Raw genomic sequence first — 461,373 nt, forward strand, 5'->3', positions numbered from 1 at the left:
TCGCTCGACCTGACCGTCGCGGCCGGAGACGTCGTGGGTCTCGTCGGGGCCAACGGCGCGGGGAAGTCGACACTCCTGAAGCTGCTGGCCGGAGTCGACGAGCCGCAGGCCGGGACGATCCGACTCGCTCCGGCGGATGCCTTCGTGGGCTGGCTTCCCCAGGAGCATGAGCGCGTCGCGGGAGAGAGCGTGGTCGAGTACATCGGTCGGCGGACCGGGTGCGCGGAGGCGACCAAGGACATGGATGAGGCAGCCGCCGCTCTCGGCGACCCCTCGCTCGCCGCCCCGGGCACAGATCCGGCCGACACCTACTCCGCGGCTCTGGATCGCTGGCTGGCCAGTGGCGCCGCCGACCTCGACGAGCGGCTTCCGGCCGTGCTCGCCGACCTCGGCCTCGACCTGGGCGGCGATCCGGCCGACACCCTGATGACGTCGCTGTCGGGAGGACAGGCCGCACGGGTCGGTCTCGCGGCACTGCTGCTCTCGCGCTTCGACATCGCCCTGCTGGACGAGCCGACGAACGACCTCGACCTCGACGGCATCGAGCGACTCGAGACGTTCGTGCGCGGCCTCCGCGGCGGCGTCGTGCTCGTCAGCCACGACCGCGAGTTCCTCGCCCGCTGCGTCACCCGCGTGCTGGAGCTCGATCTCGCCCAGGGCACCAACCGGGTGTTCGGCGGCGGCTACGACGCGTACCTGGAGGAGCGGGCGACCATCCGCCGCCACCAGCGCGAGAAGTACGACGAGTTCGCGGACAAGAAGGCCGATCTCGTCGCCCGCGCCCGCACCCAGCGCGAGTGGTCGAGCCAGGGCGTGCGCAATGCGATGAAGAAGGCGCCCGACAACGACAAGATCAAGCGCAAGGCCTCGGCCGAGTCGAGCGAGAAGCAGGCGCAGAAGGTGCGTCAGATGGAGAGCCGGATCGCCCGACTCGAAGAGGTCGAGGAACCGCGGAAGGAGTGGCAGCTCGAGTTCACGATCGGCTCGGCTCCGCGCTCCAGCTCGGTGGTCTCGACGCTGAGCTCGGCCGTGTTCCGCCAGGGCTCCTTCCAGCTCGGACCGGTGTCGCTCCAGGTGAACGCGGGGGAGCGCATCGGCATCACCGGCCCCAACGGCGCCGGGAAGTCGACGCTGCTGCGCGGGCTGCTGGGGCGACAGAGCCCGGACGAGGGATCGGCGAGTCTCGGCGCGAGCGTGGAGATCGGCGAGATCGACCAGGCGCGTGCATTGCTCGTCGGTGCGCAGCCGCTCGCCGCTGCCTTCGAGGCGCTGGTCCCCGAGATGGCTTCGGGGGAGGTGCGCACTCTCCTCGCCAAGTTCGGTCTCAAGGCCGATCATGTGACGCGTGCCGTCGACGAGCTCTCACCGGGCGAACGCACGCGCGCGGGACTGGCGCTGCTGCAGGCGCGCGGCGTCAACCTGCTCGTGCTCGACGAGCCGACCAACCACCTCGACCTGCCCGCGATCGAACAGCTGGAGCAGGCGCTCGAGTCGTACGAAGGGACGCTGCTGCTCGTCACCCACGATCGGCGGATGCTCGCGACCGTGCAGACCGACCGGCACTGGCGGGTGGAGGCGGGACAGGTCGTCGAGGCCTGACGAGCGTCGTCATCGACGCGGTCCCGCGCGAGCGCCTGACCACGGACGACCAGGCGCGACTGCAGGCACTGTCGACCGCGAGTGTCCCGATCAGGCGTAGGGCTGCGCGCCCTACGACGTTCACCTCATCGCCCGGCTCGGCGACGCCGCGGCGAGCCCGTGTTGCGGCCGAAGCGGGGGAGACGCCACAATATCGGTCAGGATGCCGGACGGTGACGTCGTGGAGCTCCTCGCCATGAGCCAGAAGCGCTCGTGGTGACCTCTACGAGCAGAAGGCCCTCATGACCTCGTCGCCCACGGCACCGCGCACCAACACCCTGGCTCTCGTCAGCTTCATCGCGGCCTTCGTCATCCCGGTCGGAGGATTCATCCTCGGGGTGTTCGCCCTGCGACAGCTGCAGGCCCCCGGGAACACCGAGTCCGGCGCAGGGCTTGCCCGATGGGCGCTCGTCATCGGCGCGCTCGGCACGCTGTTCGCCGTGCTCTTCTTCATCCTGTGGGGCACGCTGTTCTTCTCGGCGCTGGGCGGTCAGCCTTTCGGACGCTGATCCGGGCGTCTCCGTCTCGCTGACGGCCCGCTCGGGATACGCTGGGACACGGCGGCTCGAGCCGCGGTCCGGTCGCTGGCGTCCGCCGTGGACGTTCCGCCTGAGTTCCTGACACCGACGGCACGAGGAGATTGACGCCGATGACCGACACCCAGATCTTCGAGCCGGACGGCCGCGCGATCCCCTTCGTCGACGAGGGCGACGGGCCCGTCAAGCTCGTCCTGATCCAGGAGCGCGATGTCGCGGCTGACGTCCTCGGCGTCGTCGCGCACTACCTCGCCGAGGAGGCGGGCTTCCACGTGCTGCGGATCGGCCACCGCGCCGATGTCGAGGGCGCCGAGCCCTCGCTGGAGGACCGGGTGGAAGATGCACTCGCCGTGATCGACCACGTCGGCCTCGGGGACACCTGGATCGGCGGACACGGATTCGGCGGCACCATCGCGCGAGCATTCGCCGTCGCCCACGCCGACCGCGTGAACGGACTGGCGCTGCTCGGCGTCGAAGAGCACGACACGGCCCTCGCGCCCGTGATGCCGGTCCTCATCATCCAGGGCACCGACGACGCGACCACCCCGTTCGCGAACGGCGAGCGCCTGCAGTCCACGGCCCCGGAGCGCGCCAGCGTGAAGAGCATCGACGGGGGAGACCACCTCTTCCCGATGACGCACCCGATCGAGACCGCGGTCGTCATCGAGGAGTACCTCGACTGGGACTGAGTCCCTAGCGGCCCTGTCGCTTCTTGTACGGCTTCGGCTGTCCCTTGACGGCGGGAGCACGGCCCTTGCCCTTCGAGGCCTTGGCCTTGCCTCCCGCCGGCGCCGGGGCGTTGCGGACCGGCGCCGGAGCCGCAGCGACCTCTGCCTTCGCCTCCACCAGGAGGAGTTCGCCGACGTGCGTCAACCGGGTCGGCCCTTCACGATGGAGGATCGGATGCCCGACCTCGGCCTCGAGCTTGTCGATCGACGTGTAGAGCGATGCCAGCGGGATGCCGAGCTTCTCGGCCGCGCGCGGAAAGTGCAGCTCCTCCGCGAGGACGACGAAACGGCGGAGCAGAGAGATCTTCACGGGGGCCCTTCGACGGTTCGCACGGGTTGCGAGCCTCTCCAGGTTACGCGCTGAACCGCGGGATCAGAGATCGCTGAAGTCGTTCGCGGGAGCGTTGATCCGCGTCACGGTGTCGCCCTCGAGAGAGAACAGCACGTAGAGGATGCCGACGGAGCCGGGATGCGTCAGCGACTCCGTGTCCGGAACCTCCTGCTCGCCCAGCCCGAGATCCGCAGCGGTGGCGGCATCTTCCGCATCCACCAGCGCCCACGCACCGGCGTCGAGGAGGTCTGCTCGGGTCGAACCGACGTGCAGGCCCTCCGCCGTCTGCACCGGCACTCCTCCCACCTCGGCGGCGGTGATCGAGACCGCGGCGGGGACCTCGCCCTTGCTGTCCGCGAGCACGATCAGTCCGTCCCAGTCGTAACGCTGCAGGCGAGTGGTGTCGCCCGGGACGACCTCGACGTTCTCCGGCTCCGGAAGCACGCCGGTCGTCTTCTCGAGGAGCGCGAGCAGCGCGGGCGAGTCGTCGAAGGCGACGCTGGTCGTCCCGGATTCGTCGGTGACGGTCAGCCCCTCGAGAGATACGACGATCTGCGGGTCGACCTCCGGCGTCGGGCTGGAGGACGGCGACGACGATGCGGAGCTCGTCGCGCTCGGTTCGGCGGATGTCGAGGGAGCACACCCGATCAGCAGGAGTGCAGAAGCGGCAAGGGCCAGGACCGGAGCAAGAGATCGTCGCATGCTCAGATGCTAGGGAAGCACCGACGCGTTCCACGAGAAGCCGACATGGCGGTGGAGCGAATCGTTATCTCACCGAAGTCCTCACCCGCGTACGACGGATGCCGCGACCGAGATCGGCCGCGGCATCCGGAATCCTTCGGTCAGGCGACCTGGGGTGTGACCGCGAAGGACACAGAACCCTCGTCGTCCACGCCGGCGTCGAGGACCTTGTCGTCGAGCGCGGCAGCTGCGGACTCGTCGAGGAAGAGCCGGGTGCCGGCGACCTCCACGACCTGGTCCTGAGGCTCCGGGTCGGCCGCGACGAGCACGGCGAGACGCGCACCGCCCTCGGCGGTCGGGGCGTCGGTGGAGTGGATGCGCAGCCCGGCATCCGGGGCGTCGGTCTGACGACTCACGAGGGTCGTCACGATGGCGGAGGCGTTGTCGGTGAGGGTGAGCACGAGACTCTCCTTCCGGTTGGGGCATGCCGCGGTCGCGACATGTCCGGGCTACGATTCCCGACCCCGCCGACGCCTTCAACCCCCCGCGCGGATTCGGAGGAGGCTCTTACCCTGCTCGCAGGTTCTTCCGCAGAAACACCTGCTCGGTGCCGTCGCCGTCCGGGACCCGCTCGTGCTCCTCGTAGCCGCACGCCTCGTACAGGCGGATGTTCGCCTCGCTCAGGCTCCCGGTGAAGAGCTCGGCGACAGCGGCCCCGGACGACTTCTCGGCGCTCTCCAGCAGCAGCCTCCCGACTCCCTCGCCCTGCACGTCGGGGGCGATCGCGATCCTGCCGATCAGGAGCAGTCCGTCCCGTTCCACGTAGCGGATCGCGCCCACGAGACGCCCGTCGATCCGCGCTGTCAGCCCCGACTCGGAGCGCAGCTCCGCCTCGAGCTCGGGGAGGGTCTGCGTCAGCGGAGGCATGTCGACGCTGCCGTAGATCGCGGCCTCCGACACGAAGGCCGCGCGCTGCACGGTGAGCACCTCGCCGGCGTCGTCGTCACTGATGGGGGAGATCACGATCTCCGGGTGTGCTCGGTCCTGCTCTTCGGTCACGGTGGCGCCTTTCTCGTCCCGAGCCACGTTCGGGGCTGGGCCCTTCCGGTGTCAACCCCCTCGGCCTCGACGCTCCGTCGGGTTAGCGTCGCACCCAGGAGGTCACACACCATGGCTGAAAGCACGACCAAGAAGACCGGCGGCTCGACGAAGAAGGGCGCCGTGAAGACGACCAGGCAGCAGAACGCGGAGAAGGGCTTCACCGCGTCGCCCACGCTCGCCGCGAACCTGCAGACCGTGCTCGTGGATCTGCTCGAACTCGCGATCCAGGGCAAGCAGGCGCACTGGAACGTCGTCGGCCGCAACTTCCGCGACACGCACCGGCAGCTCGACGAGATCATCGACGACGCACGGACCTTCAGCGACACGATCGCGGAGCGGATGCGCGCCCTGCATGCCGTCCCGGACGGGCGGAGCGCGACGATCGCGAAGACCACGTCGCTTCCCGAGTTCCCCGCCGGCGAGGTGTCCACCACCGAGACCATCGACCTCGTCACCGAGCGTCTGGAGGCGGCTGTCGCGACGATGAGGGACGTCCACGACGCCGTCGACGAGGAGGACCCGACGTCCGCCGACCTGCTGCACGCCGTGATCGAACGGCTCGAGCAGTTCGCGTGGATGGTCAGCGCCGAGAACCGGAGCCCGGCGGGACGCTGAGCACGCCCCGTCCCGCGGGCGCCGTGGTCAGACCGGCCCGGCGCCGCGGGTGAGGGGGCGTCCGCGCATGATGCGCGGCAGGGCGATCCACAGCGCGAGCACCAGCACGAGCGCCGCGACGAGCGCGACGATGCCCGCGGTGCGATTCACCGTGAAGTCGACGATCAGTGTGGTCACCCCGATGGTCAGGGCGCCGATCACGATGAGGTCGATCCGGACGATGCGGGCCGCGATGCGCACGAGGTCCGGCTTCCGGCGACGTCCGAACAGGGCGCGATGCATCCCCACCGGCGCGAGGGCGAGGATCGTGGCGACGGCGGCGAGCCCCACGAGGACGACGTACAGGTCGCGCTGGAGCTCGTCCATGTCGGTGAACCGCGGCTGGAACGCCACGGCCAGGAGGAAGCCGGTCAGGATCTGCGTGCCGGTCTGCATGACGCGCAGCTCCTGCAGCAGTTCGTCCCAGTTGCGGTCGGCACGTTCGTTCGCGGTCTCGTCGCGCCCGTCCGCACGGTCGTCGAGTTCGTGGTCGCCAGCCGGGAGATCGGATGTCATGATCTCAGTGTCGTTTCCGCTCTCGGGTGCTGTCCAGACTCTTGCACCCACAGATCGAAAGAAGGCATCATGACGCTCCCGCCGATCAAGGACTGGTGGTCAGAGCTGTCGGAGGACGCGCGCCGGGCCGTGCTCGACAGCGGCTCGCCGCATCTCGAGGAAGATGTCCGCGAGGAGATCAGGGTGATCACCGGCGCGGTCGTCGGCATGGTGGAGTCCCTGTCCGACGATGATCTCGACTACGCCCGGGCGCACGCCGAGGACTGAGGCCGTCTCACGCGCCCTCGGGCGTCGGCGCCGGATGCTCCTCCCGCAGCCGCGGCTCCGTGCGCCGTTCGGGACGCACCCCCGACTTGTCGGCGTAGAACGCGCGGATGCGATCCATGTCCGCCGCGACGTCGCCGGTGAGGTCGATCGTGGGGCCGAGGCCGCTCGTCATGGTCGTGCGATCGACGAAGCCCAGCGTCACGGGCATACCCGTCTCGCGGGCGATCCGATAGAACCCGGACTTCCAGTACTCGTTGCCGCCGCGCGTGCCGTCCGGGGTCACGACGAGCCCGAACACGGTTCCGGCGTGCACCTGTCCGACCACGTCGTTCACGACGCGCGCAGGGTCGGAGCGATCGACGGGGATGCCGCCCAGGCGACGCATGAGCGGACCCCGCCAGCCGTGGAAGAGGCTCTTCTTCCCGAGCCAGTGCACGTCGATGTCGAGCCGCCACGCGATCGCCAGCATCAGGACGAAGTCCCAGTTGGAGGTGTGCGGTGCGCCGACCAGGACGGTCGGGCGCGTCGGTGCGCCCTCGCTCACGAGCGTCCATCTGCTGAACGCCCAGAACATGCGGGCGAGGAGTCGTTTGAGCATGCGTCAACCGTAGGGGAGAGCGGCTTTCGATGCGCTGTCGGTGCCGGCCGGGCGGGTTCCGCGCCACCCGCTCCGGGCAGGCGTACCATCGAGGGATGAAGAAAATGCAGCAGGACTCCGTACAGCAGGAAGCGCCCGTCGGGCTGCAGCCGCTCCTGGACTCCCTGAACCTGCTCGAGGGCGACGCCGTCGGCTACTGCAGCAATGGCGTCTGCCAGTTCCCCGCTCCGAAGAGCGAGTAAGAGGCAGACGCCATCGCGGGCCGTCTACGGACGGTCAGTGTCCTCCGTGGAAGCCCTCGCCCGCATCGTCGGCGGGCTTGCGGACGAACGGGCTGAGCGCCACCGCCGCGAGCGAGATGATCGCCGCGATGAGGAACGCCATGCGTGCACCGGGCGCACCGGCGACCGCGGTCGACAGGCCCTCCTGCTCGCCGGCGTGCAGGATCGAGGAGTACGTCACCAGCAGCACCGCGACACCCGCCGCGCCACCGACCTGCTGCAGAGTGTTCAGCACCGCCGATCCGTGCGAGTACAGCGAGCGCTGGAGCGACCCGAGCGAGGCGGAGAACAGCGGCGTGAACGACATCGCGAGTCCGACCGACATGGCCGCCTGCACGATGATCAGCACCCACCACACGGTGTGCTCGCCCACGGTCGAGTAGAAGAACAGCGAGGCCGAGACCAGGATCGTGCCGGGGATGAGCAGCGGACGGGTGCCGCGTGCGTCGTAGACACGACCCATGATCGGTCCGAGCAGACCCATCAGCAGTGAGCCGGGGAGCAGGATCAGGCCGGACTGGAGCGGGTTCAGGCCGGCGACGTTCTGCAGGTACTGCGGAAGCAGCGTCAGGGTGCCGAACATCGACAGCGCCAGGATCGACATGATGATCACGGACAGCGTGAAGTTGCTGGAGCGGAACACGCGCAGGTCGAGCAGCGCGTCGTCGATGCGCTGCAGCAGGAGCTGACGCCAGACGAACAGTCCGAGCGACACGGCGCCGACGACCAGCGAGATGATCCCGGCGGTCTCGCCCGATCCGCCCTCGCCGCCGAACTGGCTGAGTCCGAACACGATGCCACCGAAGCCGAGGGCCGCGAGCGGGATCGAGAGCACATCGAGCGGCACGGCCCGGGTCTCGCCGAGGTTCGTCATCCACTTCACACCCATGAAGAGCGCGATGAGGGAGATCGGGAGGATGATCGCGAACAGTGCGCGCCAGCTCGCGAGTTCGAGCACCGCGCCCGCAAGGGTCGGGCCGATCGCGGGAGCGAGCGAGATCACGAGGCCGACGCGACCCATCATGCGACCACGGGACTGCGGCGGGACGACGTTCATGATCGTGGTCATCAGCAGCGGCATCATGATGCCGGTGCCGGCCGCCTGGATCACTCGGCCGACGAGGAGCACGGCGAAGCCGGGAGCGACGAGCGCGACCAGCGTGCCGAGCGAGAAGGCGATCATCGCGGCGATGAAGACCTGGCGCGTGGTGAACCGCTGCAGGATGAATCCGGTCGTGGGGATCACGACGGCCATGGTCAGCATGAAGGCGCTGGTGAGCCACTGGCCGAGCTCCGGCGGGATGCCGAGGTCGGTGTTCAGGTGGGGGATCGCGATCCCCATCGTGGTCTCGTTGAGGATGGCGACGAAGGCGGCGACCAGCAGCAGCCAGATCACCCGCATGTCCTTGCGGGAGATCTCGCCCCCTGCCGCTGCGGGGGTCGTCGAGATGGAGCCGGTATCGACGGCAGACATGGGCGGCCTCCAGGGCGAAGAAGAAATGGATATCGCGAGAGTTCGCAAGAGTCATTCAGCGTAACGGCGGCCACGGACATTTCATTCCGAACTCACAGATATCCGCCCACGGCGGATTCGCCGTCCTCGATGTCCTCGTGGCTGAGTACGCTGGCGCCATGAGCATGGGCGGCGGAATGGGCGGTGGACCGCGCGGCGGTGGCTTCCGCGGGGTCGACGAGAACGCGCAGCGGAAGCTGAACGCCGAGGCGCCGCGGATCAGCGGTCTGGGCGCCCGGGTGATCTCGCTGTTCCGCGCCTATCGCTGGCGGATCTTCTTCACGGGGATCCTCGTCGTCGTGGGCGCGGCGATCGCCGTGGTGCCGCCCCTGATCGTGCAGCGTATCTTCGACGACGCGCTGTTCCCCGTCGCCGGAGGGGGTCCGCATCTCGAGCTGCTGGGCTGGCTCGTCGCCGCCATGGTGGGTCTCTTCCTGCTCTCCGCGGTCCTCGGCGTCGCGCAGACCTGGTTGACCTCGACGGTCGGCAACAGCGTCACCGGCGATCTACGCGTCAAGCTGTTCGAGCACCTCCAGGCGATGGAGCTCGGATTCTTCACCCGCACCAAGACGGGCGTCATCCAGTCGCGACTGCAGAACGATGTCGGTGGCGTCTCGGGAGTCCTGACGAACACCGTCACCAGCATCCTGGGCAACGTCGTGACCGTGATCGCCTCGCTCGTCGCGATGATCCTGATCGACTGGCGTCTCACGCTCATCGCGGTGATCATGATGCCGTTCCTGATCTTCGTCCAGCGCAAGGTGGGCCAGGTGCGAGCCCGGATCGCGGGGGAGACCCAGGAGTCGCTGTCGGAGCTGACCTCGATCACGCAGGAGACGCTGAGCGTCTCGGGCATGCTGCTGTCGAAGGCGTTCAACCGGCAGCGCACCGAGTCCGAGCGCTACCAGGCCGAGAATCGCAACCAGGTCACGCTGCAGGTGCGCCGGGCGATGAGCGGCCAGGGCTTCTTCGCGGTCGTCCAGGTACTCATGGCCAGCGTGCCCGCGGTCATCTACCTGGTCTCGGGCTACCTGATCGCGGGAGGCACCGGCGCGATCACCGCCGGAACCGTCGTCGCGTTCACCACGGTGCAGGCGCGACTGCTCATGCCGTTGATGGGACTCATGCGGGTCTCGCTCGACCTGCAGACGTCGTCGGCGCTGTTCGCCCGCATCTTCGAGTACCTCGACCTGGTGCCCGAGATCCAGGACGCCCCGGATGCGATCACGGTGGACGATGCCCCGGGTCCGCGCGGGCGCCTCGAGTTCGCGGAGGTCGTCTTCCGCTACCCGGATGCCTCTGCCGACGCCCGGCCGACGCTGGACGGTGTCTCGTTCGTCGCCGAGCCCGGTCAGCACGTCGCGTTCGTCGGACCGTCCGGTGCGGGCAAGACCACGATCCTGTACCTGGCTCCGCGCCTGTACGAGGTCAAGGGCGGGGGCGTGCTGTTCGCCGGCGCCGACGTGCGCGCGCTCACGCAGGAGTCGATCATCGACCACGTCGGCATCGTGTCGCAGGAGACGTATCTGTTCCACGCGACGATCCGCGAGAACCTCCGCTACGCCAAGCCCGACGCGACCGAGGAGGAGCTGATCGCGGCGTGCACGGCCGCCAACATCCACCACATCATCGCCGGGTTCGAGCAGGGCTACGACACCGTGGTCGGCGAGCGGGGGTATCGCCTGTCCGGCGGGGAGAAGCAGCGCATCGCGATCGCCCGGGTGCTGCTGAAGGATCCGCCGGTGCTCCTTCTCGACGAGGCGACCTCGGCCCTCGACACCGTGTCGGAACGCGTGGTGCAGGAGGCGCTCGACGAAGCGGCGAAGGGCCGCACGACGCTGTCGATCGCCCATCGGCTCTCCACGGTGATGGGGGCGGACGTGATCCACGTGCTCGAGGCCGGCCGCATCGTCGAGTCGGGGACGCACGCCGAGCTCCTCGCCCAGGGCGGGCTCTACGCAGAGCTCGCCGCGGAGCAGGTCGCCGCCTCGCGCGTCCTCGACACCGAGGCGGTCGTCGAGGAGGTCGTCACCGGGGGAGCCCCGGCGCCGTTCGCGGATCGTCGTGCCGATCGAGCGCCCGTCGACTCGGCGGGTGCCGACGCCGTCGCGGCGATCACCGCCGCGGTGCCGCTGCTCGCCGAGCCGCGTCCGGACGAGCGGGTCTATCCGCCGGAGCCCTGAGCCGGGCCGCGCGGCCTCAGTGCACCGACAGGCCGCCGTCGACGAACAGCGAGTGCCCCGTCACGTAACCTGAGCCCGCTCCAGCGAGGAACACGGCGGCGCCGGCGAAGTCGCTGGGCAGCCCGTTGCGTCCGATCATGGTGCGGGCCGCGAGATCCGCGACCTTCGCCGGGTCCTCCTGCAGGCGCGCGTTCAGCGGCGTGAGCACGAATCCGGGCACGAGCGTGTTGCTGGTCACTCCGGTGCCGCCCCAGGCCTCCGCCTCCGAGCGCATGAGCGACTCGACCGTGCCCTTGGAGGCGCCGTAGACGCCGCTGCCGACGAAGGCGCGGTGGGCCTGCTGGGAGCTGATGTGGATGAGCCTGCCGTAGCCGCGTTCCGCCATGCCCGTCGCGTAGCGCTGACCGAGCAGGAACGGGGCGAGGGCGTTGACCGTCATCGTCGCATCCCAGTCGTCCTCGGTGATCTCCGGGAACGGCGGGCGGATGTTGATGCCCGCGGAGTTCACCAGGATGTCCGGCTCGCCGAAAGGCTCTGCAGCGGCCTCGGCGACCGCGTGGATGCCCGACCGGGTGCTGAGGTCTCCCACGACGCCGGCGACACGGCATCCGAGTGCCTGGAGCTCGTCGACGGTCTCCCGGATGCGCTCCTCGCCGCGGGCGACGACGACGGTCGCGGCTCCGGCGCGGGCGAGGGCGGTGGCGATGCCGCGGCCGATGCCGGAGCTGCCGCCGGTCACGACCGCGGTGCGGCCGTCGAGGGAGAACAGGGAGGAGAGGTATTCGTTCATGCGGTCACCGGGGGCAGGGGTCGGGAGCGGGCGTCGGAGGTCAGGGGTCACCACGCGAGCGCGGCGGCGATGGCGGGGTCGGGAACGGCGTCCGCGAACTCGGGGAGTGCCCGCAGCTCCGCGATGAAGGCGTCGACCTCGGCGGCGTACGCCGGGTCGGGGTGGCTGCTCGCGATGTCGAGGAGCGGGGCGACGTCCATGGCGAGGATCAGCTCGAGACGGGCGGTGACCGAGGCGCGGGCGCCCGCGTCGGTCAGCACCCGGATGCCGCCGCGCAGTGCCGTGAGGTAGTCGCGCAGCACCGGGAGCTGCGCCTTGCTCTGCGTGATGGAGGTGCCCTCGGCCCGGAGGCGCCACCGGACGACGACGTCGGGGATCACGTCGAAGGCGCGCGCCCGCGTGTACATCAGCTGTGCGACGACCTGGTCTTCGTAGGCCACGCCCTCGGGGAAGCGGAGGTCGCGCCAGAAGTCGGTGCGGCTCACCTTCGACCAGGCGACGATGTTCGAGACGGCGCGGGGGTGCGCGTCGAGGGTCGTGCCGAGCTGTTCGGGCGATGTCGCGGCAGCGACCCAGGGCTGCACGCGTCCGGCGACGTATCCGTCGCCCTGCAGCCGAGAGCGCACATAGGCGCCCGCGACGAAGTCGCTTCCGCTCGTGGCGAGGATCCCCGTCAGACGGGCGAGGGCATCGGGAAGCAGCTCGTCGTCGGCGTCGAGGAAGCCGAGGTACGGGGTGTCGACCCGGGCGAGGCCGACGTTGCGGGCGGCACCCAGGCCGCGGGACGCCTCGTGGCGGATCGTGGTGAAGCGACGGTCGGCGCTCGCGGCCGCGTCGAAGATCGCCCCCGTGTCGTCGGTCGAACCGTCGTCGATGAGGATCGCACGCCACCGGGGTTCGGTCTGTGCACGCAGGGAGTCGAGGGCGGCCGGAGCGTACGCGGCGATGTCTCGGCCGGGGACGATCAGCGTCACGATCGGGGCGGGGGCAGTCACCAGCCGAGTCTATGGCCGCGCGTCATCCCCCGGCCGTGCGCACGGATTCCGCGACGAGTGCCGCCAGTCGCTCCGGAGCGTCCTCGGGCAGGGGGTCCCGGCCGAAGGTGAATCGCACGGACGTCTGCGCGACCTCGGCGGGCACGCCGCACGCCACCAGCACATGGGAGGGCTCGTCGCTGTCGGCGGCGCATGCCGACCCGCTCGACGAGATGACCCCGCGACGCTCCAGCTCGAGCAGCACCGCCTCCCCGCTGGTGCCGGCGAACGTGAAGCTCGCGGTTCCGGGCAGCCGCTGCACGGGGTCGCCCGTGAGCGCGGCTTCGGGGACGGCGGCGAGCACCCGGGAGATGAACCGCGTCGTCGCCGACCCGACGCGCGCGGCCACCGTCTCCCGTTCCTGCTCGGCGAGCTCCAGGGCGGTCGCCAGCGCCACGGCCCCCGCCACGTTCTCGGTGCCCGACCGTCGTCCGCGCTCCTGTCCTCCGCCGTGGAGCAGCGGTTCCAGGGGCACGCGGCCGCGCACCGCCAGCGCGCCGATGCCCTTGGGCGCCCCGAGCTTGTGCCCGGCGATCGACACCGCATCGGCGCCGAGGTCGCTCAGCGGAAGCCACCCCGCGGACTGCACCGCGTCCAGGTGCAGAGGCACCCGGACGGCGCGAGCGACCGACGCCAGCGCGGCCACATCCTGCACGGTGCCGATCTCGTTGTTGGCATGGCCGATCGAGACCAGCGCGGTGTCGTCCCGGAGCACCGCGGCGAGATCGTCCGGTGCGATCCGTCCGTGCGCGTCCACGGGAAGGAGCGTCACCTCGACCGCATGGAAGCGTCGCAGATACCCGGCGGACTCCAGGATCGACTCGTGCTCGATCGGGGAGACCACGAGGTGCCGCCGACCGGCCTCGAGCGCGGCGAGCACGATGCCCTTGACCGCGAGGTTGTTCGCCTCGGTGCCGCCCGCGGTGAACACGACGTCTCCGGCCCGCATCCCCAGCACTCGGGCGACCCGCGCGCGGGCATCGTCGAGCGCGCTCGCCGCAGCCTCCCCGGCCGTGTGGTGGCTGGAGGGGTTGCCGAACACTCCGGTGAGGTACGGGCGCATCGCCTCGAGCACCTCCGGTCGCACCGGGGATGTGGCGGCATGGTCGAGGTACAGCACGGCGCTCAGTCGATCCGCAGGTCCAGGCCGAGGTCGAGCGCACGGGCCGAGTGTGTGAGAGCCCCGACCGAGATCACGTCGACACCGGTGCGGGCGATGTCGCCGACCGTGTCGAGGTTCACCCCGCCGGAGGCCTCGACCGTCGCGCGTCCGCCGATCAGCGCGACGCCCCGGCGCAGGTCCTCGAGCGAGAAGTTGTCGAGCAGCACCGTGTGGGCGCCGCCGTCGAGGACGGCCGGGATCTGGTCGAGGCGGTCGACCTCCACGACGACGTGCGTGGTGTGCGGGAGGCGGGAGAGCGCCTCGCGCAGCGCCGTCGCGAGGTCGAGGCCCGAGCGCGTGAGCACGGCCAGATGGTTGTCCTTCGCCATCACGGCATCCGACAGCGAGTAGCGGTGGTTGCGGGCGCCGCCGGACTCGACGGCGTGGCGTTCGAACGCGCGCAGACCCGGGGTGGTCTTCCGGGTGTCGGCGATGCGTGCGGCGGTGCCGTCGATCGCGGCGACGTAGGCCGCGGTGAGGGTCGCGATGCCGCTCATCCGCTGCGTGAAGTTGAGGGCGACCCGCTCGGCGGTGAGGATGCTGCGTGCCGGGCCCGAGACGGAGGCGAGGACGTCGCCGGGAGCGAACTCGTCGCCGTCCCCGACGTGGACGTCCACCGCCAGAGTCGGGTCCGTCAGGGTGAACGCGGCGGTGAAGACGTCACCACCGCTGAAGACCCCGGGCTCGCGGGCGACGAGGTCGGCGGTGGCCGTGGCCTCCGCCGGGAGGAGCGTGGTGCTGGTCAGGTCTCCCCAGGGGGCATCCTCCTCGAGGGCGGCTCCGACGACGCGGGTGAGGGTGGCGCGGGTGAGCATCAGACGGTCTCCAGGATCGCGGTACGGGGGCGTGTCGTGGTGGTGGTCCGGGCCTCGGGGGCATCGACGCGATGATGCGCGCCGACCGACGTCGTGCGGCGCAGCGCCGCGTCGGCGGTGACCTCGGCGAGCAGCAGCAGGTTGGCGTCCTCGTGCTCGGCGACGCCGGTCGGCGCGGGAGCGGCGGCGGCCCAGGCGCGCACGGTCTCCAGAGCGTGCGCGAGGCCGGTGCCGGTCCGCAGCAGTCCGACCTCGTCCCACATGAGCTGCTGCAGGGCGGCGCGGGTGAACGCGGGGTGCGTTTCGTCTCGTCGCTGCGCTCCTCGCTCGACGACCGGACACGGCACCGATCCCGCGGCCCCCCGGTCGTTGAGCGAGCGAAGCGGGACGAAACGATCCGTCGTCAAGGCGGCCGCGGCACGGGCCCCGAACACCGCGCCCTCGAGCAGCGAGTTCGACGCCAGGCGGTTGGCCCCGTGCACGCCCGTGCGCGCGACCTCGCCGACGGCGAAGAGCCCCGGTACGGTGGTGCGGCCGTCGAGGTCGGTGACGACGCCGCCCATCAGATAGTGCGCGGCCGGGGTCACGGGGATCGGCTCGCGAGACCAGTCGAATCCCCGTTCACGCGTGACGCGGTCGATGGTGGGGAACCGGCGGCTCAGTGCGGCAGCTCCCAGGCCCGTCGCATCCAGTCGCACGGGAGCGCCCTGGGCCGCCGCCTGACGAGCGATCGCCCGCGACACCACGTCCCGTGGGGCGAGTTCGCCGTCGGGATGGCTGTCGAACGTGAAGCGGCGCCCGTCGTCGTCGATCAGGGTGGCGCCCTCGCCCCGCACGGCCTCGGAGATGAGGAACGCGGGACCGGCCGCCAGGACCGTCGGATGGAACTGCACGAACTCGAGGTCGGCGACCGCCGCGCCCGCGCGCAGTGCCACGGCGATGCCGTCACCGGTGGCGCCGTCCGGGTTCGTCGTGTGGGCGTAGAGGTGACCGGCGCCGCCGGTCGCGAGGATCACGGCTTCGGCCGCGAGCTCGGTCGACGTGCCGTCGATCAGCAGCCGGACGCCGCGGGCCGCTCCCGACGTCAGGAGGAGGTCGGTGAGCAGCGCGCGCTCGACGACGGCGATGGAGGTCTTCCCCACGGCGGCGATGAGCGCGGCCGAGATCGCGGCTCCGGTGGCGTCGCCGCCGGCGTGCACGATACGGGCGTGCTGGTGCGCCGCCTCACGCCCCAGCTCCAGCGCACCGTCCGTCGTCCTGTCGAAGGCGACGCCGCGGGCGATGAGCTCGGCGATCCGCTCGGCACCCTCGGTGACGAGCACGCGCACGGCCGCGGGATCGGAGAGTCCCGCGCCGGCGTCCATCGTGTCGGCCGCGTGCTGCGCCGCCGAGTCGCCGGGGCCGTAGATCCCCGCCACACCGCCCTGCGCGAGTCCGGTGCAGCCGTCGCCGAGCACGCCCTTGGTCGCGAGCGTCACCCGGTGACCGGCTTCGTGCGCACGGAGGGCCGCGGTGAGCCCCGCGATGCCCGAGCCGACGACGACGACGTTCATCGCGCGCCCGCGACCACCGGGGGCTTCGCCGCGAGCATCCGCTCCAGCGCCACGCGCGCGGGGTCGGCGACGTCCCCGGTGACCGTGATGCGGTTCGGGGTGCGGCCCGCGACCAGCTCCTCCAGGACCCAGGCGAGGTAGCCGGGGTGGATGCGGTACATCGTCGAGCAGGGGCACACGACGGGGTCGAGGCAGAAGATCTCGTGCTGCGGGTACTGCGCGGCGAGTCGGCGCACGAGGTTGATCTCGGTGCCGATCGCGAAGGTCGTCGGCTCCGTGGCGGCGTCGATCGCGCGGCGGATGTACTCGGTCGAGCCCGCCTCGTCCGCGGCGTCGACGACCTCCATCGGGCATTCCGGGTGCACGATCACCCGCACGCCCGGGTGCTCGGCCCGGGCCTGGTCGATCTGACCCACTGTGAAGCGGCGGTGCACCGAGCAGAATCCGTGCCACAGGATCACGCGGGAGTCGAGGAGTTCGTCGGCCGAGGATCCGCCCAGCGCTCGCCGCGGGTTCCACATCGGCATCTGCTCGAGGGGGACTCCCATGGCCTTGGCGGTGTTGCGGCCGAGGTGCTGGTCCGGGAAGAACAGCACCCGTCGTCCGCGCTCGAAGGCCCACTCGAGAACCGTCTCGGCGTTGGAGGAGGTGCACACGATCCCGCCGTGCCGTCCGACGAAGCCCTTGATCGCTGCGGAGGAGTTCATGTAGGTCACGGGGATCACGGGCACGCGCCCGTCGGCATCGGTGACCTCGAGGTCGCCGAAGACCTCCTCCAGCTGCTCCCAGCACTCCTCGACCTGGTCGATGTCGGCCATGTCGGCCATCGAGCAGCCGGCGGCGAGGTTCGGCAGGATCACGGCCTGCTCGGGCCGCGAGAGCAGATCGGCGGTCTCGGCCATGAAGTGCACGCCGCAGAACACGATGGCTTCGGCGTCGGCGCGGCCCTTCGCCGCGGTGGCGAGCTGGAACGAGTCGCCCACGTAGTCGGCGTGCTGCACGACCTCCTCGCGCTGGTAGAAGTGCCCGAGGATCACGACCCGGTCGCCGAGGGTCGCCTTCGCCGCACGGATGCGACGATCGAGGTCCGCTTCGGACGCCTCCCGGTACGCGGCGGGCAGTTCGCCCTGGCGCGGCGCCCCGGTCGGGATGACGTCGCCCATCGACGAGCCGGGTCCGTATCCCGGTCGGGTGTCGAAGTCCCAGGGCCCGACCGCGAGGTCGGTGGTACAGGTCGCGTCGGTCGATGCGCCGGAGACGATCGCCTGGATCGCGTGGTCCACCGAGGCGTCCAGCGGGGGAACGGCGGGAGCGGGTACGAAGGTGATGCTCATCGGGTGCTCGTTTCTTCGGGGCCGAGGGGGCCGCGATCGGCCAGCTCGATGTCGGTGTTGTCGCGGTACAGACGTGCGGGACGGTGGCTCCCGGTGCGGAAGCGATCGGTGGGGAGCAGGTTGCCGGCGGCTTCCACCTGACGACGGAAGTTGGCGGGGTCGAGGGTCCGGCCGAGGATCGACTCGTACGCTTCGCGCAGCTCGGCGAGGGTGAACTCCTCGGGGAGGAAGCCCTGCGCCACGCGGCTGTAGCCGACCTTGTTGCGCAGCCGCCAGAGGGCGTACTCGACGATCTCGGCGTGATCGAAGGCCAGCGGCGGGAGCTGGTCGACGTCGAACCATTGCACGTTCTCCGGGGCGCGGCCGGAGGCCTGGTGCGCGGCGATCTGCGCGGTCACGTCGTCCTGCCGGAGCAGCGCCCAGTACACGATCGACACGACCCGGGTGGGGGAGCGGTCGACGGCGCCGAAGGCGTAGAGCTGCTCCAGATAGCTCGGCGCGAGTCCGGTGGTCTCGGCCAGGGTGCGCGCTGCCGCGTCGACGGGCGACTCGGCGACCGTGAGCCAGCCCCCGGGAAGCGCCCACTGCTGCGCGAAGGGCTCGCGCGTGCGCAGGACGAGCGGCAGCGCGAGCACGGCCCGTCCGTCCTCGGTGCGCCGCAGCGTGAGGATGACGGTCGAGACGGCGACGCGGATCGCACTGCTTCGAGTCATGGGGACTTTAACCTCCTGCGTCCGATCTTAGTGTCATCGAGACTCTTAGTGCGCGCATATGACGCGTATTCCTGCCGAGTCCGAAACGTTATCTGCGGGGCGCGAGGAAGCTTGTCCACCGGTGCAGGGTTTGTTAGGTTACTGTCCTAACAAACCCCTTCACGGTGGCCGACCGGTCGCCTTCCGGGGCCGCGAACCCCGACACCGGGGTTCCGCTCCATCCGGAGCGATCCCTCCTGCAGTGCAGCACCGAGAGGAAACAAGAGAAATGATCCGTAACGGAAAGCGCAAGCTCGCGCTCACCGCGGTCGCGGGGGCTTCCGTCCTCGCGCTGGGCCTCACCGCCTGTGGCTCGGGTGGTGGCGACGGCGGCAACGCCGACAGCGACCGGGCACTTCGTGTGTGGGCCGGTAGCCAGACCCCGATCACCGCGAACTACAACCCGTTCGCACCGACCGTGCTCCACGGCGCGCTCGGTCCGATCTACGAGCCGCTGTTCTTCTACAACAAGACCGCGGACTCCGAGCCTGTCGGCCTGATCGGCGACAAGTTCGAGTACAACGAGGACGGCACGGTGATCACCGTCACCATCAAGCCCGACCTCAAGTGGAGCGACGGCAAGCCGCTCACCGCGAAGGACGTCGTCTTCTCCTTCGAGTACGAGGGCAACAACCCCGAGGGCAACGGTCTCGTCTCCGCGGAGGCGACCGACGACACCACCGTCGTGCTGACCTACTCGTCGGCGCAGTACACGACCGAGTTCCAGCGTCTCGGCTCGACCTACATCCTCCCGGAGCACGTCTGGGCGGACATCACCGACTTCGCGAACTTCGCGAACGAGGACCCGGTGGGCTCCGGCGCCTACGTCGTCGACAAGACCACGAGCGAGTCCTACACCCTCGTCGCGAACAAGAACTTCCGCGACGCCGACAAGCTCGGTGTCAAGAAGGTCCAGTACATCGCGGTCGACAACAACCAGACCGCTCAGGACCTGCTCGCCGCCGGCAAGCTCGACTGGACGGGAATGTTCATCCCGAACCCGGACGACGTGACCTCCAACGGGAAGATCGACTGGATCAACACGCCGCAGGACCCGACGGTGCTCTACACCTGCTCGAACGCCGACCTCGGCTGCACCGGTCCGCAGACCGACGTCGCCGTGCGTCAGGCGCTCAACGTCGCGATCGACCGCGCCACCATCAAGGACAAGGCGTTCGTCGGTCTCACCGGCGACATCTCGCCGACGTTCGCTCTGCTGCCCCGTGACGAGAAGTGGGTCGCGGACCCGGCCAACGAGGTCAGCCCGCAGGAGGCCAATGTGGCCGAGGCAGGCTCCATCCTCGAGGCCGCCGGTTACACCAAGGGTTCGAGCGGCATCTACGAGAAGGACGGCGTGCCCGTCGAGCTCAGCCTGATCTCGGTCGACGGCTGGACCGACTACAACGACGCCGCGAAGCTGATCGCCGAGCAGGCCGAGGCGGCCGGCATCAAGGTCACGGCTTCGACCGTGCAGTGGCAGGAGTTCTCGGACGCTCGCCAGGGTGGCAACTACCAGCTGATCGTCGGCGGTGTCATCGGCACGTCTGTCGCCGACCCGTTCCAGATCTACCGTGACTGGTTCGGTGGCACCGAGGTCGGCTCGACCGGCCCGGTCGGCAAGGAGATCCCGGCGACGCGCTGGAACTTCAGCCGCTACAACAACCCGAAGGTCGACGCTGCGATCCAGTCGGCGATCAGCACGAACGACGAGGCGACGAAGAAGGAGCTGTACGCCACGATCCAGACCGAGATCGTGCGTGACCTGCCCTACATCCCGCTCGTCATCAACGCGACGCAGACCTTCTACAACACGAAGGACTACACGGGCTGGCCGACCGAGGACAACCTCTACGCCTTCCCGCCGTCCTGGGGTGCGATCGCGGCAGGTTACATCCTGACGCAGCTGCAGCCGGCCAAGTAATCAGAGAGGAGTCGGGGAAGAAGGAAGTCAGGAAAACAGTGACATGAAGTTCTATGCACGAAGAATCGGGTTCTACGCGTTCACGCTCTGGGCCGCGATCTCCATCAACTTCCTTCTTCCCCGGCTCATGCCGGGCGACCCGGCCGACATCATGATCGCCAAGCTGCAGCGGGCGGGCGGTGAGGTCTCCGAGACCACGATCCGCAACATCAAGCTGCTGCTCGGCGGTGACGACTCGTCCCTCTGGGAGCAGTACCTCTCCTACTGGGGGCGGATGTTCCAGGGCGACCTCGGAGTGTCGGTCACCAAGTTCCCCACGCCGGTGACGGAACTGATCGCGGGGGCGCTGCCGTGGACGCTCGTCCTCGTCGGCACCGCGACCGTCATCTCCTTCGTCCTCGGCGTCGTCCTCGGCGCCTGGGCGGGGTGGAAGCGCGGGACCTGGGTCGACCACCTGATCCCCGCGACCACCGTGCTGCAGTCGATCCCGTACTTCTGGATGGCACTGATCCTGGTGGCCGTGTTCGCCGTGGGACTGGGCTGGTTCCCGATCTTCGGCGGCTACGACATCTTCGACTACCCGGACGGCCCCGAGCCGACCTGGGCGTTCTTCACCGACGCGGTGGCGCACGCCATCCTCCCGGCGCTGACCATCGTGATCAGCTCGGTCGGCGGCTGGATGTTCGGCATGCGCAACATGATGGTCTCCACGCTCGCCGAGGACTACGTCCTCACGGCCGAGGCGAAGGGGCTCCGTCCGCGCCGCATCATGACGACGTACGCGGCCCGCAACGCCGCCATCCCCTCGATCGCGGGCTTCTCGATCACCCTGGGGTTCGTCGTCGCCGGGTCCATCGTGATGGAGCAGGTGTTCACCTACCCGGGCATCGGCAAGCTGATGTTCCAGGCCGTCACCAACAACGACTATGCGCTGATGCAGGGCCTGTTCCTCGTCATCACGCTCACGGTGCTCGCCGCCAACTTCATCATGGACCTCGTCTATGGCTTCATCGACCCGAGGGCGCGCCAGAATGTCTGACACGAAGAACCCGCTCCTGACCCAGGAACCCCCGACAACGTCGCCGGCCAGCACCATCTCGCTGGCCACTCAGCAGGGACGCAAGCGTCGCCGCGTCCTTCCCAGCGCCTCGCCGAAGTTCATCGTCGGCGTGATCCTGGTCCTCGCCATCGTGCTGTTCGCGATCATCGCGCCGATCTTCTCGCAGAACCCGCGCAGCACCGCCAACCCCGCGCTCCAGCCGCCCTCGGCAGAGCACTGGCTGGGGACGACCAAGCTCGGCAACGACATGTTCGCCCAGCTGGCCATCGGCGCTCAGGGTTCTCTGCTCATCGGCGTGACAGCCGGTGGCATCGCCATCGTGCTGTCCCTCCTGTTCGGCGTGCTCGCCGGGTACCTGGGCGGCTGGCGCGAAGACGGCCTCGCCCTCCTCACCAACGTGATGATCGTGATCCCGGGCCTTCCGCTCGTGATGGTGATCGCCTCGTTCGTGCCGCAGCGCAGCTGGCAGCTCGTCGCCTTCGTCCTCGGCATCACGTCGTGGGCCGGTGCCGCCTATGTGCTGAGGCTGCAGACGCGGTCCCTGCGCACGAGGGACTACGTGTACGCGTCGAAGGTCGCGGGGGAACGGTCGTTCCGCGTGATCCTCGTCGAGATCATGCCGAACCTCCTTCCCCTGCTCACGGCGCAGTTCCTGTTCGCGATCATCTTCGCGATCCTCGGCGAAGCCGGCCTGTCGTACCTGGGGCTCGGGCCGAACTCGTCGATCACCTGGGGGTCGATCCTGAACGACGCGCAGTCCGGACAGGCGCTCGGTCGTGGGGCGTGGTGGTGGTTCGTACCGCCGGGGCTCATGATCGCCGTCCTGGGTGCGGGACTCTCGCTGATCAACTTCGCGATCGACGAGGTCATCAACCCGAAGCTGCGCAATGCGCCGGAAGCCGCGCGCCGCGTGCGCAAGGCCGCCAAGACCAAGGGAGTCACCGCATGAGCGAGCCGGTCCTGACGGCGCGGAATGTGTCGATCGAGTATGAGGTGGATCCGCCGGTGCGGGCGGTGCGGGATGTGTCGTTGACGTTGAATCGTGGGGAGATTCTGGGGTTGGCGGGGGAGTCGGGGTGTGGGAAGACGACTCTGGCGTATGGGATGAACCGGTTGTTGAAGGCTCCGGCGTTGATGACGGGTGGGGAGATCGTGTTCCATGACCGGAATGGTCAGGACATCGACATCGTGGGTCTGGATGGGGAGGGTTTGCGGGCGTTCCGGTGGGACAAGATCTCGATGGTGTTCCAGGGGGCGATGAACTCGTTGAACCCGGTGATCAGTGTCAAGGCGCAGATCTTCGACATCTTCGACACGCACCGCCCGGGCATGAGCAAGAAGGCGAAGACGGCGCGGGCGGAGGAGTTGCTGACGCTGGTGGGGGTGGACCCGAATCGTCTGTCGAGTTTCCCGCATGAGTTGTCGGGTGGGATGCGGCAGCGGATGATGATCGCGATGGCTCTGGCGTTGGATCCGCAGGTGATGATCATGGATGAGCCGACGACGGCGTTGGATGTGGTGGTGCAGCGGGGCATCATCCGGGAGATCATGCGGTTGCGGGAGAAGTTGGGGTTCGCGGTGATCTTCATCACGCATGATTTGCCGATGTTGATCGAGATCAGTGATCGGATCGCGATCATGTTGCAGGGGCAGATCGTGGAGGAGGGCACGGCGGAGGAGATCTACCGGTCTCCGCAGCACGAGTACACGCGGCGGTTGTTGTCGAGTTTCCCGTCGTTGAAGGGGGAGCGGGGCGACTTCGTGCGTACCGGTGTGAGCCAGGAGGGCGTCCGATGAACGCGAACACCACGACCGGGGCCAACGCGACGCCGGGGACGGCGCGGTTGGAGGCGCGGAATCTGGTGAAGGATTTCCATCTGCGTTCCGGTTTCCGCACCAGTGTCCTGCATGCGGTGAAGGATGTGTCGTTCACGATCGAGGCGGGGAAGACGGTCGCGTTGGTGGGGGAGTCGGGGTCGGGGAAGTCGACGATCGCGCGGATGTTGATGAAGTTGGAGACCCCGACCAGTGGGGAGATCCTGTTGGACGGGAAGGCGTCCGGGGTGCGGGGGCGGGCGTTGGAGGCGTATCGCGCGGATGTGCAGATGGTGTTCCAGGACCCGTTCGCGTCGTTGAACCCGTTCCACACGATCGTGCATCACCTGGAGCGTCCGATCCGTCTGCACCACCCGGAGCTGTCGCGTGCCCAGGTGCGTGAGCGTGCGATCGAGTTGCTGGAGCGGGTGCGGTTGAGTCCGGGGGAGTCGTTCGCGGAGCGGCGCCCGCACGAGTTGTCGGGCGGGCAGCGGCAGCGTGTCGCGATCGCCCGGGCCCTCGCGCCGGGGGCACGGTTCATCGTCGCCGACGAACCGGTATCGATGTTGGACGTGTCGATCCGGTTGGGGGTGTTGAACCTGCTCGCGGACCTGCAACGCGAGGAGAACCTGGGCGTGTTGTACATCACGCATGATCTGGCCACGGCCCGGCATTTCTCCGATGAGATCATGGTGCTCTACAAGGGTGATGTCGTGGAGCGGGGTCCCGCGGACGAGGTCATCCTGAACCCGCAACACGAGTACACCAAGACCCTCCTCGGCGCCGCCCCGGAGCCCGACAACCTCGGCCGCCTCCGCGACGAAGTCCGCAACGAACTCGGCCTCACCCACTGAGGGTCCGTCTCTTCGCTCCCGTCGTCCTTCCGGCCGTCCGTGCATCACCGCCGCGGCAGGAAGGACGACGGGAGCTTCGTCGTGCGGGGCAGGACTCGGGAGCGGGGAGGGCACCCGCTAGACTGAAGCCACAACTGAAGACAGGCCGAATGACCCACGCGGGAGAGCCCCGGCGAACGCAGCCGGGCACCGAAGGAGCAAGCCTCCCCGCCAATCTCTCAGGTACGCGTACCGCGCGGTTCCGGCCACTCTGAAAAGCGATTTCGAGCGAAGCAAGAAGTCGGGTTGGGCACGGTCGCTCCGGCGACCGGGTCGAAACCCGGTGAGACGAGTTCTGCGAGTCTCCACGTTCGTGATCCGCCGACGGTGAAAGCCCCGCCTCCGTGCACGGGCGAAGCTCTCAGGCCCATGACAGAGGGGGAGTTCCGAGGAGCGGCGATGCCGCCGTTTCCACCCGCCACAGCCCGGGAGAACTCCATGTCCGACCCTCGCTACACCCCGCTGCGCGAACGCCATGAGGCGCTCGGCGCGTCGTTCACCGATTTCGGCGGCTGGCAGATGCCGGTGCGCTACACGTCCGACCTCGCCGAGCACCATGCCGTGCGTCAGAGCGCCGGCATCTTCGACATCTCGCACATGGCCGAGTTCACGGTCCGCGGTGAGGGCGCCGGTGCCTTCCTCGACTTCGCGCTGGCCGGCCGTCTCTCGGCCCTGGCGGTCGGCAAGGCGAAGTACTCGCTCCTGCTCGCCGAGTCCGGCGGAATCATCGACGACGTGATCGTCTACCGCCTGCAGGACGACGACTTCCTCATCATCTCCAACGCGGGCAACCGCGAGGCGGTCTCGGCCGCGCTGTCCGCACGCACCGACGGGTTCGACGTCGCCGTGCAGGACGTCTCCGACGACTACGCGCTCATCGCCGTGCAGGGGCCGCAGGCCGAGGCCATCCTCGCGGCGACCGACGCGATCACCGACGTGAGCGTCCCCTGGGCCGAGCAGAAGTACTACGCCTGGGCATCCGCGAACTACGAGGGCAGGCCGCTGCTCCTCGCTCGCACCGGCTACACCGGTGAAGACGGCTTCGAGCTGCTCGTCGCGGCCGACGACGCCGCCCGGCTCTGGGATGCACTGCTCGCCGCCGGCGACGCCCATGGCCTCGTTCCGGCCGGTCTCGCGGCCCGCGACACGCTTCGCCTCGAGGCGGGCATGCCGCTGTACGGCCATGAGCTGAGCCTCGACACCCGTCCGGCGCAGGCCGGGCTCGGGCGCGTCGTCGTGACGGCCAAGGAGCGCTTCGTCGGCAAGGAGGCTCTCGCCGCCGCGGAGGAGTCTGCCGCCGCCGCCGAAGCCCCGGTCCTGATCGGGCTGGTCGCCGAGGGCAAGCGCGCCGGACGCGCGGGATACGCCGTCGTCGACGAGGACGGCGAGCCCCTCGGTGAGATCACCAGCGGCGCCCTCAGCCCGACTCTCGGCCATCCGATCGCGATGGCCTACGTGCACCCTTCTTCCGCTGAGGAGGGAACCGCAGTATTCCTTGATGTGCGGGGGACCAGGATCCCCGCGACCGTGACCGCCCTGCCTTTCTACCGGAGGACCAAATGACCGATCTCGCCGCCCTCAGCTACACCGAAGAGCACGAGTGGATCGCCGCTGACGGCGACACCGTGACCATCGGCATCACCGACTACGCCGCAGAGAAGCTGGGCGACGTCGTGTTCGTCGAGCTCCCCGCCGTCGGCACCGAGGTCACCGCCGGCTCCGTCGTCGGCGAGATCGAGTCGACCAAGTCGGTCGGCGAGCTGTACGCCCCGGTCTCCGGCACCGTCGTCGCGATCAACGACGCCGCGGTCGACGACCCGTCGCTCGTGAACGCGGCGCCGTTCGAGGGCGGCTGGCTGCTCAAGGTCTCGGTCGCGGCCGGTGCGCTGGACGGACTTCTCGATCGCGACGCCTACGTCGCACTCACGGAGGGCTGATCCACCCGTGGTCACTTTCGCCGATCGTCACATCGGACCCACGGACGCCGCGCAGCACGCGATGCTCGGCGCCCTCGGTCTCGACGCCACCGGAGCCGACGACGCGCTCAGCCCGATCGAGGCACTCATGCGTCAGGCGGTGCCGGCATCGATCTACACCGGCCCGTCGTCCGACGCGGCATCGTCGCGCATCCCCGCCGCGGCGAGCGAGACCGAGGCTCTCGCCGAGCTGCGGACCCTCGCCTCGCGCAACACGGTGAACCGCCCGATGATCGGCCTGGGGTACTACGGCACCATCACCCCGCAGGTGATCCAGCGCAACGTGCTGGAGAACCCCTCGTGGTACACGGCCTACACCCCGTACCAGCCGGAGATCTCCCAGGGGCGCCTGGAGGCGCTCATCAACTTCCAGACGATGGTCGCCGAGCTCACCGGGCTCACCACGGCCAACGCCTCCATGCTCGACGAGTCCACCGCCGTCGTCGAGGCGATGCTGCTGACCCGGCGCGCGTCGAAGTCGTCCTCGAACGTGTTCGCGATGGATGCGGATGCCCTTCCGCAGACCAAGGCGATGCTCGCGACCCGCGCGGAGGCCCTCGGCATCCAGGTCGTCTCCGTCGACTTCGCCGCGGGGGAGGAGCTTCCCGCCGACCTGTTCGGCGTCTTCGTCCAGTACCCCGGCGCGTCCGGCCGTGTGTGGGATCCGTCCGCGGTCTTCGACGCCGTGCACCTCGCAGGCGGTCTCGCCGTGGCCGCGGCCGACCTCCTCGCCCTCACGCTGATCTCGTCGCCCGGCTCCCTCGGCGCGGACGTGGCGGTGGGCACGACCCAGCGCTTCGGTGTGCCGATGGGCTTCGGCGGCCCGCACGCCGGTTACATGGCCGTCCGCTCGGGACTGGAGCGCCAGCTCCCCGGGCGCCTCGTCGGAGTCTCGGTGGACGCCGACGGCAAGCCCGCGTACCGGCTGTCGCTGCAGACGCGCGAGCAGCACATCCGTCGCGAGAAGGCCACCTCGAACATCTGCACCGCTCAGGTGCTGCTCGCGGTCATGGCGTCGATGTACGCGGTGTACCACGGCCCCGACGGGCTGCGCGAGATCGCGACCCAGACCACCGCGAAGGCCGCCCTGCTGCGCGACTGGCTGGTCGAGTCCGGCGCCGAGGTCGTGCACGCGGAGTTCTTCGACACCCTGCAGGTGCGCGTTCCCGGACGTGCGGCCGAGTACGCCGCACAGGCCCACGACGGCTACGGCATCCTGCTGCACGTCGCGGACGCCGACACGGTCGGCATCGCGGTCGACGAGACCACGACGCTCGGCGAGCTGCACCAGGTCGCGATGGTCTTCGGCGGCAAGAACGAGCGGGCGTTCGGACTCTTCGGCAACGAGAAGCTGCGGGCGCTCCCCGACGAGCTGCGGCGTCAGGATGAGTACCTCACGCACCCCGTGTTCCACGCCCACCGCAGCGAGACCGCCATGATGCGGTACCTGAAGAGCCTCTCCGACCGCGACTACGCGCTCGACCGCGGCATGATCCCGCTGGGCTCGTGCACGATGAAGCTCAACGCCGCCACCGAGATGGCAGCGATCACGTGGCCCGAGTTCGCGGGCATCCACCCGTTCGCTCCCGCGTCGGACGTGCAGGGCTACCTCGAGCTCATCGAGCAGCTCGAGGGCTGGCTCGCCGAGGTCACGGGCTACGACGCCGTCTCGCTGCAGCCGAACGCCGGTTCGCAGGGCGAGCTGGCAGGTCTGCTCGCGATCCGGGGCTATCACCACGCGAACGGCGATCAGCACCGCACGGTGTGCCTCATCCCGTCGTCGGCGCACGGCACGAACGCGGCGTCGGCCGTGCTCGCCGGCATGAAGGTCGTCGTCGTGGCGACCGACGAGCTCGGCAACGTCGACCTCGACGACCTGCGCGCGAAGATCGCCCAGCACGCGGACGAGCTCTCGGCCCTGATGATCACCTACCCGTCGACGCACGGTGTGTACGAGGAGCAGGTCGTCGAGATCACCGCCGCCGTGCACGACGCGGGCGGGCAGGTCTACGTCGACGGCGCGAACCTCAACGCCCTGCTCGGCTACGCGCGCTTCGGGGACCTCGGCGGCGACGTCTCGCACCTGAACCTCCACAAGACGTTCGCGATCCCGCACGGTGGCGGTGGCCCCGGTATCGGTCCGGTGGCGGCCAAGTCCCACCTCGCACCGTTCCTGCCGTCGCACCCGCTCGCGCAGCGCGCCGAGCACTTCGGCGGCTTCACGTTCGAGGGCGGCGTCATCTCGGCGGCGCCGTACGGCTCCGCGGGCATCCTGCCGATCTCCTGGGCGTACGTGCGCATGATGGGTGCCGACGGTCTGCGCCGCGCCACGGCCGCGGCCGTGCTCTCCGCGAATTACATCGCCGAGCGCCTCGGCGGCCACTTCCCGGTGCTGTACACCGGCGAGAACGGCCGCGTGGCGCACGAGTGCATCCTCGACCTCCGCCCGCTCAAGGAGGCCACCGGCATCACGGTCGACGACGTCGCCAAGCGGCTCATCGACTACGGCTTCCACGCGCCGACCATGTCGTTCCCCGTCGCGGGGACCCTGATGGTCGAGCCGACCGAGTCCGAGGACCTCGACGAGATCGAGCGCTTCATCGAGGCGATGGTCATGATCAAGGCCGAGGCGGAGGCCGTGGCCGCCGGGCGCTGGCCCGCGGACGACAACCCCCTGGTGCACGCACCGCACACCGCGGTGTCGCTCATCGCGGGGGAGTGGAACCACGCCTACTCCCGCGAGGAGGCCGCGTACCCCGTTCGCGCGCTCGTGGCGGGCAAGTACTGGCCTCCGGTGCGCCGCATCGACCAGGCCTACGGCGACCGCAACCTCGTGTGCGCCTGCCCGCCGGTGGAGGCGTTCGCCTGACCTGCGTGCGCATCTGAGCGGACGGTGCTGCGCTTCTGTTGAGAGGCGTCGCACCGTCCCGCTTTCGGCGGTGTTTCGCGGGTGTTACGGATGGTCACCACTCAGTAACGGTTCGTTAGCTGAGGACGGCGGGGGGAGGCCCGGCGGGTTACTCTCAGGTATCCCTGCCTGCGCGATGGTGCGCGGGTGGAACCATGTTCAAGTCCACAGGAGGACAAAAGTGAAGCGCAACAAGATCGCCCTCGCGGGCGTCGCGCTGTTCGCGATCGGCGCCATGGCGCTCGCGGGCTGCGCAAGTGGTTCTGGTGACAACGATGCTGACAAGCCCACCGGAGACGCTTCGGCAATCATCACCGCGAACGGGTCGGAGCCGGAGAACCCGCTGATCCCGACCAACACCAACGAGGTCGGTGGCGGCAAGATCCTCGACTCGATCTTCGCCGGACTCGCGTACTACGACGGCAAGGGCGCACTCGTCAACGACATGGCCGACGAGATCACGGTCGACAGCCCCACGCAGCTGACGGTCAAGCTCAAGAAGGACCAGAAGTTCACCGACGGCACCGACGTGCTGGCCGACAACTTCATCAAGGCCTGGAACTACGGCGCGCTCCTCTCGAACAAGCAGCTCAACCAGTCCTGGTTCAGCGACATCGTCGGCTTCAGCGACACCGAAGACGCCGAGCTCACCGGTCTGAAGAAGGTCGACGACCTCACCTTCACGATCGAGCTCACGACTCCCGTGGCCACGGACTTCGCGACCCGCCTCGGTTACTCCGCTTACTACCCGCTGCCCGACGTCGCCTTCGACGACATGGCCGCGTTCGGTGAGAACCCGATCGGAAACGGGCCCTACAAGCTCGACGGCGACGGTGCATGGCAGCACGACATCAGCATCGCGCTGGTCAAGAACGACGACTACCAGGGCAGCCGTGAGGTCGTCAACGGTGGTCTGACCGTCACCTTCTACACGTCGCTCGACGCCGCGTACGCCGACCTCCTCTCGGGTGAGCTCGACGTCCTCGACGCGATCCCCGACACCTCGATCGCCACGTTCGAGGACGAGCTGGGCGACCGTGCCGTCAACCAGCCGGCCGCGATCTTCCAGTCGTTCACGATCGGCGAGCAGGTCGCGCACTTCTCCGGCGACGAGGGCAAGCTCCGTCGTGCGGCGCTGTCCATGGCGATCAACCGCGAAGAGATCACCGACAAGATCTTCAACGGCACCCGTACGCCGGCCAGCGACTTCACCTCCCCGGTGATCGACGGCTGGAGCGACGACCTCGCCGGAGCCGACGTGCTCACCTACAACCCTGACGAGGCGAAGAAGCTGTGGGCCGAGGCCGACGCGATCTCGCCGTGGTCCGGAACCTTCCAGATCGCGTACAACTCGGACAGCGCGCACCAGGCATGGGTCGACGCCGTGTCGAACTCCATCAAGAACACCCTCGGCATCGAGGCATCCGGAGCTCCCTTCGTGGACTTCGCGACGCTGCGCGCCGCGGTGAACGAGCGTGGTGCCGACGGCAAGCGCACGATCCAGACGGCGAACCGTTCGGGATGGCAGGCCGACTACCCGGGTCTGTACAACTTCCTGTTCCCGCTGTACTCGACCGGTGCGTCCTCGAACGACGGTGACTACTCCAACGCCGACGTCGACAAGCTGCTGGCTGACGGTGCATCGGCGAGCGACCAGGCCGACGCGATCAAGGACTACCAGAAGGCTCAGGAGATCCTCCTCGAGGACCTCCCGGCCGTTCCGCTCTGGTACCAGAACGTGTCCGGTGGATTCGGCGAGTCGGTGGACAACGTCACCTTCGGCTGGAACTCCGTGCCGCTCTACTACGAGATCACCAAGACGAAGTAGTCCCCATGGGAGACTGAGCTGCGAGGCGGCGACGGATCACGTCGTCGCCTCGCAGCTGTGTCCCGTGGGAACGTCACCTCCATGAAAGGAGAGGGATGTTCTCGTACATCATCCGACGACTGCTGCAGCTGATCCCCGTGTTCTTCGGGGCCACTCTGCTGATCTACGCACTCGTCTTCCTCATGCCGGGCGACCCCATCGCGGCGTTGTTCGGCGACAAGCCACCTTCCCCGGCGCTGCTCGAAGCGATCCGCGCCCAGTACCACCTAGACCAGCCGTTCCTGGTGCAGTACTACTACTACATCCTCGGTGTGTTCCAGGGTGATATGGGTACGACGTTCTCGGGCCAGTCCGTGAACGAGGTGCTCGCCCGCACCCTTCCGGTCACCGGCCGCCTGGCGATCATGGCGATCGGCATCGAGTTCCTCCTCGCGATCGTCGTGGGCACGTTCTCGGCGCTGCGCAAGGGCAAGCTGTTCGACAACGGGTCGCTCGTCGTCTCGCTGGTCTTCCTGTCGATGCCCATCTTCGTGGTCGCGTTCCTGGCGCAGTACTTCCTCGCGATCAAACTCGGGTGGTTCCGTGCCACCGTCGGCGGTCAGAACGACTGGAACGATCTGTGGCTGCCGGCGATCGTGCTCGGCCTGAGCCTGTTCGCGACGAGTATGCGTCTGATGCGAGGGTCCGTGCTCGACACGCTGAACCAGGACTGGGTGCGCACGGCGTACAGCAAGGGGCTCTCGCGTGGTCGCGTGATCCCCGTGCACGTCCTGCGCAACTCCCTCATCCCCGTGATCACCAACTCCGCGACGAACTTCGGCGTGCTGCTGGTGGGGGCGACGGTGACGGAGTTCATCTTCAACATCCCCGGCGTGGGAAACACCCTGTTCCACGCGACGCTGAAGCACGAGGGGCCGACCATCGTGTCGTTCGTGACGGTGTTCGTGATCATCTACGTTCTCGTCAACCTGCTCGTGGACCTGCTCTACGGACTGCTCGACCCGAGGATTCGCTATGTCAGTTGAAAAGCCAGATCACTTCGTCGCCCCGGTGACGCAGACGCCTCTCAAGACCGATGCGGTCGTCGTGTCGGGAAAGCCCGCCAGCCTCTGGCGTGACGGCTGGCACGACCTGCGCCGTCGGCCCATGTTCTGGATCTCCCTGGTGATCATCGCGATCGTCGTGCTCATGTCGGTCTGGCCCACGCTGTTCACCCAGACGCCGCCGAACAACGGATGCGAGCTCGCGAACTCGAACGGCGGCCCCGCACCGGGTCACCCGCTCGGCTTCACGTTCCAGGGCTGCGACATCTACTCCCGCATCGTCTGGGGTGCCCGCAGCTCGCTGAGCGTCGGACTGATCTCGACGATCATCGGATCGGGCATCGGCCTGGTCATGGGCGCCCTCGCCGGCTACTACGGCGGATGGGTCGACGCTGTGCTCTCGCGCATCGGCGACATCTTCTTCTCCATCCCCTACGTGCTCGCCGCCGTGGTCGTCATGACCGTGTACTCGGACTTCCGCAACGTCTTCACCCTCTCGCTCGCCATCGGCGGGTTCGCGTGGGCATCGACGGCACGCGTCGTCCGCGCCGAGATCCTGCGGGTGCGTCAGGCGGAGTTCGTGACCGCATCGAGCTCGCTCGGTCTCTCGCGTTTCCGCACGCTGCTCTCGCACGTGATCCCCAACGCGATCGCCCCGCTGCTCGTCCTCGCGACGCTCGCGCTGGCCGGCGCGATCGTCGCCGAAGCGACTCTGACCTTCCTCGGAGTCGGGCTCGGCGGCGGCGCGAGCGGTGACGTGATGTCCTGGGGCAAGGACATCAGCGATGCGCAGACCTCTCTGCGCATCGCGCCCATGTCGCTCATCTATCCCTCGATCGCGCTCACCGTCACGGTGCTCGCGTTCATCATGCTGGGCGAGCTCATCCGAGACGCTCTCGACCCGAAGGCGAGGGCGCAGCGATGAGCGATCGCGCACAACGACCCACCGAGCCGATCCTGAGCGTGCGCGACCTGCGGGTCGCGTTCCGTGGCCAGGGCGGCGAGCGTGAGGTCCTGCACGGGGTGAGCTTCGACGTCCACGCCGGAGAGACCGTCGCGATCGTGGGGGAGTCGGGTTCCGGCAAGTCGACGACCGCTGCGGCGATCATCAACCTGCTGCCCGGCACCGGAAAGGTCACCGGCGGCAGCATCACCCTCGAGGGGCGTGAGCTCACGACGCTCGCCCGCCACGAGATCGAGGACGTCCGCGGAAAGGACATCGGCTTCGTCCCGCAGGACCCCATGGCCAGCCTCAACCCGGTCTGGTCGATCGGGTTCCAGGTGAAGGAGGCGGTCCGTGCGAACGGCCTCGCCTCGGGCCGTGGACACGTGCGGGACAGGGCCGTCGAGGTCCTGAAGCAGGCCGGCCTCGCCGACGCCGACCGGCGCCTGCACCAGTACCCGCACCAGTTCTCGGGCGGCATGCGTCAGCGAGCGCTCATCGGCATCGGCCTCGCGGCCGATCCGAAGCTGCTCATCGCCGACGAGCCGACCAGCGCGCTGGACGTGACGGTGCAGCGGGTCATCCTCGATCACATGGCCTCGCTGACGCGGGACCGTGGCACCGCGGTGCTCCTCATCACGCACGACCTGGGCCTCGCCGCCGAGCGTGCGGAGAAGATCATCGTGATGAACGGTGGCGACATCGTCGAGGCGGGCCCCAGCCGAGCGATCCTCGAGAATCCCCAGCATCCGTACACGAAGCGACTGGTCGGCGCCGCGCCGAGCATCGCCTCGCAGCGGATTCAGGCGATCGTCGAGGACCGGGGAGTCAAGACCGCCGAGGAACTGGCCGACACCGCACCGACCGTGCGGGTGGCGGGACTCACGAAGGACTATCGGATCCGCCAGGGGAACTTCCGCAGTGAGGCTTTCCGAGCGGTCGACGACGTGTCGTTCGAGATCCCGCGGGGCAAGACGCTCGCGCTGGTCGGCGAGTCGGGTTCCGGCAAGTCGACCGTCGCCAAGATGCTGCTCAAGCTCGAGGAGCCCACATCCGGGCTCATCGAGATCGACGGCAAGGACGTCTCGCACCTCTCGGCCGCTCAGGCGTTCGGACTGCGGCGGCGCATGCAGCCCGTGTTCCAGGACCCCTACGGGTCGATGGATCCGATGCGCAACATCGGCAACACGATCGCGGAGCCCCTGAACATCCACCGCATCGGCGACCAGACGTCGCGGCGCGAGCGGGTGCTCGAGCTCCTCGACCAGGTGTCGCTGCCCCGTGATCTCTCGACGCGGTATCCCAACGAACTGTCCGGTGGACAGCGGCAGCGTGTCGCCATCGCGCGCGCGCTGGCGCTCAAGCCCGACATCGTGGTGCTCGACGAGGCGGTCTCGGCGCTGGACGTGCTGGTGCAGGATCAGATCCTCAAGCTGCTCGCCGAGCTGCAGTCGGAGCTCGATCTCACGTACCTGTTCATCACTCACGACCTCGCGGTCGTGCGCGTGTCCAGCGACTTCGTCTGCGTCATGGAGCACGGCAAGCTCGTCGAGCAGGGGACCGTCGACGAGATCTTCGCGAACCCGCAGCAGGAGTACACGGATCGCCTGCTCAAGGCGATCCCGGGTGTCACCATCCCCCTGGGCGGCGCCGGATCGTGACGGCAGCACCCACACCCGAGGGCGCACGGACTCTCCGTGCGCCCTCGGGCGTCATCACCATCGTCCTGACCGGCCTGCTGGCGCTGTTCCTCCTCGGAGACGCCGTTGTCCGCGGCGGCTGGGAGCAGATGCTGCTCCTCGCGCCGTGGGTGCTGCTCGGCCTCTGGTGCATCTACGAACTGAGCTTCGTCTCGTATGTACGCGTCGACGGCGAGGGAGCGGTGGTCCAGAACCTGCTGCGCCGCACGTCGTTCGGCTGGAGCCGGGTACGCGACATCGACATGCGGTGGCAGCTCGTCTTCTCCCTCGAGGACGGCACCGACATCAGCTGTTTCGGCGGCCCCGCCCATGCGCGTCAGCGGCGGAGCCGCATGCGTCAGGACGATGAGCAGAAGGCGCCGGCCGGTCTCGCGGATCTCACGGACATCCGCGATCGCTGGCAGAGCGCGGGCGCCGCGGCGACCGCGGAGATCCGTCGCTCGTGGGACGCGCGCGCCCTGATCGCTCTCGCCGTGATCATCGTCTGGGCGGCGATCTCCGTGCTGCTCGTCGCGAACGCGAGCTGAGCCGCTCGGCTCAGCCGGGCAGGCCGAACAGGTCGGGCCACATCGATGCCGCCCACGGGTAGCCGACGAACGCCGTGGCGTCGATCAGGAAGTGCGCCACGAGGAACGGCATCAGACGTCCGGAGCGCTGGTACAGCCAGCCGAACAGCAGCCCCATGGCGAGGTTCCCGAAGAACGCCGGATAGCCCTGGTAGAGGTGGTAGCTCGCCCGCAGGATCGATGTCGCGATGATGATCGACCACGGCCCCCAGCCCAGCTGCCGGAGTCGGGTGAAGAGATAGCCGAGCAGGACGAACTCCTCCTGCAGCGCCGCGCGGGCGGCCGCCAGCAGCAGGACCGGCACCGTCCACCAGTACGCGTCGATCCCCGCCGGGTCGATGGCGACCGTCATCCCCAGCGCCCGTCCGCCGAGGTAGAGCGCGATGCCGGGTATGCCGATCGCCAGCACGAGGAGGACGCCACGACCAGCGTCCCTCCCCACCCGCGTGCCGTCCAGGCCCAGGCGTTCCAGGTGCGGGCGGCGCGACTGCCAGAGCAGGAAGCAGACCAGCAGCACCGGGACGAGCGAGAATCCGATCGCGAGCACCTGGTAGATCAGGTCGAAGATCTCCCGGTCGCTGCGCGAGGGGTTGAGCTTCGCCACCTGATCGGCGATCGGGACCGAGTCGGTGAGGCGGTAGACGAGCTGCACGATCGCGTACACCGCGGACTGTCCGAGTCCGAGCGCCAGGACGATCGCGATCTCCCACCACAGTCGCGCGCGGGAGGGGGCGGGGGAGAGGTCGGGAGGGTCTCCCTGAGCCTGCGATCGGGTCACGATCTCGATGCTACGACCTGTATTCAGGAACGCGCCCTGAGCTTGCGTTATCCTGGAACGTCGGCTTCCCGACGAAACCCCACACTCTTTAGGACACCTGTATGGCGCACGCCCTCCGTTCTGACCTCCGCAACGTCGCAATCGTCGCCCACGTCGACCACGGCAAGACGACTCTCGTCGACGCCATGCTGCGTCAGACGGGCTCCTTCGGCGAACACGCCCACGTCGATGAGCGCGCCATGGACTCGAACGACCTGGAACGTGAGAAGGGCATCACGATCCTCGCCAAGAACACGGCGATCACCTACAAGGGCAAGCACGCCCAGGGCAAGGAGATCACGATCAACGTGATCGACACCCCGGGTCACGCCGACTTCGGTGGCGAGGTCGAGCGCGGCCTGTCCATGGTCGACGGTGTCGTGCTGCTCGTCGACGCGAGTGAGGGCCCGCTGCCGCAGACCCGCTTCGTGCTGCGCAAGGCGCTCGAGGCCAAGCTCCCCGTCATCCTCCTGGTCAACAAGACCGACCGTCCCGACGCCCGCATCGCGGAGGTCGAGGAAGAGGCGCACGACCTGCTGCTGGGTCTCGCCTCCGACCTGGTCGACGATGTGCCCGACCTCGACGTCGACGCGCTCCTCGATGTGCCGGTGGTCTACGCCTCCGGCCGTGCCGGTGCGGCATCGCAGAACCGTCCCGCCGACGGCTCGCTGCCGGACAACGACGACCTCGAGCCGCTGTTCGAGGCGATCCTCGAGCACGTTCCCGCTCCGGAGTACGACGACGAGCACCCGCTGCAGGCCTGGGTCACGAACCTCGACTCCAGCCCGTTCCTCGGCCGTCTCGCACTCCTGCGCGTCTTCAACGGCACGCTGAAGAAGGGCCAGACCGTGGCCTGGGTCCGTGCTGACGGCACGCACCAGAACGCGCGCATCACCGAGCTGCTGAAGACGCGTGCGCTCGAGCGCTACCCCGCCGACTCCGCCGGCCCCGGTGACATCGTCGCCATCGCCGGCTTCGAGAACATCACGATCGGCGAGACCATCGCCGACCCCGAGGATGTGCGTCCGCTGCCGGCCATCACGGTCGACGACCCCGCCATCTCGATGACGATCGGTACCAACACCTCGCCGCTCATGGGCAAGGTCAAGGGCCACAAGCTCACCGCTCGCATGGTCAAGGACCGTCTCGACAAGGAGCTGATCGGAAACGTCTCGCTCAAGGTCGTCGACATCGGACGTCCGGACGCCTGGGAGGTCCAGGGCCGTGGAGAGCTGGCCCTCGCGATCCTCGTCGAGAACATGCGCCGTGAGGGCTTCGAGCTCACCGTCGGCAAGCCGCAGGTGGTCACGAAGAAGATCGACGGCAAGACCTACGAGCCGTTCGAGCACCTCACGATCGACACGCCGGAGGAGCACCTCGGCGCTATCACCCAGCTGCTCGCGAACCGCAAGGGTCGCATGGAGAACATGACGAACCACGGCACCGGCTGGGTGCGCATGGAGTTCATCGTCCCGTCGCGCGGCCTCATCGGCTTCCGCAGCGAGTTCCTCACCACCACGCGTGGCACCGGCATCGCGAACGCGATCTCGCACGGCTACGAGCCGTGGGCCGGTTCCATCACCACGCGCCAGAACGGCTCGATCGTCGCCGACCGTCAGGGTGTCGTCACCCCGTTCGCGATGATCGCCCTGCAGGAGCGCATGTCCTTCTTCGTGCAGCCCACGCAGGAGGTCTACGAGGGCATGGTCATCGGCGAGAACTCTCGCGCCGACGACATGGACGTGAACATCACCAAGGAGAAGAAGCTCACCAACATGCGTGCGGCGAGCTCCGACACCTTCGAGTCGATGACGCCTCCGCGCCAGCTGACGCTGGAGGAGAGCCTCGAGTTCGCCCGCGACGACGAATGCGTCGAGGTGACCCCCGAGGTCGTCCGCATCCGCAAGGTGAACCTCGACGCGAACACCCGCGCGCGGGAGACCGCTCGCCTGAAGCGTCAGGACGCGAACGTCTGAGACCACTCTCGGAGACGCTCCGAGTGAGAGGGCCTCGTGCCGCCGAAAGGCGTGCGCGAGGCCCTCTTCTCATGTAAATCCCAGGTGAGGGATGGTTTTTGCTCAGGTTCACCATGCAGAGTGGTTCACTTGCGCCTGGGACGAGCTCCCGATGAGTCTCCTGCAAGGGCGTACGACCACCCGAAAGTCGAACCCATGCTTCAGAAAACCCGTGCGCTTCGGCGCGCCTCCGCGGCGGCATCCGCCCGCACCGCGACCCACCGCCCGATGACCGTCCTCGGCATCACCGCGGCCACCCTCGTCGGCATCACGCTCAGCGTGGGCCTCGCCTCCAGCCCCGCCATCGGCGATATGACCCCCGATGCCTCTGCGGTGGCGCGGCCCCTCGTCGGCGCCGAACCGTTCTCGAAGATCAGCGACGACGCCGCGGCGACCCTGGTGGAAGCCCGGAGCGCCGTCTCGGCGGCCGAGACGGTGACGGCCGATGTCGTCGCCTCCGGGCTCGAGGTGGGGGTCGACACCTCCATCGACACGTCCGACCTCGAGGACGACATCGACCGGCTCGGCGAGAGCGACGTGATGCCGGTGCTCCTGGTCGGGATCCTCGCGAAGGAGGCCGATTCGGAGATCACCCGGGTCGTCGCCGACACCCGGGAGGTGCAGACGGCGCTCACCGCGGCCCAGGAGAAGAAGGCCGCGGAGGACGCGGCCCGCCTCGCCGCCGAGAAGGCTGCGGCGAAGGCAGCCGCGGAGAAGAAGGCGGCGGCGGCTCTGGCGGCTGCCAACACCGTCGACGGAGCGAAGGCCTCCGCGCGGCAGCTGATGTCGAGCCGGTACGGCTGGGGCGGGGACCAGTTCTCGTGCCTGGAATCGCTGTGGACCAAGGAGTCGGGCTGGAACTACCAGGCCTACAACGCGGACGGCGGCGCGACGGGGATCCCGCAGGCGCTCCCGGGCAGCAAGATGGCCGCGGCCGGGTCCGACTGGCAGACGAACGCCGCGACGCAGGTCGCGTGGGGGCTGGGCTACATCTCCTCGACGTACGGCACGCCGTGCAGCGCCTGGTCGCACTCGCAGGCCATGAACTGGTACTGATCGGACGCGTGCCTCCGAGGAATTCCTCGCCCTGGGCGGCGCCGAGCGCTACGGTGACTCTGACGGCTGGGGGCGTCCCGGATCCGAGGAGGAAATGTGCTCGACCCCGTGGCGTGGCGCGATGTGCCGCAGGAGGTGTCCACCGGCACGCTGCCGGGATGGGATCGTGTCGAGGAGATCGTCCGCGAGGCGCACGCCCGCTATTCGGAGGAGCGCGGCGGCCGGGTGGCCGACTACATCCCGGTGCTCGCCGAGGCCGACCCTGAGCTCTTCGGGCTGGCCGTCATCGAGGTCGGTGGCGGGCTGCACGACGCGGGGGACGCGCTGCATCCCTTCTCGATCCAGTCGATCTCGAAGATGTTCGTCTACGCGCTGGCGATCCAGGAGCACGGCCATGAGCGCGTGCGGGACGTCGTCGGGGTGAACAACACCGGACTTCCGTTCAACTCCGTGATGGCCCTGGAACTCAACGACGGCCATCCGATGAACCCGATGGTGAACGCGGGCGCCATCGCCACGACCGCGCTGATGCCGGGTGCCACCTCGGTCGAGCAGTGGGAACGCGTCCGCGAGGGCCTGTCGGCGTTCGCGGGCCGCCCGCTGAGCCTCGACGGCGTGGTGTACGCGTCCGAGGCGGAGACCAACGACCGCAACCGCGCGCTCGGACGCCTGCTCCGCAGCTACGGCCGGCTGGAAGGCGACCCGGACGAGATCGTCGACGTCTACACGCGTCAGTGCGCGCTCAGCGTCACGGCGCATGATCTCGCCGTGATGGGGGCGACACTCGCCGACGGGGGAGTGAACCCCGTCACCGGCGTCCGCGTGGTCTCGGAGGAGGTGTGCCGGGACACGCTCGCGGTCGTCGCCTCGACCGGTCTGTATGAACGCTCCGGTGACTGGCTGTTCGAGATCGGGCTGCCGGCGAAGTCCGGCGTCGCCGGGGGCATCGTCGCGATCGCCCCGGGCAAGGGCGCGGCCGCCGGCTTCTCCCCGCGTCTGGATGAGGCGGGGAACTCCGTCCGCTCCCAGATGGCGATCGGCTATCTGTCGCGGGTGCTGGGGCTGAACCTGTTCGCCTCGGCGCCGGCGTCCCGTCGTCACTCCGAGACCGTCCCCCCGTCCGCCGTATAGGAGCGCAACCATGACCCAGACGTCGCAGACCCCGACCAAGACCTCCTGGCTGCCGATGGTCAGCCTGTTCCTCGCACAGGTCCTGATGTCGTTCAACGTCGCCGCGCTGCCGATCTCCCTCGGGGGCATGGTGAGCGACTTCGGTGTACCGCCGACGGTCGCCAGCACGACCATCGTCATGTACGGCCTCGCCGTGGCCGCGCTCGTGATGACGGGTGCCAAACTCGGTCAGCGGATCGGCTGGGTCGTCATCTTCCGGATCGTGATCGCGCTGTTCGCGGGGTCGTCCGTGATGATGCTCTTCGCGCCCACCGTCGGCTGGGCAATCGCGGGGCAGGCGGTCGCGGGGGCGGCGGCGGCGATCATCGTCCCGTCGATCGTCGCGCTCATCGCCGAGAACTATCGTGGCCCGCAGCAGGCGACCGCGATCGGCGCCATCGGCTCGGCGCGAGCGATCTCCGGCGTCAGCGCGTTCCTCATCGGCGGTACCCTCGGCACCCTGGTCGGCTGGCGGCCGATGTTCATCATCGTCCTGGGGATCGCCGTCATCGTCTTCGCCCTGAGCTTCACCCTGCGGGGCGACCGCGGGGACGCCTCGATCCGCATCGACCTCGTCGCGTCGCTGCTCATCGGCGCCGCGATCGTGCTGCTGACACTGGGGTTCAACAACCTGAACGCCTGGGGTGCTGTGGCCGCGGCCCCGGACGCCCCGTTCACCGTGCTGGGGCTGTCGCCGGCGCCGGTCTTCATCGTCGTCGGCCTGGTGCTCGGCCAGGGGTTCTTCCTCTGGACCAGGAAGCGGATGGCGGAGGGGAAGGTGCCGCTGATCGATCTGAGCGTGCTCGGCTCCTCGCGCGAGCGTGCGGCGGTGTACGCGATGTTCATCGTCGTCGCCCTGGAAGCGTGCGTGAACTTCACGATCCCGCTCTACATCCAGATCGTGCAGGGGCGCACGCCCTTCGACACATCCATCGCGATGATGCCGTTCAACCTCACGGTCTTCGTCACGGCCACCCTCGTGGTGCGGCTGTACAAGCGCTTCCCGCCGCGCACGATCGGGGTCGTCGGATTCATCCTCACCACGGTGGCGCTGGTGTGGCTGTCGGTCGTCGTGACCAACAACTGGGAGACGATCCCGACGATCGCCGGGCTCATCGTGTTCGGCATCGGGCAGGGCGCCCTGGTGACGCTGGTGTTCAACGTGCTGGTGACCGCGGCCCCGGCCGAGCTCGCCGGTGACGTCGGTTCGCTCCGGGGGACGACCCAGAACCTCGCCTCCGCCGTCGGCACCGCCCTCGCGGGTGCGCTGCTGGTCTCCCTGCTCGGGCTGAGCGTCGGACGGGCGGTCGTGGAGCACCCGGAGCTGCCGCCGTCCCTCGTCGCCCAGGTCGACATGGACAGCCTCAACTTCATCAGCAACGACGATCTGCGCGCCGCCCTCGAGAACACGGATGCGACGCCCGAGCAGGTGGACGCGGCGGTGGTCGTGAACGAGGAGGCGCGGCTGGGCACGCTCAAGCTCGGTCTGCTCCTGCTCGCCGGGATCAGCGCACTGGCGATCCTCCCGGCCTCGCGGCTGCCGCAGTACCGTCCGCACGAGATCCCCGACCCGTCGCCCGCGGCGGGACCGGAGTGAGGCTCAGCGCAGCTCGGAGATGAGCACGGCGCTCGTGCCGGGCGCCGTCGCCTCGAAGATGTGCGGGGCGTCGCCGGCGTATGTGAGATAGTCGCCCGGATTCAGCAGCACCGGGTCGCCGGCAGGTCCGATCCGCGCCTCCCCGGCGATCAGGATCACGTGCTCGATGGTGCCGGGGTGATGCGGGTCGGAGCGACGGGCGTCGCCGGGCTCGGCCTGGATCAGGTAGACGTCCCGGCGCGCGCCGGGCGGGCTGGCCGACAGCAGCGTGGCGCTGTACGCCGCGGCGGAGGAGGGCACGCCGGCGAGGTCGTCGGCCCGGATGAGCGTGGGGGCGTTGGCCTGCTGGTCCACGAGCACGGCGAAGGGCACGCCGAGCGCGACCCCCAGCGCCCACAGCGTCTCGACGTTGGGGTTCCCGGAGCCGCTTTCGAGTTGCGACACGGTCGCCTTCGAGATGCCGGCTCGTCGCGCGAGCTCGGAGACCGACAGGCTCGCGGCCTCCCGCTCTCGGCGCAGGGTGCGGGCGATACGTGTGCGGAGTTCCTCCATGTGTTCATCATGTCAAACGTTCGTTCGCTTGACTATCCGCCATGAGCTGTTCAGAATGATGGACATGCGTTCATTGAGTCGAACAGTGCGCCGGCGGCGTGATGACCGCGGAGCGTGAGGTCTGGCGCGAGGCGCTCGGCGTCGTGCTCGCGACCAGCGCCTACGGCGTCTCCTTCGGTGCGCTGGCCGTGGCCGCCGGCCTCGACGTCTGGCAGACCTGCGTCCTCAGCCTCCTGATGTTCACCGGGGGATCGCAGTTCGCCTTCGTGGGCGTGTTCACGGCCGGTGGTCTCGCTGCCCTGCCTTCGGCGATCGCCTCGGCTGTGCTGCTCGGCGTGCGCAACGTGGCCTACGGCATGCGCATGTCGCCGATCGTCGGCGGCGGACCGGCGCGCAAGGCCGCGGCGGCGCACTTCACGATCGACGAGTCCACGGCGGTGGCGATCTCGCAGAGCGATCCCCGGTTGCGGCAGGTCGGATTCTGGGTGACCGGCATCGGCATCTTCGTCGGCTGGAACATCACCACGCTCGTCGGGGCCCTCGTCGGCGATGTGCTCGGCGACCCCAAGACCTGGGGGCTGGACGCGGCTGCGGCCGCGGCCTTCCTCGCCCTGCTCTGGCCGCGTCTGAAGCAGCGGCAGGCGGTCGCGGTGGGCGTGGCCGCCGCGGTGGTGGCCGCCGCCTTCACCCCGTTCCTCATGCCGGGTCTCCCGGTGCTCGTCGCGGCCGTCGTCGCGATCGCGGTCGGATGGTTCGACTGGCTGGGGCGTCGCCCCTCGTTGCCCGATGACCGGACGCCTCCCGGTTCGGAGGTGCCCGCATGAGCCTGTGGAGCGCGATCCTCCTCGCCGCGCTGATCTGTCTGGCGCTGAAGGCCGCCGGCTATCTGGTGCCTCCCAAGGTGCTCGAGGCGCCGCGCACCGCCCGCATCTCCGACCTGCTGACCGTGGCCCTCCTGGCCGCGCTCGTCGCCGTGCAGACGCTCGGCGACGGTCAGGCGATCACGGTGGATGCCCGCGTGCCCGCCTTGCTGGTCGCGGGAGGGCTGCTGTGGCTGAGGCAGTCGTTCCTGGTGGTCGTGGTCGCTGCGGCACTCGTGGCGGCCCTGCTGCGCCTCTTCGGTCTCGCATCCTGACCGCTCTCGTCGGGCTGCTCTCGTCGGGCTGCTCTCGTCGGGCTGCTCTCGTCGGGCTGCTCTCGTCGGGCTGCTCTCGTCGGGCTGCTCTCGTCGGGCTGCCAGGAGGCGCGGGTAAGATCGACGGGTGCGCGTGAACCGGGTGTCCAGGGTGTTGTCGTGGGTCGCTGCCGCCCTGGTGGGCGGCGTCTACGGCGTCGCGGGCACGATCGCGCACAGTGTGATGTGGGGCCCGGTCCCGATCGGCATCATCGTCGCGGCGATCGCCTGCGCCGCGATCCTCATCGCCGTGCGCGCACTCACGCACGACAGGGGAGCGGCGGTGGCGGCGGGTCTCGGCATGATCGGGATGCTCGTGCTGATCTCCGGCGTCGGTCCCGGCGGATCCATCGTCGTGCCGGACTCGCTCAGCGGCCAGATCTGGACCTACCTGGTGGCCGGAATCGTGCTGCTCGTCATCGCGTGGCCGTCGTTCGCGCGGACACCGGTGCGCACCGAGGCGCCTGCCGCGCAGGAACCCGAGCCCCGCGAGTCGTAGACTGGAGGGGTGACGTATGTGATCGCCCTCCCGTGCGTCGATGTCAAGGATCGCGCCTGCATCGACGAGTGCCCCGTTGACTGCATCTACGAGGGTGAACGGTCGTTGTACATCCACCCGGACGAGTGCGTGGACTGCGGCGCCTGCGAGCCGGTGTGCCCGGTCGAGGCCATCTACTACGAGGACGACCTGCCCGACGAGTGGCAGGACTACTACAAGGCCAACGTCGAGTTCTTCGACGAGATCGGCTCTCCCGGAGGCGCGGCCAAGGTCGGCGTCTACGCGTTCGACCACCCGATCATCGCCGCGCTCCCGCCGCAGGGCGAGTAGGCGCGTTCCGTGAGCGTCCACGACCTCGCCGACTACCCGTGGGATGCCGTCGTCCCGTTCCGTGAGCGCGCCGCGCAGCACCCCGAGGGTCTGGTGGACCTCTCGGTCGGCTCGCCCGTCGATCCGACGCCCGAGATCATCCGTCGTGCCCTCGCCGAGGCCACCGACGCGCACGCCTACCCGCAGACGGTCGGCACGCCGACGCTGCGCGAGGCGATCGTCGACTGGTACGCACGGCGCCGGGGGGTGACCGACCTCCGGGTCGACAATGTGCTCCCCACGATCGGCTCGAAGGAGCTCGTCGCCCTGCTGCCGACACTGCTCGGGCTGGGGGAGGGCGACATCGTCGTGCACCCGCGCGTGGCGTATCCGACCTACGAGGTGGGTGCCCGTGTCGTCGGAGCGACGCCCGTGCCCGCCGACGACCCGGCCGACTGGCCGGAGGGCGCGAAGCTCATCTGGATCAACACCCCGGGCAACCCGGACGGACGCACCTGGACCGTCGACGAGCTGGCCGCGGCCGTGCGCCGCGCGCGCGAGCTCGGCGCCGTGCTCGCGAGCGATGAGTGCTACGCCGAGCTGGGCTGGGACGGCGTCTGGGCAGAGGAGCCGATCCCGTCGATCCTCGACCCGCGGGTGACCGACGGCAGCCGCGCGAACCTGCTCAGCGTCTACTCGCTGAGCAAGCAGTCGAATCTCGCCGGGTATCGGGCGGCCTTCGTGGCCGGATGTGCGCGCATCGTGGGGGAACTGCTCACCGCACGCAAGCACCTCGGTCTGATGCCGCCCGCGCCGGTGCAGCACGCGATGGCGGTCGCGCTCGGAGACGATGAGCACGTCGCCGCGCAGAAGGCCCTGTATCGCACCCGTCGCGACGCGCTGCGACCCGCCCTGGAGGCCGCCGGCTTCCGCATCGACGGCTCCGAGGCCGGGCTGTACCTGTGGGCGACCGAGGGGCGCGACGCCTGGGAGTCGATGGGACGGCTCGCCGACCTCGGCATCCTCGCGGGGCCCGGGCCCTTCTACGGAGCCGACTCCGGGCAGCACGTCCGCCTGGCGCTCACCGCCCCGACCGAGCGTGTTCTCGAGGCCGCTCGCCGACTCTCTGGTGGGATCCTGTAGGTTCCCTCCTTGCAGACGGCATCCGTTTGGCGGATGTCACAGTAGGCCTGTGTGCCTACTAGGCTGTAAAGGCGATTCGGTCGTGACCCGACCTGGTGCCTCAGCGCCGAGAGATCGCCAGTTCCGACTTGATCAAGATCTTGTCCGACACACCGCGACGCGCGGGGCGGACACCAGGAGGAGGTCCGCGTGAGCGCAGCGGCAGACCAGACGGCGAAGCTGACGATCGGCGAGACGACCGCCGAATTCCCGGTGCTGCGCGGCACGGCAGGGCATGACAGCATCGACTTCTCGACGCTGACCCGGCAGACCGGGTACACGGGGCTCGACTACGGCTTCGTCAACACCGCCTCCACGAAGTCCGAGATCACCTTCATCGACGGTGACAAGGGCATCCTGCGCTATCGCGGATATCCGATCGAGCAGCTGGCGGGATCGACCAGCTACCTCGAGGTGGCCTGGCTCCTCATCTACGGCGAGCTGCCCTCCGCCTCCGAGCTCGCGGAGTTCGACGAGAAGATCCGTCGTCACACGCTGCTCCACGAAGATCTCAAGCGCTTCTTCTCGGCCCTGCCGCACACGGCGCACCCGATGTCGGTGCTGTCCTCGGCCGTCGCCGCGCTCTCCACCTACTACGAGGGCCAGACCGACCCGCACAACCCCGAGCACGTCGAGCTGAACATGGTGCGCATGCTCGCCAAGCTCCCGGTGATCGCGGCCTACGCGCACAAGAAGAGCGTCGGCCAGGCGTTCCTCTACCCGGACAACTCGCTGAGCTTCGTCGACAACTTCCTCAAGCTGAACTTCGGTGTGCACAGCGAGGAGTACGAGGTCAACCCGGTGATGTCGAAGGCTCTCGAGCTGCTCCTCATCCTGCACGAAGACCACGAGCAGAACGCCTCCACCTCGACCGTCCGCCTCGTGGGCTCCACGGGAGCGAACCAGTTCGCCTCGGTGTCCGCCGGCATCCAGGCGCTCTCCGGCCCGCTGCACGGTGGGGCGAACGAGGCCGTGCTGACGATGCTGGGTCAGATCCGCGACTCGGGCCAGAGCGTCTCGCGCTTCGTCGAGCGGGTGAAGAACAAGGAAGAGGGCGTGAAGCTGATGGGCTTCGGGCACCGGGTCTACAAGAACTACGATCCGCGCGCCAAGCTCGTCAAGGATGCGGCCGACGAGGTCCTCTCCTCGCTGGGCGTCACCGACCCGCTGCTCGACCTCGCCAAGGAGCTCGAGGAGCTGGCGCTGGCCGACGACTACTTCCGTGAGCGTCGCCTGTACCCGAACGTCGACTTCTACACCGGCGTGATCTACAAGGCGATGGGCTTCCCGACCCGCATGTTCACCGTGCTGTTCGCGATCGGTCGTCTTCCGGGCTGGCTCGCGCAGTGGCGTGAGCTGCAGCTCGACCCGCAGACCAAGATCGGCCGCCCGCAGCAGCTGTACACCGGATCGCCCGAGCGCTCGTTCCCGACCCGCTAGGGGAGGGGCGGCGACGCGTGCCTCACACGGTCGCCGCGTCTGCCGTCTGTTCGCCGACCACGTCGAGCACCAGCTGCAGCTTGGTCTGGAAGGTGCATTCCAGCAGTTCCGTCGTCGCTTCGTCGGCGCCGTAGTGCTCCGGCAGGCGCAGTCCGAGCAGCGTGTTGAGGAGCATCCCCTCGGCGAGGAACGTGCGCACCTCCTCCGGTGCGAAGCCGGCGTCGTCCCGCAGCATGCGGTAGATCTTGAGGAAGTCCGCGCGGGCCCGTTCGCCGATGACGGCATCGTGCCCCATGCTGAACGCCTGCATGAGCGAGAGCAGGATCCCGCGGTCCTCGACCAGGTTCACGTACGCGGAGCCGAGCCTTCTGCCCAGCTCGCGGTCGGGTGAGCCGGACGTGCTCTTCCACTCCGCGATCACCGCGGAGAAGGTGTCGAGCAGCTTGCCGCTCGCGCGGGCCAGGACCTCGACGAACAGCGTCTCCTTGGTCCCGAACATCCGCACCACGTAGGGCTGGCTGATGCCCGCCGCCTTGGCGATCTGATCGGTGGTGGCGCCGAAGTAGCCGCGCTCGCCGAACACCAGGCTCGCCGCGGCGAGGATCTGCTCCCGACGCTCGGCTGCCGGGATGCGTTCGCTCTGCTTCTCGTTCACGCTTGACAGGTTATCAGTTGATTACTACTCTTCGAGAGGTCAGTAATCATTCAATAACAACAAGGGGCTCTCATGACCCGAACCACCCGACGTCTTCCCGTCTGGTTGACGATCGTCGCGGCGTCGCTGCCGATGTTCATGGCGACGCTCGACAACCTCGTCGTCACCGGCGCGCTCCCGGTCATCTCCCGCGAACTCGATGCGTCCATCGAGGAGCTGCAGTGGGTCATCAACGCGTACACCCTCAGCTTCGCCACCTTCATGCTGCTCGCGGTGGGGCTGGGGGACCGCTTCGGTCGTCGCACCGTCTTCCTGGCCGGCATCGCCGTGTTCACGCTCGCGTCCGCGGGTGCTGCGCTCGCGACCGAGCCCTCGATCCTCATCCTCGCCCGGGCGATCCAGGGCGTCGGCGCGGCGGCGCTCATGCCCCTGTCGCTGACCCTCCTCGTCGGCAGCGTCTCGGAGCGTCTGCGACCGGCCGCGATCGGCATCTGGGGAGGCGTGGCCGGACTCGGCGTCGCCACCGGGCCGCTCATCGGAGGCGCGGTGATCGAGGGGTGGAACTGGCAGACGATCTTCTGGCTCAATGTCCCGGTCGGCATCCTCGCCGTGCCGCTCGTCCTGCTCGCGCTGCCCAACAGCTTCGGCGCCCGTGTTCGCGCGGACCTGGTCGGCCTCCTGCTGGCCGGCCCCGGCGTGCTGGGCGTCGTCTACGGGATCGTCCGCGGCAACGACGCGGGGTGGGACAGCCTCGAGGTGGTCGGGGCATTGGCGGCGGGTGCTCTGCTGCTGGTGGGCTTCGTCATCTGGGAGGGCCGCACCGCGCATCCGCTGCTGCCGCTGCGCCTGTTCCGCGACCGCAGCTTCACGGTGGCGAACCTCGTGGGTGTGACCTTCAGCTTCGGGATCTTCGGTGCGGTCTTCATCCTGATCCAGTTCCTCCAGGTGGTGCAGGGGCACACACCGCTCGAGGCCGGGATCATGACCATGCCGTGGACCCTGGCGCCCATGGTCGTCGCGCCGCTCACGGGGCTGCTGTCGCCGCGAACGGGCACGCGCCTCCCGATCCTCCTGGGCCTGACGATGCTCGCCGTCGCGCTCGGGTGGATCGCGCTCACGCTCTCGGCGACGCTCGAGTACTCGGGCATGTGGCCGCCCTTCCTGCTGGCCGGGATCGGCATGGGGCTCGTGTTCGCACCGAGCTCCACGGCCGTGCTCGTCAACATGCGCCCGGACGATCATGCCAAGGCGTCCGGCACCAACTCGACGCTGCGCGAGATCGGGGTCGCTCTCGGCATCGCGGTGCTGACGGCGGTGTTCGTCGGTGCAGGTGGCACCCTCACCCCGAGCGGCTACGTCGACGCGGCCGTCCCGGCGATCTGGGTCGGCGCGGGCGTGCTCGCCCTGGCCGCCGTGATCTCCGTCGCGCTCCCCTCGGGTATCCGCCGTCTGCGCCCTGCTGCGGCCGAGGACACCGGTGCGGACGACTCGTCGGAGCGGGTGGAGAAGCCCGTGTCCGTCTGACGCGACTCCCGTTCCGGACACACGAAAGCGCCCCTGGTCATGCGAGATGCATGACCAGGGGCGCTGTGTCGAAAGGGGCCGGATATGCCCGGGGCTGCGAGGTCAGCGACCCTGCGAGCTGCGGCCGCCGCCCTGGCGCTGGCCGCTCTGCGTGGAGTAGCCACCGCCCTGGCCGGCTCCGGAGCCACCGGAGCGCGGACGGCGACGACGACGCGACGGCGGGTTGGCCGCCCCGTTCTTCTCGCCACCGGCGGGGCGCTGCTTCGAGGACTGACGCTGCTGCTGCTGCGGAGCCTGCACGGGAGCGGGGCGCACGTGCGGTGCGCGCTCCGGAACCAGAGCGGTCACGGCGGCCGTGGTCACATCTTCCAGTGGGGCCGTGATGGCGGCCTTGCGGAGGAGATCCTTGACGTCGCGACGCTGCTCGGGGAGCACGACGGTCACGACGGTTCCGGCGGCACCGGCACGCGCCGTGCGGCCCGAGCGGTGCAGGTACGCCTTGTGCTCGACCGGCGGGTCGACGTGGACGACGAGGTCGACGTTGTCGACGTGCACGCCGCGGGCGGCGACGTCGGTCGCGACCAGCACGCGGACTCCACCGTCTTCGGGAGCGGCGGAGAAGGCGCCGAGGTTGCGCTCGCGAGCGTTCTGCGAGAGGTTGCCGTGCAGATCGACGGCCGGGATGCCCGCGGCGGTGAGCTGCTTCGCGAGCTTCTTCGCCTGGTGCTTGGTGCGGGTGAAGAGGATGCGACGGCCGGTGCCCGAGGCGAGCTCGCGCACGAGGGCGGTCTTGTTGTCGGTGGAGTCGACGACGAGCACGCGGTGCGTCATCTCGCCGACCGGCACGCTCTCCTCGTCGACCTCGTGGCTGACCGCGTTCGAGAGGAAGCGGCGCGCGAGGGTGTCGATGCCGCGGTCCAGCGTGGCGCTGAACAGCAGGCGCTGGCCACCCGCGGGGGTCGCCGTGAGGATGCGCGTGACACCAGGGAGGAAGCCGAGGTCGGCCATGTGGTCGGCCTCGTCCAGCACGGTGACCTCGATCGCGCTGAGGCGGACGACCTGCTGCTTCATCAGGTCTTCGAGTCGACCGGGGCAGGCGACGACGATGTCGACGCCGCCGCGCAGCGCCTGCTCCTGCGGACGCTGGCTGACGCCGCCGAAGACGGTGGTGACGCGGAGGCCGGCGGCCTCGGCGAGCGGTGCGATGGTCGCGGCGATCTGCGTCGCGAGCTCACGGGTGGGAGCGAGGACGAGTCCGCGCGGAAGGCCGGCGCGACGCTGGCCGCCGGACGCGGCGAGGCGCGCGACGAGCGGCAGGGCGAAGGCGATGGTCTTGCCGCTTCCGGTGCGTCCGCGACCGAGGAGGTCGCGACCCGCGAGGGAATCGGGAAGGGTATCGCGCTGGATGGCGAACGCCTCGGTCTTGCCGGAATCGGCGAGAACGGCGGCGAGCTCAGCGGGAACGCCGAGTTCGAGGAAAGTAGACATGCAGAAACTCCGTCAGCGCACGAGTGAACGGCGCGAGATAGGGGGTGAGGTGGGCGACGGCGCAGGAATTGCGCATCGGTTCGCCGTTCGAAAGGCCAGCTATAGCTGGTGATGGGAGCAGTTCGCTCGCTTCGGTCCTCGGAGACCCCGTGACGACGACGATGTTGCGGGACCGGCGGTGCAGCAACGGTGTCAGTCTACCAGTGCACGCATGCCGTCGGCTGCATGCCCCCTGCGTGCGCGGGTCGCGGGCACCGCGGAACGCCGCGCCGAGCGCCGCTCACACCGTGGTCAGGCGTGCAGCGCCTCGTTCAGCGTCACGCCCACGCCGGCTCGGCGCACGGCTTCGACGGCACCGCTCAGCGAGTTCCGGCGGAAGAGCAGTCCGTCCTGGCCGGACAGCTCCGCGCCCTTCACGGTCCGGCGTCCGCCGTCGGCCGTCACCGGGCCGTCGGCGAGCACGATCTTGGTGCCGGCCGTCACGTAGAGACCCGCCTCGACGATGCAGTCGTCGCCGAGCGAGATGCCGATGCCGGCGTTCGCTCCGAGCAGGGTGCGCGCGCCGATCGACACGCGGTGCGTGCCGCCACCGGAGAGCGTGCCCATGATGGAGGAGCCGCCGCCGATGTCGCTGCCGTCGCCGACGACGACGCCCTGCGAGATGCGCCCCTCGACCATCGAGGCGCCGAGCGTGCCGGCGTTGAAGTTCACGAAGCCCTCGTGCATGACGGTCGTGCCGGGGGAGAGGTGGGCACCCAGACGGACGCGCGAGGCATCCGCGATCCGCACGCCGGCGGGCTGCACGTAGTCGGTCAGCCGCGGGAACTTGTCGAGGCCCTGCACCTGGATGCCGGCGCGCTGGAGCTGGGGGCGCAGCCGCGCCGCGTCGTCGGGGAGGACGGGCCCGGCGTTCGTCCAGGCGACGTTCGGGAGGTGTCCGAAGATGCCGTCGAGGTTGAGCTCGTTGGGGCGCACGACGAGGTGCGAGAGCGCATGCAGTCGGAGGTACGCGTCGGCGGTGGAGGCCGGGGCGTCGTCCAGGTCGATCTGCAGCTGCACGACCTCGGTGCGCACGTTGCGTCGCTCATCGGGACCGGCGAGGGCTTCCAGCTCCGCTACGGCGGCCGCGTCGGCGCTGCCCGATCCGGACCGGACCTCGGGGTACCAGGCATCGAGGACCGTGCCGTCTCCGGCGATCGTGGTCAGTCCGATGGCCCATACCGTGCGCGCGTCGCTCATGCTTCCACGCTAGCGCGCCCGACGCCGGTCGACGTCACGCATGACGGGGTAAGTAGGCTTGACCCATGGTGCTCGATCTGACCGCGTCCTCCGTCGACCTCACCCGTGCGATCTGCGACATCCCGAGCGTGTCGGGTGACGAGAAGACGCTGGCCGATGCGATCGAGGAGGCGATCACCCCGCTCGCCCATCTCGAGGTCTTCCGTCATGGCAACACCATCGTCGCCCGCACGGATCGCGGCCGGGCGCAGCGCGTCGCCATCGCCGGACACATCGACACCGTGTCGATCAACGAGAACCTCCCCACCCGCGACATCGAGATCGACGGCGTCCCGTACCTGTGGGGCCGGGGAACGGTCGACATGAAGGCGGGCACCGCCGTGCAGCTCAAGCTCGCCGCCGAGCTCACCGATCCCGCGATCGACATCACCTGGATGTGGTACGACAACGAGGAGATCGAGGCGTCGAAGAACGGCCTCGGACTGCTGGCCGCCGTGCGTCCCGATCTGTTCCAGGCGGACTTCGCGATCCTGGGCGAGCCGTCCAACGGCGAGGTCGAGGGCGGATGCAACGGCACGCTGCGGGCGATCGTCCGCACGACCGGCGTCCGTGCGCACAGCGCCCGTGCGTGGATCGGCGAGAACGCGATCCACCGTGCGGCGCCGATCCTCACCCGCCTCGCGGAATACCGCGCCAAGGAGGTCCTCGTCGAGGGACTGCTGTACCGCGAGAGCCTCAGCGCCGTGCGCATCGCCGGTGGCGTCGCGGGGAACGTCATCCCGGATGCGTGCGAGGTCGAGGTGAACTACCGGTTCGCTCCGAGCAAGTCCGCCGCCGACGCCGAGGCCCACCTCCGCAGCGTCCTGGCCGGTTTCGACATCGAGATCACGGATGCCGCCGAGGGCGCTCGTCCCGGACTGGACGCCGAGATCGCCACGCAGTTCGTGGCGGCCGTCGGCGCGGAACCCCGTCCGAAGTACGGGTGGACCGATGTCGCGCGCTTCTCCGCGCTCGGGATCCCGGCGGTGAACTACGGCCCCGGCGACCCGCACCTCGCTCACCACGACGAGGAGCGCGTGCCGCTCGCGCAGATCGACGCCGTGGAGCGGGGCCTGCGCGCATGGCTCACCTCGCACTGAGCGCAGCCCGCCGATGGGCGCAGGCGCCGATCGCCCTGCGCATCGCCGTCATCTACCTCGTCGCACGGGGGATCACGACGGTCTTCCTGCTCCTCGCGGCCTCCCTGTCGACCTCGTTCTCGCGCTTCGGCGCCGGCGCGGGACTCCTCGACTTCGTCCTGGGGTGGGATGCGCAGTGGTACTGGCTCGTCGCCGAGAACGGGTACCCGACCGAGCTTCCGCTGACCGACTCGGGCGAGGTCGCCGAGAACGCGTGGGCCTTCATGCCGGTGTTCGCATACGCGGCGAAGGCCCTCGGCTTCCTCCTCGGATCCTGGGGCGCCGGGGCGTTCCTGCTCTCGCTCGTCGCCGGTTATCTGGCGTGCCTGGCGCTGCATCGACTGCTTCGCGAGCGCATCGGAGGGTCGGCGGCGATCTGGGCCGTCGTGTTCTTCGCATCGGGCCCTCTCGCCGCCATGTTCCAGGTGGGCTACGCGGAGACCCTCTTCCTGCTGCTGCTGTTCCTCGCCCTCGACGCGACCACCAGACGCCGCTACGCCTGGCTCTACCTCCTGATCCCGGTGATGGCGTTCACCCGCCCGGGGATCCTCGCGTTCGCCCTCTACCTCGGGCTGCACGGTGTGCTGCGGTGGCGGCGTCGCAGGGAGGACCCGCTCGCCGGGCGCGAGATCGCGCACATCCTCATCCTGGGCGCGCTCGCATGCGTGGCGGGCTTCGCGTGGCAGGTGATCGCCGGCGTCGCCACGGGTGATCCCGGTGCATACCTCGCGACCGAACTCGCCTGGCGCCGTCATTGGATCGTCGGCGGCGTGGACGGGTTCGTGCCCTTCGAAGGCTGGGTGCAGGCCGCGCAGTTCTGGTTCGGGTTCTGGGGCATGCCGCCGTGGTGGGGCCTGATCGCGCTGGTGCTGCTGGTCGCCGCCGCCGGGGTGGCGCTGCTGCGCGCCCCACAGGTGCGCGCGCTCGGTGCCGATCTGCGCCTGTGGAGCGCGAGCTACCTGCTGTATCTGCTCGCCGTGTTCTTCCCGCAGTCGAGCACGTTCCGCCTGCTGCTGCCGCTCAGCCCGCTGTGGGGAGCGGTCGCGGTGCCTCGATCGCGGTGGTGGCGGTTCGGCGTCCTGGTCTTCAGCCTGCTCGGTCAGTGGCTCTGGATCTACCACGTGTATGCGCTCGGAAGCACCTTCTGGCAGGTGCCGTGATCGCGAAGCCCGAGCCAATTGTTGCTCCGTGACCTCCAGGCCCCGGTGACACCCGATAAACTCATTCCATACCACCGGAGGAAAGGGAGCCACGATGGCAGCGATGAAGCCGAGGACCGGAGACGGGCCAATGGAGGCCGTGAAAGAAGGACGACTCATCATCGTGCGCGTTCCGCTCGAAGGCGGCGGCCGCCTGGTCGTCTCCGTGAACGACGCCGAGGCCAAGGAGCTTCACGACGTGCTTGCCGCCGTCGTGGCACCGGCCTGATCGATCTGAGATCCGCTTCGGCGGATCCGAAGGGCGGTGGATCTGCGGATCCACCGCCCTTCGTCGTCTTCGGATCAGCTGCGCTCGGCGAGACTGATCAGCTGCAGCAGGCCTTCGCCCGCGGGGGAGACGGTCGCCAGCACGGCCGACGACTCCTGCGTCTCCTGCACGAGCGAGCGGTATCCCGAGGTGACGTCGTCGCGCTGCACGGGATCCGCGACGCGGCCACCGGCCAGGACGCGGGGGACGAGGACCATGCCGCCGGTGCGCGCGAGACGGAGTCCGTGCTCGACGTACTCGATCACGTTCTCGGGGTCGGCGTCGACCAGCACGATGTCATAGGAGGCCTCGTTCATGCGGGGGAGCACGTCGATCGCGCGCCCCGTGATGAACCGGACCTTGGTGGAGGGGACCTTCGCGTCGGAGAACGCCTGTCGTGCGGCGGCGAGGTGCTCGGGCTCGTTGTCGATCGAGGTGAGCACCGCCTGGGGCGCACCGCGCAGCAGCCACAGGCCGGAGACGCCCGCGCCGGTGCCGATCTCGACGATCGACCGGGCTGCGGTCGCGGCCGCCAGCACGGCGATCTGCGATCCGACGACGGCGCTGATCGGCATCGCGCCGAGCTCGACGGCATGCGCGCGAGCGCGGATGATGGAGTCCGGTTCCACGATGGACTCGCGAAGGAAACGCGCGTTCGCGTCGTGCTCGCTCATGGCCTGTCTCTCCCTGCCTGACGGTGGTTCTCTCCAGGGTATTGGCTCGGTGTGTGCGTGGAGCGCAGGCGCGGCGGTAGCCTGTACAGATGACGTTCGGGCTCACCTTCGAGAAGATGCTGCTGATCGGCCTCATCGCCGTGCTGATCATCGGTCCCGAGCGTCTCCCGAAGGCGGCGGAGAGCTTCTCCCGCATGGTCCGCAAGGCGGGCGAGTACCTGCGCTCCACCAAGTCGCGGATGCGCGAGGAGATGGGACCCGAGCTCGACGACGTCGACTGGCGCAAGCTCGATCCGCGACAGTACGACCCGCGCCGGATCATCCGCGACGCCCTGCTGGAGGAGCCGCAGCCGGCCACGCCCGTGCAGGCACGCGAGACGATCGCCGAGCCCGTCGCTCCCCGAGTCCTGCCCCAGTCGTTCAGCGCGACGAACCGACCCCCCTTCGATCCCGAAGCCACGTGACGCCGGTCGGCTCGCGCACCGCGACGCCGTGGCTCGTCGTCGAGGATGTTCCGCTCGACGCGGTCAGCCGATCGACATGGGCAGAGAACGCCCGGAGAGGCCGCGGCCCTGTCGGGCGAGAGCTGCCGCCACGGCGCGGATCGTCGTGGCCGCGGCATCCGTCGACTCGCCGGAGACGATCGGGACACCGGCGTCCCCGCCCTGGCGGAGCGCCGGACTCAGGGGGATCGATGCCAGCAGCGGCACCGCGGGTCCCGACTCCGAGAGCGCTTCGGCGACGGCCGCGCCCCCGCCGGAGCCGAACAGGTCGATGACGGTGCCGTCCGGGAGCGTGTAGGCCGCCATGTTCTCGATGACGCCGATCACCCGCTGTCCGGTCTGACGCGCCACGAGTCCACTGCGGATCGCGACATCCGCCGCCGCCGTCTGCGGGGTCGTCACCACCAGGACTTCGGCGTGGGGGAGGAGCTGTCCGATCGAGATCGCGATGTCGCCGGTCCCCGGCGGCATGTCGATCAGCAGCACGTCGAGGTCTCCGAAGAAGACGTCGGTGAGGAACTGCGAGACCGTGCGGTGCAGCATGGGCCCGCGCCACGCCACGACGGACTCGCCGTCGCGGAGGAACATCCCGATCGAGATCGTCTTGACCCCGTGGGCCACCGGCGGCAGCATGAGGTCGTCGATGCGGGTGGGCTGCGTGCCCGCAGGGATGCCGAGCAGGCCCGGGATCGAGAAGCCGTGCACGTCCGCGTCGACGAGCCCGACCGACAGCCCCTGATCCGCGAGCGCGACCGCGAGGTTGGCGGTGACCGTCGACTTGCCCACGCCGCCCTTGCCGCTGGAGACGAGGATCACTCGGGTCAGGGAGTCGGGGCCGAACGGCATCTGCCGTGCCGGCCGTCCGTCGCGGAGCTTCTCGGTGAGAGCCTTGCGCTCGGCGGGGGTCATCACGCCGACCTCGACCTCGACGTCCGCGATGCCGGCGACGGACGCCGCAGCCTGCCGCACGTCCGACTCGATGCGCGCGGCGGCCGGACAGCCGACGATGGTCAGCACGATGCCGACGCGCGCGCGGTCGCCCTCGACGGAGATGTCGCGGACCATGTCGAGCTCGCCGATGGGACGGCGCAGCTCCGGGTCCGTCACCGCGGAGACCGCCGCGCGGACGCGGTCGACCGCGGTCACGATGCCGCGCCCGCCGAAGGCCGGTCTCCGCCTTCTTCGAGCTCGGCGAGCAGGGACTTGAGCTCCTGTCGCAGCACGTCGCGCGTCACCGCCTGCGAGTTGCGCTCCTCGAGGGCCATGCGCAGCGCCACGATCTCGCGGGCCAGGTACTCGGTGTCGGCGAGGTTGCGCTCGGCGCGCTGGCGGTCCTGCTCGATCTGGACGCGGTCGCGGTCGTCCTGGCGGTTCTGCGCGAGCAGGATCAGCGGGGCGGCGTACGACGCCTGCAGGGACAGCATGAGCGTCAGCGCCGTGAAGCCGAGGGCCGCGTCGTCGAAACGCAGATCGTGCGGCATCAGGGTGTTCCAGAGGATCCAGACCACGCAGAACAGGCTGAGGATGACGAGGAACGCGGGGGTGCCCATCGCGCGGGCGACCCACTCCGTGAACCGGCCGAAGCGGTCGCGCGAGGTCGTGCGAGGGCGGGTCGTGCTGCGCCCGGGGGCGTCGAGGCGCGTGGCGCGGGGCATCAGCGCACCTCCTTCGCCGGAGACGGGGTGTCATCGCCGTCGTGCGAGCGCCAGTCGTCGGGGAGCAGGTAGTCGAGCACGTCGTCGATGCTGATCGCGCCGACGAGGCGGTGCGCGGCGTCGATCACCGGGAGCGAGACGAGGTCGTAGCTCGCCAGCATGCGCGCCACCTCGGCGGCGGATGCCGTGACGGGCACGGGCTCGAGGCTGTCGTCGAGGATCGCGCCGAGACGCTCGTGCGGCGGATAGCGCAGCATCCGCTGGAAGTGCACGAGGCCGAGCAGGCGTCCGGTCGGCGTCTCGAACGGGGGCAGGGTCACGAACACCGCCGCGGCCAGTGCCGGGTGCAGCTCGTGCCGACGGATCAGGGCGAGGGCTTCGGCGACGGTGGCGTCGGCGGAGAGGATGATCGGCTCCGGGGTCATCAGACCGCCGGCGGTGTCCGGGCCGTACCGCAGCAGCATCCGGACGTCTTCGGCCTCCTCCGGCTCCATCAGCTCCAGGAGCTGCTCCAGACGGTCGGGGTCGAGCTGCGCGAGCAGGTCGGCCGCATCGTCCGGTTCCATCTGGTCGAGGATGTCGGCGGCGCGCTCGTCGCCCAGGCGGTCGAGGATGTGCACCTGCTCGTCCTCGGGCATCTCCTCGAGGGCGTCGGCGAGACGGTCGTCGGACAGCTCCTCCGCGACCTCGATCATGCGCTGCTGCGGGAGGTCGAGAAGCGTGTTGGCGAGGTCGGCGGCGTGCAGCTCGGAGTACGAGGCGACGAGCTGCTCGGCCGACTGGGACTCGCCCGGTGCGCGCTGCTCGGTGACCTCGCTCCAGGCCGCGAACGTGGTCGGTCCCTTCGCGAACGGGGAGGCGCTGGTCTTCGGGCGGCGCAGGAAGAGCTGACTGATCGCCCACTCGCCGAGGCGGTTCGGCTCGATCGCGACGTCTTCGATCACGGCGGTGCCGCTGCCGTCGACGAAGCTCACACGTCGCCCGAGCATCTCGGCGAGCACGCGCACCTCGCCGGCGCGCGGGGAGAAGCGGCGCACGTTGATGAGTCCGGTCGTGATGACCTGGCCGGAGCGGATCGAGGTGACCCGGCCGATCGAGAGGAACACCTGTCGTCGTCCGGGGATCTCCACCACCAGGCCGATCACGCGCGGGGCCGCGGTACTTCGGTACACGACGACGACGTCTCGGACCTTGCCGAGCCGGTCGCCCACGGGGTCGAAGACGGCGCACCCGGCAAGGCGCGCGGCGAATACCCGTTGTGTGCTCACGCTTCCCAGCGTAGTCGGCGTGCCCGGCCCGCGCCGGTCCCGTCGCGCCTCGGTCCTCCGAGCGGCAGGCGTGGAAGAATAGCCGGATGAGCATGCTGAACCGCCCCGCGTCCGGCACGGAGACAGGCGAGATCGTCGCCTCGATGCGCGACTACGAGAGCGCGCAGAAGACGGTGTCCAAGCTGATCGCCGGGGAGGTGCCGGCGCGCGACATTGCCATCGTCGGTCAGAGCGTGCGCACTGTCGAGCGGGTGACCGGAAAGCTGGGCTACGCGGCCGCGGCGCGATCCGGTGCCATCAACGGTGTGCTGATCGGCCTGTTCCTGTCGGCGATCCTCGTGCTCGGCAACCCGGAGGTGCCGATCCAGCTGTTCGTTGGCTTCGTCTTCATCGGCGTCGCAGTCGGCATGCTCCTGAGCCTCGTCACCTACGCCATCGTGCGCCGCCGCCGCGACTTCGCGAGCGTCACGCAGTTCGCCGCGGACCACTACGAGGTCACGGTGCAGGCGGCGTCGCTCTCGAAGGCGCGCCAGGTGCTCGGCGCGACGAAGGTCGCTCCGGTGCGTCCGCCGGTGAATCTCGACGAGCCGCCGCGGTACGGCGAGCGGATCACGCCCGGGGCCGCCGCCCCCGCGCCCGCACCTGCTCCCGAGGAGCCGGTGATCCCGCCGCGCCCCGCCGACCCGGAGCCGCAGCCGGAGGGAGACGCTGTGCCCGATGCCGGCCCCACCCCGGCGACCGACGTGGCGGAGTCGCCTTCGCCGCAGTCCCCGGCCGTCGAGCCGGATGTCGCCCCGGGCGCCGCGACCCCTGAGGGAGAGCAGCGATGACGGAATCCGAGTCCCACGACCCGGGACAGTTCGTCCCGCCGCCCCCGCCCGCGCCGCCCGTCGCGCAGAATCAGCCGGCGCAGCCCCCGACGTACCCGCAGCAGCAGCCCGCCTACCCGGTGCAGCAGCCCGCATATCCGGTCGCTCCCGCCGCCCCGCCGCAGGGTTACGCCGCTCCGCCGCAGGGTTACGCCGCTCCGCCGCAGGGTTACGCCGCTCCGCCGCAGGGCTACGCCGCTCCGCCGCAGGGCTACGCCGCTCCGCCGCAGGGCTATCCCGCCGCCGTGCCCCCGGAGTACTCGGCACAGGCGTACCCCGCACCCGGCTACCCGATGCCCGTGCACCCGCAGGCCGCACCGGCACGCGGACTGCTCCCGTGGGTGCTCGGCTTCCTGATCCTCATCCCGATCCCGTTCCTCGGCGGACTCGTCTCGGGGATCGCGATGGCCGCGAGCGGCGGATCCTCCCGGCGAGCGGGTGGAGCCGCGGCGGAGAACGCGCGCTCGGCTCTGAACTGGGGCCTGACCTACCTGATGGTCTCGACGCTCCTCATCATCCTGCATGTCGTTCTACTCATCGGGCTGACCGTGCAGCAGCCGGCGACGGGCTTCTACCCCCTGGGCATCCCGATCACGCTCTACTTCGCCGTCTCGCTCCTGCACCTGGTGCTGGTGATCGTGGGCACCGTGCGGGTGTCGTCCGGCGGCGTGATGCGCGTCCCCTTCGCGATCCCGTTCTCCCGCGCCCGATGACCACGATCCCGGTCGAGCTCCCCACCGGACCGACCACGGTCTCGGCCGACTGGTCGGCGGGTGACGCGGGGGCGACCGTGATCATCGCCCATGGAGCGGGCACGGGGAAGGACCACCCGTTCCTCACCGGCCTCACGGAGGCGCTCGCCGCGCACGGGCTCTCGACCTTGCGCTTCAACTTCCCGTACGTCGAGCAGGGGAGAAGGATGCCGGGGCCGGCGACGCACGCGATCGCGACCTGGCGTGCGGTGGTGGCGTTCGCGCGAGAGCAGGACCCGACCGCGACGGTGTGGGCCGCGGGCAAGTCGTACGGCGGGCGGATGGCGTCGATGGCGGTCGCGGACGGCCTCGTCGTCGACGGTCTCGCCTACCTCGGGTACCCGCTGCATCCGCCGGGACGGCCCGAGAAGCCGCGCGTCGAGCATCTCCCGGCCATCTCCGTGCCGCAGCTCTTCGTGGAGGGCGGCAACGACCCCTTCATCCAGCCGGTGTCGCAGTTCGAAGCCGCCGTCGCGACCTGCCAGGACGCTCGCGTCGTCTGGGTCGAGGGCGGCGGTCACACCTTCGAGGTGAAGGGCCGCAAACGACCTGCGGCCGAGATCGGTGCGTCGCTCGCGCCCATCGTCGCGGAGTTCGTCGGGCGCTGAGTCCGCGGCGCTGAGTCCGCGGCGTCGAGTCCGTGCCGTTGAGTCCGTGCCGTCAGCTCGTCACCCGATCAGTGCGGACAGCTCCGGATCCGTCAGCAGTCGTCGCAGGGTGGCGAGTCCGAGCCCGCTCATGTCCGGATTCGACTCCTCGTAGTACCAGCCGAGCCCGATCGCCTGGACGAACGCCCACGCGGCGCCGCGCCGCCACTCGAGGTCGCCGGAACCGAGGCTGTTGCGCAGCACCCGTCGCACCGGCGAATCGAAGAGGTGCCAGGCGCAGACGAGGTCGAGAGCCCGATCGGCCGCACCGAACGCGCCGCCGTCGAGGATCCCCGTGAGCCGGGTCTCGCCGTCACGGCCGGCGACGAGCAGGTTGAAGGGGATCAGGTCGCGGTGGCTCATGGCGAGCGGTCCCTCCGGAGGAAGCATCCGCAGCGATGCCCACAGCCGCGATGCCGACGGCACGTCCAGCAGATGGCCGCTCTTCGCCAGGCACGTCGCCACCCACTCGTCGTGTTCGGTGAGATCTCCGCCCCGCCCCTGCCCGTCGAACACCCGATCGCCGGGATCGACCGCTCGCAGGGCGAGGATCACGGTGGCCAGGTCCTGCGCGAGGGATGCGGACCCGGCATGGGCCTCGGGGCGCGCGGTGTCGCCGGGAATCCAGGTCTGCAGCGACCATGCGGACGGATACGCCCCGGTCCCGGTCCCGACGCCGCGAGGACGTGGTGTCGGGACCGGACAGACCGCCGCGAACGCCGTCAGGGCCTCGGCCTCATGCTCCAGATCCGCGTGTTCGGCGGGAAGGAGAGGGAACCGGGCGACGAGGTCATCGCCAACCCTGATGATCGTGTTCACGGTTCCGGCCGTGCGGACCCGGGTCAGGGCCGTCGTTCCGAGCTCGGGGAAAGACTCCTCGATCAGAGCGCGGGCCAGGGCGTCGTCGACCGCTAGCTCGGCGTCGTGCACCTCGGAACCGTCGTCGTCAGCCCTGCAGCCGGGCGATCCACGCCTCGACCTCGTCGGCCGTGCGCGGGATGTCGGCCGACAGATTCACGGGGCCGTCCTCGGTCATCAGGATGTCGTCCTCGATGCGCACGCCGATGCCGCGCAGCTCGGCGGGCACCGTGAGGTCGTCGATCTGGAAGTAGAGTCCGGGCTCGATCGTGAACACCATGCCCGGGGCCAGGATGCCGTCGTAGTACATCTCCCGACGGGCCTGGGCGCAGTCGTGCACGTCGATGCCGAGGTGGTGCGAGGTGCCGTGCACCATGTAGCGGCGGTGCTGGCCGCCCTTGTCGGCGTCGAGTGCCTCGTCCGCCGTCACCGGCAGCAGGCCCCAATCGGCCGTACGCTCGGCGATGACCTTCATGGCGGCCGCGTGCACATCGCGGAACCGGACGCCCACGCGTGCCGCAGCGAAGGCGGCATCCGCCGCCTCGCGGACCGTCTCGTACACGCGACGCTGCACCTCGGTGAAGGTGCCGGACACGGGCAGGGTGCGGGTGATGTCGGCGGTGTACAGGCTGTCGGCCTCGACGCCGGCATCCACGAGGATCAGGTCGCCCGGGACCACCGTGCCGTCGTTGCGCGTCCAGTGCAGGTAGCAGGCGTGCGGGCCGGAGGCGGCGATCGTGTCGTAGCCCTCGCCGTTGCCGTCCTCGCGGGCGCGACGGTGGAAGACGCCCTCCACCACGCGCTCGCCCCGGGCGTGGGCGGTCGCTGCGGGGAGCTCGCGGATGATGTCGTCGAAGCCGTCGGCCGTGATCTCGACGGCGCGGCGCATCTCGGCGATCTCGAACTCGTCCTTGATGAGGCGCAGCTCCGAGACGAAGCGGGTGAGCGCCTCATCCTCGTCGAGCACCAGCTCGCCCTCCACGGCCTCGAGCTCGTGCAGGTGGTCGGTCGCGATGTCGAGGTCGGCTGCGACGCCGGCGAGGGACGGGCGCGGGCCGATCCAGAACTCGCCGATCGTGGCGTCGGCGTAGAACTCCGTCGTCGTGCGGTCGGCGCGCTCACGGAAGAAGAGGGTGATGTCGTGTCCGGCGTCCGTCGGCGCGAAGACGAGGACCGAGTCGGGCTCGGCGTCCGATGCCCACCCGGTGAGGTGCGCGAAGGCGGAGTGCGCGCGGAACACGTAGTCGGTGTCGTTGCTGCGCTGCTTCAGCGAGCCGGCCGGGATGACGAGCCGCTTGCCCGGGAACGCCGCAGAGACCGCCGCGCGGCGGACGGCCGCGTACGACGCCTGGGCGCGGGGCGCCGGCTGCGTCTCGGGACGCTCGGCCCAGCCGCTTGAGATGGTGTCGAGGAAGCCCTGGGGGAAGGGCTGCTTGCGGTTCGTGGTGCTGTTCTCCGCGGATGCTTCGACGGGGGCTTCTGCGATCGTGTCGCGCTCTGCGGTGCTCATCCCTCCAGTCTGTCACCTGCCGGGCGAGGACGGGAGCTCAGCCGGCGGGTTCGAGCTGCACGACCAGCGCGCGGTGGTCGCTGCCGCCCGCGTCGTCGAGGACGACCGAGCCCGTGGGCCTCCAGTTCGCGGACGCCATCACGTGGTCGATCGGGGCACCGGCCAGGGCGGGGAGCGAACTCGGCCAGGTGCCGGTCAGACCGTTGCCGGTGCGGGACGCGACGTCACGGCAGTAGCCGATGTCCCCGCCGTCCACGCCGAGAGGGGCCATGTGGTCGATGGTCGCGTTGAAGTCACCGGCGAGGATGAAGTCGCCCTGCGGGCACTGATCGGCGATCCACTGCAGGTCGCTCTGCCACTGCTGCATCTCCTCCATGCGCGGCGCGACCGCGTGCACGGCGACGACCGTGGGACCGGACCCGTCGATCGGCATGAGCACCACGCTCGGCACCGAGCCCGTGTTGTTCGACCCGTCCTTGGACGACTCGATCACCGCGTACTCGCCGAGGTCGGGCGCGACCAGCACGGTGGTCTGCCACGACTGCGGACCGTCCTGCACATCGGGGCGGAACTGCACGTGATGCACCCACATCGGGTGGCCCTGCTCGCGGAGCATGATCGCGATGCGCTCGCCGACGGCCTCGGTCGTCTCCGGGAGCGCGACGATGTCGGCTCCCTGGTCGAGGATCTGCTGCGCGATCTGCTCGGCCGACACGGCCTCTCCCGCGGTGTTCCAGGTGAGGACACGGATGCTGCTGTCGGTCTTCGCCGGTAGGGCTGTCGTGCCGAAACCGCGGGTGGCGCCGATCAGCCCGGTGGCGGCCGCGCCCAACAGCGCGACGATCAACACCGAGGCCGCGAAGCCGCGCAGCGGGCGGGCGAACAGCAGCAGGAGCGCGAGGAACGCGACGATCAGGAATCCGCCGAGGACCAGGCCCCGCGCCGCCACGAGCTGCGCGAACGGATACGTCTGCTCGAGGTGGAAGAACTGCGGCCACACCACGATCGCCGTCGCGATCGCGAGCAGGACGGTGAAGAGGATCCCCAGTAGTCGAAACATCCCTTCAAGCCTAGAAGGACCGCCTGTGAAGTCCCTCCCCGACACCGTGCTCCGTGCGTCTCGCGTCCGGTGAGGGCGTCGCTCGGTACGCTCGGAGGATGGCCCTTCCGTCCGCCGGGTTCGCCGGTCCCGCCGACCTGCACCTGCACTCCAACCATTCCGATGGCACGGAGTCCCCTGCGGAGGTCGTCGCGCAGGCCCACGCGGCCGGTGTCCGCACGATGGCCCTCACCGATCACGACCGCTCCACCGGCTGGGGCGAGGCGGGAGATGCCGCCGTCGCGCTCGGGATGACGTTCATCCCCGGCATGGAGCTGTCGGCGAAGCACGAGTGGCGCAGCGTCCACGTGCTCGGCTATCTCTTCGATCCCGAGGACGATGCCCTGCGCGCCGAGACGGACCGCATCCGCGGTGACCGGATCGGACGTGCCGAGCGGATCGTGCGCAACATCGGACGGGACTACGACCTGCACTGGGACGACGTGGTCGCGCAGACGACGCTCGACGCGACCGTGGGCAGGCCGCACATCGCCGACGCCCTCGTCGCGCGCGGCATCGTGCGCGATCGCACCGAGGCGTTCGACGGCATCCTCCACCCGCGCGAGGGCTACTACGAGCCGCACTACGCACCCGATCCGCTGACCGCCGTCCGCCTGATCACAGAGGCCGGGGGAGTGGCGATCATCGCCCACCCCGTCACCGCGGGTCGCGACCGCATGATGCCCGTGCCGTTCATCGAGAAGCTGATCGCGGCCGGCCTCGGCGGCTTCGAGATCGACCACCGCGAGAACACCGAGGCGGGCAAGCGGATGCTGCACGAGATCGCCGCGAAGCACGACCTCATCGTCACCGGGTCCAGCGACTACCACGGCACGGGCAAGCCGAACCGTCCGGGGGAGAACACCACGTCCGACGAGATGGTGGCCCGCCTCATAGCACGCGGCAGCGGCACTGCCCCGCGCCACCCCTGATCCTCGGCAGACTGTCGGGCATCTCCCTGCCGACTGTCGAACGGGACCGATACCGTCCGAGGCATGCAGCGAGCGACTTCCCTGGAGCGCCGCGTCGATGCGATCGCTCACCGCGTCCTCCTCGGCGCCCCGGCGAACGGCATCCGCGCCGGCCTGATCGAGTTCGCGGTGTTCGTCCTCAAGCAGGCGTGGGCGTGCATCTTCGGTGCGGCGCTGCTGCTCGCGATCGTCGCCGCCCGGCTCTGGTACCCCGATGACGCGGTCGTCGCCCGCAACGACGCGCTCACCATCGCCGCGGTCCTCATCCAGGTCGCGATGCTCGTGTTCCGGCTGGAGAGCGGGCGCGAGCTGTGGGTCATCGTCCTGTTCCACCTCACCGGCACCGTCATGGAGCTCTTCAAGACGGACGTCGGTTCCTGGGCGTATGCCGCGGACGGCATCCTGCGCATCGGCGGGGTCCCGCTCTTCACGGGGTTCATGTATGCGGCGGTCGGCTCGTACATGGTGCGCGTCTACCGACTGTTCGACCTGGGCTTCACGAGGTACCCGCGCCGCTGGATGACGGCGATCCTGGCGGCGGCCATCTACCTCAACTTCTTCGCGCACCACTGGTGGTGGGACGCCCGCTGGGTGCTGCTCGCCGGTGTCGTGCTCCTGTGGCTCCCCACCGTCATGCACGCGCGGGTGTGGCGCCGCACGATCAGGCTGCCGCTGCTCGTGGTGTTCGCAGGGGTCGCGGTGTTCATCTACTTCGCCGAGAACATCGGCACCTGGGCGGGGGCGTGGGCCTATCCCGATCAGGTCGGGGGGTGGCAGCCGGTCTCGCTCAGCAAGCTCAGCTCCTGGTTCCTCCTGATGATCATCTCGGTCGTGCTCGTCGCCTGGGTCTACCCGCCCCAGGTGCCGGCGTCCGTGCGGGGTGAGGGCCGTGTCACGGTCGCGCGGGACGGCGCCGGGACGAAACCGACCGACGTCCGGTGAAGCGCGTCCGGCGTCGAGTGCCGGACACGCGAAAGGGCGCATGCGGCCGGAAGATGATCCGGCGACATGCGCCCTTCGAAGCGGTGGTCAGGCTCCGGCGACCGGAGCGGCACCCGCACCCGAACCGCCGCGACGGCGACGGCGACGGCGGGCCGGAGCCGGCTTGCCGTCGTGGTGCTCCTTGCCGGCACCGTCGTGCGTGCCCGCGCCCTCGGCGCCGCGATCGGCGGCGGGAGCCGACTGGCCCTCACCGGAGCCTGTGTCGGCAGCGCCCTCGGCGAAGGTCGACCCGACCGGGGTGGTGCTGTTGCGGCGACGGCGGCGACGACGGGTCCCGCCCTCGTCGGTGCCCTCGGCTGCGGCATCCGCGGCCCGCTCGGGGCGACGCGTGCGCTCGGTCTTCACGGACTCGGTCTTCGGCGCCGTCACGAGGCGACCCTTCGTGCCCTGGGGGATGTCGAGGTCCTCGTACAGGTGCGGGCTCGAGGAGTAGGTCTCGACCGGCTCGGGCTGGCCGAACTCGAGAGCGCGGTTGATGAGGGCCCACTTGTGCAGGTCCTCCCAGTCGACGAAGGTGACCGCGATGCCGGTCTTGCCCGCGCGGCCGGTACGACCGGCGCGGTGCAGGTACGTCTTGTCCTCGTCGGGGATCGTGTGGTTGATCACGTGGGTCACGTCGTCGACGTCGATGCCGCGCGCGGCGACGTCGGTCGCCACGAGCACGTCGCGCTTGCCGGCCTTGAAGGCGGCCATGGAGCGTTCGCGCTGATCCTGGCCCATGTCACCGTGCACGCCGCCCACGTTGAAGCCGCGGTCGCCGAGCTCGTCGACGAGACGCTGCGCCGCACGCTTGGTGCGCGTGAAGATCACGGTCTTGCCGCGGCCCTCGGCCTGCAGGATGCGGGCGATGACCTCGTCCTTGTCCATCGAGTGCGCGCGGTAGACGAGGTGCTTGATGTTCGCCTGCGTGAGGCCCTCGTCGGGGTCGTTCGCGCGGATGTGGATCGGGTTCGTCATGAAACGACGGGCGAGCGCGACGATCGGGCCGGGCATGGTCGCCGAGAACAGCTGCGTGTGACGGACCGCGGGGACCTTCTGGAAGATCTTCTCGATGTCGGCGAGGAAGCCGAGGTCGAGCATCTTGTCGGCCTCGTCGAGCACGACCTCGGTCGCGTTCGAGAGGTCGAGCAGGCGCTGGCCGGCGAGGTCGATCAGACGGCCCGGGGTTCCGACGACGATCTGCGCGCCGGCCTTGAGCTGGTCGATCTGGCCCTCGTACGCCTTGCCGCCGTAGATGGCGACGACGCTGGTGGAGCGGTTGCTGGTGAGCAGGTCGATGTCTTCGTACACCTGCACCGCGAGCTCGCGGGTCGGCACCACGATGAGCGCCTTGACGCCGTGCTCCGGGTCCTTGCCGAGGCGCTGGACGACGGGGATGCCGAACCCGAAGGTCTTTCCCGTTCCGGTCTTCGCCTGGCCGATGATGTCCTGCCCCGGAAGGCCGAGGGGGATGGTCTGTTCCTGGATCGGGAACGCATCCACGATGCCCTTGGCCGCGAGTGCGTCGACGATGTCCTGATCGATGCCGAGATCGGCGAAAGTTGTCACTTTATTCAGATTGCCTGTCCGGCGACCCTGGGGGATCGCCACGTAAACGGATCCACGCCGTCTCTTGTGCCACAGGCGCGGGGCCCCGCTCCGACGGCGGGGACACGCCCAGCCTACCCGAGGGGTGGTACCGACCCGGAAGGACAGCCGCGCACGAGTATTGTGAACGACGTGGTGGACTCGGGAGGACGACCTCGTGGTTAAGTGGTTCTGGCAGCGCGATGACGCGCCTCGGCGCACCCTCGCTCTGCGCAGCAGGGGAGACCAGGGCGATGCGACGCGTGTCGACTTCGCCGAGCTGGCACCGGAGCTCGATCGCTTCCTCGGTCAGGCCGCCTATCTGCAGCTCGGGTACTTCGAGACCCTGACGCGACTGATCCGGGCGACGCCCGAGCTCTCCGAGAAGGAGGCCCTGTCGCGTGCGGCCGGCGCGGCGCTGACGAAGCATCGGGGCATCGTCGACCTCATCGCCGAGCGCGGCGACGACCCGACGCAGGTGATGCTCCCGTTCCGGGAGAACCTCGACGCGTTCCGGCGCAAGACCATCGGCGCGCGGCCCCGGGAGACCCTGCTGGCCGTGTACATCACGGCCGGGATGCTCGACGACTTCTACCTCGCCCTCGCCTCCAGCTACGGGGACACCGGTCGCCGCGTGGCAGAGATCCTCCGCGAGGACGACGCCCGGCACGAGATCGTGGCGATCATCCAGGAGACGATCGAGAGCGACGAGGAGTGGCGCTCGCTGCTGTCCATGTGGGCGCGCCGACTCGTCGGCGACACCATCCTCGTCTGCCGCTCCGCGCTGCGTCCGGAGCTGCTGGCCGTCGAGGAGGAGCGCATCGAGCCGGTGTACACCGAGCTCATGGGTGCGCACGCGCGACGCATGGACGCGATGGGACTCGCGTCCTAGAACCCGACTCCGGGTGGCCGGTCAGATGCCGAGCGCGGCCCGGGCGGTGGCGTCGGAGCGCTTGCGCAGTCCGGTGAGGGCCATCGTCGCCAGTGCCGCGACCACCGCGGCGCCGAGCACGCTCGCGAGCCACAGCCAGATGCTGTCCTCGCCGACACCCGCCCACTGCAGTCCGGTGTAGGCGAGGGCCGAGACAGCCGTCGCGATCGCCGGAGTGAGCGCCACGCCGCGGAGCTCGCGGTCGCGGATCAGGAAGTGCGCGGCGATGCCCAGTGCGCACGCGCCGATGAGTGCGAGGAGGATGTACATCGTCTGATCAGGCGACGAAGCCGACGCGACGCGATTCCTCGGTGCCCAGCTCGATGTAGGCGAGGTTCGCGGTCGGGACGATGTAGGAGTTGCCCTTCACATCGGCGAAGTTCACGTGCGTCGCGTTCTGCTCCAGTGCCGTGGAGACCTGGGTGCGGACCTCGTCCGCGGTCGCGCCGGTGTCGAAGCTCAGTTCGCGGCCGGTGTTGATGATGCCGATGCGGATTTCCACGCGTGCTCCTTGAAGTTCGGGGACTGCGCCAACTCTACCCCGCGCGCGCCGGGCGGGATCGGCCGTCGGAGCCGGTTTCGCCGTGAGCGCACTGCGCCGTCGCCGGTGCGTCGCGCGCGGACGGGCGAGGATGTCCCCGCGTCCGGATAGCGTGGAGGACATGACACCGGATGCCGCTCAGCGAGCTGTGATCGCCGCCGAGCCGACCGCCTCCGGCGTCATCATCGGCGCACCGGGCACCGGCAAGACGCGCACGCTCGTCGACCGTGTGGTGCACCTGCTCGACGTCGATCGGATGCGACCGGAGCAGGTGCTCGCGCTCACGCCGAGCCGCCAGGCCGCGACCGCGCTGCGCGACCGGATCGGCGTGCGGATCGGACAGGCCACACCGGGCCCCCTGGCACGCTCGCTGGGCTCCTTCGCGTTCCAGGTGGTCCGCGGGGCGATGGTGCGCGAGGGCGCCGAGCCGCCCGCACTGCTCACCGGTGCCGATCAGGACCGCATCGTTGCGGATCTGCTCGCCGGCGACGCCGAGGACGGACGCATCCCCTGGCCCGAGGCGCTGAGCGCCTCGGTGCGCGCGTCGAAGGGCTTCCGCTCGGAGCTGCGGGCGTTCCTCGCGGAGTGCACCGAGATCGGCGTGCATCCGGACGAGCTCCGCGACTCCGGCAACGAGGTGTGGGCCGCGACCGCGGAGTTCCTCGTCGAGTACCGCGCCGTGCTGGACGCGCTGCGTGCGGCGCACCGCGACGCCGCCGACCTCCTGAGCGAGGCGAGCACGATCCTGCAGGCGGCGGATGCGGCCACGCTCGGTCCGCTCGCGCCGCTGCGCGTGGTGCTGATCGACGATGCGCAGGAGCTCACGCGCGGAGGGATCGCGGTGGTCCGGGCGCTGCGCAGCCGCGGTATCGCGGTGCTGGCCTTCGGCGATCCCGATATCTCGTCCGGCTCGTTCCGCGGGGCGAGTCCCGAGCTGTTCGCGCAGCTGGCCGGTGCGCTGGGCGAGGTGCACGTGCTCGACGGCGCGCACCGTCAGCGGCCGGCGCTCACCGCTCTCACGCGCACCGTGACGCAGGCGATCGGCGTATCCGGCCGTGTCGAACATCGTCGGGCGCCCGTGCCCGTGACGGCGGACGAGGTCGACGCCCGGGTCTCCACGTTCGTCGCGCCCTCGCCCTACGAAGAGCTCGACCGGATCGCCGGCGTGATGCGGGACTGGCACCTGTCCGGCGGCGTGCGCTGGGATCGGATGGCGGTCATCGCGCACGACACGCGTCAGGTGACCACGCTCGAGACCGAGCTCGCCGCCCGCGAGATCCCGACCCGCGCGGCCGGCGTGCAGCGCCCTCTCGGCAGCGAGGGCATCGTCCGCGACATCGTCGGCATCGTGCGCCTGGCGCTGACCCCGGTCGAGGAGCGCACCTCGGAGGCGCTGGAGGAGGCTCTGCGCACGCCGTTCGGCGGCATGGACGCGATCGGCCTGCGAAGGCTGCGCGCCCGACTGCGCCACGTCGAGCTCGAACAGGGCGGCTCGACCCCCGCGCGCGAGCTGCTGCGCCAGGCCATGGCGAACCCCGCGCACCTCACACTGATCGACGCCCCGGAGTCCCGCACGGCCGAGCGCTTCGCCGAGACGATCGAGGCGGTCGCGCTCGCCGCGCGGTCGGGCGAGACGATCCACGACCTGCTGTGGCGCGTCTGGGATCAGGCGCGCGCCGTCGACGGTCGACGATTGCAGGTCGCCTGGCGCGAGATCTCGCAGCTGTCGACCGGTGCGGAGACCGCGCGCTCGCTCGATGCCCTGGTGGCGCTGTTCGACGCCGCCAAGCGCTTCGTCGAGCGCACCCCGAACGAGAGGCCGGAGACGTTCGTGCGGGACATCCTCGACAGCGAGGTCCCGGAGGACTCGCTGTCGACGCCGGAACGCCCGGGGAAGGTCACGCTGCTGACCCCGGCCACCGCGTTGGGGACGGAGTTCGACGCCGTCGTCGTCGCCGGGGTGCAGGACGGCGTCTGGCCGAACGTCCGGCTGCGCGGGGGGCTGCTGCAGACCTGGCGTCTGGCCGATGCGATCCAGGCCGCGCGCACCGGCGTGAGCGTCGAGCCACCGGGCGTGCTCGATCGTCGTCGCGCGGCTCTGCACGACGAGCTGCGCCTGTTCGTGCGCGCCGTGTCCCGCGCCCGCGAGCGCCTGCTGATCACGGCCGTGGACGACGACGACCTGACGCCCAGCCCGTTCTTCGGCTTCCTGCCCGCGCCGGAACCGCCGGAGCGCCACGCGTCCGCCGAGCACCCCCTCACCCTGCGCGGGCTGGTGGCCCGGCATCGGCGCACGCTCACCACGGCCATGTCGGAGTCGACGCGCCGGGCCGCGGCGGAACAGCTCGCCGTCCTCGCGCGCGAGGGCGTGCCGGGTGCGGACCCTGCCGAGTGGTACGGGGTGACGCCCGCGTCGACGGACGCTCCGCTGCGCGATCTCGCCGTCGCGGGCGCACGGGTCTCGCCGTCGAAGATGGAGTCGTACGAGGAGTGCGGGCTCAACTGGGTCGTGTCCTCTCTCGGCGGCGACACCGTGATGCCGCCCACGGCCGGGATCGGCACGATCGTGCACGAGGCGATGGAGCGCGTTCCGGACGGAGACCTGGAGCGGATGCGGGCGATCGTCGCCGAGCACTGGCCCGAGCTCGACTTCGAGACCGAATGGATCGGCCGGAAGGAGCGACGGCGCGCAGACCTGCTGGTCGGCCGTCTGCACAGCTACCTCGGCGATGTGCGCCGCGAGGGAGGGCGGGTGATCGGGAGCGAGGTGGAGTTCCGGTTCGCCGTCGACGTCGCGCCCGAGGGCGCCGCCGATGCTGCGCTCGCCGTGCACCCGGTGGGGGAGGACCGGGCGAATCAGGCCGTGATCCACGGGTACATCGACCGCGTCGAGGCCTATCCGCCGAGCGCGGGCGAGCACCCGCACGCGCGGGGCCGCGGGTGGGAGCCCATGTCCGGAGGGGCGGAGGGGCCGACGGTCGTCGTCGACCTGAAGACCGGGAAGAACGACCCCGAGTCGGACTCCGGGGTGCTCGAGCACGCGCAGCTCGCGGCGTATCAGGTCGCCGTCCAGCAGGGGCTCGTGGAGGGCGCGCCGCCGACATCGCTGGCGGGCGCCCGCCTCGTGATCGTGTCCAAGACCCTCGCCAAGAGCGACTACCGCATCGCCCACCAGCACACGCTCGACGACGACTCGCGGACGGCGTTCCTGCGGCGCGTGTCGGATGCGGCGCGCGGCATGTCCGCGTCGAGCTTCACCGCGCAGGTCGAGTCCCACTGCGCCGACACGCAGCGCCGGGTGCATCCCTGCCGCATCCACACCGTGCCGGCGGTGAGCTCGTGACCGGCTGGAGCGGTGGCGAGGGCATCTCCGCGACCGACATCGCCGCGGCGCTCGGGCAGCCGTCACCGACGCCCGCCCAGCAGCGGGTGATCGAGGCGCCGCCGCAGCCCGCGCTCGTCGTGGCCGGCGCGGGGAGCGGCAAGACCGAGACGATGTCCGGGCGAGTCGTGTGGCTCGTCGCCAACGGACACGTGCGACGCGACGAGATCCTGGGGCTCACCTTCACGCGGAAGGCCGCCGGCGAACTCGCGGAGCGGATCAGCCATCGACTGGCCGTCATCGACGAGTACGGGCGACGGGGTCTGCTCCCGCACCTGGCCGAGATCGTGGCCACGGGTTCTCTCCGCCGGGTCGACGAGGCCGCGGCGGGGCGGCAGCGCGAACTCGTGCGCACGCATGTGCTCGACGAGCTCGCCGCGCAGTACGGGACCGGATGGGACCCGGCGGCACCGCGGGCGGCCGAGGACCTGATGATCCGACCGCGTGTGTCGACCTACAACGCCTTCGCCGACGGCATCGTGCGCGAGCACGCGGCGCGGATCGGTCGGGACCCGGACGTGGCGATGCTCAGCCAGGCCGCGTCCTGGATGCTGGCGCGAGAGGTCGTGCTCCGCAGCGACCTGCCCGAGCTGGAGAACATCGACTTCGCGCTCGGCACCGTCATCGACGCCGTGCAGCGCCTGGCCGGGGACGCCCTGGATCACCGTGTCGACCTCGAGTCGGCGGAGCGTATCGCGCGTGAGCAGGCTCTCGCGTTCGAGCCGTATCGCGGCAACGGCGACGTCGAGAAGGCGGCGGTGAACCTGCTGAGCCTGCCGACGCTCGCGAGCCTCGTCCGCGACTACATCGCCGAGAAGGCCCGGCGCGGGGTGCTCGACTTCGCCGACCAGGTGGGCGGCGCCTACGACATCGTCGAGTCCGCCCCCGATGTGCGCGCCGAGCTCCGCGAACAGCACCGCGTCGTGCTGCTGGACGAGTACCAGGACACGTCGGTCATCCAGACGCGCTTCCTCGCGGAGCTGTTCCGCGACTCCGCGGTCATGGCCGTCGGCGATCCGCACCAGTCGATCTACGGCTGGCGGGGTGCCAGCGCCGACAACCTCTACGCCTTCTCGAGGACGTTCTCGAGCTCGGGCACCGCGGAGACCTACAGCCTCATGACGAGCTGGCGGAACGACCGCGGCATCCTCGGCATCGCCAACCGGGTGCTCGAACCGCTCCAGCGGCCCGGACTCGACGTGCCGCCCCTGGAGCCCCGTCCCGGCGCGGGCGAGGGCACCGTGACCGTGAAGTACCCGTTCACGGTCGACGAGGAGGCCGCGGCGGTGGCGGACTGGTTCGCCGAACGTCGCGCGGCGCATGACGCCCGCGGCTCCGGGCCCGGGTCCGGGTCGAGCCCGCACACCGGAGCGATCCTGTTCCGCTCGAAGCGGCACATGCAGACGTTCGCGGCAGCGCTCGCCGCGCGCGGCATCCCGCATCGCATCCTCGGACTCGGCGGGCTGCTCGCGACACCGGAGGTGGTCGATGTCGTCTCCACGCTCCGCGTCGTGCACGATCCCACCGCGGGATCGGCGCTCATCCGGCTGCTGACCGGGCCGCGCTTCGGCGTCGGTGTGGCCGACATGGCGGCCCTCTACGACCTGGGGCGGACCCTCTCCGAACGCGACACCGCGATGGCGCCGCTCCCCGAGGAGGTGCGGGCCCGGCTGCGCTCCTCGCGCGGTGCCGACGAGGCGGTGTCGATCATCGACGCGGTCGACGTGGTGCGCGCGGTCCGCGACGACTACCGACTGCTCGAGCCGATCACGCCCGACGGCCGCGCACGGATCCGCGCGGCGGGGGAGATGCTGGAGCGGCTCCGGAGGGCCTCCTCGCAGCCGATCCCGGAGCTGATCCGCCTCATCGAGCTCGAGCTCCGTCTCGACATCGAGCTCGCGGCCAACGAGACCCGCGGCCCCGCACGCATCGCCGCCACGCAGCTGCGCGCGTTCGCCGACGAGGTCCGCGCGTTCCTCGCCGCCGACGAGAGAGGCAGCATCGGCAGCCTGCTGGCGTGGCTCGACAAGGCCGAGAGCACCGACGAGCTGATGCCCCGGCCCGAGCCCCCGGAGGCGGGGGTCGTGCAGCTGCTCACCATCCACGGCTCGAAGGGGCTGGAGTGGGACGCGGTCGCGGTGGTGCGGCTCGTGGTCGACGAACTCCCCAGTCGCGTCTCCGACACGTCGGGCTGGTTCGGATTCGGCGTGGTGCCCTTCGCCCTGCGTGGTGACCGCGACGCCCTGCCCCGATTCGAGTGGGACCCGGTCGAGGCGATGGGCGAAGAGGCCGACCCCGGCAAGCGCCAGAAGCTCGCGCAGGCGTCGCTGTCCGGCGGTGCCACGAAGGCGAATCCGGAGGGGGGCGCGCTCAAGCGCTTCAAGGATGCCTACCGCGCCTACCAGCAGCAGGAGGAGCGCCGTCTCGCCTACGTCGCGGTCACCCGGGCGAAGTTCGACCTGCTCCTCAGCGGCGCGCACTGGGCGGGCCAGAAGGCCCCGCGCACACCCAGCCCGTACCTGGTCGAGGCCATCGAGGTGCAGGGGCTGGATCCGATCGAGACCGTCGACCCGGACGACAACCCGTACGACGGCCCCGGCTCGACCCTGAGCTGGCCGCTGGACCCGCTGGGTGCCCGACGGGGCGTGGTCTCCGCGGCGGCGGCACTCGTCGATGACGCTGCGCGGGACGGGACCGCCGAGCCGTCGATCGAGCTCACCCGCCTGTTGGCCGAGCGAGCCGCCCGTCTGCGTGGAACCGACGCCGAGGCGCCGACACGCGTGCCGGCGTCGAGGTTCAAGGACTACGTGACCGACTTCACCGGCACCCTGTCGTCGATCGTCAGGCCGATGCCGGAGCGGCCCTATCGGCAGACGCGTCTCGGCACCCTCTTCCACGCGTGGGTGGAGCAGCGATCCGAACTCGTCGGGGTCGGCAGCCGGGTGGACGAGGCGCTCTGGGAGATCGATGAGGACGAGCTCCCCGTCGCTCCCGAGTCCGGTGGTGTGGAACCGTCCGACGGTCCGAGTTCCTCTGCGGATGCCGCCGACCTCGCCGAGTTGCAGGAGACCTTCGAGCGCAGCGAATGGGGCGGGCTGAAGCCCATCGCGGTCGAGATCGAGATCGACTTCGCCCTCGGCGCCGGGATGCGCGAGCCCGCCGAGGAGGGCCGATCCCACATCGTCATCTGCAAGCTCGACGCCGTGTACCGGCGCGCCGACCGCGGTGACCGCATCGAGATCGTCGACTGGAAGACGGGCAGGGCTCCGCGCACCGCGAAGGAGCGCGAGGAGCGCATGCTGCAGCTGGCGCTGTACCGTCTCGCGTATCACCGTCGCTTCGACGTGCCGCTGGACGACATCGACGTGGCGCTGTACTACGTGGCGGACGACCTGATCATCCGCGGCGATCGCGTCTACTCGGAGGAGGAGCTCTTCCAGCGCTGGAGTGCCGCCCGGGCCGCGCGCTGAGCCTCGTCCGAGTCCTCGTCGCCGTACTCGGCGTCCGCACGCGGCGGGAGGGGATGCGAGTCCTCGCGGACACCCGCGGCGCCGCTGGTGCCCGCGAACAGGCTCGCGACTCCGGAGAGGTCCTCGGTCTCGATGTTCAGCATCTCCGCGCGGTGGGCCCTGTCGTCGTCCTGCCGGTCCGTGCTCGCACCGGGCAGGGGCTCGTGCGCCGCGGTCTCGGCGTCGGCGGCGTCGGCGTCGGCATCGGCAGTCTCGGCGGGCTCGGCCCACAGCTCCTCGGGGTTGTAGGCGTCGGTGTGCATCGAGGTGTCGACGTCGGCGACCGTGTCCTTGGGGACGCGGTCCAGCGCGTCGAGGGCGGAGTCGACGCCGGCGCCGCGGGCGTCGATGATGCGCAGGTCGTCGCTGTGCAGTCCGTCCGCGAGCGCGGTCAGCAGCGCGGCGGCATCGTCGACGATGTCGGGCCGGTGCATCGCGTCGCCGTGCACCAGCCAGCGGGCGAACTCCAGCTCGGCGAGCAGGCGGGCGCGCACCTCCAGACCGGAGTCCGGAGCACGGTCGACGGAGCGGGCGTACGCGGCATGCACGTCCTCCGCGGCATCCGGCGCCGCGGACAGCCAGGAGAGATCGAGCGCGGGGTCACCCACCGAGAGCGCATGCCAGCCGACGACGCCCACGACCTCGGGGCCGCGCTCGGGGTCGTCCTCGAACAGGAACGAGGTCGCCTGCACGCCGCCCAGGATCACGGTGGACTCGAACCGCCAGAGGTCGTCATCGGCCACGGCATCGCGCCACCGGACCGTGAGACGAGCGGGCACCCGGCCGGTGGCCGCGGCGGTGTCGACCAGGCGCTCCAGCTCCGCACGGGTCTCCTCGGCGGAGCGGGTGGCGAGGCCGGCCCCGCGGACGACAGAGGTGGGCAGACCGTGCACGGCCGCGATCGAGGCGCCCATGGACTCCGCTGCGCCACGCCCGGCGGGCACCATCGCGGCCTCGATCTGGAATCCGGGGAGCAGCTCGGTGACGAGCGCACGGCCCTCGCCGAGTCGGGTCTCGCCGATATAGGCGGGGGCGCGGAAGGGCAGCATGGCGCGGGCGCCGTCGGTCAGCGCACGCAGCGCGATCGCCTCGGCGGCGAGCTCGCGCGCGGTCTCGTCGTCGTCCGCCACGCGGATCGCGAGCTCACGGCCGTCGGCGAGCGAGGCGATCGCCGAGTCGAATCGTCCGTCGCCGTCCGCGCTCAGACCGCGGGCACCCGTGACCTCCGCCCCGGGCAGTGCGGCGGTCACTGCCGCGGCTAGAGTGAAAGGAGAGCGTCCCATGCCCCCAGGGTAGGTCGGCTCAGGGGCGGTCCCGCCTCCGCCACGCCCGTGAAAGAGGGAGTCGATGACCATTCAGCGCCCGTCCCTCGACCGCGCCGCCGAACTCCGCGAGGAGCCCGACGTGCTCGATCGCCTCCGCGCCGACCCGGCCACCCGTGTGATCGTCGTCCGGGAAGGACGCGTCCGGGTCGTCGATTCGGCCCTGCTGCGCGTCCCGCCGACCGCCGTGGTCGAGGCGACCTGGGCGCTGCTGGGGCGCGATGAGGACGGCACGGTGCTGCTGCTCGCCGCGGCGCCCCCGGAGACGGACGCGCTCGATGCGGCCCCGGACGAGATCTGGCTGGGGCTGCGTGATCTGGGCGGCCGCATCGACGGTCGGGAGTCGGAGCTGCTGATCGGAGCGATCGCCCTCGCCGGCTGGCTCCGCGACGCGCCGTTCTGCCCGACCTGCGGCGGGGGGACGGAACTGCGCCAGGGCGGATGGTCGCGGCGCTGCCTGGTCTGCGGACGCGACCACTTCCCCCGGAGCGATCCGGCGGTCATCGTCGCGGTCGAGAGCCGGGACGGCGAACGCCTGCTGCTCGGGGCGAATGCGAACTGGGGCGGGCGGATGTACTCCTGCTTCGCCGGCTTCACCGAGGCGGGGGAGTCGCTCGAGGCGACCGTGCACCGTGAGATCGAGGAGGAGTCCGGCGTGCGGCTCTCCGCCCTGCGCTACATCTCCTCGCAGGCCTGGCCGTTCCCGCGGTCCCTCATGGTCGGCTTCCGTGCGGTCGTAGACGACGAGGCGGCCGCGCTCGCCGACGGCGAGGAGATCATCGACGTGCGCTGGTTCACCCGCGCGGAGATCGGCTCCGCCCTCGCCGGCACCGGCCCGGTGGGGCTGCCGGGCCCGGCATCGATCGCACGCGCCCTCATCGTCGACTGGTACGAGGATCGCGAGTGAGCGCACTCGATGCCCTCGACGAGCGGCAGCGGGCGGCGGCATCCGTGCTCCGAGGGCCGGTCGCCGTGCTCGCCGGCGCGGGGACCGGGAAGACGCGGGTCATCACGCACCGCATCGCGCACGGGGTCGACACCGGCGCCTACTCGCCGTCCCGCGTGATGGCCGTGACCTTCACGGCCAAGGCCGCGGGGGAGCTGCGCGGACGCCTGCGCGCGCTCGGCGTCGAGGGCGTCGCCGCCCGCACGTTCCACGCCACCGCGCTCGCCCAGCTGAACTTCTTCTGGCCGACGCTGGCCGGGTCGCCGGCCCCCGGCCTCATCGACAACAAGGTGCGGATGCTCGGTCAGGCGGCCGACGCGATGCGGCTCCGCCCGAGCACGGCCACCCTCCGCGACATCGCCTCCGAGATCGAGTGGCGCAAGGTCTCGATGCTGTCGATCGAGCAGTACGCCGCCCTCGACCGTCCCGTCAGCGGCCTCGACGCGGGACAGCGTGTCGAGCTGATGCGCGGGTACGAGGAGCTGAAGGACGATCGCCGCCAGCTCGACTTCGAGGACGTGCTGCTGGCCTGCGCCGGGATGCTGGAGGCGGAGCCGCGGGTCGCCGCCTCCGTGCACGAGCAGTACCGCCACTTCACGGTCGACGAGTTCCAAGACGTCTCCCCGCTGCAGAACCGGCTGCTGGAGCTGTGGCTGGGCGACCGGCACGACATCTGCGTGGTCGGCGACGCCAGCCAGACGATCTACTCCTTCGCGGGAGCGGAGCAGCGCTTCCTGCTCGAGTTCGAGCGACGCCACCCCGACGCCACGGTCGTGCGTCTGGAGACGAACTACCGCTCCCAGCCGCCGATCCTGACGGTCGCGAACGCCCTGATGCACGGCCGCCCCGGCGCGCTCGAGCTCGTGCCGGCACGGGAGCAGTTCACCGCGGAGGCCCCGACCGTCACCGCGTACGACACCGAGGGCGAGGAGGCGGCCGGGATCGCTGCCGCGATCTCCGCGCAGATCGCCGCGGGTGCATCCCCGTCGGAGATCGCGGTGCTCTATCGCGCCCATGCCCAGTCGGCCGTGCTGCAGCAGGCGCTCGCCGCGGAGGGCATCGCGACCTCGGTGCTCGGCGGGACCCGCTTCTTCGCGATGCCGGAGGTGCGTCAGGCGATCCTCGCCCTCCGTGCCGCCGCCGTGGCTCCGACCGAGCAAGGTTTCCTGCCGGGGGTGCAGCGCGTGCTGCGCGAGCTCGGTCTCACGGATGAGCCTCCCGCTGCCGGTGGAGCCCAGCGTGGCGGCTGGGAAGCCCGGCGCGCCCTCCTGCGGCTCGCGGAGGAGGCCGGACCCGACGCGGACCTGCGCAGCTTCAGCGATGCGCTCATGGCGCGGGCGAAGGACCAGCACGAGCCCACGATGCGCACCGTGACCCTGTCGACCCTGCACGCGGCCAAGGGACTCGAGTGGCCCCATGTGCACCTCGCCGGATGGGCGGAGGGCTCGCTGCCGATCTCCTACGCCACGACGTTCGAGGCGGTCGACGAGGAGCGGCGCCTGGCCTACGTGGGCGTCACGCGCGCCGCGCGAACCCTGGCGCTGTCGTGGTCGAGATCCGCGGGTCGGGGGGAGCGGGCGCCGTCGCGGTTCCTTGCAGAGATGGGGACCACGGGCCGCGGCACCGGCATCCTTCGTGAAACGACACCGAACGCCACACGCGCGAGCCGTCCGCGCTGACGCGCACCACCCGTTCGTCGGTGGCCCCGTCGTCCGCGAGGAGGAGGGCGGCGAGTCGTCCCGCCTCCGCGACCTGCGCGGCGCGGAGGGGACCCGGGTCGCGTCCGATCATCTGCGTGTGCAGCAGCGGCCAGGCGGGGTCGGCATCCGTGGCGTGCGCGTCTCGACAGGCGAGGCACGCCGATGCGCCGGGGAGCACGAGCGGGCCGATCGTCACACGCCCCGGCTCGAAGGCGACGGGGAGGTGCGGGACGTCTTCGCGCAGATAGCGCGCGAACTGCAGTGCGGCGGCGGCTCCGCGCACGAGCACGACGGCGACGGCCGGATCGCGACCGTGCTCGACCAGAGGGACGCCCTCGTCGGCGAGGGCCTCCCTCATGCGGTACTCGCTGCGCCCGTCGGTGAACCCGATGGCCTCGACCCACGCCGGCCGTGACGGCGGCGGGTCGTCGAGCAGCAGCGGATCCAACCGGGCGAGCAGCGTCCGCGCCGCCTCCCGCGGAGCCCCCGCCGCGTGTGCGATCACGTCGAAGGACCCGCGACGGAAACCGGAGCGCAGGCGGCTCAGCAAGGGTTCGACCCATGCGGCATCGGTCTCGACACGGGGTCCGTCGTCGTCGCCCAGCTGCAGCGTGTGTTCATCCCGCCACAGCAGCGGTGCGCGGGGATTCAGACGCGTGAGGATCGGCGGTGTGAGCGGCATCCCCCCGATTCTGGAGGGGATGCCGTCACCGCGGGTGCCTCATCCGCCGTTCCGTGGACAACTCCGACGGGTTCGGCGGACGGGGGAGGAGGAGTGCCGTCTCCGGTCTCCGCCCCTCGATCGTTCAGACGGGGCGATCGCCCTCCGGGGCCGCGTCGCCGTCGTCCTCGCTCGTGTCTTCCTGGTTCGGCTCCGCCGCGCCGTCGCCGGACTTCTCGGAGGAGAAGTCGTCACCGTCGAGCAGTCGTGCGAGCGCCTCGTCGAACTCGTCGGCGAGCGGCTGCTCACCGCGCTCGACGGCCTGGAGCCGGGCCACGAGTGCGCTCGGGTCGTCGATGTCCTCGGCGGTCGGCATGAGGTCGGGGTAGTCCCACAGCGAGTCGCGGGAGCTGATGCCGACGGCATCCGTCACGGCCTGCCACATCGCCGAGGCCTCGCGCATGCGCCGCGGACGCAGCTTCAGCCCGACCAGCGCGCCGAGCGCGTCCTCGGCCGGACCTCCCACGGCGCGTCGGCGTCGGGCGGCTTCCGCGATGCGGGCGCCGTCGGGCAGGCGCGAGGTGGCCTGGGCGGTCACCACGTCCACCCAGCCGTCGATCGTCGCGATGAGGTTCTCGAGCCGGGTCAGCGCCTCCCGCTGCGCCTCGCTCTGCACGGGGAGGAGGGCCCCGCCCTCGATGGCCGCGCGCAGCTCCTCCGGGTTGGAGGGGTCGAGGCGGCTGGCGACGTCTTCGAGGGCGTCCACGTCGACCGTGACACCGCGGGCGAAGTCCGTGATCTGCGCCATGACGTGCAGGTGCAGCCACTTCGCGTGCCGGTAGAGGCGGGCATAGGCGAGCTCGCGGGTCGCGAGGTAGAGGGCGATCTGGTCTTCCGGGATCTCGAGGCCGTCGCCGAACGCGGTGAGGTTCTGCGGGATCACGGCCGCCGTCCCCGCGGGGAGCACCGGGATGCCGACATCGCCGCCCGAGACGACCTCGAGCGAGAGGTTGCCGAGCACCTGGCCGAACTGGGCGGCGAACACGGAGCCGCCGAGGCCGCGCATGAGCTTGCCCGCTCCCTGCACCACGCCGCGCATCTCCTCGGGAACCTGCGTGTCGAGAGCGGAGGTCAGGGCGTCGGCGATGCTGGTCGACACCGGATCGGCGATCTCCTTCCACACCGGAAGCGTCTTCTCGACCCATTCGCCGCGGGTCATCGCGGTGGGGGCCTCGGCGAGTTCGGAGATCGTCGTCGCCTCGCCGAGCCACAGGTTCGCGAGCGCGAACGAGTCGGCGAGAGAGCCGCGGGAGCCGTCGGTGACGCCCTGCCCGTCGCGGTTGGCGATGAACAGCGCCTGCCGCAGTGCGTTCTCCCAGGGGTCGCCGCCGAAGGCGCCCTGGAGCTGCGACATGATCGTCTGCATCATCGCGGGGTCGAGGGTGAGGCCGTCCATGCCCTCGAAGGCGCCGCGAAGCGCCTCGGGGTCGATGTCACCACCGCCCTGGTTCGCGAGCATCCTGCGGAGGAACTCCTGGAAGTCCTCGGGTGTCGGGTCGTTGTCTGCCATGTCGCTCGCCCTCTCAGCACGTCTGAAGCCGTGGCATCTACGCTAGTCACAGGTTTCTGCGCGCGAACCCGATGCGGGCAGATCGGTGTACGCCGCTCGCGAACGACGGAGGAATGCTGTGGATCGAACGCGGTCTGGAAAGCTCGGACTCGGAGTCTGGGCGCTGGTCGTCGCGCTCGTCGCACTGGTCGTGCTGACCTTCCTGCCGTCGCCGTACGTGATCCAGCGACCCGGTCCGGTCTACGACACGCTCGGAACCGCGACGGACAAAGAGGGCGACGAGGTCCCGCTGATCAAGATCGAGGGCGCCGACACGTTCAAGACGGCGGGCACGCTCGATCTCACCACCGTGCAGGTCGTCGGCAACCGCGAGCGCACGCCCAGCTGGTTCGAGCTGGCGCTGGCGTGGATGGATTCCTCGCGCGCGGTCGTACCGCTGGACTCGGTGTTCCCCGAGGGGGTCACGACCGAGCAGCGCGACGAGCGCAACGCCACGCTGATGGTCGATTCCCAGCACGAGGCCACCGCGGCGGCGCTGAACGAGCTCGGCTACGACACCGGTGCCCAGGTCACGGTCGTCGATGCGGTGACCGACTCGCCGGCGGACGGCACGCTCGAGCCCGATGACGTGATCACCGCGATCGGCGGGACGACCGTCGACTCGGCCGGTCAGCTGCGCGAGGCCGTCCAGGACGCGGCGGGCGATCCGGTGACCCTCACGATCCTGCGCGACGGGGCGGAGAAGACCGTCGAGGTCACGCCGGAGAAGCACGTCGAGGGGGGAGTGACGACCTGGCTCATCGGGGTCACGCTCCGCACGGACTACGACTTCCCGATCGATGTGACGATCCAGCTGGACAACGTCGGAGGCCCCAGCGCCGGGATGATGTTCGCGCTCGGGATCATCGACACCCTGACCGAGGGCGAGCTCAACGGCGGCGAGAACGTGGCCGGCACCGGCACGATCGACGCGGCGGGGACGGTCGGACCGATCGGCGGCATCCGGCAGAAGCTGTACGGCGCCCGCGACGCCGGAGCGGAGTACTTCCTGGCTCCCGCCTCGAACTGCGACGAGGTCGTCGGGCACGTCCCGGACGGTCTCCAGGTGATCCGGACGGCCACGCTCGACGAGTCGCTCGCGGCTCTGGAGGTCATCGCCGACGGCGGCGATGTCGACGCGCTGCCGACGTGCGAGCGCGCCGGGAGCTGACGCTCCGACGTCGCCGTGACCTCGCCGTGACCGGGATGACAGCCTGCGCACAGTGAGCGATGCCTAGGATGGAAGGGTGACCTCCCCCTCTGCTCCGAATCCGGCCACGCCTCGAACCTCCCGACGCATCCTCGGCATATCACTGGTGATCATCGCCGCCTTGATCGCGGTGTTCTTCGTGTTCGCGTCCCTGTACACCGAATTCCTCTGGTTCGATCAGGTCGGCTTCACCGGCGTCCTGACCACGCAGTGGATCGCCACGGCGGTGATGTTCGTGGTCGGCTTCCTCGGGATGGCGGTCCCGCTGTTCGTCGCCATCCAGCTCGCCTACCGCCTGCGGCCGGTCTACGTGCGGCTGAGCTCGCAGCTGGATCGGTACCAGGAGGTCATCGAGCCCCTGCGCCGCCTGGCGATGTGGGGAATGCCCATCTTCTTCGGCCTCTTCGCGGGCTTCGCGTCGGCCGGACAGTGGAAGACCGTGTGGCTGTGGGCCAACGGTGTGGCGACGTCCGACGTCGACCCGCAGTTCGGCATCGACACCGGCTTCTACATGTTCGCGATGCCGTTCTACTCGATCCTGCTCGCGTTCGTCTCGGCCGTGCTGCTGCTCTCGCTCCTGATCACCGCTCTCGTGTCGTACCTCTACGGCTCGGTCCGCATCGGACAGGGCGAGCTGCGCATCTCCAAGCCGGCCCGCATCCAGCTGGCCGTGATCGCCGGTCTCTACCTGCTCGTGCAGGCCGTGAGCCTGTGGCTCGACCGCTACAAGACGCTGGTCGCGCCGGATGACCGCATCACCGGTGCGGCATACACGGGCGTCAACGCGACGATCCCCGGCCTCGCGATCCTCGCGATCATCGCCGCCGTCGTGGCGATCCTCTTCTTCGTCACCGCGGTCATCGGCCGCTGGCGCTTCCCGCTCGCAGCCACCGCGCTGCTGATCGTGGCCTCGCTCGTCGTGGGCGTCGGATATCCCTGGGTCGTCACCACCTTCCAGGTGAAGCCGAACCAGAACGCGTACCAGGCCGAGTACTACCAGCGGAACATCGACGGGACCAAGGAGGCGTACGGGGTCGCCGACCTCGAGACGACGCCGTTCGCAGCCAAGACGGATGCCGAGGCCGGTCAGCTGCGCGCCGACGCCGAGACCACCGCGTCCACCCGCATCATGGACCCGAAGGTCATCCCGCCGACCGTCCGTCAGCTCGAGCAGTACCGCGGCTACTACCAGTTCCAGAAGACGATGGACGTCGACCGGTACGAGATCGACGGCGTGATGCAGGACACCGTGGTGTCGGTTCGCGACCTCGACATGTCCGGCCTCGGCGACGGCGACAACTGGAACAACCGCGTCGCGGTCTACACCCACGGCTACGGCCTCGTCGCGGCCGCGGGCAACCAGCGGACCACGGACGGCGAGCCGGTGTTCCTGGAGCGCGGCATCCCGACCTCGGGCTTCCTGAGCGATCGTGAGAACTTCGAGCCGCGTGTGTACTTCGGCGAGAACTCCCCGGAGTACTCGATCGTGGGCGCTCCCAAGGGCTCCGAGCCCGCGGAGATCGACTACCCGCGTGGCAAGGACGGCTCGAGCGAGACAAAGACGACCTTCGAGGGCGATGGCGGTCCGAAGATCGGCGACACCTTCACGAAGCTCCTCTACGCGCTGAAGTTCCAGTCCGAGCAGATCCTGTTCTCGAACCTCGTGAACGAGGACTCGCAGATCCTCTACGACCGCGATCCGAAGACGCGTGTCCAGAAGGTGGCGCCGTACCTCGAGCTCGACAGCGACCCGTACCCGAGCGTGGTGGACGGACGCATCGTCTGGATCGTCGACGGCTACACGACCAGCCAGACGTACCCGTACTCGACGAGCGTGAGCCTCTCGGATGCGATCGCGGACTCCAACGTCCCGACGCCGACGCTCGCGATCGACGACATCAACTACATCCGCAACTCGGTCAAGGCCACGGTCGACGCCTACGACGGCTCCGTGACCCTCTACGCATGGGACGACGAGGACCCGATCCTCAAGACCTGGCAGAAGGTCTACCCGTCGACGGTGAAGCCGTACAGCGAGATGTCGGGCGAGCTCATGAGCCACGTGCGCTACCCGACCGACCTGTTCAAGGTGCAGCGCGACATCCTCGGCGTGTACCACGTCGACAAGGCCGGATCGTTCGCACAGCAGGACAACCGCTGGCAGACGCCGAACGACCCGCGCAGCGAGTCGATGCTGCAGCCGCCGTACTACCTGACGATGCAGATGCCGGGTCAGGACTCTCCGCGGTTCTCGATGTTCTCGACCTTCATCCCGAACTCGCAGGGAGCCGGTGGAAGCCGTGACGTGCTGATGGGCTACCTCGCGGTGGATTCGGATGCCGGTTCGGAGAAGGGCAAGAAGGCGGAGGGCTACGGCCAGCTGCGCATGCTCGAGATCGACACCGACACCACGGTCCCCGGACCCGGTCAGGTGCAGAACACCTACAACTCGGACACCTCGGTGGTGCCGCAGCTCAACCTGCTGCAGCAGGGTGAGTCCGAGGTGATCTACGGCAACCTGCTGACGCTGCCCGTCGGTGGCGGTCTGCTCTACGTGCAGCCCGTGTACGTGCAGTCCTCCGAGGGGACGCAGCTGCCGCGCCTGCAGAAGGTGCTGGTCGCCTTCGGTGACCGCGTCGCGTTCGAGAACACCCTCACCGAGGCGCTGGACACGCTCTTCGGCGGTGACTCCGGTGCGACCGGCGGCGACGACACGGTCGAGCCCGATCCGGACGCACAGGTGCCCGACCCCGAAGGCGGGACGACCGAGCCCACACAGCCCACCGGGGCCGAGGCCGAGGCACTGGCCGCTGCTCAGACGGCGTTGCTCGACCGCGAGACCGCGCTGAAGTCGGGAGACCTCGCGAAGTTCGCCGAGGCCGACGAGCGTCTCACCGCGGCGGTGCAGAAGCTGATCGAGCTGGACTCGGCCGCGGGCAAGTAACCGTCCACACCAGAATCGAATGGGCGTCCCTCCGGGGGCGCCCATTCGCGTCGTACGGATCGGTGTCGATGAGGTGCGGTGTCGGTGAAGTGTCGGTGTCGGTGTCGAGTGGGGGAGTATTGAGGGGTGCGCGGTCGCGCGCATCACGTCCGAACGGGAGCAGCCATGAGTGAGCACGCCCGCAGACCCTCCGTCCTGTTCGTCTGCGTGCACAACGCCGGGCGCTCGCAGATGGCCGCGGGGTTCCTGCGCGACATCGCCGGCGATCGCATCGAGGTGCGCTCGGCCGGGTCGATGCCGGCGGATCAGATCAACCCGATCGCGGTGGAGGCGATGACCGAGCTCGGCATCGACATCACGGCCGAGGCTCCGAAGGTGCTCACCACGGAAGCCGTCCAGGCGTCCGACGTCGTCATCACGATGGGCTGCGGCGATGCGTGCCCGTTCTTCCCCGGCAAGCGCTACGAGGACTGGAAGCTCGACGACCCGGCGGGGCAGGGGATCGACGCCGTCCGCCCGATCCGCGACGACATCCGAGAGCGGATCGAACGGCTCGTGGCCGAGCTCCTCTGACGCGCGGACGATCGGGCCCTCGGCGCCCAAGCCGGTGCGGCGATGGGCCTGTCGATCAGGGTCACGGCTCACGCCGTTGATCGAGCACCCCGAAAGGTGGGCGTGGGGTGGGTAAGCGAAAGGCCCCCTGACCTGGATTTCTCCGAGTCAGAGGGCCTTTCTTGTGTCGCATTCTCGTTGCGGGGACAGGATTTGAACCTGCGACCTCCGGGTTATGAGCCCGGCGAGCTACCGAACTGCTCCACCCCGCGGCACAAGAAGTAACTTATCACGGATTCGGAGGTCGGGCGAATCGAGGGGACGCCCCGTGCGTCCCGGGCGCGTCGCGAATGCGAGAGGATGAAGGCATGTCCGAGACCGCAGCCGTCCCCGTCGCCGTGTGCCAGTTCGCGCCCACGGCCTCCCGTGCCGACAACCGCGAGCGGGTCGCGGAGCTGACCGCGGAGGCGGCGTCCCGCGGCGCGAAGCTGATCGTGTTCCCGGAGTACTCGAGCTACTTCGTCGATCCGATGGACGAGAGCCTGGCCGCGAACGCCGAAGACCTCGACGGCGAGTTCGTCGCGACGCTCCGGGCCCTCGCCGCCGACTACGCCGTCGTGATCGTCGCGGGGCTCACCGAGCGCGCCTCCGATGGTCACCGTGTGCGGAACACCGTCGTGGCCGTGCGCGGAGACGGCATCCTCGCGGTGTATCGCAAGCAGCACCTGTACGACGCGTTCGGGCAGACCGAGTCGGACTGGGTCGAGCCGGGCGATGTGGGGGAGGCGGCGACCTTCGACCTCGGGGGCCTGCGGTTCGGACTCCTGACCTGCTACGACCTGCGCTTCCCGGAGGTCGCGCGTTCCCTGGTCGACGCCGACGCCGAGGTGCTGGTCGTGCCGGCCGAGTGGGTCCGTGGTTCCCTCAAGGAGCACCACTGGACGACGCTGCTCGCCGCGCGCGCGATCGAGAACACGGTGTACATTGTCGCTGCGGATCATCCGACGCCGATCGGTGTCGGGCACTCGCAGATCGTCGACCCCCAGGGAGTGGTCCTGGCCGGGGTCGGGACCGCGCCGGGGATCGCGGTGGCGGTCGTCGAGCGTTCCGCGATCGACCGGGTGCGCGCGACGAACCCGTCGCTGCGGGTGCGGCGGTACGCGGTCGTCCCGCGAGAGGCGTAGGTCGCCCGAGCGTCAGACGGAGGACCGCACGAGACGTGCGGCCGCGTCCTCGAGAACGTCGACCCGCTTGCAGGCCGCGAAACGCACGAGACCCGCGTAGTCGCCGCGGTGCGCCTCCGAGACGAACGCCGTCAGCGGGATCGCCACGACGCCGGCGCGCTCCGGCAGGGTGCGGCAGAAGGCCGCGGCATCCGCTCCGCCCAGTGCCGTCGCGTCCGCCACCGTGAAGTAGCCGCCCTGCGGCGCGTGCACGGTGAACCCCGCCGTGCGCAGGCCGGCGCCGAGGATCTCGTGCTTGTGGGCGAGAGCGGCGGCGGCACCCGCGAAGAAGGAGTCGTCCAGGCGGAGTCCCACGGCGACGGCGGGCTGGAACGGAGACCCGTTCACGTAGGTGAGGTACTGCTTCACCGTGAGCACGGCGGTGATGAGGGCGGCGGGGCCGTGCACCCACCCGATCTTCCAGCCCGTCGTCGAGAACGTCTTCCCCGCCGACGAGATGGTCAGCGTCCGCTCGGCAGCTCCGGGGAGCGTCGCGATCGGCGTGTGCGGAGCATGGAAGGACAGGTGCTCGTACACCTCGTCGGTGACGATGATCGCGTCGTGCTTCCCGGCCAGTCGCACCACCTCGTCGAGCACCTCGAGACCGAAGACCGCGCCCGTCGGGTTGTGCGGATCGTTGACGAGGATGATCCGGGTGCGGTCCGTGACGGTCTCCGCGAGCCGGTCGAGGTCGGGCTGGAAGTCCGGAGCGCGCAGGGGCACCGTGCGCAACCGGGCGCCGGCGAGGGCCACGGCTGCGGCGTAGGAGTCGTAGTAGGGCTCGAAGACGACGACCTCGTCGTCCGGGCCGTCGATCAGGGCGAGCAGCGTCGCCGTCAGGGCCTCGGTCGCGCCCGCCGTCACGATCACCTCGGTGGCCGGGTCGACGGCGAGCCCGTAGAAGCGCTGCTGATGCTCGCTGATCGCCGCCAGCAGATCCGGGATGCCGCGTCCGGGCGGATACTGGTTCGCGCCGTTCGCGATGGCGGCGCGCGCCGCCTCCAGCACCTCCGCCGGGCCGTCCTCGTCGGGGAAGCCCTGGCCGAGATTGATCGCACCGGTTCTGGCCGCTGCGGCCGACATCTCTGCGAAGATGGTGGGCGCGACGGTTCCGTCTGAGGCGAGCAGACCTGCACCTGCTGCCGTGCGCCGCCAGGCGCCGGGGATGACACTCATGAAGAACAGGCTAAGGCCATAGCTGAAACTCATCTTCGACATAAGGAACGCACAGATACACGCGTCATTCTGAAGTGGTCGTTGAAGGAGCACACCATGAACGAAGACAACACCCAGGACCAGTCGGCATCCGCGTCGAACGACGCCGTGCCGTCCACCGAGGCTGCAGAGGTCACCGCTCAGCCGGTGGCCGACGTCGCCGCTGATCAGACCGTCGCTGCGCCCGCCGCGCAGTCCCCGGGGCACGAGGTGCCGTCGACGTTCACGTCTCCGGCCCCCGCCGCACCCGTGATCGCCCCGGTGCCGCACGGCTTCGCCGCACCCGCGGCGCCGGTGGCACCCGAGACGGCCACCGCGCCGGGAGCCGCCTTCGGCATCCCCACCGCGACGTCGCACACCCAGAACACCCTGCCGCTCGACGGCGCAGCGCCCGGGGGCCTCCCCGGCGAGGCGACCAAGACCAAAGAGCAGAAGCAGCGCGGAGGCACCAAGTTCGCCGCGATCATCGTCGCGGCCGCGCTGGTCGGCGGCTTCGCCGGCTTCGGCGGCGGCGCGCTGCTGAACGGTCTGCAGGACCGCCCGTCGTCGGGCACGGCCACCGGACCGCAGACCGTCACCGTGAACAACCCGGGCTCGGTCAACGAGACCACGGCCGTCGCCACGGCCGCGCTTCCCTCGGTGGTCACCATCGAGGTCGCCGGTTCCGACCAGGCGGGCAGCGGGTCCGGCGTCATCATCAGCGACGACGGCTACGTGCTCACCAACACGCACGTGGTGACGCTAGGCGGCGCCGTCGCAGATCCCACCATCCGCGTGACCACGTCGGACGGACGGATCTACGAGGCCACGGTCGTCGGGACCGACCCGATCTACGACCTCGCCGTGATCAAGCTGAAGGGTGCGAAGGACCTCACGCCGATGGACTTCGCCGACTCGTCGAAGCTCAACGTCGGCGACACCGCCGTCGCGCTCGGCGCTCCGCTCGGCCTGGCGAACTCGGTCACGACCGGCATCGTCAGCGCACTGAACCGCAGCATCCAGATCGCGTCGTCCGCCCTCCCGGACTCGTCCTCGCAGGACGCACCGGAGCAGCAGACGCCGGACCAGGGTCAGGGCCAGGGACCGTTCCAGTTCGACATCCCGGGCAGCGGCGGTCAGCAGACCACCGACTCCATCTCGATCGCCGTCATCCAGACCGACGCCGCGATCAACCACGGCAACTCGGGCGGCGCGCTGGTGAACAGCAAGGGCGAGCTCATCGGCATCAACGTGGCGATCGCGAGCTCGGGCAGCTCCGAGGAGTCCGGCTCGATCGGCATCGGCTTCGCCATCCCGTCGAACATCGCCAAGCGGGTCTCCGACGAGATCATCGCCGACGGTGCGGCCACGCACGGTCTGCTGGGCGCCTCGGTGCAGGACGCCTCGAGCATCGAGGGCGCGACCGTCGCCGGCGCGTACATCGCCAAGGCCAACGCCGGCGGCGCGGCCGCCGGCGGCGGGCTCGAGAAGGGTGACATCGTCACCTCCTTCAACGGCGTGCCGATCACCAGCGCCTCCGACCTCACCGCCCAGGTGCGCGCCGCGGCTGCGGGCAGCGACGCCAAGGTGACGTATGTCCGCGGAGGCAAGTCGTACGACGTCGAGGTGACGCTCGGCGAACTCGCCGGCTGACCCCCGCCCTCACAGAGAAGGACGCCACCCGCGCGATAGGCTCGCGGGGTGGCGTCCTTCTCTTTCGGCAACGGCAATGCGGCCAAGCTGCTCAGGATCCCGTTGTATGCCGTCGGACGCATCGGCACGCTCCTCGTCCCGCGCGGACGTCGCTGGGTCTTCGGGTGCGGTGCGGGCGTCGGCGATGGGGCGCTGGCACTCCAGCGGCACTCCGCCGCCCTCGGTCACGACACGCTCTGGCTCACCTCCTCCGACCGCGAGGACCGGGACGCCGCCGCACTCGGCATCAGGTCCGTCCGCAAGAGCAGCCTGCGAGGCTGGTGGGCGACCGCCCGTGCGGGTGTCCTCGTGGTGACCCACGGCCTCGGCGACGTCAACCGCTACGGCAACGGGGGTGGCTTCCTCGTCCAGCTCTGGCACGGGATACCGCTCAAGCGCATCGGACTCGACTCCCCGGCCACGACCCAGGTGCCGTCGGTCCCCGGCGCACCGCTGCTGCGACGTCTCGTGGGGCTCCTGTATCGCGCCGCCGCGCGACGGATCCGCGTGCTCCCGGCCGCATCCGATCGCGCACGCGGCCGCCTGGAGTCCGCCTTCGGCCTCGGTGACGGCCGTGTCGTGGTGACGGGGGAGCCCCGGGTCGACGTGCTCTCCGCAGGGTCCCCGGAGCAACGGAGGTCGGCGGCGCGCGCGCTCCTGCGCAGCGTCGTCGGGGAGATTCCGGACGCCGCCCGCACCATCCTGTACGCACCGACCTGGCGCGACGGCGCTCCGGACCCCGCCGTGCCTTCCGCCGCGGAGTGGATCCGGATCCTCCGTGTGCTGGAGGACAACGACGCGATCCTGCTGGTGCGCTCGCACCCGCTGGGCGAGGGCGGATATGCACCGCCGCTGCCCAGCCGCCGGGTCCGCGCGCTGGGCTCCGGCGTGATCTCCGACGTGACCCCCGCGCTGGCCGCTGTCGACGTCCTGGTGACCGATTACTCCTCGCTCGCCTACGACGTCGGCCTCCTGCGCACCCCGGTGCTGTACCTCGCCCCGGACGCGAGGGAGTATGCCCGCACCCGCGGGTTCTACGGCCGATTCGAGGACGTCGCCGGCACCGATGCGGCGACGGACTGGTCGGAGCTGCTCGTGCAGCTCGAGCAGCTGCTCTCCGAGAGCAGGGCGTTCGACGCGGCGTCCGAGCGGTCCGCTACGCTCAGCGCGAGGATGCACGCGCATCGGGACGGGCGCAACACGGAGCGCGTTTACCAGGTGATCCGTGCGCGGGGTGTCCCCGCGCCGAAGGGAGCAGTATGACAACGGCCCGCATCGATGACGCAGCAGAGGAGCTGGTCATCGCAGGGACCGGTCAGCGACCGGCGGGGGCCGCGTTGGTCGGCCCGCGAGCTCGGGTCGACGCGCGCATCAGCGGTGGCGGCAAGACGTGGAAGGCCGCTTTCCCCCTCCAGGCCTCGCGCTGGGGAGGGCCGTCCCTGCCGCTGCCCGCGGGGGAGTACGAGCTGCGGATCGCCGACGCCGACCTCGACGAGCTGCGCATCGATCCCGTCGTGCTGACCGGGGTGCGCATCGCGGTCGACGGACGCGACGTCCGCATCGCGGCGCCGATCGACCCGCTTTACGAGACGGCAGAGGGGCGGACCACGCTCGAGGAGCGTTACGTGGCCCAGACCGGCGGCACCGAGAACGCGGTCTTCTTCGAGAGCTTCTACGGCCGCAGCGTCGGCTGCAACCCCCGCGCGATCGATCGGGAGCTCGCGGCCCGGGCTCCGCAGGTGCGCCGGTACTGGAGTGTCGTCGATCTTTCGGTCGAGGTCCCCGAAGGGGCGATCGCCGTCGTCGAAGGCAGCCCGCAGTGGTGGCATGCGCGCGGGGCTGCGCGCCTGCTGGTGGTGAACGACTGGCTGCGCCGCCGGTTCGCCCGCAAGCCCGGACAGAAGGTGCTGCAGACCTGGCACGGCACCCCGCTCAAGCGGCTCGCGCTGCATCGTCCCGGCTTCGACCCGCGACGGATGGCCGCGGTCGTGAAGGAGTCGCGGCGCTGGGACGTGCTGCTGGCGCAGAACACGTACTCGGAGCGCATCCTCCGCAAGGCATATGCGTTCTTCGGACGGCCGATCTGGGTGGACGGCTACCCCCGGAACGATGTCCTCGCCACGGAGGACCCCGCCGCGGTCCGGCAGGCTCTCGGCATCGGTGCGGAGGAGCGGGTGCTCCTCTACGCCCCGACGTGGCGTGACGACCGGACGGAGATGGTCGACTTCGTCGATCCGGAGCTCCTGGCACGTCAGGCGAACGCCGTGGTGCTCATGCGCGGGCACTCGCGCACCCTGGAGCAGGGGCGCGACCGTGCCGGGGCGCGGGTCATCGATGTGACCGGCTACCCGGAGACCGCGCGGCTCCTGCTCGCCGCGGACGCCCTGATCACCGACTACTCCTCGGTCATGTTCGACTTCAGCGTCACGGGCAAGCCGATGTACTTCCTGGTGCCGGACCTGGATCACTACCGCGGGCAGCTGCGCGGCTTCTACTTCGACCTCGCCGAGCGCGCCCCGGGCCCGCTGGTGCGCACGCAGGAAGAGCTCGCCGCCGCGCTGGACGATGAGGGCCACGAGGCCGCCTACGCCGCGAGGTACGCGGCCTGGCGCGCGCAGTTCAACACGCGGGACGACGGTCATGCCGCGGAACGCGTGGTCGACCGCATCCTCGATCTGGGCTTCGTGACGCCCTGACCGCCGTTCGCCCCCGCGTCAGGGGAGCGGGGTGTTCTGCGTGCCGAGGCGCGAGGCGTCGACGGTGTCCCGTGCGCCGCGGAGGACGCCGCCGAGGAACCCGAGGCCCCACGCGAGGTGCATGGTCGGGAGGACGAGGAGCGTCCACAGCCGCTGGCGCACGCCTCCGCCGCCGGGCGCCAGCGCGACGGCGAGCACGAGGAGCAGATACAGGGCGAGCGGCACGTACACGACGAGTCCCGCGATCAGGGAGGCCACCCCGCTGAGCACTCCCGTCAGCTGCAGCACGCCCACCACGAGCGCGAGCGCGACCACGAGGACGAGTGCGGGCGGTGCGAAGTAGCGGATGCCGTTGCGACGGCCGAACCGCCGCACCAGCTCTCCGCGCCACGCTCCGGTCGCCCGGAACTGACGCGCGAGTCGCAGCCAGCTCTCCCGCGGCCAGTACGTGACCGACAGCGAGGGGTCGAACCAGACGCGGTGGCCGGCCTGGCGGATGCGGAGGTTGAGCTCCCAGTCCTCACCGCGTCGGATGGACTCGTCGAACAGTCCGACCTCGTCGAGCACCTCGCGGCGCATCACGCCGAGGTAGGCGGACTCGGCCTCGCCCTCCTGGGAGCTGCCGTGGTAGGTGCCTCCGCCGAGTCCGACGGGGGAGTTGTAGAGTCGGGCGACCGCCTTCTGGAAAGGCGTCCGTCCTTCCGCATGCATGACGCCGCCCACGTTGGCGGACCCGGTGCGGTCCAGGGTCTGCAGGGCGCGAGCGGCGTAGCCCGGGGACAGCTCGGAGTGCGCGTCGACGCGGACGATCGTGGCGTAGCGGCTCGCGCGGATCGCGGCGTTCAGGCCGACCGGGATGTGGGCAGCGGGATTCTCGACCAGGCGGATGCGGTCGTCCTTCGCCGCGATCCGCTGTGCGAGTTCCGTGGTGCCGTCGGTCGAGGGGCCGAGCGCGAGCACGAGCTCGGTGGGCACATCGACGTCCTGCGCGAGCACGGACGCGACCGCGTGCTCGAGGTAGGCGCGCTCGTTGAGCACCGGCATCACGAAGGAGACCCCGGTCGGGGGAGTGGCGGACTCATCGGCTGGCACATGTCGATCATGGCACGGTGTCCTCCCGCGTTCCCTGAGGGGAAGCGCCCGCGTGGCCGGGCGTGGCCTGCCCGGTCGCTGTGCACAGGCCGGGGTATCCGGCGCGGACGAACTATTCTGGAGGGATGGGTGCATTGTCTGACGCGAAGAAGGCATACCGTCTGCTGAAGCGGGCGCTCGCGTCGCGCACCGCCGTGCAGCGCCTGCGCCGCCGTCTCGCCGAGCGCGAGCCGTTCCCGACCGACCACTTCAAGGTCGCGGTGTACTTCGCCGACGGTGCGGTCAACATGTACCAGATGCGTCAGTGGTACCGCCCGCTCAACGAGCTCGCCCGGCGCTGGCCGGTCGTCGTGCTCTCGCGACAGGCCACCGGCACCGAGAAACTGCTCGACGAGGACTCGCCGCCCGTCGCGTTCGTGCCGAAGATCCGCGACCTCGAGCGGTTCATCGCGACGCAGGACATCCGCGTCGTGCTGTACGTCAACCAGAACACCCGGAACTTCCAGATGTTCCGGTACGGCCGCCGCTGGCACGTGTTCATCAACCACGGCGAGTCCGACAAGATGTACATGACCACGAACCAGTACAAGGCGTACGACTACGCCCTGGTCGCCGGTCAGGCCGCGAGAGACCGACTGTCGCGCACCCTGTGGGACTACGACGTGGACCGCCGCACCATCGAGATCGGACGTCCGCAGGCCGACCACTACTCGGGCACGCTGCCGTACACGCCGGACGGGCGCACCGTGGTGCTCTACGCCCCCACCTGGGAGGGTGACCGCCCCAGCGCGCACTACGGGTCGATCGCGACGCACGGCGAAGCCCTGGTCGGTCGGCTGCTGGCCACCGGCTCGCACCGGGTGATCTACCGTCCGCACCCGCGCAGCGGTGTGGTCGACGAGGCGTACGGCGCCGCTCACCGCCGCATCCTCGCGGCGATCAATGCGGCGAACGCCGCGGATGCGACCGCCCAGCACATCTACGACGACGGGCCGGAGCTCGGCTGGCAGCTCACGGCCGCCGATGTCGCGATCGTCGACATCTCGGCCATGGTCTACGACCGGCTCGCCGCGGGGAAGCCGCTGATGATCACGCGGCCGACCGACGAGCAGGCCTCGGTCGACACGCAGGGCTACCTGGCGGACTGCGAGTGGCTCACGGTGGAGGGCGCGCGCGACATCGTCGCGGAGGTCGAGCGCGTGCGCGCCGATGAGGCCGCCATCGCCCGACTGCAGATGTGGGTGCAGCACTACTTCGGTGACACGACGCAGGGCGTGGCTACCGAGAAGTTCCACGCGGCGATCGACGGTCTCATGCAGAAGTGGGAGCACTGGCAGGCGCACGAGGTCGGCGCCGTCCGCGAGGACGAGGACGACGACGACGAAGAGGTCGCCGACGACGAGGACGCGTGAGCATGGACTTCCCGCTCGCGAACGGCATCGCTCCCCGGGTGGAGACCGTCGTCAGCACCGGCTCGACGAACGCCGATCTTCGGGAGCACGCGGCTGACGGCGAGGGATGGCCGCACCTGTCGACCCTGATCACGCGCGATCAGACCGCCGGGCGAGGTCGGCTCGATCGCACGTGGATCGCTCCCGCCGGCACCGCTCTGGCCGTCTCCGTCCTGCTGCGGTCGCTGCCGACCGACCCCGCGGCGCGCGGCTGGATCCCGCTCGCGGCGGGCGTGGCGATGGCCGAGGCTGTCGCCACGCAACTCCCCGCGCACGACGTCTCGGTCAAATGGCCCAACGACGTGCTGGTGGACGGGCGCAAGATCTGCGGCATCCTCGCCGAGGCGACGGCTGAGGCGGTCGTGGTCGGTGCGGGCGTCAACACGGCCATGACGGCCCAGCAGCTTCCCGTCCCGACGGCGACCTCGTTCGCCGCGCTCGGCGTGCGCGTCGACGAGGACAGGCTGGTCGCCGCCTACCTGGACGCGCTCGGCACCCACCTGGCGGCGCTCGTCGCGACCGGTGACGCCACCGCGAGCGGCCTGCACGACGCCGTGACGGCACGCTGCTCGACCCTCGGACAGCAGGTCCGGGTGTCGCTGCCGGCCGGGCGGACCCTCGAGGGGACCGCCGCCGGGCTCGATGCGGAGGGGCGCCTGCTGGTGAGCGTCGCCGGCGTCGAACACGCGATCTCCGCCGGCGACGTGGTGCACGTGCGCCCCGCCGGAAGCTGACACGCCGTCGCACGGCCGGCTTTGTCGCAGATCACAGGCACAATGGTGGGGTGACCCAGCCTGTGACGCTCGGCGGACGGCCCCTGATGCCGCCGCCCGGTACGCCCTCGGAGGAGTTGCTGATCGCGCGCTTCCGGAGTCATGCGCGACGGCTGTTCTGGTCCGCGCTCGTGCTCATCGCGGCCTTCGGGGCGACGGCCTACTTCTACGGCAACCTGCCGGCCGGGTTCGAGAACTGGATGCTCTTCGCCGCCGCCGGGGGGCTCGTGCTGCTCGCGGTCGTGATCCCGTTCGTGGTCTGGTACTCCCGGAGCACCACCGTGACGACAAGGCGCGTCATCGCCCGAGAGGGTGTGGGCGCGCATCGGCGTCGGGAGATGTCGCATGCCCGGGGCTACACGATCGCGGTTCGCCGCGGCCCTCTGCAGCGGCTCTGGGGCACGGGCACCATCACGCTGTCCAACGGCGTGGATGCGCCTCTCCGACTCGCGAACGTGCCGAACGTGACCCTCGTCCACGAGACTCTCGCCGACCAGATCGAGGTCGGTCAGATCCTGGCGCATCGCGATGCCCAGTCCGGTGGGGACGATCCCGCCTCGATGTGAACCCCCTCCGTGCTCGTCGGCCGCGTCGGTCGGTCGGCCGGATGCCGGAGCATGTCGATTCCGCCCGCGCCGGTGCGGGAGAATGGGGGCAGACGAATGGAGGCGGCATATGGCGCTGCGTGTTGGCGTGATCGGCGGAGGACAGCTGGCCCGGATGATGATCGCTCCGGCGGTCGAGCTCGGCCTCGATCTGCGAGTGCTCGCCGAGGATGAGGGGATGTCCGCCGGACTCGCGGCCACCGCGGTCGGCGACTACCGCGACCTCGAGGCCGTGCGCGCCTTCGTCGCCGACGTGGACGTCGTCACATTCGACCACGAGCACGTGCCGCAGGAGGTGCTGCGTGCGCTCGTCGCCGACGGCGTGGTCGTGCACCCGGGACCGGATGCCCTCCAGTACGCACAGGACAAGCTCGTGATGCGCGCGCGTCTCGCCGAACTCGGCGTGCCGCAGCCGGACTGGGCAGCCGTGCGCAGCGTCGCCGAGCTGCAGGCCTTCCTCGACGCGCATGCCGGTGCCGGCGTGGTGAAGACGCCGCGAGGCGGCTACGACGGCAAGGGCGTGCGGGTCGTGCGGGCGGCGGAGGATGCCCAGGACTGGCTCGACGCGCTCGACGGCGGCGACGCGCTCCTGGTCGAGGAGCTCGTCCCGTTCGTGCGCGAGCTCGCCCAGCAGGTGGCCCGTCGTCCGAGTGGTGACATCGTCGCGTATCCGGTGGTCGAGACGGTGCAGCGCGACGGGGTGTGCGCGGAGGTCATCGCGCCGGCCCCGGCCGCAGCCGAGCGTCTCGTGGAGGTCGCGGAGGGGATCGGTCGTGCCATCGCCGAGGGTCTCGGCGTGACCGGGATGCTCGCCGTCGAGCTGTTCGAGACCGACGACGAGCGCATCCTCGTGAACGAGCTCGCGATGCGGCCGCACAACAGCGGGCACTGGAGCCAGGACGGCGCCGTGACCGGCCAGTTCGAGCAGCACCTGCGCGCGGTCGCCGACCTTCCCCTGGGCAGCACCGCGCCGCGCGCGGCCTGGTCCGTGATGGTGAACATCCTCGGCGGACCGGCCGACGGCACGCTCGAGGAGCGTTTCGGCGCCGCGATGGCGGAACACCCGCAGGCGAAGATCCACACCTACGGAAAGGCACCGCGACCCGGTCGCAAGGTGGGGCACGTCAACGTCGCGGACGACGACCTCGACGACGCCGTGTACGTCGCGCGAGCCACCGCCGCGCATTTCCTCTGATCCGGCGCCCCGTGACCCGGCTCGGTGAGACGACACATGCGCGTCAAGAGGCGTGCCGTTCGGGGGTTCTCCCAGCGGTAGACCGTACCCTGATCTGGTGACCGAGCCACTGCACTCCTCCGCCGTTCCTCTGGTCGGCGTCGTCATGGGATCCGACTCCGACTGGCGGGTCATGAGCGACGCGTCTCAGGCGCTCACGGACTTCGGCATCCCGCACGAGGTGGAGGTCGTCTCGGCGCACCGCACACCCGACAAGCTCATGTCCTACGCGCGTGAGGCGCGGGCCCGCGGAATCCGCGTCATCATCGCCGGCGCCGGGGGAGCGGCCCACCTTCCGGGCATGCTCGCCTCGATGACGCCGCTCCCGGTGGTGGGCGTCCCGGTGCCCCTCGCGTATCTCGACGGCATGGACTCCCTGCTCTCGATCGTGCAGATGCCCGCCGGCATCCCGGTCGCGACCGTCTCCATCGGGGGAGCGCGCAATGCGGGCCTCCTCGCCGCGCGCATCCTCGGAACCGCGGACGACGACCTCGCCGACCGCGTCGAAGCGTATGCGCGCGATCTCGAGGCTCAGGTCGAGGCGAAGAACGAACGGCTGAAGGCGTCACTGTGACCCTTGCGCCTCCGCGCGCAACACAGCGCCCGCTCATCGAGTCCCGGCCGCTGCGGCACCCGGACTCCTCCGACGCGGGGACGATGGTCAAGCGTGGGTGGTGGCTCGTCGCCCTGAACGTCCTCCTCCCCGGATCGGCGCAGGTGCTCGCGGGCAACCGTCGGCTCGGGCGGTTCGGACTCGGCGCGACGCTGTTCGCGTGGTTCCTCGTGATCGTGGCCGCAGGACTCGCCCTCTTCGCGCGACCGGTCCTGCTGTGGATCACGATCGGCGGGGGCTTCTTCTCCGCCGCGGTCCTCACGATCGTCCAGGTGCTGCTCTTCGGCTACGTGGTGCTCTGGATCGTGCTGACCTTCGATGCCCTGCGGCTCGTGCGGCTGGTGAAGGTTCCCGGACTGTCGCGCCTCGCCATCCCCGTGGTGGCACTCGTGCTGCTGGGCCTCGTCGGCGGCGGGACCGCCTATGCGGCGACCGCCGTGGGGTCGGTGCGGAGCACCCTCGGTGCGATCTTCGGGCAGAGCGGCCCGAGTGTGGAGCCGAGCGACGGCTACTACAACATCCTGCTCCTCGGCGCGGACAGCGGTGACGGTCGTGACTCGATGCGATTCGACAGCATCTCCGTCGTGTCGGTGAACGCCGACACCGGAGCGGTCACGATCACCGGCATCCCGCGCGAACTCCCGAACGCACCGTTCAGCGACGGCAGCCCGATGCAGGAGCTGTACCCGAACGGCTTCGAAGGTCACGCCTCGTCCACCTGCGGGTGGAACGGCTGGATGAACCACGTGCGCAACGCCGCGGAGGTCTGTCGGGAGGACGGGGGGACGGGGCTCTACCCCGATGCCGTCGCCCATGGGTCCGATCCCGGTATCGAGGCGACGAAGGACGCCGCCGAGGGGGTCCTCGGGATCGAGATCCCCTACTACGTCTTCGTCGACATGCACGGCTTCGCCGAGCTCGTCGACGCTCTGGGCGGCGTCGAGATCGACGCCACGGAGCGCCTGCCCAAGGGTGGCCCGCCGGAGGGGTGGACCGGCACCGATGTGAACGAGTGGGCGATCGGCTGGATCGAGCCCGGCAAGCAGCACATGGACGGCGACACCGCCCAGTGGTACGCCCGGTCGCGGTACACGACCAGCGACTGGGATCGGATGAAGCGGCAGCGACAGCTGCAGGAGGCGATCCTCGCCCAGTTCACGCCGCAGACCGTGCTGACGCGGTTCAACGAGGTGGCGGCGGCCGGGACGGCGCTGATCAGCACGGACCTGCCCTCCGACAAGCTGCCGGAGTTCTTCGATCTGATGCTCAAGGCCAAGGAGCAGAAGGTCACGACGATCGAGCTCACCCCGGACTCCGGAGTGGACGAGCACCAGCCGGACTACGGATTCATCCACGACATGATCCAGCAGGCGCTGCACCCGCCGACGGAGACATCCACTCCCGCACCGTGACCGCGTGAGCGCCGGGTCTGCCGACCGCCCTCGGGGCGGGTGCATCCGAGATCTCACCGCGCACGTACCGCCGCACGCAGGTACCGCCGTACGCACGACAAGCCGTACGCTCGACAAGCCGTACGCACGACAAAGCCCACGGCTGTCACCTGCGAGGGAGGGACAGCCGTGGGCTTCCGGTGTTGTCACCGGATGCACCAGACGACGGTGATCGGAGGGGGAGGGATCACCGTCGTCCAGTCGACCACCGCGCGAGGCGGCAGCCGAACCTAGGCGCGCTTGCGGCGAGAGGCTCCGACCGCGACCAGTGCGCCACCGGCGACGAGTGCCGCGGCACCGCCACCGAGGATCCACGGCGAGACGCTTCCACCGGTGAGCGCGAGCTCGAATCCGTCGCCCGTGAGCGGCAGCTCGGCACCTGCGGGTGCGACAGCAGGGTCGTGGTCGCAGGTCGAGGCGGCGTCATGGCCGTGCGACACGGCGATCGTGGCGGTGTACGAGCGCGAGCCACCGAAGGCGATGGCGTAGGAGCCCTCTCCGTCGGACGGCGGGCGGAAGGTGAGCGTCAGGCTGCCGTCCGTGGCGGCGGTGTTGCCCGACACAGCGGCGTTCCCGGCGTTGAGGCCGGAGACCGAGACGTTCACGTTCTCGGACGGGAGGAAGTACCCCGGTCCGAACACGATCGTCGAGACCTCGCAGATGTCGATGATCGGATCTCCGACCTTGACGCCAGGAGGCGACGGGTAGGAGCCGGACGACGACGGAGCCGGTGCAGACGGCGCGGCGGTGGCGACGGCAGGCGCAGCAAGAACGAGCGCGCCGGCGGCAAGGCTGATGGCAGCCAGTTTCTTCAGCATGATTTCTCCCCAGAATTTCACGCGGAATTGCCTTCGAACACACCCCTGCGTTCGACTGCGTGGTGTCTTCCTGCCCCCACGGCAGAATTGCAGACACCAGATATTCCCCAGTGAGTCGACAGTACCCTATCGGGCGGGGAAAGTCACGACGCGCACTGAAGTGTGTCGCGCGCGATCTTCGGACCCTCGATGAGCGGCGTGTGCAGCACCTCGGTGAGGCGCTCTCCCGCTCCGGAGCCGGCGAACTCGAGCGTGATCGTGGTCGACTCGCCGGGGGCGAGGGACACCTCGTGCTGCACCACGGAACGGTCGCCGAGCATCGCTGTCTGCACGCCTTCTTCGGCGCCGTCACGGTCGATGTGAGAGGGTGTCGCGCCCTCCGGGCCGTAGATGGCGATCAGTGTCCGCACCGTCCCGGCCGGCACCCCGTACACGCCGTCGCCCGTGACGTAGCCCGGCAGCGAGGTGGCCGCATCGGCGGGCGCCGTGTTCTTCCAGGTCACCCGCACCTGAGTGGTCGGGGAGCCCTGGCACGTCCCGACGGCGGTCGTGATCGACGCGCGGGTGTAGTAGTCCATCTTGCCGCCGGTGCCGTCGTTGATCAGGACGCCCACGTACGTCGCGTCGGCGCTGTCCCGGGGGATCGTGCCGCCCAGGGCGGAGGACGCGAGCAGCGCCTCCTCGTCCTCGTGGGCGCTCCAGATGCGGATCCGCCCCTCGCCCGCGGCGTCGGCCATCGCGCCGATCAGGGCCTTCGGGTCTCCGCCGGTCAGGGCGGAGCTGAACAGGGCCGCCGCAGCCTTCGCGAAGATCTGGTCCTGTACCGCCGGGTCGGGGACCGCGGCGTAGATCTCGGAGAGAAGGATGTCGGTCACGGTGTCGGAGGTGGCGGTGAACGGGCCGAACGAGAGGTCGCCCGTCACCTTCATGAGGTGCCTCGCGACGACGGCGTCCACCGCGATGACGCCGTCGACGGTCCCGCCGAACCGGCCCTCCCAGCGCGCCGCGACGGTCTCGCCGGCCTCGGCGAAGTCCGGGATGCTGGTGATGTTCTGGAGGTAGCGTCCCGGACGATCCTCGAACAGGGCGATCGTCGAATCGCTGAGCGGCAGAGCCTTGTCGAGCGGCGGGAAGTCGCGCGTCGAGGCCTGCTTCTGCAGGGTGATCCGCCCGTTCTCGGCGTGGAGGAGGGCGATCGAGCCGATGATGCCGCCGGAGGAGCGCAGCTCCGCGTTGTTCTGCATCGCGAGGACGTAGTTGCGCGGTCCTTCGCCGCCGAGCATGGTCGGAAGCAGCACGGCCGCCCCGTGGAGCGAACCGACCGCGGTCGCCGCCTGGGTCACCGCCGATCGCATCTCGCCGATCGCGTCGGCGAGAGGGGGAAGGGTGGCATCGGCGTCGATGCGCCGGGCCTGTCGCTGTGCGGCGTCGAGGGCGGTGCTCGCGGTGCCGAGCGGCTTCTCGATGGCGGCGAACGGCTCGAGGTCGACGGCGCCGTTGCTGAACCCGAGACCGGCCAGATCCAGTCCGCCCGCCACATCGAGGAGGGGAGTGAGGGCGTCCTGCGAGACGTCGTCGGCGATCGCGGCGATCTCGCTCACGGCCCGGAAGTTCGGCCCCAGCCACGGGACCGCACCGAACGCGGCCCAGACGGGGTCAGAGGTGAGGTCTTCCGCGGAGGCTGCGTTGCGAGCGATGCTCTCGGCGATCGGCTTGGCGCCTTCGAGGTCGCCGGCCGCGATCGACGACTTGAGCTGCGACGCCCCCTTGGCCACGTGCTGGAGATTCGTGACAGCACCGATGCCGCGGACCGTCACCCAGCCGATCGCGATGATGAGAAGCGACAGCAGGATGCCGATGGTCCACCCGATCCATCGGCGCCGGACGGGAAGTCGACCATCGCTCACCCGAGCATTCAAGCATGAACCCCTGCGCCGGTGGTGGGGGAAATCTGTGGGAACGCTGACATTCGTGCGGCGCGTGCGGCGCGCTCCGCGGCGGAGTGAGGCGGCGAGGATAGCCTGAGCGCATGGGTGCTCGGCTGCGTGTTGTTCTGGATCAGCTCGTGCAGGTCGTCGACCCCGACCAGGCCTCGGCGTCGGTCGACCTGGTGGCGGGACTCGTCGCCACGGCGCCGTCGGGGTGTGCGGTGGATGCCATCGTCACCGCGGGAGCCGAGGTGCCGGTAGCGGGCATCGAGGACGTGCGGACGCTCGCGCTCGGCAGGCGTGAGATCGCGGCCTCCTGGCAGCTCGGGATCGCCCCCGGCGTCGGCGGCGGCCTCATCCACTCGCCGACCCTGATGGCACCGCTCGTGCGGCACGATCGCGTGCACGACAACGACCAGACGACCGTGACGCTGTGGGACCTGCGGGCCTGGGACGCACCGGAGGCACTGTCGAAGAGCGCGGTGGCGTGGCAGCGCGCCATGCTCCGACGCGCGGTGAAGCACGCCGACGCCGTGGTCGTGCCGTCGCACGCGGTCGCCGAGCGTCTGGCCGAGCTCGTGAAGCTCGGGGGGCGGATCCGGGTGATCGCGGGTGCCGCGCCGCGGTCGTTCGCGGTTCCGGCCGATGCCGCGGCACGCCGTGAGGCGCTCGGACTGCCCGAGGAATACGTGGTGCTGGCCGGTTCGCCGGCGACGCTCGCCGAGGGATTCCGAGGTGCGCTCGCCGCCGGGGTCGATGCGGTCGTGCTCGATGCGCCGGAGGGCGCGGAGCCGCGCCTGGTGGAGATCGCCTCCGCCGCCGGGCTGCCGGAGCGGAGGGCGCACGTCCGTGGCGCGCTGTCCCCGGCGGACCGGGCAGCGGTCCTCGCCGGCGCTTCGGCCTTCGTGTCGACCGATCCCGTGGCGGGGTGGCCGTGGCGTGCCGTCGAGGCGATGACGGTCGGGACGCCGGTGGTCGCGGTCGAGAGCGGGTCGCACTGCGACGTCCTCGCCGACGGCGGGATGCTGGTGCCGGCGGAGGGCATCGCGGAAGCTGTCGCCGACGCGGCGGGCGCCTCGTCGGCGCGGCTGCGGGTGCTCGCCGCCGACAGGTCCCGGGCCTTCTCCTGGGCGAGCTCGGCGGAGCGTCTGTGGGGGCTGCACGCCGACCTGTGAGCGGCTGAGAACAACCTGCGCATCGGCGCGACACGCCGAAATCTTGTCGCGTAACCAGCGCAACAGTGGCATCATCCTGCAACTTCCGTCACACTGGTCACATGTCTCGACGTGCCCCACGCTCGCGAAACACCCTGAGGACCTCCCCACTCCTCATCTGTTTCCTCGCTGTCTCTGCCCTGGTGATCGGGACGGCGGCCCCTGCTGCCGTCGCCCAAGCGTCCGTCTCTTCGGCTCCGGCGATCGCCTCCGGCGCTGTCTCGGGCCCCGCCGCGACAGGGATCGCGAAGAGCACCCTCGTCGGGTTCAATGCCGGCAACATCATCAGCGACGCCGTGTTCACCGACAAGCGCACGATGACCGAGCCGCAGATCCAGGCTTTCTTCAACAGCAAGGTCTCGCGCTGCCTGGGGGGGAGAGACGAGAACAACGAGGCGATCGTCTGCCTCAAGGACTTCAAGATGAACACGGTCACCCGGCCGGCGGACGCCTATTGCTCGGGATACAACGGCGCCGCGAACGAGTCGGCCGCACGGATCATCTACCGCGTGGCGCAGGCCTGCGACATCAACCCGCAGGTGCTCATCGTGATGCTCCAGAAGGAGCAGGGCCTCATCACCCACACCTGGCCGAGCGCCTGGCGCTATCGGATCGCCCTCGGACAGGGATGCCCCGACACCGCGCCATGCGACCCGAACTACATCGGCTTCTTCCACCAGATCTACGGCGCCGCGCGCCAGATGCAGATCTACATGGAGGGCAAGTGGTTCCAGTGGTACGCCCCGGGCAAGACCTGGAACATCCTGTACAACCCGAAGGCATCCTGCGGCACCTCGCCGGTGTACGTCGCCAACAAGGCGACGTCGGCGCTCTACTACTACACGCCCTACCAGCCCAACGCGGCGGCGCTGCGTGCCGGCTACGGCGAGGGAGACGGCTGCTCGGCATACGGCAACCGGAACTTCTACAACTACTTCACCGACTGGTTCGGTTCGACGCAGAAGCCACCGGCGTCCGACCCGCTCGGCGACATCCGGCGGGCGCACACCGGGCTCGGCGGCGCGACAGGAGTGCTCGGCGCTGCGAAGACGAACCCGACCTGCGGGGCGACGATCGCGCGGTGCACGGTGAGCTACGCGAACGGGATCATCACCTGGACGAAGGCACTCGGCGCGCTGCCGGTCTACGGTCCCGTCTACAAGGAATATGTGGCCCAGGGTGCCCTCGGCGGAAAGCTCGGTTATCCCAAGGATTCGCCGACGACCGTCACGGATCCGAACGGCAACGGCATCGCGCAGCAGTTCGACACGGGATGGATCCATCAGTCTGCGGCGGGAGCCTTCACATCGTCGAACAGGACGATGACGGCGTACTCGGCCGCCGGATGGATCCGCGGAAAGCTCTCCTGGCCCGTGGGACCGGAGGTCTGCACCTCGAAGTCCTGCATCCAGGACTTCGGCGACGGCGTCATCGGCTCTCTCACCGGGAAGCCCGCGGTCGCCGTCGTCGGAACGAACACCAAGGCGATCGATGCGGCATACACGGCGAGCGGCGGATCCACCGGACCGCTCGGGGCGGTGAAGGACACATTCACCTTCGTCCAGGATCCGAACGGCAACGGGCTCGTGCGTCAGTTCGCGAACGGGTGGATCCATGCGTCGGCTGCGGGTGCGTTCACGACGTCGAATGCGTTGATGACGGCGTACAGTGGCGCGGGTTGGCTGCGGGGGAAGCTCGGTTGGCCGACGAGTGACGAGTCGAAGGTGACGGATCCGAACGGCAACGGTGCTGCGCAGAGTTTCCAGGGTGGGTGGATCCATTCCTCGGCGAAGGGCTCGTTCACGTCGTCGGCGCGGGTGATGTCGGCGTACAGCAAGGCTGGCTGGGTGAGGGGTTCGCTCGGGTGGCCGGTGGGCGCGGAGGTGTGCACGGGGGTTTCCTGCGCGCAGGCGTTCGCTGGTGGCATCATCTCGTTCTCGGGCACTGCTGAGGCGACGAGCACGGTGGGCATCTCGAGTGCGGCGATCGCGAAGGTGCATGCCGATCCGGCGAGCAGTCCGGTCGCGCTCGGCTCGGCGGTGGACGCGTCCGCGTCGATCGTCGCGGACCCGCGCGGCAGCGGTCTGGCGCAGAAGTTCTCCGGCGGGTGGATCCATTCCTCCGCGGCAGGGACTTTCGCCTCCTCGAACACGATCATGACGGCGTACAGCGCTGCAGGGTGGGTCAGAGGCAAGCTGGGTTGGCCGACCGGTGCGGAAACGTGCACCGCGACCTCGTGCAGCCAGGTCTTCCAGGGCGGCACCATCGCCTATCAGAAGGGCAAGGCTGCGGTTCTCCTGCTGGGGGTCGAGGGCGATGCGATCGACGTCGCCTACGCCGCGCAGGGAGGAGCCGCGGGAGCACTGGGAGCGGCGGCCGCACAGCTCACCTTCGTCCAGGATCCGAACGGCAACGGGCTCGTGCGTCAGTTCGCGAACGGGTGGATCCATGCGTCGGCTGCGGGTGCGTTCACGACGTCGAATGCGTTGATGACGGCGTACAGTGGCGCGGGTTGGCTGCGGGGGAAGCTCGGTTGGCCGACGAGTGACGAGTCGAAGGTGACGGATCCGAACGGCAACGGTGCTGCGCAGAGTTTCCAGGGTGGGTGGATCCATTCCTCGGCGAAGGGCTCGTTCACGTCGTCGGCGCGGGTGATGTCGGCGTACAGCAAGGCTGGCTGGGTGAGGGGTTCGCTCGGGTGGCCGGTGGGCGCGGAGGTGTGCACGGGGGTTTCCTGCGCGCAGGCGTTCGCTGGTGGCATCATCTCGTTCTCGGGCACTGCTGAGGCGACGAGCACGGTGGGCATCTCGAGTGCGGCGATCGCGAAGGTGCATGCCGATCCGGCGAGCAGTCCGGTCGCGCTCGGCTCGGCGGTGGACGCGTCCGCGTCGATCGTCGCGGACCCGCGCGGCAGCGGTCTGGCGCAGAAGTTCTCCGGCGGGTGGATCCATTCCTCCGCGGCAGGGACTTTCGCCTCCTCGAACACGATCATGACGGCGTACAGCGCTGCAGGGTGGGTCAGAGGCAAGCTGGGTTGGCCGACCGGTGCGGAAACGTGCACCGCGACCTCGTGCAGCCAGGTCTTCCAGGGCGGCACCATCAACTACGTGAAGGGGAAGGCAGCGACCGTCGTCTACCGCTGACGCTCCGTTCCCGCCAGGGCTGCAGACGGGTATCGGATAGACTCGGGCGCATGAGAGTACTGCTCACCGGAGCTGACGGATTCATCGGATCGCACCTCGCGGAGCAGCTGGTTCGGGACGGACACGACGTGCGAGCCCTGGTGCTCTACAACTCGTTCGACTCCCGCGGCTGGCTCGACGGAATCCCCGACGAGGTCGCGCGCGAGATCGAGTTCCTGCCCGGAGACGTGCGTGATCCGGCTCTGATGATGTCGGCCGTGAGCGACCGCGACGCGGTGCTGCACCTGGCCGCGCTCATCGCCATCCCGTACTCGTACGCGGCCCCCGACCTGTATGTGCAGACGAACATCCAGGGCACGCTCAACCTGCTCAACGCCGCCCGCGCGGCCGGAGTCAGCCGATTCATCCACACCTCGACGAGCGAGGTCTACGGCACGGCGCGGTACGTGCCCATGGATGAGGGGCACCCCCTGCAGGGGCAGTCGCCCTACTCGGCGTCGAAGATCGCGGCGGACCAGATGGTGAACGCATACCACGCATCCTTCGGCCTGCCCGCGGTCACGATCCGTCCGTTCAACACCTTCGGCCCGCGGCAGTCGGCTCGCGCCGTGATTCCGACGATCGTGAGCCAGCTCGCGGCCGGCAAGCGGGAAATCCAGCTCGGCGCGCTCACGCCGACCCGCGACTTCACGTACGTGCCCGACACGGTCTCCGGCTTCACGACGGCGCTGACCAGCACCGCAGGCGTCGGCGAAGTCATCAACCTGGGCGTCGGCTTCGAGGTCTCGATCGGGCAGACCTTCGATCTCATCGCCGAGGTCATGGGGGTCGACGCCGTCGCCACCGAGGATCCGGCACGTCTGCGTCCCGCGAACTCCGAGGTGGAGCGGCTCTTCTCCGACAACACCAAGGCTCGCGAGATCCTCGGCTGGCAGCCGAAGCACGATGGTGTCGACGGTTTCCGCGAGGGCCTCCGCGCCACGGCGGAGTGGTTCACCGACCCGGCCAACCTGGCGCGTTACCGCACCGACGCGTACGTCGTATGAGCACGCCCGAGGACTTCGTCCGCACCATCCGCGGCGTCGTCGGCGATGAGCCGTTCGTCGGCCTCCACGTGCCCGACATCACGGAGCTCGAGAAACAGCGCGTCCGGGAGTGTCTGGACTCGACCTTCGTGTCGAGCGTGGGTGCCTTCGTGACCGATTTCGAGCAGGGCATCGCCGACTTCACCGGAGCCCGGCATGCGATCGCCGTGTCCAACGGCACCTCGGCGCTGCAGGTGGCGCTCGAACTCGCCGGAGTCGGTGACGGTGACGACGTGATCGTCCCGACCCTGTCCTTCGTGGCCACAGCGAATGCTGTCTCACATGTGAGGGCACAGCCGTACTTCGTCGACAGCGACGAGGGGACGCTGGGACTCTCCGTCGAGGCCGTCGCCGAGGTGCTGCGATCTGCACGGTCCACCCCCGAGGGGTTGATGAACGCCGCCACCGGACGTCGCATCGCCGCGATCGTGCCGATGCACACGCTCGGTCATCCGATGCGCATCGCGGAGCTCGTCGCGCTGGCCGCGGAGTACGAGGTCCCGGTGATCGAGGATGCGGCCGAGTCGCTCGGCAGCCGGGTGGACGGCGTGCACACGGGCACGTTCGGACGTCTGGGCATCCTCAGCTTCAACGGGAACAAGATCCTGACCACGGGCGGCGGCGGGATGATCCTCACCGATGACGATGAGCTCGCCCGCAGAGCACGCCATCTCACGACCACCGCCAAGCTGCCGCATCGCTGGGAGTTCGAGCACGACGAGGTGGCGTACAACTTCCGGATGCCGAACCTCAACGCCGCGCTCGGAGTCGCGCAGCTCGAGCGGTTGCCCCGGTTCCTCGCCGACAAACGGCGACTCGCGGAGCGCTACCGACTGGCCTTCGCCGACGTCCCCGACATCGAGTTCCTGACCGAACCGGCGGGTACCGAGAGCAACTACTGGCTGTGCGCGGTGCGTGTGTCCGGTGATGACCGACGGCGCGACGCCCTCCTCGAAGCGACGAACGACGCCGGTCTCCAGTGCCGTCCGTTCTGGAACCTGCTGCATCGACAGGCGCCGTACCGGCACCTGCCCCACGCGGCGGTGCCCGTCGCAGAGTCGCTGCACGCGTCCGTCGTCTGCATCCCGAGCTCCCCGGCGCTGGCCGCGGTATGAGATCGATCGCCGTCGTCACGGGCACCCGTGCGGACTATGGCCTGCTGCGGGGGCTGCTTCGGGCGCTCGAGGACGATCCGCAGCTGGATCTGCGTCTGATCGTGACGGGCACCCACCTCAGCGAGGCCTTCGGACAGACCGTCACGGAGATCGAGCGCGACGGCTTCACCATAGCCGCGACCGTGCCGATCTGGTCGGGTGCGGATACTCCGCTCGCGGCGGCGACCGACGTGGGGCGCGCCCTGCCCGGTTACGCGCAGGTGCTGGCAGAGATCGCGCCGGACGTCGTCGTGGTGCTCGGGGACAGGTTGGAGGCCTTCGCTGTGGCGGCGGCTGCGACGATCCTGTCGATCCCGGTCGCGCACATCCACGGCGGGGAGCTCACGGAGGGCGCGATGGACGACGCCCTCCGGCACTCGATCACCAAGATGTCCTATCTGCACTTCACATCGACGGCAGATCATCGTCGGCGGGTGATTCAGCTGGGAGAGGACCCCGCGCGCGTGTTCTTCCACGGCGCGCCGATCGTCGACATCCTCGACACGTTCGACGCGATGCCGCGTCACGAAGTGGAGGAGCGATTCGGCATCCGACTGCCCGAGCCGACGGCGCTGGTGACGTTCCACCCGGCGATCATGGACGTCGCACCGGCCGAACAGCTGGTTGAGGAGCTCCTCGCGGGGCTGCTCGCCGTGACGGACCTGCATATCGTGATCACGGGATCGAACTCGGACATCGGCACGGAGGCAGTCCGCGCGAGGATCGCGCGTTTCGTCTCCGAGCATCCCGAGCGCGTCGACTACGTCGAGTCGTTCGGGCAGCGCGCGTACCTCAGCGCGATGCGCGCGGCATCGGTCGTGGCGGGGAACTCGTCGAGCACGGTTCTCGAGGCGCCCACGCTGGGCATACCTTCCGTGCTCATCGGCGACCGCCAGAAGGGTCGGCCGATGGCCGCGAGCGTGGAGATTCCCGACCCCACGGCCGAGGCCATCGCTGCTGCGATTCGACGGCGCATCGCCGCGGGTCCGGCTGTCGCCGCCGACAGCCCCTTCGGTACACCGGGATTCGCGGTTCGTACCGCTGCGACGCTTCGGGATGTGGAGATCCCGAAGCCCCCCAAGAAGACTTTCCACGATCTCGAACAGGGAGATGACGATGACCGCTGACGTCTTTGTGATTGCGGAGGCGGGAGTGAACCACAACGGTTCGCTCGGCATCGCCAAGGAACTTGTGGATCTCGCTGCGGAAGCCGGTGCCGACGCGGTGAAGTTCCAGACCTTCTCCGCCGACGCGCTCGCGCTCGAATCCGCAGAGCTCGCCGACTACCAGCGGGTCTCCGGTGAGGACGCGCGCAGTCAGCACGACCTCCTCCGTGGACTCGAGCTTTCGCACGACGAGTTCCGTGAGCTGCGTGCGCACTGCGATGGTCGTGGGATCCGGTTCCTCTCCACGGCGTTCGACCTCGACGGCCTCGACTTCCTCATCGACGAGCTGGGCATCCCGCTCGTCAAGATCGCGTCCGGCGACCTCACGTTCGCGCCGCTGCTGGTCAAGGCCGGGCGCAGCGGACTGCCCGTGATCCTGTCCACGGGAATGGCGGACCTGAGCGAGATCGCACGCGCGTTGCGGTTCTTGGCCGCAGGACTGGCACAGAGGCATGGTGTTCTGGATCGGTCCGAGCGTGTCACCGAGGATGCGCTCACGACCGCGTGGCACGCGCGGAACGAGCACGTCCGATTCGACGAGCACGTGACGATCCTGCACTGCACCACGGAGTATCCGGCTGCGGACGAGCACCTGAACCTTCGGGCGATGCAGACCATCGCAGACACCTTCGGGCACCGTGTCGGCTACTCCGACCATTCGCTCGGGTCGCTGGCATCGGTGCTCGCCGTCGGTCTGGGGGCGACCGTTCTCGAGAAGCACTTCACCTTCGACGTCACCGCGGACGGGCCCGATCATGCCGCATCGCTGGACCCCGACGGGCTGCGCGACTATGTCGCGGCACTGCGCCGCGTGCCGACCATGCTCGGGTCGTCGGAGAAGAAGGCGCAGAGCGTCGAAGAGGGCAACCGCGCGGTCGTGCGGCGCAGCCTGGTGGCCACGCGCGACATCGCCGCAGGAGAAGTGGTCGCGGAGGATGACATCGCGTGCTTCCGACCCGCCACGGGCCGGACCTCCTTCGATTTCTGGGAGGTCGTCGGCCGCCCGGCGTCCCGGGCCTACCGTCGTGGTGAGCTCATCGATGACTGAGCTGATCCTGCTCGGAGGCGGCGGACACGCGAAATCCGTCCTCGCCGCGCTGCGCGCCCTCGAGCTGGCCGTCCGGGGGTACCTCGCTCCGCATGCCGGCGACCTCGGGACAGACTGCCCGTACCTCGGCGGCGATGATGTGCTCGGCACGCTGGATCCGAACGAGGTGCTGTTCGTCAACGGACTCGGCTCGACCGCGTCCACGGCAGCCAGGCGTGACCTGTACACGCGTGCCGCCGCCCGAGGATTCCGCGCTGCGCAGATCGTGCACCCGCGCGCGTTCGTCGACCCCGGGGCTCAGCTGAGCGGCGGTGTGCAGGTTCTCGCCGGGGCGTTCGTGAACAGCGGTGCGGTCATCGGGGAGAACGCCCTGATCAACTCCGGCGCGATCGTCGAGCACGATGTCGTGGTCGGGGCGCACGTGCATGTCTCGCCCGGGGCGGTGGTCGCGGGAGGCGTGCGGATCGGCGAGGGTGCCCATGTGGGTCTCGGCGCCCGCGTCATCCAGGGCGTGACCCTGGGATCCGGTAGCGTCATCGGGGCCGGTGCCGTCGTGATCAGGGACGTCCCGGCAGGGACGGTCGTCGTCGGCGTGCCGGCCAGAACGATCGCAGCGAAGAGGGGAGAGACCGCATGAGCTCGAACACCGACCTGTCTCTGCAGCCGGGCACCAGCATCCGCGATGCGCTCACTCAGCTCGATCGCAGCCGGCGTCAGGTGGTCTTCGTCGAGGATGCTGAGGGACGGCTCATCGGCGCCGTGAGCGACGGTGACATCCGGCGCGGCCTGCTTGCCGGTGCGTCTCTGGAGGACCGGGTCGACCGGGTGATGAATCCCGACCCGGCATCGGTCCCGCCGAACGCCAGTCAGGAGGACGTCGACGAGCTGAAGGCGCGGCGCGGCATCCGCGTGGTCGCCGTCGTCGACGATGAACGCATCGTCGACGTCGTCGGAGAAGGCGAGCACATCGCCACTCCGATTCCGACCCCCGTCGTGCTGATGGCGGGAGGACGGGGCCAGCGCCTCTACCCCATCACCAAGGACATCCCGAAGCCCCTCGTCCCGCTGGGGGACACCCCGATGATCGACATCATCCTCAGCAGGCTGCACGGCCAGGGGTTCCGCAGGGTCCATGTCTCCATCAACCACCTCGGACACCTCATCGAGCAGCACCTGGGCGACGGCAGTGCGCATGGGCTGGAGATCTCGTATCTCCACGAGCCGATGCCCTTGGGCACGGCCGGCGCGATGGCCCAGCTACGTGGAGAGATCGGCGCGCCTTTCGTCGTCATGAATTCCGATCTGCTCACCGATGTCGACCTGAGACGGATGCTCGGGTTCCATCTCGACGCCCGGGCGGATGCGACCATCGGCGCGCGCGAGTACGGATTCGAGATCCCGTACGGTGTGATCCGCCGTGATGGAGATCGCGTGACGGGACTCGCGGAGAAGCCATACCACAGCGAGCTCGTGAGCGCCGGAATCTACGTGCTCGAACCGAGCGCGCTCGAGTTGCTGGAACAGGACGAGTACTGCGACATGCCCACGCTGTTGTCGCGCCTGATGGATGCCGAGCGTTCCGTCGCAGCGTATGAGATCCGCGACGAGTGGATCGACGTGGGTCGACCGGAAGACCTCGAACGCGCCAGGCTGGCGTGGGAACGGAGAAGCAGATGAGGATCTGTACGATCACCGTGCGGGCCGGATCGAAGGGCGTGCCGGGCAAGAACCTCCGCGTCGTCGCAGGGCGGCCGATGTTCGGGCACTCCGTGGCGCAGGCTGCCGCGACCGGTCTCTTCGATGAAGTCGTCGTCTCGAGTGATTCGGAGGAGATCCTGGCACTCGCCCCGACGTTCGGCGCCACAGGTGTCGTGCGGCGCCCCGCCGAGATGGCCACCGACACCGCGGGCAAAGTCCCGGCCATCGCGCATGCCGTGCGAACGACGGAGCAGCGAACCGGCGATACCTACGATGTGTGCGTCGACCTCGATGCGACCAGCCCGTTGCGCACGCTCGATGACATCCGCACGGCGGTGCGGATGTTCGAGGAGTCGGATGCCGCCTCGTTGATCACAGGCGCGGAGGCGCGACGGAACCCGTACTTCAACCTCGTCGAGGAGCAGCCTGACGGGACCGTCGCCGTCAGCAAGCAGCCGGATGACGCGGTGCTCCGGCGCCAGGACGCGCCGCGCTGCTTCGACATGAACGGCTCGATCTACGTCTGGCGGCGCGAGTCGCTGCTGGAGGACCAGGTCGTGTTCCTTCCGTCGACGATTCTCTACGAGATGCCCGCCGAGCGGTCCATCGACGTGGACAGCGAGTTCGACTTCCGCATCGTCGAGTGGCTCATGGGGCAGCGGGATGACTGATGCTGACCGCGTTCAGCGTTTCCGCGAAGGCGTGGGCATAGACTGTCGTAGTTTGCGACGACACCCGAATGAGTGGGCCTGTGACTGACACCCGAGATCTTTTCGCCGCCGTCCCGCGTACGGAGTTCACAACCCCCGGCAAGAGTCGTGGGCTGATCGATGTGGTGCGCTGGCGGTATCTTCTGATCCTCCTGGTCCGTACCGGTGTGACGACGCGCTACCGTAATTCGGTCCTCGGTTGGACGTGGTCGTACGTTCGACCGGCCGCGCAGTTCCTCGTGTTCTGGGTCGTCCTCGGCCTGTTCATGAAGCTGGATCACGGCATCCCCAATTACGCCGTGTACCTGTTCTCCGGCATCGTCGTCATCAACCTCTTCTCGGAGGCGTTCAAGAACGCGACGACGTCGATCGTGGGGAATGCGCCGCTCGTGCGGAAGGTCTTCCTGCCGCGGCAGCTCTTCGCCGTATCGGCCGTGATCGTGGCGTTCGTGCATTTCCTTCCCCAGGTCGGTCTGCTCCTCGTCGTTTGTCTGCTGCTCGGCTGGGCCGCGCACCTCTCCATCCTCTCGGTACTGGCCATCTTCGCGGCCATGATCATCGTGATGCTCTTCGCGCTGGGTCTCGGACTGTTCTTCGGCGCAGTCAACGTGCGTTATCGCGACGCCGAGAACATCGTCGAACTGATGCTGTTGCTGGCCACCTGGGCGTCCCCGGTGCTCTATTCCTGGGCCGCGGTGCAGGATGCCGTCAAGACTCTCGGCTGGCCGGACTGGCTGCTGGAGATGTACCTCCTCAACCCGATCACCCAGGGCGTCGAGCTCTTCCACTTCGCGTTCTGGCGCCCGGCCACCGAGGGAATGATCTCCGCTGCGGGCTACGTCGGTCCGCAGCTCGAAGCAATACCGCCCGGCCTCGGCTGGAACACTCTCTGGACGTTCCTCATCGCCGTGGGCACCCTGCTCCTGGGGCAGATCGTCTTCCGCCGCCTCGAAGGAAGGTTCGCACAGGACCTATGAGTTCTCCTCACACGCTCCGTCCGAGCATCATCATCGACGGTGTGAAGAAGCGCTTCACGCTGAATCACGCGTTCTCTCTCAAGGACACCGTCGTGTCCTGGATCAAACGTCGCAAGCTGACGAGCGAGTTCGAAGCCCTCAAGGGCGTCGACATCGTGATCGGTGAAGGCGAATCCGTCGCCGTGCTTGGTCTCAACGGCTCTGGAAAGTCCACGCTCCTCAAGCTCGTTTCCGGAGTCATGGAACCGGACGATGGAACGGTGCTGACCCGCGGACGCGTTGCCGGTCTCATCGAGGTCGGAGCCGGGTTCCACCCCGAACTCTCCGGCCGCGAGAACGTCTTCCTCAACGCAGCGATCCTCGGGATGAAGCAGCGCGAGATCGAGGCGCGATACGACGAGATCGTGGCATTCAGCGAGATCGAGCAGTTCATCGACCAGGAGGTCAAGCACTACTCGTCGGGGATGTTCATGCGTCTCGCGTTCTCGGTGGCGATCCACGTCGAGCTCGATGTGCTCCTCGTAGACGAGATCCTCTCGGTGGGTGATGCACCGTTCCGTGAGAAGTGCCGGCTCAAGTTCGAAGAGCTCATCGAGCAGGGCAAGACTCTCGTCGTCGTCAGCCACGACATGGAGATGGTTCGACAGCTCTGCGCCCGCGGCATCGTCATCGACAAGGGCGTTGTCGTGTACGACGGCGAGGTCGAGGGCGCGATCGCGTTGGTCGACGCATGATCGAAAGCTGGCTGTCGGCGGCCCCTGCCGTGGGATTCGCCGTGCTGCTCATCGTCGCACCCGGCCTGCCCGCCGCACTTCTCTTCCGTCTGCGCGGGGCAATGCTCCTGGGAGCGTCGATCGCGCTGTCGCTCGCCGTCGTCGGGATTGCGACCGCCGTCGCTCCGCTTCTCGGAATCGCCTGGTCGATCCTGCCCGTGCTGCTGATCGCCGTGCTCCTCACGGCAGTCGCCGCAGGCCTGCGCATCCTCGGGAGAGGACGGTTCGCTGTGCTGGGCGGCGAGACGCGGGCGGTCTGGCTCGGTATGGGCGCGGCCGCCGTCCTCTGGGCGGTCATCCTGATGGTCGGGATCGGTGGGGCTGAACACCCTTCTCAGCTGTACGACGGGCTGTTTCACCTCAACGCCGTCGAATTCATCCTTCAGACCGAGGATGCCTCGCCTTTCCACATGACGATGGCGGTGCCCGGAGCCACGTCGGCTTTCTACCCGACTCTGTGGCACGCGCTCGTATCGCTCGTGGTCCCGGCGGCGTCGGGCGTCGTCGCGGCGACGAACGCCGTGACGATCGCGGTGATCGCGGTGGGGTGGCCGGCCGCGATCGCGACTCTCACCGCGGTGCTCTTCGCTCGTTACCGCACGGCGTCCGTGTGGGCGCCGCTGCTGTCCCTCGGGTTCAGCGTCATGCCGCTCGGTTTCCTCAACTGGGGCGTGCTCTACCCGAACCTGCTGGGGACGATACTGATCCCCGTGCTCATCGCCGTCACCGTGCTCGCATCGCGGAGGGGAATCGGCGGATATCAGCGGGTGTCCCTTCTGATCGTGCTTCTGGCAGCGATCGGTGCAACTGCCCTCGCGCATCCTTCTGCACTGCTCGCGGGGCTCGCCCTGCTGGTTCCCTTCGGGCTCTGGTGCGCATGGCGCGCGTGGACGGGTGCCGCTACCCGGAGCCGCGTGCTGCTGGCGCTCTCGGTCGTGGTGGGCCTCGTCGTGCTCGGATTCATCTGGCATCTGGCGAACGTGACCACCCACGAGTGGCAGCCGGGGGCGACTCTCGCTCAGGCGATCGGTGAAGTCGCGTTCCTCAGCCCGGTGGGACGCAGCACCGGACTTCTCCTGGGCCCGCTTGCCGCGATCGGGATATGGAGGGTGGTGAAGGATCGGCAGTGGTGGATCCTCGGGTCATACGCCGTGAGCGTGTTCTTCTTCGCAGTGTCGACCTGGTTGCCTCTGCCCGCTCTGCGCAGTGCCATCGTCGGCGTCTGGTATGACGACACCACGAGAGTCGGCGCGCTGCTGGCCGTCTTCGGTCTGCCCCTCGCCGCGCTCGGCGCCCACCTGGTGTGGTCGTGGCTCGTGGCACTGTGGCGGGACGGACGTCGATCGCTCCTGATCATCGCTGCGGTCGTGCTCGTCGCACTGGGGCTCACGCATCTGTCCGCCCTCGCGAACGACCTCCGCTTCATGCGGGGGACGAGTTTCAGGTTCGATGCCCAATCGCAGGGTCTCACGCCCGACGAAGCGGCGCTTTTCGAGCGGATTCCCGACGATGTCGATGGACCTCTTCTGGGTGACCCGCTCACGGGAGCAGGCCTCGTCTACGCATACACGGGCCACCCGGTCGTCTTCCCGCACGTCACGGGCCGTTACGGGGCGGACGCCGATCTCCTCGCCCGCTATCTGGCGACCGGCGACGCCGAGGTGTGCGACGCGCTCGAGTCGCTCGGCGTCGAGTACGTCTTCGACTTCGGGGATCGGGAGATCTTCGAGAATCACTTCACGACCTATGAAGGTCTGCACGGTTTGGACCAGTCGTCGATCCTCACCGAAGTCGACCGTGAGGGTGACGCCGTCCTCTACGAAGTGACGGGTTGCCGCTGATCTCCTCAGCGCTTCCACAGTCCGATCCCGGCTAGGCTGGGTGCGTCTCAAAAGCAAGGGAAGTACATGACCAACGTTTGCGTAATCGGCCTCGGCTACATCGGTCTGCCTACCGCTGCAGTGCTCGCGTCCCATGGACACAAGGTCGTCGGAGTGGATGTCAACCAGCGGGCCGTCGACACCATCAACGCCGGCCGCATCCACATCGTGGAGCCGGAGCTCGAAGAAGTGGTCAGCAGCGTCGTCGCCTCCGGTGCACTCACCGCGACGAGCAGTCCCGTCCCCGCCGATGTGTTCATCCTCACGGTGCCGACGCCGCTCGACGGCCAGAAGCAGGCTGACATGACGCTCGTCGACCGCGCATTCGACGACGTCGCTCCCTTCCTCAAGGCCGGCGATCTGGTCGTGCTGGAGTCGACCTCCCCTCCCGGAACCACGCTCGGTCTCGACCGGCGGCTGGGCGAGGTACGCCCGGACCTCGCCGCCGGATCCGTTCTGTTCGCGCACGCGCCCGAGCGGGTGCTGCCGGGAAAGATCATGCGCGAGATCATCGAGAACGACCGCATCATCGGCGGAACCACGGATGAGGCGAGCCGACGTGCGCAGGCTCTCTATGGCTCGTTCGTCACCGGAGATCTGCTGGTCACCGATTCCACGACCGCGGAGATGGTCAAGTTGACGGAGAACTCGTTCCGCGACGTCAACATCGCCTTCGCCAACGAGCTCTCGACCGTGTCCGACTCCTTCGGCATCGACGTCTGGGAGGTGATCCGCCTCGCCAACCGGCATCCCCGAGTGAACATCATGCAGCCCGGTCCGGGTGTCGGCGGACACTGCATCGCCGTCGACCCGTGGTTCATCGTGAGCGCGGCGAACGGTGGTGCCGCGCTGATCGAGACCGCGCGTCGGGTGAACGACGCCAAGCCGAAGTGGGTGCTCGAGCGCATTCACAGAGCGATCGAGTCCATCTCCGCGCCCAAGGTCCTGATCCTCGGTCTGGCGTTCAAGGCGAACGTCGATGACCTGCGCGAGTCTCCGGCCGTCGAGATCACGCAGGCGCTGGCCGAATCTCGACCGGAGATCGAGTTCGCCGTGTCCGAGCCTCACATCCACGAGCTGCCCGCGTCTCTTCAGAAGTACTCGAACCTGAGCCTCGTCGAAGACCTGGAGAAGGAGTTCGACGCAGCTGACGTCGTCGTGCTCCTGGTCGACCACGACGCGTACTCGACGTTCGGTCCCCGCCTGCAGTCCGGCAAGGCCGTCATCGACACGCGTGGGCTGAGCAAGAACATCGTGCCATGAGTGCACCCACGAAGAACCTCATGGTGATCTACGGCACTCGCCCGGAGGCCATCAAGGTCGCGCCGATCATCCTGGCAGCGCGGGAAGCGGATGGCATCCACCCGCAGGTCGTCGTCACCGGACAGCACCGCGAGATGCTCGATCAGGTCAATGGTCTCTTCGGGATCGTCCCGGACATCGACCTGGATATCTTCGAGCACGGTCAGACGCTGGTCGATATCTCCTCGCGCACGTTGGGCGGGGTGGCGGCAGCCATCGAGGAGATGCGGCCCGACGCAGTTCTCGTCCAGGGAGACACCACGACTTCTGCTTTCGCAGCGCTGGCCGCCTTTTACGCTCAGGTGCCGGTGATCCATCTCGAAGCCGGGCTCCGGACCGGGAACATCTATTCGCCGTTCCCGGAAGAGGTGAACCGCAAGATCATCACTCAGGTGGCGGCGCTCAGTCTCGCCCCGACGCAGACGAGCAGGGAGAACCTGCTCCGTGAGGGCGTGGATCCCGCGTCCGTTCTCGTGACCGGCAACAGCGTGGTCGATGCACTTCTGCATGTTTCGGCGTCCGACGTACCCGTGCATCATCCGGACCTGGTGGGCCTTCTCGAAGGTCTCGCAGATGACGACAAGGTACTTCTCGTGACGACGCATCGTCGAGAGAACCTCGGCGATGCGATGACGGACATCGGGAGAGCGATCGCACGGATCGCTCGTGCCCATCCGGCTTTGACCGTGATCATGCCGCTGCACCGCAACCCGAAGGTGCGCGAGCGGGTGCTTCCCGAGATCGAGGGTCTCGGCAACGTCCACGTGCTCGACCCGCTGGAGTACGGCGACTTCAGTCGGATCCTCCGCCGCGCGGAGATCGTGCTGACAGACTCCGGGGGAGTGCAGGAGGAAGCGCCGGCGCTGGGCAAGCCCGTCCTCGTCCTGCGCGAGAACACCGAGCGGCCCGAGGCGGTCGATGCCGGTACCGTGAAGCTGATCGGCACGGACGAACAGCGCATCGTGGACGAGGTGTCGCAGTTGCTCACCGACGTGGACGCCTACAGCGCGATGGCGAACGCCGTCAATCCCTACGGCGACGGACAAACCGCGGCACGGACCATCCTCGCGATTCGACGACTCTTCGGTGAGGACGTCGACGTCGAGGAATTCTAGGTCCGGCGACATCGTCCGTTCTGCGCCGCATCGTGCGGGTTGAACGGGCAGATGCTCCGCAGTTCCATCGTTCGCAGGTCGACAGAGAGAGGTCGGGTGAGCACTTCGTGCGTGTAGCGATCGCCAGCCGCATCTTCGCACCGGAACCCGCAGCTGCCTCTCTGCGGCTCGCGGCCCTCGCGGAAGCGCTCGTCGACGGCGGCGCGGAGGTGAGCGTTCTGACCGTCGCATCCCGCCATGAGGAGAGGGACGACGACAGCAGAAGGTATCGAGTCCGCCGTGCTCCCGTGCTTCGCGACAAGAACGGGTACGTGCGGGGGTATCTCCAGTATCTGAGCTTCGACGTGCCTCTGTTCTTCCGTATCCTCTTCGGGGCCCGGCAGGCCGTCTACGTGGTGGAACCGCCTCCGACGACGGGGTTCGTCGTGAGGATCGCACTCGCGATCCGACGAACCCCCTACGTGTATTACGCGGCGGATCTGTGGTCGGACGCCGCTGAAGCGACGGATGTGCCCGACGTGGTCCTCCGCGGAGTGCGCAGCATCGAAAGGGCCGCTCTCGAGGGAGCGGCACGAGTGCTCACGGTCAACGAACGTATGGGCACCCGGGCGGGGCAGATCGCTCCGCGCGCGCAGCTCATCGTCGTCGGGAACGGAGCCGATACGCGAGCGTTCTCGGCGGACGGGGCTGTCCCGCAGGAAGGTCGGTACCTCATCTACGCCGGAACGGCGTCGGAATGGCAAGGCGCCGGGATCTTCATCGAGGCGTTCGCACGGATCGCCCAGGAGATCCCGGATCTACGACTCGTGTTCATCGGCCAAGGAAGCGATTGGGGAAATCTGCGGAAGCAGGCCTCCGAGACGGAGGCGTCCGAGCGCGTGACCTTCCTCGACTCGCTTCCACCGGCCGAGGCCGCGTCATGGATTCGCGGCGCGGTCGCCAGCGTCGCATCCCTGCGACCGGACGCCGGCTACAGCGTCGCATTCCCCACGAAGATCTACGCGTCTTGGGCGTGCGGCACGCCCGTCATCTTCGCGGGCGAGGGCCAGGTGCATGAGTTCATGCGAGAGAACGCCGCGCACGCAGCCCTCGGGGCCGCGTGCGACTACGACGTCGACGAAGTCGCCGACGCCTTCCGGGATGCCGCGACACGCACGCGCACAGAAGCAGAACGTCGTGGGCTGGGTGCCTGGGCGTCATCGAACGTTAGTCTGCAGTCGGTCGCTCGTAGAGCAGCGGATGCAGTCATCGCAGTGGGAAGAGGCAAGGCCGACTGATGAAGAGCATCTGGAATACACTCGTCGATCTGTTCAAAGTCATGCCCGACGGCGCGGCGAGGTTCTACATCGGTTACGCGATCGTCACAGGAGCGCTCGCGCTTCTCGACACGCTGGCGCTGGGACTCATCGTGCTGTCGGTGACGCCGCTGGCCAGTGGCGACCCCATCGAGCTGCCGGTGGTCGGGGAGCTGCCCGCCGCAGCGGCACCCTGGATCTTCGGCATCGTTTGCGTGCTGTTCCTCCTGAAGAGCGGCCTGGCGATCCTTCTGCACTGGATCGCGACTCGGCGATTCGCGGCATATGAACTGGCGGTGGGGGATGACCTCTTCCGTTCGTACACCCGGTCGTCGTGGGAGGAGCGCGCCCGCTACAGCACGGCCGAAGTCACGAGGATCGTCGACGGGTCGATGGCGAGCACGAACACGGGATTCATCCTTCCGCTCTCCCAGGTTCCGGTGAACCTGCTGACCTTCATCTCCGTCCTCGGTGTGCTCGTCGTCGCTCAGCCGCTCACGGCGGCCGTCGCATTCGTCTATCTCGCCGGATTCTCGTTGTTCATGCTGTTCGTCATCACTCGGCGCGCGCGAGAAGCGGGCATGGTGCTTCGCCGTTACGTCTTCCGCGTCGCGACCTTGATCACAGAGATGGTCGAAGCGCTGAAGGAAGTCACGCTCCGCAACAAGCTGGACGAGATCGGCGGTGTCGTGACGGACTACCGCCGAAACGCGACGAGGGCGCGCGCCAATGCGTCCTTCCTCTCGATCGTGCCCAAGTACGCGTTCGAAGCAGCGCTGATCGGCGGATTCCTCGTCGTCGGCGGTACCGCTTTCCTCGCCGGCGGAGCGAACAACGCGGTCGTGGCGGTCGCGATGTTCGCCGCGACCGGATTCCGGATGATCCCCGCGATCACCACGCTTCAGACATCGTTCACAACCGCGTCGATCAACGAGGTTCACGCGCGCGATGTGATCCGAGAGCTCACCCGCGATGTCGACGGAGAGCGGTCGGCCAAGGCGTCTTCCATCGACCCGGAGACCTTGAAGACCGCGCCGAAGGTCCTCGAGCTTCGTGACGTTTCGTTCAGCTACCCGGGCACCGGTAAGAATGTGCTGGAGCATCTGAACCTGTCGATCCCGTTCGGCTCCACCCTCGCAGTCGTCGGCCCGTCGGGTGCGGGAAAGTCGACCCTCATCGATGTGCTCCTCGGCCTCAGCCAGCCATCCTCCGGGGAACTCGACATCGATGGACAGCCCCTGTCGCGTGTATTGAACCAGTGGCGGGCGCATGTGGGATACGTCCCGCAGCGCGTGGCACTCTTCGACGCGTCCGTCGCGCAGAACGTCGCGCTCACGTGGGGCAGCGACTTCGACGAGGAGAAGGTGATCCGCTCGCTCGAGCAGGCACAGCTTTCGGAGCTGATCACCCGCGGCAAGGGCATCCGCGAGCTGATCGGCGAGCGCGGGTTCTCGCTCTCGGGTGGGCAGCAGCAACGTCTCGGAATCGCTCGTGCCCTCTATGCGGAGCCGCTGGTGATGGTGATGGACGAGGCGACGAGTTCTCTCGATACCGCGACAGAGCGGCGAATCGTCGAGGCGATGCGTGAGCTCCAGGGTGAGGTCACGTTCATCAGCGTCGCCCACAGGCTCGCCACGATCCGGGACTACGACAGCATCTGCTACCTCAGCGACGGTGCCATCCGAGGTCTGGGAACTTTCGACGAAGTGGTGGAGCAGGTTCCCGATTTCGCGCATCAGGCTTCGCTGGCCGGGCTTCTCGAGCGAGACGATCGATGAGCGCCACGGCGCCGCGGCGGGCGATGATCTTCCACGTGCCGTATCCGTTGAATCCGGATGCCACGAGCGCCAGCGGGATTCGTCCGGTCCGCATGAGACGGGCTTTCGAAGCACTCGGCTATGAAGTCCTCGAAGTCTCGGGGAAGCACCCTCAGAGACGTAGCCGGATCCGAGATCTCAAACGTCTGATCCGCGACGGAAAGCGCATCGATTTCGTCTACTCGGAGGCGTCGACCCAACCGACCGGGCTCGGCGAGAAGGTCACCGCGGCGACCAGCGTCACCAGAGATATCGGCTTTCTCCGGTTCTGCCGCAGGGCCGATATCGGAGTCGGTCTGTACTACCGGGACGTCTACTGGCGTTTCCCCGAATACGGGACCAGGATGCCGCGCTGGTACCGGTCCTTCCTGCTGACGCGTTATCGTGCGGATCTGCGGGGTTATCGTTCCGCGGTGGATGTGTTGTATCTGCAGTCTTTGAGGATGGCGGAGCATTTGCCGGTGGCGAATCGGGGTCAGGTGCGGACGTTGCCTCCGGGGGCGGAGCGGGTGGAGGTGGGTTCGCCTGTTTCCGGTCCGGTGTCGTTGTTGTATGTGGGCGGCATCGGTGATGCCTATTACCGGATGCATGAGGCTTTTCGGGGTGTGGGTCTGGCCGCTGATGCGCGTCTGGTGGTGTGTACGCGTGAGTCGGAGTGGCGGGATGTCGAGGCCGGGTACGCGAGTGTGAGGGGGCCGGAGTCGCAGGTGGTGCATCGGTCGGGGGAGCAGCTGGACGAGTTGTATGCGGATGCGCATCTCGGGGTGCTGTTCATGGAGCCGGTCGCGTATCGCGATTTCGTGTTGCCGTTCAAGTTGTTCGAGTACGTGGGGCGGGGTAAGCCGATCGTGGCGACCGAGGGGACGTTGGTCGGCGATTTCGTGACGGAGCATGGGATCGGCTGGGCGGTGCCGTATCGGGCGGAGTCGTTGGCGGAGCTTCTGGATCGGTTGGATGCTGATCCGGAGGAACTGCATGCGATGCAGGAGCGGGTGCGGGTGTTGCGGGAGTCGCATTCCTGGGAAGCGCGCGCGCAACAGGTCGCAGACGATCTCACCCACCCGGCCGGGGGAACGACGGGACGGGCCCGCTGATGTCTCCGCTGATGATCTTCCACGTCCCGTATCCGTTGAACCCCGGTGCCACGAGTGCGAGCGGTATCCGACCAGTCCGCATGAAGCAGGCCTTCGAAGCCATCGGTTTCGAGGTGTTGGTCGTCTCGGGCTACTCACGCGAAAGACGGCGGCGCATCGCGGAGGTCAAACGCAGGATTCGTGCGGGGGACCAGCCGGCATTCGTGTACAGCGAATCCTCCACGATGCCCTCGGCGCTGACCGACCCGCGCCATATTCCGCTTCGTCCGTTCATGGACGAGCGTTTTCTGCGATGGTGCCGCACTCGCGGGATGCGGGTAGGTCTGTACTACCGGGACGTCTACTGGCGTTTCCCCGAGTATGTGCAGAACGTCGGACGCCTCCTTTCCACTGCGACGAAGACCCTCTATCGTGCGGATCTGCGGGGTTATCGTTCCGCGGTGGATGTGTTGTATCTGCAGTCTTTGAGGATGGCGGAGCATTTGCCGGTGGCGAATCGGGGTCAGGTGCGGACGTTGCCTCCGGGGGCGGAGCGGGTGGAGGTGGGTTCGCCTGTTTCCGGTCCGGTGTCGTTGTTGTATGTGGGCGGCATCGGTGATGCCTATTACCGGATGCATGAGGCTTTTCGGGGTGTGGGTCTGGCCGCTGATGCGCGTCTGGTGGTGTGTACGCGTGAGTCGGAGTGGCGGGATGTCGAGGCCGGGTACGCGAGTGTGAGGGGGCCGGAGTCGCAGGTGGTGCATCGGTCGGGGGAGCAGCTGGACGAGTTGTATGCGGATGCGCATCTCGGGGTGCTGTTCATGGAGCCGGTCGCGTATCGCGATTTCGTGTTGCCGTTCAAGTTGTTCGAGTACGTGGGGCGGGGTAAGCCGATCGTGGCGACCGAGGGGACGTTGGTCGGCGATTTCGTGACGGAGCATGGGATCGGCTGGGCGGTGCCGTATCGGGCGGAGTCGTTGGCGGAGCTTCTGGATCGGTTGGATGCTGATCCGGAGGAACTGCATGCGATGCAGGAGCGGGTGCGGGTGTTGCGGGAGTCGCATTCCTGGGAAGCGCGCGCGCAACAGGTCGCAGACGATCTCACCCACCACGTCGCCTAGGATCGACCTGTGAGAGTGCTGGCCGTCACCCCGTGGTTCCCGAGCGAAGTCCGACCGGGCCTCGGCCTCTTCAATCTTCGCGACGCTGAGATGCTCGCGCTCGATCATGAGGTCACGGTCCTTCATCTCCACGACCCGTCGTTGGGCGGCGACGCCGGCGAATGGGACGCATCTCCCGGCATTCATGTCGTGCGCATCCCCTACCACTACACACGTCCCTGGACGATTCCGCGTGCGCTGCGGACGCTGCGTCGGTTGGCAGCGGGTGCGGATGTCGTGCACACGATGGCTTTTCCTGCGCTGCTACCGGTTCAGCTCGCGTCGTTGCCCAAGCCCTGGGTGCACACCGAGCATTGGTCGGGACTGCTGAAAGAGCCGACCACCGTGCGCGGGCGGGTCGGCCATGCAGTGCTGCGCAGAGGTCTTCGTCGTCCTGACGCGGTCGTCGCTGTCGGACACCGACTAGCCCAGATCATCGAGGCCATCAGGCACGAGCCGGTGCCGGTGATCGAGAACTTCGTTCGGATCGCAGAGCCCGACCGCATCGCCGAGCAATGGGACGCGAGCTCGGGGGGGCCGCTGCGAATGGTGGCGGTGGGGGGTCTGGTGCCGTGGAAGGGGCCGATCCAGGCCGTCGAAGCGCTCGCGGCTCTCCGATCTCGTGGGTTCGACGCCCGTTTCGAATGGGCAGGCGTTGGTCGACTGCATGACGCGGTCGAAACGCGGGCGGCGGAGCTGGGCGTCAGCGATCACATGCGGCTCCTCGGCCATGTTTCGCCGGAGGCACTGGCCGACGTGCTCCCGAGGGCGCATCTTTTCGTGATGGCGAGCGAGTACGAGACTTTCGGGATCGCTTACGCGGAAGCACTCGGGCACGGTCTCTCCGTCATCGCGAGCGGTAGCGGAGGTCACCTGGCTTTCCTGCCCGACGAGGCCTCTCGCGTCGTCGAAGAGCGTACGGGGCTTTCGCTCGCCGGTGCGGTTGCCGACCTCCTGGGAGACCCCGACCGCTGGACGCCTTCACAGATCTATGACTACGCCAAGCAGAGGTTCTCGCCTGAGGAGCGTCGCAGTTCGTATCGCGAGATCTATCAGCAGCTTGGCTGACGCCGCCCATCCGGTGCACGACAGGCGGGAGAATCAGCTCACGCTCGTCACCCGGTGACTGAAGGCAGCCAGGAAGCACGCACCGAGACGCCCGTCGGCTCGCACCAGCCGTCGAGGATGCGGACGCCCGATGGTGTACGTTCGCCAGCCGAGATCGACGCGAGCAATCCGCGGATTCGGCCTGCGGCTTCATCTCCGTCCACCTCGCACCAGTCGAGCGCGTAGTCGCGGAGCGCGTGCCGATCCATACCGGGTGCGTCGGCGACGAAGCGTCGGATATCTTCGGCGTCCTCCAGCGGCGGGTAGATGCTGTCGTTCGCGAGGAACGGGTAGTGGGATGGTTCGCCGGCCAGGCGCAGCTTCGCCGCCGGGATACCCAGTGCGGACGCCTCCCAGGCCACGCCGCTCGCATGCTGGATCATGAAGGGCGCGCCGCCCAGGAGCAGCTCCACCGTCGGCTGGGCGCTGAGGGTCCAGCCGTGAGGCAGCATCTGCGACAGCGACGAGCGGTCCGAGCGAGGGTGCGGCGCGACGACGAGGGGCCCCACGTCGGCCGCCGCAACCAGGTCGATGATGCGGCGGATCATGGCCGGCGGGTTCGGGGACAGCGCCAGGACTCCGGGACGATCGGTGGCGAGGGTGGGCAGTCCGCGATCGAGGATGTTCGTCGAGGGGTTCCCGGCGACATCGAGCGCAGACCGGTCGACGCCGTACTGCGTGACGTAGTGGGCGGCCTCGGCCACTCCGCGAAGCGCGGCGAAAGCTGTCGGGAGGTCGCTGTACTGAGGGTTGTCTCCCGCCGGAGCATGCGGAACATAGACGACAGGCACGCCTTGACTCTGCGCGGCGAAGACCAGACTGCGTACCGACGGCTCATGCTGCGTCGCGACGACCAGGGCGTCGAACCCGGTGAGATCCGCGGCAAGGTAGGAGGACAGTCGATAGGTCGTCAACGCGACCTGGTTGCGCCACGAGCCGATCGCATCGTCTCGGCCGATCTCCTCGAGGATCCGCGAGCCCCACTCGGTGACGGTGCGAGCGGCCCGCCGGGAGCTGAGCATGCTCGCCCCCCATGCGCGGTATGACTCCAGTCGGACGTCGAGGCCCGGCTGCCCGGCGAACACGGGCGCGAGAGTGCGCGCCTGGTTGTGAGTCGTCGTGACCACGAGGTTGCGGCCGTACCGGGTCACCTTCAGTCGCTGCCAGGGCCGCGCGATGCGAGCGGCGAAAGGCCGTCCGCGTGATCCGGCGGGCCACGTCGCCGCGAGGTCGAGCTTCGGCAGCAGGCACCAGCGAATCGCTGCGGGGTCCATCGAGTGCACGTTTCTCCTCTTGGCTGTCTGGTCTCCACGAACGACTCTAGCCACGATGCCCGAGTGCCTCTCATCCGGGACTCGAAGCGGTAGGCTCTCAGCAAGCAGAGCGCGGGTCGTGGTCCTCCGACGGGTACTTTCACGCCCGCGCTGAGAAGCAGGGAGCCGGGTTCGCGTGGGAGAGCTGGTACGACGGTGGAGGTTGTTGCAGCGGCTGTTGCGCACGCGCTATTGGACGTGGAAGGCGACCCGCTGGATCGCCGACCGCGGAACGAACGTCCGTGTGAATGCGCGGAGCAACTTCTCACCGCACACCCACCTCGGGAACAATGTCCACTTCAACGGCATGTCGGTTCGTGGCAGTGGCCGCGTGGACATCGGTGACAACTTCCACTCCGGACCCGAGTGCATCATCATGAGCGACATGCACAACTACGAGGGCAGCGCCCTGCCGTACGACGCCACTGTGGTTCAGCGCCCGGTGAGCATCGGCCGAAACGTCTGGTTCGGTGCGAGGGTGATAGTCCTGGGCGGCGTGACGATCGGGGACGGCGCGATCATCCAGGCGGGAAGCGTCGTGGTGTCGGACATCCCGGAGATGGCCATCGCCGGGGGGCACCCGGCGCGGGTGTTCAGTCACCGTGACGAAGAACACTATCGCGCTCTCGACGCCGAGCGGCGCTACTCGTAGCCGGGGCGCCCGGCAACGAGAGGGTAGGATCGGGGAAAGAGATGAGCACCCACACCCCCCAATCCTTCGACGACACCTGGCTCGTGGTCGCGCTGTACAACGAAGCTGAGGTCATCGAAGACGTCGTCCGTTCTGCGCGCGAGCGCTTCCCCAACATCGTGTGCGTCGACGACGGGAGCGCAGACGAATCTGCCGCTCGTGCGCTCGCCGGCGGTGCGATCGTGGTCCGACACCCGATCAATCTAGGACAGGGAGCCGCGCTCCAAACGGGGTTGCAGTTCGCGTTGTCGCAACCGGGAGCGGAGTATTTCGTCACCTTCGACGCAGATGGTCAGCATCGGGTCGATGATGCGACGCGTATGGTCGAGCGGCTGCGCTCCGAGCCACTCGACATCATCATCGGCTCCCGCTTCCTGGACAAGCGGACCGAACTCGGCTGGCTCAAGCGCGTCGTTCTGCGCACGGCGGTCTTCTTCGAGCGGTTCTCGACCGGGGTGAAGCTGACGGATGCGCACAACGGCCTCCGTGCCCTGAACCGTACCGCTGCGTCGCGCATCACCATCACGCAGAACAGGATGGCGCACGCGAGCGAGATCATCGCGCAGGTCGGTCGAGCAGGGCTGCGCTACGACGAGCAACCGGTGCAGATCGTCTACACCGACTATTCGCGAGCGAAAGGCCAGTCGCTGTGGAACTCCGTCAACATCCTCAGTGAGCTGTTCATCAAGTAGGGACCCATGGATCAGTTCGTCATCAAGGCGCTCCTCATCGGAGCCTTCGTCATCTTCGCGTTCGTTCTCCTCCGGCCGAGCGGATCGGCGCGGGGGCAGGCCCTGAGAACGATCGCTCTGCTGCTTCTCCTGGTGGCGGCGGTCGTGGCAATCGCCTTCCCGCAGGTCCTCAGCGTGCTGGCCGCCAGTGTCGGGGTGGGGAGAGGCACCGACCTCGTGCTCTACGGCCTCCTGGTCGTCTTCGTCGGCAACTCCCTCGCAGCGGCGCGTCGACGGCGTGCACACGACGTGCAGATTACCGAGCTGGCTCGTCAGATCGCGCTTCAAGACCCGCTGTATCCTGCCGGCCGCCAACGCTGAGTCGTCGCGTTCTGCGATACGATTTGGCCGTGCTTCTGACCATCGGGATTCCTACTTACAACCGCGCAGAGGACGTCAGGAAGACGGTCACGGAGATTCTGGCGCATCCGGACGCCGATCTGGTGGAGATCATCGTCATCGACGATGGCGGGACGGACGGCACCTTCGAGAAGCTCTCAGCGGACTCCGGGATCGCGGAGAGAGTCCGTGTGCTCGAGAATCCCGAGAACCTCGGGTACGCCGGAACGTTCGCCCGCCTCTTCCGCGAGTGCACGACGGAGTACCTCATGCTGACGGCCGACGATGACCGTGTGCTGATGGAGAACCTGCGGCCTCTGCTCGAGTACCTCCGCCGGGAGAAGCCTGTGTTCGCCTCGCCACAGTTCCTTCGGGAATCACGTGTGTCGCGCGGGCGGACGAGCACAGGTCCCATTTCGCCCAGCGAGTTCCTGCCGGCCTCCGCACACGCTCCGGGGCTGGTGTACCGGGTCGAGGAATGTCTTCCAGCCTTGGACGAGTTGTCGGAGCGCGTCGACGCCGAAGAGGTCGACGCGCTCGTCTATCCGCAGGTGCAGGTCGTGATGCGACTTCTGATCGACGGCGGGCGCTGCGAGTGGCTGGCGCTGCCGACCGTCGCCGAGGACGCCTATCGGCCCTCGGGCATCCGGGACGCGTCGGGGGGTGCATACTGGTCGCTCGAGTCGCGCTGGAAGCAGCTGAAGTCGTACGACGCGCTGCTGTCGCGTTGGGCCGAAGATGACACGACCGGGCGCGCGCGGGAGATGCTCGCGGCGCAGCGGAGCCGTGCGTTCCATCTGATCGCGAGCGCCATCCGAATCGAGGATCCGGTCCTGGGCGACGCATTCGACGCGGGAGCTCGACAGCGCTATCGGCGAACCCTGCGCAGCACGATCGCCGCTCTGCCGATCGTGGCCCCGGCGATGCGGTGGATCGGAGGCTCGAGGCGCCGTCCGTGACCGACGCCGCCCTCGGCGGCCATGGACGCCGATCACCTCGACCTTGACGATGCCCCGCGAATCGAGTCTCCGCTCGCACGCGCCACGATGACCGCGCTGGCCGAAGCTCCCAGCCAGACGCCGATACGATGGACGGCATGGATCTTCTCGTCGTCGGGTCGGGTTTCTTCGGCCTCACCATCGCTGAGCGTGCCGCCGAAGCCGGCCGCAAGGTAACTGTCATCGACCGCCGCCACCACATCGGCGGCAACGCCTACAGCGAGGCGGAGCCCGAGACCGGGATCGAGGTGCACCGCTACGGCGCGCACCTCTTCCACACCTCGAACGCGACCGTGTGGGAGTACGTCAACCGCTTCACGAGCTTCACGAACTACGTGCACCGCGTCTACACGACCCACAAGGGCACGGTCTTCCCGATGCCGGTGAACCTCGGCACGATCAACCAGTTCTTCCAGTCCGCCTACACGCCCGACCAGGCGCGCGCGCTGGTGAAGGAGCAGGCGGGGGAGTTCGACGCGAAGACCGCCGCGAACTTCGAGGAGAAGGGCATCGCCCTCGTCGGACGCCCGCTGTTCGAGGCGTTCTTCCGCGACTACACCGCGAAGCAGTGGCAGACCGACCCGCAGAAGCTCTCGGGTGACATCATCAGCCGCCTCCCCGTGCGCTACACCTACGACAACCGCTACTTCAACGACACGTGGGAGGGCCTGCCCACCGACGGCTACACCGCGTGGCTGGAGCGGATGGCGGATCACCCCAACATCGACGTGAAGCTGAACGTCGACTACTTCGACGACGCGCAGCCGCTCAGCAAGAAGGCGACCGTCGGCCAGGTCCCCGTCGTCTACACCGGGCCCGTCGACCGCTACTTCGACTACGCCGAGGGGGCACTGAGCTGGCGCACCCTCGACTTCGAGCAGGAGGTGCTGAACGTCGGCGACTTCCAGGGCACGAGCGTGATGAACTACCCCGACATGGACGTGCCGTACACGCGCATCCACGAGTTCAAGCACTTCCACCCGGAGCGCAAGGACGTGTACGAGTCGGACAAGACGGTGATCATGCGCGAGTTCTCGCGCTTCGCCGAGCGCGAGGACGAGCCGTACTACCCGGTGAACACCCCGACCGACCGTGAGGGGCTGCTGGCCTACCGCGAGCTCGCGAAGGGCGAGCAGGACGTGCACTTCGGTGGACGTCTCGGCACGTACCAGTACCTCGACATGCACATGGCCATCGGCTCGGCGCTGTCGCTGTGGAACAACACTCTCTCCTAGACTCGACATCGTGAGTCACGCTGCTGTCGGGGCGCCCGGGACGCCCCGGCGATATCTGCATTCGCTGTGGCTGCTCTCTGCCCGCGACCTGAAGGTCCGGTACTCGACGAGCTTCCTCGGCTACCTGTGGTCGGTCCTCGATCCGCTCGTCATGAGCGCGATCTACTGGTTCGTCTTCACGCAGATCTTCCATCGCGATGTGGGCGAGTCGCCGTACATCATCTTCCTGATCAGCGCGCTGCTGCCCTGGGTGTGGTTCAACGCCTCGGTGTCGGACTTCACGCGAGCCTTCAAGAAGGATGCACGTCTCGTACGCTCCACGGCGATCCCGCGATCGATCTGGGTGAACCGGATCGTGCTGAGCAAGGGTATGGAGTACCTCTTCTCCCTGCCCGTGCTCGTGCTGTTCATCGTGGTCAACCTCCTCATCGAGTCGAACCCCGACGAGGTCGTGCAGGTGGGTTGGGGCGTCCTCTGGATGCCCGTCGCGATGCTGCTGCAGACGGTGCTCCTCGTGGGGCTCGGTCTCCTCGTCGCGCCGCTGTGCGTGATGTACGTCGACCTGGAGCGGACCACGGCGCTCATCCTCCGAGCGATGTTCTACGCGACGCCGATCATCTACAACGTGACGGACCTCCCCGGAGTCTTCCAGACGCTCGGTGCGTTCAACCCTCTCGCCGGCATCTTCATGCTCTACCGGATGCCGTTCTTCCCCGACCAGTGGAACCCCTTCACGCTCGTGATCAGCGTCGTGATGACCCTCCTGATCCTCGCCCTGGGCATCTGGACGTTCCGGAAGCTGGAACGACCCGTGCTGAAGGAGCTGTGATGTCGGCGGCCATCGAGGTGCAGGGGCTCGGCGTCCATTTCCGCCGCAACAAGCGGGGACGTCGCAGTCTCAAGGATCTGTTCGCGGGCGCGTCCCGTCGTTCGCGACCGGGCGAGTTCTGGGCACTGCGCGACGTCTCCTTCACCGTGCAGCCGGGGGAGTCGATCGGCGTCGTCGGACGCAACGGTCAGGGCAAGTCCACGCTCCTCCGCCTCGTCGCCAAGGTGCTGCTCCCCGACGAGGGGACCGTCTCGGTGAACGGCGGTGTGGCCCCGCTGATCGAGATCACCGGGGGGTTCGTCGGCGACCTCACCGTGCGCGAGAACGTGCGGCTCACCGCGGGCCTGCACGGGATGTCGCGAGACGAGGTCTCCCGGCGCTACGACGACATCATCGCCTTCGCCGAGCTCGCGGGCTTCGAGGAGACGCCTTACAAGCACCTCTCCAACGGTATGAAGGTGCGTCTCGCCTTCTCGGTGGTGTCGCAGCTCGATGAGCCGATCCTGCTGGTCGACGAAGTGCTCGCGGTCGGCGACAAAGCCTTCCGCGACAAGTGCTACAAGCGGATCGACGAGCTGCTCGCCGAAGGGCGGACGCTGTTCTTCGTGAGCCACAACGAGCGTGACCTGCGACGGTTCTGCACCCGGGGGCTCTATCTGGACAAGGGTGCCCTCGCGCTCGACGCGCCGATCGCCGAGGTGCTCGACCGCTACAACGCCGACCACGCCGTCTAGCCTCTCGGCCCCGTCACGTCTCGGACGCCGGTGGGGGCTCCGTGGGTCGACTCAGAGTCCGACCAGGCTCCGCAGGTTCTGGACGGACGTGCGCGCGGCATCGACAGCACCGGGGACACCGGAGCCGCTCGTGATCGCGGTGCGCAGCTGTGCGAGCGTCTTCGCGTACGCCGAGACGCCGTCGCGCCACTTCTGATCGATCGATGACGGGGCCTGGGCGTCCGACAGCCGCTGCGCGTCCTGCTGGAGCGAGTCGACCACCGGCAGCGCGTCCTGGTCGCTGGCGCCGGAGATGATGTCCAGGCCGCGGGGAGCGGTGTTCAGCCATCCGCTCACCTGTCCACGGAACGTCTCGACGCTCGGGTCGGCAGCCGGCGGGGGAGTCACCATCGGTGTCCGCGTCGGTGCGGGAGAACCGGACGGCGTCGGAGTCGGCGTCGCCGTGGGCGTCGGAGTCGGGGTGCTGGTCGCCGATGTCGAGGGCGTCGGCGACGGGCTCCCGGTCGGCGTCGGTGCATCTCCGCGCGGGAGCAGGAAGAAGAGCAGCACGCCGACGATCGCGAGGGCCGCGACGGAGAGGCCCACGATGAGCCACACCCGCCCTGTCCTCTTCGGCGCGGGCGGCAACGGCGCCCAGCGCAGCTCGGGCTGCTGCTCGTCCATCGTCACGCCTCCAGGGGAGGCATCGGCTGCCAGGTGCGGTCGCGGCCGGCCTTGCCGCCGTCGCGGATGCCCCGGAACAGATTGCTGGTGCCGCGCACGGTCCGCTCCACGAACACGAGCCGGATGAGCTCCTTGAAGAAGGTCGCCGCCGTGCCGAGGCCGAACAGCACCGGGTTGTAGACGCCGTGGACGCGGTAGTACTGCTTGATGAAGCCGCGGTTGCGCATGATGTAGTAGCGGTAGGCGTTGCTGGACGCGTTCATGTGGCGGATGCCCATGTCCCACTGCTTGATCTCACGCGTGCGTCGCAGCACGAACTCGTCGACGATCACGGCCGTGGTCAGGCGCGAGGCCAGCCAGCCGTACATCTGGTCGTCCCAGTAGATGAAGAAGCGCGGGTCGGGGAGTCCGATCTGCTGGACGATCGAGCGGTGGATGAACATGCCCTCGAAGCAGCCGCTGTTCATCTCCTTGTAGCCCGACTCGTCGAAGCTGGACGGAGCGAACGGGATCGGGATGCCCATGCGCTCGGCGATGCGGTACTGCCAGTAGAACTCGCTGCCGTCGTAGTCGTAGCGGCGGCCCTGGATGCTCTTGAAGCGGGTACTCCACACGCCCATCTTGGCGAGCCCCTCGGGGAGGACCTCCACATCGTCGTCCATCATCCAGATCCACTCGGAACCCAGCTCGTACGCCGTGCGCATGCCCTCGCTGAAGCCACCGGAGCCGCCGGTGTTCGTCTCCAGGCGCCGGTAGACGATCTCGGTGCCGATGTCCTCCCGGAACGACTCGACGACGTCGGTGGTGTCGTCTGCGGAGGCGTTGTCGATGATCACGACGTGGCCGGGTTTCGGGTCCATCGCGGTGATGCTGGTGAGCAGACCGGAGAGGAGGTGCGAGCGGTTGAAGGTGACGATGACGATCGTCGCTGCGGTGGGATCGAATGCAGCGGGCGCCGCGGTCATGCCTTCTCCTCGAAGATCTGCTGCCAGGACTGGGGGGAGACGAGCTCGGGGAGTGCGTTGCGATACTGCTTCTGCAGCTCCGGCCAGCGGCGACGGAGTTCGGCGTGCAGCCGGAGGGTGTCGCGGAGCATCCGGCGGTACTTCGCGCGGTCGCGCGTGTAGATGTTCTTGCCGGAGCCGTCGGCGGCGCTCACCAGCGCGCTGTCGAATGCCGGGACGCGCCACCAGTGCGCGTCCTCCTTGCCGAACTCGACCTCGGGCTGGGCGACGTTGGCCGGCGAAGGCCGGTGCATGAAGTGAGAGGCGAGCGTCTTCAGGGTGAACCACCGGAGCTGAAGCCCCTTCGGGTTGTCGAAGTCGTTCTTCGGCCGCTGCTTGTACACCTGGCGGCCGCGCCGCGAGTGCAGGACCTTGGTGGGGTCCCGATGCACCACGGTCTCCGGGAACTCGCCCGCCAGGGCGCGCGCCGCGGGCATCGCGGTCGCCAGATTGCGGCGCATGTGATCCGGGCCGGAGAGGACGTCCCGTAGAGCCTGTGCTCGCAGGGCCACCGGGTAGTACTGCATCATCATGAGGTGCTTCAGGTCGACCCGACGGCTGTGCACGATGAGACGACCGCCGCGAGGCACGTTCGAGTGCAGCAGACCGGCGACGATGCGGTTGCGGGCATGGAAGTATGCCTGCCAGTCGATGGAGTCGTCCTTGTTCACCCAGGACACGTGCCAGAGGGCGACGCCCGGCATCGATACGGTCGGGAACCCGGCCTCGCCGGCACGGAGGCAGAACTCTGCGTCGTCCCACTTGATGAAGGCCGGAAGGGACAGGCCCACCTTGCGGATGGCATCGAGGGGGATGAGGCACATCCACCACCCGTTGTAGTCGGCGTCCATGCGCATGTGGAGGAGGCTCGACTGCCGCAGGTTCGCGACGCCGAAGTCGTGCGGCATCTTCTCCTGGTAGAGGTTGCGCCACATGAACGGACCCTCGTCGACGACCTCGGCCCAGCCGTGCAGCTTGGGACGATCGAGGAGATCGAACATGTGCCCGCCCACCAGGACCGGGCTGGTCGCGTACTGACCGAAGACGATGGATCGACGCAGCGACTCCGGCTCGAGCCGCACGTCGTCGTCGAGCAGTTGCACGAAGTCGCTCTCCGGGCGCTGCAGGGTCTCGTGCATCGCGCGGGCGAAGCCTCCCGAGCCGCCGAGGTTGTCCTGACGGATCACTTGGAGCGTCTCCCCGAGGCGCTCGGCCACGTCGGCGTAGCCCTCCTGGTCCGCGACGAGCTGGGTGCCCTGGTCGACGAGGAAGATGCGGTCCACGAACTCGAGCGCATCCGGCGACGCGGCGAGGGCGCGCAGGGTCTCGACGCAGTAGTCGGGCTTGTTGTAGGTGGTGATGCCGAGCGAGGCCTTCCCGGTGCGCGCGGGCTCCTGCTCGGTGGTCCACTCCGCGCCTTCGAGCACGGCGGGCTTCTCGTCTGCGACGATGTCGAACCAGATCCAGCCGCCGTCGCTGTACTGTGTGAGATCGAGATCGAAGGACGTCGACGCCTCGCCCGTCACCTCGCGCGTGGCGATCCGCTGACGGACGCCCGATCCGTTGGAGCGGTAGACCAGGACGGTCGCCGGACCCGTGGTGCGCACCGTGAGGGTCACCTGGCGCACGCTGGTCCAGTGCTGCCAGTACGACGCGGGGAAGGCGTTGAAGTACGTCCCCAGAGAAACGCGACGCCCGGCAACGATGCGGGCACGATGGCGGCCCAGGATGTTCCCCAGGTGTGCGCGGTTGGAGACGCGGACGGGTTCGTCCTCGATCACGGACCAGGTCTCCGGGTCGGCGTAGAGCGGGAGGAGGTCGGGGTCGCGATCAAGTGGGAAGACGACGTTCTGAAGGACGTGGGCCACTGGGAGGTTCTCCGATGTTGGTGCCGCAGACCGCTGTCCGGGGACAGCGCGGGACTCGACGAGCAGTGAGTAGCCTACCGTCGATGACCTCTGGATCTGCGGAGAGCCTCCCTTCAGGCCTCCAGACGGACTGGCTAGACTGACCGCGATGAAGGTACTGATCACCGGCGGCGCCGGCTACATTGGGTCAACCGTCGCGACGGCGTGCATCGAAGCCGGGATCGACGTGGTCATCCTCGACGACCTGTCCACGGGCATGAGGGCCTTCGGCGAGGGGCGTGAGCTCTACGTCGGCGACATCGCCGACGGCGCCGTCGTTGACGGCCTGCTGGCCGACCACCCCGACATCGACGCGGTGATCCACTGCGCGGCCCGGATCGTCGTCCCGGAATCCGTCGCCGATCCGCTCGGGTACTACGACGCCAATGTCGGAAAGACGATCGTGCTGCTCCAGCGCCTGCGCGATGCGGGGATCCCGCGCATCGTGTTCAGCTCCTCCGCCTCGGTGTACGCCGGCGAGACCGGTGACGGGGTCGACGAGAACGGCACGCTCGCTCCGGCGAGCCCGTACGCGACGACCAAGGCGATGGTCGAGCAGATCCTCGACGACGCGGCGAACGCGGGAGACTTCCGTGCCATCGCGCTCCGCTACTTCAACCCGATCGGCGCCGACCCCCGGCTGCGCACCGGTCTGCAGAACCCGACACCCTCGCACGCGCTGGGCAAGATCATGCAGGCCCGCGCGAACGGCGAGCCCTTCACCATCACGGGCACCGACTGGGCGACCCGCGACGGCTCCGGCCTTCGCGACTACATCCACGTCTGGGATCTCGCGCTCGCGCACGTCGCGGCGGTGCAGCGGTTCGACGAGGTCGCGACGCTCGACGCGCCGTACCAGGTGGTCAACCTCGGCACCGGCGACGGTGTGACCGTCCGGGAGCTCGTGGCGGCGTTCGAGCGGGTGACCGGTGAGCCGCTCCCCGTCGTGGAGACCGATCGGCGTCCCGGCGACCAGGCCGGTGCATTCGCGATCGTCGACCGCGCGGCTGAGGTGCTCGGGTGGAGCGCCCAGCGTTCGGTGGACGACGGCGTGCGCGACGCGATCGCCTGGGCCGAGAAGCTGCGTTCCCTGCACTGAGAGCGCCGGAGCGCCGACCCGGCTACGCCCTGAGGGCCGGCTACGCCTGAGGGCGGAGGGTCGGGATCGCGCCCGTGTGCGCCGCGTCGATGTTCTCGCGCCAGGACCGTGACTGACCCGCCCGCAGCGCGCAGAGCACCAGCAGGAACCATCCGGCGCCGACGAGCGTGAAGCTCTCGAACATCGAGTCGACCGCGAGCGTGACCAGGGTGATGGGCGTCCACGCGTAGACCACCGATCGGCGGACACTGGCGACCAGCCACGAGCGGATGAGCGCCACGCCGCCGAGCAGCAGGAACAGCACCAGGCCGGCCGCCCCGAGCTGCAGCAGCACGTCGAAGAACGCGTTCAGCGCGCTCTGGTGATGGTCGTCGAGCTGGAAGTTGATGTAGGTGAACGGGTACTCGCCCCGTGCCCAGTCGCCGAACCAGCCCCACCCCTGGATCGGCTTCACTGCGACGAAGTCGAGGATCGTGTTCCACAGACTCGCGCGGATCGAGAAGTCGGACCCGGCATCGAGCAGCGCGATGATCTGGTGGCGCAGCGCGAAGGCGATCGTGAGCGTCACAGCGACCAGGGCGCCCAGCATCCACTGCACGAGGTTGCGACGCTCCGGCGAGGTGTGACGGACGATCGTGAGCGCGAGCGTCACGATGCCGACGGCCACCGCGAGCACGAGCACGGTGGGGGAGGCGGAGAGGAACGCCAGGGACCCCGCGAGGGCGATGGAGCCCACCGCGACGGGAGGCTCCACCGACTGCGTGCGCCACTCGATCACGAACGTGATGAGGGCGATCACGGCGATGAAGCCGAGCATGTTGCGGCTGCCGAACAGGCCCTGCACCGGCCCGCCCTCGGCGAGGTTGCCCTGGATCGCGAGGAAGGTGAACGGGAGGTCGAGCAGGATCCCGGACAGGATCTCGAGTCCGAGCGAGGCGGCGAGGAGCACGCGGAGCGTGTCGCCGATGGCCCGGACGGTCTGCAGCGTGTCCCGGATGTGGCCGATGGTGATCGCGAGGAAGGCGTAGCCGAACAGCGCCATCCATCCGAACACGGTGTCCGAGCGGTCCGTCGTCCAGACCAGGCTCACCAGCGCCCATCCCAGGAATGCGAACAGCGAGGAGGGGGCGATCCGGAGCGGGGAGAGCTCGTCGCGGCGCACCCAGAGGATCGCGGCACCCAGCAGGCACAGCACGGTGATGACGGTCGCCAGGGTTGCCCGCGAGGCCATGCGCTCGATCGCATACGACCCGAAGACGGCGAGGAGCGCGGCGATCGTGAAGGCGCGCGCGAGCTCCACAGACCCGAGCAGCCGGGTGAGCGGACGCGCCGACGTCACGGCACCCGCCGTTGCCGGGCGCCGCGCTCGAACACGAGGTCGCGCTCGCCGACGCCGACCAGCGGCACGGACTTCAGCTTGAACGACAGGAGCACGAGGAGCAGCCACCCCCACAGCATGATCGGCGTCGACTCCGAGAGACCCTGCACGAGCAGGACTACGGTGAACAGGCTGGGCAGCAGCGTGAGCGGGGAGTACGGGCGCTCGGCGTCGAGGTCCCAGCGCGGACGGTCGATCGCGAAGAACCACGAGCGCCACAGCAGTGTCAGATAGGCGACGGCCATCAGGATGAGGCCCAGCACGCCGAGCTGGAACAGCACGTCGAGCCACATGTTGTGCGCATGGAAGACGCTGATGCCGTGGTCGACGATCCAGCCGTCGAACGCGGGGTCGTCCGGGATCCACGGGCTGGAGAAGCCGTTGCCGAACAGCGGATGATCGCGCACGCGCTCGAGGACCTTGGTCCAGATCAGGTCCGAGCGGCCGGTGAGATCGGAGGAACGGCCGACGAGACCGAGGAGCCAGTCCCGCAGCAGCCAGACGATCCCGGCGCCGAGCACCGTGCCGCCGATGGCGATCACGTAGATGCGGGTGCGCGCTCCGGGGGTGCGGGCCCTGCGCATCAGGAGGGCGACGGCGAGGACGACGGCGGCGGCCGCGGCGCACGCGAGCGCGGTGACCGACGACGTGCGGAACAGGAAGTACGCGGCGAGGGCCATCCAGAGGGCGAGCGTGGTGCGCCAGCGCGCGCGAGCGGCGAACAGCACCCCGAAGGTGATGATCGCGAAGAGGGAGATGATCGCCAGCAGGTTCGCGTTGCCGACGATGCCCTGGATCCGTCCGCCGTCGAACAGGTTGTCGCGGACCCAGTACCACTGCGGGTCGATCTTCCCGTCGGGGGGCGTGAAGAAGTTGGGCAGCAGCGGCCCGTGCAGGACGAGCGACACCCAGAGCTCGATCGCCAGCGAGAGGCCCAGGATCCACTTGAAGGCGGACGAGAGCGCGCGCACGATCTCGTGCCAGGTGAGCACGTGGGCGATGAACAGCCCGTTGACCGTGACGGCGGCCAGCAGCGCCCACGTGATCAGCGTCGGCCCAGGCCACTGGGACCAGGCCACGGAGACGAGCGCGAGTGCGGTGTAGCCGAGTGCCGTCCACGGCAGTCGTCGCCAGCGGAAGGGCTGCGGCCGGTTGCGCGTCAGCATCGGGATGCCGATGGCGAGCGTGGCGAGGGTGAAGACGGCGAGGGTGACGCCGGCGCCCTCCATGCCGAGCAGGTTGTACACCGCGGTGTGGGCGAACGTGACCACGAGCACGAGGATCACGTAGCCGCGCAGCAGCAGGTGCCCCGTCGACTCGCGCTCCGGCGCCGTGGGCGGGGCTGTCACCGGGTGCTTGGTGTACTGGGCCATCGGGATCAGGCTACCGCGCCCCGCTCGGCGCGTCCCTGAACGCCGCAGCGCGGCTCTACGCTGGGGGCATGCTGCTGAGCCTCACGAACGCACCCCGCGACTACGCCTGGGGGTCCGACACCCTCCTCGCCGGACTCGAAGGACGCACGCCCACGGGTGTGCCAGAGGCGGAGGTGTGGTTCGGAGACCACCCCGGCGACCCCGCCGACGTCGCCGGAGACGGCACGCTCGATCAGGTCACCGGTGGCACCCTCCCGTACCTGCTGAAGCTGCTCGCCGCGGCGCGGCCGCTCTCGATCCAGGTACACCCGACGATCGAGCAGGCCCGTGCCGGCTGGGAGCGGGAGAGCGGCCTCCCCGCGGACGACCCGCAACGCAACTATCGGGACGACAACCACAAGCCCGAGCTCATCGTCGCGCTCAGCGAGCGGTTCGAGTCGCTGAGCGGCCTGCGCCCCGTCGCCGACACCCTCGGGCTGCTCGAGCTGCTCGACGGGAACGACGGCGTCCTGCGCCTGCGGACGCACCTCAGCGCCGACGGCGATGCGCTGCGGGACACGATCGGATGGCTGCTCGGCGGCGAGGCCCCGCAGGAGGTCGACGACATCATCGCCGCGGTCGTGGACGCGTCGGGGCGGACGGACACGGGGGAGTGGGCCACGACGCTCCGGGCGATCGCGGGAGTGGCGGAGAACTATCCGGGCGACCCCGGCGTCGTCGTCGCCCTGCTCATGAACCATGTCGTGCTGCGTCGGGGCGAGGCGGTCTTCCTGCGCGCCGGGCTGCTGCACGCGTACCTGTCCGGTCTCGGGGTCGAGATCATGGCGGCGAGCGACAACGTGCTCCGCGGGGGACTCACGCCCAAGCGCATCGACGTCGACGAGTTGCTCGCGATCCTCGACACGACGCCGGGCGAGGTGCCGGTGCAGCGTCCGGCGGGCGATGACCCCGTCACGCCGTACCCGGTTCCGGTGCCCGACTTCGCCCTCTCGCGTGTCGCCCTCGACGGCGCCCCCGTCACCGTCGAGGTGTCGGGACCGACGATGGTGCTCGCGACCGCCGGCGACGTGACGGTGACGTCGGCCGGGGGCGAGGAGCTCGCGGTCGCCGTCGGCACCGTGGCCTTCGCGAGCGACGGCGAGTCCCGCCTCACCCTGTCCGGAACGGGCGAGGCGTTCGTCGCGAGTCCCGGGCTCTGAGCCGCGCGGCGACCCCGTCGCGACACGCCGAGGGATCCGCAAGAACCTTAAAGAGTCGCTTGAGGGTTTACGATCCGCGACTTGACCGGAGCGAATGACACGGGTGTAATTAGTCATGCGCACGGCCCGCCGGGGGGCGGAGACAGGGTTGGAGATCGAGATGACGGGATACCGTTCCGACGTACCGGAGAACTGGTTCGTCGATCCGATCAACCTCGGTGTTCCCGGGGTGCGGCGCACGGACGCCGCCGATGACGACAACGCCCTCGCCTGGCAGGCGGATGCGCTCTGCTCGCAGACCGACCCCGAGGCCTTCTTCCCCGAGAAGGGCGGATCGACCAGGGACGCCAAGCGCATCTGCACGACGTGCGACGTCCGCAGCGAATGCCTCGAATACGCCCTCAACAATGATGAGCGGTTCGGCATCTGGGGCGGTCTCTCCGAGCGCGAGCGCCGCAAGCTCAAGCGCCGCGCCAGCTGACCCGCTCGCGGTCCGGCGACGCAGCTCGCATCCCCGTCGCGCATCCTCCGCATCGCTTCGCGGGCGCGCCGCATCCACTGCGTCGGCAGGGGCGAAGGCGCGCATAGGCTGGCGAGGTCATGCCAGCCCGTGTTCACGCCATCATCGTCGCGCGCCCCGGATCCTCCTCCCGCGCGCAACTCCTCCGCACTCTCGAAGCCGTGCGGTCCCAGACCGCACCGGCCGAAGCCGTGACACTCGTCATCTGCGGCGACGCCTCCACCGCACGCGAGAGCGAAGCGGTGGCAGCGACGGTCGAGGGGATCATCGAGGCGCGCTCCACGACCTCCTTCGCCGAGGCGATCGAGCTCGCCCGGCCCCGGGTGCGCGAAGGCTCCGCCATCTGGCTGCTCGCCCAGGACACGGCTCCGCATCCCAGGGCGCTCGAGCGCCTGCGCGGCACGCTGGAGCGCTCTCCCTCGGCAGCGATCATCGCCCCCAAGCTCGTCGCGACCGACAACGACCGCGAGATCGTCTCCCTCGGAGTGAGCATGACGGCGCTCGGCCGGTCCGTCGAGCTGGCCGCCGGGGAACTCGACCAGGGGCAGCACGACCGCATGGACGACGCTCTCGGCGCCGACATCCGCGGCATCCTTATCCGCGGTGAGGTCAGGGACGCCCTCCGCCCGGACCCGGCGCTCGCCGGTGCCGACGAAGGGCTCGACCTCGGTGTGCGCGCCCGGCTCGGCGGAGGTCGCGTGGTGCTCGCTCCGAGCGCACGGATCTCTGCAGCTCCGGGAGGCCCCGCGGCGCTGCCGTCCGGACGGTTCCGCCGCGCCTATGTGACGCGGCTCGCGCAGCTGCACCGGCGTCTGGCGTACGCACCCGCCGCGGCCGTGCCGCTCCACTGGCTCAGCCTGCTGCCGCTCGCGCTCTGGCGCTCGATCACGCACCTCATCGGCAAGCGTCCCGAAGCCGTGCTCCCGGAATGGGGAGCAGCGCTCACCGCGATGCTCCGCGTCGGGGCCGTCGCCCGCTCTCGGGCGCGCATCCGGGCGTTCCGCTCCTCCACGTGGGCGAGCATCGCCCCGCTGCGGGTGAGCGCATCGGACCTTCGACGGCGCCTGGACGACGGTCACGGCAGCGAGGGCGGTGCCGTCAGCGAGCTGCGCTTCTTCTCCGGTGGAGGCGCCTGGGCCGTGCTCGCCGCGCTGGTCGTCAGCATCGCGTCCTTCACGACGCTCCTCGCGTGGCCGGCTCTCGGCGGCGGAGCGCTCCTGCCCCTCCGGCAGACCGTCGCGGCCCTCTGGAGCGATGCGGCCTGGGGCGTCCGCGGCACGGCTATCGACCTGATCGGCCCGGCCGACCCCTTCGCCTCGGTGGTGGCCGTGCTGGGTTCGCTGTGGCCGGCCGGCCCGTCGTTCGCGATGGTGCTCCTGTGGATCCTCGCCCTTCCGCTCGCGGTGCTGGGCGGCTGGTTCGCGGCGACCAGGGTGACCGACCGTGCGGGTCTGCGGATCTTCGCGGGCGTCGCGTGGGCTCTCGCCCCCACCTTCCTCACGGCTCTCGTCGACGGGCGTCCGACCGCGGTCCTCGTCCATCTCCTCCTTCCCTGGCTCTTCCACACGGCCGTGGTGGCCCACCGCTCCTGGGGTGCGGCCGGAAGCGCCTCGCTGCTGCTCGCGGCCGTTCTCGCCTGTGCGCCCTCGCTGGCTCCCGCCCTCGCCCTCCTGTGGGTGGTGGCGCTGGGCATCGTGCTCGGCACGGCGCAGTTCCGCGGTGCGGGACGTCTGCTGTGGCTGCCCGTGCCGACGATCGCGCTGTTCGCGCCGCTGGTCTTCTGGCAGCTCGCGCACGGGACGCCGCTGGCGCTGCTCGGCGACCCCGGCGCGATCTGGGCCGGACCCCAGGCCGCAGCGGACGCCGCCGGTCGGCTGGCCCTCGCCACCGGCTTCCCGACGACGGATCTCGCGGGCTGGATGTCGTTCGTGTCCGAGCCGTTCGGGATGTGGGCGCCCCTCCTGTGCGCGCCGATCGCCCTGCTGGCACTCGGCGCCGCCGTCGCCCCGCGGTGGCGCGCCGGGATCACCCTCCTCGTCGTGGCGCTGGCCGGTCTCGCGACCGCGTTCTTCGCCGTCGGCATCTCGGTCAGCTTCGCCCAAGGGGCAGCGGTGGCGATCTGGCCGGGTGCCGGACTCAGCCTCGCCTGGGTCGGAGTGGTCGGAGCCGCGCTCGTGACGCTGGACACCGCGATCACCCTTCCTCGCCTGAGGATCCTCACCGCCGTCGTCGCCGGCGTGGCACTGGCGGTCTGCGCGGTTCCCGCGCTCACCGCTTTCCATGCCGGGCGCTCGGTCCTCGCGAACGGTCCGGAGTCGACGCTGCCCGCCTACGTGGCTGCGCAGGCCGCCGGCGATCGCGCGGTCTCGACGCTCGTACTCACCCCGCAGAACGACGGCGGTCTCGCCGTCGAGGTCGTCTGGGGTGCGAGTGAGACGCTCGGCTCGGAGTCGACCATGATCTCGACCGCCGTGACGCCGCAGGGCACGGACATCTCCACGCTCGCCGTGGATCTGCTCTCCGCCCGCGACTTCGATGCCCCCGGCGAGCTGGCGGCGAAGGGCATCAGCCACGTCCTGATCGCACAGGTGCCGAGCGGAGAGGGCGACAAGGCTCGTGCCCTCCGCACGGCGGCGGTCGCGGCGATCGATCAGCGCCCCGGTCTGATGCATGCCGGCAAGACCGATCGCGGCACTCTCTGGCGGCTGGAGGCCGACGTCGCCGATCCGCCCACGCTGACGCCCACCCAGCAGGGCAGCGCCCGTCTCGTGATCACGCTGCAGCTGATGGCGGTGCTCGCCGCGCTGCTGCTCTCGATCCCGACCCGCGCGTCGCGACGGGCCGCGCGTGCGCAGTCCCGTATCGTCGGCCGCGCGCCGGATGAGCCCCTCGTGCTTCCTCGGCACGCCGAGGACCGCGAGGAGCTCGCCGACGAGCTGGCCCCGGTCGGCACGATCGAGGACCCGCAGGACGCCGCCGCGCTCGACGACGAGGCGCTGGCGCCGATCGCCGAGGCGGACGCCCCGGACGAGGAGCACCCGGCATCCGGCGATGAGCCGCCCGCTGCGGACGACGAGGACGGGACGTCGGCGACGGCACCGGAGAAGGAGGACCGATGAGCGGATCGCGCGCATTCCGGGTCGCTGCGACGGGTGCCCGTGTCGTCACCGGCGCGGCGGTCATCGTTGCCTGCGTGGTCGGCGTCACCGCCGCGGTGCACGCCCCCTGGCCGGTCGTCCGACACGACCCCGCCCAGGTCGCCGTCACCCCTCTTCCGGGCGACAGCGTGCTCGTGTGCAACGGCGACCTGCGGGCGCTCGGACGCGATGCGGGGGATCCGCTCGCGATGAGCCCCGCTGGGTCGCCCACCCTGACCGTCGGCGGCACGTCCGGTGCCCCGGCCTCCGTCGGGCTGTCGGTCCAGGATCTGCCGGGCGCCGCCGAGGTCCCGGTGCTCACCGGGACGGTCCAAGAACGCTCGGCGCCGCTGATCGCCGGTGCGGAGTCCGTGACGGCGGCAGCAGACGATCTCGCCGGGTACGCGGCGGTGCCCTGCGGGACGCCGCGCCTCGACTCATGGCTCGTCGGCGGCAGCACCGACACCGGCACCGAGGACATCGTGACGCTCACGAACGCCTCCGAGGTGCCGTCGACAGTGGCGCTCTCCGTGTTCGGCGAGACGCGGGGCGCGCGCACCGTGGTGGTTCCCGCGCGCACGCAGATCGCGCTTCCGCTCACCTCCATCGCGACGGGCAGCAGCACTCCCGTCGTCCGGGTGTCGGCCGTCGGAGCACCGGTCAGAGCGGTGCTGCAGTCCTCTCTCATCCAGGTGCTGGATCCCGCGGGCATCGATCTGCAGGATTCGGTTCCCGGTCCGCAGCAGAAGCTCGTGCTCACCGGTGTGGAGGTGTTCCCCTCCGACGGCGATGACGGCGAGATGGCGGTGCTGCGACTGCTCGCCGCGGGCCACGACGCCCAGGCGCGCGTGCGGGTCCTGGCGGAGGGCTCCTCGTCCGTGGTGGACGAGTTCACCGTCCCGCTCGAGACCGACCTGCCGTCCCAGGTGGCGCTCAGCGACCTCACGCCGGGTCGATACACGGTCGAGGTCGAAGCCGACGCCGCTGTTCTCGCCGCGCTCCGTCAGCAGGACGGGTTCGGCCGCGATGCGGACTTCGCGTGGGTCACGCCCGCGCCGGAGATCGACGACGACGTGGTGTTCGCGGTGCCCTCGGGGCCGGCGCCGCGTCTGCAGGTCGCGAACGCCTCCGAGGAGGAGGCGGCCGTGACGATCGAACCGCTCGACGGAGCTCCGTCGCAGGAGATCGTCGTCCCCGCGGGCGAGACCCTCGGGGTCGAGCTGGAAGCCGGCTCGACGTACCGGATGCGGACGCCGACGGCGGTGCACGCCGCCGTCACGATGACCGCGGCAGGCGCACTCGCGGTGCTCCCGGTGCAGCCGAGCGCCGGAGTCGAGAAGTCGATCACGGTCTATCCCTGACCACGCGGGGACGGGCGGAGCGTCCGTACGTGCGGATCAGTGGTCGTGACCGAGGTCCCAGGGCTCGCGGCCGACGTACTCCGCCGCCGCACGGAACACCGCGCTCTCGATGGCCATCCGCCGGTGCGCGGCGTCATCGTGTCCCGGAGGCAGCAGACGCTCGATCGGCAGTCGGAACAGCACGATGCGCCGGTTCTCCCGGTCGAGGTACCAGCGCGGCACCTCCTCGGCGGTCTCGAAGCCCGGGATCGCGCCGATCTCGAACCGGACGTCCTGCAGCTCGGGCCAGGTGCCGCGGAGGAACTCGACGGCGGTGCCGACGGTCAGGTCGAAGCGGTCCAGACGCCCGTCGAGGGGCGCGAGCGGGGGACGGACGACTTCGCTTCGCCCCAGGCGCCCGTGTCGGCCGTGCCGAGCACCGCGCCGGGGAGCGACGGAGGCATGAGGGGCGCGGCGACGGGGCATGACGAAAGTCTAGGCGGTGCCGGTGTGTGCGGCGCGGCATCCCCGGGGTGCCACGCGGCGGTCGTACGCTGACGGGGATGGACGGACGACTGTGCTCGAAGGTCGGCTGCGCGCGAGAAGCCGTGGCCACCCTCACCTACGACTATGGAGATCAGATGGCGGCCCTCGGTCCGCTCGGCGCCGCGAACGATCCCCAGGCCCACGACCTGTGCTCGCCGCACGCGGAACGGATGTCCGTTCCGGCCGGCTGGCTCGTGGTGCGGCACGAGGCGCTCCGCGCCTGAGCGCATCGACGCGACACGCGGTCGCTAACGCTATACCGGGAAATGATTTCTCGGTACGCTGACCGCAGGCGTGCCAGGGCGGCGTTGCCGGAAAGGCACTCGTGATCGTCTGGCGTCGCTGGATCTTCCCCCTGCTTCTCGTGCTGGTCTTCGGCGCATGCGCGGCTGCGCTCGTCAAGATCGCCTTCTTCCCCGATCGGGCGGAGAGCATCGTGAGCCCCGAAGCCGCGATCACGGACCCGATCGTGGCCGTGGAACGCGGATCGGTCGTCAACGCGCTGAGCCTGAGCGGCAACGTGGCCCGCGACGAGGTCTACCCCGTGCGCAGCGAGATCGACGGGACGGTCACCGCGGTGCACGTCGGTGAGGGGACGGCCGTGAGCAAGGGGCAGAAGCTCTTCACCGTCCGGCAGGAGTATCCCCGCAAGGACATCGACGTGCTCGCCCCCGAGGCCGGCGACGTGTCGGAGATCGCGCTCGTCAAGGGTCAGATGACCTCGGTCGGCACCGAGACCTACAAGATCACTCCGGCGCGGTACCACCTGCTCGCGACGGTCGAGCCGGTGCAGCTGTACCGCCTGGTCAACGCGCCCAAGGAGGCGACCGTCACGATCACCGGCGGCCCCGCGCCGTTCGCCTGCACCGGTGTGCGCGTGCAGGTCACCGCGGAGGGCACCGCGAGCGTGCGCTGCGCGATCCCGACGGGAGAGACCGTTTTCGCCGGACTCCCCGCGACGATGGACCTCGCGCTCGGCCAGGTCGACGACGCGCTCGTGATCCCGGTGACCGCGGTCCAGGGCGGCTCGGGCACGGGCAACGTCTGGGTGGATGCCGCCGACGGCTCCGACCCTGAAAAGCGCGCGGTCACGCTCGGCGTCAACGACGGGGCGATGGTGGAGGTCACCGAGGGGCTGGCCGAGGGGGACAGCATCCGCCAGTTCGTCCCCGGATTCGTCGCGCCGGTCGAGGAGTACTGCTACGAGGTGTCGCCGGGCGTGGAGCAGTGCGACAGCGGGATCAGCTGGTGAGTCTGGTCGCACTCGAGGACGTCGCCAAGAGCGTCCTCCTCGCCGACGACTCGCGCCTCGAGATCCTCCGCGGCATCACCCTGGAGGTCGGCGCCGGTGATCACGTCTCGATCGTCGGGCGCTCCGGCTCCGGCAAGTCGACGCTGCTCAACATCCTGGGGATGCTCGACGCGCCGACCTCCGGCACCGTCTCCTTCGAGGGGCGCGAGGTGCGTCGCATGCGGTCGGGGCGACTGGACCGGCTGCGTGGCGACAACGTCGGATTCGTCTTCCAGCAGTTCAACCTGCTCCCCGGGCGCACGGCGCTCGACAACGTGGCGATGCCGCTCGGTCACGCCAAGGGGCGGATGTTCTGGAACCGCCGGCAGATCGCAGCGGACATGCTGGAGCGCGTGGGCCTCGGCCACCGGGTCGACCAGATCGCCGACAAGCTCTCCGGCGGCGAGCAGCAGCGCGTCGCGATCGCTCGGGCGCTGGTGCGCAAGCCCGTCCTGATCCTCGCCGACGAGCCGACCGGAGCGCTCGACATCGACACCGGCGCCGCCGTCATGTCGCTCCTCGACGAGGTGGCGACCGAGACGGACGCGGCGCTGGTCACCATCACGCACGATCTCCATGTCGCCGCACGCGCGCGTCGGCACTATCGCCTGGACGCCGGACGGCTGGAGGCCGCCGACCTCACCCGCGCCTTCGAGGCATCGACCCTCGCGGCTCCGGTGCCGTCCGCACTGTCGGAAGGTGTCTCATGACCGGTCTCCTCGGTGCGCTCTCCGACGCCTGGGCGGAGATCCGCGTCCACAAGCTGCGGGTGCTGCTCAGCCTGATCGGCATCGCCGTGTCGGTCGGCGCACTCACAGCCGTCGTGGCGATCTCGGAGTACCAGCGCCAGTTCCAGGCCGAGCAGTCGGACCGCTGGGGCGGACGCGCGGCCACCATCGCGGTCTCCGTGGGCAGCGCCGACGGACAGCCGGTGAACACGGACGACTTCGACGAGCGCTTCCGACGCGTGTCGGAGCGGTTCGAGTTCAGTCACACGGCCCGGATCGTGCAGGGCATGGTGCAGGACGTGCAGCTGCCGGACGGGGTCACTCCCGTCTCCGCGCGGTTGATCGACCCGGCCTACTCCGAGATCCATCGGGAGCGGCTCCTCGAGGGACGCTGGTTCCTCGACTCCGACACGGAGGCGCTGTCCCCGCCGGTCGTGATCACCGAGCCGGTCTGGGAGCGTCTCGGACGGGTGCCGCTGGACCAGCATCCGACCCTGTCGCTCAACGGCCCGGCCGGCGGCACCTATCAGGTCGTCGGCATCGTCCCGCGCCAGGGGTTCGGCGATGAGGAGATGCGGGTCGATCTGCTCTACGACGCGTATCGCGCGCGGGTGGACGCGCTTCCTCAGGACACCACGACTCAGTACGAGGTGTGGGTCGGCGCCGACCAGGCCGACGCGATCGGGCCGGTCCTGGCGATGGATCTCCGGGCCGGGCTGCCGGAGGGCCAGACGGTCTCGGTGAGTCGCACCGACTGGGCCGCGCAGCCGGGCGCCATGGACGCGCAGGCCACCTTCGAGATGATCACGGGCGGCATCGCCTCGCTCATCCTGGCGCTCGGAGCGCTCAGCCTGATCAACATCCAGCTCGTGGCGATGCGTCAGCGGGTGCGGGAGATCGGCGTCCGACGCGCGTTCGGTGCCAGTTCGGGGCGCGTGTTCTTCGCGGTCTTCCTGGAGAGCCTGGTCGCCACGACCGTCGCCGGGGTGATCGGGATCGCCATCGTCGTCGCCGTGCTGCGCTCGGAGTGGGTCGTGAACTCGCTGTTCTACGGCATTCAGGACATCCCGCCGTTCCCGATGCGGGCCGCGGTCGTCGGTCTCATTGCCTCCGTGATCGTGGGCGCGGTCTCCGGATTCATCCCCGCGCTCGTCGCGCTGCGGGTGAAGGTGATCGACGCGATCCGCTTCTGACACGCAAGGACTCCGACTTTCCGCGGGTGTAAGAATGTGGGCATGTCAGAGCTCGAGTACCGCGTCGCCGACCTGTCCCTCGCCGAAGCAGGTCGTCACCAGCTGCGACTGGCCGAGAACGAGATGCCGGGCCTCATGGCCCTGCGCGAGGAGTTCGGCGCGGCGCAGCCGCTGAAGGGCGCGAGGATCGCGGGCTCCCTGCATATGACCGTGCAGACCGCGGTCCTCATCGAGACGCTCGTGGCGCTGGGCGCGGAGGTCCGGTGGGCCAGCTGCAACATCTTCTCCACGCAGGACGAGGCGGCCGCGGCTGTCGTGGTCGGTCCTGGCGGCACGGTCGATGCGCCCGCCGGGGTGCCCGTCTTCGCCTGGAAGGGGGAGACGCTCGACGAGTACTGGGCCTGCACCGCGCGCATCTTCGACTGGTCGTCGTCGGGCTTCGACGGCCCCAACCTGATCCTCGACGACGGCGGTGACGCGACGCTGCTCGTCCACAAGGGCGTGGAGTTCGAGAAGGCGGGCGTGGTGCCCGCCGCGACCGACAGCGACTCGTACGAGTACGCGATCATCCTCGAGCTGCTGCGCTCGTCCCTGGCGGGGTCGAACGATCGCTGGACGAAGGTCGCCGCCGGGCTCATCGGCGTGACCGAGGAGACCACGACCGGGGTGCACCGCCTCTACGAGCTCGCGGCCTCCGGGGAGCTGCTCTTCCCCGCGATCAACGTCAACGACTCGGTGACCAAGAGCAAGTTCGACAACAAGTACGGCATCCGTCACTCCCTCCCCGACGGGCTCAACCGCGCCACGGACGTGCTCATCGGGGGCAAGGTCGCGTTCGTGTGCGGCTACGGCGATGTCGGCAAGGGGGCGGCCGAGGCGCTGCGCGGACAGGGCGCCCGGGTGATCGTGAGCGAGGTCGACCCGATCTGCGCGCTGCAGGCCGCCATGGAGGGCTTCCAGGTGGCGCGGCTGATCGACGTGGCCGGTGAGGTCGACATCGTCGTGACCGGCACCGGCAACCGCGACGTCGTCACGACCGAGCACCTGCTGGCCCTGAAGCACCTCGCGATCGTCGCCAACGTCGGGCACTTCGACAACGAGATCGACATGGCGGGTCTCGAGGCGCTCGATGGTGCGGAGAAGATCGAGATCAAGCCGCAGGTGCACGAGTGGCGTCTGCCGAGCGGACGCAGCGTGCTGGTGCTCAGCGAGGGCCGCCTGATGAACCTCGGCAACGCCACCGGGCATCCCTCGTTCGTGATGAGCGCCTCCTTCACCAACCAGGTGCTCGCCCAGCTGGAGCTGTACACGCGCATCGAGGACTACCCGACCGGTGTGTACGTGCTCCCCAAGGCGCTCGATGAGAAGGTCGCCCGGCTGCACCTCGACGCTCTCGGGGTGGAGCTGACGACGCTCAGCGACGAGCAGGCGGCGTACATCGGCGTTCCGGTGGACGGCCCGTACAAGCTCGAGCACTACCGTTACTGAGCGGGGCGCCGCTCCGGACGCGCATGCTCTGGATCAGACGCCGACGCGCCTACCGGTGAGCCGCTCGGCTCGGCGGTCGGAGTTCTCCAGCGCGCGGCGCTCGCGCTCGCGGCGGAGCACGGTGACGCCGAGGAGGACCTGCTCCGCCGGGACCGGAGGCACCGGCGACACGAAGGGCGTCGCTTCCGTGAGCAGATCCTGTGCCACGCGCGCACGCGCGGCGGGGATCATGCGAGGGGCGCTCACCAGGAATTGGGAGATGCGGCGCGCCAGCCGGTCGGGGAGGCGCGCGACATCGGCGATCTGCGCCCATCCGGCCAGATTCGGGGGCAGCACCGGGGCGTGCGTCGCGAGCGCCGGTGTGCGCACGCGCTGACTGTACGTGCCGGCGACCAGGTCGCCCAGTCGCTGCGACCGCGCGTTGAACGCGCCGACGAGCACCGCGATGCCGCCGAACGTCATGTAGATCTCCAGCACACCGAGCAGGGCGCGGATGAACGCGTGTCGGAAGCCGGCGGCGCCCCCGTCCACGCGGACGATCCGTCCGCCGACCGCGAGCTTGCCGAGGCTCCGACCCTTGAGGGCCATCTCCATCGTGATCGGCAGCACCACGAAGCTCACCACGAGCGCCGACACCGTCGCGATGCGGTCCGTGGCATCGTCCAGCACCCCGGCGTCGAGCAGCCAGATGCGCAGGAACAGCCAGAGGACGAACACGGCATAGCCGAGGAGCATGTCGATCGCGGCACCGAGCGCCCGCAGCAGGAATCCGACGGGCTGCACGTCGATCGCGACGGCTTCGCCGGAGAGCACCTCGTCGGAGACGTCGATCGGGACGGACATGAGTACAGTAAATCAGGTGGATGCCGATGCGCTGACTGATGCACGCCGCGCGGAGTGGGAGCGGCTGGACGAGCTCAGCCGCGCCCGGCTCGACGGTGCCGGGGTGGACGAGCTGATCGTGCGGTACCGGGCGGCCTCCGCCGATCTGGCCGAGTTGAAGACGTCGGTCGGCGACTCCCCGCAGGGCGCCTACCTCTCCACGATCCTGGTGCGCGCGAGGCTGCGCCTCACCGGCGCCTCCGACAGCATCCTGACCCAGACCGCCCGGTTCTTCACCCTGCAGCTTCCGGCCGCGCTCTACCGGCTGCGCTGGACGACGCTGATCATCGCGATCTCCTTCGTCGCCGTCGCCGTCGGGACCGCCGCCTGGATCGCGAACGACCCCGCGCTCGTGGCCACCCTCGGCACGCCCGACGGGCTGCAGCAGTACGCCGACGAGAGCTTCACGGGGTACTACACGGAGAACCCCGCCGCGGTGTTCATGGGCATGGTGTGGACGAACAACGCCTGGATCGCCATGCAGTGCGTGCTCTTCGGCGTGACGGGAATCTGGCCGGTGTACATGCTGGTGCAGAACGCGATGGGACTCGGCATCTCGGGTGCGGTGATGGCGGCGCACGACAAGGCCGACCTGATGGTGCTCTACATCCTGCCGCACGGCATGCTCGAGATGACCTGTATCTTCGTCGCGGCCGCCGCGGGACTGCACGTCTTCTGGGCCTGGGTGGCACCAGGACGCCGCTCGCGCGGGGAAGCGCTGGCCGAGCAGGGGAGAGCCCTCGCGACCGTCGCACTCGGTCTCGTCTTCGCGCTGTTCCTGGCCGGGCTGGTGGAGGGCTTCGTCACCGGATGGGCCCTGCCGTGGCCGGTGAAGATCGGCGTCGGCGCCGCCGCCCTCGCGGTGTTCCTCATCTACATGGTCGTCATCGGCGGCCGGGCGCATCGTCGCGGGGAGACCGGCGACCTCGTCGAGTACGAGGCCGGCACTCCGCGCCTCATCGCCGGCTGACGGGTCAGAGTCGCCCGGCGGCCTTGAGCTCCAGGTAGCGGTCCGCGATCCGCGGGGGGAGTTCCTCGGGATCGGCGGCGATGGCCTCTCCGCCGGCCCGGCGGATCGCATCGGCGACGTTCTCCGCGTCGCGGAGCGTGCGCTCGGCCGCCGCGGCGAGGTACACCTCCTCCCGCGAGCCCCGGCCCCTTGCGAGCGTCGCGATGCCGTCATCGGTCACCGATCCGACCAGGACGGAGGTCGCGCGCGACGCGTTCGGGAAGGCCCCGAGGAAGCTTCGGGCCGATTCCGCGGCGTCCTGTGCGGTGAGCACCACGATCAGGGAGGGGCGGGTGGTGAGCGTGCGCACCGCGGCGAACGCGCCGTGCCAGTCGGTGTCGACCAGGCGCGCGTGCACGGGGGCCATGGCGTCCGTCAGCGCGGGGAGGAGTGCGGCGCCGTCGACACCGGTCACCCGGCCGCGCACGACGCGGTCGTACATGAGCAGGTGCACGTGGTCGCCGGCCCGGGAGGCGAGAGCCGCGAGCAGCAGCGCGGCCTCGAGCGACGCATCCACCCTCGTGCCGTCACCCACGCGCGCCGCGGAGGTGCGGCCGGTGTCGATGATGATGACGACGTGGCGATCGCGCTCCGGACGCCAGGTCCGCAGCATCGTCGTGCCGGCACGAGCCGTGGCACGCCAGTCGATCGAGCGCACGTCGTCGCCGCGCACGTATTCGCGCAGCGAGTCGAACTCGGTGCCCTGGCCCCGCACCTGGATGCTGGTGTTGCCGTCCAGCTCGCGCAGCCGTGCCAGGCGGGACGGGAGGTGCTTGCGGGAGGAGAAGGCGGGGAGCACACGGATCGCGCCGCGCACGAGGTGCCGCGCCTGACGGCCGGCGAGACCCAGCGGGCCACGTGAGCGGATCATGACGAACTCGCTCACCAGCTCGCCGCGACGGCGTGGACGGAGCGGGAGCTCGACGCGCCCGCGCTCACCCGCGGGAATGTGCAGGTGCTGACGCTCGTCCGGGGCGCCGGCCGTGGGCTGCCACGCGTCGCGGATCAGCGCGTGCAGCGTCCTGGTGCCGTGATTGTGGATCGCGACGCTCACCGGCACCGGCTCGCCGAGGCGGGCGCGCTTCGGAACCCGGCGTGTCACGGTCACGGATCGGGGGCTGGCGGCGAGCATGACGTCCAGGGCGACCAGGAACATGCACAGGCCGATCCACGCGCCGAGGACCGCGTACGCCGGATAGCCCGCGAGCCCGGCGAGGACGAGCGGGATGACGCCCACGGCGAGGGCGACGGCGAGACGGCCGGTGACGAACACCTAGATCGGAACCCGGGTCTGCTGCACCACGGAGGTGAGCACCGCGTCGGCGGACACGCCCTCCATCTGCGCGTCGGGCCGCAGCTGCAGGCGGTGACGCCACACCGGCACCAGCATCGTCTGCACATGGTCGGGTGTCACGGCGGAGGAGGCGTTGAGCCAGGCCCAGGCCTTGGCCGCCGCGAGGAGCCCGGTGGAGGCTCGCGGGCTGGCGCCGAGCTCGACCGAGGGGGACTGGCGGGTCGCACGGGCGAGGTCGACGACGTATCCGAGCACGTCGTCCGTGACCTCGACGGCTGCGGCCGCACCCTGCGCCGCACGGATCTCGTCCGCGGTGACGACGGCCTCGACACCGGTCAGCTCGCGCGGGGAGAAGCCCTCGGCATGGCGGCGGAGCACCGACACCTCGGCGTCGCGCTCCGGCATGCCGACCACGAGCTTCATCAGGAAGCGGTCCAGCTGCGCCTCGGGGAGCGAGTACGTGCCCTCGTGCTCGATGGGGTTCTGGGTGGCGGCGACGAGGAACGGATCGGGCAGCGGGCGGCTGACGCCGTCGGCGGACACCTGACGCTCCTCCATCGCCTCGAGGAGTGCCGCCTGCGTCTTCGGCGGCGTCCGGTTGATCTCGTCCGCGAGGAGGATGTTCGTGAACACCGGTCCGGCGCGGAAGTCGAACTCGCCGGTGCGCGCGTCGTACACGAGCGAGCCCGTCACGTCACCCGGCATCAGGTCGGGCGTGAACTGCACCCGCTTGGTGTCGAGGCCGAGGGCCCGCGCGAACGAGCGGACGACGAGCGTCTTGGCGACGCCGGGGACGCCTTCGAGGAGCACATGGCCGCGCGCGAGCAGCGACACCAGCAGGCCCGTGACGGTGCCGGCCTGGCCGACGACCGCCTTGTCGACCTCGGTGCGCACCCGGTGCATGGCCTGACGAAGCGCGGCGTCGTCGGTGGACGGATTCTCAACGGTCACGTGGTTCCCTCGGCTTCTCTGGGATGGGTGGACGGTTCTGCGGTGCGGGTGCCGGCCTCCACGGCCGCCTCGAGCTCGTCGAGGCGGCGGGCGAGCTCGATCAGCGCGGCATCGTCGGTGGGGAGCGGACCGGCCAGCAGCGACTGCAGGGTCCCGCGGGGGATCCGCAGGCGGTCGGATGCCGCGTCGGCGACCTCGTCGGCCCCGGCGTGCACGGCGAGTCCGAGTCGGCGCGCGAGACGGCGCTGGGCACCGTCGCGGAGGGCCTCGGCGGCGTGCGGCGCATCCGCCGCCTTGGCGGTCAGGCGTGCGCGCCCGTGCATGGTCTCGGAGGCCCGGACGGTGACGGGAAGGGTCTCGGCGACCAGAGGCCCGAAGCGCTGCCCGCGGGAGACCCCGATGGCGATGCCCGCGGTGATCAGCAGCAGGATCGCCGGAGTGACCCACGGCGGTGTGAGGCTGCCGAGGCTCGGCTCGACCTGGCCCTCGATGTCGGAGTCCGCGAAGCTGGGGACGTACCAGACGACGCGGTCGGTCTGCCCGAGCAGGGCGAGCGCGAGCGCGGCGTTGCCGTCCTCGGCGAGGGAGGCGTTGCTGAAGAGGCGGGTTCCCTCCACGACCACGCGCCGTGTGCCCTCCCGCTCGTCGATGAGCACGGCGGCGCCGTCGGCGCTCCCGAAGCAGGTCTCCACGCCGTCTGCGGGGGAGAAGAGCCGGTCGGCCCTGATCGACCCGACCTTCGCGAACTCGCCGGCCGCGCAGTCGGCGGCGACGCCGGACAGCGTCCCCGGGGCGTTCTCGCCGATGCCCAGCGTGCTCAGCAGGTGGGTGCTCGTCGAGAGGAACACGACGCGGTCGGCGGGTTCGATGAGGGTCATCATGGCGTCGTCCGTCAGCGTGTACGGATTGGACATCACGAGCGTCGTGTCCTCGTCGATCGCGGCGCGTGCCTCCGTGCGCGACCGGTGGATCGAGATGTCGACCCCCTGATCGCGCAGGATCTCGGCGAGAGCGAGGGCACCGGTGTCGTCTCGGCCCTCGGGGTCGAGGGCTCGGTGCTGGCCCGGAGCGGTCGCGGCGACCCGGAGGGCGACGAACGCGATGACCAGCACGAGGGCGATCACGATCACCCAGCCCAGGATCTTCTTCGTCCGGTTCGGCCGGCGCTCGGCGGTGGACGGCGCGGGGGCGCTCTGCGCGGTCACGGTCATGCCGGAACCGCCTCGGGCCGGCGGGCGGCGAGCCGCTCGTCGGTGGCCGTGAGCTCGCGGTAGCTCTCCGGGGTCGCCGCATGCCCGAGGTAGCGGACATCGTCGAAGGAGACGGCGGCCCGGCGCATCGCGTCCGCCTCATCCGCGAAGACGGTGCTCGCGTCGCGGGCGATCGCCTGCGCCGTGGCTCCGGGGGCGGGGTCGATCAGGTCGCGCTCCAGCAGGCTGCGGGCGATGGCGCGATAGCGGAAGATGGTCGCGCTGTTCCAGTCGCCCGCGCGGGCGCTGCGCTCGGCATCGGAGCGCAGCTGGGCCGCCGTGCGGTCGTCGCTCGCGCCGAGGAGGTCGGCGCGAGCACGCCGGACGGCGCGGGAGCTCCGCGGCCGGCCCCAGATGATGAGCGCGGCGATCAGAGCGCCCACGATGATGACGCTCACGATGATCAGGGCCGACGGTCCGATGTTCGCGCCGTTGTCCGCGCTGAACAGATCCTCGAAGAAGCGCCCGATGTCGCGGGCCACGAGGTCGAACCACGTCGGCTTCGCGTCCGCGTAGCGCGGGTTGGCGAGTTCCTCCTCCGCCCAGCGCCGCGCTCCATCCCCGTCGGGGACGTATAGATCGTCGAGACGTCGGATCATGCCGTGTCGCTGCCCGGGGCGGCCCATCCGCCGTCAGCTCCGGTGGGCGGTGTCGGCGGGGTCTGCGATGCATCCGTCGGCGCGACGGGTGCGGGCGGAGGCGGGGGAGGGAAGGCTGCGGGGGCGGAGCCGGCTGCGGCGTCCTGCGGGGTCGGGTACCCCTGTGCCGGGTAGGGCTGTGCCGGGTAAGGCTGTGCGGGGTAAGGCTGTGCGGGGTAGGGCTGTGCGGGGTAGCCCTGGGTCATCATCACGTGCTCGGGCACCTGCCGCGGCGGTGGCGCCGAGCTGACCGCCCGGGACGGGTCGACGCTGAACGGATCGCCCTGCTGCTCCTCGCTCCAGCCGAGGTCGCGGCGCTCCACATAGGCGATGAGGGTCTGGTCCAGCCCCTCGTACCGCATCCGGCAGTCGAGGTAGACCAGGGCGGATCCGGTGCTCTGCACCACGAGGGTGATCGCCTGGATGACCAGCAGCAGCACCTGCGGCGCGAGCAGGGTGAGGGCGTAGCCGACGATGGCGCTGGGCTCCGGCGAGCCGGTGGGGGCGATCACCGAGCCGAGGAGCGAGCTCAGCAGCGTGAGCGGCAGGCTCACGACCTGCATCGCCAGGCCCATGATCAGGCTGATCAGGAACGTCACCCCGAAGGCGACCCAGAAGCGACCGCGCGTGAGGCGCCAGGAGCGCACGAAGGCGTCGCGGAATCGAGCCCGTTCGAGGACGAGGATCGAGGGGACCAGCAGCAGCTTCGTGGTCAGCCACACACTCAGCGGGATGTAGACGAGGACGATGACGACCACGATCAGCACGACCGCGCCGATCATCTCGACGCTGCCGCCCAAGCCTCCGGCGACGAAGCCTCCGATGACGGCCGCGGCGACGACGAAGAGACCGAACAACGCCACCACCGACAGCGACGCGAAGCCCGCCAGGCGCCAGAACGCGGGCGCCATCCGACGCCACAGCATGCGCAGCGTGGCCTTCACGCCGATCGCGGCATAGCCGATCTCCGCGGCGACGACGCCCTGCATCATCGCCGTGAACGCGATGGAGGCGAGCCCGACGGCGATCCCCGCGATCACGTTGATCCCGATCGTCCCGGCCAGTACCGCCTCGAAGTCCGGCGACGAGGGAGACACGGTCTCGAGGCGGGAGAACGTCGTGAACAGCACCACGCCCATCACGCCGGCCGTCGCGATCACCACGACGAGCTGGATGACGACGGCGAAGCCGAAGAGCACCTTCGGATTGTGTCGCAGCGCCGCGAACGCCTTGCCCAGCAGCATTCCGAAGGTCAAGGGATGGAGAGGGATGATCCCCTTCTTCGGAGCAGGCGTCCATGTCTGGCCACTCACAGGCACTCCCTCCATCGTGCGGCTCCCATCGTGTCATATCCCACGCGTGGTGCGCAGACCTGGGGTCGGCGGGACTCGGTGCCATAAGGTAACTGTTATGACCTCACGTATTCTCGTGGTCGACGACGACACCGCGCTCGCCGAGATGATCGGGATCGTGCTGCGCACCGAGGGCTTCGAGCCGGTGTTCTGTGCAGACGGTGCGCGGGCTGTCGACGAATGGCGCACGCAGCGGCCGGATCTGGTGCTGCTCGACCTCATGCTCCCGGGGATGGACGGCATCGAGATCTGCACGCGCATCCGTGCGGAATCGGGCGTCCCGATCATCATGCTCACGGCACGGACCGACACCGCGGACGTGGTCCGCGGCCTCGAGGTCGGTGCGGACGACTACATGGTCAAGCCGTTCAACCCCAAGGAGCTCGTCGCGCGCATCCGGACGCGTCTGCGTCCGACGCCTCAGGCCACCAGCGAGCAGCTGCGGGTCGGCGACCTCACCGTCGACGTCGACGCGCATGAGGTGCGCCGGGGCACGGCTCCGATCGCGCTCACCCCGCTCGAGTTCCAGCTGCTCGTCGCGCTCGCGTCGAAGCCTCAGCAGGTCTTCTCCCGCGAGATGCTCCTCGAGCAGGTGTGGGGCTACCACTACAAGGCCGACACCCGGCTGGTGAACGTGCACGTCCAGCGGCTCCGCGCCAAGGTCGAGCTCGACCCGGACAACCCGAAGATCGTGATGACGGTGCGTGGCGTCGGCTACCGTGCCGGGAGTGTCGGCTAGGAGCACGATGGCCGCGACGACAGCGACCACCACGACGGTCGCTGTTCTGCGCGACTGGCGAGGCTGGCCGACGATGCTCGGCATCCTGTGGCGCCGATCGCTCCGGTTCCGGACCCTCTCGATCACGTTGCTGGCGACGTCGCTGGCGATCTTCATCACCTGCGTGACGATGGCGCTCGTCATCCAGAGCGACCTCTTCATCTCCCGCAAGGACGTCGCGCTGGACGATGCGCGCAGGGCGGTCGACGAGGCGCAGCGGATCCTCGACGTGGCCGAGGTCGGAGACGATCCCGCCGCGCTCAGCACGCTCTGGGACAGCACCAGGGACACGCTGGCGCGCACGTCGGGCACCGACATGCTCGCCGGCTACAAGATCGACGACGGCAACGGCGTCCGTCTGAACGGCTTCGAGGCCGGACTGAGCGCATCCCTGCTGAGCCCCGAACTCCAGCGGCGCGTCGTCGAGCTCGATGACCGTCAGGCCTGGCAGTCGGTGGCACTCCCGGCGGAGGACGGGGGAGTCGTCCCCGGCATCGTCGTGGGGCAGCAGCTCCAGGTCCCGGAGGCGGGCCCGTTCGAGATCTACTTCGCCTACGACCTCGGCGATGCGGATCAGACGCTCGTGTTCGTGCAGCGCACCCTGTGGATCGCCGGGATCGGGCTCGTGGCGATCGTGGCGGCGATCTCGTGGATCGTGCTGCGGACGGTGTCGACCCCGATCATCCAGGCCGCCGAGACGAGCGCGCGACTCGCCGCGGGCGATCTCGGAGTGCGACTCGCGGTGCACGGCGAGGACGAGCTCGCGGTCCTCGGACGTTCCTTCAACGCCATGGCCGACAGCATCGAGGCCCAGATCAAGGAGCTCGGCGAGCTCTCCATGGTGCAGCAGCGGTTCGTGTCGGACGTGTCGCACGAGCTGCGGACCCCGTTGACGACGATCCGGCTGGCCGCCGACCTCCTCAACGACCAGCGCGAGGAGTTCGATCCGACCGCCGCCCGCACCGCCGAGCTCCTGCACGCGCAGGTGCAGCGGTTCGAGACGCTGCTGTCCGACCTGCTCGAGATCAGTCGCTACGACGCCGGCTCCGTCCAGCTCGAACTGGAGGCGACCAGCCTGGCGCACGTGGCCGAGGACATCATCGATCAGATGCGCCCCCTGGCCGACGGACACGGCACGGAGCTGCGGCTCGTCGCTCCCGGCGGCTACTCCCCGGTGGACATGGACCCCCGACGGGTGCGGCGGGTGCTGCGCAACCTCATCGGCAACGCCATCGAGCACGGCGAAGGCCGCCCCGTCGTCATCACGGTCGACAGCAACCAGTACGCGGTGGCAGCGGGCGTGCGCGACTTCGGGCTCGGCATGGAGCCCGAGGACGCCGAGCGGGTGTTCGATCGCTTCTGGCGTGCCGATCCCTCCCGCCAGCGGACGATCGGAGGGACCGGGCTCGGGCTGTCCATCGCCCTCGGCGACGCGACGCTGCACGGCGGCACGCTCGCGGTGTGGTCGGAACTCGGCGTCGGCACGAACTTCGTCCTCACCATCCCGCGACACGAGGGCGTGCTCGACGGACCGAGCCCGATCTCGGTCGAGCCGCAGGAGCCCCTCGCCGAGCTGGGAGACGCGACACAGCCGATCTCGATCTCCGAGATCCCGCCGGACCTCGACCTCTTCGACGAGAGGGACCGACCATGACCCGATCGACACCGGGAAGGCTGCTGCGCGGTGCGGCGCTGGCACTCGCAGCACTGGTCCTGACCGCCTGCGCGGGGCTCCCGACCAGCGGCGGCGTCAGCGTCGGGCGGGAACTCGGCCAGTCCTCGCAGGACGTGGACTTCCTGCCCGTCGCGTCGGGGCCGATCACCGGTGCCGGCCCCGAGGGCATCGTCGAAGGCTTCCTGGAAGCGGGCATCACCACGTCGGACAGCTGGGCCACCGCGCGCAAGTTCCTCTCGCCGAGCCTGCAGCGCACCTGGCGGCCGTCTGCCGGGGTGTCGGTCGATTCCGGGACGGACACCCGCACGATCACCTCCGACGTCCCCGCGGATCAGGTCGAGGACGCGGACACCGCGGAGGTGCAGGTGATGCTGGACCTCGTCGCGAGCGTCGACGAGGCCGGCGCGTACTCGGAGGCGCTCGGAGCGTCGAACATGCCGTTCACGCTGCAGCGCATGGAAGACGGCGAATGGCGCATCACGCAAGCCCCGGACGGGGTCGTGATCGACGAGACGCGATTCGTCAACGTCTACGACGGATACCCCCTGCAGTACTTCGACCTCAGCTGGTCGCGACTCGTCTCCGACATGCGATGGTTCCCCCGGAGTCAGAGCCCCGCGACGGCGGTGACGCGCGCCCTGATCGGAGGAGCCCCCAGCGATTGGCTGGACTCCGCCGTGCAGAACGCCTTCCCCGTGGACGTGCAGCTGGCGCAGGATGCCGTCCCCGTCGTCGGCCAGGTCGCCGAGGTCGCCCTCACCCGCCCCGCCACCGGACTGGATGACACCACCCTCGCCCGCATGCGCACGCAGCTCCAGGCGACGCTCAAGGCGGCCGGCGTCGCGATCACCGGTGTGCAGTTTAAGGTGGACGGACGCAGTCTCGACGCCGGAACCGTGGACGTCGTCGAGCCGACCGCCGACATCGGCACGCTCGTGCTGCAGGACGGTGCCTTCGGGCGGATCGTGGGGGATGAGATCACGCCCATCGCCGACATCAGCGACGATATCTCCGCATTCGAGCAGCCCGTCCGCTCCATCCAGGTGGCGACCGACGACTCCCGCGCCGCCGTGCAGCTCGCGGACGGCCATGTGTACCTCGCCGGCGCGGGCAACCCCGTCGAACTCGATGCTCGGCCGGGCCTCATCGAACCGTCGCTCGACCCCTACGGCTATACCTGGACCGTGCCGGCGGGCGAGCCCGGAGCGGTGAAGGCCATCGGCAGCGATGGCGCGGCGCACGATGTCGCCAAGGCCTGGCCGACCGCGTCCGACATCTCGAACCTGCGGGTCGCCGCCGACGGCACCCGGGTCGCCGCCGTGATCACCGCCGGCAAGCAGCGCTGGGTCGTCGTGGCGGCCGTCGTGCGCGACTCCTCGGGCGTCCCGGTGGAGATGGGCGACATCAAACAGCTGATCCGGATCGCCGAGCCGGCGATCGATCTGGTGTGGTTCGGTCCGGACCGGCTGGGCGTCCTGGTCGATCCGAGCGCCCCACGGCTGCTCACTCAGATGGTCGGTGGTCCGGGAGCGGCCGAGGCGGCCCCGACCGACGCGGTGGCGGCTGCGGGAGCGCGCAGCGCGGCGGGCGTGCGCATCCTCGGCACGGGCGGACAGCTGTTCGCGCACGCGGGTTCGGCCTGGCGCGAGGTCGCTTCGGGAGTCTCGGTGCTCGGCACCCGCGTCGGGGAGTGACTCTCCCTCCACGGTGAGCCCGAGCCCGGCGTCTTCCGCGGGACGCGGCTCTCGGTGCCGAGGGGATGCTCCCGCGCCCGCAGAATCGACGGATGCCCGCAGAACCCCGACTGCTCCGGATCGGTGCAGAGGTCGCCGCCTTCCTCCTCGCGGCGACGTGCGCGGGCTGTGACGAGCCGGGAAGCCTCCTGTGTCCGCGATGTCGTGCGCAGCTGGTGCCCCGGCCCCAGGAGGGATCGACGCCTCGAGGCATGCCGTTCGCCGCGGCGCTCCCGTTCCAGGGCGTCGGCGCCCGCTGCATCCGCAGGCTCAAGGACGAGGGGGACACGTTCCTCGCTCGTCCGCTCGGTGCGGTCCTCGCTCCGCTCCTGACGCCGCGCGTGACGCCGAGCACCTGGGTCGTGCCCGTCCCGACCGCGCGGAGGGCGTTCCGCCGCCGCGGTTATCGGGTGCCGGAACTGCTCATCCGCGGTGCACGGGCCGATCCGCAGCGTCTGCTGTCGGTGACGACGAGCGCCGCCGATCAGCGGGGCCTCGGCGCGCGGGCACGGGAGGAGAACGTGCGCGGCACGATGCGCGCACGACGGCGGGGAGACGGGGCTGAGGCGGTGATCGTGGACGACGTCGTGACCACCGGGGCGACGCTCGACGAGGCCGCGCGGACCCTCGAGGCCGCCGGCTTCCGTGTCGTGGCGGCGGTCGCGCTCGCCGCCACGCCGAGCCGCGCCGGATTCGGATGAAGCTCATCGGGAACACACCGGCGACACAGCGGGACGACCCCGTGACATCCGTCGGCGGGCGGGCTACGGTTGGGGGACACAAGGCGACCACGGTCCGCCCTTGGCCGGGAGGACCGGGACAAGGAGGCAGCAATGGAAACAAGCATCGTTGGCGTCGGAGTGGGTATCACCGATCGCTTCCGAACCGTTGTCGAAGAGAAGATCGCCAAGATCCAGATGCTCGCGTCCCGAGCGCAGCGCCTGGATGTCAAGGTCACCCATCGCGTGTATCGCAACGGCCGGGTGCCCGATGAGACCGTCGAGCTGACACTGGTCGGCAAGGGCCCGGTCGTCCGTGCGGAAGCGACCGACGGCGACAAGTTCGTGGCTCTCGACCTCGCGGTCGACAAGATGTCCGAGCAGCTGCGTCGCGCCAAGGAGAAGCGAGTCGATGGTCGACAGCACCCGCGCGGCGCCCACTTCGAGAAGGGCAGTGGAGCGCTCGAGGGCATCGATGTCCAGCCGGCATCGGCTGACATCCTGCACGCGGTCGCGACCGGCAGCGTGCCGGTGCAGAAGACCGAGGACGAGGAGTACTCGCCCGTCGTCATCCGCACGAAGAGCTTCGACGCCGAGTGGATGACCGTCGAGGAGGCGGTCGACCGGATGGAGCTGGTCGGACACGACTTCTTCCTGTTCGTCGATGTGCGCACCGATCACCCGAGTGTCGTCTACCGCCGCAAGGGCTGGGACTACGGCGTGATCGCCCTGAGCACTCAGGCTCCGCCGTCGGAGGCTCTCGCCTCCTGAGCGGACATGCAGAACGGCCCGACCCCGTACAGGGATCGGGCCGTTCTCACGTTCGGCCGCCGTCGCGGCCGGATGTCAGTCGAAGATGCCGTCCAGGATGCTCCCGATCACGAGTCCACCGAGGATGCCGGAGGCGAGGTCGCCACCGCCGCCACCGCGACGGGGACCGCCACCCCAGCCTCCGCCGCCGCCCCAGTCCTGATCCTGCGGGCGAGAGGAGTCGATGTCGCGCTGGGCGAGCTGCAGCGCCTCGGCGGCGAGATGAGCGACGCGACGCGCCTGCAGCAGCGCCGCCTCGCGGGTGTCCTCCGCGGGCAGCAGGTCGGAGAGGTCGACCCGGAGCCGCTCGGCCTCGGCGAGCCGGGTGCGGGCGTCCGCACCGATCCAGCCGCGATGCCCGGCGATGAGGCCGCGGGCCACACCGAGCTGCCGGTCGGCGTCGTCGATCGCGTGCTGCACCTGGGGAATGCTCGGCAACGGGTTCTCGGCGCGGTGGCGGGCCTTCGCGATCGCGTCGTCGAGGGCGGAGTTCGCATCGCGCAGCTGCGAGAGCTCCGCGAAGGGGTCATTCGGTCGACCTGCGGGCGTCAGCGCAGCCAGTGCCGCCTGGAGTGCGGTCACCGCTTCGGCGACGGCCGGTACCGCGGGGGCGTTGCGCGCCGCGATCAGATCGCCGCGGGAGTCCGCCACCACCTCGGCGAGGGTCGACTCGGCTCGCAGCGCCTCGATCTCGAAGTCCTCGACCGCGTCGAGCAGTGCGGAGGCGCGTCTGGTGGCCTCCGTCGCCGTCTCGAGCGCGACGTTCGCCTCTTCGTTCTGCTTCGCGGCGCGACGGCGTTCCGAGACGTCGGCGCTGTGGGTCGCGAAGCTGATGAGCTGTTCGGCCTCCGCCGCGCTGGCGGTGATCTGGTGCATCGCGGATTCCGAGTAGCGCGCGGACAGACGCGCGACGGCCTCGTTGGTCTGGGGGATCCGGGCGCTGAGGGCCGCGGCGTCCGCGCGCACCTGCGCGATGACCTCGGGCGCGCGGCGCACCTTGGAGACCGACTCCGCGAGCACGGATGTCTTCTCGTCGAGCAGATCCTGCGCCCAGTCGCACAGCTGCAGGATGCGCGCGTTCCTGGTGCGCAGCTCCTCGTCGGTGTCGGGGATCTCGTCGTGGTTCAGCTGGTGGAGCTGGAACGCCTCGCGCAGATGCGTGCGGACCGCGGCGAGCGCCTTGCGCAGGTCGGCCGTGAGCGACTCGCCGAGCTCGGCCTCCGCGAAGGCGAGCTCATCCGACGTCGTGCGGATCCGCTCGTCCGCTCCGACCAGGGCCTGCTCCGCACGGCGTGCGAGATCGGCGTCCTGTGCGGCGAGTTCTTCCTGTTCGCGTTTGCGTCTGCCCCAAAATCCAGCCATGAACCGATCCTAGTTTCCCGCGTGCCGCAGCTGGCTGAGCATCCGCTTCAGGTGGACGATGTTCGCTCAGGGCACGTCAGGCGATCGCGGTCCGCCGCGTCAGCTCCGCCTTCCTCGGGGGAACGAGCCAGCTGACCAGTGCGATCGCGAGCGGGAGGGCGACGGCGAGCAGAGCGAGCACCAGCCACGGCATGTCCTGGATCAGCAGGGCGCCTCGCGACTGGATCGCGAACCCGATGGGCGGCAGCACGCCCGCCGCGGCTCCCGCGATCGTGCCGAACCCGGCGATGATGAGTCCCTGCCAGAACCCGATCCTCCGACGGAGCCCATCGGTACCGCCCACGGCGGAGAGCGTCGCGTCGTCGGGGCGGCGCTCGAAGCGGGCGAGGCTCAGCGCGACGCCGCTCGCTCCCAGGACGAGCACGCCGACAGCCGTCAGGATCGGGATCATCCAGAGCGTGTCGCTGGGAGGACCGTTCTCGAAGTACGGCGCGAGGACCCACTCCTCGGTGTTCAGCGCGTCCGCCTGCTCCTGCACCCGGTCGCGCACCTCCACCGGGATGGGGGCGTCGAACGACGCGATCACGAGGGACGGCTGGGCTTCCATGCCGAACTCCACGGCGGTCTCCGGGGCGATCGCCACGGCGACGGCCTGGTGGGGGAGATCGAGTTCGACGGCGTCGACCTTCCGCTCCCAGGCCGGGGCGCTGCGCGGCGGGCCGTCGGCCCAGGCGGTCCAGATGTTGTTCGGCATCTTGCCGTCGTAGGCCTCTCTGCCCGTCCACGCGCCGACGTCGATCGTGCCGTCCGTGACGTAGCGGGAATCGGTGACGATCGCGGCGCCGTCCCGATAGGCGGCGCGCTGGGCGGAGGTCAGCGTGCCGCCGAGGGCGTCGTCGATCTCATCGGCGGAGATCACCGCGATCGGGTTCGGCCGGTTCTGTCCGTTCGTGAAGGAGGACTCGGCGGTCGGGTCGAGCAGATGACGCTCCGGCATCACCGCGATGACCCTGATCTCGTCGGCGGGGACGTCGCCGGAGCTGGCGTACGTCCAGATCTCCGGCTGACGGGAGATGACGGCCGTGCCTGATGCCCTCACGCCGTCCGCGAGCATGATGCCGGCGTCCGCCGCCTCATCCGCGCTGGCGTCGTCGAGCGGCGCACCCGATCCGGTCTCCTCGAGGCCGATGGCGAGGGTGCCCACGGGTGCCGTGTACATCCAGTAACGAGCTGTCCCCGCGTTCTGCATGGAGATCTGCCCGATCGCGAAGACGGCGATGAACACGGTCGCGGCGATCGCGGCGAAGGCGGGAACGGTGCGGGAGGAGTTCGCAGCGGCGTCCCGCGCGGCGATGCGCGCCGCGAGGCTGAGGCTGGACAGGCCTTTCGCGGTGACCCAGAGCAGCCAGCGTCCGGAGAGCAGGATGCCGAGCTGCACGAGGATCGGCCCGATCACGATGCCGAACGGCGGGATCGTCCGCAGGGGCGAGTCCCAGGGAAGATCCGTGACTCCGATCGCGAGCACCGCGAACGCGCTGCCGATCGTGAGAGCGACGCCGACCAGCAGCAGGATCGATCCCCAGATCGGCCGCGACGCGCGGGGCGTCTGCGGACGGCGGGCGCCGCGCAGGGCGCTGAGCGTGTCGGAGCGCGCCACCGTGCGCGCGGGGAGGGCGGCGGAGGCGGTGCCGACGAGCACCGAGAAAGCCAGGATCCCCACCAGCACCAGCCAGGGGACATGGAACCCCCAGAACTGGGTCGAGGACCCGTCCGCGAGCAGCATCATCGTGAGGGCGGCGGCGCCGACGCCGAGGGCGAGACCCAGCACCCCGGAGACAGCACCGAGAGCGGTCCCCTGGAGCAGGATGATCCGGCGGAGGTCGGAGGTCGACGCTCCCACGCTCGCGGCGACCGCGAGGGATCGCTGCTGTCGGCGCGCGGCGACGGCGAACGCCGCGCCGGCGAGCATCACCACGACGTAGGCCGCGAAGAGGCCGCCGGCGACGAGGACGACGACCACCGTCCAGAGGGCGCCGTCGTCTGCTCCGGACCACCCGCCCCTCGTCTCGTCCGAGATGATCGGCGGATCCAGGATCACCGACCGCGAGTACGCGACCACGCCGTCCTCATTCAGCCTTTCGACGTCCGGCCAGCTGAGCGACAGGTCGGGGAGATACCAGCGGGCGTCGCCCGAGAGCCCGGCGCTCGCCGGGAAGAAGAGCGCGGAGGTCGCATCGGAGAGGACCGCGGAGTCGAGGGTTCCGACGACGGTGTAGGTGCGCTCGTCGTCGGTGAGGACGACCTCGTCGCCGATCGCGGTCCCGAGCCGCTCGAGCGCGGCCGGGGTCGCCAGGATCTCGCGGCCGGTCCGAGGGGTGTCCCCGTCGACGACCTCGTAGCGTCCCTCGAAGCGCGGGTCCCAGACCTCGCCTCCCCACGCGGGTATTCCGGTCACGCCGTCGGGGGTCTGCACGCGCACGGTGGACTCGACGACGCGGATCGTTTCGGTGCCGGACGGCAGCACGCTGGTCGGATCGGTGAGCGGCGTCCCCTCCGGTGCATTGCCGGAGTTGTCGGGATACCCCGTCCACGTCGTGTCGGTGGGGGACTGCCAGAATCCGCTTCCCGGCAGGCCTCCGACCGAGATCCAGGCCTCCATCCGTCCCAGTTCCGCGGTCGTGCGCTCCTGTGCCGTGCCGATCATGCTCGCTCCGATGATCGCGTAGGCCGTCATGGCCGCGATCGGGAGCAGGACGAGCGTGCCGATGAGCGTGCTCGACAGCAGAGTGCGGCGCAGCTGCCGACGGGCGAGCCGAGCGGCGACGCGCCAGCGGGCTCGCCTGCCCGGCCGTCGGGCGGACGAGTCCGACCGGTCGGACGTCCTCGTCTCCGGTCGTTCGACGGTCGAGGTCATCGGCCGGTCCCGCTCAGCAGCACCTCGGCGGCGTCACGCCGGGTCTCGTCGACGATCCTCCCGTCTCGGAGGAACACGATCCGGTCGGCGAAGGCCGCATGGCGCGCCTCATGCGTGACGAGGATGCCCGCCGCACCCGCATCCACGCGCCCGCGGAGCATCCGGAGCACGAGTTCGCCGGTGACGGAGTCCAGCGCCCCGGTCGGCTCGTCGGCGAGGATGAGCCGTCGTCCTCCGACCACGGCGCGGGCGATCGCGACGCGCTGCTGCTGACCGCCGGAGAGATCGTCCGGGTAGGAGTCGAGCTTGTCCGCCAGGCCGACGGACTGCAGCGCGTCCTTTCCCGCGCGGCGTGCGACCCGCGTGCGGAAGCCGTCGAGCTCCAGAGGGAGGGTCACGTTCTCGATGGCGGTGAGCGTCGGGATCAGGTTGAAGTCCTGGAACACGAACCCGAGCGACCGCCGACGCAGGCGGGCGACGTCCGCCGCGCTCTGCTCGCTGAGGAACGCGCCCTCGATGACGACCTCGCCGGTGGTGGGCCGGGCCAGACCGCCGGCGATGGCGAGCAGCGTCGACTTGCCGGAGCCGGAGGCACCCATGACGGCGACGAGCTCCCCGCGGCGGACCTCGAGATCGACACCCGAGAGGGCGGACACCGCCGTGGCGCCGTGACCGTACTGCTGGGTCACCCCGACGAGGCTCAGGACCGTCTCGTCGCTCACAGCGAGGGCTCGGCATCCGCGAGCGCAGCTCCGGCCTTCGCCGGTCGACCGCGCTTGGGACGCTCGGTCGCGAGCTCGAGCGCCATCGCATGCTGCGGGTGCAGGGCGAGTCGCTGCTCCGTGTGGTCGAGCCAGCGCACCTCGGCCTCCGCGGCGAAGATCATGGAGTCGACGACCAGTGCCCAGGCGAGCTCCTCGGGCCCGTCCGCATCGCCGCCCGCGTACTTGGCGCGCTGGAGGGACTGCAGCTGACGGAGGGACGCGGTGCGCTGCGCCTGGATGACCGCGGCGACATCGACGCCGGGCAGCGTGGCGGCGACCGCGAGCTTGATCGCCAGCTCGTCGCGGGTCGCCTGCGTGCGCACGACGGGGGAGGAGAGCCACTGCGCGACCTCGGCGGAGCCCTCGTCCGTGATCTCCCAGTAGATGTGCCCGTGCTCGTCGGCGTCTCCGCGCTGCACGAGGCCGTCGCGTTCGAGCCGTTCGAGCGTGTTGTAGATCTGCCCGACGTTGAGGGGCCAGGTGGATCCCGTGCGGCGGTCGAACTCGTGCCGCAGCTGGTAGCCGTAGCAGGGACCCTGGTCGAGGATGGCGAGAAGGCTCTGGCGTACCGACATGATGATCTCCTGGTGGCGTCGTCCGGAATGCAATACCGAGTATATGCATACTCGGTAACCATGGCTATCGCCACGCGGATGACGCACCGGATGACCCATGCAGGCGACGTGCAGGTCACAGCCCGGTAACATGGCAAAGTATGCCTGGCGTCGGGTTCACCGACGACCGGCGATTTACCCACTGACAGGGAGATGACATCCGTGGCCAATCCTCTTGAGAAGCTGCTGCGCGCTGGCGAGGGGCGGGTCATCCGCCGCCTGAATCAGGTCGTCAAGGCAGTGGGAGCGCTGGAAGAGGACATCTCCAAGCTCACCGACGACGAGCTGCGCAACGAGACCACGGAGCTGCGTGCCCGCTACGAGAAGGGCGAGACGCTCGACCAGCTGATGCCCGAGGCGTTCGCCGCGGTGCGCGAGGCCGCCAAGCGCACGCTCGGCATGCGCGCCTACGACGTGCAGGTCATGGGTGGCGCCGCGCTGCATCTCGGCAACATCGCCGAGATGAAGACCGGTGAGGGCAAGACACTCGTCGCGACGCTGCCGGCCTACCTGAACGCGATCGCCGGCAAGGGCGTCCACGTCATCACGGTCAACGACTTCCTCGCCAGCTACCAGGCCGAGCTCATGGGGCGCGTGTTCCGCGCGCTCGGCATGACCACCGGCATCATCGTCTCCGGGCAGACGCCCGCCGTCCGCCGCGAGCAGTACGCGGCCGACATCACCTACGGCACGAACAACGAGTTCGGCTTCGACTACCTGCGCGACAACATGGCCTGGCGCAAGGAAGACCTCGTCCAGCGCGAGCACTTCTTCGCGATCGTCGACGAGGTCGACTCGATCCTCATCGACGAGGCCCGCACGCCGCTCATCATCTCCGGTCCGTCGTCGGGCGAGGCCAACCGCTGGTTCGCCGAGTTCGCGAAGATCGCCCGCACCCTCGAGGTCGGCGAGGACTACGAGGTCGACGAGAAGAAGCGCACCGTCGGCGTGCTCGAGCCCGGCATCGAGAAGGTCGAGGACTACCTCGGCATCGACAATCTCTACGAGTCCGCGAACACCCCGCTGATCTCCTTCCTCAACAACTCGATCAAGGCCCTGGCCCTGTTCAAGAAGGACACCGACTACGTCGTGATGAACGACGAGGTCATGATCGTCGACGAGCACACCGGCCGCATCCTGGTCGGACGCCGCTACAACGAGGGCATCCACCAGGCCATCGAGGCCAAGGAGGGCGTGCCGGTCAAGGCCGAGAACCAGACCCTCGCCACCGTCACGCTGCAGAACTACTTCCGCCTCTACGACAAGCTCGCCGGCATGACCGGTACGGCCGAGACCGAGGCCGCCGAGTTCATGTCGACCTACAAGCTCGGCGTCATCCCGATCCCGACCAACCGACCGATGATCCGCAAGGACCAGTCGGACCTCGTGTACAAGAACGAGACCGCGAAGTTCGCGCAGGTCGTCGAGGACATCGCCGAGCGTCACGCCGAGGGTCAGCCGGTGCTGGTCGGAACCGTGAGCGTCGAGAAGAGCGAATACCTCTCGCGCCTGCTCGCCAAGAAGGGCATCAAGCACGAGGTCCTCAACGCGAAGAACCACGCACGCGAGGCCGAGATCGTCGCCCGCGCCGGCCGTCTGGGCGCCGTCACCGTCGCCACGAACATGGCCGGACGAGGCACGGACATCATGCTCGGCGGAAACGCCGAGTTCCTCGCGGTCCAGGAGCTCAAGGGCAAGGGCCTCGACCCCGTGGAGACGCCCGAGGAATACGAGATCGCCTGGGACGAGACCTACGAGTCGATGAAGTCCGTCGTCGCGGAGGAGGCCGAGAAGGTCATCGAGGCCGGTGGCCTCTACGTGCTCGGCACCGAGCGTCACGAGTCCCGCCGCATCGACAACCAGCTGCGAGGCCGTTCCGGACGTCAGGGCGACCCCGGTGAGAGCCGCTTCTACCTGAGCCTCACCGACGACCTGATGCGCCTGTTCCAGTCGGGTGCCGCCGAGGCGATCCTGTCGCGCACGAACTTCCCGGACGATGTGCCGATCGAGTCGGGCCTGGTGTCCCGTGCGATCCGCAGCGCCCAGTCGCAGGTCGAGTCGCGCAACGCCGAAATGCGCAAGAACGTCCTCAAGTACGACGACGTCCTGAACCGTCAGCGCGAGGCGATCTACGCCGACCGCCGCCACATCCTCCAGGGCGACGACATCGCCGACCGCGTGCAGCACTTCATCGAGGATGCGATCTCCGGTGTCGTCCGCGACCACACCGGCGAGGGTCACAACGAGAGCTGGGACTTCGACGCGCTCTGGACCGAGCTCAAGACCCTCTACCCGGTCGGCGTCACGATCGACGAGGTCGTCTCGGAGGCCGCCGGTCGCAAGGGCGGCATCACGGCCGAGGGGCTGACCCGTGAGCTCCTCTCCGACGCGAAGATCGCCTACGAGACGCGCGAGGAGTCCCTCGGCGAGGCGGCGACCCGCGAGCTCGAGCGTCGCGTGGTGCTCCAGGTGCTCGACCGCCGCTGGCGCGACCACCTCTACGAGATGGACTACCTCAAGGACGGCATCGGCCTGCGTGCCATGGCGCAGCGCGACCCGCTCATCGAGTACCAGCGCGAGGGCTACGCGATGTTCCAGTCCATGATGGGGCAGATCAAGGAGGAGTCGGTCGGCTACCTCTACAACCTCGAGGTCGAGGTGCGCCGTGCCGGTGACTCGGACACCGCCGAGGTCGAGGCGAAGGGACTCGCCTCCGACGGCGGCGAGCAGCGTCTCGAGTACTCCGCCGCGAACGACGCCGGTGAGGTCGAGGTCCGCAACGATCGCGGGCAGGTGCAGCAGGCGGCCACCGATCGGGTGCGCCAGGCGGCTGCGCGTGCGCAGGCTCCCCAGCCCGAGCCCGAAGAGGCCCCTCGCGGTGCTTTCGGGCAGCGGACGGAGCCCACGGCGCCCGCCGCCGGCAACCGTGAGCAGCGTCGCGCGCAGGGCAAGAAGAAGAAGTAGTCTCCGACGAGAGGAGGGCCAGTCCGTGTGGATTGGCCCTCCTTTCGTCGCTGTAGGCTTGGTCGATGACACCAACGCGCCACTTCGACCAGTCGTCGAAGCTCAAGAACGTCCTGTACGAGATTCGCGGAAACGCCCTCGTCGAGGCGGCGCGCTTGGAGGCGGAGGGTCACAAGATCCTCAAGCTGAACACCGGAAATCCGGCGATCTTCGGCTTCGATGCCCCGCACCAGATCGTGCACGACATGCTCGCGGCGCTGCCGACCGCGCACGGCTACAGTGACAGCAAGGGCATCATCTCCGCCCGTCGCGCGGTCGTGAGCCGGTACGAGCAGATCGAGGGCTTCCCCCGCTTCGATCCCGATGACGTCTACCTCGGCAACGGGGTCTCCGAGCTCATCACCATGACGATGCAGGCGCTGCTGGACGAGGGCGACGAGGTCCTCATCCCGGCCCCCGACTATCCGCTGTGGACGGCGATGACCAGTCTCGCCGGCGGCACCCCCGTGCACTATCTGTGCGACGAGCAGGACGAGTGGCAGCCCGACCTCGAGGACATCCGCTCGAAGATCACCCCGCGCACCAAGGCGCTCGTCATCATCAACCCGAACAACCCGACCGGCGTGGTCTACTCGCGGGAGATCCTCGAGGGCCTCGTGCAGATCGCCCGCGAGAACCAGCTCCTGCTGCTGTCGGACGAGATCTACGACCGCATCCTCTTCGACGAGGCGGTGCACATCCCGACCGCGACGCTCGCCCCGGATCTGCTCTGCCTGACGTTCAACGGCCTGTCCAAGACCTACCGGGTCGCGGGCTATCGCTCCGGCTGGATGGTCATCACCGGCCCGCAGGACCACGCCAAGGGCTTCCTCGAGGGCATCACGCTGCTGGCGTCGACGCGCCTGTGCCCGAACGTCCCGGCGCAGCACGCGGTGCAGGCGGCGCTCTCGGGTGTGCAGTCCATCGACGCGCTGATCGCCCCGACCGGTCGGCTGCACGAGCAGCGCGACATCGCCTGGCAGGGCCTCGAGTCCATCCCGGGAGTCTCGTGCGTCAAGCCGCAGGGGGCGCTCTACGCGTTCCCGCGACTCGACCCGAACGTGCACGAGATCAGGGACGATGCGCGGCTGGTCTATGACCTGCTGGTCTCGGAGCACATCCTTGTCGTGCAGGGCACGGGCTTCAACTGGGCGACGCCGGACCATTTCCGCCTGGTGACCCTCCCCGAACCCCGAGTGCTGACCGAAGCCGTCGAGCGACTCGGGAACTTCCTCGCGAGCTACCGGCAGTAGCCGTCGGGCCGGCGTCGGGGGACAGGCTCTCCGCCAATCTCCGCACACCGGCGAGGAGCGGGGAGCGCGGCGTGACGTCGGCCATCGGCCGGGCGTGCAGCAGAGACGCGTCGGCCGCGCGCTGGTCGAACGGCAGGAACATGACATCTCCGATGCCGGCGAACCGCTCCAGGGTGCGTCGCACCTGCCCGCGGGCGTCTATCCCGAGGGGCCCCGGGCGGACCTGGTTCACGACCACGACCACGGGCGTGGGCGCCGTGAGGCGGCGCAGCTCCGAGTGATCGCGGAGGAACCTGCTGATGCCCAGGGGATCCGCCGCGGCGACCGCGATGATCAGATCCGCCTCGCCGAGGGTCGTCGACGTCGCGGCATGACGTCGGGGGCCGGCCAGATCGTAGGTCACCTCGTCGTCGGCGTCGAAGGCGGCCGACACGTCGACGACGGTGTCCTCGATCCACTCCCGACACGCTCGCAGCGTGGTGCGCAGGCGTGCTGAGGCCAGTTCCGGCCACCGGCTCGGGCGGTTGATGCCGGGGAGCACCTCGATGTCGGCGCCCCCGCTCGTGACGGTGGCGGCCAACCGCGTCAGCTCCGCGCCGTCGAGCGCACCGCGCTCGGCTCGACGGCAGGCGGCCGCGACGCCCGGCGCGTCGTCGCTGAGTCCGAGCAGCAGCGCGAGCGCCGGAGCGACCGTGTCGGCATCGATCAGAGCCGTACGCCGCCCGGTCCGGGCGAGCTCGACCGCGAGCTGGATCGCGACGGTGGAACGACCGGGAGCGCCGTGCGGTCCCCAGACCGCGATGACGCGATGCGCCTCTCGCGGCGCCCCGCGGGGCGTGTCGGACGTGTTCGACGCCAGTGCGGCGGCGACCTCCCACCCGGCGGCCTCGGGTGGCAGGGGCGCGGAGAGTCCCAGCCGACCCAGCAGACGACTGTCCGCACCGCCGAGGGTGAGGATGCGGACCCCTGCGCGGTCGCACGCGGAGATCAGCTCGGCCGTGAGCACCGCGCGCGCGGCGGGGAGGACGATCGCCTCGGCGCCCGCCGGCAGCTCGATGGTCGACGGGTCCGGGGCGAGGATGCCGACGACGTTGATGCCCTCGAGCTCGAGCTCGGCGGCGAGTTCACCCGCACGCGGCTGCGCGATCGCGACGACGACCGCCGTCACGACCCGCTCCCGACCGGGACCACGGAGAGCGCGGAGCCCCCGGTCACGGCGGCCAGCACATCGGCGACATCGCTCCGATCGATCACGACCTCCAGGCGGGTGCCCGAGTCGGCGAGCACACCTTCCGGTTCGAGCACGTCGCGCACGACGGCTTCCAGGACGAGGATGCGCGGGATGTCGTGCGACCTCCCGTCGTCGATCGGGGGCGCGTGCCACAGCTCGACCACGGTGCCCGCCTGCACGTCCTCGGGGATGCCGGTGCTGCTGTCGATGACGACGGTGGTGCTGCGGCTCCGCTCCGCATCGGTCAGCGCCGCGGCCGGCACGATCTCCCCTTTCGCGAGCGTGCGCGTGGCGATCTGGTCGGCCTTCAGATCTCCGGGGCCCAGATAGTCGGCGGCCAGCAGGCCCAGACCCACCTCGACCACCTGGAAGTCGTCGGAGGTCAGGGCCTCTCCCCGCACGATGGTGTGCGTGGCCTGAAGCACCGGCGCCGCGTCGTCGGCGGCCGTGACGATGAACCACACGGAGGTGATGGAGAGCGCGACGAGGGCGATGCCGATGAGGAAGCGGAGGTCGCCCCAGAGGGCGCGTCGAGGTCGGGAGAGGGATGCCATGGCGAACATCGTCACAGAGATCCGTCCCTCCCTCCGTGGGTTATCCACAGGGCCGGCACGGTGCCGCGACCGGGGAGCGACAATGGGGGCATGCCAGCCCCCTCCTCGCGCGCACCGCGATTCCTCGCGCCCGTGCAGGTCGCCGAACTGCTCAGCATCGGCGTCGATGAGGTGGTCTCGCTCGTCCACGAGGGGCGGCTCCGCGGCGCACAGCTGGGATCGCCGCCGCGCTGGCGGGTGGAGGAGTCGAGCCTGGACGGATATCTGGCCGAGGAATCCGAGATCGCCCGGCGGATGGCCCTGTGGCGCGAATCGCACCTGGCGAGCTTCCCCGAGGTCTGGGGGACGTCGTCGGCTCACGGCATCTGATCGCTCGCGGTCCGCACCGCGACGAGCGATGAGAACGGGATGATGCGGAATCCCTGAACCGCCCCGGCGAGGCGGGGCTGCCCGGGATCGTGCACCGCAAGGTCGAGGTGATCGGCGGCGGCGCGATCGATCGTGCCGTGGACGTCGTCTCCGGCGTGCGTGCTGATGTGCACCGGGATGCGGCGTCGCGCGAGGTCGCGCAGGACGAAACCGAGCGTCATCCGCTCACGAAGGGACGGCGCGGCGGACGCCGGTTCGTCGAGGCTGGCGAGGATCATGCCGTGGTCCGCAGCGATGCCCGCGATCGCGCGGAGCGGGAGCAGCAGCGCCGAGGGAGCGACGTGAGCGCCGGCGGCACCACGGGAGGCGACGGCGAGCCACTCCGCGCCCAGCGTCTGCAGGGTGACCGGCAGGCGCCGGCCGGTCCGCAGCTCGATCACGGCCTCTGCGCCGACGCCGCTGAGCATGCGCAGGCGCGCGCGGAGGTCGAGCCCCGCGATGCGCAGTCGTTCCGACTCGGCGTCGAGCACGGCGCGCTCGGCTTCCCACTCCGACGCCAGCTGGCCTTCGAGGTCTTCGAACAGTCGGTCCCAGTGCATCCGACCGAGCGTAAGCGACCCGGATCGCCGTGTACGAGTTATCCACATACTTCCCGGATCGCGCCACGGAGGCGGGAGCGGCGGTGGTGAACTGACGCCCTGCTGCCCGCCCCGACCCGAGAGTCCGCCATGATGCTTCACGAGTACTTCGCGCCCCAGCCGACATCGACCAGTGAGCTCCCCGATCCGGCGCCGCTGCTGCGGAGTCTCACTCAGGGAGTGCTCGAGGCCCTCGCCGGAGTGCGGGAGGTCGACCAGCTGGCCCGCTGGTTCAGCGAGGAGGCGTTCCGCAGCCTGGTCGTCCGGGCGAACCTCTCGGCCAGGGCTCGCAGCGCGCGGGGCATCGTGCCGGCGCGTCCGACGTTCGAGATCCGCTCGCTCCGGGTGACCGAGCCCCGCGACGGCGTGATCGAAGCCGTCGTGGTGGTGGCCGGTCCCGGACGCACGCGCGCGGTGGCCGTCCGACTGGACGGCATGGATCGTCGCTGGCGCGCGACCTCGCTGGCCATACTCTGACGGATCTGACCGTAGGCTGGAGGGGTGTCAACCCTCAGCGATCTCGCCCATGCCCAGGGCCTCCTGACCGACAGCGACGTCGAATGGCTCCACCGCCTCGCCGGTGACGGGCAGCTTCTCGCCGACCTCGCATCCGCCGACATCGTCATCTGGATACAGACCGACGACGGCTCCTTCATCGCGGTCGCCCACGCGCGACCGAGCGGGGCTGCGACGCTCTTCTACCGCGACATCGTGGGGGAGCGGGTGCGACCGCAGTGGCGCACGCAGGTGCAGGGGGCGTTCGAGTCGGCGGAGATCGTCGACTCCTCGTCGCCGGACTGGTTCGAGGAGACGCCGACCCGGGTGCGCGCCGTGCCGATCGTGAGCGAGCGCCGCGGCGCCGACGGCACTCCCACCGTCATCGGAGTGGTCACTCGGCACACCAACCTCGGAGAGCTGCGCACCCCGTCCCGCCAGCAGATCACGTTCGACGAATGCGCGAACGACCTGTTCCGGATGATCGCGGACGGCAGCTTCCCCGATCTCGCAGCCCCGACCTCGCCGCGCCGCGGCGCGCCGCGGGCCTCGGACGGTCTGATTCGCATCGACGTCGACGGGATCAGCACGTTCGCCAGCCCGAACGCGCTCTCCGCCTTCAACCGGATGGGCTTCGACGACGAGCTCGAGGGGGAGTCCCTCGCCGAGGTCACGACCCGCCTCGTGCCGCCGTCGCGACAGGTCGACGAGTCGCTTCCGGTCGTGGTCACCGGCCGTGCGCCCTGGCGCACGGACATAGAAGCGCGGGGCGTCACGGTCTCCCTGCGCGCGATCCCGCTCAAGGACCACGGGACGCGCATCGGCGCCATCGTGCTGTGCCGCGACGTGTCGGAGCTGCGCCACCAGGAGCAGGAGCTCATCACCAAGGACGCGACGATCCGCGAGATCCACCACCGGGTGAAGAACAACCTCCAGACCGTGGCATCCCTGCTGCGGATCCAGGCCCGTCGCACGCACTCGGACGAGGCACGGGACGCGCTCACCCAGGCGATGCGCCGCGTCGACGCGATCGCGGTGGTGCACGACACGCTCGCGCAGGGGCTGACCCAGAAGGTCGATTTCGACGAGGTCTTCCACCGCGTGCTCAAGCTGGTCGCGGAGGTCGCCTCGGCGCCGAACACCCGCGCCCGGACGCAGTCGACGGGCCGCTTCGGCGTGCTTCCGAGCGAGTACGCGACGCCGCTCGCCCTCGCGCTCACGGAGGTCGTCACCAACGCCGTCGAGCACGGGCTGGCCGGTCAGGAGGGCGTCGTCACGATCGATGCCAAGCGCACCGAGGAGAACCTCCGGGTCACCGTGCGCGACACCGGCCTCGGTCTCCCCGAGGGGCGGATCGGCCAGGGGCTGGGAACGCAGATCATCCGCACGCTCATCCAGGGCGAGCTCGGCGGCACGATCGAGTGGCACGGCAGCGACGGCGAGGGCACCGAGGTGGTCATCGACATCCCGCTGCGCTGGCTGGAACGCTGAGCCGGAACGGGCCCGAGCACACGGAAGCGGCCTGAGAGTCGATCTCAGGCCGCTTCCGGAGGTTCAGGAGGCGCGGCGTGCGCGAGCGGCGCGGCGCTTCAGGGCGCGGCGCTCGTCTTCGGACAGGCCGCCCCAGACGCCCGAGTCCTGGCTGGTCTCGAGGGCGTACTGCAGGCAGATCTCGGTGACCGTGCAGGTGGCGCAGACGGTTTTCGCCTTCTCGATCTGATCGACGGCCGGGCCGGTGTTCCCCACGGGGAAGAAAAGCTCGGGGTCGACAGTCAGGCAGGCGGCCTTATCGCGCCAGTCCATGGGGGCTCCTCGGTGTGGATTTCAAGAGATGTCGCGATGCGACTTCTCGGATTCGGGTAGCTGATCGGGTTCGGCTACCCTTTTGAGATGCGGACGGATGCCCGCGAATTGTGATGCGAGTGCGAACACTCGCCCCACGCCGCTGTGGGAGCACATGACTTTCTCTATTCTGTTACATGAATACCCTGAAATCAAGGGTTTTCTTCTCCCTTCGATCACCAGGAGACACCGTGCGCGCACCTCGACTGGCCCTCGCCGCGGCAGCGGTGCTCGCTCTCGAGGGCATCGCTCTCCTCGTCTTCGCGGGGATCGAGCTCATCGGTCTCGGCTCCGGTGACGCCGCCTCGCTGCCCACGGCGATCGCGCTGATCGTGCTCACGCTCGTCGGCGCCGCGGCGCTGTTGGCCTTCGCGTTCGGCACGCGCGTCGGACGCTCCTGGGCACGCTCGGGGGGAGTGGTCTTCCAGGTGCTCGCCGTCGCCCTCGCGCTGGCGTCGCTCACGCTGCAGCCCGTCTCGTGGCCGTTCACCCTCGGAGTCGGGCTTCCCGGCCTCCTGGGGTTCGCGCTGCTGATCTCGAGCGCGCGCCGGGAGGGCGGACGTCCCCAGGCGGAGTGATCCGCGCGGGGCTCGGAGCGGGGGCTCAGGCGTCGATGCCGAGCTGCTTGCGCAGCCGCGCGACGTGTCCGGTCGCCTTGACGTTGTAGAGCGCGATGCTGATCGTGCCCTCCTCGTCGAGGACGAAAGTGGAGCGGATCACGCCCTCCACGACCTTGCCGTAGTTCATCTTCTCGCCCCATGCCCCGTACGCCGAGTGGATCGCGTGGTCGGGGTCGCTCAGCAGCGGGAAGGTGAGTCCGTCGCGCTCGCGGAACTTCGCGAGCGTCGCGGGCTCGTCGCGGGAGATCCCGATGACGCGGTAGCCGGCCCCCTGGAGCGAGGAGATGCTGTCGCGGAAGTCGCAGGCCTCGGTGGTGCACCCCGGGGTCATCGCGGCCGGGTAGAAGTACAGCACCGTCTTCTGGCCACGCAGATCAGCGAGGCGGACGGTGTTCCCGTCCTGATCGAGGAGGGAGAAGTCGGGGGCTGCGGTTCCGGGTTCCAGGCGCTGAGTCACGCGTCCAGCCTATCGGCCGGGGGCCTGCTCCGCCTTGTCGGCGAACGTCTGCAGCAGGCGCTGGAGCGAGTCGAGTCGCGCGCGGCCGGTCTCGCCCAGCTCACCGTTCTCGGCCGCCTCGATGAGGGCGCAGTCGGGGGCGTCCGCCAGGTGCGTGCAGCCGCGGGGGCAGTTCTCGGCGATGGCGGCGAGCTCAGTGAACGCGGCGAGGATGTTGGCCGGATCGACGTGCCCGAGTCCGAAGGAGCGCACACCCGGGGTGTCGATCACCCAGCCGGTCCCGTCGGGGCCCTCGTAGCGCAGCGAGACCGTCGAGGAGGACGTGTGGCGGCCGCGACCGGTGACCTGGTTCACATGTCCGGTGGCGCGACCGGCCGTCGGGACGAGTGCGTTGACCAGCGTGGACTTGCCGACTCCGGAGTGGCCGACGAACACGGTGGAGTGGCCGACGAGCGCCGCCCCGATCTCCTCGACCGGCATCTCCTCCTGGGCGCTGGTGAACACCCGCAGATCGAGGCCGTCGAAGTGGGTGAGGAACTCCGTCGGGTCCGCGATGTCGGTCTTGGTGACGACGAGGAGGGGGCGGATGCCGGCGTCGAGCGCGGCCACGAGGTACCGGTCGACGAGGCGGGCGCGAGGTTCGGGATCGGCCGCGGCGACGACGACGAGCATCTGGTCCGCGTTGGCGACGATGACCCGCTCCACCTGGTCGGTGTCGTCGGCGCTGCGACGGAGAAGGGAGGTGCGCTCGACGATGCCGACGATGCGGGCCAGGGTCCCCTCGTCTCCGGAGGTGTCGCCGACCACGCGCGCCTGATCGCCGGTCACGATCGGCATGCGCCGCAGCTCGCGCGCCCTGGTCGTCGTGATCATCCGCTCGTCGGGGGTGTCCTCGTCGATGAGCACCGAGTACCGGCCGCGGTCCACGCCGAGGACTCGCCCGATCTGCGCGTCGTCGTGGGCGGGCCGGCGCTTGGTGCGCGGTCGGTTCGCCTTCGGATTGGGGCGCGTCCTGATGCTGCTCTCGTCGTAGTCCTCGAAGTCGTCGTCGAGGTCGTCGGTGTCGTCGAGCCAGCTCATCCGTCAGCCTCGCAGCATCCGCTCCCAGAGCATCGTGAACTCCGGGAGGGTTTTCGCGGTGGTGCCGATGTCGTCGATCTCGACGCCGGGGACGCGCAGTCCGATGAGCGCTCCGGTCGTGGCCATGCGGTGATCGTGGTGCGCGGCCCAGCCACCGCCGTGCAGGGGCCGCGGGATGATGCGGAGCCCGTCCGGCAGCTCCTCGGCTTCGCCGCCGAGCGCACGGATGTTCCCGATCAGGGCCGCGATCCGGTCGGTCTCGTGCAGCCGGATGTGTCCGATCCCACGGATGGTGGTCGGCGAGTCCGCGAACGCCGCCAGGCCGACGAGGGTCGGGGTCAGCTCGCTCGCCGCCGAGAGGTCGAGGTCGAGTCCGCGGATGCCGGAACCCGCGCGCACCGTGAGGGTGCCGCCGTGCCGGCCGACGTGCGCGCCGGCGGCCTGGAGGATGTCGGGGAGCAGGGCGCCGGGCTGCGTGGAGTGCGCCGGCCACCCGGTGATCGACACCGAGCCCCCGGCGACGAGCGTGGCCGCGAGGAACGGGGCCGCGTTCGACAGATCGGGTTCGATCGCGATCTCCTTGGCGCGCGGGACGCCGGCCTCGACCAGCCACTCGCCGACGGCGGGCCGTTCGATCCGGATGCCGCGACGACTCAGCGCCTCGATCGTCATGTCGATGTGCGGGAGGCTCGGCAGGTGCTCGCCGACGTGCACGAGGTGCAGGCCGACGTCGAACCGGGGAGCGGCCAGGAGCAGGCCGGAGACGAACTGGCTCGATGCGGAGGCGTCGATCTCGACGCGGCCTCCGCGGATGCGGCCGTGGCCGCGGATGGTGAAGGGGAGCGCCCAGGTGCCCTCGTCGTCGATGTCGACGCCGAGATCGCGGAGGGCGCTGATCAGCCCGCCCATCGGACGGTGCAGCGCCGTCTCGTGCGCGGTGAGGTGCACGTCGCGCTCCGCCAGGCCGGCCAGCGGGGCGATGAAGCGCATCACGGTGCCGGCCTGACCGCAGTCGATCGTCGTGCCGCCGCGGAGCTTCGCGGGGGTGATCACGAGGTCGGGGCCGAACTCGTGACCGGCATCGACCTCCTCGATGCCGACGCCGAGAGCGCGCAGCGCATCGACCATGCGAGCGGAGTCGTCGGAGTGCAGCGGGGCGATCAGCCGGCCGGGACCGTCGGCGATCGCCGCGATGATCAGCTCGCGATTGGTCAGCGATTTCGAACCGGGGATCGTGAGCTCCGCGTGCACGGGCACGTCGGTCGAGGGCGCGGGATAGGCGCCCTGCACACGGGAGGGGGAATACCTGTCAGCGCTCATCGGTTCTCACCTTAGTAAACGCGGGAAGCTTCGACGTGAAAGACGGGGCTCCTGACCCGAAGGAGAGAGAATGCCGGCGACGTTGGAGCGCGAGGTGATCGACATCCGCGGCCTAGACTGGCCGGTGATGGATGACACCGCAACCGCAGACACCGTCAGCGACCCTCGGCGCGAGTTCGAGGAGCAGGCGATCCCCTTCATGGATCAGCTCTACGCCGCTGCGATGCGTATGACGCGCAATCCGGCGGACGCCGCCGATCTCGTGCAGGAGACCTTCGTGAAGGCGTACGGATCCTGGTCCACGTTCTCGCAGGGCACGAACCTCAAGGCGTGGCTGTACCGGATCCTCACCAACACGTACATCAACATCTACCGCAAGCGGCAGCGCGAGCCGTTCCAGGGCACGATCGACGAGCTCGAGGACTGGCAGCTCGGCGGGGCGGAGTCCACGACCGCGTCGCACAGCCGTTCGGCCGAGGCCGAGGCGATCGATCGGATGCCGGCCTCGGTCGTCAAGGACGCGCTGCAGGCCGTGCCGGAGGACTTCCGGCTCGCGGTGTACCTCGCCGATGTCGAGGGCTTCGCGTACCAGGAGATCGCCGACATCATGAAGACCCCCATCGGCACCGTGATGAGCCGCCTGCATCGTGGCAGGCGGATGCTGCGGGAGCTGCTGGCAGATTACGCCGCCGAGCGGGGCATCGCCGCGGCTGAGACGAGGAGCAAGAAATGAGCGACTGCGGCTGCGACAAAGCCCGTTCGGATCTGGAGGAGTACCTCCGCAACGAGGTGTGCAAGACCGAGCACACGGAGATCCGCGAGCATCTCGAGCACTGCCCGTCCTGCCGTGACGAGGCCCTCGTGGCGACGACCCTCACCGAGGTCATCGCCCGCGCCTGCAAGGAGACCGCTCCCGAGGAGCTGCGCGACCAGGTCTTCGCGCGTCTGCGCGCCGTCCAGGCGACGCAGCACTGACCTTCGTCGGAGCCCGTCGGTAGGCTGGAGCGATGAGCTTCCCCGACGCGCGCGACGTGCCCGCAGACACCACCTCGACGGAACGACTGGCCGCCTCCGGGCTCGACTATCGCGTCGTCGATCTGAGCGATGACGCGAGCGCCGTGCCGTTCCTGCGCGCGGTGGACCGGGGCTTCCTCGGAGCCGAGCCGAGCGAGGAGATCGTCGCGCAGGTCCGGAAGACGTTCGCCGCCCGCCGCAACATCGGCGTGTACGAGCAGAACGCACCGGCGGCCGCACGTCCCGTCGCGACCACCAACGGCTGGGTGACTCCGCTCACCCTCCCGGGCGGCGGCGAGATCGGAATGTGGGCGATCAGCGTCGTCACGGTCGCGGCGACGCACCGACGTCGCGGCATCGCCCGCGCGCTGCTCGAGGGCGAGCTGCGGGCTGCCGCATCCGCCGGCGTGCCCGTCGCGGGGCTCACGGTCTCCGAGGCGACCATCTACGGCCGCTACGGCTTCGGCTCCGCGATCCCCGTCGCTCGCCTCACGGTGGACACCCGCCGCGCGGGCTGGGGCGGGGCGACGCCCTCCGGTCGCCTCGAATACGTCGACCGCGCGACGCTCGCGGCAGACCTCGGCACCGTCCACGAACGAGCCCGGCTGCGCGCCTCCGGACAGATCCCCGGATGGCAGGGGCGCTGGGAGGGCTACGCGGGAGTGTCGCCCACCCCTGACCGGGACCAGGCCAGGGGAGTGCGCTACCTCGACGACGACGGGGTGCTGCGCGGCGTTCTGGCCTACACGGTCGGAGAGGCGAGTGGCACCTTCCGGTTCCGGATGGACGTCCGGCTGCTCGTCGCCGAGACCGTCGAGGCGCGGATCGCGCTCTGGCGCTTCGCGCTGCAGCACGATCTCGTCGACGAGGTGGTCGCCGACCTGCGACCGCTGGACGACCCGCTGCCGTGGCTGGTGCACGACACCCGAGGCGTGAAGCAGGAGGTGCATGACCACGGCTGGCTGCGGATCCTCGACCTCCCGACGGCGCTGTCGGCGCGGCGCTACTCGGCACCCCTCGACACGGTCCTCCGCGTCGAGGACTCCCTGGGCTTCGCCGCAGGAGACTGGCGACTCCGCGTCGACGACTCCGGTGTGGCCACGGTCGAGGAGGCGGCCGGCGCTGCGGTGGACATCACTCTCGATGTGTCGGCGCTCTCCTCGCTGTACGCGGGCGGCGTGCGGGCCTCGACGCTGCACGGGGCGGGGCGCATCACGGCCGATGCCGCGGACGTGGAGGCGCTCGACCGCGCCCTGATCGCGTTCCCCGCACCCTCGCTGGACATCTGGTACTGAGCGGTCGGTGCCCGCCGCGCGTCGGCGACCACGCACGTCCGACGAAACGCAGCCTCGCGCCTCTGCGCGGGGCTGCTTTCGTGTGCGCATCAAATAACTAGAAACCTCTTTACTAGAAAGAGCCTTTACTATAACCTCGCCTTCAGAGCGGACGCCTGTCCGCCCTGCTCGACTTCCGCAATGAAGCTCTTGAGACGAGGTTCCCATGCACGACAACCGCTGGAGGAAGACCCTTCCTCTCGTCGCCGGTGCCGCAGCACTCGCCCTGGCATTGGCCGGCTGCACACCCGGTGGCAGCTCATCCGGTGGTGATCGCCCGCTCCGCATGTGGTCAGGGTCGATGACTCCGATCACGAACAACTTCAACCCGTTCGCGGTCGACACGGCGACGCACATGACCTTCGGGGCCATCTACGAGCCGCTGTTCTTCTTCAACCAGCTCTCGGATGAGGCCCCCGTCGGGATGCTCGGCGACTCGTACGCGTTCAACGAGGACGGGACGGTGCTGACGATCACGATCAAGCCCGACCTGAAGTGGAGCGACGGCGAGGACCTCACGGCCGAAGACGTCGCGTTCAGCCTCGGCTACGGCTCGAACCTCGATCCCGACATGGTCTCCGCGGACGCGACCGACGACACCACCGTCGTCGTCACCTACTCCTCGGCCAAGTTCACGGCCACGTCGCTGATCCTCGGCTCCACCTGGATCATCCCGAAGCACATCTGGTCCGAGATCGACGACTACATGACGGAGACGAACCCGAAGCCCATCGGCTCCGGACCGTACACGCTCAAGTCGTTCACCGACGCCGCGTACACCCTGGAGGCGAACCCGCTCTTCCGCGACGGCGCGCCGGAGATCAAGGAGGTGCAGGACATCGGCATCGACTCCAACCAGTCCTCCGAGGACCTGCTGAAGACCGGCAAGCTCGACTGGGTCGGCCAGTTCATCGCGAACCCCGACGGCGTCACGGCCAACGGGAAGATCAGCACGATGAACCAGCAGCAGGACCCGACCGTGATCATGACGTGCTCCGACACCTCGATGGGGTGCGCGGGCGCGCAGACCGACCCGGCCGTCCGTCAGGCCCTCAACGTCGCGATCGACCGCAGCGCCATCAGCAGCAAGGCGTTCGCCGGTCTCTCCGGCGAGGCCTCGCCCAGCTTCGCGCTGCTGCCGCGGGACGAGAAGTGGCTGAGCGACGAGTCGCTGGCGGTCAGCCCGCAGTCCGCGGACGCCGCGTCCGCGGAGGGCATCCTCGAAGCCGCCGGCTACACCAAGGGCGATGACGGCTTCTACGGCAAGGACGGCACGGCCATCGAGCTCGACCTGTTCTCGCCCGACGGCTGGACCGACTACAACGACGCGGCCAAGCTCATCAGCGCACAGGCGGCGAAGGCCGGCATCCGCGTCAACGCACGGACGGTGTCCGAGGCCGAGTACTGGACGCCGATCTCGACCGGTGAGTTCCAGCTCGCGCTCTACGGCATCACGCAGTCGCTGGTGGCCGATCCCTACTCCAACTACGACCAGTACTTCACCACGACGGCGAGTGCGAAGGTCGGTGCGGAGCCCACCAAGGGGCAGAACTACGCGCGGTACACGAACCCGATCGTCGATGACGCCGTGAAGAAGGCGGGCGCGACGCAGGACGAGGCGATCAAGAAGCAGGCGTATGCGACGGTGCAGACCGAGATCGCCCGCGACCTGCCGTACATCCCGGTGGTCCTGAACGCGTCCCAGTCGTTCTTCAACACGGCGGACTTCACCGGCTGGCCCAGCGAGGACGACATGTACGCGGCTCCGCTGCCGTACCTGTCGACCGCATCGGCGGTCATCCTCACCCACCTGCGCCCCGTGAAGAAGTAAGGCCGGCACCCATGGTTCGATCCAGCGAGAGGAGAGGCTCGTGAAGTTCTGGATGCGCCGCGTCGCGTTCTACATCATCACGCTGTGGGCCGCGATCTCCCTCAACTTCCTGCTCCCGCGTCTGCTTCCGGGCGACCCCGCCGCGATCATGCTGGGCAAGCTCCGGCGTGCGAACGGAGGCAGGCCGCTGTCCGAGGAGACGATCAAGGCGATCACCTCGATCCTCGGAGCGGAGAAGGGATCGACACTGTGGGATCAGTACCTCGCCTACTGGGGCCGGTTGCTGCACGGTGATCTCGGGGTCTCCTCGACCCGATACCCGGCCCCGGTGGGCGAGCTCATCGCCGCAGCTCTGCCGTGGACGGTGACGCTCGTCGGAGCAGCCACCATCATCTCGTTCGTCCTCGGGATCATCGCCGGCGCGTGGGTCGGCTGGTTCCGGGGCACGTGGGTCGACCAGCTCGTGCCGGTCACCACGTTCCTCCAGTCGATCCCGTACTTCTGGCTCGCGCTCGTGCTGGTCGCGGTGTTCTCCGTGCAGTTGGGGTTGTTGCCCATCATCGGCGGGTACGACGTGTTCGAGTTCCCGGCAGGGCCGGAGTGGACGCCCGCGTTCTTCGCCAGCGCGTTCGTGCATGCCCTGCTGCCTGCCGCGACGATCGTGATCTCATCGGTCGGCGGGTGGCTGCTGGGGATGCGGAACATGATGGTGCAGACGATGGCGGAGGACTACGTGCTCACCGCCGAGGCCAAAGGGCTCCGTCCCTCCCGCATCCGCACGGCCTACGCGGCGCGCAACGCATCGATCCCCAGCCTCGCCGGCTTCGGGATCGCGCTCGGCTTCGTGGTGGCGGGCTCGATCGTGACGGAGCAGGTGTTCAGCTACCCGGGTCTCGGCAAGCTCATGATCCAGTCCGTCCAGGGCCTCGACTACGCCCTGATGCAGGGGGTGTTCCTCGTCATCACGCTCACCGTGCTGGCAGCCAACTTCCTCATCGACCTTCTCTATGGCTTCATCGACCCGAGGGTGCGCCGCGATGGCTGATCTGATCGTCTCTCCGTCCGAGTCCACGCACGCGGTGGCCGTCGCCAGGACGGCGCGTCTGCGCGGTGGATTCCCGCGTCTGTCCGGGAAGCTGCTCACCGGCCTGATCCTGTTGAGCGCGATCGTGCTCTTCGGACTGATCGGACCGCTGCTGCTCGGCGACCCCCGCGATGCGAGCTTCGAGCCGCTGCTGCCGCCGGGGCCCGACCACCTGCTCGGCACGACCAAGCTCGGCTTCGATGTGCTCTCCCAGGTCGCGACCGGGACGCAGGGCTCGCTGTTCGTCGGCGCGGTCGCCGGTGTCGTGGCACTGTTCCTGGCTCTGGTGTTCGGCGTCCTCGCCGGTTACTTCGGGGGCGCCCTCGACGAGACGCTGATGCTGGCCACGAACATCATGCTCGTGATCCCCGGCCTGCCCCTCGTGATGGTGATCGCGGCCTATGTGCAGCACACGGAGGGGCTCGGCGACCTCGCTCGCAGCTCCCTGCTCGTGGCGCTCGTGCTCGGCATCACCGGCTGGGCGGGTTCCGCCGTGGTGCTCCGTGGGACCGCCCGGTCCCTGCGCACCAGGGACTACGTCGCGGCGTCCGTCGTCGCGGGGGAGCGTCCGCTGCGGGTCATCTTCGTCGAGATCCTCCCGAACCTCGTGCCGCTGCTCGCGGCTCAGCTGATCTTCGGCGTGATCTTCGCCGTGCTCGGTGAAGCGGGGCTCTCCTACCTGGGACTCGGCCCGACCGGTTCCATCACGCTCGGCACCGTGCTGAACGATGCGCAGACCGGGCAGGCCGTCGGCAGCGGTGCCTGGTGGTGGTTCGTGCCTCCCGGCCTGATCATCGCCCTCATCGGGACCGCGCTGTCTCTGATCAACTTCGCGATCGACGAGATCGTGAATCCGAAGCTGCGCCTGGCACCGGTGGCCGCTCGACGGCAGCGCCGTGCGCGCCGTGCCGGCCGCGGTGTCGGGGGAGAGGGAGCGGTCGCATGACCGAGAAGACGGCAGTGCTGACGGCGCGGAATGTGTCGATCGAGTATGAGGTGGATCCGCCGGTGCGGGCGGTGCGGGATGTGTCGTTGACGTTGAATCGTGGGGAGATTCTGGGGTTGGCGGGGGAGTCGGGGTGTGGGAAGACGACTCTGGCGTATGGGATGAACCGGTTGTTGAAGGCTCCGGCGTTGATGACGGGTGGGGAGATCGTGTTCCATGACCGGAATGGTCAGGACATCGACATCGTGGGTCTGGATGGGGAGGGTTTGCGGGCGTTCCGGTGGGACAAGATCTCGATGGTGTTCCAGGGGGCGATGAACTCGTTGAACCCGGTGATCAGTGTCAAGGCGCAGATCTTCGACATCTTCGACACGCACCGCCCGGGCATGAGCAAGAAGGCGAAGACGGCGCGGGCGGAGGAGTTGCTGACGCTGGTGGGGGTGGACCCGAATCGTCTGTCGAGTTTCCCGCATGAGTTGTCGGGTGGGATGCGGCAGCGGATGATGATCGCGATGGCTCTGGCGTTGGATCCGCAGGTGATGATCATGGATGAGCCGACGACGGCGTTGGATGTGGTGGTGCAGCGGGGCATCATCCGGGAGATCATGCGGTTGCGGGAGAAGTTGGGGTTCGCGGTGATCTTCATCACGCATGATTTGCCGATGTTGATCGAGATCAGTGATCGGATCGCGATCATGTTGCAGGGGCAGATCGTGGAGGAGGGCACGGCGGAGGAGATCTACCGGTCTCCGCAGCACGAGTACACGCGGCGGTTGTTGTCGAGTTTCCCGTCGTTGAAGGGGGAGCGGGGCGACTTCGTGCGTACCGGTGTGAGCCAGGAGGGCGTCCGATGAACGCGAACACCACGACCGGGGCCAACGCGACGCCGGGGACGGCGCGGTTGGAGGCGCGGAATCTGGTGAAGGATTTCCATCTGCGTTCCGGTTTCCGCACCAGTGTCCTGCATGCGGTGAAGGATGTGTCGTTCACGATCGAGGCGGGGAAGACGGTCGCGTTGGTGGGGGAGTCGGGGTCGGGGAAGTCGACGATCGCGCGGATGTTGATGAAGTTGGAGACCCCGACCAGTGGGGAGATCCTGTTGGACGGGAAGGCGTCCGGGGTGCGGGGGCGGGCGTTGGAGGCGTATCGCGCGGATGTGCAGATGGTGTTCCAGGACCCGTTCGCGTCGTTGAACCCGTTCCACACGATCGTGCATCACCTGGAGCGTCCGATCCGTCTGCACCACCCGGAGCTGTCGCGTGCCCAGGTGCGTGAGCGTGCGATCGAGTTGCTGGAGCGGGTGCGGTTGAGTCCGGGGGAGTCGTTCGCGGAGCGGCGCCCGCACGAGTTGTCGGGCGGGCAGCGGCAGCGTGTCGCGATCGCCCGGGCCCTCGCGCCGGGGGCACGGTTCATCGTCGCCGACGAACCGGTATCGATGTTGGACGTGTCGATCCGGTTGGGGGTGTTGAACCTGCTCGCGGACCTGCAACGCGAGGAGAACCTGGGCGTGTTGTACATCACGCATGATCTGGCCACGGCCCGGCATTTCTCCGATGAGATCATGGTGCTCTACAAGGGCGATGTCGTGGAGCGGGGTCCCGCGGACGAGGTCATCCTGAACCCGCAACACGAGTACACCAAGACCCTCCTCGGCGCCGCCCCGGAACCCGACAACCTCGGCCGCCTCCGCGACGAAGTCCGCAACGAACTCGGCCTCACCCACTGACCGGCCGCGGAAGGAACACCTCCATGTCACAGATCGATCCGGGAACCTCGGCCTGGCTGCGTACCAGGAACGACCGCGAGGCGCTGCGGCTGATCCTCGAGCACGGCCCGCTCACGCGTTCGCGCCTGGGCGAGCTGTCCGGGATGTCGAAGCCGACGGCGACCCAGATGATCGCGCGACTCGAGCGTGCGGATCTGGTGCTGCCGGTCGGCGAGATCGCCGGGAGCCGCGGGCCGAGCGCGGTCAGCTGGGGCGTGCGGACCGACCGGGTCGCCGGAGTGGCCGTGAACATGCTCGACGACAGCATCCAGGCGGTGCTGGTCGACGCGGCGGGGACCGAGTACCCCATCGTCGAGCTTCCGGTCCGTGACGAGGAGCGCTCGCCCGAGCGGGACATCGCCCGCGCCATCGACGCCGCCTGTGACGCGGCCGGCGCCGACCGCACCACGATCGAGGCGGTGACCGTCGGCGTGCAGGCTGCCGTCAGCAGCGGGCAGGACACGCTGTCGCTGACCGACTCCCTCCCCGGGTGGCCGGCGTTCGGCGCCAGAGCCCGGATCGAGGCCGAGCTCGGCGTCTCCGTCACGCTGGAGAACGACGTGAACCTCGCCACGATGGCGGAGCGCGCCGTCGGGGTGGCGCAGGAGGTCGACAGCTTCGCCTTCCTCTGGGTCGGCGTCGGCCTCGGTGTGGGCGTCGACCTCGGTGGCACGATCCACCGCGGCGCTCATGGCAGCGCGGGCGAGATCGGCTACCTGACGGTCTCGGCGGGCACCGGGGAGCCGGGTGCCGTGACCACCGATCTGCTCGGCTCGCAGGTGATCCTCGACCTCCTCGCCGGTCACGGCACGAACGCGCGCGGCATCCTCGCCCTCGCCGAGGACGACGCCGCCCTGCGCACCGTCGCCGACCGGATCGCCCTCACGATCGAGCCGGTGCTGGTGGTGCTCGACCCCGCCATGATCGTGCTCGGCGGGCCCACGGGTCTGGCCGGCGGGCGGCGCCTCGCCGAGCTCGTCGCCGAGCGCGCCTCGGGCGAGGAGAGACCTGTTCCCGAGGTCCGACTGAGTGGCACGGGGGAGAGCGCCGTCCTCGTCGGCGCGCGCCGACTGCTCGTCGACCAGATCCGCACGATTCTCGAAGATCGCATACCCACCGACTGACGCCCTCTCGGGGCGGATGACATCCAGAAACAAGGAGACCAGATGAAACTCGCCATCGTCGGCGGAGGATCGACCTACACGCCGGAGCTGATCGACGGGTTCATCCGCCTGCAGCGTGAGCTCCCCATCGAGGAGCTGGTGCTCGTCGACACGGATCCCACGCGCCTGGAGCTCGTCGGCGCGGTGTCGCGTCGCATGCTCGCCCGCGGCGGGCACCCCGCGCGGCTGATCACGACCGAGGATCTGGTCGCGGGGGTGAGCGACGCGGACGCCGTCCTCATCCAGCTCCGTGTCGGCGGTCAGGACGCGCGCGAACAGGATGAGAGCTGGCCGCACGACGTCGACTGCATCGGTCAGGAGACGACGGGGCCGGGCGGACTCGCGAAGGCGCTGCGCACCGTCCCGGTGGTGCTCCGCATCGCGGACGTCGTCCGTCAGCACGCCAAGCCCGATGCGTGGATCGTGGACTTCACGAACCCCGTCGGCATCGTCACCCGTGCCCTCCTGCAGGCGGGGCACCGTGCCGTCGGCCTGTGCAACGTCGCGATCGGGTTCCAGCGCCGCTTCGCGGAGGAGGCCGGAGTCGAACCCGATCGGGTCGCGCTGGCCCACGTCGGGCTCAACCACCTCACGTGGGAGCGGGGCGTCTTCATCGACGGCGTCGACCGGCTGCCCGCGGCGCTCGAGACCCGCGTCGGCGAGCTGGCGGACACGGTGGAGCTCGCTCCGGCCCTGCTCGCCCAGCTCGGCGTGATCCCCTCGTACTACCTGCGCTACTACTACGCCCACGACGAGGTTCTGCACGAGCAACGGCACCACGCGACCAGGGCTGCTGAGGTGCGTGCGATCGAGAACGAGCTCCTGGGGCTGTACGCCGACCCGAGCGTCGACACCAAGCCGGCGATCCTCGAGCAGCGCGGTGGCGCGTTCTACTCCGAGGCGGCCATCGAGCTGCTGATCGCGATCCGCGGCGGGACGGATGTGCCGCGCGTGGTCAACCTGCGCAACGACGGCGTGCTGCCCTTCCTCCCGGACGACCACGTGATCGAGGTACCGGCCCGGCACGTCGACGGCCGGTTCGTCGCGGAGCCCGTCGCCGCTCTGCCCGACGACATCAGCGGCCTCATCAGCGCCGTCGCGGGCTACGAGCGCCTCGCGCTGGACGCGGCGATCGGCGGCGGGCGCGACCGGGTGCTCCGGGCGATGCGCGCGCACCCGCTGGTGCTGCAGCACGAGCGCGCCGAGAAGCTCACCGACCTGCTGCTGTCCGCCAACGCGCGCTTCCTGGAGTGGGCGTGACCGCGCCGGCGGGGCTCGTCCTCGCCGTCGACGGAGGCGGGTCGAAGACCGACGTCGTGCTGCTCGACACCACCGGCGTCGTGCTGGCCTGGGAGCGCGGCCCGGGTTCCAGCCCGCAGATCGACGGGCTCGACGTGTCCGTCCGGGTGATCGACGACCTCGTGCGTCGGGCGCTCGGAGACCGCGATCCCCGTGACCTCGCCGAGGTCGGGCTCTACCTCTCCGGCCTCGACCTCGCCGAGGAGATCGCCGCCTTCCGCGACGCGATCTCCGCGCTGCCCTGGGCGGACGGCGCCGTGATCGAGAACGATCTGCACGCACTGCTGCGGGCCGGGACCGATGCGCCCGACGCCATCGCGGTCATCTGCGGCACCGGCATGAACGCGATCGGCATCCGCGCCGATGGGGCCGAGGTGCGCTTCCCCGCACTCGGACCGCTGTCGGGCGACTGGGGAGGCGGCGCCGAGCTGGGCGATGCCGTGGTGTGGCACGCCGCACGCGCGGAGGACGGTCGAGGACCGCAGACCGCGCTGGTCGATCTGCTCCTGGACGCGGCGGGCACGCCCACCGTCGCGGCACTCATCGAAGACGTGCATCTCGGGCGGCGCCCCGGTCAGAGCTTCGCCACGCTCGCGCCCGTGCTGTTCGAGGCCGCGGCCGCAGGTGATGCGGTCGCCCGGGTCGTCGTGCAGCAGCAGGCCGACGAGGTCGTCGCGTTCGTACGCGCGTGCGTGACCCGTCTCGACCTCCGGGAAGCGGACGTGCCCGTGCTGTTCGGCGGCGGCGTGGCGAGGGGGAGGGATCCCCTCCTGCTCGACGGCATCCGCGCGGGTCTGCGCGAGCACGCGCCCGCGGCGCGCCTGGAGATCGTGGATGCCCCGCCCGTGCTGGGGGCGGCGCTCTTGGTGCTCGAGGCGGCGGGTGCGGACTCCGCAGCGCGAGAGCGCGCTCGGGCGGAGCTGAGCTCCGATCTGCGCCTGGTGCGGACGCCGCTCGTCGCGGGGTGAGCATCTGATCCACGACCACTGACACGAGAACGGGCGTCGCGACCGAGGTCGCGACGCCCGTTCGTCTGTGGACGATCAGTCGATGGTGACGGCCGAACGGATGAGAGCCGCCTGCTCGGCCGCGTGGACCTTCGAGGATCCGGTCGCGGGCGACGCGGAGGCCGGACGCGACACCGGACGGAACGCGCGGTCGCCGGGGACATCGGCGAAGGCCAGCGCCAGGAACGGCCAGGCGCCCTGGTTCTCCGGCTCTTCCTGCACCCAGACGAGTTCTGCGTTCGGGTACGAGTCCGTGATGGCCTTGAGTTCGTCGATCGGCGTCGGGTAGAGCTGCTCGAGCCGGACGAGGGCGACCTCGGGGTTCGGGTTCTTCTCGAGCTCGGCCCGCAGGTCCCAGTGCACCTTGCCCGAGTGCACGAGCACGCGCTTGACGGCGGCGCGGTCGAGCCCGCGGTGGTCGTCGATGACCGGCTCGAACCGGCCCTGCGTGAAGTCCTCGACCGGGCTGGTCGCGCCGCGCAGACGCAGCATCGCCTTCGGGGTGAAGACGATCAGCGGCTTGCGCGGGCGCGCGTAGGCCTGGCGGCGCAGCAGGTGGAAGTACGACGCCGGGGTCGACGGCCGCGAGACGATCATGTTGTCCTGCGCGCACAGCTGGAGGAAACGCTCGATGCGGGCGGACGAGTGGTCCGGCCCCTGGCCCTCGTAGCCGTGGGGGAGCAGCAGGGTCACGCTGGACTGCTGGCCCCACTTCTGCTCGGCCGCGGAGATGTACTCGTCGATGACCGACTGGGCGCCGTTGACGAAGTCGCCGAACTGCGCCTCCCAGAGCACGAGTGCCTCGGGCGCCTCCACGGAGTAGCCGTACTCGAAGCCGAGGGCGGCGTACTCGCTGAGCAGCGAGTCGTAGACGAAGAAGCGGCCCTGCGCATCGGACAGGTTCGAGAGCGGCAGCCACTCCTGACCGTTGGCGCGGTCGTGCAGGGTCGCGTGGCGCTGCACGAAGGTGCCGCGACGGGCGTCCTGCCCGGCGAGACGCACCGGAGTGCCCTCGACGAGGAGCGAGCCGAAGGCGAGCAGCTCGCCGAAGCCCCAATCGATGCCGCCGTTGCGGCTCATGTCGAGGCGCTTCTCCAGCAGCTGCTGGATCTTCGGGTGCACCGTGAAGCCCTCGGGCTTGTTCACGAACGCGTCGCCGATGAGCTGGATGACCTCGTTCGGCACGCCCGTCACGTCGGGAGCGCCGACCTGCTCGTCGATCGGAGGCAGCTCGGGCGCGATCGGCGTGGCACCGGTCTCCGCGGCGTGCGTCTCGGCGAAGGCGATCTCCAGGCGGTTCTGGAAGTCGGCCTTGGCCTCGTCGTACTCCTGCTCGGTGATGTCACCGCGGCCGACGAGCGACTCCGTGTACAGACGGCGGACGGAGCGCTTCGCCTGGATCAGGTCGGTCATCAGCGGCTGCGTCATCGAGGGGTCGTCGCCCTCGTTGTGACCGCGTCGGCGGTAGCAGACCAGGTCGATCACGACGTCGCGGTGGAAGCGCTCGCGGTACTCGAACGCGAGCTGGGCCACGTGGATCACGGCCTCGGGGTCGTCGCCGTTCACGTGGAACACCGGCGCCTGGATGGTCTTGGCGACGTCGGTCGCGTAGATCGAGGTGCGGGCGTCGTTCGGGGTGGTGGTGAAGCCGACCTGGTTGTTCACGACCACGTGGATCGTGCCACCGGTACGGTAGCCGCGCAGCTGCGACATCTGCAGCGTCTCGACCACGACGCCCTGTCCGGCGAAGGCGGCGTCGCCGTGGACGAGGATCGGCAGCCAGGCGAAGGTGCCGATCGGCTTCCGGTCCTGCTTGGCGCGGACGATGCCCTCCAGCACGCCGTCGACCGTCTCGAGGTGCGAGGGGTTGGCGGCGAGGTAGACCGGCAGCTCGGACTTGTCGTCGGCGACGAACGTTCCCTCGGTGCCGAGGTGATACTTCACGTCGCCGGAGCCGCGCTGGTTGCCGGGGGTCTGCGTGCCCTCGAACTCGCGGAACACCTGGCCGTAGGTCTTGCCGGCGATGTTGGTCAGCACGTTCAGGCGGCCGCGGTGGGCCATGCCGATCGCGGCGCCCTCGAGGCCGGCGGTGGCCGCGCCCTGGAGGATCTCGTCGAGCAGCGGGATCAGCGACTCGCCGCCCTCGAGCGAGAACCGCTTCTGTCCGACGAACTTCGTCTGCAGGAAGGTCTCGAAGGCCTCGGCCTCGTTCAGCTTGCGCAGCACGCGCAGCTGTTCGTCGTGGCCGGGCTTCTGGTACTTGACCTCCACCTTCTCCTGGAACCAGCGGCGCTGCTCCGGGTCCTGGATGTGCATGTACTCGATGCCGAGCGTGCGGCAGTAGGAGTCGCGGAGCACACCGAGGATGTCGCGGAGCTTCGCGACGCGCCGGCCGCCGAAGCCACCGGTGACGAACTCGCGGTCCAGGTCCCAGAAGGTGAGTCCGTGGCTCTCGATCTCGAGGTCGGGGTGCGAGCGCTGCACGTACTCGAGCGGGTCGATGTCGGCCATCAGGTGGCCGCGCACGCGGAAGGAGTTGATGAGCTCCTGCACGCGGGACTGCTTGTCGACGCGCTCGGCGAGGTCGACCGCGATGTCGGGGTTCCAGCGGATCGGCGCGTAGGGGATGCGGAGCGCGGCGAAGATGTCGTCGTAGAAGCCGCGCTGCCCGATGAGCAGCTCGTGCACCTTCTTGAGGAACTCGCCGGAGCCCGCACCCTGGATGACGCGGTGGTCGTAGGTGCTGGTGAGCGTGATGGTCTTGCCGATCGCCAGCTCGTTCAGCGTCTTCGCGCTGGCGCCCTGGAACTCGGCCGGGTACTCGAGGGCGCCGGCGCCGATGATGCAGCCCTGGCCCTTCATCAGACGCGGCACGGAGTGCACGGTGCCGATGCCGCCCGGGTTCGTGAGCGACACGGTGGTGCCCTGGAAGTCGCCGGCCGTGAGCTTGTTGCCGCGGGCGCGGGTGACCAGGTCCTCGTACGCGCTGAGGTACTCGGTGAAGGTCATGGTGTCGGCGCGCTTGATGCTGGGCACCATGAGGGCGCGGGTGCCGTCGGGCTTGGGCAGGTCGATCGCGATGCCCAGGTTGACGTGGGCGGGTGCGACCACCGAGGGCTTGCCGTCGACCTCGGCGTAGAACACGTTCTGGCTGCGGAACTCGTCGAGGGTGCGGATGAGCGCCCAGCCGATCAGGTGGGTGAAGCTGATCTTGCCGCCGCGCGTACGGGCCATGTGGTTGTTGATGACGATGCGGTTGTCGATCATCAGCTTCGCCGGAACCGTGCGGACGCTGGTCGCGGTCGGGACGGTGAGCGACTCGTCCATGTTCGCGGCGAGGGTCTTCGGCAGCCCGCGCAGCGGAGTGACCTTGTCCTCTTCGACGGTCTCCGGGGCTTCCTTCGGCTCCGCCTTCGGAGCGGGCTTCGGGGCCTGAGCGGGGATCGGGGCGGCGGCGGCGGGCTTGGCCGTCGTGCGCGCCACCGGCTGCGAGCCGATCACGGGGATCGGCGCCGTCACGGGGTGCGCCTGCTGGTCGACCGCGGCGGACGGTGCGGCGGTCGCGCCGGCGGCGGCCTCGGAGTGGTACTTCTCCAGGATCGGCCACCACTCCTTGTCGACGGAGTCGCGGTTCACCTTGAACTGCTCGTAGAGCTCTTCGACGAGCCAGGAATTGGCTCCGAACCCCCCGTCGCCGTTGACGCCGGTCACCTGGTTCGACACGCTCGATCGCCCTCTTTCATCGCTGAAGCTCTCTGGTGCGGACGTCTTCGCAGGATGCGTTCGGATCCGCACACTCTCGACCAACAAGCCTAACGTGTTTCGCTCGGGGAATCGTCGAAGCCATGCGCCCACGGCGTCGCGATCTGAGTACCGTGGAGACATGGAGTTCTCTGGAGCGCAGCCGACCGTCGATCTGACCTATTCGGACGTCTTCCTGGTGCCGCGCCGATCCGCCGTCACGAGTCGTCTCCAGGTCGACCTCGCACCCCTCGACGGCACTCCGGCCACGCTGCCCATCGTCGCCGCGAACATGAACTCGGTCACCGGACCGCGCATCGCGGCCGTGCTCGCGCGGCGCGGCGCCCTCGGCGTGCTGCCGCAGGACCTTCCGCTGCAGGACCTCGACGCCGCGATCCGCGAGGTGAAGGCGCAGCCCGTGCTGTGGGACACGCCGATCGTCCTTCCGCCCGAGGCATCCGTGGCCGATGCGCTCCGCCTGCTCCCGGCCGCCACGGGGCACGGGATCGTCGTCGCGCACGGTACGGCGCCGTTCGACGTCGGACGGATCCTGGGCGTCCTCCCCGCCGTGCGCCTCGCGACCGCGCTGCCGGATGCGCAGCTGGGCGACCTCGTGCACCGCGGCACTCCGGCGATCGATGCGGACGACATCGGATCGGAGCGCCACGCGTTCGACGTCATCACCGACGCCGGCGTCGAGATGGTGACGGTCGTCCGGCACGGGCACCTCGTCGGCACCCTGAGCGCCCGCAGCGCGCTGCGGTCGAGCCTCTACCGCCCGGCTCTCGACGCGGACGGCCGGCTGGCGGTCGCCGCGGCGGTGGGGATCAACGGCGACGTCGCCGCGAAGGCGAAGGCGCTCGCGGGAGCCGGTGTCGACGTGCTCGTCGTCGACACCGCCCACGGCCACCAGGAGGGCATGCTGCGGGCGCTGCGCGCCGTGTCCGAGCTCGACCTCGGCCTGCCGATCGTGGCGGGCAACATCGTCACCGCCGACGGCGTCGCGGATCTGGTCGACGCCGGCGCCTCGATCCTCAAGGTCGGTGTCGGCCCCGGCGCCATGTGCACCACCCGCATGATGACCGCGGTCGGTCGGCCGCAGTTCTCGGCCGTGCTCGAGACGGCGCAGGCGGCGCGGGAGCTCGGCGCTCACGTGTGGGCCGACGGCGGTGTGCGCTACCCGCGCGACGTCGCACTCGCCCTCGCCGCCGGTGCGGCATCCGTCATGGTCGGCTCCTGGTTCGCCGGCACGATCGAGGCACCGGGCGAGCTGCAGCGCGACACGGAGGGGCGTCTGTTCAAGGAGTCCTGGGGCATGGCCTCGACCAAGGCGGTGCAGGCGCGGTTCGGACGACTGGACGCCTACGAGCGCGCGCGCAAGGAGCTCTTCGCGGAGGGCATCTCCTCGTCGAAGATCTACCTCGACCCGCTCCGACCCGGTGTGGAGGACCTGCTCGACATGATCACGTCGGGTGTGCGCTCGTCCTTCACCTACGCGGGTGCGTCCTCGGTGCCGCAGTTCCACGATCGTGCCCTGGTGGGCCTCCAGTCGGCCGCCGGATACGAGGAGGGGAAGGCCCTGCCCGTCAGCTGGTGATCACGAGCGCGCACCCAGTCGTGTTCTGTACAATCATCCGCATAATGGACGACCCTCCCAGTTGTAGAACATCGCCCCACTGTCCGCCTCTCTCCTCGGAGGGGAACCGCTGATGGACTACATCATGTTGGGCGTGGGGCTCCTGCTCACGGTCGGCACCGGTCTCTTCGTCGCGAGCGAGTTCGCGCTGGTCAATCTCGACCGCGCCGACCTCGAAGCAAGGCAGGCCCGCGGTGAATCGCGGCTCTCGCTCACGATCAGCGCTCTCAAGCACACGTCGACGCATCTCTCGGCCGCACAGCTCGGCATCACGCTGACGACGCTGCTCACCGGTTACACGATGGAGCCGGCGCTGTCGAACCTCCTCCGACCCACGCTCCACGCGTGGAGCATCCCGGACGCGGCGATCGCCCCGATCGCGACGGTCGTGGCGATGTTCGTGGCGACCGTGCTCTCGATGATCCTCGGCGAGCTCGTCCCCAAGAACTTCGCCCTCGCACTGCCGCTGGCCACCGCGAAGCTCGTCATCCCGTTCCAGATCGCGTTCACCACCGTGTTCAAGCCCGCGGTCGTGGTGCTCAACGGCAGCGCCAACGGCGTGCTGCGCGGCATGGGGATCGAGCCGAAGGAGGAGCTCTCCGGCGCCCGGAGCGCGGAGGAGCTGTCGTCGCTGGTCCGCCGCTCCGCCAACGCGGGGCTGCTGGAGGCCGACACCGCCTCGCTGCTCGATCGCACCCTGATGTTCTCGCGGCTCACCGCCGACGACGTGATGACCGCTCGACCGAGCATGCACGCGATCGCCGCCGGGGACTCCGCGGACGACGTGATCCAGCTCGCCCGGCGCACCGGCCACAGCCGGTTCCCGGTCTACGACGAGGACCTCGACGACATCATGGGCGTCGTGCACCTGAAGGCGGCGATCTCGGTGCCGCGTGAGCGTCGCACCGAGGTCCCGGTCGGTGCCCTGGCCACCGAGCCGCTCCGCGTTCCCGAGACGGCGCACGTCGACAACCTGATCGCCGAGCTCCGCGCTCGCGGCTACCAGCTCGCCATCGTCGTCGACGAGTACGGCGGAACCGCAGGACTCGTGACGCTGGAGGACCTCGTGGAGGAACTCGTCGGTGAGGTGTCCGACGAGCACGACCGCACCAGGGCCGGCGTCATCCGCAACCGCGAGGGGATCACGTTCCCCGCGGAGCTGCGACCGGACGAGGTGCGCCGTCGCGCCGGCGTCGAGGTCCCGGAGGGCGATGTGTACGACACGGTCGGCGGATACGTCATGAGCGTGCTCGAGCGCGTCCCGCTGGTCGGCGACGAGGTGCCGTTGGACAGCGGCATCCTGCAGGTCGTGCGGATGGACGGTCGACGCGTCGATCGGGTCCGCTACGTCCCGAGACCCCTCGACGGCGAAGAGGAGGTCACCCGATGAACGATTGGGGTGGACTCGCCTGGCTCGTCGTGCTCCTGGTCGCGAACGCCTTCTTCGTCGGCGGCGAGTTCGCCGTCATCTCCGCGCGCCGGTCGCAGATCGAGCCGCGAGCCGATCAGGGCTCGCGCGCCGCCAAGACCGCCCTGTACGCGATGGAGCACGCGACGCTGATGCTCGCGACGTCGCAACTCGGCATCACGATCTGCTCGCTGCTGATCCTGAACGTCTCCGAGCCCGCCATCCACCACCTGCTGGCCGTGCCGCTGCACGCGCTGGGATGGCCGGACGGCGCCGTCGACGCGGTGTCGTTCGCGATCGCCCTGCTGATCGTGTCGTTCCTGCACGTGGTGTTCGGCGAGATGGTGCCGAAGAACCTCGCGTTCTCGGTGCCGGATCGCGCGGTGCTGATCCTGGCCCCGCCGCTGGTGTGGGTGTCGAAGGTGTTCATGCCGGTGATCTGGGTGCTCAACGCGGCGGCCAACGGCGTGCTGCGCCTGTTCCGTGTGGAGCCGAAGAACGAGGCGGCGTCGACGTTCACGCTCGACGAGGTGGCGACCATCGTCAGCCAGTCGCGCCGCGAGGGTCTGCTGATGGACACCGCCGGAACCGTCGCCGCGGCCGTGGAGTTCACCGACAAGAAGGCGCGGGACGTGGCGGTGCCCCTGGGAGACCTGGTGACGCTGCCGCAGTCCACCACTCCGGACGACATCGAGAAGGCCGTCGCGCGCTACGGGTTCTCGCGCTACGTGATCGTCGACGACGAGGGCGTGCCGATCGGCTACGTGCACCTGAAGGACATCCTCCGCGCGTCCGAGGGTCCGGATGCCGAGACCAAGATGATCGAGCCGATCCCGGCCAAGCGCATCCACCACATGGTCCCCGTCCAGGAGGACACGGACCTCGAGGACGCCCTCGCGGTGATGCGGCGCGCCGGTCGCCACCTGGCCAAGGTGCGCGACGGCCAGGGCAACACCACCGCGGTGCTGTTCCTCGAGGACATCCTCGAGGAGCTGGTCGGCGAGGTGCAGGACGCGACGCGTCGCTTCCGCGGACGCTGACCCGCCGCACGGACCGGAAGGCCGCCGAACCCTCGCGGGATCGGCGGCCTTCCGCGTGCGGCGAGCGGTCAGCGCGGACGTGCCCGCTCGTACTGCGGCGGCCACGCCACCTCGGCGCCCAGCTCGTGCGCGGCGCGGAGGGCGAAGTGCGGGTCGCGCAGCCATTCCCGTCCGGCGAAGACCGCATCCGCCGCTCCCTCCACGAGGACCTGCTCGGCCTGCGCGGAGGCGGTGATGAGCCCGACCGCCGACACCGGGATGCGGCCGCCCCGACGCACGGTCTCCGCGAGCGGCACCTGGTAGCCCGGGAACACACTGATCCGCTGATGCGCGACCAGGCCGCCGCTGGAGACGTCGATCAGGTCCGCGCCGTGCTGCACCGCCCACTCGGCGACGACGGACGCCTCCTCCGGCGTGAAACCGCCCTCCGCGTGGTCGGTCGCCGAGATGCGCACGAACAGCGGCACGCCGGCGCCGGCGGCATCGCGGACGGCGTCCACGACGCGGAGGAGCAGTCGGGCGCGGTTCTCCAGGGACCCGCCGTACTCGTCGTCGCGCAGGTTCGACAACGGCGAGAGGAACTGATGCAGCAGATAGCCGTGCGCGCCGTGGATCTCCAGCACGTCGAATCCGGCGTCGAGCGCCCGTCGCGCCGACGCGGCGAATCCCTCGACCACGCGGTCGATGCCGGCGGCGTCGAGGGCGACCGGCTCATCGAAGCCGTCGAACGCGACCGCCGAGGGGGCGGTGGTGGTCCATCCGCCCTCGGACGTCGGAACCGAGCCGCGCTCCGCCGCCCACGGCCACCAGGTCGACGCCTTGCGCCCGGCATGGGCGAGCTGGATGCCGGCGTGCGCACTGCGGTCGTGGATCGCCCGGACGATCGGCACCCAGGCGTCGCGCTGCTCGTCGTTCCAGAGGCCGACGTCACGGGGCGAGATCCGGCCCTCGGGGACGACCGCCGTCGCCTCCGCCACGATGAGACCCGCGCCGCCGGAGGCGAACTGAGCCAGGTGGGTGTGATGCCATTCCTGCACGACACCGTCGACGGCGCTGTACATGCACATCGGCGAGACCCAGAGGCGGTTGCGGAACGTGACGGAACGGATGCTCAGCGGGGAGAAGAGAAGACTCACCGTTCGACGCTACCTCCGCGCAGGTGCACCACGGGCCGTCGCACTAACGTGGAGTCATGTTCGAGGTGCGCGAGTGGACCCGCAGCGACACGGCGCGGTTGTTCCGTGCGCCGACCGCGGAGGACGACAAGTACGCCCGCGGCGTCGTCGCCCTGCGCACCGGATCGCCGGCGTATCCGGGCGCGGCCGTGCTCGGGGTCGAGGCCGCGTGGCGGTCGGGGGCGGGATTCGTCCGGTACGTCGGAGCGGAGCGGGTCGCCGACGCCGTGCTCGCCCGTCGCCCGGAGACAGTCGTCGGGGCGGATGCCGGGCGCTCGCGCGTGGACGCCTGGGTGATCGGCTCCGGCACGGATCCGGCGGACCGCTCGGATGCGGAGGGCGTCGCGCTTCGCGAGATCCTCGCCGGCAGCGCGCCGGTGGTCATCGACGCGGGGGCGCTGGACCTCGCGCCCGGGGCACGCGCGCCGTTCCTGGTGACGCCCCACGCCCGGGAATTCGCACGCCTGCAGGAGCGGCTCCGGGTGTCGTCGACCGACGACGCCCGAGCCGACGACGCCCGAGCCGATGCCGCACGACAGGTCGCCGCGAAGATCGGTGGAACCGTGCTGCTCAAGGGCGCGCGCACGCTCATCGCCGCCCCCGACGGAGCCGTTCTGGCCGTCGAGGCCGGAACCGGGTGGCTGGCGACCGCAGGCACGGGAGACGTGCTCGCGGGCGTGCTCGGCGCGGTGCTCGCCGCCAATCCGGATGCTTCTCTCAGCGAGGCCGCCGCCGCCGGCGCGTGGCTGCACGGACATGCCGCCCGGATCGCCGCGGGCGTGCTCGACGGCGGACCGGGCCATCCGATCGTCGCGCTGGACGTGGCGGAAGCCCTCCCGTCCGCGATCGAGAGCGTCCTGGCGTGACTCGCAGGTCGATGACCGGAGTGGTCGTGCTGTGGAGCGCGTTCCTGCTCGTGCATCTGGTCACCGCCTGGCTGGGCTGGGTGTATCCGAGCCAGCCGATGGGCGACGTCGTCCTGGTCTACGAGCCCTGGGCGTCGACGGCGCTCGGCGGGGGACCGATCGTGGGCATCACGGAGACCTGGGTGTATCCGCAGCTCGCCCTGGTGCCGATGCTGCTCGCGTCGGGACTCTCGGCGCCGCTGGTGCCGCTGCTCGGGGTCTCGAGCGCATACCTGGTGGGATGGGCCGTGCTGGTCGTCATCCTCGACGCCGTCGCGTTCGGCGTGCTCGTCGGGCGCTCGCCGTCTCACGCGCGACGGATGGCGGCCTGGTTCTGGTGCGCCGCGCTGCTGCTGCTCGGACCCATCGCGCTGTACCGGATCGATGCGATCACGGTGCCCATCGCCGTGATCGGCGGACTCTGGCTCGTCTCGCGGCCGGCCGTCGCCGCCGCACTGCTGACGATCGGCGCCTGGATCAAGATCTGGCCCGGAGCGCTCCTCCTCGCCGCGGTGGTGGCCGCGCGCGCGCGCTTCCGGATGCTGCTCACCGCCGTGATCGTCTCGGGAGGCGTGATCGCGCTGCTCCTCCTGCTCGGGGCGGACACCGAGATCCTCGGATTCCTGACCGAGCAGACCGGTCGAGGGCTGCAGATCGAGGCCGTGGCGGCGACGCCGTTCCTCTGGCTCGCCGTCGCCGGAGCCGCCCGGATCGAGTACAGCTTCGAGATCCTGACCTTCCAGATCACCGCGCCCGGAGTGGACGCCGTGGCCGCAGCGCTCACCCCGCTGATGGCGCTCTCGGTGCTGGCGGTCACGGCCGTCGGGGCGGTGAAGGCGATGCGCGGTGCCACCTTCCCGCGACTGTTCCCGCCCCTGGCGCTCACCCTGGTGGCGCTGCTCATCGTCACCAACAAGGTCGGCTCCCCGCAGTTCCAGACCTGGCTCATCGCCCCGGTCATCCTGTGGCTCGTGCTGGATCGGGTGCGGGCGCGCACACCGGCGGTCCTCGTGCTGGCGCTGTGCCTGTTGACCTGTCTCGTGTACCCGCTGGGCTACGACGCCCTGCTGCGCGCCGATGCGCTCGCCGTCGCGGTGCTCACCGTGCGCAACGTCCTCCTCCTCGTCCTTCTCGTGGTCGGAGTCCGCGCTCTCGTGCGCGTGCCGGCCACCCGTCATCCGAAAACCAGGGAGTGAACCCATGCTGATCGCCTTCTCCGTCGCCCCGAGCGGCACCCCCGCCGACGGTGCCGAGCGCACCGACGCCTCCGTGCACGACGCGGTGGCCGCCGCCGTGCGCGTGGTGCGCGAGTCGGGCCTGCCGCACCGCACCACGAGCATGTTCACCGAGATCGAGGGACCGGACTGGGACACGGTCATGGACGTCGTGAAGCGCGCCACCGAGGCCGTCATGCCGTTCGGCTCCCGGGTCTCGCTCGTGCTCAAGGCCGACATCCGCCCCGGCTACTCGGGCGAGCTCGACGCGAAGATCGAGCGCCTGGAGGCGGCGATCGACGAGTCCGGTGACTGACCTCCGCGCTCCTGCGCACGTCGCGCTCCGTCCGGCGGTCGCCGACGACGTCGAGTGGATCGCGGAGCTCCGCGCGATCGTCCTCCGTCCCGATCTGGAGCGGCTCGGACGCTACGACGACATCCGCGTGCGGCAGAGGTTCCGGGACGCGTTCGACCCGGCGGACACCCGGATCATCCTCGTCGACGGCGAGGACAGCGGCTCCGTGGCCCTCCGTCGCGAGGGCGAGGCGCATTGGCTCGAGCACTTCTACATCGCGACTGCGCAGCAGGGCCGTGGTGTGGGCGGTCGCGTCCTGGCGATGCTGCTCGACGAGTCCCGGCGCTACCGGCTCAACGTGCTCCAGGGCAGCCCCGCGCGCCGGCTCTACGAGCGCCACGGGTTCCAGGTCGAGCGGCAGGACGAGATCGACGTCTTCATGGGGCGCGACCGCGCCGGAGCGGTCATCGACCACTCCGACGACCGCTAAGCTGATCCGGTGAATCCCTCGACGGAATCGAGGGGTGCGGCGAAGAGGGCGCTCCTCTCTCTCGCCATAGGCAGCTTCGGCATCGGCATGACCGAGTTCGTGGTCATGGGCCTGCTGCCCAACATCGCCGCCGACCTGCTGCCCTCGCTCTGGGCGACCAGCCAGGAAGAGGCGCTGAGCCAGGCCGGCTGGCTGATCTCGCTGTATGCCCTCGGCGTGGTGGTCGGCGCCCCGACCATCGCCGGGTTCGTCGCACGCTATCCGCGGCATCGGGTGATGATCGTGCTCGCGCTGGCGCTGACCCTGTTCAACGCGCTTACCGTGATCCTGCCGACCTTCGAGCTCGTCGCCGCCTCCCGCTTCCTCGCCGGGCTTCCGCACGGCGCCTACTTCGGCATCGGCGCCCTCGTCGCGGCCGACGTCATGGGACCGGGCAACCGCGCCAAGGGCGTGGCCTTCATCCTCACCGGCCTTACGGTGGCGAACGTCGTCGGTGTGCCGCTGGGCACCTTCCTCGGGCAGGAATGGGGCTGGCGCGCGGCCTTCGCCGTCGTGGCGATCGTGTTCGCCCTCGCCACGCTCTGCATCGCCCTGTTCGTGCCGGAGCACCCTGGTGACCCCGGTCGCACGATGCGGCAGGAGCTGCGGGTGTTCCGCTTCCCGCAGGTGTGGTTCACCCTGGGCGTCGGCGCAATCGGCTTCGGCGGCTTCTTCGCCGTCTACAGCTACATCGCCCCGCTGGTGACGGAGGTCGCCGGGTCGCCCGAATGGGTCGTGCCGATCATCCTCGTGCTGATGGGCATCGGCATGACGGCCGGAAACCTGGTCGGCGGGCACCTGGCCGACATCGACCTGCGTCGTACGCTGCTGTTCGGGCTCGCGGCGATGGCGCTGGTGTTCGCGTCGCTCGCGCTGCTGTCCTTCTGGATCGTGAGCCTCGGCTTCCTCGTGGTCGTGGTCGGCTTCGTCTCCTCGGTGCTGAGTCCGACGATCCAGACGCGTCTCATGGACGTCGCCGGCGACAACCAGTCGATCGCCGCGGCGATGAACCACTCCGCCCTCAACATCGGGAACAGCCTCGGTGCCTTCCTCGGTGGCATCGTGATCGCCGTCGGCTGGGGCTTCACGGCGCCCGCGTGGACCGGGGCGGTCCTGGCCATCGCCGGCCTGCTCATCGCGCTGCTGTCCTATCGGGTCGAGGCGCGCCGTCCCGCAGCGGTGGGGCACACCGCGTCGTAGAGTGACGGGGTGAGCGCCTCAGAGCCGTCCCTCCCCGTCGCCGGCACCGCCGTGCTGCTGCGCCCCGCCCCGGCGGGCTTCGAGGTGCTGCTGATGCGTCGGCCCGATCGCGGGTCGTTCGCCGACGCCTGGGTCTTCCCGGGCGGCAAGGTCGAGCCGAGCGACCGCCGTGCGGGCGACGACGAGGTCGAGGACGCGCGCCGCGCGGCGATCCGGGAGACCTTCGAGGAGGTCGGACTCGTGGTCGATGATCCGGTGGTGCTGTCGGAGTGGCGGCCGCCGAGCGAAGCCCCCACCCGGATCCGCACCTGGTTCTTCCTGGCGGAGGCGCCGGACGGGGAGCCCGTGCCGTCCGCCGACGAGGTGGCGGAGCTGACCTGGACGACTCCCGCCGAAGCCCTGGCGCGTCACGGCGCGGGGGAGTGGACGCTGTATCCGCCCACGTGGATCACGCTGCATCAGCTCTCCGCCTTCACCGACGCGGCGTCCGCGCTGTCGTCCGGCGGGTCGGCGCAGCTGTTCCAGACGAGGGTGCTCGAGACGGAAGCCGGTCGCGCGTTCGCCTGGGAGCAGGGGCGCCTCGAAGCGGGTGCACTGCCCTGGCGGTTCGTCGCCGACTGAGCGGCGCGTCTCCGTCCGGCGGGGCTTCGTGCGGTGCGGCTCAGCTCTCGAGCAGTCGACGGAGGTTCGAGCCGACGGCATCCGTCTCGATGAGGAAGCCGTCGTGTCCGAAGTCGCTGGTGAGGACCACGGCCTCGTCGTCGATCACGTGAGGGATGCTGCGGGCGATGCGCTGCTGCCCGTCGACGGGGAACAGGCGGTCGCTGTCGATGCCGAGCACGAGCGTGGTGGCGGTGACGGCGTGCAGGGCCTCCTCGACACCGCCGCGTCCGCGACCGACGTCGTGCGAGTTCATGGCCTCTACGAGCGTGATGTAGCTGTTCGCGTCGAATCGTCGGGTGAACTTGTTGCCGTGGAAGTCGAGGTACGACTCCACCGCGAAACGTCCGCCATGACCGAGCGGCGACACATCCGACTGCCAGGACCGTTGGAAGCGCTGGTTGAGCTCGATCGGGCTGCGGTAGTTCAGCAGCGCCATGCGGCGCGCGAGCGCGAGCCCGCGATGGGGGCCGTCGCCGTCGCCGAGGTCGTAGTACTCGCCGCCCTGGAAACGCGGATCCATCCGGATCGTCTCCAGCTGCACCGTGTTGAGGGCGATCTGGTCGGCCGTCGTGACCGGGGGCGACGAGAGGACGGCCAGCCGCTGCACGCGTTCGGGCTGCATCACCGCCCACTCCAGGGCGTGCATTCCGCCCATGGAACCGCCGATGACCGCTGCCCAGCTGTCGATGCCGAGGGCGTCGGCGAGGCGCACCTGCGCAGTGACCTGGTCGCGGATGGTCAGGTACGGGAAGCGCGAGGCCCATTCGTAGCCGTCGGGGGCGACGCTCGCCGGCCCCGTGGACCCCTGGCAACCGCCGAGCATGTTCGGGGCGATCACGAACCAGCGGTCGGTGTCGAGCGGGGCGCCGGGACCGGTGATGTCCTCCCACCACCCCACGGTCGGGTGGCCGGATCCGGCGGCGCCGCGCACGTGGCTGTCGCCGGTGAGGGCGTGCAGCACCAGGACGGCGTTGTCGCGGGCGGCGTTCAGCTCGCCCCACGACTCGTAGGCGATCCGGATGCCGGGCAGCTCGGCGCCGCTCTCGGTCGCGAACGCGCCGAACGCGGCGAAGCGCCGGCCGCCGACGGGGTCGCCGTCGCGCCAGGCACCCGTCGCGGGTGGGCGGGCACGGAGCAGCCGGACGTCGGCCTCCGTCACGGGCGCCGACGGCACCGTGTCCTCGGAGGTCGTCTGCCAGTCCATGTCTCCATTCTCGCCTGGCGGAGGAGCCTGCGGCGGCAGGTTACGACCCGGTGTCGGCCTCTCGGGCGCGTCGCGGTGCGTCTCTCAGCGCACCCGCGTCACCGTGGCGAGGTGATCGCTGTGCCCGGCGCGCATCGTGCTCGAGGTGATCACGTCGAGTCCGCGGACGAAGACCTGATCGATCCGGACCAGGGGGAACGCCACCGGCCACGTGAATCCCAGGGATCCGTCGGTCGGTCGGACCCAGTCGGCCTCCGCGCGCAGTGCCGCCAGTGCCGGGTCGGTCGATGGCGCGTTGAAGTCGCCGACGACGATGAGCGCGTCGGCGGGGTCGGCCGCGACCTGCTCGGCGATGCCGCCCAGCATCGTGTCGCGATCCTGCTGATGGCCGGGGCGGACGGACGCGGCATGCAGCACGTAGACGGCGACGGGTGCCGTGGGCGTCTGCACCTCGACGCGGAGGGCGCGCTTCCAGCTGAGGCCGAGCGTGAGCGGCTCGGCGTCGGTGAGCGGATAGCGGCTCCACACGGCGACGGTGCCGACCGTGAACGAGTGCGGGTACTCCTCGGCGAGCACCTCGCTCGCGGCGGCGAGGCTGTCGCCGTCGAGCTCGGTCAGCGCGATCACGTCGGCGCCGCTCTCGGCGAGCGCGGTCGCGGATGCGGCAGCGCCACCGGAGCGCGCGCGGACGTTCTGACTCACGACCGTGAGGGGGGAGGCCGAGGCGGACGCCGAGCCGGCAGGAGCGGGGAATGTGGGAAGCGCCGGCGACATCGCGAGGAACCAGAGCAGGGCGGGAACCAGGATGAGCACGATCACCCGACGGGCGAGGAACAGCGCCGTGACCATCATCGCGAGGAGGAGCAGGCCGAGCCAGGGGAGGGCGGCGGCGACCGCCGTGCCGACGACGCCGGGCACCCATCCGCAGATGACCACGACCAGCATCACGACGGCGGCGACCGCGAGTCGTCTGGCATGACGCGTCGTGGTTCGCCGGAGCCGCGGCGGTCGTTGTTCGACGTCGATCATGCACTCCTCACGGCGGGAGTTCCATTGTGGAGGGAACAGCCTGTGGGTCGGCCGGATGAGGGAGCCCCCGGCGGACACGAGGATGCCCCGGACCTTTCGGTCCGGGGCATCCTCGTGGTGGTCAGGCGCGTCAGGCGCGTGCGGCCTCCGAGACGGCGCGAGCGGCGGCGAGAGCCTGGTCGAGATCGGCCTTGAGGTCCTCGATGTTCTCGATGCCGACCGAGAGGCGCACGAGGCCCGGGGTGACACCGGCCGTGAGCTGCTGCTCGGGAGTGAGCTGCGCGTGCGTGGTCGACGCCGGGTGGATGACGAGCGAGCGCACGTCGCCGATGTTGGCGAGGTGGCTGAACAGCGACAGGCTGTTGACGAACTCGCGGCCGGCCTCCACGCCGCCCTTGAGCTCGAACGACAGCACCGCGCCGACGCCCCGGGGAGCGTACTCGTTGGCCTTGGCGTACCAGGGCGAGGAGGGCAGACCCGAGTAGTTCACCGTCGCGACGTCGTCGCGGCCGTCGAGCCACTCGGCGATCTCCTGGGCGTTCTGCACGTGGCGCTCGATGCGCAGCGACAGCGTCTCGATGCCCTGGATGAGGTTCCACGCGCTCTGCGGGGCGATCGCCGAGCCGAGGTCGCGGAGCAGCTGCACGCGGGCCTTGATGATGTACGCAAGCGGGTCGCCGACGGCGGCGGTGTAGCTCGCGCCGTGGTACGAGGGGTCCGGAACCGTGAGGCCCGGGAAGGTGTCGACGTTCTTCGACCACTCGAAGGTGCCGCCGTCGATGATCGCGCCGCCGATGGTGGTGCCGTGGCCGCCGAGGAACTTGGTGACCGAGTGCACGACGATGTCGGCGCCGAACTCGAACGGGCGGATCAGGTACGGGGTGGCGATCGTGTTGTCGACGATGAGCGGCACGCCGTTCTCGTGCGCGATGTCGGAGACCGCGCGGATGTCGAGGATGTTGATCTGCGGGTTGCCGATGGTCTCCGCGAAGAACAGCTTCGTGTTCGGGCGGACGGCGCGGCGCCACTCCTCGGGGTCGTCCTGGTTCTCGACGAACGTGACCTCGATGCCGAGCTTCGCGAGCGTGTACTTGAAGAGGTTGTACGTGCCGCCGTAGATCGAGCTCGAGGCGACGAAGTGGTCACCGGCCTGCGCGATGTTCAGGATCGCGAACGTCGAGGCCGCCTGGCCGCTGGCGAGGACGAGGGCACCGGTGCCGCCTTCGAGGGCGGCGAGACGCTGCTCCAGCACATCCTGCGTCGGGTTCTGGATGCGGGTGTAGATGTTGCCGAACTCCGCGAGGGCGAAGAGGTTCGCCGCGTGGTCCGCGCTGTCGAACACGTAGGACGTGGTCTGGTAGATCGGCGTGGCGCGGGCCTTGGTGACCGGGTCGGGGGCAGCGCCCGAGTGGATCTGCTTGGTCTCGAAGCGCCAGGACTCGGGTGCGGACATGTGTTTCCCCCAGGAGTGGTCGGAAGGTCGGGTGGCGGATGCCGTTGCAGCGAGAGTACGGAACATCGTCCCTTGTCAACAACAGTCGGGAAATGTGACGTAACACAGCTCAGCCCCGGAAACACGGGGCTGAGCGGATCTGCGACAGCCCCGTGCGGGACTCTGCATTCCGCGGGGAACATCGTACGGTGGAGGCATGGTGAACAGACGTGCAGTGGTGACAGGTGCGAGTTCCGGCATCGGCGCAGCGACGGTGCGTGCGCTCCGCGCTCGGGGATGGGATGTCGTCGGGGTCGCCCGACGCGAGGATCGGCTGTCGGCGCTCGCCGCGGAGACCGGAGCATCCGCGATCGCATGCGACCTGACGGATGCCGCGGCCGTCGAGGCGCTCATCGGCGAACTCGCGGCGTCGGGGCCGGTGCACGCGCTGGTGCAGGTGGCGGGCGGCGCCCGCGGCACCGACCGGATCGAGGACGCCTCCACCGAGGACTGGCAGTGGATGTTCGACGCGAACGTCCTGGCGAGCCAGCGTCTGGTCGCCGGCCTGCTTCCCCTGCTGCGTCGTGCGGCGGAGGTCGACGGCCACGCGGACACGATCTTCGTCACCTCCACGGCGGCGCAGTCGGCGTACGCGGGCGGCGGCGGGTACAACGCGGCGAAGGCGGCCGAGGGGATGCTGGTGAAGGTCCTCCGCCAGGAGCTCAACGGCGAGCCGATCCGCGTCGTCGAGGTCGCTCCGGGCATGGTGCACACGGAGGAGTTCACGCTCAACCGCCTGGGTGGGGACTCCGTCGCCGCCGAGGCCGTCTACGCGGGAGTCGAGGCTCCTCTCGTGGCCGACGACGTGGCCGACGTGATCGCGTACGCGCTGGAGTCGCCGGCCCACGTCAACCTCGACCTGATCACGATGCGTCCCGTCGCACAGTCGGCCCAGCACCTGCTCGCTCGCGGACCGCTGCGTGTGCGCTCGATCGACTGACGATGGCGCAGTCCCTGGCCCAGCTCGCCGCGGACGGCCGGATCGACGCCGGGTGGGCGGAAGCCCTCGCGCCGGTGCAGGACGTGGTCACCGAGCTCGGTGAGCGACTCCGCGCCGAGCAGGAGGCAGGGCACGGCTATCTGCCCGCCGGGGAGAACGTGCTCCGGGCGTTCCAGCGGCCGTTGGCGGATGTGCGGGTGCTCATCACCGGGCAGGATCCGTACCCGACGCCGGGGCACCCCATCGGCCTGTCGTTCGCGGTCGCCCGCGAGGTGCGCCCGCTGCCGCGCAGCCTCTCCAACATCTACAAGGAGCGCGAGAGCGATCTGGGGATCCCGCCCGCTCCGCACGGCGATCTCACCGCGTGGAGCGACCAGGGCGTGCTGCTGCTGAACCGTGTCCTCACGGTGCGTTCCGGTGCCGCCGCCTCGCACCGCGGGTGGGGGTGGGAGAAGGTCACCGAGCTCGCGATCCGCACGCTCGTGGCCCGCGACCAGCCGCTCGTCGCGATCCTGTGGGGAAAGGATGCCGCGAACCTGCAGCCGCTGCTCGGCGAGACGCCGATCATCGCCTCGGCCCATCCGTCTCCGCTCTCGGCCCGTCGCGGGTTCTTCGGCTCCTGCCCGTTCTCCCGCGCGAACGCGCTGCTCGCGGAGCAGGGCGCCGATCCGGTCGACTGGAGAGTGGAAGGCGAGCCCGCTCCGTCTCTAAGCTGAGCGCATGCAGTTCGAGCCGGGGGACCGTCGCCGCGTCCTGCCGCGCCACCTGCGGCCCGCATCGGCGCCCGAGGTGTTCTCGTACACGATCCGCGCAGCGCGGCCGGCGGATCTCCCGCACATCCGCGAGATCTACAACCACTTCGTGAGCAACTCCGCCGTCACGCTCGACGAACGGCGCAGCAGCATCCCGTACTGGCGGGACAAGTACGCGCTGCTCACGCGGCTGGGGCTGCCGTTCCTCGTCGCGGTGTCGCCCGCCGGGGTGGTCATCGGGTACGCGCTCGCTCAGCCCTGGGCGGGGAAGAACGCCTACAAGTACACGGTCGAGGACTCCATCTATCTCGGACCGGGCGCGGGAGGCAAGGGGCTCGGCGCCGCGCTCCTGCAGGCGCTGATCGACGCCTGCGAGCAGATCGGCCTCCGCGAGATGGTCGCGGTCATCAGCGACAGCGGCGCCGAGGCATCGGTGCGCCTGCACGCGAAGCTCGGGTTCGTCGAGGCGGGACGGATGGGGCGCGTCGGCTACAAGTTCGGTCGGGAGCTGGGCACCGTGTACATGCGGCGCGTGCTCAAGCCGACCGGGCGACGTCGGGGGAGCCTCTTCGGGGCACGCCGCTGACGGGACGTTTCGTCTCGCTGGCGCTCGCTCAACGACCGGTGGTCGGGTGGCGGTCGCTCAGCGACCGGGGCTGCCGGGGATGACCGGGATCGCGGCGAGCAGCGTCTTCGTGTATTCGTGGGCGGGGCGCAGGAGCACATCCTGAGTGGAGCCGCGCTCGACGACGTGGCCGTCCTTCATGACCATGACGGTGTCGCACAGGTTCTGCACCACGCCGATGTCGTGCGACACCAGCACCAGGGTGAGATCCGTCGTCCGCCGCAGCTCGATCAGCAGCTCGAGGATCTGCGCGCGCACCGTCACGTCGAGCGCCGACAGCGGCTCGTCGCCCACAAGGATGCGGGGGCGGTGCACGATCGCCCGCGCGAGGGCGATGCGCTGCCGCTGCCCTCCGGAGAACTCATGCGGGTAGCGGTCGGCCATCTCCGGCTCCAGGCCGACCTGGGCGAGCACCTCGTGCACGCGGGCCCGGCGGTCGCCCGGGATGTCCAGGGCCCACAGGGGTTCGCCCACGATCTGTCCGGCCGTCATCCTCGGGTCGAGGGACGCGTAGGGGTCCTGGAACACCAGGCCGGTCTCGCGGCGCAGCCAGTGCAGCGACTTCGCGGAGGCCGCGGCGTCCACCCGTCGCCCGTCGATGCTCACGGTCCCGGTGGTCGGCCGGTCGAGCCCCAGCAGCAGCCGCACCAGCGTGGACTTGCCGGAACCGGATTCGCCGATGATGCCGACGGATGAGCCCTCGACGATGTCGAGGTCGGTCGGTGACAGTGCCGTCTGGGTGCGCGCGCGCGCGAACGTGGTCCGCTGGGGGGCGAAGAAGTCGCGCCCGAGTCCCCGGGCCTCGATCAGGGTCATGCGACTCCTCCGTCCGGACGCCAGAGGGTCGCCGTCGCGTCACGCAGCAGCCCCTGGGTGATCGGCGATGTCGGCGCGGACAGGAGCCGCGACACGGGTGCCGCTTCCACGACCCGCCCGTGCTCGAGCACCACGCCCTCGGTGGCGACCTGCGCGAGGACGGCGAGGTCGTGGGTGATGAACACCAGGGACATGCCCTCGTCGGCGACGAGGGCGAGCAGCAGCGAGAGGATCTCGGCCTGGATCGTGACGTCGAGGGCCGTCGTCGGCTCGTCGGCGATCAGCAGCTTCGGGCGGCACGCGAGCGCCATCGCGATCGCGACACGCTGCCGCTGACCGCCGGAGAGCTGGTGCGGATACCGGTCCACGATCGACTCCGGATCGGGCAGCCGCACGCGGGCCGCCTCGGCGATCGCGCGCTCCCTCGCCTCGCGGCGGCCGATCCCCTCGTGGATCCGGATCGACTCCGCGATCTGCCGCCCGACCGTGCGGATGGGGTTCAGGGCCGTGCGCGGCTCCTGGAACACGATCCCGATGTCGTCGCCGCGCAGCTGCGCCAGTTCACGATCCGGCATCCCGATCAGCTCGGTGCCGTTCCAGCGGATGCTGCCGCTCGCGGTCGCGCCGTCGGGGAGGAGCCCGAGGACCGCGAGGGCGGTGAGCGACTTGCCCGACCCCGACTCGCCGATCAGGCCCAGGCGCGCGCCGTCCGGCACCTCGAAGGAGACGCCGTCGACCACCCGGCGTCCATCGATCTCGATCACGAGATCCTGCACGGAGAGACTCATGCGACCACCGCCGGGGTGTGGATCTCGGCGGCGCGGTGGCGCAGGGTCGGGTCGGTCGCCTCGCGCAGCCCGTCGCCCAGCAGGTTCAGTGCGAGCACCGTGATCGTGATGGTGAGGCCGGGCCAGATCACCGACAGCGGATGCACCCCGATGTACCGCTGCAGGTCGGCGAGCAGCAGACCCCAGCTGGGATCCACGACCGAGGCGCCGAAGCCCAGGTACGACAGGCCGGCCTCGGCGAGGACGGCCACGGCCATCGACCACGACAGCTGCACGATGAACACCGGAGCGACGTTGGGGAGCAGGTGCCGCACGAGGTTCTGCGTGGGCGTGAGGCCGGACGCGCGGGCGGCGAGCACGAAGTCGCTCTGCTGCACGCGACGCAGCTCCGGGCGCGTGACGCGGGCGATGTTCACGCCGAAGCCGATCCCGACGGCCCAGATCACGACCCAGAGCGAGCCGCCCCACACCGAGGAGATCATCATCGCGATCAGCAGCACGGGGAAGGCGATCAGGATGTCGACGAGCACGGCGACCGTCTCCCGCATCCAGCGGGCGGTGAGTGCGCCCAGGGCGGCGAGGGCGATGCCGACGACGGTCGCCACGATGCCGGCGCCGATGCTCACGAAGACGGTCGTCCGCGCGCCGGCCATCAGCAGGCTGAGGATGTCGCGGCCGGTGTCGTCGGTGCCGAGGAGATGCGGCCAGCTCGGCGGGAGCCAGCGGTCGCCGATGTCGGATGCCTGCGGGTCGAAGGGCGTCCAGAACAGCGACACGATCGCGGCGAGGACGATCACGGCGATGACGATGATCCCGAAGCGCCCCGTGGCCGTGCTCCAGAGCCTGCCGAGCCAGCGCGGAGTCATGCGGCCTCCCGCTGTCGAGGGTCGATGGCGCGGTGCAGGAGGTCGACCACGAAGCCCACGATCAACACGAATCCGGTGAGCACGAGCAGCTCGCTCTGCACCTTGATGAGGTCGCGGGTCCCGACGTCGGCGACCAGCATCCGTCCGATGCCGGGGAGGGTGAAGAGCTGCTCGATCACGACCGATCCCACGATGATCCCGGCGACCTGGAGTCCGAGCACCGTGATGATCGAGAGGCCGACGGCGGGGATGCCGTGCTGGATGAGGGCGCGCGTGCGGGTGAGTCCCTTCGCGGCGGCGGTGCGGACGAAGTCCTGTCCGGCGGCCTGCAGGGTCGCACTGCGGACGAATCGCATCAGCATCGCACCCTCGACGATGCCGATCGTCAGCGCGGGGAGCAGCAGCGACTCGATGGCCTTGCCCGGGGTCGACCAGCCGGTGCGCGGGAAGCCCTGCGGTGGCAGCCAGCCGAGCCAGACCGAGAACACGACGATGAGCATCATGCCCGCCCAGACCACGGGCACGGCGGCCAGGGCCTGCGCGCCCACGCTGAGTGCGGTGCCGCCCCGCCGGTTGCGCAGGAGGGCGGCGAGGATGCCGAACGGCACAGCGATGATCACGGCGATGAGCAGGGCCATGATCCCCAGGGGCACGGTCACCTGAGCCTTGAGCAACAGCTCCGCACCGACCGAGGCGCCCGACAGCTGCGACGTTCCGAGGTCACCGCGGAAGATCCCGCCGATCCAGTCGGTGTACTGCGTGAGCAGGGGGCGGTTCAGGCCGAGCGACTCGCGAAGCGCATCGACTTCGGCGGGGGAGGCCTGGGTGCCGGCGATCAGCTGCGCGACGTCACCGGGGAAGACGCGCAGCGTGAGGAAGATGAGGACGCTCGACACGAGGAGCCCTGCGATGAGCAGGGCTCCTCGGACGAGCGCGTAGCGGATCACGAAGGGGTGACCGCTCGTTACTTCTCAGCGGAGACGGTGACGTCGGCCAGGTTGATGCGCGAGTTGATCGAGTCCTCCGGGAACCCGGAGACGATCGGGCTCACCGCGGTGATGGTCTCGCCGTTGTACAGCCAGTCCGCGGCGTGGTCCTCCGACACGATGCGGGCAGCCTGCGCGAGGAGATCCGCGGACTTGTCCGGGTCGACCTCCTCCAGCGCCTTCGCGTACAGGTCCTGGACCTTCGCGTTGTCGTAGCCGAAGTAGTAGTCCGGGTTGGCGAAGTTGCCGAAGTCGCGCGGCTCGACGTGGAGCACGAAGCTCAGGTCGTAGTCGTGGTTGGTGTACACGTCCTCCAGCCAGGTGGGGAACTCGACCGAGTTGACGTCGAGCGTCACGCCGACCTTCTTGAAGTCGGAGATCAGCACCTTCGGGACCGTCGTGCCGTAGAACGAGGGGATCGTGAGGGTCAGCTCCAGGTCTTCCTGACCGGCCTCGGCCAGGAGCGACTTGGCCTTCTCCGGGTCGTAGGAGATCACGTCCGACAGATCTTCGTAGCCCGGGTCGAGCTCGGGGATCGGACCGTACAGGGTCGTTCCGGCGCCGACGGCCTCGATCAGGCCCTCGTGGTCGATCGCGAGTCGCAGCGCTTCGCGCACGCGCACGTCGTCCAGCGGAGCCTTCTTGTTGTTGAAGGCGAGCGTCGCCTTGTCGGTCGTGCGTCCCTTCGTCAGGGTGAAGTCGCCCTCGAGCTGCGATGCGAGGTTCGGGTCCACGGCGGTGAGCACGTCGACGTCGTGGGCGAGGGCCGCGTTGACGCCCGCCGTGAAGTCGGGGATGTACTGGAACTCGACCTGCGCGACGCCGGCCGCCTCGCCCCAGTAGTCGTCGTTGCGCGCGAAGGTGATGCTGCTGCCGGTGTTCCAGCGCGTGAGCGTGAACGGCCCGGTGCCGTTCTCCGCCGTCTTCAGATCGGTCTTGTCGCCGGTCTTGAACACCAGGCCGGCGGGACCGGTCAGTGCGAAGAGGAAGTTCTGGTTCGGCTCGGAGAGCACGATCTTCACCGTGGTCGCGTCGGGTGCGGTGATCGACGTGACGGCGGCGAACTCGGCGTTGCCCTGCACGGTCTTGTCGGTGCGCACGGTCTCGTACGAGGAGACGACATCGGCCGACGTGAGCGGGGTGCCGTCGTGGAACACGATCCCGTCGCTCAGGCTGAACGTGTAGGTGAGGCCGTCGTCGGACACCTCGTAGTCGGAGGCGAGACGCCCTTCGACCTCGTTGTCCTGCGTTCGGCTGACCAGGCCCTCGTAGATGTTGTCGATGAGGATCTGCTCGAGCGCGGCGCCACTGGTGTGGCGGATGTCGAGGTTGGTCGGCTCGAGGACGAGGCCGACGTGCAGGGTCGCGTCGGGGTCGGGCGAGCTCGGTGCGCTGGACGGCGCCTGGTCGGGGGTGCCGGAGCAGGCGCTCAGGATCACGGCGGTGGCCGCGAGCGCGGAGATCAGCGCGAGACGTCGGGTGCGTCGGAACATGGGCGTTTCCTCTCGGTGCGGCATTTGCTGTGTGCCGTCGGATCGAGCCTAGAGATGCGTGGCGGGGTGCGGGTCGGGTGTGGAACGGAACGTCATATTCCGCGAGCGGAGGATGCCGATTCGATGAGGGAGGCCAGGAGGACCGGCGCGGTCTCCTGGACATTGTGCGTCGCGTCCAGGACCACGACGCGGGCGGAGGGCACGCGCCGCTGCAGCTCGGCCGCATCCGCGGCGCTGACGAATCCCCGCTCGGCGCGGACCAGGGTGATCGGGGCGCTGACCCCGGCCAGGTCGTCCCACCCCGTCTCGTGCAGGACCGACGGCGCGGTCGCGGAGCCGGCATCGTGGGCGGCCAGCGCCTGGGCGGCGAGGTGGGCGAAGTGGTGCTTCCACTCCACGCGTCCGTCCGGGCGCACGCGGGTGTTGAGGAACACGCCGCGCTCGGTCTCGGCGCGGTTGCCGCCGAAGCCGAGCGACATCGCCTTGTCGACGAGCTCGTCGCGGGTCGCGAAGTCGGTGGGACCGGCGTAGAACTCGCGCAGCGCGGCGGGTCCCGCGGTCACATCGATGCCGGGAGTGATGTCGACGATCACGAGCTCGGCGACGAGGTCGGGTCGGGAGGCGGCCAGTGCGGCGCCGGTGAGGCCGCCGAGCGACTGCCCGACGACGATCTGCGGCGCGGCGGTCCAGGCCTCGAGCGCCGCCGCGACATCGCGGGCGAGCGTGCGCGGCGTGTAGTCGACGTCGTCCCGCCAGGAGGAGTCGCCGTGTCCGGCGAGGTCGATCGCGAGCAGCGGCTGCCCGAGGGCGAGGGCGGTCGTGTCCCAGGTGTGGGCGTTCAGCCCCGCCCCGTGCAGGAGCGTGACGCGCGGAGGCTCCGTCCCGAAGCGCAGGGCGCTCAGGGTGCGTCCGTCATCGAGGGGGAGGCTGAGGCGCTGTGTTTCCGGAAGCGGAACGCCGAGCGCATCGGCCTGTGCGGGAAGATAGCTGAACTCGCTGATGTCGATCGCCACGTCCACATTCTGCGCCCTTGCGGGGACGCCGGAGAAATGCGAGAGCATCATGACAAGTGATTTCGGACTCGCGCCGTAACTTATGTACATAATTCTCGGACTTGGGTTGGCAGTTTGCATTCGCTCTGATATCGCGCCCTCTCGGGCCACGAGGCCCCCGGCCGAATAGCATGGAGTCATGAGCGAGACGCGCGTGCACCTGTCCAAGACCGAGCCGACCGCCTACCAGGCGCTGGACGCCTTCTCGAAGACGGTGGGCGAGATCTGCGCGGCCAACGGCATCGACGATCGCCTCAAGGAGATCGTCATGATCCACTGCTCGCAGCTGAACGGGTGCAGCTACTGCACCCGGATCCATGTCGACAGGGCCGTTGCGGCGGGCATCGACACCGACACGCTCACCCAGATCCCGTCGTGGCGCGAGAGCGGTGTGTTCAGCGAGCGGGAGCGCGCGGCGCTCGAACTCGCGGAGGCGTTCACGTTCATCGCCGAGGACGGCATCTCCGACGAGGTGTACGACCTCGTCGGAAGCGTCTTCACCGAGAAGGAGTACGCCGCTCTGAGCTGGGCGTGCGTGTCCATCAATGCGTTCAACCGCATCGTGATCGCCGGCCGCTACCCGGTGCCGCCCCGCACTCCGCAGGCCCAGGCATGACGATCCTCGACGTCGAGGGCGTCACGAACGTCCGCGACGTCGGCGGCATCCCGGCGACGGGCGGTCGCATCCGCTCCGGCGTGCTGCTGCGGTCGGGCCAGCTGTCCGGGGCGACCACCGCCGGCGCGGCGGCAGTGCGGTCGAGCGTGCGGCACATCGTCGATCTTCGCGACGGGGAGGAGGTCGCGGCGGAGCCCACCGAGATCGAGGGGCCGGCTACCACGCACCTTCCGCTGTTCCTGGGTTCGGTCCGCTCCTTCTTCGAATCGGACACGAGCCTCGACGATCTCTACCTGCACCTTCTCGAGGAGAGCGGCGAGCGCCTGGTCGACGCCATCCGCGTCATCGCGGCGGGGGAGCCGACGCTCGTGCACTGCACGGTCGGCAAGGACCGCACCGGGGTGACCGTCGCTCTGGCGCTCTCGGCCGTCGGCGCCGATCGTGAGGCCGTGATCGCGGACTACGCGCTCACGGAGTCGCAGCTGCCCGCCCAGCGGTCGCGGCGCATCGCCGAGTATCTGCGGGCCCAGCATCCGGAGGCCGTGCACGCGGTGGCCCTCGCCACCCAGTCGCCCGCGCCCGTGATGCGCCGACTCCTCGAGCAGGTGGACGAGCGCTGGGGCTCGGCTGCCGGCTATCTGCGCGCGAACGGCATGACCGAGGGCGAGCTCGCGGACCTGAAAGCGGCCCTCGTCGAGCCGGTGCCCTCGCCCCGCTGACCCCGGCGGATACTCAGCTGGAGCAAGGTTAGGCAAGCCTTCACTTGGTGTACGATGAGATCACCATGGACACCTCGCTCGAGACCCGCAGCACGCGTGCGGAACGCCGCGCAGCACGTCAGCGCGCACACCACCTGGTGACGGCGGACGAGCACTCGCTCACCGAGCTCGAGGTCTTCCTGACGACTCTGCCGCTCTGCGCCTCCGGCCGCATCTTCATCGAGGTGCCCGAGGTCTCGGACATCGGCGTGATCGACGCTCCCGGGCGTATGACCGTCACCTGGCTCGCTCGCGAGCAGCGCTCGGGCACCCCCGGCAGCGGTCGTGCCTGCGCACCGGGTCAGGCTCTGGCGCGGGCGACCTGCGCCTGGGCCGACGAGATGATGTGCGACGACGAGCTGGAGACCAAGGTCACCCTCCTCGGCGGGTACCTGGGAACGGCCGACATCGTCGAGCACCTGACGAACGCGCTGGAGATCTCGCCGGCGCTCATCCACGCACCGGAGCGCTTCGGTCTGCTGCCCGCCGACCGCTGACGCCTCAGCGCGAGCGTCGCACGTAGTTGCCGTCTTCCAGACCGGCCTCGATCTCGAAGCGGTTGCGGAGCGGGTCACGGCCCGCGAACAGATACAGGAACGGCATCAGGAAGCCGTAGCGGAGCCACTGCGCCTTGTGCACCGCCTCGTGACGGAGGACGGCGTCGGTGGGTCGGGCGTCGCCCGTCAGGAAGCAGCCGCCGACGCACACGCCGCCTCGATTGAAGGTCCGGCTCGGCATGCCCTGGAAGATCCACAGACCGGCGCGGCGCTCGACAGGTCCGGTGCTCCACAGCGAACCCCAGAGCCAGCCCACCGCGGTGCCCCAGGCGTAGCCGAGGCGGCTGACCGGGGAGCGGAGCAGGAAGGCGGGGATGCGACGGTCGAAGCGCCGCCCGCGGGCCAGCGCCTCTTCGGCCGCCGGCCGCCAGTCGTCGCGCGCGCTCATGCCACGGCCCCGACCAGCCGCAGGAGCGCACCGAGGTCGTCGACCGCATCGGCGGGTGAGCGCGGTGCGAAACCGGCAATCGTCGCTCCGGCGAGAGGCACCTCCGTGCGCAGCGCACGGATGGCGGCGCTCAGGGCGGCCGGGGAGAGACCGAAGGGCACCGACGACGAGACGCCGGCGAAGTCCGAGGGGTCGAGCACATCGACATCGATGTGCACCCATACGCGCGATGCGCCGGTGGCGCGCACCGCATCGAGCAGTGCGTCCGGTCGTTCGAGGTCCTCGACCGAGAGGTTCGTGAGCGGGTCGAGCTGCTCGACCTCCGCATCGTCGAGGTTGCGCATGCCCACGGTCACCACACGGTTCGCAGGGATGGCGGGGGAGAGCACGAGCTGCTCCTCGCCCTCGCCGAGCAGAGCGCGCAGCGCCATCCCGGAGAAGGCACCGGACGGCGAGGTCTCAGGGGTGTGCATGTCGGCGTGCGCATCGCACCACACCACGGCGAGGTCGTCCGTCCCGCCCGGGAGCGCGTCCAGCGCCGCGACCGTGACGCTGCAGTCGCCGCCGATCACGACGGTGTCGGCATCGACGTGTCCGTGCACCAGCTCGCGGGTGCGTAACAGCGCGCTCAGGCGGCGGACGCCCGTGCCCAGGGACTCGCCGGCCTCGACCGGGACGTCGAGCACCGTCGTGGCTGCGCGGGGGAGGTCGCCGGCGATCGCGGAGGCGCCGTCGACGAGGAGCATGGCCCGCGGTGCGGGGGAGCCCTGCCACTGCGGGATGACGAGGAATCGCACCATGGGTGCCTCCGAAGAAGAGAGGGCGGATGCCCGGGGAGCGCGTCCCCGGACATCCGCCGGTCGTGTCAGTTGCCTTCGATGGCCTGACGGGGAGCGCTGCCGCCGGCCTTGAGCTCGGCGAGACGAGCCTCGACCTCGGTCAGCTCGCCGAGGTCTTCCAGGCTCTCGAACTGGGCGTCGAGGCTGGACGCGGCCAGCTCGATCTTGCCCTGCGCGATGGCCTCCTGACGGCGGACCTTGTCCTCGAACCGGCCCAGCTCGCTGGTGGGGTCGAGCACGTTGATCGAGCCGACCGCATCCTGCACCTTCGTCTGCGCCTCGGCGACCTTGGCGCGGGCGAGGAGCTCGCTGCGCTTGTTCTTGAGCTCGACGAGCTTGTCCTTCATGCCGTTCAGGCCGCTCTTGAGCTTGTCGACGATCTCGGTCTGCGCGGCGATCTGCGGCTCGGCACCGGTGGCCTCGCGCTCGGCGCTGATCTGGCGCTGGAGCGCGATCTTGGCGAGGTTGTCGAACTTGTCGGCGTCGGCGGCGTTGCCGCTGGAGCGCATCTCGTCGGCCTTGCGGCTGGCGGCGAGGGCCTTGTTGCCCCACTCGGTCGAAGCCTGGACGTCTTCCTCGTGGTCGCGCTCGAGCAGACGCAGGTTGCCGATGGTCTCCGCGATGGCGGACTCGGCGTCGGCGATGCTGTTCGTGTAGTCGCGGACGAGCTGGTCGATCATCTTCTGCGGGTCTTCTGCGGAGTCCAGCAGGGAGTTGATGTTCGCGCGGACGAGGGTCGAGATTCGTCCGAAGATGGACTGCTTGGTCATGCGTGATTCCTTTCAGAGGGCGTCTTCGAGAGCTTGGCGTAAGTGTCTGTGTAGGGGATCAGAAGCGTCGACCTCCCGATCGGCGACTGGAGCCGCGAGAGCCCCCGCCGCCGCCGAAGCCGGAGCTGCGGAATCCGCCGCCACCGGAGGAGCGCCAGCCGCCGCTGCTGCTCCGGTGCGAGGAGCCTCCGCCGCCACCGCCGGCGAGCAATCCGCCGATGATGCCGCCGAGGATGTCGCCGCCGATTCCGGAGCCGCCGGACGAGGAGCCGGATCCGCCGAACAGCCCGCCCAGGCTGTCGTTCCCGTAGCCGGGCGGCTGGTAGGCCTGCATGTCGGCCTGGGCCGCGGAGGTGGCCTGCCCCGCCAGCGCGAGAGCCCGATTGGCCTCCGCCAGCGCGGCCTCCGGATCGTTCGCGCGCAGGTTCAGCGCCTGGTTCAGGCTGGCTTCGGCGTTGGCCAGACGCGTGCGCGCGGTGGAGCCCACGGTGCCGCGACGCGTCTCGATGAACTCCCGGGCGGCGCGGATCTCCGAGTTCGCCTGCGCGAGGGTCTGCTCGAGCATCTGCTGCACACGGCGAGCCCGTTCGACGCCCTCCTTGCCCTGCGCGATCGCGGCATCGATCTGGGCGTTCGCGGCGGTGAGCGCTTCGAGTACCCGCTGCGGGTTGCGTGCGGACCCGGCGAGGTCGGACTGTGCGACCTGGAGCTGCTGGGCGGTCGTCGAGGCGGCTGCCGCGATCGAGCCGTCGGCATCGGGCAGCTGCTGAGCGGCGGCGAGGTCTCCCTGCAGCTCGGTGACGAGAGCCTGGGACTGCGCCTCGATCGCGGAGAGCTCGCTGCCGAGGGTCGTGACCGCCTGGGCGAGCTGCGCGGCCTGCGCCACGGACTGCTCCGCCGTGCGGATCGCGAAGGCCGCCTCACCGGAGCGGCCGGCCGCGATCGCCTGCGCCGCCGCGTCGATCGAGCGATCCGCGAGATCCGCGCGCTCACGGGCCTGAGCGGGGTTGTCCGCCACCATCGCGAGCGCCGCGGGGGCGTAGGTCGCAGAGAGCGCGGCGAGGGCCGGTGCGGCCGCGGCGAGGACGGGCTCCACCGCGGCACGCTCACCGCGGACGCGCTCCAGCTCCTGCGGGGCGTTCTGCTCCAGCTTGCGGAGGGCGTCGAACGCCTCGGTGTTGTCGTCCAGGACGTCGTCGATCTCGTCGGCGATCTGGATGATGCGGATGTGCCAGGCCCGACGGTCGTGGATCGTGTCCTCGATCTCGTCGTCGAGCTTCTGCTTGAGGTCGAACGCCTCCGCGATCTTGGCCTTGGCGGCATCGACGACGCGCGTGAACTCCTCGGTCGCGCCCTCACCGAACTGAGCGACGGCGAAGCCGAGCTCCTCCTTGCTGGAGGTGATGGCGTCGTCGGCCTGCACGAGCGCGAGGCCCGCCTGCGTCTCGACCTGTTGGTCGGTGAGGGTGGAGAACGGGTCCGCCGGATCCGGCGTCTCGGGCATCGCGCCCCGCTCGCGGATCTCGGCCCTGCGGCGGGCGCGGCGCACGAGCGCGACGACGAGCCAGATGAGGAGTGCGGCGGCGATGACGCCGATCACGATCAGCGTGACTCTGAGGGCTCCGGCACCTCCGTCGCCCTGGATCTCGTCCGCGGCGAGCGTGATCGCCCCGACCCAGTCGCCCTGGGCGGCGAGCGGGACCATCTTGTCCTCGATCGCGTCGAGCTGATCGAAGCTCACCGGGCCGTCGGAGTTCGCGTGGATGAAGTAGTTGCGCCCGTCGACGGCGATCGCGAGGAGGTACTGATCCGTTCCGAGCCCGTTCGCCTGCGCGACCGTGTCGGCCCAGCCGACGCTGTCGCTCGGATTCGTGAAGTCGTCGACGAGGACGACGAACAGGTCGGCGCTCGAGTTGTCGGTCAGCTCCTGGAGCCGCGCTTCGACGGTGGCCTCGTCGTCGGCACTGAGCACGCCGGCCTGATCGGTGACGTACCCGGCGTCGAGGGTGACCGGATCGGTGGCGGAGGCCGCGGAGGCGGTGAACGCTCCGGCGACTGCGGCCAGCGTGAGGGCGGCCAGCGCCAGCCACCGTTTCGTCATCGTGTTCCCTCCGACCGGCAGCCGAGCCCCATGCCATGAGTCTATGCACAGAGCCCGACACGCGACAGCATCAGAGGCGGGTTCGCCGTTCGCCCTGAGCGGAGACACATACGCTGGATGGCATGGACGACATGTACGGAGCGGATGTGCTGGCGACCGGCTGGCGCGAGCGCGGTGCGAAGCAGGTGCCGCAGATCGCGGCGGAGACGGATCTCGTCGTCGAGGTCGCGGACGACGGCTTCTGCGGCGCGGTCACCCGCGTGCAGGGCGGCAACGTCGAGCTGGAGGACCGGGTGGGCCGCCGTCGGCTGTTCCCGCTCGGCGGAGGCTTCCTCATCGACGGGGCTCCGGTCCGCCTCGTCCCGCCCGCTGCGAGGGAACAGGGTCCGCGCCGCACGGCCTCCGGGTCCTTCGTCGTCGCCGATCAGCGGGCGCGGGTCGCCCTGCCCAGCCGCATCCTCGTCGAGGGCAAGCACGACGCCGAGCTCGTCGAGAAGGTCTGGGGCGCGGATCTCCGCGTCGAGGGCGTCGTCGTCGAGTTCCTCCAGGGCGTCGATCTGCTCGATGAGCTGCTCGCCGCCGAGCCGCCGAGCGCGACACGGCGCTACGGCGTGCTCGTGGACCACCTCGTCCCCGGGTCGAAGGAGTCGCGGATCGCGGAGGCGGTCGCCCGCGGTCCGCACGGCCGCCACATCCGCATCGTCGGACACCCGTTCGTCGACGTCTGGCAGTGCGTGACGCCGCGCGCCCTCGGCATCGCGAAGTGGCCCGAGATCCCGCGCGGAACCGACTGGAAGACGGGCATCTGCCAGGCGTTCGGCTGGCCGTACGAGACGCAGGGCGACACCGGGCGGGCGTGGCAGCACATCCTCTCCAAGGTGACGACCTATCGGGACCTGGAGCCCGCGCTGCTCGGTCGGGTGGAAGAGCTCATCGACTTCGTGACGGCCCCGCCGGCCTGACGCGGGTCTGCACGCGCGGAACGCGGCGGGCCCGGCGGCTACCCTGGAACACATGCCCGAACCCCGTACCTTCCGAGACGAGCCGGTGTCTTTCGTGCGCCGCAGCGGCCGGATGTCCGACGCGCAGGAGCGCGCCTTCACCGAGCTCGGCCCGCACTATCTGCTCGACGTCCCGCGCGACGTCGCCTGGACCTCGGTGCACCCGGAGGCGCGCCTGGACCCGGCAACCGAGTACGGACGCGACGCCGACCTCTACGTGGAGATCGGATCCGGCCAGGGGCACGCGATCGTGGCCGCGGCCTCCGCGCGCCCCGACGACGACTTCCTCGCCGTGGAGGTGTTCCGCGCCGGCCTCGCGCGGACGATGCTCGACGCCGATCGGGAGGGCGCCCGCAACCTGCGCGTGGTCGAGGCGAACGCCCCCGAGGTGCTCTCGTCGTACCTGCCCGAAGCCGCGGCTCGCGAGGTGTGGATCTTCTTCCCCGACCCGTGGCACAAGAAGAAGCACACCAAGCGACGCCTGGTGCGGCAGGGGTTCGGCGACACCGCGGCACGGGCGCTGCGCGACGGCGGGCTCCTCCGCCTCGCCACCGACTGGGAGGACTACGCGCTGCAGATGCGCGAGGTGCTCGACGCCGAGCCGCTGTTCGAGCGCGCGTTCGAGGGGGAGTGGGCGGAACGCTTCGACGGACGCGTCATGACCGCGTTCGAGCGCAAGGGCATCGCGAAGGGACGCGACATCCGCGATCTGGTCTATCGGCGCAGGGCTCGCGCGTGACCGACGTGCGGCGCGTCACGCCGCTGCGGGTGGGCATCGCGCCCGCCGTGCTCGTGTGCGCCGCTGCTCCGGCCTTCTTCGTGCTGGAGATCCCGTGGCTGGGCTGGCTGCTGCTCGCTCTCGGGGTCGGGTCCGCCTGGCTGATCGAGCGGGGCCGGAACGTCGAGGATCAGGTGGTGCGCGTCGGGGCGCAGCGTGACACGGCCTCGGTGGTCGGTGTGCGCCCACCGTCGCTCACCCGCGACCTCTCGCTGATCGCCATCGGCATGCTGATCGTCAGTGTCATCCCGCTCGCCGCCGAGCTGGACAACCTCGCGATGCTGCGCTTCACGCTCGCGCTCGGCGGCGCCGTGGCGGTGCCGTACGTCGTCTCGCGGTTCGTGTATCGCGACCGGGCGATCGGCTTCCCGTGGCGTACGCACCGTCGCTGGGGCCGGTTGCAGTGGGGATGGCTCGTGGCGGTACTGGTGCTGGGCTGGCTGATCCTGCCGTTCTACTTCATCACCAGCGGCGTCTATCAGAACTGGCCGGTGGTCGACACGCCGGAGCTGATCGCCCGGCTCTTCGTCGGCGTCGGCGCGGTCGGCATCTGGGACGAGCTGTTCTTCATCTGCACGGTGTTCGCGCTGCTGCGCCGTCACTTCCCGGATCTGGTCGCGAACCTGCTGCAGGCCATCGTGTTCGTCTCGTTCCTCTGGGAGCTGGGCTATCGCGAGTGGGGACCTCTGCTCACGATCCCGTTCGCCCTGCTGCAGGGCTACATCTTCCTCCGCACGCACTCGCTCGCCTACGTCGTCACGGTGCACCTGCTGTTCGACGCCGTGGTGTTCGCCGTGCTCGTGCACGCGCACAATCCCGGGCTGCTGCCGATCTTCCTCGTCTGAGTGCTCCGGCCGCGTCCGGCTTGCCCCGCGACCCCGGTGAACGGGAGAATCAGCCCATGCTCATCGTCGGTCTCGTCCTCGCCGCAGCGGCCGCTGCGTTCCACGTCTTCATCTTCGCGCTCGAGTCGCTGCGATGGACCGACCCGGAGACGAGGAAGATCTTCGGTCTCGCCAGTGAGGCGGATGCGATCACGATGAAGCAGCTCGCCTTCAACCAGGGCTTCTACAACCTCTTCCTGGCGCTCACGACCCTGCTCGGCATCGGTCTGGTGATCGTGGGGGCGCAGACGGTCGGCCTGACCCTGGTGTTCGCAGGCACGGCCATGATGTTCGCCGCCGCCCTCGTCCTGGTGCTGTCGGACCGCTCGAAGGCTCGCGCCGCGCTGATGCAGGGGACGCTCCCGCTGCTCGCGCTGATCGCCACCGGCATCGGCGTCGCCATCGCCTGACGGTCATGGGGTGACATCCGCCCCCGCAGCAGTCACACTCTTTGCATGGCCGACTGGGTGCTGCACGTGGACATGGACCAGTTCATCGCCGCCGTCGAGGTCCTGCGTCGCCCGGAGCTCGCCGGTCTCCCGGTGATCGTCGGCGGTCGCGGTGACCCGACCGAGCGCGCCGTCGTGTCGACCGCCTCGTACGAAGCGCGCAAGTTCGGGATCGGCTCGGGGATGCCCCTCAAGATCGCGGCTCGCAAGGCGCCGGAGGACGCGGTGTTCCTGCCCGTCGACCACGAGGCCTATGCGGTCGCCTCGGGGGACGTGATGGCGGCGCTCCGAGCGCTGCCCGAGGTCGTGCTCGAAGTGGTCGGATGGGACGAGTGCTTCCTGGGCGTCACGACGGATGATCCGGAGGGTGTCGCCCGCCGCGCCCAGGCCGCCGTGCTCGCCGCGACCGAGCTGCACTGCTCGGTCGGCATCGGCGACAACAAGGTGCGCGCCAAGATCGCGACCGAGTTCGGCAAGCCCCGGGGGATCTTCCGGCTCACGGCGGAGAACTGGTTCGAGGTCATGGGCGACAAGCCGACCCGCGACCTCTGGGGCGTGGGCTCGAAGGTGCAGAAGCGTCTGGCCGCGCACGGCATCGAGACCGTGCGCGAACTCGCCGATGCCGACGAGGAGGCGCTCGTCGCGGAGTTCGGCCCGCGGATGGGCGTCTGGTACCACGGCCTGGGATCCGGGATCGGGCCGAGCACCGTGGACGACACGCCCTGGGTCGCCCGCAGTCACAGCCGGGAGACGACCTATCAGCAGAACCTCACGACGCCGTCGCAGGTCCAGGGTGCGATCCGGGAGCTCGCCGTCCAGGCCTTCGACGACTGCAGCGCTGAAGGTAGGCCGGTCGTGCGCGTGCACCTGAAGGTGCGGTACGCCCCGTTCGACACCAAGACGATCGGACGGAAGCTGCCGCGTCCGACCGAGGACCGCGAGGAGTTCGTCGCCGCGGCACTCGCGCTGGGGACGACGCTCGACCCGGAGCGTGAGGTCCGGCTGCTCGGTGTGCGCGCGGAGATGACGATGCCGGATGACGCGGACGGCGCCGAGCGGACGCCGGTGCGCGGACGGATCTGAGTCCGCCGGCCCTCAGTCGCGGATGACGGCAGCGACCGCGCTCACCTCGATGAGGGCGCCGGGGACGCCCAGCCCCGCCACGATCGCCGCGGTCACGAGGGGCGGGGCGCCTTCGCGCGCCAGCCTCGACGCGACCGCGCCGTAGGCCGCGCGAAGATCCGCCTCCTGATGGATGAGGACGGTCCAGCTGACCACGTCGTCGAGGCCGGCCCCGGCGGATTCGAGAGCGATGCGGGCGTTCTCCACGGCGCGCAGCGACTGCTCGCCGGCGTCCGCGGAGACGACCTTCCCGGTCTCGTCGATGCCGTTCTGGCCTCCGACGTAGATCGTCGTGGCGCCGGGAGGCACGACGGCGACGTGGCTGAATGCGGGGCTCACGACGAGTCCCTCGGGCTGAGCGAGTGTGATCTCCATGCCCACACTCTGCACCCGGGGGCGGACATCGGGAACCCCTGCCCGGCCCCGGGCGGAATGCGGGATCAGAACCGGAGGAGCACCTTGCCGACGCGTCCGGGGGTGCTGCTCGCCTGGACCGCCGCACGGATGTCGGCGGCGTCGAACACACCGGCGACGGGAAGGGTCAGGGTGCCGTCGCCCAGGCGCTGGAACAGCTCGCCGAACAGGGCGCTGCGCGTCGAGGCGTCGAGCTGCGGGATCACCTTGCTGCCCCAGAACCCCTTCACGGTGGCCTGCTTGAAGATGACGTCGGAGGAGGCGATCTCCATCGTGGGCGAGTCCATCGCGCCGAAGGCGACCAGCGTTCCTCCCTCGGCGAGGAGCGAGAGGACCTGGCCGGCCGATGCACCGCCGACGGAGTCGACGCCCGCGACGATCGGTGCCCCGCCCGTGAACGCGTCGACCTGTTCCCGCCAGTCGTCCTGATCGGTGGCGACGACACCGTCGATGCCCTGCTCGCGGAGTTCTTCGACGCCCGCGGTGCGGCGGACGAGCCCGAGGACCTTGACCCCGCGCGCCGCTCCGAGCTGCGCGAGCATGCGTCCCACGGCCCCGTTGGCGGCGTTCTGCACGATCCAGTCGCCCTCCTTCACGTCGAGGAAGTCCAGCAGCGTGATCGTGCTGAAGGGCATCGAGACCAGCTGCGCGGCCGTCTCGTCCGGGATCGCGTCGGGTACCGGGACCAGGCCGGCGGCGTTCGTCACGAGGTACTCGGCCCACGCGCCGAACGTGCCGCCCGTGGCGACCCGCTGTCCGACCGAGAGGTGCTCGACGCCCGCCCCGACGGCGTCGACGACACCGAGGGCTTCCGTGCCCGACGGCGCGGGCAGCTCGGGCTTGAATCCGTAGGTGCCGCGGACGGTCCACAGGTCGTGGTTGTGGATGGGGGAGAGCACGACCCGCAGGCGGACCTGGCCCGCTCCGGGCTCGGGGACGGGACGGTCCTCGACGCGGAGGACCTGCTCCGGCTCGCCGAAGGCGGGGTGGATGAGTGCGCGCATGGGGTGGGTTCCTGTTCTGTCGTCAGTGGGTGCCGTCGCCGCGCGCGATCGCGCCGAGCTCGGCGGTCTCGCGCTGGAGGCGGTCGGTGATGTCCTGCAGCTCGGCGATCAGTCGGCGCCGCTGCTCGTCGTCGTGGAGGCCGGCGACCTCCGCGATCCGGGAGTGGATCGGGGCGACCTCGGAGCGGAGCTCCTGGCCCCGCTCGGTCAGGCGTACCGTGACGACCCGCTCGTCGGCGCCGTCGCGGGCTTTGGAGACCAGGCCGCTCTGCTCGAGCCGACGGATGAGGGGGGAGAGGGTGCCGGAGTCGAGGCGCATCAGCGCCCCGAGCGAGCCCACCGTCTGATCGCCCTCGAGCCAGAGCGCGGCGAGCACCAGGTACTGGGGGTATGTCAGCCCCCAGGGCGCGAGCAGCGCCCGATACGCCTGCGTCGTGGCGCGGGCGGCGGAGTACAGCGAGAAGCACACCATCTCTTCGGTCACGGCCACGGGTCAAGGATTGCACACGATTGAGTTGTGCACAACTTAAATTCCGACGACGATCGGAGTGTCGAGCGGGTGGCCCCACGGGCGAGTTCACCAGGGTGAGCCCACCCGTCGCGGGTGAGGGACGCCGTCACCCGACGCTCGCGCCGCAGTACGCTCGGGCCAACCGATCACCGGAGGCAGGAGGGCGCCGTGAGACGACCGCCGTGGCTGTTCAGCACGCTCGACGGCTACCAGCAGAAGTGGATCGTCAAAGACGTCATCGCGGGTCTGTCCGCCGGTGCCGTCGTGATCCCGCAGGGGATGGCCTACGCCACGATCGCGAATCTGCCGGTGCAGGTCGGGCTCTACACCTGCATCCTGCCCATGCTCGTGTACGCGTTCCTCGGGGGCAGCCGGGCGATGAGCGTGTCGACGACGTCGACGATCGCGACGCTGACCGCGACCACCCTCGTCTCCGCCGGGGTCGCCGCAGGATCGGACGACGCGATCGGCTCTCTCATGATGCTGACCCTGCTCGTCGGCGTGGTGCTGCTGCTCGCCCGCCTCTGCCGCCTCGGATCGCTCGTCGAGAACATCAGCGGAGCGACCGTGCTCGGTCTCAAGATCGGCGTCGGGGCCACGGTCGCCGTGGGGCAGCTGCCCAAGCTGCTGGGGGAGAGCTTCAACTTCTCCGGGCATGGGTTCCTCCGCTCCCTGGCTGCCGTCGCACAGGCCTTCGACAGCGTGAACTGGCCGACCGTCGCGCTGTCCGCAGGATCGATCGTCGTCCTGCTCCTCCTGAAGCGGTTCGCCCCGAAGATCCCGGGGACGCTCGTCGTCGTGGTCGGCGGCATCCTCCTCGTCTGGCTGGCGGGGATCGACCGGCTCGGGGTCGGACTGATCACGGAGGTGCCGAGCGGGCTGCCCGTCCCCGGGATCCCCGATTTCGCCCAGGCGATCGCCCTGGTGCCCGGAGCCCTGGCGATCGCTGTCATGGCATTCCTGGAGTCGGCCGCCGTCGCCCGCAGCCTGCGGGCGGCGAAGGAGCCTCAGATCGACAGCGATCAGGAGCTGTTCGCCACCGGAGCCGCGAACACGCTCGGCGCGTTCTTCGGGACCATGCCCGCCGCCGGCGGCTTCTCGCAGAGCGCCGTGAACCAGAGCGCCGGAGCGCGGTCACAGGTCTCCACGGTGGTCACGGTCGTGCTGGCGATCCTCGTGGCCCTGTTCCTGGGTCCCGTCCTCAGCCTGCTTCCCGAGGCCACTCTCGCCGCCATGGTGTTCGTCGCGGTCGCCGGGCTCGTGAACATCCCGGAGCTGGTGCGGTGGGCGCGCATCAGCCGGGTGGACTTCTGGATCGCGCTGTCCGTCGCGATCATCGGTCTCACCGCGGGTCTGCTGCCCGCCGTGGCCGTGGGTGTGGTCGTCACGCTGATCCTCGTGCTGCGCGAGGTCAACAAGCCCAGACTGCGGAAGGTCGGGCCTGCCGACGGGGCCCTCGGCATCGACCTCGAACGCGGGCTCTACACCGCGAACGCTCTGGTCAACGAGCGCGAGATCCTCGCCCTCCTCGACCACGAGGCCACTCCCGTCGACACCGTCGTGGTCGGTATGAAGCCGCAGGAGGTCATGACGATCACGGTTCTCGACGCGCTGCAGGACCTCGATCGGGAGCTCGCGCAGCGCGGCGTGATCCTTCGTCTCGCCGCCCTGCCCCCGGCGGCGGCGGCCGTCGCGAGCCGCACCCCGTGGTTCGAGGACCTCGTCGCGGCCGGTCGCGTCCACGACTCCGTCGACGAGGGGATGGCCGCAGCCGCCGACACGGGGAGGCGGGATGGCGGAACCGATGCCGTTCACCCTGGTGAAGTCGACGACGCGCGCTGACGCGGGCCCGGCGGATCCATAGGCTGACCACGAGAGCGGGCGGCGGTGCCGCCGCGGCTCGACCAGCGAGGGGGCAGGAATGCGGATCGGCATCGGAAGCTCGACGTCGCCGAGGCGGACAGGGTGGATCACCAGAGGGGTCTGAGCTGGAACTGGTCGCGATTCGGGCTCGGCGTCGTCTTCGCGCTCCCGGCTCTGGCCGTCACCCCCTTCGCTCCGACGCTGGGACTCGCCGTCGCCGTCGGCGTTCTCCCCGCGGCCGCGTTCGGGCTCCCGCCGCGTCGCCGCGCACGGGGTGTGATCGTGATGATCGGCGCGCTCAGTGCGGCCGGACTGCTGCTGGGATCGCTCCTGGCGCTGTCCCCGATGATCGCCGTGGGTGCCCTGTTCGTGCTCGCCGTGCTCGCGAGCGTCAACGCGACCCGCGGGCGCTTCGCACAGCTGGTGCTGGTCCTGGCACTGCCGATGGTGGGTCTCGGGTTGAGCTTCGCGTGGTCGACCGTCACGCTCGCGCTCGCCGGATGCATGGTGGCGGGTTCGGTCTACGCCTGGGTGGTGTCCCTGCTCTGGCCGCAGACGGATGCTCCCGCACTGGCGGCTCCTCCCGTGCCGCGCGGAAGGGCGATGCTCGTGTACGGCCTCCTCCTCGGCACCGCCGCAGCGACGGCCGCGGCCGTCGGCTTCCTGCTGGGCCTGGAGCACGTCGGCTGGGCGACCGGGGCGGTCCTGCTCGTCATGCGCCCGGTCCGCGGCCAGCTCATCGCCCGCAGTGCCGGACGTGCGCTCTCGGTGCTCGCGGGAGCCCTGGCCGCCGCGGCCCTCGCGGTGCTCTCACCGGGACCCCCGGTGGTCGCGGTCGCGATCGGACTCGTCGTCGGCGCCCTCAGCGCGACGCAGGCGAGCCGCTGGTACGTCGCCCCGGCGTTCACGACGTTCCTGGTGCTCCTGCTGATCATGTCGACCTCCTCGGCCTCGCCGGGCGAGCGCTTTCTCGAACGCACCGTCGAGACCGTGGTCGGGGTCGGCCTCGCGCTGCTCTTCGGCACGGTGGTGCCCGCTCTCCTGGCGGCGCTCACGCGGCGCCGACGCCGGATGACGGCATAGTCACGCCGTCCTCCGCAGACCCTTGAGTGCTTCCGGCCGTGCTGACATACTGCCCACAAGGGCAGGGAGGCTCTTGGTCGATTCAATCGGGGGGTGCCGATGGATGAGGACACGTGGAACTCCGGCGTGCCGGAGGAGAAGGGATCGAGGGAAGAGCGAGGAGAGGTGCGGCGGCGGCGGCTGCTCACGCGGCTGACGGCCGCGATGGACGAGCCGTGGACCTTGACACTGGTCACGGTGCCGGCCGGTGCCGGGAAGACCCGATTGCTCCTGCACTGGGCGGACGAGGTCGGGGCGGACCCCGGGACCGACGTCGTCTGGCTCGCACTCCGACGGGGTGACACCGATCTCGCACCGCTGCGCGCGGCCCTCGAACAGGTCGACGACGAGGGGCTCCGCACGAGTCTCGCGCAGGCGGCCACCGCCCCGGTACCGGACGACGCCCGATCGCTGGCCCGGGCTCTCCGTGCCTCGACACGACGCATCGTCGTGATCCTCGACGACATCCACCACGTGGAGGACCGCGCGCTGGCGGACGATCTGTCGGCCTTCGCGAGCGCGGTGCCCGGCAACGCCCACGTCGTGATGTCGGGGCGCGGGACCGGGCTGGTGCGGGTGGCGCGGCGCCGCATCGCGGGGATCGCGCTGGCCCTCGACAACCACGACCTGGCGTTCACACCGGCCGAGGTCCGCTCCTTCTTCGGTACCCGGGGCGTGCGCCTCTCGCAGGGGGAGGTCAGCGCGATCCTGCAGCGCACGGAAGGGTGGGCGACCGGTCTGCAGCTGATGGCGGTCGCGGCGCTCGAGGATCGGAAGGCCATCGACCGTCCGCTGCACGGAAACGCTCCGGCCGTCGTGGACTACTTCGCCGAGGAGGTGTTCGCGGAACTCGACGAGGACCTCGTCGAGTTCCTCCTCACGACCGCGGTGCCCGAGGAGTTCACGCTCGACCTCGCGCACACGCTGTCGGGAGGGGCACCGGCCGGTGGCATGGTCGAACGCCTCACGCGCCTCAACGCGCTGATCGAGCGCACGGGGGAGGATCCCGTGCGCTACCACTACCACCCGCTGCTGCGGGAGTTCCTGCTCGCGCGCCTGGAGGACCGCGGCCCGCGCGCGGTGGGCGAGCTCCAGAAGACCGCCGCGGAGTGGTTCGCGACGCGACAGGAGCACCTCTCGGCGCTGCGTCATGCCATGCGCAGCGGTGACGCCGTCTGCGTCTCGGTCGTCCTGCGGCGGTGCGGGATGCAGCTGATCCTGATGGGGCATGCCGACGATGTGCTCGACGCGGCGGCGGGCATGGGTCCGTCGGTGCGGACCGAGCCGACGGTGCAGATGCTGATCGCCGCGGCGGAGCTGGCGCGCGGCGACGAGTCCGCCGCGGCCGCCGTGCTCGCTCGGCTGCGCGACGCGGAGGCGTCCGCGGTGACGCGGCACTGGCAGGCCGGGCTCGATCTGCACACGGCCGTGCGGCGGGGAGGGATCGCCGAGGCGCTGGCGCGTCTCTCGGTCGCCCTCGATGCCGCCACCGGCGAGCCGCAGCTCGACACCTATGCCTCCGTGCAGGCGGCGATGGGGGAGCTCTACGTCGGACGGCTGGACCGTGCGGAGCGCCTCGCGCGCTTCGCCGCGGACCAGGCGCGGACCACGGGCATGGGGGCGGCGGAGCTGCAGGCGAACGCGATCCTCAACACCAGCACGCTGTTCCGGGGGAGGATGCGCGAGGTGCTCGAGTCGGGAGCGCGCCTGGACGAGCGCTGGGGGGAGCTCGGCGAGCCGGACAGCACGTTCTACCAGGTCAGCAGGGTGTGGAGATACTGGGTCCCGTTCGAACGGATGGACAGCGCGGTGAGCACCGAGATCCTCGCGGCCGCGACCGCGGTGATCGGCAGCGGGACGGAGCATGCCATCGCCCGAGGGTTGCAGGGCATGATCGCGTTGCGGGACGCGGACGTCGCCGCCGATCCGCACCTCGCCGCGGTCACGCTGCGCGACAACCTCACCCCGCGCGAGGACCTGCCGCTCCCGGCGCACTGGTACGCGATGGTGAGCCCGTTCGCCGTGCACGCGTTCGACCGGCTCGACGAGCCCGTCATGCGCGACCGCTTCATCGCCGACACCGAGCGCGCGCTCGGTGCGACGGGCGACGTGGCGGTGCTGCACGCGATCGCCGCGCTGCACGACCACCGTCCCGACGCGGCCCGTGCGGCGCTCGCCGTGGTGCTCGACGGCACCGCCCCTCCGCTCGTGGCGGCGTCGATGGTGGACGCCTGGCTCGTCTCGGCCGTGCTCGATGTGGAGGCCGGAGACACGGAGCAGGCCCAGGTGTCGCTCTCCATGGCCCTGGTCCTCGCCGAGCCCGAGGAGCACGTGCGACGCATCGCCGAGGCCGGTCCGGTCGTCGCGCGCCTCCTCGCGGCCCGGGCCACGACGGGTGCGCGGTCGCGCTTCGCCGACCGGGTGCGGGAGCGGCTGGCCGCCGAGGGCGTCCTCGTCGAGGAGGAGCTCACGCGGCGCGAGCGCATCGTGCTGGCGGCGCTGAGCCGCAACGCGACCCTCCGGCAGATCGCCCAGCAGGAGTTCATCTCCCCGAACACGGTGAAGACGCACGTGCGGAACATCTATCGGAAGCTCGGCGTCTCGGACCGGGACAGCGTGACGGCGGCCGCGCACGCGCTCGGGATCGAGTGAGCGCACGCGGCCGCCGCGGGTGGCCGGGCGTCAGTCGCGCGCCATGGCCGCCGCCAGATGCGCCTCGAGGTCGAGGTAGGCGTCGTCCGCGATGTCGAACACGACCTTCACGATCTCTCCGCCGGTGAAGTCGAACCCGTAGCCGTAGAGCGACGACACCGGGTCGGCGCTGTCGCGGCCGATCGTCAGTCCCTCGCCACAGAGCGAGAAGTGACCGAGCACCGTGCGGATCCGCTTCTGGCCGACCTGCTGGTCGTCGATGTACAGCGTGACGGGGCCGACGCCCTCGCGGTACTCGCCCACGCCTTCCTTCGTGAAGTCGACGCCGATGATGTGCTTCCCCGACGTCGGCACGGGTGCGGACACGTGGTCCTCCGGCGGGATGCCGAGGAAGTTGTACACGTAGTGCACCTGCCCGTCCTTCACGACGAGCGCATGACCGCCGAAGCGCGAGCCGTGAGCGAAGATCACCCCCTCGGTGTCGGGCGTGAACTCGACCTCCGCCGCGATCTTGTAGGAGACGCCGTGGACGTTCGCGGCCGCCCGTTCCGGCACCTCCGTCGTGCCGGGGTAGTAGACGAACTGTCCGGACGGCGGCGCGGGCTGGTGGAACTCCATCCCGACGAACGTCTCGAAGTCCTTCGGATTGCCGATGATCTGCAGGTCGTTCAGGGGGAGCACGTCGTTCGCCTTCGCCTCCGCCATCCAGAGCGCCTTGAGTTCCTCGACCTTGTCCGGGTGCTGCGCCGCGAGGTTCGTGGCCTCGGCACGGTCGACGTCCGTGTGGTAAAGCTCCCACTCGTCGTTCGCGAAGTCGCTGAGCCCGCTCATGGGTCCGTGGACCGCGACGGCCTTCCAGCCCTCGTGCCAGATGCCGCGCTGTCCGAGCATCTCGTAGTACTGCGTCTTCTTCCGCGTCGGACCCTCCGGCGCGGCGTCGAAGGAGTAGCCCATCGACACGCCGGCGAGCGGCGTCTGCTCGACCCCGTTGTAGACCTCGGGGAACTCCACCCCGCAGGCTTCCAGGATGGTCGGCACGATGTCCGTCGAGTGGTGGTACTGATGACGGACCTCGCCCCGCGCCGTGATCCCGGCGGGCCAGTGGATGACCAGCGGGTCGCAGACGCCGCCCTGGTAGGTGTAGCGCTTGAACATCTTGTACGGCGTCGAGAACGCGGCCGCCCACCCGGTGGGGTAGTGGTTGTAGGTGGCCGGGGAGCCGAGCTGGTCGACCATGCGCAGGTTCTCCGCCTCGTCGTCCGGGTAGCCGCCGAAGATCTTGCCCTCGTTGACCGATCCGTTCGGGCTGCCCTCACCGGAGGCGCCGTTGTCGGCGCAGTAGATGATGAGCGTGTTGTCGAGCTGACCCGATTCCTCGAGGTAGTCGACGATTCGACCCACCTGCGAGTCGGTGTACTCGCTGAAGCCGGCGTACACCGCTGCCATCCGGGAGAACATCGCCTTCTCGTCGGCGTTCAGAGAGTCCCAGGGGCGTACCTCATCGGTCGGGTTGAATCGGCCGTCGGGCATCGGATTCAGGTCCGTCAGTGCGGTGTCGGCCGGGAGGATGCCCTTCTCGACCATCCGTTCGAGGACCCAGTCGCGGTACGCCTCGTAGCCGTCGTCGAACTGCCCCTTGTACTTGTCGATGTACTCCTGCGGCGCGTGGTGGGGCGCGTGGTTGGCGCCCGGGCAGAACCACAGGTACCAGGGCTTGTCGGGCTCGGTCTGCTTGACGTCGCGGATCATCGTCAGCGCCTGGTCCGCGAGATCCTTCGACAGGTGGTATCCCTGTTCCGGAAGGTACGGCTGATCGATGTAGTGGTTGTCCTCGGCGAGCGAGGGGTACCAGTTGTTGGTCTCGCCGCCGATGAATCCGTAGAAGCGGTCGTAGCCCTGCGCCAGCGGCCAGTGCTTCTTGGAGGCGCCGGCGGTCCATTCGTCGATCGGGATGTTGTGGTTCTTGCCCACCCAGAACGTCGACCATCCGGCATCGCGGAGGATGTGCGCCATCGTGGCGTTCGACTCCGGGATATGCGAGTTGTAGCCCGGGAAGCCGGTCGAGGACTCCGAGATGGTCGCGAACCCGTTCTGGTGATGGTTGCGACCGGTGAGGAACGTGGAGCGCGTGGGCGAGCACAGCGCCGTCGTGTGCCACTGCGAGTAGGTCAGGCCGTTCCGCGCCAGACGGTCCATGGTCGGCATGCTGATCCGTCCGCCATACGGGGACCACGCCGCCATGCCCGTGTCGTCGTACAGCACGACGAGCACGTTGGGTGCGCCGTCCTGCGGCTTCGGCGCTCGGAAGGCGTCCCAGTCCGCGACGGAATCGCGGACGTCGAGTTCGATCTTTCCCTGGAATTCACGAGCCATGTTCTTCTCCTTCTCGGTGGAACGATGTGACGGGGCCAGGCGGGAGGGGCGGCGGACGCGCTCAGAGGAGCGCGGCGATCCCCTTCTCGAGCTGGAGGGCGCCGATCACGAGCAGCAGCGCCGCGTTGAGCACGTGCGTGTTCCCGGCGATCCAGGTCCGCACGCGGTCCAGCAGCGGCTGGGCGGCCGCACCGCGGACGACGACGTAGATCACGGGGACGGCGATCGGCAGGGTGCCGATCACCACGAAGATCGCGGCGACCCACGCGCCCGAGCTCGTGCTGACATCGGCCAGCGAGATGTCGAGGGCCGCGATCACCGCGCACGAGGCATCGACCGGATTCAGGACGAACAGCCCGAGTCCGAGCAGCAGGGTGCGCCCGGGGCGGAACGACTCCACCGAGTGCAGCCAGCCCGGCAGCTGCGGCGACGCGGCCACGACGTCCTTCGGGGAGGCGGCGGCCGCCATCTGCACGATGTGCGCTCGTCCCTTGCGATACACCCAGACGGCCGCGGCGGTCAGGAAGAGCCCGAGGACCAGGCGGACGACGGGCACCCACAGCGGCGGCTCGCTCAACTCGTGCACGGCGAACAGCCGGAAGAGCCACAGGCACAGCACGACGAGTCCCGCGAGGCCGATGAACCAGCCGATGAGGTAGGCGATGCCGTTGGCGCGGGCGTTGCGGGAGAGCAGCACGGCGACGAGCGCCATGATCGCGAGGGGGCTCAGGACCACGCCGAGCGCGACCGGAACCAGGGCCAGGATCAGTTCGCCCATGCTGTCCTCCCCGTCCTGTCCTCGACGACGTCAGGCCAGGAGCCGGGCCTTGGCGGCGTCGAACTCCTGCTCGGTCAGAGCGCCGGAGCTCCGCAGCGCCGCGAGCTTCTGCAGCTCGGCGACCATGTCGGATCCACCCGCCGCGGCGGGCGGGGCGGCCGTGCGGGGAACCGCCGCGGCCTGCGCGGCGGAGTCGATCGCGGCCTGCTGCTGCGCCGACTCGTACTGCTCCTGCTCGTACTCCTCCTGGGCGCGGCGCTCGCGGTGGCGCATCATCCCCCCGGACACGGCGGTCGCGGTCCCGGCCACGACCGCCGTCCGTGCGGCGAGGCCCAGCAGCCCCGGACGGCCGAATCGTCTCATGAACGGCATGGCTCTCTCACTCTCCGGCCGACACGGCGTCGACGAGGGCGTTGACCACCGGCGCGGGGATCCGCTCCACGGCCAGCACGGTCGCGCCGGATGCCGCCACGTCCTGCGCGAGCTTCGCCGCCCACCGCAGCTCGATGCAGACCAGGGCGGCGGCGCTCCCGGCGGGGACGAGCGACGCGAACTCGTCGATGTCCTCGTCGCCCGTGAGGCCGGCGGCGGCGATCTCGATGTCGACGAAGCCGTGCGCGCCGGGGTCCTCCTCGACCTCGACGACCTCGACCGCGCCGTCCGCCGACTTCCGGATGATGACCAGGTCGAGCAGGCGGATGCTCGGATTCTCGAGCAGGTCGGCGAGGACGGTCGGGAACTCCTCTCCGGGTCCGTCCCCGGCGAAGCCCACGAGGTAGAACTCGATCGGGCCGAACGCTGATCTCTCCATGTGCTGTTCCCTTCGTTCCGGGTCGTTCTAGAAGCTGCCGATGCCCTTGCCGACCATCGAGACGCCGATGACCAGCAGCAGCACCGCCATGATGACCGCGTTCTCCCTGGCGAGCCATCCGCGCAGGGCGTCCAAAGGTGCGCGGAGCCTTTCCGCGGCGATCAGATAGCCGACGACCGGGACGAGGACGGTCGCGGCGGCGATGAGGGTGAAGATGGCGATGACCACGACGGTCGAACCGGTGGGAAGGGCGGCGCTGCCGATGTCCACGCCCGCGCCGACGGCCATGATGAGGTTCTTCGGGTTGAGCGCCGACAGGAGGAATCCGAGTCCCAGCGCGACGATGAACGTGACCTTGTCGATGGCCTGCATCCACTTCGGCAGGGCGGCCTCCTCGCCGGGCTTCGGGCGCTTGCGCCACTGTCCGAACGCGAGGACGAACAGCAGCAGTCCCAGAACCAGCTGCACCACGCCGCGGATGGGACGCGAGGCGTCCGGGTCCTCCGCGGGCAGGATCGCGGACAGCAGCGTGAACACCGTCACCGCGACGACGATGCCGACCACCCAGCCGAGCAGGAACCCGACGCTCGTCACGCGGGCCTTCGGGGACAGGAGCATGAGGATCGCCGCGATGATCGGTATGGGGCTGATCGCGATGCCGAGGGCGAGGGGGAGGATCTCCCCGATGACGGATCCCATCTACTGACCTTCTCTCTCGGGTGACGACGGCGCACCGGCGGTCGGCGCGAGCTGCGTGATGGCCGCGCGGTTGGTGGCGTACACGGGCTCCGACGCGAGCAGACCGAGCTTCGTGAGCCGATGCAGGGTGTTCGGCCGGACCCGGGAGAACGCAAGGGAGACCGACTGGTCCGCGAGCCACTCCTTGAGCGAGGCGAAAGACTCCGCGCCCGTGACGTCCACGTCCGTCACGGCCTCCATGTCGACGACGAGGTGGTGCACGGTCCCTTCGCCCGCGGAGCGGATCGCGTCCTTGACGGCGGTGGCGAACACGGACCCGTTCGCGAAGAACAGCGGGGCGGCGAGGCGGATGACGATCACCCCGGGAGCCGTGACGGTGCCGGCCGGAGCATCCTCGAGCAGCGACTCACCGGGATCGCCGCTGGACTCCAGCACGTCGATCGCGGGGTTCGAGGCGCGCTTGGCGATGTTGATGAGAGCGAGGACGAAGGCCACGAAGATGCCGGGGATCGAACCGATCAGGAGCGTGACGAGGAAGCAGGTGGCGCCGATCAGGAACTCGAACCGATCGCTGCGCCACAGGCCGATGAAATCCCGGATCCCGAGGAGGGGGATGATCGCGACGCCCACGATCGCGCCGATGGCCGGGGAGGGGATGTCGGCGAGGAGCGCGGTCCCGAACAGCAGGAGCAGCAGCGTCCCGACCGCGAGCACCAGTGCCGGGAGCTGCGTGCGGGATCCCGCCTGGTCCATCGCCGCGGTGCGGGAGGTCGAGGAGCCGACCGTGAAGCTCCCCTGCGCGCCGGCGGCGACGTTCGCGACGCTGAAGGCCCAGAGGTCGCGGTTGGCGTGGAACGGGTAGCGGTGCTTCTCCGAGTAGGAGCGCGAGACCAGCAGACCCTCGGCGGTCGTGACCAGGGTCAGCGCGATGGCCGACGGCACCAGGGCGAGCCAGAGCGACCAGTCGATCACCGGCCAGGTCAGCGCGGGCGGACCGGCCGGCACCTCCCCGAGGACCGATACCCCCTGCGAGTCGAGGCCGGCGATGACCACGATGACGGTCGTGAGCACGAGGACGACCAGCGCCCAGGGCACCGCGCGGAGGAAGACGCGTCCGAGCAGCAGCACCGCGACCGACGCGGCCGAGATCAGCACCGACCAGCCGTTGAGCCCGGTGAAGCCCGAGACCAGGTCGCCGACCTTGCCCAGGAAGTCGGCCCCGGAGTCGATCTTCACGCCGAGCATCTTCGCGATCTGACTGACCATGATGTCGAGCGCGAGCCCGCCGACGAAGCCGATCAGGATGGGCTTCGACAGGAAGTTCGCCAGGAACCCCAGCTTGAAGATGGCGAGGAGCGCGAACATCCCGCCGCAGATGATGGCCTGGGCCAGCGCGAGGGTGGCGTAGCTCGCGCTCCCGGCCGTGGCGAGGCCGCCGATCGAGGATGCGACCAGCGCGGCGGCCGCGGCATCGGGCGAGGCGACCAGCTGCCGGGACGAGACGACCAGGGCATAGACGATGGTCGGCACGATCAGCGCGTAGAGACCGGCGGTCGCGGGAAGCCCGGCGATCTGCGCGTAGCCGATGTTGAGGGGGATCGCGATCGCGAGCAGTGTCACGCCCGCGGTCAGCTCCGTGACGAGGTTCCGTGTGGTCAGCCCGGCGAGTGGTCGCTGCATGCCCCCTCCTTCGGCTGCGCTCCGTCCGAGCGAGCTCGCCTCCACGATCCCACCGGGAACGGCCCGTGGGACAGACTCGGCGGGCAAGCTCCCCCTGGTGATTTCCGGGGTGGGAGGGCGACGAGGGGGCAGGGTCGCCGTCAGCCGCGACCGGAGCGGGGACGCCGGCGACGCCGGCGGAATCCCTCGGCGGGTTCGGGCTCGGGTTCGGGGTCGGGCGGGACCGCCGTGCGGTCGCCGGAGAGCCAGCGCAGCCACGTCGCTCCGGGATCGCCTTCGAGAACCAGGCTGCGGGCGAGCAGGGTCAGCGGGATCGACAGGATCGCCCCGAGCGGACCGATGATGAAGGTCCAGAAGATCACGGAGAAGAAGCTCAGGGTGAGGCTGAGATCGACGGCGTCGCTGACGAACTTCGGCTGGACCAGCACCTGCAGCACGACGTTCACGACGCAGTACACGGCGATCACGCCGAGGAACAGGGGCCATCCGCCGACGACGAAGGCCAGGATCGCAGGGGGGACCAGCCCGAGGACGAACCCGATGTTGGGGATGAAGTTCGTCACGAAGGCGAGGATCGCCCAGACGATGGGCACCGGGATGCCCATCCACCACAGGGCCAGGCCGTCGATGACGGCGACGATGGCGCCGAACGCGGCGTTGACGATGTAGTAGCGGCGGATGCCGGAGTTGAGCCGGGTGATCCGCTCGATGACCGCACCCTTCGTGGCGCCGAACAGCGCGGGCGCCTGCCGGTATCGGGCGGCGTCCACGGCCATGAAGATGATGTACGCGAACACGAAGAAGAGCGCGGTGGCGACCGCGATCACGGTGCCGCCCAGGCTGCGTGCGATCCCCAGCAGGGTCGTGGGATCGAGGACCGAGGCGGCGGCTGCCGACGCCTCCTCGTCCAGCCCGAGGGACTGCAGCCAGGCGACCAGCTGGTCGGCCGTCTTCGTCAGGCCGCCCTCGGAGACGAGATCCCCGATCAGGCGCGCGAACTGGGTGCCGGCGAGCCAGAGCAGCGCGCCCATCGCCAGCAGGATCAGGTACGCGAGGGCGATGACCGCCGTCGTGCTCGCCCATCGCGGCCACCCGCGCCGGTCGAGGGGGCGGCGCAGCGGCTCGCAGACGATGACGATGACGATGGCCAGCGCGATGGGGCCGAAGATGTCGCGCACGAAGTAGAGCCCGGCGAGGGCGATCGCGGAAGCCGCGAGGGTGAGGAGCACCCGCAGGCTCGGGGACAGCATCCCGCTCGGGGGATCGGGCGTGGTCGCGGGGGTGGGGGTCACGCGGTCAGCGTAGCCGTCGGCGCCCGTGATCTCCGCAGCCTCGCGGGCCGTTCGGTCGTCCCGCTGCCGACGCAGGCTCAGAACGGCTCCGGGGCGACGAGCGGCGGCGGGCCCTGCTCGGGGGTGACGACGGCCGGTACGCCCGCGGCCTCCAGCGCCTCCGCGACGCCGCGCACGGTGTCGGAGAGGACGGTCGCGCCGTGGAGGGGATGGTGCCAGATCCGAAGGGTCAGCACCCATCGTGTGGGGGAGACGGAGGCGACCGCGACACCGGGGTGCTCGCGCGCGTGGACGCCGTCGACCTCACCGGCGGTGCGGCTGAGGATGTCGATCACCTCGTCGAGCCCGTGCGCACCCGAGCGGTCGATGCGCACCGACACCGCGCTGCGTCGCGATCCGTGCCGCGAGTCGTTCACGAGGACGCCGGTGAGCAGGGCCGCGTTCGGCACGTGCACGGTGCGCCCGTCGACGGTGGTGAGGATGACGGCGCGTCCGTTGAGCTCCTGCACGATGCCGAGGATCGGTCCGTCGGGGCCGTCGACGCAGATCTCCTCGCCGATCTTCACCGACTGCCGCGACTGGATCAGCACTCCGGCGGCGAAGTTGTCGGCGACGCCGCGCAGCACCAGGATGAGCACGACCACGGCGATCGCGGTGATCGCGAGCAGCGGCTGGACGTTCGCACCGAGGAACGCGAGGCCCACGCCGATGCCGACCAGGATCAGCGCGTACTGGGTGAACCGGGCGGCCAGCTGCGCCACCGAGTCGGAGATGCCCGGCGTCCTCTTGGTCAGCTTGAGCACGCCCTTGCGGGCGAACCGGGAGAGGAGCCATCCGACGAGGATGCAGAGGAGTGCGAGCACGACCTGCCAGGCCGTCACCCCCGACGGGAACAGCGCGTCCAGGCTCACGATCGCCGGCCCGTCGGGGTCCGAGTACTGGTCCGGGTGCTGATCCTGCTCCTCATACGAACAGGATGCCGGGTCCGAGCCATCGCCCGCGAGCAGGATCACCCCTCGCGGATGAGCACCCGTCGCGCGGAGCACCGGCGGAGATCGAGACTGTCCGCATGGCCACGACACCACCATCACGGGATCTGCTCACGGCGGCCCGCTCGCACGGGGAGACGAGGGAGCGCGCGCGGGAGGCGATCGGACTCCAGATCGCGATCTTCGCCTTCGTGCTCGCCGCGCTCGTCGCGCTCCCCGTGTTCCGGCTCGGGTCGGCTCCGATCTCCGGTCCCGACTCGATCGGGCAGTTCGTCGCGCTGGCGTCCGCCGTGACCGCGATCGTGGTCTTCGTCCTGGGCCGCGTCATCGCCTCCGATCCGGAGCGGAGCCGGAAGCGCGGGGTCCTCGACATCATCGACATCGCGGCGTTCTCGTTCGCCCACGCGATGATCGCCCTGCTGGGGTGGACGCTGGCCGCCACGATCATGGAGGCGGGCCTCCAGGGGGCCGTCGTCTTCCCGATCCCGGTCCTCATGCTGTCCGGGGCGGCGGCGGCGCTGACCGCCTACGTGACGTACTACTCCGCGACGCACCTCGACCTGCAGCTGCTGGCGACGGTGCTCGCGCTGTTCCTCGTGTTCGGGGTGCTCGCGAGCATGCTCACGGCGAGCGATCCGCTGTGGTGGAAGGAGAACCTCAGCGCGCTCGGGATGACCGACGACCTGTCGGCGCGGACCTTCAACCTCACCCTGATCGTCGCCGGCATCCTCGTGACGACGCTCGCCCGCTACGCCACCCGAGGGATCCCCACGACCCACCCGCGCGGGGTGGTCGGCGTGCGGACATGTCTGATCATCGTCGGCATCTTCCTGGGGCTCGTCGGAGTGTTCCCGGTCGACGACTTCTTCGCGCTGCACACCGCCGTGGCATCGGGAATGGTGGTCGCGTACGGGGTGCTCGTCTTCGCCTTGCGGCGCTGGATCCCCGGGGTCTCCCGCACCTTCCTGATGCTCGGCTACCTGTTCCTCGCGCTGGTCGTCGTGCTCGCGGTCCTGTTCGCGGTCGGCTACTACACCCTGACGGCGGTGGAGCTCGTGGCCGGGACCGTGGTGTTCACCTGGATCATCCTCTTCATCCGCACCGCCGATGCGCTCAGACGCGACGCCCATGCACCGCCGGAGGGGTGAAGATCACCAGGGCGAGGCGCTCGTGATCCCCTTGAGAGCGGGGTGAGGCGGACACTAGCTTTGGTGCCATGTCGCCCCCCGTGCGCTCGGCGAGGCCAGGACCGACGGTGCGTTTCCGGCCCCCGGCCCCGCAACCGGGCGCCATCCGGCGGGACCGGGTGAGCGCGGCGATCTCCGCGGCGACGGCGCACGGCGCCCTCACGGTGGTGAGCGCTCCCAGCGGCTTCGGCAAGACGACCGCGGTCGCCGACTGGGCCGCCGGACGCGACCAGGTGGCTTGGCTCGCGCTCAGCTCCTTCGACTCCGACCCCGGGCGGCTCAGCCAGGGCGTCGTGAACGCGCTGCGCATCGGTGCCGAGCGCACGGGGAGCCCTCTCGCGCTCTCCCGTGACCTCGACGACCCGGAGCACGCGTATCAGGAGATCTGCGCGGCTCTGGAGGAGGTCGACGGTCCCGTCCACCTCATCGTGGACGACGCGCACCGGGCGGGGGAGGACTGGGGGCGGGGTCTGCTGGGGATGCTCGCCGAGCAGCCGCCGGACGCCCTCCACCTCTTGCTCGTGGGGACGACGCTGCTGGAGGTCACCCTCTCCCGGCTCGGCGTGACCCATCCGGAGTCTTTTCTCGGCGCCGACCTGCTGAGCTTCACGCCGGACGAGGTCCGCCTCCTGCACGCGGCGGAGCCGGACGGTCTCACCGCCGAGACGATCTTCGAGGAGACGCGGGGGTGGCCCATCGCCGTGCGGCTGATGCTGATCGGCGGCGCACGTCCCGACTCGGATGCGCAGACCGCCGCGCGGTTCCTCGGCGACTACGTGCGGGAGCACGTGCTCGGTGCGCTCGCCCCGGACATCGCGGGTTTCGTGCTCGACGCCAGCGTCTGCGGCGAACTGACCCCGGAGCTCGCCGCGGCGGTCACCGGGCGCGCGGATGCGGGCGAACTGCTCGACAGGTGCGTGCGCTCGGGGCTCTTCCTCGATCGGTACGACGGTCCGCACGGACCGGTGTATCGATGGCACGCCTCCTTCGCGCGCCGATGCGCGGAGATCGCGGGTCTGGACGGTCCTCGCGCGGCGGCGGCGCATCGACGCGCGGCGAAGGCCCTCGAAGCCGGCGACCCGATCGCCTCGATCGCGCATTCCCTGGGGGCCGGGGAACCCAGGACGGCCAGGGACACCCTGCTGCGTCATTGGCTCGGACTCGTGGTCGGTGCGCACGCCGCCGAGGTCGAGCGCACGGCGACGGAGATGCTGCGGCGCACCCCCGACGATGCACAGGTGCTCCTCGTCCGGGCGAGCGCGAGCGACGTGCTCGGCGACCACCGGGTGGCGCGTGAGCTGTTCCGACGGGCGGAATCGGTGATCGCCCGGAGCGGCGCCGCGGCGGAGCCCGCGGTCCTGCAGCTCGCCCGCCTGTTCGTCGCCGACGATCGCGCGGAGGTCGTCCGTGCCGGCGAGAGCGTGCGGCAGATGCTGCTGGACGCGGACTCGACCGATCTCGGCGACCGTGCGGCGCTGTATCACCTCATGGGTTGGACCGGGATCCGCCATCGCGGCAGTCCGTCCGTGCCGCTCGAGTACTTCACCGCGGCGGCTCGAGAGGCGCGCGGCTCCGACGATCGCGAGCTCGCGAAGCGCGCACTCGGCCATCTCGCCTTCGGGCAGACCTGGGCGGGGCGGCTGGTCGAGGCACGGGAATCGCTGGCGTACGTCGACGGCTCGGCCGACGTCAGCCTGCCCTGGAGCACATACGCGGGGGGAAGCGCGGCGGCGGCGGCGGGATACGCGTCCTACTGGGCGGGAGAGTTCGACGAGGCGATCCGTGTGTTCCGCGCCATGATCGCCAACGGCGGTTCGGACCGCTCGTTCACGGGGATCGCCCGCATGATGATCGCCTACTCCACCGCGGAGACGGGCGACGTCGCCGCGTGCCGGCGCGCGGCCATCGGGATCCAGGAGATCCCGCTCGAGGTGCTCCACGGGATCACGTGGCCGGCCTTCCGGGAGTCGTCGGTCGCTCTGCTCGAAGAGGCGGTCGGACGCCCGGATCGTGCCCTGCGGATCGCCAGGAAGTACGTGCAGTGCCCTGATCTTCCCGTCGTCAGCGTGGCGCTCGCCGGAGTGCTGCGGCGTGCCGGCGAGTACTCGACCGCGCTGGAGATGCTGCGCTCCCTGCACGTGTTCGCGGAGGTCTCCTACGTGAAGGTCGCCACACTGAGCACCGCGGCGGTGCTGCGGCGTCACGCGGGTCATCGTGACGAGGCGCATGAGCTGTGCGAGGCCGCCGTCGCCGTCGCCGCCGGGGAGGGCATCCGGTTGCCCTTCGGACCGCGGGAGTCGGCCGTGCGCCGGCTGCTGGGCGAGCACGTGCACTTCGGCACCCAATACGAGGACTTCATCGGCCGCTGCCTCGCCGTGGACGCCGCGGGGTCCCCGGTGAGCTCGCTCTCGGAACGCGAGCACGACGTCTTCCAGCAGCTCCAGACCGCACGCACCCTGCATGAGATCGCCCGGGAGCTGGAGGTGTCGATCAACACGGTCAAGACGCATCAGCGCGCGATCTACCGGAAGCTCGGGGTGTCCTCCCGGCGCGAGGCGGTGCAGACCACGGTCTGACCGGGCGACCGGCGGCGGGGGCTCAGCGCGGAGGCGGCTGCTTCGGGGAGGAGGCCAGCACGGTGTTCGCCACCGCGGCGGGAATGGGCTGTCGGGCGAGGATGCGAGCCCCGCGCCGGCCGATGTCGCGGGAGAACCGCTCGCCCCAGGTCGGCTCGACCAGGATCAGCGCGGCCACGGCGCCGATGGGGAGCCCCGAGGCGAAGTGCCGCACATCCTCGTCGCCGACCAGCCCGGGGGTGTGCAAGCCGAGGCCGGCGAGGGTGAACTCGTCGCGGTCGACCTCAGTGAGGCGGTACTCGTCGCGGGTGAGCCGCTCGACGACGAGGAGGTCGAGGAGGCGCACGGCACCGGCCTCGACCTGACGCAGGAGCGCTTCGAGGACGGTCGGACTGAGGTGGCCGGTGTCGAGGTGCACGACGACGAACTCGACGTCGCCGAGCGTGCGTTCCTTCACACCGACCACCCGTCCTCGTCGTCAGCTCAGCGCACGCGCCTTGATGGACGCGAACTCGTCGGGGGTGATGGTGCCGGACGCGAGGAGCTTCGACGCCTTGTCGATCTCGTCGCTCGGACTGGAACCCGCGACCGTGCGGATGTACTCGTCGGCCGCGTGCTGCTGGTCGCGGTAGGCGGACACGCTGCGCTCGCCCATGCCCTTGCCGCGGGCGATCAGGTAGACGAGTGCCGTCAGGAACGGGACGAAGATGAGGAAGATGATCCACAAGGCCTTCCACCACCCGTTGAGAGCATGGTCCCGGAACAGGTCCGCCACGATGTTGAAGAGCACCATCAGGTAGGAGATGAACACGAAGACCCAGAAGAACCACCAGATGATGTCCCAGAAGCTAGTCCATATGGACACGTCCGACTCCTTTCGTTGAGTTACGGCGTATCGCGATCGTGGCAGTGCGCGGGGCCGCACGGGCGGGGCGCTCACCCGGTTGGGGTGAGCGCCGCATCCGCTCCGCACGGGCCGGTGCGAGCATGATCGCGTCGCCTCCTCGCGTGAAAGGGCACCCCATGAACGACTTCCGATTCGGCCCGGCCGAGTTCTATCTCGTCGGCTTCGAGGGGGAGCGTCCCGATCCGGCGACGTTCCGCGCCCTGGCCGACCTCATCGAGAGCGGGGTGGTCCGCCTGCTGGACTTCGTGATCCTGACCAAGTCGTCGGACGGCGAGGTCGAGATCGTCGAACTCGAATCGGACGAGGGGACGCTCGGGCTCGGGGAGTTCCAGCCGATCGCGGCAGGACTCGCGGGGGAGGAGGACGTCGAGGCGCTCGCGAGCACGCTCCCGCCCGGGCAGTCCGCGGCCGTCGTCGTCCTGGAGCTCGCCTTCGCGCGGGCGCTCGCGCAGAGCCTCGCCGCCGCCGGAGGGCAGGTGCTGCGCAGCGAGCGCGTGCCGGCCCCGGTCGTGAACGCCATGATGGACATCCTCGATCAGGAAGGTGAATGACATGCCACTGAGAAGATTCGGCCGTCCCGGCCTGATCGGTCTCGCCGCCCGCACCGCCGTCGTCGCCGGCACCGCGACCGCCGTGAGCGGAGCAGCGATGCGGCATCAGGAACGACGAGCACAGGGGCAGTACGAGCAGGAGCAGTACGAGGCCGCGCAGCAGCAGGCGCAGATCGATGCGGCGGCGCAGAGCGCGGCCTCGTCGTACGCGGCTCCGTCCGCACCGGGCCCCGCGGCCGCCGATGACATGATCGCGAAGTTGCAGCAGCTGGCTGCCCTGAAGGACTCCGGGGTGCTGTCGGAGGAGGAGTTCGTCGCGGCGAAGCAGAAGCTCCTGAGTTGAGGAGCGGATGCGCCGTCGCCGGCGACCGAGCACGTGTCCCTGACGAGGAGAAGGACGAATGAGCGAACTGGATGACCTGCGTGCCCGCGTCCTCCTCCTCGAACAAGAGAACGAGGCACTGAAGACACCGCGTCGCCGACCGGTCGCGAGGAGCATCGTCGCCGGCATCGTGCTCGGACTCGCGGTGCTGATGGCACCGATCGCGGCGATGGGGACCTGGGCGCGGCTGCAGCTCGTCGACGCGGATCGGTTCGTGGCGACCTTCGCACCGCTGGCGCAGGACCCCGACGTGCAGGACTTCGTCGCGGACCAGGTGAGCACCGCGATCCAGGAGCAGGTCGATCTCACCGCCGTGGTCGGCGAGGTGTTCGACGGTCTGCGGGAGCTGGACCTCCCTCCGCGCGCCGCATCGGCGCTCACCCTCCTCGAGGCCCCGGCCGCCAGCGGGCTGACCTCGCTCGTCGACGGCGTCATCCACGACGTCGTCGCCTCCGACCAGTTCGCCGACATCTGGGCGCAGACGCTGCGCGTGACCCACGAGCGCGCGGTCGCGATCATGCAGGACAGCCCCGACACGGCTCTGCAGCTCGCGGACGACGGCGTGCTGTCGATCGACCTCGGTGTCGTGATCGACAGGGTGAAGTCGACGCTGTCGGAGCGGGGTGTCGGGTTCGCCGACCTCATCCCGCAGATCGACCGGACGATACCCATCGCGCAGGCGGATGCGCTCGTCCTGGTGCGGACCGTCTATCAGATCGCCGTCGCTGCCGGGTTCTGGCTCCCGTGGGTCGTGCTCGGCCTGGTCGTCGTCGGCATCCTGCTCGCCCGCAACCGTGCGCGTGCCCTGTTCTGGACGAGTGCGGCGTTCGCCGTGGCCTTCCTCCTGCTCTCCGCGGGGATGGGTATCGGAAGGACGTTCTTCATCGGCGCGGTCAGCCCGTCGATCATGACGGCGGCCGCCGCCCAGTCCCTCTTCGACGAGGTGACCTCGCTGCTGAGCTCGACGATCGTCGCGCTGGCCCTGGTCGGGGTGCTGGTCGCCGTCTGGGCGTGGCTGGCGGGGTCGAGCCGCAGCGCCGCGAGCGTCCGGGGTGTCCTCGACGGCCTGTTCTCGGCGGTCCGCGGCACCTGGGAGCGACGGGGGCTGTCGACCGGGCGGTTCGGCCTCGCAGTCGACCGCTTCCACGGGCCGATCCTCATCGTCGGGATGGTCCTCGCGCTGCTCATCCTCATGGTGACGCGACCGGGGTCGTTCGGGACGGTCTTCGGTGTGACGCTGGGGCTCATCGTGTTCGCGATCCTGGTCGAGCTGCTCCGACGTCCGACGTCGGGTGACGCGGAGGCGCTGCCGGCGGAGGAGGAGATCGCGCAGAGTCCGACGGAGCTCACACCCTCTGTGTGAACACCGTCGCCCAGTCGTCCCGCACGCTCACGACCGTGTACCCGGCGTCCGACGCGCTCGCCAGAGCCTTCTCCGCGCCCGCGTCATAGGGCGCATCCCCGCGATCGGGATCGTCGTGATGGATGAGCATCGCGAAGCCGGGGCGCTCGCCACGACGGGCGAAGTCGAGCATCGCGGTGTCCCCGTTGGAGTTGCCGCCCGCGAACAGGGGTCGTCGTCCGATGCGACTCCAGATCCGCACGGGCTTCTCCGGGCCGTCGTCGAAGAAGGCGAGGGCGGAGGAGTAGCGCACGGTCCCCGCGGCCTCGTCCCACGTGAGGCCGAAGGCGGATCCGACGACCCGCTCCGGGGGGATGCCGTAGTTGGCCTGCGTCATCGGGCGCATGAAGTCGCGCTCGCCGCCGGAGACGATGTAGCAGGTGAAGCCGTGGTGCTCCAGGTAGCGCAGGAGCTCGACCATGGGCTGATAGACCGCGTCCGCATACGGACGCCGGAGCGTCGGGTGCTGCGCGGTGCGGTAGAACTCCGCGACGGATCGCGCATAGTCCTCCACGCTCATCCCGTCGGTGAGTCCGACGAGGGCCTGGATGATGATCTTCAGATCGGAGTCGTCCCCCGAGTAGTGCTTGTCGATCGCGGTGCTCAGCCAGGCGAAGTCGCCGCTCACCGCAGCGAGATAGGGCTGCCGTCCCGCGAGGTCGGGAGAGTGTTCCGCGGCGGCGCGCCACTGCTCCACCACATAGTGCAGCTGCGTCGGCATCGGCTTCTCCGACCACAGCGTCCCGTCGTTGTCGAACACGGCCACGCGCTCGACGGCGGGTACGGCATCCGGACCGTCCACGACCGCGGCCACGAACTGCTCGATCGCACGGCGGGTGGCGGTGTCGCGCCAGGAGGAGAGGGAAACGTCGTCGGCCATATCGGGTCCTTCTGTCTCGATCGCGAGTCCGGCGGGGAAGCTTCAGCCTGGCATCGTCGGCGGGTTCCCTCGCGCGTCGATCACCCCGGCCGGGTGAGGCGTTTTCGCTCTTCTTCGAGCCGTCTCGGTTTGACGGGAATACCCCTGGAGGGTATAGGGTTAACCCGAAGGAGTACCCCACCTGGGTATGTTGGTTGTGGAGAGAGGAAACGTCATGAGCACGAGCGAGTACCAGGTCACCGGAATGAGCTGCGGCCACTGCGAGGTCGCGATCCGCGGCGAGGTCGGCCAGATCCCCGGCGTCGACTCGATCGACGTCAGCGCCCAGACCGGTCGGCTCGTCGTGACGAGCACCGAGCCGGTCGACGACGCGGCGATACTCGCGGCCGTCGACGAGGCCGGATACCAGGCGGTACGAGCCTGATGAACACCGCTGGCCGTCTCGGCCTCTACGGCGCGGGACTCGTGGTGGTGTTCGGCGTCGCCTTCGCGGCGGCCGGCGCCCTCGTCCCGGACAGCGCCGTGGCGTCCTGGACGGAGCGCGGCGCGGCGGGGCACGAGCAGAAGTCCGCCGAGGAAGCGGCACAGAACGCAGGACCAGGGGAAGAAGAGGGAACAGACGTGAGCGGAGTCACCATCGCGGCATCCGGGTACATCCTCGGAGCCGTCAGCGCGCCGGGGGAGCCGGGCCTCGCGGGCGACCTGTCCTTCGAGATCCGGGACGCCGCCGGTGAGCCCGTCACCGCCTACGAGACGGCGCACGGCAAGCAGCTGCACCTGATCGTCGTCCGCAACGACGGCAGCCGATACCGGCACGTGCACCCCGAGCTGGACGCGAAGACGGGCACCTGGTCGCTGCCGTGGACCTGGGATGCCGCCGGCACCTATCGGGTGTACGCGGACTTCACGGCGGAGGGCGGTTCGGGGACCACGCTCTCGCGGACGGTCGACGTCGCCGGAGCGTTCGCACCGGAGCCGCCGGTCGGAACGCAGACCCGCGCGACGGTCGACGGCTTCGATGTGACCATCAGGGGCGACTTGGTCGCCGGCACCGGAAGCGAGCTGACCGTCGAGGTCGCTCGTGGCGGAGAGCCGGTCACCACGCTGGAGCCGTATCTGGGCGCGTTCGGACACCTCGTGGCCCTGCGTGAGGGAGACCTCGCCTACCTGCACGTGCACGCCCATGGCGAGGAACCCGAAGCGGGAGACCTGGCCGGTCCCGAGGTGGTCTTCACCGCGCAGGCGCCGACAGCCGGGCGATACCTGCTCTACCTCGACTTCCAGGTCGACGGGAAGGTCCACACCGCGCCGTTCGTGCTGGACGCCACGGCATCCGCAGAGCACGCGTCGACCGATTCGGGCGACGACGACCACGGCGGGCACTGACCCCGCCCCGCAGCACTCCCGCCGCGTCCTCGGACACGGACGGCAAGGATCGAGGAGATCATCATGACGGACACGCAGTCCGCGGCCGGGGCCGCCAGCGTGGAGCTGGAGATCGGCGGCATGACGTGCGCATCGTGCGCGATGCGGATCGAGAAGAAGCTCAACCGGATCGACGGGGTCGTCGCGACCGTGAACTACGCGACGGAGAAGGCCAAGGTGACCGCGCCCGTCGGGTTCGACCCGGCGCTGCTCATCGCCGAGGTCGAGAAGACCGGGTACACCGCAGCGCTTCCCGCTCCCGAGCGGAAGGCCGGGCCGGAGGAGGCGGACGACGCACCCGACGCCGAGCTGACGAGCCTGAAGCACCGCCTCATCGCCTCGATCGTGCTGACCGTCCCGGTCATCGCGATGGCCATGATCCCGGCGCTGCAGTTCACGTTCTGGCAGTGGCTCTCGCTCGCGCTGGCCGGACCCGTCATCGTGTGGGCGGCTTGGCCGTTCCACAAGGCGGCCTGGACGAACCTCCGCCACGGCACCGCGACCATGGACACCCTCATCTCGATGGGGACCATCGCCGCGCTGCTGTGGTCGCTCTACGCCCTGTTCCTCGGCACCGCCGGTGTTCCCGGCATGACGCACCCGTTCGAGCTGACGGTGGCGCCGAGCGACGGCGCGGCCAACATCTACCTCGAGGTGGGCGCGGGTGTGACCATGTTCATCCTCGCCGGCCGGTACTTCGAGAAGCGCTCCAAGCGACAGGCGGGGGCCGCGCTCCGCGCCCTGCTGGAGCTCGGTGCGAAGGAGGTCGCGGTGATCCGCGGCGGCGTCGAGACGCGCATCCCCACCGCGGAGCTCCAGGTCGGCGATGAGTTCATCGTCCGCCCCGGCGAGAAGATCGCCACGGACGGGATCATCGTCTCGGGGACCTCGGCCGTCGATGCGTCGATGCTGACCGGGGAGTCCGTTCCCGTCGAGGTCGGCGAGGGTGATGCGGTGACCGGCGCGACCGTGAACGCCGGCGGCCGACTGGTTGTCCGAGCCACCCGTGTCGGCTCCGACACGCAGCTCGCGCAGATGGCGCGACTCGTGGAGGACGCGCAGACCGGGAAGGCCGAGGTGCAGCGCCTCGCCGATCGCGTGTCGGGGATCTTCGTCCCCATCGTCATCGCGGTCGCGCTCGGCACCCTCGGCGCCTGGCTCGGTGCCGGATTCCCCGCTTCCGCGGCGTTCACCGCCGCCGTCGCGGTGCTGATCATCGCCTGCCCGTGCGCCCTCGGTCTGGCCACCCCCACCGCCCTGCTGGTCGGCACGGGTCGCGGCGCCCAGATGGGCATCCTCATCAAGGGACCGGAGGTCCTCGAGTCGACCCGCAAGGTCGACACGGTCGTGCTCGACAAGACCGGGACCGTCACGAGCGGCAAGATGACCCTGACCGACGTGTTCACGGCGGACGGGGTGGACCGCACCGACCTGCTGCGGCTCGCCGGAGCCGTGGAAGACGCCTCGGAGCACCCCATCGCCCAGGCGATCGCCAAGGCCGCGACGCAGGAGGTCGGCGCACTGCCGGCGCCGGAGGACTTCGCCAACATCGAGGGCCAGGGTGTGCAGGGCGTCGTCGAGGGGCACGCGGTGCTCGTCGGGCGCGACTCCCTGCTCGCGGACTGGTCGCAGCACCTCCCCGCCGCGCTGTCGGCGGCGAAGTCCGAGGCGGAGCGTCAGGGCAAGACCGCGATCGCGGTGGGCTGGGACGGCGAGGCGCGTGGCGTGCTCGTCGTCGCGGACACGGTGAAGCCGAGCAGCGCCCAGGCCATCACGCAGCTCAAGGCGTTGGGACTCACGCCCATCCTCCTCACCGGCGACAACCGGGCGGTCGCCGAGCAGATCGCGGCAGAGGTCGGCATCACCGAGGTCATCGCCGAGGTGCTCCCGAAGGAGAAGGTCGACGTCATCACCCGGCTCCAGAGCGAGGGCAAGGTCGTCGCGATGGTCGGCGACGGTGTGAACGACGCGGCCGCCCTCGCACAGGCCGATCTGGGACTCGCGATGGGGACCGGCACCGACGTCGCGATCGAGGCGAGCGACATCACGCTCGTGCGGGGCGACCTCCGGAGCGCGGCGGATGCGATCCGTCTCTCCCGGAAGACGCTCGGCACGATCAAGGGCAACCTGTTCTGGGCGTTCGCGTACAACGTCGCGGCCATCCCGCTCGCGGCCCTCGGGCTGCTCAACCCCATGCTCGCCGGCGCGGCGATGGCGTTCTCCAGCGTCTTCGTCGTCGGCAACAGCCTCCGCCTGCGGTCCTTCCGGAGCCAGGCGGCGGATCCCTCTCCCACGGAGACCGCTGCACCGCGCGAGCGCACGGTGTCGCCGGCATCCGCAGGAACCCACTGAAATCCGAAAGAGGAGCACCATGTCCGATTCCCCCGCAGGTTCCTGCTGCAGCGTCAACAGCACCGCCGCCGTCTCGGCCGACGGCCGCAAGGATCTGCTCGCCCCGCCGGCGGGTGGCATGGCGGAGTGCCCGGTGATGGTCGGCAGCGCCGTGGTCATCGCGGATGCCGAGGCCGCCGGGCTCTACCGCGACTACGAAGGCACCCGCTACTACTTCTGCTGCGCAGGATGCGGACCGGCGTTCGACGCCGACCCCGCGAAGTACGCCGCCGCAGCCTGACCGCTGCACCCGTGCGGGGCTCGCCAACCGGCGCCCCCGCACGGAGAATCTTCCGAGGAGGACGAGTCATGAGCACCCCGCACGAGGACCACACCCCGCACGCGGACCACGCGCCGCACGGCACCACGCCGCCGCCCGTCGCCGCCGCGGACGTGCCGACGGCGCACGACGCGCATGCCGGTCACGACATGCATACCGGTCACGACATGCACGGCGGTCACGGCGGGCACGGGGCGCATGCCGGTCACGAGGCGCAGGGCGGACACGACGCGCACGCGGGGCATGGCGGTCATGGTGGTCATGGCGACCACGTCGGCCAGTTCCGGCGCCTGTTCTGGATCATGCTGGTCCTGGCTGTCCCGACCGTCGCCCTCTCCGGCATGTTCGCGATGATCCTCGGCTATCCGCTCCCCGACATCCCCGGACTGGTGTGGGTGTCTCCGGTCCTCGGCACCGTCATGTACGTCTGGGGTGGGAAGCCCTTCCTGGTCGGTGCGGTCAGCGAGATCCGCGCTCGCCGGCCCGGGATGATGCTGCTCATCGGCCTGGCCATCACGGTCGCCTTCCTGGCATCGTGGGGTGCGAGCCTCGGCATCCTGCACCACGAGCTCGACTTCTGGTGGGAGCTGGCGCTCCTCATCGTGATCATGCTGCTCGGCCACTGGATCGAGATGCGCTCACTCGCGCAGACCACCTCGGCGCTCGACTCGCTGGCTGCGTTGCTGCCGGACGAGGCCGAGCGGGTGGAGGACGGACAGGTCGTCGTGGTCTCGCCGTCCGACCTCGCCGTGGGCGACATCGTGGTGGTGCGTCCTGGAGGCAGCATCCCGGCGGACGGGCGCATCGTCGACGGACGCGCGTCCATGGACGAGTCGATGGTCACGGGCGAGTCCCGCACGGTCGCGCGCGGCCTCGGGGACCAGGTCACGGCCGGTACGGTCGCCACCGACTCGGGACTCCGCGTGGAGATCACCGCGACCGGGGACGACACCACTCTCGCCGGCATCCAGCGTCTGGTGACCGAGGCGCAGAGCTCCTCGTCCCGTGCGCAGCGCCTCGCGGACACCGCCGCGGGCTGGCTGTTCTGGTTCGCGCTGGGCTCCGCGGCGATCACCGCGATCGTCTGGACGCTCGTCGGGTTCCCGGACGCCGCCGTCATCCGCACGATCACCGTCCTCGTGATCGCGTGCCCGCACGCCCTCGGGCTGGCCATCCCGCTCGTGGTCTCCATCGCGACCGAGCGTGCCGCGCGTGGCGGCGTCCTCGTCAAGGACCGCCTGGCGCTGGAGAGCATGCGCACGGTCGACACCGTGCTGTTCGACAAGACCGGAACGCTCACGAGGGGCGAGCCGGTCGTGTCCGAGGTCTCGGTCGCGGGGGAGCAGGACGCCGATCTGGTCCTGGCGCTCGCCGCCGCGGCGGAGGCCGACAGCGAGCATCCGCTCGCGAAGGCCATCGTCCGGGCCGCCGCGGAGAAGCGACTGACGGTGCCCGGGGGCCGCGACTTCACGTCGTCGCCGGCCGTCGGCGTCACCGCCACGGTCGAGGGCACGACCGTCCGCGTCGGTGGTCCGCACCTGCTGTCGGAGGAGCACGCGGATGAGCTCGCGGTCGCCGAGCAGTGGCGCGAGGACGGGGCGATCATCCTCCATGTCGTGCAGGACGGACGCGTGATCGGGGCGCTCAAGCTCGCGGACGAGGTGCGACCGGAGTCCCGGGAGGCTGTCGATGCGCTGCATGCGCTCGGGGTGCAGGTGGTCATGATCACGGGCGACGCCGAGGCGGTCGCGCAGACCGTCGCCGCGGATCTCGGCATCGACCGGGTCTTCGCCGGCGTGCGCCCGGAGGACAAGGCCGCGAAGGTGCAGGAGCTGCAGCATGAGGGGCGCAAGGTCGCGATGGTGGGCGACGGCGTCAACGACGCCCCTGCGCTCGCTCAGGCCGACGTGGGTCTCGCCATCGGCGCGGGCACCGATGTGGCGATCGCGTCCGCCGGAGTCATCCTCGCCGGCGACGACCCGCGCTCGGTGCTCTCCGTGATCGAGCTGTCGCGCGCCGCATACCGGAAGATGAAACAGAACCTCTGGTGGGCGGCCGGGTACAACCTGCTCTCCGTGCCGCTGGCGGCGGGCGTGCTGGCGCCGATCGGCTTCGTGCTGCCGATGTCCGTCGGCGCGGTGCTGATGTCGTTGTCGACCATCGTCGTCGCGCTCAACGCGCAGCTGCTGCGTCGCCTCGACCTGCGGCCCGAGGTCACCACCCGCGCCATCCTCGACCGCTGATCACACGAAGAGGGCCCCGTCCGTGCGGACGGGGCCCTCTTCGTGTCGCGATCTACTGGTGTCGCAGCGCGGCGTTCAGGTGCTCTTCGGGATCGACCAGGTGGTTGTGGTCGTCCGTGCCGAGCGCGACCTCCGCCCAGGAGATCGTTCCGGTGAACCTGCCACCCCACTCCTTGTAGCCCTCGTAGGCGGGCATGCCGGTGTCCTCACCGGTGTCCATGCCCTCGTCGAACGAGAAGTACAGCGGGTGGGTGTGCTCCACGCGCCCCGTGCCCGCCGCGGTGCCGTCGATGAACAGCGAGACGTCGCCGCCCTTCCCGATCCCGCCGCCGTCGTAGGCGAACTCCACGCGGACGAGGTGCTCACCGCTGCCGATCGGGTTGTCGGAGATCACCGTCGTGCGGACCAGCCCGCAGTAGTTGTAGTGGTATCCGAGCTTTCCGTCCTCCGCGAAGAAGGACCAGCCTCCGGTGCGCCCGCCCTGCGCGACGAGTGCGCCCTCCAGCGAGCCGTCCGCCGGGACCGTGATCTGCGCGGTCACCGAGTAGGAGCGGTTCTTCACGTTCAGCGCGACGTTCTCGCCGAGTCGGATCATCCCGGGGTACAGCCGCAGCGAGTCGCCCGTGACGAGGGTCGGCCGCCCGGCGATCGCGGGGTTCATCCGTTCGGCCGCGCGGTCGTCGAGGGGGAACACGTTGTGCCGTGCCGCCTCGATCAGGAACATCTGCTGCATCTCCGCCAGCTTCTCGGGATGCTCCGCGGCCAGGTTGTTCGACTGCGTCCAGTCGACCGAGGTGTCGTACAGCTCCCACACGTCGGCGGAGAAGTCCGGCGCCTTCGAGACGACATCCCACGGTGTACGGTGCTTCGTCTGCGCCGTCCAGCCCTTGTGGTAGATCCCGCGGTTGCCCATGAGCTCGAAGTACTGGGTGACGTGCCGCTCGTCCGCGTCCGGCGCGTTGAAGCTGTACGCCATCGAGACACCGTGCATGGGGATCTGGGTGACCCCGTTCACGGTGTGCGGTTCGGCGAGTCCCGCCACGTCGAGGATCGTCGGGGCGATGTCGATCACGTGGTGCCACTGATGCCGCACGTCGCCGGCGCCGTCGATGACGCTCGGCCAGTGCACGATCGTGCCGTTGCGGGTGCCGCCGTAGTGCGACGCCACCTGCTTCGTCCACTGGTAGGGCGTGCACATCGCATGCGCCCAGGCCACCGAGTAGTGGTTGTAGGCCTCGGGGCCGCCGACCTTGTCGAGGTGCTCGTTCCAGAACTCGACGGTCTCGAACTGGCCGCCGCCGTTGGACGCGGTCGTCAGCATGTAGGCGCCGTTGATGCCGCCCTCCGCGCTCGCCCCGTTGTCGCCGATGATGTAGTACACCAGGGTGTCGTCGAGGATGCCCTGCTCCTCGAGTGCATCGATGACCCGGCCGGTGTGGAAGTCGGCGTACTCCAGGAAGGCCGCATAGACCTCCATCTGGTGCGCGAGGATCGGCTTCTGCTCGTCCGGCACGTCGTCCCAGGCGGGGAGCCCCTCCGGGCGCTCGGTGAGCGTCGAGTCGGGCGCGATCACGCCGAGTTCGATCTGGCGGGCGAACGTCTGCTCGCGCTGCGCATCCCATCCGTGGTCGAAGGCGCCCTTGTACTTCGCGATCCAGTCCTTCGGAACGTGGTGCGGGGCGTGCGTCGCTCCGGGGGCGAAGTAGATGAAGAACGGCTTGTCCGGGGTCAGGCTCTTCTGCTGGCGGACGTAGTCGATGGTCTTGTCCGCCAGGTCGGGCATGAGGTGGTAGCCCTCGTCCGTCGGCGGCTCGACAGCGGTGACGCCGTCGACGAGAGCCGGCGTCCACTGGTTGGTCTCCCCGCCGATGAAGCCGTAGAAGCGCTCGAAGCCCGAGAAGGCGGGCCAGTGGTCGAACGGCCCCGTCGGCCCGGTCTCCCACACGGGCACCTCGTGGCACTTGCCGAACTGCGCGGTGTTGTAGCCGTTCTGCCGCAGGATCTCCGGCAGCGGAACAGCGGAGTTCGGCCGCGTGGAGCGGTAGCCGGGGGAGGGCGTCGCGGTCTCGGTGATGTGCCCCATGCCGACGGCGTGGTGGTTGCGACCGGAGAGCAGCGCCGCGCGGGTGGGGGAGCACAGCGCGGTGGTGTGGAACCGGGTGTACTTCAACCCGGTGTTCGCGAGCCGTTCCGCCGTGGGCGTGTGGATCGGCCCGCCGAACGCGCTGGAGGCGCCGAAGCCGACGTCGTCCAGGAGGATCACGAGCACGTTCGGGGCGGTCTTCGGCGGGCGCTTCGCGACGAGGGGAGGGAAGTCGGCTTCCGACTTCTTCGCGTCGAAGACGACCGGTCCCTGATACTCGCGGTCAGGAAGGGGCAGGATCGATCCGGGCAGTTCCGCGGTCATGGCAGTTCCTTACTTCTCGTTCGTGGGGGAGGAGGAAGTGGATGCCGGGCGCCGCCGGGCGAACGACGTCGCTGCGGCGTCCGGCATCCGACTTCGTCGACTACTGCGCGCCGCCGAGATCGTGGATGAGGGCCTTCTCGTCCTCGGCCGAGAGCGACGTCTGCACGACCGTGCCGTCGAACGGGGCCAGGGCCGCCGCGAACTTGTCCTCCGTGAGCTTGGTCGCGTACACGACGACGGCGGACTTCCCCGCGGAGACGGTGCTCTTTACCCGGTCGCGGAACTCGGCGTCGATGCCGGATTTGTCGAGCCCCGCGAACAGCGCTCCGAACACGCCGCCGAAGAGCAGCCCGGCGATCGGCACGAAGAAGAGGAGGCCGATGAGGACGCCGAAGAGCGCTCCGCCCGCGGCGCCGACGCCGATGTTCCCGGCGGCGCCGGGGTACTCGACCTTCGTCTTGCCCTTCTCATCGACCTTCACGAGCGCGAGGCCGGCGAGTTCGACGACCAGGTCGTTCTGGAGGGACAGGATCTCGTCGTAGGCGCCTTCCGCCTGCGGCTCGGTGTCGAAGGAGATGACGATCAGTTCGGCCATGGATGTGCTCCCTTTCTCCGGGCCGAGTCGACCGCCCTCAGCCGTTGACGACGAGAGACCACTCCTCGGCGACCCCCCGCTTTCGGGTCATGCTACCCACGGCGCTCCCCGGAATCGCGGGCGTCACCCGGAATTCACCCGGGGGACCTTCCGACTTCGCTTCCGGTCCCGCGACTCAGGAGATGTACCGATCGCGGGCCGCGAGCATGCCGACGACAAGACTGACCGCCTGCAGCCCCACGAGGATCAGCAGTGGGGTCGTCCAGGAACCCGTCGCCTCGGAGATCGCACCGAACAGGAGAGGGGCGCCGGCGGCGAGCAGGTACCCGACGGACTGCGCCATGCCCGAGAGGGCCGCGGCCTGGGCGTGTGCGCGGGTGCGGAGTCCGAACATCGCCAGGGCGATGACGATCGAGCCGCCGATCGACACCCCGAGGAACGCGTTCCAGAGGATCGTGAGGTCGGGAAGGGCGAGCTGCCCGACCACGGCGACGATCGAGAGGGGCACGAACATCGCGACCGCCCCGATCTGGCTCTTCCGCATCCGCGGCAGGATGGCCGCGGCGAGGAGGCTGCCGCCGATCGAGAACACCTGCATGATCCCCTGGTGTGCGCCCGCGACGGCCGGGGTCGCACCGTGGGTCTCCTCGATGGAGGGCCACCAGGTCAGGACCGTGTAGAAGAACGTGGAGCCGAGGCCCATGAAGACGGTGACCTGCCAGCCGAGAGCGCTCGACCACGGTGACCGCCCTCCGCCGGGGTGGGCGTCGAGGGCGGCGGAGTGGTCGTGGCGGGGGAGCGTGCGTCGCGCGATCTGGGGCAGGAAGACACCGAGGGCGACGAGGGCGACTCCGGCCCACATGCCGAAGGCGAGTCGCCACCCCAGATCGGTGAACCCGGCGACCGGGACCGCGACGGCGGAGGCGGTCGCCGCCACCAGGGCGGACAGCGCCGAGAATAGTCCGGTGAGCTTGCTCACCTCGGCGGGGAAGTCGCGCTTGAGCAGGGCGGGGAGCAGCACGTTCATGGTCGCGATCGCGATGCCGAGCAGCGCGGTCCCGGCCCAGAGCCAGGGCAGACCGGGGATCGACCGGATCACCAGTCCGGTGGCGAGCACCCCGAGCGCAGACGCGAGCGTGCGCTCCATGCCCAGCCGTGCGGCGATCGGAGCCACGAGCGGCGAGAACACCGCGAAGCACAGCAGCGGGAGGGCGATCAGGGCCGAGGCTTCGACGGCGCTGAACCCCAGATCCTGCTGCACCTCGCCGAGCAGCGGGCCGACGACAGTGATCCCGGCTCGGAGGTTGGCCGCGATGAACATGATGCCGGTGACCACGAGTCCTCGGCGCACGGCGCGGGTCGCCGTCGAGGTCGGCACGGGGGCGGTGGCGGAGTGAGCCATGGGGTCCTTGTCTGAGGGATCGTGTGGGAGGCAGCGTCGACATCGGTCCCTCCCGTGCAGGCGGGAGACCGATGGAGGCGGAACCGGGTCAGGAGTGCCGGGTCTCCAGGAGGAGGCGGCGCCCGTGGGCGATCAGCCGGGTGACGGCGGCGCGTGCCGCCTCCGGGTCGTGGTCGCGGATGGCGGCGAGGAGCGCGCGATGGGGGTCGTCGTCGAGCCAGGGGCCGATGAAACCCTCGCGCGCTTCGAGCGGCGTGGCGGCTTCGGGTACCGCCATCGCGTCGAACCGGTCGAGGTTGCGGTACAGATCCGCCATCAGCGGGTTGCCGCTCGCGTGGAACATCTCCAGATGGAACTCCAGGTCCCGTTCGATGGCCTCGTCCACGTCCGACGCCGTGTCGCGGGCGTCCAGTGCGCGCTGCATGCGCTCGACGTCCTCGGGGACTGCACGCTCGGCGGCGAGGCCCGCGGCGTACAGCTCGAGGGCTTCCCGCGCCTCGAAGACCTGCCGGATGTTCTCGGCTCCCGCGCGTCGCTGCAGTGCAACCTCCAGTTCCGAGGCGGCGCTCACGTAGGTGCCGTCTCCGGGACGAGCTTCGAGCATGCCGCTGTGCACGAGCCCGCGGATCGCTTCGCGGACCGTGTTCCGGCTGGCACCCAGCAGATCGACGAGCTCATGCTCGCCGGGGATCCTCGTCCCCACGGGCCAGCTGCCGCCGGTGATCTGCTCGCGCAGCTGCGCGGCGATCTGCACGGACAGGGGCACGTTCCGGCCGGTGGGAACGAGGGGAGACGTCGTCATGGCGTTAACTGTAGGACATTTGGATATATGCGGCAAGGTGACGGGTGAGCGTCGCCTTGCCACACAGCTCACCGCTGCGGAGTGAGGATGTCGCGGATCACCTCGGGGAGTTCGTCGAACGATGACAGCACCGCCCGGGCGCCGGCGTCGACGAGTGCTGCGGCATCGGTGTAGCCGCGATCGACGGCGAGGGGGATGAAGCCCGCAGCCACGGCACAACGCATGTCATAGACGGTGTCACCCACGTAGTACGCGGCGCGCTCGGCGCCGCGCCGGGCGCGCAGCACCTCGAGCTTGTCCGACGCGGGGGCGTCGACCGAATCCCAGAGACCGCCGAGGCGGAGAGCGGCCATATCGGACCGCACGGCTGCTTCGGAGGCAGCGGAGACGACCCCGAGGCGCATTCCGTCGGCCCGCAGCCGATGCAACGCTGCCGCGCCGTCGCGGGCGAGCGTGGGTGCAGCTGCGATCGACGTGTTCCAGTCGATCTCCGCGCTCGCCGTGTCCTCCACACCGAGACGACGGAACATGTCGGCCATCGGTAAGTGGAATTCTCGACGGAAGGCAGCGGTATCCAGCGTCGGGAGTCCGCGGCAGGTCAGGACGTCGTTGAGGGCATCGTGTGCGCGGTCCGTGTCGAGCACGACGGTGCCGTTCCAGTCGAACAGCACCGTCGTGCTCGGCCCGGAGAGCATCGGTGTCACAGGACTGCCCCCGCGAAGAGCTCTGCTGACCGGAGAGCGCCTGTGTGCAGTCCGCTTGCGGTGTCATACACGTGCACGCGCTCAGGGCGCATGGCCACGGTCACGCGCTCGCCGGGTCGGGGGCAGTCGAGCGCCTCGCAGCGGAATGCCACGGTGTCGCCGTTCTCCGTGAGCATCTGCACGACCCGATCCCGCCCGGCCGGTTCGATCAGCCCGACGACGCCCGTGATCGTCAGGGCGCCGACGGTGCCGGCGGGGACCGGCTCGAGATCCTCGGCCCTGACCCCGAGCGTCGTGCCGCTCCTGCTGAGACCGGCGTCCCCGTCGAACGAGGAGCGCCCGTCGCCGTCGATCGCGAGGAGGTTCATCGGCGGCGTGCCGATGAAGGATGCGACGAACAGGGTCGCTGGCGCCGCGTAGAGCTCGTCGGGCGTGCCGAGCTGTTCGATGCGGCCGTTGTTGAGCACCGCGATCCTGTCGGCCATCGCCATCGCATCCATCTGGTCGTGCGTGACGTTGATCCCCGTGGCGCCGACGCTGCGCAGCAGCGAGGCGATCTCGAGTCGGAGCACCGCGTGGAGCTGCGCGTCGAGTCCGGAGAGCGGCTCATCCAGAAGGACGATACCGCTGCGACGAGCGAGTGCCCGTGCGAGGGCGATCCGCTGCCGCTGCCCGCCGGACATCTCCTTCGGCCTGCGGGAGAGAAGGTGCTCGACCTGCATGCGCGCTGCGATCTCGTGTGCGCGCTGCACGGCTTCTCCCCGAGACAGGCCGAGGCCGTGCCGCAGCCCGAGAGTGATGTTCTCGAGCGCGCTGAGGTGCGGGTAAAGCGCGAAGTGCTGGAAGACGATGGCGGCGTCCCTGAGGTGCGGGGGTGTGTTGCGCTGGGAGAAGCCGTCGAAGAGGACGTCTCCCTCGTCTGCGGACTCCAGACCGGCGACGACTCTGAGAAGCGTCGACTTCCCCGACCCGGATGGCCCGAGGATCGCGATGTTCTCGCCATCCTCGATCTCCAGGTCGATGCCGTCGAGGGCGGTGACGCTGCCGAAGGAGCGTCGGAGGTTCTCGATGCGGACCGTGGTCATCGTGCCTGCTCCACGAGAGCGTCGATCGAGCTGATCGCCGTGTCGACGGTCTGCGCGGTCGGTGCGCCGGCCTGCAGCTGCTGCGTCATCGTGCGGAACGCGTCGTTGACCTGCGCGGTGACCTCACCGGCGAAACCGCCCCATGCGGACAGCGGTGCGTCGTAACTCCAGGCATACGTCAGCTGGGGCGTCGCCGCGTCCGAGGCGAGGAGCTCCTCTGCCGCCGCGGTGTCGACTGGGATGTAGCTGTACGAGGTTCCGCTCGCGCCGAGGACCGCATCGGTCGACAGCAGCTCTCCGACGAGTGCGTTGGCGAATGCGGCGCGGCAGCCGTCGTCGCTGAGCACGATCCAGCCGTTGCCGCCGGCCGGAAGGGCGCCGCGTTCGCCGTTCTCCGTCGGCAGGTCGATCGGAGCCCAATCGAAGGCCTCCCCGATGGTGCTCTGGGCCGAGGCGATCACGGAGGTGGTGTAGACCATGAACGCGGCCTTGCCGCCGGCGAACTGTGCGAAGCTGTCCTGATCGTTCACGATCCCCATCTCGAGTCCGCGTTCTTTCAGCTCGGACCAGATGCCGAGGGCGGCCGTGCCGGTGTCGTCGCCGAAGGCAGCCGTGCCGTCGTCGGCGATGAAGGTTCCGCCGGCGCCCTGGACGAATGCCTGGCTGTACCAGTCCGCGAGTCCGGTGGTCGCGATCGTGACTGAGGGGGCGCCGGTCTTCGTGGTCACCTTCTTTGCGGCGGCGATCCAGTCGTCATAGGTCTCGATGTCCGTCGCGTCCCCGGCACCGGCCTCATCCAGGAGATCCTGGTTGACGAGCAGGACCGGCGCCGAGATCTGGGCGGGGGCGAGGTACGGCGTGCCGTCGACTGTTCCCGCGTCGAGGAACTGGGCCTGGTAGGTGTCGGAGAGTGCTGCGGGGTCGATCGGTGCCGGGTCGTACTCGTCGACCCAGAAACGGAGCTGTCCGAGTCCGGACATGATCAGGTCCGGACGCTTGCCCACGGCGATGTCGGCGACGATCGTCTTCGTCAGGTCGTCGTAGCTCGATGTGGCCTGCGGCTGAGCATCGACCTTCAGGCCAGGGTGCTTCTTCTCGAGAGCGGCGACCGCGATCTGCATGGCTTCCGTGGCCTGCTGGCCGAACGTGACCTTCAGGGTGGTGTCCTCGGCGGAGCACGAGGCGAGGTCGGTGGCCGCAGCGACCTCCGAGGTGGGTGCGGAGCCGGCGGGTGCGGAACAGCCGGCGAGAGCGAGAGCGCTCAAAGCGAGCGCGGTGAGGGCGAGAGGCGTGTGGTTCATGGTGATCCTTTTCCGGGAGGGTGAGGGAGGGGGAAGGGAAGGGAAGGGAAGTCAGCCGGGGATCTCTGCACCGCTCATGCCCTGCACGAACCTCTTCTGAGCGAAGAGGAAGAGCAGCACGACCGGGGCGGTCACGATCACGGCCCCGGCGGCGAGTGCGGAATAGTCGAATCCGATGTCTGCCTGCTGGAACACGGCGAGTGCGAGCGGCGGTGTGCGCAGATCGGGGCTGCGGGCGATCAGGAGCGGCCAGAGGTAGTCGTTCCAGTGCGTGAACACGCTGAACACGCTGAACGCGGCGATGCCGGGCGCGGCGAGGGGCACGACGACACGGAGAAGTGTGCGGAAGTGGCCGAGGCCATCGGTGCGTGCCGCTTCCATCAGCGCATCCGGGATCGAGACCATCTGCTGGCGCAGCAGGAAGATGCCGAAGGCGCTCGTCATGAACGGCAGGATGAGGCCGGACAACGTGTCGGCCAGGCCCAAGGCGTTGATTCCGATGAAGGTGGGAATCAGCGTGACCTGGGAGGGGATCAGCACCCCGGCGAGGACGACACCGAGCGCGACACCCGTCCAGCGCAGACGTACCTTGGCGAGCACGTAAGCCGCAGGAATGCAGGTGAGCAGCTGGATGAGGAGGATCCCGGCCGTGGCGAGGGTCCCGATGAGAACGGCCTGCCCGAGCCCGCCCTGGTCCCAGGCCCTGGCGTAGTTGGAGAGGTCGATCCCGGTGGGCAGCAGTGAGATCCCCTCGAAGAACACCTCGTCTCCTGGCGCGACCGAGGTGCGCAGCATCCAGTAGAACGGGAACAGTGAGACGATGACTGCTGCGGTGATCAGCAGCCCCGTGCCGAGTCTGACGACGATCTTCATCTGTCTCCTCCTGCGAGTGTGCGGCGCTGGAGGATTCCGACGCCGATGAGTGTGACGAGCAGGATCAGCGAGAGAGCCGATGCGGCACCGAGGTCGTAGTAGCTGAATCCGAGTTTCCAGACCATGGTGAGGACCGTCTCGCTGGATCCGAGTGGACCGCCCTGGGTCATGACGTTGATGGTGTCGAAGACCTGCACGCTCGTGAGGATCGCGATGACCGTGGCGAACACGACGGTGGGCTTGATCATCGGGAGTGTGATGCGGGTGAGCTTCACGATCCCGCGGATCCCCTCCGCCCTGGTGGCCTCTTCGATGCTGAGTGGGACCGTGGCGAGTCCGGCGAAGAAGATCATCATCGTCAGCGAAGCGGTGCGCCAGATGCCGACGAGCGCGACGGTCAGAAGAGACGTGCTCGAATCGCCCAGCCAGTTGACGGCTCCGATGCCGAAGAACCCGAGGAGTTCGTTGACGAACCCGCCTTGCGCCGCGAACATCCAGCGGAAGACGACGGCCATCGCCACGAGGTTCGCCGTCATGGGGAGGAAGAGCGCAGTGCGGACGAAGGGCCGCGCACGCCCCGCTCTGTTGGCGAGGAGGGCCAGTCCGAGACCGAGCGCGAGGCTCGGCACGATCGTGAGCACGGAGTAGACCACGGTGTTGCCGAGCGCCTGGACGACCGCGGGGTCGGTGAGGACACGTTGGAAGTTGGAGATGCCGACGAACTGCCATGCTCCACCGGCCAGCGGGACCGAGAAGAAGCTGGCGACCAAGGAGAGGAGCGCGGGCACCACGACGAACAAGAGCAGTCCGACGGCGGCCGGCAGAACCAGGAGCGCGGGAACGAGACCGGGATAGCGATCGCTCAGGCGGGTGCGTCGTGGCGGCGTGGTCGGGGGCAGGGTCGCTGCGGGTGTCCGCGGCGCGATGAGGGTAGTCATGCGGTCACGCTTTCGGCGGTGTCGTGCGCGGTCCGCGTCACCGTGCTGAGGAGCGCTGCCACGGAGAGACGCAGCGCGGTTCCATCGGTCCCGATCGCGATCAGGTCATCGCCCGCGACGGTGAATGCGGCGGCGAGTGGAGTCCCGAGCTGCGCGGAGCCGAGGAGAGTGCCGTCGAGGTCGAAGACTCGCACGAGCCCGTCGAGGCCGGGGAGGATCAGCAGATCGTCGACCAGGGTCGGCGGTGCGATGACCGGGTGCGGACGCTTGCTGTACGAGCGCATGGGGAACGGGGCTTCCCCAGTGATCTCCCGCTCCCAGATCGTGTCACCGGTGAGGGGATCGACCATGCGGATTCCATGCCCCGTCACCGTCACCAGATACCCCGCGCGCGTGATCACAGGGCTTGCCGGACTGAACGCACCGGGGTGCTCGGAGGTCCAGCGGACCACTCCGCTGCGGCGGTCGATCGAGGCAGTGCGCCCGAACGCCGGCATCACCACGGCATCGGTCGCGGGGTCGTGCACGGCAGTGCCCATGATGAGCAGCCGCTTGAGAGCGACGAACAGCTCAGAGTCTGCCTTGCCGGTCTCCCAGACCGATTCGCCCGTCAGCCGGTCGATCCCGATCGGGTGCTGCGGAGTGGGCCAGAACCCCATCACCAGCAGATCGTCGATGATCAACGGCTGCGCGTGGTTCACCAGATTGTGGTGCGGGGAGAGATCGGTCCGTCGCCACACCAGATCACCGGTGGCCACGTCGATCGCGCGGAGATCCGACTGGTCGCCGAGGTACACGATCCCGTCCGACACCGTCGGCGCATTCCAGGCGAATCGCCGCAGGGGATCGCTCGATGGCACGGTCCACCGCACGGCGCCGGTCGCGCGGTCGAGGCCGTGCACGTCGCCGGAGACCTCGGCGGCCACGACCGCGTCCGCCCACACGACGGGCGCGGTCTTCACGGCGGACGACACCGCGGTACGCCAGACGACTGTACCGGTGGCGGTGTCCAGTGCCTCGACGAAGCCCAACGGTTGATCCTCGATCTGGCTGCCCGCAAAGACGAGATCGCCATCGACGGCCACCTGCTGACGGTGACCTGCACCCTGGAGTGGAGTGCGCCAGACGATCACGCCGTCGTCTCCGCCTCCGGACGCCCGCGCGAACGTGGCGCGGCTGACATCGCCGAGTGCCACAGGGTCTTCCACGATGCGCACCGTCTCCGTGCGCATCGAGAGGTGCTCGCCGTCCCAGGTGACCCGCCGAAACGCCGGGGGTGTGTAATCGAGGCTCGCGAAGAAGGTGGTGGGGCTGTTGACGTGCATCGTTCCCGCGACGTCGACGACGCGGGACGTGTGCCAGTGGCCGGAGAACGTCGCGATCGGCTGCCACGGAGCGTGATCGAGCAGCGAGGCGCCCGGCTGATCGTGGAAGAGGAGGATCCAGGGGCTCCCGGGGGGACGCAGTGCGAGATCGGCCGCGAGCCAGGAGTTCTGCATCTCATGGTCGATCCCCAGCTCATGCGAATGCCAGTCCATCGCGACGACGTGCAGACCCGGGATGTCGAAGCTGTACCAGCGAGGCCCGAGGAAGCTCTCGTAGAGAGCGGGGTCACCCTCGTTGGTCAGGTAGTCGTTGCGACTGACGACGCTTCCGTGCCGACCAGCCATGTGATCGTGATTGCCGGGGATGACGTGCACAGGAAGCGGACTCGTGCCGAGGACCTCGGTGTAGGCCGCGAACTCCTCGGCGAGACCGTGATCGACGAGGTCGCCCGTGATGAAAACCGACTGTGCGGAGGGTGCGCGTTCGGGAAGCGAGGCGAGGAACGCCGTGATCTCCGACGGCAGGCTGCCCTCCCGGTACAGGCCGAAGTCCACGTGAGGGGTGGCTTCGCTCTGCGGCAGGGACATGTGCGTGTCCGTCAGGTGGATGAACTCGTAGGGAAGGGCGGGGGCGTGCGGGCGCAGGACGAAGTCCACTGCCTCGACATCGGCCTGCTGCCACCAGACATCGGCGGTGTACGTCGCGGTGCGGCCGACCACGACGAACGGGCTGACCCGGTCGAGTTGGTACCCTCCGTCGGCGTCGGTGGCGACGACATCGCGGCCATTGGTGACGGCGATGCCGGCGAGCGGCCTTCCGTCCGGGTCGGTGACGAATCCGTGCATGAGTGACTCCTAGGGCGTGCGGGATCGCGCGACGACAGGCAGTCGTCACGAACGAGGGGAGGGAGAGATCAGAGTCGGTGCTCGATGAGCACGTCTTCGGTGAGGGCGAGGGCGGCGACGCTCTCGTCACGGCGGAGCGCGAGAGTCACGTACAGGGCGTCGAGCACGGCGAAGTGCACGATGCGACTCGTCATCGCCTCCACCCGATAGGCGGTCTCCGCGGAGCCGGCGACGAGAGACAGCTCGACCGTCTCAGTGAGCGGGGAGGAGCGGAAGCTGGTGATGGCCGCCGTGCGGGCGCCGGCCGCTCGCGCCGCGCGGGTCGCCGCGAGAGTCTCCATGGTCGATCCGGTGTGACTGATCGCGAAGAAGAGGTCCCGCGGTCCGAGCATGCGAGCGGTGACGTGCTGGGTGTGGACGTCGGAGATGAAGGTCGCCGGAATGCCGATGGTCGTGAGGCGGTAGGCCGCGTCCTGCGCGAGCGGGGCAGAGGTTCCCACCGCGCCGAACAGAACGCGATCGGCGTCGAGGACGACGTCGGCCAGGCGGGCGAGAGTGACATGGTCGAGCGCCGCGGCCGCCGCCTCGATCGCATTCGCCGTGCTGGCGAGGACCTTCTGCGACACCGAGGCTGCATCATCCCCGGCGTCGACCTTGTCGAGCACGCGCTTCTCCGACGGGATGGACTGCGTGGCGAGCGTGATCTTCAGATCCTGGTATCCCCGGAGTCCGATCGATGCGCAGAGACGGACGACGGTGGCGCTGGATGCATCGGCCGCCTCGGCCAGCTCTGTGACCGAGAGGTGGATCACTTCCAGCGGATCGCGCAGGACCACGTCGGCCACCCGGCGCTCGGCGGGGGTCAGCGAGCGCAGACGCGAGCGAAGCCGCTCGAGCAGCGGCCCGGTCGCGGGGAGGGCGTCTTTCAGGAGCGCATCGGTCATGTCTATGAAGGTAGGAGCGCTTCGTGAACGCGAAGTGCTTCTGCCGGTGAACGCCGAATGAACGATTCTGACTCGGAGTGGTCATGAAATTTCGTTACAGGGCGACGACTCGCGCGTCGGCGAAGAGGGGTGGCGCGGCGCGGCTCCGGTTGCCAGAGTGGACGGCACACGACCAGCGGCAGCTACCGAGCGTGTCGCCGGCGTGACGCCATCAGTGATGCGAAAGGGTCCGACATGAGCACTCCCTCCACCGATGACCAGCCGATCTTCACGAGACCGGGGGAGGCGACGCTCACCTCGCGTCATGTCATCCCCGCCGCGGAATCCCTCCCTGACACGGCGAAGCAGATCGTGGAGGACGAGACGATCCTCGACGGAAACGCGCGGCTGAACCTCGCGACCTTCGTCAGCACCTGGATGGATGACGACGCCAAGCAGGTCTACGCCGCGTCGTTCGACAAGAACATGATCGACAAGGACGAGTACCCGCAGACGGCGGCGATCGAGGACAACTGCTGGCACATGCTGGCGAACCTCTGGAACGCCCCGGATGCGGAGAAGAGCATCGGCACCTCGACCATCGGCTCGTCCGAGGCGTGCATGCTGGGCGGGCTCGCCTTCAAGCGGCGGTGGCAGCAGGCGAGACGCGCGGCCGGCAAGGACACCTCGACACCGAACCTCGTGATGTCGTCGGCGGTGCAGGTGTGCTGGGAGAAGTTCTGCAACTACTTCGATGTGGAGCCCCGCTATGTGCCGATCAGTGCGGAGCACAAGACGCTCGACGGGCATGACCTGGCGAAGTACGTCGATGAGAACACGATCGGCGTCGTCGCGATCATGGGGGTGACCTACACGGGGATGTACGAGCCCGTCGCCGAGATCGCCGCAGCGCTCGACGGGATCCAGAAGACCACCGGCCTCGACATCCCGATCCACGTCGACGGCGCATCGGGGGCGATGGTCGCGCCGTTCCTGCAGCCCGACCTGGTCTGGGATTTCCGGATCGAACGCGTGCACTCGATCAACACCTCCGGCCACAAGTACGGCCTCGTGTACCCGGGGCTCGGCTGGGTGGTCTGGCGCGACGCGCAGTGGCTCCCGGACGACCTGGTCTTCCAGGTCAGCTACCTCGGCGGGGAGATGCCCACGTTCGCCCTGAACTTCTCCCGGCCCGGTGCGCAGGTGGTGTTGCAGTACTACCTGTTCCTCCGCCTCGGCTTCGAGGGATACCGCGCCGTGCAGCAGGCGTCGCAGGATGTGGCGAAGTTCCTGTCCGCGGGAATCGCGAAGCTCGACGCGTTCGAGCTCTGGAACGACGGCAGCGACATCCCGGTCTTCGCCTGGCGTCTCGCAGACGGGCACACCAAGAACTGGAATCTCTATCATCTGCAGGATCGGCTGCGGATGAAGGGATGGCTGATCCCGGCGTACCCGATGCCCGCCGACCTGGAGCAGATCACCGTGCAGCGCATCGTCGTGCGCAACGGGCTCAGCATGGACCTCGCGGCCGAACTGCTGCAGGCGATCCAGACCGAGGTCGAGCACCTCGACGCGCTGGAGTCTCCTATGCCCGCCGAGAAGCCGCAGCCGGCGTTCCACCACTAGGCGTGACGTCCATCCCGGTGATCGCTTCGTAGACTCGACTCATGCCCCGATCGCGTCCTGTCGCCACCGGACGCGGCGCGTGGCGGCGGGAGGAGAACACCGTCGTCGTGGCGGGGGTGCAGGTGCCCGATGTCGTTCCGGCGCCGTTCGCGATCTTCGCCGAGAGCGTCTTCGTCCCGGTGCCTCTGGAGTTCGAGCCGCACACCCACCCGATGCACGAGCTGGTCTGGGTGCGCGGAGGGACGATGACCGTGCGGCTGGCGGATGCCGTCGTCACGGTTCCGGAGGGACACGGGCTCTGGATCCCCGCCGATGTCGAGCACGCGGGGCGGACCACCGCCCGGACGACGCTGTCGGATGCGCTCTTCGACGCGCAGCGCTCGCCCGTCTCGTTCCCCGAGGTCGTCGCGGTCGAGATCACGCCCATCCTCGCCTCGCTGCTGAGGCACCTCGAGCGGACGGACCTCACCGAGCCCGCCCGTCTGCGGGCCGAGGCCGTGGTGTTCGATGTGCTCGCCCCGACCGAGCGGCAGCTGTCGCTGCGGGTTCCGGACGCCGCGCGCGTGGAGCCGATCGTCTCCGCGCTCCTCGACGATCCGACGGACGACCGCGCGCTGAGCGACTGGGCGGAGCTGCTGGGCATCAGCGAGCGCACGGTCACCCGACTGTTCCGCCTGCACACGGGGTTGTCCTTCATGCAGTGGCGCCAGGTGCTGCGGGTGCACCGCGCCCTGTCGCTCCTGTCCGAGGGGCTGCCGGTGCAGGAGGTCGCCGAGCTGATGGGCTACGCGCAGTCGAGCACCTTCATCGCGTCGTTCAAGCGCGTGATGGGCACGACGCCCGGGGCGTATCTCGCGGCGACGGGGTCCGACGCCACCCCCTGACGTGTCCGAAACGCCGTACCTGCTGTCGTGGAGCGTCGATTGCGGACGCGCCCGCGCGGACCTAGCCTGATTAGGCAAGGTAACCCTAAGAACGCACCCTCACCCGAGTGTTCGCCGCCGTCGCCCTGACGACCAGGAACCTGCACCCACTCCCTCAGACGCAGGATTCCTCATGAATGCCGCACGCCCCACGACGCCGCCCTCGCGCGGTCAGCGTATGGCCTCCCGCCTCGCCGGCGACGGCCTGTCGCTCGGATTCGGCCGCACGACGGTCGTCCAGGACGTGTCGGTCGAACTGCTGCCGGGACGGGTGACCGCCCTCGTCGGTCCGAACGGCTCCGGGAAGTCGACGCTGCTGCGCAGCCTCGCACGCCTGCATCCGGTCTCCGACGGGCACGTCGTCCTGGGCGGCGCGGCGGAGGTGCCGGAACGCGCCGTCGCCGCCTTGAGCGCCCGCGAGTTCGCGCAGCAGGTCACGCTCTTCGCCCAGTCCCGCACCGCTCCGCAGGGCCTGAGCGTGCGCGAGGTCGTCTCCTTCGGGCGGCACCCGTACCGCCGCCGTTTCGCGGGAGCGAGCCGCGAGGACCAGGATGCGGTCGAGCGCGCGCTCGACGCGACAGGGGTGCTCTCGATGGCCGATCGCGCGGCGGGAGAGCTCTCCGGCGGCGAACTGCAGCGGGTCTGGCTCGCGGCCTGCCTCGCGCAGGAGACGGGCGTGGTGCTCCTCGACGAGCCGACGAACCACCTCGATCTGCGGTACCAGGTCGAGACCCTCGACCTCATCCGCGATCTCGCCGACGTGCACGGGGTCGCTGTGGGCGTGGTGCTGCACGATCTGGACCACGCGGCCCGGGTCGCCGACGACCTGCTGCTCATGGCGGCGGGACGGGTGCTGGCCGTCGGATCGGCGCTCGACGTGCTCACGGCCGAGAACATCGGCCTCGCCTATCAGCTCAGCGTCGAGGTCAGCGTCGACCCGCGCACCCGTCGGCTGCGGATCGACCCGGTCGGCCGTCACGCCCCGCGCCTGCACGACGCCGCCTCCGTCCCCCCTTCCACCGACCGTTCCCGAGAGGACACCCCATGACCCGCGCAACCCGCCTCGCGGCCGTCGCCGTGGCCGGCATCGCCGCGCTGACGCTGACCGCCTGCGGCACGACCGACGTCTCGGCCGGCAGCGACACCGCCGACGCCGTCGCGTCGCAGAGCTGCACCGACGACACCACGATGACGTCGACCGACCCGGTCTCGCTGACCGACAGCCTCGGCCGCACCGTCGAGCTCGACAAGCCGGCCGAGCGCGTGGTCGTGCTCGAGTGGCAGCAGACCGAGGACCTCCTCTCACTGTGCGTCACGCCCGTCGGAGCCGCCTCGATCGACGGCTACGAGACCTACGTGAGCGCCGAGAAGCTGCCGAAGGGTGTGGCCAACGTGGGCGAGCGCGGGGAACCCGACCTGGATGCGCTCTACGCGACCGACCCCGACCTCATCGTCATCGAGTCGTACAGCGCCGACGACGAGCTGATCAAGAAGCTCGAGGAGCGCGACGTCCCGGTCCTCGCCACGATCGGCGCCGACGGCTCGGGCCAGATCGACAACATGAAGAAGGTGTTCTCGCTGATCGGCGAGGCCACCGGCCGTACCGAGCGCGCCGACCAGGTGCTCGCGGAGTTCGACACGCACCTCGCCGACGCCAAGGAGAAGGTCGCCGACGCCGACCTCGCCACGACCGACTTCGTGTTCTTCGACGGCTGGATCGAGGGCGGCAACGTCGTCATCCGCCCCTACGGCAGCGGGGCGCTGTTCACGGAGCTCGGCGAGGAGCTGGGCCTCACCGGCGCCTGGACCGACGAGATCAACAAGTCCTACGGCAGCGGCGGCGTCGACCCGGCCTACGGCCTGGCGCAGACCGACATCGAGGGCCTGACCGCTGTCGGCGACGCGAACCTCATCTACTCGAACGACGGCACCCCCGACAGCTACGTCACCGAGCTCGCGAAGAGCTCGATCTGGACCTCGCTGCCCGCCGTGAAGGAGGGGCGCGCGTTCGAGTTCCCCCCGGGCGTCTGGGGTGCGGGTGGCCCGCGTTCGGGCGAGCAGGCGATCGACGCCTTCGTCGAGGTCATCGTCGGCAAGTGACCGCACCGACCGCTCCGCACGCCGTCGGCCGGCTTCCCGAGAACGGGGAGCCGGCCGACGGCGCGGTCGATGATCGCCGGGGGACGCTCGGAGGCATCGGCCTTCTCGTCGCGCTCCTCGCCGCGGTCGTCGTGGTCGGCCTCTGGCACCTGACGCAGGGGACCTCCGGCATCGGTGCCGCCGACCTGTGGCGCGCGCTGCTCGGCGACGACGTGGCTGTCGGCGGGGTGCCGGTCGCCGACGTGTTCACCGGGTCGCGCCTGCCTCGGCTCTTCGCCGGCATCGCGGTCGGATTCGCGCTCGGGGTCGCGGGCGCGCTGCTGCAGTCGATCACGCGCAACGCCCTGGCCTCACCGGACACGCTCGCGGTGACCGCCGGCGCCTACTTCTCCCTCACCGCCGTCGCCGCCTTCGGGGTCGCCGTCCCGCTGTGGGCCTCGAGCGGTGTGGCGTTCGTCGGCGGTCTGCTGGCCGCCGCCCTCGTGCTCGGCCTGACCGGTCGAGCCGCCGGCACCACGACCACCCGTCTGATCCTGGCGGGCTCCGCCATCGCGATGGCCCTCGACTCCGGCACCGCGATGCTGCTCATCCTGTTCAAGGAGAACACCACCGGGCTGTTCGCCTGGGGGAGCGGGTCGCTCGGCCAGCTGAACCTCGACGCCTCGGCCCGCGCCGCACCGCTGATCGTCGCCGTGCTGCTCGTGGCTCTGCTGCTGTCGCGGCGCCTCGACGTGCTCGGACTCGGCGAGGACACCGCGTCGTCCCTCGGTGTGCCCGTGCGCTCGACGCGCTCGATCGCGGTGCTCTGCGCCGTGCTGCTGACCAGCACCTCCGTGACCCTCGCCGGTCCCATCGCCTTCGTCGGCCTGGGCGCTCCGGTGCTCGCGCGACTCCTCGCCGCACGCGTGCCCGCGCTGCGGCGCCACATCTTCCTGGTGCCGGTCTCCGGCCTCCTGGGCGCCCTCCTCATCCTCCTCGCCGACGCCGTGCTGCGGGCGATCCTGGGCGCCGAAGGGGCCACCTCGATCCCCACCGGCATCCCGACGGCCCTGCTCGGCGGCATCGTCATCATGATCCTCGCCCTGCGGATGCGCGATGCCGGGGCCTCGCGGGCGATCCGCACGGCACGCTCGACCCTGCGCACCCGGCGCCGTTTCGTCGTCGTGGCGGTCGTCGCGGTGGTGCTGCTGGCGGCGACCGTCGTGATCGGCATGCTCGCGGGCACGCTCTGGCTCCGGCTCGGCGACATCGGCCTGTGGCTGCAACAGGCGGCTCCCGACCTCGTGACTCGCGCCCTCGACGAACGCGGGCCTCGCGTCGCGGCCGCGGTCCTCGCCGGTGCCGCCCTCGCCCTCGCGGGTGTGGCCGTGCAGGGCACGGTGCGCAATCCGCTCGCCGAGCCCGGTCTGCTCGGCATCACGGCGGGCGCGGGACTCGGTGCCGTCATCGTGGTGACGTCGAGCGTCGGCGGTGGGGCCCGCCCCGCCATCATCGCCATGGCCATCGTCGCCGGGCTGCTCACGTTCGCCCTGATCACCCTGCTCGCCTGGCGGGGTGGGCTGCTGCCCGACCGGTTCGTGCTCGTCGGAATCGGCTGCGGCTATGCGATCAGCGCCGTGACGACGTTCCTGCTGCTGCGCTCCGACCCGTGGGAGACCCCGCGCATCCTCACCTGGCTGTCCGGCACGACCTACGGGCGCTCGCTCCCGGACGTGATGCCGGTGGCCGTCGTGCTCGTCATCGCCGTACCGCTGCTCTGGGGAATGCGTCGCCAGCTCGACCTGCTCGCGATCGACGAGGACACGCCCCGCATCCTCGGTGTCCCTCCCCAGCGTACCCGGCTCGGAGTGCTCGCCCTCGCCGCCGTGCTCGCGTCCGTCGCGGTGGTCGCGGTCGGCACCGTGGGGTTCGTCGGTCTCGTCGCCCCGCATCTCGCACGAACGCTCGTCGGTGCGCGGCACGGCAGGGTCATCCCGGTCGCGATGGTGCTGGGCGGACTGATGGTGCTCGTCGCCGACACGCTCGGTCGCACCCTGATCGCGCCGTCGCAGCTGCCGGCCGGCCTCATGGTGGCGCTGGTCGGCGCCCCGTACTTCGTCTGGCTGCTCGGGCGGATGCGGGACTGACCCGCACCCGCCCCGGGTCGATCACCCGGCGGAGGAGGACCTGCGCGCGCGGGCACTGCGGCAGGCGAGGACGATTCCTCCCAGCAGTGCGGCCACGAGCGATCCCACGAGCACGCCGATCTTCACGTGCTCGTCCGCGACGGAGCTCGAGCCGTACGCGAGCTCGCCCACGAGCAGTGAGACCGTGAAGCCGATCCCCGCGAGGAACGCCATGCCGGCCAGGTCGGGCCAGCGCAGGGTCTCATCCAGGCGCAGCGCCGGGACCCGGCTCAGCAGGAAGGTCGTGGCGAGGATGCCGATCGGCTTGCCGGCGACGAGCCCCACGACGATCCCGATCGTGATCGGATCGGCGAAAGCGGAGGCGAGGCCCGCCCATCCGCCGATCGTGACCCCGGCGGCGAAGAACGCGAACACGGGGACCGCGAACAGTGTCGCCACGATGCTCCAGCGGTCGGCGAAGTGCGCAGCCATCCCGTCGTACACCGGTCGACCCCCGTCATCCGTGCCCGTGTGCACCCGGGCGCGCTCGGTCGCCGTGACGGGGACGACGAAGCCGAGCAGTACACCCGCGACGGTCGCGTGGATGCCGGACGCGTGGATGCACACCCACACCGCGATCGCGAGGGGGAGGAGGAGCCACCAGGCCCGCACGCCCTTCGCCACCAGGGCGGCGAACCCGGCCAGCGGCAGCAGCGCGAGGATCAGCCACGGGAAGCTGATGGTGTCGGTGTAGAACGTCGCGATGATGGTGATCGCGATGAGGTCGTCGATGATCGCGAGCGTCAGCAGGAACACACGCAGGGCCGGCGGCAGGAACTTCCCGACCACGGCGATCACGGCCACGGCGAAGGCGATGTCGGTCGCGGTGGGGATGGCCCAGCCGCGCAGGGCATCCGCTCCGCTTCCGGCGTTGATCAGGACGAAGAGGAGCGCGGGCACGAGGACACCGCCGACGGCTGCCGCGATGGGCAGTGCCGCCCGGCGCGGATCGCGCAGGCGGCCGGCGACGAACTCCTCCTTCAGCTCGAGGCCGACCACGAAGAAGAAGATCGCGAGCAGGCCGTCGGCCGCCCAGGCGCCGATGCTGAGTTCGAGGTGCAGCTCGGGGATGCCGAAGGTGAAGTCCCGGACGGATTCGTACCAGGAGGCGGCGGGACTGTTGGCGAGGATCAGGGCGGCGAGCGTCGCGCCGAGCAGGAGCGCGCCGCCGAGCGTGTCGCTGCGGGCGGTGGAGCGGATGCCGCGCCACAGTGCGTGCGGGGCGAGGGGGAAACGGGCAGGGGCAGGACTCGGGGACACGGAAAGACCTCACGCGAGAGAAGGGGTGAAGGGCGCAGAAGACCACCGCCCCGTTCGAGGCGTGGTCTAGTTCCGTGGCGGCGGGCAGCCGGCGATCTCGCCGTGCGAGAGCGTGCCCCACACGCTGGTCCACCCGTTCGTGCCCGGGTGCAGGACGACGCGCATCCACTCCCTCATCGGGGTCGCCGAGCGGAGACGGTGCGGGGCACGCGTCGAGCCGGCGATGGAGAGGAGGGGCACCGGATCAGCCTATCCGGAGGCGCGGGGGACGGCCTCCCGCGACCACTAGTATCGATTTCCGGGCGGGCAGACTCGGGAAGCCTCCGCCACGGCGCTTCAGCAGCGCCGATCTTTGAACCGCAGGACAGCCCGACCTGCTCGCGATGAGCCGCGCCAACCCGAGAAGAGGCGACGCAGGATGATGCGTTCCCCGTCCATCGAGCATCCGCCGGTGCGCCCAGGAGCAGGTGCAGACACCCCGAACCGGCGCATGAGCGCGATGCGGAGGCACGGATGAACGCGTATCCGCACCCGACCGGTCGGCCGCCCGCTCGGAAGCGGCAGGGCGCCCGTGTCGTCGTTCTCAACGTGCTCGCGCTCGTGGCCATGTTCTGGATGATCTACGAAGTCCTCGGCCTCGGCGATGTCTTCGGCTACGCGGGGCTCTCGAACGATGACGTCGATCAGGAGCTGAACAGATCCGTGCTCGGAGCGCTCTTCGATCCGGTCGCCCTCGTCGTGACGACGGTGATTCTCGTCGGATCGATCGTGATCCATCTGATCGCGCGCACGACCACGACGAAGGTGAGCATGATCATCTCCATCGTGTTCTATGTGCTCTCGTTCTTCCGCGTCTCTCTGGTCGTCTCGATGATGCTCTCGGCGGCGGGAGCTTTCGGCTCCTCGATCCAGAACGTGCCGGACGAACGCGTACCGACGGCGGAGGAGCTGGTGATCGAGGCACCGAAGCTCGCCGTGTACCGGGACTCGAACGGCACGCGGGTGACCACCGCTCTCACCAACGCGACGGAAGAGCACTGGGAGTCCGCCACGGTCGCGGTCACCGTCCTGTCCGCCGAGGGCACCGTCTGCCGTCAGTATGAGGCCGAGGAAGCACGGCTCGCTCCGCAGGAACGGCGTGAGTTCGTGGGCGAGTTCCTCGATCCGGCCGTCATGTACTCCGATTCGTCCTGCGTCCCCGCGAGCGCGACGGTGACCGCGGTCGGTGTCGACGTGGACTCGCGCTCGGAGATCGACCCCGCAGAGTATCCGGGGGCCACGGTCACCCCGTCGTATGCCGCGCTCGCACCGCGCGAGGAGCAGGGCATCGTCCCCGGTCGCATCGAGCTGTCGGTCGCGGGTGCGCTCACGCCCGAGTCGATGGAACTGCTGCGCAGCGACAGCAGTCTCGCGGCGGGCTTCGAGGTGGCCGATGCGCAGGGCGTGCGGCTGGCGTGGTGCTTCCGTCCCCTCGGGGTCGCAGCGGACGGCAGCTTCGTCACCCGCGGGTTCCACAGTCCGGTCGAAAGCGGTCTCTACATCAGGGCGATCCCGGTACCGGGCTGCTGAGTCGCGGCTCTCGTCCTCGGAATATCCGGCGGGATCCGGTGTTGTCACACAGTCCCGCCGGAAAAGGAGCGACCATCGCCAGCATCTCTGCCGTTTCAGACATTCATGGACATCTGGAGGCGCTGCATGCGGCGCTGGACATCGTCGACCTCGAGGGGAACCCCGATGCCTCCCTCGTGCTCCTCGGGGACTATGTCGATCGTGGGCGGGACTCCCGCGGTGTGCTCGAACTGGTTCGAGAGGTCGCCCAGCGCCACCCCGACCGGGTGACGGTGCTTCTCGGCAACCACGACTGCGGGCTGCTGGAGTGGCTCGACGCCGGCGATCCGGCCGACACCGATGACGAGGACCCGACGTGGATTCTGTCCGACGAAGGACTGACGACCGTTCGGTCGTTCGACTCCGAGAGCGTGATCCGCACGGTCGTCCATGACGAGATCGACGCCGAGGTCAGCATGCGGCTCCGACGCGAGGTCTTGAAGCAGCACGCGGAACTCTTCTCCTGGCTCCGCCGCCGACCGCGTGTTCACGAGACCGAGGGTCAGATCTTCGTGCATGCCGGGATCGACGAGCTGGCGGGCGAGCACTGGCGCGCCGCCACGCCCGAGCACTGGCTGACGGAGAAGTACCCGGCGAGCCAGGGCCGGTTCCACAAGACGATCATCGCCGGACACGTCCGGACGGCTGAGCTGCACGCCGACGGCGACAACGCCGTCTATCACGACGGCGCCAGCCACTACTACATCGACGCCGCCGTCGAAGTGACCGGGAAGCTGAACGTGCTGCGCTACGACGTCGAGAGCGACATGTACTCCTGGCAGATGACGCCGGTGCCCGCAGCGCGCCGCTGAATCGACGCCGCGCCCCGCGCCTCACACGAAGAAGACCCCGCCCAATCGGGCGGGGTCTTCTGTACGTGTGCCCCCGACAGGAGTCGAACCTGCGACCTACGGTACCGGAAACCGGCGCTCTATCCACTGAGCTACGGAGGCGTACCGATCGACAATATCACTCGTCGGGGGTGGTCTCCGACCCGCCGGCCTCGGTGACCGGCGCGGCGCGCAGCTCGTCGAGTGCGGCGGCGAGCTTCTCGGCCAGGTAGCGGTGTCCTTCCGTGGACGGATGCTTGCGCCCGAGGTCCACGTCGATCACGTCGAGATAGTTCTGCTCGGTGATCCAGTCCTGTGCGATGGGGGAGATGTACCACCAGCCGCGGGCTCCGGCGAGTTCGGCGAGGTCGGTGTCGATGCGGGCGGTCTCCGTGCCCACCGGGAGCTCGTGCGGTGCCGGCCCGAGCACGACGATCGTGGCGTCCGGGTACTTCGCGGCCAGCGCGTCCCAGGCGGCGGTCACGGCCGCGCGGTAGCCGGCGGCGCCCTGCGCGCGGTCGTTGATCGAGCCCTGGATGATGATGAGGTCGGGCGTGAGTGCAGGGTCGAGCGCGGCGATGCGCTCCCCGAACGTCGGACCGTCGATCCCGGGCTTGAGGTAGCCGCTGCCGCGGACGCCGTTCACGATGGTCTCGCCGTCGAGCAGCTCGGCAAGGACGTAGGCGTATCCGAGGGTCGGCGTGGTCGCGGCCGAGCCGTACGTCCACGAGTCTCCGAACACCAGCACGGTGGGGTGATCCGGCAGGGCGAGAGGTGCGGGCGCGATGGCTTCCGGTGCCGCGGCGGCTCCGTCGACAGGGGCGCCGACGGGTGCGGTGGAGGGCAGCGGAGTCCAGGGCCGCCACATGCCGAGAACGCCCGCCGCGACGGCCAGGAGCAGGGCGATGGCGACCCCTGCGGTGCGCAGTCGATGGCGGGTGGCGGCGGCCTTCATGGCATGAGAGTAGATCACTGCGGGGCGAACGCAAATTCCGCGCGCCCGGCGTCGTCCGAGTGGGCCGTGCGACCCCCGTAAACTGGGGAGGTTATGAACCCCGAAACGCTTGCCGCAGCCCTCCTGGCCGTCCTCGCACCGATCGCCGAGGAACGACGTCCCGGCGAGCCGCTGGAGCTCGCCGCGGCCGACATCGTGCTGGAGCGTCCGCGCAACCGGGACCACGGCGACTGGGCCTCCAACATCGCCATGCGTCTGGCCAAGCCCTTCGGTACGAACCCGCGGGAGCTCGCCCAGCAGATCGTCGACGGCCTCGCCGCCGTGGACGGCATCGCGAGCGCCGAGGTCGCCGGTCCCGGGTTCATCAACATCCGTCTCGACGCGGCTGCCGCCGGCGCGCTGGCGAAGGTGATCGTCGACGCCGGCGCCGCCTACGGCACGAACACGTCGCAGGCGGGCGTGAGCGTGAACGTCGAGTTCGTCTCCGCCAACCCGACGGGGCCGCTGCACATCGCGCACACCCGGTGGGCGGCGCTCGGCGACTCGATCGTGCGTCTGCTCCTCGCGAGCGGTGCGAACGCCGTGCGCGAGTACTACATCAACGACGCGGGTGCCCAGATGCAGCGCTTCGCCAGCTCGGTGCTCGCGGCCGCGAAGGGCGAGCCCACCCCGGAGGGCGGCTACCCGGGTGAGTACATCACGACCCTCGCCGGTCGTGTCCTCGACGCGCGCCCCGACCTGCTGGAGCTCCCGGAAGCGGAGCAGCCGAGCGTCGCGATGGAGCTCGCCTACGAGTTCCAGCTCGCCGAGATCAAGAACTCGCTCGACCGGTTCAACGTGCCGTTCGACGTCTGGTTCTCCGAGCGCACGCTGCACGCGAAGGATGCCTCCGGCACGAGCCTGATCGACCAGGCCGTCGACCGTCTGCGCGAGCAGGGCCACGTCTTCGACGACGAGGGCGCCGTGTGGGTGCGCACGACCGACTTCGGTGATGACAAGGACCGCGTCATCCGCCGCTCGAATGGCGAGTACACCTACTTCGCCGCCGACGCCGCGTACTACCTGAACAAGGGCGATCGCGGCTTCGAGAACAAGATCTACCTGCTCGGTGCCGACCACCACGGCTACGTGCACCGCCTCAAGGCTGTCGCTGGCGCCGCGGGTCAGGACCCGGAGAAGAACGTCGAGGTGCTGATCGGCCAGATGGTGTCGATCAACGGTGCCCGCCTCAGCAAGCGCGCGGGCAACATCATCGAGATGGACGACCTGCTCGACTGGCTCGGCACCGACGCGCTGCGCTACTCGCTGGAGCGCTCGCCCGCCGACTCGCCACTCGACCTCGACCCCGAGCTGCTGCAGAAGCGCACGAACGACAACCCCGTGTTCTACGTGCAGTACGCGCACGCCCGTACGCACAACGTGGCCCGCAACGCCGCCGATTCCGGGATCGCCCGTTCCGAGTTCGTCCCGGAGACCCTCACGCACGAGACCGAGGGGGCGCTGCTCGGCGCTCTGCAGGAGTTCCCGCGCATCGTCGCGTTCGCCGCCGAGGTCCGCGAGCCGCACCGCGTCGCCCGCTACCTCGAGGAGCTCGCCGGCCTGTACCACCGCTGGTACGACAACTGCCGCGTGATCCCGCTGAGCGACGACCCGATCGAGAGCGTCCACCGCACGCGTCTCTGGCTGAACGACGCCACCGGTCAGGTGCTCCGCAACGGGCTCGACCTCCTGGGCGTCAGCGCGCCAGAGCGCATGTAGTGCGCGCAGCCGCGCGTTCCGGTACGGCAGGATGGCAGGCATGAGCGACGACAACCACACCCTGCCGTATCCGGAACCCGCGGCCGAGCACCCGACGCTCGTCATCCCCGGGTCCGCCCCTGCGCAGGCGACGGAGACGGCGCCGCGCACGCGCCGTCGCTGGCCGTGGGTGCTGCTGATCGTGGTGGTCGTGCTGGCGCTGCTCGTCGTGGCCGCCGAGTTCATCGCGCGCGCCGTGCTGCCCGGCATCGTGCGGTCGATCGTCGTCGAGCAGCTCGATCTTCCCGCCGACCAGCAGCTCGACGTCGAGACCGAGGGTCTGCTGCTCCCGCAGTTGATCGGCGGCAGCCTCGACACCCTGCACCTCTCGACCGACTCCGTCACGCTGGAGGGCATCACGGGGGCGGCGGATGTCACCGCGACGGGTGTGCCGCTGCGCGGCGGCGACCTGGGCGGGGCCTCCGGCACGATCCGCATCGATCAGGCGCAGTTCACGTCGCTGCTCGCCGGCACCGACCTGCCGGTCGAGTCCGTCGAGTTCGATGCGCCGAACGCGACGGTGAGCGGATCGATAACCGTGTTCGGTGCGGACGTGCCGCTGTCGCTGACGCTCACCCCCGGCGCGATCGAGGGCGACCTCGAGCTGACGCCGGTCGCGGCCAGCATCGGCGGACTCGACATCGACTTCGACCGCGTCGGCTCGTCGCTGGGTTCGCTCGGCGAGGGCCTCACGCAGCCGCAGCGGGTGTGCATCGCCGACCAGCTCCCCGCCGGCCTCACCCTCACCGGGCTCGAGATCGTCGACGGCGCGGCCGTGATCGACATCGACGTGAACGGCGCGATCGTCACCGACACGTCGCTGCAGGACAAGGGCGTCTGCCCGAGCTGACACACGCGCGGGGTCAGACGGTGCCGGGCCCCGGCATCGCCTCGATCCGTCGGGCGAGCAGGTCCGGGCGCTGCAGCGGGATGCCATGGCCGCAGCCGTCCACCACGTCGAGCTCGCTGTGGGGGAGCATGGTGTGCAGCACAGCGGCCGATCGCGCCATCAGCTTCTTCTCCCGCGCGCCCACGAGGATCAGCGCCGAGCCGGGGAACGCCGACCAGGAGGCGGGTGGGAGGAAGCGGAGGTTCTCCTCGACCGTGGCGAGCAGCGTCTGGCGGGAGATCGTCGCCGACGTCTGCACGTAATCGGCCAGATGCTCCTCCGGCACGAAGAGCTCGCGGGCCTGGAGACGCGCGAACCACTCCCTCCGCGCGAGACCCGCGGTCGCCCCGAGCAGCGCGAGAGTCGGTCCGACCGCACGCATCGGCACGGCCTGCGCGCTGACGACGACCACCCGCTCGACGAGATCGGGCCGTTCGGCAGCGAGCAGGACGGCGAGCTGCGCGCCCAGGGAGAATCCGACGACCGTGGCGGGCTGATCGACGGACTCGAGGATGCGCGCGAGCGCCTCGACCGTCTCCCGATGCGAGACGTAGGGCGCATCCGCGCTGCGACCGTGACCGGGGAGATCGGGCACGAGCACCCGGCGGTCCGCGGGCAGGTGCGCGCGCAGCGGGTCCCACATCCAGCCGGCGACGCCGCCCCCGTGCAGGAGCAGGAGCGGTCGAGCGCCCGCGGGCCCGGAGGTCTCCAGATGCATGGTCAGTCTCCTTCGAACGTCGCGGCCATCCGGCCGATGGTCTCGATCGCGCTCTCCAGCTGTGCGCGATCCAGGGGACCGAGCAGGCGAGCGGCCGAGAGCAACCCGATCGTCGTGCTCGACAGGGCGAGCGCGAGGGCCTGCGGATCGACGTCGGCCACGATCCGACCCCGCTCCTGCAGATCCCGGAACCAGGCGATCACCCGTTCGTGACGGGCGCGGTAGCGGCCGTCCGTCACCTCGAGGACGTGGGCGCCGAGCACGCCCTGATCGTCGAGGAACGCCGCCGTCATCAGCGGGTCGTCGAGCAGCGCTCGCGCGGTCGCCCGGCACGCCTCGCTGAGACGCGGGTCGTCGCCGTACTCGCGACGCACCCGCTCGGCCATGCGCGCGTTCCCGCGCTGCAGCACCGCATCGAGGATGTCGTGCTTGCCCGAGAACTCCAGGTACACGGCGCCCTTGCCGACACCGGCCCGGTCGGCGATCGCGGCCACGCTCATCGCGTCGAAGCCGTGGGCGAGCACGAGCGCCTCGGTCGCGTCGAGGATGCGCTCGCGTCGGTCAGGCACGCGGGGTCGGGGCATCATCCCTCCTCAGGTGGTCGATCATCGCGGGGATGACGAGGTCGGGGCGGTCGCGCTGCACCCAGTGGCCGGCGCCGGGGACGGTCAGCAGTGCGCCGGCGGGGAGCAGGTCGGCGGCGCTCCTGACGCGTGCGAGGGGGACGCCGCTGTCGCGATCCCCGTGCACCAGGAGGACCGGCGTGCGCAGGGACGGCAGCCGATCCGTGTACACGGTCCGCAGCCGGTTCCAGAGCACCTGGTCGCGCTGCCATTCGCCGAAGACCTCCAGCCCGGTCCCGGTCGACGCCTCGGTGACCACCGCGTCCACGAGCGCGGGTGTGCGCGACGCCGGTTCACGGACCAGATCACGGAGCGCACGCTCCATCGCGGGCCGGCTGTGCGCGTACGAGCGGGTCATCCTGGCGAGCAGCCCGGTGCGCAGCAGGAGGAAGGAGATGAGATGCGTCATCGGGCCCAGGAAGCCGTCGGCGAGGCGGGGCATCAGCCCGTAGCACCCGAGGAGGACGGCGGTCCGCGCGCGGCCCGGCTGATCCAGGAGGTGTCCGACCGCCATGCCGCCGCCGAGGGACAGACCCGCGACGGCGTAGTCGGCGAGACCGAGTGCATCGACGAGCTCCGCGACGTGGCGCACGAGTCGTTCCTGCGTGAGCGCCCATCCCGCACGAGGGCTCTGCCCGAACCCCGGGTGGTCGGGGGCGAGCACGCGATGTCCGGCCTCCGCGAGGGCCGGACCGACCTCACCCCAGGACAGCTCGGCGCTGTCGGCGCCGCCGCCGTGCAGGAGCAGTACCGGCGGGCCCGTCTCCGCGGCCGGGCGCCATTCCCGGACCGACACCGTGGCGTGCGGCAGCGCGATCGTCGTGCGTCGGGAGTCCATGACTTCCTCTCGTTGTGACCAGAATAGCCGCTTTGGTCACAACGAGAGCGGGTCAGGGCGAGAGTGGGTCAGGACGAGCGCTCCTCCGCGGCAGCCTTCTGGGCGGCACGGAGCTCGGCGGTCGCGGTCTGCACCTCGACCTCGGCGCGCTGCATGCGGCGCTGTGCGAACGTCGTCGCCGCGAACCGTGCGTGCACGCGATCCGAGGTCTCCTCCTCGGCGGTCACGATGTACGCGCAGGCGAACAGCATCACCTGGGCGGAGAAGTTCAGCCAGATCAGCAGCGCCAGCAGCGAGGCGAACGAGGCCAGCAGCGGGTTGCTCGTCGCGCCGCCGACGAACAGTCCGGACAGCTCCTGCAGCACCAGGAGCCCGAAGGCGCCGAGCAGGGCGCCCGACCACAGCGACCGCGCCGACGGGCGCACGCCCGAGAGCAGACGGAAGACGCCGATGATGAGCGCCGTGTCGAGCGCGAAGACGACGAGGAGCGATACGAGCCGGACGGTCCAGGCCGCGACGGGGGAGTCCTCCGGGATGCCGAGCAGACCGGTGATCCAGGTGACCCCGAGCTGGCCGGCGAAGGTGAGGAACGCCGAGACGACGAAGGCGAGCCCGATGCCGAGGGCGAGCGCGAGGTTGCGCAGGATCACCCAGATCCACAGGATGTCGTCCTGCAGCGTCCCGGCGAGCACGCGCACGGCGGTGCGCAGCGACCCGATCGCGCCCAGAGCGGAGCCGATGAGGGCGACCAGCGAGACGATGCCGGCGATCGACAGCGACGCGGGGGCGTTCAGGGCGTCCGTGCCGATCACGCCGCCTTTGCCGATGAGCCCCGGCACGGCCGACTGCACGGCGTCGATGATCGCCTGCCACGCGACCGGGTTGCCGGCGAGCCACAGCGCCGCGATCGAGAACCCCAGCAGCACACCGGCGAACACGCTGAAGAGCGCGCGGTAGGTGACGCTGTCGGCGAGCATCGGTCCGCGTCGCTCGCTGTAGAGCAGGGCCGCGCGCACCGGACGCCGGGCGAGCGCCCAGGCGATGAGCGGGCCGGTGATGCGCGCGACGAGCCCGGGGCGCGCGGGGGCTTCGGTTCGTGATTCGGTGTTCGTCACGCCCCCACCCTAGGAGGCCGAGACGAACCGGCGCAGGGGGCTTGACGCCGCGCGTCACCGTGACCAGGGGGATCCGCCGGTGCCCTAGAATCGGGTCAGCCTCGATGTGCGCGCCCCGCCCGAGATCCTTCCCACGATTGGTGATCAGTGCTTCTCCCTGCCGATTCGCTCGCTCCGGAATGGCTCGTCGTCCCCGAGGACGCGAACGATCTGGCCGACGGCGTGTGGCCGGCCTCCGCCGTGCGGGACGCCGAGGGAGCCCTCGACATCGCCGGCATCAGCGCCACGACGCTCGCCCGCACGTACGGCACCCCGTTGCTCGTGTTGGACGAGGACGAGGTCCGCGGTCGCGCGAGGCGGTTCCAGGTCGCATTCGACCGGGCGGCGGCCGACAACGGCACGACCGCTCAGGTCTACTACGCGGGCAAGGCGTTCCTCTGCACGACGGTCGCGCGCTGGGTCGTCGACGAGGGACTGCGCGTGGACGTCTGCACCGGGGGAGAGCTCGCCGTCGCCCTCGCCGCCGGTGTCGCACCGGCGTCCATCGGCTTCCACGGCAACAACAAGTCCGTCGCCGAGCTCGAGCGTGCGGTGGAGGTCGGTGTCGGCACGATCATCGTCGACAGCGCGATCGAGATCGAGCGCCTCGCCGCCATCACGGCCCGCACCGGAGCCACGCAGCGCGTGCTGGTCCGCGTCATCAGCGGCGTCCACGCCGAGACGCACGACTTCCTCGCCACGGCGCACGAGGATCAGAAGTTCGGCTTCCCGCTCCCTGACGCCGAGAAGGCCGTCGCCCGGATCCGTGAGATCCCCGGCCTGGTGTTCGCCGGGCTGCACTGCCACATCGGCTCCCAGATCTTCGGTGTCGCGGGCTTCCGCGAGTCCGCATCCCGCGTGCTCGATCTGCATGCCACCCTGCTCGAAGCCGGGCCCGTCCCGCAGCTCAACCTCGGCGGCGGGTTCGGCATCGCCTACACGCGCATCGACGACCCCACCCCGATCGACGAGCTCGCGTCCGAGATCGTGGCCGCGGTGGCCGAGGGCTGCGCCGCACGCGGCATCGCCGTCCCCGCGCTGTCGTTCGAGCCCGGTCGCGCCATCGTCGGCACCGCCGGCGTCACGATCTACGAGGTCGGCACCACGAAGGACGTGACCATCGACTCCGGTGCCGTGCGTCGCTACATCAGCGTCGACGGCGGGATGAGCGACAACGCCCGCACCGCGCTCTACGGGGCGCAGTACTCCGCACGCCTGGCCTCGCGCGCCGGGACGGGCGAGCCGCGCCTGAGCCGCGTGGTCGGCAAGCACTGCGAGTCGGGCGACATCGTCGTCGACCACGAGTACCTGCCCGCCGATCTCGTACCGGGCGATCTGCTCGCCGTGCCGGCGACGGGCGCCTACTGCGTCTCGCTCTCGAGCAACTACAACCACGTGCCGCGACCGCCGGTCGTCGCCGTCCGCGACGGACGGTCGACGATCATCGTGCGCGGCGAGACGATCGACGATCTGCTGGCCCGCGACGCGGGCATCGACGGGGCGAACGCCCCCGAGGGAGACCGATGACCCACCCCCGAAGGAGCAACCATGACTGACTACCGACGACTTCGTGTGGCATTGCTGGGCGCCGGAGCGGTCGGCTCGCAGGTCGCGGCCCTCCTGCTGCGCCACGGCGACGAGCTGGCCGACCGAGCGGGCGCCGAGCTGGAACTCGCCGGCATCGCGGTGCGCGATGTGGATGCACCGCGCGATGTGGAGCTGCCCAAGGAGCTCTTCACCACCGATGCCGAGTCCCTGATCGTGGGCGCCGACATCGTGATCGAGCTCATCGGCGGCATCGAGCCGGCGCGCACGAGCATCCTCCAGGCGATCGGCTCCGGTGCCGACGTCGTCACCGCCAACAAGGCGCTGCTGGCGACCCACGGTCCCGAGCTGTTCGAGGCCGCCGACCGTGTGGGCGCCTCCGTGTACTACGAGGCCGCCGCCGCCGGGGCGATCCCGATCATCCGTCCGCTGCGCGACTCGCTCGCGGGCGACCGCGTCGTGCGCATCATGGGCATCGTGAACGGCACCACGAACTACATCCTCGACCGGATGGACACGGAGGGCGCCGACTTCGCCGACGTGCTGGCGGATGCCCAGCGTCTCGGGTATGCCGAGGCCGACCCGACCGCCGACGTCGAGGGCTACGACGCCGCGCAGAAGGCGGCCATCCTGGCCAGCCTCGCGTTCCACACCGCCGTGCCGCTCGAGGCCGTCTACCGTGAGGGCATCACCTCGATCACGGCCTCCATGATCGAGGAGGCCCGCGCCGCCGGCTTCGTCATCAAGCTGCTCGCCGTCTGCGAGCGCATCGAGGCGAACGGCGCCGAGTCGATCTCGGTGCGCGTGTACCCGGCCCTGGTGCCGAACTCGCACCCCCTCGCCTCCGTGCACGGCGCCAACAACGCGGTCTTCGTCGAGGCCGAGGCCGCCGGATCCCTCATGTTCTACGGCGCCGGAGCGGGTGGCGTGCAGACCGCGTCCGCCGTGCTCGGCGACGTCGTCTCCGCCGCCCGCCGTCACATCGCCGGCGGCGTCGGAGTGGGCGAGTCCACCCGTGCGAACCTGCCGGTCGTGCCGATCGGGCACGTCACCACCCGCTACCAGATCACCCTCGAGGTCTCCGACGCGCCGGGCGTGCTCGCCACGGTCGCCGGCATCCTCAGCGACGGCGGCGTCTCGGTCGCGACGGTCGTGCAGACCGTCGAGGGCGAGGACGAGCCGACCGCGCGCCTGATCATCGGCACCCACCGCGCGACCGAGCAGGCGCTCAGCGCGACGGTCGACTCTCTGGCCGACAGCGCCGTCGTGGCGAAGGTCGTGTCCGTGCTCCGGGTGGAAGGCGAGTGACGATGGCCGAAGCCCTCGCCTCCGTCGACGGGTACGCGTTCGAGGGACGCACCGTCGAGGTGCGGGTGCCCGCGACGAGCGCGAACCTCGGACCGGGCTTCGACACGCTGGGTCTGGCGCTCAGCGTCTACGACACGCTCCAGGTCACGGCGCTGCCCGCGGGCGAGCTCGAGATCGAGGTGACCGGTTCCGGTGCGGGTGAGATCCCGCGCGACGGGTCGAACCTCATCGTGCGCACGATCGACTACGTGTTCGCCGACGCCGGCCGTCCGGCTCCGGGCCTGCGCATCGTCGCCGAGAACGGGGTCCCGCACGGTCGCGGACTCGGGTCGTCCGGTGCCGCCGTCGCCGCCGGAGTGCTCGCGGCGAAGGGGCTGCTCGAGGGCGACGTGGAGATCGACGACGCCGCCCTGCTGCGTCTCGCCACCGAGCTGGAAGGGCATCCCGACAACGTCGCCCCCGCCCTCTTCGGCGGTCTGACGATCGCCTGGATGGGCGAACGCGGCCCCCAGCACAAGAAGCTCCTCGTGCACCGCGGCGTCTCGCCGCTCGTCCTGGTCCCGGCCTACACGATGTCCACCTCTCAGGCGCGGTCGCTGCAGCCACCGCAGGTGTCCACGGCGGATGCCGTCTTCAACCTCTCGCGTTCCGCCCTGCTGGTCGCCGCCCTGATGCAGAGCCCCGAGCTCCTGTTCGACGCGACGGCGGACCGCCTGCACCAGGACTACCGTGCCGAGGCCATGCCCGAGACGCAGCGCCTCGTCCAGGCGCTCCGCGCGGAGGGCTTCGCTGCCGTCGTCTCCGGTGCCGGGCCGAGCGTGCTCGTGCTCGCCGACGGGCCGGGCAGCCGTCAGGACGCGGTCGAGCTGGCCGATCGAGTCACCGACACCCCGTGGGAGGCGCTCCTGCTCGCAGTCGACGTCCGTGGTGGTACAGTGGGGACTCGAGCGGAGGGCTCCACGTAACTACGTGAATCTGGCCCCATTGCAACTCTTGCAAGACCCGCACGCAAACCCCTGAGGCACAAGTGCCGAGGCTGGCTGGCGCCGAGCGTCAGCCCGTGCGATCGTGCGCAGCACCCGTTGTGTGCGTTCAACGCTCATTCCCCATGACATATAAGGGAGTACTCGTGGAGAACCTCTCCGAGACCCAGAACGATCAGTCGGCTCCGGCCGTGGAAGCACCCGCGGCCACCGCGGAGTCGTCGACCGAGACAGCGCCGCGCAAGCGCGCACCGCGTCGCGCGAGCACCGCCACGGCGGCGGCGAAGGCCGAGAAGGCCGAGTCCGCGAAGGCAGAGAAGGCCGAGAAGGCACCGAAGGCGGAGGCCTCGTCCGAGGCTGCTGCCGGCGCCGAGACGGCCGAGGCGGCCCCGAAGGCGAAGGCCCCGCGTCGCAGCCGTGCGAAGAAGGCCGACGCCGAGGCTCCGGCCGCGGACGCCGCGCCCGCAGAGGCACCTGCCGCCGAAAGCGCGACCGAGGCGCCGGCCGAGGCCGCACCCAAGACGACCGGACGCGGACGTGGACGCGCCCAGAAGCCGGCCGCCGATGCCGAGGCTCCCGCGGCCAAGCCCGCGACGGACGCCGCAGCCGACGCCGCGCCCGCCGACAACGGCAACCCGCAGAACAACGGCAACCCGCAGAACAACGGCAACGCGCAGAACAACGGCAACGCGCAGAACAACGGCAACGCGCAGAACAACGGGTCGCAGAACAACGGCGCCCAGAACGACAACGCGCAGAACAACGGCAACGACGGCGCCGACTCCTCCGACGGTGGCGAGGAGCAGGGCGGACGCGGCCGCAACCGCAGTCGCAGCCGCAACCGCGGACGTGGCCAGAACGGCGCCGCGCAGGAGCAGCAGGCACAGCCCGCGGCCGAGGACGACCAGGCCGGTGGCAACAGCCGCAACCGTCAGCGCAACAAGCGCCGCAGCGGCGCCCCGACCGACGAGTTCGACACCGAGATCGGCGAGGACGACGTCCTGATCCCGATCGCCGGCATCCTCGACGTCCTCGACAACTACGCCTTCGTGCGCACGACCGGCTACCTCGCCGGCCCCAGCGACGTGTACGTGTCCCTCGGACAGGTGAAGAAGTACAACCTGCGCAAGGGCGACGCCGTCGTCGGCTCGATCAAGCAGCCCCGCGAGGGCGAGCAGCAGGGCCGCCAGAAGTACAACGCGCTGGTCAAGGTCGACTCGATCAACGGCCTGTCGGTCGACGACGCGGCCACCCGCGTGGAGTTCGGCAAGCTGACCCCGCTCTACCCGCAGGAGCGCCTGCGTCTGGAGACGGCTCCGGAGAAGCTCACGCAGCGGATCATCGACCTGGTCGCCCCGGTCGGCAAGGGCCAGCGCGGTCTCATCGTCGCGCCGCCGAAGGCCGGCAAGACCATCGTCCTGCAGCAGATCGCCAACGCGATCGCGCAGAACAACCCCGAGGTCCACCTCATGGTCGTGCTCGTCGACGAGCGCCCCGAAGAGGTCACCGACATGGAGCGCTCGGTCAAGGGCGAGGTCATCGCCTCGACGTTCGACCGTCCGGCCGAAGACCACACCACGGTCGCCGAGCTCGCCATCGAGCGCGCGAAGCGTCTGGTCGAGCTCGGCCGCGACGTCGTCGTGCTGCTCGACTCGATCACCCGCCTCGGCCGCGCGTACAACCTGGCGGCCCCGGCCTCCGGTCGCGTGCTCACCGGTGGTGTCGACGCCTCGGCGCTGTACCCGCCCAAGCGCTTCTTCGGCGCGGCGCGCAACATCGAGAACGGCGGATCCCTCACGATCCTCGCCACGGCGCTGGTCGAGACCGGCTCCAAGATGGACGAGGTCATCTTCGAGGAGTTCAAGGGCACCGGAAACAGCGAGCTTCGCCTGTCCCGCGCCCTCGCCGACAAGCGCATCTTCCCGGCGGTCGACGTGAACGCGTCCAGCACCCGCCGCGAAGAGATGCTGCTCTCGGCCGACGAGGTCAAGATCACGTGGAAGCTGCGTCGCGCCCTCGCCGGCCTCGACCAGCAGCAGGCCCTCGAGGTCGTGCTCGGCAAGCTCAAGGAGACCAACTCGAACGTCGAGTTCCTCGTGCAGATGCAGAAGTCGATCCCCACGCTGCCCTCGGGCGCGCACGGGCACGACAACAACATCCGCTGAGCGGCTGAGCCGTGTTCGAGTCCGTCCAGACTCTGATCGACGAGCATCGCCGGGTGCAGGAGGAGCTCTCCGACCCGGCGGTGCACGCCGATGCCGCCCGTGCGAAGCGCGTGAACCGTCGCTACGCCGAGCTGTCGCGGATCGTCGCGGCCTATGAGGCCTGGGTCGCCGCGACCGACGACCTGGAGACCGCCCGCGAGTTCGCCCGCGAGGACGAGTCGATCGCAGCCGAGATCCCGGCGATGGAGGAGGAGCTGCAGACCTCGCAGGAGCGTCTGCGGCGTCTGCTGATCCCTCGCGATCCCGATGACGCCCGTGACGTGATCATGGAGATCAAGGCGGGGGAGGGCGGTGCGGAGTCCGCGCTGTTCGCCGCCGATCTGCTGCGGATGTACATCCAGTACGCGGCGTCCAAGGGCTGGAAGACGGAGCTGCTCGAGCGCAACGAGTCCGACCTCGGCGGCTACAAGGACGTCCAGGTCGCGATCAAGGGCTCGTCCTCCGATCCCGCGCAGGGCGTCTGGGCCCACCTGAAGTACGAGGGCGGTGTGCACCGCGTACAGCGCGTCCCCGCGACCGAGTCGCAGGGACGCATCCACACCTCGACCACGGGTGTGCTGGTCTTCCCGGAAGTGGACGAGCCGGAAGAGATCCAGATCGACCAGAACGATCTGAAGATCGACGTGTTCCGCTCCTCCGGGCCCGGCGGGCAGTCCGTGAACACCACGGACTCCGCCGTGCGCATCACGCACGTCCCCACGGGGATCGTCGTCTCCATGCAGAACGAGAAGTCCCAGCTGCAGAACCGCGAGGCGGGCATGCGCGTGCTGCGCGCCCGTCTGCTCGCGCGGCAGCAGGAGGAGCTCGACGCCGCGGCCTCCGACGCCCGCCGATCGCAGATCCGCGGCATGGACCGCTCCGAGCGCATCCGCACGTACAACTTCCCGGAGAACCGGATCGCGGATCACCGCACCGGGTTCAAGGCGTACAACCTCGATCAGGTCATGGACGGCGCCCTCGACCCGCTGATCGAGAGCGCGATCACCGCCGACGAAGAGGCTCGTCTCGCCGCCGTCGGCGCCGATTCCTGACGCCCCGTTCCGCCCCAGCGGGCCCTGCCGGTATTCAGGCAGGGGCCGGGCATTCGTATACCCTGAAGAGGTCGCAGGTAACACGTTACTGTCGACACTCGTCGATCAGGGCCACGGCCCGGGGGGAACACCACCATGCCCAGAAGCAGAATCTCATCCTTCGTCGCGGCGGCGTTGGGGATCGGACTCGCCGTCATCGGCGTGCTCACCGCCGCTGCCGCGGCGACCGCCGCGACCGAGACCTATCCGGATGCCATCTCCCACGTGGAGCTGTCCTTCGTCGAGGGGGAGGGCGGTCCGACGCGGGTCGGGCAGTGGCTCGTCGTGACGGCCGATTGGGCGGTGCCCGACAGCGCGGTGGGCGGCGAGACCTTCGGCATGACCCTCCCGACCGAGCTCCGCCGCGTCGTCGATGCGGCGTTCGAGCTGAAGAACGCCGCCGGCGACGTGGTCGGGTCGTGCGTGATCAGCGACGATGACCTGCCCGTGCTCACGTGCACGCTGACCGATTTCGTCAACGACCGGGACGACGTCCACGGAAGCGTGTGGTTCAAGGCGGAGGCGGTCGAGGCGACCACCGCGTCGACGCTCGCATTCGAGGGCGGCGGCGCGCCGATCCTGGCCGACATCCCCGGCGAGGGCGGCATCGTCCAGCTGCCCGATCGTGCCGTCGTCTCGGCCGCCAAGGTCGGCTGGCAGTCGGCGCAGGACGGCCGTTGGGGCTGGATGATCAGCGTGCCGAGCGGCCTGGCGGAGGACGGCCGGTTCACGGTCGCCGACACCCTCGTGCCGGGCGGCCCCGATGCCGAGAGCCACAGCCTGGTGGGCTCCCTCGACGTCTCCTGGCGGCCGGTCGACGAAGACGGGAACCTCGCCGGTCCCGCCGTCGGCGTACCCGCCGCGGACATCGTCGAGAACACCTACGCCGCCGGACAGAAGTCGTTCTCGCTCATCGTCGGCAACGTTCCTGCCGACCAGAAGCGCGTCTACCAGATCCAGTACCTCACGGCCCCGGACGGCGCCTTCTTCCGCGGCGACACCTATCGGAACGATGCTCTGGTGCAGTCGACGAAGGCCAGCGGCAGCTTCACCTACACCGGGTTCGGCGGAGGCATCGGCGACGGCGACGCGTACACGCGGTTCTCGATCGCGAAGTCCGTCTCGGGCGACGCGGCGTCGTCGGTCCCGGCGGGCACCGTGTTCACCGTGGAGTACGAGGTGGCCGGCGAGACGCGCACCCTGCCGATCACCGTCGGCGAGGGGAATCGTGCGATGTCGGAGCGCTATCCGATCGGATCGACCTTCGTGATCTCGGAGATCGATATCCCCGCGATCGACGGAGTCGTGTGGGGGACCCACATGATCGCGGGTGCAGGGGTCGTGGACAACGGCGACGGCACGTATGCGATCACCCCGGGCAGCAGCGACCCGGTCGCACTGGTGCTCGAGAACGTCGCCGACCGTGCCGCCGTCCCGACGGGGAACCTGTCGGTCACCAAGCACGTCACCGGGGACGGGGCCGCCCTCCTGCCCGACGGCACCGCCTACACGGTGCACTACGAATACGGCGTGGATGGCGACACGGTGCGGGGCGACCTCTCGATCGCAGACGGCCGGACGACCACGCTTCCCGAGGACATCCCCGTCGGCACTGCCGTGACGCTCACGGAGGCCCGCCCCGCGGATGTCACGGTCGCCGACGGTGTCGTGCAGTACGGCCGCCCGACGTTCCGCGTCGCCGGTGCGGATGTCGGTCCGACCGCGACCGTCACCGTGACCGATGCGTCGCAGCCCGTGGCCGTCACGGTCGAGAACCCGACGGTCGTGCGCCCGCGGACGCCCCCGACGCCCCCGGCGAGCTCGACGCCTCCGGCGCACGCCCCCGCGAACGGTGACCTGGCTCAGACGGGTTCGTCGTTCCCGGCGGGCACGGCGGCCGTCGTCGGTCTCGCTCTGCTGCTGGCCGGTGCGTGGGGGGCCGCACGTCGCTCACGCGCGCGTCACTGACCCGCCCCCAGGACGGCGCCGGGCCATGCTCCTTCGGGGGTGTGACTCGGCGCCGTCGTCGTCCTCGGCGACGCGGATGTCCGTCGGAGCGTCGCTGTCCGCACGCGCGGGGCGTGGGGCGCTAGGCTCAGGCGCGTGATCACACTCCTGTTCCGCGGGTTGATGTACGTCGTGTCCGCCGGTCTCGGCCTCATCGCCGCCGACCTCCTCCTCGACGGGTTCCAGATCGAGTGGGACAAGTGGTGGGGCTTCGTCATCTGCATCCTGATCTTCGCGATCCTGCAGAGCGTGCTCGCGCCGTGGGTCGGAAAGCTCGCCGATCGCTACGCGCCGGTGCTGATGGGAGGCATCGGGATCTTCTCGACGCTCATCTCGCTCGTCGTGGTCGTGCTGCTCCCCATCGGTGGTCTGCGCATCACGGACCTGACCGGCTGGCTGCTCGGGTCGGTCATCGTGTGGCTGATCACCGCGGTCGGCAGTGTCGTGCTCCCGCTGATCTTCCTGCGCAAGAAGGTCGACGCCGCCAAGGGCCGTCGCCGCTAGTCCTGCGCGTCGCCGCTCAGATCGCGTAGTCGGGGGCGGTCAGGAGAGCCCGCGTGTCCTCACCGACGTGGCGCTGTCGAGGCTTGGCAGGAACGCCGACGAGGATGCTGTCCGCCGGCGCGTCGCGAGTGACCACCGCGTTCGCGCCGACCACGGAGCCTGCCCCGATGGTCACGGGACCGAGGATCTTCGCTCCGGCACCGACAGCGACACCGTCCCCGAGGGTGGGGTGCCGCTTGCCCGACGTCCGCGTGCGTCCGCCGAGGGTCACGCCGTGGTACAGCATCACGTCGTCACCCACCTCGCTCGTCTCGCCGATCACGACGCCCATGCCGTGGTCGATGAAGAAGCGGCGTCCGATCCTCGCGCCGGGATGGATCTCGATCCCGGTCAACCAGCGCGAGACCTGGGAGCCGGCGCGCGCGAGCAGCCGCAGCCGGCGCCGCCACAGCGCGTGCGAGACGCGGTGCGCCCAGATGGCGTGGAGTCCCGGATACAGCAGAGCCACCTCGACGGCGCTGCGCGCAGCCGGATCACGGAGGCGAGCCGCCGCGATGTCCTCGCGCATTCGCCCGATCATGCCCATCGACGGTCTCAGTCTTCGCGCAGGTCCTCGAACAGCGCGGTGGAGAGGTAGCGCTCACCGGTGTCCGGGATGACCACGACGATCGTCTTGCCGGCGTTCTCGGGCCGCGCGGCGACCTTCAGTGCTGCGGCGACGGCCGCTCCGGAGGACATGCCGACCAGCAGTCCCTCCTTCGCTGCGAGGTCGCGCGCGACGCGCAGCGACTCCTCGAACTCGGCCGTCAGGATCTCGTCGAGCACCTCGCGGTCGAGCACGTCGGGGACGAAGTTCGGGCCGATGCCCTGGATCTTGTGCGGGCCGGGGTGTCCCTCGGTGAGCACGGGGGAGTCCTTGGGCTCCACGGCGATGACCTGCACGCTGGGCTTCGCTGCCTTCAGTGCCTGGCCGGTGCCGGTCACGGTGCCGCCGGTGCCGACGCCCGCGACGAGGATGTCGACTGCGCCGTCGGTGTCGCGGAGGATCTCCTGTGCCGTGGTCTCGCGGTGGATCTGCGGGTTCGCGGCGTTCTCGAACTGGCGGATCCAGATGGCGCCGGGGGTCTCGGCGACGATGCGCTTGGTCTCCTCGATCGCGCCGCTCATGCCCTTGGTGGGGTCGGTGAGCACGATCTCCGCGCCGAAGGCCTTCAGCAGGACGCGGCGCTCCTTGGACATCGAGGCGGGCATCGTCAGGATGACCCGGTAGCCGCGCGCAGCGCCGACCATCGCCAGGGCGATCCCGGTGTTGCCGCTGGTCGATTCCACGATCGTGCCGCCGGGGGTCAGCTCGCCCGATGCCTCGGCCGCGTTGATCATGGCGATGCCGATGCGGTCCTTCACGCTGGAGGCCGGGTTGTAGTACTCGAGCTTCGCGAGGACGGTGGCTCCCAGGCCCTCGGTCACGCGGTTCAGACGCACGAGCGGGGTGTTGCCGAACGCGGTCGTGATGTCGGAGTGGATTCCGGGCATGAGGAGCCTTCCTGTGCGGGGGTCGCTGCCGGTCCAGCCTACGTGAGGGGGCCTTCGCGGTCGGCTTTGTGACGGCCGTCAGCACTCTACGCTGGAACCCATGCCCGACACCTCCCTCGCCGCGATCGTGCGCGCCGCCGCCCAGCGCCTGGCCGACGCCGGCGTCCCGGATCCTCTGGTCGACGCCGAGCTCCTCGCCGGTCATGCGCTCGATCTTCGCCGCGGCGAGGTGCAGGCCGCGATCATCCGCGGCGACGGGGTCGACGATGACGCGGTGGAGGCGCTGGACGCCCTGGTCGCGCGACGGGCGACTCGTGAGCCCCTGCAGCACATCACCGGGACCGCGCCGTTCCGTCATCTCGAACTGGCGGTCGGACCGGGCGTCTTCGTCCCGCGACCGGAGACTGAGACCGTCGTGCAGTATGCGATCGATGCGCTGCTGAACGCGGCCGACCCGGCCCCGATCGGCATCGATCTCGGCACCGGCAGCGGGGCGATCGCCCTCGCGATGGCCACCGAGGTCCCGCATGCCCGCATCTTCGCCGCCGAGCTCTCGGAGGACGCGCACGCCTGGGCGAGCCGGAACGTCGCCGGCGTCGAGAACCTCACGCTCGTCCTGTCCGATCTGGGGCAGGCGTTCCTCGAGCTGGACGGCACGGCGTCCGTCGTCATCTCGAACCCGCCGTACGTCCCCGACGCCGCGATCCCCCGCGATCCCGAGGTCCGGCTCTTCGACCCCGCGCTGGCGCTCTACGGCGGAGAGGACGGCCTCGACATCGTGCGCGTGCTCAGCTCGCGGGCGCGGGATCTGCTGCGCCCGGGCGGTCTCCTCGTGATCGAGCACGGCGAGCTGCAGGGCGAGGCGATCCGCGAGATCCTCACCGCCGACGGGTGGCGGGCGCCGGCGACGCATCGCGATCTCACGCTGCGCGACCGCGCCACGACCGCGCTCAGGCCCTGATCAGGCGTCTCCGAGCATCTGCAACACCCGCGCCGCATAGAATCGAACCGTCATGTCAACCATCTTCGACTGCCGCGACGAGTCGCAGCTGCTCGCCGGCATGCGCAATGCGCGCCAGGCGATCGGCCGTGGCGACCTCATCGTCATGCCCACAGACACCGTGTACGGCGTCGCCGCCGACGCCTTCTCCCCGGCCGCGGTCCAGCGACTGCTCGACGCCAAGGGGCGAGGCCGCGACCAGCCGCCGCCCGTGCTGATCGGCACGAAGGAGACGCTCGCCGCTCTGGCCGAGTCCGTCCCCGAGCCCGTGGAGCGCCTGGTCGAGGCGTTCTGGCCCGGTGGGCTCACCATCGTCCTGCCCGCCCAGCCGTCGCTGGTGTGGGACCTGGGGGAGACCCTCGGCACCGTGGCCGTCCGGATGCCGGAGGGGCGCGTGGCCCTGGAGCTGCTGGCCGAGACCGGCCCGCTCGCGGTCTCCAGCGCGAACCTCACGGGTCAGCCCGCGGCCATCTCGGCGTACGACGCCGAGAAGATGCTGGGCGACAGCGTCGCGGTCTACCTCGCCGACGGGCTGAGCAAGGACGGCATCGCCTCCACCATCGTCGACGCGACCTCGCTCGTCCGCCCCGACGCCGAACCCGCGACCGTGCGCATCCTCCGTGACGGCGCCGTGACGCGCGAGCAGCTGCAGGAGGTGCTCGGCGATCTGCTCGAGCCCGAGGAGCAGCCCGAGGACCACGCGCATGCGGAGGAGCAGCAGGACGCGGATTCGTGAAGCAGTATCTCGCCACGATCCTCATCACAGCCGCGATCACCTTCGCGCTGACCTGGGTGGTGTGGCGGCTGAGTCTCCGCTTCAAGCTGTACCCGGGCATCCGCGAGCGGGACGTGCACACCACGCCCACCCCGCGCCTCGGCGGAGTGGCGATCTTCCTCGGCATCGCCGCGGCCTTCGGGTTCTCGGCGATCAACCCGTTTTTCCACAGCATCTGGATCCCGCCGCAGACCATGTGGTCGATCCTGGGCGCGGCGCTGCTGATCGCGATCATCGGCGTGGTAGACGACCTGTGGGACATCGACTGGATGATCAAGCTCGGTGCGCAGTTCCTGGCGGCCGGCCTCATCACGGTGGGCGGCGGCCTGCAGATCCTGTCGCTGCCGTTCGGCGATCTGATCGTGGTCTCCAGCTGGCTGAGCATCACGATCACGATGTTCGCGATCGTGATCGTCATGAACGCCGTGAACTTCATCGACGGGCTCGACGGCCTCGTCGCGGGCGTGTGCCTCATCTCGAACGGCGTGTTCTTTGCCTACTCCTACATCTTCACGCGTGACTCCGGCGCCTCCAGCTACTTCAACCTGTCCACGTTCATCGCCGCCGTGCTGATCGGCGCGTGTCTCGGATTCCTGCCGTTGAACTGGAGCCCGGCGAAGCTGTTCATGGGCGACTCCGGCGCCCTGGTGATCGGCCTGCTGATGGCGACGTCGGCGATCGCGATCACGGGGCAGATGGACCCCTCGGCCCTCGACCCCGAGCGCGTCGGCCGCTCCCAGCTGGTCGGTGCGTTCCTGCCCATCCTGCTGCCGCTGCTCGTGGTCCTGCTGCCCCTGCTCGACTTCGGCCTCGCCGTGCTGCGGCGCATGAGCGCGGGCCGCTCGCCGTTCTCGCCCGATCGCAAGCACCTGCATCACCGGATGCTCGACCTGGGCCACCGGGACCGCGACGCGGTCCTCATCTTCTACGCCTGGACGGCCGTGATCTCGCTCGCCGTCCTGCTGATGTACGTCGGAGCGCGGGAGGACTGGCCCGGCCAGTACCTGCCGGGCGTCGGCTTCGGCATCGTGGGCATCGCCGCCTGCCTCGTCGTCACCCTGAGCCCCACCCGCCGCAGGAAGAGCGCAGCGGCCGCCGCAACCGACCCGACACCCGTGGAGTCCTGATGAGCCCGAGCCCCGTTTCCAGCACGCCGATCCTGCGTCGCACCCTCATCTGGTCGGCGGTGGCGACAGCCGTGCTGGCCGTCGTCGCCGGCGGCATCGGCTACCTCGTCGCGCAGGGGGAGGGGCTCGTCAGCGGCCTCCTCGGCGTCCTCCTGGCCGCCGTCTTCCTGGCGATCACCGGCATCAGCATCCTCATCGCGAACCGCTGGTACGGCGATCCGATCTACGTGCAGCTCTTCTTCGCGATCGTGCTCGGGGGCTGGCTCCTCAAGCTCGGCCTCTTCGTCGTGGCGATGATCCTGCTCGCGGGACAGCCGTGGCTGCACCCCATGGTGTTCTTCCTCTCGATCGTCGCCGGAGTGCTGATGTCGCTCGCGATCGACGTGATCGTGCTGACCCGCATGCGCCTGCCGAACGTCAGCGATGCGACCCTGCCGACCGAGGTGCCGGAGGATCGCGCCCCGGGAGCGGCGAACAAGGTCGATGACGAGCCCCTCGAGGAGGGTCCGCGGTCTTAGGGGACCCTCAGATTCTGATACTGTTGAGACGTGCCCGCCGCTCGCCCGCGAGCGCTTGCGCTGTGTAGCACACCGACCATCGTCGCCCCGGTTTAGACCGGTGCCCCGAAGCTGGAGCCCGCGCTGTTCAATCTTGCTGCGACCCTGACCCCTCGACTCGCCTCTGATGGCGAGTTCCACGGCCCTTCGATCGACGATTTCTTCCCTGAGATCCTCTTCCACGTCGGACCCATCCCTGTGAACCGGATCCATCTGGTGCAGCTCCTCGCGGTCATCGCCGTGGTGCTGTTCCTGTGGCTCGGCACCCGCCGCATGAAGGTGGTGCCCGGACGCTTCCAGAGCCTGACGGAGATGGGGCTCGGCTTCGTCCGGACCAACGTCGCCCACGACATGCTCGGGCGCAAGGACGGCGACCGCTTCCTCCCGATCCTCACCACGATCTTCTTCATGGTGCTGTTCATGAACATCACGGGAATCATCCCGTTCCTGAACATGCCGGGAACGGCGATCATCGCGGTGCCGCTCACGCTCGCCATCGTCAGCTACGTGACGTTCATCTACGCGGGCATCAAGCGCCACGGCTTCCGATTCTTCAAGAACTCGCTGTTCCCGCAGGGCGTCCCCGCGGCAGCGATGCCGATCGTGGCGATCATCGAGCTCATCTCGACGTTCATCCTGCGCCCCGTCACGCTGACGCTGCGTCTTCTCATGAACCTCGTCGTGGGGCACATGATCCTGGTCCTCGCGTTCTCCGCGACCCAGTTCTTCTTCTTCACCGCAGGCGGCGGCTGGGCCGCGCTCGGTGTCGGAACCCTCGCCTTCGGCGGCGCCTTCACTCTCTTCGAGATTCTGGTCGCCGTTCTCCAGGCATACGTCTTCACCGTCCTCACCGCGGTCTACATCCAGCTCGCGGTCGCAGAAGAGCACTGAGCGGGCAGGCATCAGCCTTCCCACCCAACGAAAGGAAAAACCCGTGGACGCTACTACGGTTCTCGCTGAAATCAACGGTCACCTCGGAGCGGTCGGCTACGGCCTCGCCGCCATCGGCCCGGCCATCGGCGTCGGCATCGTCGTCGGCAAGACCATCGAGGGTGTCGCTCGTCAGCCCGAGCTGGCCGGCCGTCTCCAGGTCCTCATGTGGATCGGTATCGCCTTCACCGAGGCGCTTGCATTCGTCGGCATCGCCGTCGCATTCATTCCCTTCCCGTAATCCTCACCGACTTCTGAAGGAGACAGGATGCTGAACGCTCTTGTCACGAACCTCGCAGCAGAGGGTGAGCCGAACAACCCGCTCATCCCTGCGTGGTACGACATCATCTGGTCGGGCCTCTGGTTCATCGTCATCCTCATCGTGGTCTGGAAGGTCGCCCTTCCGAAGCTGACGAAGATGCTCGATGAGCGCTCCGCCGCGATCGAGGGCAACATCGCCAAGGCCGACGAGGCGCAGAAGCAGGCGGAGGCGGCACTCGAGGAGTACACGCGTCAGCTCGCTGAGGCGCGTACCGAGGCCGGCGAGATCCGCGAGGCCGCCCGTGAGGACGGCAAGAAGATCGTCGCCGAGGCGAAGGATGCCGCGACCTCCGAGGCCGCACGCATCACCGCCACCGCGCACACGCAGATCGAGGCCGAGCGTCAGACCGCTCTCGTCTCGCTGCGCAGCGAGGTCGGAACGCTCGCCATCGACCTCGCCGGTGGCGTGGTCGGCGAGACGCTGTCCGACGACGCACGTGCGACGGCTGTCGTCGATCGCTTCCTCGCCGAGCTCGAGGCATCCGAGAAGGCGGCTCAGTAATGGGCAGCGCGACCACTCAGGCACTCGCGGCATCCATCAAGACGCTTGCCGCAGCGAAGGACGTCTCTCTCGACACCGCACGGGAGCTGCTGGCTGCCGCGCGTGCTGTGAGCGAGTCGTCCCAGCTGAGCGGCGCGCTTGCTGACCCTTCCGCTCCCGCCGCGGCACGACAGAACGTCGTCGCCGCGGTGTTCGGCGGGTTCTCCGCAGGCAGTCAGGGCGTTCTGAAGACCGCCGTGGCTGAGCGCTGGTCGAACGCGGGTGAACTCGTCGACGGTATCGAGGAGCTCGCGATCCGCGCTGCCGCGATCGCCGAGCCGGATGCGGACATCGAAGGGGAGCTGTTCGGCTTCTCCCGGGTGATCGCGGCCAACCCCGAGCTCGAGCTCGCGCTCGGCAGCCACATCGGGGGAGAAGACGCCAAGAGCACGCTCATCGAGCGTCTCCTGGCCGAAGGCTCCACGAGCGCCGCCACGACGCTGATCATCTCGTCGCTCGTGCGTCAGCCGCGCGGACGCCGCGTGCGTCGGCTGCTGAACCGGGCGATGGACATCGTCTCGAGCCAGCGCGGTCGCGTGGTCGCCACGGTTCACACCGCGGCTGCCCTCACCGACGCGCAGAGCGCCCGTCTCAGCGACTCGCTCTCGCGTCGCTACGACGGTCAGGTGTCGCTCAACGTCGTCATCGACCCCGCCGTGGTCGGAGGTCTGCGCGTGCAGATCGCCGATGACGTCATCGACGGCAGCATCTCCGCACGACTCGCCGACCTTCGCCAGAAGCTCGCGGGCTAACACGACTTCGCGCGGGGAACCGCGCACCCAGATACAAAGGGAAGACAATGGCAGAACTATCGATCAGCCCCGACGTCATCCGTGACGCGCTGAAGGACTTCGCCGCAGCATACGAGCCCTCCGGGGCCGGGGCGACCGAGGTCGGCACGGTCATCGACGCCGCCGACGGCATCGCTCACGTCGAGGGACTGCCCGGCGTCATGGCGAACGAGCTCGTGATCTTCGCGGACGGCACCAAGGGTCTCGCGCAGAGCCTGAACGAGCACGAGATCGGTGTCGTCGTCCTCGGCGAGTTCACCGGTGTCGAGGCCGGCCAGGAAGTCACCCGTACCGGTGAGGTCCTCTCGGTCCCCGTCGGCGACGGCTACCTCGGCCGCGTGGTCGACCCGCTCGGCAACCCGATCGACGGCCTCGGCGCGATCGAGACCGAGGCTGTCCGTGCCCTCGAGCTCCAGGCGCCCGGCGTCATGCAGCGCAAGTCGGTGCACGAGCCGATGCAGACCGGCATCAAGGCCATCGACGCGATGATCCCCGTCGGCCGTGGTCAGCGTCAGCTGATCATCGGTGACCGCCAGACCGGCAAGACGGCCATCGCGATCGACACGATCATCAACCAGAAGGCCAACTGGGAGTCGGGCGACGTCAACAAGCAGGTCCGCTGCATCTACGTCGCCATCGGCCAGAAGGGCTCGACCATCGCTTCGGTGAAGGGCGCGCTCGAAGAGGCCGGCGCCCTGGAGTACACCACGATCGTGGCCGCTCCGGCATCCGACCCCGCCGGCTTCAAGTACCTGGCTCCCTACACCGGTTCGGCCATCGGCCAGCACTGGATGTACGGCGGCAAGCACGTCCTCATCATCTTCGACGACCTATCGAAGCAGGCCGAGGCCTACCGTGCCGTCTCCCTCCTGCTGCGCCGCCCGCCGGGCCGCGAGGCTTACCCGGGTGACGTGTTCTACCTGCACTCGCGTCTGCTCGAGCGTTGCGCGAAGCTGTCCGACGAGCTCGGTGCCGGTTCCATGACGGGTCTTCCCATCATCGAGACCAAGGCGAACGACGTCTCGGCGTACATCCCGACCAACGTGATCTCGATCACCGACGGCCAGATCTTCCTCCAGTCCGACCTCTTCAACGCCAACCAGCGTCCGGCGGTCGACGTGGGTATCTCGGTCTCGCGAGTCGGTGGTGACGCGCAGGTCAAGTCGATCAAGAAGGTCTCCGGAACGTTGAAGCTGGAGCTGGCGCAGTACCGCTCGCTCGAGGCCTTCGCGATGTTCGCGTCCGACCTCGACGCGGCCTCGCGTCGTCAGCTCTCCCGCGGTGCGCGCCTGACCGAGCTGCTCAAGCAGCCTCAGTACTCGCCGTACCCCGTCGAGGAGCAGGTCGTCTCGATCTGGGCCGGTACCAACGGCAAGCTCGACACGATCGAGGTGGAGGACGTCCTCCGCTTCGAGCGCGAGCTCCTGGACTACCTGCGTCGCAACACCACGGTTCTCGACACGCTGCGCGACACCAACGTCCTCGATGACGCCACGGTCGCCGAGCTCGAGAAGCAGACGGATGCCTTCATCCTGGAGTTCCAGGGCGGCAAGGGTCACGCCATCGGCGCCCCGGGCCACGAGGAGCACGCTGCAGCCGAGGCTGAGGACGTCAACCAGGAGAAGATCGTCAAGGGTCGTCGCGCGTAACCGCGTGAGGTACTGACATATGGGCGCTCAACTCAGGGTCTACAAGCAGAAGATCTCTTCTGCTCAGACGACCAAGAAGATCACGAAGGCGATGGAACTCATCGCGGCTTCGCGCATCCAGAAGGCGATGGCACGCGTCAAGGCGTCTACTCCCTTCGCGCGTGCCGTGACGAGGGCCGTGTCGGCCGTCGCGACGCACTCGAACGTGGACCACCCGCTGACCCGCGAGTCCGAGAACATCACCCGCTCCGCGGTCGTGATCTTCTCCTCGGACCGCGGTCTCGCCGGAGCCTTCAACTCGCAGATCCTCCGTGAGGGTCTCGAGGTGGCGGAGCTCCTGCGGGAGCAGGGCAAGGAGCCGGTCTTCTACCTCATCGGTCGCAAGGCCGTCGGATACTTCCAGTTCCGACGCCTCGCTTCCGCTGCGGAGTGGACCGGCGACACCGACACCCCGTCGTTCCACACCGCGGAGGAGATCTCGGCCACGCTGCTCGAGGCCTTCTCCCGTGGTGGGCAGGACGGCGGCGTCGACGAGATCCACCTCGTGTACAACCGTTTCGTCAGCATGATGACGCAGTCGCCGGAATCCGTGCGCCTGCTCCCGCTGGAGATCACGGAAGCCGATGAGTCGGAAGCCGGTAGCACCGTCTACCCGCTGTACGAGTTCGAGCCGGATGCCGAGACCGTTCTCGACGCCATCCTGCCGGTGTACATCCAGAGCCGCGTCTTCAACGCTCTCCTGCAGTCGTCTGCTGCCAAGCAGGCCGCGACGCAGAAGGCGATGAAGTCGGCCAGCGACAACGCCGACAAGCTCATCACCGACTACACCCGTCTGCGCAACAACGCGCGTCAGGCGGAGATCACGCAGCAGATCGCCGAGATCGTCGGCGGCGCCGACGCCCTCTCGAGCAAATAGACCATCAGGAAAGAGACGAAAATGACCCTCACCGCTCCGGCTGATCAGCCGGCGACCGCGGTCGTCGGGCGCGTCGCACGCGTCAACGGTCCGGTTGTCGACATCGAGTTCCCGCACGACTCGATCCCCGACATCTACAACGCGCTGAAGACCACGATCGCGATGGGCGAAGAGTCCACCGAGATCACGCTCGAGGTCGCTCAGCACCTCGGCGACGACCTCGTCCGCGCCATCGCCCTGAACCCGACCGACGGCATCGTCCGCGGCCAGGAAGTCCGCGACACCGGTGAGGCCATCTCGGTCCCCGTCGGCGACGTGACCAAGGGCAAGGTGTTCAACGTCATCGGCGAGGTGCTCAACCTCGAGCCCGGCGAGACGATCGAGGTCACCGAGCGCTGGCCCATCCACCGCAAGGCGCCGAACTTCGACCAGCTCGAGTCCAAGACTCAGATGTTCGAGACCGGCATCAAGTCGATCGACCTCCTCACCCCGTACGTGCTGGGTGGAAAGATCGGTCTGTTCGGTGGCGCCGGTGTCGGCAAGACCGTCCTCATCCAGGAGATGATCCAGCGCGTCGCGCAGGACCACGGTGGTGTGTCGGTGTTCGCCGGTGTCGGTGAGCGCACCCGTGAGGGCAACGACCTCATCCACGAGATGGAAGAGGCGGGTGTCTTCGACAAGACCGCCCTCGTCTTCGGCCAGATGGACGAGCCGCCGGGGACGCGTCTGCGCGTCGCCCTCTCGGCTCTGACGATGGCGGAGTACTTCCGTGACGTGCAGAAGCAGGACGTGCTGCTCTTCATCGACAACATCTTCCGCTTCACGCAGGCCGGTTCCGAGGTCTCCACGCTGCTGGGCCGCATGCCCTCCGCCGTGGGTTACCAGCCGAACCTCGCCGACGAGATGGGTGTGCTCCAGGAGCGCATCACCTCGACGCGTGGTCACTCGATCACCTCGCTGCAGGCGATCTACGTGCCGGCCGATGACTACACCGACCCGGCCCCGGCGACCACGTTCGCCCACCTCGACGCGACGACCGAGCTCTCTCGTGAGATCGCCTCGAAGGGTCTGTACCCGGCCATCGACCCGCTGACCTCGACGTCGCGCATCATGGACCCCCGCTACTTGGGCGAGGACCACTACCGCGTCGCCACGACGGTCAAGCAGATCCTCCAGAAGAACAAGGAACTGCAGGAGATCATCGCGATCCTCGGTGTCGACGAGCTCTCGGAAGAGGACAAGATCGTCGTGTCGCGTGCACGTCGCATCCAGCAGTTCCTCTCGCAGAACACCTACATGGCGAAGAAGTTCACGGGTGTCGAGGGCTCGACCGTTCCGCTGAAGGAGACCATCGAGTCGTTCGATGCGATCACCCGCGGTGACTTCGACCACGTGGCCGAGCAGGCCTTCTTCAACGTCGGCGGCATCTCCGACGTCGAAGAGCAGTGGGCGAAGATCCAGAAGGAGAACGGCTGACCATGGCGCTGCATGTCAGCCTCGTCTCCGCTGACGCGGAGGTCTGGACGGGAGAGGCGAGCCTCGTGGTCGCCAAGACCGTCGAGGGTGAGATCGGCTTCATGACCGGCCACGAGCCGGTGCTCGCCATCCTCGCCGAAGGCCAGGTCCGCATCACTCAGTCCGATGGCACCAAGGTGCTGGCCAACGCGCAGGACGGGTTCCTCTCCATGGAGGGCGACACCCTGACGATCGTCGCCGGCAACGCGGCACTCATCGCCTAGCAGCACTCGTTTCGACACGTCCGCCTCGGTACCCGCTCGGGTCCCGAGGCGGACGCGTCTGCATCCACCGAGGTTTCATGAAGATCCTGCTCCCTCCGTCGGAGACCAAGCACGTGGGCGGCGACGGCGCGCCGCTCGACGTCCACTCGCTGGCACTGCCCGGGCTGGCGGAGCATCGCACCGCGGTTGTCGACGCCCTCGTCGAGCTCTCGGCGGACGAGGCATCGGCGCGCCGGGTCCTCAAGCTGAGCGAACGTCAGCTCGGTGACATCGCGCACAACCGCGCGCTGCGGACGGCCCCCACGATGGCGGCGGTCGACCGCTACACCGGGGTGCTGTACGACGCGCTCGAGGCGCCGTCGCTCTCCGCGGCCTCGCGGCGCTGGCTGGGGGAGCACGTCTGGATCCACAGCGCGCCGCTCGGCCCGGTCGGTGCTCTCGATGCCGTGCCGACCTACCGCCTCGCGGCCGGCACCTCTCTTCCCGGGGTCCCACCCCTCCGCCGGCACTGGGCAGAGGCGACGTCGGAGGCGATCGGCGCGGCAGCGCCCGTCTTCGTGCTCGACCTGCGGAGCGAGGCGTACGTGGCGCTCGGGCCGATTCCGGCGACCGTGCCGTCCGCCTATGTCCGCGTCGTGACACCGCACGGCAGAGCGCTGAACCATTTCAACAAGAAGTCCAAGGGGCTGCTCGTGCGCGCACTCGCGGAGGACCGGCCGCGTGCGGGGTCGCTTCGTGCGTTGCGGTCCTGGGCCGAGTCCCGGGGCATCGTCCTCCGAGACGCCGACCAGCCTGGCACGATCGAACTCGTCGTGGCGGAGTAGCTGCGAGACCTGCGGAATCCGGCTTCCCGTACAGGTCCGGATCGAACGCGCCCGAGCGCGGAGAGTCATGCGCCCGGTGCTTCGACACGCTATTGTGATCAACGCACGACGCCGCATCATGAACTTCTTGGAGGGAACCATGGACGACTACTACGGCTACGGGGGTCTGTCAGGTGGCGCGCTCGTCGCGCTGATCCTGGTCTACACGATCCTGCCGCTCGCCATCTACGCGCTCTACTCGTGGTTCTACATGAGGATCTTCGAGAAGGCGGGAGTCCAGGGGAAGTGGCGTGCGTGGGTTCCGGTCTACAACTCCATGATCTTCTACAAGCTCGGTGACCTGAGCCCCTGGCTCGTGCTCTACCTGATCGGCGCCAGCATCCTCGGCGCGATCATCCCGTTCCTGGGCTGGTTCCTCATCCTCCCGCTCGCCGGCATCGCCGCTCGCGTCCTCGACCTGATCGCGGCCTGGCGCGTCGGTCTCAAGCTGCAGAAGGATGCCGTCTGGGTCATCCTCTACTTCTTCCTCCCGCCCGTGTGGCTCGGTATCAACGCGTTCGACAAGTCGCGTTGGAACTCGAACATCCAGCCCGCATCGTGGGCGGCGAACTCGCTGCTCGGCGACCGCACCGCCTGGGACGGCATTCCGGCACAGGCATCCGCCGCCCCGCAGCCCGGATACGGTGCCCCGCAGCCCGGCTACGGCGCCCCGCAGGGTTACGCTCCGCCCGCCCCGCAGGGGTACGCGCCGCCCGCCCAGCCCGGCTACGCGCCTCCGGCGACGCCCACCGCTCCGGCGACGGGTGCCCCGGTTCCGCCGGTGCCGCCGACCACGCCGCCGGCGCCTCCTGCCGCTCCGCCGGCAGCACCGCCCGCACCTCCGACCGCTCCGCCGGCAGCACCGCCGGCGCCGCCCGCGGCACCGCCGGCCCCGCCGACGGATCCCACGCAGCCGCCTGCGTGATCTCTGACACAGAGCCCTCGACTTCGGTCGGGGGCTCTGTGCTGTTCGGGATGCCGCCCGATCCGACGTGGCCGCTAACGTAGAGGACATGGTCTCGTCCCAGCGCCGCGTCGGCGCGTCCGGTCTTCTCGTCTCCTCCACCGGCCTCGGCTGCAACAACTTCGGACGGGCCGGCACCGCAACCGAGACCCTGTCGGGCACACGCGAGGTGATCGATGCCGCGCTCGCGAACGACATCACCTTCTTCGACACGGCCGACATGTACGGGGCGGTCGCCGGCGCCAGCGAGACCCTGATGGGCGAGGCGCTCGAGGGACGCCGCGACAGGGTCGTCCTGGCGACCAAGTTCGGGCAGGAGCGGGACATGGGCTACGCGTTCCCCGCGGCCCGCGGCTCCCGTCGCTACGTGCGTCGGGCGGTGGAGGAGTCCTTGCGACGACTGCGCACCGACTGGATCGATCTGTACCAGCTGCACCTGCCCGACCCGGAGACGCCGATCGCCGAGACCACCGACGCGCTCGACGAGCTCGTCCGCGAGGGGAAGATCCGCTATTACGGCCACTCGAACTTCACCGGGTGGCAGATCGCCGAGGCGGAGTTCACCACGCGCGCCCGCTCGACCGGTCGATTCATCTCCGCGCAGAACCACTACTCGCTGCTGGCTCGCGCGGCCGAGCGCGAGGTGCTGCCGGCGGTGGAGCGGTACCAGCTCGGCTTCTTCCCGTACTTCCCGCTGCACAACGGGCTCCTGACCGGGAAGTTCACCCGCGACGGCGGCCCGGCGTCGAGCAGGATCATGGCGACGCGGCGGCACGTCTGGGAGGACGCGCCGTGGGACGCGATCGAGGCCTTCCGCGGGTTCTGCGACGAGCGTGGCATCACCATGCTGCAGGCGACATTCGGGTGGCTCCTCGCCCGCCCGGCGGTGTCCAGCGTGATCGCCGGCGCGACCTCGGCCGCACAGGTCGAAGCGAACGCGGCGGCGGGCGATGCATGGCGTCCGGACGCGGCTGACCTCGAGATCATCGACGAATTGTTCCCGCTGCCCGCCGATCCGGGCGCCCGAGTGTGACCGCGGCAGGGGTGAGTTCTACTACGATGTGTGAGTATCCTGCGACCGCCCGACCCGACGCAGGCTCATCGGAGGCAGCACGTGGCTGAGACGAAGACGCACCGCGTCACGGTTGCGCAGCGCCCGCTGCTGCTGTCCTGGGCCGGGGTCACCGATCTCGGTCGGCGCCGTGAGACGAATCAGGATGCGTTCCTCGCCGAGTACCCGCTCTTCATCGTCGCCGACGGCATGGGCGGTCATGCCGGGGGCGAGATCGCGAGTCGCAGCACGGTCGAGCGCCTTCAGGCTGTGGTCTCTGCCGGCGAGGTCAACCACGCAGCGATCGAGAAGGCTCTCGAGCTCGCCGTGGGCGACATCGCCGACCATCCGGAGACGACCGACGAGGGCACCGGGACGACGCTCACCGGGGTGTACCTGGACGGTGCCGGCGACGAGGCCCAGTGGGTCGTGCTGAACATCGGCGACTCCCGGGTCTATCTGCTCCGCGACGACCGACTCCTGCAGGTCACGACGGATCACTCCGTGGTCCAGGAGCTCATCACGGCGGGCAAGCTCAGTCCGGAGGAGGCCGAAGGGCATCCGTACAGCAACGTGATCACGCGCGCGGTCGGCGCGAGCGAGCTCACGGCCCCGGACTACGTCACGATCGACGTGCGCGTCGGCGACCGATTCGTCATCTGCTCGGACGGGCTCACCAAGGAGCTCACCGACTACGGGATCCAGCACTTCCTCCGCGAGAACTCCGACCCGGGCACGGGCGTCGAGGCGATGCTCGCCGCGGCGCTGGAGAACGGCGGCCGCGACAACGTGACCCTCATCATCGTGCAGGTCACGGACGAGGACGACTCGTCCTCCCCAATCGGCGACACCGCGGAGTAGCCGCTCCGCGCTGTGGAGAGCGCGGATTCCTGATCGCGCATGCGATCCACTGGGGTTCATGGAAACCCTTCCGATCGTCCTCCCGGCGGCTCCCGCCCCTTCGCGGCGCGCGTCGCTGCCGTTCTTGGCCGCCGTCGTGCCGATCGTCTCTGGCTTCGCGCTGTGGATGATCACGGGATCCGTCTTCGCGCTGTGCTTCGCGGCGCTCGGTCCGTTGATGATCTGCGCCTCGTTCCTCGACGCCGCTCGCAGCCGGCGACGCGAACGTCGGCAGACGGAAGCCCAGATGGAGCGTGAGTGGACGGCAGCCGAGGAAGAGCTTCTCCGCCGGCAGCGAGAGGAGCGCGAAGCGCTGTGGCTGCGCCTGCCCGACGCCGCGGCCGCCCTCGTCCAACCGCCCCTCCGGAACGCGCGGCCCCCGGACTCGACGACCCCGGTCGTGGTGGGCGCCGGCAGCACGACGAGCGGCATCCGATGCGGGGGAGCGGATGATCCCCGCGGGCGGAGCTTCCGAGAGCGCTGCGGCACGCTCACGGAAGCGCCGATCACGGTTCCTCTGGGCGGCGGGATCTGTCTGCGTGGCGCGAGACCCCTGGTGGTCGCGGCCGCACGAGCGCTCGTCGTCCAGCTGAGCATGCGCTTCGGTGCGGCACAGCTCTCTCTCGTGGGCGCGGAGGTCATCGCGGTCGGTCTCGGTGCGCTCCCGCACGCAGCGCGCGCACGCCGGGGCGGATTCCGGCTGGCGGTCTGCTCACCGGAGAGCGATCGGTTGGAGGCGGATGCTCTCATCTGGCTGACGTCGACCGACGCAGAGGTGCCCGAGGGGGTCACGACGGTGATCGACATCGGGGAACCCGCCCGTGCCCGCCTCCGCACACCGCAGGGTGCTGCGGTCATCGCCGTCGAGTGCCTGTCCGGATCTCAGGCGGGTCTCATCGCGCGCGACCTTGCAGAGCGGGAAGAGCATGTCGATACGCTCCCGGATACCGTCGCACTGGACGAGCTGGAGCAGCCGCATGCGGACGAGGGCCTGGCTGCGGCGATCGGACGCGGCGAACGGGGCGCGATCGTGGTCGACATCGTCGAGGACGGGCCGCATGCGATCGTCACCGGCACGACCGGGACGGGGAAGAGCGAGCTCCTCGTCAGCTGGGTCGCCGCCATCGCCGCGCAGCACGGACCCGATCGGGTGACGTTCGTCCTCGCCGACTTCAAGGGCGGCACCGCCTTCGAGCCGCTGCGCGAGCTGCGACAGGTGGCGGCCGTCATCACGGACCTCGATGAGGACGGCGCCCGACGCGGCGTGTCGAGCCTCACCGCCGAGCTGCGTCGCCGCGAGGGAGTGCTGGCCGCGGCGGGCGCCCGGGACGTGCGTGACGTCGCGATGCCCCGTCTGGTCATCGTCGTGGATGAGTTCGCGGCGCTCCTGGCGGAGCATCCCGATCTGGGCGCGGTCTTCACGGACGTCGCGGCTCGCGGCAGGGCTCTCGGCATGCACCTGATCCTCGGCACCCAACGAGCCGCCGGCGTCGTGCGCGACGCACTGGCGGCCAACTGCCCGCTACGCATCAGCCTGCGCGTGGGCGACGCCGCGGACAGCCGACTGATGATCGGAACCGATGCGGCGTCGGAGCTGCCGGGCGGTACGGAGTCTCGCGGCGTCGGTCTCGTGCGGCGTCCCGCCGACGCCGAGCCGATCGCTCTGCGCATCGCCCTGACCGGTGCGGCCGATCTGCGACGCATCGGGATGCGCTGGGCGACAGAGCCCCGACCGCGCAGTCCGTGGCTTCCGGCCCTTCCCACGCGCCTTCCTCTCGCGGACCTGCTCGCCGACCTGGACGCGCCGCCTGATGCCGTCGTGCTCGGGCGCGCCGACGACCCGGTGCACCAGTCGCAGCCGCTGGAGGTGATGTCGTGCGGGGGAGACCGAGGGATCCTCTTCCTCGGAGCGCCCGGATCCGGTCGCACTGCCGCCCTCCGCGCCCTGGCCGTGCAGCGACCCGAGGCGTACTGGATGCCGGAGGACCCCGAGGAGGCATGGGATCTCGTCGAGACCTGGGCTCGGGGAGGAGAGCGTCTGCCGGAGCTCGTGCTGTGCGACGACGTCGACGCCCTGTTCGCGCTGCTGCCGCCGGAGTACGGTCAGCCGTTCGCACAGCGTTGGGAGCAGATCCTCCGCACCAGCACTGGCACGTCCTTCGCTCTGACGGCTGCCAGGGCTGCGGGATCGCTGGGGCGAGCGCTCGAGGCGCTGCCGCGTCGTGCGCTGTTGCGCATGCCGAGCAGGGTGGAGCATCTCGCGGCCGGGGGAGAAGCGGCCACCTTCGTCCGGGACCGTGTTCCCGGGCGGGCCCGGATCGGTGATCACGACGTGCAGATCGCCTGGACCGACGCGGACGCGTTCGTCCGAGGGACGGGATCGGGGCCGCCGGCTTGGGAGCCCTCGAGCGCGCGCACTGCCGTCGTCACGGCCGGGGCGGTCGACGTGGCGGCACGGCTGCGTGATGCATACCCCGGTTTCGATGTGGTCCTCGCGAGCGCGGAGCCGCACATTCCGTCGCGGGCCGGCATCCTCGTGGCCGACGCGGAGACCTGGCAGCGGAACTGGTCGGTCTGGCAGCGCATCCGTGCGGAGGGCGAGGTGCTGATCCGCGCCGAGCATCCCGCCGATCTTCGGCAGCTCGCCGGTGTCCGGGAGCTGCCGCCGTATGCCCGTCCGCATGCGGGCCGGGCATGGTCGGTCCGCGGCGCGGAATCACCCCGGCGCGTGATCCTTGCGGAGCTGTCGCCGTGAGGGGCCGGAGGCGTCCGGAGAGGGCGGCAGCCCGCAGCGCGGGCGTGGGCGACGTGTCAGAGGCCCGCACCGGGACGGATCGCGCCGACGTCCGCCGCACCGCCGCGGACCGTGAGCGGCAGCGCGTCGCCGAGCGTCGCCACGTCGGCATCGGTGAGGCCGCCCGACCGGGCGAGCAGGGTGGCGGCGACGATCGTGGAGGCGCGCGTGGCGCCGTCGAGCATCTTCAGCGCCACGGTCGTGCCGTTCGGAGCGACCATCACCATCACGCCTTCGGCGCCGTACTTCGTGAACACGCCGAGCTTCTCGATCGCGATCGTGTCCGGTCGACCGGGGCCTTCGATCGTCCACGGGTGCTCCCGCACCGCGCGCACCAGCGAGCCGGCGACGCGGTGGAGCGCAAACGGCGACCGGTCGGAGGCGGTGCCGATGCGGTGGATCGCGCGGGCCAGTCCGGTCAGCGTCATGGCGTGGACGGGGGCTCCGCATCCGTCGATCGCGGTGTGGGCGACCTTCTCGCCGGTGAGGCGCTCGACGACCTCGCGGATGTGCACCTGGAGCGGATGCGCGGGGTCCAGGTAGCCCTCGGTCGGCCAGCCGGTGGCCACGCAGGCGCGCAGCATCGCGGCGTGCTTGCCCGAGCAGCCCATCCGCACCCGCGACGGCTCACCGTGCTCGCGGACCATCTCGTCCCGGGTCGCGGAGTCGCTCGGCCAGGCGGGCGGGCAGCCCAGGTGATCCTCCGTGAGACCGCCCTCGGTGAGGATGTCGCGCACGACGGAGGCATGACGGTCGGTGCCGGTGTGGCTCGCCGTCGAGATCGCGAGCTGCTCCCCGTCGAGGACCGCACCGGCGGTGATGCAGGCGACGGCCTGCAGCGGCTTGAGGCTCGAACGCGGCAGGATCAGCGCATCGGCGTTGCCATGGCGTGCGACGACATCTCCGTCGGGCGAGAGCACCACTGCGGCGCCGACGTGGCGGGATTCGATGAATCCGCTCCGCTCGACGACGGCGAGTTCCACGGAATCCTGAACGGTGAGAGTCTCCAGCACCCGTCAACTCTAGCGCCGGGCCCGCACCGGCTCACGTCACGTCGGAGGCGCCTGGCAGACTGTCGACATGGCAGAGTCGACTCCCCGCGCCCTCGGCGAACATCACTACGCGCTCACCTCGATCTGGACCGGGAATGCAGGTTCCGGCACGTCCGGCTACCGGGACTACCGCCGCGACGTGACCATCGAGGTGGCCGGGAAGCCGGAGCTGCTCGCCTCGGCGGACAAGCCCTTCCGCGGCGACCCGTCGCGCTGGAATCCCGAGGATCTCCTGCTCGCGTCCCTGTCCGAGTGTCATCTGCTGTCGTACCTGCATGCCTGCGTGACGGCGGGCGTCGTGGTCGTGTCGTACCGCGACGAGGCCAGCGGGATGATGCGCGAAGACGGCAAGGGCGGAGGCTCGTTCGTCGAGGTGATGCTCCGTCCCGAGGTCGTGGTCGCGGAGGCATCGATGATCGAGGCCGCCGAGCGAGCGCACGCTCAGGCGAACGAATGGTGCTTCATCGCGAACTCGATGAACTTCCCCGTTCGCCACCAGGCGACGGTCACCGCGCTCGCCTGACGTCCCTCGGCGCCGTGTCAGCGGCGTTCGTGGGGGAGCGCCTGCTTGATCTTCTCGATGGTGCCCTGGGCGGGCGCCTCGTTGTAGGCGCCGGCCAGCTCCTGGCCGGAGAGGCCGTGGATCGCGGCCATGATCTCGTCGGTCGCTCCGCGGCGTGCGCGTCCACTCGTGGCGGGGCCGTGCGGAGAGAGATCGAGCGGCTCGCCGAACCTCACGGTGATGCGCTCCTTGAGGGTGGGAACCTTCGCACCGACAGGCATCACCTTGTCCGTGCCGATCAGACCGACCGGGACGACGGGAGCACCGGTCTGCAGCGCGAGGAACGCCACACCGGTGCGGCCCTTGTACAGCCGCCCATCCGTGGAGCGGGTCCCCTCCGGGTACAGGGCGACGGCGAGCCCCTCCTCGAGGAGCTGACGCTGCAAATCGAGGGCGTCGAGGGCGGCCTGCCCGGCGCCGCGACGCACCGGGATCGCGCCGATCGACTCGAAGAAGGTCTTGCTCATCCATCCCTGGAAACCGGTGCCCTCGAAGTAGCTCGACTTGGCGAGGAAGTGCACCGGACGCGGCGCGGCGACCGGGATCGCGATCGAGTCGATGAACGACAGGTGGTTGCTGGCGAAGATGACGGGGCCGGTCAGCGGGACGTTCTCGCGGCCCTCGATCCGGGGTCGATAGACGAGTCGGGCGAGCGGCGTGATGAGGCTGCGGCCGAGCGTGTAGGCGAATCCCGCATGGCGAGGCTTCGTGGTCTCCTCGGACGGGGGTTCCTCTTCTGACGCGGGTTCGGGCTCGACGGACTGCGCAGAGGTCATCAGAGCAGGTTACTCCCGGACCCATGCCTTCGTGGGAATGAAGATCCGCGCCGCGTCTCCCAGCGAGGGCAAAGGGGTATGGGGCAGGATGGAGTGTCCCGCCCGCGATCCCGAGGTCTCACTGTGCGCAAGCGTCCGCTCATCGTCCTGTCCACCGTCGCCGCGGCGACCCTGCTGCTGGCGGGCTGCTCCGGCGGCACCGCGCCGTCCAGCTCCGGCACCCCGGACCCGTCCGCGTCCAGCGAGTGCGTCGTGAACGCACCGGCCGGCGCGACCTCCGACGCCGTCGTCGTCAAGGGCGAGGGGGCCGACACCAAGGTCACCGTGCCCGCGGACGCCGCGTTCGAGAACGTCGAGCGCACCGTCATCTCGAAGGGCGATGGCGACGACCTGCACATCAACGACCTGGTCTCCGTCCAGTACCAGATCGTGGACGCGACCGACAACAAGGTGCTGGACTCGTCCGCCAGGGGTGAGGGCGGCGTGCTGCCCGTGCTGCTGGACACCAACCAGTCCTCGCTCTTCGTCGCCGCCCTCGAGTGCGAGCCGGCCGGTTCCCGCGTCGCGCTCGCGATCCCCGGCAGTGCGCTGGGCGAAGGCCAGAACAACGTCGTCGTGTACGCGCAGGCCGTCGACCGGCTCCCCGAGGTCGCGACGGGCACCCCCGTCGACCCGACCGCCGGCATGCCGACGGTCAAGCTCGACGACGACGGCAAGCCGTCCGTCGAGATCCCGAAGGGCGACGCGCCGACCGAGACCAAGGTCGCGGTCCTCAAGCAGGGTGACGGAGCGACCGTCGGATCCGGCGACCTCGTCGTCGTGCAGTACCTCGGCGTGAAGTGGTCCGACGGCAAGGAGTTCGACTCCTCCTGGAGCCGTGACGCCGCGCCCTCCCAGTTCCAGACCACGGGCGTCGTCGCCGGGTTCCAGAAGGCTCTGGAGGGCCAGAAGGTCGGCTCGCAGGTCGTCGTCGTCATGCCGCCGTCGGACGGCTACGGCGCGAGCGAAGGTCACGAGCTCCAGAAGGAGAGCCTCGTGTTCGTCGTCGACATCCTCGCCACCACTCCCGTCCAGTAGCAGCCGCGGAGGAGTCGGGGTCGTGTCCTAGGCTGGCGTCATGCGTCGCATCATCGTCCTCGGCTCCACCGGCTCCATCGGCACGCAGGCGCTGGATGTGATCCGCGCCAACCCCCGCCGTTTCGAGCTCGTGGGACTCGCCGCAGGTTCGAACGCCGAGATGCTGGCCGCACAGGCCGCGCAGTTCCAGGTCGAGGACACGGCGCTCGGTGCGGTCGAGGCAGAGCAGCTCGTCCGCGACGTCGAGGCCGACGTCGTGCTCAACGCGATCACCGGATCGATCGGTCTCGGTTCGACCCTCGCCGCGCTGAAGGCAGGACGCACCCTGGCGCTCGCGAACAAGGAGTCGCTCATCGTCGGCGGCGATCTGGTGCTCGCCGCTGCCGCTCCCGGTCAGATCGTCCCCGTGGACTCCGAGCATTCCGCTCTCGCGCAGGCGCTTCTGGCGGGGACGCACGCCGAGGTCCGCCGGCTCGTGGTGACCGCCTCCGGCGGGCCGTTCCGGGGCCGCAGCCGCGCGGAGCTCACCGAGGTCACGCCCGCGGAGGCGCTGGCGCATCCGACCTGGGACATGGGGCGGATGGTCACCACCAACTCCGCCACGCTCGTGAACAAGGGCCTCGAGGTGATCGAAGCGCATCTGCTCTTCGACGTCGCCTATGACGACATCGAGGTCGTCGTGCATCCGCAGTCGATCGTGCACTCGATGGTCGAGTTCATCGACGGCTCGACGATCGCACAGGCGTCGCCGCCGGACATGCGTCTGCCCATCTCCCTCGGCCTGGACTGGCCGAATCGCGTCGGCGGCGTCGGACGACCGCTCGACTGGTCGACCGCGACGTCCTGGACGTTCGAGCCGCTCGACGGAGAGGCATTCCCCTCGGTCGCCCTCGCGAAGGCCGTCGGACGCGCGGGCGCCACGTTCCCGGCCGTCTACAACGCGGCCAACGAGCAGGCCGTCGACGCGTTCCACGAGGGGCGGCTGTCGTTCCTCGGCATCGTCGACACGATCGCCCGTGTCGTCGACGCCCACGAGGCCCCCGAAACCCTGACGGTCGAGACGCTCGCCGCCGCGGAGTCCTGGGCCCGCACGACGGCCGATCGGATGATCGCCGCGAGTTGAGCCGAGACCCGGGCGACAGGCGTCGCCCGGGTGCGTGGACTCAGTCCTCGTCGGGGTAGGGCACCGGCCAGCGCGGCTCGGGAACCGGCCACCCTGCCGCGCGCAGCGCTCGGCGTGCCAGCTCGCGCGCCGAGTACGGCGTACGCACGCCGCGGATGTCCCGGTAGTCCTGGTGGCCGGGGCCGGCCCAGAGGATGGCATCGCCGTCGCCGACGAGTCCGACCGCCGTCACGATGGCGTTCTCGGGCGGCGAGGCCTCGTGGATCTCGGCGTCCGGTCGTGCCGTGCGGGCGCCCTCGACGAGGGTCGCGCGGATGGAGGCGGGATCCTCGAAACGCGGGTGGTGGTCGGTGACGACGAGGATGTCACTGCCCTCGACCGCGGTCCGCGCCATGTCGAAACGCTTGCTGGCATCGCGGTCGCCGTCCGCGCCGAACAGCATCAGGACCTTGCCCGGCGTCACGCGGCGAACGGCGGCGAGCGTCTTCTCGAACGCGTCGGGAGAGTGCCCGAAGTCGACGAACACGGCAGGACCGCGGTCGCCGGAGACGAGCTGCGTGCGACCCGGGAGATAGGCGCGGATGCCCCCGTCGCGCATGAGCGCGTCGACGATACGGTCCCAGGCGTAGCCGCCCTCCAGGAGCATCACGATCGCGAGTGCGGCGTTGGCGGCCATGTGCGGACCGATCACCGGCACCGTGGTCGTGAGCGACCCTGCCGGTCCGGTCATCGTGAACGTCGTGCCGGCCGCGCGCTCGTCGTCGATGACGACGACCCAGTCCGCCGCGGAGGCCGCGGCGGGGTCGGCGGCGATGGACGGCGTGCCCACCGTGACGACGGGGATCTCGGCGCGGTCGACGACGATCGCGCCGGAGGGCGAGTCGAGGCAGATGACGCCGCGCTTCGCACGGTCGGGACGGAACAGCGGCAGCTTCGCCTCGAAGTATTCCTCCATGTCGGCGTAGTCGTCGAGGTGATCGTGGCTGAGGTTGGTGAAACCGGCGACGTCGAAGCGGATGCCGTCGACCCGGTGGCGGGACAGGGCCTGGGCGCTGACCTCGACCGCGACGGCTTCGACCGCACGCTCGCGCATCAGCGCCAGGAGCGCGTGCATCTCGGAGGCCTCCGGCGTGGTCAGCCGGGAGACGATGACCTCGCCGGCGATGTGGCGCTCGGCGGTGGAGGAGAGCCCGGTGACGACCCCGATCTGATCGAGGATGCCCTCGAGCAGGTGAGACACGCTGGTCTTCCCGTTGGTACCGGTGGTCGCGAACAGCAGGGGGAGAGGATCGTCCGCACCCGTGCCGTAGACCCAGGCGCTCAGATCTCCGAGGACGCCCCGGGGGTCGTCGACCACGAGGATCGGGAGTCCGGCCGGTTCGGCGATGGCGGCGCCGGCCTCGTCCGTGATGACGGCCACCGCGCCCTTCTCGGCTGCGGTGACCGCGAAGTCCGCACCGTGCCGGTTCACACCCTGGATCGCGACGAAGGCCTCGCCGGGGCGCAGGTCGGCCGTCGCGAGGGTGATGCCGGAGAGGGCGATCCCGTCGACATCGCCGCGCACGGCGCGAGCGAAACGGGAAGCGAGTTCGGACAGCTCACGCCGGGGCGGGTTCGCGGGGCGGAGCACGGGAGGCAGGCTCGGTTGTTGTTCAATCGACATGGCGCCTCCATGATCTCATGACGGCGCGGTGAACCTCTGTGCGGCACGACCCCTCGCGCGCCGGAGAGCCGATGCGCGAGGAGTCGTGACCGGGGTCAGGCGCGGCGCCGGTAGGCGAGCACGGAGACGATCAGGGCCGCGATGCCCGCGACCAGTCCGCCGGCTCCGAGCGCGATGCCCGTGACGTCGTTCGCGGTCGAGGCGGCCGCCGTTTCCTCCGTGCTCTCGGCCGCGTCGTGCTCGCCGTGACCGCCGGCAGCGGCCTCGGTGACCGTGACGACCGGCGCCGGAGCGTCCAGGCTGTGCGGGTCCTCGCCCTTCTCGGCGAGCTGCGTCCACTCGGTCGAGCCCTCGACGCACTCCTGCACGACGGGGAAGGCCAGCGACGCCGGAGTGCTCTCGTCCAGACCGACGCCCATGCTCACAGCGCCGCGGAGGTCGGTGGGCACGGGCGTCAGCGCCGTGTAGGTGACCTGGCTGACGAGACCGTCGTCGCCACGCTCGACCTGGATGCTCCAGTCGCCGTCCAGGGTCGGTGCCACGGACGCGAGTCCGTCGGGCATGGTGATGCGCAGTGCCGTGGTCGGGGAGTTCTCGCAGCCGTGGGAGAACGAGAACGTGAGCACGCCGTGGTCGCCGGCGACGAGCTCGTCGGGGCTGACGCTCACGTGGGCGCTGGCCATCGCGGGGACCACGAGGGCGAGGACGGCACCGCCGAGGACTCCGGCGGTGGCGAGGGCGGTGCGGCGGGTGCGGCTGGTGCGGGTGCGGGTGTTGCGGGACATGCGGAAATCTCCTGTGTGCTCGGAATGCGGGCGCGCCACGATGGCGCGTTCCCGCGAGAGGGATGGGGCCGCCCGATGCGGGCGGCGGAATCCGGTGCGACGGAAGTCAGTCGCAGATGAGCGCAGGAGGGCCCCGTCGCGACACGGCGGACGAGGCCGCGGCGTCGAACGAGGGAAGGGTGATCGCGCGAGGGCGGAGGGGGCGTCGGTGCTCGACCGGTGCGATCGCGGCGGCCCGACGCAGCAGCGCCTCGACCCAGCGGACCACGGCCCGCACGACCGTCTCTCCGTGCCAGACCACGAGCGTGGTGAGCAGGGCTGCGACCGCGTGCGCGAACAGCATCATGGTGGCGGGGGCCGACGCGGGCGATGCGGGTGCGAGTCCCGAGAGCGTCAGATGGTGCACATGTCCGGTGCCGCCCGCGAGGTCGACCCCGGTGGGCGACCCCAGTGCCTGGAACAGCAGATGGAAGGCGACCTGGGAGACGACGACGGCCACCGCGACGCGCCCGCGCGACTGCCGCACGCCGACCAGGAGTGCGGAGAGCGGCGTCAGCAGGGTCGCAACGGCGAGGATCAGCAGCGGATGCGGGGCCGCTCCGCCGCCGAGCGTGTGCGACAGCGCGGCGAGCAGGGTCGCGACGGAGGAGACGACAGCAGCGCGTACGAGTCGCAGCTGCCGGGCATTCACGCTGACAGCCTAGCCGTGCGGCGGGTGCCGGGCGGATTCCTAGCTGGGGGGCAGTAACGTTGGCACGTGGAAATCCTGCTCTATCTGGGCGGCATCCTCTTCATGCTGATCGGCCTCGGCCTCTCGATCGGCCTGCACGAGGTCGGCCATCTCGTCCCCGCGAAGCTCTTCGGCGTGCGCGTCGGCCAGTACATGATCGGCTTCGGACCGCGGCTCTGGTCGAAGCGCATCGGCGAGACGGAGTACGGGTTCAAGATGCTGCCCCTCGGCGGCTTCATCTCGATGTCCGGCATGTACCCGGAGTCGAAGAGCACGGGGCCGGCCTCCGGCGTGTTCCGCTCGCTGATCCAGGACGCACGATCCGCGAACGACGAGACGATCGCCGAGGGGGCGGAGGACCGCGTCTTCTACCGCCTGCCGGTGTGGAAGCGCGTCGTGGTCATGCTCGGCGGACCGCTGATGAACCTGATCCTCGCCACCGTGGTCTTCACCGTGCTGCTCTCCGGGATCGGACTGCAGCAGGGGACGACGACGATCGCCTCGGTCAACGAGTGCGTGGTGCCCGCCGGCTCCACGGCGACCGAGTGCTCCGCGGACGATCCGGCGTCGCCCGCCGCCGAGGCCGGGATCAAGCCCGGCGACGTGATCGTGTCGGTCGACGGCACCCCCGTGTCGACCTTCGCGGAGGCCACAGCGATCGTGCAGGCGGCTCCGGGCGAGACGCTCCCGATGGTGGTCCGGCGCGACGGTGTGGAGAAGACGCTGAGCATCACGCCGATCGAGGCCCAGCGCACCATCACCGACGCCGGCGGTCGGCCGATCCTCGATGACGCCGGCGAGCCCGTCGTCAAGGACGTCGGCTACGTCGGCATGACATCGCAGATGGGCTACGTGCAGCAACCGCTGAACGCGGGTCCGCAGATGACGGCGGACACGGTCGCACGGGTGGGCTCCATGATCCTCACGCTCCCGGTACGGATCTGGGACACCGGCGTCTCCCTCGTCACCGGCAGCGAACGCGACCCGAACGGTCCACTGAGCGTGGTGGGCGTCGGCCGTATCGCCGGGGAGGTCGCGGCGACCGATGCACCGGTCCTCGACAGGTTCGCGATCCTCCTCAGCCTGCTGGGGTCGCTGAACGTCGCTCTCTTCGTCTTCAACCTGATTCCGCTGCTGCCGCTCGACGGCGGGCACGTCGTCGTGGCGCTGTGGGACGGCATCCGACGGGTGTGGGCCAAGATCTTCCGCCGGCCCCCGCCCGCGCCCGTCGACGCGACCAAGCTCGTTCCGCTGACCGTGGTCGTCGCGGTGCTGCTGATCGCGATGGGCGCGGTGCTCCTGCTCGCCGACGTCTTCAACCCGATGAAGATCCTCGGCTGAGCGCGACTCAGGCGAACGCGTGCCCGACGAGGCGCTCGAGCGTGCGGATCCCGTCACGCGAGAGGATCGATTCCAGGTGACCCTGCACGGATGAGAAGTGCGCGCCGCGGAGGGCGTACACATCGCCGGAGGCGGCGTCCGCCGAGATCTCTGCCGGTCCGACCGTCGTCGTGCCGGGCGTGACGCGTGCGGTGAACGTGTTGTAGAAGCCGATCGAGGCGTTCTCCCCGAACACCGGGACGGACTTCTGCAGACCCTGATGCGGGGCATCCAGCGGGGTCAGGCCGATCCCGAGTCGGTCGGCGAGGATCTGGTGGCTCAGGCACACCGCCAGCAGCGGGGCGCCGGCATCGAGGCGACGGGCGACCACTTCGCGCATCCGGGCGATCCGTCCGTTCTCGGTGTCCCGGGGGTCGCCCGGGCCGGGGCCCGCGACGACGAGGTCGGCGGCATCCAGATCCGCATCCCGCACCTCGCTCCAGGGGGCGATCGTGACGGCGAGGCCGAGGTGGCGCAGCTGGTGGGCGAGCATGGTCGTGAACCGGTCCTCCGCGTCCACGACGAGGGCGGTGCGGCCGGCAAACGGGCCGGTGAAGTCCTCGCCCTGCGGGTTGAGCCAGAACTCCGCCAGACGGGCGTTGCGCGAGGACAGCAGCTCGGCGATGGCGGGGTCGTCGGCGAGGGCGCGCGTCTCTCCGGGTGCATCCGCGTCGCTGCGTGCTTCCGCCACGCGGTCGCGGTCGATGGCGCCGATCGCACCGAGCACGCCGGCGGCCTTCCCATGCGTCTCCGAGACCTCGCCCAGGGGGTCGGAGTGGCGCACCAGCGTCGCCCCGACCGGGACGCGCAGCGTGCCGTCCTGCAGATACACCGTGCGGATCAGGATCGGGGCGTCCACGTCGTGCCCGCCGTCGGCGTTCGGGGTGAACAGCGCGGCGACCCCGGAGTAGTAGCCGCGCGGCTTCTGCTCGTGGCGTCGGATCACGGCGCACGCGTTCTGCATGGGGGAGCCGGTGACGGTCGGGGCGAACATCGTCTCGCGGAGGATGTCGCGCGGGTCGAGGGAGCTGCGTCCCCGGAGCATGTACTCGGTGTGCGTGAGCCGTGACATCTCCTTCAGATGCGGCCCGGTGATCCGTCCGCCGTCGGAGCAGACGGCGCTCATCATCTTGAGCTCCTCGTCCACGACCATGAACAGCTCCTCGGTCTCCTTCGTGGAGGCGAGGAAGTCGATCAGCGTCTCCTTGGTGGCCCCGCCCGCCGGGTGGCGGAAGGTGCCGGAGATGGGGTTCATCGTGACGATGCCCTCCCGCGCGACGACATGCGCCTCGGGACTCGCGCCGACGGCGATGTGTCCGGGCGTGAAGACCGCAAAAGTCCAGTACGCACCGCGTTCGTGCGTCAGGAGTGCGCGGAACCAGGTGAGCGCAGCCGTGCGGTCGTCGACGTCGATGCTCGCGGTGAAGTCCCGTCGGATCACGAAGTTCGCGCCCTCGCCGCGGCCGATCTCCTCGGCGATGACCTTCTCGACGATCGCGGCGTACGCCTCGTCCGCGATGTCGAAGCCGTCGTCGTGCAGCGGCACCGGTGCACTCGGGAGTGCGGCGAGGAGGTCGGCGGTCGGCAGGTCGAGGTGCTCATCGACGATCACGCAGCGCAGCGGCGCCCCGTCATCCTGCGCGACGAACCCGCGCTCGCGAACCTGACGGTAGGGGACCATGGCGAAGACCTCGCGCGCGGCGCCGTCGACGGTCAGGGGGATGTCGGCGAGCAGGTCGACATCGACGACGTCACCGGTGAGGAGCTCGACGGTGTCGGCGCCGTCGCGCGCGATCAGCACGAAGGATGCCGTCGGATCGGCGCTGAGCTCGGCGAGTCGTGAGAGGGTCATCGATGTCTCCTGTGCAGTGCTCCGGCTCGGCGCAACGAAAAGACCGCCCCGGAGGCGGTCTGGATTCGTGGGAACGCGAACACACCGCCTAGAAGGCGGGCCACCAGGTGAAGTTCGCGAGCATGGGGCCGAAACTACCACATCGCGAGTGTCCGCCTGAGTGCGATGACGTCACCAGATGCTGCCGCCGGGCTCCCGTGCTTCGGCGTCGAGAGCGTGGTCGACGGCCAGCCGCACGGCGCGGGCGAGCTCCTCCTCGGCGAGGTGCGGCGTGCCCGACGGCGCCGTGCCGGACGACCACGGAAGGTGCACGAATCCCGCGGGGATGCCGGGCTCGACGGCGCCGAGCGCGGTGTACAGCACGTGGTTGCAGACGTAGGAGCCGGCCGACAGTGAGAGCTGCGCCGGAATCGCGTGGGCGGTGAGCACCTGGACGATGCGCTTGACCGGAAGGGTGGCGAAGCGCGCCGCAGGTCCGTCGGTCTCGCTGGGGACGTCGACCGGCTGTGCCCCGTCGTTGTCCGGGATCCGCGCGTCCATCAGGTTCACGCCGACGCGCTCGACCGCGACGCGCGGACTCCCGCCGGCGAGTCCGGTCGCGATGACGGCATCGGGGGAGTGCTGCGCGATCAGGGCACGCAGACGTCGAGCGGAGCCCTCGAAGGCGACGGGAAGCGTCGCGACGACGAGGTCGTGCGGGCCGTCGTACCCGGCTGCGACCGCGTTCACCGCATCGGCCGAGGGGTTGCGCGCTGCGCCGTCGAAGGGCTCGAAGCCGGTGAGAAGGATGACCGCCATCTCCTCAGCGTATGTGCGTCCGTCCAGCCCTCACGCATCCTGGCGGCGTAGGCTTGAGGCGTGCCAGCAGTGAACCTCGGAATGCCGAAGATCCCCGAAGTCCTCGCCCCCCGTCGCAAGTCCCGCCAGATCAAGGTGGGCAAGGTGCTCGTGGGCGGCGACGCTCCCGTCAGCGTGCAGTCGATGACGACCACGAAGACGACCGACATCAACGGGACTCTGCAGCAGATCGCCGAGCTCACGGCGTCGGGCTGCGAGATCGTGCGCGTCGCCGTGCCGCATCAGGACGATGCCGACGCGCTGAAGATCATCGCGATGAAGAGCCAGATCCCGGTGATCGCCGACATCCACTTCCAGCCGCGCTACATCTACACGGCCATCGACGCCGGGTGCGGGGCGGTCCGGGTGAACCCGGGCAACATCCGCGAGTTCGACGGCAACGTCGGCAAGATCGCCGAGGCGGCCAAAGCCGCCGGCGTCTCGCTGCGCATCGGCGTCAACGCCGGTTCGCTCGACCGTCGCATCCTGACCAAGTACGGCAAGGCCACCGCGGAGGCTCTCGTCGAGAGCGCCGTCTGGGAGGCATCGCTGTTCGAGGAGCACGACTTCCACGACTTCAAGATCTCGGTCAAGCACAACGACCCGATCGTGATGGTCAAGGCCTACCGCCAGCTCGCCGAGCGGGGCGACTGGCCGCTGCACCTCGGTGTGACCGAAGCCGGGCCCGCCTTCCAGGGCACGATCAAGAGCTCGACCGCGTTCGGCATCCTGCTCGGCGAGGGCATCGGCGACACGATCCGGGTCTCGCTGTCCGCTCCGCCCGCCGAAGAGGTCAAGGTCGGCCACCAGATCCTGCAGTCGCTCAACCTGCGGGAGCGCAAGCTCGAGATCGTCTCGTGCCCGTCGTGCGGTCGCGCCCAGGTCGACGTGTACACGCTCGCCGAGAACGTCACCGAGGGGCTCAAGGACATGACCGTCCCGCTCCGCGTCGCCGTGATGGGCTGCGTCGTGAACGGCCCCGGTGAGGCGCGCGAGGCCGACCTCGGGGTCGCCTCGGGCAACGGCAAGGGCCAGATCTTCGTGAAGGGCGAGGTCATCAAGACCGTGCCGGAGGCCGACATCGTCGCGACGCTGATCGAAGAGGCCAACCGGATCGCCGCCGAGATGGGGCCGGAAGCGCCGCTCGGAACCGCTCAGGTCGTCACGGTCTGACTCCGTCCCGCATTCCGACCGCTCGATCCTGAGGAGTCCCATGTCTGCCACGGTCGTGTCCTTCGCCGAGGGAGCCGTCTCGGGCGATGGTGTCGTCTCGCGGGTCGAGGCGACACCGCGAGGCACGGTCGTCGTCGTCGACGCGACGCCGTTCCACCCGGTGGACCACACCTGGCCCGATCAGCCCGGCGACTCGGGCTCGATCGGGGACGGCACGGCCGACGTGCGCGTGACGGAGGCCGTGATGGCCGCCGTGAGCGATGAGGGCGAGTTCGCCGTGGGCGGCGACATCCCCGCGAAGCGCGGCACCGAAGGCTGGACCTGGCTCGTGGGGCACCTGCTCGACGGCGAGGCGCCGGGTTGGGTGGCCGAGGGCGCGCACGTGAAGCTGTCCGTCGACACCGCCAGACGGGCGGGTCTCAGCCGCGGGCACACCGCCTGCCACCTGGCGTCTCTGGCGCTCGACCTCGCTCTCGCCGATCTCTGGCGCAAGGAGCCGGGCGAGGACGCGCTCGGGAACCCGGACTTCGAGAGCCGCGCGAATCAGTCCAGCCGCATCCACGAGGACGGCGCCGTGGACGAGTATCGCCTCGGCAAGAGCCTGCGGAGGGCCGGCTTCGACACCGAGGGTTTCGCCGCGACGATCGACGAGCGCGAGGCGCGGATCAACTCCCAGCTCGCCGCCTGGATCGCGTCGGCGGCCACGAGTCGTGTCGAGACGGAAGGGCCGACGATCGTCGATCGTCGCCGTTGGCACTGCGAACTCCCCGAGGGGGAGGCCGTGATCCTGTGCGGCGGCACCCACGTGGCCTCCCTGGCGGAGTTCGCGTCCGTCACGGTGTCGCTCGACCTGAGCGATCCTCAGCTCCTCGTGATGACGACGACCGCGACGCCGGCGCGGGCATAGGCTCGGCGGCGGAACGCTCGACGGTCCTGGCACGCCCGTGTCGTCAGGGGCGTGCGCCTGACGGGGCGGGGTCTTCGTCCGTCGGACGCCAGACCGCGCGGAGCACGCGCTGAGCATCGGCCAGCGCGAGTCCTTCTGCCTTGGCGATCTCGGCGAGCGCCCGGGCCGCGTCGGCGATGCCACCCGCGGCCGGTCGGGCGGTGTCGCTCACGCGTGTGCCGGATCCGATCCGCGAGGTGGCGAGCCCGTCGTCCTCGAGGAGCCGATAGGCCTTGGCGACGGTGCCGGGCGCGATCGAGAGGTCCGACGCGAGTTGGCGGACGGAGGGGAGACGGTCCCCGGCGAGGAGATGACCTGTCGTGATCAGTCCGCGGATCTGATCGTGGACCTGCTCTGCGGGCGACTCGCCGGCGTCTCGGCGGATGGTGATGATCATGACGCGAGTGCCGGTGTCGTCTTCCGCGCGCCAATCGGCACACCGCTGAGCACGGTGATCAGGCAGAGGGCGAGGCCGGCGACGGTCGCGATCGCCCAGGCCACGAAGAGGGCGGGCCCCATCGCCGCGAACGGGGTGCCCAGCGACACGGTGCCGATCGTGCCGGCCTGAGCGGACAGCATCATCGAGGCGGTGCCACGCAGCGAGTTGAACACGACGGCGAGGTGCAGCAGGACGGCAGCGCACGCGATGCGCGTGATGTTCGCGGCGCGGAGGCGTCGGATCGCGGTGTCGAGATCCACGTCATCGCCCCAGGCGGGACGCGGGATCCGGAGCCAGGCGATGGTGGTGACGACGAGAAGGGCGGCGAGCAGAGCAAGGGACGGAAGCGAGTAGTACCACCCGTAGATCCCGGACGACGCTGCCGTCCCGGACGTGCCGAGGGTGATCGAGAACAGGGTGTGGTGCCCGAGGTCGTCGGTCTCGGAGGCGGCGCCGGCGGCCAGCGCGAGGATGACCGCGAGGACCACGAGGGCGCCCAGGACGATCGGCCGGCTCGGACGCAGGAACGTCCGGAGCGTGCGCGGCACCAGCTGCGCCGAGGCGTTCATGGACGTCGAGCGCGGAGGGAACGAGAGCAGGACGACCCCGAGGATGCCGACGATCAACGGGAGCGCTGCTCGGGTGCCGACGTCCCACCAGAGAACCGGACCGAGCCCGAAGTCGCCGGGGAGCGGCGCGGCGGTCACGACGACGGGGATTCCGCCGGCGACCGCGGCGAGCACGGCGTCTCGCGTTCCGAGGCGTGGGGCACCACGAAGAAGCGTCAGTCGGAGGACGAGGGCGATGCACGCGGCCAGCGCGAGCGGGCCCCACATCAGAAGGTAGAACAGGAACATCGGAGCCTCCAAGGTGCATCATTCCGTTGGTACACTATGTACCAAACCCGTGACACACTTCAAGACCCGTCAGAGAGCGAACTCCACCTCGCCCCGGGCGATGTCGGCCCGGACGACGCGCAGGCGCACGATGTCACCGGGCTTCGCGTCCGCGGGCAGCGGTGCGGTGGCGGTGACCGCGGGCTCCGCGATCTGGATGCTCGCCCGCTCGCCGCGCAGCTCGATCACGGTCGCATCGATCGTCGTCCCGACCAAGGGGGTGAGCAGTGCCGCTTCGACCGCATTGACGGTCGCCGCGTTCAACCGGGAAGCGCGCTGACCCGACTCCTGCATGAGGGCGGGGAGTTCCGAGAGCGAGGCGCGCGCCCACTCCGGCGCAGGTTCGCCGTTCGCCGCCGCGAGGCAGATCGCGAGGACCCAGCGATCCACCAGCCGGCGCAGGGGAGCGGTCGCGTGCGCGTAGGGCGCGGCGATGGCCGCCTGCACCGCATCTCGTGGCGCCTCGCCGTCGAACACCAGGTACCCCGCGCCGCGGAACAGGGAAGCCGCGGCTTCGAGCACGGGGAGGGTCATCGGGTCGCTGCGATCGAGGCCGCGGAGGTACTCGCCGTAGGTGCCCGTCGTCCAGGGGCGACCGAGCGCCTCCGTCTGGTGGCGGAATGTGTCGAAGGCCGCATCGTCCGGCTCCGGCATCGTGCGGAGGATGCCCACCCCGGCGTCGAGCATCAGGGAGGCGGCCGCCATTCCGGTCATGAGCGAGAGCTGGGCGTTCCACTCCTCCACGGGAAGAGGGCTCCGCCGTTCGATGGCGTACGTTCCGTCGTCCGCGCGCACGACCTCCTCGTCGGGGAGATTGAGGCTCGCTCCTCCCCGACGGCGCTCCTGCTCGAGCCGCAGCGCGCCGATCACGGGAAGGAGTGTCGCCGGTCCCTCCTCGCCGCGGTCGAGGGTCTGCTGTGTGGTCGTGTAGTCGAGCTGCGCGCGCGAGCGGATGAGGGCGCGCTCCAGACGGAAGTCCGTGACGACGCCGGCGGAATCGAGCGCGAACGTCCACACCAGTGCCGCGCGGTCCACGTCGGGGAGCAGGGACGCGCGATCCTCGCTCAGGACGGCCGGGTGCAGCGGGATCCTGCCGTCTGCCGCGTACAGCGTCTGCCCGCGCCGGCGCGCTTCCGCATCCACGGCGCCCCCCGGGATCACGAAGCCGGGCACGTCGGCGATCGCGTAGCGCACCGTGAAGCCGGATCCCGCGCGCTCCAGGTGGAACGCCTGGTCGAGGTCCCGGGAACCCTCCGGATCGAGCGTCGCGAAGGGGATCTCCCGAAGATCCAGAACCGGCGCGGTCGCCGTCGACCGCTCCGCCTCGGCGAGCACTTCGGCCGGGAAGTCGACCGGTCCGTCGAGCGATTCCCGCAGCGCGGCCAGTGCGGAGGCGAGCTCGGTCTGGGCGGCGGACGGGGCGACGTGCGATCGGCGCTGGGGCATGGCTCCACACTAGGCGGGCGACACGGAGGAGAGCCCTTGTCCCTCGGTCGACCGAAAGGTAACATTTCACTTACCATGAGCTCGGACGAGGTCCGAGGGAGGAGACACCCATGAAGGCACTCGTCTACCACGGTCCCGGTCGCAAGAGCTGGGACGAGGTCCCGGATCCGAAGATCCTGGCTCCGACCGATGCGATCGTCCGCATCGAGAGCACGACCATCTGCGGTACCGACCTCCACATCCTGAAGGGCGACCTGCCCGCGGTGACGGAGGGACGCATCCTCGGCCACGAGGGAGTCGGCGTCATCACCGAGATCGGCGACGCCGTGACGGAGCTGTCGCCGGGGGACCGCGTGATCATCTCCTGCGTGAGCTCGTGCGGCAAGTGTGACTTCTGCGTGGCCGGGCTGGCCTCCCACTGCCGGGCGGAGGAAGGGGCGCCGGGGATCGGCTGGATCCTCGGGCACCTCATCGACGGGACCCAGGCGGAGTATGCGCGGATCCCGTTCGCGGAGACGTCGCTGCACCGGCTGCCCGACGGTCTGTCGCCCGAGACCGCGGTCCTCCTCAGTGACATCCTGCCGACGGGCCACGAGATCGGCGTGAAGTACGGCGGTGTGAAGGCCGGCGACGTCGTCGCGGTCGTCGGTGCCGGTCCGGTCGGACTCGCCGCGATCATGACGTCGCAGCTGTACGGCCCGAGCAAGGTGATCGCGATCGACCTGGATGCCAACCGGGTGGAGCTCGCTCGCGGTTTCGGCGCCACGCACGCCGTGGTCTCGAGCGCGGCCGACTGGCGCGATCAGGTGATGGCGTTGACGGACGGGCTCGGCGTCGATGTGGCGATCGAGGCGGTGGGCATCCCGCAGACGTGGGACATGGTGCTCGACATCGTCCGTCCGGGAGGACACGTGGCGAACGTCGGCGTGCATGGCGCGCCCGTCGCGTTCCCCCTCGATGAGTTGTGGATCCAGAACCTCACCATCACGACCGGCTTGGTGAACGCGAACACCGCACGGATGCTGACGAAGCTCGTGGCCGAGCGGCGCATCGACCCGAGTGGTTTCGTGAGCCACCGGTTCGCCCTCGCCGACATCGAGAGCGCCTACGACACGTTCGGCCGTGCGGCCGAGACGAAGGCGCTCAAGGTCGTGCTCAACGCCTGACGCGGCGATCGGGTGGAGTCGTGCGCCTCGGCTCCACCCGATCCGTCTGCCTGGATCGACCCTCCTTTCTCGAAGGAGTCGGCCCGGTCGTGCACCGCGCGCGTTAGCGTGGAGACATGACCACTGCAGCCAAGGCCCAGACCCTTGTCGGACTCTATGACGCCCCGGAGATCCTCCGCGTCGTGAACGTGTGGGACGTCGTCTCCGCGCGAGCGGTCGCCGCCCTCCCGGAGGCGAAGGCGATCGCCACCGCCGGACACGGCATCGCCGCCTCCTTCGGCTACGACGACGGCGCCACCCCGCGCGAGATCATGATCGACATGGTCGGCCGGATCGCCGCCGCTGTCCACGTCCCGGTCACCGCCGACCTCGACGACGGGTACGGTGACGCCGGGGAGACCACCCGACTCGCCATCGGCGCCGGTGTCGTCGGCGCGAACGTCGAGGACCGTCTCAAGCCGCTCGACGAATCCGTCGCCGCGGTCGAGGCCATCGTCAAGGCCGCCGAGGCCGAGGGCGTGCCCTTCGCGCTGAACGCCCGCACCGATGCGTTCGTGCGCGCCGGCGGACGTCCGGTGCAGGAGAGCATCGCCGATGCGATCCAGCGCGGTCGCGCCTACCTCGACGCCGGAGCGACCGCGGTCTTCGTGCCCGGCATCCTCGACATGAACGTCACCCGCCAGCTCGTCGAGGGGATCGGGGAGCGCAAGGTCAGCGTGATCGGCATCCCCGGCGCCCTCGCCGCGTCCGAGTACGAGAAGCTCGGTGTCGCACGCATCTCCTACGGCCCCCTCCCGCAGCGCGTCGCCCTGACCGCACTGCAGGAGCTCGCCGCCGACCTGTACGCGGGCGGCGTGGTCCCGGCGAACCTCCCGGCGCTCAACTGACCCACGTCATCGGCGTCGAAGACGGGTGGCCACGGCTCACTAGACTTGCTCCGTGGTCACTCGTCTTTCGAACTTCTTCCTCCGTACGCTCCGTGAAGACCCTGCAGGCGCAGAGGTCGCCAGCCACAAGCTGCTGATCCGGGCGGGGTACATCCGTCCGCAGGCGGCCGGCATCTTCGCGTGGCTGCCACTGGGTCTGCGCGTCAAGGCGAAGATCGAGACCGTCGTCCGCGAGGAGATGTCCGCGGCCGGTGCGCAGGAGGTGCACTTCCCCGCGCTGATGCCGCGGGAGGCGTATGAGGCGAGCGGTCGCTGGGAGGAGTACGGCGATCTGCTCTTCCGACTCCAGGATCGCAAGGGCGGCGACTACCTCCTCGCCCCGACGCACGAAGAGGCGTTCACGCTGCTCGTGAAGGACCTGTACTCGTCCTACAAGGACCTGCCGCTGACGATCTACCAGATCCAGGACAAGTACCGCGACGAGGCCCGTCCCCGCGCCGGTCTGCTCCGCGGCCGCGAGTTCACGATGAAGGACGCCTACTCGTTCGATGCCTCCGACGAGGGGCTCGACGTCAGCTACCAGGCGCAGCGTGATGCGTACGAGCGCATCTTCCAGCGCCTCGGCCTCGAGTACGTCATCGTCCAGGCCGACGCCGGGGCGATGGGCGGATCCCGCAGTGAGGAGTTCCTGCACCCGACTCCCGTCGGCGAGGACACGTTCGTGCGCAGCGCGGGCGGCTATGCCGCCAACGTCGAGGCGTTCACGACGGCCGTTCCCGCGGCGATCGCCTACGACGCCGACGCAGCCCCCGTGGTCTTCGACTCGCCGGACACGCCGACCATCGAGACGCTCGTCGCGCACGCGAACCGCGAGCTCGACGGCGAGTACACCGCGGCGGACACGCTGAAGAACGTGGTCCTGGCGCTCACGCACCTCGACGGCACGCGCGAGCTGGTCATCGTCGGCATCCCCGGCGACCGCGAGGTCGACGAGAAGCGTGCGGAGGTGGCCTTCGCGCCCGCCGAGGTCGAGACCGCCACGGCGGACGACTTCGAGAAGAATCCGCTGCTCGTGAAGGGCTACATCGGCCCCTGGTCGCCGACCGGCGCCGTGCTGGGCGAGGAGTCCGCCACCGGCATCCGTTACCTGGTCGACCCGCGGGTCAGCGAGGGCACGAGCTGGATCACGGGCGCGAACATCGACCAGAAGCACGCGCACTCGGTCGTCGCCGGGCGCGACTTCGAGGCCGATGGCATCATCGAGATCGCGAACGTGCGCGCCGGCGACCCCGCCCCCGACGGCTCCGGCCCCGTGGAGCTCGCCCGCGGCATGGAGATCGGTCACGTCTTCCAGCTCGGTCGCAAGTACGCCGAGGCGCTCGGCCTCAAGGTGCTCAACGAGAACGGCAAGCTCGTCACCGTCACGATGGGCTCCTACGGCATCGGCGTGACGCGCGTCCTCGCGATCATCGCCGAGCTCAACAACGACGACAAGGGCCTCATCTGGCCGACGTCCGTCTCGCCCTTCGACGTGCAGGTCGTGGCCGCCGGTCGCGATCAGGTCGCGTTCGAGGTGGCGGAGTCGCTCTCGGCCCAGCTCGAGACCCACGGGCTCGACGTGCTGTACGACGACCGTCCCAAGGTGTCGCCCGGCGTGAAGTTCGGCGACGCCGAGCTCGTCGGCGTGCCGAAGATCGTCATCGTCGGACGCGGCGCCGCCGACGGCCAGGTCGAGTTGTGGGACCGTCGCACCGGTGACCGCGACGCCGTCACCGTCGCCGAGGCCGTGGAGCGACTCACCGCCGCCGAGTGAGCCACCCCGGCGGCGTCGTCAGCAGACGATGCGGCCGTGGTTCATGATGTCGTCATCCGGAGTGTCGCGGGTGACCAGGGACTTGAGGGCGCCGGCCGCCATGGCCAGCTTGCCCTTCGCCGGCTCCCAGAACTCCGTCACGGTCGGCGTCACCTTGAGAAGGGCGATCCCGGGGGTGTCGAGGCCGTCGGCGAACCAGATCTCCAGCGACGCCGAGTAGAGCTCTTCCATCTTCGCCCGATCATGGACGACCTCTGCGGTGCCGGCGACGGAGACGTATCGCATCCCCTTGGCGTCGCAGTAGGCGAGACCGACGTCGTGGTGTCGCTGCGCCTCCTCGACCTTCTCGGTGTCCTCCGCGGTGAAGAACCAGATGTCGCCGGCGTCGTCCATCTGCCGGGTCGACATGGGTCGGCTCACGAGGTTGCCGTCGTCGTCGACCGTGGTGAGCATCGTGATGTCGATGTCCTCCACGAGCTCGGCGACGCGGGCGAGGGCTTCGGGTCCGGTGATCTCTGTCATGGTGCCAGCGTGCCCTGGAGTGCGGGGGAGGGCACGGGCGTTGACACCGGGGCCGGGTCGTGGCACGGACCCGACCGTGTCGACGCGAAGCCCGGCGTTGCGAGGCGGGGTCGCCCCGCCTCATGACACGCTGGAGTCATGATCGACGAACCCCTGCCCGAAGCCCTCAGCTCCGAGATCAACGCCGTCCTCGACGACGCGGGCGTGCACGCCGACCGACGCCTGGTGATGCGGATGCTGCGCACCGCGATCCTGCTCGGCGAGGACGGCGCGGACCGCCTCGACCTGAAGATCGCCTCCGCGGCCCTCGCCGAGATGCGCGACGCCTTCCGACTGTTCGCGCCGTTCCGCGGTGTCCCGAAGGTGACCGTCTTCGGCTCCGCCCGCACGCGGCAGGACGATCCGCTCTACCTGACCGCTCGCGACGTCGCCTCGGCGCTGGCGGGCGACGGCTGGATGGTCGTCACCGGTGCCGGCCCCGGCATCATGCAGGCCGCCTCCGAGGGGGCCGGCCCCGCGCTGTCGCTCGGCGTGTCGATCCGACTGCCCTTCGAGGAGAAGCCGAACGGCTTCGTCGCGGGCCAGGATCACGTCGTCGCGATGAAGTACTTCTTCACGCGCAAGCTGATGCTCATCAAGGAGTCCCTGGGCTTCATCTGCCTTCCCGGCGGGTTCGGCACCCTCGACGAGATGTTCGAGCTGCTCACGCTGCAGCAGACCGGAAAGGCGGAGCCGACGCCGATCGTGCTCCTCGACCAGCCGGGCGGGACGTTCTGGCAGGGCCTGCGCAGCTTCATCGATGATCACCTCGCTCCCACCGGCGTCATCTCGCCGGGCGACTTCGACCGCGTCGTGATCACGGATTCCGTCGAGGCGGCGCGAGCCGAGATCACCGGGTTCTGGCACAACTACGACTCGCTGCGGTGGGTCGGCGATGCCCTCGTGCTGCGGCTGCGGGCGGAGCCGACGGATGAGGAGATCGCGTCGCTCAACGAGCAGTTCGGCGGGATGCTGTCCTCGGGGCGCATCGAACGGACGGCGCCGCGGCAGCCGGAGATCGCCGACGAGGATCTCCTGGACCTGCCGCGTCTGTCCCTGCACCTCGATCAGCGTCAGGTCGGGAACCTGTTCCGGCTGATCGGGGCGATCAACGCCCTGCCTTCTGCTCCCGCTCGATGATGCCGGCGGCGAACGCGCCGAGATCGACCGGGTGCCCGAGGATGCGCTCCGCCGCCCGGTGCCCGGAGTAGAACGCGGCACCGACCGTCGCCGGCTCGTCGCCCCAGGTGGCCTCGCCCGCGAAGTGCAGCACGTCGTCCACGGGACCGGCCAGCGCGTCGTGATCGTGGTGGGTCGAGCCCAGCGCCAGGTGCGAGTACGAACCGTTCGAGAACGGGTCGAGGCCCCAGCGCGTGATCCAGTGCGCCCGCGGCTCGCCGACCGCGTCGCCGTAGAGCGCCCGCAGTGCCCGGACGACGTCGGCGACGACCTCTTCGTCGGAGAGCTCCTGCATGCGGCGCCCGAAGGGGCCGGCGGCGAACGTCAGCAGCGTGGGCAGCCCGCTGACCGCGGAGACGTCGTACCAGGAATGCCAGTGCTCGCCGGCCTCGCCGAGTGCGCGCAGCACATAGCTCTCCTCGTTCCAGAAACGCTCCGGGAACTGCAGGAAGACCTTGTTGAAGACACCCATGCCGAGCCGCGCGATGGGCCCGGCGACGGCGTCCGGCAGGGGCGGTTCGAAGGCGATCGTCCCCGCCTTCAGGACGCCGAGCGGCACCGTCACGATGACACTATCGGCGGTGAACTCCTCGGCCTCGGTGTGGACCACCACACCCTGCGTCGAGCGGGTCACCCGGGTCGCCGTCGTGTCGAGGCGGATGTCGAGGTCAGCGCCGATCCGCCTCGGCAGCTCGTCGTACCCCCGCGGGAAGATCACCTCGTCGCCCTCGATCGCGTCCTCGTCGAGGCCGTGCGCGTCGAGGTCGCCGATCCAGGCGCCGCACTGCTCCTCGACGCGGTGGCGGAAGAACTCGCGGATGTCGTCGATGCGCTCGGGGGAGAGGCCGGAACGGTCCAGCGCGCGCTCGGTCACATCGAGATAGGTGTCGCCGGCGGAGGAGGCGGAGATCTCCTCGACGAGTAGGCGATCGGCGGCGTCGACGTCGGCGATCCACTGCGCGGTGGCATCGGCATCCATCGCACGTCCTTCGCCGTCGAAGTTCTCGATCGGCCGCCCGCCGACCTGGAAGCTGCCGACCGTGTACTCGATGGTGGGGACGTGCAGCGCCTGGGCGAGATCCCAGAGCGGCGAGCCGTCGATGCCGTGGATCCACGAGGCGCCGAGATCGACGGGGAATCCGGCGCTCCGGTCGGTGTTCATCCGTCCTCCGACGCGGTCGCGCGCCTCGAGGACGAGGACGCGCTGACCGGCGTCCGTCAGCATCCGAGCGCTGGTGACGCCGGACATGCCCGCGCCGATCACGATCGTGTCGAATGTGCTCACGTGCTCCTCCTCGAGCGGCTCCCCGTCCCGGACGGCGGTGCCGTCGTGGCAGGGGCCGGTGCGCACAGGGTATCGTGGTACGGATGTCGCGCGTGCGAACAGGCGCGACGAGAGCTGAATAGAGAGGCCGTCATGGACATCGAACTGAGTCTTCTGCGAGGGATCGAGAAGGAGAAGGCGATCCCCTTCGACGAACTCGTCGCGATCATCGAGCAGGCGATCCTGACCGCGTACTCCAAGCACGTCTCCGAAGATGGTGCGACGCCCGAGGGCGTCCGCGTGCACCTGGACCGCAAGACCGGGCATGTCGCGATCCTGCAGGTCGTCCGCGACGAGGAAGACGCCATCATCGGCGAGGAGGATGCGACCCCCGACGACTTCGGACGGATCGCGGCCTTCGCCGCCAAGCAGGTCATCAGCCAGCGTCTGCGGGACATCGCGGATGACGTGGTGCTCGGAGACTTCAAGGACAAAGAGGGCGACATCGTCGCCGGTGTGATCCAGCAGGGTCCCAACCCGCGCATGATCCACGTCGACCTCGGTGCCGTCGAGGCGATCCTCCCGCCCGAGGAGCAGGTGCCCGGCGAGGAGTACACGCACGGCTCGCGCCTGCGCGTCTATGTCACGAGCGTTGCCAAGGGGCTCAAGGGCCCGCAGATCACGGTCTCCCGCACGCACCCCGGACTCGTCCGCAAGCTGTTCGCGCTCGAGGTTCCGGAGATCGCCGCCGGTCTGGTCGAGATCGTCGCGCTGGCTCGCGAGGCGGGGCACCGCACCAAGATCGCCGTACGCGCGAACGACCCCTCGATCAACGCGAAGGGCGCCTGCATCGGCGAGCTCGGACGACGTGTCCGCGCCGTCACCGAGGAGCTGGCGGGTGAGAAGATCGACATCGTCGACTACGACGCCGACCTTCCGACGTTCGTCGCCCACGCGCTTTCGCCGGCGAAGGTCACGAGCTCGTTCGTGCTCGACGCCGGCACCAAGGCCGTCCGCGCCCTGGTGCCCGACTACCAGCTGTCGCTCGCGATCGGCAAGGAGGGTCAGAACGCCCGTCTGGCCGCCAAGCTGACCGGTGCGAAGATCGACATCCAGCCGGACAGCGTCCTCGACTGACCGGCTCCGGCCTTCCGACGCGCCCCGAGTGCGGGCGAGGCGGGGTGAAACGCAGGTGTAAGATGGAACCCGTACGAACGTGCGTCGGTTGTCGCACGCGTGCTCCCCGCTCCGCCCTTCTCAGGGTGGTGTCCCAGAACGACACCCTCATCGTCGATGAGCGTGCTGTCCTGCCGGGGCGCGGCGCGTGGGTGCATCCGACACAGGAATGCATGGATGCCGCTCTGCGGCGTCGCGCATTCGGACGAGCACTGCGTGTGACCACTCAGCTGGACACACGGACCTTCGAACAGCACCCACCAAGAAACAAAGGCTGAACAGCTATGGAAACAAAGTGAACGGCTCGAAATGAGACCCGTCCGCGACTAGTGGTCTGCCCTGTCTGGGTGGACCGACTCAGACAGGAGAATTGTGGCTGGTAAACCACGCGTACATGAGATCGCCGCCGAACTCGGCGTCGACAGCAAGGTCGCTCTTGCGAAGCTCAAAGAACTCGGTGAGTTCGTGAAGAGCCCCTCCTCGACCATCGAACCGCCGGTGGCGCGCAAGCTGCGCGCGGCGATCGAGGCCGACGGCTCGCTCAAGGGTTCGGCCGACGCCGCCCCCGCGGCAGCCAAGCCCGCTGCGGCGAAGCCCGCAGCGAAGCCGGGTGCCAAGCCGGCACCCACCCCGGGCCCGAAGCCCGGTCCGAAGCCTGCCCCGGAGGCACCCGCCCCCGAGGCGCCCGCGCCTGCTGCGCCCGCTCCTGCCCCCGTGGCAGAGGCTCCGGCCGCAGCCGCGCCCGAGGCGGCCAAGCCCGCCGAGGGTGGCGCTCCGACTCCCGGGGCTCCGCGCCCCGGCAACAACCCGTTCAGCTCCGCGCAGGGCATGGGCCAGCGCCCGACCGGTCCCCGACCGGGCAACAACCCCTTCGCCTCGGCGCAGGGCATGGGCCAGCGCCCGACGCCGGGTAACATCCCGCGTCCGCAGGCTCCGCGTCCCGGTGCACCCCGTCCGGGTGCTCCGCGTCCCGGCTCGCCTCGTCCCGGTGCACCTCGCGGTGGCCAGGGCGGTCGTCCCGGTGCTCCGTTCCAGCAGCGTCCCGGCGGCCCCGGTCGTCCCGGCGGTGCCGGTGGACCCGGCGGCGCCGGCGGTCCCGGAGCTCGTCCGGGCGGCGGCTTCGCCGGTCGTCCCGGTGGCGGTGGCGGTCGTGGCCGTGGTCCCGGCGGTGGCACCGCAGGTGCCTTCGGCAAGGGCGGCGGCAAGAGCAAGCAGCGCAAGTCGCGGCGGGCGAAGCGGCAAGAGTTCGAGATGCGGAGTGCTCCGGTCGTCGGTGGCGTCAACGTCACCCGCGGTAACGGAGAGATCATCCGCATGCGCCGCGGCGCATCGATCGCGGACTTCGCCGACAAGATCGAGACGCTGACCGGTTACACGGTCCAGCCCGGAACCCTCGTGACGATCCTCTTCAACCTGGGCGAGATGGCCACGGCCACCGAGTCCCTGGACGAGGCGACGTTCGAGGTCCTGGGTGCCGAGCTCGGCTACAAGATCCAGATGGTCTCGCCCGAGGACGAGGACAAGGAGCTCCTCGAGGGCTTCGGTCTCGACCTCGAGGCCGAGCTGGAGAACGAGAGCGAAGACGACCTCGAGATCCGTCCTCCGGTCGTCACCGTCATGGGTCACGTCGACCACGGTAAGACGCGCCTCCTCGACGCGATCCGCCAGACCAACGTCATCGAGGGTGAAGCCGGCGGCATCACCCAGCACATCGGTGCCTACCAGGTCTGGACCGAGCACGAGGGCATCGAGCGGGCCATCACGTTCATCGACACCCCGGGTCACGAGGCGTTCACCGCCATGCGTGCCCGTGGTGCGCAGGTCACCGACCTCGCGATCCTCGTGGTCGCCGCCGACGACGGCATCATGCCGCAGACGGTCGAGGCGCTGAACCACGCCCAGGCGGCGAACGTGCCGATCGTGGTCGCGGTGAACAAGGTCGACAAGCCCGACGCCAACCCCTCGAAGGTGCGTCAGCAGCTGACCGAGTACGGTCTGGTCGCCGAGGAGTTCGGTGGCGACGTCATGTTCGTCGACGTCTCCGCTCGTGCGAACACCGGTATCCAGGACCTCCTGGACGCCGTGCTGCTCACCGCCGACGCCGGTCTCGACCTGACCGCCAACCCGAACAAGGCCGCTCGCGGTGTCGCCATCGAGGCGAAGCTCGACAAGGGTCGCGGTTCGGTCGCCACGGTGCTGATCCAGTCCGGAACGCTCCGGGTCGGTGACGCGATCGTCGCGGGTACGGCATACGGCCGTGTGCGTGCGATGGCGGATGAGAACGGCGAGCAGGTCCTCGAGGCCTACCCGTCGCGTCCGGTCCAGGTGCAGGGTCTCAACTCCGTGCCCCGCGCCGGCGACGTCTTCATCGTCACCGAGGAAGACCGCATGGCCCGCCAGATCGCTGAGAAGCGTGAAGCAGTCGAGCGCAACGCCCAGCTGGCCAAGGCCCGCAAGCGCATCTCGCTCGAGGACTTCACCCGTGCTCTCGAAGAGGGCAAGGTCGAGTCGCTCAACCTCATCATCAAGGGTGACGTCTCCGGTGCCGTCGAGGCGCTGGAGGAGTCGCTCCTCAAGATCGAGGTCGACGACTCGGTGCAGCTGCGCATCATCCACCGCGGTGTCGGTGCGATCACCGAGTCCGACGTGAACCTGGCGACGATCGACAACGCGATCATCGTGGGCTTCAACGTCCGTCCCGACACGAAGGCGCGCGAGCGCGCCGCTCGCGAGGGCGTGGACATCCGCTTCTACTCCGTCATCTACAACGCGATCGACGAGATCGAGAGCTCGCTCAAGGGCATGCTCAAGCCGGAGTACGAAGAGGTCCAGTCGGGTGTCGCCGAGATCCGCGAGGTGTTCCGCTCCTCGAAGTTCGGCAACATCGCCGGTGTCATCGTGCGGTCGGGAACGATCACGCGAAACGCCAAGGCTCGCGTCATCCGCGACGGCGTCGTGCTGGCCGATGGCCTCGCCATCGAGTCGCTGCGTCGCTTCAAGGACGATGTCACCGAGGTCCGTACGGACTACGAGGCCGGTATCGGCCTCGGCAAGTACAACGACATCCAGATCGGTGATGAGATCGAGACGACCGAGCTCGTCGAGAAGCCTCGCGGCTGATCAATTCGAAACACCTTCGGGCGTCCCTTCGCTCCCGCTCCTTCCGGAGCGCGGAGTCGGGGGACGCCCTGAGGGTTCCTGGACAGGGAGAGAACAATGGCAGGCGAACGACAGGCCCGTCTCGCGGATCGCATCCGCGTGATCCTCGCCGAGCGGCTGGAGAAGGGGCTGCGCGACCCGCGCCTCGGCTTCGTCACGATCACCGATGTCCGCGTGAGCGGCGACCTCCAGCACGCATCCGTGTTCTACACGGTGCTGGGCACCGAGGAGGAGCGCGTCGCGAGCGGCGCGGCACTGACCTCGGCGACGGGGATGCTGCGCAGCGAGGTAGGCCGGCAGCTGAGCACGCGTCTCGTGCCGACGCTGGAGTTCATCCCCGATGCGCTTCCGGAGAACGCGGACCACATCGGTGCGCTGCTCCGCGAGGCCCAGCAGCGGGATGCCGACGTCGCGAAGCTCGCGTCCTCCGCATCGCACGCCGGCGACGCCGACCCCTACCGCACGGACGACGACTCGGAGTGAGCGCCGTTTGATACGCTCGGCTTCGCGGGATCGCCTCCCGCGAAGCTGAGGGGGATCGGCATCGAGGGAACGAGCGCGTCCGGGGGCCTCTTCGTCGCGCCCGCCGTGGTCGAGCTGATCCTCGAGGAGCTGCTCCGTCTGGATCTCGGCTGCGCCCCGCACGTGGTCTCGCGGCTGACGGCCGACCTGGATGCCGATGTCGTGGCCGTCCGAGAGGTCGTCCAGCGACTCTCGCCCGCGCAGCGACACGGCCAGCGTCCGCTGCCGGAACCGCTGCCGCTCGTGCCCGCGGTCGCGCGCAGATTCGCGGGCCTCGACCTCGAAGCCCGTGATCGCGAGCTGATCCTCGCGCTTTCGGTGAGCCTTTCCGACGCGCTCGAACCGTTTCTCGAGTTCGACGGGAGGACGGCGACGGAGATCGCGTCGACCCCGGTGGGGGACCACCTCACGCTGCGCGCCGGCCGTGCGCGTCTCGCCGACGCGCGCCTGTCGATCTGGGTGCAGGCGACGACCTGCACCGCCGCGACGGCCGCCGTCCATGAGCGGCTGAGCGCGATCTTCCGACGTCGCGGTGATCGGCTCGGCACCGACTGGCACCGGGCGCGCGCGGCGCTCGAGGGCGATCCGGCGGCGGCACCCGAACTCACGGTCATCGCACGGCAGCTCAGCGAGTCGGGGCATCCTGATCGCGCTCTGCAGCTCGCTCGGGAGGCCGCACAGCACGCGGTCGGGACGGACCAGGACGAGGCCCGCCTCGTCGCGGGAGCCTCGGCCGTCGGAGCAGGATTCGCCGCAGAGGCCGTCGCCTGGCTGAGCGGCCTCTATCCCGACGCCGAGGAGAGCTGCCGTCTGCAGGGCCTCGGCGCGCTGGTGGTGGCGCAGTCCTTCCTCGGCGCGGTGCCGGAGGTGGAGCCGAGCGCTCTGCGTCCGACCACCGACGCGCCCGAGGACTGGTGCCAGTGGACCAGAGCCGCCGCCCTCGCCGCCCTGATGTGCGCCGAGCGCGGAGATCGGCCGGCGATGCGCTCGTGGCTCGATGCCGTCCGCGAGGGGGCGGCTCGGCTCGACGCGGAGCGGGAGCTGCGCGACCCCGTCGTGGCGTTGAGCTGGGTCATCGTGGGCGAGCACGACGTCGACGAGGTCCCCGCCTCCGGGCCGGTGTGCGGGGGAATGCTCCGGACCCTGCGGGCCGCGATGGGCGGAGACGTCGATCTGGGGCTGCGTCTGCTCGCGCTGAGCGATTCCGGGATGTCGGCGGAACCCGATCCGGTGGTCCCCGGGTACGAGCGCAGCCCGATCGTCCGGGCCTACCGCGCCGTGGTCGAGGTGCTGCTCCTCGCCTGGCGCGGCGACATCGGGCTCGCGCGGGACCGAATGATCGAGGCGGCGCTGGAGCTGCCCGTGGCGATGCCGCTCGCCGGGCTCGGCGTGGTGCTCGCCCGCCGTCTGGACCTCGCGGTGCGGGGCGAGATCGGCGCCTACTCGCGAGCCCTGACGGTCGCGCTTCCCGCCGGGGCGAGGATCGATCACCTCGTGGATCAGGGCATCCGCTCGTTCCTCGCCGGTTCGTTCGACGACGCCGCGGCCACCGTGCGCCTGTGGGCCGACCTCGGGGCACCGCGCACGGCGATGACCGTTCCCGCGCTGGACGAGCTCGCCCTGCTCCCGGACGAGCGACCGGTCGCCGTGGCCGCGATCGAACCGCCGGAGATCGCGCTCGCGCAGCGGCTGCGGATCCGCATCGCGACCGCGGGCGAGGGGCGCTGGCGTGCCGAGCGCGAGGAGGTCGGCGAGGCCGCCCGGGCGCTCAGCTCACCGTTCGCGCGGGCGCGGGTGGAGACGATGCTCGGCACCCAGTGCGCGATCCGGGACGATCACGCATCGGCGCGAATCCATCTCCAACACGCGGAGCGGCTGTTCGAGCTGTCGGGGGCGACGGCGTGGGCGCGGGCGCTCCGGGACCGTCTGGATCGCCTCGAGGCCAGGGAGGGGAGCATCGTGCCCGCGGTGGATCCGCTGGCCGCCTGCCGAGCGGCGTGGGCGCTCCGATTGACGGGTCGCGAGCTGGCGGTGGCGATGCGCGCGGTCGGCGGCGCGGCGAACCGCGACATCGCCGAGGAGCTGAGCGTGTCGATCCGCACGGTCGAGGTGCACCTGGGGCGGGTGTTCGCCAAGCTCGACGTCCGGAGCAGGGTCGAACTCACCGTCCTGGCACACCGCACGAACAAGCACCTCTGAGCCGGACGATGTCGTAGCGGGGGAGGAACGATGTCGTCAGCGGGGGAGGGAGAGCCCCTCGCCGTCCGCCTCCGCGAGTCCGTCCGCGATCAGCGAATCGATCGCGCGATCCCGCTGACGGAGGTCCGGCCAGTCGGGGATCACCGCAACCAGGGGGACGGCATCCGGCGCGCTGCCGCGCAGCAGGCGCAGCACCGCGCCCCGGGCCTGACGGTCCGATCCTTCGTAGGCGGCCTGCCGTCGGCGCTCGTCGCCCGTGTCGGGCCGTCCTGCCGCGAGCCACGCGCAGCCGTCCGCGAGCGGGCAGAGCTCGCACCGGGGAGACCGTGCGGTGCAGACCGTGGCGCCGAGCTCCATCGCCGCCGCGTTGAACTCGGCCGCCGCGGCGACGTCGTCGGGGAGCAGGGAACCCATCAGGTCGAGATCGCGGCGCGACGGCGGACCAGGCTGCGCACGCCCTTCGACGGCGCGGGCGAGCACACGACGCGTGTTCGTGTCGACCACCGGGTGCCGGTCCCCGTAGGCGAAGACGGCGACCGCGCGCGCCGTGTAGTCGCCGATGCCGGAGAGGGCGAGCAGGGCATCGACGTCCCGCGGGACGACCCCGCCGTGCCGGTCCGTGATCTCGACGGCGGCCCGGTGCAGCCAGAGAGCCCGCCGCGGGTAGCCCAGGTTCGCCCACTGCTGCACCACCTCGGCCGTCGACGCGGCGGACATGTCCTTCGGGGTGGGCCAGCGGGCCAGCCACGCGTCCAGGTGCGGGATGACGCGCGTGACCGGTGTCTGCTGGAGCATGAACTCGCTCACGAGCACGCCCCAGGCTCCGAACTCGTCATGGAAGGCCGGTCGCCGCCAGGGCAGGTCGCGGGCGGTCGATCGGTACCATTCCGGCAGGCGCGACAGGAGCGCGAGCGAGGCCGACGACGGAGGCATCCGTCCAGCCTAGGCGAGCGCGTCGGAGTCCCGGCGACGGGCCGTCCGTCGCCGGCGTCGGACAGGGTGATCGCCCCACCGTCGGTAGGCTGGGGGGATGGTCTCGCCCGGCATCCTCCTCGTCGACAAGCCCGCTGGGCTGACCAGTCACGACGTCGTCGCACGCACGCGTCGCGCGTTCGGCACCCGCAAGGTGGGTCATGCCGGAACGCTCGATCCGATGGCGACCGGCCTCCTCGTGATCGGCATCGAGGGCGCGACGCGGCTGCTCACGTACATCGTGGGCGCCGACAAGACCTACCGGGCGACCATCCGTCTCGGGCAGACGACCGGCACCGACGACGCCGAGGGTGAGATCCTCACGACCGCCGCCCCCGAGGCCTGGGCGTCGGTGACGGACGACGCCGTCACGGCGGGCATCGCATCCCTGACCGGGGCGATCTCCCAGGTGCCCAGTGCCGTGTCCGCGATCAAGGTCGACGGCCGCCGCGCGTACGACCGGGTGCGCGCAGGCGAGGAGGTCGTGCTGGCGGCACGTGATGTCGTCATCTCCCGCTTCGACCTGCTCGAGAGTCGTCGCGGCGACGGGCACCTCGATCTCGACGTGATCGTCGACTGCTCGTCGGGCACCTACATCCGCTCGCTCGCCCGCGACCTCGGCGCCGACCTCGGCGTCGGCGGGCACCTGACGGCGCTGCGCCGCACCAGGGTCGGTCCGTTCGAGGTGACCGATGCCGTCGCCATCGACGCGCTCGAGGGCGCGCCCACCCTGACACCCGCGGAGGCCGCGAGCCGCATCCTGCCCGTGCTGGAGATGTCGGCCGACGATGCGCGCGACCTCCGCCACGGCAAGCGCCTCGCCGGACGGGCCGAAGAGCTCGAGGGCAGGATCGCCGCCGCCATCGACCCGGACGGCGTGCTGATCGGCATCGTCGAGAAGCGCGGCGCCGATCTGAAGAGCGCCATGAACATGCCGGAGGGCGAACGATGATCCTGTGGTTCACGATCGTGCAGATCGCCGTCGCCGTGGCGGCCGGGATCTTCTGCCTGGTGGCCGGACTGATCGGTCGTCGACCGAGCGACTTCTCGGTCGGCGCGCTCGCCCTCGTCGAGGCCCTGCTGGTGGTGCAGATCGTCACCGCGATCATCGCGCCCCTGGCGGGCAACCCGCCCACCGGCGATCTGCTCGAGTACTGGGTCTACCTGGTCTCCGCCCTGCTCCTGCCTGTCGGCGCGGTGCTGTGGGCGCTCATGGAGCGCAGCCGCTGGAGCACGGTCATCCTCGGGGTCGCGGCACTCGCCATCGCGATCATGCTGTGGCGCATGCAGGTGATCTGGACCATCCAGGTCGCATGACGCCCGAGGGCGCAGCGGAGTCCGGCCGGCTCCCGCGGCTCTAGGATGGAATGCGCTATGAGCTCCACCGCCCCCTCCACTCGGATGACCGGAATCGGTCGTGTCCTCGTGATCGTCTACGCCGTCATGGCGCTGGCCGCCACGGGGCGCAGCTTCGTGCAGATCGTCCGTCGCTTCGACGAGGCGCCGCTGGCGTACTCGCTGTCCGCCGTCGCCGCCGTCGTGTACATCCTGGCCACTCTCGCGCTCGTCCTGGCCCGCCGGCGCGGCTGGTACACGGTCGCCTGGATCGCCATCGTCTTCGAGCTCACCGGAGTCCTGGTCGTGGGCCTGCTGAGCATCCTGATGCCGGCCCTGTTCCAGCACGAGACGGTGTGGTCGCTCTTCGGCCGCGGATACCTGTTCATCCCTCTCGTCCTGCCGGTCTTCGGGATCTGGTGGCTGCGCACGCATCGGCCCGCCGATGTCGCGCAGCCGGTCGAGGTGGACGCGTGATCGTCTTCCGCAGCCCGGAGGAGGTGCCGGACGGCTTCGGCCCGAGCACCGTCGCGATCGGCAAGTTCGACGGTGTCCACGCGGGGCATCGCGCCGTGATCGCCCGTCTCGAAGAGGTGGCCGCCGGCACGGGGAGCCGCTCCGTCGCCGTCACGTTCGACCGCAACCCGCTCGCCGTGATCCGGCCGGACCGGTGCCCGGAGAACGTCGTCACCGTCGACCGGAAGCTGGAGCTGCTGGGCGAGCTCGGCCTCGATGCGACACTGATGCTCACCTTCGACGAGGAGCTCGCCTCCCGCAGCGCGGAGGACTTCGTCGTCGACATCCTCGTCGGGGCGCTCCACGTCTCCACGGTCCTCGTCGGCGAGGACTTCCGCTTCGGCAACCGGGGCGCGGGGACGCCGGAGCTCCTCCGCGAACTCGGCCCGCGCCACGGCTTCGCCGTCGAGGTCGTCGAGGACGTGTACCTCCCGGGCTCTTCGCGACGCGTGTCGTCGAGCTGGATCCGCGAGCTGCTGATGGACGGCGACGTCGCCGCGGCGACCAAGGCCCTCGGGCGCCACCCCGATGTGCGGGGCGAGGTCGTGCACGGCCTCAAGCGCGGACGGGAGCTCGGATTCCCCACGGCGAACCTGTCGACCATCGTGGATGCCTTCGTCCCCGCGGACGGCGTCTACGCCGGCTGGCTCGTCGACCATGACACCGGCATCCGGCATCCGTCCGCGATCTCGGTCGGCACGAATCCCACGTTCGACGACGTCCTCGTGCGACAGGTCGAGGCTCACGTGCTGGGGGAGACCGGACTCGATCTCTACGGACACGACGTCACGGTCGAGTTCGTCGAGCGGCTGCGGGGGATGGTCGCCTTCGAGGGCATCGAGAAGCTGATGGACCAGATGGGCGCGGACGTCACGGACGCCGCGCGCGCTCTGGGCCTCCCCGGCTGACCCGCGCTCCGACGGGGCTGCGCGACACATCCTGTTCGGCTCTGCGGCGTCTCTTGTCCGCCGCACGGCGTGGGCGATCTCCGGGATCCGAGCCCGATGGCATAGAATGGACATCGGCTCCCGCCGATTCCCGCGCTTCTCGCGTGCCTCGGTGGGAAGAAGATCCATTGTTCGTACGGTCCTGGCTCACGCCACACGCGGACAACGAGAACGGCCCACGGCTTCATGGGGAAGCCGGAGCCTTCACGCTCAGGAGGAGCATGCCGACCACGGCAACCGCCGCCACGCGGCGCAAGAAGACGTCCCGTCGTGACGACGAGGCACCACTCATCCCGATCCTCGCGCGCAAGGTGCGCGAGATCGAGGCCAAGTCCCAGCGGGGGAAGCTCGGCCCGACGAACCGGGTGAAGTTCCAGGTGATCGCGTTCCTGGTGCGCGAAGAGCGCGCCAGGGTCAAGGCGGACGCCGAGATCGGCGACCCCGCCCGCGCCGAGCTGCTCAAGCGCCTGGACGGTGTCGCCACCATCCTCGCGAAGACCGCGGCACGCGACACGTCGCTCATCCAGCTGCTGGAGGCCGACCAGGCGACGTCGCCGGTCGCGAAGCGCATGCGCCGGGACTGGCTGCTCGAATCCGGTGCGGAGCTCGCTCCCGAGGAGCTCATCATCGCCGACGCCGCGCCCGTGCAGATCTCCGTGGTTCCCGCGGCGATCGCCGAGCGCCAGGTCACGCCGCCGTCCGTCGAGGCGCGGCAGCTGGCCAACCCCTTCCTCGCCCCGGATCTGACGCCGCGCTCGACGTCCACGCCCCGCCGTCGTCTCGACGGCTGGGAGCTCATGGGCCCGCTGTACAAGGCGTTCGAGACCGGTGCCGGCGGATCCGCGGCATCGATGGATCTTCCGCCCGCACCGGAGTTCGACCACATCTCGCCCAAGGGCCTCGAGGTCATGGTGCACCAGTCCCGGTTCCTCGAGGCCGTGAAGGCCGGTCACCGCAGCTTCCTCCTCGCCGATGAGCCCGGACTCGGCAAGACCGCCCAGTCGGTGCTCGCCGCCTCGGTCGCCGGAGCCTACCCGCTGCTCGTCGTCGTGCCCAACGTCGTCAAGATGAACTGGGCACGCGAGGTGGAGCGCTGGACGCCGCAGCGACGCGCGACGGTGATCCAGGGTGACGGCGACGACATCGATGCGTTCGCCGACGTGTTCATCGTGAACTACGAGATCCTCGACCGGCACATGTCGTGGCTGGCGTCGATCGGTCTGCGCGGCATGGTCGTCGACGAGGCGCACTTCATCAAGAACCTCTCTTCGCAGCGGTCGCAGAACGTGCTGTCGCTGGCCGCGCAGGTGCGCGAGCGCACGCCCGGTCACGACCCTCTCATGCTCGCCCTCACCGGTACGCCGCTGATCAACGACGTCGAGGACTTCGACGCGATCTGGCGCTTCCTGGGCTGGACGACCGGGGAGAAGCCGGGTCCGGAGCTCATGGAGAAGCTGGACGCGACCGGGTTCACGCCGGCCGACAAGGCGTTCTACCCCGAGGCCCGCGACGCCGTGATCTCGATGGGTATCGTCCGCCGCAAGAAGAAGGACGTGGCCGCCGACCTCCCGGACAAGCTCATCGCCGACCTGCCCGTGCAGCTCGACGACGAGTTCGGGCGCAGCATCCGCCAGGCCGAGCGCGAGCTGGGGGAGCGGCTGGCCGCTCGCTACCGCCGCATCATCGAGTCGCGGGGCGACCGCGGTCTGGCGCCGGGCGAGATCGACGAGGACATCGTGCGTCTCGTCGCCCAGAACGAGCTCGAGGAGTCGAAGGCCGCGGGCGCCGGGGGAGACAACGTCTTCACCATGGTCCGCCGCATCGGTCAGGCCAAGGCGCAGCTGGCGGCCGACTACGCCGCTCAGCTCCAGCGCTCGGTCGGCAAGGTGGTCTTCTTCGCGAAGCACATCGACGTCATGGACCAGGCGGAGGCGCACTTCGCCGCCGCGGGCATCCGGTCGGTCTCCATCCGAGGCGACCAGACGACCACGACGCGCCAGCAGGCGATCGACGACTTCAACAGCGACCCCGCCGTCGGCATCGCCGTCTGCTCGCTCACCGCGGCAGGTGTCGGCCTGAACCTGCAGGCCGCATCGAACGTCGTGCTCGCGGAGCTGTCCTGGACGGCCGCCGAGCAGACGCAGGCGATCGACCGCGTGCACCGCATCGGCCAGGACGAGCCCGTGACCGCGTGGCGGATCATCGCCGCGCACACGATCGACACCAAGATCGCGGAGCTGATCGACCAGAAGCAGGGGCTTGCGGCGCGGGCGCTCGACGGCGAAGCCGTCGAGGAGTCGGCCGCCGAGCCGGTGCAGCTGGCGGCGCTCATGCACCTGCTGCGTCAGGCTCTCGGCGCCGCATAGGCGTCAAGAAGGTCCGTTCTTAACGCGGATATGGTGGGGTGAACCCAGCTGATCGAGAAGTTCATCGATATCGGGGAATCGCGACGTCAAGATCGACGGTTTTCGTCGCGTCCGAATGGCGCGGGAGTGCGCCGGGGCGCTAGTGTCGATCGAAGGCAGCGTCGCCTTTCCCCCCATCTCCCGAACGTCTGAAGGCACCCTCATGAAGATCGGCATCCTGACGAGCGGCGGCGACTGCCCCGGCCTCAACGCGGTCATCCGCGGCATCGTGCTCAAGGGCACCACCACCTACGACCTCGAGTTCGTCGGCATCCGTGACGGATGGCGCGGACTGGTCGACGGCGACTTCATGCCGCTCACCCGTCACGAGGTGAAGGGGCTGTCGAAGGTCGGCGGGACGATCCTCGGCACGAGCCGCACGAACCCCTACGAGGGCGAGCGCGGGGGAGCCGAGAACATCGCCAAGACCCTCTACGGGCACAAGATCGACGGCATCATCGCGATCGGCGGCGAGGGCACCCTCGCCGCGGCCGACCGGCTCGCGAAGGACGGCATCAAGGTGATCGGCGTCCCCAAGACGATCGACAACGACCTGCAGGCCACGGACTACTCGTTCGGCTTCGACACCGCGGTGAACATCGCCACCGACGCGATGGACCGCCTGCGCACCACCGGCGACTCGCACCAGCGCTGCATGGTCGCCGAGGTCATGGGCCGCCACGTCGGCTGGATCGCCCTGCACGCCGGTATGGCAGCGGGCGCCCACGTCATCTGCATCCCCGAGGTGCCGATGTCGATCGACGACATCACCGAGCTCGTGACGAGCGCCCACGACCGCGGTCGCGCTCCGCTGGTCGTGGTCTCCGAGGGCTTCAAGCTCCTCGGCATGGACGAGGCTTACAGCGACAAGGGCCTCGACGCCTTCAACCGTCCGCGTCTCGGCGGCATCGGCGACCTGCTCGCCCCTGAGATCGAGCGCATCACCGGCATCGAGACGCGCGCGACGATCCTCGGACACATCCAGCGCGGTGGATCGCCCTCGGCCTTCGACCGGGTTCTCGCGACGCGCCTCGGTCTGCACGCCGCGGACGCGCTCGTCGACGGCGCCTGGGGGCAGATGGTGGCCATGCAGGGCACCGACATCGTCCGGGTCCCGTTCGCCGATGCACTGGGCGAGCTGAACACGGTCCCGCGCTACCGCTACGACGAGGCCGCGGCGCTCTTCGGCTGAGCACCGTGGCGGTCGCGCCCACCCGTTCGCGGATGAGCGCGACCGCTCCGGCTCACGCCTCGGCGAGGCCGAGCGTGTCGAGGAGCCAGGCCAGCTCGAACGCCCGCTCCTTCCAGGAGTTGTAGCGTCCGCTCACACCACCGTGCCCGGCGACCATCTCGCACTTGAGCAGCACGTCGGACGCGCCGGCCTCCCGCAGGCGCGCCACCCACTTCGCCGGCTCCACGTACAGGACCCGCGTGTCGTTGAGCGATGTGACGGCGAGGATGCGGGGGTGCTCGACGCCGTCGCGCACGTTCTCGTACGGCGTGTACGACTTCATGTAGGCGTAGACGTCCGCGTCGTGGAGCGGGTCGCCCCACTCGTCCCACTCGATCACGGTCAGCGGCAGCGACGGGTCGAGGATCGTGGTCAGGGCGTCGACGAACGGCACTCCGGCGAGGATGCCGGCGAACAGCTCGGGCGCGAGGTTCGTCACCGCGCCCATCAGCAGTCCACCGGCGCTGCCGCCCTCGGCCACCATGCGGCTCGGCGTGGTCACACCCGTCGCGACCAGGTGCTCGCCGCAGGACACGAAGTCCGTGAACGTGTTCCGCTTGTTGAGCAGCTTGCCGTCCTCGTACCACTGCCGCCCCATCTCGCCGCCGCCGCGGACGTGGGCGACCGCGAAGATCACACCGCGATCCAGCTCCGAGAGCCGCGCGACGGAGAAGCCGGGGTCGATCGAGTGCTCGTAGGAGCCGTAGCCGTACAGGTGCACCGGCCGTGCCTCGGCGCCCGGCTCGCCGAACGAGCGCTTCCACACCAGGGAGATCGGGACGCGCACCCCGTCGGCGGCCGTGGCCCAGTCGCGGCGCTGACCGTACTCCGCGGCGTCATAGCCGCCCAGCACGGCGACCTGCTTGCGCAGCACCAGTTCCTTGGAGGCGAGGTCGAGATCGAAGACGGTGCTCGGCGTGACGAACGAGGTGTAGCCGAGGCGCAGGAAGGGGGAGTGCCATTCGGGGTTGCCGCTCACGCCGGCCGAGTACAGCGGCTCGTCGAAGGAGATCTCCTCGACGGCGTCCGTGGCGTAGTCGAGCAGGCCGACCCGCTCCAGGCCCTCGCTGCGGTACTCCACGGTGGCGAAGTCGCGGAAGGCGTCCATGCCCAGCAGGCGTCTGCCCGGTTCATGGGCGATCACGACGTGTCGCGCGCCCTGCGGGTCGGACGCCGCCACCGAGACGAGCTCGAAGTCGAGGGCACCGTCGTTGTGCAGGATGAGCAGGCGGTCCTCGCCGTCCACCACGGCATGGTCGAGCGAGTACTCGACGCCGTCGCGACGCGGCCAGACCTGGCGGGGCTCGGCCGTGAGGTCACCGGAGAGATCGACGAGGTACTCCTCGCTGGTGATGCTCGAACCGACGCCGATGACGAGGTACCGGTGGCTCCGGGTGATCCCGGCGCCGAGCCAGAACTTCTCGTCCGGCTCGTGGAACAGCGTGACGTCCTCCGACACGGGCGTTCCCAGCCGGTGCAGCCAGAGGGTGTCGGGGCGCCAGGCATCGTCCCGCGTCGTGTAGAGGACGCCGGTGCCGTCGGGCGTGAAGAAGGCGCCGCCGGTGTTCGGGATCTCGTCCTCGAGCGTGGTGCCGGTCACCAGATCGCGCACGTGCACGGTGTAGAGCTCGTCGCCCTCGAAGTCGGTCGACCAGAGCAGCTTCGTCGCGTCGTCCGTGGTGTCGAACGCGCCGAGGGAGAAGAACTCGTGCCCCTCGGCCTCGATGTTCCCGTCGAGCAGGACCACCTCGCCGGGAACGGCCACCCCGGGCTCGAGTCGCGGGGGAGTCCAGTCGCCGGGCTCGGCAGCCGCCCGGCAGTGGATGCCGTACTGCGCGCCCTCCTCGGTGCGGCTGTAGTACCACCAGTCGCCTCGACGGGTCGGCACCGAGAGGTCCGTCTCCTGCACGCGGCCCTTGATCTCCTGGAACAGCCGCTCGCGGAGGTCGGCCAGGTGCGCGGTCTCCGCGTCCGTGTGGGCGTTCTCCGCCTCGAGATGGGCGACGACCTCGGCGGACTCCTTCGCCCGCAGCCATTCGTACGGGTCTTCGACCGTGTCACCGTGGTGCGTGCGGAGGGTGGAACGGCGGGCAGCGAGGGGAGCGTCAGTCACCGTCCCACGCTATCCCAGGTCGAGTTGACCGGCACGGGGGACGGTGGGAGGATTTAGCGGGGCCGGTTAACGGAAGTCAAACCCACGGTGAACTCTTCGTTCGTCACGTCGATCCCGTCGACATCTCCTTCTTCCTCAACGACCGAAAGCGAACGGTGGAAACCGCAGCCCTCATCGTCGTGCTTGTCATCGCGCTGGCACTCTTCTTCGACTTCACCAACGGCTTTCACGACACCGCGAACGCCATGGCGACGCCGATCGCCACCGGCGCGCTCAAGCCCAAGACCGCCGTCCTCCTCGCCGCCGTCCTCAACCTCGTGGGGGCGTTCCTGTCCACCGAGGTCTCGAAGACGATCTCGGGCGGGATCATCCGGGAGGATGCGATCCTCTCCGCGGGGGCGGATCTCTTCCTCTCCCTGATCTTCGCCGGTCTGATCGGCGCGATTACCTGGAACATGCTGACCTGGCTGCTCGGTCTGCCCTCGAGCTCGTCGCACGCGCTCTTCGGCGGCCTCATCGGCGCGACCCTGGTCGGCGCAGGACTCGGCGGCATCGACTTCGGCATGGTGCTCTCGAAGATCGTGCTGCCGGCGCTCATCGCCCCGGTCACCGCGGGTCTGATCGCGTTCGCGGCGACGAAGATCGCCTACTCGATCACGCGGCGCTACGACGGCAAGCCCGACGGCCGTGACGGCTTCCGCTGGGGGCAGATCTTCACCTCCTCGCTGGTCGCCCTCGCGCACGGCACGAACGACGCGCAGAAGACCATGGGTGTCATCACGCTCGCGATGATCACGATCGGCTGGCAGTCGGGCGCGCACCACGAGCCCGAGCTCTGGGTCATCATCGCCTGTGCCTTCACGATCGCTCTCGGCACCTACCTGGGCGGCTGGCGCATCATCCGCACGCTCGGCAAGGGCCTCACCGACGTCAAGCCCGCGCAGGGCTTCGCGGCGGAGAGCTCGACGGCCGCCACGATCCTCGCGTCCAGCGCCCTCGGCTTCGCGCTCTCGACGACGCAGGTCGCCTCGGGGTCGGTCATCGGATCGGGACTCGGACGCCGCGGATCCACGGTGCGCTGGCGGACGGCCGGTCGCATCGGCATCGGCTGGCTGCTCACCCTCCCCGCGGCCGGAGGCGTCGGCGCACTGGCGGCGTTGCTGGTCGTCTGGCTCGGGAACTGGGGCGTCGCGATCGACGCGGTCATCGCGCTCGTCATCATCCTCGGCCTGTTCATGCGCTCGCGCCGGAACGCCGTGACCCCCGCCAACGCGATGAGCGACGTCGCGGAGTCGGGCCGGGCCATCGAGCTCCCGGACACCCCGCCGCCCACGCGCCGCCAGGTGCGCATCGAGCAGGCCAAGGCGGAGGCGAAGGCCCGCGCCGAGGCCCGCGAGAAGGCGAAGGCCGAGTCCAAGGCCCGCGCGAAGAAGGACGCGGAGGCCAAGGCCGAGAAGAAGGCTCGCGCCAAGGCGGGCGCCAAGGCCGGGTCCAAGGGCGAGAAGTCCGCGTCCTCGAACGCGGATGCGAAGCGGAACGGGGAGTCCGAATGAACGTCGTGATCGACTGGTTCGCGTTCCTGCAGGTGTTCGCGGCGGCGCTCGTCGGCGCGGCCGCCATCGTCACCTTCTACGCCCTCGGCCTCCGTCTGCTCGTGCGCAGCGGTCGGGCCCCCGTCGTGAGCCCCGCGGAGTTCACCGACGCGATCACCGTGATCTCCGAGAAGGAGCTCAAGCGGGCCGAGAAGCAGGCGGCGAAGGCCGCGCGGAAGAGCCCGCTCACCGAGGGGCAGAAGTCCGTGGCGCTCGTGGGCGCGTACGGATGCTTCGCGCTCTGCGCCGCCGCCGTCGTCGCCGGCATCCTGATCATCGTCATCGGGCACTGACCCCGTCGAGCGGGCCAGGGGTCGGGCCGTGGATCGGGCCGGTCTCCTGACGGCCGCCCAGCCCGGCCACGCCCGTACGTGTCGGCCGGCCGCCTAGGCTGATGCCATGTCCGCAGCAAACGGCAGCGCCTACGTCTTCGGTCGACACGAGCCCGCCTCGCACGTGGTGATCCACGTCAGCGACCCGCATTTCCTCGCCGGGGGAGCGCGGCTGGGCGGCCGCTACGACGTCGAGGAGAACTTCGCGCGGACGCTCGAGGCGATCCGCACCGTCCACCCGCATCCGGCGGCGATCGTCGTCACCGGCGATCTGGCGGATCTGGGCGAGCCGGATGCCTACCGTCGCCTGCGGGCGGCCGTCGAACCGGTCGCCGCCGCACTCGGCGCTCCGATCGTCTGGGTCGCGGGCAACCATGACGAGCGCCCGGCCCTGCGCGCGGGGCTGCTGGACCTCGAGCCGACCGAGGAGCCGGTCACGGGCGTCTGGGATCTCGACGGGCTGCGCATCATCGCGCTGGACAGCACGGTGCCGGGGTGGCACCACGGCGATCTCGATGCGGAGCAGCTGTCCTGGCTCGCAGACGTGCTCGCCGAGCCGGCCCCGCACGGCACGCTGCTCGCGCTGCATCATCCGCCGATCCCCAGCCACCTCCCGCTCTTCGACATCCTGGAGCTGCGGCATCAGGACGAGCTGGCCGACGTCATCCGCGGAAGCGACGTGCGGGGCATCCTCGCGGGGCACCTGCACTACTCGTCGCACGGGACCTTCGCGGGGGTTCCCGTGAGCGTGGCGTCCGCCACCTGCTACACGATGAACGTGGCGCGCCCCTCCGCCGAGGTGAACGGCATGGACGCCGCGCAGTCCTTCCAGCTCGTGCATGTGTACCCCGACACGATCACCCACACCGTCGTCCCGGTGACGGAGGCGGCGACCGGGGACTACTTCTCGGAGGAGTGGCTCGAGCGCATGGCGAAGCTCACGCCGGAGGGGCGACTCGACGCCTTCTCCCGCAAACCCGGGCGCTGAGCGGCGTAGACTGGGGGCATCCCCCACCCTTCTCACCCGCCACGACCCACGAGGATGTGACATGGCTTCTGCCGCGCCTACCCTGACCCGCACCGAGACCGATTCGCTCGGGAGCATGGAGATTCCCGTCGACGCGTACTGGGGGATCCACACCGCCCGCGCCGACGCGAACTTCCCGATCACGAAGCGGCCCATCTCGGTGTACCCCGACCTGGTGGTGGGACTCGCGATGGTCAAGCAGGCGAGCGCCCGCGCGAACCGCGAGATCGGTGTGCTCGACCCGGAGCGCGCAGACCTGATCGACCGCGCCGCCCAGCGCGTGATCGACGGGGAGTTCCACGAGCAGTTCACGGTCGGCGTCATCCAGGGCGGTGCCGGCACCTCGACCAACATGAACGCGAACGAGGTCATCACCAACATCGCGCTCGAGATGGCCGGCCGGGAGAAGGGCGACTACGCGTTCCTCTCGCCGATCGACCACACCAACCGCAGCCAGTCGACCAACGACGTCTACCCGACCGCCGTGAAGATCGGCCTGTCGCTGACGCTGCGGTCGCTGCTCGAGGAGCTCGATCTGCTGCGGCTGTCGTTCCTCGGCAAGTCCCGTGAGTTCCACGACGTGCTGAAGGTCGGCCGCACCCAGCTGCAGGATGCCGTCCCGATGACTCTCGGTCAGGAGTTCAACGGGTTCGCGACGACCCTCGGCTACGACCACACGCGTCTCACCGAGAACGCCTCGCTCATGTTCGAGATCAACATGGGCGCGACCGCGATCGGCACCGGCATCACGACCCACCCCGGCTACGCGCCGGCCGTGCTCAAGCACCTGCGGGAGATCACCGGGCTCGACCTGCGGACGGCCGGCGACCTCGTCGAGGCCACCAGCGACACCGGTTCGTTCATGTCGTTCTCGTCGACGCTCAAGCGCAACGCGATGAAGCTGTCGAAGATCTGCAACGACCTCCGTCTCCTCTCGTCCGGCCCCCAGGCGGGACTGGGCGAGATCAACCTCCCGGCGATGCAGGCGGGGTCCAGCATCATGCCCGGCAAGGTGAACCCGGTCATCCCCGAGGTCGTGAACCAGGTCGCCTTCGCGGTCGCCGGCGCCGACATGACCGTCACGATGGCGGCGGAGGCGGGGCAGCTGCAGCTGAACGCCTTCGAGCCGGTCATCGCGCACTCGATCTTCCAGTCCATCACCTGGATGCGTCAGGCGATGTGGACGCTCCGCGTGAACTGCGTCGACGGCATCACCGCCAACCGCGACCGCCTGGGTGCGATGGTGGGGGCCTCGGTCGGCGTCATCACGGCGCTGACGCCGTTCATCGGCTACGCCGCTGCCGCCGCGCTCGCGAAGACCGCGCTCCTGACCAACCGCAGCGTCGCCGACCTGGTCGTCGAAGCCGGGCTCATGTCCCGTGACGAGGTTCTCAAGCAGCTCTCGCCGGCGCGCCTGTCCGGACTCGAGACCATCACGGCGGCGATCCCGGTGATCACGCCGGAGGACCTCATCGAGATCTGAGCGACGACACGACGAAGGGGACGGATGCCGCGGCATCCGTCCCCTTCGTCGTGATCGTGCGGATCAGTCGGTGATCCGGCAGTGCGTGGTGAGCTCGCCGATGCCGTCGATGCCCACCGTGACGGTGGAGTGGTCGCGGAGGAAGATCTGCGGATCGCGGGAGTAGCCGGCACCACCGGGGCTGCCCGTCGAGATGAGCGTTCCGGGGAGCAGCGTGAGCGACTGCGACAGGTGCGCGATGAGCTTGGCGACCGAGCGCACCATCTGGTCGGTGCTCGCGTCCTGCACCGTGTGGCCATCGACGACCGCCCAGATGTGCAGGTCCTGCGGGTCGGCGACCTCGTCCGCGGTGACCGCGAACGGACCGGTCGGGGTGAAGCCGTCGAAGGACTTGCAGCGCGACCACTGCGCCTCGGAGAACTGGATGTTCCGCGCGGTGATGTCGTTGACGACGGTGTAGCCCCACACGTGCGACAGGGCGTCCGCCTCGGAGACGTCCTTGGCCGGCGTGCCGATGAGCACGCCGAGCTCGGCCTCGTAGTCGACGGCCTCGCTCAGGCTCCGCGGCCAGGACGTGGTCTGCTCGTGGCCGGTCAGCGAGTTCGGCCACAGGGTGAACACCGTGGGCGCGGCATCCGTCTTCAACCCGAGCTCGCTGGAGTGCGCGGCGTAGTTGAGGCCGACGGCCAGGACGGCCGGGGGAGCGAGCACCGCCGACGAGAACTCCCAGTCGCCGAGCGGGTGCCGCGCGGCAGCGCCCTCGGCCACGGCGGAGCGGAGCCGGTCGAGCAGAGCGTCGCCGCCCTCGATCAGCTGCTGCAGCGTGGCAGGGGCGTCGGTCAGGAGATCAGAGACGAGGATGGCGTCCGAGTCCTGCACCACGGCGAGAACCGCACCAGGTGAGTCAGGACGGCGCAGATGAGCGAACCGCATGGTTCTACGCTACCGGGTGACGGGTGATCGGCGGGTGGAGGAGTCAGCCATACCGCGGGCCTCAGTCTTGTTCCCCATAAGCTTTGGCTATGAGTTCCGGAGGACCGCCCCCGCCGCAGCAGCCGTCTCGCTACACGCCGCCGCCCGCGCAGCCGGGTTTCGCCGCGCCGCAGCCGTCCGCTCCGGCGACGCGGGCGACGCGGGCGACGCGTTCGGACTACGCGTCCGCGCTGGCGCAGCCGACGCCCTACACACCGCCCGCACCCGTCGCGCCGTCGCCCGCGGAGTCGCTGCCCGCGCTGCCGACGCCGACCAAGCGGGGGCGCACGATCTCGCTCTGGCTGTTCGGCTTCCTCGGGTTCCTGCTGCTCGCGCTGATCGGCTACTTCGGCTGGGCGCTCGGACTGGTCGCGTCCGTGGTCGGCCTGGTGCTCGCGCTCATCCCGCTGACCGTCGTGTTCCTCGGCGTCCGGCTCATCGACCGCTGGGAGCCCGAGCCCAAGCGTCTCGTGCTCTTCGCCGTCGCCTGGGGAGCGCTGGCCGCCGCGGGACTCACCCTCCTCGTGGACGTGGGGCTGAAGATCCTCATCGGTCCGACGTCGGAGGCCTTCACGGCCGTCGTGCAGGCGCCCATCGTCGAGGAGTTCTGGAAGGGCCTCGGTGTCTTCCTGGTCTTCCTGCTCGCCCGACGCGCCTTCGACGGTCCGGTCGACGGCGTCGTCTACGGGGCGCTGGTGGGTGCGGGGTTCGCGTTCACCGAGAACATCCAGTACTTCGCCGTCAGCCTGATCGAGGGCGGCGGTGAGCAGCTCACGGTCACGTTCGCCGTGCGCGCGATCCTCTCGCCGTTCGCGCATGCGATGTTCACCTCGGTGACCGGGTTCGCGATCGGTCTCGTGGCCCGTCGTCACGGATCCGTGGGGTCGGCGACCGGTGCCGGTCTGCTGGGCATGCTGGGGGCGATCCTCCTGCATGGTCTGTGGAACGGATCCGCCACGTTCGCGGACTTCTTCGGCCTCTACTTCACCCTGCAGGTACCGCTCTTCGTGGGCTTCATCCTCGGCATCATCGCGCTGCGGCGCGAGGAGGCGCGTCTCACCCGGGCGCGCCTGGCCGAGTACGCGAGTGCCGGCTGGTTCACGCCGGAGGAGGTCACGATGCTCGCGACACCGAGTGGACGCAAGGCCGGTCTGGCGTGGGCGGCCGGGCTGCGCGGGGATCGTCGTCCGCTCATGCGCGAGTTCATCAAGGATGCGACGGCCTTGGCCGCCGTCCGGCAGCGTGCGATCACCGGTCGCGACCCGCTCGCCGTCGAGGACGAGCGGGCGCTGCTGATCCGCACGCGTGCCGCCAGGGCGGCCCTGCTGGCCTACTGACGCGGTCGACGACGGCGTACCCTTCTCGGAGGGAAGGCGGTGGGCATGAGTGCTTTCGTCGTGATCCACGGTGGTGGGGATGTCGGCTGGTCCTGGCATCTCGTCGCCGCCGAGCTGCGGGCGCGCGGGCACGAGGTGTTCGCGCCCGACCTCCCCGCGGATGACGATGCGCTGACGCTCGACGACTACGCCGACGTGGTCGTGGGGCTGGTCGGCACGCGACCCGACCTGGTCGTGGTCGGTCATTCCTTCGGCGCGTTCACGGCGCCGCTCGTCGCCGAACGGCTGTCCGCAACCCTCCTCGTCCTGGTCGCGGGCATGATCCCGACGCCGGGTGAGCCGCCGGAGGCGTGGTGGGCCGACTCCGGCTACCTGGCCGCCGCCGCGGCGCAGGCCGCTCGGGACGGCGGGCTGACCGGCAACGACGACCCCTACGTGAGCTTCTACCACGACGTCCCCCGGGCGCTGGCGGACGAGGCGCTGCGACAGGAGCGCGCGCATCCTTCCCAGGCAGCCATGGAGACACCATGGCCTTTGGCGGCCTGGCCGGCTGTGCCGACCAGGTTCGTCCTGTTCACGGACGATCGCTTCTTCCCCGCGGCCTTCCTCCGCGAGCTCGCCCGGGACCGGCTGGGTGTGACGGCGGACGAGCTCCCGGGCGGGCACTGCGCGATGCTGAGCCGGCCCGTCGAGGTCGCGGCGCTGCTCGACGGCTACGTCGGCTGACAGCCGGAACCTGCCGGTGACAAGACTCAGCGCCCGGTGCTGCGGCGATGCCTGCGAGTCTCCCGGGCGCTGAGTTGATCTGTAATCAGGGTGCACCCGCCCCCTGACGAGTGTCAAGAGCCTCTTGCCGGTGCGCCTGCGTCGAGCTCGTCGAAGTGCCCGCACTGAGCTTGTCGAAGTGCCCGCACTGAGCTTGTCGAAGTGCCCGCACGGAGCTCGTCGACGTGCCCGCGCTGAGCTTGTCGAAGTGTTCGCTGTGAGCAGGTGCGTTCGCGTTGACCCCGTCCGGGGGCCTCGGGTTTGATGGAGGCATGACTGATCGCACAAAGCCTGAGTTCGATGCCCCCAGCGCCCCCGCTCCCTCGGAGCTCGTCATCCGCGACATCATCGAGGGTGACGGCGCCGAGGCGAAGCCCGGCGACACCGTCACGGTCCACTACGCGGGTGTCGAGTTCGACTCCGGCGAGGAGTTCGACTCCTCCTGGGGCCGCGGCGAGACCATCCAGTTCCCCCTGCGCGGCCTGATCCAGGGCTGGCAGGACGGCATCCCGGGCATGAAGGTCGGCGGCCGTCGTGAGCTGATCATCCCTCCGCACCTGGCGTACGGCCCGGTCGGCGGCGGTCACTTCCTCTCCGGCAAGACGCTGATCTTCATCATCGATCTCGTCGCCGTCGGCTGAGTCCGAGCCGCTTCACGAGGCGCCCTTCCCCCTCGGGGGTGGGGCGCTTCGTGCGTGTCGGGAAAAGTTCTCCATTCCGGGGAATACATGCAGGTGAATGTAAGTTGTCACAGGAGTCGCGTCCTCCGCGGCCCCTGTCCGACGCCGCGCCAGCGGCAGATGTCTCTGAAGGAGAACCCATGACCAGCATCGAAATCCCCGGCTACCGTCCCGGCACCTGGGTCCTCGACCCTTCGCACAGCGAGGTGACCTTCAGCGTCCGCCACATGATGATCTCGAAGGTGCGCGGCACGTTCGGCGTCAAGAGCGCCACGCTCATCGCTCCCGAGAACCCGCTCGACACCAAGGTGGAGGCGAGCGTCGACGTGACCTCCATCGACACCAACGACGAGGGCCGCGACGCGCACCTGCGTTCGGCCGACTTCTTCGACACCGAGAACTTCCCGACCATGGAGTTCGTCTCCACGGGCGCGCGCGTCAAGGGCGACGACCTCTTCGTCGACGGAGACCTCACCATCCGCGGCATCACCAAGCCGGTGAGCTTCGAGCTCGACTTCGGCGGGTTCGGCACCGACCCGTACGGCAACTACAAGGCCGGCGCGTCGGCCAAGACCGTGATCAACCGTGAGGACTTCGGCCTCACCTGGAACGCGGCGCTGGAGACCGGCGGCGTGCTCGTGGGCAAGGACATCACGATCAGCCTCGACCTGCAGGGCGCTCTGCAGCAGGACTGACCCTCCGCAGGTCGTCTTCCGGACCCCGGGCCCCTCAGGGCTCGGGGTTCTCTGCGTCGTAGTCGTGGAATCGACGGTTGCGGCGGGAGAGCATCGCGACCAGGGCGATCACCAGGACACCGCCGAGCAGGGGAGGGAACCACAGGCTGGTCAGCGTCGCGAGGGTGCCGGCGTACAGGGCGCCGACGCGCGGACCGCCGGCGACCACCACGATGAACAGTCCCTGCAGGCGCCCCCGCATCGCATCGGGCACCGCCGCCTGCATCATCGTGTTGCGGTAGATCGAGCTCACGTTGTCCGAGGCTCCGGACAGGGCCAGGGCGACGCAGGCGGCGATGATCAGCCCGACGTGCGGAAGCTCCTCGCTCGCCGGCGAGGAGAACGCGCCGATCAGGAGGACGACGCCGAACAGCAGGATCGATGCCCCGTACGCCTCGACCGCACGGGCGATGCCGCGGCCGTGCCAGCGGTAGTGCACCACGCGACCGGAGAACAGGCTCGAGGAGAAGGTGCCCACCGCGACCGCCGCGGTGAGGATCCCGGTCGTGAGTGCTCCGCCGCCGAGGAGCACCGTGCCGAGAGCGGGGAAGAGGACGAGCGGCTGCCCGAACGTCATCGCGATGATGTCGATGATGTACTGCATCCGGATGTTGCCGGCCCTGCGCAGGAATCGCCAGCCGTCGACCAGGGACTCGAGGCCGGGGCGCACGACGTCGCCCTCGGGCCGCAGGGCGGGGAGCGTCCACAGCCCGAGGAACATGGACAGCATCAGCACGACGTCGATCGTGTAGGTCCAGCCGTAGCCCGTGAGCGCGACCAGGAGTCCGGCCAGTGCGGGGCCCGCCATCACGGTGAGTCCGAAGGCCACCCCGTTCAGGGCCGAGGCCGCCGCCAGTTTCTCGCGGGGGATGAGGCGGGGGACGATGGCGGTGCGCGTGGCCATGCCGACCGAGTTGGCGGCCGAGTTGATCATGCTCAGGGCGTACAGCCACCAGATGGTCTCGGTGCCCGTCCAGGTGAGGGCGGCGAGCAGCGCGGTCGATGCGAAGGTGATCGTGGCCGCGATCAGGGCCACCCTGCGCCGGTCGAACGCATCGGCGAGCATGCCGCCGTACAGCCCGGCGAGGATCATCGGCACGAGCCCGGCGACCGCGATCATCGACACCGCGAAGGTGCTCTGCGTCAGCGCGAAGACGTGCAGCATCACCGTGACGATCGTGAGCTGCCCGCCGATGCCGGCGAGGGTGGACCCGATCCACATCCGGGCGAAGGCGGGGCTGGTCTTGAGCGGGGTGAGGTCGATCAGATGACCGCGGCGCGCACTCACTCGTCGATCTTCTTCAGCACCTTTCGAGCCTAGTTGAATCGGGCCGGGCATCGGCGGCGCCCGTGTCGCCCGAGGGGGTCGCCGGCTGGTAGACTCGTCAGGTTGCCGTTCGATCGGCCGCGGATAAAGAGAGCCCACGTATCAGGCGTCGGGCGCCGCGCAACAAGCAGAGAGGGGATCGAATCTATGGCACTGGAAGCAGACGTCAAGAAGGCGATCATCGAAGAGTACGCGACGCACCCCGGTGACACCGGATCCCCCGAGGTGCAGGTCGCAATGCTGACGCAGCGCATCAAGGACCTCACCGAGCACCTGAAGGAGCACAAGCACGACCACCACTCGCGTCGTGGTCTGTTCCTCCTCGTCGGTCAGCGCCGTCGCCTGCTGGGTTACCTGCAGGACATCGACATCAACCGCTACCGTTCGCTCATCGAGCGTCTCGGCCTGCGTCGATAAGCAAGGCGATCCTGCGTTCAATCGCGCAGAACATTCTTGAGAAGGCCGCCCCACGGTGTGGGGCGGCCTTCGTCATGTCCGGGGGAGAGCCGGCAGGGCCGTCTGCACCTGCAGATCGACCGGGTGGCAGCGGATGACGAGACCCACGACGAGCGTGAGCGCTGCGGCGCACACCATCATGAGGACGAGACTCGCGGTCCACCCCCCGGTGAGATCGTGCAGGACGCCGACGAGGAGACTCCCTGCGCCGGCGAAGGCATAGCCGACACCCTGCGCGACGGCTGACAGCATCCCCGCGGAGGCTTCGTTCGCGGCGAGCATCACGATGAGCGCGAGGGAGAGCCCGAAGGTCGCACTCTGGACGGCGCCGAGCACGATGGCGATCCCCACGTACGACTCGTCGCCGGAGGCGAGCCAGGCGAACGCCGCGAACATCACGACGCCGAGCCCCGGACCGAACCAGCGCAGCACCCGGTGGCGTCGAGCGAGGATCGGCGCGACCAGCGTCGGGCCGAGACCGGCGATGCTGGTCAGGGCGAGCAGCCAGCCCGCGGTCTGCGCATCCACGCCGCGATCGCCGAGGATGCGGGGGAGCCACGACGCCACGGCGAAGAACAGCATCGCCTGAAGGCCGAACATCGCCGTGACGAGAGCGACGGTCGGTCGTGAGGATCGGGACAGCGTCATCCGCGACGTCGAGGGCGAAGGCGCCTCCGATCGCAGCGCCACGCCGATCATGGCCCCCGTCGCGATCAGCGCGGGGACGGCCCACAGCCCGAGCGCCACGGCGGGTCCACCGGCCGCTGTGCTCAGCGGCACGGTGAGTCCCGCTCCCAGCGCGGCACCCGCGCTGAAGGACATGCTGCTCAGTCCGATCCAGAGGCCGCCCGCACGGAGGGACTTCAGATACTGCGGAAGCAGCGTGCCCGCGGCCATGATCGATACCCCGGCGAGGAACGTTCCGGGAAGCATCCCGCCGGGGATGACGACCCGGAGCGCGAGGGCGCCCGCCAGAGCCGCCATGGTCCAGATCAGCGCCCTGGTCACACCGAGCCGTCGAGCGAGCAGGGGCCCGATCGGGGCGCTCATGCCGAACGCGATGACCGGCAGCGTCGCCAGCAGGTTCAGCTGCACCGGAGCCAGGTCGAACGCCACTCTCGTCGGTTCGAGCAGAGCGGCGACCGAGGTGATCGCCGGGCGCAGATTGAGTCCGATCAGCAGGGCTGCGCCGAGCCCCACCACTCGGTCGCGGACCTCGCTGCCTCGATGCTCAGAGGGCGAGGACACGAAGACCATCGGCGACCACACGGCCGTCGTGGATGACGAGTCGGTCGGTGCCTCGGTCCATCACCGCGCTCGTGGGTGTCTCTCCGTCGACCAGGAGCAGGTCCGCCCGGTCTCCGACGGCGAGGCCGGGCCGATCGGCGACGCCGGCCAGGCGCGGCGAGGTGTGCGACATGATGCTCGCTCCGCCCATCGTCGCGACCGCGAGCGCCATCTCGATGTGGTCGTCACGGCGGAAGCCGTTCGTGAACGCGAGCTGCCACGTGCGGTCGAGCATGTCGGCGTTGCCGTAGGGGCTCCAGTAGTCGCGCTGACCGTCCTGACCGAGTCCGATCCGCACACCCGCATCGACGAGCTGCACGAGCGACAAGTGGTTGCTGGTGGACGGGGCGACCGTCGCCATCGAGATGTCCAGCTCGGCGAACTCCTCGATCAGGCGTCGGCTGGTGGCCTCGTTCACCGAGCCGAGCTCGTAGGCGTGCGACATCGTCACCTTGCCCTGCATCCCGAGCGCGCGCGTGCGCTCCATCACGAGCTCGGTGCTGAAGACCCCGAGTGCGCCGGGCTCGTGCAGGTGGATGTCGACCTCGACCTGGTACTTCTCGGCGAGGCCGAACACGATGTCGAGGTGCTTGGCGGGATCGCGGTCGAGCTGGGAGGGGTCGATGCCGCCGATCACGTCGGCGCCCTGCTTGAGAGACTCCTCCAGGTATTCGACGGTGCCCTCCTCGCGGAGGATGCCGGCCTGCGGGAAGGTCATGACCTGCACGTCGGCGTGCGCGGCGAACCTCTCCTTCGCGGCCATGACGGCGTCGAACTTCTCCAGCTTGCAGTCGACGTCGACCTGCGCGTAGGAGCGGACGCGGGTCGTGCCGCGAGCGATCATCCGCTCGAGGGTGCCGGCCACGCGCGTGGGGAGGTCGATCTCCGCCGAACGCCAGTTCTCGCGGTCGTTCATCATCATGCCCCAGACGCCAGGGGCCCCGGTGTGCTCGCGGAACGGCAGACCGATCCGCGTCGAGTCGAGATGCACATGGACGTCGCTGAAGGACGGCAGCAGGAGCCGCCCGCGCCCATCGATGTCGTCGCTCGCGATGGGGGTCTCCTCGTGGGGACGGATCCGGGTGATGCGCCCGTCCTCGATCAGGACATCGGAGGCGGAGCCGCCCCAGGGGCGCACGTCACGAATCAGCATGGACTTTCCTTTCTTCGGGGGAGCCGAGCCGCGACGCGAGGTCGGAGGCTTCAGCGAGATGATGGCACGCGGCGTCACCGGTGGGAACCTGCTCCTCGCACTGCCGGCGCCGGTCCTCGTCGAGGAGCGGGAGCACGGGGCAGCGCGTGCGGAACACGCACCCGCTGGGCGGGTTCGACGGGTGGGGGAGATCTCCGACGAGACGGATGCGCCGGCTGCGGTCGGCCGTCGGGTCCGGGCTCGGCACGGAGGACAGCAGGGACTGCGTGTACGGGTGCTGTGGAGCGCCGAACACCGCGTCCCTGGTGCCGTGCTCCATGATGCGTCCGAGGTACATCACGGCGACCTCGTCGGCGAAGTGCTTGACGACGGACAGATCGTGAGCGATGAAGACGTACGAGATGCCGGTGTCGGCCTGGATGTCCTGGAGCAGGTTGATGACCTGCGCCTGCACCGACACGTCGAGGGCCGACACGGGCTCGTCGCAGATCACCACGTCCGGCTCCAGAGCGAGCGCTCGGGCGATGCCGACGCGCTGCTTCTGCCCGCCCGAGAACTCGTGGGGGAAGCGGTTGTAGTGCTCCGGCCGGAGCCCCACGCGGTCCATCAGCGCCGCCACCCGGCTCTTCATGCCCTCCTTGGGGGCGATGCCCTGGGCCTGCAGCGGCGCGGCGATCGCGGCGCCGACGCTCTGGCGGGGGTTCAGCGACGACGAGGGGTTCTGGAAGACCATCTGCACGCGACGACGGAACTGCTGCAGGTCGGCGCCCCGCAACTGTGCGACATCGGCGCCGTCCAGCAGGATGCGCCCCGAGGTGGGGCTGAGCAGGCGCATCAGCAGCCGCCCGGTGGTGGACTTGCCGCAGCCGGACTCGCCGACCAGGCCCAGCGTCGAGCCGCGCTCGAGGGTGAAGGAGACGCCATCCACGGCCTTCACCTGCGAGGATCCGCGCAGGAATCCCTTGCTGACGCTGAAATGCTTGGCAAGGCCCTCGACCTTCATCAGCGGCTCACTCATCGGACGACCTCCTGCAGATCGAGTGCGGGAGTCGGGGCATCGACCTCCGTGAGGTGGCAGCGCGCCCGGTGCCCTGATCCCACCATCGTCAGGGCGGGTCGCTCGGTGCGGCACCTGTCGTCGGGAACGAGGGCCGCGACCGGGCACCGGTCGGCGAACAGGCAGCCCCGGGGAAGATCGAGCAGGGAGGGCGGGAAGCCGGGGATCGGGGTGAGACGCCCGGCCTCGTCCACCATCGAGGGCATCGACGAGAGCAGACCCTGGGCGTAGGGGTGGGCGGTCCGGAAGAAGAGGTCGTGGACCTCTGCCTCTTCCACGCACTGCCCGCCGTACATGACCACGACGCGGCGGCAGACCTCGGCGACGACGCCCAGATCGTGGGTGACGAAGATCACGGCGGAACCGGTCTCCGCCTGGAGCGACCCGATCAGGTCGAGGATCTGCGCCTGCACGGTGACGTCGAGCGCGGTGGTGGGCTCGTCGGCGATGAGCAGTTCCGGTTCGCAGATCAGCGCCATCGCGATCATCGCCCGCTGCCGCATGCCGCCCGAGAACTCATGCGGGTAGGAGTCGTAGCGCGCGACCGGATCGGGGATGCCCACGCGGTTGAGCATCTCGATCGCCTGGGCCTTCGCGGCCTTCGCGCTCACCCTGTTGTGCACGCGATACGCCTCGGCGATCTGCCGCCCCACGGTGTAGAACGGGTGCATCGCCGACAGCGGATCCTGGAAGATCATCCCGATCTTGCGACCACGGTAGGGACGCATCTCGTTCTCGCTCAGCGGCACCAGATCGGTGCCGTCGAACAGGATCCGGCCGGTCACCTCGGCGCTCGTGCCCTTCAGAAGCCCCATCAGGGTCTGGCTGGTCACGGTCTTGCCCGAGCCGGACTCGCCGACGATGCCGACGGTCTCGCCGCGCTGCACGACCAGGTCCATACCGTTCACGGCATGCACCAGACCGTCGTCGGTGGGGAATGTCACCCGCAGGTCGCGGATGTCGAGGATCGGCGTGGTCATCAGTTGACCCTCACTCTCGGGTCGACACTCGCGTACACGAGGTCGACGATGACGTTCGCGGTGATGATGAAGAAGGCGGCGAGCATCGTGATCGCCATGGTGACCGGGAGGTCGCCCGATGTCGCGGCGCGCACCGCGGTGAAGCCGAGACCGGGGACGGAGAAGATCTGCTCCGTCAGGACGGCACCGCCCAGGAGGGCGCCGATGTCCAGACCGAGCATGGTGATGATCGGGGTGATCCCGGCCCGCACTCCGTGGGTCGTGATCCGACCGGGGCCCAGCCCCTTCGCGCGGGCGGTGCGCATGTAGTCCTCGCCGAAGGTCTCGATCATGTTGTTGCGCGTGATGCGGATGTACTGCGCGCTGAACAGGATCGCCAGCGCGACCCAGGGCAGCAGGTAGTTCGTGAACCACGCGCCGGGTCCGGCAGGGCCGAACGGGGAGGAGATCTGGTTGCTCGTGAACGGCAGCCAGTGCAGCACGCTCACGAAGACGAGGAGGAGCAGGAGCCCCGTGACGGGAACGGGGAGCGACACTCCGATGGATGCGGCGCCGACGATGAGCTTGTCGGTCGCCCGGCCCTTGCGCAGAGCCGCGAGCAGTCCCAGGCCGACGCCGACCACGGTCCACAGCACGACGGCGCCGACGGCGATCGAGATCGTGTAGGGGAGGGCGCGGACGATCACGTCGGTGACGTTCTCGTTGGTCTGGAACGACTTGCCCAGGCACGGCCAGGCGCACACCTGCTCGGCGCCGGGGGCTCCGATGAGCCGCTCGCCGAAGAAGCCGCTCAGGTAGGTGAAGTACTGCACCAGGAAGGGCTTGTCCATGCCGAGGGCCACGCGGGCCTGGGCGATGCGGTCAGGGGTGCACTCCTGTCCGCAGGCGGCGGCCGCAGGGTCTGCGGGTCCGATCTGGAACAGGGCGAACGTCACGAAGCTCACGACGAGCAGGAGGATGACCAGTGCGGTCACGCGGCGGACGATGAATCCGAACATTGCTGTCCCGTACGGGGCCGACCGATCACGCGGTCGGCCCCGTCCTTTCCGGAGGTGTCGTTTCGGCCGTTACTGCTCGACGCCGATGGTGGACAGATCGATGCTCCCGAAGAAGTACCCCACCTGGGCGTTGTGGATCTTCGAGCCCACGACGCTGTTGGTGAAGGTGCGGATCAGCGGGACGAGTGGGTACGACTCCATCGCCTGGTTGTACAGCTCGGCCCACTGGGTGTTCAGTTCCTCCGAGGTGCCGTTGGTGTTGCGCAGCTCGTACATCTCACCGGAGAGAGCGTCGTCGTAGAAGCGCGAGATGTTGCTGAAGCCGTAGGTCGTGCCGTCCAGGCTCGGCCCGATGTTGGGGTCGACCGTGGTGCGCGTCGAACCGGACGCGGCGCCACCGCACCAGCCGGCGCGGGCGATGTCGGGCATCTCGTCACTGGCGAGCACCGTGTAGTAGTTCGCCGCGGGGATCGGCACGAGCTGCAGGTCGATGCTGAGCTCTGCGAAGTTCTGCTGGAGCACCGTGCCGAGGTTCTTGTACCGGTCGATCGCGTTCGAGTAGCCGTAGGTCAGCGATGCGGGGACGTCCTTGCCCTCGAGGAGCTTCTTGGCGGCGTCGAGCTGCGGGGCGCCGTCGATGTCGAGGTCGGTGGTCTCGGCGACGTAGCCGACCTGCGCGTCGTTCAGGTACGAGTTGGTGAGCTTGCCGAAGCGGGCTCCGCCGTACTGCACCTGGATCGCCGCACGGTCCATCGCCAGGGCGAGGGCGTGACGCACATCGGGGTCCGTGATGGTCTCGGTGTTGAAGTTGAGCACGTCGGTGCAGCCGAGCAGTCCGGAGGCGGTGCGGTCGGCGACCGATGTCTCGGTCAGTCGGGACGTGTCGGACGCCTGGAGAGCGCCGTTCGAGTCGAGCGTGATCGCGGTCGGGTCCGCGTCCGAGATCAGCTGCTGGCTGATGGTCGCCTGAGCGGTCGAGAGTGAGAAGGTGAACGTGTCCGGCAGCGCGGTGCGGTTCTCATCGGTCGCGGCGTCCCACGAGGGGTTGCGCACGAGCTTGAGCTCGCGGCCGCGGTCGTAGCTCTCGATCATGTACGGGCCCGACGAGATCGGGTGGTTCGTGTAGTCGAGCTTGGTGTCCTTCGCCTGCGGCACCGGCGCGGTGTTCGAGCGGGACACGAGGGCGGCGAAGTCGGGGTTCGGCTGCTTCAGGTGGAAGACGACCGTCTTGTCGTCCGGAGTCTCGACGGCCGTCAGGTCGCCACCACCGGAGTACGGGCCCTTGTAGTCATCGGCGTCGAGGGCGGAGTTCAGCTCCTGCGGCGCCTGCGTGAAGACGTCGCGCGCGAAGGTGCGGGCGATGCCGTACTTCACGTCCGCGGCGGTGATCGGGGTGCCGTCCTCGTACTTCAGACCGTCCTTGAGGGTGTAGGTCCAGGTCAGGCCGTCTTCCGAGGCGGTTCCGGTGTCGGTCGCCAGGTCGGCGACGATCGTCGGCGGCTCGCCCGCGGTCTCCTTCGCCATGGTCAGCGTGCGGTAGTAGAGCTGGCCGACGTTCGCGGTCTGCACGTAGTTGCTGTTGCCGGGGTCGAGCGTCATGAAGTCGCTCGACATCAGGACGTTGACGTTGCCGCCGGCTTCATCGAAACCCGGCTGGACGATGTGTGCGGCATACGGATCCTTCGACCCGGTGGGCGCGGACTGCCCGTTCTGGGCGTTGACGCTGGTGCAGCCGGTGACGACCAGGGCGATGGCCACGGTCGCAGCGGCGAGCAGGGGACTGCGGTGTCTCATGACTCGTTCTCTTTCGGTGAGGGTCGGGTGTTCAGGGTCGGATGTCCGGGGTCGGACGTCGGGAACGGGAGGGTCAGCTGCGGGAGGCCTTGGGATCGAGCGCGTCGCGCACGGCGTCGCCGAGCAGGTTGAAGGCGAGCACGGTGATGATGAGCGCGGTGCCGGGCACGATGAGGAACCAGGGGTCGCTGAGATACCAGTTGCCCGCCTGAGCGGCGTTGAGCATCTGCCCCCAGGACGGGGTCGGGTCCTTCACCCCCACGCCGAGGAACGACAGCGCGGCTTCGGCGGAGATGTTCGCGGGGATCATCATGGTCGCGTAGACGAGGACGACACCGAGCACGTTGGGGATCACCTGACGGAAGATGATCGTCCGGTGCGAGGCGCCGTAGGACTTCGCCGCCTCGATGTATTCCTGCTCGCGGATGCTGAGCACCTGTCCGCGGACGACGCGTGCGAGGTATGCCCAGCCGAAGAAGCCGAGGATCAGCACGAGGGAGGCGATCGGGACGAAGCTGCCCTGGCCGAGCGGGGTGTCCCGCAGCCGTGACTGCAGGATCGGGGTGAGCGAGAGCACCAGGAGCAGGTGCGGGAACGCGAGGAACAGGTCGATGATGCGGCTGATGACCATGTCGACCTTGCCGCCGAAGTAGCCGGCCGCGGCGCCGAGCACGGTCCCGAGGACCACCGAGACCACCGTCGACAGGAGCGCGATCAGCAGGGAGACCTGCGCTCCGTAGGCGATGCGCGCGAAGATGTCGCGTCCGAGTCCCGGCTCCACGCCGAGCCAGTGCTCCACGGACGGGTACATGTACGAGGGGAGTGGCAGGCCGGGGGTGTTGAAGTTGTCGAGGACGTCGGGGCCGGTGTTCGTGGTGAACGGGTCCTGCCCTTCGATCGCGACGAGCACGGGGGCCAGGAGCGCGAAGAGGACGATCGCCACGACCACTCCGAAGGAGACGAGGGCGATCGGGCTCCGGCGGATGCGCAGCCAGGCCGTGCCGAGAAGCGAGCGTCCCGTCGCGATCTTCGGCGGCGCCGTGGGCAGCGCTTCCGTCTTCGGGGTCAGCGTCTGGGTGTCCGTCACGATCTTCCTTGATGGTTCGGGGAGCGGGTGCTCAGAATTGTATACCAGCGGGAACGCGGTTGGGATACCAAATTTCCGGATGAGGTGATTTCCCTTTGCTCGCGCGGGATCTCCTTGAAGAGCAGGAGTGCGTGAGATAGTTTTTGGATACCAAATCGCATCTCAGATCATCGGGGCTCTCATGCGCACACTTCTCACCGCCGACCATGTGCTGGTGTTCGACGGCACTTCCCACCGGGAACTCCGGCAGGGGGCCGTTGTCGTCGAGGACGACCTGATCGTCTTCGCCGGTCCGGCCGACCAGGCTCCCTCGGACGTCGATGAGCACCTGGATCTCGGCGAGAGTCTGCTGATGCCGGGACTCATCGACCTCGACGCGCTCACCGACATCGATCACTTGATCCTGGACGCCTGGGGCACGCGGGAGCAGGCAGCCCGCCTGCAGTGGTCGGAGGAGTACTTCGACGCTCGGCGCCATGTCTTCGACGATGATGAGCGCGCGCGCATCCGGGAGATCGCGCTGGTGCAGCTCGCGCTGCACGGCATCACCAGCTACATGCCCATCGCCTCGGAGGTGCACTCGGCCTGGGCGGAATCGGCGGCCGATCTCCACCGGATGGCGACGTTCTCGCGGAAACTCGGCCTGCGCGGATTCCTCGGTCCGTCCTATCGCTCGGGCGTGAACGTCGTCACAGCGGAGGGCGAGCGTGTGGTGCGGTTCGCCCCGGACGAGGGGGAGGCCGGACTCGCCGACGCCATCCGGTTCCATGACGAGCTGGCCGCGCTCGGCGACCCGCTGCTCACGCCCGTCTTCCTGCCCTGCCGCATCGAGACGCTGACTCCCGAACTGCTCGCGGCGACGGCCGTGGCAGCGGCGGAGCGCGGCGCGATCGTGCGGCTGCACGCGCTGCAGGGCGAGGTGGAGCGCGAACTTATCCTGGCCGAGCACGCCTGCACTCCGCTCGACCTGATCGAGGACCGCGGCCTCTTGAACGATCGCCTCATCGTGCCGCATGGCGTGTTCCTCGACGTGAACCCGCGCGTGCACGGCGAGGACAGGGGCGACCTCGCCCGTCTCGTCGCAGCCGGGGTGTCGATCGTGCACTGCCCGTTGACCAACGCGCGCTACGGGTCGGAACTCGAGACCTTCGGGCGGTACCGCGATGCCGGGGTGAACATCGCCCTCGGCACGGATTCGTTCCCGCCCGACCTCATCCGCGGCATCGACACCGGCGTGTCGGTGGCGAAGGTGCAGAACGGAAGTCTGGCTGCCGGCGACGTCGCCGGATACGTCGAGGCGGTCACGCTCGGCGGCGCGACCGCGCTCCACCGGCCCGACCTCGGACGGATCGCCGTCGGTGCCCAGGCCGATCTCACGGCCTTCCGGCTGGACGACGTGCGGATGGGTGCCGTGGACGACCCGCTGCGCACCCTGGTCCTCAACGGCACGGCGCGTGACGCCTGCCTGACGATGGTCGCCGGCCGGGTCGTCATGCGCGACGGCAGGATCGACGGGATCGACCTCGACGCGATCCGGCAGGACACGCAGATCCTCTTCGGAACGATGCGGAACGCCTACACTGGGCGCGACCATCGAAGCGGGACGACGGACGCGCTCTTCCCTCCGGTCTTCCCCCATGCCTGAGATCCCGAGAGGCTCCGCGATGAGTTCCGACAGCACGATCACCGACGGATCCGCCCTCGCCGAGCGGGTCTATCGCGGAGTGCTGCGCAGGATCATCGTCGGTGAGCTCACACCGGGAGCGTGGCTGAAGGAAAGAGATCTCTCCGAGCGCTTCGAGGTCTCTCGGGTGCCCGTCCGTCAGGCCCTGCAGCGCTTGGAGACCGAGGGGTTCGTCGTCACGACGCGCAACAAGGGCGCCAGCGTCACGCCCGTGACCAGGGCCGATGTCGAGGAGCTCTACGACGCGCGCCTGTGCATCGAGCCCTATGCGACGCGCCACGCCGCGCAGCGTGTGCACTCGGGGGCCGCCAGCGCCGACCGGTTGCGCGAGCTCCTCGAGCGCGCCCTCGCGCCGGGGGAGACGGTGGAGCTGGGGGAGTCCAACCTCGGGTTCCACCTGGAGATCGTCCGGCTCTCGGGCAACCGCATCCTGGAACGCAGCCTCGCGCCGATGCTCGGCCGCATGCAGTGGATCTTCGGGATCACGCATGCCACGCGCGAGCAGGAGCATGCCGTGGAGCACCAGCAGCTGCTCGATGCGATCCTCGCCGGCCGCGGCGAGGTCGCGGCCGCTCAGGCCTACGCCCACATCGATCAGGGACGCGAGCCCATCATCGACGCCCTCGCCGAGGCGCTCCACTGGTAGCGACAGGTCGACCTCCTCTCGGGTCTCCGATACGAGATCCGTCGTCCGGTGTTCCTGGCGGTCGCCTGCCCCGCCGCGGTTGCTTCTGAGACGGTCCTCGCCTATAACGGAGGAGAGGCCCTTCGTGAGAAGGGCCTTCTGACTCTCCGGGGGGAAGACGATGATCGAGCACCAGGCTGTCGCCGGTCGAGAGGCGCTGGCCCCGCCCGACGTCGACACGGCTCGCCAGTACCTCACGCGAGCCGAGGCGATCGTCGAGCAGCGCGAACGTGTGGTCGATCGACGGGGAGCCGCGTGGCTGACCATCGGGACCGCCGTCTTCGTGGCGGCCTATCTCTTCCTCGCGGTGCTCGGGTTCCGGCAGGAGGTGCCGTCCGTCGAGATCCAGTCGCTGCTGGTGCCGCTGCTGGTGCTGGGCCAGATCTCGACCGGGATCGCACAGCGTGGAGACAGGGGGCCGAGGCGCTCGGCCTCGCGTCGGCTGCTGACGGTCGGCGGCGTCGTCATCGCCGGCGGGGCGCTGATCGTGTTCTTCCTGATCCTGGTGAACCCGCGCATCTCGACGTCGTGGATCCTGCTCCCGATCCTGGCCGTCCTGCTCGGCTACGGGGGACGCGGCGTCTTCCGGCTCATCCGCGCCTCGCGCGGCCCCCGTCCGCTCCCGGCGGTGCGGACGCCGCTGACGGACGGCGCGCGGTGGGGCACGATCGCGGTGGGCGTGCTTCTCGGCGCGGTGTGCGCCGTGAGCGCCGTGCCGGATGCGGCGCTCGCGAGTTTCCTCCTGTTCGTGTCGCTGCTCGCGCTGCTCGCCTGGATCTCGATGTCGAGCACGGGCATCGGTCTGCCCCTCCTCGGCGCATCCTGGCGCTGGCCGCACGTCCTGGCGCTCGCGGTGTCCGTAGTCGTCTTCCTCGCGCTCCGGCTCCCCGCGATCGACGGTGTGGCCGTCGCGCCGGCGACCTTCCTCTTCGTCGGCCTCGGCATCGTCCTGATGTTCGTGGTCGTCTCGATGATCCCGGGGCGTGATCTCGATGCCTGAACAGGAGAGCGGTTCGCCCCGTCTCGACGACGACTTCGCCTCGGCGCTGCCGTTCTCGCTGATGGCCGTGCTGCAGGACGGCGCCGATCTCGAGTTCCGCACCCTCCGCCGTATCCTCCAGGCCGAGCGGTCTGCCCTCAGCGGAGCGATCCTGCTGCTGGAGAACGAGCGACACGTGGCTCTGCGCCGTGTCTCCTTCGGCGAGATGCCCGGCACGTGGGTCGCCGCCACACCCGCGGGGAGCGCGGCGTTCCGCTCTCACCTCGCGGCGCTGCGCGCCATCGTCGCCGGCGCCCACGCCGGGCGGTGATCCTCCGTCAGACGCTCGCCGCCACCAGGTCCGCGTGGTGGATCGCGGCGACGTCCGGGTGCGCGCGCAGGCGCGACTTGAGGGCGTTCTCGCCGTAGAGCGCGTGGATGGGGTTGTTCGGGTCCTCGGTGACGCCCTTCGCCTCGGCGGCGAGGTCGGCGGGGAGCTCGATCAGCGGCAGCCGCTTGTCGAGCGCGGGGTTGAAGAAGAACGGGATGGAGATCCGCTCGTTCGGGGCCTGCGGCGACACCACACGGTGGTTGGTGGCCTTGAGATACCCGCCGGTCGCGTACTCGAGCAGCTCGCCGATGTTCACGACGAAGGCTCCGGACACCGGCGGAGCATCGACCCAGGCGCCGTCGCGCTCGACCTGCAGCCCGCCCTTGCCGGGCTCGACCCAGAGGAGCGTCAGGACGCCGGAGTCCTTGTGTGCGCCGACGCCCTGCTGCGGCTCCGGCTCGTGCGTCCCGGGGTAGCGGACGATCTTGATGAGCGTCGACGGCTCCCCGAAGTGCTCGTCGAAGTAGCTCTCGTCGGCCCCGAGGGTCTGTGCCCACGCCCGCAGCAGCTTGCGTGCGACCTCCGACAGCGTCTCGTGCCACTCGGCCACGACGTCCTGCAGCTCCGGCTGCGCCGCGGGCCAGAGGTTCGGGCCGATGAGCCGGTTGAAGGCGGGACCGTCCGCGACGGGCTCGCGCTCCGGACCGATGTCGATCTGCTCGCGCCAGTCGACCTTCCCCTGCGTCCGCTCGCCGCCGATGCGGGTGTAGCCGCGGAAGTGCGGGCTGTTGACGTTCTCGATCGCGAGCTTGTCGTCCTCCGGGAGGGCGAAGAAATCCAGCGCCGCCCGGTGGAGCCGCGCCTCGAGCTCGGGGGAGATCCCGGTGCCGGTGAGGTAGAAGAACCCGACGTCGTGCGTCGCGGCCCGGAGGTCGTCGCGGAATCGTGCCGCGGCCTCGGGGCCTTCATCGAGCTGGGAGAGGTCGAGGATGGGGAGCGAGAGTTCAGCCATGGACCGAGGCTACGTCGCCCCGTCCGGGGCGGGACGCTGTGTTGCGATCCATTACTTCCGGTCCGCGTGTTCAGGGGGTGTCGATCGCGGTGCTAGAGTCTCCTCGGTAAGGGCTGCCTTACCTCAGTCATCGCCAGAGAGTCTGCTCCCGTGCTCGCCACTTTCCTCATCGGCCTCCGTGAAGGTCTCGAAGCCGCTCTCGTCGTCGGCATCCTCGTGGCCTACCTCCGTCGGCTCGGACGGCAGGACGCCCTCCCGAAGATGTGGGCCGGCGTCGGCCTCGCGATCGCCCTGGCGCTCGGCATCGGCGCGGTGCTCACCTTCGGCGCGTACGAGCTCACCTTCCAGGCCCAGGAGCTGATCGGCGGCGGGCTCTCCCTGCTGGCCGTCGCGATGGTCACCTGGATGATCTTCTGGATGCAGCGTGCCGGACGCACCATGAAGGCGACCCTGGAGGGCGGCATCGACCGCGCCCTCACCGTCGGCGGTCTGTGGGCGCTGATCGCGATCGGCTTCGTGTCCGTCGCCCGCGAGGGGATCGAGACGACCCTGCTGCTGTGGTCGATGGTGCAGTCGTTCGGCGACGCGCCCTCCGCCCTGCTGGGTGCGCTGCTCGGCCTGATCGTGGCCGTGATCATCGGCTGGCTGATCTCGCGGGGCGCCGTGCGTCTCGACCTCCGGCGGTTCTTCGCGTGGACGGGCGGATTCCTCGTGATCGTGGCGGCCGGCGTGCTCGCCTATGCGCTGAAGGATCTGCAGGAGGCCGGTGCGCTTCCCGGGCCGTTCACCGCCCTGGCGCCGATCGACGCGGTCACCGGTGGGGTGGCCGTCGGCTGGGCCGCGTTCCCGTTCGGCTGGGCGTTCGACATCTCGGCGACCATCGCTCCCGGCGGCGCGCTCGCATCGATCCTGCAGGCGACGGTCGGGTTCATGCCCGCGATGACCTGGCTGCAGATCGTCGCCTGGGCCCTCTACATCTCCCTCGTCGGCGGGCTGTACGTCCGCGGTCTCCGCTCGCGGCGCCCCTCGAAGTCGCAGGGTCCGTCCACGCCGACCTCCGATTCTCCCTCCCTCTCACATCAAGGAGCAGCATGACCACCTCGCACCGGTTCCTGGGGGTGCTGGCCGCCACCGGCGCCGCAGCCCTCATCCTGAGCGGATGCGTCGCGAAGAGCGATGCCGAGGCCGGCGCGGCCTTCGACGTCTCGTCCACCGACGGCGACTGCGCCGTCTCGGCGGCGACCGCGAAGAGCGGCACGCTGACCTTCGACGTCAAGAACGACACCGACCAGGTCTCGGAGTTCTACCTGCTGGCCGAGGACGGGCTGCGCATCGTCGGCGAGGTCGAGAACATCGCCCCCGCCGCATCGCGGAAGCTGACCGTCGTCGCGCAGCCGGGGGACTACTTCACCCTCTGCAAGCCGGGCATGATCGGCGAGGGCGTCGGCAAGGCCGCGTTCACCGTCACCGGCGACCGCGTCGCGGTGGACGGCCCGGATGCCGAGCAGAAGCAGAAGGCCGTCGATCTGTACGCTGCCTTCGTCAAGGACCAGGTCGGCCAGCTCGTCCCGGCCGTCGAGGACTTCGTCGCCGCGTACGAGTCGGGTGACGACGAGACCGCACGCACGCTCTTCCCGCAGACCCGCGCGTTCTACGAGCGCATCGAGCCGGTGGCCGAGGCCCTGGGCGACCTCGACCCCCGCATCGACTACCGCGAGGTCGACGCCGTGGCCGAGGGCCTCGACTGGACGGGCTTCCACCGCATCGAGAAGGACCTGTGGGTGCCGGCGGCCGACGCGCTGAACGCTGACGGCGAGACCCCGGCGCGTCAGGACTGGGCGCCGTCGACGCCGGAGGAGCGCGCCGACTACGGTGACCTGCTGCTCGCCGACGTGCAGGAGCTGTACGACTACGTGCATTCCGACGACTTCACCACGGCGCTCGACGACCAGGGCATCGGCGGCATCTCGAACGGTGCGATCGCGCTGCTCGACGAGGTCGCGACCGGCAAGATCTCGGGCGAGGAGGACTGGTGGTCGGGGACCGACCTCTACGACTTCGCCGCGAACGTCGAGGGCTCGAAGATGGCCTTCTCGCTCGTGCAGGACTTCGCGGACGCGCAGGGCGCGGACGGAGAGGCCCTCGTCAAGGAGATCGAGTCCGGCTACGCCGCTCTCGAGGACTCGCTCGCCGAGCACGGGTCGCTGACCGACGGCTTCGTCGCCTACGCCGACCTCACGGACGACGACAAGCGCGAGTTCACCGATCTGATCAACGCCCTCGCCGAGCCGCTCTCGCAGCTCACCAGCACGGTCCTGGACTGATCAGCCGACCGCTGATCCGACGAGGTACCATCACGGACGTGAACGAACCAGAGGCGGATGCCGCACCCGAAGAGGCATCGACGGATGCGGCATCCGCTCCTACCGGTCTGAGCAGGCGCGGCTTGCTCGGACTGGCCATCGGCGGCGGTGTCGCAGGACTCGCCGTCGGAGCGGGAGCCGGGCTCACCGGAGGTGTGGCGATCGGACGGGCGCGGGCCACGGAGGACGCGCACGCCGCGTACGAGTTCTTCGGGGCGCACCAGGCCGGAATCACGACACCGGTCCAGGACCACCTGCACTTCGCGAGCTTCGACATGATGCCCCGCACCGATCGGGATGACCTGATCTCCCTGCTGCAGGACTGGTCGTACGCGGCCTCCCGCATGGTGCAGGGGCTCGAGGTCAGTGCGACCGGCGCGGTCGGCGGTCCGGCCGAAGCTCCGCCGGACGACACCGGAGAGGCGCTCGGCCTGCCTGCCGCAGGGCTCACGATCACGTTCGGCTTCGGTCCCGGTCTGTTCGAGAACGAGGACGGCGACCGCTACGGCATCGCGGCGCAGCGCCCCGCGGGCCTCGAGCGCCTGCCGGCCTTCCTCGGCGACGACCTCGATCCGCAGACCTCGCACGGCGACCTCTGCATCCAGGCATGTGCCGACGACCCGCAGGTCGCGGTGCACGCGATCCGCAACCTGAGCCGCATCGCCTTCGGGCGGGCGCGCCTGCGCTGGTCACAGCTCGGCTTCGGCAAGACCTCGCGCACCACGGCGGCGCAGGCGACACCGCGGAACCTCTTCGGCTTCAAGGACGGCACCGCGAACATCCTGGCCGACGACACGGAGGCGCTGGACGATCACGTCTGGGTGTCCACGAAGGATGAGCCGGCGTGGCTCGCGGGTGGCTCGTACCTCGTGGCCAGGAAGATCGCCATGCTGATCGAGACGTGGGACCGGGTGCGGCTCGCCGAGCAGGACACGATCATCGGCCGGGACAAGGGGGACGGGGCACCGCTCTCCGGCGGGGACGAGTTCACGGCGCCCGACTTCCACGGCACCGCCATCGATGCGAACAGCCACGTGCGTCTTGCGCACCCGGAGCAGAACGACGGGATCCGCATCCTGCGACGCGGCTACAACTACGTCGACGGGAACAACACGCTCGGGCGCCTCGACGCCGGACTGTTCTTCCTGTCGTATCAGCGCGACCCCGCGCAGTTCATCTCGCTGCAGCGCCGACTGTCGACGGATCTCATGAACGAGTACATCCGGCACGTCGGCTCCGGCATCTGGGCCGTGCCGGCGGGCGCGAAGCCGGGGTCCTACGTGGGCGCCGGGCTGTTCGCCTGACGCGTCAGGACTCGGAGACGGCGACGAGCGTCTCCATGACGAAGGCGGCGATGGCGTCGGCGCGGAAGTGGTCGTCCGCCGTGATCGTGACCACGGCGTCGTCGAGGAAGATCAGCAGCTGGCCGTAGGCGCCGTGCAGCCGCCAGCCCGGCCCCGGGCCACCCCAGCCGGCCAGGGCGTAGCGATCGTAGGATTCGCCGTCTCCGGCGACGCCCCAGTCGCTGTGCATCCCGTCGATCCCGTGCGCCGAGAGCAGCCGGCGCCCCTCCCACATCCCGCGGTCGCGGATGAGCCGGCCGAGGCGCGCGAGCTCCTCGGTGCGCAGCGCCAGGCCGCCGCCGGCGACGATGCGCCCGTTCGGACTGCGCTCCCAGTCGACGTCGTCGATGCCGAGCGGGGCGAACAGGCGGGGGACCAGGTAGTCGCCCACGTCGCCGACCCGGGCGGCCAGCGCCGTCATCGCGGTGTACGTGCTGGCGTCCGAGTACTGGAAGACGCGTCCGGCCGAGGGCCGCTGCAGGAACTCCCGGGCCAGGTCGGGCCAGTCGGTCATCAGGGTGTCCGACCACGGGAGGTCGACGCCGCTGGTCATCGTCAGCAGATGGTGCAGGGTCACCTGATCGGTGCCCGGCCCGAACGCGAAGCCGTCGAGGAGCGCCGAGACGGGCTCGTCGAGCGAGACCGCGCCCTCGTCGACGGCGAAGCCGGCAGCCAGCACGCAGACGCCTTTCGCGACCGAGTGGATGTCCTCCCGGACGTCCGGAGTCCAGCGATGCTCCGCGGTGTCCGCTCCGACGCGGACGTGGAGACCGTGTGCGTCGAACCCGGACGCCGCCACCTCGTCGACGATGCGGTCACGGACGATCTCGGCGTTGCTCACACTCACGAGGCTATCCGCTCCGGCTCAGCGGGGCCGTCGCGAGCCGGTGGGGTCGTTCCGCCGTCCCTCGCGGGCGGTGAGGGCGGGATCGATGAACAGCCAGCGCGGGCGCGGTTCCACGAGGGGACGGAAGAGCCACCTGATCGGCTTGGTGGCCAGGAGCAGTGCGACGACGACGGCGAGCACCGTGACCAGGGGAAGCCAGATCCAGGTCGGCTCCAGGTCGCGCAGCGCGCCGGTCTCGCGGAACGGATAGAGCACGAAGGAGTGCAGCAGATAGACGTACATCGTGTACTGCCCGAACGTCGTCCACCAGTACGAGCCGCGGGGGATCAGGACGAAGAAGGCGGCGCACAGCACCACGGCCAGCAGCATGAGGGCGATGCGGATCGCTCCCGCCCACCACTGCTCTCCGACCAGATCGGCGTACGAGTCCTCGTAGAAGAGCCAGTGCCGCAGGTCGACGGCCTGCCACAGCGGCAGCCAGTTCCACGCCGCCCAGCCCGTCGCCGCGAACACCGCGACCGCGACGGCGCGGATCCACCACGGACGGAAGTCCAGCAGCCGCAGGCGGTCGACGATGTCGTGCTCGCGGAGCCACCAGCCGAGCGCGAAGAACGGGAGGAGGCCGAGGGTGCGCGACAGCGAGAAGGTGCTGTCGACGTTGGGGAGGTAGCCCGCACCGATCGAGATCACGACGGTCCACAGCAGCGGCCAGCGCAGCAGCGCGAGGTAGGGCAGCACGAGCCGGAAGATGCCCAGGGCGAGCAGGAACCACAGCGTCCAGCTCGGCTTGGTGAAGTTCGGGGTCGCCTCGCCCTCGACGAGCCACTTCGTGAGCGTCCACAGCGTCTCGAAGATCACATAGGGGAGGATGATGTCGGTGATCACCCGCGCCATCTGGGTCTTGGTGGGCGATCCGGACTTCGAGAAGTACCCGGAGATGATCGCGAACGCGGGCATGTGGAACGCGTACAGCGCGAGGTAGAACGCGAAGGCGATGTCGGAGTCGTAGATGAGTCGCTGGATCGCGTGCCCCAGGACGACCATGACGATGCAGACGTATCGCGCGTTGTCCCAGAACGGCACGCGCCGTCGCTTGCGAGGAATCGTTCCCGTGGTGGGCCCTGAGATGTCGGCACCGGCACTGCTCATCGTTCGAGGCTACAGGCCGGGAATAAAGTTGCTGTGAGCGCGTTGACACAGATACATTCACATGAATAGAAACGGATGGCAGACATCCGCTTCGGAGAGCACGGAGCAATCATGAGCGAGCAGTCAGGCGCGCAGGCGATGCAGTTCGGCATCATGTCGGTCAGCGACATCACCCGCGATCCCACCACGGGGATCACCCCCAGCGAGCAGGAGCGCATCAAGGCGACGACGGCCATCGCCGTGCACGCCGAAGAGGTCGGCCTCGACGTCTTCGCGATCGGCGAGCACCACAACCCGCCGTTCTGGTCCTCCAGCCCCACCACGTTCCTCGCGGCACTGGCCGCGCAGACCGAGCGCCTCATCGTCTCCACGTCGACCACGCTCATCACCACGAACGACCCGGTGCGCATCGCCGAGGAGTACGCGATGCTCCAGCACGTGTCCGACGGACGCATGGACCTCATGCTCGGCCGCGGCAACACCGGACCCGTCTACCCGTGGTTCGGCCAGGACATCCGCCAGGGCCTTCCGCTCGCGATCGAGAACTACGCGCTGCTGCACAAGCTGTGGCGCGAGGACGTGGTCGACTGGGAGGGAAAGTTCCGCACCCCGCTGCAGGGCTTCACCTCGACGCCCCGCCCGCTCGACGGCATCGCTCCCTTCGTCTGGCACGGCTCCATCCGCACGCCGGAGATCGCCGAGCAGGCCGCCTACTACGGTGACGGCTTCTTCGCGAACAACATCTTCTGGCCGAAGGAGCACTACCAGCGTCTGATCGAGCTGTACCGTCAGCGCTTCGAGCACTACGGCCACGGCACGCGGGAGCAGGCGATCGTCGGCCTCGGCGGCCAGGTGTTCATGGCCGCGAAGTCGCAGGATGCGGTGAATCAGTTCCGTCCGTACTTCGACAACGCCCCGGTGTACGGCCACGGCCCGAGCATGGAGGACTTCACCGAGATGACCCCGCTCACCGTGGGGTCGCCGCAGCAGGTGATCGACCGCTACGCCGGGATGCGCGAGCACTACGGCGACTACCAGCGCCAGCTGTTCCTGATCGACCACGCCGGTCTGCCGTTGAAGACGGTGCTGGAGCAGCTCGACATCCTCGGCTCCGAGGTGGTCCCGGTGCTGCGCAAGGAGCTCGCGAAGGACCGTCCTGCGTCGGTGCCCGACGCGCCCACCCACGCCGCGCGCGTGAAGGCGGAGTTCGGCGACGGACCCACCCGCCAGGCTCGCCCCGGTGCGAACCGCGGCGACAACCTGACCGGTGACTCGCCGTACCAGGACACGCCCGCACCCGCCGGTGCGGCATTCGGGCTCGGCCGGAAGGAGGCCTGAGATGACCACGCGTCGCATCGCCGTCGTCGCGGCGGGCCTGTCGAACCCGTCGTCCACCCGGATGCTCGCTGATCGCCTCGCGGCCGAGACCGTGAAGGCGCTCGCCGAGCACGACATCGAGGCCAGCGTCGACGTGATCGAGCTGCGCGACTACGCGCACGACATCACGAACAACATGCTGACGGGGTTCGCGCCGGCGGCGCTGGAGACCGCGATCAACACGGTGGTGTCGGCCGACGCCCTCATCGCCGTGACCCCGATCTTCTCGACCAGCTACTCCGGACTCTTCAAGTCGTTCATCGACGTGCTCGACCCGGACGCCCTGAGCGGGAAGCCGGTGCTGATCGGCGCGAACGCCGGTACCGCACGGCACTCCCTCGCGATCGACTACGCGATCCGTCCCCTGTTCGCCTACCTGCACGCGGAAGCCGTCTCGACCGGCGTGTTCGCGGCGTCGAGTGACTGGGGCGGCGCGGGCGACGACGTCGCCCCGCTCGGCAAGCGGGTCGAGAAGGGCGCGCGCGAGCTCGCCGACGCGATCGCGCGTCGGCAGGAGACCGCCGTCGTCGATCCCTACGACCCCGCGACGTACCTGGGTGAGGGGCGTTCCTTCGGGCACATGCTGGGCGGTCTCGCCGGCGAGTGAGTCGCGCAGGGCGCCATCGACGATGTCCGAGGGATGTCGTACGGTGGCGCCATGCCCACACACCCCGCGCTCGTCGCGCTTCAGGAGCAGTTGACCGGCACCCTCCTCCTTCCCGATGACGTCGACTACGAGACGGCCCGTCGGCCGTGGAATCTCGCGATCGAGCAGCGCCCCGCGGCCGTCGCCGCGCCCGCCGATGTGGACGACCTCCGGATGCTGCTCGACGCGGCCCGCCGGTCCGGTCTGCGCCTGGCCGTGCAGCCTCGCGGGCACGGAGCGTCGGGCGACCTGAGCGGTGCGGTGCTCGTGCGCATGCACGCCTTCGACGCTCTCGAGATCGACGCCGAGCGCGGAGTCCTCACGGTCGGCGCCGGCGTGCGCTGGGGCCGGGTCGTCGATGCGCTGGAAGGCAGCGGGTGGGTGGCGCCCGCCGGCACCAGTCCCGTCGTGAGCGTCGCCGGATACACCGTGGGCGGCGGTCACTCCTGGTTCAGCCGCACCGCGGGCCTCGGCTCCGACAACCTGCGCGCGGCCTGGGTGCTGCGCACCGACGGCACGCACGAGCGTGTCGATGACGCCGCCGACCCCGACCTCCTGTGGGCCCTGCGCGGGGCGGGAGGCCTCGTCGGGATCGTGACGGCGCTCGAGATCGAGCTGGTCCCGGCGCCCGACGTCTGGGGAGCGAATCTCACGTTCGACGTGGCCGACGCTCCCGCCGTCGTCCGGGCCGTTCGCGACCTCGCCGCCTCCGCGCCCTCGACGTTGAACGTCTTCGTCAACTCGATGCGGATGCCGGACGCCCCGCAGCTCCCCGAGGAGATCAGGGGGCGCAGCTTCCTCACGGTCCAGGCGCTGTCCGTCGACGGCCCGCAGGAGGCGCTGATCGACGCGGTGCGCCGTGCGGGCGGCGTGCGCCGCGACGTCACCGGACCCACGTCCCCGGCGGCTCTCGCGGCCGCGTCGAACGAGCCGACCGATCCCACGCCGAGCCGCGGCGCATCGATGGCGCTCACCGTGCTCGACGATGCGACCATCGACGCGCTCCTCGACTTCCGGGAGCTGCCGGAGCAGTGGCCGCTCATGGGCATCGACATCCGGATGCTGGGTGGCGCACTGGACGCTCCTCGACGCTCGGGGTTCGCGTCGCTGGAGTCGGCCGGGTGGCTGCTGCACGCGCTCGCACCGGTGATCCCCGGTGTGCCGACCGAACCGGGGGACGCGAGTCTGGAGGCGTTCCGGGAGCTGTTGCGTCCCGACGAGGCCGCGCAGACCGTGACGACGTTCCTGGAGCCCGGGCAGACGCTCGACCGCTGCGGTTCCGCCGACGACATCGCCCGCCTCCGCGAGCTGCGCGCGCGATTCGATCCGGAGCGGGTGCTCCATGACGGTCGGCTGCCCGGCTGATCTCACATCGACGGTGCGGACGGCCGCTTCCAGTCGTACTCGGTCTCGGGGCGTCCTCGTCCGCCGTAGCGTGCACCCCGCGTGACCACGCCTGCGGCGACGAGGTGCTCCAGGTATCGACGCACCGAGACGCGGGACATGCCCAGCCTCTCCGCCGCCTCGCTCGCCGAGAGCGGCCCGTCCGTGCGTAACGCCGCACGGACCCGGTCGAGTGTGGCCGCCGAGAGCCCCTTGGGGACGGTGATCGTGCCGGTGGAACGGCCGAGGAGCGCGTCGATCTCGGCCTGTGTCGCCTCGCCCTCCGTCGTGCGCGCCTGGTCCCGGTGCGCGCGGTACTGCTCCATCCGCTCTCGGAACACCGCGAACGGGAACGGCTTGACGAGGTACTGGAAGACGCCGAGCGCCGCCATCTGCCGCACGGTGTCGGCATCGCGCACGCCCGTGATCGCGATCACGTCGGTGGCTGCGGCGCGGGTGCGCAGTGCACGCAGCACGTCGATCCCGGAGCCGTCGGGCATCGTGATGTCGAGCAGGACCAGGTCGAACGCGTCGGCCCCTGGTCGTTCGAGCACCGCGGTGAGAGCGGCACGTGCGCTGCTGCATTCCCCGGCGGCGACGAACCCGTCCAGGCGTGCCACGTAGTCGCGGTGCAGTTCGAGCGTCAGGGCGTCGTCGTCCACGATCAGCGTGCGGATCATGACCGTGACCTCCGTGCCCTCGCGGCGGGGAGCACGACGCGGAACGTCGTCGGCTCGCCGCTCAGCGTGACCGATCCGCCCGCGCCGGTGACCACCGAACGTACGAGCGCCAATCCGACGCCGCGCCCCTGTGCATCGGTCGGCTTCGTCGAGTAGCCCTGATCGAAGATCCGCGAACGGAGTGCCTCCGGGATGCCGGGGCCGCTGTCCGAGACCTCGAGCATGATCCCGCCGCCCGGGTCCGGACGCAGCGACACCGCGACCCAGCGGTCGTCGGACTCGGCGGCCGCGTCCATCGCATTGTCCACGAGGTTGCCGAGCACCGACACCGCGTCGACGGGGGACAGGGGCGTGCGGGGAGTGTCGGGCTCGATGTGCACCCGCCAGTCGATGCCGCGCTCCTTGGCCTGCGAGGCCTTGCCGAGCAGCAGGGCGCCCACCGCGGGGTCGCCGTGTCGGCGCGCGGTGACCTGGTCCACGAGCGACTGGCTCTGCCGCGAGGTCTCCGTGAGGATCTCGATCGCTTCGGCGCTGCGTCCCAGTTCGAGCAGCGCCACGGCGGCGTGCATCCGGTTCCCGTGCTCGTGGGTCTGCGCCCGCAGTGCTTCGCCCAGCGTGCGGATCGACTCGTAGGACGACACGGCGTCCCGCAGCTGACCGGGTGGCAGATCGCCGGTGATCCGCCGTGTCACACGACGGGCGATCAGCGCTCCGCCGGCGCCGAGCGCGACCAGGCCGACGGTGATCCCGAGCGACAGCGGCAGCCGACGGAGCAGGGTGTCGGCGATGGACTCGGTCGTCACGCCCGCGGCCACCCAGCCGAGCAGCTCGCCGTCGGAATCGGAGACCGGCACGATCGTGCGCACGGACGGGCCGAGCGTTCCGGTGAACTCCTCGGTGAGCGTGCGCGGGGTCGTCGGGATGGTGCCGAGGTAGTGCCCGCCGATCTGGTCCGTGTCGGGGTGGGTGAGGCGGATGCCGTCGACGTCCATGATCGTGATGAAGTCGAGTCCCGCGTCGTCGATGACGGCCAGCGAATAGGGCTCGAGGATGCTCGTCGTCGCGGCGTCGTCCGAGGAGCGCAGCCCGTCGACGACCACGGGCGAGGCGGCGAACGCGGCGGCGGTGGAGGCGGTCACCCGCTCGGCCTCCGATCGGATCGCCCGCTGCGCATCGGTGACGAGGAAGACCGCCACGAGGGCGCCGATCAGCACGGCCGCGCCGAGCAGGACGAGGAACACGCGTGAGGCGGTGCTGCGCGCCGGGGAGGTGTGCGCCATCGCTCTCCTCCGATCGCCGATGATCCGTGCCGAGACCAATACGACCACAAATCGGATCCCGGAGCGAAGTCGGTGACCGTGGATACCGATCGGCGGCGAGGCAGCCGCCCACCCAGACGACGACGTCGATGATCGAGGAGGACGCGATGGCGCTCACAACAGGATTCTCACTGCCGAAGTTCCACTGGCGGCGCGGGAAGCAGTCATGGGACCGACACACCTGGCTCTACGTGTCCGTGCTTCTCGCGGTCGTGCTCGGCGCGGTCGTCGGCCTGGTCTGGCCGGAGGTCGGGCAGGCGTTCGAACCACTGGGCAAGGGCTTCGTGGCGCTGATCAAGATGATGATCGCGCCGATCATCTTCTGCACGATCGTGGTCGGGGTCGGCTCGATCGCCAAGGCGGCGACCGTCGGCAAGATCGGCGGACTGGCGCTGCTGTACTTCATGGTGATGTCGACGTTCGCCCTCGCGATCGGACTGGTCGTCGGCAACATCATCCACCCCGGGGCCGGACTCGACATGGCCTCGTCGACCTATGACGCCGTCGAGGCGGAGGCCAAGACGACGCAGGAGTTCATCCTGGGCATCATCCCGGCGACGTTCTTCTCGGCGTTCACGGGGGAGAGCGTGCTGCAGGTGCTGTTCATCGCGCTCCTCGTCGGGTTCGCGCTGCAGGGTCTCGGCGAGCGCGGCGCCCCGATCATGGAGGCGGTCAAGCAGCTCCAGAAGCTGGTCTTCCGCATCCTCGGCATGATCCTGTGGCTCGCGCCCCTCGGAGCCTTCGGCGCGATCGCCGCGGTCGTGGGCAAGACGGGCGTCGCCGCGATCTGGAGTCTGGGCACCCTGATGGTCGCGTTCTACATCACGTGCATCCTGTTCATCGTCGTGATCCTGGGCACGCTGCTGTGGGCCGTGACGCGGGTGAACATCTTCGCGCTCATCAAGTACCTCGCCCGGGAGTACCTGCTGATCGTCGGCACCTCCTCCTCGGAGTCGGCCCTCCCGCGCCTGATCGCGAAGATGGAGTACGTCGGCGTCTCCAAGCCCGTCGTGGGCATCACCGTGCCGACCGGCTACTCGTTCAACCTCGACGGGACGGCGATCTACCTGACGATGGCGTCGCTGTTCATCGCGACCGGGATGGGGCAGCCCATGTCGATCGGCGAGCAGATCGGTCTGCTGGTGTTCATGATCATCGCGAGCAAGGGAGCAGCAGGCGTCACCGGCGCCGGACTCGCCACGCTCGCCGGAGGTCTGCAGGCCTACCGCCCCGACCTGGTCGACGGCGTCGGGGTCATCGTCGGGATCGACCGGTTCATGTCGGAGGGGCGCGCCCTGACCAACTTCACCGGCAACGCGGTCGCGACCCTGCTGATCGGCACCTGGACGAAGCAGATCGACAGGGACCGGGTGCGTCGTGTCCTCGGCGGGGAGCTGCCGTTCGACGAGTCGCTGCTGGACGGCGTCGATGCGCACGGGAGCGCTGATGCCCCGCAGGCTTCCGACGTGCAGGAGCTGCGGGAGGCCGCCGTCGCGGAGATGGCGGCGAAGGAGGCGCGGGCCAGGGCTCGCGCCGAGCGCGGCTGACAGGAGAGAGGGATGCGGGAGTCCGGTGACGCCGGCTCCCGCATCCGCGCGGTCAACCGCTCTTGCGTCGGAACTCGCGTCGGGTCTGCGGGGCGTTCGCACTGTGCACGGCGGAGTCGCCGTCGAGGTGTGCCTCGCCCTCCCGGTGGTGCGCGTTCTTCTTCTCGAGCGCTTCCTTGAACTTGCGCTTCATCTCCTCAGCGGAGGTGGCGCCTTCTTCGGTGCTCATGCCCCGAGCCTAGAGCACCGAGTGCGGAGGGTCACCCTCTGGTGCGTCGTACGGCGAGGTCGATCAGCACCCCGAGACCGATGGCGATCACGATCGACACCGGCACGGCGACGAGCGGTCCGCCGGGGAGGATCGCTGCGACGGCCGCACCCACCGCCGCCTGGTAGAGCGCCCACCCGGTGGCGGCCAGCGCGACGAGGGCGAGATAGCGCGGAGGATGGATCCGCGAGGCTCCGGCGACGAGGTTGATCGCGAGCCGGGCGAAGGGCACGAAGCGGGCGGTGAACAGCACCGTGGCCATGCCCCCGTCCAGGCGACGCCGCGCCCAGGAGAGGGCCTGCTGCACCCGGGGCGCGCGCATCCAGCGCCAGCGCTCCGTGCCGACCAGCCGTCCGATCAGGTAGCAGCACGCATCGCCGACCGTCGCGGCGGCGGCCGCGCACACGACCACGGCCCAGAGCGGGGGCGTCCCCGTCGTCGCGGCCAGCGCGCCCAACGCGGTCACGGCGATCTCTCCGGGCAGGACGACGAAGAACGCATCCCCGACCACGAGCAGACACATCAGCGCGAGACTCCACGGGCCGGCGAGGGATGCGGTCAGAAGATCGGTCGGCACGCGTCCACTGTGCCTGCGGTCGGTGAACGGGAACCAAAGGCCGGATAGCCGGTGACCCGCCGTCCAGCATCCGGTGAACATCTGGTGCCGGAGGCCGTTTGCGGCGAGCGGGCCTGCTCCGCGGCGTCATCCTGGGGCTGTGAGAGTAGCGATCGTCACGGAATCCTTCCTTCCGCACATGAACGGCGTCACCGGCTCCGTGCTGCAGATCCTGCGGCACCTCGAGCAGCGGGGACACGACGCCCACGTCGTCGCCCCGGCAGCCGTCGGCATCCCCGCCGAGGTCGACGGGGCACCGATCCAGGCGATCCCGAGCCTGCCGCTGCCCGGCTATCGGAACGTCCGGGTGGGCACGTCGACCGCGCATCGGGTCGCGGCCTCCCTGCGCGGCTTCCGCCCCGATGTCGTGCACCTCGCCTCGCCGTTCGCCCTCGGCTGGCGAGGGGTTCTCGCGGCCCAGCGTCTCGACGTGGCCAGCGTCGCCGCCTATCAGACCGATGTCGCGGCCTACACCGAGCGCTACCGGATCGCCGCCACCACGGGCATGGCCCAGACGCACATCGCGCGGCTGCACCGACGGGCGACGCTCACCCTCGCGCCCTCCGCCGAGTCGGCCCAGCAGCTCGCGGCACTCGGCGTGGACCGGGTGCGTCGTTGGGGACGGGGCGTCGACGCGGAGCGCTTCCAGCCCACGCGCCGGGATGCGCTCCTCCGCGCCCAGTGGGACACGGACGTGGTGATCGGCTATGTCGGCCGTCTCGCTCCCGAGAAGCAGGTCGAGGACCTCGCCGCACTGCGGGGCATCCCGGGCACCCGCCTCGTGATCGTCGGAGACGGCCCCAGCAGAGCGCGGCTGGAGACGCTGTTGCCGGACGCCCTGTTCCTCGGACACCTCGGAGGTGACGCGCTCGCCGCAGCCATGGCCTCCTTCGACCTGTTCGTGCACCCCGGGGAGAGCGAGACGTTCGGGCAGACGCTGCAGGAGGCGCACGCCAGCGGTGTCCCGGTGATCGCGACCGGGAAGGGCGGCCCGCTCGACCTCGTGCGCATGGGCATCGACGGGTGGCTCTACCGGCCCGGTGACCTGGACGACCTGCGGATGCGCGTCGCCGACCTCGCCGGAGACGCCCGCAAGCGCCGCGCCTTCGGGAAGGCCGGCCGCGAGGCCGTGCAGGGACGCAGCTGGGCCAGCGTGTGCGATCAGCTGCTCGACCACTTCGAGGAGGCGCGGACCCTGCATCGTGCGGATGCCGGTGCCCGCGCTCGCCGCGTCGTCCGACCGGAGCCGCCCGCCCCGGTCGCCGCCCGTCGCTGGCGTCGCTTCGTCGCGCTGGGCGACTCCCTCACGGAAGGGCTCTGCGACCCCGCACCCGACGGCGCCCTGCGCGGATGGGCGGATCGCCTCGCCCTCCTGCTCGCCGCGCAGGGAGGGCTGCACTACGCGAACCTCGCGATCCGATCGAAGCGGGTCCGTGACGTCTCGGGCACCCAGCTCGAGCGCGCCCTCGAGCTGCGTCCGGACCTGGTCTCGATCCTGATCGGCGCCAACGATCTCGTGAAGCACCGGGTCGACGTGTCCGCGCTCGCCGCGGAGGTCGAAGACACGGTGCGGCGCCTGCGGGGGATCGGCGCCGATGTGCTCCTGGTCACCCCGTTCCTCCCCGGGCGCCGTGCCGCGGCGATCTACACGCGGCGGTTCGCCGCCTTCGCGACCGCGCTGGCGGGGATCGCGACGCGCACGGGGGCGATCCTCATCGACACCGACCTGCATCCGACGCTGGGTGAGCGGCCGAACTGGGGGGAGGACCTCGTGCACCTCAGCAGCAGAGGGCATCGTTTCCTCGCCTATCGGGCGGGCGAGATGCTCGGGGTGCCGGACGCGGACGCTCTCGGAGCCCTCGACGCCGCACTGCACGAGCACGAGGCCATCGGCGCCGGCGTGTGGTGGCGGCGGCACGCGCTGCCGTGGGTCTGGCGTCGTCTGCACGGTCGGGCCGCGGGCGACGGGCGGTCGGCGAAGCACGACGACTACGTGTACCTCGGCCGGGCGACCGCCGGGCGCGGGGTCTCCGTCGGCTGAGGGTCTCCGTCGGCTGAGGGGCCTCCGGGCGTCTGCGTCAGCAGAAGCCGGCGCCGACGCAGGGTCCGGGAGTCAGCGTCGGCCCATGCCGTGGTACTGCCAGCCGGCCGCGCGCCAGGCCGCGGCGTCGAGGCAGTTGCGGCCGTCGACCATGATCCGTCCGCGGACGAGGCCGCCCGCGTGCACGGGGGAGAGGTCGCGGCGGTACTCGTCCCACTCGGTGACGATGACGACCGCGTCCGCCTCCCGGAGCGCGTCGTCCCGGTGCCGTGCGTACCCGAGCTGCGGGTGCGCGGCCATGGCGTTGTCGATGGCCGCCGGGTCCGTCACGACCACGTCGGCGCCGAGTCCGCGCAGTCGTACCGCGACGTCGAGGGCGGGGGAGTCTCGGATGTCGTCGCTGAACGGCTTGAACGCCGCGCCCAGGACCGCGATCCGCCGTCCGAAGACGAGCCCGCCGAGTGCGTCGACGACGAGTTGGACCGCGCGGTCGCGGCGGCGGAGGTTGATGGCGTCGACCTCGCGGAGGAAGCCGACGGCCTCGCCGCGTCCCAGCTCCTCCGCGCGCGCCGCGAACGCGCGGATGTCCTTCGGGAGGCAGCCGCCGCCGAAGCCGATCCCGGCGCCGAGGTAGCGTCGGCCGATCCGGGAGTCGTGGCCGAGTGCGTCGGCGAGCAGCGACACGTCGGCACCGGAGGCCTCGGCGATCTCGGCCATGGCATTGATGAAGGAGATCTTGGTGGCGAGGAACGCGTTCGCCGCGCCCTTGACCAGTTCCGCGGTGGCGAGGTCGGTCACCAGGAACGGGGTGCCCGAGGCGATCGCGGGTGCGTACGCCTCACGGAGCACGTCGACGGCGCGCCGCCCCTCCGCATCCGGCTCCGCACCGACCACCAGACGGTCCGGGGTCAGGGTGTCGTGCACCGCCCAGCCCTCGCGGAGGAACTCGGGGTTCCACACCAGGGTCGCGCCGCTGTCCGCGATCAGCGCCGACAGCTGCGCCGCGGTGCCGACCGGCACGGTCGACTTCCCGGCGACCACGTCCCCCGGGCGGAGGTGGGGGAGCAGCGACTCGAGCGCGGCGTCGACGTACTGCAGGTCTGCGGCGTGACCTCCGGGGAGCTGCGGTGTCCCGACGGCGAGGAAGTGCACCTCCGCACCCTCGGCATCCGCCATCCGTCCGCTGAACCGCAGCCGACCGGAGCGGAGCCCTTCGGTGAGGAGCTCGGACAGTCGTGGCTCGAAGAACGGTGCCGCACCGGATGCCAGCGTGGCGACCCGGTGCTCGTCGACGTCGATGCCGATGACGTCGTGTCCGATCGAGGCCATGGCGGCGGCGTGCACGGCACCGAGGTACCCGCAGCCGATCACTGACATGCGCATGGACTCAGCACAGCCCGGGTCCCTCTCCTCGCGACGTCTGCGAGGTGAACGGCCGATGGCGAGTGCATGTCCGCTCCGCGACGCTCGTGCGGTCCCGTGCCCGGACGCGGTTTTCGCGGCCTGCGCTGGTAGGGTGGACGAGGTTGACGTGTGTCAACCGCACAATTTCACATCGACTCACGGAGCGAGCGGCGGAGAAGCTGGTCCCCTGTGGTGGGTTCCTCGGCGGATGTCGGGTGGCTTTCTACTGGTGGCCAGCGCAGGCGACATTCGCGGGAATGCCCGCGCGCCCGAACCCTTCCGCTCCGCTCCTTTGAACACGCTCGCGCGTCACATGGACTCGCGAGTCTAAACAAAGAAGGAGAGACCTCTTGGAAGGTCCTGAAATCACCGCCACCGAGGCCGTTCTCGACAACGGCCGCTTCGGCACCCGCACCATCCGCTTCGAGACCGGCCGCCTCGCGCAGCAGGCTCAGGGCGCAGTCGCCGCCTACCTCGACGGCGAGACCATGCTCCTCTCGGCCACCAGCGCAGGCAAGCACCCGCGCGAGGGCTTCGACTTCTTCCCGCTGACGGTCGACGTCGAGGAGCGCTCCTACGCCGCCGGCAAGATCCCCGGCTCGTTCTTCCGTCGTGAGGGTCGTCCCTCCACCGAGGCGATCCTCGTCTGCCGTCTGATCGACCGTCCGCTGCGTCCGTCGTTCGTCGACGGCCTGCGCAACGAGGTCCAGATCGTCATCACCGTCCTCTCGATCGCACCGGGCGAGTTCTACGACGCTCTCGCGATCAACGCCGCTTCGGCGTCGACCCAGATCTCGGGTCTGCCGTTCTCGGGCCCCGTCGCCGGTGTGCGCCTCGCGTTCATCCCCGGTCACGGCGAGCACGCGGACCAGTGGGTCGCGTTCCCGACCGCCGAGCAGGTCTCGGAGGCCGTGTTCGACCTGATCGTCGCCGGTCGCGTCGTCACCAAGGCCGATGGCACGGAAGACGTCGCCATCATGATGGTCGAGGCCGAGGCCACCGAGGGCAGCTGGAACCTGATCAAGGCCGGTGCCACCAAGCCGAACGAGGAGATCGTGGCCCAGGGCCTCGAGGCCTCGAAGCCGTTCATCGCCCAGCTCGTCAAGGCTCAGGCCGAGCTCGCCGCGACCGCGTCGAAGGAGCCGGGCGTCTACCCGGTCTTCCCCGCGTACAGCGACGAGGTCTACAGCTTCGTCTCCGAGCGCGCGTTCGCCGAGCTCAGCGATGTCTACCAGATCGCCGACAAGGTCGAGCGTCAGACCGCTGACGACGCGATCAAGGACCGCGTCAAGGCCGAGCTCATCGAGGCCACCGAGGCGGGCTCGCTGCCGGCCGCGGCTCCGCTGGAGTTCTCCGCCGCGTACAAGTCCGTCACGAAGAAGATCGTCCGCGGTCGCATCCTCACCGAGGGCGCTCGCATCGACGGCCGTGGTCTGGCGGACATCCGTCCGCTCGACGCCGAGGTGCAGGTCATCCCGCGCGTGCACGGCTCCGCGATCTTCCAGCGCGGCGAGACCCAGATCATGGGTGTCACCACGCTGAACATGCTCAAGATGGAGCAGCAGATCGACTCGCTGTCGCCCACGACGAGCAAGCGCTACATGCACCACTACAACTTCCCGCCCTACTCGACCGGTGAGACCGGCCGCGTGGGTTCGCCGAAGCGTCGCGAGATCGGGCACGGCTTCCTGGCCGAGCGCGCGCTCGTGCCGGTGCTGCCGAGCCGCGAGGAGTTCCCCTACGCCATCCGTCAGGTGTCCGAGGCGCTGAGCTCCAACGGCTCGACGTCGATGGGCTCCGTCTGCGCGTCGACCCTGTCGCTGCTGAACGCGGGTGTGCCGCTGCGCGCCCCCGTCGCCGGCATCGCGATGGGACTCGTCTCCGACGAGGTCGACGGTGAGACCCGCTACGCGGCTCTGACCGACATCCTGGGTGCGGAGGACGCTCTCGGCGACATGGACTTCAAGGTCGCCGGTACCAGCGAGTTCGTCACGGCCATCCAGCTCGACACGAAGCTCGACGGCATCCCGTCGTCGGTGCTCGCGGGCGCGCTGACCCAGGCACGCGAGGCTCGTCTGACGATCCTCAACGTGCTGAACGCCGCGATCGACGCTCCCGACGAGATGGCGCCCACCGCGCCGCGCGTCATCAGCGTCCAGATCCCGGTCGACAAGATCGGCGAGCTGATCGGCCCGAAGGGCAAGACGATCAACGCGATCCAGGACGAGACCGGCGCGCAGATCTCCATCGAGGAGGACGGCACCGTCTACATCGGCGCGACCGACGGCCCCTCGGCCGAGGCTGCCCGTGCCCAGGTGAACGCGATCGCCAACCCGACCAACCCGGAGGTCGGGGAGCAGTTCCTCGGCACCGTCGTGAAGATCGCCACCTTCGGTGCGTTCGTCTCGCTGCTCCCGGGCAAGGACGGCCTCCTGCACGTCACCGAGGTGCGCAAGCTCGCCGGTGGCAAGCGGGTCGAGAACGTCGATGACGTCCTCTCCGTCGGCCAGAAGATCCTCGTGAAGATCACGAAGATCGACGACCGTGGCAAGCTCTCGCTCGAGCCCGTCCTCGACGACGCGCCCGCCGCGGAGGCAGCTCCTGCAGAGGACGCCGCCGCCGAGTAAGCGCAGAGCTCGAACCGGAGCCCGGGCCGTCCGCACAGGACGTGCCCGGGCTTCGTCGTCTCCGGCGTGACCGAATCGTTATCGGACGTTTCCGCGCCGTTCCCCGGATTGGTCAGGACGTTCCGCGAAGTCGCTTACCCTCGAAGTACGCACCGGGGGGTGCAGAATCAGCAGGTACGAAGGTCGGAACGCACCGATCGACGCGGGGGTGAGAGAGTATGCGGTTGTTCAGCGTAGGCGCAGGAGCGTCCGCGGATCGCGCCCAGGAGACGGCCGCCGAGCACCCGTCCGCCCCGATCCCCATCATCGGACCGGGAATAGGGGAGACCATCCGCGTCCCTCTCGGCGAGACCGGGTTCGAGACCTTCCCGCTGATGCTCGGGGCCGCGGAGTTCGGCTGGAACGTCGACCTCGAGACCAGCCACGGGATCCTCGATCGCTACGTCGAGTTCGGCGGCAACGCGATCCACACGGCCGACGGCTTCTCCGGGGGTCGCAGCGAGCACATCATCGGACAGTGGCTGCGTTCCCGCGGGCAGCGGGATCGCGCGGTCCTCAGCGTGCGCATCGGCGCCCACGCCGACAACCCGGGCCTCGGCTCCGTCAACCTCGTGCGCGCGGTCGAGGGCTCGCTCACCCGGCTCGGCGTCGAGCGCATCGACGTGCTGTACCTCGATGCCACGCTCGACGGGACGACGAACCTCGAAGACACCCTCGCGACCGTCGAGTGGCTGACCGACGCCGGCAAGATCGGTGCACTCGGCGCATTCGGTCTCGCCCCGGAGCGTCTGGTCGAAGCGCGCATCCTCGCGTCCGCGGGCTACCCCCGCATCCAGGTCATCGACGCGCCGTACAACCTCATCCGTCGTCAGCCGTTCGAGGGCGACCTGCGCCTCGTGGCGGGCGCGCAGAACCTCGCGGTGACGCCGTCGCACGCTCTCGAGCACGGGTTCCTGTCCGGGAGGCACCGCAATAAGGCCCTCACCTCGCGCGGCGTGCGCGGCGAGCAGCTGCGCGGGCATCTGAACCGCCGCGGGATCAAGATCCTGCGGGCGCTCGACCAGGTCGCCGAAGAGCTCACGGTCCCCGTGGCCGCCGTGTCGATCGCGTGGCTCCTCGCGCAGCGCACGATCGCCGCGCCGATCGTGAACGCCTTCGCCGCGGATCACGTCGACGAGCTCATGCAGGGCGCGGGCGTCTCGCTGTCCCGGAGCCAGGTCGCCGACCTCACCCGGGCCGGCAACTGAGCTTCGTCCCACCCGTGACATAGGGTGGGAGAGAGGCCCGGCGGATGCTGGCAATGAAGCGAGCGAGTTGTGACGCACTACATATATCTGGTCAGACACGGTGAACATCAGGATGCGGAGCATGGTCTCGCCGACGGACCCCTCTCTCCGAGAGGGCAGCGTCAGGCGGAACTGATCGCCGATCGACTCTCGGGCCTTCCCCTCGACGCGGTCTGGCATTCGCCACTGCTACGTGCGAACGAGACGGCCCGAGCGATCGCGGCGAGGCTGCCTTCGGTCGACCCCGAGCCGACCGCGCTTCTCTTCGACTGCGTGCCCACGGGCATGACCGAGGAGACGCCCGCGGTGTTCGAGCCGTTCTTCGGCTCGGTGACCGAGGCCGAGATCGAGGCCGGTCGAGCGCAGATGTCGGACGCGGTGAACGAGTTCCTCGTCCGCAAGACCGGCGACGTGCACGAGGTGCTCATCACCCACAACTTCGTGATCTCCTGGTTCGTCCGCGAGGTCCTCTCGGCACCCGAGTGGCGGTGGATGACGCTGAACCAGTCCCACTGCGGACTGACCGTGATCGCCCAGAAGCAGGGACGACCGTGGACGCTGCTCACGCACAACGACACCGGCCACCTCCCGGTCGAGCTGCGGACCGGCATCCCCGACGCGCTCCTGGTCTGACTCAGCTCCAGAAGCTGGCGAGCGACGCGGCGACTGCTCGACCCTGTGCGAAGCCGGCCTGCGCGGCGGGCACGCGGGTCGCCGGGTCCATGACGTTCTCGCCGAAGGCGGTGCGTGACGCGCTGTCGGGGAAGATCGTCTCCACGGTGCTCCCCGTCGCCCTCAGCGCGGCGATCTGATCCGCGAGGTGCGTGCCCCAGGATGAGGGCGTCCGCGATGCTCCGCCGAAGGGCGCCAGCACGAGGACCTTCGCGTATCCGGAGGCGAGATCGGCGTTGTCGGCGTTGGAACGATAGCCGCCGTCGATGTAGCGGTGGGTGCCGATGTCGTAGGCGAATCCGCTGGAGCAGCTGGCGGCGACGGCATCCACGAGGTCCACACCGCTGCGTCGGTCGAAGAGGACGGGCTCGCCGCTGTCCGCGTCCACGGCGGTGATCAGCACTCGCTGATCCGGCCAGTCCGGTCGCGGCAGCCGGGTGGCGACGGTCTCCCGCCACCGCGTGCCGGCGCCCGGCGAGGCCGAGGACAGCTCGATCGCTGAGGCCCCCATCCGCCGCCGCATGTCTTCGATGCCGGTCGAGCCGTCGATGATCCGCTGCGTGCGCTCCAGGTGGTCGGTAACGGGCGGACGCCGCATGCCTCCGCCGGGCCGCGACGACGTCGAGGGAAGGGGTGCGGAGAGGATCTGGTCCAGCAGGTGCCTCGCGGGCACGGCTGTGACCTGTGCGGCGGTGGTCGCGCCGGCGGAGGTGCCGACGACGAGGTCAGCCGCCGTGACGTCGAGCCCTCCTTCCGCGAGGCCGGCGAGGACGCCGATCAGCCAGGCGTTGCCGGCCGATCCGCCGCCACCGAGGACGAGGGCTCGTCCTTCGAGGACCGGCTCGGGAGCAGACGAAAGTCGCGGCGCGGGGGTTCGGGGGAGAGAGGGGGGAGAAGTCGGGATGTCCATGGGAGTGCCTTTCGCGAAATGCGGGGCGGGGCTCCCGGCCGCGACTACGCCGGTCGCGGGATCGCGCGCTGTGAGGGAGCACCCGATGCGGATACTGCGTACATGGGGCTCACCTCCTCCTGCCGGAACACGATCACGGGAACGCTACCACGCACGGCGGGGGAGAGCGCCGGTCGCGATCCGGACTCCGGTGCGGCCCCGCGCGCCCCGGGCCGGACCCTGCTGCCCGCGAAATAGACTGGACGCATGACCACGCAGGTAGCCCTCGTCGGCGGAACCGGGAAGCTCGGCACGATCATCGGAGCGGTGATCGATGAGCTCGAGGGGTTCGAGGTGAGCCGGGTGCTGGGCTCGTCGAGTGATCTCTCCGAGCTCGAGGGCGCCGATCTCGTGGTCGACGCCTCGACGCCGCAGGTGAGCATCGAGGTCGTCCGGGCCGCCGTCGAACGCGGCATCAACGTGCTGGTCGCGACCTCCGGGTGGTCGGCCGAGCGCATCGCCCTGGTGCGCCCGCTCGTCGAGGCGGCCGGCACCGGCGCGGTCTTCATCCCCAACTTCTCGCTCGGGTCGGTCCTCGGATCCGCTCTGGCCGCGGCTGCCGCGCCGTTCTTCGGCTCCGCGGAGATCATCGAGGCGCACCGCGAGACGAAGATCGATTCCCCCAGCGGAACTGCGGTGCGCACCGCGGAGCTGATCGCGGCCGCGCGCGCCGAGCAGGGGCCGGTCAGTGCTCCGCACGCGGATCAGCGTGCTCGGGGACAGCAGGTCGGCAGCGTGCCGATCCACTCGCTCCGTCGGCCCGGTGTCGTCGCGAAGCAGGAGGTCATCCTGTCCGGGCCCGGCGAGTCGCTCACCTTCACGCACGACACCACCGATTCCGCGCTGGCGTACGCCCCGGGCATCCGCCTCGCCGTGCCGTTCGCGCTGCAGGCCCGCGGTGTGATCGTCGGCCTCGAGCACATGATCGACATCGGCATCCGCTCGTGATGTCGCGGATCGGCGTCGGCCTGATGGCGGCGGCGCTGCTGGTCTACCTCGCGGTCGCGATCTGGCTCGCGGTGATGTTCATCTCCGTCGGCACACCGGTGTCGGTCGGCATGGGCATCACGCTCCTCGTGCTCGCACCCATCGGTGCCTGGGCTCTGGTTCGCGAGATGATGTTCGGCTTCGGAGCCGATCGGCTCGGACGCCTGCTCGACGCCGAGGGCGGGATGCCGCCGGTCGAGACGGAGCTCACGCCGAGCGGACGTATCGCGCGAGCCGACGCCGATCCGCTGATCGCTCGGTACACGGCGGAAGCGGACGCGTCCGGTGACGACTGGCGCGCCCGCTATAGGCTGGGCGTCGTCCAGGACGCCGCGGGCCGCCGGAAGGACGCACGAGCCAGCATCCGCGAGGCGATCCGTCTCGCGCGTCCGTCCTGACGACGCGGTCGGTCAGGCGAGTGTCGCCTCGAGCGTGATCTCGATGCCGGCGAGGGCCTGCGAGACGGGGCAGCCGTCCTTCGCGCCGACGGCGATCTCCTGGAAGGCCTCCGGCGACAGGTTCGGGACGACCGCGTTCACGTTGAGGTGACTTCCGGTGATGCCGACGCCGGGCTTGAAGGTGACCGAGGCGCTGGTGTTGACGCGCTCCGGAGGGGTGCCGTTCTCGGCGAGGGCATGCGAGAGGGCCATGCTGAAGCAGGAGGCGTGCGCGGCGGCGATGAGCTCCTCCGGCGTGGTCGTCGTGTCGCTGCCCTCGCTCCGCGCCTTCCAGTTGATCGGGAAGGTACCGAGGTTCGACGACGAGAACGCGACCGTGCCCGACCCCTCCATGAGCGATCCGGTCCAGGTGCTGGCGGCTTCGCTGGTGACGGGCATGATTCCTCCGGTTCTCGCACTGCAGGGGTGCAGCGTCGGCTCGTGGCCAGCCTAGCGAGCGGCCGTACGCGGGGGAACAGCGGTCAGGAGGTGGCGGCTTCCCGCCCGACCACGCCGGCGCGCTGCAGCAGCAGGTACAGCTGGCAGCCGAGGCAGAACGCGAAGGCGGCGTTGAGGAAGGCCGCGATGAACGCCGCGGCGGTGGCGATCGGCAGCGCCCACGGGACGCCGAGGAGATGGAGCACGAGGCCGATGCCCACGACGAAGAGGCCGACGCCCTGCGAGAACCGCGGCGGACGCGGATCCTCCAGCTCGCTCGGCGGGGCGAGACGCGGGCGGACCAGCGTCCGGAAGACCACGCTCCACGGCGCCGTCCGCGGTGAGAGCACGCCCCAGAGGAAGAGCAGCGCGACGACGAGGGTGAGCAGGAAGCCCGGGTCGAGGGCGCGCTGAAGGAGCGGTGCGGCTCGGATCGCCCACGCATCACCGCTGATGAATGCGAAGTCGAAGCCCGGTGCGAAGGAGAGCCAGGATCCGGGGAACTGCGCGGTGGAGATCCCGATCAGCGCCAGGAAGGTCGCCACGAGCAGGAGCACCGCGGTGATCGTGGCGGCGAAGCGGGGACCGCGGGGGTCGATGCCTGCGGGAGTGCTCATCTCGGTGCTCCTGTCTTCGCGCCTCAGAGGGCGGCGACGGCTTCGGTGAGGGCGTGCCGGTGCGGAACACCGTGGAATCGTGCGCGGACGGCACCGGAGCCGTCGACGACGAACGTGGTCGGGGTCTGGAGCACCTTGTAGCGTGCGGAGAGATCGGGGCGGTGGGTCAGATCCACCTCGACGTGGCGGAGCCCGTCCTGGTCGGAGGCGTAGTCCGTCAGCAGCCGGCGTACCTGGGGGCAGCGCGCGCACATCTCGGTGCTGAACTGCACCAGGGTCGCACGGGAGCCGAACTCCGCAGCCGCATCCGCCGGGTCGAAGCGGAGCGCGCCCCCGTCGCGTCGTCGGCCGTCGCGACGGCGCAGCACGATGCCGATGACCGTGGCGAGCGCGAGAAGCGCTGCGGCGACCCCGAGGGCGAGTGCGGGCGACATGCGTCGAGAGTACTTCGCGTCGTACCCCACCGAGGCCGATGTTTCCGAGCGTGACGAACGACGGTCGGGCCGCGTGCTCCGCCCGAGTCCGAGGGCGGGAAGGTATCGTGGCTTTCATGAGCGCAGCCGTCCCGACTCCTTACGAAGACCTGCTCCGCGACGTGCTGGAGACGGGCACGCACAAGTCGGATCGCACCGGGACCGGGACCACGAGCGTCTTCGGCCGGCAGATCCGCTTCGACCTGTCGAAGGGCTTCCCGCTCATCACCACGAAGCGCGTGCACTTCAAGTCGATCGCCTACGAGCTGCTCTGGTTCCTGCAGGGCGACTCCAACGTCGGGTGGCTCCGAGAGAACGGTGTCACGATCTGGGACGAGTGGGCGGACGAGTCCGGCGACCTCGGTCCGGTGTACGGCGTCCAGTGGCGGTCCTGGCCGAAGCCCGACGGTGGCAGCATCGACCAGCTGTCCGAGGTGATCGAGCAGATCCGCCGCTCGCCCGACTCGCGCCGTCTGATCGTCTCGGCGTGGAACCCGGCCGACATCCCCGACATGGCGCTCGCTCCGTGCCACGCCCTGTTCCAGTTCTACGTGGCCGACGGCAAGCTCTCCTGCCAGCTGTACCAGCGCAGCGCGGACATGTTCCTCGGCGTGCCGTTCAACATCGCCTCCTATGCGCTGCTCACGATGATGATCGCGCAGCAGGTCGGCCTCGAGCCCGGCGACTTCGTGTGGACCGGTGGCGACTGCCACGTCTACGACAACCACGTCGAGCAGGTCCGCGAGCAGCTCTCCCGCGAGCCCTATCCGTACCCGACGCTCCGCTTCGGGCGGAAGCCGGAATCGATCTTCGACTACCGCTACGAGGACTTCGTGGTGGAGGACTACCAGCACCACGCCCCGATCCGTGCGGCGGTGGCGGTATGACCTGGGTCGGACTGATCTGGGCGGAGGCGCACGACGGCGTCATCGGCGCTGAGGGCGGCATGCCCTGGCACGTTCCCGAGGACCTCGCGCATTTCAAGGACGTCACCCTCGGTGCGCCGGTGGTCATGGGTCGCAAGACCTGGGACTCGCTGCCCGAGCGGTTCCGACCGCTCGCCGGCCGGGACAACATCGTCGTCACCCGGCAGCAGGACTGGTCGGCGGAGGGGGCCCGTCGCGCCGCGACGGTCGCCGAGGCCGTCCGCGGTCAGGACCGGGTCTGGATCATCGGCGGTGCGGAGATCTTCCGCCAGGTCATCGGCGATGCCGATCGCCTCGAGGTCACCGAGCTCGATCTCGACGTCGACGGCGATACCTACGCACCCGCCAAGACCGGCTGGCGGCTGGTCGACGAGGGGGAGTGGCAGACCTCGCGCACCGGCATCCGCTACCGCTTCCTCGGATACGAGCGCTGATGCCCACCGCACTGATCACCGGGGCCAGCGCCGGACTGGGCGCCGAGTTCGCGCGCCAGCTCGCCCGTCGTCGCGCCGATCTCGTCCTGGTGGCGCGGTCGGAGGAAGCACTGCAGACGCTCGGTGCCGAGCTGCGCAGCGAATTCGGCGTCGCCGTCGAGATCGTCTCCGCCGATCTGGCCGACGAGGCCGGGGTCGAGAAGGTCGCCGACCGGTTGCGCGACACCGCGGATCCCATCGATCTCCTCGTGAACAACGCCGGATTCGGGCTGCCGCTGCAGTTCGCCGACAACGACATCGAGGATGAGGTGCGCCATCTGCGCGTGCATGTGGAGGCGTCGATGCGCCTCATGCACGCGGCGCTGCAGTCCATGCGCGGCCGCGGGGGACGGATCATAAACGTGGCGTCGGTCGCGGGCTTCATCTCCCGCTCCACGTATTCCGCCTGCAAGTCGTGGCTGATCGGTTTCAGCCGCTGGGCGAACGCGGAGTACTCGCGTGATGGCGTCTCCGTCACCGCGCTGTGCCCCGGGTTCACGCACACGTCGTTCCACGAGCGGATGGGTCTCGCCGTCGGCGAGGAGGGCGTACCGAGCATCATGTGGCTCGACGCGCGCGACGTCGTCCGCACCGGGCTGCGCGACGCGGCCCGCGGCAAGGCCGTGTCCATCCCCTCGCTGCGGTACAAGGCCATCGTCGCGCTGACCCGCGTCCTGCCCAGCTCCCTCACGTCGGGCGTCGCCCGCCGTGGCCGGGTCTGACGCGTGCCGGTGAGGATGCATCGGTCGGCGTGATCCTGCGCGGCAGGATCGACGTCGCCCGTGGCGACATCATCCGCGTCACCGCGTCCGCATGAGCGGCATCCGAACCGATACGCTGGGAGCATGACGCACTCGGGCAACCCATTCGGACAGGTTCTCGTCGCGCTCGTCACTCCGATGACGGCCGACGGTGAAGTCGACTGGCCCGCTGTCGAGAAGCACATCGATGACGTGATCACCGCAGGCGCGGACGGCATCGTCGTGACGGGAACGACCGGCGAGACCTCGACCCTGACGGACCCCGAGAAGCTCAAGCTCGTCGAGGTCGGCAAGTCCGTCTCGGCAGGCCGCGCGAAGATCATCACGGGCGGTGGCTCGAACGAGACCGCGCACGCGATCGAGCTCTACAAGGCCAGCGAGAAGGCCGGCGCCGACGGCATCATGATCGTCACGCCGTACTACAACAAGCCGACCCAGGCCGGCATCCTGACGCACTTCCGTCTGGTGGCCGACGCGACCGATCTGCCGGTGATCCTGTACGACATCCCCGGTCGCACCGGCGTGCCGATCAAGTACGAGACGATCCTGCGCCTCGCCAAGCACCCGAACATCCTCGCGGTGAAGGACGCCAAGGGCGACTTCTCCGAGGTGAGCCGTGTGCTCAACCAGACCGACCTGATGTACTTCTCCGGCGACGACGCCAACGTGCTGCCGCACCTCGCGATCGGCGCCACCGGCCTCATCGGCGTCACGGCGAACGTCGCCGCAGCGCCGTACCGCACGATCATCGATGCGGTGAACGCGGGAGATCTCGCCACGGCCACGGCCGAGCACAAGCGCCTCGAGCCCCTCGTCCGCGCGGTCATGACGCACGTGCCGGGCACGGTCGCGGCGAAGTACATCCTGCACGGGCTCGGTCGCATCTCGAGCCCGCGCGTCCGACTTCCCCTGGTCGGCCCCGAGGAATGGGAGGCCGCGCTCATCGAAGACGAGCTCGACCTCGTCAAGGACGTTCCCGGTGCCGACTTCTCGAACTTCCGCCCGGACCGCAACGCGGCCGCGGGTGGTGCCCTGCCGAAGGTGCACGGCACGACGCGCTGAGCCGCGTCGCCACGAACGAACGGACGCGCAGAGTGTCCGACTGAGGAGACAGCATGTCCATCCCCCTGTCAGAACCGTCCACCCTCGACGAAGAAACGCTCCGGGTCATCCCGATCGGCGGTCTCGGCGAGATCGGTCGGAACATGACCATGTTCGAGTACGACGGCAAGATCCTGATCGTCGACTGCGGTGTGCTCTTCCCGGAGGAGCACCAGCCCGGCGTCGATCTGATCCTTCCCGACTTCGAGCCCATCCGCGATCGTCTCGACGACATCGTCGGCGTGGTGCTCACGCACGGCCACGAAGACCACATCGGTGCCGTCCCGTACCTGCTGCGCCTGAAGAGCGACATCCCGCTGATCGGCTCCGGGCTCACCCTCGCGCTCGTCGAGGCGAAGCTCAAGGAGCACCGCATCAAGGCCTTCACCCTGACGGTGAAGGAGGGCCAGCAGGAGAAGGTCGGCCCCTTCGACCTCGAGTTCGTGGCCGTGAACCACTCCATCCCGGATGCGCTGGCCGTGGCCATCCGCACCCCCGCCGGCATGGTGCTGGCCACCGGTGACTTCAAGATGGACCAGCTGCCGCTGGACGGCCGCATCACCGACCTCCGGGCGTTCTCGCGCCTGGGTGAAGAGGGCGTCGACCTCTTCCTCGTCGATTCGACCAATGCCGACGTGCCGGGCTTCACCCCGACCGAGCGCTCCATCGGGCCCGTGCTCGACCAGGTGATCGGCAAGGCACCGCGTCGGGTCATCGTCGCCAGCTTCTCGAGCCACGTGCACCGCGTGCAGCAGGTCATCGACGCCGCGGCCGCGCACGGTCGTCGTGTCGCCTTCCTCGGGCGCAGCATGGTGCGCAACATGACGATCGCCGAGCAGCTGGGCTACCTGAAGGTGCCGGACGGCGTCCTGATCGACTTCAAGAAGGCGCGCGACCTGCCCGACGAGCAGATCGTCTACATGTCCACGGGGTCGCAGGGCGAGCCGATGGCCGTGCTCAGTCGCATGGCGAACATGGACCACGCGATCGAGGTGAGCGAGGGCGACACCGTCATCCTCGCCTCCAGCCTCATCCCGGGCAATGAGAACGCCGTCTACCGTGTCATCGACGGCCTGACCAAGCTCGGCGCGCACGTCGTGCACAAGGCGAACGCCCGCGTCCACGTCTCGGGTCACGCCGCGGCCGGTGAGCTGCTCTACTGCTACAACATCCTGAAGCCGAAGAACGTCCTCCCGGTGCACGGCGAGTACCGCCACCTCATCGCGAACGCCAAGCTCGCGCAGGACACCGGCATCCCCGAAGAGAACACGATCATCGCCTCCAACGGCACCGTGATCGATCTGAAGGACGGCGTCGCGAAGGTCACGGGTCAGCTCGATCTCGGCTTCGTCTACGTCGACGGCTCGACCGTCGGCGAGATCACGGACGCCGACCTCAAGGATCGCCGGATCCTCGGCGAAGAGGGCTTCATCTCGGTGATCGTCGTCGTCGACGCGGCGACCGGCCGCATCATCTCCGGCCCGGAGATCCACGCGCGGGGTGTGGCAGAGGACGACTCCGTGTTCGACGACGTGACGCCGAAGATCGTGGCAGCCCTCAAGGAGGCATCCGGCAACGGCGTGCGCGACACGCATGCGCTGTCTCAGGTCGTCCGGCGCACCATCGGTCGCTGGGTGAACCAGCGTCTCCGTCGTCGTCCGATGATCGTGCCGCTGGTCATCGAGGCCTGATCGCCGTCGGACGGGCGGCCGTGACTCACGGCTGCCCGCAATCCGTGCGTAACACCCCTGTCCTAGGCTCACGCCATGGACAGGGGCTTCTCGCTCCGCAGGGCGGCGCAGACGGATGCGATGTTCCTCGGCGACATGCTCGTCGAGGCCGCCAACTGGCGCGCCGGGGGAGTGCGCCCGCGACATGAGGTGCTCACGTCCGCGGAGCATCGACGCTACCTCGCCGGATGGAAGCGGATGGCCGACGACGGACTCGTGGCCACGGGTGACGGCGACATCCCGGTCGGCGCCGCCTGGTACCGGGTGCTCCCGCAGAACGAGCCGGGATTCGGCTTCGTCGGAGTAGCCGTTCCGGAGTTGATCATCGGCGTCCATCCCCTCTGGCGGGCGCGTGGCGTCGGCCGCTCGCTCCTGCGCGGTGTCGTGCAGCTCGCCGGCGCCCAGGGGCATGCCCGCATCAGCCTCAGCGTCGAACGGGACAACTTCGCCCGCAACCTGTATCGCGCAGAGGGATTCGCCGTCGTGGGGGAGGGGCCGACCCGCCACACGATGGTGCGCGGCACGACGTAGCGCCCGGTCCCGGATCCGTGGAAAGCCGCGTCATTACGCGGAGATGTCGGGTGTTGGTCGTAACGTGAGAGCATGGCCAGGAGTTCCACGAAGACTGAGCGCGCGTCGACCAGCGCACCGTCGCGCCCCAAGCGGCAGACGGCTCCCAAGGCCCAGCCCGCGCCGAAGAAGTACATAGACGAAGCGGACAAGCCCCCGGTGATCGCTCGGGCGTGGGTCGGACTGGCGCACGGCGTCGGCGGACTCTTCCGCGCGTTCGGGCCGGAGACCCTCGAGAAGGACGACCGTCGCGACGGCTTCCCCTTCCTGCTGGTGATCCTGGCCGTGCTCGGCGCCGTCAACGAGTGGTTCTTCATCGGCAACGAGGTCGCCACGAACATCAGTGCGTACTCCGTGGGTCTCTTCGTCGGACGCGTGGCCTTCATCATGCCCGTGCTTCTCCTCCTGCTTGCCGGCTGGCTGTTCCGGCACCCGTCGTCCGTCCATGACAACGGGCGCATCGGGATCGGCTTCGGCATGTTCGTCCTCGCGCTCGCGGGGATGTTCCATGTCGCCGGCCCGCGCCCGCATCCGAACCAAGGAATGCCCGCACTCAGCGAGTCAGGCGGTCTGCTCGGCTGGCTCGTCGGCCAGCCCCTGACGTATCTCACCGACATCCCCGCCTACATCGTGCTGTCGCTCCTCGCTGTGCTCAGCATCCTGATCCTCACCAAGACGCCGCCGAACCGCATCGGTTCCCGTCTCGGTGATCTGTACGCCTGGATGTTCGACGCCGAGCGCCCGGAGAAGCCGGTCAAGGACGCCGCAGCGATCGACGACGCCGACAAGGTCGACGACCCCGACGTGCTGCCCTGGTGGCGTCGTAACAAGACCGGCCGTGAAGAGGATCCCGACGAGGGCACCCTCGGGTCCGACGACATCACGGCTCTCCTCACGACTTCCGACCCCACGCCTGCCTACGACCAGGCGGTCGTGGTCGAGAATCCCTACGACGCTGCCACCGAGGTGCTGTCCGAGGTCCGTTCGGTCGCCGACTCGCTCGCGGAGCAGCAGACGACGGCTCTCCTGGACGACTCCTCCGACACCGGAGAAGCGCCCGAGCTTCCGGGCCTCGACGGCTTCGGCACGGAGGGCCCGGGCGACCGGGGTCCGCAGGCACCCGTGGCCCCGTACATCCTGCCCTCGCCCGGCCTGCTGGTCGAGGGACCGCCGCCGGTCATGCGGTCCGAGGCCACGGACAAGGTCATCGAGCAGATCACCAGCGTCCTCTCGCAGTTCAAGGTCGATGCCAAGGTCACCGGTTTCTCGCGCGGCCCGACGGTCACGCAGTACGAGGTCGAGGTCGGCCACGGCGTCAAGGTCGAGAAGATCCTGCAGCTGAGCAACAACTTCGCCTATGCCGTCGCGTCGAACGACGTCCGCATCCTCTCGCCGATCCCGGGCAAGAGCGCGATCGGCATCGAGATCCCGAACGCCGACAAGGAGATGGTCGCTCTCGGCGATGTCCTCCGGTCGCCCGCGGCGCAGAAGAGCACGCATCCGATGACGATCGGCGTCGGCAAGGACGTCGGCGGCAACATCGTCATCGCGAACCTCGCCAAGATGCCTCACCTCCTCGTGGCAGGTTCCACCGGTTCCGGTAAGTCGAGCTTCGTGAACTCCATGATCACGAGCCTGCTGATGCGAGCCCGTCCCGCCGACGTGCGCATGGTCCTGATCGACCCCAAGCGCGTGGAGCTCACCAGCTACGCCGGCGTTCCGCACCTGATCACGCCCATCATCACGAACCCGAAGAAGGCCGCCGAGGCGCTGCAGTGGGTCGTGAAGGAGATGGACATGCGGTACGACGACCTCGCGTCGTTCGGGTTCCGCCACATCGACGACTTCAACCGTGCCGTCCGTGCCGGCGAGGTCGAGCTGCCCGTCGGCAGTGAGCGCGTGCTCAAGCCGTACCCGTACCTCCTGGTCGTGGTCGACGAGCTCGCCGACCTCATGATGGTCGCTCCTCGTGACGTCGAGGACTCGATCGTCCGCATCACCCAGCTCGCGCGAGCGTCCGGCATCCACCTGGTGCTCGCGACGCAGCGCCCGAGTGTCGACGTCGTCACCGGTCTGATCAAGGCCAACGTGCCGTCGCGCCTCGCCTTCGCCGTGACCAGCGTCACCGACAGCCGGGTCATCCTCGACAGCCCGGGCGCCGACAAGCTCATCGGGCAGGGTGACGCCCTCTTCTCGCCGATGGGGTCGTCGAAGCCGTTCCGTCTGCAGGGCGCGTGGGTCGACGAGAAGGAGATCGACGCGGTCGTCAAGCACGTCACCCGACAGGCGCGGCCGGACTACCGTCCCGACGTGCAGGAGGCGATGGAGCCGACCAAGAAGAAGGAGGTCGACGAGGACATCGGCGACGACCTCGAGCTTCTGCTCGCGGCCGCCGAGCTCATCGTCTCGTCTCAGTTCGGGTCGACCTCCATGCTGCAGCGCAAGCTCCGCGTCGGTTTCGCGAAGGCCGGCCGCCTCATGGATCTGCTGGAATCCCGCGAGATCGTCGGGCCGTCCGAGGGATCCAAGGCTCGTGACGTGCTCGCGACGGCGGAGCAGCTCCCGCAGGTGATGGCGAAGCTGCGTGGCGAGGATGCGCCCGCCGCATCGGCCGCTCCGGCGCCGGCAGCACCTCCGATGCCTCCGCTTCCGACGCATGACCCGATCGCAGCCCAGTACGAGGGCCTGCCCGAAGTGGAGGCCGAGGGCGATGAAGACGCCTGGGGCCTGACGGGGCGCGACTGATGGCGATCCCTCGGCAGCTGCCCAACGCGATCACCGTCGCGCGCATCCCGCTCGCGGTCATCTTCTTCGTCCTGCTGCTGCTCGGTGGGACGTACGGTCTTCCCGAGCCCGGTCTCCGCTGGGCAGCGGCGATCATCTTCATCGTCGGGATCTCCACCGACTGGGTCGACGGCTACCTCGCGCGCAAGTACGACATCGTCAGCGACTTCGGCAAGCTCTGGGACCCGATCGCCGACAAGCTGCTCACCGGAGCGGGCTTCGTCGGACTCGCCATCCTCGGCGAGGTGAACTGGTGGATCGTCGCGATCATCCTGGTGCGGGAGTGGGGGATCACGATCCACCGCCTCATGGTGGCCAGTGAGCACGTCGTCGCGGCGGCCTGGATGGGCAAGATCAAGACGGCGTTCCAGGGCGTGGCCCTGGGATGGGCGCTGCTCCCGCTGCACTACCTCATCGGCCTCGACGCGTGGACCCTGATCACGTTCGTCCTGATGCTCATCGTGCTGGTGCTGACGGTGGCGAGCGGGATCGACTACATCGTCGCCCAGGTGCGCGGTTCGCGGCAGAAGTCGTGAGCGAGCGGGCCTCCGCCGCGGTGCTGTCGGCTCTGGCCCGGCGTGGCTGGACGCTCGGGGTCGCGGAGTCTCTCACGGGCGGGGCGCTGTGCGCGGAGATCGTCTCCGTCCCCGGGGCTTCCGCCGTGCTCCTCGGTGGAGTCACGGCTTACGCGACACCGGTCAAGAACACGGTCCTCGGCGTCGATGCCGACCTCCTCGCAGCGCATGGTCCTGTGCACCCGCAGGTCGCGCTGGAGATGGCCGACGGAGTGCGTCGCGTGGTGAGCGTCGACGGACGGGCGGCCGATGTCGGCGTGTCGACCACGGGCATCGCCGGGCCGGACTCGCCCGACGGGCAGCCGGTCGGCACGGTGCACATCGGCGTCGTGACGCCCATGGCGGCGCGGACGATCGAGTTCCACCTGCAGGGCGACCGCGCGGCGATCCGCGAGCAGACCGTCGTCGTGGCGCTGGAAGCGCTCCTCGCCACGATCGCGGAATAGCGACGGCCCCATGCCGGTTACTACCTACGTGCTCACATTCAAACCACAGAGTGCAGGGGTAGATTCTGTGCAGGCCAGCGGTACTAGACTGGCTGTCTCATCGGGGGACACCTCGATCGAAAACACGGGGAGGAGGTTCCGATGATTCTTGTACGACAGGAAATCGGCGATGTGCTGAGGGACTTCCGCCTGCAGAAGGGGCGTACGCTCCGGCAGGTCGCGAGCAAGGCGTCCGTCGCACTCGGCTACCTCAGCGAGGTCGAGCGCGGGCAGAAGGAAGCGTCGAGCGAGATCCTCGCCTCCGTCGCCGACGCACTCGACGTTCCCATCTCGACGATCATGCGCGAGGTCGGAGATCGCATCTCCGTGCTCGAGGGCATCCAGGTCTTCCCCGACGTCGTCCCCGACGACCTCGTGGCGTCGATCGAGCCCCAGCTCTCGCTGCACTGATCCGCGGTCACCGAAGCGATGCGTCGTAGCGAGTTCCTTCGCGCCGTCGATGACGAGTTCCAGACGCGGGCGACGTCGCTGGTCCATGATCTGAGTTTGACCGCGCTCCGCGGTCGTACGGCGGTCGAGGCTCTTGCCGACGGCACGCCGCCCCGCGAGATCTGGTTGGCGCTGTGCGCCGAGATGGACGTGCCCGAGAGCCGGCGCTACGGCGTCGGCCGACAGGAACCCCGCGGTCGTTGACCGTCCCCGGGTGATGTCCGGTGCGTACGGCAACCGCCGATCGAATCTCGGCGTGTCGTCGAAGATGTGTTCGAAACGGGCGTAGTCTTCTGCACAAGTGGTTCAGGGATTCTGTTCTGCACGGTACGTGAGTTCGCCGAGACGATGTCGGTGGCCCCTCCTACGGTGGAAAACAAGCCGAAGAGCCATTACGCCTTGTCGGAGAGTTTCTCCCAACCGGGAGAGCCGCGACAGCCTACAGGCGGCACCACGCGCGCAGAAGGAGCACATCATGCCATCACCCGCCGACCGCGAGAAGTCCCTCGAGACCGCCCTCGCCCAGATCGACCGCCAGTTCGGAAAGGGCTCGGTCATGCGGCTGGGCAGCGATGAGCGCGCCCCCGTGGCCGTCATCCCCACCGGCTCCATCGCCCTCGACGTCGCCCTCGGCGTCGGCGGACTCCCGCGTGGCCGCATCGTCGAGATCTACGGACCGGAGTCCTCGGGTAAGACGACGCTCACCCTGCATGCGATCGCGAACGCCCAGCGTGCCGGAGGCATCGCCGCGTTCATCGATGCCGAGCATGCGCTCGATCCCGACTACGCCGCCAAGCTCGGCGTCGACATCGATGCGCTCCTCGTCTCGCAGCCCGACACGGGTGAGCAGGCGCTCGAGATCGCCGACATGCTCGTGCGCTCCGGGGCGATCGACCTCATCGTCATCGACTCCGTCGCGGCACTCGTGCCGCGCGCCGAGATCGAGGGTGAGATGGGTGACTCGCACGTGGGTCTGCAGGCTCGCCTCATGTCGCAGGCGCTGCGAAAGCTCACCGGTGGTCTGAACCAGACGAACACCACCATGATCTTCATCAACCAGCTCCGCGAGAAGATCGGCGTCTTCTTCGGCTCGCCGGAGACCACCGCCGGTGGTAAGGCGCTCAAGTTCTACGCCTCGGTCCGCATGGACATCCGCCGCATCGAGACGCTCAAGGACGGCACCGACGCTGTCGGTAACCGCACCAGGGTCAAGGTCGTCAAGAACAAGATGGCCCCGCCCTTCAAGCAGGCCGAGTTCGACATCCTCTACGGTGTCGGGATCTCCCGAGAGGGCAGCCTGATCGACTTCGGCGTCGAGCACGCGATCGTGAAGAAGTCGGGCTCGTGGTACACCTACGACGGCGACCAGCTGGGTCAGGGTAAGGAGAACGCCCGGACGTTCCTGCTCAACAACCCCGACATCGCCCTGGCGATCGAGACGCAGATCAAGCAGAAGCTCGGTATCGGTGCACAGGTCGCCGCACCTGCGGCGGCAGACGAGCTCGCTGAGCGTCGTCCGGCCTGATGAACGACACCCGTGGGGGCGATCCCGACCGGATCGCCCCCATCATCCCCCTCTTCGGCGGTGCCTCGAAGAAGACGACTCCGACGCCCGAGAGCACGGAAGTCGGGGCCGACGACGCCACGGAAGTCGTGCCGCGGCGGACCGGCGATGCCGGTCTGTGGCGTTCGACCTGGGACGCCCCGCCGGTGGGATCCGCGGCGAGCGAACCGGGCGATGCGGGAAGCCCGAGCAACCGTCATCCCGCTCGAGGGGCGACCGGTCGCACCGGGGCGAGTTCGTCCGACTCGGCGAAGCCGGCGCCTCGTCTCCGCGCGCTCGACGTCCCCGAGGATGAGGGCACCGCAGACGCCGCGTCGATCGACGAGGCCCGTGCCTCCGCCGAGGAGTCTCTCGTCCGCAAGCTGCGCGCGCGGTCGCTCTCCATCTCCGAAGCCCGGCAGGTGCTGCGAGGATACGAGCTCGACAGAGGCTCGGTAGACGACGTGATCGACGACTTCTGCCGCCGAGGCTACCTCGACGACGTCGCCCTGGCCGGCGTCCTGGTGACCTCCGGCGTGGAGCGCAAGGGGCAGGGGAGAGTCGCCCTGGCTCGTGCTCTCGCTCAGCGCGGCATCCCTCGCGACGTCATCGACGGCGCTCTCGACGAGCTTCCCGACGACGACGACGAGCGCGCGCTGGAGTTCGCCCGCACCAAGGCCCGGTCGCTGAGCCGACTCGACCACGACACCGCTCTCCGACGTCTGGTGGGTCAGCTCGCACGTCGCGGCTACAACGGCGCCGTCGCGATGAAGGCGGCGAAAGCCGCGCTGCGGGAGACGACTTTCGGTGGGTCCACTTCCGGCGTCCGCTTCGTCGATTCGGACTGATCGCCCGACGCCGCTGCGGCTCGGCAACGGCTCGTACAATGGGTTGATCATGACTATTCCGCGCAGTGAACCGACGATCATCAGCGCGTCGTCGGCGGCCGTCGACGACGACGGTCGACAGCGATCGTATGAAGTGCGCACCTTCGGGTGCCAGATGAACGTGCACGATTCGGAGCGGCTCTCCGGATCCCTGGAGAGCGCCGGCTATGTGCGCGCTGCCGAGGGGGCCGAAGCCGACGTCGTGATCATCAACACGTGCGCGGTCCGCGACAACGCCGCCGGAAAGCTCTACGGCACGCTCGGTCACCTCGCGTCCGTGAAGCGACGGAAGGACGGCATGCAGATCGCCGTCGGTGGCTGTCTCGCGCAGATGGACAAGCAGGCGGTGCTCGACAAAGCACCGTGGGTCGACGTCGTTTTCGGTACCCACAACATGGGTTCCTTGCCGGGTCTGCTGGAGCGGGCACGTCACAACGGCGACGCAGAGCTCGAGATCCTCGAGTCGCTCGAGGTCTTCCCGTCCACGCTGCCGACCAAGCGCGACTCCGCGCACAGTGGCTGGGTGTCGATCTCGGTCGGCTGCAACAACACCTGCACCTTCTGCATCGTGCCGAGCCTGCGTGGCAAGGAGAAGGACCGTCGTCCCGGCGACATCCTCAACGAGATCCGGCTCCTCGTGGAGGACGGCGCGATCGAGGTCACGCTCCTCGGACAGAACGTGAACTCCTACGGCGTCGAGTTCGGTGACCGTCAGGCGTTCGGCAAGCTGCTTCGCGCGGCCGGTGAGATCGACGGGCTGGAGCGCATCCGGTTCACGAGCCCGCACCCCGCTGCATTCACGGACGACGTCATCGACGCCATGGCCGAGACCCCGAACGTGATGCCCCAGCTGCACATGCCGCTGCAGTCCGGAAGCGACCGCATCCTCAAGGCGATGCGACGCTCCTACCGCAGCGAGCGGTTCCTCGGGATCCTTGACCGGGTGCGCGCGCGCATCCCGAACGCCGCGATCACGACCGACATCATCGTCGGCTTCCCCGGTGAGACGGAAGAGGACTTCGAGGGCACGATGCGGGTCGTGGAGCAGGCGCGTTTCTCCGGCGCCTTCACCTTCCAGTACTCGATCCGCGAGGGAACGCCCGCGGCGACGATGGAGGATCAGGTTCCCAAGGAGGTGGTCCAGGCGCGGTACAACCGTCTGATCTCCCTCCAGGAGCGCATCTCGCTGGAGGAGAACCAGAAGCAGGTCGGTCGCGAGATCGAGGTGCTGGTGTCCACCGGCGAGGGGAAGAAGGACACCGAGACGCACCGGCTCACCGGACGCGCCGAGGACAACCGTCTGGTGCACTTCGAGGTGACACCCGGCTCCGACCTTCCTCGCCCCGGCGATGTCGTCACGGTCACCGTCACGCACGGCGCCCCCTTCCATCTGCTGGCGGACGACCCGACAGGCGCGCCTCTGAAGATCCGACGCACGCGAGGCGGAGACGCCTGGGATCGTTCGCAGTCCGAGTCCTGCGCCGTGCCGGCTCCGAGCAGCGACGGCGGACCCCGTGCCGTTTCTCTCGGTCTGCCGACGCTGCGTGCGGGCGTGTGACCGAACCGCGTCTCTGGGCGGTCGTCGGGGCCACGGGCACCGGCAAGAGCGATCTGGCCCTCGACCTCGCTGAGGCGTTGCGAGCGAGCGGCAACCCCGCGGAGATCGTCAACGCCGACGCCATGCAGCTCTATCGCGGCATGGACATCGGCACGGCGAAACTCCCGGTGTCCGAGCGCCGTGGAATCCCGCATCACCTCTTCGACGTGCGCGAGGTCGACGAGGAAGCCGCCGTCGCCTGGTACCAACCGGTCGCGCGGGCGGCGATCGCGGAGATCCACGGTCGCGGTGCGGACGCGATCCTCGTCGGCGGCTCCGGACTGTACGTCTCCAGTGTCGTGTACGAGTTCCACTTCCCTCCGCGTGACCCCGAGGTCCGCGAGCGACTCGAGCGTGAACTCGCATCCGTCGGACCGGCGGTGCTGCTCGACCGGTTGCGCGTCCAGGACCCCGAGGCCGCGGCACGCGTCGACCCGCGCAACAGCCGACGCGTCATCCGCGCACTGGAGGTTCTCGAGCAGGGCGGCAGCACGCACGGGGCCGCCCTGCCGGAGACACCGAAGCTCTGGTATCCGCGCACTCGGCTGATCGGTCTGCGCGTCGATCGTGCGGAGCTGGTGGAACGCCTCGACCTCCGCGTCGAGCAGATGTGGGAGGCGGGTCTCGTCGACGAGGTCGCGGACCTCCGCCGCAACGGCTTGGAGCGCGGCATCACCGCGTCGCGAGCCATCGGGTACGCCCAGGCGCTCGGACAGCTCGACGGCGTCCTCTCCGAAGCCGAAGCCATCGCCCAGACGCAGGCCCTCACCCGCCGCTACGCCCGTCGACAGGTGTCCTGGTTCAAGCGCTATCCCGAGCTGGAGTGGTGGGACGCACCCGCGGAGGCGCGGAGACTCCTCGGCGCGTAAGCGATGTCGGTGGTCGGTGACATGCTCTCGTCATGGCCACCCACTTCTACACCGCCTCCAGCCTCGACGGGTTCATCGCCACGGAGCAGCACTCGCTCGACTGGCTGCTCACCCAGGACATCGATCAGGACGGCCCGATGGCGTACGGGGAGTTCGAGAAGAGCATCGGCGCGCTGGCGATGGGCTCCTCGACGTACGAATGGGTCATGCGCCACGAGGAGGGCCGTTGGGGATACACCCAGCCCACCTGGGTCTTCACCCATCGGGAGCTCGACCTGCCGGAGGGTGCGGAGATCCGCCTGACGCAGGACGACGTCCGCGCCGTGCACGCCGAGATGGTGGCGGCAGCGGGGGAGAAGGACCTGTGGATCGTGGGCGGGGGAGACCTGGCTGGTCAGTTCGCCGATGCCGGGCTGCTCGATGAGGTGTGGGTGCAGTACGCGCCGGTCACGCTCGGGTCCGGCGCCCCGCTCCTTCCGCGCCGGCTCGACCTCGAGCTCCTCGAGGTGGCACGCAACCGCAGTTTCCTCTGCGGGCGATACCGCGTCGTGCGGGACGGAGCCGACCTCGCGAATCCCTAGACTGGGCTCATGGTCGCATTCACCAAGGGTCACGGCACGGGCAACGACTTCATCATCATCGCCGATCCCGATGGCGCGCTCGACCTGACCGTCGAGCAGGTCGCGGTGCTGTGCGATCGCCACTTCGGCATCGGGGCCGACGGGATCCTGCGCGTCGTGAGGTCGTCGGCGATCCCGGAGGGCGCTGCAGCACTCGCGGAGGAACCGAGCGCCGAGTGGTTCATGGACTATCGCAACGCGGACGGGTCGATAGCGGAGATGTGCGGCAACGGTATCCGCGTCTTCGCGCACTATCTCGTGCGCTCGGGACTCGCGACCATCGAGCCGGGCTCGACGCTGCCGATCGGCACGCGGGCCGGGGTGCGCGACGTCACGAAGGGCGCCACCGGGTACCAGGTCGATCTGGGACTCTGGAAGCTCTCCGGTGACGACCCGCTCGTGCGCGCGGACGGACTGACCGTGACCCGGCCCGGGCTCGGGATCGATGTCGGCAACCCGCATGTCGTGGTCGCGCTCGCGTCCGAGGCCGAGCTCGCGACACTCGAACTGCATCGCACCCCTGACCTCGACCCGCAGCTCCCGGCGGGGGCGAACATCGAGTTCGTGGTCCCGGGCGAACCGCTCGTCCGAGACGGCGTCGGCCATGTGAGCATGCGTGTGCATGAGCGTGGTGTGGGCGAGACGCTCAGCTGCGGAACCGGTGTCGCCGCGACCGCTCTGGCCGTGCGTCATTGGGCGGGTGCGCAGGCCCCGAACCACTGGCAGGTGGAGGTTCCCGGAGGAACCCTCGGAGTGCGCATGTTCCCCGCCGAGGACGGCGAGCATGTCGCGCTCTCGGGCCCGGCACAGCTGGTCTTCACCGGCGAGGTCGACCTGGTCTGAGCGACCTGCGGGGCGCGGCCTCAGCCGATGGAGATCGGCTCCGTCGGCGGGTTGCCGTGCTTGCGCACCTTGAGGATGCGGTAGCCCTTGCCCGTGGCAGTGCGGAAGACGCTGTAACCGGGGTGGAACGTCGCTCCGATCCAGCGCTGCAGCGAGTCGGCGCCCAGGTTCCGCTGCACGACGAGCCAGGCATCGCTGCGTTCGTCGAGGCGGGGGATCCAGCGCTCGAGCAGGCCGTGGAGCTCGTTCTTGCCCACGCGGATGGGCGGATTCGAGCGGATCGTCCGGAACGAGACGTGCTCGGGAACATCATCGGGCAGAGATGCGTTGACATTGGTGAGCCCGAGAGCCGCCGCGTTGCGACGGACGAGATCGAGGGCACGCTCATTCACGTCGACGGCCCACACCGTCGCGTGGGGAGAGGCGAGGGCCATCGAGAGACTGACCGGCCCCCACCCGCTGCCGAGGTCGAGAAGGTCGCCGCCCGGGGGAACCGGGGGCATGTTGGCGAGGAGCACTGCGGTGCCGGCATCCAGACGATCCGGGCTGAAGACTCCACCGGCGGTGGTGACTTCCAGCTCTCGACCTGCGAGCGATACGCGGATCTTACGCAGATTCTCGGGGCTTGCCGGGGCCGCAGTGAAGTAGTGATCGGACCCCATACGGTGAGCGTACCGGACAGCGCGGGCTAAGGTTAAGGCTCGCTAGGAAACCAGAGACAAGGAACGGATGACGGAGACCACCACACCCTCCACCGACGACCACACAGTCGATCGCGTGCTCGCGAACGCAGAGAAGCGCTCGGACGTCCACGTGTTCGGCGCAGCCCAGGCGCTGCAGGACGAATCGACGGCGTCGCACACGAGCGCCGACGGCTCGCAATGGGACCTCGAGGACCGACACGCGCTCCGACGCGTCGGCGGTCTCTCGACTGAGCTCGAAGACGTCACGGAGGTCGAGTACCGGCAGCTGCGTCTCGAGAACGTCGTCCTGGTGGGCGTCTACCCCCAGGGGGCGCAGGAGGACGCGGAGAACTCCCTTCGCGAGCTCGCCGCTCTGGCGGAGACCGCGGGTGCCGTCGTGCTCGACGGTGTGCTCCAGCGCCGCCCGCACCCCGATGCCGCCACGTATCTGGGCCGCGGCAAGGCCCAGGAGCTCAAGGACATCGTCGCCGCGGTGGGGGCCGACACGGTCATCGCCGACACCGAGCTGGCACCGAGCCAGCGTCGTGCGCTCGAAGACGTGGTCAAGGTCAAGGTGATCGACCGCACCACCGTGATCCTCGACATCTTCAGCCAGCACGCGAAGAGCCGCGAGGGCAAGGCCCAGGTCGAACTCGCCCAGCTCGAGTACCTGCTCCCTCGCCTGCGTGGTTGGGGTGACTCGATGAGCCGTCAGGCCGGTGGCCAGGTCGGCGCCGGTGGTGCCGGAATGGGTTCCCGTGGTCCGGGTGAGACGAAGATCGAGCTGGACCGTCGACGGATCCGCACGAAGATGGCTCTGCTCCGCCGGCAGATCCGGGACTTCGGTCCGGCCCGTGAGGCGAAGCGCGCCGAGCGCAAGCGCAACACGATCCCCTCCGTCGCGATCGCCGGTTACACCAACGCCGGCAAGTCCAGTCTGCTCAACGCGCTCACCAGCGCCGGCGTCCTCGTCGAGAACGCGCTGTTCGCGACCCTCGACGCCACCGTGCGCCGCTCGGAGACCGAGGACGGTCGCGTCTACACGCTGACCGACACGGTGGGGTTCGTGCGCAACCTCCCGCACCAGCTCGTCGAGGCATTCCGCTCGACGCTGGAGGAGGTCGGCGAGGCCGACGTCGTGCTCCACGTCGTCGACGGCTCGCACCCCGACCCTGCGGGACAGCTCCAGACGGTGCGCGACGTCCTCGGGGACGTCGGCGTCCGCGACCTGCCGGAGATCGTCGTCTTCAACAAGGCCGACCTGATCGACGATGACGAGCGTCTGGTGCTCCGAGGGCTCCAGCCGCACGCGCACTTCGTGTCGTCGCGTTCGGGCGAGGGTATCGCGGAGCTGCGTGCCGTGATCGAGGCTGCGCTGCCGCAGCCCGCGATCGAGGTCCATGCCGTCGTCCCGTACGACCGCGGTGACCTCGTCGCCGCGATCCACGAGACGGGGATGCTCCTCTCGGTGGATCACCGGGAAGACGGCACCGCGGTCCATGCCCGGGTGTCCGAGCGTCTGGCCGCTGAGCTCGCTCCGTTCGCAGCCGAGGCCTGACCCCGTCAGCGGGCGAGGAAGCGCGCCTCGACCGTGGCGGAGATGACGATCTCCTCGGGCTCGTACTCCATCGCGGGCGCCATGTCCGCGGCGAAGGCGACCCCGCCGCGCGCCTTCATCATGGGCGCACCGGGGGCCGGCTGTCCGCTGGAGATCAGGCCGACATCGGCGATCTCCAGGGGCGTGACCTCGTCCAGACCGAGTGCTCCCGCATACGCCTTGGCGCGGGTGACGGCGACGCTGACGGCCTCGGCCGCGACCTCGCGCTCGACGCGGGTCCGGGTGACGGGCGTGAGGTGCCAGTCCACCCAGCCCACCTCGACGCCGTCCCAGGGCGAGATGTCGGAGACCCAGATCGACAGCTCGGATGCTTCGGCGAACGTCGCCGTGAAGTCGATGCTCGCGTAGTAGACGGGTGCGAGCCGCTTGCCCTCGCCGTTCCAGGGGCGCTCAGCACGCACCGAGAGTCGTTTGCTCGTCCACTCGACGACGGTCTCGGCTTCGGCCCGCTCGGTGATGCTGGTGCGCACGGGCTCGGCGAGGCGCATCACCTGCTCGACGACGGCCGTGCGCTCCGGGCCCTCGGCGCGCACGCTGACGCGGATGGTGGCGCGCTCCGGCGCCAGGCGCGCCTCGTGCTCGCCGCGGACGGTGACGGTGACTTCGCTCATGGGGCGACTCTACGCCAGGGCTCCGACTGCCCGAGGAATGGCGGATGCGCCGTCGACGTTGTAGTCTGTGATGCTCGGGTGTTCGTCACCCGGGTTGGTAATTCCACAGTGTGACAGCGGCTCCTTCGAGAGAAGGACCACGGGGCTGATCGGTTTCGACAGCGCCTGTGAATCCACGAGAAGCGGGCCGAGGATGCAGAGTTATCTCGTAAACGCTCTCTGCAAAAAAATAGTTGCCGAAACCAAGCGCAACGACTTCGCCCTCGCTGCATAAGCGAGCCCGATAGTCCGTCAGGCCGTATGTGATTCCGATACGGATCCTGGCGTCATTTAGGAATCTTGCTGCGTGATGGCGTCTGGACGTCACGTGGGACTCTTCCCAGGCTGGGCTCGTCGACTTAGGTGTCTGTGACAAAGGTCGGAGCCGAGGAGAACGTCTTCACAGACTGCGCCCGGAGAAGGCGTGGAGACTCAGCGTTGGACGGGGGTTCGATTCCCCCCAGCTCCACCCAGCCGTTGTCACAGTGAGAAGCCCCGTGCTCCTCGACGGTCGTCGAGAAGTGCGGGGCTTCTTGCATGCCCGGGGCCGCTGTTCACACCACCGCTATGCTGCACCGGATGGATCTTCTCCGACTCGCAGGTGCACCGGGCGTGGGCAAGTCGACGACGGCATGGGCCGCAGCACGGCGCATCGCCGCCGACGGCGTGGCATCCGGTTACATCGACACGGATCAGCTGGGCATATGCTATCCCGCGCCGGACGATGATGCGGATCGGTGGGCGCTCAAGGAACGCGCGCTGGCGGCTCTCGCCCACGATTTCCGGCGGGCGGGTGTGGATCGGCTGGTGGTCTCCGGAGTCGCCTGGCCGGACGACCCGCCACCCCTGATCGACGGTGTCTCCGTGCGGTCACTGTGGCTCGACGCCTCGGAGGCCACGCGCCGCCGACGCCTCGCCGTTCGGGGGAGCAGCGAGGAACAGCTCGCGCAGATGCTCTCCGCAGGCACCGCGGAGGCCGCGCGGGTGAACCCTGAGTGGGAGCGCCTCGGCACCGACGGCCTCTCCGCATCGCAGACCGTCGACGAGGTGCTCGCACGATGGCGGCCGAGCCCACCGATCCCGCTGAGTCCATCGAGCCCACCGGGGGCTCCTCGCGCCGAGGCCGTGCCCGGCGGGGCACGGCACGCGGGGACGGCGGATCGCGTGCTGTGGATCACCGGTCCGCGATTGGCGGGTGTCTCTCGTATCGGCTGGGAGATCGTGACCCGGGAGTGGAGCGCGGGGCGGCGCACGGGATTCATCGATCTCGCGCAGCTGTCGTTCGTGTGGAACGTCGACGGGCCGGCGCCCCTGGCGAACCTCGTCGGCCTGCACGCGGCGTTCCGTGAGGTCGGTGCCGACCTCTTCGTGATCGTGGCGCCCCTCGATGTCGGACCGGAGGCCGTGCGTGCGGCCCTGCCGGACTCCGAGGTGTCATTCGTGCGGGTCGTGCCCTCCGCCGCTGATGTCCGCCGGCATGCGCTGTTCCGGCAGCGGGGAGACGGACCGGCCCTCGCCGGCGACGACGTCGTCGGTGCGCCGGCGGCCGCGGTGGACACCATCCTCCAGACGTCCGACGCGCAATCGTCGTTGCCGCTGCGGGAGCACGAGGTCCCCGTCGTGACGGGAGGTCTCTCGCCCGGAGAGGCGGCTGCCGCGGTGCGGCGGTCGGCAGAGTGGCCGTCGGATCTGCGGCAGCTCTGACCTGGGTGACCGCGGGTGCCCCGGCGCCGATTCCGGGAACCGCCCGGTACGCGCCCCGACACCGGAGGCCCGGCGCCGAGGAGGGGACCTATATTGGGGTCTGTGGACGCGACCTCCGACACTCTCTCGACCGGTCTCACGGACGCGGAGGTCGCCGAGCGCGTCGCGTCCGGGAAGACGAACGCGTTCGCGGCGGATACGAGCCGGAGCGCGTGGAGCATCGTGCGCGCGAACGTCTTCACGCTGTTCAACGGGATCGTGTTCGCGTGCTTCCTCGTCCTGTTCCTCGTCGGTCGCTGGCAGGATGCACTCTTCGGGCTCGCCGCCTTCGCCAACGCGATCATCGGGTGCATCCAGGAGTTCCGCGCGAAGTCCGCCCTCGATCGCCTCGCACTGATGAACGCACCGCGCGCTCTGGTGCGGAGGAACGGTGCCGAGGCGGAGGTCGCACCGACGGACGTGGTGCTCGATGACGTGCTGGTGTTCCGGGCCGGCGAGCAGGTTCCGGCGGACGCGGTGATCCTCGCGGCGCGGGGTCTCCAGATCGACGAGTCGATGCTCACCGGCGAGTCGGACCCCGTCGAGAAGCAGCCGGACGACGAGGCGCTGTCCGGTGCGGTGGTCGTGGCAGGAGAGGGGACTGCACGGGCGATCCGCGTGGGGGCGGACTCCTATGCCAACCGCTTCGCCGGAGAGGCCAAGCGCTTCTCTCTCGTGTCGAGCGAGCTCCGCTCCTCGGTGAACCGGGTGCTGAAGTGGGTGAGCTGGGTGATCGGGCCGGTCGGGCTGCTCGTCCTGAACGCGCAGATCATCGTCACCGGGGGATACGCCACGGTGTTCTCCAGCGGCGCCTGGGTGCAGGCGGTGGTGAACACGATCGCCGCGCTGACCGCGATGATCCCGCTCGGCCTGGTGCTCATGACGAGCATCGCCTTCGCCGTGGGAGCCTCGAGGCTGGCGCGCAGGCAGGTGCTCGTCAACGAGCTCCCCGCCGTCGAGGGGCTGGCACGCGTCGACGTCGTCTGCCTCGACAAGACCGGCACCCTCACCGTGGGCGAGATCGGCTTCGACGCCGCTCACGACCTCGCCGGACTCGATGCCGAGCAGGAGCAGAGCGCAGCGGCGGCTCTGGCCTGGTACGCGGCGTCTCCGGACGCGAACGCGACCGCCCGATCGATGCGCACGGCGTATCCGGTCGCGTCTCCGCTCGTCGTCAGCGGCTACATCCCGTTCTCCTCCGCACGCAAGTGGAGCGCGGTGTCCTTCACCGGGCTGCCGGGCACCTGGGTGATGGGGGCGCCGGAGATGGTGTTCGGCGACGCCGCGACATCGACGGACACCGAGCTCGGACGCACGGTCACCTCGCTCGCGGAGACCGGCCGCCGCACGCTGGTCCTCGGTCACTCGGAGCACGCCCTGTCCGAGGCCGACACCGAGGCCGAGCGCCTTCCCGACGGGGTCACGGCGATCATCGTCCTCACCTTCCGCGAGCAGGTGCGCCCGGATGCCGCGCAGACCCTGCAGTACTTCGCGCGCCAGCAGGTCGGCATCCGCATCATCTCCGGAGACAACCCGCGCACGGTGGCGGCCATCGCCCGCGAGGTCGGCATCGACGTCGCCGAGGGCTTCGACGCGCGGCGGCTTCCCGAGGACGACGCCGAGCTCGCAGACGTGCTCGATCGGGAGACGGTGTTCGGGCGGGTCACACCCGAGCAGAAGAAGCGCATGGTCACCGCGCTGCAGAGCCACGGACACACCGTCGCGATGACCGGTGACGGCGTCAACGACGCCCTGGCCATCAAGGCCGCGGACATCGGCATCGCGATGAACTCGGGCTCGCCGGCGACCAAGGCGGTGGCGCGACTGGTGCTGCTGGACGGACAGTTCTCGCACCTGCCGGACGTCGTGGCGGAGGGGCGCCAGGTCATCGCGAACATCGAGCGCGTGTCGATGCTGTTCCTCAACAAGACGGTGTACGCGACCCTGCTCGCGCTGATCTTCGGCGTGTTCGTGCTGGAGTTCCCGTTCCTGCCGCGACAGCTGTCGATCACCGACGGGCTCACCATCGGCATCCCGGCGTTCTTCCTCGCGCTCATGCCGAATGCGGCCCGCTACGTCCCGGGATTCCTCCGCCGCTCGCTGAGCTTCGCGATCCCCTCGGGCATCGTCGTGGCGCTCGGCCTCACCTGGTACACCTTCGTCGCGCGGGGTCTCGGGGCCCATGAGGACCAGCTGCGCACCGGTGCGACCGTGATCCTCGCCGTCGTCGGCATCTGGGTGCTGGCCGTGCTCGCCCGACCGCTCAACCGGTTCAAGGTGCTCGTCGTGGGCGCGATGTTCGTCATGCTCATCGCGGTCTTCACGATCCCTCTCGCACGGCAGTTCTTCGTCCTCGTCGACCCCGGCGAGGACCTCGCGATCGCGCTCACCGGGATCACGATCGTCATGATCGCCGCGATCGAGATCGTGCGGCTGCTGCATCGTCGTCTCGTCCTGTCGGCACCGGCCGGACCGGCGTCGAGCCCGACAGCGTACGCAGCGCCCGCGCCCCGCCCGTCGGCTCCGTCGGCTCCCCGGGTCGCAGCCGCGGTCATCACCACCGCGGTGGCCGTGCTGGCGTACGTCTTCGGCATCCTCGCGATCGGGTTCGGGATCCTGATCTTCCTCGGTCGCTACGATCCGGACGTGAGCACGTCGACGTTCTCCCTCACGGGTGCGGCCATCGCGCTCTTCGGGCTGCTCGTGCTCGCCGTCGCGGCCGGGGTGCGCCGTGGCAGCGGGCTGTCACGTCTGATGCTCACGATCTTCCTCGGGCTCGCGATCCTGCTCAGCGCGCTCGTCCTCGTCCTCGGTGACCGGTGGGCCTGGGGAGCGGCGATCACCGCGGCGGTCGCGGCCCTCATCATCGTGCTGCTGTGGACGCCGCCGGTCGCGCGCGGTTTCGGGCGCATCCTCGACAGCTCCATGGGCTCCCGGGGCTCGTCGGGTTCCTGAGCCGCCTGATCACGCGGGCCGCGTCAGCGCGCCTCCCGACGGCGCGCGTGGGCAGGGCGCTGACCACGCTTCGCGCGGGCGTAGGCGGCGGGCGTCGAGCCGAACAGCTGCCGGAACGCCTTGATGAACCCCGTGGGGGTCGCGTACCCGCTCAGGTCGGACGCCTCCTGAACGGTGCATCCGTCGACGATGAGCCGTTCTGCCGCGTACAGCCGGGCGCGGGTCCGCCATTGCCCGAACGTGAGTCCGGTCTCGCTCTGGAAGGAACGCTGCAGCGTCTTCGTGCTGACGAGGAGCTGTCGTGCCCAGTCGTCCAGCTCGCGATGGTCACCCGGGTCGGCGAGGATGCCCTCGGCGACGGTGCGAGCGCGCGGGTCGGCCGGGACGGCGAGCGTGTCGAAGCTCTCCTCGGTGTTCTCGAGGATGTTCAGCAGAAGCGCGAGGGATGCCTGGAGCCGCTCCGCATCGGCCTCCGCGGTGCACAGGTTCCGCACGATCGCGCCCGCGACCGGATCGACGGGCAGAGCGAGCGGCCTGCTCCACCGCGCCTGGGGGATGCGCAGCCCGGGGGAGAGGTACAGGCTGAACATCTCCTCCGCGCCCGCCATCCGCATCTCGTGCTCGGCGAGCGCGGGCACCCACGCGAAGTGGTCGCCGTGCAGACGCCAGCGCGAATCACCGACCCGGATGTGGGCACCGCCCGGCACCCAGGCGAGCTGATCCGCCGTGTGCGCATGCTCTTCGAAGTGCTGATCGGGGAACACCTGCTCGCGATGGGCGGCAAGATCTTCGGATGTCGTTCCAGGCACAGGAATCCTTCGTCCTCGGCATATCCGGGCTCTCGATCGTCCTCAGGGGACGACGATGCCGCACTCTCGGACGATTGACGTCCTGTGAGCATGATAGCGAATTAGGTAAGCCTTCACTATGTTTGGCAATCGTCCCCCCTGACTTTCCACCCGAGGAGTCCCATGTCCCGTCTGCACCGGCGTGCGCCGCGTACCCTGATCGCGCTCACCGCGCTCGTGCTGGCCGCCTCGTCCTTGGCCGCCTGCTCCGCGAGCTCGGATGCGGCCTCCGGTCCGTCCGAACAGGCCTCGTCGGGCTCCTACCCCGTCACCGTCGAGCACGTCTACGGCGAGACGACCATCGACGAGAGGCCCGAGCGCATCGTCACGCTCGGCTGGTACTCGCAGGATGTCGTCGCGGCGCTCGGAGAGGTCCCGGTCGGAGTCGAGGACTTCACGTGGGGCAACGTCGACACCTACCTCCCGTGGTTCAAGGATCGGGTCGAGGAGCTCGGTGGCGAGCTGCCCGAGATCATCGAGTTCACGGACGCCGGCGAGTACGACTTCGAGCAGATCCTCGCCCTCGCCCCCGACGTGATCCTCGCCAACCACTCGGGCATCTCCGAGACCGACTACAAGCGGCTCACGGAGATCGCGCCGACCGTCGCGTTCGCGGAGTCGACGTGGGCATCGGATCGCGAGCAGCTGACGCTCTCGGTCGGCTCCGTGCTCGGCAAGGAGGACGAGGCGCAGAAGCTCCTCGACGAATCGGACGCCGCGATCGAGGCCGCCGCCGACGCGCACCCGGAGTTCCAGGGCATCGTCTTCTCGTACGGGTGGTTCCTCGCCGAGGGCGAGACCTCCCTCGGGCTCTACCTGCCGCGTGACCCGCGGGTGCCGCTCCTCGAGCAGCTGGGCTTCGAGTACTCGCCGGACATCGCCGCACTCGAGGACACCACGAAGGAGTTCTACGCCAACGTGAGCCTCGAGGAACTCGGCGACATCGAGTCGCAGTTCCACATCGGCTGGAGCAACACCCCGGAGGACGTGGAACACACCATCGCGGACCCGCTGGTCTCCCGCTGGGCACCGATCGCCGCCGGCTCCTCCTACTTCTTCGAGGATCAGCGCCTCGCCTGGGCGACGACGGCTCCGAGCGTGCTGAGCATCCCCTCCACGATCGATGACCTCGCCGACGCGCTGGCCGGCGCGGTTCCCGCCAACTGATCGGTGTCGACGCCGTCGAGCCGCGCCGCGGAACGTCCGCCGACGTCCCGCGGCGCGGTGTCCCGTCTGGGTGGACTGGTCATCGCGCTGGCCGTCCTGTTCCTCGCAGCGTTGCTGAGTCTCATGGTCGGTGCGCGGGCCCTGCCCCCGGCGACCGTGCTGGCCGCGCTGTTCGACTTCGACGGCTCCGACGCGCAGGCGATCGTCCGTGACTCCCGTCTGCCACGCACGGTCGTCGGCCTCGTCGTCGGGCCGGCGCTCGGTGTGTGCGGAGCGCTGATCCAGGCGTTCACCCGCAATCCGCTCGCCGATCCGGGCATCCTCGGGGTGAACGCCGGAGCGACGTTCGCCGTGACGATGGGAGTGGGTCTTCTCGGCGTGCGCGCGCCGAACGCCTATGTCTGGTTCGCCCTGATCGGGGCCCTCGCGGTGACCCTGATCGTCTATCTGATCGGCGCGGCCGGCCGCGGCGGTCCGTCTCCCGGCCGCATGACGCTCGCGGGCGTCGCGATCGGCGCGGTTCTCAGCGGCATCACGTCGATCGTGATGCTCAAGAACATGGAGGTCTTCAGCACGCTGCGGCTGTGGGGGCTGGGCAGTCTCGGCGGTCGCGATGAGAGCGCGGTCGCCCTGATCGCCCCGTTCATCGCGGTCGGCCTGATCATCGCCCTCCTCATCGCGCGTCCGCTCAATGCCATCGCCCTCGGAGACGACCTCGGCCGGACGCTCGGCGCCGGCCTCGTGCGCACGCGGATCGTCTCGATCGTCGCCGTGACGGTGCTGGCCGGCGGTGCCACGGCTCTCGCCGGTCCGATCGCGTTCATCGGGCTGATGGTGCCGCATGCCGTGCGGTGGTTCACCGGGCCTGACCAGCGGTGGATCATCGTGTACTCGGCGATCCTCGCTCCGAGCATGCTCCTGCTCTCCGACGTGATCGGTCGTGTGGTGCTCCCCACCGGAGAGCTCCAGGTGAGCATCGTCACCGCCGTCGTCGGCGCTCCGGTGCTGATCGCACTCGCACGCCGCAGGAAGGTGAGCGGACTGTGAACGCCGCTACGACCGACGACCGCTCCCGTCTGATGACCGTTCGGGTGGGCGACGTCCTCTGGCGTCTCGAGGTGCGCACCCTCGTGATCCGATCGGTGCTCGTGGCGCTGCTGATCGCGCTCGGAGTGGCGACGCTCATGGTGGGTACCTTCCAGCTCGACCTCTCCCAGGTGCTGTCGGCCCTCACGGGCGGGGGAGAGGACAACGTCCGCAAGCTCGTCGTCGAATGGCGGCTGCCTCGCCTGCTGTTCGCGGTGCTCGGCGGGATCGCGCTCGGTGTCAGCGGAGCGATCTTCCAGTCCCTCACACGGAACCCCCTGGGAAGCCCGGACGTCATCGGCTTCGACGCGGGGTCGTACACCGGCGCCCTCGTGGTGATGCTGGTCCTCGGCAGCACGTCGTACGCGCTCATCGCGTCCGGGGCGGTGCTCGGGGGAGTGCTGACCGCGTTGGTGGTCTACCTGCTCGCTTATCGGGGCGGGATCCAGGGGTTCCGATTCATCATCGTCGGCATCGGCGTCTCGGCGTTCCTGGTCGGGATCAACAGCTACCTGCTCATCAGCACGGGCGCCCAGGAAGCTCGCGCCGCCGTCGCGTGGGGCTTCGGCTCGTTCTCCGCCCTCGGCTACGAGCAACTGCTGCCGTTCACGCTCGCGCTCGTGGTGATCCTTCCGCTGGTCGCGGTGGCGCGTCGGGGCTTCGCGCAGCTCGAACTCGGCGACGATGCCGCCAAGGCGCTGGGCGTGCACGTCGAACGCCGGCGCCTGACCATGACGGTGCTGGGGGTGGCGCTGACCGCCATCGTCACCGCGGCCGCCGGGCCGATCGCGTTCGTCGCGCTCGTCGCCCCGCAGGTCGCCCGCCGTCTCGTGCGTTCGCCCGGACTCGATCTGCCCAGCGCAGGGATCGTCGGCGCCGTTCTGCTGCTCGGCGCCGACTTCATCGGTCAGCGCATCAACATCACCGTCGGTCTCGTGACCGTCGTCCTCGGCGGAGGCTACTTCGCCTGGTTGCTCATCAGGGAAGGATTCCGTCGATGACAGAGTCGCCGTCCAGCCGTCTGCGAGCCGAAGGCGTCACCATCGGCTACGACCGCCGGATCATCTCCACCGATCTCTCGGTCTCGATCCCGGACGGATCGTTCACCGTGATCGTGGGGCCGAACGCCTGCGGCAAGTCGACGCTGCTGCGCACGCTGTCACGCCTGCTGGCGCCGGAGTCGGGGCAGGTGCTGCTCGAAGGCAAGGCGATCCACAGCTATCGGGCGAAGGAGGTCGCACGCCGGGTCGGGCTGCTCCCGCAGAGCTCGCTCGCCCCGGACGGGATCCGCGTGGCCGATCTGGTCGGCCGCGGGCGCTACCCCCATCAGACGCTGCTGCGCCCCTGGACCGACGCGGACACCGTCGCGGTCGACGCGGCCATGGCCGCGACGGGCGTGACCGAGCTCTCCGGGCGCCTCGTCGACGAGCTGTCGGGCGGCCAGCGCCAGCGTGTCTGGGTCGCGATGGTGCTGGCGCAGCAGACGCCGCTGCTGCTGCTGGACGAGCCGACGACCTTCCTCGACATCGCGCATCAGATCGAGCTGCTCGAGCTGTTCACGGACCTGCACGACGACGGCAGCACCCTGGTCGCCGTCCTGCACGACCTGAACCACGCGGCGCGCTACGCCACGCACCTCATCGCCATGAAGGACGGCGCCGTCGTCGCCGAGGGGCGCCCGGACGACGTGGTGACGGCGGAACTGGTCGAGGAGGTCTTCGGGCTGCCGTGCGTCGTCGTCCCCGATCCGATCACCGGCAAGCCCAGCGTCGTGCCGATCGGTCGCGACCGTTCGCGCCGCACGCGCTGAGGGAACGCTGTCGGGGCGCGCCGGGCAGGCCGGTCAGCCGGTCCACTCCACGAGGATCAGTCCCTGCCGCGTATCGGCGAACTTCACCCAGCCGTCGCCGAACAGGTACGTCATCCCGTATCCGTCGTCGTCGAGGCCCATGGAGTACTGGGGGTCTTCGGTGAAGTACACGCCGTCCTCGCCGTCCTCCCGCTTCCAGCCCTCCGCGAGCAGACCGGCCTGCGCGCGAGCCGCATCGGCCGAGGTCAGCGCGGACCATCCGTACAGCTGGCCGTGATCGGAGGCGACCGAGTAGTCGGCCCAGAAGCACAGCAGGCCGTCCGCCAGCTCGACCCCGCCGACCACGAACTCCTTCGGCTGCGCGGTCCATCCGATCTCGGAGAGCCGTTCGACGGTTCCCGCCGAGACCATCGACTCGCAGGTGAGCTCTCCGGCGGACGGCTCCGGAGTCGCCGACGTGACCGGGACGGGTGTCGCCGACGGGCTCGGCGCGATGGCCTCCGGTGTCGATGCCGGCGGCGGATCCGCGGGAGCGGCACATGATGTCAGGGCGACGAGCAGCAGCAGGACGCCCGCGGTGGCGGACATGATGCGCGGGTTCATCGCTGGCCTCGTGGTTCGTATCAGTCGTTCATGAGCGTCAGGAAGTCTTCGTGGAGCCTGCCGTTGGTTGCCAGTGTCGAGCGCGCCGAGATCGTCTCGGTGCCGTCGGCAGCCGTCATCCGGCCGCCGGCTTCCCGGACGATCGCGACCGCCGCGGCGATGTCGTACTCCTTGACGCCGAACTCCGCGACCATGTCGACCCGCCCCTCTGCGAGCAGCATGTACGAGTAGACATCCCCGTAGGCGCGATCGCGCCACACCCGTGCCGCGATAGCGAGCAGGGTGTCGAGGCGCCCGGCATCCGACCACTGCGCGATGCTCTGGAAGCTCACGCTGGCGTCGTCGAGCGAGGACACGGAGGAGGTCTGCAGCGCACGGGGACCGTCCTCAGTGGCGGTCCAGGCGCCTGCTCCCGAGGAAGCCCACCAGCGGCGGCCGAGCGCCGGCATGCTGACGACGCCGACCTGGGGGACGCCGTCGATCGCGAGCGAGATCATGGTGCCCCACAGCGGGACGCCGCGGAGGAAATTGGCCGTGCCGTCGATCGGATCGATGATCCACTGGCGGTGCGTGCTTCCCTCCGCGCCGAACTCCTCGCCGAAGATCCCGTCCTCGGGGCGTTCCGCCGCGAGGATGTCGCGGATCGCCCGCTCGGTGGCGAGGTCGGCATCCGTCACGTGCGAGTTGTCGGCCTTGGTCGAGATCTCGAGGTCGGAGGCATCGAACCGCGGAAGCGACTGGCCGTCGGCGGCATCGGCGAGGCGGAGTGCGAGGTCGAGATCTCGGCGCAGGTCATCGGCGTGGGGGGAGACGGTCACGGTCTCAGAATAGTCGGCACGCGACGGTAGGCTGAGGGTCGAAAGGCCATGTTTCGTCCTGCGAAGAAGGCCTGCCACGCCCGGGCCGCACTCGATTTCACATGGGGCCGGTCGGCTGGTAATGTAATTCCTCGGTCGGGGTTATCCCGGGCCACGCACCTCTAGCTCAATCGGCAGAGCAACTGACTCTTAATCAGTGGGTTCTCGGTTCAAGTCCGAGGGGGTGCACGGATCAGCCTCGGAAACTCTCGCCAGTTTCCGGGGCTTTTCTGCTTCCCGGGGCTTTTCTGCACTTTCGCGAGGTGTCGCGCCTCGGAGCTTCTGTGAGGATGATGGCGTGCGCTATCTGACGATCGAGATCCCGGTGGGGCTCTGGCAACGCGTCGACGGGTGCGTCGACAACTCGATGGCGATCGACGTGGTCGACGGGAACATCGAGACGGTGATCGCCGGGTCCTGCGTCCGTGACGCGGGCTGGCGTGCGTCCGCCGTGTACGAGGGCGCGCGCGACGACTACGGGTGGCCGCCGCCGCGGCATCCGCTCGCCGTCACGCTTCGACGCGCGCACTGGGAGTGGGTGCTGTCTCAGCTGGACCGCTGGGAACCGTTCGTGACCGACGGCGGGTCGGACGCACGCGATGTCCGCGCGATCGTCGGTCCCGCGCTCACCGCCGGATAGGCCGTCACCGTCGGATCTCGGCGTCCCGGACCGATATTCCGTCGAGCTCTCGCGTAACGGAACGCCGATGATGCCGTCTCTCCAGTGGGGACATACGCACCACCAGTTCGGACGCGCTGCAGGACAGCGTGGCGGCGGTGGGGCTTCATCGACGAACTGGGGAACACCGTGTACAGAAGCAATCGGCGCGCTCGCGCGCGCCGCCGGACCACGACGATCATCGCCGCTGCCGCCGCAGCGCTCACCGCCGCGATCACGCTCGCCGGTGCGGGGGCGGCCACGGCGGCCGAGTACGACTATCCGGGGGCGGTCGACGCGTCGTCGATCACCGTGACGAAGTCCGGCGCCGGGGGGACCGTCGCACAGTGGGACCAGGTGCGCGTCGATGCGGACTGGGCGGTGCCGGACGGCGCCGTGGCGGGACAGACCTTCGGGTTCACCCTGCCGAGCGAGTTCGGGCGCACGGGGATGACCTTCACGGTGCCGTCGATCGAGGATCCGAGTCGGACGGTCGCCGAATGCGCCGTGAGCGGAGACGTCGCTCCTGTCGTCACGTGCACGCTCACCGACTACGTGGACGGACGCACCGGGGTCAACGGATCGTTGTGGTTCACGGCCAGTGCAGACGAGCAGACGACCGAGAGCACGGTCGAGTTCACCGTCGACGGCCGGATCACCCGGGTCGAGGTGCCCGGCGGTGGCATCGGCCCGGCGGCTCCACTGCCGACCGAGCCGCAGAAGTGGTCGTGGCAGACGGACGACGGCGACATCGCCTGGCAGCTCGCCCTGCCCGGCGCGCGCTTCCAGGGCGTGGACGCGATCGTGATCGACGACACCCTCACGCCTGCGGGCGACGGATACGCGGAGCACCACAACGAGGACGGCCGGCTCGTGGTCTGGAGCACCACCATGCAGAATCAGGATCCCCGGACCATCACGGACTGGACCGGCGAGTGGAACGACGCGGGGACCGCATTCCACCTCGAGATCCCCGCGCCGATCGACCCCGCGCGGATGTACTTCGTGAAGTACCTCACGGTGCCCGGTTCGCAGGTCGACGGCGCCACGTACGGCAACGTCGCCGACGTGAACGGCGTGCAGCTGCACGACCGCGAGGTCTGGACCGTCACGGGCGGCGGAAGCGGCGACGGTTCGGCCTCCGGAGCCTTCACGCTGACCAAGACGGTCGCGGGCACCGGTGCGTCCGATGTCCCGAAGGATGCCGTCTACACGGTGCGCTACCGCTACGGCGATCCCGAGGTGGAGCGCACCGTCGCTCTGACGGCAGGGGCGACGGCTCCGCGCATCCAGCTCCCTGCAGGGACGATCGTCACGCTGGAGGAGGTCACGCCGCCCGCGGTGAAGGGCATCGACTGGGGTACGCCGGTCTTCACCGGCGCCGGGGTGCGTGCGCTGCCGGAGGGTGGCGCGCAGATCACCGTCGGCGGCGGGTCGACGGTCGCGATCACACTGACGAACACGGCGACGGCGAAGCCGCCGGTGATCCCGCCCACCACGCCGGCGACCGTGCCTCCGACGCCGCCGACCGCCGTCACTCCGCCGGCGGAACTGCCGCTCACCGGTGCGTCATCGCTGGCGACGACCGGTGCGGATGTGCCGGCAGCGATCCTCTGGGCGGGCGGCGGAGCCCTCGCACTCGGCATCGCCCTCGTGGTCCTCGCGGCCGTTCGAGCCCGCAGGCGGGAACCGCAGGACTGATCGACGCCACGATCCGGCTGACGCCACGGAGCCTCGTGCTCCGTGGCGTCCGTCGCTCTCGCGCACGGGGAAGAACGCGGGAGGGCGACGAGGACCTCAGGCGACGGCGACGATCGTCCCGTTCGTGAGCAGGCGCAGCTGTTCGAAGGTCAGCGGCATCACGGTGTGCGGATGTCCGGCTGCGGCCCAGAGCTCCTCGTGGTCCTGAAGAGCCTCGTCGAGGAAGGTGCGAAGGGGAGCGGGGTGGCCGACCGGAGCGACGCCGCCGATCGCCTGACCGGTGGCGGCGCGGACGACGGACGCGGGCGCCATCGTCACGTCCGCCGCGCCGATGCTCGCGGTCAGCGCGGCGAGGTCGGCGCGGTGCCCGCCGCTCGTCATCACGAGGACCGGCTCTCCGTCGGCGACGAACACGAGGCTGTTCGCGATCGCGGCGACGTCGCATCCGATGGCGGCTGCCGCTTCCACGGCCGTTCGCGCGGAATCCGGCAGCACGCGGATCGTGGTCTCGACGCCCGCATCCACGAGATGCTGATGCACGAGTCGGCTGCGTTCGGGGAGGGGGATGCCTTCGCTCATGGCCCCACGATAGCCAAGGCGCATGCAGCAACGTCGGGCCGGGCGACGATGCCCGGTCCGACGCTGCGGTCCGGATTCAGGCGGCGTCGCCCACGAGGATCGCCGCAGCGTCCTCGGATGCGGCATCCGCCGGCTCGTCGTCGATGTGCGCGAGCACTCGGCGTCCCAGGAAGACGGTGAGCGCGGCGATCAGCACGGACACCGCGGCGAACAGGTACGGCACGGTCGCGTTGAACGCGTGCCACAGCAGCGCCGCGATCGGGGGAGCCATCGCGCCGCCGAGGAATCGCACGGCCGAGTACGCCGACGAAGCGACCGAGCGCGGCAGGTCCGTCGCCTCCATGACGGCCTCGGTGAGCACCGTGTTCATCACGCCGAGCAGCAGCCCGCCCACGACGATGCAGGCGACCAGGGCCGCGGCGTTGCCCACGAGCAGACCGGCCGCGACGAGATCGAGCGCGAGCAGCGGGAGGACGATGAGGATGATGCGCGTGCGCGGCATGCGGCGCATGAGGACCGGGGCCACCCAGACGCTCGTGACCGCGAGGGCGACACCCCAGCCGAAGAACGTGAAGCCGATCCCCATCGCACCGAATCCCAGCGGGAACGGCGAGAAGGCCAGCAGGACGAAGAAGCCGATGTTGTAGAACAGCGCGGCGACCGCGAGGATCGCCAGGGCGGGACGACGGAGGGCCGTGAACGGGGCCGAGAAAGGCACCGGGACGCGCTTCTCACGCGGCCCCCGCAGCAGCACGAGCACGGCGACGAAGGCGATGGCCATGAGCACGACGACACCGAAGAACGGTCCGCGCCAGCTCTGCTCGCCGAGGATCCCGCCGAGCAGCGGACCGACGGCGATGCCGAGTCCGAGAGCCGCTTCGTACAGGATGATCGCCGCGCTGCTGCCACCCGATGCGGCGCCGACGATCGTGGCGAGCGCCGTCGAGATGAACAGCGCGTTGCCGAGTCCCCATCCGGCACGGAACCCGATGACGGCGTCGACGCTGCCGCTGAGGGCGCACAAGAGCGCGAAGACGACGATGAGGGCGAGGCCGATGAGCAGCGTGGCCTTCGCCCCGATCCGGCTGGAGATCCAGCTGGTCACCAGCATCGCGAGGCCGGTCACGAGCAGGTAGCTGGTGAACAGCAGCTCGGTCTCGACCGGTGAGGCCTGCAGCGATTCGGCGATCGCAGGCAGGATCGGGTCGACGAGCCCGATGCCCATGAAGGCGACGACGCATGCGAAGGCGACGGCCCAGACCTGCGCGGGCTGTCTCCACACCGAGGTGGTGGCGGGGGTGTTCACCGGGTTTCTCCTGTTCGATCGGTGGCGGTGTGCGCGGCGAGGATCTCCGCCGCACGCGTGAGAGCGGACCAGTCCTCGTCGCTCACGGCGGCGAAGCGCGGTGCGAGCGTCTCTCGGAACTCTGCGCGCCATGCCGCGATGGCGGCGGCGCCCTGCGTCGTGATGTCGACGACGGTCGCTCGGGAATCGTCGGGGTCGGGGGAGCGGCGCACGAGTCCCTCGCGCTCCAGTCCGCCGAGGAGGCGTGTCATACCCGGTTGGGTGGTGCGCGCGGCGGCAGCGAGTTCGCCGACGCGTCGGGAACCCGCCTCCTCCAGGAGACTCAGCACCCGCCACTGGGCGGCGGGTGCGTCGTTCCCGGCATCCTGGGCGGCGATCCGGCCCAGCGCGTAGCCCGAGAGCACGAGTGAGGCGATGACGTCCGAACGATTCATACCAAAGAGTATATACCCGATGGTATGTATCGACGCATCACCGCCGGGTGCCGGCGATCCGGGCGGAGAGCTGGTGCGCGTGCGCGAGGAGGGTGCGGCCGAGTTCCGGCAGCCGATCCGGGCCGAAACGGAACTCGACCCCGGTGAGGCTCAGCGCCCACTCCGGCCGCCCCGAGCGATCGAAGACCGCGGCGCCGATGCCCCAGCTGCCCTCCACGATCAGCCCCGGGTTGATCGCGTACCCGCGCTCCTTGGTCTCGGACAGGCGGGTGCGCAGTGCTCGGCGGCCATGCGTGCGTCCCCACGTGCCCTCCAGCTCGGGATGCCGCTCCAGATACGCGTCCACATCGTGGTCAGGCAGGAACGCGAGGATGGCCAGCCCCGCGCTCGCGACGCCCAGCGGAAATCGCGCTCCCTCGCTCAGGACGAAGGAGCGGATGGGGAACGAGCCCTCCTCGCGCAGGAGGCAGACGGTCTCGTCCGCGCGCCGCACGGAGAAGAACGCGCTCTCCTCGGTCTTGACGGCCAGCGACCGCACGATGTCGCGCGCGAGGGCGGTCACGTCGTACCGCGCGGCAGCCACGGATCCCATCAGGTAGAGCTCCGGCCCGGGCATCCAGCGCGTGCTCTCCTCGTCGCGGTCGATCAGCCCCTCGAGCTTCAGGGCGCTGAGCAGACGGTGGGCCGTGGAACGCGACAGGTCGGCGGTGCGTGCCAGGTCGTGCAGGGTGGCGCCGTCGGCCCCGGCGGCGGTCACCAGGCGCAGCAGCCGGGCCGCACGAGCGATCGCCTGCGCGCCGGGGACGGTGGGGCCGGAGGATTCCATATCGTGGACGCTACCTCCGTATCCGACCACATCACAAGACCGGGCTCTCCTGCACGGGGACGCAGGGCGGATGCTGGAGGAAGGCACGCATTCGAAGGAGCAGACGTGATCGACAAGCAATGGGATTCCGCGACCGCCGCCGTCTCCGACATCCCGGACGGAGCGTCGCTCGCGGTCGGCGGGTTCGGGCTGTCCGGCAATCCGATCGCGCTGATCGAGGCTCTGCTCGCCCAGGGGACGAAGGACCTCAGCGTCGTGAGCAACAACTGCGGGGTGGACGACTGGGGCCTCGGGGTCCTGCTCGCCGCGCAACGCATCCGCAAGATGACGTCGTCGTACGTGGGCGAGAACAAGGAGTTCGAGCGCCAGTTCCTCAGCGGTGAGCTCGAGCTCGAGCTCACCCCGCAGGGCACGCTCGCCGAGAAGCTCCGTGCCGGCGGCTCCGGCATCGCCGCGTTCTTCACCCAGACGGGCGTCGGCACCCAGGTCGCCGAGGGGGGACTCCCGCGCCGGTACAACCCCGACGGCAGCGTCGCCGTCGCCTCCCCGGTCAAGGACGTACGCACGTTCGACGTGGACGGCACACCCGCGGAGTTCGTCCTGGAGGAGGCGATCACCACCGACTTCTCCCTCGTGCACGCGGCGCGCGGCGACCGGCACGGCAACCTCATCTTCAACAAGGCGGCCCGCAACTTCAATCCGCTCGCCGCCATGGCCGGTCGCATCTGCGTCGCCCAGGTCGAGCAGCTGGTGGAACCGGGCGAGCTCGACCCCGACGGCATCCACCTCCCCGGTGTCTTCGTGCATCGCATCGTCGAGGTCGGCACCGACATCCCGAAGCGCATCGAACGGCGCACCGTCGCCGCGGAAGGAGCCTGAGATGGCACTCACCCGAGACCAGATGGCCGCCCGCGCCGCCGCCGAGCTCGAGGACGGCGCGTACGTCAACCTCGGCATCGGTCTGCCGACGCTCGTGCCGAACCATGTGCCGCGTGACGTCACGGTCGTCCTGCAGTCGGAGAACGGGATCCTCGGCGTCGGCCCGTACCCGCGGGAGGAGGCGGTGGATCCCGATCTCATCAACGCGGGCAAGGAGACGGTCACGACTCTCCCGGGTGCGGCGTTCTTCGATTCGGCGACGAGCTTCGGCATGATCCGCGGTGGCAAGATCGACGCGGCGATCCTCGGCGCGATGCAGGTCTCCGCGACGGGCGACCTCGCGAACTGGATGATCCCCGGCAAGATGGTCAAGGGTCCGGGCGGCGCGATGGATCTCGTGCACGGGGCCGGTCGGGTCATCGTGCTCATGGAACACGTCGCGAAGGACGGGTCGGCGAAGATCGTCGACGACTGCTCGCTGCCGTTGACGGGCAGGGGAGTGGTCGACCGGATCATCACCGATCTCGCGGTGATCGATGTCACCGCGGACGGCCTCGTCCTCGTCGAGACCGCGCCCGGGGTGACGATCGACGAGGTCGTCGCCGCGACCGAACCACCACTCGACGTCTCCCACGCGCTCTCCACCGGAAGGAACCAGGACCATGTCTGAGAACGATGTCGTCATCGTCGCCGCCGCACGCACCCCGCAGGGGCGGCTGAAGGGGCAGCTCGCCGCCTTCACCGCACCCCAGCTCGGGTCGTTCGCGATCCGCGGTGCGCTCGAGCAGGCATCCGTCGATCCCGCGGACGTCGACGCGGTCATCGTCGGGCAGGTGCTCGCCGCGGGCTCCGGGCAGAACGCGGCCCGTCAGGCGGCCATCGGTGCCGGCATCGGCTGGGACGTGCCCGCCCACTCCGTGAACAAGGTGTGCCTGTCCGGGCTCACGGCGATCATCGACGCCGCGCGGATGATCCGCACCGGCGACGCGGATGTCGTGGTCGCCGCGGGCATGGAGTCGATGACGCGCGCACCGCACCTGCTGATGGGCTCGCGAGACGGCTGGACCTACGGAAGCGTCGAGGTGCTCGACCACATGGCCTACGACGGGCTCACCGATGCGTATGACCGGGAGAGCATGGGGGCGTCGACCGAGCGGCACAACGCCCGATACGAGCTCACCCGGGAGGCACAGGACCGGGTCGCCGCGCTTTCGCACCAGCGTGCGGCGGCGGCCCAGGAGGCGGGCGTGTTCGAGGAGGAGATCGTCGCCGTGGAGGTGCCGCAGCGCCGCGGAGAGCCGGTGCGGGTGACGAAGGACGAGGGCGTGCGCCCGGACACGACGGTGGAGACTCTCGGGGGCCTGCGTGCGGCTTTCGCGGAGGGTGGCTCCATCACCGCGGGGAACTCCTCCCAGATCTCGGACGGCGCATCGGCCGTGGTCGTCACGACCCGCGGAACCGCCGCGGCGAAGGGATGGCCGGTCCTCGCGACGGTCGGCGCCAGCGGTCAGACCGCCGGCCCCGACAACTCCCTGCAGGCGCAGCCGGCCCGCGCGATCGAGCGCGCCTGCGCGAAGCAGGGCATCACCCCGTCAGACCTCGACCTCGTGGAGATCAACGAGGCGTTCGGCGCGGTCGTGGCCCGTTCGCAGGTCGAACTCGGCCTGGACGACAGCATCGTGAACATCCACGGCGGCGGCATCGCGATCGGTCATCCGATCGGGGCTTCGGGCAACAGACTCGTGGTGCATGTCGTGCACGAGCTCGTCCGCCGAGGGGGAGGGACGGCGGCCGTCGGCCTGTGCGGCGGCGGCGGTCAGGGCGAAGCGCTGATCCTCACGCGCTGAGCGGCGCGTTCGGGACGCACGGTCTCAGGACCGTGCGTCCTTGGCGTGGTCCTGGGTGTCGGCGAGCGCCTTCTGCGAGCGGAACTGGAGGCGCTGGGCCTTCTTGGCCTTCTTGACCGCCTGCGGGGAGTCGGCGTCCACGAGCACTCCGCGACGCTCGCGGTTCAGGTCGATCACGGCGCCGACGGCGAGAGCCATCGTGATGCCCCAGCTCACCCAGGACAGCGCGGCGCGCCAGGTGATGGGTTGCTCGCGGGTGCCACGCAGCAGCGAGATCCCCGCCGAGATCGCAGCGACAAGTCCGGTGCTGAAGAGGTAGCGCATTCCCTTACGCTACCTGCCCGCACCCCAGGTCGCACCGAGCCTTGACAAGCCGTCCCTGATCCTGTCAGGGGCGTACGTCGTGAACGACAGCCGGAGGGTCCGCGGATCGGGGGTGCCGCAGTAGAACGAGAGGCCGGGGACGTACGCGACGTCCTTCGTCAGGGCGTGCGCGAGCGATTCCGTGGCGTCCCAGCCCTCGGGGAGCCGTGCCCAGACGAACATCCCGCCGTCCGGACGGTTCCAGGTGCTTCCCGAGGGGAGCGCGGAGGGGAGGGCGTCGAGCATCGCGTCACGTCGCGCGGCGTACGCGTTGCGGATGCGGTCGAGCGCGGGCTCGCCGCGGCCGGAGACGAGGTAGTGCGCGGCGGCCGCCTGGTCGATCGTGGACGTGTGCAGATCGGCGGCCTGCTTGGCGATCGTGATCGCTGGACGGACGTCCGCGGTCGTGCGGATCCAGCCGATGCGCAATCCGGGGGCGATCACCTTCGAGAAGCTGCCGAGGCTGATCACGTGCTCGGGCGCCAGCTCCGCGAGCGAGGGCAGCGGGTCACCCGAGTAGCGGAGCTGACGATAGGGCTCGTCCTCGACGATGCGGAATCCTCGGCGTCGAGCGATCTCGGCGATGGCCTGACGCGCCTCGAGCCCGTGCGTGCGTCCCGTCGGGTTCTGGAACGTCGGCACGGTGTAGAAGAACTTCGGGCCGTGCTCCTCGGCGAGACGGTCCAACGCCGCGAGGTCGAGCTCGTCGCCGATGTAGGGGATCCCGACCACCCGGGCGCCGGCGAGAGCGAACGTCTGCAGCGCAGCGAGGTAGCACGGCTCCTCGACGAGGATGGTGTCGCCGGGGTCGAGCAGCGTCGTCGAGAGGAGGCCGAGGCCCTGCTGGGACCCGGTGGTGATGATCAGGTCCGCGGCGTCGGTGGGCAGGCCGTCCGCCGTGTAGCGTCTCGCCACCTCCTCGCGGAGGTGGGGGTCGCCCTCGGAGGTGGAGTACTGGAGGACGCCGGGGGAGTCGAGGACGGCGTCGAACGCGGCGCGGATGCCGTCCACGTCGAACAGCTCGGGAGCGGGTAGGCCGCCGGCGAACGAGATGACCTCCGGGCGCCGGGTGAGAGCGAGCAGATCACGGACCGGTGAGGTCTTGGCGCTGCCGGCCCGCAGCGACGGTGCGGGAAGGACTCGGGTCGAGGCGGTGTCCTGCGGGGCGGTGGGCAACGGGGTCCTCCTCAGGAGCGTGGCGGCGGGTGTCGCCCAGACTAGACCCGTCGCGGGCCGCCCGATTCCCGGCTGTTCCCCGGCGGCATCCGCTATCCTGGGGGCGTCGCGGCTCGCCCGCGGCCGCACAACCGTGTATCTACCGGCCGTCGGCATTCCGACGGACAGCGGCGGCACCCGACATCGCGTCTTCGACGCGCGAGAGCCATGACACGCGCAACCACATCGCAGCCCCTCGCCGAGCCGAGCCTTCTCCGTCTCGCCGGCTTCCCGTACTTCCTCATCGCCTTCATCGCGCGACTCCCGTTCGCCATGATGGTCGTCGGCGTCCTGACCGTGGTGGTCTCGGCGCGCGGCTCCCTGTCGCTCGGCGGCCTGACCTCCGCCGCTGTCGGACTGGGGACCGCATGCTTCGGCCCCCTCCTCGGCGCCGCGGCCGACCGCTTCGGCCAGCGGGCCGTGCTCGTCGTGCTGGCGCTCGCGAACGGCGCGATGCTCCTGCTCTTCACCGCGGTCGTCTACGGCACCGCGGCCGACGGCTTCGTGCTGCTGGCCGCCGTCGGCATCGGCGCCACCGCTCCGCAGGTCGCGCCGCTCTCACGGTCCCGACTCGTCACGATCATCAGCGAGCGGATGCCGGAGGAGCGTCGCCCGCGCACCGTGTCGGGGACCATGGCGTACGAGTCCGCGGCCGACGAGACCGTGTTCGTCTTCGGCCCGTTCCTGGTCGGCGTCCTGGCTTCCGCGATCGCGCCGTGGGCGCCCCTCGTGGGCGCTGCCGCGCTCACGGTCGTGTTCGTCGGAGCGTTCGCGCTGCACCCCAGCGGCCGGCACGTGTCGCAGGACCGCGACGCCGACGGCAGGGCCCCGTCGGCGGTCTCGGAACTGTTCCGCCCGCAACTGCTGATCGTGGTCCTCGGCATCCTCGGTGTGGGGATGTTCTTCGGCACGATGCTCACCTCGCTCACGTCCTTCATGGCCGACCGTGGCGCCCCCGAGCAGGCGGGTCTCCTCTACGGCGTCATGGGCGTCGGCTCCGCGCTCCTGGCGCTGGGCGTGGCGTGGCTCCCTCCCGCATTCTCGATGCGGGCGCGCTGGCTCGTCTTCTCCGGCATCCTGCTCGCCGGCACGCTCCTGCTCGGCTTCGTCGACTCGCCCGGGACGATGATGGTCGCGCTCGCGATCATGGGCATCGGGATCGGGCCGACACTGGTCACGCAGTACAGCTTCGGAGCGGCCCGCAGCCCGCGCGGCCGCTCGGCCACCGTGATGACGATGCTCGGTTCCGGCGTGGTCGTCGGGCAGTCCATCGGCGCCGCCGTGGCGGGAGAGATCGCCGAGAACGTGGGCACCTCCGCCGCCCTCCTGCTGCCGATGATCGCCGCCTTCATCGCCTTCGCCGCGGGCGTGGCGAACTGGGCGCTCAGCGGTGAAGGGCGCCGTCGCGCCTCCGTCACGGTCTGACGCCCGCGGGCGGAATCCCGTCATCCTGGGTAGGTTGGAGTCAACCGTGAGGAGTCATCCGTGACCGCTGCAGATTTCGTCGTCGTCGCCAACCGACTGCCCGTCGACCGGGTGGAGGGACCTGACGGCGAGGAGATCTGGCGCACCTCTCCCGGAGGGCTGGTCGCTGCTCTCGAGCCCATGATGCGCAACGTCCACGGCGCCTGGGTCGGCTGGGCCGGTCAGGCCGACGTCGAGCTCGAGCCGTTCGAGGCGGGCGGCATCGAACTCGTGCCCGTCGCGCTCAGCGCGCAGGAGGTGGCGGAGTACTACGAGGGCTTCGCGAACGACACGATCTGGCCGCTGTACCACGACGTGATCGCGCCGCCCCAGTACCACCGCGAATGGTGGGAGGCCTACGTCACGGTCAATCGGCGGTTCGCCGAAGCCGCCGCGGCCACCGTGGCCCCGGAGGGCACCGTCTGGGTGCACGACTACCAGCTGCAGCTCGTCCCGCAGCTGGTGCGCGAGCTACGTCCCGACGTGACGATCGGCTACTTCCACCACATCCCGTTCCCGGCCCACGGCCTCTACGCCCAGCTGCCCTGGCGCGACCAGGTGCTGCGCGGCCTGCTCGGCGCCGACGTGATCGGCTTCCAGCGCGCTCAGGACGCCACCTACTTCCTCACCGCCGTGCGGCGTCGGCTCCGCTACGAGGTCAAGGGACCGCACGTGGCGGTGCCCGAGGGGGACGGCACGCGCACCGCCTTGGCGCGGGCGTTCCCGATCTCCATCGACACCACGCCCTATCTCGAGCTCGCGGCGCGGGAGGACGTTCGTGCCCGGGCGGCCGAGATCCGCGCCAGCCTGGGCAACCCGAAGCGCATCCTGCTCGGCGTCGACCGGCTCGACTACACCAAGGGCATCCGTCACCGCATCAAGGCGTACGGCGAGCTGCTCGCGGAGGGGCGGCTGAAGGTCGAGGACGTCACGCTCGTCCAGGTCGCCAGCCCCAGTCGGGAGCGTGTCGACGCGTACGTGCACTTGCGCGACGAGATCGAGCTCGCCGTGAGCCGCATCAACGGCGACACCGACACGATGGGTCACTCCGCCATCCGCTACCTGCACCAGGGATATCCGCGCGAGGAGATGGTCGCGCTGTACCTGGCGGCCGACGTGATGCTCGTGACCGCGCTGCGCGACGGCATGAACCTCGTCGCGAAGGAGTACGTCGCGACCCGCGTCGACGACCGCGGTGTGCTGGTGCTCAGCGAGTTCACCGGCGCGGCGGACGAGCTGCGGCAGGCCGTGCGCGTCAACCCGCACGACATCGAGGGGCTCAAGGACGCGATCATGACCGCGGTCGAGATGACGCCGACCGAGCAGGGCCGCCGCATGCGGTCGCTCCGCCGGCGCGTGCTCGACAACGACGTCGCCGCCTGGTCCTCCTCGTTCCTGGCCGCTCTCGCCGAGGTGCGTGGACGCTGACCTTCCGCGCGGCCGCGATACTGGGAGCGAACCCCCTGCGAATGGAGACACTGTGACGCGCCCCTGGATCCCCGGAACCGCCGACGACGCCCTCAGCGCCCTGGCCGCCACGCCGCGGCTGGTCGTCGCGCTCGACTTCGACGGCACCGCCTCCCCTCTGGTCGAAGACCCGATGGCGGCGCGCGCGCTCCCCGAGGTCGCGGCTCAGGTCGATCGCCTCGCGGCCCTGCCGGACACGGTCGTCGCCTACGTCTCCGGCCGCAGCATGCACGACCTCCGCGTGATCACGGAGCACACCGACGACTCGCCGATCGCCCTCGCCGGCTCGCACGGCGCCCAGTACTGGTTCCCCGGAGAGGGCGACGCCGATGCCCCGGGAGAGGCTACCGAGGACGGCGCGCGCGAGGAGCTGTGGGCCGCGGCGAAGCCGATCATCGAGCGGTACGAGGGTGCCGAGTTCGAGCCCAAGACGTTCGGCATGGGCGTGCACACCCGCCGGGCCGACCGTGAGACCGAGGAGCGCGTCTTCGCCGAGATCGACGCCCTCGTCGCCGAGCGCTTCCCGCACTGGCGACGCCGAGCCGGCCACCGGGTGCTGGAGTTCTCCTCGCGCAACGAGGGCAAGGACGCCGCGATGGCCGCGCTCCGCGACCGCTTCGACGCCACCGGCATCCTGTTCGCCGGCGACGATGTGACCGACGAGGATGCGATGCGCGTGCTCGGGGAGGGCGACCTCGGCGTGCGCGTCGGCCCGGGGGAGAGCGTCGCGACCCTGCGTGTGGACACTCCACAAGAGATCGCCGCGCTTCTGGAGGCGTTGGCGGACGAACGCACCTCTCGGCGGCAATAGACTTCCGTCATGTCCTCGCATGATCCCTCTCACAGCGCGCCCATCGACATCAAGCCCCGCAGCCGCGTCGTCACCGACGGCATCGAGGCCACAACCTCCCGAGGCATGCTCCGTGCCGTCGGCATGGGTGACGCCGACTGGGACAAGCCGCAGATCGGAATCGCCTCCAGCTGGAACGAGATCACGCCCTGCAACCTGAGCCTCGACCGGCTCGCGCAGGGCGCGAAGGAGGGCGTGCACTCCGGCGGTGGCTACCCGCTGCAGTTCGGCACGATCTCCGTCTCCGACGGCATCTCGATGGGCCACGAGGGTATGCACTTCTCCCTCGTGTCGCGCGAGGTCATCGCCGACTCCGTCGAGACCGTGATGATGGCCGAGCGCCTCGACGGCTCCGTGCTCCTCGCAGGCTGCGACAAGTCGATCCCCGGCATGCTCATGGCCAGCGCCCGCCTCGACCTCTCCAGCGTGTTCCTGTACGCCGGATCGATCGCGCCGGGATGGGTCAAGCTCTCCGACGGCACCGAGAAGGACGTCACGATCATCGACTCGTTCGAGGCGGTCGGCGCCTGCCGTGCCGGTCTCATGAGCGAGGAGGACCTGAAGCGCATCGAGTGCGCCATCGCCCCCGGCGAGGGTGCCTGCGGCGGCATGTACACCGCGAACACCATGGCATCGGTCGCCGAGGCCCTCGGTCTCAGCCTGCCCGGCTCGGCCGCGCCGCCCGCGGCGGACCGTCGTCGCGACTACTTCGCCCACCGCTCGGGCGAGGCCGTGGTGAACCTGCTCCGCCAGGGCATCACCACCCGCGACATCCTCACCAAGGAGGCGTTCGAGAACGCGATCGCCCTCGCGATGGCCCTCGGCGGCTCCACGAACGTCGTCCTGCACCTGCTCGCGATCGCCCGTGAGGCCGAGGTCGAGCTGAGCCTGCACGACTTCAACCGCATCGGCGACAAGGTCCCGCACGTCGCCGACATGAAGCCGTTCGGCAAGTACGTCATGAACGACGTCGACCGTCACGGCGGCATCCCCGTGATCATGAAGGCGATGCTCGACGAGGGCCTGCTGCACGGCGACGCGCTCACCGTCACGGGCAAGACGCTCGCCGAGAACCTCGCCGACCTCGACCCGCAGCCGATCGACGGCGAGGTCATCCACACGTTCGACAACCCGATCCACGCCACCGGCGGACTCACGATCCTGCACGGCTCGCTGGCTCCCGAGGGCGCCGTGGTGAAGACCGCGGGCTTCGACGCCGCCGTGTTCGAGGGCCCGGCCCGCGTGTTCGAGCGCGAGCGCGCGGCCATGGACGCCGTCGCCGAGGGTGAGATCGAGCCCGGCACGGTCATCGTCATCCGCTACGAAGGACCCAAGGGCGGACCGGGTATGCGCGAGATGCTCGCCATCACCGCGGCCATCAAGGGCGCGGGGCTCGGAAAAGATGTACTACTCTTGACGGACGGACGATTCTCAGGCGGCACAACCGGCCTGTGCATCGGCCACATAGCACCCGAAGCGGTGGACGCTGGTCCCATCGCCTTCGTGCGCGATGGTGATCTGATACGGGTCGATATCGCAGCTCGCTCTCTCGATCTACTCGTCGATGAGGCAGAGCTCGCCTCCCGCCGCTCTGGCTGGGAGCCGCTTCCCCCGCGCTACACCCGAGGCGTTCTTGCCAAGTACTCGCGCCTCGTGCGGTCCGCCGCCGAGGGAGCGACCACCGGCTGACCCGGACGCTCCGGCATCCGGCGTCCTCCACAGATCATCAGAAGGAAACTCATGACTGCTGATTCCGCCCCGGCCGTGCCGAGGCCGCCCGCCCGTCAATCCTCTGCGCCGGAGATCACCGGCGCCGAGGCCGTGGTCCGCTCGCTCGAGCTGCTCGGTGTGACCGATGTCTTCGGTCTCCCGGGCGGAGCGATCCTTCCGGTCTACGACCCGCTGATGGACGCGTCCGAGCTGCGTCACATCCTGGTCCGGCACGAGCAGGGCGCCGGCCACGCGGCCGAGGGCTACGCATCCGCGTCCGGCAAGGTGGGCGTGTGCATCGCGACCTCCGGTCCGGGCGCGACCAACCTCGTGACCGCGATCGCCGACGCCTACATGGACTCGGTGCCGATGCTGGCCATCACCGGCCAGGTGTTCTCGACCCTGATGGGGACGGACGCCTTCCAGGAGGCCGACATCGTGGGCATCACGATGCCGATCACGAAGCACTCCTTCCTGGTGAAGGACGCCGCCGACATCCCGGGTGCCATCGCGGCGGCCTACGAGATCGCCGGCACCGGTCGTCCCGGCCCCGTGCTCGTCGACATCACGAAGGACGCGCAGCAGGCGACGGCTCCGTTCGTGTGGCCGCCCAAGATCGACCTTCCCGGCTACCGCCCGGTGACCAAGGCGCACGGCAAGCAGATCCAGGCCGCGGCGACCCTGCTCGCGGAGGCCAAGAAGCCCGTGCTGTACGTCGGCGGCGGCGTGATCCGCGGCAAGGCGTCGGCGGAGCTCCTCGAGCTCGCGGAGTCGACGGGCGCGCCCGTCGTCACCACGCTGATGGCCCGCGGCGCATTCCCCGACTCGCACCCGCAGCACCTCGGCATGCCGGGCATGCACGGCACGGTCCCGGCCGTGCTGGCGCTGCAGGAGGCCGACCTGCTGGTGTCGCTCGGCGCGCGGTTCGATGACCGAGTGACGGGCAAGGCGGCGCTCTTCGCGCCGAATGCCAAGGTCGTGCACGTCGACATCGATCCCGCCGAGATCTCGAAGATCCGCACGGCCGATGTGCCGATCGTGGGCGATGTCCGCGACGTGCTGACCGACCTGGACGCCGCGTTCCGCGGTGCCACGGGCGGCGAGAAGACCGACATCGAGGAGTGGTGGTCGTACCTCGACGGGCTGCGCAGCGAGTTCCCGCTCGGCTTCGCGCCTACGACGGACGGCCTCCTGGCCCCGCAGTACGTGATCCAGCGCATCGGCGAGCTCACCGGGCCCGAGGGCATCTTCGCCTCGGGCGTCGGCCAGCACCAGATGTGGGCCGCGCAGTTCATCAAGTACGAGCGCCCCAACGCCTGGCTGAACTCCGGTGGAGCCGGCACCATGGGCTACTCGGTTCCGGCCGCGATGGGCGCGAAGGTCGCCGAGCCCGACCGTCCCGTGTGGGCGATCGACGGCGACGGCTGCTTCCAGATGACCAATCAGGAGCTCGCGACCTGCACGATCAACAACATCCCGATCAAGGTCGCGATCATCAACAACTCGTCGCTGGGCATGGTCCGCCAGTGGCAGACGCTGTTCTACGACGGTCGCCACTCGAACACCGACCTCAACACCGGGCACGGCACGATCCGCATCCCCGACTTCGTGAAGCTCGCCGAGGCCTACGGCTGCCTCGCGATCCGCGTGGAGAAGGAGGAGGAGGTGGATGCCGCGATCAAGCTCGCGCTCGAGACGAACGACCGTCCGGTGGTGATCGACTTCGTGGTGAGCGCCGACTCCATGGTGTGGCCGATGGTCCCGCAGGGAGTGAGCAACAGCTTTGTCCAGTACGCCCGCGAGCATGCGCCCGCCTTCGACGAGGAGGACTGATCCATGTCGACCCACGTGCTGAGCCTGCTGGTGGAGAACACCCCCGGCCTCCTCACCCGCGTCGCCGGGCTGTTCGCCCGTCGCGGCTTCAACATCGACTCCCTCGCCGTCGGCGTGACGGAGGTGCCGGGGATCTCCCGCATCACCGTCGTCGTCGACGTCGACGAGCTCCCGCTCGAGCAGGTCACCAAGCAGCTCAACAAGCTGATCAACGTGATCAAGATCGTGGAGCTCGACTTCGCCACGTCGGTGCAGCGCGAGCACATGCTCGTGAAGGTGCGCACCGACAACGCCACGCGCTCGAACGTGATCGAGGTGGTGAACCTCTTCCGCGCATCCGTGGTGGACTACGCCTCCGACGCGCTCGTGATCGAGGTGACCGGCGACAAGGGCAAGGTCGACGCGATGCTTCGCGCGCTCGAGCCCTTCGGCATCAAGGAGATCGCGCAGTCGGGTCTCCTCGCCATCGGCCGCGGCGGCAAGAGCATCACCGAGCGCGTCCTGCGCGGCTGACAGACCTGACCACCGACTTTTCGCCGCTCGCCGAGCGCGCGAAGCCAGACGAAACGCAAAGAACAAGGAGAAACACATAGTGAGCACCGAGATCTTCTACGACGCCGACGCCGACCTGTCCCTGATCCAGGGCAAGAAGGTCGCGATCGTCGGATACGGCTCGCAGGGCCACGCCCACGCGCAGAACCTGCGCGACTCGGGCGTCGAGGTCGCCATCGCGCTCAAGGAGGGCTCCAAGTCCGCTGCCAAGGCCGAGGAGGCCGGCTTCCCGGTCAAGACCGTCGCCGAGGCCACCGAGTGGGCCGACGTCATCATGATCCTCGCGCCGGACCAGCACCAGCGCATCATCTACAGCGAGTCCATCGCGCCGAACCTCACGGCCGGCAAGACCCTCGCCTTCGCGCACGGCTTCAACATCCGCTTCGGCTACATCGACGCTCCCGAGGGCGTCGACGTGATCCTCGTCGCCCCGAAGGCGCCGGGCCACACCGTCCGTCGCGAGTTCGTCGCGGGCCGTGGCATCCCGGACATCATCGCGGTCGAGCGCGACGCATCGGGCAAGGCCTGGGACCTCGCGCTCTCGTACGCGAAGGCCATCGGCGGCACCCGCGCCGGCGTCATCAAGACGACCTTCACCGAGGAGACCGAGACCGACCTGTTCGGCGAGCAGGCCGTGCTCTGCGGTGGCGTGAGCCACCTCGTCCAGGCCGGCTTCGAGACGCTGACCGAGGCGGGCTACCAGCCGCAGATCGCCTACTTCGAGGTGCTGCACGAGCTGAAGCTCATCGTCGACCTGATGTGGGAGGGCGGCATCGCCAAGCAGCGCTGGTCGATCTCCGACACCGCCGAGTTCGGCGACTACGTCTCGGGCCCGCGCGTCATCGACGAGCGCGTCAAGGAGAGCATGCAGGGCGTCCTCGCCGACATCCAGTCCGGTGCCTTCGCCAAGCGCTTCATCGACGACCAGGACAACGGTGCCGAGGAGTTCCTGGCGCTGCGCGCCAAGGAGGAGCAGCACCCGATCGAGGTCACCGGCAAGGAGCTGCGTTCGCTCTTCGCCTGGAAGCAGCAGGACGAGGACTACATCGACGGCAGCGCCGCGCGCTGACCCGAGTATCCGACGAAAGAACGGGCGTCCCCTCGGGGCGCCCGTTCTTTCGTTCTGTCCGGCCGTTCAGGGGCGGGTGAGCTCCTCCAGCACCTCGATCACGTGGCGGTAGGGGCGCCCCGTGGCGCGGGTCATCCCGATCTCGCACGTGCGGTTGGCCGAGACGAAGGCGTCGAATCCGCCCCGCTCGCCCTCGGCCGCGGCGATCTCCGCCGACTCCTGGGCCGTCGCACTGGCGGTGAGCTCGGGATGCAGCATCCCGCGGTCGCCGGCGAACGCGCAGCAGCCCCAGCCCTCGGGGATGAAGACGTCGTCCGCCACCGCCGCCGCGATCGCGGTCAGTGCGCCCGTCGCTCCCAGCGCGGTCGTGGAGCAGGTCGGGTGCACGGCCACGGTCGGGAGCTTCTCCGTGACGCTCAGGCGCGGCAGCACCTCGCGGGCGACGAAGGTGGTGGCGTCCTCGATCCGCAGGCCCCGGTAATTCGGGTTCTTCGCCACCGACTGGGCGAGCATCACGTCGAGGCCCTCGGTGCAGGATGCGGCGTCGCACACCACGGGGAGCTCGCCGTGGCGGCTGGCCTCCCACAGCGAATCGAGCACCCGGTCCGACATGAGCCGGTAGCCGTCGAGGTGCCCCTTCGACTTCCACGGGGTCCCGCAGCAGAGACCGCCGTTCTCCTCGGGGATCACGACCGGGATCCCTGCGCGGTCCAGGAGGTCGCGCAGCGCATCGCGGGATCCCCGGCCCTCGTCCTCCGCACCGAACATCGTGCCGATGCAGGCGCCGAAGAAGACCGCCTGGGCGTCGGCGGGCGCATCGGGCCGCGGGGGCTTGGAGCCGCCGCGGGGGAGCCCGCCGTCATAGAGCGGGACGGTGTCGGCGCCGAGTATGGCCCGGCCGACCTGCGTCACTCCGCGCACCAGCGGCGCGGGAAGGGCGTCGGCCACGGTCAGCGCCACGCCGCCGGCACGGGTCACGGTGCTCCAGTGCTTCGCCGCCGTCCCCCAGAGTGCGCCCTCGACCGCGTTCGTCTGCTCGGCTCGCAGCCGGCGCACGAGGTCGCCGGTGTTGATGTCGACCGGGCACGCGACACCGCACATGCCGTCCACGGCGCAGGTCTGCACGCCGTCGTAGTCGTAGTCCTTCTGCAGGTCGCGCAGCAGCTCGGTGTCGCCCTGCTCCTCGGCCCACGCCATGTCGCGGCGGATCACGATGCGCTGACGCGGTGTGAGCGTGATGCTC

420 protein-coding genes, 3 tRNA genes, 1 other RNA gene, 1 pseudogene and 1 riboswitch (2 of these 426 only partly in view) are annotated in these 461,373 nt (G+C 69.7%); of the genes and pseudogenes, 268 read left to right on the plus strand and 157 right to left on the minus strand.

Annotation, left to right across the window (positions count from 1 at the left end):
* The 3 genes from MME74_RS05935 to MME74_RS05945 form a co-directional block, all read left to right on the plus strand.
* On the plus strand, positions 1-1,599 hold the 3' portion of the coding sequence (locus MME74_RS05935; protein ID WP_267417803.1) for an ABC-F family ATP-binding cassette domain-containing protein. Its footprint begins 63 nt before the window's first position; only the last 1,599 of its 1,662 coding nucleotides appear in the window; the start codon falls outside the window, past its left edge; it ends in the stop codon at positions 1,597-1,599.
* 281 nt (positions 1,600-1,880) lie between these two features.
* On the plus strand, positions 1,881-2,147 hold the full coding sequence (locus MME74_RS05940; RefSeq protein ID WP_267417804.1) for a DUF4190 domain-containing protein: 267 nt from the start codon (positions 1,881-1,883) through the stop codon (positions 2,145-2,147).
* A 140-nt stretch (positions 2,148-2,287) separates the two neighbouring features.
* The gene (locus MME74_RS05945; RefSeq protein WP_267417805.1) at positions 2,288-2,863 is read left to right on the plus strand and encodes an alpha/beta fold hydrolase; all 576 of its coding nucleotides are present in this window, start codon (positions 2,288-2,290) and stop codon (positions 2,861-2,863) included.
* A 4-nt stretch (positions 2,864-2,867) separates the two neighbouring features.
* Here the strand turns inward: MME74_RS05945 and MME74_RS05950 are convergent, their stop codons facing one another.
* From MME74_RS05950 to MME74_RS05965, 4 genes are all read right to left on the minus strand, one after another.
* Positions 2,868-3,212, minus strand: coding sequence for a helix-turn-helix domain-containing protein (locus tag MME74_RS05950; protein WP_267417806.1), 345 nt, complete (start codon positions 3,210-3,212; stop codon positions 2,868-2,870).
* A gap of 63 nt (positions 3,213-3,275) precedes the next feature.
* A complete protein-coding gene (locus MME74_RS05955; RefSeq protein WP_267417807.1) occupies positions 3,276-3,935 on the minus strand; it encodes a hypothetical protein in 660 nt (219 codons plus the stop codon).
* Between the two features lie 140 nt (positions 3,936-4,075).
* On the minus strand, positions 4,076-4,375 hold the full coding sequence (locus MME74_RS05960; RefSeq protein ID WP_267417808.1) for a Fe-S cluster assembly protein HesB: 300 nt from the start codon (positions 4,373-4,375) through the stop codon (positions 4,076-4,078).
* Between the two features lie 106 nt (positions 4,376-4,481).
* Entirely contained in the window at positions 4,482-4,973 is a 492-nt protein-coding gene (locus MME74_RS05965) for a GNAT family N-acetyltransferase (RefSeq protein WP_267417809.1), read from the minus strand.
* Between the two features lie 111 nt (positions 4,974-5,084).
* Between MME74_RS05965 and MME74_RS05970 the strand changes: the two genes are divergently transcribed.
* A complete protein-coding gene (locus tag MME74_RS05970) occupies positions 5,085-5,630 on the plus strand; it encodes a Dps family protein (RefSeq protein ID WP_267417810.1) in 546 nt (181 codons plus the stop codon).
* Between the two features lie 27 nt (positions 5,631-5,657).
* On the opposite strand, the gene MME74_RS05975 is transcribed toward MME74_RS05970, so the two are convergent.
* Positions 5,658-6,185 (minus strand): DUF6328 family protein, encoded by a 528-nt coding sequence (locus tag MME74_RS05975; RefSeq protein ID WP_267417811.1) that lies wholly within the window; start codon positions 6,183-6,185, stop codon positions 5,658-5,660.
* A gap of 69 nt (positions 6,186-6,254) precedes the next feature.
* Here MME74_RS05975 and MME74_RS05980 point away from each other — a divergent pair, with 69 nt between their 5' ends.
* The gene (locus MME74_RS05980) at positions 6,255-6,452 is read left to right on the plus strand and encodes a hypothetical protein (protein ID WP_267417812.1); all 198 of its coding nucleotides are present in this window, start codon (positions 6,255-6,257) and stop codon (positions 6,450-6,452) included.
* Positions 6,453-6,459: 7 nt separating this feature from the next.
* On the opposite strand, the gene MME74_RS05985 is transcribed toward MME74_RS05980, so the two are convergent.
* Positions 6,460-7,050, minus strand: a complete 591-nt coding sequence (locus MME74_RS05985; protein ID WP_267417813.1) for a 1-acyl-sn-glycerol-3-phosphate acyltransferase — start codon at positions 7,048-7,050, stop codon at positions 6,460-6,462.
* A gap of 95 nt (positions 7,051-7,145) precedes the next feature.
* Here MME74_RS05985 and MME74_RS05990 point away from each other — a divergent pair, with 95 nt between their 5' ends.
* The gene (locus MME74_RS05990; protein WP_267417814.1) at positions 7,146-7,292 is read left to right on the plus strand and encodes a hypothetical protein; all 147 of its coding nucleotides are present in this window, start codon (positions 7,146-7,148) and stop codon (positions 7,290-7,292) included.
* Positions 7,293-7,326: 34 nt separating this feature from the next.
* Here the strand turns inward: MME74_RS05990 and MME74_RS05995 are convergent, their stop codons facing one another.
* Positions 7,327-8,805, minus strand: coding sequence for an MDR family MFS transporter (locus MME74_RS05995; protein WP_267417815.1), 1,479 nt, complete (start codon positions 8,803-8,805; stop codon positions 7,327-7,329).
* 164 nt (positions 8,806-8,969) lie between these two features.
* On the opposite strand from MME74_RS05995, the gene MME74_RS06000 reads away from it, so the two are divergent.
* Entirely contained in the window at positions 8,970-11,027 is a 2,058-nt protein-coding gene (locus MME74_RS06000) for an ABC transporter ATP-binding protein (protein ID WP_267418525.1), read from the plus strand.
* 16 nt (positions 11,028-11,043) lie between these two features.
* Here MME74_RS06000 and MME74_RS06005 read toward each other — a convergent pair whose 3' ends face one another.
* Genes MME74_RS06005 through MME74_RS06035 form a run of 7 tightly spaced genes read right to left on the minus strand, consistent with a single transcriptional unit; the run spans position 11,044 to position 18,428 of the window.
* A complete protein-coding gene (locus MME74_RS06005; RefSeq protein ID WP_267417816.1) occupies positions 11,044-11,817 on the minus strand; it encodes an SDR family NAD(P)-dependent oxidoreductase in 774 nt (257 codons plus the stop codon).
* Positions 11,818-11,864: 47 nt separating this feature from the next.
* Positions 11,865-12,812, minus strand: coding sequence for a glycosyltransferase family 2 protein (locus MME74_RS06010; protein ID WP_267417817.1), 948 nt, complete (start codon positions 12,810-12,812; stop codon positions 11,865-11,867).
* 22 nt (positions 12,813-12,834) lie between these two features.
* A complete protein-coding gene (locus tag MME74_RS06015; RefSeq protein ID WP_267417818.1) occupies positions 12,835-13,971 on the minus strand; it encodes a cysteine desulfurase family protein in 1,137 nt (378 codons plus the stop codon).
* Between the two features lie 5 nt (positions 13,972-13,976).
* Positions 13,977-14,828, minus strand: a complete 852-nt coding sequence (gene nadC, locus MME74_RS06020) for a carboxylating nicotinate-nucleotide diphosphorylase (RefSeq protein ID WP_267417819.1) — start codon at positions 14,826-14,828, stop codon at positions 13,977-13,979.
* Positions 14,828-16,381, minus strand: a complete 1,554-nt coding sequence (gene nadB, locus MME74_RS06025) for an L-aspartate oxidase (protein WP_267417820.1) — start codon at positions 16,379-16,381, stop codon at positions 14,828-14,830. The genes nadC and nadB overlap by 1 nt, the downstream gene beginning before the upstream one ends.
* On the minus strand, positions 16,378-17,715 hold the full coding sequence (gene nadA, locus MME74_RS06030) for a quinolinate synthase NadA (protein WP_267417821.1): 1,338 nt from the start codon (positions 17,713-17,715) through the stop codon (positions 16,378-16,380). Before nadA ends, nadB begins: the two co-directional genes overlap by 4 nt.
* The gene (locus MME74_RS06035) at positions 17,712-18,428 is read right to left on the minus strand and encodes an NUDIX hydrolase (protein ID WP_267417822.1); all 717 of its coding nucleotides are present in this window, start codon (positions 18,426-18,428) and stop codon (positions 17,712-17,714) included. The genes nadA and MME74_RS06035 overlap by 4 nt, the downstream gene beginning before the upstream one ends.
* Before the next feature lie 268 nt (positions 18,429-18,696).
* Here MME74_RS06035 and MME74_RS06040 point away from each other — a divergent pair, with 268 nt between their 5' ends.
* From MME74_RS06040 to MME74_RS06100, 13 genes are all read left to right on the plus strand, one after another.
* On the plus strand, positions 18,697-20,388 hold the full coding sequence (locus MME74_RS06040; RefSeq protein WP_267417823.1) for an ABC transporter substrate-binding protein: 1,692 nt from the start codon (positions 18,697-18,699) through the stop codon (positions 20,386-20,388).
* A gap of 43 nt (positions 20,389-20,431) precedes the next feature.
* Positions 20,432-21,427, plus strand: a complete 996-nt coding sequence (locus tag MME74_RS06045; RefSeq protein ID WP_267417825.1) for an ABC transporter permease — start codon at positions 20,432-20,434, stop codon at positions 21,425-21,427.
* Entirely contained in the window at positions 21,420-22,397 is a 978-nt protein-coding gene (locus tag MME74_RS06050; protein ID WP_267417826.1) for an ABC transporter permease, read from the plus strand. The genes MME74_RS06045 and MME74_RS06050 overlap by 8 nt, the downstream gene beginning before the upstream one ends.
* A complete protein-coding gene (locus MME74_RS06055; RefSeq protein ID WP_267417827.1) occupies positions 22,394-23,245 on the plus strand; it encodes an ABC transporter ATP-binding protein in 852 nt (283 codons plus the stop codon). The genes MME74_RS06050 and MME74_RS06055 overlap by 4 nt, the downstream gene beginning before the upstream one ends.
* On the plus strand, positions 23,242-24,117 hold the full coding sequence (locus MME74_RS06060) for an ATP-binding cassette domain-containing protein (RefSeq protein WP_267417828.1): 876 nt from the start codon (positions 23,242-23,244) through the stop codon (positions 24,115-24,117). The genes MME74_RS06055 and MME74_RS06060 overlap by 4 nt, the downstream gene beginning before the upstream one ends.
* Before the next feature lie 149 nt (positions 24,118-24,266).
* Positions 24,267-24,361: riboswitch (glycine riboswitch) on the plus strand.
* A gap of 233 nt (positions 24,362-24,594) precedes the next feature.
* Positions 24,595-25,719, plus strand: coding sequence for a glycine cleavage system aminomethyltransferase GcvT (gcvT, locus tag MME74_RS06065; protein ID WP_267417829.1), 1,125 nt, complete (start codon positions 24,595-24,597; stop codon positions 25,717-25,719).
* Positions 25,716-26,093 (plus strand): glycine cleavage system protein GcvH, encoded by a 378-nt coding sequence (gene gcvH / locus MME74_RS06070; RefSeq protein ID WP_267417830.1) that lies wholly within the window; start codon positions 25,716-25,718, stop codon positions 26,091-26,093. The genes gcvT and gcvH overlap by 4 nt, the downstream gene beginning before the upstream one ends.
* Positions 26,094-26,154: 61 nt before the next feature.
* A complete protein-coding gene (gcvP, locus tag MME74_RS06075; RefSeq protein ID WP_416383342.1) occupies positions 26,155-29,001 on the plus strand; it encodes an aminomethyl-transferring glycine dehydrogenase in 2,847 nt (948 codons plus the stop codon).
* Positions 29,002-29,221: 220 nt separating this feature from the next.
* Positions 29,222-30,868 carry a peptide ABC transporter substrate-binding protein gene (locus tag MME74_RS06080; protein ID WP_267417832.1) on the plus strand — a complete coding sequence of 549 codons (1,647 nt, stop codon included), beginning with the start codon at positions 29,222-29,224 and terminating at the stop codon, positions 30,866-30,868.
* Between the two features lie 95 nt (positions 30,869-30,963).
* Positions 30,964-31,893, plus strand: coding sequence for an ABC transporter permease (locus MME74_RS06085; RefSeq protein WP_267417833.1), 930 nt, complete (start codon positions 30,964-30,966; stop codon positions 31,891-31,893).
* Positions 31,883-32,836 carry an ABC transporter permease gene (locus tag MME74_RS06090; protein WP_267417834.1) on the plus strand — a complete coding sequence of 318 codons (954 nt, stop codon included), beginning with the start codon at positions 31,883-31,885 and terminating at the stop codon, positions 32,834-32,836. The genes MME74_RS06085 and MME74_RS06090 overlap by 11 nt, the downstream gene beginning before the upstream one ends.
* Entirely contained in the window at positions 32,833-34,515 is a 1,683-nt protein-coding gene (locus MME74_RS06095) for a dipeptide ABC transporter ATP-binding protein (protein ID WP_267417835.1), read from the plus strand. The genes MME74_RS06090 and MME74_RS06095 overlap by 4 nt, the downstream gene beginning before the upstream one ends.
* Positions 34,512-35,081, plus strand: coding sequence for a PH domain-containing protein (locus tag MME74_RS06100; RefSeq protein WP_267417837.1), 570 nt, complete (start codon positions 34,512-34,514; stop codon positions 35,079-35,081). Before MME74_RS06095 ends, MME74_RS06100 begins: the two co-directional genes overlap by 4 nt.
* A 10-nt stretch (positions 35,082-35,091) precedes the next feature.
* On the opposite strand, the gene MME74_RS06105 is transcribed toward MME74_RS06100, so the two are convergent.
* Entirely contained in the window at positions 35,092-35,898 is an 807-nt protein-coding gene (locus tag MME74_RS06105) for a CPBP family intramembrane glutamic endopeptidase (RefSeq protein WP_267417838.1), read from the minus strand.
* Positions 35,899-35,999: 101 nt separating this feature from the next.
* Here MME74_RS06105 and typA point away from each other — a divergent pair, with 101 nt between their 5' ends.
* The 4 genes from typA to MME74_RS06125 all read left to right on the plus strand — a co-directional run bounded on the left by typA (position 36,000) and on the right by MME74_RS06125 (position 41,775).
* Positions 36,000-37,913 (plus strand): translational GTPase TypA, encoded by a 1,914-nt coding sequence (gene typA, locus MME74_RS06110; protein ID WP_267417839.1) that lies wholly within the window; start codon positions 36,000-36,002, stop codon positions 37,911-37,913.
* Between the two features lie 195 nt (positions 37,914-38,108).
* Positions 38,109-39,008: a phospholipase gene (locus MME74_RS06115; protein WP_267417841.1), complete on the plus strand. Its 900-nt coding sequence runs from the start codon at positions 38,109-38,111 to the stop codon at positions 39,006-39,008.
* 96 nt (positions 39,009-39,104) lie between these two features.
* On the plus strand, positions 39,105-40,139 hold the full coding sequence (glsA, locus tag MME74_RS06120) for a glutaminase A (protein WP_267417842.1): 1,035 nt from the start codon (positions 39,105-39,107) through the stop codon (positions 40,137-40,139).
* 10 nt (positions 40,140-40,149) lie between these two features.
* Positions 40,150-41,775, plus strand: coding sequence for an MFS transporter (locus tag MME74_RS06125; protein ID WP_267417844.1), 1,626 nt, complete (start codon positions 40,150-40,152; stop codon positions 41,773-41,775).
* Between the two features lie 3 nt (positions 41,776-41,778).
* Here MME74_RS06125 and MME74_RS06130 read toward each other — a convergent pair whose 3' ends face one another.
* Complete coding sequence (locus tag MME74_RS06130; protein WP_267417846.1) at positions 41,779-42,327, minus strand: helix-turn-helix domain-containing protein; 549 nt, start codon at positions 42,325-42,327, stop codon at positions 41,779-41,781.
* A gap of 101 nt (positions 42,328-42,428) precedes the next feature.
* On the opposite strand from MME74_RS06130, the gene MME74_RS06135 reads away from it, so the two are divergent.
* The 6 genes from MME74_RS06135 (at position 42,429) to MME74_RS06160 (ending at position 46,931) form a co-directional block, all read left to right on the plus strand.
* Complete coding sequence (locus MME74_RS06135) at positions 42,429-43,151, plus strand: AzlC family ABC transporter permease (RefSeq protein WP_267417847.1); 723 nt, start codon at positions 42,429-42,431, stop codon at positions 43,149-43,151.
* Complete coding sequence (locus MME74_RS06140) at positions 43,148-43,462, plus strand: AzlD domain-containing protein (protein WP_267417848.1); 315 nt, start codon at positions 43,148-43,150, stop codon at positions 43,460-43,462. Before MME74_RS06135 ends, MME74_RS06140 begins: the two co-directional genes overlap by 4 nt.
* A 127-nt stretch (positions 43,463-43,589) precedes the next feature.
* Positions 43,590-44,000, plus strand: coding sequence for a histidinol dehydrogenase (locus MME74_RS06145; protein WP_267417849.1), 411 nt, complete (start codon positions 43,590-43,592; stop codon positions 43,998-44,000).
* A 9-nt stretch (positions 44,001-44,009) separates the two neighbouring features.
* Entirely contained in the window at positions 44,010-44,330 is a 321-nt protein-coding gene (gene fdxA / locus MME74_RS06150; protein WP_021199610.1) for a ferredoxin, read from the plus strand.
* A gap of 9 nt (positions 44,331-44,339) precedes the next feature.
* Entirely contained in the window at positions 44,340-45,452 is a 1,113-nt protein-coding gene (gene dapC, locus MME74_RS06155; RefSeq protein WP_267417852.1) for a succinyldiaminopimelate transaminase, read from the plus strand.
* 189 nt (positions 45,453-45,641) lie between these two features.
* Positions 45,642-46,931, plus strand: a complete 1,290-nt coding sequence (locus MME74_RS06160) for a citrate synthase (RefSeq protein WP_267417853.1) — start codon at positions 45,642-45,644, stop codon at positions 46,929-46,931.
* A gap of 22 nt (positions 46,932-46,953) precedes the next feature.
* Here the strand turns inward: MME74_RS06160 and MME74_RS06165 are convergent, their stop codons facing one another.
* On the minus strand, positions 46,954-47,586 hold the full coding sequence (locus MME74_RS06165) for a TetR/AcrR family transcriptional regulator (protein ID WP_267417854.1): 633 nt from the start codon (positions 47,584-47,586) through the stop codon (positions 46,954-46,956).
* 72 nt (positions 47,587-47,658) lie between these two features.
* Between MME74_RS06165 and MME74_RS06170 the strand changes: the two genes are divergently transcribed.
* A complete protein-coding gene (locus MME74_RS06170; protein ID WP_267417855.1) occupies positions 47,659-49,110 on the plus strand; it encodes an MFS transporter in 1,452 nt (483 codons plus the stop codon).
* Positions 49,111-49,212: 102 nt separating this feature from the next.
* Here MME74_RS06170 and MME74_RS06175 read toward each other — a convergent pair whose 3' ends face one another.
* Positions 49,213-50,598: a DEAD/DEAH box helicase gene (locus tag MME74_RS06175; protein WP_267417857.1), complete on the minus strand. Its 1,386-nt coding sequence runs from the start codon at positions 50,596-50,598 to the stop codon at positions 49,213-49,215.
* A 291-nt stretch (positions 50,599-50,889) separates the two neighbouring features.
* Positions 50,890-51,837 (minus strand): 2,3,4,5-tetrahydropyridine-2,6-dicarboxylate N-succinyltransferase, encoded by a 948-nt coding sequence (gene dapD / locus MME74_RS06180; protein ID WP_267417858.1) that lies wholly within the window; start codon positions 51,835-51,837, stop codon positions 50,890-50,892.
* A gap of 65 nt (positions 51,838-51,902) precedes the next feature.
* Here dapD and dapE point away from each other — a divergent pair, with 65 nt between their 5' ends.
* The 3 genes from dapE (at position 51,903) to MME74_RS06195 (ending at position 54,443) form a co-directional block, all read left to right on the plus strand.
* Positions 51,903-52,976: a succinyl-diaminopimelate desuccinylase gene (gene dapE, locus MME74_RS06185; protein WP_267417859.1), complete on the plus strand. Its 1,074-nt coding sequence runs from the start codon at positions 51,903-51,905 to the stop codon at positions 52,974-52,976.
* Positions 52,958-54,175 (plus strand): hypothetical protein, encoded by a 1,218-nt coding sequence (locus tag MME74_RS06190; protein ID WP_267417860.1) that lies wholly within the window; start codon positions 52,958-52,960, stop codon positions 54,173-54,175. Before dapE ends, MME74_RS06190 begins: the two co-directional genes overlap by 19 nt.
* A gap of 94 nt (positions 54,176-54,269) precedes the next feature.
* Entirely contained in the window at positions 54,270-54,443 is a 174-nt protein-coding gene (locus MME74_RS06195; protein WP_017203323.1) for a DUF3117 domain-containing protein, read from the plus strand.
* 74 nt (positions 54,444-54,517) lie between these two features.
* Here the strand turns inward: MME74_RS06195 and MME74_RS06200 are convergent, their stop codons facing one another.
* Entirely contained in the window at positions 54,518-55,156 is a 639-nt protein-coding gene (locus MME74_RS06200) for an O-methyltransferase (protein WP_267417864.1), read from the minus strand.
* An 89-nt stretch (positions 55,157-55,245) separates the two neighbouring features.
* On the opposite strand from MME74_RS06200, the gene MME74_RS06205 reads away from it, so the two are divergent.
* Positions 55,246-55,620, plus strand: a complete 375-nt coding sequence (locus tag MME74_RS06205) for a twin-arginine translocase TatA/TatE family subunit (protein ID WP_267417865.1) — start codon at positions 55,246-55,248, stop codon at positions 55,618-55,620.
* A 63-nt stretch (positions 55,621-55,683) separates the two neighbouring features.
* On the opposite strand, the gene MME74_RS06210 is transcribed toward MME74_RS06205, so the two are convergent.
* From MME74_RS06210 to MME74_RS06220, 3 genes are read right to left on the minus strand one after another with little or no spacing between them, the layout of a single operon-like run.
* Positions 55,684-56,805 (minus strand): Mrp/NBP35 family ATP-binding protein, encoded by a 1,122-nt coding sequence (locus MME74_RS06210; protein WP_267417866.1) that lies wholly within the window; start codon positions 56,803-56,805, stop codon positions 55,684-55,686.
* Positions 56,802-57,314 (minus strand): DUF1003 domain-containing protein, encoded by a 513-nt coding sequence (locus MME74_RS06215; protein WP_267417867.1) that lies wholly within the window; start codon positions 57,312-57,314, stop codon positions 56,802-56,804. Before MME74_RS06215 ends, MME74_RS06210 begins: the two co-directional genes overlap by 4 nt.
* Entirely contained in the window at positions 57,314-58,582 is a 1,269-nt protein-coding gene (locus tag MME74_RS06220) for a magnesium transporter MgtE N-terminal domain-containing protein (protein WP_267417868.1), read from the minus strand. The genes MME74_RS06215 and MME74_RS06220 overlap by 1 nt, the downstream gene beginning before the upstream one ends.
* An 86-nt stretch (positions 58,583-58,668) precedes the next feature.
* Here MME74_RS06220 and MME74_RS06225 point away from each other — a divergent pair, with 86 nt between their 5' ends.
* Genes MME74_RS06225 through MME74_RS06235 form a run of 3 tightly spaced genes read left to right on the plus strand, consistent with a single transcriptional unit; the run spans position 58,669 to position 60,811 of the window.
* Positions 58,669-59,412: a general stress protein gene (locus MME74_RS06225; RefSeq protein ID WP_267417869.1), complete on the plus strand. Its 744-nt coding sequence runs from the start codon at positions 58,669-58,671 to the stop codon at positions 59,410-59,412.
* On the plus strand, positions 59,409-60,164 hold the full coding sequence (locus MME74_RS06230; protein ID WP_267417870.1) for a DUF4870 domain-containing protein: 756 nt from the start codon (positions 59,409-59,411) through the stop codon (positions 60,162-60,164). The genes MME74_RS06225 and MME74_RS06230 overlap by 4 nt, the downstream gene beginning before the upstream one ends.
* Positions 60,161-60,811 carry an alpha/beta family hydrolase gene (locus MME74_RS06235; protein WP_267417872.1) on the plus strand — a complete coding sequence of 217 codons (651 nt, stop codon included), beginning with the start codon at positions 60,161-60,163 and terminating at the stop codon, positions 60,809-60,811. The genes MME74_RS06230 and MME74_RS06235 overlap by 4 nt, the downstream gene beginning before the upstream one ends.
* A 60-nt stretch (positions 60,812-60,871) precedes the next feature.
* Here MME74_RS06235 and MME74_RS06240 read toward each other — a convergent pair whose 3' ends face one another.
* Genes MME74_RS06240 through MME74_RS06250 form a run of 3 tightly spaced genes read right to left on the minus strand, consistent with a single transcriptional unit; the run spans position 60,872 to position 64,278 of the window.
* Entirely contained in the window at positions 60,872-61,780 is a 909-nt protein-coding gene (locus tag MME74_RS06240; protein ID WP_267417873.1) for a phosphotransferase, read from the minus strand.
* A gap of 16 nt (positions 61,781-61,796) precedes the next feature.
* Positions 61,797-63,218, minus strand: a complete 1,422-nt coding sequence (locus tag MME74_RS06245) for an aminopeptidase P family protein (RefSeq protein ID WP_267417874.1) — start codon at positions 63,216-63,218, stop codon at positions 61,797-61,799.
* A gap of 37 nt (positions 63,219-63,255) precedes the next feature.
* A complete protein-coding gene (locus tag MME74_RS06250) occupies positions 63,256-64,278 on the minus strand; it encodes an endonuclease/exonuclease/phosphatase family protein (RefSeq protein ID WP_267417875.1) in 1,023 nt (340 codons plus the stop codon).
* A 98-nt stretch (positions 64,279-64,376) separates the two neighbouring features.
* On the opposite strand from MME74_RS06250, the gene MME74_RS06255 reads away from it, so the two are divergent.
* Positions 64,377-65,249 carry a PHP domain-containing protein gene (locus tag MME74_RS06255; RefSeq protein WP_267417876.1) on the plus strand — a complete coding sequence of 291 codons (873 nt, stop codon included), beginning with the start codon at positions 64,377-64,379 and terminating at the stop codon, positions 65,247-65,249.
* A 63-nt stretch (positions 65,250-65,312) separates the two neighbouring features.
* On the plus strand, positions 65,313-66,230 hold the full coding sequence (locus MME74_RS06260; RefSeq protein ID WP_267417877.1) for a DUF817 domain-containing protein: 918 nt from the start codon (positions 65,313-65,315) through the stop codon (positions 66,228-66,230).
* A gap of 87 nt (positions 66,231-66,317) precedes the next feature.
* On the opposite strand, the gene MME74_RS06265 is transcribed toward MME74_RS06260, so the two are convergent.
* On the minus strand, positions 66,318-67,838 hold the full coding sequence (locus MME74_RS06265; RefSeq protein WP_267417878.1) for a DEAD/DEAH box helicase: 1,521 nt from the start codon (positions 67,836-67,838) through the stop codon (positions 66,318-66,320).
* A gap of 196 nt (positions 67,839-68,034) precedes the next feature.
* On the opposite strand from MME74_RS06265, the gene MME74_RS06270 reads away from it, so the two are divergent.
* Positions 68,035-68,748 (plus strand): ferritin-like fold-containing protein, encoded by a 714-nt coding sequence (locus tag MME74_RS06270; protein ID WP_267417879.1) that lies wholly within the window; start codon positions 68,035-68,037, stop codon positions 68,746-68,748.
* A 21-nt stretch (positions 68,749-68,769) separates the two neighbouring features.
* Here the strand turns inward: MME74_RS06270 and MME74_RS06275 are convergent, their stop codons facing one another.
* A complete protein-coding gene (locus MME74_RS06275) occupies positions 68,770-69,057 on the minus strand; it encodes a hypothetical protein (RefSeq protein WP_267417880.1) in 288 nt (95 codons plus the stop codon).
* A 7-nt stretch (positions 69,058-69,064) separates the two neighbouring features.
* Positions 69,065-69,289 carry a DUF3107 domain-containing protein gene (locus tag MME74_RS06280; RefSeq protein ID WP_267417881.1) on the minus strand — a complete coding sequence of 75 codons (225 nt, stop codon included), beginning with the start codon at positions 69,287-69,289 and terminating at the stop codon, positions 69,065-69,067.
* 160 nt (positions 69,290-69,449) lie between these two features.
* Between MME74_RS06280 and MME74_RS06285 the strand changes: the two genes are divergently transcribed.
* Both MME74_RS06285 and MME74_RS06290 read left to right on the plus strand, forming a co-directional pair.
* Positions 69,450-72,671, plus strand: a complete 3,222-nt coding sequence (locus tag MME74_RS06285; protein ID WP_267417882.1) for an ATP-dependent helicase — start codon at positions 69,450-69,452, stop codon at positions 72,669-72,671.
* A complete protein-coding gene (locus MME74_RS06290) occupies positions 72,668-76,180 on the plus strand; it encodes an ATP-dependent DNA helicase (RefSeq protein ID WP_267417883.1) in 3,513 nt (1,170 codons plus the stop codon). Before MME74_RS06285 ends, MME74_RS06290 begins: the two co-directional genes overlap by 4 nt.
* Here MME74_RS06290 and MME74_RS06295 read toward each other — a convergent pair.
* The gene (locus MME74_RS06295; protein WP_267417884.1) at positions 76,126-77,469 is read right to left on the minus strand and encodes a hypothetical protein; all 1,344 of its coding nucleotides are present in this window, start codon (positions 77,467-77,469) and stop codon (positions 76,126-76,128) included. The two genes, MME74_RS06290 and MME74_RS06295, sit on opposite strands and share 55 nt — an antisense overlap.
* A 97-nt stretch (positions 77,470-77,566) precedes the next feature.
* Between MME74_RS06295 and nudC the strand changes: the two genes are divergently transcribed.
* Both nudC and MME74_RS06305 read left to right on the plus strand, forming a co-directional pair.
* Complete coding sequence (gene nudC, locus MME74_RS06300) at positions 77,567-78,448, plus strand: NAD(+) diphosphatase (protein ID WP_267417885.1); 882 nt, start codon at positions 77,567-77,569, stop codon at positions 78,446-78,448.
* Positions 78,445-80,166 carry an ATP-dependent helicase gene (locus MME74_RS06305; protein ID WP_267417886.1) on the plus strand — a complete coding sequence of 574 codons (1,722 nt, stop codon included), beginning with the start codon at positions 78,445-78,447 and terminating at the stop codon, positions 80,164-80,166. The genes nudC and MME74_RS06305 overlap by 4 nt, the downstream gene beginning before the upstream one ends.
* A gap of 827 nt (positions 80,167-80,993) precedes the next feature.
* Here the strand turns inward: MME74_RS06305 and MME74_RS06310 are convergent.
* On the minus strand, positions 80,994-82,418 hold the full coding sequence (locus tag MME74_RS06310; RefSeq protein ID WP_267417887.1) for a zinc-dependent metalloprotease: 1,425 nt from the start codon (positions 82,416-82,418) through the stop codon (positions 80,994-80,996).
* Positions 82,419-82,536: 118 nt separating this feature from the next.
* Here MME74_RS06310 and MME74_RS06315 point away from each other — a divergent pair, with 118 nt between their 5' ends.
* The 3 genes from MME74_RS06315 to MME74_RS06325 all read left to right on the plus strand — a co-directional run bounded on the left by MME74_RS06315 (position 82,537) and on the right by MME74_RS06325 (position 87,184).
* A complete protein-coding gene (locus MME74_RS06315) occupies positions 82,537-83,628 on the plus strand; it encodes a PDZ domain-containing protein (RefSeq protein WP_267417888.1) in 1,092 nt (363 codons plus the stop codon).
* A gap of 76 nt (positions 83,629-83,704) precedes the next feature.
* A complete protein-coding gene (locus MME74_RS06320; RefSeq protein ID WP_267417889.1) occupies positions 83,705-86,611 on the plus strand; it encodes a UPF0182 family protein in 2,907 nt (968 codons plus the stop codon).
* Between the two features lie 165 nt (positions 86,612-86,776).
* Positions 86,777-87,184, plus strand: coding sequence for an arsenate reductase ArsC (locus MME74_RS06325; protein ID WP_267417890.1), 408 nt, complete (start codon positions 86,777-86,779; stop codon positions 87,182-87,184).
* Between the two features lie 177 nt (positions 87,185-87,361).
* Here the strand turns inward: MME74_RS06325 and MME74_RS06330 are convergent.
* Positions 87,362-87,435 (minus strand) — tRNA-Met (locus tag MME74_RS06330).
* A 96-nt stretch (positions 87,436-87,531) separates the two neighbouring features.
* Between MME74_RS06330 and MME74_RS06335 the strand changes: the two genes are divergently transcribed.
* Positions 87,532-88,347, plus strand: coding sequence for a carbon-nitrogen hydrolase family protein (locus MME74_RS06335; protein WP_267417891.1), 816 nt, complete (start codon positions 87,532-87,534; stop codon positions 88,345-88,347).
* 12 nt (positions 88,348-88,359) lie between these two features.
* On the opposite strand, the gene MME74_RS06340 is transcribed toward MME74_RS06335, so the two are convergent.
* The gene (locus tag MME74_RS06340) at positions 88,360-89,562 is read right to left on the minus strand and encodes an aminotransferase class I/II-fold pyridoxal phosphate-dependent enzyme (RefSeq protein WP_267417892.1); all 1,203 of its coding nucleotides are present in this window, start codon (positions 89,560-89,562) and stop codon (positions 88,360-88,362) included.
* 96 nt (positions 89,563-89,658) lie between these two features.
* Here MME74_RS06340 and MME74_RS06345 point away from each other — a divergent pair, with 96 nt between their 5' ends.
* The 3 genes from MME74_RS06345 to MME74_RS06355 are packed head-to-tail and all read left to right on the plus strand — an operon-like array spanning position 89,659 to position 93,968.
* A complete protein-coding gene (locus MME74_RS06345) occupies positions 89,659-91,233 on the plus strand; it encodes a S1C family serine protease (RefSeq protein WP_267417893.1) in 1,575 nt (524 codons plus the stop codon).
* A gap of 48 nt (positions 91,234-91,281) precedes the next feature.
* Entirely contained in the window at positions 91,282-92,535 is a 1,254-nt protein-coding gene (locus MME74_RS06350) for a CDP-glycerol glycerophosphotransferase family protein (RefSeq protein WP_267417894.1), read from the plus strand.
* On the plus strand, positions 92,532-93,968 hold the full coding sequence (locus MME74_RS06355; RefSeq protein ID WP_267417895.1) for a CDP-glycerol glycerophosphotransferase family protein: 1,437 nt from the start codon (positions 92,532-92,534) through the stop codon (positions 93,966-93,968). The genes MME74_RS06350 and MME74_RS06355 overlap by 4 nt, the downstream gene beginning before the upstream one ends.
* A gap of 18 nt (positions 93,969-93,986) precedes the next feature.
* Here the strand turns inward: MME74_RS06355 and MME74_RS06360 are convergent, their stop codons facing one another.
* A complete protein-coding gene (locus MME74_RS06360; protein WP_267417896.1) occupies positions 93,987-95,060 on the minus strand; it encodes a glycosyltransferase family 2 protein in 1,074 nt (357 codons plus the stop codon).
* Positions 95,061-95,185: 125 nt separating this feature from the next.
* Between MME74_RS06360 and MME74_RS06365 the strand changes: the two genes are divergently transcribed.
* The 6 genes from MME74_RS06365 (at position 95,186) to MME74_RS06390 (ending at position 101,148) form a co-directional block, all read left to right on the plus strand.
* A complete protein-coding gene (locus MME74_RS06365; protein WP_267417897.1) occupies positions 95,186-96,472 on the plus strand; it encodes a CDP-glycerol glycerophosphotransferase family protein in 1,287 nt (428 codons plus the stop codon).
* A gap of 2 nt (positions 96,473-96,474) precedes the next feature.
* On the plus strand, positions 96,475-97,245 hold the full coding sequence (locus tag MME74_RS06370) for a biotin--[acetyl-CoA-carboxylase] ligase (protein ID WP_267418526.1): 771 nt from the start codon (positions 96,475-96,477) through the stop codon (positions 97,243-97,245).
* Positions 97,246-97,295: 50 nt separating this feature from the next.
* Entirely contained in the window at positions 97,296-97,850 is a 555-nt protein-coding gene (locus MME74_RS06375) for a PH domain-containing protein (RefSeq protein ID WP_416383334.1), read from the plus strand.
* A 109-nt stretch (positions 97,851-97,959) separates the two neighbouring features.
* Positions 97,960-99,084 carry a 5-(carboxyamino)imidazole ribonucleotide synthase gene (locus tag MME74_RS06380; protein ID WP_267417898.1) on the plus strand — a complete coding sequence of 375 codons (1,125 nt, stop codon included), beginning with the start codon at positions 97,960-97,962 and terminating at the stop codon, positions 99,082-99,084.
* 145 nt (positions 99,085-99,229) lie between these two features.
* Positions 99,230-99,697, plus strand: a complete 468-nt coding sequence (gene purE / locus MME74_RS06385) for a 5-(carboxyamino)imidazole ribonucleotide mutase (RefSeq protein ID WP_267418528.1) — start codon at positions 99,230-99,232, stop codon at positions 99,695-99,697.
* Entirely contained in the window at positions 99,694-101,148 is a 1,455-nt protein-coding gene (locus tag MME74_RS06390) for an LCP family protein (RefSeq protein WP_267417899.1), read from the plus strand. The genes purE and MME74_RS06390 overlap by 4 nt, the downstream gene beginning before the upstream one ends.
* A 269-nt stretch (positions 101,149-101,417) precedes the next feature.
* On the opposite strand, the gene MME74_RS06395 is transcribed toward MME74_RS06390, so the two are convergent.
* Both MME74_RS06395 and MME74_RS06400 read right to left on the minus strand, forming a co-directional pair.
* The gene (locus tag MME74_RS06395; RefSeq protein ID WP_267417900.1) at positions 101,418-102,005 is read right to left on the minus strand and encodes a hypothetical protein; all 588 of its coding nucleotides are present in this window, start codon (positions 102,003-102,005) and stop codon (positions 101,418-101,420) included.
* Positions 102,006-102,148: 143 nt separating this feature from the next.
* Positions 102,149-103,912: a DUF4012 domain-containing protein gene (locus MME74_RS06400; protein ID WP_267417901.1), complete on the minus strand. Its 1,764-nt coding sequence runs from the start codon at positions 103,910-103,912 to the stop codon at positions 102,149-102,151.
* Positions 103,913-104,034: 122 nt separating this feature from the next.
* Here MME74_RS06400 and MME74_RS06405 point away from each other — a divergent pair, with 122 nt between their 5' ends.
* The 19 genes from MME74_RS06405 (at position 104,035) to MME74_RS06495 (ending at position 127,611) form a co-directional block, all read left to right on the plus strand.
* Positions 104,035-105,108 (plus strand): glycosyltransferase, encoded by a 1,074-nt coding sequence (locus tag MME74_RS06405; RefSeq protein WP_267417902.1) that lies wholly within the window; start codon positions 104,035-104,037, stop codon positions 105,106-105,108.
* A gap of 182 nt (positions 105,109-105,290) precedes the next feature.
* Entirely contained in the window at positions 105,291-108,290 is a 3,000-nt protein-coding gene (locus MME74_RS06410) for an LGFP repeat-containing protein (protein ID WP_267417903.1), read from the plus strand.
* Positions 108,291-108,340: 50 nt separating this feature from the next.
* Positions 108,341-109,336 carry a GDP-mannose 4,6-dehydratase gene (locus tag MME74_RS06415; protein WP_267417904.1) on the plus strand — a complete coding sequence of 332 codons (996 nt, stop codon included), beginning with the start codon at positions 108,341-108,343 and terminating at the stop codon, positions 109,334-109,336.
* Positions 109,333-110,490: a LegC family aminotransferase gene (locus MME74_RS06420; RefSeq protein ID WP_267417905.1), complete on the plus strand. Its 1,158-nt coding sequence runs from the start codon at positions 109,333-109,335 to the stop codon at positions 110,488-110,490. Before MME74_RS06415 ends, MME74_RS06420 begins: the two co-directional genes overlap by 4 nt.
* Positions 110,487-111,656: a UDP-N-acetylglucosamine 2-epimerase gene (gene neuC / locus MME74_RS06425; protein WP_267417906.1), complete on the plus strand. Its 1,170-nt coding sequence runs from the start codon at positions 110,487-110,489 to the stop codon at positions 111,654-111,656. The genes MME74_RS06420 and neuC overlap by 4 nt, the downstream gene beginning before the upstream one ends.
* Positions 111,646-112,743 (plus strand): N-acetylneuraminate synthase, encoded by a 1,098-nt coding sequence (gene neuB, locus MME74_RS06430; RefSeq protein WP_267417907.1) that lies wholly within the window; start codon positions 111,646-111,648, stop codon positions 112,741-112,743. Before neuC ends, neuB begins: the two co-directional genes overlap by 11 nt.
* Entirely contained in the window at positions 112,736-113,380 is a 645-nt protein-coding gene (locus MME74_RS06435; RefSeq protein ID WP_267417908.1) for an acetyltransferase, read from the plus strand. Before neuB ends, MME74_RS06435 begins: the two co-directional genes overlap by 8 nt.
* Complete coding sequence (locus MME74_RS06440; protein WP_267417909.1) at positions 113,377-114,420, plus strand: nucleotidyltransferase family protein; 1,044 nt, start codon at positions 113,377-113,379, stop codon at positions 114,418-114,420. Before MME74_RS06435 ends, MME74_RS06440 begins: the two co-directional genes overlap by 4 nt.
* Positions 114,399-115,112 (plus strand): cytidylyltransferase domain-containing protein, encoded by a 714-nt coding sequence (locus MME74_RS06445; protein WP_267417910.1) that lies wholly within the window; start codon positions 114,399-114,401, stop codon positions 115,110-115,112. The genes MME74_RS06440 and MME74_RS06445 overlap by 22 nt, the downstream gene beginning before the upstream one ends.
* Positions 115,113-115,192: 80 nt before the next feature.
* Positions 115,193-116,128, plus strand: coding sequence for an ABC transporter permease (locus tag MME74_RS06450; RefSeq protein ID WP_267417911.1), 936 nt, complete (start codon positions 115,193-115,195; stop codon positions 116,126-116,128).
* Positions 116,125-116,862, plus strand: a complete 738-nt coding sequence (locus MME74_RS06455; RefSeq protein WP_267417912.1) for an ABC transporter ATP-binding protein — start codon at positions 116,125-116,127, stop codon at positions 116,860-116,862. Before MME74_RS06450 ends, MME74_RS06455 begins: the two co-directional genes overlap by 4 nt.
* Entirely contained in the window at positions 116,859-118,742 is a 1,884-nt protein-coding gene (locus tag MME74_RS06460) for a DUF6541 family protein (RefSeq protein WP_267417913.1), read from the plus strand. Before MME74_RS06455 ends, MME74_RS06460 begins: the two co-directional genes overlap by 4 nt.
* Positions 118,743-118,808: 66 nt before the next feature.
* Positions 118,809-120,044, plus strand: coding sequence for a UDP-N-acetyl-D-mannosamine dehydrogenase (wecC, locus tag MME74_RS06465; protein ID WP_267417914.1), 1,236 nt, complete (start codon positions 118,809-118,811; stop codon positions 120,042-120,044).
* On the plus strand, positions 120,041-121,198 hold the full coding sequence (gene wecB / locus MME74_RS06470; protein ID WP_267417915.1) for a non-hydrolyzing UDP-N-acetylglucosamine 2-epimerase: 1,158 nt from the start codon (positions 120,041-120,043) through the stop codon (positions 121,196-121,198). Before wecC ends, wecB begins: the two co-directional genes overlap by 4 nt.
* A 107-nt stretch (positions 121,199-121,305) precedes the next feature.
* The gene (locus MME74_RS06475; RefSeq protein WP_267417917.1) at positions 121,306-122,475 is read left to right on the plus strand and encodes a glycosyltransferase family 4 protein; all 1,170 of its coding nucleotides are present in this window, start codon (positions 121,306-121,308) and stop codon (positions 122,473-122,475) included.
* Positions 122,475-124,271 (plus strand): ABC transporter ATP-binding protein, encoded by a 1,797-nt coding sequence (locus MME74_RS06480; protein WP_267417919.1) that lies wholly within the window; start codon positions 122,475-122,477, stop codon positions 124,269-124,271. Before MME74_RS06475 ends, MME74_RS06480 begins: the two co-directional genes overlap by 1 nt.
* Positions 124,268-125,404: a glycosyltransferase family protein gene (locus MME74_RS06485; protein ID WP_267417920.1), complete on the plus strand. Its 1,137-nt coding sequence runs from the start codon at positions 124,268-124,270 to the stop codon at positions 125,402-125,404. The genes MME74_RS06480 and MME74_RS06485 overlap by 4 nt, the downstream gene beginning before the upstream one ends.
* Before the next feature lie 80 nt (positions 125,405-125,484).
* Positions 125,485-126,504: a glycosyltransferase family protein gene (locus tag MME74_RS06490; RefSeq protein WP_267417921.1), complete on the plus strand. Its 1,020-nt coding sequence runs from the start codon at positions 125,485-125,487 to the stop codon at positions 126,502-126,504.
* A 9-nt stretch (positions 126,505-126,513) separates the two neighbouring features.
* The gene (locus tag MME74_RS06495) at positions 126,514-127,611 is read left to right on the plus strand and encodes a glycosyltransferase family 4 protein (protein WP_267417922.1); all 1,098 of its coding nucleotides are present in this window, start codon (positions 126,514-126,516) and stop codon (positions 127,609-127,611) included.
* Positions 127,612-127,658: 47 nt separating this feature from the next.
* Here the strand turns inward: MME74_RS06495 and MME74_RS06500 are convergent, their stop codons facing one another.
* Positions 127,659-128,924 carry a hypothetical protein gene (locus MME74_RS06500; protein WP_267417923.1) on the minus strand — a complete coding sequence of 422 codons (1,266 nt, stop codon included), beginning with the start codon at positions 128,922-128,924 and terminating at the stop codon, positions 127,659-127,661.
* A 202-nt stretch (positions 128,925-129,126) separates the two neighbouring features.
* On the opposite strand from MME74_RS06500, the gene MME74_RS06505 reads away from it, so the two are divergent.
* The 7 genes from MME74_RS06505 (at position 129,127) to MME74_RS06535 (ending at position 134,520) form a co-directional block, all read left to right on the plus strand.
* Positions 129,127-129,615 (plus strand): acyltransferase, encoded by a 489-nt coding sequence (locus MME74_RS06505; protein WP_267417924.1) that lies wholly within the window; start codon positions 129,127-129,129, stop codon positions 129,613-129,615.
* Between the two features lie 41 nt (positions 129,616-129,656).
* Positions 129,657-130,346: a glycosyltransferase family 2 protein gene (locus MME74_RS06510; RefSeq protein WP_262000692.1), complete on the plus strand. Its 690-nt coding sequence runs from the start codon at positions 129,657-129,659 to the stop codon at positions 130,344-130,346.
* A 6-nt stretch (positions 130,347-130,352) separates the two neighbouring features.
* On the plus strand, positions 130,353-130,706 hold the full coding sequence (locus MME74_RS06515) for a DUF2304 domain-containing protein (RefSeq protein ID WP_262000693.1): 354 nt from the start codon (positions 130,353-130,355) through the stop codon (positions 130,704-130,706).
* Between the two features lie 29 nt (positions 130,707-130,735).
* Entirely contained in the window at positions 130,736-131,683 is a 948-nt protein-coding gene (locus MME74_RS06520) for a glycosyltransferase family 2 protein (protein WP_267417926.1), read from the plus strand.
* Positions 131,684-131,820: 137 nt separating this feature from the next.
* A complete protein-coding gene (glf, locus tag MME74_RS06525) occupies positions 131,821-132,957 on the plus strand; it encodes a UDP-galactopyranose mutase (RefSeq protein ID WP_183152369.1) in 1,137 nt (378 codons plus the stop codon).
* A 10-nt stretch (positions 132,958-132,967) separates the two neighbouring features.
* Positions 132,968-133,786, plus strand: coding sequence for an ABC transporter permease (locus MME74_RS06530; RefSeq protein ID WP_267417928.1), 819 nt, complete (start codon positions 132,968-132,970; stop codon positions 133,784-133,786).
* Positions 133,786-134,520: an ABC transporter ATP-binding protein gene (locus MME74_RS06535; RefSeq protein WP_267417929.1), complete on the plus strand. Its 735-nt coding sequence runs from the start codon at positions 133,786-133,788 to the stop codon at positions 134,518-134,520. Before MME74_RS06530 ends, MME74_RS06535 begins: the two co-directional genes overlap by 1 nt.
* Positions 134,521-134,571: 51 nt before the next feature.
* Here the strand turns inward: MME74_RS06535 and MME74_RS06540 are convergent, their stop codons facing one another.
* The 3 genes from MME74_RS06540 to MME74_RS06550 are packed head-to-tail and all read right to left on the minus strand — an operon-like array spanning position 134,572 to position 138,055.
* A complete protein-coding gene (locus MME74_RS06540) occupies positions 134,572-135,183 on the minus strand; it encodes a hypothetical protein (protein ID WP_267417930.1) in 612 nt (203 codons plus the stop codon).
* 2 nt (positions 135,184-135,185) lie between these two features.
* On the minus strand, positions 135,186-136,148 hold the full coding sequence (locus tag MME74_RS06545; RefSeq protein ID WP_267417931.1) for a glycosyltransferase: 963 nt from the start codon (positions 136,146-136,148) through the stop codon (positions 135,186-135,188).
* Positions 136,145-138,055: a glycosyltransferase gene (locus MME74_RS06550; RefSeq protein ID WP_267417932.1), complete on the minus strand. Its 1,911-nt coding sequence runs from the start codon at positions 138,053-138,055 to the stop codon at positions 136,145-136,147. The genes MME74_RS06545 and MME74_RS06550 overlap by 4 nt, the downstream gene beginning before the upstream one ends.
* Before the next feature lie 148 nt (positions 138,056-138,203).
* Between MME74_RS06550 and galE the strand changes: the two genes are divergently transcribed.
* Positions 138,204-139,193 carry a UDP-glucose 4-epimerase GalE gene (galE, locus tag MME74_RS06555; protein WP_267417933.1) on the plus strand — a complete coding sequence of 330 codons (990 nt, stop codon included), beginning with the start codon at positions 138,204-138,206 and terminating at the stop codon, positions 139,191-139,193.
* Between the two features lie 40 nt (positions 139,194-139,233).
* Here galE and MME74_RS06560 read toward each other — a convergent pair whose 3' ends face one another.
* Together MME74_RS06560 and MME74_RS06565 are read right to left on the minus strand one after the other, a co-directional pair.
* Positions 139,234-140,532 (minus strand): O-antigen ligase family protein, encoded by a 1,299-nt coding sequence (locus tag MME74_RS06560; protein ID WP_267417934.1) that lies wholly within the window; start codon positions 140,530-140,532, stop codon positions 139,234-139,236.
* On the minus strand, positions 140,529-141,944 hold the full coding sequence (locus tag MME74_RS06565; RefSeq protein WP_267417935.1) for an O-antigen ligase family protein: 1,416 nt from the start codon (positions 141,942-141,944) through the stop codon (positions 140,529-140,531). The genes MME74_RS06560 and MME74_RS06565 overlap by 4 nt, the downstream gene beginning before the upstream one ends.
* Before the next feature lie 68 nt (positions 141,945-142,012).
* Here MME74_RS06565 and manA point away from each other — a divergent pair, with 68 nt between their 5' ends.
* The 4 genes from manA to MME74_RS06585 all read left to right on the plus strand — a co-directional run bounded on the left by manA (position 142,013) and on the right by MME74_RS06585 (position 148,161).
* Positions 142,013-143,143 (plus strand): mannose-6-phosphate isomerase, class I, encoded by a 1,131-nt coding sequence (manA, locus tag MME74_RS06570; protein WP_267417941.1) that lies wholly within the window; start codon positions 142,013-142,015, stop codon positions 143,141-143,143.
* 160 nt (positions 143,144-143,303) lie between these two features.
* Positions 143,304-143,624 (plus strand): WhiB family transcriptional regulator, encoded by a 321-nt coding sequence (locus tag MME74_RS06575; protein ID WP_136043639.1) that lies wholly within the window; start codon positions 143,304-143,306, stop codon positions 143,622-143,624.
* A gap of 119 nt (positions 143,625-143,743) precedes the next feature.
* Positions 143,744-146,782, plus strand: a complete 3,039-nt coding sequence (locus MME74_RS06580; RefSeq protein WP_267417943.1) for a glycosyltransferase — start codon at positions 143,744-143,746, stop codon at positions 146,780-146,782.
* Entirely contained in the window at positions 146,779-148,161 is a 1,383-nt protein-coding gene (locus MME74_RS06585; protein WP_267417944.1) for a DUF5719 family protein, read from the plus strand. The genes MME74_RS06580 and MME74_RS06585 overlap by 4 nt, the downstream gene beginning before the upstream one ends.
* Before the next feature lie 36 nt (positions 148,162-148,197).
* Here the strand turns inward: MME74_RS06585 and MME74_RS06590 are convergent, their stop codons facing one another.
* Positions 148,198-148,626: a hypothetical protein gene (locus MME74_RS06590; RefSeq protein WP_267417945.1), complete on the minus strand. Its 429-nt coding sequence runs from the start codon at positions 148,624-148,626 to the stop codon at positions 148,198-148,200.
* Positions 148,627-148,703: 77 nt separating this feature from the next.
* Between MME74_RS06590 and MME74_RS06595 the strand changes: the two genes are divergently transcribed.
* The 5 genes from MME74_RS06595 to ahcY all read left to right on the plus strand — a co-directional run bounded on the left by MME74_RS06595 (position 148,704) and on the right by ahcY (position 153,386).
* Positions 148,704-148,910: a DUF3499 family protein gene (locus MME74_RS06595; protein WP_267417946.1), complete on the plus strand. Its 207-nt coding sequence runs from the start codon at positions 148,704-148,706 to the stop codon at positions 148,908-148,910.
* 101 nt (positions 148,911-149,011) lie between these two features.
* Positions 149,012-149,938, plus strand: coding sequence for an efflux RND transporter periplasmic adaptor subunit (locus tag MME74_RS06600; RefSeq protein ID WP_267417947.1), 927 nt, complete (start codon positions 149,012-149,014; stop codon positions 149,936-149,938).
* A complete protein-coding gene (locus tag MME74_RS06605) occupies positions 149,935-150,687 on the plus strand; it encodes an ABC transporter ATP-binding protein (RefSeq protein WP_267417948.1) in 753 nt (250 codons plus the stop codon). The genes MME74_RS06600 and MME74_RS06605 overlap by 4 nt, the downstream gene beginning before the upstream one ends.
* Positions 150,684-151,898 carry an ABC transporter permease gene (locus MME74_RS06610; protein ID WP_267417949.1) on the plus strand — a complete coding sequence of 405 codons (1,215 nt, stop codon included), beginning with the start codon at positions 150,684-150,686 and terminating at the stop codon, positions 151,896-151,898. The genes MME74_RS06605 and MME74_RS06610 overlap by 4 nt, the downstream gene beginning before the upstream one ends.
* A gap of 42 nt (positions 151,899-151,940) precedes the next feature.
* Positions 151,941-153,386 (plus strand): adenosylhomocysteinase, encoded by a 1,446-nt coding sequence (gene ahcY, locus MME74_RS06615; RefSeq protein ID WP_267417950.1) that lies wholly within the window; start codon positions 151,941-151,943, stop codon positions 153,384-153,386.
* Positions 153,387-153,419: 33 nt separating this feature from the next.
* On the opposite strand, the gene MME74_RS06620 is transcribed toward ahcY, so the two are convergent.
* On the minus strand, positions 153,420-154,229 hold the full coding sequence (locus MME74_RS06620; RefSeq protein ID WP_267417951.1) for an RDD family protein: 810 nt from the start codon (positions 154,227-154,229) through the stop codon (positions 153,420-153,422).
* Between the two features lie 16 nt (positions 154,230-154,245).
* On the opposite strand from MME74_RS06620, the gene MME74_RS06625 reads away from it, so the two are divergent.
* Positions 154,246-155,238: a stage II sporulation protein M gene (locus MME74_RS06625; RefSeq protein ID WP_267418531.1), complete on the plus strand. Its 993-nt coding sequence runs from the start codon at positions 154,246-154,248 to the stop codon at positions 155,236-155,238.
* 4 nt (positions 155,239-155,242) lie between these two features.
* Here MME74_RS06625 and MME74_RS06630 read toward each other — a convergent pair whose 3' ends face one another.
* From MME74_RS06630 to MME74_RS06650, 5 genes are read right to left on the minus strand one after another with little or no spacing between them, the layout of a single operon-like run.
* Positions 155,243-156,550, minus strand: a complete 1,308-nt coding sequence (locus MME74_RS06630; RefSeq protein WP_267417952.1) for a DUF58 domain-containing protein — start codon at positions 156,548-156,550, stop codon at positions 155,243-155,245.
* Positions 156,551-157,474: an AAA family ATPase gene (locus MME74_RS06635; RefSeq protein ID WP_267418533.1), complete on the minus strand. Its 924-nt coding sequence runs from the start codon at positions 157,472-157,474 to the stop codon at positions 156,551-156,553. It lies immediately after the preceding gene.
* Between the two features lie 44 nt (positions 157,475-157,518).
* Positions 157,519-158,733: a DUF4350 domain-containing protein gene (locus MME74_RS06640; protein ID WP_267417953.1), complete on the minus strand. Its 1,215-nt coding sequence runs from the start codon at positions 158,731-158,733 to the stop codon at positions 157,519-157,521.
* Positions 158,730-159,371: a DUF4129 domain-containing protein gene (locus tag MME74_RS06645; protein ID WP_267417954.1), complete on the minus strand. Its 642-nt coding sequence runs from the start codon at positions 159,369-159,371 to the stop codon at positions 158,730-158,732. Before MME74_RS06645 ends, MME74_RS06640 begins: the two co-directional genes overlap by 4 nt.
* Positions 159,368-160,666 carry a DUF3824 domain-containing protein gene (locus tag MME74_RS06650; RefSeq protein ID WP_267417955.1) on the minus strand — a complete coding sequence of 433 codons (1,299 nt, stop codon included), beginning with the start codon at positions 160,664-160,666 and terminating at the stop codon, positions 159,368-159,370. The genes MME74_RS06645 and MME74_RS06650 overlap by 4 nt, the downstream gene beginning before the upstream one ends.
* Positions 160,667-160,820: 154 nt before the next feature.
* Here MME74_RS06650 and mtrA point away from each other — a divergent pair, with 154 nt between their 5' ends.
* The 5 genes from mtrA to hpf all read left to right on the plus strand — a co-directional run bounded on the left by mtrA (position 160,821) and on the right by hpf (position 166,438).
* Complete coding sequence (mtrA, locus tag MME74_RS06655) at positions 160,821-161,501, plus strand: MtrAB system response regulator MtrA (protein WP_267417956.1); 681 nt, start codon at positions 160,821-160,823, stop codon at positions 161,499-161,501.
* Between the two features lie 7 nt (positions 161,502-161,508).
* Positions 161,509-163,194, plus strand: coding sequence for an MtrAB system histidine kinase MtrB (mtrB, locus tag MME74_RS06660; protein ID WP_267417957.1), 1,686 nt, complete (start codon positions 161,509-161,511; stop codon positions 163,192-163,194).
* Complete coding sequence (locus tag MME74_RS06665; RefSeq protein WP_267417958.1) at positions 163,191-164,909, plus strand: LpqB family beta-propeller domain-containing protein; 1,719 nt, start codon at positions 163,191-163,193, stop codon at positions 164,907-164,909. The genes mtrB and MME74_RS06665 overlap by 4 nt, the downstream gene beginning before the upstream one ends.
* Positions 164,910-165,160: 251 nt before the next feature.
* Entirely contained in the window at positions 165,161-165,649 is a 489-nt protein-coding gene (locus MME74_RS06670; RefSeq protein ID WP_267417960.1) for a ComF family protein, read from the plus strand.
* 132 nt (positions 165,650-165,781) lie between these two features.
* Positions 165,782-166,438 (plus strand): ribosome hibernation-promoting factor, HPF/YfiA family, encoded by a 657-nt coding sequence (gene hpf / locus MME74_RS06675; RefSeq protein ID WP_267417962.1) that lies wholly within the window; start codon positions 165,782-165,784, stop codon positions 166,436-166,438.
* Positions 166,439-166,513: 75 nt separating this feature from the next.
* Here hpf and MME74_RS06680 read toward each other — a convergent pair whose 3' ends face one another.
* The 4 genes from MME74_RS06680 to MME74_RS06695 all read right to left on the minus strand — a co-directional run bounded on the left by MME74_RS06680 (position 166,514) and on the right by MME74_RS06695 (position 172,092).
* Positions 166,514-167,839: a hypothetical protein gene (locus tag MME74_RS06680; RefSeq protein WP_267417963.1), complete on the minus strand. Its 1,326-nt coding sequence runs from the start codon at positions 167,837-167,839 to the stop codon at positions 166,514-166,516.
* A gap of 76 nt (positions 167,840-167,915) precedes the next feature.
* Positions 167,916-170,753, minus strand: coding sequence for an FtsX-like permease family protein (locus MME74_RS06685; RefSeq protein WP_267417964.1), 2,838 nt, complete (start codon positions 170,751-170,753; stop codon positions 167,916-167,918).
* Positions 170,750-171,475, minus strand: a complete 726-nt coding sequence (locus tag MME74_RS06690; protein WP_267417965.1) for an ABC transporter ATP-binding protein — start codon at positions 171,473-171,475, stop codon at positions 170,750-170,752. The genes MME74_RS06685 and MME74_RS06690 overlap by 4 nt, the downstream gene beginning before the upstream one ends.
* Positions 171,472-172,092: a PadR family transcriptional regulator gene (locus tag MME74_RS06695; protein WP_267417967.1), complete on the minus strand. Its 621-nt coding sequence runs from the start codon at positions 172,090-172,092 to the stop codon at positions 171,472-171,474. Before MME74_RS06695 ends, MME74_RS06690 begins: the two co-directional genes overlap by 4 nt.
* A gap of 201 nt (positions 172,093-172,293) precedes the next feature.
* Here MME74_RS06695 and secA point away from each other — a divergent pair, with 201 nt between their 5' ends.
* Both secA and MME74_RS06705 read left to right on the plus strand, forming a co-directional pair.
* A complete protein-coding gene (secA, locus tag MME74_RS06700; RefSeq protein ID WP_267417968.1) occupies positions 172,294-175,095 on the plus strand; it encodes a preprotein translocase subunit SecA in 2,802 nt (933 codons plus the stop codon).
* Positions 175,096-175,160: 65 nt separating this feature from the next.
* Positions 175,161-176,387, plus strand: coding sequence for a pyridoxal phosphate-dependent aminotransferase (locus tag MME74_RS06705; protein ID WP_267417969.1), 1,227 nt, complete (start codon positions 175,161-175,163; stop codon positions 176,385-176,387).
* Here MME74_RS06705 and MME74_RS06710 read toward each other — a convergent pair.
* Positions 176,278-177,555 (minus strand): AAA family ATPase, encoded by a 1,278-nt coding sequence (locus tag MME74_RS06710; RefSeq protein ID WP_267417970.1) that lies wholly within the window; start codon positions 177,553-177,555, stop codon positions 176,278-176,280. The two genes, MME74_RS06705 and MME74_RS06710, sit on opposite strands and share 110 nt — an antisense overlap.
* Complete coding sequence (locus tag MME74_RS06715; RefSeq protein WP_267417971.1) at positions 177,552-178,172, minus strand: SAF domain-containing protein; 621 nt, start codon at positions 178,170-178,172, stop codon at positions 177,552-177,554. The genes MME74_RS06710 and MME74_RS06715 overlap by 4 nt, the downstream gene beginning before the upstream one ends.
* A 90-nt stretch (positions 178,173-178,262) precedes the next feature.
* On the opposite strand from MME74_RS06715, the gene MME74_RS06720 reads away from it, so the two are divergent.
* The gene (locus MME74_RS06720; protein ID WP_267417972.1) at positions 178,263-178,541 is read left to right on the plus strand and encodes a helix-turn-helix domain-containing protein; all 279 of its coding nucleotides are present in this window, start codon (positions 178,263-178,265) and stop codon (positions 178,539-178,541) included.
* On the opposite strand, the gene MME74_RS06725 is transcribed toward MME74_RS06720, so the two are convergent.
* On the minus strand, positions 178,529-179,140 hold the full coding sequence (locus tag MME74_RS06725) for a hypothetical protein (RefSeq protein ID WP_267417974.1): 612 nt from the start codon (positions 179,138-179,140) through the stop codon (positions 178,529-178,531). The genes MME74_RS06720 and MME74_RS06725 overlap by 13 nt on opposite strands.
* A gap of 129 nt (positions 179,141-179,269) precedes the next feature.
* Between MME74_RS06725 and MME74_RS06730 the strand changes: the two genes are divergently transcribed.
* Together MME74_RS06730 and MME74_RS06735 are read left to right on the plus strand one after the other, a co-directional pair.
* On the plus strand, positions 179,270-179,656 hold the full coding sequence (locus tag MME74_RS06730) for an Rv3235 family protein (protein WP_267417975.1): 387 nt from the start codon (positions 179,270-179,272) through the stop codon (positions 179,654-179,656).
* A gap of 24 nt (positions 179,657-179,680) precedes the next feature.
* Positions 179,681-181,165 (plus strand): sensor histidine kinase, encoded by a 1,485-nt coding sequence (locus MME74_RS06735; RefSeq protein ID WP_267417977.1) that lies wholly within the window; start codon positions 179,681-179,683, stop codon positions 181,163-181,165.
* A gap of 63 nt (positions 181,166-181,228) precedes the next feature.
* Here MME74_RS06735 and MME74_RS06740 read toward each other — a convergent pair whose 3' ends face one another.
* Entirely contained in the window at positions 181,229-181,477 is a 249-nt protein-coding gene (locus MME74_RS06740; protein ID WP_017203224.1) for a WhiB family transcriptional regulator, read from the minus strand.
* 230 nt (positions 181,478-181,707) lie between these two features.
* Here MME74_RS06740 and MME74_RS06745 point away from each other — a divergent pair, with 230 nt between their 5' ends.
* On the plus strand, positions 181,708-182,094 hold the full coding sequence (locus tag MME74_RS06745; protein WP_267417979.1) for a hypothetical protein: 387 nt from the start codon (positions 181,708-181,710) through the stop codon (positions 182,092-182,094).
* 25 nt (positions 182,095-182,119) lie between these two features.
* Here the strand turns inward: MME74_RS06745 and bcp are convergent, their stop codons facing one another.
* The 3 genes from bcp to aroA are packed head-to-tail and all read right to left on the minus strand — an operon-like array spanning position 182,120 to position 184,993.
* On the minus strand, positions 182,120-182,593 hold the full coding sequence (gene bcp, locus MME74_RS06750; protein WP_267417981.1) for a thioredoxin-dependent thiol peroxidase: 474 nt from the start codon (positions 182,591-182,593) through the stop codon (positions 182,120-182,122).
* Positions 182,594-182,602: 9 nt separating this feature from the next.
* Positions 182,603-183,673, minus strand: a complete 1,071-nt coding sequence (rsgA, locus tag MME74_RS06755) for a ribosome small subunit-dependent GTPase A (RefSeq protein ID WP_267417982.1) — start codon at positions 183,671-183,673, stop codon at positions 182,603-182,605.
* Between the two features lie 3 nt (positions 183,674-183,676).
* Positions 183,677-184,993, minus strand: a complete 1,317-nt coding sequence (gene aroA, locus MME74_RS06760; protein ID WP_267417984.1) for a 3-phosphoshikimate 1-carboxyvinyltransferase — start codon at positions 184,991-184,993, stop codon at positions 183,677-183,679.
* Positions 184,994-185,063: 70 nt separating this feature from the next.
* Here aroA and MME74_RS06765 point away from each other — a divergent pair, with 70 nt between their 5' ends.
* The 11 genes from MME74_RS06765 to MME74_RS06815 all read left to right on the plus strand — a co-directional run bounded on the left by MME74_RS06765 (position 185,064) and on the right by MME74_RS06815 (position 196,397).
* Positions 185,064-185,726: a sigma-70 family RNA polymerase sigma factor gene (locus tag MME74_RS06765; protein ID WP_416383335.1), complete on the plus strand. Its 663-nt coding sequence runs from the start codon at positions 185,064-185,066 to the stop codon at positions 185,724-185,726.
* Positions 185,723-185,968: a zf-HC2 domain-containing protein gene (locus tag MME74_RS06770; protein ID WP_267417987.1), complete on the plus strand. Its 246-nt coding sequence runs from the start codon at positions 185,723-185,725 to the stop codon at positions 185,966-185,968. The genes MME74_RS06765 and MME74_RS06770 overlap by 4 nt, the downstream gene beginning before the upstream one ends.
* Positions 185,969-186,000: 32 nt before the next feature.
* Positions 186,001-187,302 (plus strand): GNAT family N-acetyltransferase, encoded by a 1,302-nt coding sequence (locus MME74_RS06775; RefSeq protein ID WP_267417988.1) that lies wholly within the window; start codon positions 186,001-186,003, stop codon positions 187,300-187,302.
* A 205-nt stretch (positions 187,303-187,507) separates the two neighbouring features.
* A complete protein-coding gene (locus tag MME74_RS06780; protein WP_267417989.1) occupies positions 187,508-189,172 on the plus strand; it encodes an ABC transporter substrate-binding protein in 1,665 nt (554 codons plus the stop codon).
* A 40-nt stretch (positions 189,173-189,212) separates the two neighbouring features.
* Positions 189,213-190,217 (plus strand): ABC transporter permease, encoded by a 1,005-nt coding sequence (locus MME74_RS06785; RefSeq protein ID WP_267417991.1) that lies wholly within the window; start codon positions 189,213-189,215, stop codon positions 190,215-190,217.
* Positions 190,210-191,202, plus strand: a complete 993-nt coding sequence (locus MME74_RS06790) for an ABC transporter permease (RefSeq protein ID WP_267417992.1) — start codon at positions 190,210-190,212, stop codon at positions 191,200-191,202. Before MME74_RS06785 ends, MME74_RS06790 begins: the two co-directional genes overlap by 8 nt.
* Entirely contained in the window at positions 191,199-192,056 is an 858-nt protein-coding gene (locus tag MME74_RS06795; protein ID WP_267417993.1) for an ABC transporter ATP-binding protein, read from the plus strand. The genes MME74_RS06790 and MME74_RS06795 overlap by 4 nt, the downstream gene beginning before the upstream one ends.
* On the plus strand, positions 192,053-192,928 hold the full coding sequence (locus tag MME74_RS06800; RefSeq protein WP_267417828.1) for an ATP-binding cassette domain-containing protein: 876 nt from the start codon (positions 192,053-192,055) through the stop codon (positions 192,926-192,928). The genes MME74_RS06795 and MME74_RS06800 overlap by 4 nt, the downstream gene beginning before the upstream one ends.
* Before the next feature lie 23 nt (positions 192,929-192,951).
* Positions 192,952-194,091, plus strand: coding sequence for an ROK family transcriptional regulator (locus MME74_RS06805; protein ID WP_267417994.1), 1,140 nt, complete (start codon positions 192,952-192,954; stop codon positions 194,089-194,091).
* A gap of 42 nt (positions 194,092-194,133) precedes the next feature.
* Positions 194,134-195,390, plus strand: a complete 1,257-nt coding sequence (locus tag MME74_RS06810) for a 6-phospho-beta-glucosidase (protein ID WP_267417995.1) — start codon at positions 194,134-194,136, stop codon at positions 195,388-195,390.
* A complete protein-coding gene (locus MME74_RS06815) occupies positions 195,387-196,397 on the plus strand; it encodes an N-acetylglucosamine kinase (RefSeq protein WP_267417996.1) in 1,011 nt (336 codons plus the stop codon). Before MME74_RS06810 ends, MME74_RS06815 begins: the two co-directional genes overlap by 4 nt.
* 75 nt (positions 196,398-196,472) lie before the next feature.
* Here the strand turns inward: MME74_RS06815 and MME74_RS06820 are convergent, their stop codons facing one another.
* Positions 196,473-200,159 carry a multifunctional oxoglutarate decarboxylase/oxoglutarate dehydrogenase thiamine pyrophosphate-binding subunit/dihydrolipoyllysine-residue succinyltransferase subunit gene (locus MME74_RS06820; protein ID WP_267417997.1) on the minus strand — a complete coding sequence of 1,229 codons (3,687 nt, stop codon included), beginning with the start codon at positions 200,157-200,159 and terminating at the stop codon, positions 196,473-196,475.
* A 160-nt stretch (positions 200,160-200,319) separates the two neighbouring features.
* On the opposite strand from MME74_RS06820, the gene MME74_RS06825 reads away from it, so the two are divergent.
* From MME74_RS06825 to MME74_RS06835, 3 genes are all read left to right on the plus strand, one after another.
* The gene (locus MME74_RS06825) at positions 200,320-201,774 is read left to right on the plus strand and encodes a GuaB1 family IMP dehydrogenase-related protein (RefSeq protein ID WP_267417998.1); all 1,455 of its coding nucleotides are present in this window, start codon (positions 200,320-200,322) and stop codon (positions 201,772-201,774) included.
* Between the two features lie 112 nt (positions 201,775-201,886).
* A complete protein-coding gene (locus tag MME74_RS06830; RefSeq protein WP_267417999.1) occupies positions 201,887-203,203 on the plus strand; it encodes a hemolysin family protein in 1,317 nt (438 codons plus the stop codon).
* The gene (locus MME74_RS06835) at positions 203,200-204,261 is read left to right on the plus strand and encodes a hemolysin family protein (RefSeq protein WP_267418000.1); all 1,062 of its coding nucleotides are present in this window, start codon (positions 203,200-203,202) and stop codon (positions 204,259-204,261) included. Before MME74_RS06830 ends, MME74_RS06835 begins: the two co-directional genes overlap by 4 nt.
* Positions 204,262-204,329: 68 nt before the next feature.
* Here the strand turns inward: MME74_RS06835 and MME74_RS06840 are convergent, their stop codons facing one another.
* A complete protein-coding gene (locus MME74_RS06840; RefSeq protein ID WP_267418001.1) occupies positions 204,330-205,397 on the minus strand; it encodes an NADH:flavin oxidoreductase/NADH oxidase in 1,068 nt (355 codons plus the stop codon).
* Between the two features lie 56 nt (positions 205,398-205,453).
* Between MME74_RS06840 and MME74_RS06845 the strand changes: the two genes are divergently transcribed.
* Genes MME74_RS06845 through MME74_RS06870 form a run of 6 tightly spaced genes read left to right on the plus strand, consistent with a single transcriptional unit; the run spans position 205,454 to position 210,200 of the window.
* Entirely contained in the window at positions 205,454-206,302 is an 849-nt protein-coding gene (locus MME74_RS06845) for an NAD(P)H-hydrate dehydratase (protein ID WP_267418002.1), read from the plus strand.
* On the plus strand, positions 206,299-207,537 hold the full coding sequence (locus tag MME74_RS06850; protein WP_267418003.1) for a hypothetical protein: 1,239 nt from the start codon (positions 206,299-206,301) through the stop codon (positions 207,535-207,537). The genes MME74_RS06845 and MME74_RS06850 overlap by 4 nt, the downstream gene beginning before the upstream one ends.
* Positions 207,538-207,541: 4 nt before the next feature.
* Complete coding sequence (locus MME74_RS06855) at positions 207,542-207,871, plus strand: thiamine-binding protein (RefSeq protein ID WP_267418004.1); 330 nt, start codon at positions 207,542-207,544, stop codon at positions 207,869-207,871.
* Positions 207,864-208,340, plus strand: a complete 477-nt coding sequence (locus tag MME74_RS06860) for a GNAT family N-acetyltransferase (RefSeq protein WP_267418005.1) — start codon at positions 207,864-207,866, stop codon at positions 208,338-208,340. Before MME74_RS06855 ends, MME74_RS06860 begins: the two co-directional genes overlap by 8 nt.
* A gap of 9 nt (positions 208,341-208,349) precedes the next feature.
* Entirely contained in the window at positions 208,350-209,579 is a 1,230-nt protein-coding gene (locus MME74_RS06865) for an MFS transporter (protein WP_267418006.1), read from the plus strand.
* A 9-nt stretch (positions 209,580-209,588) separates the two neighbouring features.
* A complete protein-coding gene (locus tag MME74_RS06870; protein ID WP_267418008.1) occupies positions 209,589-210,200 on the plus strand; it encodes an NUDIX hydrolase in 612 nt (203 codons plus the stop codon).
* Between the two features lie 40 nt (positions 210,201-210,240).
* Here MME74_RS06870 and metX read toward each other — a convergent pair whose 3' ends face one another.
* From metX to MME74_RS06885, 3 genes are all read right to left on the minus strand, one after another.
* Entirely contained in the window at positions 210,241-211,446 is a 1,206-nt protein-coding gene (metX, locus tag MME74_RS06875) for a homoserine O-acetyltransferase MetX (protein WP_267418009.1), read from the minus strand.
* An 84-nt stretch (positions 211,447-211,530) separates the two neighbouring features.
* Entirely contained in the window at positions 211,531-212,475 is a 945-nt protein-coding gene (locus MME74_RS06880) for an endonuclease/exonuclease/phosphatase family protein (RefSeq protein WP_267418010.1), read from the minus strand.
* A 130-nt stretch (positions 212,476-212,605) separates the two neighbouring features.
* Complete coding sequence (locus MME74_RS06885) at positions 212,606-213,928, minus strand: bifunctional o-acetylhomoserine/o-acetylserine sulfhydrylase (protein ID WP_267418011.1); 1,323 nt, start codon at positions 213,926-213,928, stop codon at positions 212,606-212,608.
* Positions 213,929-214,124: 196 nt separating this feature from the next.
* Here MME74_RS06885 and MME74_RS06890 point away from each other — a divergent pair, with 196 nt between their 5' ends.
* From MME74_RS06890 to MME74_RS06900, 3 genes are read left to right on the plus strand one after another with little or no spacing between them, the layout of a single operon-like run.
* Entirely contained in the window at positions 214,125-214,907 is a 783-nt protein-coding gene (locus MME74_RS06890) for an SDR family oxidoreductase (RefSeq protein ID WP_267418012.1), read from the plus strand.
* A 2-nt stretch (positions 214,908-214,909) separates the two neighbouring features.
* Complete coding sequence (locus tag MME74_RS06895; RefSeq protein WP_267418013.1) at positions 214,910-215,623, plus strand: uracil-DNA glycosylase; 714 nt, start codon at positions 214,910-214,912, stop codon at positions 215,621-215,623.
* A gap of 4 nt (positions 215,624-215,627) precedes the next feature.
* Positions 215,628-216,245 (plus strand): GNAT family N-acetyltransferase, encoded by a 618-nt coding sequence (locus MME74_RS06900; protein ID WP_267418014.1) that lies wholly within the window; start codon positions 215,628-215,630, stop codon positions 216,243-216,245.
* 57 nt (positions 216,246-216,302) lie between these two features.
* Here the strand turns inward: MME74_RS06900 and MME74_RS06905 are convergent, their stop codons facing one another.
* The 6 genes from MME74_RS06905 to MME74_RS06930 all read right to left on the minus strand — a co-directional run bounded on the left by MME74_RS06905 (position 216,303) and on the right by MME74_RS06930 (position 222,252).
* Entirely contained in the window at positions 216,303-217,100 is a 798-nt protein-coding gene (locus tag MME74_RS06905; RefSeq protein WP_267418015.1) for an ABC transporter ATP-binding protein, read from the minus strand.
* On the minus strand, positions 217,097-217,888 hold the full coding sequence (locus MME74_RS06910) for an ATP-binding cassette domain-containing protein (RefSeq protein WP_267418016.1): 792 nt from the start codon (positions 217,886-217,888) through the stop codon (positions 217,097-217,099). The genes MME74_RS06905 and MME74_RS06910 overlap by 4 nt, the downstream gene beginning before the upstream one ends.
* Positions 217,885-218,754, minus strand: coding sequence for an ABC transporter permease (locus MME74_RS06915; protein WP_267418017.1), 870 nt, complete (start codon positions 218,752-218,754; stop codon positions 217,885-217,887). The genes MME74_RS06910 and MME74_RS06915 overlap by 4 nt, the downstream gene beginning before the upstream one ends.
* Positions 218,751-219,701, minus strand: coding sequence for an ABC transporter permease (locus tag MME74_RS06920; protein ID WP_267418018.1), 951 nt, complete (start codon positions 219,699-219,701; stop codon positions 218,751-218,753). The genes MME74_RS06915 and MME74_RS06920 overlap by 4 nt, the downstream gene beginning before the upstream one ends.
* A 17-nt stretch (positions 219,702-219,718) precedes the next feature.
* Positions 219,719-221,233 carry an ABC transporter substrate-binding protein gene (locus tag MME74_RS06925; protein WP_267418019.1) on the minus strand — a complete coding sequence of 505 codons (1,515 nt, stop codon included), beginning with the start codon at positions 221,231-221,233 and terminating at the stop codon, positions 219,719-219,721.
* 92 nt (positions 221,234-221,325) lie between these two features.
* Complete coding sequence (locus tag MME74_RS06930) at positions 221,326-222,252, minus strand: alpha/beta fold hydrolase (RefSeq protein ID WP_267418020.1); 927 nt, start codon at positions 222,250-222,252, stop codon at positions 221,326-221,328.
* A gap of 172 nt (positions 222,253-222,424) precedes the next feature.
* Between MME74_RS06930 and MME74_RS06935 the strand changes: the two genes are divergently transcribed.
* The 3 genes from MME74_RS06935 (at position 222,425) to MME74_RS06945 (ending at position 224,156) form a co-directional block, all read left to right on the plus strand.
* Positions 222,425-222,901 (plus strand): carboxymuconolactone decarboxylase family protein, encoded by a 477-nt coding sequence (locus MME74_RS06935; RefSeq protein WP_267418021.1) that lies wholly within the window; start codon positions 222,425-222,427, stop codon positions 222,899-222,901.
* Positions 222,898-223,620 (plus strand): tyrosine-protein phosphatase, encoded by a 723-nt coding sequence (locus MME74_RS06940; RefSeq protein ID WP_267418023.1) that lies wholly within the window; start codon positions 222,898-222,900, stop codon positions 223,618-223,620. Before MME74_RS06935 ends, MME74_RS06940 begins: the two co-directional genes overlap by 4 nt.
* A gap of 65 nt (positions 223,621-223,685) precedes the next feature.
* Positions 223,686-224,156 carry an SIP domain-containing protein gene (locus tag MME74_RS06945; protein WP_267418024.1) on the plus strand — a complete coding sequence of 157 codons (471 nt, stop codon included), beginning with the start codon at positions 223,686-223,688 and terminating at the stop codon, positions 224,154-224,156.
* Between the two features lie 4 nt (positions 224,157-224,160).
* Here the strand turns inward: MME74_RS06945 and MME74_RS06950 are convergent, their stop codons facing one another.
* From MME74_RS06950 to MME74_RS06965, 4 genes are all read right to left on the minus strand, one after another.
* Complete coding sequence (locus MME74_RS06950) at positions 224,161-224,604, minus strand: Fe-S oxidoreductase (RefSeq protein WP_267418026.1); 444 nt, start codon at positions 224,602-224,604, stop codon at positions 224,161-224,163.
* Entirely contained in the window at positions 224,601-225,404 is an 804-nt protein-coding gene (locus tag MME74_RS06955) for an arginase family protein (protein ID WP_267418028.1), read from the minus strand. The genes MME74_RS06950 and MME74_RS06955 overlap by 4 nt, the downstream gene beginning before the upstream one ends.
* A 65-nt stretch (positions 225,405-225,469) precedes the next feature.
* Positions 225,470-226,213, minus strand: coding sequence for a PspA/IM30 family protein (locus MME74_RS06960; RefSeq protein WP_267418029.1), 744 nt, complete (start codon positions 226,211-226,213; stop codon positions 225,470-225,472).
* Positions 226,214-226,271: 58 nt separating this feature from the next.
* On the minus strand, positions 226,272-228,314 hold the full coding sequence (locus MME74_RS06965; RefSeq protein WP_267418030.1) for a TPM domain-containing protein: 2,043 nt from the start codon (positions 228,312-228,314) through the stop codon (positions 226,272-226,274).
* A gap of 122 nt (positions 228,315-228,436) precedes the next feature.
* Between MME74_RS06965 and MME74_RS06970 the strand changes: the two genes are divergently transcribed.
* The 5 genes from MME74_RS06970 to MME74_RS06990 are packed head-to-tail and all read left to right on the plus strand — an operon-like array spanning position 228,437 to position 232,509.
* A complete protein-coding gene (locus MME74_RS06970) occupies positions 228,437-229,276 on the plus strand; it encodes a DUF3097 domain-containing protein (RefSeq protein ID WP_267418031.1) in 840 nt (279 codons plus the stop codon).
* Positions 229,277-229,328: 52 nt separating this feature from the next.
* A complete protein-coding gene (gene trmB, locus MME74_RS06975) occupies positions 229,329-230,054 on the plus strand; it encodes a tRNA (guanosine(46)-N7)-methyltransferase TrmB (RefSeq protein WP_267418032.1) in 726 nt (241 codons plus the stop codon).
* Positions 230,051-230,938 (plus strand): CPBP family intramembrane glutamic endopeptidase, encoded by an 888-nt coding sequence (locus MME74_RS06980; RefSeq protein ID WP_267418033.1) that lies wholly within the window; start codon positions 230,051-230,053, stop codon positions 230,936-230,938. The genes trmB and MME74_RS06980 overlap by 4 nt, the downstream gene beginning before the upstream one ends.
* Positions 230,939-230,994: 56 nt before the next feature.
* A complete protein-coding gene (locus MME74_RS06985) occupies positions 230,995-231,387 on the plus strand; it encodes a DUF1304 domain-containing protein (RefSeq protein WP_267418034.1) in 393 nt (130 codons plus the stop codon).
* Between the two features lie 45 nt (positions 231,388-231,432).
* Complete coding sequence (locus tag MME74_RS06990) at positions 231,433-232,509, plus strand: DNA polymerase IV (protein WP_267418035.1); 1,077 nt, start codon at positions 231,433-231,435, stop codon at positions 232,507-232,509.
* 12 nt (positions 232,510-232,521) lie between these two features.
* Here the strand turns inward: MME74_RS06990 and MME74_RS06995 are convergent, their stop codons facing one another.
* The 3 genes from MME74_RS06995 to MME74_RS07005 all read right to left on the minus strand — a co-directional run bounded on the left by MME74_RS06995 (position 232,522) and on the right by MME74_RS07005 (position 234,438).
* On the minus strand, positions 232,522-232,923 hold the full coding sequence (locus tag MME74_RS06995; RefSeq protein ID WP_267418036.1) for a RidA family protein: 402 nt from the start codon (positions 232,921-232,923) through the stop codon (positions 232,522-232,524).
* 65 nt (positions 232,924-232,988) lie between these two features.
* Complete coding sequence (locus MME74_RS07000; RefSeq protein ID WP_267418037.1) at positions 232,989-233,966, minus strand: zinc-binding dehydrogenase; 978 nt, start codon at positions 233,964-233,966, stop codon at positions 232,989-232,991.
* Positions 233,967-233,988: 22 nt separating this feature from the next.
* Entirely contained in the window at positions 233,989-234,438 is a 450-nt protein-coding gene (locus MME74_RS07005) for a MarR family winged helix-turn-helix transcriptional regulator (protein WP_267418534.1), read from the minus strand.
* Between the two features lie 207 nt (positions 234,439-234,645).
* Here MME74_RS07005 and MME74_RS07010 point away from each other — a divergent pair, with 207 nt between their 5' ends.
* The 3 genes from MME74_RS07010 to MME74_RS07020 all read left to right on the plus strand — a co-directional run bounded on the left by MME74_RS07010 (position 234,646) and on the right by MME74_RS07020 (position 240,114).
* Positions 234,646-236,319: a SulP family inorganic anion transporter gene (locus MME74_RS07010; protein WP_267418038.1), complete on the plus strand. Its 1,674-nt coding sequence runs from the start codon at positions 234,646-234,648 to the stop codon at positions 236,317-236,319.
* Between the two features lie 123 nt (positions 236,320-236,442).
* Positions 236,443-237,423: an FUSC family protein gene (locus MME74_RS07015; RefSeq protein WP_267418039.1), complete on the plus strand. Its 981-nt coding sequence runs from the start codon at positions 236,443-236,445 to the stop codon at positions 237,421-237,423.
* 99 nt (positions 237,424-237,522) lie between these two features.
* On the plus strand, positions 237,523-240,114 hold the full coding sequence (locus tag MME74_RS07020; RefSeq protein WP_267418040.1) for a LuxR C-terminal-related transcriptional regulator: 2,592 nt from the start codon (positions 237,523-237,525) through the stop codon (positions 240,112-240,114).
* A gap of 30 nt (positions 240,115-240,144) precedes the next feature.
* Here MME74_RS07020 and MME74_RS07025 read toward each other — a convergent pair whose 3' ends face one another.
* From MME74_RS07025 to MME74_RS07060, 8 genes are all read right to left on the minus strand, one after another.
* Positions 240,145-242,487, minus strand: coding sequence for an arylsulfatase (locus MME74_RS07025; protein WP_267418041.1), 2,343 nt, complete (start codon positions 242,485-242,487; stop codon positions 240,145-240,147).
* 61 nt (positions 242,488-242,548) lie between these two features.
* A complete protein-coding gene (locus MME74_RS07030; protein WP_267418043.1) occupies positions 242,549-243,265 on the minus strand; it encodes a GAP family protein in 717 nt (238 codons plus the stop codon).
* A 30-nt stretch (positions 243,266-243,295) separates the two neighbouring features.
* The gene (locus tag MME74_RS07035) at positions 243,296-243,628 is read right to left on the minus strand and encodes an SHOCT domain-containing protein (RefSeq protein WP_324170128.1); all 333 of its coding nucleotides are present in this window, start codon (positions 243,626-243,628) and stop codon (positions 243,296-243,298) included.
* Positions 243,629-243,644: 16 nt separating this feature from the next.
* Positions 243,645-244,076 (minus strand): DUF6325 family protein, encoded by a 432-nt coding sequence (locus MME74_RS07040; protein WP_267418046.1) that lies wholly within the window; start codon positions 244,074-244,076, stop codon positions 243,645-243,647.
* A 27-nt stretch (positions 244,077-244,103) separates the two neighbouring features.
* Complete coding sequence (locus MME74_RS07045) at positions 244,104-244,775, minus strand: GAP family protein (protein WP_267418047.1); 672 nt, start codon at positions 244,773-244,775, stop codon at positions 244,104-244,106.
* Entirely contained in the window at positions 244,776-246,455 is a 1,680-nt protein-coding gene (locus MME74_RS07050; RefSeq protein WP_267418048.1) for a SulP family inorganic anion transporter, read from the minus strand. It abuts the gene before it with no gap.
* A gap of 140 nt (positions 246,456-246,595) precedes the next feature.
* Positions 246,596-247,747, minus strand: coding sequence for an AI-2E family transporter (locus MME74_RS07055; protein ID WP_267418049.1), 1,152 nt, complete (start codon positions 247,745-247,747; stop codon positions 246,596-246,598).
* 77 nt (positions 247,748-247,824) lie between these two features.
* Positions 247,825-248,760 (minus strand): mechanosensitive ion channel family protein, encoded by a 936-nt coding sequence (locus MME74_RS07060; protein ID WP_267418050.1) that lies wholly within the window; start codon positions 248,758-248,760, stop codon positions 247,825-247,827.
* Positions 248,761-248,816: 56 nt separating this feature from the next.
* Between MME74_RS07060 and MME74_RS07065 the strand changes: the two genes are divergently transcribed.
* Both MME74_RS07065 and MME74_RS07070 read left to right on the plus strand, forming a co-directional pair.
* Positions 248,817-249,884 carry a DUF998 domain-containing protein gene (locus tag MME74_RS07065; protein WP_267418051.1) on the plus strand — a complete coding sequence of 356 codons (1,068 nt, stop codon included), beginning with the start codon at positions 248,817-248,819 and terminating at the stop codon, positions 249,882-249,884.
* Between the two features lie 107 nt (positions 249,885-249,991).
* Positions 249,992-252,499 (plus strand): LuxR C-terminal-related transcriptional regulator, encoded by a 2,508-nt coding sequence (locus tag MME74_RS07070; protein ID WP_267418052.1) that lies wholly within the window; start codon positions 249,992-249,994, stop codon positions 252,497-252,499.
* Between the two features lie 22 nt (positions 252,500-252,521).
* On the opposite strand, the gene MME74_RS07075 is transcribed toward MME74_RS07070, so the two are convergent.
* Entirely contained in the window at positions 252,522-252,956 is a 435-nt protein-coding gene (locus MME74_RS07075; protein WP_267418053.1) for a DUF6325 family protein, read from the minus strand.
* A gap of 21 nt (positions 252,957-252,977) precedes the next feature.
* A complete protein-coding gene (locus MME74_RS07080) occupies positions 252,978-253,364 on the minus strand; it encodes an SHOCT domain-containing protein (protein ID WP_267418054.1) in 387 nt (128 codons plus the stop codon).
* A 158-nt stretch (positions 253,365-253,522) separates the two neighbouring features.
* On the opposite strand from MME74_RS07080, the gene MME74_RS07085 reads away from it, so the two are divergent.
* Genes MME74_RS07085 through MME74_RS07095 form a run of 3 tightly spaced genes read left to right on the plus strand, consistent with a single transcriptional unit; the run spans position 253,523 to position 255,702 of the window.
* Complete coding sequence (locus MME74_RS07085) at positions 253,523-253,957, plus strand: DUF6325 family protein (RefSeq protein WP_267418055.1); 435 nt, start codon at positions 253,523-253,525, stop codon at positions 253,955-253,957.
* 1 nt (position 253,958) lies between these two features.
* Positions 253,959-254,300, plus strand: a complete 342-nt coding sequence (locus MME74_RS07090) for an SHOCT domain-containing protein (protein WP_267418056.1) — start codon at positions 253,959-253,961, stop codon at positions 254,298-254,300.
* A gap of 58 nt (positions 254,301-254,358) precedes the next feature.
* On the plus strand, positions 254,359-255,702 hold the full coding sequence (locus tag MME74_RS07095) for a hypothetical protein (protein WP_267418057.1): 1,344 nt from the start codon (positions 254,359-254,361) through the stop codon (positions 255,700-255,702).
* On the opposite strand, the gene MME74_RS07100 is transcribed toward MME74_RS07095, so the two are convergent.
* A complete protein-coding gene (locus MME74_RS07100; protein ID WP_267418058.1) occupies positions 255,686-256,621 on the minus strand; it encodes an HAD family hydrolase in 936 nt (311 codons plus the stop codon). The genes MME74_RS07095 and MME74_RS07100 overlap by 17 nt on opposite strands.
* Before the next feature lie 214 nt (positions 256,622-256,835).
* On the opposite strand from MME74_RS07100, the gene MME74_RS07105 reads away from it, so the two are divergent.
* From MME74_RS07105 to MME74_RS07125, 5 genes are all read left to right on the plus strand, one after another.
* Complete coding sequence (locus tag MME74_RS07105; RefSeq protein WP_267418060.1) at positions 256,836-257,045, plus strand: heavy-metal-associated domain-containing protein; 210 nt, start codon at positions 256,836-256,838, stop codon at positions 257,043-257,045.
* A complete protein-coding gene (locus tag MME74_RS07110) occupies positions 257,045-258,007 on the plus strand; it encodes a heavy-metal-associated domain-containing protein (protein ID WP_267418061.1) in 963 nt (320 codons plus the stop codon). Before MME74_RS07105 ends, MME74_RS07110 begins: the two co-directional genes overlap by 1 nt.
* 63 nt (positions 258,008-258,070) lie before the next feature.
* Positions 258,071-260,398 carry a heavy metal translocating P-type ATPase gene (locus MME74_RS07115; protein ID WP_267418062.1) on the plus strand — a complete coding sequence of 776 codons (2,328 nt, stop codon included), beginning with the start codon at positions 258,071-258,073 and terminating at the stop codon, positions 260,396-260,398.
* Between the two features lie 19 nt (positions 260,399-260,417).
* Positions 260,418-260,678: a YHS domain-containing protein gene (locus MME74_RS07120; protein WP_267418063.1), complete on the plus strand. Its 261-nt coding sequence runs from the start codon at positions 260,418-260,420 to the stop codon at positions 260,676-260,678.
* Positions 260,679-260,746: 68 nt separating this feature from the next.
* Positions 260,747-262,960 (plus strand): heavy metal translocating P-type ATPase, encoded by a 2,214-nt coding sequence (locus MME74_RS07125; protein WP_416383336.1) that lies wholly within the window; start codon positions 260,747-260,749, stop codon positions 262,958-262,960.
* Between the two features lie 52 nt (positions 262,961-263,012).
* Here the strand turns inward: MME74_RS07125 and MME74_RS07130 are convergent, their stop codons facing one another.
* The 11 genes from MME74_RS07130 to MME74_RS07180 form a co-directional block, all read right to left on the minus strand.
* Positions 263,013-265,367, minus strand: coding sequence for an arylsulfatase (locus tag MME74_RS07130; RefSeq protein ID WP_267418064.1), 2,355 nt, complete (start codon positions 265,365-265,367; stop codon positions 263,013-263,015).
* A 100-nt stretch (positions 265,368-265,467) separates the two neighbouring features.
* Positions 265,468-265,962 carry a DUF1269 domain-containing protein gene (locus MME74_RS07135; RefSeq protein WP_267418065.1) on the minus strand — a complete coding sequence of 165 codons (495 nt, stop codon included), beginning with the start codon at positions 265,960-265,962 and terminating at the stop codon, positions 265,468-265,470.
* A 175-nt stretch (positions 265,963-266,137) separates the two neighbouring features.
* A complete protein-coding gene (locus MME74_RS07140) occupies positions 266,138-267,364 on the minus strand; it encodes an MFS transporter (protein WP_267418066.1) in 1,227 nt (408 codons plus the stop codon).
* A gap of 88 nt (positions 267,365-267,452) precedes the next feature.
* The gene (locus tag MME74_RS07145; protein WP_267418068.1) at positions 267,453-268,166 is read right to left on the minus strand and encodes a FadR/GntR family transcriptional regulator; all 714 of its coding nucleotides are present in this window, start codon (positions 268,164-268,166) and stop codon (positions 267,453-267,455) included.
* A gap of 68 nt (positions 268,167-268,234) precedes the next feature.
* Positions 268,235-268,861, minus strand: a complete 627-nt coding sequence (locus MME74_RS07150; protein ID WP_267418069.1) for an HAD family hydrolase — start codon at positions 268,859-268,861, stop codon at positions 268,235-268,237.
* A gap of 5 nt (positions 268,862-268,866) precedes the next feature.
* Entirely contained in the window at positions 268,867-269,955 is a 1,089-nt protein-coding gene (locus tag MME74_RS07155; RefSeq protein WP_267418070.1) for an ABC transporter ATP-binding protein, read from the minus strand.
* Positions 269,952-271,256, minus strand: a complete 1,305-nt coding sequence (locus tag MME74_RS07160; RefSeq protein ID WP_267418071.1) for an extracellular solute-binding protein — start codon at positions 271,254-271,256, stop codon at positions 269,952-269,954. The genes MME74_RS07155 and MME74_RS07160 overlap by 4 nt, the downstream gene beginning before the upstream one ends.
* 51 nt (positions 271,257-271,307) lie before the next feature.
* Positions 271,308-272,129 (minus strand): carbohydrate ABC transporter permease, encoded by an 822-nt coding sequence (locus MME74_RS07165; RefSeq protein WP_267418072.1) that lies wholly within the window; start codon positions 272,127-272,129, stop codon positions 271,308-271,310.
* A complete protein-coding gene (locus MME74_RS07170; RefSeq protein WP_267418073.1) occupies positions 272,126-273,067 on the minus strand; it encodes a carbohydrate ABC transporter permease in 942 nt (313 codons plus the stop codon). Before MME74_RS07170 ends, MME74_RS07165 begins: the two co-directional genes overlap by 4 nt.
* A complete protein-coding gene (locus MME74_RS07175) occupies positions 273,064-275,238 on the minus strand; it encodes a PQQ-binding-like beta-propeller repeat protein (protein ID WP_267418075.1) in 2,175 nt (724 codons plus the stop codon). Before MME74_RS07175 ends, MME74_RS07170 begins: the two co-directional genes overlap by 4 nt.
* A 68-nt stretch (positions 275,239-275,306) precedes the next feature.
* On the minus strand, positions 275,307-276,182 hold the full coding sequence (locus MME74_RS07180) for a MurR/RpiR family transcriptional regulator (protein ID WP_267418076.1): 876 nt from the start codon (positions 276,180-276,182) through the stop codon (positions 275,307-275,309).
* A 234-nt stretch (positions 276,183-276,416) separates the two neighbouring features.
* Between MME74_RS07180 and MME74_RS07185 the strand changes: the two genes are divergently transcribed.
* The 5 genes from MME74_RS07185 (at position 276,417) to MME74_RS07205 (ending at position 282,936) form a co-directional block, all read left to right on the plus strand.
* Positions 276,417-277,787, plus strand: a complete 1,371-nt coding sequence (locus MME74_RS07185; RefSeq protein WP_267418077.1) for a glutamate decarboxylase — start codon at positions 276,417-276,419, stop codon at positions 277,785-277,787.
* A 41-nt stretch (positions 277,788-277,828) separates the two neighbouring features.
* The gene (locus tag MME74_RS07190) at positions 277,829-278,671 is read left to right on the plus strand and encodes a helix-turn-helix domain-containing protein (RefSeq protein ID WP_267418078.1); all 843 of its coding nucleotides are present in this window, start codon (positions 277,829-277,831) and stop codon (positions 278,669-278,671) included.
* A gap of 172 nt (positions 278,672-278,843) precedes the next feature.
* A complete protein-coding gene (locus MME74_RS07195) occupies positions 278,844-279,758 on the plus strand; it encodes an ABC transporter ATP-binding protein (RefSeq protein WP_267418079.1) in 915 nt (304 codons plus the stop codon).
* Complete coding sequence (locus MME74_RS07200; RefSeq protein WP_267418080.1) at positions 279,755-280,810, plus strand: iron-siderophore ABC transporter substrate-binding protein; 1,056 nt, start codon at positions 279,755-279,757, stop codon at positions 280,808-280,810. The genes MME74_RS07195 and MME74_RS07200 overlap by 4 nt, the downstream gene beginning before the upstream one ends.
* A complete protein-coding gene (locus MME74_RS07205; RefSeq protein WP_267418081.1) occupies positions 280,807-282,936 on the plus strand; it encodes an iron ABC transporter permease in 2,130 nt (709 codons plus the stop codon). Before MME74_RS07200 ends, MME74_RS07205 begins: the two co-directional genes overlap by 4 nt.
* 21 nt (positions 282,937-282,957) lie before the next feature.
* Here the strand turns inward: MME74_RS07205 and nhaA are convergent, their stop codons facing one another.
* Both nhaA and MME74_RS07215 read right to left on the minus strand, forming a co-directional pair.
* Positions 282,958-284,235 carry a Na+/H+ antiporter NhaA gene (gene nhaA / locus MME74_RS07210; RefSeq protein WP_267418082.1) on the minus strand — a complete coding sequence of 426 codons (1,278 nt, stop codon included), beginning with the start codon at positions 284,233-284,235 and terminating at the stop codon, positions 282,958-282,960.
* 66 nt (positions 284,236-284,301) lie between these two features.
* Positions 284,302-284,475, minus strand: coding sequence for a hypothetical protein (locus tag MME74_RS07215; RefSeq protein WP_267418083.1), 174 nt, complete (start codon positions 284,473-284,475; stop codon positions 284,302-284,304).
* A gap of 273 nt (positions 284,476-284,748) precedes the next feature.
* Between MME74_RS07215 and MME74_RS07220 the strand changes: the two genes are divergently transcribed.
* Both MME74_RS07220 and MME74_RS07225 read left to right on the plus strand, forming a co-directional pair.
* Positions 284,749-285,804 (plus strand): hypothetical protein, encoded by a 1,056-nt coding sequence (locus tag MME74_RS07220; RefSeq protein WP_267418084.1) that lies wholly within the window; start codon positions 284,749-284,751, stop codon positions 285,802-285,804.
* Between the two features lie 41 nt (positions 285,805-285,845).
* Positions 285,846-286,655 (plus strand): metallophosphoesterase, encoded by an 810-nt coding sequence (locus MME74_RS07225; protein WP_267418085.1) that lies wholly within the window; start codon positions 285,846-285,848, stop codon positions 286,653-286,655.
* A 68-nt stretch (positions 286,656-286,723) separates the two neighbouring features.
* Here MME74_RS07225 and MME74_RS07230 read toward each other — a convergent pair.
* Positions 286,724-286,796: transfer RNA gene (locus MME74_RS07230), tRNA-Arg, on the minus strand.
* Between the two features lie 16 nt (positions 286,797-286,812).
* Positions 286,813-287,628: an SGNH/GDSL hydrolase family protein gene (locus tag MME74_RS07235; RefSeq protein ID WP_267418086.1), complete on the minus strand. Its 816-nt coding sequence runs from the start codon at positions 287,626-287,628 to the stop codon at positions 286,813-286,815.
* Between the two features lie 93 nt (positions 287,629-287,721).
* Here MME74_RS07235 and argS point away from each other — a divergent pair, with 93 nt between their 5' ends.
* Entirely contained in the window at positions 287,722-289,386 is a 1,665-nt protein-coding gene (gene argS / locus MME74_RS07240; RefSeq protein WP_267418087.1) for an arginine--tRNA ligase, read from the plus strand.
* A 40-nt stretch (positions 289,387-289,426) separates the two neighbouring features.
* Positions 289,427-290,275 (plus strand): DUF2993 domain-containing protein, encoded by an 849-nt coding sequence (locus MME74_RS07245; RefSeq protein ID WP_267418088.1) that lies wholly within the window; start codon positions 289,427-289,429, stop codon positions 290,273-290,275.
* 13 nt (positions 290,276-290,288) lie between these two features.
* Here MME74_RS07245 and MME74_RS07250 read toward each other — a convergent pair whose 3' ends face one another.
* From MME74_RS07250 to MME74_RS07265, 4 genes are all read right to left on the minus strand, one after another.
* Positions 290,289-291,032 carry an alpha/beta fold hydrolase gene (locus MME74_RS07250; RefSeq protein WP_267418089.1) on the minus strand — a complete coding sequence of 248 codons (744 nt, stop codon included), beginning with the start codon at positions 291,030-291,032 and terminating at the stop codon, positions 290,289-290,291.
* 2 nt (positions 291,033-291,034) lie between these two features.
* A complete protein-coding gene (locus tag MME74_RS07255) occupies positions 291,035-291,616 on the minus strand; it encodes a TetR/AcrR family transcriptional regulator (protein WP_267418090.1) in 582 nt (193 codons plus the stop codon).
* Positions 291,594-292,493 carry an alpha/beta fold hydrolase gene (locus tag MME74_RS07260; RefSeq protein ID WP_267418091.1) on the minus strand — a complete coding sequence of 300 codons (900 nt, stop codon included), beginning with the start codon at positions 292,491-292,493 and terminating at the stop codon, positions 291,594-291,596. Before MME74_RS07260 ends, MME74_RS07255 begins: the two co-directional genes overlap by 23 nt.
* Positions 292,494-292,561: 68 nt before the next feature.
* The gene (locus MME74_RS07265) at positions 292,562-293,608 is read right to left on the minus strand and encodes a YihY/virulence factor BrkB family protein (protein WP_267418092.1); all 1,047 of its coding nucleotides are present in this window, start codon (positions 293,606-293,608) and stop codon (positions 292,562-292,564) included.
* Positions 293,609-293,755: 147 nt separating this feature from the next.
* Between MME74_RS07265 and lysA the strand changes: the two genes are divergently transcribed.
* The 7 genes from lysA (at position 293,756) to MME74_RS07300 (ending at position 303,289) form a co-directional block, all read left to right on the plus strand.
* Positions 293,756-295,174 (plus strand): diaminopimelate decarboxylase, encoded by a 1,419-nt coding sequence (gene lysA / locus MME74_RS07270; protein WP_267418093.1) that lies wholly within the window; start codon positions 293,756-293,758, stop codon positions 295,172-295,174.
* A gap of 21 nt (positions 295,175-295,195) precedes the next feature.
* A complete protein-coding gene (locus MME74_RS07275; RefSeq protein WP_267418094.1) occupies positions 295,196-296,500 on the plus strand; it encodes a homoserine dehydrogenase in 1,305 nt (434 codons plus the stop codon).
* 2 nt (positions 296,501-296,502) lie between these two features.
* Complete coding sequence (gene thrB, locus MME74_RS07280; RefSeq protein WP_267418096.1) at positions 296,503-297,465, plus strand: homoserine kinase; 963 nt, start codon at positions 296,503-296,505, stop codon at positions 297,463-297,465.
* A gap of 164 nt (positions 297,466-297,629) precedes the next feature.
* Complete coding sequence (gene rho / locus MME74_RS07285) at positions 297,630-299,648, plus strand: transcription termination factor Rho (RefSeq protein WP_267418097.1); 2,019 nt, start codon at positions 297,630-297,632, stop codon at positions 299,646-299,648.
* A gap of 11 nt (positions 299,649-299,659) precedes the next feature.
* On the plus strand, positions 299,660-300,739 hold the full coding sequence (gene prfA / locus MME74_RS07290; protein ID WP_267418098.1) for a peptide chain release factor 1: 1,080 nt from the start codon (positions 299,660-299,662) through the stop codon (positions 300,737-300,739).
* A gap of 135 nt (positions 300,740-300,874) precedes the next feature.
* The gene (locus tag MME74_RS07295; protein WP_267418099.1) at positions 300,875-302,746 is read left to right on the plus strand and encodes a DUF5979 domain-containing protein; all 1,872 of its coding nucleotides are present in this window, start codon (positions 300,875-300,877) and stop codon (positions 302,744-302,746) included.
* Positions 302,747-302,881: 135 nt separating this feature from the next.
* Positions 302,882-303,289, plus strand: coding sequence for a phage holin family protein (locus MME74_RS07300; protein ID WP_267418100.1), 408 nt, complete (start codon positions 302,882-302,884; stop codon positions 303,287-303,289).
* A 16-nt stretch (positions 303,290-303,305) separates the two neighbouring features.
* Here the strand turns inward: MME74_RS07300 and epsC are convergent, their stop codons facing one another.
* The gene (gene epsC / locus MME74_RS07305) at positions 303,306-303,875 is read right to left on the minus strand and encodes a serine O-acetyltransferase EpsC (protein WP_267418101.1); all 570 of its coding nucleotides are present in this window, start codon (positions 303,873-303,875) and stop codon (positions 303,306-303,308) included.
* A gap of 8 nt (positions 303,876-303,883) precedes the next feature.
* Positions 303,884-304,822: a cysteine synthase A gene (gene cysK / locus MME74_RS07310; protein ID WP_267418102.1), complete on the minus strand. Its 939-nt coding sequence runs from the start codon at positions 304,820-304,822 to the stop codon at positions 303,884-303,886.
* 100 nt (positions 304,823-304,922) lie between these two features.
* On the opposite strand from cysK, the gene prmC reads away from it, so the two are divergent.
* The 17 genes from prmC (at position 304,923) to MME74_RS07395 (ending at position 321,701) form a co-directional block, all read left to right on the plus strand.
* Positions 304,923-305,783 carry a peptide chain release factor N(5)-glutamine methyltransferase gene (prmC, locus tag MME74_RS07315; protein WP_267418103.1) on the plus strand — a complete coding sequence of 287 codons (861 nt, stop codon included), beginning with the start codon at positions 304,923-304,925 and terminating at the stop codon, positions 305,781-305,783.
* Positions 305,784-305,835: 52 nt separating this feature from the next.
* Positions 305,836-306,558: an L-threonylcarbamoyladenylate synthase gene (locus MME74_RS07320; RefSeq protein WP_267418104.1), complete on the plus strand. Its 723-nt coding sequence runs from the start codon at positions 305,836-305,838 to the stop codon at positions 306,556-306,558.
* A complete protein-coding gene (locus tag MME74_RS07325; RefSeq protein ID WP_267418105.1) occupies positions 306,555-307,724 on the plus strand; it encodes an MraY family glycosyltransferase in 1,170 nt (389 codons plus the stop codon). The genes MME74_RS07320 and MME74_RS07325 overlap by 4 nt, the downstream gene beginning before the upstream one ends.
* Positions 307,724-308,242: a hypothetical protein gene (locus MME74_RS07330; protein ID WP_267418106.1), complete on the plus strand. Its 519-nt coding sequence runs from the start codon at positions 307,724-307,726 to the stop codon at positions 308,240-308,242. The genes MME74_RS07325 and MME74_RS07330 overlap by 1 nt, the downstream gene beginning before the upstream one ends.
* Positions 308,243-308,479: 237 nt before the next feature.
* Positions 308,480-309,172 carry a F0F1 ATP synthase subunit A gene (gene atpB, locus MME74_RS07335; RefSeq protein WP_324170129.1) on the plus strand — a complete coding sequence of 231 codons (693 nt, stop codon included), beginning with the start codon at positions 308,480-308,482 and terminating at the stop codon, positions 309,170-309,172.
* Between the two features lie 43 nt (positions 309,173-309,215).
* Complete coding sequence (gene atpE / locus MME74_RS07340; RefSeq protein ID WP_017830994.1) at positions 309,216-309,452, plus strand: ATP synthase F0 subunit C; 237 nt, start codon at positions 309,216-309,218, stop codon at positions 309,450-309,452.
* A gap of 27 nt (positions 309,453-309,479) precedes the next feature.
* Positions 309,480-310,034 carry a F0F1 ATP synthase subunit B gene (locus MME74_RS07345; RefSeq protein WP_267418110.1) on the plus strand — a complete coding sequence of 185 codons (555 nt, stop codon included), beginning with the start codon at positions 309,480-309,482 and terminating at the stop codon, positions 310,032-310,034.
* Positions 310,034-310,825: a F0F1 ATP synthase subunit delta gene (locus MME74_RS07350; protein WP_267418111.1), complete on the plus strand. Its 792-nt coding sequence runs from the start codon at positions 310,034-310,036 to the stop codon at positions 310,823-310,825. The genes MME74_RS07345 and MME74_RS07350 overlap by 1 nt, the downstream gene beginning before the upstream one ends.
* Before the next feature lie 47 nt (positions 310,826-310,872).
* Positions 310,873-312,513: a F0F1 ATP synthase subunit alpha gene (atpA, locus tag MME74_RS07355; RefSeq protein WP_267418112.1), complete on the plus strand. Its 1,641-nt coding sequence runs from the start codon at positions 310,873-310,875 to the stop codon at positions 312,511-312,513.
* Positions 312,514-312,532: 19 nt separating this feature from the next.
* The gene (locus MME74_RS07360; RefSeq protein WP_267418113.1) at positions 312,533-313,429 is read left to right on the plus strand and encodes a F0F1 ATP synthase subunit gamma; all 897 of its coding nucleotides are present in this window, start codon (positions 312,533-312,535) and stop codon (positions 313,427-313,429) included.
* A gap of 21 nt (positions 313,430-313,450) precedes the next feature.
* Positions 313,451-314,905, plus strand: coding sequence for a F0F1 ATP synthase subunit beta (atpD, locus tag MME74_RS07365; RefSeq protein WP_017830989.1), 1,455 nt, complete (start codon positions 313,451-313,453; stop codon positions 314,903-314,905).
* 2 nt (positions 314,906-314,907) lie between these two features.
* Positions 314,908-315,168, plus strand: coding sequence for a F0F1 ATP synthase subunit epsilon (locus tag MME74_RS07370; RefSeq protein ID WP_017830988.1), 261 nt, complete (start codon positions 314,908-314,910; stop codon positions 315,166-315,168).
* Between the two features lie 77 nt (positions 315,169-315,245).
* Positions 315,246-315,992 (plus strand): YaaA family protein, encoded by a 747-nt coding sequence (locus MME74_RS07375; RefSeq protein ID WP_267418118.1) that lies wholly within the window; start codon positions 315,246-315,248, stop codon positions 315,990-315,992.
* A 118-nt stretch (positions 315,993-316,110) separates the two neighbouring features.
* The gene (locus MME74_RS07380; protein WP_267418119.1) at positions 316,111-316,956 is read left to right on the plus strand and encodes a large exoprotein; all 846 of its coding nucleotides are present in this window, start codon (positions 316,111-316,113) and stop codon (positions 316,954-316,956) included.
* 88 nt (positions 316,957-317,044) lie between these two features.
* The gene (locus MME74_RS07385; RefSeq protein WP_267418120.1) at positions 317,045-318,028 is read left to right on the plus strand and encodes an aldo/keto reductase; all 984 of its coding nucleotides are present in this window, start codon (positions 317,045-317,047) and stop codon (positions 318,026-318,028) included.
* Between the two features lie 81 nt (positions 318,029-318,109).
* Entirely contained in the window at positions 318,110-318,907 is a 798-nt protein-coding gene (locus tag MME74_RS07390; protein WP_267418121.1) for a PP2C family protein-serine/threonine phosphatase, read from the plus strand.
* Positions 318,908-318,965: 58 nt separating this feature from the next.
* Complete coding sequence (locus MME74_RS07395; protein WP_267418122.1) at positions 318,966-321,701, plus strand: FtsK/SpoIIIE domain-containing protein; 2,736 nt, start codon at positions 318,966-318,968, stop codon at positions 321,699-321,701.
* A gap of 56 nt (positions 321,702-321,757) precedes the next feature.
* On the opposite strand, the gene MME74_RS07400 is transcribed toward MME74_RS07395, so the two are convergent.
* On the minus strand, positions 321,758-322,753 hold the full coding sequence (locus MME74_RS07400; protein WP_267418123.1) for an asparaginase: 996 nt from the start codon (positions 322,751-322,753) through the stop codon (positions 321,758-321,760).
* Between the two features lie 67 nt (positions 322,754-322,820).
* On the opposite strand from MME74_RS07400, the gene MME74_RS07405 reads away from it, so the two are divergent.
* Positions 322,821-323,315, plus strand: coding sequence for an OsmC family protein (locus tag MME74_RS07405; protein WP_267418124.1), 495 nt, complete (start codon positions 322,821-322,823; stop codon positions 323,313-323,315).
* A 17-nt stretch (positions 323,316-323,332) separates the two neighbouring features.
* On the opposite strand, the gene MME74_RS07410 is transcribed toward MME74_RS07405, so the two are convergent.
* On the minus strand, positions 323,333-324,130 hold the full coding sequence (locus MME74_RS07410) for a lysophospholipid acyltransferase family protein (protein ID WP_267418125.1): 798 nt from the start codon (positions 324,128-324,130) through the stop codon (positions 323,333-323,335).
* A gap of 123 nt (positions 324,131-324,253) precedes the next feature.
* Here MME74_RS07410 and MME74_RS07415 point away from each other — a divergent pair, with 123 nt between their 5' ends.
* Both MME74_RS07415 and dxr read left to right on the plus strand, forming a co-directional pair.
* Complete coding sequence (locus MME74_RS07415) at positions 324,254-325,207, plus strand: FKBP-type peptidyl-prolyl cis-trans isomerase (protein ID WP_267418126.1); 954 nt, start codon at positions 324,254-324,256, stop codon at positions 325,205-325,207.
* 40 nt (positions 325,208-325,247) lie between these two features.
* Positions 325,248-326,330: a 1-deoxy-D-xylulose-5-phosphate reductoisomerase gene (gene dxr, locus MME74_RS07420; RefSeq protein ID WP_267418128.1), complete on the plus strand. Its 1,083-nt coding sequence runs from the start codon at positions 325,248-325,250 to the stop codon at positions 326,328-326,330.
* 40 nt (positions 326,331-326,370) lie between these two features.
* Here dxr and MME74_RS07425 read toward each other — a convergent pair whose 3' ends face one another.
* The 3 genes from MME74_RS07425 to MME74_RS07435 all read right to left on the minus strand — a co-directional run bounded on the left by MME74_RS07425 (position 326,371) and on the right by MME74_RS07435 (position 329,469).
* Positions 326,371-327,993 (minus strand): Mur ligase family protein, encoded by a 1,623-nt coding sequence (locus tag MME74_RS07425; RefSeq protein ID WP_267418129.1) that lies wholly within the window; start codon positions 327,991-327,993, stop codon positions 326,371-326,373.
* Positions 327,994-328,088: 95 nt separating this feature from the next.
* Positions 328,089-328,778: a YcnI family protein gene (locus MME74_RS07430; RefSeq protein ID WP_267418130.1), complete on the minus strand. Its 690-nt coding sequence runs from the start codon at positions 328,776-328,778 to the stop codon at positions 328,089-328,091.
* Between the two features lie 106 nt (positions 328,779-328,884).
* Positions 328,885-329,469, minus strand: coding sequence for a hypothetical protein (locus MME74_RS07435; protein WP_267418132.1), 585 nt, complete (start codon positions 329,467-329,469; stop codon positions 328,885-328,887).
* A gap of 66 nt (positions 329,470-329,535) precedes the next feature.
* On the opposite strand from MME74_RS07435, the gene MME74_RS07440 reads away from it, so the two are divergent.
* Positions 329,536-330,849 carry a M50 family metallopeptidase gene (locus MME74_RS07440; RefSeq protein WP_267418133.1) on the plus strand — a complete coding sequence of 438 codons (1,314 nt, stop codon included), beginning with the start codon at positions 329,536-329,538 and terminating at the stop codon, positions 330,847-330,849.
* 7 nt (positions 330,850-330,856) lie between these two features.
* Here MME74_RS07440 and MME74_RS07445 read toward each other — a convergent pair whose 3' ends face one another.
* Both MME74_RS07445 and MME74_RS07450 read right to left on the minus strand, forming a co-directional pair.
* Positions 330,857-332,740, minus strand: a complete 1,884-nt coding sequence (locus MME74_RS07445; protein ID WP_267418134.1) for a chorismate-binding protein — start codon at positions 332,738-332,740, stop codon at positions 330,857-330,859.
* Between the two features lie 171 nt (positions 332,741-332,911).
* Complete coding sequence (locus MME74_RS07450; RefSeq protein ID WP_267418135.1) at positions 332,912-333,538, minus strand: pyroglutamyl-peptidase I; 627 nt, start codon at positions 333,536-333,538, stop codon at positions 332,912-332,914.
* A gap of 81 nt (positions 333,539-333,619) precedes the next feature.
* On the opposite strand from MME74_RS07450, the gene ispG reads away from it, so the two are divergent.
* Both ispG and MME74_RS07460 read left to right on the plus strand, forming a co-directional pair.
* Positions 333,620-334,750, plus strand: a complete 1,131-nt coding sequence (gene ispG, locus MME74_RS07455; protein WP_267418538.1) for a flavodoxin-dependent (E)-4-hydroxy-3-methylbut-2-enyl-diphosphate synthase — start codon at positions 333,620-333,622, stop codon at positions 334,748-334,750.
* A 40-nt stretch (positions 334,751-334,790) separates the two neighbouring features.
* Positions 334,791-335,657, plus strand: a complete 867-nt coding sequence (locus MME74_RS07460; RefSeq protein WP_267418136.1) for a hypothetical protein — start codon at positions 334,791-334,793, stop codon at positions 335,655-335,657.
* 43 nt (positions 335,658-335,700) lie between these two features.
* Here MME74_RS07460 and MME74_RS07465 read toward each other — a convergent pair whose 3' ends face one another.
* The 3 genes from MME74_RS07465 to MME74_RS07475 form a co-directional block, all read right to left on the minus strand.
* Positions 335,701-336,093: a GntR family transcriptional regulator gene (locus MME74_RS07465; RefSeq protein ID WP_267418137.1), complete on the minus strand. Its 393-nt coding sequence runs from the start codon at positions 336,091-336,093 to the stop codon at positions 335,701-335,703.
* Positions 336,090-336,992, minus strand: a complete 903-nt coding sequence (locus MME74_RS07470) for a hypothetical protein (protein WP_267418138.1) — start codon at positions 336,990-336,992, stop codon at positions 336,090-336,092. The genes MME74_RS07465 and MME74_RS07470 overlap by 4 nt, the downstream gene beginning before the upstream one ends.
* Positions 336,993-337,061: 69 nt before the next feature.
* A complete protein-coding gene (locus MME74_RS07475; protein WP_267418139.1) occupies positions 337,062-338,477 on the minus strand; it encodes an RNB domain-containing ribonuclease in 1,416 nt (471 codons plus the stop codon).
* 110 nt (positions 338,478-338,587) lie between these two features.
* Between MME74_RS07475 and MME74_RS07480 the strand changes: the two genes are divergently transcribed.
* The 3 genes from MME74_RS07480 (at position 338,588) to MME74_RS07490 (ending at position 342,343) form a co-directional block, all read left to right on the plus strand.
* Positions 338,588-339,643 (plus strand): zinc-dependent alcohol dehydrogenase family protein, encoded by a 1,056-nt coding sequence (locus tag MME74_RS07480; protein WP_267418140.1) that lies wholly within the window; start codon positions 338,588-338,590, stop codon positions 339,641-339,643.
* Positions 339,644-339,759: 116 nt separating this feature from the next.
* Positions 339,760-340,530 (plus strand): isocitrate lyase/PEP mutase family protein, encoded by a 771-nt coding sequence (locus MME74_RS07485; RefSeq protein WP_267418141.1) that lies wholly within the window; start codon positions 339,760-339,762, stop codon positions 340,528-340,530.
* Between the two features lie 52 nt (positions 340,531-340,582).
* A complete protein-coding gene (locus MME74_RS07490) occupies positions 340,583-342,343 on the plus strand; it encodes a proline--tRNA ligase (RefSeq protein WP_267418142.1) in 1,761 nt (586 codons plus the stop codon).
* Positions 342,344-342,361: 18 nt separating this feature from the next.
* Here MME74_RS07490 and MME74_RS07495 read toward each other — a convergent pair whose 3' ends face one another.
* Entirely contained in the window at positions 342,362-342,865 is a 504-nt protein-coding gene (locus MME74_RS07495; protein WP_267418143.1) for a pyridoxamine 5'-phosphate oxidase family protein, read from the minus strand.
* Positions 342,866-343,003: 138 nt separating this feature from the next.
* Here MME74_RS07495 and MME74_RS07500 point away from each other — a divergent pair, with 138 nt between their 5' ends.
* Positions 343,004-344,044, plus strand: coding sequence for a TIGR00730 family Rossman fold protein (locus MME74_RS07500; protein WP_267418144.1), 1,041 nt, complete (start codon positions 343,004-343,006; stop codon positions 344,042-344,044).
* On the opposite strand, the gene MME74_RS07505 is transcribed toward MME74_RS07500, so the two are convergent.
* Positions 344,013-345,368 (minus strand): flavin monoamine oxidase family protein, encoded by a 1,356-nt coding sequence (locus tag MME74_RS07505; protein WP_267418145.1) that lies wholly within the window; start codon positions 345,366-345,368, stop codon positions 344,013-344,015. The two genes, MME74_RS07500 and MME74_RS07505, sit on opposite strands and share 32 nt — an antisense overlap.
* A 132-nt stretch (positions 345,369-345,500) precedes the next feature.
* Here MME74_RS07505 and nusA point away from each other — a divergent pair, with 132 nt between their 5' ends.
* From nusA to MME74_RS07530, 5 genes are all read left to right on the plus strand, one after another.
* Complete coding sequence (gene nusA / locus MME74_RS07510) at positions 345,501-346,484, plus strand: transcription termination factor NusA (RefSeq protein ID WP_267418146.1); 984 nt, start codon at positions 345,501-345,503, stop codon at positions 346,482-346,484.
* A 62-nt stretch (positions 346,485-346,546) separates the two neighbouring features.
* Entirely contained in the window at positions 346,547-346,801 is a 255-nt protein-coding gene (locus MME74_RS07515; RefSeq protein WP_267418148.1) for a YlxR family protein, read from the plus strand.
* Between the two features lie 94 nt (positions 346,802-346,895).
* Positions 346,896-349,643: a translation initiation factor IF-2 gene (infB, locus tag MME74_RS07520; protein ID WP_267418150.1), complete on the plus strand. Its 2,748-nt coding sequence runs from the start codon at positions 346,896-346,898 to the stop codon at positions 349,641-349,643.
* A 96-nt stretch (positions 349,644-349,739) separates the two neighbouring features.
* On the plus strand, positions 349,740-350,165 hold the full coding sequence (gene rbfA / locus MME74_RS07525) for a 30S ribosome-binding factor RbfA (RefSeq protein WP_267418151.1): 426 nt from the start codon (positions 349,740-349,742) through the stop codon (positions 350,163-350,165).
* A 105-nt stretch (positions 350,166-350,270) separates the two neighbouring features.
* Positions 350,271-352,403, plus strand: a complete 2,133-nt coding sequence (locus MME74_RS07530) for a helix-turn-helix transcriptional regulator (RefSeq protein ID WP_267418152.1) — start codon at positions 350,271-350,273, stop codon at positions 352,401-352,403.
* A gap of 36 nt (positions 352,404-352,439) precedes the next feature.
* Here the strand turns inward: MME74_RS07530 and MME74_RS07535 are convergent, their stop codons facing one another.
* On the minus strand, positions 352,440-353,336 hold the full coding sequence (locus MME74_RS07535; protein ID WP_267418154.1) for an A/G-specific adenine glycosylase: 897 nt from the start codon (positions 353,334-353,336) through the stop codon (positions 352,440-352,442).
* 97 nt (positions 353,337-353,433) lie between these two features.
* Between MME74_RS07535 and truB the strand changes: the two genes are divergently transcribed.
* The 6 genes from truB (at position 353,434) to MME74_RS07565 (ending at position 359,770) form a co-directional block, all read left to right on the plus strand.
* Positions 353,434-354,327, plus strand: a complete 894-nt coding sequence (gene truB / locus MME74_RS07540) for a tRNA pseudouridine(55) synthase TruB (protein WP_267418156.1) — start codon at positions 353,434-353,436, stop codon at positions 354,325-354,327.
* The gene (locus tag MME74_RS07545; RefSeq protein ID WP_267418157.1) at positions 354,324-354,692 is read left to right on the plus strand and encodes a hypothetical protein; all 369 of its coding nucleotides are present in this window, start codon (positions 354,324-354,326) and stop codon (positions 354,690-354,692) included. Before truB ends, MME74_RS07545 begins: the two co-directional genes overlap by 4 nt.
* Before the next feature lie 57 nt (positions 354,693-354,749).
* Positions 354,750-355,187, plus strand: a complete 438-nt coding sequence (locus MME74_RS07550) for a hypothetical protein (protein WP_267418158.1) — start codon at positions 354,750-354,752, stop codon at positions 355,185-355,187.
* The gene (locus MME74_RS07555) at positions 355,184-356,134 is read left to right on the plus strand and encodes a bifunctional riboflavin kinase/FAD synthetase (RefSeq protein ID WP_267418159.1); all 951 of its coding nucleotides are present in this window, start codon (positions 355,184-355,186) and stop codon (positions 356,132-356,134) included. The genes MME74_RS07550 and MME74_RS07555 overlap by 4 nt, the downstream gene beginning before the upstream one ends.
* A 260-nt stretch (positions 356,135-356,394) precedes the next feature.
* A complete protein-coding gene (locus tag MME74_RS07560; RefSeq protein WP_267418160.1) occupies positions 356,395-358,539 on the plus strand; it encodes a DEAD/DEAH box helicase in 2,145 nt (714 codons plus the stop codon).
* A 202-nt stretch (positions 358,540-358,741) separates the two neighbouring features.
* On the plus strand, positions 358,742-359,770 hold the full coding sequence (locus tag MME74_RS07565; protein ID WP_029263659.1) for a 6-phosphofructokinase: 1,029 nt from the start codon (positions 358,742-358,744) through the stop codon (positions 359,768-359,770).
* A gap of 52 nt (positions 359,771-359,822) precedes the next feature.
* Here MME74_RS07565 and MME74_RS07570 read toward each other — a convergent pair whose 3' ends face one another.
* Complete coding sequence (locus tag MME74_RS07570) at positions 359,823-361,922, minus strand: S9 family peptidase (protein ID WP_267418161.1); 2,100 nt, start codon at positions 361,920-361,922, stop codon at positions 359,823-359,825.
* A 155-nt stretch (positions 361,923-362,077) separates the two neighbouring features.
* Here MME74_RS07570 and MME74_RS07575 point away from each other — a divergent pair, with 155 nt between their 5' ends.
* The 4 genes from MME74_RS07575 to MME74_RS07590 all read left to right on the plus strand — a co-directional run bounded on the left by MME74_RS07575 (position 362,078) and on the right by MME74_RS07590 (position 366,356).
* Positions 362,078-363,475, plus strand: a complete 1,398-nt coding sequence (locus tag MME74_RS07575; protein WP_267418162.1) for an inorganic phosphate transporter — start codon at positions 362,078-362,080, stop codon at positions 363,473-363,475.
* Positions 363,472-363,807 carry a peptidase gene (locus tag MME74_RS07580; protein WP_267418163.1) on the plus strand — a complete coding sequence of 112 codons (336 nt, stop codon included), beginning with the start codon at positions 363,472-363,474 and terminating at the stop codon, positions 363,805-363,807. The genes MME74_RS07575 and MME74_RS07580 overlap by 4 nt, the downstream gene beginning before the upstream one ends.
* Before the next feature lie 106 nt (positions 363,808-363,913).
* On the plus strand, positions 363,914-364,834 hold the full coding sequence (locus MME74_RS07585; protein WP_267418164.1) for a phosphodiesterase: 921 nt from the start codon (positions 363,914-363,916) through the stop codon (positions 364,832-364,834).
* Between the two features lie 61 nt (positions 364,835-364,895).
* Complete coding sequence (locus tag MME74_RS07590) at positions 364,896-366,356, plus strand: aspartate ammonia-lyase (protein WP_267418165.1); 1,461 nt, start codon at positions 364,896-364,898, stop codon at positions 366,354-366,356.
* A 63-nt stretch (positions 366,357-366,419) separates the two neighbouring features.
* On the opposite strand, the gene MME74_RS07595 is transcribed toward MME74_RS07590, so the two are convergent.
* Positions 366,420-367,289, minus strand: a complete 870-nt coding sequence (locus MME74_RS07595) for a fumarylacetoacetate hydrolase family protein (protein WP_267418166.1) — start codon at positions 367,287-367,289, stop codon at positions 366,420-366,422.
* Between the two features lie 89 nt (positions 367,290-367,378).
* On the opposite strand from MME74_RS07595, the gene MME74_RS07600 reads away from it, so the two are divergent.
* From MME74_RS07600 to MME74_RS07615, 4 genes are all read left to right on the plus strand, one after another.
* The gene (locus tag MME74_RS07600) at positions 367,379-368,665 is read left to right on the plus strand and encodes a PrsW family intramembrane metalloprotease (RefSeq protein WP_267418167.1); all 1,287 of its coding nucleotides are present in this window, start codon (positions 367,379-367,381) and stop codon (positions 368,663-368,665) included.
* Positions 368,666-368,710: 45 nt separating this feature from the next.
* Positions 368,711-369,391 carry an alpha/beta fold hydrolase gene (locus tag MME74_RS07605; protein ID WP_267418168.1) on the plus strand — a complete coding sequence of 227 codons (681 nt, stop codon included), beginning with the start codon at positions 368,711-368,713 and terminating at the stop codon, positions 369,389-369,391.
* A 311-nt stretch (positions 369,392-369,702) separates the two neighbouring features.
* Complete coding sequence (locus MME74_RS07610) at positions 369,703-370,071, plus strand: FKBP-type peptidyl-prolyl cis-trans isomerase (RefSeq protein WP_267418169.1); 369 nt, start codon at positions 369,703-369,705, stop codon at positions 370,069-370,071.
* A gap of 179 nt (positions 370,072-370,250) precedes the next feature.
* The gene (locus tag MME74_RS07615) at positions 370,251-370,805 is read left to right on the plus strand and encodes a YceI family protein (RefSeq protein ID WP_267418170.1); all 555 of its coding nucleotides are present in this window, start codon (positions 370,251-370,253) and stop codon (positions 370,803-370,805) included.
* Positions 370,806-370,839: 34 nt separating this feature from the next.
* Here the strand turns inward: MME74_RS07615 and MME74_RS07620 are convergent, their stop codons facing one another.
* Entirely contained in the window at positions 370,840-372,132 is a 1,293-nt protein-coding gene (locus tag MME74_RS07620; RefSeq protein ID WP_267418171.1) for an MFS transporter, read from the minus strand.
* A 186-nt stretch (positions 372,133-372,318) separates the two neighbouring features.
* Between MME74_RS07620 and rpsO the strand changes: the two genes are divergently transcribed.
* Positions 372,319-372,588, plus strand: a complete 270-nt coding sequence (gene rpsO / locus MME74_RS07625; RefSeq protein ID WP_005048780.1) for a 30S ribosomal protein S15 — start codon at positions 372,319-372,321, stop codon at positions 372,586-372,588.
* Positions 372,589-372,660: 72 nt separating this feature from the next.
* Here the strand turns inward: rpsO and MME74_RS07630 are convergent, their stop codons facing one another.
* From MME74_RS07630 to MME74_RS07660, 7 genes are all read right to left on the minus strand, one after another.
* Entirely contained in the window at positions 372,661-373,875 is a 1,215-nt protein-coding gene (locus tag MME74_RS07630; RefSeq protein WP_267418191.1) for an MFS transporter, read from the minus strand.
* Positions 373,859-375,067, minus strand: a complete 1,209-nt coding sequence (locus MME74_RS07635) for an amidohydrolase (RefSeq protein ID WP_267418193.1) — start codon at positions 375,065-375,067, stop codon at positions 373,859-373,861. The genes MME74_RS07630 and MME74_RS07635 overlap by 17 nt, the downstream gene beginning before the upstream one ends.
* Entirely contained in the window at positions 375,054-376,085 is a 1,032-nt protein-coding gene (locus tag MME74_RS07640; RefSeq protein ID WP_267418195.1) for an ABC transporter ATP-binding protein, read from the minus strand. The genes MME74_RS07635 and MME74_RS07640 overlap by 14 nt, the downstream gene beginning before the upstream one ends.
* Positions 376,082-377,104: an ABC transporter ATP-binding protein gene (locus MME74_RS07645; protein ID WP_267418197.1), complete on the minus strand. Its 1,023-nt coding sequence runs from the start codon at positions 377,102-377,104 to the stop codon at positions 376,082-376,084. Before MME74_RS07645 ends, MME74_RS07640 begins: the two co-directional genes overlap by 4 nt.
* A complete protein-coding gene (locus MME74_RS07650) occupies positions 377,104-378,102 on the minus strand; it encodes an ABC transporter permease (RefSeq protein WP_267418199.1) in 999 nt (332 codons plus the stop codon). Before MME74_RS07650 ends, MME74_RS07645 begins: the two co-directional genes overlap by 1 nt.
* Before the next feature lie 69 nt (positions 378,103-378,171).
* Positions 378,172-379,896, minus strand: a complete 1,725-nt coding sequence (locus MME74_RS07655; RefSeq protein ID WP_267418201.1) for an ABC transporter substrate-binding protein — start codon at positions 379,894-379,896, stop codon at positions 378,172-378,174.
* A gap of 73 nt (positions 379,897-379,969) precedes the next feature.
* Entirely contained in the window at positions 379,970-380,983 is a 1,014-nt protein-coding gene (locus MME74_RS07660) for an ABC transporter permease (RefSeq protein WP_267418202.1), read from the minus strand.
* Between the two features lie 181 nt (positions 380,984-381,164).
* On the opposite strand from MME74_RS07660, the gene MME74_RS07665 reads away from it, so the two are divergent.
* The 4 genes from MME74_RS07665 (at position 381,165) to MME74_RS07680 (ending at position 384,662) form a co-directional block, all read left to right on the plus strand.
* Positions 381,165-382,628: a chlorohydrolase family protein gene (locus tag MME74_RS07665; protein ID WP_267418203.1), complete on the plus strand. Its 1,464-nt coding sequence runs from the start codon at positions 381,165-381,167 to the stop codon at positions 382,626-382,628.
* 19 nt (positions 382,629-382,647) lie between these two features.
* The gene (locus tag MME74_RS07670) at positions 382,648-383,313 is read left to right on the plus strand and encodes a GntR family transcriptional regulator (protein ID WP_267418204.1); all 666 of its coding nucleotides are present in this window, start codon (positions 382,648-382,650) and stop codon (positions 383,311-383,313) included.
* Between the two features lie 160 nt (positions 383,314-383,473).
* Positions 383,474-384,352 carry a hypothetical protein gene (locus MME74_RS07675; RefSeq protein ID WP_267418205.1) on the plus strand — a complete coding sequence of 293 codons (879 nt, stop codon included), beginning with the start codon at positions 383,474-383,476 and terminating at the stop codon, positions 384,350-384,352.
* A complete protein-coding gene (locus tag MME74_RS07680) occupies positions 384,345-384,662 on the plus strand; it encodes a transcriptional regulator (protein ID WP_267418206.1) in 318 nt (105 codons plus the stop codon). The genes MME74_RS07675 and MME74_RS07680 overlap by 8 nt, the downstream gene beginning before the upstream one ends.
* Positions 384,663-384,669: 7 nt before the next feature.
* On the opposite strand, the gene MME74_RS07685 is transcribed toward MME74_RS07680, so the two are convergent.
* Complete coding sequence (locus tag MME74_RS07685) at positions 384,670-385,674, minus strand: isopenicillin N synthase family dioxygenase (RefSeq protein WP_267418207.1); 1,005 nt, start codon at positions 385,672-385,674, stop codon at positions 384,670-384,672.
* A 150-nt stretch (positions 385,675-385,824) separates the two neighbouring features.
* On the opposite strand from MME74_RS07685, the gene efeU reads away from it, so the two are divergent.
* The 3 genes from efeU to efeB are packed head-to-tail and all read left to right on the plus strand — an operon-like array spanning position 385,825 to position 389,341.
* Positions 385,825-386,769, plus strand: a complete 945-nt coding sequence (gene efeU / locus MME74_RS07690; protein WP_267418208.1) for an iron uptake transporter permease EfeU — start codon at positions 385,825-385,827, stop codon at positions 386,767-386,769.
* Positions 386,766-387,998, plus strand: coding sequence for an iron uptake system protein EfeO (efeO, locus tag MME74_RS07695; protein WP_267418209.1), 1,233 nt, complete (start codon positions 386,766-386,768; stop codon positions 387,996-387,998). Before efeU ends, efeO begins: the two co-directional genes overlap by 4 nt.
* Positions 387,999-388,036: 38 nt before the next feature.
* Positions 388,037-389,341, plus strand: a complete 1,305-nt coding sequence (efeB, locus tag MME74_RS07700) for an iron uptake transporter deferrochelatase/peroxidase subunit (RefSeq protein WP_267418210.1) — start codon at positions 388,037-388,039, stop codon at positions 389,339-389,341.
* Between the two features lie 4 nt (positions 389,342-389,345).
* Here efeB and MME74_RS07705 read toward each other — a convergent pair whose 3' ends face one another.
* Both MME74_RS07705 and MME74_RS07710 read right to left on the minus strand, forming a co-directional pair.
* Complete coding sequence (locus tag MME74_RS07705) at positions 389,346-390,221, minus strand: serine hydrolase domain-containing protein (RefSeq protein WP_267418211.1); 876 nt, start codon at positions 390,219-390,221, stop codon at positions 389,346-389,348.
* Positions 390,222-390,245: 24 nt separating this feature from the next.
* A complete protein-coding gene (locus MME74_RS07710; RefSeq protein WP_267418212.1) occupies positions 390,246-391,376 on the minus strand; it encodes an acyltransferase family protein in 1,131 nt (376 codons plus the stop codon).
* 111 nt (positions 391,377-391,487) lie between these two features.
* Between MME74_RS07710 and MME74_RS07715 the strand changes: the two genes are divergently transcribed.
* From MME74_RS07715 to MME74_RS07725, 3 genes are read left to right on the plus strand one after another with little or no spacing between them, the layout of a single operon-like run.
* Complete coding sequence (locus MME74_RS07715; RefSeq protein ID WP_046748303.1) at positions 391,488-392,714, plus strand: LLM class flavin-dependent oxidoreductase; 1,227 nt, start codon at positions 391,488-391,490, stop codon at positions 392,712-392,714.
* Between the two features lies 1 nt (position 392,715).
* A complete protein-coding gene (locus MME74_RS07720) occupies positions 392,716-393,360 on the plus strand; it encodes an FMN reductase (RefSeq protein WP_267418213.1) in 645 nt (214 codons plus the stop codon).
* Between the two features lie 51 nt (positions 393,361-393,411).
* The gene (locus tag MME74_RS07725; protein ID WP_267418214.1) at positions 393,412-394,764 is read left to right on the plus strand and encodes an FAD-binding oxidoreductase; all 1,353 of its coding nucleotides are present in this window, start codon (positions 393,412-393,414) and stop codon (positions 394,762-394,764) included.
* Between the two features lie 2 nt (positions 394,765-394,766).
* On the opposite strand, the gene MME74_RS07730 is transcribed toward MME74_RS07725, so the two are convergent.
* A complete protein-coding gene (locus MME74_RS07730; protein ID WP_267418215.1) occupies positions 394,767-395,462 on the minus strand; it encodes a response regulator in 696 nt (231 codons plus the stop codon).
* Positions 395,459-396,742, minus strand: coding sequence for a sensor histidine kinase (locus MME74_RS07735; RefSeq protein ID WP_267418216.1), 1,284 nt, complete (start codon positions 396,740-396,742; stop codon positions 395,459-395,461). Before MME74_RS07735 ends, MME74_RS07730 begins: the two co-directional genes overlap by 4 nt.
* 146 nt (positions 396,743-396,888) lie before the next feature.
* Between MME74_RS07735 and MME74_RS07740 the strand changes: the two genes are divergently transcribed.
* Positions 396,889-398,328, plus strand: coding sequence for a cation:dicarboxylate symporter family transporter (locus MME74_RS07740; RefSeq protein ID WP_267418217.1), 1,440 nt, complete (start codon positions 396,889-396,891; stop codon positions 398,326-398,328).
* 52 nt (positions 398,329-398,380) lie between these two features.
* On the opposite strand, the gene MME74_RS07745 is transcribed toward MME74_RS07740, so the two are convergent.
* Positions 398,381-398,557 carry a DUF5302 domain-containing protein gene (locus MME74_RS07745; RefSeq protein WP_267418218.1) on the minus strand — a complete coding sequence of 59 codons (177 nt, stop codon included), beginning with the start codon at positions 398,555-398,557 and terminating at the stop codon, positions 398,381-398,383.
* A gap of 31 nt (positions 398,558-398,588) precedes the next feature.
* Positions 398,589-399,173, minus strand: coding sequence for a DedA family protein (locus MME74_RS07750; protein ID WP_267418219.1), 585 nt, complete (start codon positions 399,171-399,173; stop codon positions 398,589-398,591).
* Between the two features lie 139 nt (positions 399,174-399,312).
* Between MME74_RS07750 and MME74_RS07755 the strand changes: the two genes are divergently transcribed.
* Entirely contained in the window at positions 399,313-401,253 is a 1,941-nt protein-coding gene (locus MME74_RS07755; RefSeq protein WP_267418220.1) for a GDSL-type esterase/lipase family protein, read from the plus strand.
* A 72-nt stretch (positions 401,254-401,325) separates the two neighbouring features.
* Here MME74_RS07755 and MME74_RS07760 read toward each other — a convergent pair whose 3' ends face one another.
* Complete coding sequence (locus MME74_RS07760) at positions 401,326-402,636, minus strand: UDP-glucose dehydrogenase family protein (protein WP_267418221.1); 1,311 nt, start codon at positions 402,634-402,636, stop codon at positions 401,326-401,328.
* A 371-nt stretch (positions 402,637-403,007) separates the two neighbouring features.
* Here MME74_RS07760 and MME74_RS07765 point away from each other — a divergent pair, with 371 nt between their 5' ends.
* The 3 genes from MME74_RS07765 to MME74_RS07775 all read left to right on the plus strand — a co-directional run bounded on the left by MME74_RS07765 (position 403,008) and on the right by MME74_RS07775 (position 407,203).
* Positions 403,008-405,284: a polyribonucleotide nucleotidyltransferase gene (locus MME74_RS07765; protein ID WP_267418222.1), complete on the plus strand. Its 2,277-nt coding sequence runs from the start codon at positions 403,008-403,010 to the stop codon at positions 405,282-405,284.
* Positions 405,285-405,502: 218 nt separating this feature from the next.
* Entirely contained in the window at positions 405,503-406,531 is a 1,029-nt protein-coding gene (locus MME74_RS07770; RefSeq protein WP_267418223.1) for an aldo/keto reductase, read from the plus strand.
* 69 nt (positions 406,532-406,600) lie between these two features.
* Positions 406,601-407,203 carry a histidine phosphatase family protein gene (locus MME74_RS07775; protein ID WP_267418225.1) on the plus strand — a complete coding sequence of 201 codons (603 nt, stop codon included), beginning with the start codon at positions 406,601-406,603 and terminating at the stop codon, positions 407,201-407,203.
* Position 407,204: 1 nt separating this feature from the next.
* Here MME74_RS07775 and MME74_RS07780 read toward each other — a convergent pair whose 3' ends face one another.
* On the minus strand, positions 407,205-408,152 hold the full coding sequence (locus MME74_RS07780; RefSeq protein ID WP_267418226.1) for a patatin-like phospholipase family protein: 948 nt from the start codon (positions 408,150-408,152) through the stop codon (positions 407,205-407,207).
* A gap of 246 nt (positions 408,153-408,398) precedes the next feature.
* Here MME74_RS07780 and dapB point away from each other — a divergent pair, with 246 nt between their 5' ends.
* The gene (gene dapB / locus MME74_RS07785; protein WP_267418227.1) at positions 408,399-409,139 is read left to right on the plus strand and encodes a 4-hydroxy-tetrahydrodipicolinate reductase; all 741 of its coding nucleotides are present in this window, start codon (positions 408,399-408,401) and stop codon (positions 409,137-409,139) included.
* Positions 409,139-409,576, plus strand: a complete 438-nt coding sequence (locus MME74_RS07790) for a hypothetical protein (protein ID WP_267418228.1) — start codon at positions 409,139-409,141, stop codon at positions 409,574-409,576. The genes dapB and MME74_RS07790 overlap by 1 nt, the downstream gene beginning before the upstream one ends.
* A 12-nt stretch (positions 409,577-409,588) precedes the next feature.
* Here MME74_RS07790 and MME74_RS07795 read toward each other — a convergent pair whose 3' ends face one another.
* From MME74_RS07795 to MME74_RS07805, 3 genes are all read right to left on the minus strand, one after another.
* The gene (locus MME74_RS07795; protein WP_267418229.1) at positions 409,589-410,014 is read right to left on the minus strand and encodes an OsmC family peroxiredoxin; all 426 of its coding nucleotides are present in this window, start codon (positions 410,012-410,014) and stop codon (positions 409,589-409,591) included.
* A gap of 83 nt (positions 410,015-410,097) precedes the next feature.
* On the minus strand, positions 410,098-410,670 hold the full coding sequence (locus MME74_RS07800) for a DUF4395 domain-containing protein (RefSeq protein ID WP_267418230.1): 573 nt from the start codon (positions 410,668-410,670) through the stop codon (positions 410,098-410,100).
* Positions 410,671-410,693: 23 nt separating this feature from the next.
* On the minus strand, positions 410,694-411,104 hold the full coding sequence (locus tag MME74_RS07805) for a thioredoxin family protein (protein ID WP_267418231.1): 411 nt from the start codon (positions 411,102-411,104) through the stop codon (positions 410,694-410,696).
* 116 nt (positions 411,105-411,220) lie between these two features.
* Between MME74_RS07805 and MME74_RS07810 the strand changes: the two genes are divergently transcribed.
* The 17 genes from MME74_RS07810 to dapF all read left to right on the plus strand — a co-directional run bounded on the left by MME74_RS07810 (position 411,221) and on the right by dapF (position 427,357).
* On the plus strand, positions 411,221-412,030 hold the full coding sequence (locus MME74_RS07810) for a thymidylate synthase (RefSeq protein WP_267418232.1): 810 nt from the start codon (positions 411,221-411,223) through the stop codon (positions 412,028-412,030).
* A complete protein-coding gene (locus MME74_RS07815; RefSeq protein ID WP_267418233.1) occupies positions 412,027-412,503 on the plus strand; it encodes a dihydrofolate reductase in 477 nt (158 codons plus the stop codon). Before MME74_RS07810 ends, MME74_RS07815 begins: the two co-directional genes overlap by 4 nt.
* Positions 412,503-413,264 (plus strand): SDR family NAD(P)-dependent oxidoreductase, encoded by a 762-nt coding sequence (locus MME74_RS07820; protein WP_267418234.1) that lies wholly within the window; start codon positions 412,503-412,505, stop codon positions 413,262-413,264. Before MME74_RS07815 ends, MME74_RS07820 begins: the two co-directional genes overlap by 1 nt.
* A 123-nt stretch (positions 413,265-413,387) precedes the next feature.
* Positions 413,388-414,365, plus strand: a complete 978-nt coding sequence (gene dapA, locus MME74_RS07825) for a 4-hydroxy-tetrahydrodipicolinate synthase (protein WP_267418235.1) — start codon at positions 413,388-413,390, stop codon at positions 414,363-414,365.
* 53 nt (positions 414,366-414,418) lie between these two features.
* The gene (locus MME74_RS07830) at positions 414,419-416,095 is read left to right on the plus strand and encodes a ribonuclease J (protein WP_267418236.1); all 1,677 of its coding nucleotides are present in this window, start codon (positions 414,419-414,421) and stop codon (positions 416,093-416,095) included.
* Positions 416,096-416,170: 75 nt separating this feature from the next.
* A complete protein-coding gene (locus tag MME74_RS07835; protein WP_267418237.1) occupies positions 416,171-416,665 on the plus strand; it encodes a GNAT family N-acetyltransferase in 495 nt (164 codons plus the stop codon).
* Between the two features lie 72 nt (positions 416,666-416,737).
* Positions 416,738-419,449, plus strand: a complete 2,712-nt coding sequence (locus tag MME74_RS07840) for an FtsK/SpoIIIE family DNA translocase (protein WP_267418238.1) — start codon at positions 416,738-416,740, stop codon at positions 419,447-419,449.
* Positions 419,449-420,024, plus strand: coding sequence for a CDP-diacylglycerol--glycerol-3-phosphate 3-phosphatidyltransferase (gene pgsA / locus MME74_RS07845; protein ID WP_267418239.1), 576 nt, complete (start codon positions 419,449-419,451; stop codon positions 420,022-420,024). The genes MME74_RS07840 and pgsA overlap by 1 nt, the downstream gene beginning before the upstream one ends.
* Complete coding sequence (locus tag MME74_RS07850) at positions 420,021-420,509, plus strand: CinA family protein (protein WP_267418240.1); 489 nt, start codon at positions 420,021-420,023, stop codon at positions 420,507-420,509. Before pgsA ends, MME74_RS07850 begins: the two co-directional genes overlap by 4 nt.
* Positions 420,510-420,650: 141 nt before the next feature.
* Complete coding sequence (locus MME74_RS07855; protein ID WP_017830901.1) at positions 420,651-420,959, plus strand: helix-turn-helix domain-containing protein; 309 nt, start codon at positions 420,651-420,653, stop codon at positions 420,957-420,959.
* An 18-nt stretch (positions 420,960-420,977) separates the two neighbouring features.
* Entirely contained in the window at positions 420,978-421,202 is a 225-nt protein-coding gene (locus MME74_RS07860; protein ID WP_267418241.1) for a DUF3046 domain-containing protein, read from the plus strand.
* Positions 421,203-421,473: 271 nt separating this feature from the next.
* A complete protein-coding gene (gene recA / locus MME74_RS07865; RefSeq protein WP_183152792.1) occupies positions 421,474-422,523 on the plus strand; it encodes a recombinase RecA in 1,050 nt (349 codons plus the stop codon).
* Positions 422,523-423,389 (plus strand): regulatory protein RecX, encoded by an 867-nt coding sequence (locus tag MME74_RS07870; RefSeq protein ID WP_267418243.1) that lies wholly within the window; start codon positions 422,523-422,525, stop codon positions 423,387-423,389. Before recA ends, MME74_RS07870 begins: the two co-directional genes overlap by 1 nt.
* A 49-nt stretch (positions 423,390-423,438) precedes the next feature.
* Positions 423,439-424,986, plus strand: coding sequence for a tRNA (N6-isopentenyl adenosine(37)-C2)-methylthiotransferase MiaB (gene miaB / locus MME74_RS07875; RefSeq protein ID WP_267418244.1), 1,548 nt, complete (start codon positions 423,439-423,441; stop codon positions 424,984-424,986).
* Positions 424,983-425,894 (plus strand): tRNA (adenosine(37)-N6)-dimethylallyltransferase MiaA, encoded by a 912-nt coding sequence (gene miaA / locus MME74_RS07880; protein WP_267418245.1) that lies wholly within the window; start codon positions 424,983-424,985, stop codon positions 425,892-425,894. The genes miaB and miaA overlap by 4 nt, the downstream gene beginning before the upstream one ends.
* Positions 425,895-425,926: 32 nt before the next feature.
* A complete protein-coding gene (locus MME74_RS07885) occupies positions 425,927-426,475 on the plus strand; it encodes a dihydrofolate reductase family protein (protein ID WP_267418246.1) in 549 nt (182 codons plus the stop codon).
* Positions 426,476-426,484: 9 nt separating this feature from the next.
* On the plus strand, positions 426,485-427,357 hold the full coding sequence (gene dapF, locus MME74_RS07890) for a diaminopimelate epimerase (protein WP_267418247.1): 873 nt from the start codon (positions 426,485-426,487) through the stop codon (positions 427,355-427,357).
* A gap of 20 nt (positions 427,358-427,377) precedes the next feature.
* On the opposite strand, the gene MME74_RS07895 is transcribed toward dapF, so the two are convergent.
* Positions 427,378-428,019: a class I SAM-dependent methyltransferase gene (locus MME74_RS07895; protein WP_267418248.1), complete on the minus strand. Its 642-nt coding sequence runs from the start codon at positions 428,017-428,019 to the stop codon at positions 427,378-427,380.
* Between the two features lie 67 nt (positions 428,020-428,086).
* On the opposite strand from MME74_RS07895, the gene hflX reads away from it, so the two are divergent.
* Positions 428,087-429,598: a GTPase HflX gene (gene hflX / locus MME74_RS07900; RefSeq protein ID WP_267418249.1), complete on the plus strand. Its 1,512-nt coding sequence runs from the start codon at positions 428,087-428,089 to the stop codon at positions 429,596-429,598.
* Positions 429,599-429,603: 5 nt separating this feature from the next.
* Here the strand turns inward: hflX and MME74_RS07905 are convergent, their stop codons facing one another.
* The gene (locus MME74_RS07905; protein ID WP_267418250.1) at positions 429,604-430,269 is read right to left on the minus strand and encodes an SIMPL domain-containing protein; all 666 of its coding nucleotides are present in this window, start codon (positions 430,267-430,269) and stop codon (positions 429,604-429,606) included.
* 141 nt (positions 430,270-430,410) lie between these two features.
* On the opposite strand from MME74_RS07905, the gene ssrA reads away from it, so the two are divergent.
* The 3 genes from ssrA (at position 430,411) to MME74_RS07920 (ending at position 435,006) form a co-directional block, all read left to right on the plus strand.
* Positions 430,411-430,780: a transfer-messenger RNA gene (gene ssrA, locus MME74_RS07910) on the plus strand.
* A 107-nt stretch (positions 430,781-430,887) separates the two neighbouring features.
* Positions 430,888-432,012: an AAA family ATPase gene (locus tag MME74_RS07915; RefSeq protein WP_267418251.1), complete on the plus strand. Its 1,125-nt coding sequence runs from the start codon at positions 430,888-430,890 to the stop codon at positions 432,010-432,012.
* A gap of 102 nt (positions 432,013-432,114) precedes the next feature.
* Positions 432,115-435,006: an HAD-IC family P-type ATPase gene (locus tag MME74_RS07920; protein ID WP_267418252.1), complete on the plus strand. Its 2,892-nt coding sequence runs from the start codon at positions 432,115-432,117 to the stop codon at positions 435,004-435,006.
* A gap of 23 nt (positions 435,007-435,029) precedes the next feature.
* Here the strand turns inward: MME74_RS07920 and MME74_RS07925 are convergent, their stop codons facing one another.
* Positions 435,030-435,815 (minus strand): helix-turn-helix transcriptional regulator, encoded by a 786-nt coding sequence (locus MME74_RS07925; protein ID WP_267418253.1) that lies wholly within the window; start codon positions 435,813-435,815, stop codon positions 435,030-435,032.
* Between the two features lie 162 nt (positions 435,816-435,977).
* On the opposite strand from MME74_RS07925, the gene MME74_RS07930 reads away from it, so the two are divergent.
* From MME74_RS07930 to MME74_RS07945, 4 genes are read left to right on the plus strand one after another with little or no spacing between them, the layout of a single operon-like run.
* Positions 435,978-437,021 (plus strand): ABC transporter substrate-binding protein, encoded by a 1,044-nt coding sequence (locus MME74_RS07930; RefSeq protein ID WP_267418254.1) that lies wholly within the window; start codon positions 435,978-435,980, stop codon positions 437,019-437,021.
* A gap of 57 nt (positions 437,022-437,078) precedes the next feature.
* A complete protein-coding gene (locus MME74_RS07935; RefSeq protein WP_267418255.1) occupies positions 437,079-438,068 on the plus strand; it encodes a FecCD family ABC transporter permease in 990 nt (329 codons plus the stop codon).
* Positions 438,065-439,108 (plus strand): FecCD family ABC transporter permease, encoded by a 1,044-nt coding sequence (locus MME74_RS07940; RefSeq protein WP_267418256.1) that lies wholly within the window; start codon positions 438,065-438,067, stop codon positions 439,106-439,108. Before MME74_RS07935 ends, MME74_RS07940 begins: the two co-directional genes overlap by 4 nt.
* Positions 439,105-439,917, plus strand: a complete 813-nt coding sequence (locus MME74_RS07945; RefSeq protein ID WP_267418257.1) for an ABC transporter ATP-binding protein — start codon at positions 439,105-439,107, stop codon at positions 439,915-439,917. Before MME74_RS07940 ends, MME74_RS07945 begins: the two co-directional genes overlap by 4 nt.
* A gap of 33 nt (positions 439,918-439,950) precedes the next feature.
* On the opposite strand, the gene MME74_RS07950 is transcribed toward MME74_RS07945, so the two are convergent.
* A complete protein-coding gene (locus MME74_RS07950; protein ID WP_267418258.1) occupies positions 439,951-440,520 on the minus strand; it encodes a hypothetical protein in 570 nt (189 codons plus the stop codon).
* A 20-nt stretch (positions 440,521-440,540) separates the two neighbouring features.
* Positions 440,541-441,338, minus strand: coding sequence for an inositol monophosphatase family protein (locus MME74_RS07955; protein ID WP_267418259.1), 798 nt, complete (start codon positions 441,336-441,338; stop codon positions 440,541-440,543).
* A 155-nt stretch (positions 441,339-441,493) separates the two neighbouring features.
* Between MME74_RS07955 and MME74_RS07960 the strand changes: the two genes are divergently transcribed.
* From MME74_RS07960 to MME74_RS07970, 3 genes are all read left to right on the plus strand, one after another.
* Positions 441,494-441,566 (plus strand) — tRNA-Lys (locus tag MME74_RS07960).
* Between the two features lie 109 nt (positions 441,567-441,675).
* Positions 441,676-442,017 (plus strand): hypothetical protein, encoded by a 342-nt coding sequence (locus tag MME74_RS07965; RefSeq protein ID WP_267418260.1) that lies wholly within the window; start codon positions 441,676-441,678, stop codon positions 442,015-442,017.
* 168 nt (positions 442,018-442,185) lie between these two features.
* A complete protein-coding gene (locus MME74_RS07970; protein ID WP_267418261.1) occupies positions 442,186-443,736 on the plus strand; it encodes an Ig-like domain-containing protein in 1,551 nt (516 codons plus the stop codon).
* 96 nt (positions 443,737-443,832) lie between these two features.
* On the opposite strand, the gene MME74_RS07975 is transcribed toward MME74_RS07970, so the two are convergent.
* The 4 genes from MME74_RS07975 to MME74_RS07990 all read right to left on the minus strand — a co-directional run bounded on the left by MME74_RS07975 (position 443,833) and on the right by MME74_RS07990 (position 446,881).
* Positions 443,833-444,315: a YbaK/EbsC family protein gene (locus MME74_RS07975; protein WP_267418262.1), complete on the minus strand. Its 483-nt coding sequence runs from the start codon at positions 444,313-444,315 to the stop codon at positions 443,833-443,835.
* A 76-nt stretch (positions 444,316-444,391) separates the two neighbouring features.
* Complete coding sequence (locus MME74_RS07980) at positions 444,392-445,621, minus strand: MFS transporter (RefSeq protein WP_267418263.1); 1,230 nt, start codon at positions 445,619-445,621, stop codon at positions 444,392-444,394.
* Positions 445,618-446,055 carry a MarR family winged helix-turn-helix transcriptional regulator gene (locus MME74_RS07985; protein WP_267418265.1) on the minus strand — a complete coding sequence of 146 codons (438 nt, stop codon included), beginning with the start codon at positions 446,053-446,055 and terminating at the stop codon, positions 445,618-445,620. The genes MME74_RS07980 and MME74_RS07985 overlap by 4 nt, the downstream gene beginning before the upstream one ends.
* A 37-nt stretch (positions 446,056-446,092) precedes the next feature.
* A complete protein-coding gene (locus tag MME74_RS07990) occupies positions 446,093-446,881 on the minus strand; it encodes an IclR family transcriptional regulator (protein ID WP_267418266.1) in 789 nt (262 codons plus the stop codon).
* A gap of 105 nt (positions 446,882-446,986) precedes the next feature.
* Here MME74_RS07990 and MME74_RS07995 point away from each other — a divergent pair, with 105 nt between their 5' ends.
* From MME74_RS07995 to MME74_RS08005, 3 genes are read left to right on the plus strand one after another with little or no spacing between them, the layout of a single operon-like run.
* On the plus strand, positions 446,987-447,760 hold the full coding sequence (locus MME74_RS07995; protein ID WP_267418267.1) for a CoA transferase subunit A: 774 nt from the start codon (positions 446,987-446,989) through the stop codon (positions 447,758-447,760).
* Position 447,761: 1 nt separating this feature from the next.
* Positions 447,762-448,430: a CoA transferase subunit B gene (locus MME74_RS08000; protein WP_267418268.1), complete on the plus strand. Its 669-nt coding sequence runs from the start codon at positions 447,762-447,764 to the stop codon at positions 448,428-448,430.
* Complete coding sequence (locus MME74_RS08005) at positions 448,423-449,607, plus strand: acetyl-CoA C-acetyltransferase (protein ID WP_267418269.1); 1,185 nt, start codon at positions 448,423-448,425, stop codon at positions 449,605-449,607. Before MME74_RS08000 ends, MME74_RS08005 begins: the two co-directional genes overlap by 8 nt.
* Before the next feature lie 24 nt (positions 449,608-449,631).
* Here MME74_RS08005 and MME74_RS08010 read toward each other — a convergent pair whose 3' ends face one another.
* Together MME74_RS08010 and MME74_RS08015 are read right to left on the minus strand one after the other, a co-directional pair.
* Positions 449,632-449,931: a hypothetical protein gene (locus MME74_RS08010; protein ID WP_267418270.1), complete on the minus strand. Its 300-nt coding sequence runs from the start codon at positions 449,929-449,931 to the stop codon at positions 449,632-449,634.
* Positions 449,932-449,940: 9 nt separating this feature from the next.
* Positions 449,941-451,146: a PLP-dependent aminotransferase family protein gene (locus MME74_RS08015; protein ID WP_267418271.1), complete on the minus strand. Its 1,206-nt coding sequence runs from the start codon at positions 451,144-451,146 to the stop codon at positions 449,941-449,943.
* Between the two features lie 207 nt (positions 451,147-451,353).
* On the opposite strand from MME74_RS08015, the gene MME74_RS08020 reads away from it, so the two are divergent.
* The 7 genes and pseudogenes from MME74_RS08020 to ilvC form a co-directional block, all read left to right on the plus strand.
* Positions 451,354-452,610 carry an MFS transporter gene (locus tag MME74_RS08020; RefSeq protein WP_267418272.1) on the plus strand — a complete coding sequence of 419 codons (1,257 nt, stop codon included), beginning with the start codon at positions 451,354-451,356 and terminating at the stop codon, positions 452,608-452,610.
* Positions 452,611-452,670: 60 nt separating this feature from the next.
* Positions 452,671-454,077, plus strand: a complete 1,407-nt coding sequence (locus tag MME74_RS08025) for an alpha,alpha-trehalose-phosphate synthase (UDP-forming) (protein ID WP_267418273.1) — start codon at positions 452,671-452,673, stop codon at positions 454,075-454,077.
* Between the two features lie 52 nt (positions 454,078-454,129).
* Positions 454,130-454,927, plus strand: a complete 798-nt coding sequence (gene otsB / locus MME74_RS08030) for a trehalose-phosphatase (protein ID WP_267418274.1) — start codon at positions 454,130-454,132, stop codon at positions 454,925-454,927.
* Between the two features lie 9 nt (positions 454,928-454,936).
* Positions 454,937-456,655, plus strand: a complete 1,719-nt coding sequence (ilvD, locus tag MME74_RS08035; RefSeq protein WP_267418275.1) for a dihydroxy-acid dehydratase — start codon at positions 454,937-454,939, stop codon at positions 456,653-456,655.
* Positions 456,656-456,706: 51 nt separating this feature from the next.
* Positions 456,707-458,509 (plus strand): acetolactate synthase large subunit, encoded by a 1,803-nt coding sequence (locus tag MME74_RS08040; RefSeq protein WP_267418277.1) that lies wholly within the window; start codon positions 456,707-456,709, stop codon positions 458,507-458,509.
* A 3-nt stretch (positions 458,510-458,512) separates the two neighbouring features.
* Positions 458,513-459,022 carry an acetolactate synthase small subunit gene (gene ilvN, locus MME74_RS08045; protein WP_017830816.1) on the plus strand — a complete coding sequence of 170 codons (510 nt, stop codon included), beginning with the start codon at positions 458,513-458,515 and terminating at the stop codon, positions 459,020-459,022.
* A gap of 34 nt (positions 459,023-459,056) precedes the next feature.
* Positions 459,057-460,130 (plus strand): annotated as a pseudogene (ilvC, locus tag MME74_RS08050) (ketol-acid reductoisomerase); the annotation flags it as partial.
* Positions 460,131-460,196: 66 nt separating this feature from the next.
* Here the strand turns inward: ilvC and MME74_RS08055 are convergent.
* Positions 460,197-461,373, minus strand: partial view of an FAD-binding and (Fe-S)-binding domain-containing protein gene (locus MME74_RS08055; protein WP_267418278.1) — the end only. 1,658 nt of this gene lie beyond the right edge of the window; the window shows 1,177 of its 2,835 coding nt (coding positions 1,659-2,835); its start codon lies beyond the right edge, outside the window; the stop codon is at positions 460,197-460,199.

Origin of the sequence: Microbacterium oxydans, from assembly GCF_026559675.1 — a bacterium.
Lineage (GTDB): Bacteria > Actinomycetota > Actinomycetes > Actinomycetales > Microbacteriaceae > Microbacterium > Microbacterium oxydans_D.

Coding starts and splice junctions, on each gene's coding strand:
- MME74_RS06590 (WP_267417945.1), bottom strand. CDS start 148,626: ATGCCCCGTCGCCGCGCCCCTCATGCCTCCGTCGCTCCCCGGCGCGGT.
- rsgA (WP_267417982.1), bottom strand. CDS start 183,673: ATGAGCTGGCTCGACGACACCGACGACCTCGACGACGACTTCGAGGAC.
- MME74_RS07165 (WP_267418072.1), bottom strand. CDS start 272,129: ATGAAGATCGTCGTCAGACTCGGCACGGGGCTGCTGATCACCGCAGCA.
- MME74_RS06810 (WP_267417995.1), top strand. CDS start 194,134: ATGAAACTCGCCATCGTCGGCGGAGGATCGACCTACACGCCGGAGCTG.
- MME74_RS07760 (WP_267418221.1), bottom strand. CDS start 402,636: ATGCGCATGTCAGTGATCGGCTGCGGGTACCTCGGTGCCGTGCACGCC.
- MME74_RS07580 (WP_267418163.1), top strand. CDS start 363,472: ATGAACGTCGTGATCGACTGGTTCGCGTTCCTGCAGGTGTTCGCGGCG.
- MME74_RS05975 (WP_267417811.1), bottom strand. CDS start 6,185: ATGACATCCGATCTCCCGGCTGGCGACCACGAACTCGACGACCGTGCG.
- MME74_RS07410 (WP_267418125.1), bottom strand. CDS start 324,130: ATGACCTCTGCGCAGTCCGTCGAGCCCGAACCCGCGTCAGAAGAGGAA.
- atpD (WP_017830989.1), top strand. CDS start 313,451: ATGACCCTCACCGCTCCGGCTGATCAGCCGGCGACCGCGGTCGTCGGG.
- MME74_RS06050 (WP_267417826.1), top strand. CDS start 21,420: ATGTCTGACACGAAGAACCCGCTCCTGACCCAGGAACCCCCGACAACG.
- MME74_RS07895 (WP_267418248.1), bottom strand. CDS start 428,019: ATGGGGTCCGATCACTACTTCACTGCGGCCCCGGCAAGCCCCGAGAAT.
- prmC (WP_267418103.1), top strand. CDS start 304,923: ATGCCCGACACCTCCCTCGCCGCGATCGTGCGCGCCGCCGCCCAGCGC.
- MME74_RS06255 (WP_267417876.1), top strand. CDS start 64,377: ATGGCCCTTCCGTCCGCCGGGTTCGCCGGTCCCGCCGACCTGCACCTG.
- MME74_RS06935 (WP_267418021.1), top strand. CDS start 222,425: ATGAGCGAGACGCGCGTGCACCTGTCCAAGACCGAGCCGACCGCCTAC.
- MME74_RS06455 (WP_267417912.1), top strand. CDS start 116,125: ATGAGTTCTCCTCACACGCTCCGTCCGAGCATCATCATCGACGGTGTG.
- trmB (WP_267418032.1), top strand. CDS start 229,329: ATGCCCGAACCCCGTACCTTCCGAGACGAGCCGGTGTCTTTCGTGCGC.
- MME74_RS07235 (WP_267418086.1), bottom strand. CDS start 287,628: ATGAAGGCCGCCGCCACCCGCCATCGACTGCGCACCGCAGGGGTCGCC.
- MME74_RS07835 (WP_267418237.1), top strand. CDS start 416,171: ATGGACAGGGGCTTCTCGCTCCGCAGGGCGGCGCAGACGGATGCGATG.
- MME74_RS06855 (WP_267418004.1), top strand. CDS start 207,542: ATGCTGATCGCCTTCTCCGTCGCCCCGAGCGGCACCCCCGCCGACGGT.
- MME74_RS06910 (WP_267418016.1), bottom strand. CDS start 217,888: ATGAGTCTCTCCGTGCAGGATCTCGTGATCGAGATCGATGGACGCCGG.
- MME74_RS07915 (WP_267418251.1), top strand. CDS start 430,888: ATGGATCTTCTCCGACTCGCAGGTGCACCGGGCGTGGGCAAGTCGACG.
- MME74_RS06905 (WP_267418015.1), bottom strand. CDS start 217,100: ATGACCCTGATCGAGGCCCGGGGACTCGGGCGCGACTTCTTCGCCCCC.
- MME74_RS06055 (WP_267417827.1), top strand. CDS start 22,394: ATGAGCGAGCCGGTCCTGACGGCGCGGAATGTGTCGATCGAGTATGAG.
- MME74_RS06925 (WP_267418019.1), bottom strand. CDS start 221,233: ATGTTCCGACGCACCCGACGTCTCGCGCTGATCTCCGCGCTCGCGGCC.
- neuC (WP_267417906.1), top strand. CDS start 110,487: ATGAGATCGATCGCCGTCGTCACGGGCACCCGTGCGGACTATGGCCTG.
- nadA (WP_267417821.1), bottom strand. CDS start 17,715: ATGAGCATCACCTTCGTACCCGCTCCCGCCGTTCCCCCGCTGGACGCC.
- MME74_RS06335 (WP_267417891.1), top strand. CDS start 87,532: ATGTCCGAGACCGCAGCCGTCCCCGTCGCCGTGTGCCAGTTCGCGCCC.
- MME74_RS07585 (WP_267418164.1), top strand. CDS start 363,914: ATGTCCGCAGCAAACGGCAGCGCCTACGTCTTCGGTCGACACGAGCCC.
- MME74_RS06245 (WP_267417874.1), bottom strand. CDS start 63,218: ATGAGCACCGCAGAGCGCGACACGATCGCAGAAGCCCCCGTCGAAGCA.
- MME74_RS07815 (WP_267418233.1), top strand. CDS start 412,027: ATGACCTGGGTCGGACTGATCTGGGCGGAGGCGCACGACGGCGTCATC.
- MME74_RS06250 (WP_267417875.1), bottom strand. CDS start 64,278: ATGTTTCGACTACTGGGGATCCTCTTCACCGTCCTGCTCGCGATCGCG.
- MME74_RS06040 (WP_267417823.1), top strand. CDS start 18,697: ATGATCCGTAACGGAAAGCGCAAGCTCGCGCTCACCGCGGTCGCGGGG.
- dapF (WP_267418247.1), top strand. CDS start 426,485: ATGGTCGCATTCACCAAGGGTCACGGCACGGGCAACGACTTCATCATC.
- MME74_RS06140 (WP_267417848.1), top strand. CDS start 43,148: ATGAGCCTGTGGAGCGCGATCCTCCTCGCCGCGCTGATCTGTCTGGCG.
- atpA (WP_267418112.1), top strand. CDS start 310,873: ATGGCAGAACTATCGATCAGCCCCGACGTCATCCGTGACGCGCTGAAG.
- MME74_RS06170 (WP_267417855.1), top strand. CDS start 47,659: ATGACCCGAACCACCCGACGTCTTCCCGTCTGGTTGACGATCGTCGCG.
- MME74_RS07100 (WP_267418058.1), bottom strand. CDS start 256,621: ATGGCCGACGACGTTTCCCTCTCCTCCTGGCGCGACACCGCCACCCGC.
- MME74_RS06130 (WP_267417846.1), bottom strand. CDS start 42,327: ATGGAGGAACTCCGCACACGTATCGCCCGCACCCTGCGCCGAGAGCGG.
- MME74_RS08000 (WP_267418268.1), top strand. CDS start 447,762: ATGGCACTCACCCGAGACCAGATGGCCGCCCGCGCCGCCGCCGAGCTC.
- MME74_RS06780 (WP_267417989.1), top strand. CDS start 187,508: ATGCACGACAACCGCTGGAGGAAGACCCTTCCTCTCGTCGCCGGTGCC.
- MME74_RS07885 (WP_267418246.1), top strand. CDS start 425,927: ATGGCCACCCACTTCTACACCGCCTCCAGCCTCGACGGGTTCATCGCC.
- MME74_RS08020 (WP_267418272.1), top strand. CDS start 451,354: ATGACACGCGCAACCACATCGCAGCCCCTCGCCGAGCCGAGCCTTCTC.
- MME74_RS06645 (WP_267417954.1), bottom strand. CDS start 159,371: ATGATCCGACGTCTCGACGATCTATACGTCCCCGACGGGGATGGAGCG.
- MME74_RS07185 (WP_267418077.1), top strand. CDS start 276,417: ATGAGCACTCCCTCCACCGATGACCAGCCGATCTTCACGAGACCGGGG.
- MME74_RS05990 (WP_267417814.1), top strand. CDS start 7,146: ATGAAGAAAATGCAGCAGGACTCCGTACAGCAGGAAGCGCCCGTCGGG.
- MME74_RS06895 (WP_267418013.1), top strand. CDS start 214,910: ATGGCGCAGTCCCTGGCCCAGCTCGCCGCGGACGGCCGGATCGACGCC.
- MME74_RS06225 (WP_267417869.1), top strand. CDS start 58,669: ATGAGCATGCTGAACCGCCCCGCGTCCGGCACGGAGACAGGCGAGATC.
- MME74_RS06515 (WP_262000693.1), top strand. CDS start 130,353: ATGGATCAGTTCGTCATCAAGGCGCTCCTCATCGGAGCCTTCGTCATC.
- MME74_RS08010 (WP_267418270.1), bottom strand. CDS start 449,931: ATGCGCTACCTCTTCAGCACCGGACTTGTCGCTGCGATCTCGGCGGGG.
- MME74_RS06380 (WP_267417898.1), top strand. CDS start 97,960: ATGGCGCTGCGTGTTGGCGTGATCGGCGGAGGACAGCTGGCCCGGATG.
- truB (WP_267418156.1), top strand. CDS start 353,434: ATGGTCTCGCCCGGCATCCTCCTCGTCGACAAGCCCGCTGGGCTGACC.
- MME74_RS06310 (WP_267417887.1), bottom strand. CDS start 82,418: ATGGCAGACAACGACCCGACACCCGAGGACTTCCAGGAGTTCCTCCGC.
- MME74_RS07445 (WP_267418134.1), bottom strand. CDS start 332,740: ATGACCCTCTCACGACTCGCCGAGCTCAGCGCCGATCCGACGGCATCC.
- MME74_RS07840 (WP_267418238.1), top strand. CDS start 416,738: ATGGCCAGGAGTTCCACGAAGACTGAGCGCGCGTCGACCAGCGCACCG.
- MME74_RS07735 (WP_267418216.1), bottom strand. CDS start 396,742: ATGGCGCACACCTCCCCGGCGCGCAGCACCGCCTCACGCGTGTTCCTC.
- MME74_RS06900 (WP_267418014.1), top strand. CDS start 215,628: ATGCAGTTCGAGCCGGGGGACCGTCGCCGCGTCCTGCCGCGCCACCTG.
- MME74_RS07220 (WP_267418084.1), top strand. CDS start 284,749: ATGAACGCGTATCCGCACCCGACCGGTCGGCCGCCCGCTCGGAAGCGG.
- cysK (WP_267418102.1), bottom strand. CDS start 304,822: ATGCCCGGAATCCACTCCGACATCACGACCGCGTTCGGCAACACCCCG.
- MME74_RS06125 (WP_267417844.1), top strand. CDS start 40,150: ATGACCCAGACGTCGCAGACCCCGACCAAGACCTCCTGGCTGCCGATG.
- MME74_RS07375 (WP_267418118.1), top strand. CDS start 315,246: ATGAAGATCCTGCTCCCTCCGTCGGAGACCAAGCACGTGGGCGGCGAC.
- MME74_RS06730 (WP_267417975.1), top strand. CDS start 179,270: ATGATGCTTCACGAGTACTTCGCGCCCCAGCCGACATCGACCAGTGAG.
- ilvN (WP_017830816.1), top strand. CDS start 458,513: ATGTCGACCCACGTGCTGAGCCTGCTGGTGGAGAACACCCCCGGCCTC.
- MME74_RS06340 (WP_267417892.1), bottom strand. CDS start 89,562: ATGAGTGTCATCCCCGGCGCCTGGCGGCGCACGGCAGCAGGTGCAGGT.
- MME74_RS07725 (WP_267418214.1), top strand. CDS start 393,412: ATGCCCACACACCCCGCGCTCGTCGCGCTTCAGGAGCAGTTGACCGGC.
- MME74_RS07465 (WP_267418137.1), bottom strand. CDS start 336,093: ATGATCATCACCATCCGCCGAGACGCCGGCGAGTCGCCCGCAGAGCAG.
- MME74_RS07800 (WP_267418230.1), bottom strand. CDS start 410,670: ATGAGCACTCCCGCAGGCATCGACCCCCGCGGTCCCCGCTTCGCCGCC.
- MME74_RS06190 (WP_267417860.1), top strand. CDS start 52,958: ATGGCTCACCTCGCACTGAGCGCAGCCCGCCGATGGGCGCAGGCGCCG.
- MME74_RS06205 (WP_267417865.1), top strand. CDS start 55,246: ATGACGTTCGGGCTCACCTTCGAGAAGATGCTGCTGATCGGCCTCATC.
- MME74_RS07675 (WP_267418205.1), top strand. CDS start 383,474: ATGATCGAGCACCAGGCTGTCGCCGGTCGAGAGGCGCTGGCCCCGCCC.
- MME74_RS07150 (WP_267418069.1), bottom strand. CDS start 268,861: ATGCTCTCCGGGCCGAGCACGACGGTGCTGTTCGACTGGAACGGCACC.
- MME74_RS06485 (WP_267417920.1), top strand. CDS start 124,268: ATGAGCGCCACGGCGCCGCGGCGGGCGATGATCTTCCACGTGCCGTAT.
- MME74_RS07720 (WP_267418213.1), top strand. CDS start 392,716: ATGACCACGCGTCGCATCGCCGTCGTCGCGGCGGGCCTGTCGAACCCG.
- MME74_RS06090 (WP_267417834.1), top strand. CDS start 31,883: ATGTCAGTTGAAAAGCCAGATCACTTCGTCGCCCCGGTGACGCAGACG.
- MME74_RS07385 (WP_267418120.1), top strand. CDS start 317,045: ATGGTCTCGTCCCAGCGCCGCGTCGGCGCGTCCGGTCTTCTCGTCTCC.
- MME74_RS07195 (WP_267418079.1), top strand. CDS start 278,844: ATGAATGCCGCACGCCCCACGACGCCGCCCTCGCGCGGTCAGCGTATG.
- MME74_RS07320 (WP_267418104.1), top strand. CDS start 305,836: ATGTCAACCATCTTCGACTGCCGCGACGAGTCGCAGCTGCTCGCCGGC.
- MME74_RS06740 (WP_017203224.1), bottom strand. CDS start 181,477: ATGGACTGGCGCGATAAGGCCGCCTGCCTGACTGTCGACCCCGAGCTT.
- MME74_RS07745 (WP_267418218.1), bottom strand. CDS start 398,557: ATGAGCACCGAAGAAGGCGCCACCTCCGCTGAGGAGATGAAGCGCAAG.
- mtrA (WP_267417956.1), top strand. CDS start 160,821: ATGACCTCACGTATTCTCGTGGTCGACGACGACACCGCGCTCGCCGAG.
- MME74_RS07295 (WP_267418099.1), top strand. CDS start 300,875: ATGCCCAGAAGCAGAATCTCATCCTTCGTCGCGGCGGCGTTGGGGATC.
- nudC (WP_267417885.1), top strand. CDS start 77,567: ATGACCATTCAGCGCCCGTCCCTCGACCGCGCCGCCGAACTCCGCGAG.
- MME74_RS07430 (WP_267418130.1), bottom strand. CDS start 328,778: ATGTCCCGCAACACCCGCACCCGCACCAGCCGCACCCGCCGCACCGCC.
- MME74_RS07475 (WP_267418139.1), bottom strand. CDS start 338,477: ATGCCCCAGCGCCGATCGCACGTCGCCCCGTCCGCCGCCCAGACCGAG.
- MME74_RS07050 (WP_267418048.1), bottom strand. CDS start 246,455: ATGCAGCGACCACTCGCCGGGCTGACCACACGGAACCTCGTCACGGAG.
- MME74_RS06175 (WP_267417857.1), bottom strand. CDS start 50,598: ATGTCTACTTTCCTCGAACTCGGCGTTCCCGCTGAGCTCGCCGCCGTT.
- MME74_RS07950 (WP_267418258.1), bottom strand. CDS start 440,520: ATGAACCCGCGCATCATGTCCGCCACCGCGGGCGTCCTGCTGCTGCTC.
- MME74_RS06095 (WP_267417835.1), top strand. CDS start 32,833: ATGAGCGATCGCGCACAACGACCCACCGAGCCGATCCTGAGCGTGCGC.
- MME74_RS06085 (WP_267417833.1), top strand. CDS start 30,964: ATGTTCTCGTACATCATCCGACGACTGCTGCAGCTGATCCCCGTGTTC.
- MME74_RS06435 (WP_267417908.1), top strand. CDS start 112,736: ATGACTGAGCTGATCCTGCTCGGAGGCGGCGGACACGCGAAATCCGTC.
- MME74_RS07360 (WP_267418113.1), top strand. CDS start 312,533: ATGGGCGCTCAACTCAGGGTCTACAAGCAGAAGATCTCTTCTGCTCAG.
- MME74_RS07855 (WP_017830901.1), top strand. CDS start 420,651: ATGATTCTTGTACGACAGGAAATCGGCGATGTGCTGAGGGACTTCCGC.
- MME74_RS06545 (WP_267417931.1), bottom strand. CDS start 136,148: ATGACCGCGGCGCCCGCTGCATTCGATCCCACCGCAGCGACGATCGTC.
- dapB (WP_267418227.1), top strand. CDS start 408,399: ATGACCACGCAGGTAGCCCTCGTCGGCGGAACCGGGAAGCTCGGCACG.
- MME74_RS07140 (WP_267418066.1), bottom strand. CDS start 267,364: ATGGCTCACTCCGCCACCGCCCCCGTGCCGACCTCGACGGCGACCCGC.
- nadB (WP_267417820.1), bottom strand. CDS start 16,381: ATGAACGTCGTCGTCGTCGGCTCGGGCATCGCGGGGCTCACCGCGGCC.
- MME74_RS07110 (WP_267418061.1), top strand. CDS start 257,045: ATGAACACCGCTGGCCGTCTCGGCCTCTACGGCGCGGGACTCGTGGTG.
- MME74_RS06535 (WP_267417929.1), top strand. CDS start 133,786: ATGTCGGCGGCCATCGAGGTGCAGGGGCTCGGCGTCCATTTCCGCCGC.
- MME74_RS07000 (WP_267418037.1), bottom strand. CDS start 233,966: ATGCGCGCACTCATCCACCCCGCCTTCGGCGAGCCGGAGCAGGTCCTC.
- MME74_RS07615 (WP_267418170.1), top strand. CDS start 370,251: ATGACCAGCATCGAAATCCCCGGCTACCGTCCCGGCACCTGGGTCCTC.
- MME74_RS06215 (WP_267417867.1), bottom strand. CDS start 57,314: ATGCCCCGCGCCACGCGCCTCGACGCCCCCGGGCGCAGCACGACCCGC.
- MME74_RS05955 (WP_267417807.1), bottom strand. CDS start 3,935: ATGCGACGATCTCTTGCTCCGGTCCTGGCCCTTGCCGCTTCTGCACTC.
- MME74_RS07545 (WP_267418157.1), top strand. CDS start 354,324: ATGATCCTGTGGTTCACGATCGTGCAGATCGCCGTCGCCGTGGCGGCC.
- MME74_RS07480 (WP_267418140.1), top strand. CDS start 338,588: ATGAAGGCACTCGTCTACCACGGTCCCGGTCGCAAGAGCTGGGACGAG.
- MME74_RS06960 (WP_267418029.1), bottom strand. CDS start 226,213: ATGACCAAGCAGTCCATCTTCGGACGAATCTCGACCCTCGTCCGCGCG.
- MME74_RS07515 (WP_267418148.1), top strand. CDS start 346,547: ATGGAACCCGTACGAACGTGCGTCGGTTGTCGCACGCGTGCTCCCCGC.
- MME74_RS06365 (WP_267417897.1), top strand. CDS start 95,186: ATGGGTGCATTGTCTGACGCGAAGAAGGCATACCGTCTGCTGAAGCGG.
- MME74_RS06830 (WP_267417999.1), top strand. CDS start 201,887: ATGGACTACATCATGTTGGGCGTGGGGCTCCTGCTCACGGTCGGCACC.
- MME74_RS07450 (WP_267418135.1), bottom strand. CDS start 333,538: ATGGCGGTCATCCTTCTCACCGGCTTCGAGCCCTTCGACGGCGCAGCG.
- gcvH (WP_267417830.1), top strand. CDS start 25,716: ATGACCGATCTCGCCGCCCTCAGCTACACCGAAGAGCACGAGTGGATC.
- MME74_RS06490 (WP_267417921.1), top strand. CDS start 125,485: ATGAAGCAGGCCTTCGAAGCCATCGGTTTCGAGGTGTTGGTCGTCTCG.
- MME74_RS06610 (WP_267417949.1), top strand. CDS start 150,684: ATGACCGGTCTCCTCGGTGCGCTCTCCGACGCCTGGGCGGAGATCCGC.
- MME74_RS07830 (WP_267418236.1), top strand. CDS start 414,419: ATGTCCATCCCCCTGTCAGAACCGTCCACCCTCGACGAAGAAACGCTC.
- MME74_RS07260 (WP_267418091.1), bottom strand. CDS start 292,493: ATGGACTCCCGACGCACGACGATCGCGCTGCCGCACGCCACGGTGTCG.
- MME74_RS07780 (WP_267418226.1), bottom strand. CDS start 408,152: ATGGACATCCCGACTTCTCCCCCCTCTCTCCCCCGAACCCCCGCGCCG.
- MME74_RS06665 (WP_267417958.1), top strand. CDS start 163,191: ATGACCCGATCGACACCGGGAAGGCTGCTGCGCGGTGCGGCGCTGGCA.
- MME74_RS06060 (WP_267417828.1), top strand. CDS start 23,242: ATGAACGCGAACACCACGACCGGGGCCAACGCGACGCCGGGGACGGCG.
- hflX (WP_267418249.1), top strand. CDS start 428,087: ATGACGGAGACCACCACACCCTCCACCGACGACCACACAGTCGATCGC.
- wecB (WP_267417915.1), top strand. CDS start 120,041: ATGAGTGCACCCACGAAGAACCTCATGGTGATCTACGGCACTCGCCCG.
- rbfA (WP_267418151.1), top strand. CDS start 349,740: ATGGCAGGCGAACGACAGGCCCGTCTCGCGGATCGCATCCGCGTGATC.
- ahcY (WP_267417950.1), top strand. CDS start 151,941: ATGTCAGAGCTCGAGTACCGCGTCGCCGACCTGTCCCTCGCCGAAGCA.
- MME74_RS06595 (WP_267417946.1), top strand. CDS start 148,704: ATGGACGGACGACTGTGCTCGAAGGTCGGCTGCGCGCGAGAAGCCGTG.
- MME74_RS06765 (WP_416383335.1), top strand. CDS start 185,064: ATGCCGGCGACGTTGGAGCGCGAGGTGATCGACATCCGCGGCCTAGAC.
- MME74_RS07255 (WP_267418090.1), bottom strand. CDS start 291,616: ATGCCCCGACCCCGCGTGCCTGACCGACGCGAGCGCATCCTCGACGCG.
- MME74_RS06720 (WP_267417972.1), top strand. CDS start 178,263: ATGCCAGCCCCCTCCTCGCGCGCACCGCGATTCCTCGCGCCCGTGCAG.
- MME74_RS07590 (WP_267418165.1), top strand. CDS start 364,896: ATGGCTTCTGCCGCGCCTACCCTGACCCGCACCGAGACCGATTCGCTC.
- MME74_RS07645 (WP_267418197.1), bottom strand. CDS start 377,104: ATGACCACGCCGATCCTCGACATCCGCGACCTGCGGGTGACATTCCCC.
- MME74_RS06795 (WP_267417993.1), top strand. CDS start 191,199: ATGACCGAGAAGACGGCAGTGCTGACGGCGCGGAATGTGTCGATCGAG.
- MME74_RS07730 (WP_267418215.1), bottom strand. CDS start 395,462: ATGATCCGCACGCTGATCGTGGACGACGACGCCCTGACGCTCGAACTG.
- argS (WP_267418087.1), top strand. CDS start 287,722: ATGAACCCCGAAACGCTTGCCGCAGCCCTCCTGGCCGTCCTCGCACCG.
- MME74_RS06725 (WP_267417974.1), bottom strand. CDS start 179,140: ATGCACTGGGACCGACTGTTCGAAGACCTCGAAGGCCAGCTGGCGTCG.
- MME74_RS06005 (WP_267417816.1), bottom strand. CDS start 11,817: ATGAACGAATACCTCTCCTCCCTGTTCTCCCTCGACGGCCGCACCGCG.
- MME74_RS07610 (WP_267418169.1), top strand. CDS start 369,703: ATGACTGATCGCACAAAGCCTGAGTTCGATGCCCCCAGCGCCCCCGCT.
- manA (WP_267417941.1), top strand. CDS start 142,013: ATGCTGCTGAGCCTCACGAACGCACCCCGCGACTACGCCTGGGGGTCC.
- MME74_RS07740 (WP_267418217.1), top strand. CDS start 396,889: ATGGCGCTCACAACAGGATTCTCACTGCCGAAGTTCCACTGGCGGCGC.
- MME74_RS06955 (WP_267418028.1), bottom strand. CDS start 225,404: ATGGTGCGATTCCTCGTCATCCCGCAGTGGCAGGGCTCCCCCGCACCG.
- MME74_RS06480 (WP_267417919.1), top strand. CDS start 122,475: ATGAAGAGCATCTGGAATACACTCGTCGATCTGTTCAAAGTCATGCCC.
- MME74_RS06885 (WP_267418011.1), bottom strand. CDS start 213,928: ATGTCCGCACCCGAGTCCTGGCGCTTCGAGACCAAGCAGATCCACTCG.
- MME74_RS06715 (WP_267417971.1), bottom strand. CDS start 178,172: ATGGCATCCCTCTCCCGACCTCGACGCGCCCTCTGGGGCGACCTCCGC.
- MME74_RS05945 (WP_267417805.1), top strand. CDS start 2,288: ATGACCGACACCCAGATCTTCGAGCCGGACGGCCGCGCGATCCCCTTC.
- MME74_RS07500 (WP_267418144.1), top strand. CDS start 343,004: ATGATCGACGAACCCCTGCCCGAAGCCCTCAGCTCCGAGATCAACGCC.
- MME74_RS06680 (WP_267417963.1), bottom strand. CDS start 167,839: ATGGCTGGATTTTGGGGCAGACGCAAACGCGAACAGGAAGAACTCGCC.
- dapA (WP_267418235.1), top strand. CDS start 413,388: ATGACGCACTCGGGCAACCCATTCGGACAGGTTCTCGTCGCGCTCGTC.
- MME74_RS07245 (WP_267418088.1), top strand. CDS start 289,427: ATGAGCGACGACAACCACACCCTGCCGTATCCGGAACCCGCGGCCGAG.
- MME74_RS07370 (WP_017830988.1), top strand. CDS start 314,908: ATGGCGCTGCATGTCAGCCTCGTCTCCGCTGACGCGGAGGTCTGGACG.
- MME74_RS06260 (WP_267417877.1), top strand. CDS start 65,313: ATGCAGCGAGCGACTTCCCTGGAGCGCCGCGTCGATGCGATCGCTCAC.
- MME74_RS07405 (WP_267418124.1), top strand. CDS start 322,821: ATGGCAGAGTCGACTCCCCGCGCCCTCGGCGAACATCACTACGCGCTC.
- MME74_RS07350 (WP_267418111.1), top strand. CDS start 310,034: ATGGGCAGCGCGACCACTCAGGCACTCGCGGCATCCATCAAGACGCTT.
- ispG (WP_267418538.1), top strand. CDS start 333,620: ATGCCGAAGATCCCCGAAGTCCTCGCCCCCCGTCGCAAGTCCCGCCAG.
- MME74_RS07460 (WP_267418136.1), top strand. CDS start 334,791: ATGTCTGCCACGGTCGTGTCCTTCGCCGAGGGAGCCGTCTCGGGCGAT.
- dxr (WP_267418128.1), top strand. CDS start 325,248: ATGCGTCGCATCATCGTCCTCGGCTCCACCGGCTCCATCGGCACGCAG.
- MME74_RS06635 (WP_267418533.1), bottom strand. CDS start 157,474: ATGCACCGGGTGCGCACCGAGGTCGACAAGGCGGTCGTCGGCCAGGCC.
- MME74_RS07125 (WP_416383336.1), top strand. CDS start 260,747: ATGAGCACCCCGCACGAGGACCACACCCCGCACGCGGACCACGCGCCG.
- MME74_RS07670 (WP_267418204.1), top strand. CDS start 382,648: ATGAGTTCCGACAGCACGATCACCGACGGATCCGCCCTCGCCGAGCGG.
- thrB (WP_267418096.1), top strand. CDS start 296,503: ATGGCCGAAGCCCTCGCCTCCGTCGACGGGTACGCGTTCGAGGGACGC.
- MME74_RS07635 (WP_267418193.1), bottom strand. CDS start 375,067: ATGCTGATTCGTGACGTGCGCCCCTGGGGCGGCTCCGCCTCCGATGTC.
- MME74_RS06825 (WP_267417998.1), top strand. CDS start 200,320: ATGGAGTTCTCTGGAGCGCAGCCGACCGTCGATCTGACCTATTCGGAC.
- MME74_RS07715 (WP_046748303.1), top strand. CDS start 391,488: ATGAGCGAGCAGTCAGGCGCGCAGGCGATGCAGTTCGGCATCATGTCG.
- efeO (WP_267418209.1), top strand. CDS start 386,766: ATGACCACCTCGCACCGGTTCCTGGGGGTGCTGGCCGCCACCGGCGCC.
- MME74_RS07495 (WP_267418143.1), bottom strand. CDS start 342,865: ATGACAGAGATCACCGGACCCGAAGCCCTCGCCCGCGTCGCCGAGCTC.
- MME74_RS07095 (WP_267418057.1), top strand. CDS start 254,359: ATGAGCGAACTGGATGACCTGCGTGCCCGCGTCCTCCTCCTCGAACAA.
- MME74_RS07945 (WP_267418257.1), top strand. CDS start 439,105: ATGACAGAGTCGCCGTCCAGCCGTCTGCGAGCCGAAGGCGTCACCATC.
- MME74_RS06275 (WP_267417880.1), bottom strand. CDS start 69,057: ATGTACATCCTCCTCGCACTCATCGGCGCGTGCGCACTGGGCATCGCC.
- MME74_RS05980 (WP_267417812.1), top strand. CDS start 6,255: ATGACGCTCCCGCCGATCAAGGACTGGTGGTCAGAGCTGTCGGAGGAC.
- MME74_RS06945 (WP_267418024.1), top strand. CDS start 223,686: ATGGACACCTCGCTCGAGACCCGCAGCACGCGTGCGGAACGCCGCGCA.
- MME74_RS06915 (WP_267418017.1), bottom strand. CDS start 218,754: ATGACTCCGCGCTGGCTCGGCAGGCTCTGGAGCACGGCCACGGGGCGC.
- wecC (WP_267417914.1), top strand. CDS start 118,809: ATGACCAACGTTTGCGTAATCGGCCTCGGCTACATCGGTCTGCCTACC.
- MME74_RS06195 (WP_017203323.1), top strand. CDS start 54,270: ATGGCAGCGATGAAGCCGAGGACCGGAGACGGGCCAATGGAGGCCGTG.
- MME74_RS07655 (WP_267418201.1), bottom strand. CDS start 379,896: ATGAGACACCGCAGTCCCCTGCTCGCCGCTGCGACCGTGGCCATCGCC.
- MME74_RS06995 (WP_267418036.1), bottom strand. CDS start 232,923: ATGGAGATCACACTCGCTCAGCCCGAGGGACTCGTCGTGAGCCCCGCA.
- MME74_RS06325 (WP_267417890.1), top strand. CDS start 86,777: ATGAGTGAGCACGCCCGCAGACCCTCCGTCCTGTTCGTCTGCGTGCAC.
- MME74_RS07640 (WP_267418195.1), bottom strand. CDS start 376,085: ATGAGTGAGCCGCTGATGAAGGTCGAGGGCCTTGCCAAGCATTTCAGC.
- MME74_RS05985 (WP_267417813.1), bottom strand. CDS start 7,050: ATGCTCAAACGACTCCTCGCCCGCATGTTCTGGGCGTTCAGCAGATGG.
- MME74_RS07425 (WP_267418129.1), bottom strand. CDS start 327,993: ATGTCGATTGAACAACAACCGAGCCTGCCTCCCGTGCTCCGCCCCGCG.
- MME74_RS07160 (WP_267418071.1), bottom strand. CDS start 271,256: ATGAACCACACGCCTCTCGCCCTCACCGCGCTCGCTTTGAGCGCTCTC.
- MME74_RS06800 (WP_267417828.1), top strand. CDS start 192,053: ATGAACGCGAACACCACGACCGGGGCCAACGCGACGCCGGGGACGGCG.
- neuB (WP_267417907.1), top strand. CDS start 111,646: ATGACCGCTGACGTCTTTGTGATTGCGGAGGCGGGAGTGAACCACAAC.
- MME74_RS08040 (WP_267418277.1), top strand. CDS start 456,707: ATGACTGCTGATTCCGCCCCGGCCGTGCCGAGGCCGCCCGCCCGTCAA.
- MME74_RS07770 (WP_267418223.1), top strand. CDS start 405,503: ATGCGGTTGTTCAGCGTAGGCGCAGGAGCGTCCGCGGATCGCGCCCAG.
- MME74_RS07180 (WP_267418076.1), bottom strand. CDS start 276,182: ATGACCGATGCGCTCCTGAAAGACGCCCTCCCCGCGACCGGGCCGCTG.
- MME74_RS06200 (WP_267417864.1), bottom strand. CDS start 55,156: ATGAGCGAGCACGACGCGAACGCGCGTTTCCTTCGCGAGTCCATCGTG.
- MME74_RS06775 (WP_267417988.1), top strand. CDS start 186,001: ATGAGCTTCCCCGACGCGCGCGACGTGCCCGCAGACACCACCTCGACG.
- MME74_RS07380 (WP_267418119.1), top strand. CDS start 316,111: ATGAACTTCTTGGAGGGAACCATGGACGACTACTACGGCTACGGGGGT.
- MME74_RS06565 (WP_267417935.1), bottom strand. CDS start 141,944: ATGGCCCAGTACACCAAGCACCCGGTGACAGCCCCGCCCACGGCGCCG.
- MME74_RS07820 (WP_267418234.1), top strand. CDS start 412,503: ATGCCCACCGCACTGATCACCGGGGCCAGCGCCGGACTGGGCGCCGAG.
- ilvD (WP_267418275.1), top strand. CDS start 454,937: ATGTCCTCGCATGATCCCTCTCACAGCGCGCCCATCGACATCAAGCCC.
- MME74_RS06890 (WP_267418012.1), top strand. CDS start 214,125: ATGGTGAACAGACGTGCAGTGGTGACAGGTGCGAGTTCCGGCATCGGC.
- MME74_RS07990 (WP_267418266.1), bottom strand. CDS start 446,881: ATGGAATCCTCCGGCCCCACCGTCCCCGGCGCGCAGGCGATCGCTCGT.
- MME74_RS07065 (WP_267418051.1), top strand. CDS start 248,817: ATGGCCACGACACCACCATCACGGGATCTGCTCACGGCGGCCCGCTCG.
- MME74_RS06395 (WP_267417900.1), bottom strand. CDS start 102,005: ATGCTGAAGAAACTGGCTGCCATCAGCCTTGCCGCCGGCGCGCTCGTT.
- MME74_RS07045 (WP_267418047.1), bottom strand. CDS start 244,775: ATGGGATCCGTCATCGGGGAGATCCTCCCCCTCGCCCTCGGCATCGCG.
- MME74_RS06845 (WP_267418002.1), top strand. CDS start 205,454: ATGTTCGAGGTGCGCGAGTGGACCCGCAGCGACACGGCGCGGTTGTTC.
- glf (WP_183152369.1), top strand. CDS start 131,821: ATGGATCTTCTCGTCGTCGGGTCGGGTTTCTTCGGCCTCACCATCGCT.
- MME74_RS06805 (WP_267417994.1), top strand. CDS start 192,952: ATGTCACAGATCGATCCGGGAACCTCGGCCTGGCTGCGTACCAGGAAC.
- MME74_RS06670 (WP_267417960.1), top strand. CDS start 165,161: ATGCCGTTCGCCGCGGCGCTCCCGTTCCAGGGCGTCGGCGCCCGCTGC.
- MME74_RS07115 (WP_267418062.1), top strand. CDS start 258,071: ATGACGGACACGCAGTCCGCGGCCGGGGCCGCCAGCGTGGAGCTGGAG.
- MME74_RS07005 (WP_267418534.1), bottom strand. CDS start 234,438: ATGGTGTGCTTCTCGCTGTACTCCGCCGCCCGCGCCACGACGCAGGCG.
- purE (WP_267418528.1), top strand. CDS start 99,230: ATGGGATCCGACTCCGACTGGCGGGTCATGAGCGACGCGTCTCAGGCG.
- MME74_RS06575 (WP_136043639.1), top strand. CDS start 143,304: ATGACGGGATACCGTTCCGACGTACCGGAGAACTGGTTCGTCGATCCG.
- MME74_RS06235 (WP_267417872.1), top strand. CDS start 60,161: ATGACCACGATCCCGGTCGAGCTCCCCACCGGACCGACCACGGTCTCG.
- MME74_RS06790 (WP_267417992.1), top strand. CDS start 190,210: ATGGCTGATCTGATCGTCTCTCCGTCCGAGTCCACGCACGCGGTGGCC.
- metX (WP_267418009.1), bottom strand. CDS start 211,446: ATGGACTGGCAGACGACCTCCGAGGACACGGTGCCGTCGGCGCCCGTG.
- MME74_RS08005 (WP_267418269.1), top strand. CDS start 448,423: ATGTCTGAGAACGATGTCGTCATCGTCGCCGCCGCACGCACCCCGCAG.
- MME74_RS07795 (WP_267418229.1), bottom strand. CDS start 410,014: ATGCCCGTCACCAGCGAAGCCGCCAGCACCTGGACCGGATCGCTCATG.
- MME74_RS06420 (WP_267417905.1), top strand. CDS start 109,333: ATGAGCACGCCCGAGGACTTCGTCCGCACCATCCGCGGCGTCGTCGGC.
- MME74_RS07105 (WP_267418060.1), top strand. CDS start 256,836: ATGAGCACGAGCGAGTACCAGGTCACCGGAATGAGCTGCGGCCACTGC.
- MME74_RS06540 (WP_267417930.1), bottom strand. CDS start 135,183: ATGGACGAGCAGCAGCCCGAGCTGCGCTGGGCGCCGTTGCCGCCCGCG.
- MME74_RS06285 (WP_267417882.1), top strand. CDS start 69,450: ATGACACCGGATGCCGCTCAGCGAGCTGTGATCGCCGCCGAGCCGACC.
- MME74_RS07155 (WP_267418070.1), bottom strand. CDS start 269,955: ATGACCACGGTCCGCATCGAGAACCTCCGACGCTCCTTCGGCAGCGTC.
- MME74_RS07665 (WP_267418203.1), top strand. CDS start 381,165: ATGCGCACACTTCTCACCGCCGACCATGTGCTGGTGTTCGACGGCACT.
- typA (WP_267417839.1), top strand. CDS start 36,000: ATGGCGCACGCCCTCCGTTCTGACCTCCGCAACGTCGCAATCGTCGCC.
- MME74_RS06685 (WP_267417964.1), bottom strand. CDS start 170,753: ATGACCTCGACCGTCGAACGACCGGAGACGAGGACGTCCGACCGGTCG.
- MME74_RS07085 (WP_267418055.1), top strand. CDS start 253,523: ATGAACGACTTCCGATTCGGCCCGGCCGAGTTCTATCTCGTCGGCTTC.
- MME74_RS07605 (WP_267418168.1), top strand. CDS start 368,711: ATGAGTGCTTTCGTCGTGATCCACGGTGGTGGGGATGTCGGCTGGTCC.
- MME74_RS05940 (WP_267417804.1), top strand. CDS start 1,881: ATGACCTCGTCGCCCACGGCACCGCGCACCAACACCCTGGCTCTCGTC.
- MME74_RS07200 (WP_267418080.1), top strand. CDS start 279,755: ATGACCCGCGCAACCCGCCTCGCGGCCGTCGCCGTGGCCGGCATCGCC.
- MME74_RS07170 (WP_267418073.1), bottom strand. CDS start 273,067: ATGACTACCCTCATCGCGCCGCGGACACCCGCAGCGACCCTGCCCCCG.
- MME74_RS07190 (WP_267418078.1), top strand. CDS start 277,829: ATGCCCCGATCGCGTCCTGTCGCCACCGGACGCGGCGCGTGGCGGCGG.
- MME74_RS06640 (WP_267417953.1), bottom strand. CDS start 158,733: ATGACCGTGACCGCGCAGAGCGCCCCCGCGCCGTCCACCGCCGAGCGC.
- MME74_RS06965 (WP_267418030.1), bottom strand. CDS start 228,314: ATGACGAAACGGTGGCTGGCGCTGGCCGCCCTCACGCTGGCCGCAGTC.
- nusA (WP_267418146.1), top strand. CDS start 345,501: ATGGACATCGAACTGAGTCTTCTGCGAGGGATCGAGAAGGAGAAGGCG.
- MME74_RS05970 (WP_267417810.1), top strand. CDS start 5,085: ATGGCTGAAAGCACGACCAAGAAGACCGGCGGCTCGACGAAGAAGGGC.
- MME74_RS07600 (WP_267418167.1), top strand. CDS start 367,379: ATGAGTTCCGGAGGACCGCCCCCGCCGCAGCAGCCGTCTCGCTACACG.
- gcvP (WP_416383342.1), top strand. CDS start 26,155: ATGCTCGGCGCCCTCGGTCTCGACGCCACCGGAGCCGACGACGCGCTC.
- MME74_RS06460 (WP_267417913.1), top strand. CDS start 116,859: ATGATCGAAAGCTGGCTGTCGGCGGCCCCTGCCGTGGGATTCGCCGTG.
- MME74_RS06985 (WP_267418034.1), top strand. CDS start 230,995: ATGCTCATCGTCGGTCTCGTCCTCGCCGCAGCGGCCGCTGCGTTCCAC.
- epsC (WP_267418101.1), bottom strand. CDS start 303,875: ATGGGCATGATCGGGCGAATGCGCGAGGACATCGCGGCGGCTCGCCTC.
- MME74_RS06500 (WP_267417923.1), bottom strand. CDS start 128,924: ATGGACCCCGCAGCGATTCGCTGGTGCCTGCTGCCGAAGCTCGACCTC.
- MME74_RS07905 (WP_267418250.1), bottom strand. CDS start 430,269: ATGAGCGAAGTCACCGTCACCGTCCGCGGCGAGCACGAGGCGCGCCTG.
- MME74_RS06440 (WP_267417909.1), top strand. CDS start 113,377: ATGAGCTCGAACACCGACCTGTCTCTGCAGCCGGGCACCAGCATCCGC.
- MME74_RS06045 (WP_267417825.1), top strand. CDS start 20,432: ATGAAGTTCTATGCACGAAGAATCGGGTTCTACGCGTTCACGCTCTGG.
- MME74_RS07040 (WP_267418046.1), bottom strand. CDS start 244,076: ATGGAGAGATCAGCGTTCGGCCCGATCGAGTTCTACCTCGTGGGCTTC.
- gcvT (WP_267417829.1), top strand. CDS start 24,595: ATGTCCGACCCTCGCTACACCCCGCTGCGCGAACGCCATGAGGCGCTC.
- MME74_RS07395 (WP_267418122.1), top strand. CDS start 318,966: ATGGAAACCCTTCCGATCGTCCTCCCGGCGGCTCCCGCCCCTTCGCGG.
- MME74_RS06695 (WP_267417967.1), bottom strand. CDS start 172,092: ATGTCGGTACGCCAGAGCCTTCTCGCCATCCTCGACCAGGGTCCCTGC.
- MME74_RS06580 (WP_267417943.1), top strand. CDS start 143,744: ATGCCAGCCCGTGTTCACGCCATCATCGTCGCGCGCCCCGGATCCTCC.
- MME74_RS07030 (WP_267418043.1), bottom strand. CDS start 243,265: ATGGGCGAACTGATCCTGGCCCTGGTTCCGGTCGCGCTCGGCGTGGTC.
- MME74_RS06370 (WP_267418526.1), top strand. CDS start 96,475: ATGGACTTCCCGCTCGCGAACGGCATCGCTCCCCGGGTGGAGACCGTC.
- MME74_RS07680 (WP_267418206.1), top strand. CDS start 384,345: ATGCCTGAACAGGAGAGCGGTTCGCCCCGTCTCGACGACGACTTCGCC.
- MME74_RS07485 (WP_267418141.1), top strand. CDS start 339,760: ATGACCACTGCAGCCAAGGCCCAGACCCTTGTCGGACTCTATGACGCC.
- MME74_RS07470 (WP_267418138.1), bottom strand. CDS start 336,992: ATGTTCCTGTTCTACCTTCTGATGTGGGGCCCGCTCGCGCTGGCCGCG.
- MME74_RS07145 (WP_267418068.1), bottom strand. CDS start 268,166: ATGACGACGTCTCCCCTCGTTCCCACCGGCCGGAACGTGCCCCTGTCC.
- nadC (WP_267417819.1), bottom strand. CDS start 14,828: ATGCTCACCCGCGCCACCCTCACCCGCGTCGTCGGAGCCGCCCTCGAG.
- MME74_RS07035 (WP_324170128.1), bottom strand. CDS start 243,628: ATGAGACGATTCGGCCGTCCGGGGCTGCTGGGCCTCGCCGCACGGACG.
- aroA (WP_267417984.1), bottom strand. CDS start 184,993: ATGAGCGCTGACAGGTATTCCCCCTCCCGTGTGCAGGGCGCCTATCCC.
- recA (WP_183152792.1), top strand. CDS start 421,474: ATGCCATCACCCGCCGACCGCGAGAAGTCCCTCGAGACCGCCCTCGCC.
- MME74_RS07685 (WP_267418207.1), bottom strand. CDS start 385,674: ATGGCTGAACTCTCGCTCCCCATCCTCGACCTCTCCCAGCTCGATGAA.
- MME74_RS07175 (WP_267418075.1), bottom strand. CDS start 275,238: ATGCACGGATTCGTCACCGACCCGGACGGAAGGCCGCTCGCCGGCATC.
- MME74_RS06000 (WP_267418525.1), top strand. CDS start 8,970: ATGGGCGGCGGAATGGGCGGTGGACCGCGCGGCGGTGGCTTCCGCGGG.
- MME74_RS06880 (WP_267418010.1), bottom strand. CDS start 212,475: ATGATCGACGTCGAACAACGACCGCCGCGGCTCCGGCGAACCACGACG.
- MME74_RS06230 (WP_267417870.1), top strand. CDS start 59,409: ATGACGGAATCCGAGTCCCACGACCCGGGACAGTTCGTCCCGCCGCCC.
- MME74_RS07130 (WP_267418064.1), bottom strand. CDS start 265,367: ATGACCGCGGAACTGCCCGGATCGATCCTGCCCCTTCCTGACCGCGAG.
- MME74_RS07650 (WP_267418199.1), bottom strand. CDS start 378,102: ATGTTCGGATTCATCGTCCGCCGCGTGACCGCACTGGTCATCCTCCTG.
- pgsA (WP_267418239.1), top strand. CDS start 419,449: ATGGCGATCCCTCGGCAGCTGCCCAACGCGATCACCGTCGCGCGCATC.
- MME74_RS06345 (WP_267417893.1), top strand. CDS start 89,659: ATGAACGAAGACAACACCCAGGACCAGTCGGCATCCGCGTCGAACGAC.
- MME74_RS06835 (WP_267418000.1), top strand. CDS start 203,200: ATGAACGATTGGGGTGGACTCGCCTGGCTCGTCGTGCTCCTGGTCGCG.
- MME74_RS07550 (WP_267418158.1), top strand. CDS start 354,750: ATGAGCTCCACCGCCCCCTCCACTCGGATGACCGGAATCGGTCGTGTC.
- MME74_RS07805 (WP_267418231.1), bottom strand. CDS start 411,104: ATGTCGCCCGCACTCGCCCTCGGGGTCGCCGCAGCGCTTCTCGCGCTC.
- MME74_RS06035 (WP_267417822.1), bottom strand. CDS start 18,428: ATGACTCGAAGCAGTGCGATCCGCGTCGCCGTCTCGACCGTCATCCTC.
- mtrB (WP_267417957.1), top strand. CDS start 161,509: ATGGCCGCGACGACAGCGACCACCACGACGGTCGCTGTTCTGCGCGAC.
- MME74_RS07710 (WP_267418212.1), bottom strand. CDS start 391,376: ATGAGCAGTGCCGGTGCCGACATCTCAGGGCCCACCACGGGAACGATT.
- MME74_RS06940 (WP_267418023.1), top strand. CDS start 222,898: ATGACGATCCTCGACGTCGAGGGCGTCACGAACGTCCGCGACGTCGGC.
- MME74_RS07790 (WP_267418228.1), top strand. CDS start 409,139: ATGTCGCGGATCGGCGTCGGCCTGATGGCGGCGGCGCTGCTGGTCTAC.
- MME74_RS06705 (WP_267417969.1), top strand. CDS start 175,161: ATGACACCAACGCGCCACTTCGACCAGTCGTCGAAGCTCAAGAACGTC.
- MME74_RS07535 (WP_267418154.1), bottom strand. CDS start 353,336: ATGCCTCCGTCGTCGGCCTCGCTCGCGCTCCTGTCGCGCCTGCCGGAA.
- MME74_RS07810 (WP_267418232.1), top strand. CDS start 411,221: ATGAGCGCAGCCGTCCCGACTCCTTACGAAGACCTGCTCCGCGACGTG.
- MME74_RS07275 (WP_267418094.1), top strand. CDS start 295,196: ATGACTGACTACCGACGACTTCGTGTGGCATTGCTGGGCGCCGGAGCG.
- MME74_RS06415 (WP_267417904.1), top strand. CDS start 108,341: ATGAGAGTACTGCTCACCGGAGCTGACGGATTCATCGGATCGCACCTC.
- rpsO (WP_005048780.1), top strand. CDS start 372,319: ATGGCACTGGAAGCAGACGTCAAGAAGGCGATCATCGAAGAGTACGCG.
- MME74_RS07090 (WP_267418056.1), top strand. CDS start 253,959: ATGCCACTGAGAAGATTCGGCCGTCCCGGCCTGATCGGTCTCGCCGCC.
- MME74_RS07860 (WP_267418241.1), top strand. CDS start 420,978: ATGCGTCGTAGCGAGTTCCTTCGCGCCGTCGATGACGAGTTCCAGACG.
- MME74_RS07975 (WP_267418262.1), bottom strand. CDS start 444,315: ATGAGCGAAGGCATCCCCCTCCCCGAACGCAGCCGACTCGTGCATCAG.
- MME74_RS07250 (WP_267418089.1), bottom strand. CDS start 291,032: ATGCATCTGGAGACCTCCGGGCCCGCGGGCGCTCGACCGCTCCTGCTC.
- galE (WP_267417933.1), top strand. CDS start 138,204: ATGAAGGTACTGATCACCGGCGGCGCCGGCTACATTGGGTCAACCGTC.
- MME74_RS07345 (WP_267418110.1), top strand. CDS start 309,480: ATGCTGAACGCTCTTGTCACGAACCTCGCAGCAGAGGGTGAGCCGAAC.
- MME74_RS07930 (WP_267418254.1), top strand. CDS start 435,978: ATGTCCCGTCTGCACCGGCGTGCGCCGCGTACCCTGATCGCGCTCACC.
- hpf (WP_267417962.1), top strand. CDS start 165,782: ATGGAAACAAGCATCGTTGGCGTCGGAGTGGGTATCACCGATCGCTTC.
- MME74_RS06970 (WP_267418031.1), top strand. CDS start 228,437: ATGGACGACATGTACGGAGCGGATGTGCTGGCGACCGGCTGGCGCGAG.
- MME74_RS07560 (WP_267418160.1), top strand. CDS start 356,395: ATGCCGACCACGGCAACCGCCGCCACGCGGCGCAAGAAGACGTCCCGT.
- MME74_RS06510 (WP_262000692.1), top strand. CDS start 129,657: ATGAGCACCCACACCCCCCAATCCTTCGACGACACCTGGCTCGTGGTC.
- MME74_RS06355 (WP_267417895.1), top strand. CDS start 92,532: ATGACAACGGCCCGCATCGATGACGCAGCAGAGGAGCTGGTCATCGCA.
- miaB (WP_267418244.1), top strand. CDS start 423,439: ATGACTATTCCGCGCAGTGAACCGACGATCATCAGCGCGTCGTCGGCG.
- MME74_RS07595 (WP_267418166.1), bottom strand. CDS start 367,289: ATGCGGTTCGCTCATCTGCGCCGTCCTGACTCACCTGGTGCGGTTCTC.
- MME74_RS06405 (WP_267417902.1), top strand. CDS start 104,035: ATGGGTGCTCGGCTGCGTGTTGTTCTGGATCAGCTCGTGCAGGTCGTC.
- MME74_RS06950 (WP_267418026.1), bottom strand. CDS start 224,604: ATGAGCGCGCGCGACGACTGGCGGCCGGCGGCCGAAGAGGCGCTGGCC.
- MME74_RS06770 (WP_267417987.1), top strand. CDS start 185,723: ATGAGCGACTGCGGCTGCGACAAAGCCCGTTCGGATCTGGAGGAGTAC.
- MME74_RS06135 (WP_267417847.1), top strand. CDS start 42,429: ATGACCGCGGAGCGTGAGGTCTGGCGCGAGGCGCTCGGCGTCGTGCTC.
- dapE (WP_267417859.1), top strand. CDS start 51,903: ATGGTGCTCGATCTGACCGCGTCCTCCGTCGACCTCACCCGTGCGATC.
- MME74_RS06115 (WP_267417841.1), top strand. CDS start 38,109: ATGCTTCAGAAAACCCGTGCGCTTCGGCGCGCCTCCGCGGCGGCATCC.
- MME74_RS07565 (WP_029263659.1), top strand. CDS start 358,742: ATGAAGATCGGCATCCTGACGAGCGGCGGCGACTGCCCCGGCCTCAAC.
- dapD (WP_267417858.1), bottom strand. CDS start 51,837: ATGAGCGACGCGCGCACGGTATGGGCCATCGGACTGACCACGATCGCC.
- MME74_RS07135 (WP_267418065.1), bottom strand. CDS start 265,962: ATGGCCGAACTGATCGTCATCTCCTTCGACACCGAGCCGCAGGCGGAA.
- MME74_RS06585 (WP_267417944.1), top strand. CDS start 146,779: ATGAGCGGATCGCGCGCATTCCGGGTCGCTGCGACGGGTGCCCGTGTC.
- MME74_RS07985 (WP_267418265.1), bottom strand. CDS start 446,055: ATGAATCGTTCGGACGTCATCGCCTCACTCGTGCTCTCGGGCTACGCG.
- MME74_RS07025 (WP_267418041.1), bottom strand. CDS start 242,487: ATGGCTCGTGAATTCCAGGGAAAGATCGAACTCGACGTCCGCGATTCC.
- MME74_RS05995 (WP_267417815.1), bottom strand. CDS start 8,805: ATGTCTGCCGTCGATACCGGCTCCATCTCGACGACCCCCGCAGCGGCA.
- MME74_RS06620 (WP_267417951.1), bottom strand. CDS start 154,229: ATGTCCGTCCCGATCGACGTCTCCGACGAGGTGCTCTCCGGCGAAGCC.
- MME74_RS07120 (WP_267418063.1), top strand. CDS start 260,418: ATGTCCGATTCCCCCGCAGGTTCCTGCTGCAGCGTCAACAGCACCGCC.
- MME74_RS07870 (WP_267418243.1), top strand. CDS start 422,523: ATGAACGACACCCGTGGGGGCGATCCCGACCGGATCGCCCCCATCATC.
- MME74_RS07330 (WP_267418106.1), top strand. CDS start 307,724: ATGAGCCCGAGCCCCGTTTCCAGCACGCCGATCCTGCGTCGCACCCTC.
- MME74_RS06990 (WP_267418035.1), top strand. CDS start 231,433: ATGGCCGACTGGGTGCTGCACGTGGACATGGACCAGTTCATCGCCGCC.
- MME74_RS07020 (WP_267418040.1), top strand. CDS start 237,523: ATGGATGAGGACACGTGGAACTCCGGCGTGCCGGAGGAGAAGGGATCG.